This window comes from Actinomadura violacea (assembly GCF_017573465.1).
GTDB classification, from domain to species: domain Bacteria; phylum Actinomycetota; class Actinomycetes; order Streptosporangiales; family Streptosporangiaceae; genus Spirillospora; species Spirillospora violacea.
The window spans coordinates 1-432806 of the sequence record NZ_JAGEPF010000004.1 but is presented as its reverse complement, the minus strand read 5'-3'; the positions used below and the strand labels follow the sequence as shown (position 1 = coordinate 432806).

General features: G+C 74.1%; 328 protein-coding genes, 2 tRNA genes and 2 pseudogenes. 160 read left to right on the top strand and 172 right to left on the bottom strand.

The annotated features are described in order from the left end of the window. Nucleotides 1-1369 precede the first annotated feature (1369 nt). From J4709_RS07700 to J4709_RS07690, 3 genes are all read left to right on the top strand, one after another. Entirely contained in the window at nucleotides 1370-1600 is a 231-nt protein-coding gene (locus J4709_RS07700; RefSeq protein WP_372442043.1) for a response regulator transcription factor, read from the top strand. 95 nt (nucleotides 1601-1695) lie between these two features. Beyond that, nucleotides 1696-3201, top strand: coding sequence for an AMP-binding protein (locus J4709_RS07695; protein ID WP_208238490.1), 1506 nt, complete (start codon nucleotides 1696-1698; stop codon nucleotides 3199-3201). Between the two features lie 625 nt (nucleotides 3202-3826). After that, the gene (locus J4709_RS07690) at nucleotides 3827-4744 is read left to right on the top strand and encodes an AMP-binding protein (RefSeq protein WP_208238488.1); all 918 of its coding nucleotides are present in this window, start codon (nucleotides 3827-3829) and stop codon (nucleotides 4742-4744) included. Between the two features lie 75 nt (nucleotides 4745-4819). Here J4709_RS07690 and J4709_RS07685 read toward each other — a convergent pair whose 3' ends face one another. The 4 genes from J4709_RS07685 to J4709_RS07670 form a co-directional block, all read right to left on the bottom strand. Beyond that, a complete protein-coding gene (locus J4709_RS07685; RefSeq protein ID WP_208238486.1) occupies nucleotides 4820-6253 on the bottom strand; it encodes an aldehyde dehydrogenase in 1434 nt (477 codons plus the stop codon). Nucleotides 6254-6374: 121 nt separating this feature from the next. Further along, nucleotides 6375-6809, bottom strand: coding sequence for a cytidine/deoxycytidylate deaminase family protein (locus tag J4709_RS07680; RefSeq protein WP_208238549.1), 435 nt, complete (start codon nucleotides 6807-6809; stop codon nucleotides 6375-6377). Nucleotides 6810-6816: 7 nt separating this feature from the next. After that, nucleotides 6817-7503 (bottom strand): RibD family protein, encoded by a 687-nt coding sequence (locus J4709_RS07675; RefSeq protein WP_208238484.1) that lies wholly within the window; start codon nucleotides 7501-7503, stop codon nucleotides 6817-6819. 9 nt (nucleotides 7504-7512) lie between these two features. Beyond that, entirely contained in the window at nucleotides 7513-9282 is a 1770-nt protein-coding gene (locus J4709_RS07670) for a tetratricopeptide repeat protein (protein ID WP_208238482.1), read from the bottom strand. Nucleotides 9283-9515: 233 nt separating this feature from the next. On the opposite strand from J4709_RS07670, the gene J4709_RS07665 reads away from it, so the two are divergent. Together J4709_RS07665 and J4709_RS07660 are read left to right on the top strand one after the other, a co-directional pair. After that, a complete protein-coding gene (locus tag J4709_RS07665) occupies nucleotides 9516-10646 on the top strand; it encodes an exonuclease SbcCD subunit D (RefSeq protein ID WP_208238474.1) in 1131 nt (376 codons plus the stop codon). Beyond that, nucleotides 10643-13666: an AAA family ATPase gene (locus J4709_RS07660; protein ID WP_208238472.1), complete on the top strand. Its 3024-nt coding sequence runs from the start codon at nucleotides 10643-10645 to the stop codon at nucleotides 13664-13666. The genes J4709_RS07665 and J4709_RS07660 overlap by 4 nt, the downstream gene beginning before the upstream one ends. 24 nt (nucleotides 13667-13690) lie before the next feature. Here the strand turns inward: J4709_RS07660 and J4709_RS07655 are convergent, their stop codons facing one another. After that, nucleotides 13691-14482: an SAM-dependent methyltransferase gene (locus tag J4709_RS07655; RefSeq protein WP_208238469.1), complete on the bottom strand. Its 792-nt coding sequence runs from the start codon at nucleotides 14480-14482 to the stop codon at nucleotides 13691-13693. 152 nt (nucleotides 14483-14634) lie between these two features. Next, nucleotides 14635-15003, bottom strand: coding sequence for a PH domain-containing protein (locus tag J4709_RS07650; RefSeq protein ID WP_208238465.1), 369 nt, complete (start codon nucleotides 15001-15003; stop codon nucleotides 14635-14637). A gap of 144 nt (nucleotides 15004-15147) precedes the next feature. Between J4709_RS07650 and J4709_RS07645 the strand changes: the two genes are divergently transcribed. Next, nucleotides 15148-15345: a hypothetical protein gene (locus tag J4709_RS07645; protein ID WP_173095051.1), complete on the top strand. Its 198-nt coding sequence runs from the start codon at nucleotides 15148-15150 to the stop codon at nucleotides 15343-15345. A 77-nt stretch (nucleotides 15346-15422) separates the two neighbouring features. After that, a complete protein-coding gene (locus tag J4709_RS07640) occupies nucleotides 15423-16175 on the top strand; it encodes a hypothetical protein (protein WP_208238458.1) in 753 nt (250 codons plus the stop codon). 6 nt (nucleotides 16176-16181) lie between these two features. On the opposite strand, the gene J4709_RS07635 is transcribed toward J4709_RS07640, so the two are convergent. Beyond that, nucleotides 16182-17213, bottom strand: a complete 1032-nt coding sequence (locus J4709_RS07635) for an Lrp/AsnC family transcriptional regulator (protein WP_208238455.1) — start codon at nucleotides 17211-17213, stop codon at nucleotides 16182-16184. Between the two features lie 126 nt (nucleotides 17214-17339). On the opposite strand from J4709_RS07635, the gene J4709_RS07630 reads away from it, so the two are divergent. From J4709_RS07630 to J4709_RS07595, 8 genes are all read left to right on the top strand, one after another. Beyond that, nucleotides 17340-18899 (top strand): ABC transporter substrate-binding protein, encoded by a 1560-nt coding sequence (locus tag J4709_RS07630; protein WP_208238453.1) that lies wholly within the window; start codon nucleotides 17340-17342, stop codon nucleotides 18897-18899. Beyond that, the gene (locus J4709_RS07625) at nucleotides 18899-19912 is read left to right on the top strand and encodes an ABC transporter permease (protein WP_208238451.1); all 1014 of its coding nucleotides are present in this window, start codon (nucleotides 18899-18901) and stop codon (nucleotides 19910-19912) included. Before J4709_RS07630 ends, J4709_RS07625 begins: the two co-directional genes overlap by 1 nt. Further along, entirely contained in the window at nucleotides 19909-21744 is a 1836-nt protein-coding gene (locus tag J4709_RS07620) for a dipeptide/oligopeptide/nickel ABC transporter permease/ATP-binding protein (protein WP_208238449.1), read from the top strand. The genes J4709_RS07625 and J4709_RS07620 overlap by 4 nt, the downstream gene beginning before the upstream one ends. Beyond that, nucleotides 21741-22550, top strand: coding sequence for an ATP-binding cassette domain-containing protein (locus tag J4709_RS07615; protein ID WP_208238447.1), 810 nt, complete (start codon nucleotides 21741-21743; stop codon nucleotides 22548-22550). The genes J4709_RS07620 and J4709_RS07615 overlap by 4 nt, the downstream gene beginning before the upstream one ends. After that, a complete protein-coding gene (locus tag J4709_RS07610) occupies nucleotides 22547-23809 on the top strand; it encodes an amidohydrolase (RefSeq protein WP_208238445.1) in 1263 nt (420 codons plus the stop codon). Before J4709_RS07615 ends, J4709_RS07610 begins: the two co-directional genes overlap by 4 nt. Next, nucleotides 23806-25371, top strand: coding sequence for an amidohydrolase (locus J4709_RS07605; protein WP_208238443.1), 1566 nt, complete (start codon nucleotides 23806-23808; stop codon nucleotides 25369-25371). Before J4709_RS07610 ends, J4709_RS07605 begins: the two co-directional genes overlap by 4 nt. A 25-nt stretch (nucleotides 25372-25396) precedes the next feature. Beyond that, on the top strand, nucleotides 25397-26254 hold the full coding sequence (locus J4709_RS07600) for an alpha/beta hydrolase (protein ID WP_208238442.1): 858 nt from the start codon (nucleotides 25397-25399) through the stop codon (nucleotides 26252-26254). A gap of 106 nt (nucleotides 26255-26360) precedes the next feature. Then, nucleotides 26361-27782, top strand: coding sequence for an amidase (locus J4709_RS07595; protein ID WP_208238439.1), 1422 nt, complete (start codon nucleotides 26361-26363; stop codon nucleotides 27780-27782). Nucleotides 27783-27814: 32 nt separating this feature from the next. Here J4709_RS07595 and J4709_RS07590 read toward each other — a convergent pair whose 3' ends face one another. Next, a complete protein-coding gene (locus J4709_RS07590) occupies nucleotides 27815-29002 on the bottom strand; it encodes an ROK family transcriptional regulator (RefSeq protein ID WP_208238437.1) in 1188 nt (395 codons plus the stop codon). 209 nt (nucleotides 29003-29211) lie between these two features. Here J4709_RS07590 and J4709_RS07585 point away from each other — a divergent pair, with 209 nt between their 5' ends. After that, a complete protein-coding gene (locus tag J4709_RS07585) occupies nucleotides 29212-31854 on the top strand; it encodes an alpha-N-acetylglucosaminidase TIM-barrel domain-containing protein (protein WP_208238435.1) in 2643 nt (880 codons plus the stop codon). A 5-nt stretch (nucleotides 31855-31859) separates the two neighbouring features. After that, nucleotides 31860-32693 (top strand): discoidin domain-containing protein, encoded by an 834-nt coding sequence (locus tag J4709_RS55440; protein WP_307801062.1) that lies wholly within the window; start codon nucleotides 31860-31862, stop codon nucleotides 32691-32693. 62 nt (nucleotides 32694-32755) lie between these two features. On the opposite strand, the gene J4709_RS07580 is transcribed toward J4709_RS55440, so the two are convergent. The 6 genes from J4709_RS07580 to J4709_RS07555 all read right to left on the bottom strand — a co-directional run bounded on the left by J4709_RS07580 (nucleotide 32756) and on the right by J4709_RS07555 (nucleotide 38262). Further along, nucleotides 32756-33076 (bottom strand): GroES family chaperonin, encoded by a 321-nt coding sequence (locus tag J4709_RS07580; RefSeq protein ID WP_208238427.1) that lies wholly within the window; start codon nucleotides 33074-33076, stop codon nucleotides 32756-32758. A gap of 10 nt (nucleotides 33077-33086) precedes the next feature. Continuing rightward, nucleotides 33087-33995, bottom strand: coding sequence for an NAD-dependent epimerase/dehydratase family protein (locus tag J4709_RS07575; protein ID WP_208238425.1), 909 nt, complete (start codon nucleotides 33993-33995; stop codon nucleotides 33087-33089). Nucleotides 33996-34087: 92 nt separating this feature from the next. After that, the gene (locus J4709_RS07570; protein WP_208238424.1) at nucleotides 34088-34915 is read right to left on the bottom strand and encodes a serine protease; all 828 of its coding nucleotides are present in this window, start codon (nucleotides 34913-34915) and stop codon (nucleotides 34088-34090) included. 17 nt (nucleotides 34916-34932) lie between these two features. Further along, entirely contained in the window at nucleotides 34933-35889 is a 957-nt protein-coding gene (locus J4709_RS07565) for a DMT family transporter (RefSeq protein WP_208238423.1), read from the bottom strand. 123 nt (nucleotides 35890-36012) lie between these two features. Further along, nucleotides 36013-36780 carry an SDR family NAD(P)-dependent oxidoreductase gene (locus tag J4709_RS07560; protein WP_208238420.1) on the bottom strand — a complete coding sequence of 256 codons (768 nt, stop codon included), beginning with the start codon at nucleotides 36778-36780 and terminating at the stop codon, nucleotides 36013-36015. Nucleotides 36781-36804: 24 nt separating this feature from the next. Continuing rightward, on the bottom strand, nucleotides 36805-38262 hold the full coding sequence (locus J4709_RS07555; protein WP_208238418.1) for a flavin-containing monooxygenase: 1458 nt from the start codon (nucleotides 38260-38262) through the stop codon (nucleotides 36805-36807). A 113-nt stretch (nucleotides 38263-38375) separates the two neighbouring features. On the opposite strand from J4709_RS07555, the gene J4709_RS07550 reads away from it, so the two are divergent. The 4 genes from J4709_RS07550 to J4709_RS07535 are packed head-to-tail and all read left to right on the top strand — an operon-like array spanning nucleotide 38376 to nucleotide 45044. Beyond that, nucleotides 38376-40808, top strand: a complete 2433-nt coding sequence (locus J4709_RS07550) for a DUF4132 domain-containing protein (RefSeq protein ID WP_208238416.1) — start codon at nucleotides 38376-38378, stop codon at nucleotides 40806-40808. 50 nt (nucleotides 40809-40858) lie between these two features. Then, the gene (locus tag J4709_RS07545) at nucleotides 40859-42331 is read left to right on the top strand and encodes a DUF4132 domain-containing protein (RefSeq protein ID WP_208238414.1); all 1473 of its coding nucleotides are present in this window, start codon (nucleotides 40859-40861) and stop codon (nucleotides 42329-42331) included. Continuing rightward, entirely contained in the window at nucleotides 42328-44658 is a 2331-nt protein-coding gene (locus J4709_RS07540) for a DUF4132 domain-containing protein (RefSeq protein ID WP_208238413.1), read from the top strand. Before J4709_RS07545 ends, J4709_RS07540 begins: the two co-directional genes overlap by 4 nt. After that, complete coding sequence (locus tag J4709_RS07535) at nucleotides 44655-45044, top strand: hypothetical protein (protein ID WP_208238411.1); 390 nt, start codon at nucleotides 44655-44657, stop codon at nucleotides 45042-45044. Before J4709_RS07540 ends, J4709_RS07535 begins: the two co-directional genes overlap by 4 nt. Nucleotides 45045-45074: 30 nt before the next feature. Here the strand turns inward: J4709_RS07535 and J4709_RS07530 are convergent, their stop codons facing one another. Then, nucleotides 45075-45740 carry a helix-turn-helix transcriptional regulator gene (locus J4709_RS07530; RefSeq protein WP_208238409.1) on the bottom strand — a complete coding sequence of 222 codons (666 nt, stop codon included), beginning with the start codon at nucleotides 45738-45740 and terminating at the stop codon, nucleotides 45075-45077. Nucleotides 45741-45830: 90 nt separating this feature from the next. Here J4709_RS07530 and J4709_RS07525 point away from each other — a divergent pair, with 90 nt between their 5' ends. Continuing rightward, nucleotides 45831-46703, top strand: a complete 873-nt coding sequence (locus J4709_RS07525; protein ID WP_208238407.1) for an aldo/keto reductase — start codon at nucleotides 45831-45833, stop codon at nucleotides 46701-46703. A gap of 70 nt (nucleotides 46704-46773) precedes the next feature. Then, entirely contained in the window at nucleotides 46774-47328 is a 555-nt protein-coding gene (locus J4709_RS07520; protein ID WP_208238405.1) for a PadR family transcriptional regulator, read from the top strand. Here the strand turns inward: J4709_RS07520 and J4709_RS07515 are convergent. Next, entirely contained in the window at nucleotides 47325-48743 is a 1419-nt protein-coding gene (locus J4709_RS07515) for an APC family permease (RefSeq protein ID WP_208238403.1), read from the bottom strand. The two genes, J4709_RS07520 and J4709_RS07515, sit on opposite strands and share 4 nt — an antisense overlap. A 152-nt stretch (nucleotides 48744-48895) precedes the next feature. Here J4709_RS07515 and J4709_RS07510 point away from each other — a divergent pair, with 152 nt between their 5' ends. Both J4709_RS07510 and J4709_RS07505 read left to right on the top strand, forming a co-directional pair. Beyond that, nucleotides 48896-49522 carry a TetR/AcrR family transcriptional regulator gene (locus J4709_RS07510; RefSeq protein ID WP_208238401.1) on the top strand — a complete coding sequence of 209 codons (627 nt, stop codon included), beginning with the start codon at nucleotides 48896-48898 and terminating at the stop codon, nucleotides 49520-49522. Continuing rightward, nucleotides 49519-50628 carry a DmpA family aminopeptidase gene (locus J4709_RS07505; protein WP_208238399.1) on the top strand — a complete coding sequence of 370 codons (1110 nt, stop codon included), beginning with the start codon at nucleotides 49519-49521 and terminating at the stop codon, nucleotides 50626-50628. The genes J4709_RS07510 and J4709_RS07505 overlap by 4 nt, the downstream gene beginning before the upstream one ends. A 30-nt stretch (nucleotides 50629-50658) precedes the next feature. Here the strand turns inward: J4709_RS07505 and J4709_RS07500 are convergent, their stop codons facing one another. Continuing rightward, a complete protein-coding gene (locus tag J4709_RS07500) occupies nucleotides 50659-51645 on the bottom strand; it encodes a diacylglycerol/lipid kinase family protein (protein WP_208238397.1) in 987 nt (328 codons plus the stop codon). A gap of 164 nt (nucleotides 51646-51809) precedes the next feature. On the opposite strand from J4709_RS07500, the gene J4709_RS07495 reads away from it, so the two are divergent. Both J4709_RS07495 and J4709_RS07490 read left to right on the top strand, forming a co-directional pair. Next, on the top strand, nucleotides 51810-52739 hold the full coding sequence (locus J4709_RS07495; RefSeq protein ID WP_208238395.1) for an alpha/beta hydrolase: 930 nt from the start codon (nucleotides 51810-51812) through the stop codon (nucleotides 52737-52739). A 69-nt stretch (nucleotides 52740-52808) separates the two neighbouring features. After that, a complete protein-coding gene (locus J4709_RS07490; RefSeq protein WP_208238393.1) occupies nucleotides 52809-53696 on the top strand; it encodes an amidohydrolase family protein in 888 nt (295 codons plus the stop codon). Nucleotides 53697-53768: 72 nt separating this feature from the next. Here J4709_RS07490 and J4709_RS07485 read toward each other — a convergent pair whose 3' ends face one another. From J4709_RS07485 to J4709_RS54565, 3 genes are read right to left on the bottom strand one after another with little or no spacing between them, the layout of a single operon-like run. Continuing rightward, a complete protein-coding gene (locus tag J4709_RS07485; protein ID WP_208238391.1) occupies nucleotides 53769-54797 on the bottom strand; it encodes a cation diffusion facilitator family transporter in 1029 nt (342 codons plus the stop codon). After that, nucleotides 54794-55183, bottom strand: coding sequence for an ArsR/SmtB family transcription factor (locus J4709_RS07480; protein WP_208238389.1), 390 nt, complete (start codon nucleotides 55181-55183; stop codon nucleotides 54794-54796). The genes J4709_RS07485 and J4709_RS07480 overlap by 4 nt, the downstream gene beginning before the upstream one ends. Before the next feature lie 23 nt (nucleotides 55184-55206). Further along, nucleotides 55207-56265 (bottom strand): DUF6777 domain-containing protein, encoded by a 1059-nt coding sequence (locus tag J4709_RS54565; protein ID WP_208238387.1) that lies wholly within the window; start codon nucleotides 56263-56265, stop codon nucleotides 55207-55209. A 176-nt stretch (nucleotides 56266-56441) separates the two neighbouring features. Here J4709_RS54565 and J4709_RS54560 point away from each other — a divergent pair, with 176 nt between their 5' ends. Then, entirely contained in the window at nucleotides 56442-58214 is a 1773-nt protein-coding gene (locus J4709_RS54560) for a serine/threonine-protein kinase (RefSeq protein ID WP_269757097.1), read from the top strand. Here J4709_RS54560 and J4709_RS07465 read toward each other — a convergent pair whose 3' ends face one another. The 6 genes from J4709_RS07465 to J4709_RS07440 form a co-directional block, all read right to left on the bottom strand. Continuing rightward, nucleotides 58215-59378 (bottom strand): VWA domain-containing protein, encoded by a 1164-nt coding sequence (locus tag J4709_RS07465; RefSeq protein ID WP_208238385.1) that lies wholly within the window; start codon nucleotides 59376-59378, stop codon nucleotides 58215-58217. Continuing rightward, a complete protein-coding gene (locus J4709_RS07460; protein ID WP_208238383.1) occupies nucleotides 59375-61678 on the bottom strand; it encodes a DUF5682 family protein in 2304 nt (767 codons plus the stop codon). Before J4709_RS07460 ends, J4709_RS07465 begins: the two co-directional genes overlap by 4 nt. Further along, on the bottom strand, nucleotides 61639-62748 hold the full coding sequence (locus tag J4709_RS07455) for an ATP-binding protein (RefSeq protein ID WP_443608287.1): 1110 nt from the start codon (nucleotides 62746-62748) through the stop codon (nucleotides 61639-61641). The genes J4709_RS07460 and J4709_RS07455 overlap by 40 nt, the downstream gene beginning before the upstream one ends. After that, the gene (locus J4709_RS07450) at nucleotides 62745-64343 is read right to left on the bottom strand and encodes a DUF5691 domain-containing protein (protein WP_208238381.1); all 1599 of its coding nucleotides are present in this window, start codon (nucleotides 64341-64343) and stop codon (nucleotides 62745-62747) included. The genes J4709_RS07455 and J4709_RS07450 overlap by 4 nt, the downstream gene beginning before the upstream one ends. Then, complete coding sequence (locus tag J4709_RS07445; RefSeq protein ID WP_208238379.1) at nucleotides 64340-65638, bottom strand: SWIM zinc finger family protein; 1299 nt, start codon at nucleotides 65636-65638, stop codon at nucleotides 64340-64342. The genes J4709_RS07450 and J4709_RS07445 overlap by 4 nt, the downstream gene beginning before the upstream one ends. Nucleotides 65639-65716: 78 nt before the next feature. Further along, entirely contained in the window at nucleotides 65717-66466 is a 750-nt protein-coding gene (locus J4709_RS07440) for a M50 family metallopeptidase (protein ID WP_372442042.1), read from the bottom strand. Nucleotides 66467-66896: 430 nt separating this feature from the next. Between J4709_RS07440 and J4709_RS07435 the strand changes: the two genes are divergently transcribed. From J4709_RS07435 to J4709_RS07420, 4 genes are read left to right on the top strand one after another with little or no spacing between them, the layout of a single operon-like run. Further along, entirely contained in the window at nucleotides 66897-69065 is a 2169-nt protein-coding gene (locus J4709_RS07435; RefSeq protein ID WP_208238375.1) for an NHL repeat-containing protein, read from the top strand. Then, nucleotides 69062-70045 carry an AAA family ATPase gene (locus J4709_RS07430; RefSeq protein WP_232383093.1) on the top strand — a complete coding sequence of 328 codons (984 nt, stop codon included), beginning with the start codon at nucleotides 69062-69064 and terminating at the stop codon, nucleotides 70043-70045. The genes J4709_RS07435 and J4709_RS07430 overlap by 4 nt, the downstream gene beginning before the upstream one ends. A 26-nt stretch (nucleotides 70046-70071) precedes the next feature. After that, nucleotides 70072-71202, top strand: a complete 1131-nt coding sequence (locus tag J4709_RS54555) for a DUF58 domain-containing protein (protein ID WP_208238373.1) — start codon at nucleotides 70072-70074, stop codon at nucleotides 71200-71202. Then, nucleotides 71199-73385 carry a transglutaminase TgpA family protein gene (locus tag J4709_RS07420; RefSeq protein ID WP_208238371.1) on the top strand — a complete coding sequence of 729 codons (2187 nt, stop codon included), beginning with the start codon at nucleotides 71199-71201 and terminating at the stop codon, nucleotides 73383-73385. The genes J4709_RS54555 and J4709_RS07420 overlap by 4 nt, the downstream gene beginning before the upstream one ends. On the opposite strand, the gene J4709_RS07415 is transcribed toward J4709_RS07420, so the two are convergent. Continuing rightward, nucleotides 73363-74004, bottom strand: coding sequence for a hypothetical protein (locus tag J4709_RS07415; protein ID WP_208238370.1), 642 nt, complete (start codon nucleotides 74002-74004; stop codon nucleotides 73363-73365). The genes J4709_RS07420 and J4709_RS07415 overlap by 23 nt on opposite strands. Before the next feature lie 18 nt (nucleotides 74005-74022). Here J4709_RS07415 and J4709_RS07410 point away from each other — a divergent pair, with 18 nt between their 5' ends. The 3 genes from J4709_RS07410 (at nucleotide 74023) to J4709_RS07400 (ending at nucleotide 77285) form a co-directional block, all read left to right on the top strand. Then, entirely contained in the window at nucleotides 74023-74202 is a 180-nt protein-coding gene (locus tag J4709_RS07410) for a hypothetical protein (protein WP_208238367.1), read from the top strand. Beyond that, the gene (locus J4709_RS07405; protein WP_208238366.1) at nucleotides 74199-75134 is read left to right on the top strand and encodes a threonine ammonia-lyase; all 936 of its coding nucleotides are present in this window, start codon (nucleotides 74199-74201) and stop codon (nucleotides 75132-75134) included. Before J4709_RS07410 ends, J4709_RS07405 begins: the two co-directional genes overlap by 4 nt. A gap of 111 nt (nucleotides 75135-75245) precedes the next feature. Next, nucleotides 75246-77285: a fibronectin type III domain-containing protein gene (locus tag J4709_RS07400; RefSeq protein WP_208238364.1), complete on the top strand. Its 2040-nt coding sequence runs from the start codon at nucleotides 75246-75248 to the stop codon at nucleotides 77283-77285. 24 nt (nucleotides 77286-77309) lie between these two features. Here the strand turns inward: J4709_RS07400 and J4709_RS07395 are convergent, their stop codons facing one another. Next, on the bottom strand, nucleotides 77310-79100 hold the full coding sequence (locus tag J4709_RS07395; RefSeq protein ID WP_208238362.1) for a serine/threonine-protein kinase: 1791 nt from the start codon (nucleotides 79098-79100) through the stop codon (nucleotides 77310-77312). A gap of 442 nt (nucleotides 79101-79542) precedes the next feature. Here J4709_RS07395 and J4709_RS07390 point away from each other — a divergent pair, with 442 nt between their 5' ends. Further along, nucleotides 79543-81048, top strand: a complete 1506-nt coding sequence (locus J4709_RS07390; protein WP_208238360.1) for a hypothetical protein — start codon at nucleotides 79543-79545, stop codon at nucleotides 81046-81048. A gap of 135 nt (nucleotides 81049-81183) precedes the next feature. Continuing rightward, nucleotides 81184-82326, top strand: a complete 1143-nt coding sequence (locus J4709_RS07385; RefSeq protein ID WP_208238359.1) for a CaiB/BaiF CoA transferase family protein — start codon at nucleotides 81184-81186, stop codon at nucleotides 82324-82326. Nucleotides 82327-82369: 43 nt separating this feature from the next. On the opposite strand, the gene J4709_RS07380 is transcribed toward J4709_RS07385, so the two are convergent. Then, the gene (locus tag J4709_RS07380; protein ID WP_232383092.1) at nucleotides 82370-83827 is read right to left on the bottom strand and encodes an MFS transporter; all 1458 of its coding nucleotides are present in this window, start codon (nucleotides 83825-83827) and stop codon (nucleotides 82370-82372) included. Nucleotides 83828-83881: 54 nt separating this feature from the next. Between J4709_RS07380 and J4709_RS07375 the strand changes: the two genes are divergently transcribed. After that, a complete protein-coding gene (locus J4709_RS07375; protein ID WP_208238357.1) occupies nucleotides 83882-84541 on the top strand; it encodes a TetR/AcrR family transcriptional regulator in 660 nt (219 codons plus the stop codon). A gap of 278 nt (nucleotides 84542-84819) precedes the next feature. After that, a complete protein-coding gene (locus tag J4709_RS07370; protein WP_208238355.1) occupies nucleotides 84820-85677 on the top strand; it encodes an esterase/lipase family protein in 858 nt (285 codons plus the stop codon). 58 nt (nucleotides 85678-85735) lie between these two features. Here the strand turns inward: J4709_RS07370 and J4709_RS07365 are convergent, their stop codons facing one another. Both J4709_RS07365 and J4709_RS55435 read right to left on the bottom strand, forming a co-directional pair. Then, nucleotides 85736-86875 (bottom strand): acyl-CoA dehydrogenase family protein, encoded by a 1140-nt coding sequence (locus tag J4709_RS07365; RefSeq protein WP_208238353.1) that lies wholly within the window; start codon nucleotides 86873-86875, stop codon nucleotides 85736-85738. A 34-nt stretch (nucleotides 86876-86909) separates the two neighbouring features. After that, the gene (locus tag J4709_RS55435) at nucleotides 86910-87602 is read right to left on the bottom strand and encodes a TetR/AcrR family transcriptional regulator (RefSeq protein ID WP_208238351.1); all 693 of its coding nucleotides are present in this window, start codon (nucleotides 87600-87602) and stop codon (nucleotides 86910-86912) included. A gap of 96 nt (nucleotides 87603-87698) precedes the next feature. Here J4709_RS55435 and J4709_RS07355 point away from each other — a divergent pair, with 96 nt between their 5' ends. Both J4709_RS07355 and J4709_RS07350 read left to right on the top strand, forming a co-directional pair. Then, complete coding sequence (locus J4709_RS07355; protein WP_208238349.1) at nucleotides 87699-88031, top strand: hypothetical protein; 333 nt, start codon at nucleotides 87699-87701, stop codon at nucleotides 88029-88031. After that, entirely contained in the window at nucleotides 88009-88161 is a 153-nt protein-coding gene (locus tag J4709_RS07350) for a hypothetical protein (protein ID WP_208238347.1), read from the top strand. The genes J4709_RS07355 and J4709_RS07350 overlap by 23 nt, the downstream gene beginning before the upstream one ends. On the opposite strand, the gene J4709_RS07345 is transcribed toward J4709_RS07350, so the two are convergent. The 5 genes from J4709_RS07345 to J4709_RS07325 all read right to left on the bottom strand — a co-directional run bounded on the left by J4709_RS07345 (nucleotide 88158) and on the right by J4709_RS07325 (nucleotide 92276). Next, nucleotides 88158-89423 carry an aspartate aminotransferase family protein gene (locus tag J4709_RS07345; RefSeq protein ID WP_208238345.1) on the bottom strand — a complete coding sequence of 422 codons (1266 nt, stop codon included), beginning with the start codon at nucleotides 89421-89423 and terminating at the stop codon, nucleotides 88158-88160. The genes J4709_RS07350 and J4709_RS07345 overlap by 4 nt on opposite strands. A 68-nt stretch (nucleotides 89424-89491) precedes the next feature. Then, on the bottom strand, nucleotides 89492-90151 hold the full coding sequence (locus J4709_RS07340) for a GntR family transcriptional regulator (RefSeq protein WP_208238343.1): 660 nt from the start codon (nucleotides 90149-90151) through the stop codon (nucleotides 89492-89494). 16 nt (nucleotides 90152-90167) lie between these two features. Beyond that, the gene (locus tag J4709_RS07335; RefSeq protein ID WP_208238341.1) at nucleotides 90168-90950 is read right to left on the bottom strand and encodes a maleate cis-trans isomerase family protein; all 783 of its coding nucleotides are present in this window, start codon (nucleotides 90948-90950) and stop codon (nucleotides 90168-90170) included. Nucleotides 90951-91015: 65 nt separating this feature from the next. Continuing rightward, on the bottom strand, nucleotides 91016-91777 hold the full coding sequence (locus J4709_RS07330; RefSeq protein ID WP_208238339.1) for a maleate cis-trans isomerase family protein: 762 nt from the start codon (nucleotides 91775-91777) through the stop codon (nucleotides 91016-91018). A gap of 16 nt (nucleotides 91778-91793) precedes the next feature. After that, nucleotides 91794-92276, bottom strand: coding sequence for a DUF3830 family protein (locus J4709_RS07325; RefSeq protein ID WP_208238337.1), 483 nt, complete (start codon nucleotides 92274-92276; stop codon nucleotides 91794-91796). A 259-nt stretch (nucleotides 92277-92535) separates the two neighbouring features. Between J4709_RS07325 and J4709_RS07320 the strand changes: the two genes are divergently transcribed. Both J4709_RS07320 and J4709_RS07315 read left to right on the top strand, forming a co-directional pair. Continuing rightward, a complete protein-coding gene (locus tag J4709_RS07320) occupies nucleotides 92536-93564 on the top strand; it encodes a D-2-hydroxyacid dehydrogenase (protein WP_208238335.1) in 1029 nt (342 codons plus the stop codon). Between the two features lie 5 nt (nucleotides 93565-93569). Continuing rightward, on the top strand, nucleotides 93570-94964 hold the full coding sequence (locus J4709_RS07315) for an amidase (protein WP_208238333.1): 1395 nt from the start codon (nucleotides 93570-93572) through the stop codon (nucleotides 94962-94964). On the opposite strand, the gene J4709_RS07310 is transcribed toward J4709_RS07315, so the two are convergent. Then, nucleotides 94951-95964: an alcohol dehydrogenase catalytic domain-containing protein gene (locus J4709_RS07310; protein WP_208238331.1), complete on the bottom strand. Its 1014-nt coding sequence runs from the start codon at nucleotides 95962-95964 to the stop codon at nucleotides 94951-94953. The genes J4709_RS07315 and J4709_RS07310 overlap by 14 nt on opposite strands. 173 nt (nucleotides 95965-96137) lie before the next feature. On the opposite strand from J4709_RS07310, the gene J4709_RS07305 reads away from it, so the two are divergent. The 8 genes from J4709_RS07305 (at nucleotide 96138) to J4709_RS07270 (ending at nucleotide 103624) form a co-directional block, all read left to right on the top strand. After that, nucleotides 96138-96854, top strand: a complete 717-nt coding sequence (locus tag J4709_RS07305; protein WP_208238329.1) for a TetR/AcrR family transcriptional regulator — start codon at nucleotides 96138-96140, stop codon at nucleotides 96852-96854. A 237-nt stretch (nucleotides 96855-97091) separates the two neighbouring features. Further along, nucleotides 97092-99833 (top strand): tetratricopeptide repeat protein, encoded by a 2742-nt coding sequence (locus tag J4709_RS07300; protein ID WP_208238328.1) that lies wholly within the window; start codon nucleotides 97092-97094, stop codon nucleotides 99831-99833. Then, on the top strand, nucleotides 99830-100084 hold the full coding sequence (locus J4709_RS07295; RefSeq protein WP_208238326.1) for a hypothetical protein: 255 nt from the start codon (nucleotides 99830-99832) through the stop codon (nucleotides 100082-100084). The genes J4709_RS07300 and J4709_RS07295 overlap by 4 nt, the downstream gene beginning before the upstream one ends. A 35-nt stretch (nucleotides 100085-100119) precedes the next feature. Then, nucleotides 100120-100725, top strand: coding sequence for a GTP cyclohydrolase II (locus tag J4709_RS07290; protein WP_208238324.1), 606 nt, complete (start codon nucleotides 100120-100122; stop codon nucleotides 100723-100725). A 2-nt stretch (nucleotides 100726-100727) separates the two neighbouring features. Next, nucleotides 100728-101270 carry a nucleoside-diphosphate kinase gene (locus J4709_RS07285; RefSeq protein WP_208238322.1) on the top strand — a complete coding sequence of 181 codons (543 nt, stop codon included), beginning with the start codon at nucleotides 100728-100730 and terminating at the stop codon, nucleotides 101268-101270. 61 nt (nucleotides 101271-101331) lie between these two features. Next, nucleotides 101332-102252, top strand: a complete 921-nt coding sequence (locus J4709_RS07280) for a carbohydrate kinase family protein (RefSeq protein ID WP_208238320.1) — start codon at nucleotides 101332-101334, stop codon at nucleotides 102250-102252. After that, entirely contained in the window at nucleotides 102252-103022 is a 771-nt protein-coding gene (locus J4709_RS07275; RefSeq protein WP_208238317.1) for a caspase family protein, read from the top strand. The genes J4709_RS07280 and J4709_RS07275 overlap by 1 nt, the downstream gene beginning before the upstream one ends. A gap of 32 nt (nucleotides 103023-103054) precedes the next feature. Beyond that, nucleotides 103055-103624: a nucleoside-triphosphatase gene (locus J4709_RS07270; RefSeq protein ID WP_208238315.1), complete on the top strand. Its 570-nt coding sequence runs from the start codon at nucleotides 103055-103057 to the stop codon at nucleotides 103622-103624. Between the two features lie 13 nt (nucleotides 103625-103637). Here the strand turns inward: J4709_RS07270 and J4709_RS07265 are convergent, their stop codons facing one another. The 3 genes from J4709_RS07265 to J4709_RS07255 form a co-directional block, all read right to left on the bottom strand. Then, nucleotides 103638-104306, bottom strand: coding sequence for a DUF1707 domain-containing protein (locus J4709_RS07265; RefSeq protein WP_232383090.1), 669 nt, complete (start codon nucleotides 104304-104306; stop codon nucleotides 103638-103640). A 17-nt stretch (nucleotides 104307-104323) separates the two neighbouring features. Then, nucleotides 104324-106600 (bottom strand): FdhF/YdeP family oxidoreductase, encoded by a 2277-nt coding sequence (locus J4709_RS07260; protein WP_208238313.1) that lies wholly within the window; start codon nucleotides 106598-106600, stop codon nucleotides 104324-104326. 68 nt (nucleotides 106601-106668) lie between these two features. Continuing rightward, nucleotides 106669-107757, bottom strand: coding sequence for a S1C family serine protease (locus J4709_RS07255; protein ID WP_307801057.1), 1089 nt, complete (start codon nucleotides 107755-107757; stop codon nucleotides 106669-106671). Nucleotides 107758-107860: 103 nt separating this feature from the next. Between J4709_RS07255 and J4709_RS07250 the strand changes: the two genes are divergently transcribed. After that, nucleotides 107861-109600 carry an FtsX-like permease family protein gene (locus J4709_RS07250; RefSeq protein ID WP_208238310.1) on the top strand — a complete coding sequence of 580 codons (1740 nt, stop codon included), beginning with the start codon at nucleotides 107861-107863 and terminating at the stop codon, nucleotides 109598-109600. Here the strand turns inward: J4709_RS07250 and J4709_RS07245 are convergent. Further along, nucleotides 109590-110567, bottom strand: a complete 978-nt coding sequence (locus J4709_RS07245; protein WP_208238308.1) for a phosphotriesterase family protein — start codon at nucleotides 110565-110567, stop codon at nucleotides 109590-109592. The genes J4709_RS07250 and J4709_RS07245 overlap by 11 nt on opposite strands. A gap of 100 nt (nucleotides 110568-110667) precedes the next feature. On the opposite strand from J4709_RS07245, the gene J4709_RS07240 reads away from it, so the two are divergent. Next, nucleotides 110668-111297 carry a TetR/AcrR family transcriptional regulator gene (locus J4709_RS07240; RefSeq protein WP_208238306.1) on the top strand — a complete coding sequence of 210 codons (630 nt, stop codon included), beginning with the start codon at nucleotides 110668-110670 and terminating at the stop codon, nucleotides 111295-111297. 70 nt (nucleotides 111298-111367) lie between these two features. On the opposite strand, the gene J4709_RS07235 is transcribed toward J4709_RS07240, so the two are convergent. The 9 genes from J4709_RS07235 to grpE form a co-directional block, all read right to left on the bottom strand. Continuing rightward, the gene (locus J4709_RS07235; RefSeq protein WP_208238304.1) at nucleotides 111368-112273 is read right to left on the bottom strand and encodes an LLM class flavin-dependent oxidoreductase; all 906 of its coding nucleotides are present in this window, start codon (nucleotides 112271-112273) and stop codon (nucleotides 111368-111370) included. Nucleotides 112274-112292: 19 nt separating this feature from the next. Continuing rightward, nucleotides 112293-113531 carry a multidrug effflux MFS transporter gene (locus tag J4709_RS07230; RefSeq protein ID WP_208238302.1) on the bottom strand — a complete coding sequence of 413 codons (1239 nt, stop codon included), beginning with the start codon at nucleotides 113529-113531 and terminating at the stop codon, nucleotides 112293-112295. Nucleotides 113532-113610: 79 nt separating this feature from the next. Further along, entirely contained in the window at nucleotides 113611-114219 is a 609-nt protein-coding gene (locus J4709_RS07225; RefSeq protein WP_208238300.1) for a malonic semialdehyde reductase, read from the bottom strand. A 113-nt stretch (nucleotides 114220-114332) separates the two neighbouring features. Further along, a complete protein-coding gene (locus J4709_RS07220) occupies nucleotides 114333-116057 on the bottom strand; it encodes a TRAFAC clade GTPase domain-containing protein (RefSeq protein WP_208238298.1) in 1725 nt (574 codons plus the stop codon). A 4-nt stretch (nucleotides 116058-116061) separates the two neighbouring features. After that, nucleotides 116062-118779, bottom strand: a complete 2718-nt coding sequence (locus tag J4709_RS07215; RefSeq protein ID WP_208238297.1) for a GAP1-N2 domain-containing protein — start codon at nucleotides 118777-118779, stop codon at nucleotides 116062-116064. Nucleotides 118780-118781: 2 nt separating this feature from the next. Next, entirely contained in the window at nucleotides 118782-120026 is a 1245-nt protein-coding gene (locus J4709_RS07210; RefSeq protein WP_208238295.1) for a TRAFAC clade GTPase domain-containing protein, read from the bottom strand. Then, on the bottom strand, nucleotides 120026-122674 hold the full coding sequence (locus J4709_RS07205; RefSeq protein WP_208238293.1) for a SaeA-related protein: 2649 nt from the start codon (nucleotides 122672-122674) through the stop codon (nucleotides 120026-120028). Before J4709_RS07205 ends, J4709_RS07210 begins: the two co-directional genes overlap by 1 nt. A gap of 16 nt (nucleotides 122675-122690) precedes the next feature. Next, nucleotides 122691-124274, bottom strand: a complete 1584-nt coding sequence (locus J4709_RS07200) for an Hsp70 family protein (RefSeq protein ID WP_208238291.1) — start codon at nucleotides 124272-124274, stop codon at nucleotides 122691-122693. Between the two features lie 7 nt (nucleotides 124275-124281). Further along, complete coding sequence (grpE, locus tag J4709_RS07195) at nucleotides 124282-125064, bottom strand: nucleotide exchange factor GrpE (RefSeq protein ID WP_208238289.1); 783 nt, start codon at nucleotides 125062-125064, stop codon at nucleotides 124282-124284. Nucleotides 125065-125254: 190 nt separating this feature from the next. On the opposite strand from grpE, the gene J4709_RS07190 reads away from it, so the two are divergent. Together J4709_RS07190 and J4709_RS07185 are read left to right on the top strand one after the other, a co-directional pair. Then, nucleotides 125255-125893 (top strand): ACT domain-containing protein, encoded by a 639-nt coding sequence (locus J4709_RS07190; RefSeq protein ID WP_173094972.1) that lies wholly within the window; start codon nucleotides 125255-125257, stop codon nucleotides 125891-125893. A 75-nt stretch (nucleotides 125894-125968) separates the two neighbouring features. Further along, nucleotides 125969-127510 (top strand): AMP-binding protein, encoded by a 1542-nt coding sequence (locus tag J4709_RS07185; protein WP_208238287.1) that lies wholly within the window; start codon nucleotides 125969-125971, stop codon nucleotides 127508-127510. Between the two features lie 52 nt (nucleotides 127511-127562). Here the strand turns inward: J4709_RS07185 and J4709_RS07180 are convergent, their stop codons facing one another. Next, nucleotides 127563-128486: a carbohydrate kinase family protein gene (locus J4709_RS07180; protein WP_208238285.1), complete on the bottom strand. Its 924-nt coding sequence runs from the start codon at nucleotides 128484-128486 to the stop codon at nucleotides 127563-127565. A 73-nt stretch (nucleotides 128487-128559) separates the two neighbouring features. Here J4709_RS07180 and J4709_RS07175 point away from each other — a divergent pair, with 73 nt between their 5' ends. Continuing rightward, nucleotides 128560-129204 carry a class II aldolase/adducin family protein gene (locus J4709_RS07175; protein ID WP_208238283.1) on the top strand — a complete coding sequence of 215 codons (645 nt, stop codon included), beginning with the start codon at nucleotides 128560-128562 and terminating at the stop codon, nucleotides 129202-129204. A 33-nt stretch (nucleotides 129205-129237) separates the two neighbouring features. Then, nucleotides 129238-130041: an enoyl-CoA hydratase gene (locus J4709_RS07170; protein ID WP_208238281.1), complete on the top strand. Its 804-nt coding sequence runs from the start codon at nucleotides 129238-129240 to the stop codon at nucleotides 130039-130041. Here J4709_RS07170 and J4709_RS07165 read toward each other — a convergent pair. Next, complete coding sequence (locus tag J4709_RS07165) at nucleotides 130031-131080, bottom strand: hypothetical protein (RefSeq protein ID WP_208238279.1); 1050 nt, start codon at nucleotides 131078-131080, stop codon at nucleotides 130031-130033. The genes J4709_RS07170 and J4709_RS07165 overlap by 11 nt on opposite strands. Before the next feature lie 112 nt (nucleotides 131081-131192). Here J4709_RS07165 and J4709_RS07160 point away from each other — a divergent pair, with 112 nt between their 5' ends. Further along, a complete protein-coding gene (locus J4709_RS07160) occupies nucleotides 131193-131615 on the top strand; it encodes a TIGR03668 family PPOX class F420-dependent oxidoreductase (protein WP_208238277.1) in 423 nt (140 codons plus the stop codon). Here the strand turns inward: J4709_RS07160 and J4709_RS07155 are convergent. From J4709_RS07155 to J4709_RS07145, 3 genes are all read right to left on the bottom strand, one after another. Beyond that, nucleotides 131612-132412 carry an alpha/beta fold hydrolase gene (locus J4709_RS07155; protein ID WP_208238275.1) on the bottom strand — a complete coding sequence of 267 codons (801 nt, stop codon included), beginning with the start codon at nucleotides 132410-132412 and terminating at the stop codon, nucleotides 131612-131614. The two genes, J4709_RS07160 and J4709_RS07155, sit on opposite strands and share 4 nt — an antisense overlap. A gap of 103 nt (nucleotides 132413-132515) precedes the next feature. Then, a complete protein-coding gene (locus J4709_RS07150; protein ID WP_232383089.1) occupies nucleotides 132516-133514 on the bottom strand; it encodes an ADP-ribosylglycohydrolase family protein in 999 nt (332 codons plus the stop codon). 15 nt (nucleotides 133515-133529) lie between these two features. Then, nucleotides 133530-134336, bottom strand: a complete 807-nt coding sequence (locus J4709_RS07145; protein ID WP_307801054.1) for a helix-turn-helix transcriptional regulator — start codon at nucleotides 134334-134336, stop codon at nucleotides 133530-133532. A gap of 75 nt (nucleotides 134337-134411) precedes the next feature. On the opposite strand from J4709_RS07145, the gene J4709_RS07140 reads away from it, so the two are divergent. Continuing rightward, nucleotides 134412-134822, top strand: coding sequence for a DUF2000 domain-containing protein (locus J4709_RS07140; RefSeq protein WP_208238271.1), 411 nt, complete (start codon nucleotides 134412-134414; stop codon nucleotides 134820-134822). Here the strand turns inward: J4709_RS07140 and J4709_RS07135 are convergent. Together J4709_RS07135 and J4709_RS07130 are read right to left on the bottom strand one after the other, a co-directional pair. Further along, nucleotides 134806-135897 (bottom strand): acyl-CoA dehydrogenase family protein, encoded by a 1092-nt coding sequence (locus J4709_RS07135; protein WP_208238269.1) that lies wholly within the window; start codon nucleotides 135895-135897, stop codon nucleotides 134806-134808. The genes J4709_RS07140 and J4709_RS07135 overlap by 17 nt on opposite strands. 113 nt (nucleotides 135898-136010) lie before the next feature. After that, nucleotides 136011-136253: a hypothetical protein gene (locus J4709_RS07130; RefSeq protein ID WP_208238267.1), complete on the bottom strand. Its 243-nt coding sequence runs from the start codon at nucleotides 136251-136253 to the stop codon at nucleotides 136011-136013. A gap of 162 nt (nucleotides 136254-136415) precedes the next feature. Here J4709_RS07130 and J4709_RS07125 point away from each other — a divergent pair, with 162 nt between their 5' ends. Beyond that, nucleotides 136416-137000: a Uma2 family endonuclease gene (locus J4709_RS07125; protein WP_208238265.1), complete on the top strand. Its 585-nt coding sequence runs from the start codon at nucleotides 136416-136418 to the stop codon at nucleotides 136998-137000. A gap of 46 nt (nucleotides 137001-137046) precedes the next feature. Here the strand turns inward: J4709_RS07125 and sbnB are convergent, their stop codons facing one another. Together sbnB and sbnA are read right to left on the bottom strand one after the other, a co-directional pair. Further along, entirely contained in the window at nucleotides 137047-138072 is a 1026-nt protein-coding gene (gene sbnB / locus J4709_RS07120; protein ID WP_208238263.1) for a 2,3-diaminopropionate biosynthesis protein SbnB, read from the bottom strand. 37 nt (nucleotides 138073-138109) lie between these two features. Further along, entirely contained in the window at nucleotides 138110-139099 is a 990-nt protein-coding gene (sbnA, locus tag J4709_RS07115; protein WP_208238261.1) for a 2,3-diaminopropionate biosynthesis protein SbnA, read from the bottom strand. A 244-nt stretch (nucleotides 139100-139343) separates the two neighbouring features. On the opposite strand from sbnA, the gene J4709_RS07110 reads away from it, so the two are divergent. From J4709_RS07110 to J4709_RS07080, 7 genes are all read left to right on the top strand, one after another. Next, nucleotides 139344-140861 carry an amino acid adenylation domain-containing protein gene (locus J4709_RS07110; RefSeq protein WP_208238258.1) on the top strand — a complete coding sequence of 506 codons (1518 nt, stop codon included), beginning with the start codon at nucleotides 139344-139346 and terminating at the stop codon, nucleotides 140859-140861. A 483-nt stretch (nucleotides 140862-141344) separates the two neighbouring features. Beyond that, entirely contained in the window at nucleotides 141345-150923 is a 9579-nt protein-coding gene (locus J4709_RS07105) for a non-ribosomal peptide synthetase (RefSeq protein WP_208238256.1), read from the top strand. After that, the gene (locus J4709_RS07100) at nucleotides 150920-158653 is read left to right on the top strand and encodes a non-ribosomal peptide synthetase (protein WP_208238254.1); all 7734 of its coding nucleotides are present in this window, start codon (nucleotides 150920-150922) and stop codon (nucleotides 158651-158653) included. The genes J4709_RS07105 and J4709_RS07100 overlap by 4 nt, the downstream gene beginning before the upstream one ends. Next, nucleotides 158650-162579 (top strand): non-ribosomal peptide synthetase, encoded by a 3930-nt coding sequence (locus tag J4709_RS07095; RefSeq protein ID WP_232383088.1) that lies wholly within the window; start codon nucleotides 158650-158652, stop codon nucleotides 162577-162579. The genes J4709_RS07100 and J4709_RS07095 overlap by 4 nt, the downstream gene beginning before the upstream one ends. Continuing rightward, entirely contained in the window at nucleotides 162576-162785 is a 210-nt protein-coding gene (locus tag J4709_RS07090; protein WP_208238250.1) for an MbtH family protein, read from the top strand. Before J4709_RS07095 ends, J4709_RS07090 begins: the two co-directional genes overlap by 4 nt. Further along, complete coding sequence (locus J4709_RS07085) at nucleotides 162778-163425, top strand: GNAT family N-acetyltransferase (RefSeq protein ID WP_307801053.1); 648 nt, start codon at nucleotides 162778-162780, stop codon at nucleotides 163423-163425. Before J4709_RS07090 ends, J4709_RS07085 begins: the two co-directional genes overlap by 8 nt. Further along, nucleotides 163422-164153: a thioesterase II family protein gene (locus J4709_RS07080; RefSeq protein WP_208238248.1), complete on the top strand. Its 732-nt coding sequence runs from the start codon at nucleotides 163422-163424 to the stop codon at nucleotides 164151-164153. Before J4709_RS07085 ends, J4709_RS07080 begins: the two co-directional genes overlap by 4 nt. A gap of 118 nt (nucleotides 164154-164271) precedes the next feature. Here J4709_RS07080 and J4709_RS07075 read toward each other — a convergent pair whose 3' ends face one another. Then, the gene (locus J4709_RS07075) at nucleotides 164272-165339 is read right to left on the bottom strand and encodes a S1 family peptidase (protein ID WP_208238246.1); all 1068 of its coding nucleotides are present in this window, start codon (nucleotides 165337-165339) and stop codon (nucleotides 164272-164274) included. A gap of 323 nt (nucleotides 165340-165662) precedes the next feature. On the opposite strand from J4709_RS07075, the gene J4709_RS07070 reads away from it, so the two are divergent. From J4709_RS07070 to J4709_RS52990, 4 genes are all read left to right on the top strand, one after another. After that, nucleotides 165663-166655, top strand: a complete 993-nt coding sequence (locus J4709_RS07070; RefSeq protein WP_208238244.1) for an ABC transporter ATP-binding protein — start codon at nucleotides 165663-165665, stop codon at nucleotides 166653-166655. A gap of 58 nt (nucleotides 166656-166713) precedes the next feature. Continuing rightward, nucleotides 166714-167667 carry an ornithine cyclodeaminase family protein gene (locus J4709_RS07065; RefSeq protein ID WP_208238242.1) on the top strand — a complete coding sequence of 318 codons (954 nt, stop codon included), beginning with the start codon at nucleotides 166714-166716 and terminating at the stop codon, nucleotides 167665-167667. A gap of 86 nt (nucleotides 167668-167753) precedes the next feature. Beyond that, complete coding sequence (locus J4709_RS07060) at nucleotides 167754-168554, top strand: SDR family oxidoreductase (RefSeq protein WP_208238240.1); 801 nt, start codon at nucleotides 167754-167756, stop codon at nucleotides 168552-168554. Then, nucleotides 168551-169615: an NAD(P)H-dependent amine dehydrogenase family protein gene (locus J4709_RS52990; RefSeq protein WP_208238238.1), complete on the top strand. Its 1065-nt coding sequence runs from the start codon at nucleotides 168551-168553 to the stop codon at nucleotides 169613-169615. Before J4709_RS07060 ends, J4709_RS52990 begins: the two co-directional genes overlap by 4 nt. Nucleotides 169616-169654: 39 nt before the next feature. Here the strand turns inward: J4709_RS52990 and J4709_RS07050 are convergent, their stop codons facing one another. Then, the gene (locus J4709_RS07050) at nucleotides 169655-170299 is read right to left on the bottom strand and encodes a TetR/AcrR family transcriptional regulator (RefSeq protein WP_208238236.1); all 645 of its coding nucleotides are present in this window, start codon (nucleotides 170297-170299) and stop codon (nucleotides 169655-169657) included. Between the two features lie 156 nt (nucleotides 170300-170455). Between J4709_RS07050 and J4709_RS07045 the strand changes: the two genes are divergently transcribed. Genes J4709_RS07045 through J4709_RS07035 form a run of 3 tightly spaced genes read left to right on the top strand, consistent with a single transcriptional unit; the run spans nucleotide 170456 to nucleotide 173816 of the window. After that, nucleotides 170456-172000 (top strand): bifunctional 3-(3-hydroxy-phenyl)propionate/3-hydroxycinnamic acid hydroxylase, encoded by a 1545-nt coding sequence (locus J4709_RS07045; protein ID WP_208238234.1) that lies wholly within the window; start codon nucleotides 170456-170458, stop codon nucleotides 171998-172000. Between the two features lie 41 nt (nucleotides 172001-172041). After that, entirely contained in the window at nucleotides 172042-172968 is a 927-nt protein-coding gene (locus J4709_RS07040; RefSeq protein ID WP_208238233.1) for a VOC family protein, read from the top strand. Next, nucleotides 172968-173816, top strand: a complete 849-nt coding sequence (locus J4709_RS07035) for an alpha/beta fold hydrolase (RefSeq protein ID WP_208238231.1) — start codon at nucleotides 172968-172970, stop codon at nucleotides 173814-173816. The genes J4709_RS07040 and J4709_RS07035 overlap by 1 nt, the downstream gene beginning before the upstream one ends. Nucleotides 173817-173844: 28 nt before the next feature. Here the strand turns inward: J4709_RS07035 and J4709_RS07030 are convergent, their stop codons facing one another. From J4709_RS07030 to J4709_RS06995, 8 genes are all read right to left on the bottom strand, one after another. Continuing rightward, nucleotides 173845-174717, bottom strand: a complete 873-nt coding sequence (locus tag J4709_RS07030) for a nitroreductase/quinone reductase family protein (protein ID WP_232383087.1) — start codon at nucleotides 174715-174717, stop codon at nucleotides 173845-173847. 343 nt (nucleotides 174718-175060) lie between these two features. Next, entirely contained in the window at nucleotides 175061-176995 is a 1935-nt protein-coding gene (locus tag J4709_RS07025; protein WP_208238229.1) for a hypothetical protein, read from the bottom strand. 20 nt (nucleotides 176996-177015) lie between these two features. Beyond that, nucleotides 177016-179979, bottom strand: a complete 2964-nt coding sequence (locus tag J4709_RS54550; protein ID WP_307801051.1) for a helix-turn-helix transcriptional regulator — start codon at nucleotides 179977-179979, stop codon at nucleotides 177016-177018. 77 nt (nucleotides 179980-180056) lie between these two features. Next, nucleotides 180057-181580 carry a class I adenylate-forming enzyme family protein gene (locus tag J4709_RS07015; protein ID WP_208238225.1) on the bottom strand — a complete coding sequence of 508 codons (1524 nt, stop codon included), beginning with the start codon at nucleotides 181578-181580 and terminating at the stop codon, nucleotides 180057-180059. Then, the gene (locus J4709_RS55430; RefSeq protein WP_208238223.1) at nucleotides 181577-182797 is read right to left on the bottom strand and encodes a cytochrome P450 family protein; all 1221 of its coding nucleotides are present in this window, start codon (nucleotides 182795-182797) and stop codon (nucleotides 181577-181579) included. Before J4709_RS55430 ends, J4709_RS07015 begins: the two co-directional genes overlap by 4 nt. Then, nucleotides 182794-183900 carry an NAD(P)/FAD-dependent oxidoreductase gene (locus tag J4709_RS07005; RefSeq protein WP_208238221.1) on the bottom strand — a complete coding sequence of 369 codons (1107 nt, stop codon included), beginning with the start codon at nucleotides 183898-183900 and terminating at the stop codon, nucleotides 182794-182796. Before J4709_RS07005 ends, J4709_RS55430 begins: the two co-directional genes overlap by 4 nt. After that, nucleotides 183897-184823 (bottom strand): cucumopine synthase-related protein, encoded by a 927-nt coding sequence (locus J4709_RS07000; protein ID WP_208238219.1) that lies wholly within the window; start codon nucleotides 184821-184823, stop codon nucleotides 183897-183899. Before J4709_RS07000 ends, J4709_RS07005 begins: the two co-directional genes overlap by 4 nt. A 174-nt stretch (nucleotides 184824-184997) precedes the next feature. After that, nucleotides 184998-186242, bottom strand: a complete 1245-nt coding sequence (locus J4709_RS06995; protein WP_208238217.1) for a glycosyltransferase — start codon at nucleotides 186240-186242, stop codon at nucleotides 184998-185000. Between the two features lie 169 nt (nucleotides 186243-186411). Between J4709_RS06995 and J4709_RS06990 the strand changes: the two genes are divergently transcribed. Together J4709_RS06990 and J4709_RS06985 are read left to right on the top strand one after the other, a co-directional pair. Continuing rightward, nucleotides 186412-187056, top strand: coding sequence for a histone deacetylase (locus J4709_RS06990; RefSeq protein ID WP_208238215.1), 645 nt, complete (start codon nucleotides 186412-186414; stop codon nucleotides 187054-187056). Between the two features lie 16 nt (nucleotides 187057-187072). Next, nucleotides 187073-187525: a peroxiredoxin gene (locus tag J4709_RS06985; RefSeq protein WP_208238213.1), complete on the top strand. Its 453-nt coding sequence runs from the start codon at nucleotides 187073-187075 to the stop codon at nucleotides 187523-187525. A gap of 141 nt (nucleotides 187526-187666) precedes the next feature. On the opposite strand, the gene J4709_RS06980 is transcribed toward J4709_RS06985, so the two are convergent. Next, nucleotides 187667-188974 (bottom strand): MFS transporter, encoded by a 1308-nt coding sequence (locus J4709_RS06980; RefSeq protein ID WP_232383086.1) that lies wholly within the window; start codon nucleotides 188972-188974, stop codon nucleotides 187667-187669. Nucleotides 188975-189228: 254 nt separating this feature from the next. After that, entirely contained in the window at nucleotides 189229-190857 is a 1629-nt protein-coding gene (locus tag J4709_RS06975) for a CocE/NonD family hydrolase (RefSeq protein ID WP_208238522.1), read from the bottom strand. 168 nt (nucleotides 190858-191025) lie between these two features. On the opposite strand from J4709_RS06975, the gene J4709_RS06970 reads away from it, so the two are divergent. Continuing rightward, entirely contained in the window at nucleotides 191026-192105 is a 1080-nt protein-coding gene (locus J4709_RS06970) for a mechanosensitive ion channel family protein (protein ID WP_208238211.1), read from the top strand. 37 nt (nucleotides 192106-192142) lie between these two features. On the opposite strand, the gene J4709_RS54540 is transcribed toward J4709_RS06970, so the two are convergent. After that, nucleotides 192143-192727 carry a TetR/AcrR family transcriptional regulator gene (locus J4709_RS54540; protein ID WP_307801049.1) on the bottom strand — a complete coding sequence of 195 codons (585 nt, stop codon included), beginning with the start codon at nucleotides 192725-192727 and terminating at the stop codon, nucleotides 192143-192145. Nucleotides 192728-192883: 156 nt separating this feature from the next. Between J4709_RS54540 and J4709_RS06960 the strand changes: the two genes are divergently transcribed. Further along, nucleotides 192884-194272, top strand: a complete 1389-nt coding sequence (locus tag J4709_RS06960) for an MFS transporter (RefSeq protein ID WP_232383085.1) — start codon at nucleotides 192884-192886, stop codon at nucleotides 194270-194272. A gap of 53 nt (nucleotides 194273-194325) precedes the next feature. On the opposite strand, the gene J4709_RS06955 is transcribed toward J4709_RS06960, so the two are convergent. The 3 genes from J4709_RS06955 to J4709_RS06945 form a co-directional block, all read right to left on the bottom strand. Next, entirely contained in the window at nucleotides 194326-194772 is a 447-nt protein-coding gene (locus J4709_RS06955) for an ATP-binding protein (RefSeq protein ID WP_208238207.1), read from the bottom strand. A 71-nt stretch (nucleotides 194773-194843) separates the two neighbouring features. Next, a complete protein-coding gene (locus J4709_RS06950) occupies nucleotides 194844-195443 on the bottom strand; it encodes a 3'-5' exonuclease (RefSeq protein WP_208238205.1) in 600 nt (199 codons plus the stop codon). Between the two features lie 46 nt (nucleotides 195444-195489). Beyond that, complete coding sequence (locus J4709_RS06945; protein ID WP_232383084.1) at nucleotides 195490-196149, bottom strand: lysophospholipid acyltransferase family protein; 660 nt, start codon at nucleotides 196147-196149, stop codon at nucleotides 195490-195492. 174 nt (nucleotides 196150-196323) lie between these two features. Between J4709_RS06945 and J4709_RS06940 the strand changes: the two genes are divergently transcribed. Beyond that, nucleotides 196324-196731, top strand: a complete 408-nt coding sequence (locus tag J4709_RS06940) for an organic hydroperoxide resistance protein (protein WP_208238201.1) — start codon at nucleotides 196324-196326, stop codon at nucleotides 196729-196731. Nucleotides 196732-196740: 9 nt separating this feature from the next. On the opposite strand, the gene J4709_RS06935 is transcribed toward J4709_RS06940, so the two are convergent. The 5 genes from J4709_RS06935 to J4709_RS06915 all read right to left on the bottom strand — a co-directional run bounded on the left by J4709_RS06935 (nucleotide 196741) and on the right by J4709_RS06915 (nucleotide 203610). Continuing rightward, nucleotides 196741-197373 carry a GOLPH3/VPS74 family protein gene (locus J4709_RS06935; protein WP_208238199.1) on the bottom strand — a complete coding sequence of 211 codons (633 nt, stop codon included), beginning with the start codon at nucleotides 197371-197373 and terminating at the stop codon, nucleotides 196741-196743. A gap of 2 nt (nucleotides 197374-197375) precedes the next feature. Further along, nucleotides 197376-197720 carry a type II toxin-antitoxin system antitoxin gene (locus tag J4709_RS52965; protein ID WP_307801047.1) on the bottom strand — a complete coding sequence of 115 codons (345 nt, stop codon included), beginning with the start codon at nucleotides 197718-197720 and terminating at the stop codon, nucleotides 197376-197378. A 9-nt stretch (nucleotides 197721-197729) separates the two neighbouring features. Beyond that, nucleotides 197730-198641, bottom strand: a complete 912-nt coding sequence (locus tag J4709_RS06925; RefSeq protein WP_208238197.1) for an SPFH domain-containing protein — start codon at nucleotides 198639-198641, stop codon at nucleotides 197730-197732. 121 nt (nucleotides 198642-198762) lie between these two features. Beyond that, nucleotides 198763-200322 (bottom strand): MFS transporter, encoded by a 1560-nt coding sequence (locus tag J4709_RS06920; RefSeq protein WP_208238195.1) that lies wholly within the window; start codon nucleotides 200320-200322, stop codon nucleotides 198763-198765. A 102-nt stretch (nucleotides 200323-200424) separates the two neighbouring features. Further along, a complete protein-coding gene (locus J4709_RS06915; RefSeq protein WP_208238193.1) occupies nucleotides 200425-203610 on the bottom strand; it encodes an AfsR/SARP family transcriptional regulator in 3186 nt (1061 codons plus the stop codon). Between the two features lie 42 nt (nucleotides 203611-203652). On the opposite strand from J4709_RS06915, the gene J4709_RS06910 reads away from it, so the two are divergent. Then, nucleotides 203653-204075: a limonene-1,2-epoxide hydrolase family protein gene (locus J4709_RS06910; protein WP_208238190.1), complete on the top strand. Its 423-nt coding sequence runs from the start codon at nucleotides 203653-203655 to the stop codon at nucleotides 204073-204075. A 45-nt stretch (nucleotides 204076-204120) separates the two neighbouring features. Here the strand turns inward: J4709_RS06910 and J4709_RS06905 are convergent, their stop codons facing one another. The 7 genes from J4709_RS06905 to J4709_RS06875 all read right to left on the bottom strand — a co-directional run bounded on the left by J4709_RS06905 (nucleotide 204121) and on the right by J4709_RS06875 (nucleotide 214657). Then, entirely contained in the window at nucleotides 204121-208797 is a 4677-nt protein-coding gene (locus J4709_RS06905; RefSeq protein ID WP_208238188.1) for a PDDEXK-like endonuclease domain-containing protein, read from the bottom strand. A gap of 188 nt (nucleotides 208798-208985) precedes the next feature. Continuing rightward, nucleotides 208986-209492: a hypothetical protein gene (locus tag J4709_RS06900; protein ID WP_208238186.1), complete on the bottom strand. Its 507-nt coding sequence runs from the start codon at nucleotides 209490-209492 to the stop codon at nucleotides 208986-208988. 45 nt (nucleotides 209493-209537) lie between these two features. Beyond that, nucleotides 209538-211256, bottom strand: a complete 1719-nt coding sequence (locus J4709_RS06895) for an alpha/beta hydrolase (RefSeq protein ID WP_208238184.1) — start codon at nucleotides 211254-211256, stop codon at nucleotides 209538-209540. Nucleotide 211257: 1 nt separating this feature from the next. After that, on the bottom strand, nucleotides 211258-211590 hold the full coding sequence (locus J4709_RS06890) for a hypothetical protein (RefSeq protein WP_208238182.1): 333 nt from the start codon (nucleotides 211588-211590) through the stop codon (nucleotides 211258-211260). 22 nt (nucleotides 211591-211612) lie between these two features. Then, nucleotides 211613-212782 carry a S8 family serine peptidase gene (locus J4709_RS06885; RefSeq protein WP_208238181.1) on the bottom strand — a complete coding sequence of 390 codons (1170 nt, stop codon included), beginning with the start codon at nucleotides 212780-212782 and terminating at the stop codon, nucleotides 211613-211615. 32 nt (nucleotides 212783-212814) lie between these two features. Next, nucleotides 212815-214161 carry a WXG100 family type VII secretion target gene (locus J4709_RS54535; protein WP_208238179.1) on the bottom strand — a complete coding sequence of 449 codons (1347 nt, stop codon included), beginning with the start codon at nucleotides 214159-214161 and terminating at the stop codon, nucleotides 212815-212817. A gap of 4 nt (nucleotides 214162-214165) precedes the next feature. Continuing rightward, complete coding sequence (locus tag J4709_RS06875; protein ID WP_208238177.1) at nucleotides 214166-214657, bottom strand: hypothetical protein; 492 nt, start codon at nucleotides 214655-214657, stop codon at nucleotides 214166-214168. 267 nt (nucleotides 214658-214924) lie between these two features. Here J4709_RS06875 and J4709_RS06870 point away from each other — a divergent pair, with 267 nt between their 5' ends. Then, the gene (locus J4709_RS06870) at nucleotides 214925-216340 is read left to right on the top strand and encodes a carotenoid oxygenase family protein (RefSeq protein WP_208238175.1); all 1416 of its coding nucleotides are present in this window, start codon (nucleotides 214925-214927) and stop codon (nucleotides 216338-216340) included. 19 nt (nucleotides 216341-216359) lie between these two features. On the opposite strand, the gene J4709_RS06865 is transcribed toward J4709_RS06870, so the two are convergent. The 3 genes from J4709_RS06865 to J4709_RS06855 form a co-directional block, all read right to left on the bottom strand. Continuing rightward, nucleotides 216360-218792: a hypothetical protein gene (locus J4709_RS06865; RefSeq protein WP_208238173.1), complete on the bottom strand. Its 2433-nt coding sequence runs from the start codon at nucleotides 218790-218792 to the stop codon at nucleotides 216360-216362. Between the two features lie 22 nt (nucleotides 218793-218814). Continuing rightward, a complete protein-coding gene (locus J4709_RS06860; protein WP_208238171.1) occupies nucleotides 218815-219219 on the bottom strand; it encodes a DUF4352 domain-containing protein in 405 nt (134 codons plus the stop codon). A gap of 388 nt (nucleotides 219220-219607) precedes the next feature. Continuing rightward, nucleotides 219608-220492, bottom strand: coding sequence for a ribonuclease HI (locus J4709_RS06855; RefSeq protein ID WP_208238169.1), 885 nt, complete (start codon nucleotides 220490-220492; stop codon nucleotides 219608-219610). A gap of 219 nt (nucleotides 220493-220711) precedes the next feature. On the opposite strand from J4709_RS06855, the gene J4709_RS06850 reads away from it, so the two are divergent. Both J4709_RS06850 and J4709_RS06845 read left to right on the top strand, forming a co-directional pair. Beyond that, nucleotides 220712-222766 carry an HsdM family class I SAM-dependent methyltransferase gene (locus tag J4709_RS06850; RefSeq protein WP_307801046.1) on the top strand — a complete coding sequence of 685 codons (2055 nt, stop codon included), beginning with the start codon at nucleotides 220712-220714 and terminating at the stop codon, nucleotides 222764-222766. Between the two features lie 54 nt (nucleotides 222767-222820). Continuing rightward, entirely contained in the window at nucleotides 222821-224332 is a 1512-nt protein-coding gene (locus J4709_RS06845; protein ID WP_208238165.1) for a serine/threonine-protein kinase, read from the top strand. On the opposite strand, the gene J4709_RS06840 is transcribed toward J4709_RS06845, so the two are convergent. Further along, on the bottom strand, nucleotides 224310-226379 hold the full coding sequence (locus J4709_RS06840; RefSeq protein ID WP_208238518.1) for a UvrD-helicase domain-containing protein: 2070 nt from the start codon (nucleotides 226377-226379) through the stop codon (nucleotides 224310-224312). The genes J4709_RS06845 and J4709_RS06840 overlap by 23 nt on opposite strands. Before the next feature lie 188 nt (nucleotides 226380-226567). Between J4709_RS06840 and J4709_RS06835 the strand changes: the two genes are divergently transcribed. After that, on the top strand, nucleotides 226568-227242 hold the full coding sequence (locus J4709_RS06835; protein ID WP_208238164.1) for an excalibur calcium-binding domain-containing protein: 675 nt from the start codon (nucleotides 226568-226570) through the stop codon (nucleotides 227240-227242). A gap of 34 nt (nucleotides 227243-227276) precedes the next feature. Here J4709_RS06835 and J4709_RS06830 read toward each other — a convergent pair whose 3' ends face one another. Next, nucleotides 227277-228989, bottom strand: a complete 1713-nt coding sequence (locus J4709_RS06830) for a DUF2207 domain-containing protein (protein WP_208238162.1) — start codon at nucleotides 228987-228989, stop codon at nucleotides 227277-227279. 48 nt (nucleotides 228990-229037) lie between these two features. Then, a complete protein-coding gene (locus tag J4709_RS06825; protein WP_246342766.1) occupies nucleotides 229038-229451 on the bottom strand; it encodes an NUDIX hydrolase in 414 nt (137 codons plus the stop codon). Between the two features lie 200 nt (nucleotides 229452-229651). Here J4709_RS06825 and J4709_RS06820 point away from each other — a divergent pair, with 200 nt between their 5' ends. Further along, complete coding sequence (locus tag J4709_RS06820; RefSeq protein ID WP_208238160.1) at nucleotides 229652-230086, top strand: hypothetical protein; 435 nt, start codon at nucleotides 229652-229654, stop codon at nucleotides 230084-230086. A gap of 79 nt (nucleotides 230087-230165) precedes the next feature. Here J4709_RS06820 and J4709_RS06815 read toward each other — a convergent pair whose 3' ends face one another. Both J4709_RS06815 and J4709_RS06810 read right to left on the bottom strand, forming a co-directional pair. Further along, nucleotides 230166-230360: a DUF397 domain-containing protein gene (locus J4709_RS06815; RefSeq protein WP_208238158.1), complete on the bottom strand. Its 195-nt coding sequence runs from the start codon at nucleotides 230358-230360 to the stop codon at nucleotides 230166-230168. Further along, nucleotides 230357-231304, bottom strand: a complete 948-nt coding sequence (locus J4709_RS06810; RefSeq protein WP_307801043.1) for a helix-turn-helix domain-containing protein — start codon at nucleotides 231302-231304, stop codon at nucleotides 230357-230359. Before J4709_RS06810 ends, J4709_RS06815 begins: the two co-directional genes overlap by 4 nt. Before the next feature lie 424 nt (nucleotides 231305-231728). Here J4709_RS06810 and J4709_RS06805 point away from each other — a divergent pair, with 424 nt between their 5' ends. After that, entirely contained in the window at nucleotides 231729-235070 is a 3342-nt protein-coding gene (locus tag J4709_RS06805; protein WP_208238156.1) for a type ISP restriction/modification enzyme, read from the top strand. A gap of 102 nt (nucleotides 235071-235172) precedes the next feature. Then, a complete protein-coding gene (locus tag J4709_RS06800; RefSeq protein WP_208238154.1) occupies nucleotides 235173-236657 on the top strand; it encodes a hypothetical protein in 1485 nt (494 codons plus the stop codon). Nucleotides 236658-236760: 103 nt separating this feature from the next. Here J4709_RS06800 and J4709_RS06795 read toward each other — a convergent pair whose 3' ends face one another. Next, entirely contained in the window at nucleotides 236761-237381 is a 621-nt protein-coding gene (locus J4709_RS06795) for an ATP-dependent endonuclease (protein WP_208238152.1), read from the bottom strand. Beyond that, complete coding sequence (locus tag J4709_RS06790; protein WP_208238150.1) at nucleotides 237330-238625, bottom strand: ATP-dependent nuclease; 1296 nt, start codon at nucleotides 238623-238625, stop codon at nucleotides 237330-237332. Before J4709_RS06790 ends, J4709_RS06795 begins: the two co-directional genes overlap by 52 nt. A gap of 404 nt (nucleotides 238626-239029) precedes the next feature. On the opposite strand from J4709_RS06790, the gene J4709_RS06785 reads away from it, so the two are divergent. From J4709_RS06785 to J4709_RS06770, 4 genes are all read left to right on the top strand, one after another. Further along, nucleotides 239030-239455 carry an ATP-binding protein gene (locus tag J4709_RS06785; RefSeq protein WP_208238148.1) on the top strand — a complete coding sequence of 142 codons (426 nt, stop codon included), beginning with the start codon at nucleotides 239030-239032 and terminating at the stop codon, nucleotides 239453-239455. Beyond that, nucleotides 239452-240015 carry an SUKH-4 family immunity protein gene (locus J4709_RS06780; protein ID WP_208238146.1) on the top strand — a complete coding sequence of 188 codons (564 nt, stop codon included), beginning with the start codon at nucleotides 239452-239454 and terminating at the stop codon, nucleotides 240013-240015. Before J4709_RS06785 ends, J4709_RS06780 begins: the two co-directional genes overlap by 4 nt. 122 nt (nucleotides 240016-240137) lie before the next feature. Continuing rightward, nucleotides 240138-242195 (top strand): McrB family protein, encoded by a 2058-nt coding sequence (locus tag J4709_RS55425; protein WP_208238144.1) that lies wholly within the window; start codon nucleotides 240138-240140, stop codon nucleotides 242193-242195. After that, a complete protein-coding gene (locus tag J4709_RS06770; RefSeq protein WP_208238142.1) occupies nucleotides 242192-243391 on the top strand; it encodes an McrC family protein in 1200 nt (399 codons plus the stop codon). The genes J4709_RS55425 and J4709_RS06770 overlap by 4 nt, the downstream gene beginning before the upstream one ends. Nucleotides 243392-243497: 106 nt before the next feature. Here J4709_RS06770 and J4709_RS52950 read toward each other — a convergent pair whose 3' ends face one another. The 5 genes from J4709_RS52950 to J4709_RS06745 form a co-directional block, all read right to left on the bottom strand. Further along, the gene (locus J4709_RS52950; RefSeq protein WP_232383081.1) at nucleotides 243498-245201 is read right to left on the bottom strand and encodes a serine/threonine-protein kinase; all 1704 of its coding nucleotides are present in this window, start codon (nucleotides 245199-245201) and stop codon (nucleotides 243498-243500) included. Nucleotides 245202-245389: 188 nt separating this feature from the next. Further along, on the bottom strand, nucleotides 245390-246406 hold the full coding sequence (locus tag J4709_RS06760; protein WP_208238140.1) for a hypothetical protein: 1017 nt from the start codon (nucleotides 246404-246406) through the stop codon (nucleotides 245390-245392). Further along, complete coding sequence (locus tag J4709_RS06755; protein WP_208238138.1) at nucleotides 246403-248334, bottom strand: hypothetical protein; 1932 nt, start codon at nucleotides 248332-248334, stop codon at nucleotides 246403-246405. The genes J4709_RS06760 and J4709_RS06755 overlap by 4 nt, the downstream gene beginning before the upstream one ends. Then, nucleotides 248331-249062, bottom strand: a complete 732-nt coding sequence (locus J4709_RS06750; RefSeq protein WP_208238136.1) for a toll/interleukin-1 receptor domain-containing protein — start codon at nucleotides 249060-249062, stop codon at nucleotides 248331-248333. The genes J4709_RS06755 and J4709_RS06750 overlap by 4 nt, the downstream gene beginning before the upstream one ends. A 13-nt stretch (nucleotides 249063-249075) precedes the next feature. Then, on the bottom strand, nucleotides 249076-250383 hold the full coding sequence (locus J4709_RS06745; RefSeq protein WP_208238134.1) for a helix-turn-helix domain-containing protein: 1308 nt from the start codon (nucleotides 250381-250383) through the stop codon (nucleotides 249076-249078). 359 nt (nucleotides 250384-250742) lie between these two features. Between J4709_RS06745 and J4709_RS06740 the strand changes: the two genes are divergently transcribed. Beyond that, nucleotides 250743-251558, top strand: a complete 816-nt coding sequence (locus tag J4709_RS06740) for an SGNH/GDSL hydrolase family protein (RefSeq protein WP_208238132.1) — start codon at nucleotides 250743-250745, stop codon at nucleotides 251556-251558. Here the strand turns inward: J4709_RS06740 and J4709_RS06735 are convergent. Then, nucleotides 251518-252684, bottom strand: a complete 1167-nt coding sequence (locus J4709_RS06735) for a Cmx/CmrA family chloramphenicol efflux MFS transporter (protein ID WP_208238130.1) — start codon at nucleotides 252682-252684, stop codon at nucleotides 251518-251520. The genes J4709_RS06740 and J4709_RS06735 overlap by 41 nt on opposite strands. 269 nt (nucleotides 252685-252953) lie before the next feature. Here J4709_RS06735 and J4709_RS06730 point away from each other — a divergent pair, with 269 nt between their 5' ends. Continuing rightward, the gene (locus J4709_RS06730; RefSeq protein WP_208238128.1) at nucleotides 252954-253763 is read left to right on the top strand and encodes an amidohydrolase family protein; all 810 of its coding nucleotides are present in this window, start codon (nucleotides 252954-252956) and stop codon (nucleotides 253761-253763) included. Nucleotides 253764-253827: 64 nt separating this feature from the next. Here J4709_RS06730 and J4709_RS06725 read toward each other — a convergent pair whose 3' ends face one another. After that, complete coding sequence (locus J4709_RS06725; protein ID WP_208238126.1) at nucleotides 253828-254418, bottom strand: TIGR03086 family metal-binding protein; 591 nt, start codon at nucleotides 254416-254418, stop codon at nucleotides 253828-253830. Nucleotides 254419-254594: 176 nt separating this feature from the next. On the opposite strand from J4709_RS06725, the gene J4709_RS06720 reads away from it, so the two are divergent. Then, entirely contained in the window at nucleotides 254595-255752 is a 1158-nt protein-coding gene (locus J4709_RS06720) for an aminotransferase class I/II-fold pyridoxal phosphate-dependent enzyme (protein WP_208238124.1), read from the top strand. A 61-nt stretch (nucleotides 255753-255813) separates the two neighbouring features. Here J4709_RS06720 and J4709_RS06715 read toward each other — a convergent pair whose 3' ends face one another. Continuing rightward, the gene (locus tag J4709_RS06715; protein ID WP_208238122.1) at nucleotides 255814-256764 is read right to left on the bottom strand and encodes an oxygenase MpaB family protein; all 951 of its coding nucleotides are present in this window, start codon (nucleotides 256762-256764) and stop codon (nucleotides 255814-255816) included. A 210-nt stretch (nucleotides 256765-256974) separates the two neighbouring features. Between J4709_RS06715 and J4709_RS06710 the strand changes: the two genes are divergently transcribed. Next, entirely contained in the window at nucleotides 256975-257979 is a 1005-nt protein-coding gene (locus J4709_RS06710; RefSeq protein ID WP_208238121.1) for an MCE family protein, read from the top strand. On the opposite strand, the gene J4709_RS06705 is transcribed toward J4709_RS06710, so the two are convergent. After that, a complete protein-coding gene (locus J4709_RS06705) occupies nucleotides 257954-258688 on the bottom strand; it encodes a TetR/AcrR family transcriptional regulator (protein ID WP_208238119.1) in 735 nt (244 codons plus the stop codon). The two genes, J4709_RS06710 and J4709_RS06705, sit on opposite strands and share 26 nt — an antisense overlap. A gap of 151 nt (nucleotides 258689-258839) precedes the next feature. On the opposite strand from J4709_RS06705, the gene J4709_RS06700 reads away from it, so the two are divergent. Then, nucleotides 258840-260360, top strand: coding sequence for an APC family permease (locus J4709_RS06700; protein ID WP_208238117.1), 1521 nt, complete (start codon nucleotides 258840-258842; stop codon nucleotides 260358-260360). A 38-nt stretch (nucleotides 260361-260398) separates the two neighbouring features. Continuing rightward, nucleotides 260399-262045 (top strand): amidohydrolase, encoded by a 1647-nt coding sequence (locus J4709_RS06695; RefSeq protein ID WP_208238115.1) that lies wholly within the window; start codon nucleotides 260399-260401, stop codon nucleotides 262043-262045. 87 nt (nucleotides 262046-262132) lie between these two features. Here the strand turns inward: J4709_RS06695 and J4709_RS06690 are convergent, their stop codons facing one another. The 4 genes from J4709_RS06690 to J4709_RS06675 form a co-directional block, all read right to left on the bottom strand. Beyond that, on the bottom strand, nucleotides 262133-263326 hold the full coding sequence (locus J4709_RS06690; protein ID WP_208238113.1) for a lipid-transfer protein: 1194 nt from the start codon (nucleotides 263324-263326) through the stop codon (nucleotides 262133-262135). Nucleotides 263327-263451: 125 nt separating this feature from the next. After that, nucleotides 263452-264501: a threonine aldolase family protein gene (locus J4709_RS06685; RefSeq protein WP_208238111.1), complete on the bottom strand. Its 1050-nt coding sequence runs from the start codon at nucleotides 264499-264501 to the stop codon at nucleotides 263452-263454. A 65-nt stretch (nucleotides 264502-264566) separates the two neighbouring features. Further along, nucleotides 264567-265187, bottom strand: coding sequence for a hypothetical protein (locus J4709_RS06680; protein ID WP_208238109.1), 621 nt, complete (start codon nucleotides 265185-265187; stop codon nucleotides 264567-264569). Between the two features lie 41 nt (nucleotides 265188-265228). Further along, a complete protein-coding gene (locus tag J4709_RS06675) occupies nucleotides 265229-265492 on the bottom strand; it encodes a hypothetical protein (protein ID WP_208238107.1) in 264 nt (87 codons plus the stop codon). A gap of 312 nt (nucleotides 265493-265804) precedes the next feature. Between J4709_RS06675 and J4709_RS06670 the strand changes: the two genes are divergently transcribed. Further along, nucleotides 265805-267205: a GAF domain-containing protein gene (locus J4709_RS06670; RefSeq protein WP_232383078.1), complete on the top strand. Its 1401-nt coding sequence runs from the start codon at nucleotides 265805-265807 to the stop codon at nucleotides 267203-267205. Nucleotides 267206-267208: 3 nt separating this feature from the next. Here J4709_RS06670 and J4709_RS06665 read toward each other — a convergent pair whose 3' ends face one another. Continuing rightward, nucleotides 267209-267940 carry a histidine phosphatase family protein gene (locus J4709_RS06665; RefSeq protein ID WP_208238096.1) on the bottom strand — a complete coding sequence of 244 codons (732 nt, stop codon included), beginning with the start codon at nucleotides 267938-267940 and terminating at the stop codon, nucleotides 267209-267211. 62 nt (nucleotides 267941-268002) lie between these two features. Between J4709_RS06665 and J4709_RS06660 the strand changes: the two genes are divergently transcribed. Together J4709_RS06660 and J4709_RS06655 are read left to right on the top strand one after the other, a co-directional pair. Then, a complete protein-coding gene (locus J4709_RS06660) occupies nucleotides 268003-268365 on the top strand; it encodes a hypothetical protein (protein ID WP_208238094.1) in 363 nt (120 codons plus the stop codon). 88 nt (nucleotides 268366-268453) lie between these two features. Further along, nucleotides 268454-268828 carry a hypothetical protein gene (locus J4709_RS06655; protein ID WP_208238514.1) on the top strand — a complete coding sequence of 125 codons (375 nt, stop codon included), beginning with the start codon at nucleotides 268454-268456 and terminating at the stop codon, nucleotides 268826-268828. A 148-nt stretch (nucleotides 268829-268976) separates the two neighbouring features. On the opposite strand, the gene J4709_RS06650 is transcribed toward J4709_RS06655, so the two are convergent. Then, nucleotides 268977-269894, bottom strand: a complete 918-nt coding sequence (locus J4709_RS06650) for an NERD domain-containing protein (protein WP_208238091.1) — start codon at nucleotides 269892-269894, stop codon at nucleotides 268977-268979. 310 nt (nucleotides 269895-270204) lie between these two features. On the opposite strand from J4709_RS06650, the gene hrpB reads away from it, so the two are divergent. Next, nucleotides 270205-272733: an ATP-dependent helicase HrpB gene (hrpB, locus tag J4709_RS06645; RefSeq protein WP_208238089.1), complete on the top strand. Its 2529-nt coding sequence runs from the start codon at nucleotides 270205-270207 to the stop codon at nucleotides 272731-272733. Between the two features lie 69 nt (nucleotides 272734-272802). Here the strand turns inward: hrpB and J4709_RS06640 are convergent, their stop codons facing one another. Next, a complete protein-coding gene (locus J4709_RS06640; RefSeq protein ID WP_208238088.1) occupies nucleotides 272803-273567 on the bottom strand; it encodes a TetR/AcrR family transcriptional regulator in 765 nt (254 codons plus the stop codon). Between the two features lie 94 nt (nucleotides 273568-273661). On the opposite strand from J4709_RS06640, the gene J4709_RS06635 reads away from it, so the two are divergent. Both J4709_RS06635 and J4709_RS06630 read left to right on the top strand, forming a co-directional pair. Continuing rightward, complete coding sequence (locus J4709_RS06635) at nucleotides 273662-274699, top strand: ATP-binding cassette domain-containing protein (protein ID WP_208238086.1); 1038 nt, start codon at nucleotides 273662-273664, stop codon at nucleotides 274697-274699. Then, on the top strand, nucleotides 274696-275535 hold the full coding sequence (locus J4709_RS06630; RefSeq protein ID WP_307801039.1) for an ABC transporter permease: 840 nt from the start codon (nucleotides 274696-274698) through the stop codon (nucleotides 275533-275535). Before J4709_RS06635 ends, J4709_RS06630 begins: the two co-directional genes overlap by 4 nt. Here the strand turns inward: J4709_RS06630 and J4709_RS06625 are convergent. Genes J4709_RS06625 through J4709_RS06615 form a run of 3 tightly spaced genes read right to left on the bottom strand, consistent with a single transcriptional unit; the run spans nucleotide 275532 to nucleotide 277616 of the window. Further along, entirely contained in the window at nucleotides 275532-276236 is a 705-nt protein-coding gene (locus J4709_RS06625; RefSeq protein ID WP_208238077.1) for a hypothetical protein, read from the bottom strand. The two genes, J4709_RS06630 and J4709_RS06625, sit on opposite strands and share 4 nt — an antisense overlap. Before the next feature lie 55 nt (nucleotides 276237-276291). Next, a complete protein-coding gene (locus J4709_RS06620) occupies nucleotides 276292-277014 on the bottom strand; it encodes an anti-sigma factor family protein (protein WP_208238075.1) in 723 nt (240 codons plus the stop codon). Further along, nucleotides 277011-277616, bottom strand: a complete 606-nt coding sequence (locus tag J4709_RS06615; RefSeq protein ID WP_232383077.1) for a sigma-70 family RNA polymerase sigma factor — start codon at nucleotides 277614-277616, stop codon at nucleotides 277011-277013. Before J4709_RS06615 ends, J4709_RS06620 begins: the two co-directional genes overlap by 4 nt. A gap of 406 nt (nucleotides 277617-278022) precedes the next feature. Between J4709_RS06615 and J4709_RS06610 the strand changes: the two genes are divergently transcribed. Both J4709_RS06610 and J4709_RS06605 read left to right on the top strand, forming a co-directional pair. Beyond that, nucleotides 278023-278739 carry a hypothetical protein gene (locus tag J4709_RS06610; protein WP_208238073.1) on the top strand — a complete coding sequence of 239 codons (717 nt, stop codon included), beginning with the start codon at nucleotides 278023-278025 and terminating at the stop codon, nucleotides 278737-278739. 89 nt (nucleotides 278740-278828) lie between these two features. Further along, nucleotides 278829-279257 (top strand): PPOX class F420-dependent oxidoreductase, encoded by a 429-nt coding sequence (locus J4709_RS06605; protein ID WP_208238071.1) that lies wholly within the window; start codon nucleotides 278829-278831, stop codon nucleotides 279255-279257. A gap of 54 nt (nucleotides 279258-279311) precedes the next feature. On the opposite strand, the gene J4709_RS06600 is transcribed toward J4709_RS06605, so the two are convergent. Both J4709_RS06600 and J4709_RS06595 read right to left on the bottom strand, forming a co-directional pair. Then, nucleotides 279312-280031, bottom strand: coding sequence for an SDR family oxidoreductase (locus J4709_RS06600; RefSeq protein ID WP_208238069.1), 720 nt, complete (start codon nucleotides 280029-280031; stop codon nucleotides 279312-279314). A 134-nt stretch (nucleotides 280032-280165) separates the two neighbouring features. Next, nucleotides 280166-280945 (bottom strand): class I SAM-dependent methyltransferase, encoded by a 780-nt coding sequence (locus tag J4709_RS06595; RefSeq protein WP_208238066.1) that lies wholly within the window; start codon nucleotides 280943-280945, stop codon nucleotides 280166-280168. A 70-nt stretch (nucleotides 280946-281015) separates the two neighbouring features. On the opposite strand from J4709_RS06595, the gene J4709_RS06590 reads away from it, so the two are divergent. The 3 genes from J4709_RS06590 (at nucleotide 281016) to J4709_RS06580 (ending at nucleotide 284307) form a co-directional block, all read left to right on the top strand. Continuing rightward, nucleotides 281016-281579, top strand: a complete 564-nt coding sequence (locus J4709_RS06590; protein ID WP_208238064.1) for a CGNR zinc finger domain-containing protein — start codon at nucleotides 281016-281018, stop codon at nucleotides 281577-281579. Nucleotides 281580-281721: 142 nt separating this feature from the next. Further along, a complete protein-coding gene (locus J4709_RS06585) occupies nucleotides 281722-283752 on the top strand; it encodes a CehA/McbA family metallohydrolase (RefSeq protein ID WP_208238062.1) in 2031 nt (676 codons plus the stop codon). A 96-nt stretch (nucleotides 283753-283848) separates the two neighbouring features. Continuing rightward, nucleotides 283849-284307: an SRPBCC family protein gene (locus tag J4709_RS06580; protein WP_208238060.1), complete on the top strand. Its 459-nt coding sequence runs from the start codon at nucleotides 283849-283851 to the stop codon at nucleotides 284305-284307. A 109-nt stretch (nucleotides 284308-284416) separates the two neighbouring features. Here the strand turns inward: J4709_RS06580 and J4709_RS06575 are convergent, their stop codons facing one another. The 8 genes from J4709_RS06575 to J4709_RS06540 all read right to left on the bottom strand — a co-directional run bounded on the left by J4709_RS06575 (nucleotide 284417) and on the right by J4709_RS06540 (nucleotide 296692). Continuing rightward, nucleotides 284417-286924, bottom strand: a complete 2508-nt coding sequence (locus tag J4709_RS06575) for a GMC oxidoreductase (protein ID WP_208238058.1) — start codon at nucleotides 286922-286924, stop codon at nucleotides 284417-284419. Between the two features lies 1 nt (nucleotide 286925). Then, nucleotides 286926-288017, bottom strand: coding sequence for an alpha/beta hydrolase (locus tag J4709_RS06570; RefSeq protein WP_208238056.1), 1092 nt, complete (start codon nucleotides 288015-288017; stop codon nucleotides 286926-286928). A 136-nt stretch (nucleotides 288018-288153) separates the two neighbouring features. Continuing rightward, complete coding sequence (locus J4709_RS06565) at nucleotides 288154-291171, bottom strand: helix-turn-helix transcriptional regulator (protein ID WP_232383076.1); 3018 nt, start codon at nucleotides 291169-291171, stop codon at nucleotides 288154-288156. A gap of 218 nt (nucleotides 291172-291389) precedes the next feature. Next, nucleotides 291390-292823 carry a rhamnulokinase gene (locus J4709_RS06560; RefSeq protein ID WP_208238055.1) on the bottom strand — a complete coding sequence of 478 codons (1434 nt, stop codon included), beginning with the start codon at nucleotides 292821-292823 and terminating at the stop codon, nucleotides 291390-291392. Next, a complete protein-coding gene (locus tag J4709_RS06555; RefSeq protein ID WP_208238053.1) occupies nucleotides 292820-293440 on the bottom strand; it encodes a LutC/YkgG family protein in 621 nt (206 codons plus the stop codon). The genes J4709_RS06560 and J4709_RS06555 overlap by 4 nt, the downstream gene beginning before the upstream one ends. After that, nucleotides 293437-294894, bottom strand: coding sequence for a LutB/LldF family L-lactate oxidation iron-sulfur protein (locus J4709_RS06550; RefSeq protein ID WP_232383075.1), 1458 nt, complete (start codon nucleotides 294892-294894; stop codon nucleotides 293437-293439). The genes J4709_RS06555 and J4709_RS06550 overlap by 4 nt, the downstream gene beginning before the upstream one ends. Then, nucleotides 294891-295604 (bottom strand): (Fe-S)-binding protein, encoded by a 714-nt coding sequence (locus tag J4709_RS06545; RefSeq protein ID WP_208238051.1) that lies wholly within the window; start codon nucleotides 295602-295604, stop codon nucleotides 294891-294893. The genes J4709_RS06550 and J4709_RS06545 overlap by 4 nt, the downstream gene beginning before the upstream one ends. Further along, entirely contained in the window at nucleotides 295601-296692 is a 1092-nt protein-coding gene (locus J4709_RS06540; protein WP_208238049.1) for a LacI family DNA-binding transcriptional regulator, read from the bottom strand. Before J4709_RS06540 ends, J4709_RS06545 begins: the two co-directional genes overlap by 4 nt. 299 nt (nucleotides 296693-296991) lie before the next feature. On the opposite strand from J4709_RS06540, the gene J4709_RS06535 reads away from it, so the two are divergent. The 21 genes from J4709_RS06535 to J4709_RS06435 all read left to right on the top strand — a co-directional run bounded on the left by J4709_RS06535 (nucleotide 296992) and on the right by J4709_RS06435 (nucleotide 343859). Continuing rightward, nucleotides 296992-298530 carry a sugar ABC transporter ATP-binding protein gene (locus J4709_RS06535; RefSeq protein WP_208238047.1) on the top strand — a complete coding sequence of 513 codons (1539 nt, stop codon included), beginning with the start codon at nucleotides 296992-296994 and terminating at the stop codon, nucleotides 298528-298530. Between the two features lie 3 nt (nucleotides 298531-298533). Then, nucleotides 298534-299688, top strand: a complete 1155-nt coding sequence (locus tag J4709_RS06530; protein ID WP_208238045.1) for an ABC transporter permease — start codon at nucleotides 298534-298536, stop codon at nucleotides 299686-299688. Further along, nucleotides 299685-300713 (top strand): ABC transporter permease, encoded by a 1029-nt coding sequence (locus tag J4709_RS06525; protein ID WP_307801037.1) that lies wholly within the window; start codon nucleotides 299685-299687, stop codon nucleotides 300711-300713. The genes J4709_RS06530 and J4709_RS06525 overlap by 4 nt, the downstream gene beginning before the upstream one ends. Before the next feature lie 74 nt (nucleotides 300714-300787). After that, complete coding sequence (rhaS, locus tag J4709_RS06520) at nucleotides 300788-301873, top strand: rhamnose ABC transporter substrate-binding protein (RefSeq protein WP_208238043.1); 1086 nt, start codon at nucleotides 300788-300790, stop codon at nucleotides 301871-301873. Between the two features lie 3 nt (nucleotides 301874-301876). Further along, nucleotides 301877-302209: an L-rhamnose mutarotase gene (locus tag J4709_RS06515; protein ID WP_208238041.1), complete on the top strand. Its 333-nt coding sequence runs from the start codon at nucleotides 301877-301879 to the stop codon at nucleotides 302207-302209. Between the two features lie 56 nt (nucleotides 302210-302265). Further along, the gene (rhaI, locus tag J4709_RS06510; RefSeq protein ID WP_208238039.1) at nucleotides 302266-303432 is read left to right on the top strand and encodes an L-rhamnose isomerase; all 1167 of its coding nucleotides are present in this window, start codon (nucleotides 302266-302268) and stop codon (nucleotides 303430-303432) included. A 49-nt stretch (nucleotides 303433-303481) separates the two neighbouring features. Further along, nucleotides 303482-305530: a bifunctional aldolase/short-chain dehydrogenase gene (locus J4709_RS06505; protein WP_208238037.1), complete on the top strand. Its 2049-nt coding sequence runs from the start codon at nucleotides 303482-303484 to the stop codon at nucleotides 305528-305530. A gap of 160 nt (nucleotides 305531-305690) precedes the next feature. After that, entirely contained in the window at nucleotides 305691-308222 is a 2532-nt protein-coding gene (locus J4709_RS06500; protein ID WP_208238035.1) for an alpha-L-rhamnosidase-related protein, read from the top strand. A 9-nt stretch (nucleotides 308223-308231) separates the two neighbouring features. Then, nucleotides 308232-310445: an alpha-L-rhamnosidase-related protein gene (locus J4709_RS06495; protein WP_208238033.1), complete on the top strand. Its 2214-nt coding sequence runs from the start codon at nucleotides 308232-308234 to the stop codon at nucleotides 310443-310445. Nucleotides 310446-310477: 32 nt separating this feature from the next. Further along, nucleotides 310478-311899 carry an L-fucose/L-arabinose isomerase family protein gene (locus J4709_RS06490; RefSeq protein WP_208238032.1) on the top strand — a complete coding sequence of 474 codons (1422 nt, stop codon included), beginning with the start codon at nucleotides 310478-310480 and terminating at the stop codon, nucleotides 311897-311899. 205 nt (nucleotides 311900-312104) lie between these two features. Continuing rightward, a complete protein-coding gene (locus tag J4709_RS06485; RefSeq protein WP_208238030.1) occupies nucleotides 312105-314177 on the top strand; it encodes a family 43 glycosylhydrolase in 2073 nt (690 codons plus the stop codon). Next, entirely contained in the window at nucleotides 314178-318140 is a 3963-nt protein-coding gene (locus J4709_RS06480; protein WP_208238028.1) for a family 78 glycoside hydrolase catalytic domain, read from the top strand. After that, nucleotides 318137-321895, top strand: coding sequence for a glycosyl hydrolase (locus J4709_RS06475; RefSeq protein ID WP_208238018.1), 3759 nt, complete (start codon nucleotides 318137-318139; stop codon nucleotides 321893-321895). Before J4709_RS06480 ends, J4709_RS06475 begins: the two co-directional genes overlap by 4 nt. A gap of 103 nt (nucleotides 321896-321998) precedes the next feature. Continuing rightward, on the top strand, nucleotides 321999-323918 hold the full coding sequence (locus J4709_RS06470) for a hypothetical protein (RefSeq protein ID WP_208238016.1): 1920 nt from the start codon (nucleotides 321999-322001) through the stop codon (nucleotides 323916-323918). A gap of 8 nt (nucleotides 323919-323926) precedes the next feature. After that, on the top strand, nucleotides 323927-326650 hold the full coding sequence (locus J4709_RS06465) for a family 78 glycoside hydrolase catalytic domain (protein WP_208238014.1): 2724 nt from the start codon (nucleotides 323927-323929) through the stop codon (nucleotides 326648-326650). An 11-nt stretch (nucleotides 326651-326661) separates the two neighbouring features. Further along, entirely contained in the window at nucleotides 326662-329859 is a 3198-nt protein-coding gene (locus J4709_RS06460) for a family 78 glycoside hydrolase catalytic domain (protein ID WP_208238012.1), read from the top strand. Further along, entirely contained in the window at nucleotides 329856-333044 is a 3189-nt protein-coding gene (locus J4709_RS06455; protein ID WP_307801035.1) for a family 78 glycoside hydrolase catalytic domain, read from the top strand. Before J4709_RS06460 ends, J4709_RS06455 begins: the two co-directional genes overlap by 4 nt. 31 nt (nucleotides 333045-333075) lie before the next feature. Further along, the gene (locus tag J4709_RS06450) at nucleotides 333076-336033 is read left to right on the top strand and encodes a glycosyl hydrolase (RefSeq protein ID WP_208238008.1); all 2958 of its coding nucleotides are present in this window, start codon (nucleotides 333076-333078) and stop codon (nucleotides 336031-336033) included. Nucleotides 336034-336148: 115 nt separating this feature from the next. Then, nucleotides 336149-338200, top strand: coding sequence for an alpha-L-rhamnosidase-related protein (locus J4709_RS06445; RefSeq protein WP_208238006.1), 2052 nt, complete (start codon nucleotides 336149-336151; stop codon nucleotides 338198-338200). After that, complete coding sequence (locus J4709_RS06440) at nucleotides 338197-340722, top strand: beta-L-arabinofuranosidase domain-containing protein (RefSeq protein WP_208238004.1); 2526 nt, start codon at nucleotides 338197-338199, stop codon at nucleotides 340720-340722. The genes J4709_RS06445 and J4709_RS06440 overlap by 4 nt, the downstream gene beginning before the upstream one ends. An 11-nt stretch (nucleotides 340723-340733) precedes the next feature. Further along, nucleotides 340734-343859 carry a family 78 glycoside hydrolase catalytic domain gene (locus tag J4709_RS06435; RefSeq protein ID WP_208237996.1) on the top strand — a complete coding sequence of 1042 codons (3126 nt, stop codon included), beginning with the start codon at nucleotides 340734-340736 and terminating at the stop codon, nucleotides 343857-343859. 21 nt (nucleotides 343860-343880) lie between these two features. Here J4709_RS06435 and J4709_RS06430 read toward each other — a convergent pair whose 3' ends face one another. The 6 genes and pseudogenes from J4709_RS06430 to J4709_RS06415 all read right to left on the bottom strand — a co-directional run bounded on the left by J4709_RS06430 (nucleotide 343881) and on the right by J4709_RS06415 (nucleotide 346802). Then, nucleotides 343881-344429, bottom strand: a complete 549-nt coding sequence (locus J4709_RS06430; protein ID WP_208237994.1) for a hypothetical protein — start codon at nucleotides 344427-344429, stop codon at nucleotides 343881-343883. Between the two features lie 51 nt (nucleotides 344430-344480). Further along, a pseudogene (locus J4709_RS52945) lies at nucleotides 344481-345080 on the bottom strand (CU044_5270 family protein); the annotation flags it as partial. A gap of 68 nt (nucleotides 345081-345148) precedes the next feature. Continuing rightward, entirely contained in the window at nucleotides 345149-345328 is a 180-nt protein-coding gene (locus J4709_RS52940; RefSeq protein ID WP_232383165.1) for a hypothetical protein, read from the bottom strand. Nucleotides 345329-345473: 145 nt separating this feature from the next. Beyond that, nucleotides 345474-345740, bottom strand: a pseudogene (locus tag J4709_RS52935) (RNA polymerase sigma factor); the annotation flags it as partial. A gap of 87 nt (nucleotides 345741-345827) precedes the next feature. Next, complete coding sequence (locus tag J4709_RS06420; protein WP_208237990.1) at nucleotides 345828-346229, bottom strand: hypothetical protein; 402 nt, start codon at nucleotides 346227-346229, stop codon at nucleotides 345828-345830. Between the two features lie 45 nt (nucleotides 346230-346274). Further along, complete coding sequence (locus tag J4709_RS06415) at nucleotides 346275-346802, bottom strand: pyridoxamine 5'-phosphate oxidase family protein (RefSeq protein ID WP_173094853.1); 528 nt, start codon at nucleotides 346800-346802, stop codon at nucleotides 346275-346277. A gap of 132 nt (nucleotides 346803-346934) precedes the next feature. Here J4709_RS06415 and J4709_RS06410 point away from each other — a divergent pair, with 132 nt between their 5' ends. Beyond that, on the top strand, nucleotides 346935-347900 hold the full coding sequence (locus tag J4709_RS06410; protein ID WP_208237988.1) for a zinc-binding dehydrogenase: 966 nt from the start codon (nucleotides 346935-346937) through the stop codon (nucleotides 347898-347900). Nucleotides 347901-347924: 24 nt separating this feature from the next. Here J4709_RS06410 and J4709_RS06405 read toward each other — a convergent pair whose 3' ends face one another. Further along, entirely contained in the window at nucleotides 347925-348527 is a 603-nt protein-coding gene (locus tag J4709_RS06405) for a histidine phosphatase family protein (protein ID WP_307801032.1), read from the bottom strand. A gap of 165 nt (nucleotides 348528-348692) precedes the next feature. On the opposite strand from J4709_RS06405, the gene J4709_RS06400 reads away from it, so the two are divergent. Further along, nucleotides 348693-349523 carry an aldo/keto reductase gene (locus J4709_RS06400; RefSeq protein ID WP_208237984.1) on the top strand — a complete coding sequence of 277 codons (831 nt, stop codon included), beginning with the start codon at nucleotides 348693-348695 and terminating at the stop codon, nucleotides 349521-349523. A 22-nt stretch (nucleotides 349524-349545) separates the two neighbouring features. Here the strand turns inward: J4709_RS06400 and J4709_RS06395 are convergent, their stop codons facing one another. Together J4709_RS06395 and J4709_RS06390 are read right to left on the bottom strand one after the other, a co-directional pair. Continuing rightward, nucleotides 349546-350337, bottom strand: coding sequence for an SAM-dependent methyltransferase (locus J4709_RS06395; RefSeq protein WP_208237982.1), 792 nt, complete (start codon nucleotides 350335-350337; stop codon nucleotides 349546-349548). 94 nt (nucleotides 350338-350431) lie between these two features. Next, nucleotides 350432-351493 carry a DUF2293 domain-containing protein gene (locus J4709_RS06390; protein WP_208237980.1) on the bottom strand — a complete coding sequence of 354 codons (1062 nt, stop codon included), beginning with the start codon at nucleotides 351491-351493 and terminating at the stop codon, nucleotides 350432-350434. Nucleotides 351494-351577: 84 nt separating this feature from the next. Here J4709_RS06390 and J4709_RS06385 point away from each other — a divergent pair, with 84 nt between their 5' ends. The 5 genes from J4709_RS06385 (at nucleotide 351578) to J4709_RS06365 (ending at nucleotide 357352) form a co-directional block, all read left to right on the top strand. Further along, complete coding sequence (locus J4709_RS06385) at nucleotides 351578-351790, top strand: hypothetical protein (protein ID WP_208237978.1); 213 nt, start codon at nucleotides 351578-351580, stop codon at nucleotides 351788-351790. A gap of 137 nt (nucleotides 351791-351927) precedes the next feature. After that, nucleotides 351928-352950 carry a LacI family DNA-binding transcriptional regulator gene (locus tag J4709_RS06380; protein ID WP_307801060.1) on the top strand — a complete coding sequence of 341 codons (1023 nt, stop codon included), beginning with the start codon at nucleotides 351928-351930 and terminating at the stop codon, nucleotides 352948-352950. Beyond that, nucleotides 352947-354497: a sugar ABC transporter ATP-binding protein gene (locus J4709_RS06375; protein ID WP_208237974.1), complete on the top strand. Its 1551-nt coding sequence runs from the start codon at nucleotides 352947-352949 to the stop codon at nucleotides 354495-354497. The genes J4709_RS06380 and J4709_RS06375 overlap by 4 nt, the downstream gene beginning before the upstream one ends. Then, nucleotides 354487-356442: an ABC transporter permease/substrate-binding protein gene (locus J4709_RS06370; protein ID WP_208237972.1), complete on the top strand. Its 1956-nt coding sequence runs from the start codon at nucleotides 354487-354489 to the stop codon at nucleotides 356440-356442. The genes J4709_RS06375 and J4709_RS06370 overlap by 11 nt, the downstream gene beginning before the upstream one ends. Before the next feature lie 13 nt (nucleotides 356443-356455). Then, on the top strand, nucleotides 356456-357352 hold the full coding sequence (locus tag J4709_RS06365; RefSeq protein ID WP_208237970.1) for a ribokinase: 897 nt from the start codon (nucleotides 356456-356458) through the stop codon (nucleotides 357350-357352). A gap of 72 nt (nucleotides 357353-357424) precedes the next feature. On the opposite strand, the gene J4709_RS06360 is transcribed toward J4709_RS06365, so the two are convergent. Continuing rightward, on the bottom strand, nucleotides 357425-357853 hold the full coding sequence (locus tag J4709_RS06360; protein WP_208237968.1) for a PH domain-containing protein: 429 nt from the start codon (nucleotides 357851-357853) through the stop codon (nucleotides 357425-357427). An 87-nt stretch (nucleotides 357854-357940) separates the two neighbouring features. Here J4709_RS06360 and J4709_RS06355 point away from each other — a divergent pair, with 87 nt between their 5' ends. Continuing rightward, complete coding sequence (locus J4709_RS06355) at nucleotides 357941-358870, top strand: Ppx/GppA family phosphatase (RefSeq protein WP_208237966.1); 930 nt, start codon at nucleotides 357941-357943, stop codon at nucleotides 358868-358870. A gap of 9 nt (nucleotides 358871-358879) precedes the next feature. Here the strand turns inward: J4709_RS06355 and J4709_RS06350 are convergent, their stop codons facing one another. From J4709_RS06350 to imuA', 4 genes are all read right to left on the bottom strand, one after another. Next, the gene (locus J4709_RS06350; RefSeq protein ID WP_208237965.1) at nucleotides 358880-360922 is read right to left on the bottom strand and encodes a protein kinase domain-containing protein; all 2043 of its coding nucleotides are present in this window, start codon (nucleotides 360920-360922) and stop codon (nucleotides 358880-358882) included. A gap of 122 nt (nucleotides 360923-361044) precedes the next feature. Beyond that, complete coding sequence (locus tag J4709_RS06345; RefSeq protein ID WP_208237963.1) at nucleotides 361045-364314, bottom strand: error-prone DNA polymerase; 3270 nt, start codon at nucleotides 364312-364314, stop codon at nucleotides 361045-361047. A 104-nt stretch (nucleotides 364315-364418) separates the two neighbouring features. Beyond that, nucleotides 364419-365978, bottom strand: coding sequence for a DNA polymerase Y family protein (locus tag J4709_RS06340; RefSeq protein ID WP_208237956.1), 1560 nt, complete (start codon nucleotides 365976-365978; stop codon nucleotides 364419-364421). After that, complete coding sequence (gene imuA' / locus J4709_RS06335; protein WP_208237954.1) at nucleotides 365975-366784, bottom strand: DnaE2-dependent mutagenesis accessory factor ImuA'; 810 nt, start codon at nucleotides 366782-366784, stop codon at nucleotides 365975-365977. Before imuA' ends, J4709_RS06340 begins: the two co-directional genes overlap by 4 nt. 158 nt (nucleotides 366785-366942) lie before the next feature. Here imuA' and mtnA point away from each other — a divergent pair, with 158 nt between their 5' ends. Further along, a complete protein-coding gene (gene mtnA / locus J4709_RS06330) occupies nucleotides 366943-367980 on the top strand; it encodes an S-methyl-5-thioribose-1-phosphate isomerase (protein WP_208237952.1) in 1038 nt (345 codons plus the stop codon). Here the strand turns inward: mtnA and J4709_RS06325 are convergent. The 4 genes from J4709_RS06325 to J4709_RS06310 form a co-directional block, all read right to left on the bottom strand. After that, a complete protein-coding gene (locus J4709_RS06325) occupies nucleotides 367977-369275 on the bottom strand; it encodes a serine hydrolase domain-containing protein (RefSeq protein WP_208237950.1) in 1299 nt (432 codons plus the stop codon). The two genes, mtnA and J4709_RS06325, sit on opposite strands and share 4 nt — an antisense overlap. A 129-nt stretch (nucleotides 369276-369404) precedes the next feature. Continuing rightward, the gene (locus J4709_RS06320; RefSeq protein ID WP_208237948.1) at nucleotides 369405-370577 is read right to left on the bottom strand and encodes an aldose epimerase family protein; all 1173 of its coding nucleotides are present in this window, start codon (nucleotides 370575-370577) and stop codon (nucleotides 369405-369407) included. A gap of 8 nt (nucleotides 370578-370585) precedes the next feature. After that, nucleotides 370586-372706 carry a M28 family peptidase gene (locus J4709_RS06315; RefSeq protein WP_208237947.1) on the bottom strand — a complete coding sequence of 707 codons (2121 nt, stop codon included), beginning with the start codon at nucleotides 372704-372706 and terminating at the stop codon, nucleotides 370586-370588. A 242-nt stretch (nucleotides 372707-372948) separates the two neighbouring features. Beyond that, nucleotides 372949-373302: a hypothetical protein gene (locus J4709_RS06310; protein ID WP_208238551.1), complete on the bottom strand. Its 354-nt coding sequence runs from the start codon at nucleotides 373300-373302 to the stop codon at nucleotides 372949-372951. Between J4709_RS06310 and J4709_RS06305 the strand changes: the two genes are divergently transcribed. After that, nucleotides 373268-373408 carry a DUF397 domain-containing protein gene (locus J4709_RS06305; RefSeq protein WP_208238502.1) on the top strand — a complete coding sequence of 47 codons (141 nt, stop codon included), beginning with the start codon at nucleotides 373268-373270 and terminating at the stop codon, nucleotides 373406-373408. The two genes, J4709_RS06310 and J4709_RS06305, sit on opposite strands and share 35 nt — an antisense overlap. A 38-nt stretch (nucleotides 373409-373446) precedes the next feature. On the opposite strand, the gene J4709_RS06300 is transcribed toward J4709_RS06305, so the two are convergent. Then, nucleotides 373447-373602 carry a hypothetical protein gene (locus tag J4709_RS06300; RefSeq protein WP_208237945.1) on the bottom strand — a complete coding sequence of 52 codons (156 nt, stop codon included), beginning with the start codon at nucleotides 373600-373602 and terminating at the stop codon, nucleotides 373447-373449. Nucleotides 373603-373656: 54 nt separating this feature from the next. Here J4709_RS06300 and J4709_RS06295 point away from each other — a divergent pair, with 54 nt between their 5' ends. Beyond that, nucleotides 373657-373794, top strand: a complete 138-nt coding sequence (locus tag J4709_RS06295; RefSeq protein ID WP_208237943.1) for a hypothetical protein — start codon at nucleotides 373657-373659, stop codon at nucleotides 373792-373794. Nucleotides 373795-373813: 19 nt separating this feature from the next. Here J4709_RS06295 and J4709_RS06290 read toward each other — a convergent pair whose 3' ends face one another. Then, nucleotides 373814-374644 (bottom strand): TIGR03619 family F420-dependent LLM class oxidoreductase, encoded by an 831-nt coding sequence (locus tag J4709_RS06290; protein WP_208237941.1) that lies wholly within the window; start codon nucleotides 374642-374644, stop codon nucleotides 373814-373816. A 127-nt stretch (nucleotides 374645-374771) separates the two neighbouring features. Here J4709_RS06290 and recD2 point away from each other — a divergent pair, with 127 nt between their 5' ends. Continuing rightward, nucleotides 374772-377012, top strand: coding sequence for an SF1B family DNA helicase RecD2 (gene recD2 / locus J4709_RS06285; protein WP_307801028.1), 2241 nt, complete (start codon nucleotides 374772-374774; stop codon nucleotides 377010-377012). Between the two features lie 13 nt (nucleotides 377013-377025). Here recD2 and J4709_RS55420 read toward each other — a convergent pair whose 3' ends face one another. The 5 genes from J4709_RS55420 to J4709_RS06260 form a co-directional block, all read right to left on the bottom strand. Then, nucleotides 377026-378369: a potassium channel family protein gene (locus J4709_RS55420; protein WP_208237939.1), complete on the bottom strand. Its 1344-nt coding sequence runs from the start codon at nucleotides 378367-378369 to the stop codon at nucleotides 377026-377028. A 152-nt stretch (nucleotides 378370-378521) separates the two neighbouring features. Then, nucleotides 378522-379313, bottom strand: coding sequence for an MBL fold metallo-hydrolase (locus J4709_RS06275; RefSeq protein ID WP_208237937.1), 792 nt, complete (start codon nucleotides 379311-379313; stop codon nucleotides 378522-378524). Between the two features lie 10 nt (nucleotides 379314-379323). After that, nucleotides 379324-379902, bottom strand: coding sequence for a TetR/AcrR family transcriptional regulator (locus J4709_RS06270; RefSeq protein ID WP_208237935.1), 579 nt, complete (start codon nucleotides 379900-379902; stop codon nucleotides 379324-379326). Between the two features lie 94 nt (nucleotides 379903-379996). After that, nucleotides 379997-381322: an FUSC family protein gene (locus J4709_RS06265; protein ID WP_208237933.1), complete on the bottom strand. Its 1326-nt coding sequence runs from the start codon at nucleotides 381320-381322 to the stop codon at nucleotides 379997-379999. A 158-nt stretch (nucleotides 381323-381480) separates the two neighbouring features. Next, a complete protein-coding gene (locus J4709_RS06260; RefSeq protein WP_208237931.1) occupies nucleotides 381481-382014 on the bottom strand; it encodes a CGNR zinc finger domain-containing protein in 534 nt (177 codons plus the stop codon). A 78-nt stretch (nucleotides 382015-382092) separates the two neighbouring features. Here J4709_RS06260 and J4709_RS06255 point away from each other — a divergent pair, with 78 nt between their 5' ends. Continuing rightward, a complete protein-coding gene (locus tag J4709_RS06255) occupies nucleotides 382093-382278 on the top strand; it encodes a hypothetical protein (RefSeq protein WP_208237929.1) in 186 nt (61 codons plus the stop codon). On the opposite strand, the gene J4709_RS06250 is transcribed toward J4709_RS06255, so the two are convergent. Continuing rightward, the gene (locus J4709_RS06250) at nucleotides 382275-383687 is read right to left on the bottom strand and encodes a type I glutamate--ammonia ligase (protein WP_208237927.1); all 1413 of its coding nucleotides are present in this window, start codon (nucleotides 383685-383687) and stop codon (nucleotides 382275-382277) included. The two genes, J4709_RS06255 and J4709_RS06250, sit on opposite strands and share 4 nt — an antisense overlap. A 127-nt stretch (nucleotides 383688-383814) precedes the next feature. Between J4709_RS06250 and J4709_RS06245 the strand changes: the two genes are divergently transcribed. From J4709_RS06245 to J4709_RS06230, 4 genes are read left to right on the top strand one after another with little or no spacing between them, the layout of a single operon-like run. Next, nucleotides 383815-384924, top strand: coding sequence for an amidohydrolase family protein (locus tag J4709_RS06245; RefSeq protein ID WP_307801026.1), 1110 nt, complete (start codon nucleotides 383815-383817; stop codon nucleotides 384922-384924). Between the two features lie 60 nt (nucleotides 384925-384984). After that, entirely contained in the window at nucleotides 384985-386373 is a 1389-nt protein-coding gene (locus J4709_RS06240; protein ID WP_208237923.1) for an FAD-dependent oxidoreductase, read from the top strand. Between the two features lie 55 nt (nucleotides 386374-386428). Further along, nucleotides 386429-389797: a DUF4132 domain-containing protein gene (locus J4709_RS06235; protein WP_208237921.1), complete on the top strand. Its 3369-nt coding sequence runs from the start codon at nucleotides 386429-386431 to the stop codon at nucleotides 389795-389797. A gap of 10 nt (nucleotides 389798-389807) precedes the next feature. Beyond that, entirely contained in the window at nucleotides 389808-391988 is a 2181-nt protein-coding gene (locus tag J4709_RS06230) for a DUF4132 domain-containing protein (protein ID WP_208237918.1), read from the top strand. Nucleotides 391989-391997: 9 nt separating this feature from the next. Here the strand turns inward: J4709_RS06230 and J4709_RS06225 are convergent, their stop codons facing one another. Beyond that, the gene (locus J4709_RS06225) at nucleotides 391998-393122 is read right to left on the bottom strand and encodes a cystathionine gamma-lyase (protein ID WP_208237916.1); all 1125 of its coding nucleotides are present in this window, start codon (nucleotides 393120-393122) and stop codon (nucleotides 391998-392000) included. A 240-nt stretch (nucleotides 393123-393362) separates the two neighbouring features. Between J4709_RS06225 and J4709_RS06220 the strand changes: the two genes are divergently transcribed. The 10 genes from J4709_RS06220 to J4709_RS06175 all read left to right on the top strand — a co-directional run bounded on the left by J4709_RS06220 (nucleotide 393363) and on the right by J4709_RS06175 (nucleotide 408481). Continuing rightward, nucleotides 393363-393899, top strand: coding sequence for an RNA polymerase sigma factor (locus tag J4709_RS06220; protein ID WP_208237914.1), 537 nt, complete (start codon nucleotides 393363-393365; stop codon nucleotides 393897-393899). Further along, complete coding sequence (locus J4709_RS06215) at nucleotides 393889-394164, top strand: hypothetical protein (protein WP_208237913.1); 276 nt, start codon at nucleotides 393889-393891, stop codon at nucleotides 394162-394164. The genes J4709_RS06220 and J4709_RS06215 overlap by 11 nt, the downstream gene beginning before the upstream one ends. 101 nt (nucleotides 394165-394265) lie before the next feature. Further along, nucleotides 394266-397565, top strand: a complete 3300-nt coding sequence (locus J4709_RS06210; protein ID WP_208237911.1) for a DUF4132 domain-containing protein — start codon at nucleotides 394266-394268, stop codon at nucleotides 397563-397565. A gap of 81 nt (nucleotides 397566-397646) precedes the next feature. Further along, on the top strand, nucleotides 397647-400931 hold the full coding sequence (locus J4709_RS06205) for a DUF4132 domain-containing protein (protein WP_208237909.1): 3285 nt from the start codon (nucleotides 397647-397649) through the stop codon (nucleotides 400929-400931). 16 nt (nucleotides 400932-400947) lie between these two features. Then, nucleotides 400948-402096 carry an ATP-binding protein gene (locus J4709_RS06200; RefSeq protein ID WP_208237907.1) on the top strand — a complete coding sequence of 383 codons (1149 nt, stop codon included), beginning with the start codon at nucleotides 400948-400950 and terminating at the stop codon, nucleotides 402094-402096. Beyond that, the gene (locus J4709_RS06195; RefSeq protein ID WP_208237905.1) at nucleotides 402096-404369 is read left to right on the top strand and encodes a DUF5682 family protein; all 2274 of its coding nucleotides are present in this window, start codon (nucleotides 402096-402098) and stop codon (nucleotides 404367-404369) included. Before J4709_RS06200 ends, J4709_RS06195 begins: the two co-directional genes overlap by 1 nt. Further along, nucleotides 404366-405532, top strand: coding sequence for a VWA domain-containing protein (locus tag J4709_RS06190; protein ID WP_208237903.1), 1167 nt, complete (start codon nucleotides 404366-404368; stop codon nucleotides 405530-405532). The genes J4709_RS06195 and J4709_RS06190 overlap by 4 nt, the downstream gene beginning before the upstream one ends. Further along, on the top strand, nucleotides 405529-407490 hold the full coding sequence (locus J4709_RS06185) for a YehQ family protein (RefSeq protein ID WP_208237901.1): 1962 nt from the start codon (nucleotides 405529-405531) through the stop codon (nucleotides 407488-407490). Before J4709_RS06190 ends, J4709_RS06185 begins: the two co-directional genes overlap by 4 nt. Before the next feature lie 220 nt (nucleotides 407491-407710). Then, a complete protein-coding gene (locus tag J4709_RS06180) occupies nucleotides 407711-408088 on the top strand; it encodes a hypothetical protein (RefSeq protein WP_208237899.1) in 378 nt (125 codons plus the stop codon). Nucleotides 408089-408136: 48 nt separating this feature from the next. Continuing rightward, entirely contained in the window at nucleotides 408137-408481 is a 345-nt protein-coding gene (locus tag J4709_RS06175) for a hypothetical protein (protein ID WP_208237897.1), read from the top strand. Nucleotides 408482-408577: 96 nt separating this feature from the next. On the opposite strand, the gene J4709_RS06170 is transcribed toward J4709_RS06175, so the two are convergent. Then, complete coding sequence (locus tag J4709_RS06170; protein WP_232383074.1) at nucleotides 408578-409183, bottom strand: PadR family transcriptional regulator; 606 nt, start codon at nucleotides 409181-409183, stop codon at nucleotides 408578-408580. Nucleotides 409184-409247: 64 nt separating this feature from the next. On the opposite strand from J4709_RS06170, the gene J4709_RS06165 reads away from it, so the two are divergent. Beyond that, the gene (locus J4709_RS06165; protein ID WP_232383073.1) at nucleotides 409248-410426 is read left to right on the top strand and encodes an FAD-dependent oxidoreductase; all 1179 of its coding nucleotides are present in this window, start codon (nucleotides 409248-409250) and stop codon (nucleotides 410424-410426) included. Nucleotides 410427-410473: 47 nt separating this feature from the next. On the opposite strand, the gene J4709_RS06160 is transcribed toward J4709_RS06165, so the two are convergent. The 13 genes from J4709_RS06160 to J4709_RS06100 form a co-directional block, all read right to left on the bottom strand. Continuing rightward, nucleotides 410474-411412, bottom strand: coding sequence for an MBL fold metallo-hydrolase (locus tag J4709_RS06160; protein ID WP_208237895.1), 939 nt, complete (start codon nucleotides 411410-411412; stop codon nucleotides 410474-410476). Nucleotides 411413-411438: 26 nt separating this feature from the next. Then, a complete protein-coding gene (locus tag J4709_RS06155) occupies nucleotides 411439-412614 on the bottom strand; it encodes a vWA domain-containing protein (protein WP_307801023.1) in 1176 nt (391 codons plus the stop codon). After that, nucleotides 412611-413801, bottom strand: coding sequence for an AAA family ATPase (locus J4709_RS06150; protein ID WP_307801022.1), 1191 nt, complete (start codon nucleotides 413799-413801; stop codon nucleotides 412611-412613). The genes J4709_RS06155 and J4709_RS06150 overlap by 4 nt, the downstream gene beginning before the upstream one ends. Then, the gene (locus tag J4709_RS06145; RefSeq protein ID WP_208237893.1) at nucleotides 413798-415474 is read right to left on the bottom strand and encodes an ankyrin repeat domain-containing protein; all 1677 of its coding nucleotides are present in this window, start codon (nucleotides 415472-415474) and stop codon (nucleotides 413798-413800) included. Before J4709_RS06145 ends, J4709_RS06150 begins: the two co-directional genes overlap by 4 nt. Beyond that, nucleotides 415471-416604 (bottom strand): leucine-rich repeat domain-containing protein, encoded by a 1134-nt coding sequence (locus J4709_RS06140; RefSeq protein ID WP_208237891.1) that lies wholly within the window; start codon nucleotides 416602-416604, stop codon nucleotides 415471-415473. Before J4709_RS06140 ends, J4709_RS06145 begins: the two co-directional genes overlap by 4 nt. A gap of 5 nt (nucleotides 416605-416609) precedes the next feature. Continuing rightward, nucleotides 416610-418055 (bottom strand): SDR family NAD(P)-dependent oxidoreductase, encoded by a 1446-nt coding sequence (locus J4709_RS06135; protein ID WP_307801020.1) that lies wholly within the window; start codon nucleotides 418053-418055, stop codon nucleotides 416610-416612. Nucleotides 418056-418088: 33 nt separating this feature from the next. Beyond that, nucleotides 418089-418161: transfer RNA gene (locus J4709_RS06130), tRNA-Gln, on the bottom strand. A 55-nt stretch (nucleotides 418162-418216) separates the two neighbouring features. Beyond that, nucleotides 418217-419866 carry an ankyrin repeat domain-containing protein gene (locus J4709_RS06125; RefSeq protein ID WP_208237888.1) on the bottom strand — a complete coding sequence of 550 codons (1650 nt, stop codon included), beginning with the start codon at nucleotides 419864-419866 and terminating at the stop codon, nucleotides 418217-418219. A 24-nt stretch (nucleotides 419867-419890) separates the two neighbouring features. Then, a tRNA-Gly gene (locus tag J4709_RS06120) sits at nucleotides 419891-419963 on the bottom strand. A gap of 44 nt (nucleotides 419964-420007) precedes the next feature. Then, the gene (locus J4709_RS06115) at nucleotides 420008-421066 is read right to left on the bottom strand and encodes a rod shape-determining protein (RefSeq protein ID WP_208237886.1); all 1059 of its coding nucleotides are present in this window, start codon (nucleotides 421064-421066) and stop codon (nucleotides 420008-420010) included. Nucleotides 421067-421247: 181 nt separating this feature from the next. Continuing rightward, nucleotides 421248-422114, bottom strand: coding sequence for a metal ABC transporter permease (locus tag J4709_RS06110; RefSeq protein ID WP_208237884.1), 867 nt, complete (start codon nucleotides 422112-422114; stop codon nucleotides 421248-421250). After that, on the bottom strand, nucleotides 422114-422776 hold the full coding sequence (locus J4709_RS06105; RefSeq protein WP_232383097.1) for a metal ABC transporter ATP-binding protein: 663 nt from the start codon (nucleotides 422774-422776) through the stop codon (nucleotides 422114-422116). The genes J4709_RS06110 and J4709_RS06105 overlap by 1 nt, the downstream gene beginning before the upstream one ends. A gap of 5 nt (nucleotides 422777-422781) precedes the next feature. Beyond that, nucleotides 422782-423732, bottom strand: a complete 951-nt coding sequence (locus J4709_RS06100; protein WP_208237872.1) for a metal ABC transporter solute-binding protein, Zn/Mn family — start codon at nucleotides 423730-423732, stop codon at nucleotides 422782-422784. Between the two features lie 162 nt (nucleotides 423733-423894). Here J4709_RS06100 and J4709_RS06095 point away from each other — a divergent pair, with 162 nt between their 5' ends. Continuing rightward, nucleotides 423895-424683: an SAM-dependent methyltransferase gene (locus J4709_RS06095; RefSeq protein WP_208237864.1), complete on the top strand. Its 789-nt coding sequence runs from the start codon at nucleotides 423895-423897 to the stop codon at nucleotides 424681-424683. A 19-nt stretch (nucleotides 424684-424702) separates the two neighbouring features. Here J4709_RS06095 and J4709_RS06090 read toward each other — a convergent pair whose 3' ends face one another. Further along, entirely contained in the window at nucleotides 424703-425551 is an 849-nt protein-coding gene (locus J4709_RS06090) for an SAM-dependent methyltransferase (RefSeq protein WP_246342754.1), read from the bottom strand. Nucleotides 425552-425737: 186 nt separating this feature from the next. Here J4709_RS06090 and J4709_RS06085 point away from each other — a divergent pair, with 186 nt between their 5' ends. Both J4709_RS06085 and J4709_RS06080 read left to right on the top strand, forming a co-directional pair. Then, entirely contained in the window at nucleotides 425738-426589 is an 852-nt protein-coding gene (locus J4709_RS06085; RefSeq protein WP_208237862.1) for a PP2C family protein-serine/threonine phosphatase, read from the top strand. Between the two features lie 61 nt (nucleotides 426590-426650). Then, nucleotides 426651-428495 carry an N-6 DNA methylase gene (locus tag J4709_RS06080; protein WP_208237860.1) on the top strand — a complete coding sequence of 615 codons (1845 nt, stop codon included), beginning with the start codon at nucleotides 426651-426653 and terminating at the stop codon, nucleotides 428493-428495. 28 nt (nucleotides 428496-428523) lie between these two features. Here the strand turns inward: J4709_RS06080 and J4709_RS06075 are convergent, their stop codons facing one another. From J4709_RS06075 to J4709_RS06060, 4 genes are all read right to left on the bottom strand, one after another. Next, nucleotides 428524-429510: an aldo/keto reductase gene (locus J4709_RS06075; protein WP_208237858.1), complete on the bottom strand. Its 987-nt coding sequence runs from the start codon at nucleotides 429508-429510 to the stop codon at nucleotides 428524-428526. Nucleotides 429511-429680: 170 nt separating this feature from the next. Continuing rightward, on the bottom strand, nucleotides 429681-430730 hold the full coding sequence (locus tag J4709_RS06070) for a C40 family peptidase (protein ID WP_307801016.1): 1050 nt from the start codon (nucleotides 430728-430730) through the stop codon (nucleotides 429681-429683). Nucleotides 430731-430964: 234 nt separating this feature from the next. Further along, nucleotides 430965-432389 (bottom strand): maltokinase N-terminal cap-like domain-containing protein, encoded by a 1425-nt coding sequence (locus J4709_RS06065; RefSeq protein ID WP_208237854.1) that lies wholly within the window; start codon nucleotides 432387-432389, stop codon nucleotides 430965-430967. A gap of 2 nt (nucleotides 432390-432391) precedes the next feature. Further along, nucleotides 432392-432806 (bottom strand): alpha-glucosidase C-terminal domain-containing protein (locus tag J4709_RS06060; RefSeq protein ID WP_208237852.1); only part of this gene is annotated, 415 nt, incomplete at its 5' end.

The following is a 432806-nucleotide window of genomic DNA, read 5'->3' as shown; positions in this document are numbered from 1 at the left end:
AGTCACCACTATCTTAACACCTCTACCCCACCCCGACGCTGATCCGAACTCAACGGCACGAGCCCACCACCCCCCAGCCCAGAAGCAAGAACCCAGCCCACCCCCCGAGAGGACGCGTCCAGGCAACCGGCAAGAACCGAGCCCGCCCCACCCCGCCCCCCAGACGCGACAGGACAAGCAGCCAAGCGCAGCACAGGACCCAGCGAGGTCCCTGACCCCTGGGGGCGGACATACGAGCCGTCCAACGGCGTCTGACCAGCAACTCTCGGGCGGCGAGCGATGGGGCGCGCCACCAGGGTCGGCGGGGGAGACGCCTTCTGGCGATGCACGTGAGGTGGGCGCCGGTGGGGCGCAGGAGGCAGGGCAGCGGGTGTCGGAGGGCGCGTGGCCGGGTGCCGCGCAGGATCCGGCGAAGGCGCTGAGTCCTGGAGGTGGACACGCGGGCCGTCCGGCGGCGTCTGAGCAGAAGACCCTGGGCGGCGAGCCGTGGGGCCCGACACCTGGATCGGCGGAGGAGACGCCTTCTGGCGGTGCACGTGAGGAGGGCGCCCCTGGGGCGCAGGAGGCCGGGCAGCGGGTGTCGGAGGGCGCGTCGTCGGGTGCCGGGCAGGATCCGGCGAAGGCGCTGCGTCCTGGGAGCGGACGTGAGATAGGCGCGGGCCCCTCGTCAGTGGTTGGGCAATGGGCGGCGGGCGGTGAACCGTCGGGGGCGGCGCGTGCTGGCGGCGGGTGGGAGGTCCGGCTTGTCAGGGAGGACGAGGCTGGCGGGCTGGCGGCAGGTGATGAGCGGGCGGGTGAGTTGGAAGGTGCGGCGTCAGATGACGAGCGGGTGAGTGCGGCGGAGGACTCGGAAGCGGCGCTGGGGGCCGGGAGTGGACGTGAAGTGGGTGCCGGGTGGCCGCAGGACGTTGATCGGCAGGTGTCAGGCGAGCAGCGGATGGGCTCGGCATCGGAATCAGTTGAGCTGACGCCTCCGGAAGGCGGCCGTCAGGTAGGTGCGGGTGTGGAGCAGGGGGGCGGCTGGCGACTGTCGGATGGAGGGGGCCAGGAACAAGGTCCGGCGGACGCGATGAGTGCCGCGGACGGAGCGGGCGTGGGTTCGTTCTGGGAGCGGCAGGGCGGTCGGCAGATGCCGGACGGCGAGCGGTGGGGGGCGGCGCGTTCGGGAGAGGCGCATTGGTCGGGCGGTGCGGTAGGCGACCGTGGGCAGGTGCCGGAGCAGGGGTCGACTGGGGCGACTTCCCAAGTGGGGGCTCCTACTGGTGAGGCGGGCGGGGATCAGTGGACATCGGCGCTGGAAGGTTTGCGGGGGGCTGGGGTCGAGCACGCGGCGGGGGACCGGCCGTACTCGGTGAGGGAAGGTTCAGGGGTGGGTGGGCGTGCTCGGCCGAGCACGCCGCCGAGCACCTTGACGGGACGGGAGCGGGAGATCGCGCGGCTGGTGGCGCGGGGCTTGACCAATCGCGGGATCGCGGACGAGCTGGTGATCAGTCCCGCGACCGTCGCGCGGCACGTGACGAACATCCTCACGAAGCTGGGGTACTCGTCGCGTGCGCAGATCGCCGCATGGGTCGTCGACACGCTTTCCGCTGAGGATTAGGGGTGTGTACACATCCCTGAGGAGGCGCTGAATACGACCGTGCCTGCGTAGTCCGGTGCATGTGCTGGACGCGTCGTCCAACATAGCGTCGGTGCATGATCTCCAACGGTGTGGACGCGGCCGCCGCGTACCCGGGTGCGACCGTGACACGTGCCGTGTTCGGCGGCGCCGGCTCCGACCCCGCCAGGGCGGCCCGTTCAGCCGTGGCGGACGCGGCGTCCGGCCGGTCGCTGTCGTACGGGGAACTGGCCGTGCGGATGCGGGCCGCCGCGGCCGGGCTCGTGCGGGAAGGTGTCCGGCCGGGGGACGTGGTCGGGCTGCACCTGCCGGGCGGTCCCGAATTCGCCCTCGCGCTGCACGCGGTCACCGCCGCCGGTGCCGTCCCCTTCCTCGTGGGCGGGACGCCCGCCGACTCCGTGCGGCAGCTGGAGTCCGCCGGGGTCTCGACGGTGATCACTTGGCCGGGGCTCGCCGGCGACGTCCGCGCGCCGGGCCGACGGCTGTTCTGCTTCGGCGAGGAGCCGGGCACCGAGCCGTTCTCGGCGCTGCTCGGCGAGGTCCCGGCGCCGGCGGTTCCGGTGGACGCCGCCCGCGACCTCGCGCTCGTCGCCAACACCGGCGACCCGCCCGGACCGGTCCGGACGGTCCGCCTCACCCACGCGGAGGTGGTCGCCGGCCTGGTCCGGGTCGCCGAGGCCGGCATGATCGGCGCCGCCGACACGGTGCTGACCGCGCTGCCGCTCACCGGCGTCCTCGGTCTGAACGGTGTCCTCAACCCGGGCCTGCGGCTCGGCGCCACGGTCGTCGCCTTCACCGGCGGAGGCCGCCATGACCTGCTGCGCGCCCTGCAGCGGTGGCGCGCGACCGTGGCGGTGCTGCCGCCCGCGCTCGTGGAGGCGCTCGCCCACGATCGCGCCGTCGGCCGCTACGACCTGCGGTCGCTGCGCGCGGTCGTCACCGCCGGCGGGCCCCTCGCCGCGGAGGACGCGCGCGCCGCCGCGGCCCGGCTGGGGTGCCCGGTCCGGCAGGCGTACGGGCTCGCCGAGGCCGCCGGCATCACGCATCTCAACCTGCGTGCCGCCGAGGAGGGCACGCTGGACTCCGTCGGACGCGGCCTGCCCGGCGTGATGTGGTGCGTCGTCCACCCGCGGACCGGTGCCCGCCAGCCGTCCTACCAGCCCGGAGAGCTGTGCGTGCGGCTGCCGGTGGCGCGGACCGCGGCCGTTCCCGTGCGCTGGCTGCCGACCGGCGACTCCGCGTTCGCCGACGACCACGGCCGCGTGTTCGTGCTCGGCCGAGTGGGCCGCGGCCGGCCCGAGCCGCCCGCCGACCCCCAGGCCGTGCTCGCCGCGCATCCCGCCGTGTCCGACGCGGCCGTCGCGCCCGTCCCCGACGACGACCTGGGACTGGTGCCGCACGCGTTCGCCGTCGTCACCGACGAGACCTCCGCGGCCGACCTGCTCGCCTACCTCGACACCCACGCCGCCGGACGCCGCGGGATCGTCGCCGTGCACCTCGTCGACGAGATCCCCCGCGACCCCGCCGGACGCGTCCGCCGCCGCACCCTCCTCGCCCGCGCCGGCCTAGACCGCTTCCCATGACCCCCGACCATGACTGCATCCGACGCCAACTCCAGCCGCGTCCCGCGCCGCCGCCGGCTTCGGCCGCAACGCGTGCCAGCGCCGGCCGTGGCCCTCCTGCTGGCGCCGGCTCCGGCCGTGTCCCGATGCCGACGTGCCGGCGCTGGCTTCGGCCGCCTCGGGGTGTTGGCGCTGGCCGTGGCTACACGCCGTGCTGGCGCTGGTCTCGGTCGCACCCCGGTGTCGGTGCGGTGTCCGTTTGGGGTGCGTTCTCGTGGCTGGTTGGCGGTTGCTCCTGTGATGAGAGGTGGTCTTGGAGTCCTTCTCGGTTGCGTGCTGGCCCTGCTTGTTCTCGACGGGCGCTGGCGTCGGCCCCTGCGGTTTCGGCCACGTCCCTGCGGCTGTCCGGCTGTCTCGGGCGGGCTCTTTGGCAGGCGGCGGCTCGGGCATCGCTTCTGGGGGGCTTTGGTGGTGGTGTTTGTAGTGATTTGTGTGTTCCGGGAGGTGCGGGACGGTGGGGCTTTTTGGTGGGGCGGTGTGGAGGCGCTCGTTTGTGAGGGGGCGTCCTGCCTGGCTCGGGTGGCTACATATGGCTCTACATAGTTCTTCGGATGTGGCGGGGGAGGGCGGAGCGTACGGTTCCGGCATGCTGCAGGGAGAGACCGGTGCGGTCGGAGTCGCCGATGCGACGGTGACGCGGACCGTGCTGGCGGCGATGGACGGCGGCGGCGACCGGACGGCGGTCGCCGCGCGGGGGCGGGAGCTCGGCCGCGCGCGGTTCGCCGAGGCGGTCCCGGCCGCGGCGCGGGGACTGCGGTGGCACGGGGTGCGCGGCGGCGATGTCGGCGCGATCCATCTGGCGGACCCCTGCGACCTCGCGCTCGCCGTGCACGCGGTCGGCGCGGCCGGTGCCGTGCCCGCGCCGCTGCCGCCGGGCGCGTCGGCGGCGGAGCTTGCCGTGATGATGAACGAGGCGGGCGCGCGGTTCCTGCTGACGGGGGAGGAGACCGCCGCGAGGTCGATGGCCGCGGCGGACGACTCGTACGTGCGGCAGGTCTTCGCGTTCGGGGATGTTCCGGGCACCACCCCGTTCGATCGTCTGCTGGAGACGGGCGCCGGTCAAGGTGAGGCGCCGTCCCCGGATCCGCTGCGCGACGCGGCCCTGCGGCTCACCGGCCCGCGCGAGGACGTCACCCACGCCGACCGGCTCGCGGACCTCTACCGGCTGGGCGGCGCCGTCGCGCTGGGGGAGGACGACGTCCTCGTCTGCTGCGGTGCGGACGTGCCGGTGCGGACGTGGGTCGGGCTCATCGACCTGTGCCTCGTCCAGGGGGCGGCGTTCGCCGGGGTGCCGGAGCCGGGCGCCCGGGACCTGCTGGAAGCGCTTCTCCGGTATGAGGCGACCGCCGTGGTCGTCGGTCCCGCGAAGCTGCGGGCGCTGGCCTTCGACCACGGCGCGGTGTCGATGCCGGGCGTCCAGGTTCTGGTGGCGGGAGAGCCGTCCCCGGAGGCCGCGCACGCCTGCCGGAGCAGGCACGGCTGGACGGTGTCGCCGCTCTGCTGAGGGCCCCGGAATGCAGCGTGCCGCCTTCCCGTGCAGGCGCTCACGGGAAGGCGGCACGCAGGTCCGCGGGAATGGTCAGGCGGGCCGGGGGATGGACTTGTGCTCCAGGTAGGCGTTCAGGCCCTCGGGGCCGAGCTCGCGGCCGAGCCCGCTGTTCTTGAAGCCGCCGAACGGGGTGTTGGGGTCGAGGCTGTAGAGGTTCACGCCGCAGCTGCCGGTGCGGATGCGGCGGGCGACCTCGACGCCGTGGTCGACGTCGCCGGTCCAGACCGAGCCGCCGAGGCCGTAGTCGCTGTCGTTGGCGATCCGGATCGCGTCCTCCTCGTCCTCGTAGGGGATCAGGACGAGCACCGGGCCGAAGATCTCCTCGCGGGCGATCCGCATGTCGTTGCGGACGCCGCCGAACACGGTCGGCGCGACGTACCAGCCGCGGTCGTGCGGCCGGTCCAGCCCGCCGGTGATGACCTTGGCGCCCTCGTCCTGGCCGATCCGGATGTAGTTCTCGACGCGCTCCTGCTGCCGCTTGGCGACGAGCGGGCCGATCTCGCTGGAGTAGTCGGACGGGTCGCCGACGGTGAGGCCGCCGACCATGGCCGCCAGGGCGTCGGCGACCTCGTCGTAGCGGCGGCGGGACGCGAGGATGCGGGTCTGCGCGGCGCACGCCTCGCCGTTGTTCATCAGCGAGGCCATCTTGAAGCCCTCGACGGTGGACGCGAGGTCGGCGTCGTCCAGCACGATCGCGGCGGACTTGCCGCCGAGTTCGAGGGTGACGCGCTTGAGCTGCTCGCCGCAGACCGCGCCGATCCGGCGTCCGGCGGCGGTGGAGCCGGTGAAGGACACCTTGTCGACGCCGGGGTGCGCGACCAGGTAGGCGCCGACCTCGCGGCCCGCCGGGACGATGTTGACGACGCCGTCCGGGATGCCCGCCTCCTTGATCCACTCGGCCAGCAGGTAGCTGTCGAGCGGGGTCTCGGGGGACGGCTTGGCGACGACGGTGCAGCCGGCGATCAGCGCGGGCGCGAGCTTGAGCATCAGCGTGAACTGGGGCACGTTCCACGGGACGATCGCGGCGACGACGCCGACCGGCTCGCGGGTGACGGTGACGGGCCCGAGCATGCCGGGCCGCTCCTCCTCCCAGGCGTAGGTGCCGGCGAGGTCGACGTAGTACTGCAGCACCATCTGCGGGATCGCGGCCTGCCCGAACACCGAGAACAGGATCGGCGAGCCCATCTCGGCGGTGACGAGGTCGGCCATCTGCTGCTGCCGCTCGGCGTAGATCGCCGACAGCCTGCCGACCTTCTCGGCGCGCTCGGCGGGGGTCATCCGCGGCCAGGGGCCCTGGTCGAAGGCGCGCCGGGCGGCGGCGACCGCGGCGTCCATGTCGGCCTCGGTGCCGTCGGGCACGCGCCCGATGACCTCCTCGGTGTGCGGGGAGATGACCTCGATGGTGCCGGTGCCGGCCGGTGCCGTCCACTCGCCGCCGATGAACAGCCGATCGTGCTCGCGCATGCTGAAGTGCCTCCTGCCGGGGGTCCGCGGAGAGTCGGAGCGCATCCGGTGACCGAATGCTTGCTTGGCTCAGCATTGCACGCGGTCGAGGGGGGTTGGCAAGAGAAATGAGACTAGAGTCTCATCCGGCGAGCAGATGGGCGTTGGGCTCGCGCGCCGCACCGGCCAGCTCCGGCAGTTCGACCAGCTCCACGCCCGCCGCCGCCAGGATCTCCGCGCCCGTGCCCTCGACGAACAGCGACGGCTCCCGCCACGCGAACACCACCCGCCGCGCGCCCGCCGCGACGATCAGCTCCGCGCACGGGCGCGGCCGCGACGCGCGGTTCCCGCACGGCTCCAGCGAGCTGTAGACGGTCGCGCCGCGCAGCACCCCGCCGGACTTGGCGATCGCCGCCTCCTCCGCGTGGTCGTGCGGGTCGCCCTCCCGCGAGTGCCCGCGCGCGATCTCCCGGCCGTCCGCGCCGACGATCACCGCGCCCACCGAGAACGCCGTCTTCGACGGCGGGCACAGCGTCGCCAGGTCGCAGGCCAGCGCCAGCCACCCGGCGTCGTCCATGATCGCGTCAGCCACGCTCGCCTCCCGCCAGGTACCGCAGCAGCGCCAGGTCGCCGATCCGGGTGATCTCCTCCAGCCGCATCGGGCGCTCCGGCGACTGCGGGAACACCCCCGACCGGACGAACCGCGGCGCCGACGGGTCGCCGATGAAGAACGGCGCCACGACCAGCTGCAGCTCGTCGACCAGCCCCGACGTCAGGAACAGGGTGTGGACCGCGCCGCCGCCCTCCACCATCAGCCGCCGCACGCCGCGCGCCGCCAGGTCGGCCAGCACCGCCGCGAGCTCCGGCGGCTCGCCCGCGTCGACCACCTCGCCCGCCCCGTCCAGCCGCGCCGCCAGCTCCGCGGCCATGCCCGACGGCGCGTACACGAGCTTCGGCGACTCGCCCGTGGTGAAGAACCGCGCCCCGGGATCCAGGTCGCCGCTCCAGGTCAGCGTCACCTTGGTGAGGTCGGGCGGCAGCCCGCGCTCGGCGCGCCGCTCCCGCCGCGCCTGCGAGCGGATCAGCAGCTTCGGGTCGTCGGCCCGGACGGTCCCGGCGCCGACGAGGATCGCGTCGCAGGTCGCGCGCACCGCGTCGACCCGGTCGAAGTCCGCGGCGCTGGACAGCCGCAGCCGCTCCGGCGCCGCGTCGTCGATGTACCCGTCCACCGACATCGCGCAGCTCAGCAGCACGTAAGGACGATCACTCACCCGCCCAGACTAGGGCGTGCCCGCGGGCTCTCCGTCCGCGCGCCGGGCGGCGAGGCGCTCGGCGAGGACGAGCGCGGTGCGACGCCCGGGCGCATCGCCGAGGACGGCCTCGACCAGCGTCCCGGCCTCGCCGTCCAGCCCCAGTTCGAGCAGCGCTTCGGCGAGGTCGACGCGCGGGTCGAACAGCGACGCCAGCCTGAGCCCCGTGTAGCCGAGCCGGACGGTCCCGTGCACGCTCACCGCGGTGCGCAGCCATTGCGCGGCTTCGTCCGTCCTGCCCTGGCCGAGCATCGACCGGCCCAGCCAGTAGGCCGCCTCGTTGAGGGCCGGCTCCCGTTCCCGCGCCTCGAAGGCGATCCGCAGGAGCGGTTCGGCCTGCCCGTGCGCGCCGCGCCGGACCATCGCGCGTCCCGCGAGCCAGCCGCAGAACGGATGGCCGTTTCCGGCCGCGACCGCCCACATGCGCTCGGCCTCGTACGGGTCGCCGTACTCGTCGGATTCGGAGCCCGCCCACCAGGCGGCCTTGCCGTGGCCGAGGCGCGCGGCGCGGCGCAGCCACTTCCCGGCGCCGAACTCGTCGTCGGTGCGCAGGCACAGGCTCCCGACGCGCTCGATCAGGGCGACGTCGGAGTTGTCCGGTTCCGGTTTCGTGTGAGCGTGTCCGGCCGCGGGGAGCAACGCGGCCAGGACCACGGAATTCACCGCACCGCAGTCGGCGAGCACGTCGCCCAGCGTCGCCGCCGCAGCGGAGTCCCCGGCGTCGGCGGCGGCCCGGAGCGCGGCGATCGCCTCGTCCGACCGGTCAGGCACGGGGTCCTCGTCCCGGTACTTCTCGACGAGCCGCAGCCCGTCCTCGAAGTCCTTCGGCTCGACGAGGCCGCCGGCCTGCTCGCCGTACGCGCGGTACCGGCGTTCGGCCTCGTCCAGCCGCCGCCGCTTCAGCATCAGGACCGCCAGGCTCCACTGCGCCTCCGCGTCGCCCGCGTCCGCCGCCTCGCGCAACCGCGCTTCGGCGCCGGTGAAGTCGGCGTGCTCGCGCAGCATCAGCCCGAGGACGTAGAGCAGGCGGCTCTCGCCGGGGAACCGCCGCGTGCCCTCGTCCAGGACGCGGCGCGCCTCGTCCCACCGGCCGAGGTCGTCCAGCAGGAACGCCTCGGCGATGAGCGCACTGGACGCCCCGGCGCCGGCCGCGCGGTCGAAAAGGGCCAGCGCCTCGTCCAGCAGGTCGGGGAACCTCCCGAACGAGCCGGTGCACTCCGTCAGGGACTCGACGGTGTCGAGGGCCGCTTTCGGGTCTTCGTCCTGCTCCGCCGCCGCGATGCCCTCCGCGACGCCTTGCAGAAGAGCGGTGATGTCTTCGTGCTCCTCCAGCGCGTCGGCGGCCACGTCGTCGCCTTCGTCCGCCGCCTCGCGCAGCACGGGAAGCGCGTCCTGCGGACGGCCGCGCCGCGCCGTCAGCATCGCCCCGTTGGTCTTGCACTCCAGGCTGCCCAGCGCCGCGCCCGCCGCGTACCACTGCTCGGCGCCGTCCAGGTCACCGGACTTCTCCAGCAGCGTCGCCAGCCCGAACGCGCATCCGCCGTCGGTCCGCGCGGCGGTCCGGTACCAGCGCTCGGCGTCCTCGTAGAGGCCGCGGTCGCGCATCGCGATGCCGAGCGTCCGCGCCGCGACCGCGTCCCCGCCCCGCGCGTCCGCCTCCAGCAGCGCCACCGCCGCGTCGTCGAGGTACCCGTCGGCCGGCACCGCACGGCCCGGCCGCGGCGAAGAATGATCACTCACCGGCCCAGCGTAGAGCGGTCCCGGCCCTGCTGAACCAGCACGCGAGCGCGCTATCTGACCGGTGGGGCGAGGCCGAAGGCAAAGCCCCACCGGGAAGCTCGCGAAGCGAGGTCGCGCTCGCCCAAGACCGGTCAAGGGCCGAGCCGCCAGGCGAGGTCTTTGGACCGGGATTGCAGCTAACACGGCGTTTCTGTGCCGGATGTGTCGGAGGTGGTGCCTATGGTTGCTGCGACATGCGAATCCTGCACACCTCCGACTGGCATCTCGGCAGATCTTTCCACCGCGAGGACCTGCTGGCCGCGCAGGCGGCGTTCGTCGACGACCTCGTCGCGACCGTGCGAGAGCAGCGGGTCGACTGTGTGCTCGTCTCCGGCGACGTGTACGACCGGGCGCTGCCCGCGGTCGACGCGGTGCGGCTGTGCGACGAGGCGCTCGCCCGGCTCGCCGAGCTGACGCGGGTCGTGCTCATCGCCGGCAACCACGACTCGGCGCGCCGGCTCGGCTTCGGCTCGGCGCTGATGGACGGGGCGGGCGTGCACGTCCGCACCGACTTCGCGCGGGTCGGCGATCCCGTCGTCGTCGGCGACGCCGCGATCTACGGCATCCCGTACCTGGAGCCCGAGCTCGTCCGGCATCCCTGGGAGCTGGACGAGCGCAGCCACGCCGCCGCGCTCACCGAGGCGATGCGGCGGGTCCGCGCGGACGCGGCGGAGCGTCCGGGCCTGCGCTCGGTCGTGCTCGCGCACGCCTTCGTGACCGGCGGGGAGAGCAGCGAGAGCGAGCGCGACATCTCGGTCGGCGGTTCGGCGCAGGTGTCGGCATCGGTGTTCGACGGCGTCGACTACGCGGCGCTCGGGCATCTGCACGGCCGCTGGGCCATCACCGACCGCGTGCGCTATTCGGGGTCGCCGCTGGCGTACTCGTTCTCCGAGGAGCACCACGTCAAGGGTTCGTGGCTCATCGACCTGCGCGAGGACGGCGTCGAGGCGGAGTTCGTGGAGGCGCCCGTCCCGCGGCGTATCGCGCGCGTCCGGGGCCGCATCGACGACCTGCTCAGCGGCGCGGAGTTCGAGAAGTACGAGGACCGCTGGCTGCAGGTCACGCTGACCGATCCGCGCCGCCCGTCGTCGGCGATGGAACGGCTGCGCCGCCGGTTCCCGCATGCGCTCGTCCTCGGCTACGACCCGGAGGGCGGCGGCACCGACAATGCGCGGACGTGGACCGAGCGAGTCCGCGAGCGGTCGGAACTCGACATCGCCGGCGATTTCGTCGCGGAGGTGACCGACGGCCCCGCGACCGGTGAGGAGCGCGCGCTGCTGCACGAGGCGTTCGAGCACTGCCGCCGGAAGGAGGCGCTCGCGTGAGGCTCCACAGGCTGGAGGTCGCCGCGTTCGGCCCGTTCTCCGGGACGGAGGAGATCGACTTCGACGCGCTGTCGGACGCCGGGCTGTTCCTCATCCAGGGCCGGACGGGCGCCGGCAAGACGAGCATCCTGGACGCGGTGTGCTTCGCGCTGTACGGGCAGGTCCCGGGCGTGCGGAACGCGGTGAAGGGCCTGCGCAGCGACCATGCGGCGCCCGGCACGGGCCCGCGCGTGGTGCTGGAGACGACGATCCGGGGCCGTCGGCTGCGGGTCACGCGGTCGCCGGCGTGGGAGCGGCCGAAGCTGCGCGGGTCCGGCACGACGACCGAGCACGCCAAGGTGATCCTGGAGGAGTTCGAGCGCGGCGGCTGGACGGGTCTCACCACCCGGCTGGACGAGGCGGGCGACCTGATCTCGCGGCTGCTCGGGATGAGCGCCGCGCAGTTCTGCCAGGTCGCGCTGCTGCCGCAGGGCGAGTTCGCGGGCTTCCTGCGCGCGGGCGCGGACGAGCGCCGCAAGGTGCTGGAGCGGCTGTTCGCGACCGAGGTGTTCACCCAGGTGGAGAAGTGGCTCGCCGACCGGCGCGCCGCGGCGGGCCGGGACGCCGCCGAGCTGGCCGCCGCCGCGACCTCGATCGCGGACCGGGTCGCGGAGGCGACGGGCGCCGCACCGCCGCGCGGCGAGCGGGCGGCGGTGCCGGCGCCGCGCCGCGGCGAGCAGGTGCCGGAGCCGGCCGCGGACGTGGAGGTGCTGCCCGCGTGGGCGGCCGAGCTGGCGGGCGGGCACGCCGACGTCCGCGCCGCCGCCGAGGAGCTGCGTGCCGAGGCGGACGCGGCGGTGCAGGCGGCGCGGGATGCGCTGGAGGCCGGCCGGGAGGTGGCGGAACGGCGCAGGCGGCACGCCGACGCCCTGGCACGCCGTGACGCGCTGGCCGCGCGCGCGGAGGAGCGGTCGCGGCTGGCGTCCGCGCTCGACGCCGCCGCACGCGCCGACCGCGTCGTCCCGCTGGTACGCGCCGTGCAGGACAGGCACGCGCGCGCGGGGCAGACGCGCCGCTGGGCCGAGGAGACCCGTTCCCGGGTCGCGGCGCTGCTCCCGCCCAACGCGTCGGAGGACGTGCTGGCGAAGGCAGAGCGCGCGCGCCGCGACGAGATGGCGAAGCTGGCGGACCGCCGGCAGGAGGCGGCGCGCCTCGGCGAACTGGAGGCCGAGCGGGCGGAGCTGGCCCGCGAACTGGAGCGCCTTGAGCCGGAGGAGGCGCGGATCGCCGCGGCCCTCGCCGACCTGCCCGGCATCGTGGCGCGGCGCCGTGCCGAGCTGGACGAGGCCAACATCGCCGCGGCCGGACGTCCGGGCGCCGAGGCCGCGGTGGCCGACGCGCGGCGGCGGCTCGACGCGGCGCACCGCCGCGACCAGGTCGGGCACCTGCTCGACGAGGCGGAGGCCGCCCACCGCGACGCGGTCGACGCCGCGCAGGACGCCCGGCAGCACGTCCTCGACCTGCGGCAGGCGCGGCTCGACGGGATGGCGGCCGTCCTCGCCGAGGAGCTGAAGGACGGCGAGCCCTGCCGGGTCTGCGGGTCCACCGAGCACCCCGCCCCGGTCACCTCGCTCGCGCTGATCCCGACGGAGGAGCAGGTCGACGAGGCGCAGGCCGCCGCCGACCGCGTCCAGGAGAGCCGGGAGGACGCGGCGCGCCAGGTCGAGGCGCTGCGCACCGAGCGCGACGGGCTGCTGGAGACCGTCGGCGAGGCGGCCGCCGAGGCCCTCGCCGGCGAGCTGGACGAGGCGGAGGCACTGCTCGCCGCGGCGACGGCGCGCGCAGCGGAGGCCGACCGGCTGGAGAGCGCCCTGCACCGCGACGAGCAGGAGCTCGAACGGGTCCGCGACGCGCGCGACGGCAACGTCCGGGCGCTCACCGCGAACCGCACCCGGCGCGCGGAGCTCGACGCCGAGGAGAAGCGGCTGCGCGCTGCGCTGGACGAGGCGCGCGGCACCGACCCGACCCTGGAGGCGCGCATCGACCGGCTCGGCCGCGAGGCCGGCGCGCTCGCCGAGGCGATGGACGCGCTCCGCGAGGCCGACCGCGCCGCCGACGAACTCGCCGCCGCCCGCGCGCGCGCCAAGGCCACCGCCGAGGAGGAGGGCTTCCGCACGCCGGACGAGGTGCTCGCCGCCGCGATGCCGGACGAGGACCAGGCCGGCCTGCGCGACAGGCTCCGCCGGTTCGACGACGAGGAGGCCCTCGTCCGCGACCTGCTCGCCGACCGGGCACTGGCCGAGGCCGCCGCCGGGCCCGCCCCCGGCCTGGACGCGCTGGAGTCGGCGCTGGCGCTCGCCGAGGACGCCCGCGCCGGCGCCGCGTCCGCCGCCGACCGGGCCCGGCACCGCTGCGAACGCCTCGCGCGGCTGCGCGCGGACCTCGCCGCCGCCGTCGGCGCCTGGCATCCGGCCGCGGAGCGGTACCGGGTCGCCGAGCGGCTCGCCGGGCTGGCGTCCGGCAAGCACGCCGCGAACCGGCGCTCGATGTCGCTGTCGGCGTACGTGCTGGCCGCGCGGCTCGAGCAGGTCGTGGCCGCCACGAACGAGCGGCTCGGCCGGATGTCGGGCGGCCGGTACGCGCTCGTGCACACCACCGACAAGGCGGCGGGCGACCGCAGCCACGGCGCGGGCGGGCTCGGGCTGCGCGTCGCCGACGCGTGGACGGGCCTGGAGCGCGACCCGGTGACGCTGTCGGGCGGCGAGTCGTTCATCAGCTCGCTGTCGCTGGCGCTCGGCCTCGCCGACGTCGTCACCGCGGAGGCGGGCGGCGCGGAGATCGGCACGCTGTTCGTCGACGAGGGCTTCGGCACCCTCGACGAGGACACCCTCGACGAGGTGATGGACGTGCTGGACGGACTGCGCGACGGCGGCCGCGCGGTCGGCATCGTCAGCCACGTCGCGGAGCTGCGCGCCCGGATCCCGGCGCAGCTCCGCGTCACCAAGGAGCGCACCGGCTCCACCGCCCGCATCGTGGTCTGAGCGGGCGGTTCCGCGGCGCGCCGGTCAGGGTTTGCGGCCGACCCCCGCCACCAGCCAGCCCGTCGCGGGCTCGTGCGGGCGGTCGGGGCGCCATTCGGGCGCCGGGACGAGGCCGGGCTCGACCAGCTCCAGGCCGTCGAAGAAGGCGGTGATCCGGGACCGGGGCCGGGCGGTGAACACCAGGCCGTTCTCGGCGACGATCCGGTCCTGCAGGGCGCGCTCCTGCGGGGTCATCGCGTCGCCGGTGAAGTCGCAGATCGCCAGGTGGGAGCCCGGCGCCATCGCCTCGGTGAACGCGCGGACGACGCCGTCCGGGTCCTCCTCGTCGAGGATCGCGTCGAGCGTCGCGGTCATCAGCACGCCGATCGGGCGGCGCAGGTCGATGAGCGCGGTGACCTCGGGGTCGGCGAGGACCGCGTGCGGTTTGCGGGCGTCGCCGTGCACGGCCGCGGCGTTCGGCACCGCGTGCAGCAGCGCCTGGTAGTGGACGACGGCGACGCGGTCGATGTCGACGTACACGACCCGGCCGTCGGGGTCGCGGGCGTGCACGACCTCGTGCACGTTGCCCTTGCCGGGCAGGCCGCAGCCGACGTCGAGGAACTGCCGGACGCCCGCGTCCAGCATGTGGCGGACGGCGCGGCGCAGGAACTTGCGGTTCTCGCGGGGGAGCAGGCGGGCGGCCCGGAACGAGCCGAACACCTCGATGGCGATCTCGCGGTCGGCGCAGTAGTTGTCCTTGCCGCCGAGCGAGTAGTCGTAGATGCGGTTGAGGGCGGCGCCCGTGGAGCCGCGGCGGGAGGGCGGGGGGTAGGTCATGGTGTCCCCTCGACTGGGAGCGGGGGTGGGTCGAGGAGGCTCCAGTCTAATGGATCGTGATCACCGTGCGCACGTCCTCCATCGCGGAAAGCCACCATCGATGCCCGGTTTCTCGGCCGGGTCCAGGCCCGGGGCCGGGACCCGGCCGCGGCTCAGCGGGCGATGAAGTCCAGGATCACGTTGTGCACGTGGTGGCTCTTGTCGGCGCCGCGGAACTCGACCTCGTAGCAGATCGTCCCGACGTTGATCGCGATCGAGCCGGAGGAGAAGTACGGCCCCGCCCACGACTTGTTGCTGACCACGCTGACCGAGGTGATCTTGGAGTAGGGGATGCTGGTGATCGCGTACTTCTTGCCCGCGAAGCTCTTGTCCTGGATGATCACCCGCCGGTTCGTGAGCCCGACGAACCCGGTGCCGGTGCCGATCGCGTCGTACACCGCGATGACCTGCTCGCCGGGCAGCAGCCCGCTCTCGATCTGCTTGAGCTGGCCCGACCTGTCGTGCTCGACGCCGTCGCCCATGTCCGTCCTCCGTGCTCGTGGGTGGTCCGACACGTTTCGACGAGTAGGGGCCCCCGTCCGTTCCCGCCCGCGCGTGACAGGACGGCGCCGCGGGCCTTACGATCGCGTGCGGCTCACAGCCGCCACGGCCCCCCGGAGGTACCAGTGCGCGTCGGAACCGCCATCGTCCTCATCTGGCTGGTCATCGGCGCCATCGCCGCCGGCCAGCGGCACTACTACGACGACCGCAAGGCCAGCTGCGCCAAGGTCGGCACGATCGCGGTCACGATCCTCGCGGGGCCGCTCAACTACGTCGGCGTGAACCCGAAGGTGCACTGCAAGACGCCCCAGCCGAGCAAGTGACCGCGGCCGGGTGAGCGGCCGCCCGTTTTGACCGGACCGGGCCCTGCCTTTGCGCGGGACGGGGAACGTGCACCGGCATGGGCGAGTGGTTCTCCCGGGAGATCGCCGGCACCGGGCGGCTCCGGCTGTTCTGCTTCTTCGTGGCGTTCATCGCCGCGTTCCTGTTCATCCGGTTCAGCGTCCGGATGATCCGGCGCGGGGTGCGGTGGTGGCCGGGGAACGTCGCGCCCGGCGGCCGGCACGTCCACCATGTCGTGTTCGGGCTGGTGTTCATGTGCGTCGGCGGGGTCGGCGGCCTCGCGGTGACCGACGGCTCGTCCCGGTGGGCGGCGGCGTCCGCGGCCCTGTTCGGGGTGGGGATGGCGCTGGTCCTGGACGAGTTCGCGCTCGTCCTGCACCTGAAGGACGTCTACTGGACCGAGCAGGGGCGGCTGTCGGTCGAGGTCGTGTTCGTGGCGGTGGCGCTGTGCGGGCTCATGCTGCTCGGGCTGCGCCCGCTGGGCGCGGACGCGTTCGTCAGCGAGAAGGACACCGGCGGCGGATGGGGCCTGGCGGCCGTGCTGCTGATCGACCTCGGCCTCGCGGTGGTCGCCCTGCTGAAGGGCAAGATGTGGACGGGGCTGATCGGGCTGTTCATCGGGATCGTGGCGCTGGTCGGCGCGATCCGGCTGGCGCGTCCGGGGTCGCTCTGGGCGCGGCGTCGCTACCGGCCGGGCTCGCGCAAGGAGCGCCGGGCGCTGGCGCGGGAACGCCGGTACCGGCGGCCGGTGCAGCGGCTCGCGGGCGCCGTGGGCGACTGGATCGCGGGCCGCCCCTCGATCCGGGGGTGAGGGCCGCTAGCCGGGCGGCCGGTTCAGGACGGCGGGCGCGGTCCTCCTCGGGTCCAGCGGGATGCAGCCGATGCTGCGGCCCTGGTCGTCCAGGAGCCGGCCCACCCGCTTGACCCATTTCAGCGTCACCGACTGCTCGACGATCTGGATCTCGGGGAACAGCGAGACGAGCCGGGCCTGGTACGCCGCGAGCTCGTTCATGCCGTGCACCCAGACGTTGACCATGAGGTTGGCGCGGCCGACGACCGAGCAGACCATGCGGGCCTCGCGCATCGTCGCGATCCGGTCGGCGACGGCCTGCAGCCGCGGCGGCGGGACGTTCAGCCACAGCATCCCCGTCACCCGCCATCCGGCGAGCCAGTGCGCGGCCTCGCAGCGCAGCACCGCCCGGCCGCTGGCCAGCATCCCGGTCACCGCCCGCCGCACCCGCGCCTCCGACATGCCGAGCTCGGCGGCGAGCGCGGCGTGCGGGCGGCGGCCGTCGGGGGAGAGCGCGACCACCACCGCCACCTCGTCGGGGCGCAGCGGCCCGGGCTCGTTCCCGGACCCGGATCCGCCGCCGCGCTCCAGGTCGCGGCGCTGGTCCTGGCTGAGCGAGTCCAGCCGCCACCGGCTCGCCTCGCGGTGCAGGCGGTGGCTGAGGTGGGTGCGGGTGAAGGTGACGCCGTCGATCGCGCCGAGCCGGTCCAGGACGTACTCGCTGACGGCGGCGACGCTCATCGCGCTGACGGTCAGCAGCAGGTCGCGGTTGCCGGTGGTGTGCTCCACGCTGCCCGCGCACGGGTCGGTGGCGATCTCCGCGGCGATGCGCTGGTTCGCGCCGGGCAGGCAGCCGACCTCCACCAGCGCGAACGCGCCGTAGTCCAGCTGCGACGGGCCCGCCGAGGAGGTCACCCACGCCTCGCCGGACGCGCTGAGCCGCGCCCAGCGGCGCGACAGCGTCGCGGCGTCGACGCCGAGCGGGCGGGCGAGCCGCGCCCAGGACGCGCGCGGGTCGTGCTGCAGCGCGTTGACCAGCGCGAGGTCGAGTTCATCCATCTGCCGGTTCCGTGCAGGCAGGGGGGTGTTCGCGCGGCATTCGTGCAATCTACTCGATATTTCGCGCCCGACCCGATCCTGGTCTGCACCGCTCCCATCGTCCTCTTCGCCCCCCGGGAGAAGTCCATGGTCCGTTCCCGCTCCGCCGTCCCGGCCGCCGCGCTGGCCGCCGCGGCGGCCCTGCTCGCCGCCGGCTGCACCACCTCGTCGGGCCCGTCCGGGGGCGGCGGAGGCCCGTTCCGGTACGCGGTGACCTCCGACGCCAACACCTTCGACCCGGCGCTCGGCACCGCCGCCACCGACTACTCCTTCGCCCGCATGCAGTTCGGCAACCTCGTCTACCGGGACGCCGACCAGTCGGTCGTCCCCGGGCTGGCGGAGAAGTGGACCGCGAAGCCGGACTCGGCGACCTTCACCCTCCGCGACGGCCTGACCTGCTCGGACGGCAAGCCGCTGAGCGCCACGGATGTCGCCGCGTCGCTGCGCCGGTGGGCCGACCCGAAGACCGGCGCCGCCGGGACGGGGCTGGCGTTCGGCCCCGGCGCGAAGGTCACCGTGGCGTCCGACGACGCGGCCCGCACGGTCACCGTCAAGCTGGCGAAGCCGTGGTCGGACCTGGTGCCCGCCATGTCGATGACCAACGCGGGCATCGTCTGCCCGCCGGGGCTCAAGGACCCCAAGGCGCTCGGCCAGGGACCGGTCAAGGGCGCGGGCACCGGCCCTTACACGCTGACGGACGCGCAGCGCGGCCGGCAGTACACCTTCGAGCTCCGCGACGGCTACAACGCGTTCGCCGCCTACCGGAAGGCGAAGGCGCCCGCCGGTGAGCGCCCGTCCACGGTGCGGCTGTCGATCGTGTCGAACGAGAGCACCGCGGCCAACCAGCTCAGCACCGGCGAGCTGGACTACGCGGCGTTCACCGGCCCCGACGCGGCGCGGTTCGCCGGCGGCGGCCACCACGTCCACGTCCAGCCGCTGCTGCGGATGTTCGCCGTGTTCAACGAGCGCAAGGGGCACCCCGGCGCCGATCCGGGGTTCCGCAAGGCGGTCGCGCAGGCCCTCGACCCCGCCGCCTTCAACAAGGTCTACGGCGGCAAGGGCGAGGTGATGAAGAGCTGGAGCGACAGCACCAGCCAGTGCGCGAACACCGACGGCTCCATCGTCACCAAGACCGACCAGGCGGCGGCGAAGAAGGCGCTGAACGGCGCCTCCATCAAGCTCAGCGGGACGAACGGGGTCGCCGGCGGGTCCGGCAACACCTACGTGCAGGAGGCCCTGCGCGCCGCCGGCGCCAAGGTCGCCCTGCGCAACGTCGACAACGCCACCTGGGCGTCCGACGTCCTGGCCAACAAGGGCGACTGGGACGTCACCGTGATGGCGCACCTGAACTTCCAGGGGACGCTCACCGCCGGCGCGATCCTGCTCACCGGCCCGAACCCGCCCGAGGGCCGCAACTTCGGCGGGATCCGCAACGCCGGGTTCGACGCGGGGTTCGCCAAGGCGATGTCCACCACCGACGACGCCGGCAAGTGCGCCGCGTGGGGCGAGGCGCAGAAGGCCCTGCTGCAGCGGGACGACGTGGTGCCGCTGTCGACCGTGCCGGTCGCGTTCGTGCTCGGCAAGAACGCCGACGCGGTCGTCACCGCCGGTGCCGTCGACCCGACCTCGTTCCGGGTGAAGGGCTGATGACGGCCGCCGTGCAGGAGGCCCCGGCCCCGCCGCCGGTGAAGGCCGGAAGCCGCGTCCGGAACCCGTGGATCGGGTTCCTGCTGCGCCGCCTGGCCGGGCTCGCCGGCGTGCTCGCCGCCCTCGTCGTCGTGACGTTCCTGATGGTGCAGCTGATCCCGGGCGATCCGGCGCGCGCGCTGGCCGGGACGGACGCGACCGGCGCGCAGGTGGAGCGGTTCCGGCACGAGCTGGGCCTCGACCGGCCGCTGCCCGCGCAGTTCGGCTCGTACGTCTCCGGCCTTCTGCACGGCGACCTCGGGACGTCGTTCCAGACCCGCGAACCGGTCGCGGACGTGATCGGCGGGCGGCTGCCGTTCACCGCCGAGCTGGCGCTCCTGGCGATCGTCCTCGTCCTCGCTCTCGCGATACCGCTCGGGATGGCGGTGGCCGTCGCGACGCGCGGCGGGCGGCGGCGCCGGCTGGACGCGGCGTTCACCTTCGGGACCGGGCTGCTCGGCGCGACCCCCGAGTACGTGCTCGGGACGCTGCTCGTCCTGGTCTTCGCGATCACGCTGCGGCTGCTGCCCGCCGCCGGCGCGTCCAGCCTTTCGGCGCTGGTCCTGCCGGTGGTGGCGGTGGCGCTGCCGTCGACCTGCGTGCTGGCGCGGATCGTCCGGCGGGAGACCGCGGTGGTGCTGAACCAGGACTACATGCGCACCGCGCGGGGCCGCCGCCTCCCGCCGCTCGCCCTGTACGCGCGGCACGCGCTGCCGAACCTGCTGACCAGCACCCTCACCATGGGCGGGCTCATGCTCACCGCGATGCTCGGCGGCACGATCATCGTGGAGAGCGTGTTCGCCTGGCCCGGCCTCGGCAGCCGCGTCGTGCAGGCGATCATCAACCGCGACTACCCGGTCATCCAGGGCACCGTGCTGGTCCTCGGCATCCTCGCCGCCCTGCTCAACCTGCTCATCGACGTGCTGCTCGGGCTGCTCGACCCGCGCACGCTGACCGCGAGGAGCACCTCATGATCCGCTCGTCCCGGGGCCTGGCCGCCGGGCTCGCCGGGCTCGGCCTGATCGCCGTGCTCGCCGTCGCCGCCCCGCTGGTCTGGGGCGGGGACGCGGCGCACCTGTCCGGCGCGGCCCGCGAGGGCGCGTCCGGCGCGCACTGGCTCGGCACCGACGCGCTCGGCCGCGACGTGCTGGCCCGCACCCTCGTCGCCACCCGCCTCACCCTCGTCATGACGCTGTCCGCCACCGCGATCGCCGGGACGATCGGCATCCTGCTCGGCACCGCCGTGTGGGTCGCGGGCCCGCGCGTGCGGGAGGCGGGGCTGCGGCTCATCGACGTGATGGTGTCCTACCCGGCCGTCATCCTCGCGCTGGCGGTCGCGGCGATCCTCGGCGCGGGGACCGCCGCGGCCGTCGTCGCGATCGGCGTCGCGTGGAGCCCGGCGTTCGCGCGGCTCACCGCCAACCTCGCCGCCTCCGTCGCCGGCCGCGACTTCGTCGCCGCCGCGCGGCTGCTCGGCGTCCCGCCGCACCGGGTCCTCGTCCGGCACCTGCTGCCGAACATCGCCGAGCCGCTGCTGGTGCTGCTGTCGGTCGCGTTCGCCGGGACCCTGACGGCGCTGTCGGGACTGTCGTTCATCGGGCTCGGCGTGCAGGCGCCGTCCTACGACTGGGGCGCGCTGCTCAACACCGGCCTCGACGCGCTCTACACCAACCCGGCGGAGGCGCTCGGCCCGGCGGTCGCGATCACGCTGACCGGCGTGCTGGCGAGCTTCGTCGGCGACGGCCTCGCCGCGGGCGCCGACCCGCACCGCATCGGGATCTCCGGGCGGCTGAAGAAGGCGCCCGTCCCGGTCGCCGCGCCGGCCGCGGACGACGGCGAGGCGCTGCTCACGGTGGCCGGCCTGCGTGTCTCCGCCGGGGGCGTCGACCTGGTGGACGGCGTGTCGTTCACCGTCCGGCCCGGCGAGATCGTCGGCGTCGTCGGGGAGTCCGGCTCGGGCAAGAGCCTGACCGCGATGGCCGTCGCGCGGCTGCTGCCCGACACCGTCACCGCCGACGCCGGCGCGCTCCGGCTGGACGACCTGGACCTGCTCGCCGGCGCCGCGCCCGACCGGCTCGCGACCGAGATCGGCGTCGTCTACCAGGACCCGGCCGCGTCGTTCAACCCGGCGCTGCGCCTCGGCGGGCAGCTCACCGAGGTGCTGCGCCGGCACCGCGGACTCGACCGCCGCGCCGCCCGGACGAAGGCCGCCGAGGCGCTGGCGGCGGTCCGGATCACCCGGCCGGAGGCGCGGCTGCGCCGGCACCCGCACGAGCTGTCCGGGGGGATGCGCCAGCGCGCGATGATCGCGTCGGCGCTGCTCACCGGGCCGCGGCTGCTGATCGCCGACGAGCCGACCACGGCGCTCGACGTCACCGTGCAGGCCGAGATCCTCGACCTGCTCCGCGAGGCCAACCGCCGCGACGGCACCGCGATGCTGTTCATCTCGCACGACATCGGCGTCATCGCGTCGCTGTGCCACCGGGTCCTGGTCATGTACGCGGGGCGGATCGTCGAGGAGTTGCCGGTCGGCGACCTCGTCGCCGGACGCTCCCGCCACCCCTACACCCGGGCGCTGCTCGACGCTACGCCGCGCGTTGATGCCGAGGGCGACGGGGAGCTGACCACGATCCCCGGCCGTCCGCCCGCGCCCGCGGACCGCGCGGCCGGGTGCGCGTTCGCGTCCCGCTGCGCGCTCGCCATGCCGAAGTGCACCGAGGAACCGCCCGCCGCGATATCCCTGGGCGCCGACCACCGCGCGGCCTGCCACGCGCTCGACCAGAAGGTGGAGGAGAACGCCTCATGACCCTCCCCGCCGAGAAGGCCGCCGCCGCGGAACCGGCCGCGGGCAAGCTCGCCGCCGAGCACGTCACCGTCGTGTTCGGGCACGGGCGCCGCGCCGCCACCGTCCTGGACGATGTGAGCCTCGCCGTCCCCGAGGGGACCACCGTCGGGCTCGTCGGCGAGTCCGGATCGGGCAAGTCGACGCTCGCCAAGGCCATGGTCGGGCTCGTCCGCCCCCGCTCGGGCCGCATCCTCCTTGACGGTGCGCAGGTCTCGGGCCTGCGCGGCGCCCGGCTCACCGCCGCCCGCCGCCGCGTCCAGCTGGTCTCGCAGGACCCGAACTCCTCCCTCGACCCCCGGATGCGGATCGGCCGCGCGCTCGCCGAGGCGATCGACCCGCGCCGCGCCGACCCCCGCGCGCACGCCGAGCAGATCGCCGCCGGGCTGGAGATGGTCGCGCTCGAACCGGACGCCGCGCGCCGCTACCCGCACGAGTTCTCCGGCGGGCAGCGGCAGCGGATCGCGATCGCCCGCGCGCTCGTCGCCCGCCCCGAGGTCATCGTCGCCGACGAGATCACCTCCGCGCTGGACTGCTCCGTCCAGGCCGAGGTGCTGAACCTGCTCGCCCGGCTGCGCGCCGAGCTGCGCCTCACGATGCTGTTCATCTCGCACGACCTCGCCGTCGTCCGGCACGTCAGCGACTCCGTCGCGGTCATGCACCGCGGCGTGATCGTCGAGCGCGGCGACATCTACGCCGCCCCCGCCCACCCCTACACCCGACGGCTGCTCGCGAGCGCGCCGTCGCTGCCGCCGAAGGAGACCAGGTGACCGGCCGCGCCGCGGAGCTGACCCGCGAGACCCTCAGCGATTACGGCGAGCACGCCGCCGGCCTGGGCGAGCTGTACCGCGACCTGCACGCCCATCCGGAGCCGTCCTGGCAGGAGCACCGCACCGCCGGGATCGTCGCCGCCCGGCTGCACGCCGCCGGGTTCAAGGTCACCGAGGGCGTCGGCGGCACCGGCCTCGCCGGCGTCCTGCGCAACGGGGACGGCCCGGTCGTGCTGCTGCGCGCCGACATGGACGCGCTGCCCGTCACCGAGCGGACCGGCCTGCCCTACGCCAGCGCCGTCCCCGGCGTCATGCACGCCTGCGGGCACGACGTGCACACCACCTGCCTGATCGCCGCCGCCGAGGCGCTCGCCCGGCGGACCGCGCTCTGGTCGGGGACGCTGCTGGCCGTCGCGCAGCCCGCCGAGGAGCTCGGCGAGGGCGCGCTCGCGATGGTGCGGGACCCGGCGTGGCGGGAGCTGCCGCGCCCGGACGCGGTGCTCGGCCAGCACGTCGGCCCGTTCCCCGCCGGGTCGATCATCCACCGGCCGGGGCTGATCATGTCCGCGGCGACGACCGTGGACGTGCGGATCTTCGGCCGGGGCGGGCACGGATCCTCGCCCGAGACCTGCGTCGACCCGATCGTCACCGCCGCGCACCTGGTCACCCGGCTGCAGACGATCGTGTCGCGGGAGGTGTCGCCGCGCGAGTCCGTCGTCGTCACCGCCGGGATGCTCCGCGCCGGCACGAAGGCCAACGTGATCCCGGACGAGGCGCACGTGGCGCTGAACTTCCGCACCCAGTCCCCGCGGGTCCGCGACCAGGTGCTCGCCGCGATCCGCCGCATCGCCGAGGCCGAGTGCGCCGCGTCCGGCTGCCCCCGGCCGCCCGAGCTGGCCGTCTCCGGCGACTTCCCGCTGACCGTGAACGACGCCGCGGCCGACGCCCGCGTGTCCGCCGTGCACGCCGAGCTGTTCGGCGCGGAGGCCGTGATCGAGCACGGTCCGCTGATGGGCAGCGAGGACTTCTCCGTCTTCGGCTTCGCCGAGCACAACGGCGGCACGGCCGTCCCGTCCGACTTCTGGTTCTTCGGCGGGACGTCGCCGCAGGCCTGGGCGGACGCGCCGGGGGAGAGCCCCGAGGAGAAGCTGGCGACGATCCCGGGCAACCACAGCTCGCAGTTCGCGCCCGACGCCGAGGCGTCCGTGCAGGCGGGCACGACGGCGCTCACCGGCGCGGCGCTGGCGTACCTGTCATGACGGCCGACCTCGTCCTGCGCGGCCGGATCATCACCATGGACGACGCCCGGCCCACCGCCGGCGCGCTGGCGGTGCGCGGCGACCGCGTCCTCGCCCTCGGCGACGACCTCGCCGAACTCGCCGGCCTGTGCGGCCCCGGTACCCGCGTCGTGGACGTGGACGGCTGTGTCCTGCCGGGATTCGTCGAGGCGCACGGCCATTTCCTGGGCGACGCGACCGTGCAGAGCCCCGCGCTGGTCGACATCCGGCCGGTCGTCCTGGACACCGCGGACGAAGTGCTCGCCGCGATCCGGGAAGCCGTCGCCACGCGTCCGGTGACGGTGTGCAACGGCTGGGAGCCGCTCCTGCAGAAAGGGCTACCGGAACCGACCCTTTCCTGGCTGGACGAGCTGGCACCCACCACTCCGCTGATCATCATGCACAATTCCGGTCACGCGGTGTTCTTCAATTCCGTGGCCATGCGCCAGGCCGGACTGACCCCGACCACACCGGATCCGCCCGGCGGGCGGTTCAGCCGCGACGCGGCCAGCGAACTGGCCGGCGCCGCGTACGAGCCCGCCGCGATCTCCATGGTCACGCGGCATCTGAGCGAGGGCGTCACCGACGTAGCGCCGGCCCTCCTGGCGGAGAGCGCGAGGGTGAACGCGCGCGGCGTGACGATGATGAGCGAAATGGCCTTCGACCCCCAGGCCCGGCCGCTGCTGGAGAACGTCCCGCTTACCACACGGCTCCGCCTCTATGAGGTGTCAACGTCCGCGCTGCGAAGCGATGCCGCACCCGGCATGGGCGACGACATGATCCGCCAGATCGGCATCAAAACGTGGGCGGACGGCTCGCCTTGGACGGGCAATCTCGCCGCGTCATTCCCGTACTTGTCGACCGGTGAACGTCATGCCCCGAATTACAGCGACGAAGAACTGCTGGAGATTTCGCGGGCCTATTACGCGGAGGGCTGGCAGCTCGCCTGCCACGCCAACGGCGACGACGCCGTCCAGCAGGTCCTCGACGTCTGGGAGGAGATGCTCGGCGGCCGGCGCGACGACCGGCGCCTGCGCATCGAGCACGCCAGCTCGATGCGGCCCGAGCAGTTCCGGCGCGCGCACGCGCTCGGCGTCACGTGCAGCCTCTTCCCCGACCACATCTACTACTGGGGCGAGGTGCTGGACGAGCTGTTCGGCCCGGACGTCGCCGGACGCTGGGCGCCGATCGGCACCGCCCTGAGCACCGGGATGCGCGTCTCGCTGCACAACGACTCGCCCGTCACCCCGGCGAACCCGCTGCACAACATCGCGGTCGCCGCGACCCGCACGTCCCGGCGGGGCCGCGCGTACGGGACAGCGGAGCGGATCGGGGTGCTGCAGGCCCTGCGGGCCCAGACGATCGACGCCGCCTGGCAGCTGCACGCCGACGACGTCACGGGGTCGCTAACGCCCGGCAAGTACGCCGACATCGCCGTGGTCTCCGCCGACCCCACGCGCATCCCGCCGGAGGAGATCGAGAACCTGACGGTCGACGCGACGTTCCTGGCCGGTCGCCAGGTCCACGGCGACCCCCTCGAATGAGGGCGGCCGGAGTAGATTGCGCGGCATGAGCGGGTACCGCACGACGACCGTCGCCGTCCCCGGCGGGGACCTCACCGTGGGCGTCTGGGGCGAGGGGACGCCGTCCGTGCTCGCCGTCCACGGCATCACCGGGTCGCACCTGGCGTGGGGGCCGGTCGCCGCCCGGTTCGCCGCCGCCGGCGGGACCCTCGCGGCCGTCGACCTGCGCGGACGGGGCCGCAGCGGCGAGCTGCCCGGGCCCTACGGCATGGCCGCGCACGCCCGTGACTGCGCGGCCGTCCTCGACGCGCTCGGCATGGATCGGGCGGTCGTCGCCGGGCACTCGATGGGCGGGTTCGTCTCGCTGGTCCTCGGCGACCTGCACCCGGAGCGGGTGGCGCGCATCCTGCTGGTCGACGGCGGCCCGCCGCTGCCCGTCGCGCCGGGCAGGACCCCGCAGGAGCAGGTCGCGGACACGATCGGCCCGGCCGCCGCGCGGCTGCGGATGCGGTTCGCCGACCTGGAGGCCAACCGCGACTTCTGGCGCGCGCATCCGGCCTTCACGGCCTGGACGCCCGCGATCGAGGACTACGTCGACTACGACATGACCGGCGAGGAGCCGGAGCTGCGCAGCCGGGTGTCGCTGGACGCGGTCACCGCCGACTCCGCCGACCTGCTCACCGGGGACGCGCTCGCCGGCGCCTGGCGGCGGCTGCGCCGGCCCACCGCGATGCTGCGCGCCGGGCGCGGCATGCTCGGCGGTCCCACGCCGCTGTACCCCGATCTCGCGCCGATCGCCGAGCGGATCCCGGTCCGCACGATCGACGACGCCAACCACTACACGATCGTGCTCGCCGACGCCCCGGCCGCCGAGGTCGCCGCGGCCCTGGCCGCATCCGGCTGACCCGTCCCGCCGCACCCCTGACATACCGACTGGTCGGTATTAGGCTCTCGGTGATCGCGGGCATCGCGGGGCCGACGCCGCGCCCCGCCGTCGAGGGAAGGTGCGAATGACGGAACTGCACGAGCTCAGCGCGCTCGACCAGGCCGCGGCGGTGCGGGCGGGCGAGGTCGCCCCCGCCGAGCTGGTCCGCCACTACCTGGCGCGCATCGAGCGCCTCAACGAACGCTACGGCGCCTTCGTCACCGTCACCGCGGACCGGGCGATCGCGCAGGCCGAGGCGCTGACCGGGGCCGCGGCGGCGGACGAGCACGCGGCACCGCTGGCCGGGGTGCCCACCGCGATCAAGGACCTGACGCCGACCGCCGGAATCCCGACCGCCTACGGCTCGCGGGCCTACGCGGACAACGTCCCCGAGCGGGACGCGCACGTCGTCGAGCTGCTGCGACGCGGCGGCATGATCAGCCTGGGCAAGACCAACACCCCCGAGTTCGGGCTCTGCTGCTACACCGACAACGACCTCATCGGCCCGGCGCGCAACCCGTGGGACCGCGCGCGGGGAGCCGGCGGCTCCAGCGGCGGCGCGGCGGCCGCCGTGGCGCTCGGCCTCGTGCCCGTCGCGCACGGCAGCGACGGCGGCGGCTCCATCCGGATCCCCGCGAGCTCCTGTGGCCTCTTCGGGCTCAAGACGTCCCGGGGCCGGATCAGCACCGGCCCGGACGGCGCCGACGTGAGCGGCCTCGCCGTCCAGGGCCCGCTGGCGCGCACCGTCCGGGACGCCGCCGCGATGCTCGACCTGATGGCCGTGCCGATGCCCGGCGACCCGCACTGGGCCCCGCACCTCCCGGACGGCGAGACCTTCCTCGGCCACGCCGGCCGCGAGCCCGGGCGGCTGCGCATCGGCCGCTACGCCGAGCCCGCCGCGCCCGGTGTCGACGTCGATCCGGCTTGCGTCGAAGCGTGGGAGCACGCGTCACGCGTGCTGGAAGGGCTCGGCCACGAGGTCGAGGACATCCCCACGCCGTTCGGTCCCGTGGTCTCCGATCTCTTCATCACCGTCTGGGGTGTGCAGTCGCTCGGGTACGCCGTCGCGGCGGACGCGGAGGAGTCGCTGCGCCCGGTGACCCGGTCCTGGCGCGCGTACGGCCGCGGCATCGACGGCGCCGCCTTCGCCGCCGCGATCGGCGGAATGCAGCGCGCCGCCCGCGCCTCCATCGAGGCGACGGCCCGCTACGACGCCGTCCTGACGCCCACGCTGGCCGCGCCGCCGCAGCCGGTCGAGTTCTTCGACGAGAAGGACACCGAGCCGCTCGACAACCTTCGCCGGCAGAGCGCGTTCAGCGCGTTCACCAGCGTCTACAACATGACCGGCCAGCCCGTCGCCAACCTGCCGCTGCACCGCGCCGAAGGCGGGCTGCCGGTCGGCGTGAGCCTTGTCGGCCGGCCCGCCGGGGAGGCCGCGCTCCTCGCGCTCTGCGCCCAGATCGAGGCGGCCGACCCGTGGATCGGTCACCGCCCGCCCGAGTGGTGAGCCCGCGGGCCTGACGCGTCCGCCGCGGGCCGTCAGACGGGCAGCCGCCCCCACACCTCGTCGAGCGCCAGCCGCAGGGCGCCGGTGAGGACGGTGTCCTCGGCGAGGCCGGAGAACTCCACGGCGGGCGGGGTGAGCGTCAGCCCCTCCAGGTGCCGGGTGATGGCCGTCAGCAGGACGGATCCGGCGCGGGCGACGCCGCCGCCGATCACGACGGCGTCCGGGGCGAGGACGAGCACGGCCGGGGCGATGGCGTGCGCGAAGGCCGCCGCCACCGCGTCGACGACCTCGACGGCCGCCTCGTCGCCGCCGGCGGCCGCGGTGAAGACGGCCGGCGCGTCGAGCCGCCCGCTCCGCAGGGCGCTCCCGGGACGGTCCCGGGCCGCCCGGCGCGCCCGCTCGGTGATCGCCTCGGCGCCGACGGCCCGCTCCAGGGGGCCGCGGCCGTCGCCGGTGTCCGGGAATTCGCCGGGCGGCCGGATGAAGCCGATCTCGCCCGCGGCCCCGGTGCCGCGGTGCAGGCGCCCGTCGATCACCACGCCCGCGCCGAGCCGCTCGCCCCACTGCACGGCGAGCAGGGTGCCCGCCCCGCTGCGCTCCCCGGCGACGGCCAGCGCCGCGAGGTTCGCGTCGTTCTCGACCCGGACCGGGCAGCCGAAGCGGCCGCGCAGGTGCTCCGACAGGTTCACCGCCGTCCAGCCCGGCACGCTGGGCGCCAGCAGGATCCGGCCGGACGCGGGGTCGACGATCCCGGGCGTGGCGACGACGACCGCGGCGATCTCGTCGGCGCCGAGCGCGGCCTCGGCGAGGGCCCGGCCGACCGCCTCGTCGACGACGCCCAGCAGCCGTCCGGCCCCGGTGTCGCCGACGGGGAGGCGGACCGCGGCGAGGCGGTGCGCGGCGAGGTCGTCAATGCCGGTGCTGACGGTGTGCGGGCCGACGTCCAGGCCGAGCACGGGGGCGGCGCGGCCGCGCAGCGAGACCCGGACCGCGGGGCGGCCGCCCTGCGGGGACGTCGCGGCCGGGTCGTGCTGCTGCAGCCACCCGGCTCCGACCAGGTCGTCCACGGCCTGGCCCACGGTGGGGCGGGTGAGGCCGGTCAGCCGGACCAGTTCGGCCAGCCGCACCGGCTCGGGCGCGCAGCCGCGGACCGCGCGCAGCACCGCGGCGGTGTTGAGGCGGCGCAGCACCGGGGTGCCGACCGCGCGTTCCTCTGCCATCGCCCCTCCGAAAGATCGTCCGGACCCCTTGACCGGACGGTCCCGCGCACTGATTATGAACTTCGTCCCGGTATTTCAAGGACTTTAACAAACCCCCGCGCGGTGGAGGTTCCGCCATGGTGTTGGGCCCGCGACCGGACAGACGACAGACGAGACCACGGGGAAGACGACACGCCGCCGGGGCTCGGCCCCGGGCGCTCCTCATCGCGATGGCGGCGGCACTGGTGGTGCCGTTCGCCGCGGCGGCGCCACCTGCGGCCGCCAAGACGGCTCCGGCGAAAGCGGCGCAGACAGGTCCCGCCGCTCAGGTGCTTGAGCGGATCCTCGGCCGGCAACGGGCCGCCCAGGTCACCCTGCAGACGATCGGCAAGGGCACCGGCGCCGACCGGTTCCGCATCTCCGGCTCCGGCGGCCGGCTGGTGATCGCCGGGACGTCCCCGGCCGTCCAGCTCACCGGCTTCGGCTGGTACCTGCGCAAGGTCGCGCACGCCGACTACGCGATCGGCGGCGCGCAGCTCGACCTGCCCGCGCGGCTCCCGCTGCCGTCCGCGCCGATCGAGGAGGACGCCTCGGTCGCGCACCGGTTCGCGCTCAACGACACCAACGAGGGCTACGCCGGCGCGTACCTGAGCTGGGACGAGTGGCAGCGCCGCATCGACGCGCTCGCCCTGCACGGCGTCAACGAGGTGCTGGTGTACGAGGGCCAGGAGGCCGTCTACGAGCGCGCCTTCCAGCGGTTCGGCTACAGCGCCGCGGACATGCGCAAGTGGATCCCGCAGCCGGCGCACCAGGCGTGGTGGCTGCTGCAGAACATGTGCTGCACCGGCTCGCCGATCTCCCAGCAGCTGATCGACCGGCGCGCGGCGCTCGCCCGGCGCATCGTCGACCGGCTCCGCGAACTCGGCATCACGCCCGTCCTGCCCGGCTACTACGGGACGGTCCCGACGGACTTCGAGACCCGCAACCCGGGCGCCAACACCGTCCCGCAGGGAACGTGGAACGGTCTAGAGCGCCCCGACTGGCTCGACCCGACCGGGCCCGAGTTCGGGAAGGTCGCGGCGGCGTTCTACCAGGCGCAGACCCAGCTGTACGGGCAGAGCACCATGTACAAGATGGACCTGTTGCACGAGGGCGGGAAGGCCGGATCGGTGCCGGTCGGCGCGGCGTCCAAGGCCGTCCAGGACGCGCTCGAAGCCGCGCACCCGGGCTCCACCTGGGTGATCCTCGGCTGGCAGAGCAATCCCCGCAAGGAGACTCTGGAGGCCGTCGACCGGTCGCGGATGTTCATCGTGGACGGCCTCACCGAGCAGCCGAGCGTCACCGACCGCGAGAAGGACTTCCTCGGCACGCAGTACGCGTTCGGCACGATCTGGAACTTCGGCGGCCACCAGAACATCGGCGCCGGGCTCACCGTGTGGAACGAGAAGTTCCACGCCATGCGCACCAAACCGGGCAGCGCGCTGAACGGCATCGCGCTGATGCCCGAGGCCATCGACAACAACCCGGCCGCGACGGCGTTCTTCACCGACATGCCGTGGGAGGACGCGCCGGTCGACATGGACGCATGGCTCGCCGAGTACGCCGCGGCCCGCTACGGCGCCGCCGACCCGCACGCCGTCGCCGCCTGGAAGATCATCGGACGCACCGCCTACGCGTGGCCGGCGGGCAAGGACACCCGGCACGTCACCGCCCTGTTCGACGACCAGCCGAGCCTGACCGACACCGGGACGCCCCTCCAGTACGACCCGGCGGAGTTCGAGCAGGCGCTGCGCGAGCTTCTGCAGGTCGACCCGCGGCTACGGCACTCCGGCGCGTACCGCTACGACCTCGTGGACGTCGCCCGGCAGGTCCTCGCCAACCGCAGCCGGGCGCTGCTGCCGAAGATCCGCGCCGCCTACGAGGACGGCGACCAGGCCGCCTTCGAGCGGCTGACGGGCCGGTGGACGTCGGAGATCGGGCTCATGGACCGGGTCCTCGGCACCGACCCGAACTTCCTGCTCGGCACCTGGCAGAGCGAGGCGGCCCGGCAGGCCGCGGACCGCAAGGAGGCCGCGGCCCTCGACTACGACCTCAAGTCGCTCGTCACGCTGTGGCAGACCGAGAGCCCGGGACTGCAGGACTACGCGCGCCGCGAGGTCAACGGCCTGGTCGGCGGCTACTACGCCGAGCGCTGGACGATGTTCTTCGACGAGCTGAAGCGCGCGATGCGCACCGGCGCCCAGCCGAAGCAGATCGACTGGCGGGCCGTCGCGGAGAGCTGGGCCCACGCGGGCACCCGCTACGCGGACCGTCCGCACGGCGACGCCTACCAGCTGGCGGCGCGGGTCGCGGAGGAGCCCGCCGGTGCGCTGGCCCTCGCGTCCGACCGGAAGGGGATCACGCCGGGCGGCACCGTCCGCGTCACCGCCACCTTCACCAACGAGTCGACACTGAGCGCGGCGGGCGGGGTCCGGTTCACGCTGTCGGCGCCGCGCGGCTACACCGTCCGCCCGGCGGCCGGCTCCGGCGCCCGCGACGTCGGCCCCGGAGGCACCGCCACCTCGACGTGGACGGTGACCGCCCCGCCGGCGCCGAGCCCGGCGCGCTGCCCGGCCTGGACGGCACCGTCTCCTGGCGCAGCGGCAAGGGCGGGTCCGAACGGGCGAGCGCGCACTCCCTGCTCATGGTCGGCGGGAGCACGATCGGCGCGCCCTACAAGACGGCCGCCTCCGCCCCCGCCGAGTACTCGCAGAACGGCGACACGATCGGGATCGCCGCCGGCGGCGAGGACGTCTGGGGCGCCACGAACCAGTTCGCGACCGTCTACCGCGCCGGCGCGCTCACCTCCGGGAACGCGGTCTCCACCAAGGTGATCCGGATGGACGGCGCGTCGCCCTACTCCCGGGCCGGCCTGGTCGCCTCCAACGACCTGGCCAAGGCCGGGACCGGCGGGTACGCCAACATCGCCGTCACGCCCGAGCACGGCTGCGTGTTCTCCTACGACGCCGACGGCGACGGCCGGCTCGACCACGTCACCGAGGTCGGCGGCTTCACCGCGGGCGACGTCCGGGTGCGGCTCGGCAGGGACGGCGACCGCATGACGGGCTCGTGCAGCTCCGACGGCGAGAACTGGAACGTGGTCGGCTCCGGGAAGGTGTCCGGCGCGTCCGGCTCCCAGGACGTCGGCATGTTCGCGAGCGCGGTGAACCGGCACACCGGGCAGGAGGCGATCGCCGTCTTCGGCGGCGGCATCACGGCCGCGTCCGACACCTCGCGCGACGGGTCCGGGGACCAGCTGCAGAGCCTGCGCAAGCCGGTCACGGCGCTGTCGTCGGAGTCCGGGCGGCCGCCGGAGGCCGCCAACGACGGCAGCCGCGCGAACTCGCCGTACTGGGGCGGGCAGCTGACCTACGGCGAGACGTGGTGGCGCGTCGACCTCGGCGCCGTCAACGCGGTGTCGCGCGTCAACGTCCGCAACTACGTCGACGGCACCCGCTACTACACCTACCGGCTGGAGGGCAGCCTCGACGGCGAGCACTGGTCCACCCTCGGCGGCCGCAACGGTCCCGCCCCCGCCACGGACGCGGGCGACACCATGAACACCGAGGCGAAGGCCCGCTACATCCGCGTCGTCGGCCTCGGCAACACCGCCAACTTCACCTTCCACCTCACCGAGGTCAGCGTCTACGGCACCCCCGTCGCGAAGACCTGACCCGGGCCGATCGGACGGCGGGGCACGGGACGGCGAACCGTCCGGTGCCCCGCCGCTCGTCGCTACAGGTAGAGGCCGGTGCCGTGCTCGGGACGCTCGTTGGCGACGGCGTGCAGGTCCCGCTCGCGCATGACGAGGTAGTTCTCGCCCTGTATCTCGACCTCGTACTGGTCGCCGGGGTGGAACAGGACGCGGTCGCCGACCTTGACGGTCCGGACGTGGTGGCCGACCCCGCAGACCTCGCCCCACACCAGCCGGTTGGCCTGCTCGACGGTCGCGGGGATCACGATGCCGGAGGTGCTGCGGCGCTCGCCGGCGTCCTTCTCGACTCTGATCATGACACGGTCGTGCAGCATCTGGACTTCGAACTTCGGGTCGGACACGCTGGAGAGTTTATCCGTCCCCGCGGGTCAGGGCGGCCCACGAGCCCCGGATGATCTCCGGGAGGGCGGATCGCTCCGGCCGCCAGCCGAGTTCGGCGCGGATCGCGGCTGCGTCGCAGACCAGCACCGGCGGCTCCGGCTGCGGCGGGCGGCGCAGCGTCGGCACCGGCCGTCCCGTCACCTCCTGCACCGCCGCGACGACCTCGTGGACCGCCGTCCCGGCGCCGCTGCCGACGTTGTAGACCCGGTCCTCGCCGAGGTCCACCGCCTCCAGGGCGGCCGCGTAGGCGGCGGCGAGATCGTCCACGTGCAGGAACTCGCGGACGGCCCGCCCGTCGCCGTTGATCTCCAGCCGGGGCGCGCGGCCCGCGGCGACCGCGAGCGCCTTCGGGATCAGCCGGGTCTCGTCGGGGTCGGGCCGTCCGTCGACCGAGCCGGCGACGTTGAACGTCCGCAGCACGACCGCGCCGATCGCGCCGGTCCGGGCGTGGTACCGGACGGCCTGCTCGGCGGCCAGCTTCGACGCCCCGTACGGGTTGGACGGCGCGGGCGCCTCGGTCTCGGGGATCGGCTGCCGCTCGGGCGTCCCGTACACGGCGGCGGTCGACCCGAACACCACGCGGGCGCCCTCGGCGGCCCGCAGCACGTTGACGGTGCCCTGCACGTTGGCGGTGAAGAAGCGCAGCGGTTCCTGGAACGATTCGCGGACGCGGGTCAGCGCCGCGAGATGGCACACCCCGTCATACGGCCCGGACGGCAGCGAGCCCGGGTCGAGGACGTCGCCGCGGACGGGCCGCACCCCGTCGGGGAGCGCCGCGTCCCGCCGCGTCAGCCCGTCGACCTCGTGGCCCGCCGCCACCAGCCGCCGCGCGACCGCGTACCCGATGTAGCCCGCCGCCCCCGTCACCAATACGCGCATGGGTCACAGCATCGCCGGAGGCAGGCGGCGGATGCCAACCGGTGCCCGCTTCCGGCCGGAGGACGGTGGAGGGCAGGGAAGGACGGTGGAGGTCAGGGAAGGTCGGTGACGCGCGTGTAGACGCCGGGATAGCCCGGCTTGGCGCAACCGTAGGCCCAGGAGGTGAGGGCGACGACGCGTCCGCCCGCGATCAGCGGGCCGCCGCTGTCGAACTGGCAGGTGTCGGCCTTCGGCGACCCGGCGCACGCCATGTCGGACGCGTCGTAGGACCCGCCGTACGCCTTCTTGCAGGCCGCGTCGCCCGGCAGCGGGACCTGCGCGGAGCGCAGCCGCGTGTTGAACCAGTCCGACTCGGACGTGGTGCCCCATCCGGCCACGACCCCGGACGTCGCGGACCCCGGGGAGCCGAGCGCGACGGTCGGCCGGTCCACGCGCCGCGCCAGGGTGAGCAGGGCCAGGTCGTGGTGGCTGACCGTCTCGCCCTTGAACGAGGTCTCGCTGTACTCCGGGTGCAGCTTCACGGACTTGACCTGCACGCTCTCGCCGCCCTGGCCGGACAGGTCGTCGCGGCCGAAGGTGACGTTCAGCAGGCCGGGCACCCCGCGCAGCACCGACACGCAGTGCCCGGCGGTCAGCAGCTGGTCGGGCTTGATGAGGACGCCGCCGCAGAACTGGCCGGCCGGGCGGACGAAGAACACCGGCGAGCCGACGGCGGCGAGCCACGGGTAGGAGGCGGCGGAGGCGGGCGCGCCGCCGACGACGGCGGACGCGGGGGAGGCGGCGAGGGGCAGGAGGGCGGCGCCGAGGGCGACGGCCGCGAGCGCGGCCGTGCCGGGGACCCGGCCTGGTCTCGCCCGCCGGGTGCGGGCCCGGGGGGCCCGGGCGGCCGCACCCCGCGGCGAGGGGGACGTAAGGGCCATTTCGGCAATCTATGGGATCAAGGGAGAGCGCGCACGCCTTTCCGGCGAGCGGCCCGCTGGGGCAGGGCCCCGGTGGCGCCGGGCTCCTCGTAGCGGGGGAACGTCACCAGCGCGACCAGCGCCAGCACGAACCCGCCCGCGCGCAGCAGGAACGGCAGCGCGTCGCGGGGCCACTCCTCGCCGAACAGGACGGTGCTGCTGACTATGAGGTAGGTGCGGCCGATGACGGTCAGCACGACCGCGACGATCGCGACGCGGCACCGCTGCAGCGCGATCTGCAGCTGCCCGAGCGCGATCGCGGCCAGCCCGAGCGTCAGGTACGGGTACGCCGACTCCAGGACGGCGCGCAGGCTGCCGGTGTCGGCGTACACCAGCGAGATCCCGCGGATGCCGGCCTCGGCGAGCCCCGCGCAGGCGCCCGCGCCGATGCCGTAGGCGACCCCCGCGAGCTTGCGTGCGTGCCGGCCGCCGGCGCGCCGGTCCCCGACCAGCCACACCAGCCCGGCGATGACCACGGCGGGCGCGCAGATCGCCAGCATCGTCCAGGGCGTCCGGAGCGTGCCGAGCAGCGTGGCCTTGGCCTCCGGCGTGCCGTCGCCGGTCGCCGACAGCCCGATCAGCACGGTCGCCAGCACGAACAGCGCGACGCTGGCCCACTCCCGGACGCTGAGCCGCTCGCCGAGGAACCACACGGCGTACCCGACGAGGAACACCAGGCTGACGGCGAAGATCGGCTGCGCGACGGCGAGCGGCATCTGCTGGAACGCCACCACCTCGTAGCCGAGGCCGAGGAACAGCAGCAGCCCGCCGCCCAGCCACACCGGGTCGGTGAGCATGAGCCGGGCGACGCGGAACGGGCGGCTTCCCCTCAGCGGCTCCATCCGGCGCGCGGAGACACGGAAGACGAGGAAGGCGATGTAGTAGACGGTGGTCGCGATCAGAGCGAGGGCGGCGTAACCCAGGTCGTGACCCATCAAGGGACCTCTCGGCGGAGTGCGGGCGGGCGGAACCGGGGTTCCGCGCGCCTGAGAACCGCCGGATGTCCAACATGCCGTCTCCGACTCGGCGTGACAAGCCCGTGACGCTTGACTACTTGATCAATCGTAGTGACGTCCCGTGTCGGACGACAGCCGCGCGACCAGCCCGCGCGGCACCAGCCGGCTGAGCCCCACGATCGCCTTGTACTGCGCGCCGGGCACGCTGACCTGCGTGCCGCGCCGCAGGTCGCGCAGCGCCGCGTCCACGACGTCGGTGTCCCGCAGCCACATGAACTCCGGCAGCCCGGACATGTCCATGTTCGCGCGCTGGTGGAACTCGGTGTGGGTGTAACCGGGGCACAGCGCCATCACCCGGACGCGCCCGCGCGAGCGGCGCCGGATGTCGGCGGCCACGCCCTGGCTGAAGTTGACGACCCACGCCTTGGACGCCCCGTAGGTGCCGCGCGTGGCGAACGCCGCGACCGACGCGACGTTGACGACGCCGCCGCGGCCCCGCTCCAGCATCCCGGGCAGCGCCGCGTGCGTCAGCCGCAGGACGGCCTCGCAGTGCACCCGCAGCATCGTGATCTCGTCCGCCACCGGCACGTCGAGGAACACGCCGTGGTGGCCGAACCCCGCGTTGTTGACCAGCAGGTCGACGTCCTTGCGGACGCGCTCCTCGGCGGCGGCGAGCCCCGCCTCGGTGGCGAGGTCGGCGGTCAGCGTCTCGGCGCGCACCCCGTACCGCTCGCGCAGCCCGGCGGCGGCGCGCTCCAGCCGCTCGGTGTCGCGGGCCAGCAGGACCAGGTCGAACCCGTCGGAGGCGAGGCGGCGCGCGAACGCGGCGCCGATGCCCGCGGTCGCTCCCGTGATGAAGGCGGTCGGCATGCCCCCGAGCCTAGGACCCGGCGGCTACCGGACGGTAGCTCGCCGCACCGTGAAGTGGCGCGGGTCGGGGCGCCGGGTCGCGTTGCGGTAGGCGAAGGTGAAGCCGGGCCAGTTGTTGACGACCTTGCCGTCCGCCGTCATGTACCAACTCTTGCAGCCCGCCTCCCACACCGTGGAGCGCAGCCGCTCCCGCATCTCGCGGGTGAACGCGTCCTGCACGTCCGGTTTGACGTCGATCCAGTCCAGGCCGTGGCGGCGCAGCGCCTCCACGCAGCCCAGCACGTACCGGAACTGCGACTCCAGCATGTAGATGATCGAGTTGTGGCCGAGGTTGGTGTACGGCCCGTACAGCAGGAACAGGTTCGGGAAGCCGCTGACGGTGATGCCGAGGTGCGCCTGCGCGCCGTCCCGCCACGCCTCGTTCAGCTCCCGCCCGTCCCGTCCGACGATCTTCATCGGGGACAGGAAGTCGGTGGACCGGAACCCGGTCGCGTAGACGATCACGTCCGCGTCGTAGTGCTCGCCCGCGGTCGCGACGCCGGACGGCGTGACGCGCTCGATCGGGTCGGTGACCAGGTCCACGTTCGGCCTGCCCAGCGCCGGATAGTAGGTGTCGGACAGCAGGATCCGCTTGCATCCCATCCGGTACCCGGGGACGAGCCGGCCGCGCAGCGCCGGATCGGCGACCTGCTCCTCCAGGTGCTTGCGGAAGCCCTTCTCCATCAGCCCCATCAGCTTCGGGTACTTCACGAAGCCGAGGGCCCGCGACTCGAACATCGCGTAGATCCGCGCGCGGCTCAGCGCGTACGCGCCGGGCACCGCCTTCAGGACCGCCTTCTCCCACGCCCGGTACGGCCGGTCCGGCTTGTCGATCACGTAGGGCGCGGACCGCTGGAACAGCCGCAGCTCCGCCGCCTCCCGCGCGATCTCCGGGACGATCTGGATCGCGCTCGCGCCCGTCCCGACCAGCGCGACCCGCTTGCCGCGCAGGTCGCTGCCGTGGTCCCAGCGGGAGGAGTGGAAGCTCGCGCCGGCGAACGTCTCGCGGCCCTCGACAGGTGGCAGCGCGGGCCGGTTCAGCTGCCCGCACGCCGACACCAGCACCCGCGCGTCCAGCCCGCCGGTCGTCGTGGACACCCGCCACAGCGCCGCGTCCTCGTCGAACCGCGCCTCGGTGACCTCGGTGCCGAACCGGATCGTCTCCAGCACGCCGTACTTGCGGGCGCAGTGCCGCAGGTACTCCAGGATCTCCGGCTGCGGCGGGAACCGGCGCGTCCAGTCCGTCTTGCGCTCGAACGAGAACGAGTACAGGTGGGACGGGACGTCGCAGGCGGCGCCGGGGTAGGTGTTGTCGCGCCAGGTGCCGCCGAGGTCGTCCGCCTTCTCCAGGATCACCACGTCCCGGACGCCGGCCTCCCGCAGCCGGATCGCCATGCCGATCCCGCCGAACCCGCTACCGATGATCACCACGCTGTGCGCCATGGGCCGTCCCGAATCTCGTTCTGTCCCGGTACGTCCGAGCGTAGGTGACCGGAAGGTCACTGACCATACGCCGCGTCGCCGGTTTTGTCGGTCGCCCCTGCCACGCTCACGCCATGCTGTACGACACCCTCGCGGCCGAGGCCCGCAGGAACGACGGCCTCGACGGCGTCCGTCTCGCCGCCCTGGACAGGGCCCGCTGGCTGATCGACCTCTTCCTGCACCGCCGGCCCAGCGAGACGGAGATCCGGCTGGAGCTCGAAGGGCGAGGGGACCCCGAGGCGAGGGCCGCGGCGATCGCCCTCATGCTGTCGGGCGTCGTCGAACACGGCTTGTTGACGTACCGCTTCGCCGTCTCGGCACTTGTGGCGCGGACGGGCGGGTGGACGCCGGGGGAGGTCGCGGTGATGCTGTGCCGCGCCTGCGACTTCGCGGAGGCCGGCCACGAGTTCGCCGACATGCTGGGCATCGCGCTCAACGCCGCTGAGCGCCTGGACGCCGACGGTTGCCGCGAGGCCGCGCCGTGGCTGCGCCACGCGTCCGGACGGTTCGCCCTGGCCGACGTCGCGGCCGAAGACCGCCGGTCGATCACCAAGCGGCTGTGGGCGCTGATCGAGAAGGTGGACGAGGCGCACGTCCCCGAAGGTCTCCTTCCCGTGTACGACGCGTGGGCCGCGCCGCTGCGCGACCGGACCCGGGAGGCGGCGGGCACGGAACCGGCGCGCTTCCTGCGGCATCTGGCGGCCCTTTCCGCGCCGCGGCCCTCGGGGAAGTGGCAGCGGTCGTGCGTGTCGCTCGCGGACGAGGCGGGCGCGCGCGACGCCGTGGCCGGGTGCCTGCGGATCCTCGCGGAGGGCGACCCGCTGTGCAGCCGGGAGGCCGGCGGCCACGCCGACTGGATGCCGGGGAATTACCACCACCACTACCTCGTCCACCAGTCCCACGGTGACCTGGCGCGCGGCGTGGTGTGGGCGGCGACGCTGACCGGCGGCCCGGAGACGGTGCCGTGGCTCGTGGCGCTCGCGCTGCGGGCGGGGGCGTCGCGTTCCGAGTTCGTGCAGGACCTCAAGCTCGCGGGTGCGGCGATCAACGCGCTCGCCGTCGTCGAGGACCCGTCGGCGCTGGCGGAGCTGGGGCGGCTTCAAACGAAGATCAAGGATCGGGCGCTGCGCAAGCAGATCGGCACGGCGCTGCGGACGGCCGCCGGGCGGCAGGGGATCACGCCGGAGCAACTCGTGGAGCGCAGCGTCCCGGCGCACGGGCTCGGCCCGGACGGCGTTCTGGAACGGCGGCTCGGCGGGTACGTCGCGCGGGTCTCCGTCGAGGACGCGGCGACGGTCCGGCTGACGTTCACCGGCGAGGGCGGGCGTCCGGTCCGGACGGCCCCGGCGGCGGTGAAGGACGGCTCCCCGGACGAGCTGAAGGAGCTGAAGGCCCTCGCCAAGGAGATCCGGGGGACGCTGTCGGGCGTGCGGGCGCGCATCGAGGCGATGATGTCGGACGGTGCGCGCGTCTGGCCGTTCGCCGAGTGGCGGGAGCACTACCGCGACCATCCGGTCACCGGGGTCGTGGCGCGCGGGCTGATCTGGGAGTTCCGGGGCGAGGACGGCGCCTGGCGCGCCGCGATGGAGGCGCCGGACGGCGGAGCGGCCGAGGTGCGGCTCTGGCACCCCGCCCGCGCCGCGGTGGACGAGGTCCGCGCCTGGCGGGAGCGGCTGATGGACGGGCGGGTCCGGCAACCGTTCAAGCAGGCGTTCCGGGAGATCTACCTGCTCACTCCGGCGGAGGAGGAGACGGGGACCTACTCCAACCGGTTCGCGGCGCACATCGTGCACTACCGGCGGCTGTACGCGCTGATCAAGGAGCGCGGCTGGCAGGCGAACTTCCTCGGGACCTACGACGGCGGCTTCAACGGGGAGGCGCGGGGCGAGTTCGGCGGCGGGGAGTGGCGGGCGTGCTTCTACCACGAGCCGGCGTCCGACGCCTATGACTACGCGCCCGAGCACGCCGCGACCGACCAGGTCCGGTTCGAGCGCGGGCAGGGCCGCCGCTGGACGGAGGCGCCCGTGGCGGAGGTGCCGCCGCTGGTGTTCAGCGAGGCGATGCGCGACGTGGACCTGTTCGTCGGCGTCACCTCGATCGCCGCCGACGCCGAGTGGGCGGACCGCGGCGAGGACCGCTACCGGGCCTACTGGCGCCGGGAGGCGTTCGGCGGGCTGAGCGCGAGCGCGGAGGTGCGGCGCGCGGCGCTGGAGCGGATCCTGCCCCGCACGAAGATCGCCGGCCGGTGCTCCCTGGACGGCCGGTACCTGGTGGTCCGCGGCGACCTGCGCACCTACAAGATCCATCTGGGCTCGGCGAACGTCCTGATGGAGCCGGACGACGCGTACCTGTGCATCGTGCAGGGCGCCCGCCGCGGCGGCGGCGCGGTGTTCCTGCCGTTCGAGGACGAGCGGCTGTCGCTGATCCTCAGCAAGGCGTTCCTGCTCGCCGCCGACGCGCGGATCACCGACGAGACGATCCTCCGCCAGCTCTCACCGTCCCGATGATCCTTACCGAAACCCCCGGTTCCGTCGGCACGATCTGCCAAGATCACGGCATGTTCGACGACCTCCGGGCGCACCTGGCCGCGCTCGACGGCCCGTGGCCCGCGCGCAGGCGGCCCGCCGGGCGGCGGCCCGCGACGATGTGGACCGGCCCCGAGCAGGACCCGCCGCCCTGCGCGCCCCCCGGCGAGGAGGCGCCCGACGTGGCCGCGCACGGCCTCGGCGGGGACGGGTCCCTCGCCCGCGACGTCGGCGGCTACCAGGCCGTCCTCGCGATCGAGGACCCGCTGACCGTGCGGCTGACCTACGTCGGCTCGGACGGGTACCCGCTGCCGACCGTCCCCGGCGCGCTGAAGGTCCCGCACGCCGCGGAGATCAGGGAGCTGAAGGCGCTCGCGAAGGGGGTGCGCGGCACCCTCGCCGGGGAGCGGGCGCGCGCCGAGGCGCTGATGGCGGCGGACGGGCGGTCCTGGCGGCACGGCGCGTGGCGGCGCGAGTGGCTCGACCACCCGGTGAGCGGCGCGGTCGCCCGCGGCCTGATCTGGGAGTTCCAGGACCCGGGCGGGGTGTGGCACGCGGCGACGCCGGGCGAGAGCGTCCTGGTCACGGTGGACGGGCGGGCGCTGCCGGTGCCGCCGGACGGCGCGCGGGTGCGGCTGTGGCATCCGGCGCGGGCGCGGCCCGGCGTGGTGCGGGCCTGGCGCGGCTTCGTGGTCGACAACCGGATGGTGCAGGCGTTCCGGCAGGCGTTCCGGGAGGTGTGCGTGCTCGGCCCGGACGAGGCGGGCGCGGCCCGCTCGGACCGGTTCGCGGGCCACATCCTCCGGTACGGGCGGCTGCGGGAGCTGTTCCGGGAGCGCGGCTGGCGGCCCGACCACCGCGGCCGGCTGCACGGCGGCGCCCCGCCGGCGGCGCGGCGCGTCCTCGGCGGCGGGTGGCGCGCGGTGCTGCGCTACGACCCGGCCGAGCAGGGCGACCATGTCGTCACCGGGCATGTGGGGTTCGAGCGCCGGGACCGCCGGCACTGGAGCCGCGCGGGGCTCGCGGACGCGCCGCCGCTGGTGTTCAGCGAGGCGATGCGCGACGTCGACCTGTTCGTGGACGAGGCGTCGATCGCCGCGGACCCGGACTGGCCGGACGGCGAGGACCGCCACCACCTGCACTACCGGCGGGAGGCGGCGTTCGGGCGGCCGGGCGCGGCGGCGGAGGCGCGGCGGGCCGCGCTGGAGCGGGTCCTGCCCCGCACGAAGATCGCCGGCCGGTGCGCGCTGGACGATCGGTTCCTGACCGTCCGCGGCGAGCTGCGCACCTACGGGATCCATCTCGGCACGGCGCAGGTGCGGATGGAGCCGGAAGGGACGCTGCTGCGGGTCGTGCCGTCCCGCCGCAAGGGCCAGTCGGGGCTGTTCCTGCCGTTCGAGGACGAGCGGCTGTCGCTCATCCTCACCAAGGCGGTGCTGCTCGCCGCCGACCACCGGATCGCTGACGAGTCGCTGCTAAGGCTGATCAGGACGGAGGTCCGATGAACGGCCTGGCGGCCCGGCTGCTGCGCGCCATGACCGATCCGACGCCCGCCGACGAGGAGTTCCTGGCGGACTATCCGGACCTGTCCCTGGTCTCCGACGAGGATCTCGGCACGCTCCTGCCCGCCGCGTACGCGGCGCCGGCGAAGCCGTTCGTGTCGACGCGCGTCCGGTTCGCGGTCGAGGACGCCGCGAAGGAGCGGCAGCCGCGGTACACGCCGGAGGCGTGCGGCCGGATGTTCGACGCGCTGGTCCGCGGGCTGGAGAAGCGCAACTGGGCGGACGTGCGGCTCGGCGCCGCGGCGCTGCTGCGCTGCACCGGGCCGTGGCCGGACGTCGCCGGTCAGGCGCGCGTGCTCGTCCGGTTCCTCGTGGACAGGGGCAGGCTCGATCAGCCGTACGCGCTGCTGGCGGTCGCCGGTGTCGCGGGCCCGGACCTGCTGGACGAGGTCGCGGAGCGGCTCGCGGACGGCGGCGGGCCGATCGCGCGGGACGAGATCGGCGTCATCGCCGCGCTCACCGCGCAGGAGCGCGTGGTCATGGCCGAGTTCTTCGGCGACGACTCCTACACGGCCCCGCCGACCGCGCCGGACACCGCCGAGCGGGCGGCGGGCATCGCGGCGTACGCCGAGTTCGCGCGCCGCGCGCTCGACGCGGCGGCCGAGCGCGCCCGCGCGATCCAGGACGGCGGCGTCCCCTACCGGGCCGAAAAGGCGTTCGCGTCCGGCGAGGTGACCGCGCTCGGGCACGCCGCCCGGATCGCGCTGCTGCGGGACGAGCCGTGGCTGCCCGCGCTGCTCGCCGGGCTGCTGCCGGACGTGTCCGTCGCGCCGACGGAGGCGAAGACGCTGCCTTCGCAGGCGCTGCTGTACGAGATCGTCCGCGCCGCGCAGGACTTCCCGATCCCCGAGCTGGTCACCATGATCCGGACGGTCCGCGGGTCCGTCCGGCACGCGGGGGTGCCGAAGCAGCTCGACAAGATGCTGAAGAAGGTGGAGGCGGCGCTGGCGGAGCGGACGGAGGTCGCCCTCCGGCTCCCCGATCTCGGGTTCGGCCCGGACGGTGCGCACCGCCGCGTCCTCGGCGCGCACACGGCCGTCATCACGGTGGGCGAGAAGGCCGAGCTGGTCTTCGAGAAGGACGGCAAGGCGCTGAAGAGCGTCCCCGCGGCCGTCCGCCGCGACCACAAGGCCGAGCTCAAGGAGCTGCGCGACCTCGTGAAGCGGGTCGACGCGCACCTGACCACCCTCGTCCGGGCGCTGGAGGGCGGGTACACCGCCGGCGCCGTCCACGCGTTCGGCCGCTGGCGGGACGGCCTGGCACGTCATCCGGTCGCGGGACCGACCGTCCGGCGGCTGATCTGGGAGGTCGAGGAGGCGCCCGGGGAGTGGCGGGCGGTGCTCCCCGAGACCGGCGGCCTCCCCGACGCCACCGACGCGGCGAGCGTCCGGCTGTGGCACCCGATCGGCTCGGCCCCGGACGAGGTGCGCGCCTGGCGCGACCTCCTCGTCGAAGAGCGGATCCGGCAGCCCTTCAAGCAGGCGTTCCGCGAGGTCTACCTGCTGACCCTCGCCGAGGAGCGCACCGGGACGTACTCGAACCGGTTCGCCGCACATCTCGTCCACTACCGGAAGATGGCCGCGCTGTTCCGGGCGCGGAGCTGGACGAGCCGCCACCTCGGCCCGTGGGACGGCGGCCAGGAGGACGAGGCGGTGCGGGTGCTCGGCGCGGGGGAGTGGCGGGTGCGGTTCGCGCACGTCCTCGCCGACTGGCAGGACGAGATGGTGCTCGCGGGCACCGACCGCGTCGTGTTCGCCCGCCGGGACGGCGGGACGTGGCGGGACGCGCCGCTCACCGATGTCCCGCCGCTGGTGTTCAGCGAGGCGATGCGGGACGTCGACCTGTTCGTCGGCGTCACCTCGATCGCCGCCGACCCGGAGTGGAGCGGCGACGGCGAGACCCGCCGGTACTGGGAGCGGTCCGGGTTCGCGGAGCTGACCGAGAGCGCGCAGGCCCGCCGCGACGCGCTGGAGCGGATCCTGCCCCGCACGAAGATCGCCGCCCGCTGCTCGCTGGACGGCCGGTTCCTGGTCGTCCGCGGCGACTTGCGCACCTACAGGATCCACCTCGGGTCGGCGAACATCCTGATGGAGCCGGACGACGCCTACCTGTGCCTCGTCCCGGCCGCGCCCAAGGCCGGCGGCGCGGTGTTCCTGCCGTTCGAGGACGGCCGGCTGTCGCTGATCCTCAGCAAGGCGCTGCTGCTCGCCGCCGACGCGCGGATCACCGACGAGTCCATCCTGACCCAGATCAAGGGAGGCGCCCGATGACCGCCGTGACGTTCCGCGACGAGACCGCGGCGGGCGCGCCCGTCGCCGCGTTCGAGGTCGGCGGGCTGCCCGCGCGGATGACCGTCCGCGAGCTGATCCGGTTGCGGGTCCGCGAGGAGGTCGCCCGGTTCAACGCCGGGCCGCCCGCCCGGTTCAACGGCCTGGTCCGCCCGGACGACGCCGAGACCGAGCTGAACGGCCACCGGAAGGGCCGCCGCCCGGTGGACTGGGAGCGGCAGGCGGAGATCGCCGAGCGGGCGTTCCTCCGCAACGGGTTCTTCGTGCTGGCCGGGGACCGGCAGGTCGAGGACCTGGACGAGGAGATCGACCTCACCGGCGACCCCGACCTGGTGTTCGTCAAGCTCGTCCCGCTGGTCGGCGGCTGACCCGTCCGGCCGTCCGGCCGCCGGGGCGCGTCAGCCGATCAGCCCGAACTCGTGGGCGCGCAGCCCTGCCTGGAACCGCGACCCGGCGTCCAGCAGGGTGAGGATCTCGGCGACGCGGCGCCGGTAGGTGCGCAGCGACATGCCGAGCTGCCGGGCGGCGGCCTCGTCCTTCAGCCCCCCGGCGAGCAGCCGCAGGATGCGCCGGCTCTCCTCGCTCAGCGCGGGCGGCCGCTCGCGCCGGTAGTCGGCGAGGTCGGCGGAGGTCTCCCAGGTCGCCCAGAACAGCGACACCACGCCCTTCACCACGCTCGGCGACCGGACGACGGTGTACTCGCGCACCCCGTTCTCCGGCGGCCCGGCGAGGATCGCGGTCCGCCGGTCCACGATGATCGTCTCGTGCGGCAGCGGCGTCGTGCAGATCCGCACGCTCGCGCCGGCCTTGGCGATCTCCACGAGCCGCCGCTCGGACTCCTCGTCGGCGAGCGCGGCCGGGTTGTGCAGCTTGTAGGCGGCGGGCCGCGGCACCCGCCTCCGCCGGTCGGCCGCGATCCGCTCGCGGATCTCGGGCATGGCCCAGGTGTGCATGTCCGTCGCGGCGCACGCGAACTCCTCGCGTGCGAGGAACAGCCGCCAGGCGCGCTCGATCAGCTCCTGCTCGCCCCGCAGGATCACGTTCTGGTCGAGGTCGGCTGTCATCGACTGACATTCTGCCACGCGGCGAGGAGGGGGTGGCAGCAAGATGCCACCGGCTCGCCGGGCCGGGGCGGGCGCAGCACAGTGGGGCGCATGACGACCTCGATCACCCGTGACGACCACTTCGACCTCGGCGGCGACCTGCGGGTCGCCCGGCTCGGCTTCGGCGCGATGCGGCTGCCGGCCAGCACCCGCGGCGGCGCCCCCAACGACCGGGACACCTCCCTCGCGGTGCTGCGCCGCGCCGTCGAGCTGGGCGCCGACCACATCGACACCGCCGCGTTCTACTTCCACCCGTCCGGCCTCGCCGCGAACGAGATGATCCGCACCGCGCTGTCGCCCTACCCGGACGGCCTGGTCATCGCCACGAAGGTCGGCCCGGCCCGCGGCCCGGACGACCCGTACCCGACCGGCGAGCTGCCCGCGTCCGCGCTGCACGCCGAGGTCGAGCGCAACCTGCGCGAACTGGGCCGCGACAGCCTCGACCTGGTCTACCTGCGGCCGGGCGGCCTGGAGACGCCGCTGGACCAGCCGATCGGGGAGCGGTTCGAGGTGCTCGCCGGGCTCCGCGAGGAGGGGCTCGTCCGGCATCTCGGCCTCAGCCACGTCAGCGCCGCCCAGCTCGCCGAGGCACGGAAGATCGCGCCGGTGGTCGCCGTCCAGAACAGGTTCGACATCACCCTGCCGGCCGACACCGAGCTACTGGCGATCTGCGAGCGCGACGGCATCGCCTACGCGCCGTACTTCCCGCTCGGCGGCTTCGGGATCCCCGACGACGACCGCGTGAAGGCCGTCGCCGCCCGGCACGGCGCGACGATCCCGCAGGTGCTGCTCGCGGGCCTGCTCGCGCTGTCCCCGGTGATGCTGGCGATCCCCGGCACCGGATCCCCGGCGCATCTGGAGGAGAACATGGCCGCCGGGCGGCTGGCGCTCACCGCCGCCGACCTCGCGGAGCTGCGCGGCTGACGCGGCCCGCGACGCGAGGACCCGCCGCAGGCTCTACCCTGAACGTCGGCTCGGACAGGGAAGGGTGAGAATGTCGGCGACGCGGCTGCTGGTCCTCGGCGGGGTGCGGCGGTTCGGCCGCGCCCACGGGTACGAGGTCCGCCGGGAGCTGATCTCCTGGGGCTCGGACGAGTGGGCGCACGTGAACCCCGGTTCGATCTACCACGCGCTGCGGCAGCTGGCCAAGGAGGGCCTGCTGCTCGCGCACGACGTGGAGGAGAGCGACGCCGGGCCGCCGCACACCGACTACGAGATCACCGGCGCGGGCCGGGAGGAGTTCTTCCGGCTGCTGCGCTGCGCGATCTCGACGGTCGACGTCCGGCACCCGGAGATGCTGACGGCCGGGCTCGCCTTCCTGGCCGAGCTGACCCGTCCCGAGGCGGTCGAGCTGCTCCGGCAGCGGCTGGAGGGCCTGGCGGCCCGGCGCGCCAACGTCATGCCGCTGTACGAGGCGCCGGCGGACCCGGCCCACCTGCACGAGCTGCTCGGCTGGTGGGTGCACTCCGCCGACTCGGCCATGCGGTGGGCGGAGGGCCTCATCGAGCGCCTGGAGGCGGGCGACTACGTCATGGCCGACGAGCGCTAGCCCGCCTCCTCGCCGTCCTGCCCGCCCTTCAGCTCCCAGCCGCCGCGGCGGCGCAGGACGAGCGCGAAGTACCCCGCCGACACCGCCATCACCACGACCGTGACGAGCAGGCTGGGCCGCCCGACCTCGGGGTCCTTGGCGTTCTGGTAGATCACGTACGCGAGGGCGGCGAGCGCGGCGACGGGTGCGACCGGGAACAGCGGCATCCGGTACTTCGCGTGCGCGGTCGTCCCGTTGCGGCGCCCCGCGATCACGGCGAGGCACAGCGCCGCGTACACCGCGACAAGGGACGTGCCGGTGACGACGAGGAGGAACTTCTCGTTCAGGAAGCAGGCGGCGGCGCTCAGCGCGCCGGTGACGACCGTGGCGATCCACGGGGTGCCGAACCGGGGGTGCAGCGCGGTGAGCGCGCCGTCGATCCGCGGCGTCCAGGTGCCGTCCCGGCCGGAGCTGAAGATCAGCCGGGCGGTGAGCAGCATGATCGCGATGACCGCGTTCAGGATGGCCAGCGCGATCGCCAGGCTGATCACCGTGTTGAGGGCGTGCCCGCCGCGCGCGGTGATGAAGTACTCCATCATCGCGTCGGAGCCGAGCAGCTCCTTCAGGTCGGGGGCGCCGAGCAGGACGGCGGTGATCGGGATCAGCTCGGCGGCGACGGTGATGCCGAGCGCCCACAGGATGGTGCGGGCGACGGCGCGCGGCGCGTCGTGGGTCTCCTCGCCGAAGTACACCGCGGACCCGTAGCCGTTGTAGGCGAAGATCGCGACGGCGGTGGCGGCGGCGATCAGCCCGGCGGACGTGGCGGCGAGGCCCCCGCCGTCCGCCGCCGCGACCGGGTGCGCGAGCAGGTCGGTGAACGGCCGCTCCACGTGCAGGAGACCGAGCCCGGACAGCACCAGCAGCGCGCCCATCTCGATCGCCAGGAAGACCCCGGTGACCAGGGCGTTGACCTTGATGTCGAAGATCGCGACGACGGTGGCGACGGCGACCGCGAGCGCCGCGACGACCGGGCCGTCCAGGCCGTGCACGAGCACGCCGAGGTAGGTGCCGGCGCCGAGCGCGATCACCGCGAGGATCAGCAGCTGGGTGATCAGGATCAGCCCGAGCACCACGAAGCCGGGCAGCCGGCCGAGGGTGCGGCCGACGATGGCGTACTCGCCGCCGGTCAGCGGGTAGGCCGAGGACAGCTCGGCGTACACGAACGCCATGAGGACGCCGACGGCGCCCGCCGCGGCGAAGCTCCAGAACGCGCCGGTGCCGGCCTGGCCGATCACCCCCGGCGCGATGATGAAGACCGACGAGGCGGGCGTGACGGCGGACAGCACGATGAGCAGCGCGCCGAGGGTGCGCAGCCCCCGGTGCAGGGCCGGGGGACGGCCGGCGGCGGCCGGCGGGCGGAGGTTCGATGCGGCCATGGGGGTGGGCACCTCCCGACGGGGTTCTTTGAACGAGTGTCAAAGAACCCCGGGCGGTCGGGTCAAGCGCATCTCGGATAACGTCTTGGTCTCGGATGTTCTCCTCGCCGCCCTGACTTGAATTGTCTGAATGATCTTCGGAGAATGTGGGCATGGCACGACCCAGCAGGGCCGCCGAGAAGCGCGCCGAGCTCGTCGGCGCCGCGCGCCGCGCGGTCGCCGAGCGCGGCATGCTCGGGCTGCGGCTGCGCGACGTGGCGGACCGGGCGCAGATGTCGCCCGGCTCCGTCCTGTACTACTTCCCGACGCTCGCCGACCTGCTGCGGGAGGTGCAGCGCGAGGCCGTCGACCGGTTCTGCGCCGCCCGCGAGGACGCGGTCCGCGGCGCGCCGGACCCGCGCCGCCGGCTCGCCGCGATGATCGCCAGCGGCCTGCCGTCCGGACCCGGCGACGAGCTGTGCGTGCTGCTGTACGAGCTCGGCACCGTCTCCCGCCGCGACCCCGCCTACGCCGCCGAGCACATCCGGCTGTTCGAGCGGCAGGTCGGCATCTACGCCGCGATCCTGGAGTCCGGCGCCGCCACCGGCGCGTTCCGGCTCACCCGGGACGCCGCCGAGATCGCGCGTACGCTCGTGGCGCTGGAGGACGGGTACGGCCTGCACATCGTCAACGCCGTGCCCGCCGTGGACGCCGCGCACGCCGCCCGGCTGCTGCGCGGCTACGCCGCCGACGCCACCGGCCGCGACCCCGCCGACTTCGACCCGGAAGGTGACACATGACCCGCGCCCGCGCCCTCGGCCTGCCGCTGCCCGGCGACACCGGCCCGCTCAACGCGATCACCGACGTGCCCGGCGTCGAGGTCGGCACCGTCACGCTCGTCTCGGGGGACGGCCCGCTGCGTACCGGCGAGGGCCCCGTCCGCACCGGCGTCACGGCGCTGCTCCCGCGCGGCCGCACCGGCCTGCGCGACGCGTGCGCGGCCGGGGTGCACTCGCTGAACGGCAACGGCGAGATGACCGGCTCGCACTGGCTCGCCGAGACCGGCGCGCTGAACACGCCCGTCCTGATCACCAACACGCACGCGGTCGGCGCCTGCCACCGCGGCGCCATCGAGTGGATGCTCCGCGAGTGCCCCGGGTCGCAGGACTGGATGCTGCCCGTCGTCGCCGAGACCTGGGACGGCTACCTCAACGACATCGGCGGCGCCCACGTGCGCCCCGAGCACGCCGTCCAGGCGCTGGACGCGGCGCGCGGCGGCCCCGTCGAGGAGGGCAACGCCGGCGGCGGGACCGGCATGAACTGCTACGGCTTCAAGGGCGGCAACGGGACGTCCTCGCGGGTCGTGCGGTACGGCGGCGACGCCTACACGGTCGGCGCGCTCGTCCAGGCTAACTTCGGCTCCCGCAAGGACCTCGCCGTCTGCGGCGTCCCGGCCGGCGCGGCCCTCGCCGACGACAACCCGATGGAGGACACCGACTGGCTCGGCCTCGCCGGCGCCGGCTCGGTCATCGCGGTCGTCGCGACGGACGCGCCGCTGATCCCCGGGCAGTGCACCGCGCTCGCCCGCCGCGTCCCGCTCGGCCTCGCCCGCACCGGCACCTACGGGCAGCACTCGTCCGGCGACATCTTCCTGGCCTTCTCCACCGCCAACACGGGCGCGCTCACCGGCGGCTTCCCGGCGGGGGAGGAGGGCTATGAGACGCTGCGGTTCGTCCCGTGGAACCGGATCGACCCGTTCTTCGAGGCCGTCGTCCAGGCCGTCGAGGAGGCCGTGCTGAACGCGCTGCTGGCCGCCCGCACCATGGTCGGGCGGGACGGGCACCGGTCGCCCGCCCTCCCGCACGACCGGCTCCGAGACCTGCTCGCGGCGCGCGGCGTGCTCTGACCGGCGGTTCCGCCGGCTCCGCCGGGCGGATCAGGTGTCGTCGAACGCCTGCGGGACGATCACCCGCAGCGCGTTGCCGCGCAGCCGGATCGTCACCGGCGTCCGGCCGCGGATCTCGCCGTCCACGTCCACCCGCATCGGCGGGTCCGTCTCGATCTCCACGTGCGCGGTGGTGAGGAACGCGTCCTCGTCCAGCGACCGCCACGGCCCGGTCAGCACGTGCCGGGCCGTCGCGGACGCCAGCTTCAGCCGCCGCTCGTCGCCCAGCCGGTAGACGGCGAGCAGCCGGTCGTCGGGGCTGGCGTCGCGGGCGATCCGCTGCCCGCTGTGGTGCGCGCCGTTGGCGATGTTCAGCTGGTGCGTCCGGAACTCGGTCGTCTCCCCGTCGATCGTGACGCGGGCCGTGAACGCCTCGTGCCGGGGCAGCAGCCCCGCGGCCGTCATCGCGTACGCGGGACGCCCCAGATACCGCTTCAGCAGGTGCGGGACGTGCCCCGCGACCTGCACCGACAGGCCGAGGCTGACCATGTTCGCGAAGATGTGCTCGCGGTCGGCGCCCGGGCCCTCGCCCTGCGGGTCGCCGGTGCTCTCGAACCAGCCGACGTCGACGTCGGCGACCTTCCCGCCGCCCGGCCCGCCGAGCGCCACCGTCCGGACCGCACCGGGCAGGTCCAGCGGCAGCTCCAGGCTGCGCGCGAAGTTGTTGGTGGTGCCGAGGGGCAGCACGCCGAGCGCGATGTCGCGGTGCGCGAGGTGCCCGACCGCCTCGGCGACCGTCCCGTCCCCGCCGCCGACCACGACCAGGTCGGGCTCCAGCGCCAGCACGTCGCCGAACAGCTCGCGCAGCCGGGTCGGATCGGTCACCGGGAACACCTGGTCGAACGCGATCCCGGCCTCGTCCAGCAGGCGGCGCGCCCGGCCGTACAGCCGGCGGCCCCGCCGGGACCGCGAGTTGATCACCAGTACCGCGCGGCCGCCCTTGCCGATCGCCGACTCCAGCTCCGCTTTGCTCCGCATCTCGACTCGGCCGCCCTCCACTCGTTCGCGCCACCCTACCCGGCGGCCGCCCGGCCCTCCGGGTCCGCTGTTTTATAAACCCATTACTTCGCGTTGAAACATGGCGGGAAGTGGGGACATTACCGGTGAACCACAGCTGAATGACCGGGACGGAAAATATGTCCATGGCCACCGGGGGCGCCGCCCCGTCCGCAGCACCCGCCGACGACGGCGCGACCGTCGTCGGCGAGCACCGGCCCCGCCGCCGCGTCCTGGACCTGGCGGTCCGCTCACCCGTCCTCGCCGGCGTCGTGCACGCCCGGCTCGTCCTGCCCCCGGGCTGGTCACGGGAGGCGTCCCGGACCTGGCCGGTGCTGTGGCTGCTGCACGGCGCGGGCGCCGGGCACACCGCCTGGACCGACCACGGCGAGGTCGAGGACCTCACCGAGGACGGCGATGTGATCGTCGTCATGCCGGACGGCGGCCGCTGCGGGAATTACACCGACTGGTGGAATCGCGGCGACGGCGGGGCGCCCAAGTGGGAGACGTTCCATCTCGCCGAGCTGCGCCAGATACTCGAACGCGGATACCGCGCCGGAACGCAGCGCGCGGTCGCCGGGAATGGGACCGGCGGGATGGGCGCGCTCGCCTACGCGGCGCGGCACCGCGGCCTGTTCCGCGCCGCCGCCTCGTTCAGCGGCCCCGTGCACACCCTGCACCGCGACCCGGGTGGCCTCGACGTCGCCGACCTCGTGGAGCTGGCCGTCGCGATCGCCGAGCCCGCCCGCGACTGGACGGACGTGTGGGGCGACCCCGACGAGCAGCGCGTCGTCTGGCGGCAGCACAACCCGTTCGACCTCGCCGACCGCCTCGCCGGCGTCCACCTGCACGTCAGCGCCGGGGACGGGCGTCCCGGGCCCTACGACCCGCGGCCCGGCACCGCGCACGACGTAGTGGAGGCGCTCGCCGGCACCGTGTCCCGCGAGTTCGCGGGCAAGCTGAAGAAGCTCGGCATCCCGATCTCCACGCACTTCTACCGCGGCACGCACACCTGGCCGTACTGGCGGCGCGAGCTGCGCGCCGCCCTCCCGGCGCTGCTGGCCGCGATCGGCTGAGGCGGGGAAGAGGCGTGATCGGCTGAGCCGTGACCGGTGGCCCGCGGGGCTGCGGCTAGGGTCTGGGGCGTGACTGAACCTCGTTCGGATTCCGCTGTCCCCGCGTTCTGGCAGGCGCTCGGGCTGCCCGGCATCATCGACGCGCACGTCCACTTCATGCCGCCGCGGCTGATGAGCGCGGTCTGGGCGTACTTCGACGACGCCGGGCCCCTGATCGGCACGGAGTGGCCGATCCGGTACCGGGACTCGGAGGAGGAGCGGCTGGCGTTCCTGCGCGGCCTCGGCGTCCGCGCGTTCACCGCGCTGCTGTACCCGCACCGGCCCGGGATGGCCGAGTCGCTGAACGAGTGGGGCGCCGAGTTCGCCGCCCGCGTCCCCGAATGCCTGCAGACCGGGACGTTCTACCCCGAGCCGGGTGCCGCCGCCTACGTGCGGCGGGCCCTGGAGTCCGGGACGCGCGTGTTCAAGGTCCACCTCCAGGTCGGCGGTTTCGACCCCCGGTCCAAGGAGCTGGACGAGGTGTGGGGCGTCCTCGCCGAGGCCGGCGTGCCCGCCCTGGTCCACGCGGGGTCCGGCCCGGTCGCCCACGGGTTCACCGGCCCCGGGCCGTTCGCCGGCGTGCTCGCGCGCCACCCCCGGCTCACCGCGATCATCGCCCACCTCGGCGCGCCCGAGTTCGGCGGCTTCTTCGACCTTGCCGACCGGTACGGCGGCGTCCACCTCGACACGACGATGACCTTCACGCGGTTCGCCGGCGGGCTCGGCACGTTCCCCCAGGAACTGCTGCCGCGGCTGCGCGACCTCGGGCTGGCGGGCCGGATCCTGCTCGGCACCGACTTCCCCAACATCCCCTACGAGTACGCCCACCAGCTGGAGGCGCTCGCCGCCCTCGGCCTCGGCGACGACTGGCTCCGCGCCGTCTGCTGGGAGGCCGCCGCCAAGCTCTTCGACCTCTGACGTCGACTTGCGGCGTGTCGGCCTTATCAAGCGCCTCTTAAGGACGACACGCCGCAAGTGAACGAGGTTCGGTCAGTGGTCGCAGGGGGCCGAGCCCGCGTGCTCGTGCGGCTGGTCGGCCTCGCCCACGTGCCGGGGGCCGTGCGAGTCCTCGCAGTGGCCGTGCCGGGACGGCCCGTCCACGTGATCGACCTCCAGGGTCGTGTGGGTGATCCCGTAGGCGTCGCGCAGCACGTCCTGCATGTCCCGGCGGACGGCGTGGCAGTCGCCCTTCGCGTCCACCAGCACGTGCGCCGACAGCGCCGGATAGCCGGAGCCGACCTCCCACACGTGCAGGTCGTGCACCTCCTCGACGCACGGCCGCTCCGCCAGCCGGGCGCCCAGCTCGGACGGGTCGATGCCCGCCGGGGCGGCCTCCATCAGCACCCGCCCCGCGTCCCGCAGCAGCCCGTACCCGGCCTTCAGCATCAGCGCCGCCACCACCAGCGAGGCGATCGCGTCCGCGCGGGCGAACCCGGTCGTCCACACCACCAGGCCCGCGATCGCCGTGGAGATGAACGCGAACAGGTCGTTCAGGATGTGCTGGAACGCGCCCTCCACGTTCAGGCTCGTCCGGTTCGCGCGGCTCAGCAGCCACGTCGCGCCGAGGTTGACCACGATGCCGGCCAGGGCCGTCCAGAACACGAACTGGCCGTGCACGTCCGGCGGGCTGATCAGCCGGTGGACGCCCTCGTAGACGAAGAACGCCGCCAGCAGGATCAGCGTCAGCCCGTTCAGCTGCGCCGACAGGATCTCCGCGCGGCGCAGCCCGAACGTGAACCCGCCCTGCGGCGGGCGCGCCGCGATCCGCATCGCGACCAGCGCCAGCGCGATCGCGAACGCGTCGGTCAGCATGTGCGCGGCGTCGGAGAGCAGGGCGAGCGACCCGGCCAGCAGGCCGATCGCGACCTCGCCCGCCATGTAGACGACGATCAGCGCGAGGGCGCCGCCGAGCAGCCGCCGGTCCGCGTTGGCGGAAACGCCGTGCCCGTGCCCGTGGCCGTGCCCATGGCCATGGCCGTGCCCGTGCTGCTCCGGCGCGTTCTCCGGCTTCGCGGTCATGTGCCGTCCTCCCCGTGGCCGACGTGCGCGAGGGCGAGATCGAGCAGCATCCGGACGTGCGAGTCGTCCAGCCGGTAGTAGGCCATCCGGCCGGCCCGGCGGACCCGGACGACGCGGTTGGCGCGCAGCAGCCGCAGCGCGTGCGACACCGACGACTCCGACTGCCCGCAGGACGCGGCGATGTCGCACACGCACATCTCGCCGCCCTCCAGCAGCGCGGTGATCACCCGGAGCCGGCCCGGGTCGGCCAGCAGCCCGAACACCTGCGCCAGCTCCCCGACCGTCTCCGCGTCCGGCATCGACGCGGAGACGAGCGCGACCTTCGCGGCGTCGACCACGCGGACGGCGCACGCCTCCGCGGGGATGACATCTGAAGCACTGCTCATATGTGCAAATGTAGCACCGCGGATCAGAGCGCCGGGGACGACCCCGCCGATCCGGCGGGCGGCGCCATCGAGATCACCGGGCTCTGCGGCCCGTCGCCCGGCGTCCCGGCCCCGGTCTCCGTCCCGGACCCGGTCCCGGGCGCGGTCCCCGGCCCGCCGCCGGTGCCGGTCGTGGTCCCCGTGCCCGGTCCGCCGCCCGGCGACACCCCCGGCTGCGGACTCTCCGGCCCCGCGGACCCGGGCGTCCCGGGCTCGGGAGACCCCGGCTCCGGCGACCCGGGGGCCGGCGACCCGTCTCCCGGCGCGGGCGAGCCCGGCGAACCGTCCCCCGAGTCGACCGGGGCCGGCGAGCCGGACGGCGGCGCCGTCTCCGTGGCGGGCAGCGGCAGCGGCGGCCCGTCGTCGGTGCCGGCGGTCGCGCGCGGCCGCTCGAAGCCCATCGTCACCCCGGGATCGACGAGCACGAAGACCGTGATCGTTCCCCGCCGGGAATCCCGCGGCCGGATCCGGGTCACATTCCGCCCCTGGAATCCCGGCCACTTTCGGCCACTGTAGCGCGCGCCGGACGTTCTGATCTTGCTTTCCGGGGCGGTCAGCGGATTACCGCAATTGCACTTCACCGCGGGAACCCCGTAGCCATTGACCAGAACCCCCATTCCGGCCTGCAGGACCGCGGCCTCGCTCGTCGCCTTCCCGTCCCGGTAACCGTGATTCGTCACCAGGGTGTCGGTGCGCAGCAGCACCGGCGTCAGCCGCGACACGTACCGCGCGATGTCGCTCACCGGAATGCCCTGCACCCCCGCCCAAGCCCGCGCCTTGTCCGGGTTGGCCTGCAAGAACGCAACGAGCCTGCGCTGGTCGCAGCTCGATATCCGGCGCGTCCCGCCGTACAGGCCGGGCGTGTCGCCGTCCATCGTGCCGCCCCGCGCCGGGCGCGCGGCGACCTTCACCTGGTCGGTGTCCGCCGCGAGCGTGTACGGGTCGCGCCCCGGCGAGCCCACGGTCAGCCGCGTGATCGCGGCCCCCGCGTCGCCGCAGCCCGCCACCGTCCCGGCCGCCAGCACCAGGACCCCGGCCGCCATGATCGGAATTCGGCCCCGCGCCATTCGTGAATTGATCTCGAGCATGCGTCGTCTCCCGCTCCGGGTGCTGCGAACCTATACTCTTGGATGCCGGGCGGTGCCGATTAGTGCCCGGGGGAATACAGAATTCTCGCGCCGGCCGCGGGCCGGTATTGCGGGACCGGACGGGGGACACGATGGCGAGCCCGCTTCCCCTCACCGCCGCCGATCCCACCCGCCTCGGCGGCTACGAGATCCTCGGGCGGCTCGGCACCGGCGGCCAGGGCGTCGTCTACCTCGGCCGCCCCGCCGGCCCGGGCGCCGGCCCGCCCGGGACGCCGCCGCGCGTCGCCGTCAAGCTGCTGCACGCGCAGCTGCTCGCCAACGCCGCCGCCCGCGCCCGGTTCGTCCGCGAGCTGGCGCTGCTGCAGCGGATCGCCGGGTTCTGCACCGCCCAGGTGCTCGCCGCCGACATGGACGGCGACCGCCCCTACATCGTCAGCGAGTACGTGCCGGGCCGGTCGCTCCGCGAGCTCGTGCACGAGCAGGGCCCGCGCACCGGCGCCGACCTCGACCGGCTGGCGATCGGCACCGCCACCGCCCTCACCGCGATCCACCGCGCGGGCGTGGTGCACCGCGACTTCAAGCCGCAGAACGTGCTGATGGGTCTGGACGGCCCGCGCGTGATCGACTTCGGCATCGCCCGCGCGTTCGACGCCGGCGCCACGCTGACCAGCCAGGTCGTCGGCACCCCCGCCTACATGGCGCCAGAGCAGTTCGCGGGCCGGGTGTCGCCCGCGACGGACCTGTTCGCGTGGGCGGCCACCCTGCTGTTCGCCGCCACCGGTCGCGACCCCTTCGCTGGCGGCGCGCTGCCCGCCGTGATGTACCGGATCATGCACGAGACGCCCGCTCTCGACGCGCTGCCCGGCCCGATCGCCGCGGTCGCCGCCGCCTGCCTCGCGAAGGACCCCAAGGCCCGCCCCACCTCCGAGGACGTCCTGCTCCGCCTCCTCGGCGACCGCCCCGGCCCGCCGCACCCGCGCTTCGACCCGTCCGCCGCCCCGGCCACGGCGGCCCTCCCCGAGCCCCCGACCGCCACCTGGACGGCCACCACCGGCCCCGGCCCCAAACCTTCCGGCGCGACCCCGCCCGGCACCGCCGAGCCCGGAGCCGCCCCGCCCGGAACCGCTCCTCCCGGAGTCGCCGCCCGGCCTGGACCGCCGCAGCCCGGACCGTCCGCCGGATCGGCGCAGGCCGGGGCCGCGCCCGGCGCGGGAGCCGGCGGATCACCGCCCGGTGCGTACGGCGCCGCGGAAGCACCGACCGGCGCCGGCTTCGGTGCCGGTCCCGGTTCGACCGAGGCCGCCGCACCGGGCCGCCCGCCCGGTTCAGGCGCGCCGGGACCGGGTGCGGCGACTGAGCCCTACCAGGCATCGCCAGGACACTCCGGCCCTTCCGGACACTCGCAACACATTGAATACCGCGAGCCTCTCCGGCCTCAGGGACCTCACGGCTCCCCTGGGTCGTCCGGCTACCCAGGTCCGGTCGGTGAGCAGGGGCATCCGGGCTCGGCGGCGGCGCCCGCACGGACGTACCGGCGGCTGCGGCGGGGGCCGGGGGTCGTCACGGGGCTGGCGCTGGCGGCGCTGCTCGCCGCGCTGGACGTCGCCGCCCTCGCGATCCTCATCGCCCGGCCGTCGCTCAGCAGCGGGCACCGGGGCGGGCTGCTGCCGGTGGTCGCGTCCTCGTTCGCGCTGGTCGCGGTCGTCACGCTGGTCGCGGTGATCGTCGCGTGGCGGGGCAGCCGGGCGGCGGCGTGGACGGTGCTGGCGGCGCGCGTCGTCCGGGTCGCGATGTGGGCCGCTTGGGGCGCGCTGGTCACCGTGCAGCCGTCCGCGCTCGCCGGGCACGCGGCCCTCACCGCGCTGGTCGTGCTGCTGCTGGCCCAGGGGCTGTGGGCCTCCTGATCAGCGCCGCTGCGACCACTCCCCGAGGTCGCGGCGCTCGATCGCGGCGGCCATCAGGTCGGGAAAGGCGTCGGGGGTGCACGCGAACGCGGGCACACCGAGGGCGGCGAGGGCCGCGGCGTTGTCGTGGTCGTAGGCCGGCGCGCCGTCGTCCGACAGCGCCAGCAGCACGACGACCTGCACGCCCGCCGCGGTCAGCGCCGCGACCCGCTGCAGCATCTCGTCCCGGACGCCGCCCTCGTACAGGTCGCTGACCAGCACCAGGATGGTCTCGTTGGGCCGGGTCACGAGGCCCTGGCAGTACGCGATCGCGCGGTTGATGTCGGTGCCGCCGCCGAGCCGGGTGCCGAACAGCACCTCGACCGGGTCGTGCAGCTGGTCGGTGAGGTCGACGACGGCGGTGTCGAACGCCACCAGCGACGTCCGCAGCGACCGCATCGAGGCCAGCACCGCGCCGAACACGCTCGCGTACACCACCGACGCCGCCATCGAGCCGCTCTGGTCGATCGCGAGGACCACGTCCCGCTGCACGGCCTGCCGTCGCCGCCCGTACCCGATCATCCGCTCCGGCACGAGCGTGCCGTGCTCGGGCAGGTAGTGCCGCAGGTTCGCGCGGATCGTCCGGTCCCAGTCGACGTCCGCGAGCCGCTTCGGCCGCAGCACCCGCGCGGACCGGTCGAGGGCGCCGCCGACCGCCGAGCGGGTCCGCTGCGCGAGCCGCCGCTCCAGCTCGTCGACGACCTTGCGGACCACGGCGCGCGCCGACTCCCGCGCCCGGTCCGGCATGACCTTGTTCAGCGACAGCAGCGTCCCGACCAGGTGGACGTCCGGTTCGACGGCCTCCAGCATCTCCGGCTCCAGCAGCAGCCGGGTGAGGTCGAGCCGCTCGATCGCGTCCTTCTGCATCACCTGGACGACGGTGGACGGGAAGTAGGTGCGGATGTCGCCGAGCCAGCGGGCGACCGACGGGGCGGAGTCGCCGAGCCCGGCGCCGCGCCGGCCCGGCCGCGGCCGGCCCCCGCCGGCGTCGCCCGCCCCGTAGAGCTTCTCCAGCGCCGCGTCCATCCGGGCGTCGTCGCCGGTCAGGGAGACGCCGGTGCCGTCGGCCTTCTCGCCGCCGAGCACCAGCCGCCAGCGCCGCATCCGTTCCGGGTCGTCGTTCATCGGGCCTCCCAGCCGAGGACGCGCAGGGCGGTGGCGACGGCGGGCGCCGCGCGCTTCTCGTCGAGGTCGCCGGCGGACGGGCGGGACGGCCCGGACGCGGCCTCGGCCCGGCGGACCTGCTCGCCGATCGCGCGCCGTTCGGCGGCGGCGTACGCGCCGAACGTGCGGCGCAGCAGCGGCAGGACGTCGGTGAACGCGTCGGCGGGCAGCGCGGCTATCCAGCCGTCGACCAGCCGGAGCAGCTCCTCGTCGTGCACGAGGACGAGCCCGCCGCCGGACAGGAACCCCTCGACCCAGGCGGCGGCGCGGGCCGGGGCGGCGCCCACCGATACGGCGCGGGCCATCCGGGCGGGCACGTCGTGCAGCCGCCCGGCGTCCAGCAGCAGCCGGGTGATGCGGCCTTCGAGCAGCCCGTGCAGGGCGTCGGGCCGGGCGATCAGGTTCTCCAGGGCGGAGCGCCAGCGCTCCAGGTGCCCGTCGTCGGCGAGCAGGGCGAGGGCGCCGTGGACGGCGTCGACGTGCCCGAGGAAGTCGCGGGCCGCGTCGTCGTCGAGGCCGGACACGGCGGGCGGCAGGCCGACGCAGACGCGGACGACCAGGCCGTCGACGACCGTGCGCAGCGGACCGGTCGGGGTGCCGCGCACGTCCCCGTAGCGCAGCGCGCGCACGAGCGCGGGCAGCGCCGCCATCAGGTGCGCGACGTCGGTGTCGAGCGCGGCCCGGTCGGCGAGGGCCCGCATCACCGTGGGCAGCGCGTCGCCGAGGTCGGCGAGCAGGCAGCGCTCCGCGACCGACGTCAGCTCCGGCAGCGCCGCGGCGCCGGCGGCCATCGCCTCCGCGCGGGCCGTGGTCGCGTCCCGCACGGTGGTGCCCCACGCGCTCGCCTCGATGAGTTCGACGTCGAACTCGGGCCGCCACGCCAGCGTCCACGTCTCCCGGAACGTGCCCTTCGACCGGCTCTCCGCGGGCACGCCCCAGTCGACTTCGAGCAGCCGGAGCCGGTGCAGCAGCCTGCTGCGCTCCAGGTCGGTGGGCTTGCGCAGGTCGAGGTCCTGCTCCTTGCCGAGCGCGGACGGCTTGAGCCGCAGCCGCCGCTGCTCGGCCTGCAGGTCGCGCTGCAGCGGCACCATCGGCGTCCGGTCGGGGACGGCGCCGAGCCGCTCCCCGACCACCATCCGCTCGCGGATCAGCTCGACCGGCGCCTTGGCGCCCTCGCACAGCACCGCGCGGGTCGCCTCGGTGACCTCGTCGAGCCCGGCGAGCGGGCGGCCGCGCAGCGCGGCGAGCGTCTCCGCCAGCCGGACCGCCTCGATCACGTGCGCGGACGAGACGTGCAGGTCCTCCTCGCGCAGCAGCCGAGCGGCGCCGGTCAGCCACCGCTCGACCGGCCGGTCCGGCGCCGCGAACAGGTGGTGGTACCAGCCGGGGGAGCGGACGCCCGCGCCGTAGCCGGACCGGCCCGCGAGCCGGCCGTGCGTCCACGGCACCCACGTCATCGCGATCTTCGTCTTCGGGAGGCCGCGCAGCGTCCGGTCGTCGTGCGTGGCGGGCACCTTCGCCGTCAGCGCCGGGACGTGCCAGGCGCCGCAGACGACGGCGACCCGCTCGAACCCCTCCTTCAGCGCGCGGCGGACCGTCCGGCGCATGTGCGCCTCGCGCTGCTCCTCGCGCGGGTCGGCGGGCGAGGGAGCCACGGTCTCGCGCAGCTCCGCCATCGCCTCGGCGATCGCCGGGAACGGCGACGGGCCCTCGTGGCGGTGCTCGACGACGTCGTCCCACCAGCGTTCGGGGTCGTCGTACCCGGCGGCCTTCGCCAGCGTTCCGAGCGGGTCCAGCCGGACGTCGTCCGGCGGCCGCTCGCCCGGTTCCGCGCCGTCCGCGTCTCCGTCCGACTCCTCGGGCGGGACGAGCTGGTTCGCGGCGGGCAGGTCGCAGAACCGGACGGCCGCGCCCGCCGCGAGCCCGTACCGGATCGCCTGCCACTCCGGGCTGAACTCCGCGAACGGCCAGAACGCGGCCTTGCGGTCTTCCTTGCCCGCTTTGCCCGCCGGGCCGCCGGACGGGCCCGCGGGGGAGTACGCCAGCAGCGCGACCGGCGGGACCATGCCGGGGTCGCCCGCCAGCTCCACGATCCCGTCGGCCTCCGGCGGCCCCTCGATCAGGATCGCGTCCGGCCCGAACTCCTCCAGCGCGCCGTGCAGCGCCCGCGCCGACCCGGGCCCGTGGTGGCGGATCCCGAAGACCTCGACCCGTCCGGCCGTCAAGACACCTCCCGGCAGGCGCGGTAGAAGTCCCGCCATTCGGGGCGGTCCCGCACGACCGCCTCCAGGTACTCCTGCCACACCACCCGGTCCGACACCGGGTCCTGGACGACGGCGCCGACCAGACCGCCCGCCACGTCCGCCGCCCGCAGCACCCCGTCGCCGAAGTGCGCGGCGAGCGCCAGCCCGCTGGTGATCACCGAGATGGCCTCGGCGGTGCTGAGCGTCCCGCTCGGCGACTTCAGCTTCGTGCGGCCGTCGGCGGTCAGGCCCGAGCGCAGCTCCCGGAACACGGTGACGACCCGGCGGATCTCCTCCAGCCCCGCCGGGGCCTGCGGCAGCTCCAGCGACGCGCCGATCCGGTCGACGCGGCGCGCCACGATGTCGACCTCGTCCTCGACGGTGTCGGGCAGCGGCAGCACCACCGTGTTGAACCGCCGGCGCAGCGCGCTGGACAGCTCGTTCACGCCGCGGTCGCGGTCGTTGGCGGTCGCGATGACCGTGAAGCCCTTGCGCGCCTGCACCTCGGTGTTCAGCTCCGGGACGGGCAGCGTCTTCTCCGACAGCACCGTGATCAGGGTGTCCTGGACGTCGGACGGCATCCGGGTCAGCTCCTCGATGCGCGCCACCGCGCCGAGCCGCATCGCCCGCATCAGCGGGCTCTCCACCAGCGCCTTCTCCGACGGGCCCTCCGCCAGCAGCCGCGCGTAGTTCCAGCCGTAGCGGATCGCCTCCTCCGCCGTCCCGGCCGTGCCCTGCACCAGCAGCGTCGAGTCGCCGCTGATCGCCGCCGCGAGGTGCTCCGACACCCAGGTCTTCGCGGTGCCGGGCACGCCGAGCAGCAGCAGCGCCCGGTCGGTCGCGAGGGTCGCCACCGCGACCTCCATCAGCCGCCGCCGCCCCACGTACTTCGGCGCGATCGCCGTGCCGTCGGGCAGCTCGCCGCCGAGCAGGTAGGTCGTGACGGCCCACGGCGACAGCCGCCAGCCGGGCGGGCGGGGCCGGTCGTCGTGCTCGGCCAGCCGGGCCAGCTCGCCGGCGTACTCCTGCTCGGCGTGCGGGCGCAGCACGCCGGCGGGCAGGGGATCTCCGGTCGCGGGTTCGGTCACGGGGCGAGCTCCTTCAGCATCTCGTCGCGGAAGCGCAGGGCGGCGACCAGGGCGGTGACGGCCCGCGGCACGGCCCGCTCCCGCGGGGCCGGCGTCTGATCGGCCGGCCGGTTCTGTTCGGTGAGCAGGGTTTCGAGGCGGGCCGCGGCGGACGGGTCGAGCCGCTGCTCGGCGAGCCGGCACAGCTGGGTGAGGGCGTGCTCGTCGCGGCGGGTCGGCCGCCCGGCGGACGCGGTGAGCGTGCCGACGACGGCGGCGGCGAGGTCGCCGGTCCACGGTCCGGGCACCCGCTCCAGGATCGGCGGCAGCTCGGACCGGCCCTCCACCCAGCGGATCAGGCCGGCCGCCGCGGCGTCCCGCTCGCCGGCCGGCAGGACCGCCAGCAGGTCGGCGAGCGCGCCCGGCTCGTCCACCATGACCCCGCCCTTCAGCAGCGCGCGCGCCCACGCGGCGTCGTGCTGCTTCAGCGCGGCCCGCGCCCACCCGATGTGGACGTCGCGGGCGTCGCCGTCCTGCTCGTCGCGGCCGGACCGTCCCTCGGCCGCCCCGGCCGCCGCGACGGGCAGGCAGACGATCTCCATCGGCGGCAGCCCGAACAGGTCCGTCCAGGTGCCCAGCGGTGTGCGGGCGAGGATCTCGCGCAGCCAGGCCGCCCGCGTCCCCACCGGGCGCCCGCCGCCGCCGGGCGCGAACGACCCGCCGGGATGGAACGGGACGCCGTCGCGCGCCAGCTCCTCGTCGTGCGCGCTGGGCGGCTCGACCATGATCCAGGTCTGCTCCCGTCCGCGCACGGTGCGGAGCCGCGGGGTCAGGCAGCCGCGGGCCCGCGCGGCCATCCGCTCCCCGTACGCCGAGCCGGGCAGCCGGGCGAGCAGGTCGGCGGCGAGCTGCCGGACGTCCTTGCCGCGGTCCTCCAGCGCCGACTCCAGGAACTCCTCGTCGTCGAGCGACAGCCCGGTCCGGAACGTGCCGAGGAAGGCGGCGCGGTCGGGCGCGGGCTCCTTCGCCCACGTCTCCCGCAGCGCCTCGCGGGCCGCCGCCGGGTCGGTGCCGCGCAGCGCGGTCAGGTGCGCGGCGCGCTGGTTGCGGGTGCCGGTCTCCCACACCTCGGCGCCGCCGCCCGGGTCGCCGCCCTCCCCGACCAGGTACGCCCAGTCGGTGTTGCGCAGGGCCAGCCACACGCCGCGCCGCCCGGCCGCGCGGCCGATCGACGGCCGCAGCACCCGGTCGCCGCGGCCGCGTTCGAGCAGGTCGGGCAGCAGCCGCGCCGGCACCCGCAGCCCGCGCGCCGCCGCCGCGTCCAGCCATTCGGGCAGCACCTGGACCTGCTCGCCGCGCAGGATCCGGGCGAGCCGGGCGGCCGCCGCGGGCGGCACGACGGGCGCGTCCTCGGCGGGCGCCGGGGCGATCAGGTCCAGGGCGCCGGGCCCGGGAACGCGCCCGGCCCGCCGCGCGACGGTCAGCAGCGCGGCCTGGTCCAGCAGCCGGCCGGCCCGGTCGGTGCCGCGGCCGTCCGGCGCCTCCGGCAGGACGGGCGGGTCGCGGCGCTCGGTGCCGAGGAGCGCCGCGGTGACGTGCTCGTTCCAGCCGCTCACAGCAGCACGGCCCCCTCGTCGGCCTGCCAGGCGGCCAGCGGCCGCAGCCCGTCCGGCGTCCACTCGCCGGCGAACGCGACGGGCCCGCCGCCGGACACCGCCAGCAGCCGCCACGGGTCCGCCATCCGCAGCGGCAGCGCGTCGCCCGCCTCGTCGACGACGTGCAGCGCGCCGCCCTCGCCTCGCGCTAGACGCACCCGTTCCAGCGTCGCGGGCCAGCGCTCCAGCCACGGATCGTTCGCCAGCGCGGCGGCGTGCTCGTCGAGGAACCCCGCGACGGACGTCCCGCCGGGCACCGCCTCGACGGCCGGGCCGTGGCGTTCGGCGACCAGCGCGCGCAGCGGCTGCGCGCCCGGATAGAAGGCCAGTTCCGCGTCGACCTCGGTGCCGACGGCCAGCGAGGAGTCCAGGCTCGCGCCGGGCGCCGCGAACGACAGCACGAGCGCCGGCCGCCCGGTCTCGCGCCCGCGCAGCCAGACGCGCCGCGTCGTGAGCTGGTCCTGCACGGAGTCCCGCGAGCCGGTCGCGCACCAGCGGTCGCGGACCCGCTCGCCGTCGCGGAGCACGTCGTCCTGCGCGACGGTGAACCCGACCCGCGAGCGGACGGTGTCGCGCAGCCCAGCGGGCAGCTCGCCGCGCCTCCGGTAGGCCAGCACGAGCAGCCGCAGCAGCGCGTACTCCTCCAGCATCCGGTCGGGCCAGCCCGGCTGCCGAGGGATCGCCGCCAGCGCCCTGACCTGCCCCGACAGTGCGCCCGCCTGCGCGTCGACGAGCCGCCGCGCGGCGTCGTCCCACAGCCCGTAGGGCGCCTTCTCCGCCTGCGCGAGCCCGTGCGTCACCTGGTCGCGCAGCCACTGGTCGAGCTCGGCGAGACCGTCCTCGACCCGCCGCTCGCGGCGCTCCACCGTCTTCGGGTCGCGCGCCTTCGGCGCCCCGGCCTTGCGCTCCTGCGCCCTACCGGCCCGCTCGCGGCGCTGCTCCAGCCATTCGGCGACCCAGCCGGGACGCGCGCCGGCCTCGACCGTCCCGTCCGACCACAGGAGCAGCAGCCCGAGGACGTGCTTGCACGGGATCTTGTGGCTCGGGCACGAGCAGCGGAACGCCGGCCCGGCCAGGTCGGCGCAGGACCGGTAGACGCTCTTGCCGCTGCCCTGGCACTCGCCCCAGACGGCCTCGGCGTCGCACCCCGCCCCGCTCCACTTGGCGGGCCGGGCGACGCCACCGGCCGCCGTCGCGGCGGCCGCGTCCGGCGCCAGCGCGGCGACCCGCCCCCGATCCCATCGACCGCTGCTCACACCCCGAAACTATCCGCCCCCTCCGACATTCTCCGCGTGACGTTCCCCCACCGCCCGGCGGGCGCGCCGGAAGCGCTCCTAGTAGCCGGGGAGGGAGTGGATGCCGGGGACGGAGACGTCGGGGAACAGCAGGGCCCCGCCGGCGAGGAGGGCGACGAGCGCGGTGGCGCCGAACAGGGTGACCCAGGCGAGGCCCGGGACGCCGGTGAGGTGGGCGAGCTGGTCGGCGTCGGAGCTCGGCGCCATGTGCCGGGTCCGCATCCGCTGCAGCTCGATCACCGGGCGGGTCGCGGCCAGCAGCAGGAACCAGGCGGCCAGGTAGGCGAACCCCGCCTGCACCTCGGCGCTGCCGAACCAGGAGACCAGGAGGACGACCGCGCCGGTCACGATCACCGACAGCGCGCCGTAGGCGTTCCGGATCATGATCAGCATCGCGGCGAGCAGCAGGAGCGTGAACCAGAGCATCAGCGTGATGCGGCCGCCGGCGAGCAGCAGCGCGAAGAACAGGCCGAGCAGCGGCGGCGTCACGTACCCGGCCATCGCGGTGAAGATCATGCCGGGGCCGTGCGGCTTGCCGCGCGAGACCGTGACGCCGGAGGTGTCGGAGTGCAGCTTGATGCCGTCCAGCTTGCGGCCGGTGAGCAGCGCGATCAGCGCGTGCCCGCCCTCGTGCGCGATCGTCACCGTGTTGCGCGCGACCCGCCAGGTGGGGCCGTGCAGCACCGCGGCCAGCGCGACGGCGCCGACGAGCACGACCAGCCACCACGGGGGGTCCGGCTGCGTTCCCGTCACCCGGTTCCACAGGTCGGCGATGCTTGCGTGTTCCACGTCCACCTCGGGGTCGTCGGTCGGGGGATGCCCAACCTTAGGACGTCGCGGATAACGTTCGCGTTCGGTTCGAGTCGCCGCGGATCCGGTGAAGACCGGGCGGGACCGACATCGGGCGACCCGGCCGCAATGAGGCGGGGGCGTCCGCGTCCTCTACGCAGCGTCGCCGCGCGGTCGCCGTCGAGCGCCGGCCCGCCTCTCGGGAGGATGTGATCCACGCCACACCGATCGTCCTGCGACCTCCGCAATATCGTGATTCGCCAGGTGAGATGTGACGAATCCCATTATGGTGTGGCCCGCACAATCGTTAAGGTGCCGATCGCGCCGAGTCTCCCAGGCTCGTTCCGGCGCGGTGGGGACGGCACCGGCCGCAAGGTGCCGCCGCGAGTTCCGGAGCGGGCGGTCCCGGCGCGACGAGAGGTGACGGGGATTGAACGGGGATCGATCCCCCGCGCGGGACGCGGGACCGCGCGGGGTACTGAGGCATTTCCGGCGCGACCGGCTGACCGGCCAGCTCGCGGCCGGCCTCGTCGGCGTGCTCTGCGTGGGGGCGCTCGTCTACGGGGTCGGGACCGCCAGCGCCAAGTACCGGCTCGCCGACGTCGGCGCCTGGCTCAGCGCCGGCGCCAAGGGCCTCGTCGTGCACGCCAACGGGCTGGCCGGCAAGGTCGACGGGAAGGCGTCCGTCGTCCCGCAGATGCGCGGCCACCACATCAAGATCGTCCAGGACGGGACGACCGTGCTGCTCGTCGACACCGACACCGGCGTCGTCAGCCGCATCGACCCGTCCCAGCTCAAGATCACCGGAAGCCGGGCCGCGGGCGGGCCCGGGCTGCAGGTCCTCGCCGGCTCCGGCGACGCCTACACCATCGACTCCGTCAAGGGCGTCGTCCAGCGGATCGACCCGCTGACCCTCGCGCCCGCCGGGCCGGCCGCGACGCTCACCGCGCCGCTCGGCCAGGCCGGCATCGACGGCAAGGGCGGCCTGTGGGTGCCGGTCCCGCAGAGCGGCCAGGTCGTCCCGTTCCAGGACGGCCGGCAGGGGACGCCCGTCACCGCCGGCCGCGGCGGCGACCGCCTCGCCCTCACCATCGCCGCCGGGACCCCCGTCGTCGTCGACAGCACCTCCGCCACCGCCCTCGTCGTCCGGCCCGACGGCACGCAGCGCATCACCCTGCCCGCGCCCGTCGCGAAGACCGCGAACGGCGTGCGGCTCCCGCCCGTCGCCGACGGCCAGGTCGTCCCGATGCTCGGCGCGGGCGGCTCGCTGTACCTGCTCGACACCGGCGTCGGACGCGTCGAGTCCGTCGCGCTGCGCGTCCCGCACCACGCGTTCGAGGCGCCGAACGTCCTCGGCCCCCGCGTCTACCTCCCCGACCGGACGGCCGGGCGCCTGCTGGTGTTCAACACCGACAAGGGCGCCTGGGAGGCCCCGATCCCCGCCACCCGGCCCGGCGGGACGATCGAGGTCGTCACCCGCGACCACATGCTCTGGGTGAACGACCCCGACGGCGCCCTCGCGCTCGCGCTCGACCCGAACGGCGCGGTCAAGCGCATCAAGAAGTACGACGACCACGTCCCGGGCAGCAACCGCCGCCCCATCCCCATCAAGGCCGGACCGGGCAACGGGAACGGCAACCGCAACACCGGCGGCGGCCCCGGCCACGGCGGCAACGACCCCGTCCCGCCCGCCGGACGGCCCCCGCGGCCGCCCGCGAAGCAGGACCCGACCGCGCCCGACCCGCCCACGCCCTTCGCGTCCGGCGACAACGGCTCCATCGGGATCCGCTTCACGCCCGCCGTCCAGCCGCAGGGCGTCTACCCGGTGACCCGGTTCGTCCTGCTCGGCGCCGACGACCGGCCCGTCAAGGGTGCGACGCCCGCGCAGTTCCCCGGCGACTCGCCGGGCGGGACGTTCACCGTCGGCGGCCTCGCCTGCAACAGCCGGACCTACGAGTACAAGGTCGCCGCCGAGTACAAGGGCAAGAACGGCAAGACGGCCTACAGCCCGTCCGGCACGGTCGGCGCCACCGCCTGCCAGGCCCCGGGCCCGCCCACCACTCTCAAGGCCACCGGCGTGAACCACGGTGCCACCGTCACCTGGGCCAAGTCGTCCGGCTACGACGTGACGTACAACGTCACCTGGCAGGGCGGTTCGACGTCGACCAAGGGCACGTCGGCGAACGTCTCCGGCCTGACCAACGGCATCACGCCCCACACGATCAGCGTGACCGCCCACAACGGCGCGGGCGACTCCACCCCGGCGAGCACCTCGGTGACCCTCGACCCGAACCAGCACACCGTCGTCTACAACGGCCACAACAACAACAGCACCAGCACGTGGCTGCACACCGGCCCGAATAGCACGTCGCCGCATGACGGCAAGTTCCCACAAGGGTTCAAGGACCCGGTGACCGTGATCTGCCAGGAGAAGGGCGACATGGTGCCGGACCAGAACGACCCGAGCCTCAAGAGCAACATCTGGGACAAGATCAACTATGGCGGGCGCGAGCGCTGGGTCAGTGACCTGTACGTGGCGACGCCGAATTCCAACGCCGGAACCTTCTCCTCGCCGAAGGTCTGGGGGTGCGGATCATGAGTGAGCACGGGGGCGTGGATCCGGAGGCGCTGGCGGGGCGGTTCGCGCAGATGTTCGGGGCGCTGGCGCAGAACATCGAGCGGATCGTCCGCGGCAAGCGGGACAAGGTCGAGCTGGCGCTGGTGTGCCTGCTGTCGGAGGGGCACCTCCTGGTCGAGGACGTGCCGGGCGTCGGCAAGACGACGCTCGCCCGGGCGATGTCGGCGTCGGTGGAGGCGAAGTGGGCGCGCATCCAGTTCACGCCCGACCTGCTGCCGAGCGACATCACCGGGGTGTCGATCTTCAACCAGGGGACGAGCGCGTTCGAGTTCCATCCGGGGCCGATCTTCGCGAACCTGGCGGTGGCGGACGAGATCAACCGGGGGTCGCCGAAGACGCAGTCGGCGCTGCTGGAGGTCATGGAGGAGCGCCGGGTGACGGTGGAGGGGACGCCGCATCCGGTGCCGCGCCCGTTCATGGTGATCGCGACGCAGAACCCGGTCGACATGGACGGCACGTACCCCCTGCCGGAGGCGCAGCTCGACCGGTTCCTGATGCGGATCTCGATGGGGTACCCCGACCACCAGGCGGAGGTGACGCTGCTGGCGGGCGCGCCGACGGGCGCGATGCTGGACCAGCTGCCGCCGGTGATGGGCCGCGAGGACCTCGCCCGGATGATCGACTTCGCGCAGCGGCTGCACGTCGCGGCGCCGCTGTACGACTACGTGGTGCGGGTCGTCGCGGCGACGCGCGAGCACCCTGACCTGCGGCTCGGCGCGAGCCCGCGGGCGAGCGTGGCGCTGCTGCGGGCGGCGCGGGTGCGGGCGGCGGCGGCCGGCCGGTCCTACATCGTCCCGGAGGACGTGAAGGCCCTCGCGGTGCCGGTGATCGCGCACCGGCTGATCGTGACGCCGGAGGCGGAGCTGCGTGGGCGGGGCGGTGCGGACGTGGTCGGGGAGGTCCTCGCGAACGTGCCGACGCCGCAGGCCGCCGGCGTCTGACCGGCGCTCGGGGAACGGGGTTCGATGTGCTGACGCCGCTCGGATGGGGGACGGCGGCCGTGTCGGCGGCGCTGTACGCGGCGGGCTGGTGGCTCGGCTATCCGGAGCCGGCGGTGCTCGGGGTCGCGGGGCTGGCGGCGGTGGCCGCGGCGGTGCTGTGGACGCTGCCGGGCCCGCGGCTGGCGGTGCGCCGGGACATCGCGCCGGTGAAGGTGGCGCGCGGCGAGCCGGCGGTCGGCGTGCTGCACGTGAAGAACGAGGGGCGCGCGGTGCGCGGGCTGAGCGCGCGGGACGCGGCGGGCTCGACCGACGTGGCGGTGGACGTGCCGCGGCTGCGGTCGGGCGGGAGCCGCAGCGTGACGTACCGGCTGCCGACGGAGCGGCGCGGCGAGATCCCGGTGGGGCCGCTGCGGCTCGTCCGGTCGGATCCGCTGCGGCTGGCGCGCCGCGTCCGCGAGTACGGGACGCCCCGGACACTGCTGGTGCGGCCGCGGACGGTGCCGCTCGCGCTGCTGCCGTCGGGGCGGGCGCACCATCTCGAAGGGCCGACGAGCGACCGGTCGCCGGCGGGGACTGCGACGTTCCACGCGCTGCGCGAGTACGTGATCGGGGACGAGCTGCGGCACATCCACTGGAAGTCGTCGGCGCGGACGGGGACGCTGATGGTGCGGCAGATGGTGGACGCGAGCCTGCCGAGGACGACGGTGGTGCTGGAGGCGCGGCCGGAGTCGTGGCCGGAGCCGGACGACTTCGAGCTGGCGGTGGACGCGGCGGCGTCGGTGGCGGCGGGCGCGGCGTCGGCGAGCTTCCCGGTGCGGGTGCTGACGGGCGCGGGGCCGGTGGCGGACACGCGCGGCGGTCCCGGCGACGTGGAGGTGCTGCTCGACCGGCTGACGGCCGTCGCGCCGGAGCCGGGCCCGCGGTCGGCGGTGGACGTGGTGCGCCGCGTCCCGGCGGGCGGGTCGCTCGTGGTGATCATGCGGGACGGCGCGGAGCTCGGGCGGGTCGCGTCGGTGCGGAGCCGGTTCGACCGGGTGGTGGTGCTGCGGGTGCGGCCGGAGTCGGCCGCGTCGGCGCCGCCCGGCGTGCACATGGTCGACGTGGCGGACCTGGACGGGCTGGCGGAGGCGTGGCGGCGGCTCGGGGGCGTCCGGTGACCCGGTACGTCTCGCTGGTGGTGACGGCGTGCCTGGCGGCGGTCGCGGGGCTGGCGTTCCAGCGCGTGTTCGGGTTCGGTCCGGTGGTGCCGGTCGCGGCGGTCGCCGCGGCGGTCCCGACGGTGCTGTCCGGGCTGCTGTCGGGGCCGCGCAAGGGCAGCCGGCCGTGGCCGCTGTGGATCTCGCTGGTGCTGACGGTGGCGGCGTGGGCGGGTACGGCGGCGGTGACCGTGCTGCGTCCGGCGCTGGGCGACGGCACGTTCCCGCAGACGCTGCGGGAGGGGGTGCTCAGCTCGTGGAAGTCGATCCTGACCACGCTGCTGCCCGCGCCGGCGAAGCCGGAGTTCCTCGTCCTGGTGAACGTGCTGGTGTGGCTCGCGGCGTTCGCGTCCGCCGAGATCGCGCTGCGGACGCGGCTGCGGGCGCTGCCGGCGGTGCCGCCGCTCGGCGTGTGGGCGGTCGCGCTGCTGCTCGGCGTGGACGGCCCGGGCTCGAACCTGCCGCTCGCCGCCGCGACCGTCGTGCTGATCGCGGTGCTGGTCCTCGTCCGCGCGGACGGGCCCGCGTCCGGCCCGGCGTGGCGTCCGCCGGCGTTCGGGCTGCCCGCCGCGGCGGTGCTCGGCGCGCTCGCGCTGGCGGCGGGCCCGGTCGTGCCGGTGAGCGCCGACCCGTACAACCCGCGCGAGCAGGTGCAGGCGCCGCCGCCGCAGCAGCATGACAGCGTCAGCCCGCTCGACCGCGTCGGCGGCTGGCTGCTGAGCCCCGACCAGGTGATGTTCACGGTGGCGTCGAAGCGGGACGAGATCGAGCGGCTCGCCGTCCTCGACACCTTCGACGGCGTGACGTGGACGTCCGCCGCCCGGTTCGTCCCGACGGGGAGCCGGGTGCCGGAGGGGCCGAAGCCGCGCAAGGAGCACGAGGTCGCGCAGCGCATCACCATCGGCGCGCTGCCGGGCGTGTACGTGCCCGCGCCGGACCGCCCCCGCCAGGTGGACGGCCTCGGCGTCGTCGCCGACCCGGCCAGCGGCGCGCTCGCCGCCGCGAAGCCGCTGGCCGCCGGGCAGACCTACACGGTCGATTCGCGGGTTCCGGAGTGGTCGGCGGACGACCTGGCGGACGCGGGCGTCGCCGACGACGCGGAGGCGCGTGCGGACCGGCGGCTGCCGTGGGGACCGGGCGCGACGAAGCCGCCCGTGCAGCTCGCCGAGTTCCGGAAGTTCGCGGAGGCGGCGACGCAGGGCGCGGTGTCGCCGATCCAGAAGGCGGCGATGCTCGCCGAGTACCTGAAGCGGTACGCCCGGTACGACGTGACCGCGCCGCCCGGGCACAGTTACCGGCAGCTCGACTACTTCCTCGGCGAGGGCCGGCGCGGCACGCCCGAGCACTTCGCGACCGCCTACGCGCTGCTCGCCCGGACGCTCGGGCTGCCGTCGCGGGTCGTCGTCGGCTTCGACGGCGGGAACCGCTCGGGCGGCACGGTCCAGTACCGGTCCGGGGACGTGATGGTGTGGCCGGAGATCAAGTTCGCGGGGCTCGGCTGGATCCGGTTCAACCCGCTGCCGGACAGCGCGCGCCGCTCCAAGAACAACGACTCCGTCGCGGCCGGTGAGACGGAGAAGAAGCTCGAGCAGGCGCAGAAGAACGCCGCGTCGCAGACGCGCGGGTCCGGGCCCGGCAAGACGCCGCAGAAGACGCCGCCGAAGCCCGCCGCCGCCCCTGAGGCGCCCACGCCGTGGTGGGTGTACGCGTCGGTCGCCGCCGCCGCGCTGGTCCTCGCGTACCTGCTGGCCGTGCTGCTCGCGCCCGCGCTGCGCCGCAGGCGCCGCCGGGCGGGCGAGCCCGGCGACCGCATCACCGGCGCCTGGCACCAGGCCCTCGACCACCTCGCGGACGTCGGCCTGTCCACCGCCCGGACGCTGACCGCGCACGAGGTCGCCCGGTTCGGCGCGTCCAATGTCGGCGCGGACGCCCGCGGGCATCTCGGGCCGCTCGCCGACCTGGTGAACCGCAGCCGCTTCGCCGCGTCCCGTCCGGACCCGCGCGCCGCCGACCAGGCCTGGCACCACACCGACCAGCTCGGACGCCTCGTCACCGCGAAGGCCGGGCGGCTGCGGCGGCTCCGCCGCCGACTGCACCCCCGCTCGCTCCGCGACCCCCGCGCTAGCGGGAAGCGGGCAGGCTGACGGCGATCTCGCCGCCGAGGACCGCGCCCGACTCCAGGTCCAGGTCGTCGCCGCTCCAGAACCGGCCCGGGTCGAACCAGTTCGGGCGGCGGCCCTTCGGCAGCAGCCCCATCGCCTGGTACGTCACCGCGACGATCTCCGCGCAGAACGCCGTCTCCAGGTTCATGTCGCGCTCGGCCGGCCGGCGGACCGGAACCCGGCCGCGCAGCCACCGCGACGCCAGCCGCGACGTGGACGGGAACGGCGTGCCGTCCAGCCGGGCCACCGCGCGCAGCGCCGCGTCCTCCATCGCCCGCGACGCCGGCGGGTCGAGCTGCCGCAGCCACGCCCGCTGCCCGTACCGGTCGCCCCAGGTCAGCACCGCGTCGCGCAGGTCGTGCAGCTGCGCGCCGCGCTGGTGGCCGCCCGACCACAGGTCCGGCAGCGACCGGCCGAGCTCGGCGTGCCACATCAGCGGCGGCAGGTCGTCGACGACCAGCGCCATGCCGACGTGGTTCACCGGGCTGTTCGTCGTCATCTGGATAGCGCGGTCGGCGGCCGTCCGGCCGCGGAACAGCCACACGTCGCCGGTGCGGGTCAGGTCGGCGGCCTCGTCGAGGGAGATGCTCGTGCCCGGCATGATCGATACCGTAGCCGCATGCGGTGGTGGAGAAGGGCCGGCCTGTGGAAGGCGCTGGGCATCGCGGGGTTCGTCGGCGTGGCGGCGACCGGCGCGGTGATCGTCCGTTCGGAGCGGCGGCGCCGCGCCTACACGCCCGAGGAGATCCGGAACCGGCTGCACGAGCGGCTGGACGAGACGCCCGAGGACGGGTCGTGACGGCCCGCGCCGTCCGCGCCCCGGGCTCGCTGGACCTGGAGCTCGCGTGGGAGGCGGTGTCCGGGGTGCTCGCCCCGACGCCCGTCGTCCCGTCCGCGCTCGCGCCGGACGCGCTGCTCAAGCTGGAGACGTTCCAGCCGAACGGCGCGTTCAAGGTGCGCGGTGCGCTGGCCGCCGTGGCGGCGCTGTCGGACGGCGTGCCCGCCGTCACCGCCAGCGCCGGCAACCACGGCCTCGGCATGGGGTACGCGGCGGCGCGGTCCGGCGCGGACGTGACGGTGGTCGTGTCGACGCGGGCGTCGCGGGTGAAGGTGGAGCGGATCGGCGCGTTCCCGGTCCGGCTCGTCCAGCACGGCGACACCTACGACGAGGCCGAGGCGCACGCGATGACGCTGCCGGGCCACTACGTGTCGCCCTACAACGACCCGGCGGTCATCGCGGGGCAGGGCACCATCGGCCGGGAGCTGGACGCGCAGGCGGACGGCCCGCTCACCGTGATCGCGCCCGTCGGCGGCGGCGGGCTGCTCGCCGGGCTCAGCCTGTGGGCGCGCGAGCGCGGCGGTGTGCGGATCGTCGGCGTGGAGTCGGCGGTGTCGCGCGGCGTGTCGGCGTCGGTCGCGGCCGGGCGGGTCGTCGAGGTGGAGGTCGGCGAGACGTTCGCCGACGGGCTGCCCGGCAACCTGGAGGCCGGCTGCGTCACGCCGCGGGTGATCGGGGCGGACGCGGCGCTCACCGCGGTCACCGACGCGGAGATCCGCACCGCGCTGCGCTGGCTGTTCGCCGAGCACGGCCTGGTCGCCGAGGGCGCGGGCGCGGCGGGCGTCGCGGCGGTGCTGGCCGGGAAGGTCGAGATCACCGGGCGGCCGGTCGTGGTCGTGTCCGGCCGCAACATCACCGTCCCGACGTACACCGAGGCCCTTCAGAACCCCTGACCTCGCCAGAAACCGGGGCAAGCCGGAACCGAACGGTCTACGGTGACCCCGGGGACGACGGGGAAGGGTGATCGGGACGTGGGCCTCCCGGGGGTGTTACGCCGCGACCGCATGACCGGGCAGGTCGCGGTCGGGCTCGTCGGCGTGCTGGCCGTCGCCGCGATCGTGTACGGGGTCGGCGTCGCCAGCGCCAAGTACGACCTCGCCGACGTCGGCGCCTGGCTGAGCGCCCGCTCCAAGGGCGCCGTCGTGCACGTCAACGGCCCTGCCGCCAAGGTCGACGGCAAGACCGCCGTGGTCCCGCAGATGCGCGGGCACCGGATCCGGGTCGTCCAGGACGGCGCGACCGTGCTCGTCATCGACCTCGACACCGGTGTCGTCAGCCGGCTCGACCCGGCGCAGCTCAAGGTGGACACCAGTCGCCCGCTCGGCGCCGGCCTCCAAGTGCTCGCCGCCGCGGGACGGGCCTACACGGTCGACTCGGCGAAGGGCCTCGTCCAGCAGATCGACCCGGTCACGCTGGTGCCCGCCGGCGCGTCCGCGACGCTGCCCGCGCCGCTCGGCCAGGCCGGCATCGACGGGCGCGGCGCGCTGTGGGTCCCCGTCCCGAGCAAGGGGCAGGTCGCGCCGTTCGCGGCGGGCCGCCTCCAGACCCCGGTATCGGTCGGCAAGGCCGGCGACTCGCTCGCCCTGACCATCGCGGCCGGCGACCCCGTCGTCACCGACTCGACCGCCGCCACGGCGACCGTCGTCAAGCCGTCCGGGACGCGCCTCACCGTCGCGCTGCCGACGACCGTGCGGCGGGCCGGGGCCGGGGGAGTGCTCGCCCCGCCCGCGACCACCGGCACGACCGTCCCGCTGCTGGTCCCCGGAACCGGGTCGCTGGTCACCGTCGACACCGGCACCGGCCGGTACACCAGCGCCCGGCTCGCGCTGCCGAAGCACCGCTACCAGCCGCCGCAGATGCTCGGCGCCAAGGTCTACATCCCCGACGAGACTGCTGGGTCGCTGCTGGTCTACGACGCGGCGGCCAACCGCTTCGAGGCGCCCGTGCCCGTCACCGGACGGCCGTCGACGCTGGAGGTGTTCGTCCGCGACGGGCTGCTGTGGGCGAACGACCCGTCCGGCCCGCGCGCCGTCGTCATCGACGACCGGGGCGGCCGCAAGCGGATCGACAAGTACCGCGACCGGGTCCCCGGCGGGCCGAAGCGGCACGCGATCCCGACGCCCGGCGGCCAGGGCGCGCCGCCGCCGCTCCGGGCGCCGCAGAGCCCGCCCCCGCCGAGGCCCGGACAGCCGCCGACCGCGCCGTCCAACCTCACCGTCACCCCCGGGTCCGGGACGATGCGGGTCGACTTCCAGCCCGCGCAGGGCGAGGGGATCACCGGCTACGTGCTCAAGGGCGCCGCCGCGGGGCTGTCGGTCGCGCCGCGGGCGATCGCGGCGAACGCGGGCGCCTACACGTTCACGGTCAAGGGCGGGAGCTGCGGCACCGAGTACCGGTTCCGCGTCGCCGTCCGGTACCGCGACGCCCGCGGCCGCACCGGCGAGCGGGTGTCGCAGGCCGGCGACCCCGTCCGGCCCTGCGTGACGCCCGGCGCGCCGCGCGGTCTCACGGCGCAGGCGGCGTCCGGCGGCGCGAGGCTCGCGTGGACGGCCCCGGCCGGCGCCGGCACCACCGGCTACAAGATCGCCTGGGACGGCGCCCTCACCGGAAGCGCGACCGCGACGGGCACCTCCGCCACCCTCGCGCAGGTCGCGACGAACGGCTCCTACACCTTCACCGTCGCGGCGACGAACGCCGCCGGCGCAGGGACCGGAACGTCCATCACCGCGAAACTCGCCGGCCCGGCGGTGAAATACCCCGTCCAGAACAACGGCAAGTCCTACGGCTATCTCTATTCCACGCCCAACGCCACCAGCGGCACCGAGATCGGCAGCATGTTCGACAACAACGGGACGAAGGTCCCGGTGAACTGCCAGGTGCAGGGCGTGAAATACACGCACCCGAAGGATTCGAGCCTGACCGGCGCCATGTACGTCAACATCACCTACGGCGGCAAGACCGGATACGTCATCGGCTACCTGGTCGACACACCGGGCGCCTGGACGAGCTACGCGGGCCCGCCCGTCTGGAAGTGCGGGCCGTAGGGCCGGCGACGGCCCGCCGGCCGGCTATGACGCGGGGCGCGCCTTGTTGTGCACGCACGCCGGCGCCGACCACGCCACCTCCGCGGCCTTGCCCTGCGGCAGCTGCAGCACCGCGCCGACCCGGAAGCAGGAGAGCGCCTTCGGCCGCAGGCCGGGCACGGTGAACGAGAGCGAGTCGGGCTTGGCCGTCTGGACCGGCGAGCTCCCTGCCGGCTGCCGCTGGACCAGCAGCGGCAGCCCGCGCGCCGCCGGCGGCAGCGCCCACGACAGGACCGCCGTCCGGCCGACCGGGCGGGCGGTCAGGTGCCGGGGACGGGCGGCCGCCTTCTGCGCGGCGGTCGGCGGCGCCTCACCGTCGCCCTGCTGCCCCGGCGCGGCGGGGGTGCGGCTCGTCTCGTTCGGGCCGGGCGGGTCCGCGTCGCCGCCGCCGCGGGACAGGACCAGCGCGCCGACGCCCAGCACCGCCCCGCCGACCAGCGCGACCGCCGCCGCGATGACGAGGCCGCGGCGCGGCCCGTCCTGCGGCGGCCCGGCCGGGACGTCCGGCGGGCCCGGAGGCGGCGCCGGGGCGGTGTGCGGGGCGGTGTGCGGGGTGGTCGCCCCGCCGTTGTGCGACGGGTCCGTCGCGTCCTGCGAGGCGCCGACCGGCCATGCGGCCTGGAGGGCCGGACGTTCCCGGCCCTGCGGCGCCTGGCGGGGCGCCTGCCGCGGCGTCTGCTGCGGCGCCTGCTGCTGGGGTTCGGACGCGGCGTCCGGATGCCAGGGCGACGGCGGCGCGGGCGCCAGAGCGCCGGCGGCCGGGCCCTCGGGCCGCCGCGCCGACGACGGCGTGGTCGGCGCCCAGTCCGGCACCGGCGGCGGCCCCGAATGCTCGGGGAACGACAGCCGCGGCGCGGGCGGCGGGCCCGCCGAGGAGTCCTGCAGCGGCAGCGCCGACTGCGACCCGGTCGGATGCGGCAGGACCGACACGCCGCTCGCCGCCACGTCCGTCACCGGCAGGCCCAGCCCGGCCTGCACCTGCTGGAGCGCCTGCGCGAACTCCACCGCGCCGCCGTAGCGCTGCTCGGACGCCTTCGCCATCGCGCGCCCGATGACGTCGGCGACGGGCGCGGGCACGTCCTGGCGCGGGATCCGCGGCGGCGGGTCGTTCAGGATGCGCAGCATCAGCGGCGCGATGCCCTCGCCCGGCGGGCCCTTGAACGCCGGGCGCCCGGCGAGCAGCTGGTACAGCGTCGAGCCGAGCGAGTAGATGTCCGAGGCGACCCCCGGCGGCTTGCCCTCCAGCACCTCCGGCGCGGCGTGGTGCGGGGTGAACGCCTGCGTGTGCGTGGCGTCGAACGAGTCGACCAGCCGGGCGATGCCGAAGTCGGCAAGGGCCGGCTCCCCGTACCGCGACACCAGCACGTTCTGCGGCTTGACGTCGCGGTGCAGCACGTCGGTCTCGTGGGTGGCGGCGAGCGCGCCCGCCATCTTCACCCCGATCCGCAGCACCTCGGCGACCGGCAGCGGCCCCTCCCGGGCGAGCCGGTCGGTGAGCGCGCCGTGCTCGAAGTACTCCATCGCGATGTAGGGGCGGCCGGACTTCGCCGTCCCGGTGTCCAGCACCGTCACGATGTTCGGATGCCCCGACAGCCGTCCGGTGATCTTGCATTCGCGCTGGAAGCGGCGCATCGCCGCGTCGTCGACCGCGCTGATCGACAGGACCTTCAGCGCCACCATCCGGTCCAGGCGCTCCTGGTGCGCGCGGTAGACGATGCTGAAGCCGCCCTCGCCGACCTGCTCCAGCACCCGGTAGCCCGGGACGTCCTCGGTCATCGGCGGGGGGTCCTTCTCCGTCTCGTCCGGTGGTCTGCGCCATCGCGGCGGGGGCGCGAGCGGCGTGCCGGGGAGGTCCCCCGGAGGTCAACAGCGTAGTACGGGGACGAATCGGGCGTGGGGGAACCGGTCGCGCCGCGTCCCCGCACCGGCGTGCCGCGCCGTCTCCGTACGGAAATAGCGCGACATTTCTTTTGACCTTCCTCATCGTTGCCTCAATTTCGCTCCGCCGCGCGCCGGCGCCGCCTAACCTCGGGTTCCGCGGCGCCGGGAACGCCGTGCCCGGGAAACGCCATGCCCAGGAAACGCCGTGCCCGGCGAAAGGCGCGGCCCGGGAAACGCCGTGCAGGAACGGAAGGGGGAGTGGCCCGCCGTGACGGAGGACGTCATCGCGCAGCCGGCATCGCCGCCCAGAAAATCGCATTACGGAAATCTCGTCCGGATGGCGTATTTCGTTCTTCCGGGCCGCGGAAAGCGCGTCTACCGGCTGGCGATCGCCCGCCGCATCGTGGACGCCACCGCCCGCGGGCCCCGCGACCGCACCGCCCCGGGCCTCGCCCGCCGCCGCACCCGCGTGCTGCGCCGCGCGCTGCGCCCGTCCCGCCGCCTGCAGATCGGCCTCGGCCCCTGGCTGCGCGCGCTGCCCGCGCGGCTGCCCGACCCCGCGCTGACCGCCGCGCTCGCCGAGCTGGACCCGCACGTCCGGGTCGCCTACGTGCTGCTGCGCATCGAGGGCCTGCCGAAGTACGCCGTCCGAGACCAGCTCCGCGAGCTGCGGGTGCGCGACCCGTGGCCGGTCATCGACGCCGCCTGCGCCGTCGCGATCCCCGTCCCGCACCGCGCCGAGCGCTTCGACCCCGACCACCTGCGGCCCGTCCGCACCCGGTCGGCGCTGCCGCTGGTGACCGCCGCCGCCCTCACCACCGCGCTCGTCGGCGTGCTGATCCACACCGGGTCCGGACGGCCCGGCGGCGGCCCCGCCCCCGTCCCGCGGCTCGCCGCCGCGCCACCGTCCGCCTGGACCCGCGGCGCCCGCACGCTGGACGCCTGGCCGGCCCGCGGCGACCTCACCGGCGACCGGGCGTTCCTGCGCCGCGCCGCCGCGGCGTGGGCCGCCGCCGGGGACGGCCGCCGTCCGGGCGGCGGCACCGCCCAGCTCCTGTACGCGGGCCGCGCCGGCGGCGCGCCGCTCGCGCTGCTGCGGCGCGGCGACCGCGTCGCCCGCTACGCCCCGCCCGGCCTGGACGTCCTAGCCATCGGCCCCGACCCGTCCGCCCCGATCGCCCTCGGCGGCGGACGCTACCTCCTCGCCCCCTGGGACGCCGCGCCTCGCACCCTCGCGGGCGCCGCCCTGCCCGTCCGCGACGGCGTCGTCGCGCCCCCGCCCGCCCGCACCCCCTGCGGCCGCGGCCCGCTCTTCCACCTCGGCGACCGCACCCTCGGCTACCTCGGCGGGCCGCGCGCCGCCGTCCTCACCTACCACTCGCCCGCCTACGCGCCCGCCGGACGGCCCGCCCCGCCCGCCCGCCTCGGCCCCGGCGCGGTCCGGATCTGGAACCGCCTCGGCTGCCTCGAACCGCCCCGGGCGCGGGCCGTCACCGCCGCCATGGCCTGGGACTTCTGGTCCGGGACGCTTCCGCACGGCGGCGCGTCCGCCGACTGGTTCTGCACCCGGACGACCTACGCCGACGGCGGCGGGGCCGCGACGTCCACGCTCCTCGCCGGCCGGCCCCGCGACACCGGCGGCTGCGACGCCCGGCGCCCGGTGTCGGGCACCTGGTGGCAGGCGCCGTCGGGCCGCTGGTACTACCTCGCCGCCGCCGCGTCCGGGCTCGTGCCGCGGGCGCGCGGGCCGCTCGGTCCCGCCACGACCGCGCACCGGCTGCTCGTCGCCCGGCCGCAGGACCGCCCGAACGTCCCCGTCGCGCTGTCCGCCGCGTCCCGCTGACCGGGGCCGGGTCAGCACCCACTTACCGCGATCGGGCACACTAGGGTTACCGAACGGGATTCAGCGCCGTCCGCGGGCAGACCGCCCCGGAGCCGGGTCCCGGCGGACACAGGTGGGGACCGAAAGGGGCTGCAGATGGGCAAGGGGCCGCTCTCCGGAGTGCGCGTGATCGAGCTGGCCGGGATCGGGCCGGGGCCGTTCGCCGCGATGCTGCTCGCCGATCTCGGCGCCGACGTCGTCCGCGTCGACCGGGCGTCCGCGGTGCGGGGCGCCGCCACCGGCGGCACCGACTTCAGCAACCGCGGCAAGCGCTCGATCGGCGTCGACCTCAAGAGCGAGCAGGGCAGGGAGGTCGTGCTCCGCCTCGCCGAGAAGTCCGACGTCCTCCTCGAGGGCTTCCGGCCCGGCGTCACCGAGCGCCTCGGCCTCGGCCCCGACGACTGCCTCGCCCGCAACCCCCGCCTCGTCTACGGCCGGATGACCGGCTGGGGCCAGGAGGGCCCGCTCGCGCAGACCGCCGGCCACGACATCGGCTACATCGCCATCACCGGCGCGCTGCACGCCATCGGCCGCGCCGGCGGCCCGCCGCAGGTCCCGCTGAACCTGCTCGGCGACTTCGCCGGCGGCAGCATGTACCTCGTCGTCGGCGTCCTCGCCGCCCTGCTGGAGGCCAAGACCAGCGGCCGCGGCCAGGTCGTCGACACCGCCATCGTGGACGGCGCCGCCCACCTGTCCACCTTCATCCACGGTTTCCTCGCGGGCGGCCTCTGGCAGGATCGGCGCGGCGTCAACTTCCTCGACACCGGCGCCCCCTGGTACGACGTCTACGAGACCGCCGACGGGAAGCACATGGCGGTCGGCGCGATCGAGCCGCAGTTCTACGCCGAGTTCGTCAAGCGCCTCGGCATCGACACCGAGGGCCTGCCGGGCCAGCAGGACCGCGCCGGCTGGCCCGAGCTGCGCGAGCGGTTCGCCGCGGCGTTCAAGGCCAGGACCCGCGACGAGTGGACCGAGGTCTTCGTGCCCAGCGACGCGTGCGTGGCGCCCGTCCTGTCCATGGAAGAGGCCAAGGAGCACCCCTTCAACACCGCCCGCGACGTGTTCCCCGAGCGCGCCGGCCACCGCCAGCCCGCCCCGGCGCCGCGCTTCTCCCGCACCGGCACCGACACCGACGGCCTGCCCGTCCTGCCCGGCGGCCAGACCCGCGCCGTCCTGGAGGACCTCGGCTTCGACGACGTCGACGCCCTGATCGCCGCCGGCGCCGTCGCCCAGGCCTGACCGCGCGAGGTGCCCGGCCCGCCAAGGCCGGGCACCTGCGTTCTCAGGCCGGCGTTTCCCCTGACGGGAGCCGCGCCGGAGGGTGCTCCGCCGGAGCGGCGGACGGCGCGGACGGGGCCGTCTCCCGGCGAGGGAGGGCCAGGGCCACGAGGGCGGCCAGGACGAACAGGGCCGCGGAGACGGTGAGGCTCAGGGCGTAACCGCCGTTGAGGGCGGACGGCGACGTCGCCTCGCCGGTGCGGTGGGCTGCGACCGTGGCGAGCGCGGCGAGGCCGACGCAGCCGCCGAGCTGGCGGGAGCTGTTGAGCAGCCCCGAGGCCATCCCGGCCTCCCGCGCCGCGACCCCGGTGGTCGCGGCGGCGGCGACGGGGGCGAGTACGAGCCCGATGCCGATGCTGCCGACCACCGACGGGCCGAGCACGTCGGTGAGGAAGCCGCCGTCCGGGCTGATCCGGGTGAACCAGGCCAGGCCCGCGGCGGCGAGCAGGCTGCCCGGGATCAGCGCCGCGCGGGGCGAGCGGTTCCCGGCGACCCGGGTCGCGAGCAGCGTGCCGAGCACGACGCCGGCCGAGAAGGGCAGGAAGGCCAGGCCGGTCTCGGCGGCGCCCATGTGCAGCACCTGCTGCATGTAGAGGGAGACGAAGTAGAACGCGGCGAACTGGCCCGCCGCCGCCAGGAAGACGATCAGGTTCGCGCCCGCCACCCACCGGCCGCGCAGCAGGCCGAGCCGGACGAGCGGCGCGCGCGTCCGGGCCTCGACGGCGACGAAGGCCGCGAGGAGCAGGGCCGCGGCGCCGAGGCACGCGAGGGTCGCCGGGGCCGTCCAGCCGACGGCGTCGGTGCGCACCACGCCGAAGACGAGCAGCCCGAAGCCGGCGGTCGCCAGGACCGCGCCGGGGACGTCCATCCGCTCGCGCGGGCCCGTGCGAGCGTGGGCGGCCACGCCCGCCGGGACGAGCGCGAGGGTGAGCGCGACGAACGGCAGGTTGACCAGCATCACCCAGCGCCAGCCCGCGTACTCGGTGAGCACGCCGCCCGCGAGGACGCCGAGGGCGCCGCCCGCCGCGTTCATCGCGCTCCACACGCCGAGGGCGCGCACCCGCGCGCGGCTCTCGGTGAACGTGGTGGTCAGCAGGGCGAGCGAGGCCGGTGCCGCGGCGGCGGCGCCGAGGCCCTGGCCGGCGCGCGCCGCGACGAGCTGCCACGGCGCCTGGGCGAGCCCGCCGGCGAGCGAGCACAGCCCGAACACGGCCAGGCCGAGGACGAACATCCGGCGCCGCCCGTACAGGTCGCAGGCCCGGCCGCCGAGCAGCAGGAACCCGCCGAAGGCGAGCGCGTAGACGTGGACGACCCAGGACAGGCCGACCGGTGCGAAGCCGAGGGCGGTCCGGATCGCCGGGAGCGCGACGTTCATGACCGCCATGTCGAGCGCGAAGACGAACTGGGCGACGCATGCCGCCGCCAGCACCGCCCAGGGACGGGCCCGTTCTTTTTTATACATGTATAAAAACTAACCGGCGGCGGGCCCGGCTGTCGAGTCCGCGATGATGGGGGGATGCCGCAACCGTCCGCCCAGCGGGGCAGGCCGCCCCGGATCTCCCGCGCCGAGATCATCGAGACCGCGCGCCGGATCGTGGACGCGGAGGGCGTGGACCGGCTGACGATGCGGCGGCTGGCCAAGGAGGTCGGCAGCACGCCGATGGCGCTGTACCACCACGTCCGCGACAAGGAGCAGCTGCTCGTCCTGCTGCTGGACGACTACGCCGCGCGGATGGCGCGCGAGCCCGAGCTGCCCGCCGACCCGCGCGAGCGGATCGTGGTGACGGCGGCGGCGATCCGCGAGACGCTCGCCGCCTGCCCGTGGATCGCGGAGGTGCTCACTGCCGACGACCTGCTCGGGCGGTCGGCGCTGTGGTTCGTCGAGCGGATCCTGGACGGCCTGGAGGAGTGCGGGCTGAGCCCCGAGCGGGCCGTCCACGGGTACCGGGCGATCTGGTACTACACCGCCGGTGAGATCATCGTGCGCGCCGCGGCGGCGCGGCGCCGGGCCGGCGACGAGCGGCCGACCTACCGCGAGCGGGTGTTCGCCGGCATCGACCCGGGCGAGCTGCCCCGCCTGGCGGCGGTCGCGGACCGCTGGGCGGAGCTGACCGCGCAGGACACCTACCTCGACGGCCTGCGCGCGCTGGTCGACGGGCTCGTCGGGGCACCGTAGGAAAGCGCCGCAGGGAAAGCGTCGTAGGAAGGCGCCGAACCGCAGGTGGAAAGGCGTGCGCGCGGGCCCGCTTGTGAGCCGGCTGACAATTCCCCGCGGGCAAGTGACGAGTCTTGCTACAAGACCGCGCGGAAAAGCGGCCGTACCTTGTCAGCACCTCAGGTGATCACGCGGCGCCGCACCCACCCCCGACCCCACGACGATCCGCGGCCGGAACCCGCATTCGCGCTCCCGCGGTTCCGGCCTCCTTTCGGCGTGCCCGCTTTAGGGAGATGAACATGCGTTTCAGGCGACTGAAGTCCTGGGCCGTCATCGCCGCGGCGATTCCCACCGCCATCGGCCTGTCCGCGGTGGCCGCGCCCGCCGCGCACGCGGAGACGAGCCCGGACGGCGCCAACGACTGGAACTGCAAACCGTCGTTCCTGCACCCCCGCCCGGTGGTGCTGGTGCACGGCACGTTCGAGAACATGGCGTTCAACTGGCAGAAGCTCTCGCCCGCGCTGAAGAAGGCCGGATACTGCGTCTACGCGCTCAATTACGGCGGCGCGAAGGACGCCCCGATCCAGGGCACCGGTGAGATCGCCGCGTCCGCGGGCCAGCTGTCGGCGTTCGTCGACAAGGTGCTGGCCGCGACCGGCGCGTCGAAGGTCGACATGGTCGGGCACTCCCAGGGCGGGATGATGCCCCGCTACTACCTGAAGTTCCTCGGCGGCGCGTCGAAGGTCAACAAGCTGATCGGGATCGTGCCGTCCAACCACGGGACGAACCTGGACGGCCTCGTCGCGCTCGGCAGCCTGCTCGGCATCACGCAGGCGGTGGTGAAGGCGGCGCCGTCGGCGGGCGAGCAGATCACCGACTCCGACTTCCTGAAGAACCTCAACGCGGGCGGCGACACGGTGCCCGGTGTGCAGTACATCGTGCTGTCCACCAAGTACGACGAGGTCGTCACCCCGTACACCTCGGAGTTCCTGAACGGCTCCAACGCGCAGAACGTGCTGCTGCAGGACAAGTGCGCGAACGACACCAACGCGCACGTCGGCATCGCGTTCGACCCGGTCATGATCAAGTTCGTGGAGAACTCGCTCGACGTCTGGGGCCCGTACTGGCCCATCGACTGCGGTAACCCGCTCGGCTGAGGCCACCCGGAAAGCGGCGCCCGGCGGTTCCCCCTTTCCCGCCGGGCGCCGCGCCGCGTTATAGCCCGAGCCGCTTGGCGACGATCTCGTTCATGATCTCGTTGGTGCCGCCGCCGATGCCGAGGAGGCGGGCGTCGCGGTAATGGCGCTCGACCTCCGATTCCCGCATGTAGCCCATTCCGCCGTGCAGTTGGACGGCCTCGTGGACGACGTGCTCGCACGCGTACACGGCGGTGTTCTTCGCGTACGCCGTCTCGGTGAGGACGTCCTCGCCGGCGGCGTGCCGTTCGGCGACCGAGCGGGTGTAGGCGCGCGCCACGTCCACCTGCCGCGCCATCTCTGCGACCTTGTGCCGGACGAGCTGCCGCGACGACAGCGGGCGGCCGAACGTCTCGCGGTCGCGGATCCACTGCATCGTGAGGTCGAGGCAGCGCTGCGCGGTCGCGTACGCCTGGACGGCCAGCGACAGCCGCTCGGTGACGAAGTTCTGCACGATCTGCAGGAACCCGCTGTTCTCCGCGCCGATCAGGTTCGCGGCGGGCACGCGGACGTCGGCGAAGGCGAGTTCGGCGGTGTCGGAGCATTGCCAGCCCATCTTGCGCAGCGCCTTGGAGACGGTGAAGCCGGGCGTGCCCTTCTCGACGACGATCAGGGAGATGCCGCCGAAGCCGGGCTCGCCGGTGCGGACGGCCGCGGTGACGAAGTCGGCCCGCACGCCGGAGGTGATGAACATCTTGGCGCCGTTGACGACGTAGGAGTCGCCGTCGCGGACGGCGGTGGTGCGGATGCCGGCGACGTCGGAGCCGGTGCCGGGCTCGGTGACGCCGAGCGCGCCGATCTTCTCGCCGGCGAGCACGGGCCGCGCGAACCGGTCGATGAGGTCCTTGTCGCCGGACGCGATGAGGTGGGGGAGCGCGATGCCGTGCGTGAACAGGGACGCCACGACCCCGCCGGACCCGCCCGCCTGGATGATCTCCTCGGCGACGATCAGCGCGTCGAACAGCTCGCCGCCCGATCCGCCCGCCTCCTCGGGGAACCCGGCGCCGAGGATCCCCGCCTCGGCGGCCCGGCGGTGCAGCGACCGGGGCAGCTCCCCGGCGTCCTCCCACTCCGGCAGCGACGGGACGATCTCCCGCGCGGTGAAGTCGCGGACGAGTTCGCGCAGCGCCGCGCGCTCGGGGGTCTGCCAGGGGGTCAACGCGCCTCCTCGTGATTAGAACGAGGTTCGGAATCTAGCAGGCGTCGCGGCCGGCGCCGGCGCGCAGGTCGTCCAGGCCGGGCGGTTCGGGCAGGTCGCCGGCCGGCACGGTGGTGAGCTCGCGGACGTGCCGGCGCAGCACCGCCCGCATCTCCTGCGGGACGGTGCTCTCCGGTCGCAGGACGGCGTGCAGCGTCAGCCCGTCCACCAGCGTGTGCACCCGGGCCGCCTCGGTCGCGATGTCCAGGCCCGGCCGCAGGACGCCGACGCGCTCGGCGGCCCGCAGCACGCGCTCGGCGACCGAGCGCAGGGCGTCGTGCATCTCCGCGGCGAGCGGCCGCAGGCCGGGCCGGGTGCGGGCGCCGACGACGAACGCCAGCCACACCTCGGCCTCCTCGCGGCGCTCGGTGTCCACCGGCAGCAGCTCGGCGAACAGCGCCTCCATCGACGCGACGTGCTCGGCGGGCGGCGCTGCCGGGTCGGGGGCCGCGAGCCGCCCCGCGCGCAACCGCAGCCGCTCTCCGGCCCGTTCCGCGAAGTAGCGCATCGCGAAGACCATGATGTCGCCCTGGCCGGCGAAGTAGTGCCGGACGGAGCCGATCGCGAGCCCCGCCTCGGCGGCCACGTTGCGCAGCGACGCCTGTTCCAGGCCGTCCCGGCGGACGACCCGGAACACGGCCTCGGCCACCTCGCGGCGGCGGGCCTCGGGATCGACGATCTTCGGCACCCTCCTTTTATAGCACGTCCATGCTACGCTAGTTTTAGCTTGGTCGTGCTAAATAAGACCGCATGCCGACCGCACCGCCCGAGAGGGGAGAAGGACATGCACGAGGTGTTGAACGTGCTGCTGATCCGTTTCGCGATCACCGTCGGCGGGTTAACGTTGCTGATCATCGCCGGGTTCACGGTGGCGATCGTGCTGAAGCGCCGCGGCGCGCTCGGCCGCGCCCGCCGGATGGTCGAGCCGGCCGTCCGGGCGTGGGCCGCCCGCCCGGACGGCCGCCCGGACGCGCCCGGTGGGCGGCGCGGCGGCGGCCGGGCCGAACTCGGCCGGCTCGCCGTCCGCGGCGCCCTGCACTACATGGACCAGGCGCAGATCCGGGAAGAGCGGCCCCAGGAAAAGGAGCGGAGCGATGGCGATCGTCGCGGCCGGTGACGGCGACGTGGTCACCGAGATCCTGGTGGACCGGCTGGAGAAGGGCGCGATCGTCCTTGTGGCCCTGATCGTGCTGGTCGTCGTCCTGACGATCGTCTACCGCAAGGCCGGTCCCAAGGATCCGCCCTAGCCGACCGCGGCGGCGACCGCGGCGGCGACCGCGTCCGACCAGAGCGCGAGGGCGTCGTCGATCTGGGACGCGTCCACCACCAGCGGCGGGATCATCCGGACGACGTTGCCGAACGCGCCGCAGGTGAGCAGCAGCAGGCCCTGCTCGGCGGCGGCGCGGTGGGCGCGCTGCGCGGCGGCCGCGTCGGGCTCGCCGTCCGGCCCGGTGAACTCGCTGGCCTGCATCAGCCCGAGGCCGCGCACGTCGCCGATCTCCGGGTGGTCGGCGGCGACCTTGCGCAGGCCCTCGTTCAGCCGGGCGCCGAGCACGGCCGCGTTCTCCACCAGGCCCTCGTCGCGGATCACCTCCAGGGTGGCGAGCGCGGCGGCGCACGCGACCGCGTTGCCGCCGTAGGTGCCGCCCTGCGACCCCGGCCGCGCCTTCTCCATCAGCGCCGCCGGCGCCGCGATCGCCGACAGCGGGAACCCGCTGGCCAGGCCCTTCGCGGTGATCAGCACGTCGGGACGGGCCGCCGAGTGCTCGTGGCCCCAGAACCGGCCCGTCCGCCCGAACCCGGTCTGCACCTCGTCCACGACGAGCAGGATGCCGTGCCGGTCGGCGCGCTCGCGCAGCCCCTCCAGGAAGGCGGGCGGCGCCGGGATGTAGCCGCCCTCGCCGAGCACCGGCTCGACGACGAACGCGGCCGTGTCGGACGCCGGGCTGGACGTGGCGAGCACGTAGTCCAGCTCGCGCAGCGCGAACCGGGTCGCCTCGTCCTCGTCCCACCCGTACCGGTAGGCCTGCGGGAACGGCGCGACGGCGGCGCCCGGCATCAGCGGGCCGATTCCCGCGCGGAACTTGGTGCCTGCGGTGGTGAGGGCGGCGGCGCCCATCGTCCGGCCGTGGAACGAGCCGTGGAACACGACGATGTTCTGCCGTCCGGTGGCGTGCCGGGCGAGCCGGATGGACGCCTCGACGGCCTCGCTGCCGCTGTTGAGGAAGAACAGCGAGTCCAGGCCGTCCGGCAGGACGTCGCCGAGCGCCTCGACCAGGCGCAGCAACGGCCGGTGCATGACCGTCGTGTACTGGCCGTGGATGAGCGTGGCCACCTGCTTCTGCGCGGCCTCGACCACGCGCGGGTGGCAGTGCCCGGTGTTGGTGACGCCGATGCCCGCGGTGAAGTCCAGGTACCGGCGGCCGTCGGCGCCGTAGAGGTACACGCCCTCGCCGCGCTCGGCCAGGACGGGGGTGGCCTGCTTGAGCAGGGGTGAGAGCTGAGCCATGGCGTCCTCCGGTAGATTGTCGACAATCTGCACGCTAGGTCGCCCCGGACCGGTTGTCCAGGGACCCCCTACGAGCTGCGCAGCCGCCGGATCGAGTCGGTCATGTGCTCCTCGATCAGCTGGAGCAGCCGCTCCTCCTCGCCGTCGCCGATCGCGTCCACCAGCCGGCGGTGCTCCTCGACCAGCTCATCCGGCTCGGGGTAGGTGTCCTGGAGCGCGTTCAGGCACATCCGCGTCTCGACCAGCAGCGTGTGCGCCATCCGCTCCAGCCGCGGGCTGCCCGACGAGCTGACCAGCACCTCGTGGAACGCCTGGTCGGCGTCGCTCATCGCGACCCGGTCGCGCTCGCGGGCCGCCTCGATCAGCGCCTCCAGCGCCTCGGTGAGCCGGGCGACCGCCTCGCCCCGGTTGCGCTGCATGATCAGCTGGCAGGCGGCCCGCTCGATCGCCAGCCGGGTGAGGTAGACGTCCTCGACGTCGCCCTCGTCCAGGGTGATCACGAAGAGCCCGCGGTGCGGCTCGCTGACCAGCAGCCCCTCCTGGACGAGGCGCTGCATCGCCTCGCGCAGCGGGCCGCGGCTGATGCCGAGCCGCGCGGCCAGCTCCGCCTCGCCGAGCTGCGCGCCCGGCTCCAGCGCCCCGTACATGATCGCCGAGCGCAGCTCGTCGGACACGATCTCGACCGTCGACCTGCGGGGGACGGGTTCCAGCTCACCCAACCGGCCCATCGGCGGGCCCCTTTCGTCATAGCTGCCAGGGATCTCGTCCCGGTGCCGGGGCGGGGGCGGCGAACAGCCGGCCGAGGCCGGCGCGCGGCGCGGGCCCGGCCGGGCCCGCGGCGAGCCGCAGCCCCTCCCACACGCTCACCTGGTTGGCGGTGAGCACCGGCTTGCCGACCCGCTCCTCCAGCTCGTCGAGCCAGGACACGGTGTGCAGCGCGGTGTCGGGCACCAGCACCGCCTCGGCGTCGGGATGGTCGTTGGCCGCGACGAAGGACAGGACCTCCTCGCGGCCGAGGGTGCCGACCTCGGCGGCGGTGACGATGCCCCGGCAGGACAGCGCCACCACCTCGATGCCGGCGTGGCCGAGGAACGCGCCGAACCGCTCGGCGACGTCGGCCGGGTAGGTCGCGGCCACGGCGACCCGGCGCAGGCCGAGCGCGCGCGCCGCCTGCACGAACGCGAACGACGTGCTGGACGCGGGCACCCCCGCGGCCTCGCGGACGCCCCGGACCTGCGCGGCGGCGCCGTCCCAGCCGAACACGAAGCTGCCGCTCGTGCACGCCCACACGGCGGCCCGCACGCCGAGCCGGCGCAGTTCGCGGGCACCGTCGCCGAGCACGTCGTCGCCGCCGATGTCCAGCAGCGCGTCGACTCGGTGGGCGTCCTCGCGCATCAGCGTGTGCACGACCGGCAGGCTGATGTCGCCCGCCCCCGCGCTTCGCAGCGCGTGCTCGATCGCGGGATAGTCGTCCTCGGCGCTGTAGCCCGGGTAGAGGAACCCCGCGGCGGGACCGTTGTTCTGCATGTTGTCGACAATCCTACCTTCATCGATCATGCCTTGCCTGATCACGGGTCGGCCGATCAGGGGTGTCAGGCGGCCGTCGGGCTGCTGAGCTGCACCAGCCACTGCCCGGGACCGGCCGCCGAGCGGCCCATCGCGCGCAGCGCCGAGCACATGGTCACCTGGTTGGCGGTGAGCACCGGCTTGCCGATCATCCGCTCCAGCGGCGCGATGATGTCGTAGGTCGGCACGTTGGTGCAGCTGATGAACACCGCCTCGGCCTCCGGCCGGTCCACCGTCGACACCGCGCTGACGATCTCGCCGTAGCCGACCTTCCAGATGTGGCCGAGCAGCCCCATCCCGACCGACGACACCACCTCGATGCCGTACTCGCCGAGGAAGGAGACCAGCCGCTCGGTGACCGCGTCGATGTAGGGCGTCACCACCGCGATCCGGCCCGCGTTCAGCAGCCGCAGCGACTCCACCAGCGCGCCGGACGTGGTGGCGACCGCGGGCGCGCCTGCGGCGACCATCGTGCGGTGCAGCGCCAGCTCGCCGGCCTTGCCGCGGATGAAGCTGCCGGACGCGCAGGCGTAGGCGACCGCGAGCGGCTCGGGGGCGAGCACGTCCCGGGTCGCCTGCCGGACGATCGAGTGGTCCGACAGCGCCGAGGCCATCTCGACGGTGACCGGCACCGGCACGTACGGCAGCCGGGTCATGAACAGCGACACGTCGTCGGGCGTCCACCGCCACAGCTCGCGGTCGAGCGCGAAGTCGAACGGCGCGACCACGCCGATGCCCTGCTGGGCGACCAGCTCGGGCCCGACGACCAGCGTGGGGTCGAATGTCATCTGCGCGGCCACCGCTCTAGGACCCGTGCCGGCGGTAGACCAGGCGCTCGCCGACCGCGCCGGAGCGCCAGACGTCGTTGCACGCCTCGGCCATCCGGTCCAGCCCGTCGACGATCGTCGCGTACACGTTGCCGGGCACCCAGCCGACGTCCCCGTTCAGCAGCAGGTTGTTGCGGCCGTAGAAGATCGCCAGGTCGATGACGCCGGGCAGCCCGTGGATGTTCTTCTCCTCCTTGAACGCCCGGTCGAGCATGCCGCCGGGGAAGGAGAAGTACACGACGTCGCCGGGGATCGGGGTCACGGTCGGGTTCTCGAGCCCGACCTCCTCCTCGGCGAAGCGCTCCACCATCGTGTAGACCTCGTTGCGCGCGTATTTGGCGTGGTAGGCGTCCCCGCCGAGCGGGAGGGCGCGCCATACCGCCTCGCAGGTGCGCGGCGCGTCCTTCTCGAGGAGTTCGGCGACGCAGGACACGCCGCGCTTCTCCAGTGAGATTGTCATGAGCCTGGGCATGCCGGACCTCCCCGTGGACAGGGGTGGGCGAGAGCGTCGCCACCCGAAAGGACTCTTGCGTTAGAGCGCTCTGGGACGCGTCCTGGCCTTGGGCAATACGGTTGCGACGGTCTTGCAGCACGATCAGCGCGGCCACCTGGCGGTTCGTCCCCGCTGATTGTTGACAATCCTACGAAGCGTTCCTAGCGTGTCAATGCCTCCCCGTGTTGCCTTCCCGTAAATTCCGGAACCCCGAAAGTGACCGCCGATGGAGCATGGTCCGAACGCATCCGGCGAGCCGCCCCGCGTGGTGGTGCTCCAAGGGGACGTCCCGCCGCCCGCGATGGCGGCCGCCGAGCGCCTCGCGCACATCGACTACGTGCGGAAACCGCAGCTCGCGGGGGCTCTCCGGGGCTGCGACGCGCTGTTCATGTGGGACTTCTGGTCGGACGCGCTGGCGGCGGCGTGGCCGCGCGAGGGCGGCCCCCGCTGGGTGCACATCGCCAGCGCCGGAGTGGACCGGCTGCTGTTCCCGGACCTGGTCGAGGGCAACACCATCGTCACCAATTCGCGAGGGGTGTTCGACGAGCCGATCGCCGAGTACGTCCTCGGTCTCGTGCTGGCGTTCGCCAAGGATCTGCACACCACCGTCCGGCTCCAGGGCGAGCGGCGGTGGCGGCACCGCGAGACCGAGCGGATCACCGGCGCCCGCGCGCTCGTCGCCGGCACCGGCCCGATCGGCCGCGCCATCGCCCGCCGGCTCACCGCCGCCGGGCTGCGCGTCGAGGGCGCCGGCCGCACCGCCCGCGACCGCGACCCCGACTTCGGCGTCGTCCACCCGATGGAGCGGCTGCACGACGCGCTCGCCGAGGCCGACTACGTGGTGCTCGCCGCGCCGCTCACCCCCGGCACCCGGAACATGATCGACGCCGCGGCGCTCGCCCGGATGCGGCCGTCCGCACGGCTGATCAACGTCGGGCGCGGGCCGCTGGTCGCCGAGGACGACCTGGTCGAGGCGCTGCGCGCGGGCGCCATCGCGGGCGCCGCGCTCGACGTGTTCGTGGACGAGCCGCTCGCGCCGTCGTCGCCGCTGTGGGCGATGCCCGGCGTCATCGTCTCGCCGCACATGTCCGGCGACGCGGCCGGCTGGCGCGAGGAGCTGGTCCGGCTGTTCACCGACAACCTCGACCGGTTCGCGCACGGCCGCGAACTGCGCAACGTCGTCGACAAGCGGCTGGGCTACGTGCGCCCGGACGCGGACGGCGCACCGATCCCGTACGCGGGGCAGAGGAGGTAACGGCCATGACGGACGCGGCAGACCTGACCGCCGCCGAGCTGCTGGAGGCCTACCGGGCGGGGACGCTGTCACCCGTCGAGGCCGCCGAGGCCGTCCTCGCGCGGATCGACCGCGACGACCGGGAGCTCAACGCGTTCTGCCTGCTCGACCCCGAGACCACGCTGGAGATGGCGCGGGCGTCGGCCGGGCGGTGGCGGCGCGGCGAGACGCTCGGCACGCTCGACGGCGTGCCCGTCTCGATCAAGGACGTGCTGCTCACCCGCGGCTGGCCGACGCTGCGCGGCTCCACCACGATCGACCCGGCCGGCCCCTGGACGGAGGACGCCCCGTCCGTCGCGCGGCTGCGCGAGCAGGGTGCGGTGTTCGTCGGCAAGACCACGACGCCGGAGTTCGCGTGGAAGGCCGTCACCGACGGGCCGCTCACCGGCGTCACCCGCAACCCGTGGGACCCCTCCCGCACGACGGGCGGGTCGAGCGGCGGCGCGGCGGCGGCCGTCACGGCGGGCATGGCGCCGCTCGCGCTCGGCACCGACGGCGGCGGCTCGGTCCGCATCCCCGCCGCGTTCACCGGCGTCTTCACCATCAAGCCGACCTACGGCCGCATCCCGCACTACCCGGCCAGCCCGTTCGGGACGCTCGCGCACACCGGACCCATGACCAACACCGTCGCCGACGCGGAACTGCTGCTGGACGCGGTGTGCGGCGCGGACGGCCGGGACTGGTCGTCCCTCCCGCCGCCCGCCGCGCCGTTCACCGATGGCGGCCCGCACGACCTGACCGGGCTGCGCGTCGCCTTCAGCCCCGACCTCGGCTTCGCCCGGGTCGACCCGGAGGTGGCGGCCTCGGTGGCCGCGGCGGCGGAGGCGTTCACCGAGCTGGGCGCGAAGGTCGAGCAGGCCGACCCCGGCTTCGCCGACCCGGTCGCCGACTTCGAGGTGCTCTGGTTCGCGGGCGCCGCGAAGGTCGTCGAGCACCTCACCGCCGAGCAGCGCGCCCGGCTCGACCCGGGCCTGCGCGAGATCTGCGAGCAGGGCGCCCGGTACTCGGCCGTCGAGTACCTCACCGCGACCGCGCGCCGCATGGAGCTGGGCCGGATCATGGGCGCGTTCCACGACCGCTACGACCTGCTGCTCACGCCGACCATGCCGATCGCGGCGTTCGAGGCCGGGCCGGAGGTCCCGCCGGGCTCGCCGTCGCCGCGCTGGACGTCCTGGACCCCGTTCACCTACCCGTTCAACATGACGCAGCAGCCCGCGGCGAGCCTGCCGTGCGGGCTCACCGCGGACGGGCTGCCGGTCGGCCTCCAGGTCGTCGGCGCCCGGCACGCCGACGACCTGGTCATGGCCGCCTGCCGCGCCTACGAGCAGGCCCGGCCGTGGAAGCGGTTCAGCCGAAGGTGATGACGGAGCGGCCGTGGTGGCGGCCCTCGGTCATCGTGGCGAGCACGCCGGGCGCCTCGTCCAGCGTGACCGGCGTGACGTCCGGGAGGATCCCGTGCGCGGCCGCGAACGCGAGGGTGTCGCGCAGGTCGTGCGGGGAGCCGGACGGGCTGCCCATCACCCGCACCCGGTTCATCACGAGCAGGGCCGGCGGCACCGCGAGGTTCTCGGCGCCGACGCCGAGGACCAGCAGGGTGCCGTCCGGGGCGACGCCGCCGAGCGCGGCCTGCGCGGGCGCGGTGCTCGGCGTGGTGTTCACGATGACGTCGGCGCCGCCCCAGCCCCGAAGCGCCTCGGCCGCGTCCTGCTCGTCGGTGGCGACGTAGAGCTCGGCGCCCCGCCGGCGCGCCTCCTCCTCGGCGCGGCGCGACCGGGACACCACCGCGACGCGGGCGCCCATCGCGGCCGCGAACCGGATCACCATCTCGCCGACGCCGCCGGTGCCGAGCACCGCGACGCGCGACCCGGCGGCCGCGCCCGCGTGCCGCAGGCCGTTGAACGCGGTGATCCCGGCGCACATCAGCGGCGCCGCCGCGACCGGGTCCAGCCCGTCCGGCAGCGGGGTGACGAACCCGGCGCGGGCGACGAAGTACTCGGCGTACCCGCCGTCGTCGGTGATGCCGGTGACGCGCCGGGGCGCGCCGGTGCACAGGATCTGGTCGCCGCGGACGCACTGGTCGCAGCGGCCGCACGAGCCGTAGATCCACTGGGCGCCCACCGGCGTGCCGGGCGCGGGCCACTCGACGCCCGGCCCGAGCGCGGCGACGACCCCGCTGATCTCGTGGCCGGGGACGGTCGGGAACCGCGCGAACGGGTAGTGGCCCTGGGCGAGGCCGACCTCGGAGAAGCACATCCCGCAGGCGGTGACCTTCACCAGGATCTCGCCGGGGCCGGGCTCGGGCACCTCGCGCTCGACGATCTCCAGCGGCTTGCCCTTTTCGGTGAGAACGGCGCTGCGCATGTCGCGTTTCCTCTCGTGGACGGGGCCGGCCCGAGCGGCGGCCCCTGCGAACAACGATATAACGACTTCTATAGTGGTGATACATCGACCCGCCCCGACCCGGGCCCACCTGCTCCCATGCCCGCCGACTGCTGCGTTAACGACGCTCGCCCAGTCTCTGTAACATCGATGTTGTGAGTGCGCAGAAGGACGCCGACGGGCGCGACCGGATCCTGCGGGCGGCCGTCCGGCTCATCGCCGAGTCGGGCGGCGAGCCCGTCTCCACGCGCGCGATCTGCGCCGCGGCGGGCGTCGGCGCCCCGACGCTCTACCACCACTTCGGCGACAAGCAGGGACTGTTCGACGCCGTCGCCGCGCACGGCCTGGCCGAGTACCTCGCCGGCAAGCGCGCCCAGCCCGCGACCGGCGACCCCGTCGACGACCTGCGCCGCGGCTGGGACCTGCACGTCGACTTCGGCCTGCGCAACCCCGCGTTCTACGTGCTGATGTACCGGGCGGCGCGCACCAGCCCCGCCGTCGACGAGGCGTACGCGATCCTGCTCGGCCTCGTCGGCGCCGTCGCCCGCGCGGGCCGGCTCCGCGTCCCCGTCGAGACCGCGGCCCAGATGATCCAGGCCGCCGGGGTCGGCGTCGTCCTCGCCCTCATCGCGGGCGGCGACGACGGGGGTGGCGCCGACGAGGGCGGCGAGTTGTCGGTCCGCACCCGCGAGGCCGTCCTCGCGGCCGTCACCGTCCAGGGCGATCCGCCGGACGGCGGGCCGGGGGAGCGGGACGGCAGGGCCGCCGCGGCGGTCTCGCTGCGCGCCGCGCTGGCGGCCGAACCGCCGTCCGGCCTGTCCCCGGCCGAGCAGGCCCTGCTGGCGGAGTGGCTGGACCGCATCGCCGGCTGACCGTCTCGCCGGCCGATCGTCTCGCCGGCTGACCGTCTCGCCGGCCGGCCGCCTCCCGCGGGCGCCTTTCCGCGCACGGCATCAATCCCGATATGTCTGACTGCGGCTAATCAGTACAAATGCATAGTGTCCACTCTCGGACTCCAATATCCTGACGCGCTGGAGTAAACTTTCGCCGTACTCAGCTGCGATGGGAATGACCGCATGTCCGGATCCTTGGGTTCGAGCAGGCATCCCGTGACGCTGACCGAGAGCCTGGCGGCCAGCACCGCGCGGCACCGCATCCTCCTCGTCACCCCGTCCCCGCTCAACGACCCCGAGCGGCTGGACCCCCGGCACGAGCTCGAGGAGATCTACCGCGCCCTCGACGAGCTGCGCGTCGACGTCGAGATCGTCGCGCTCAACCCGCCGACGGTGGGCATGCTGCGGATGGCGCTCGCCGCCGGCGGGTTCGACGTCGTCCACATCGCGATGCACGCGACCGGCGAGCACCTGGAGTTCGAGGCGGAGAACGGCCTGCTGGTGCGGCTGTCCTACGAGCGGTTCGCGCGGCTCTTCCGGCAGTGCCCCGACCTGCTGCTCGTCCTGAACGGCTGCGCGACCGAGGAGCTGGCCGACTGCATCGCCCGGTCGGCCGCCGAGGTCACCGCCATCTCGGTGGCGGGCGACGTCCCCCGCGCGCACGCCCGGGCCGTCCTCGCCGACGTCTACCGGATGCTGTTCAGCGGGGTGAGCCCGGAGCGGGCGGTGACCGAGGCGTCCGCGGAGGCGTCCGGGCTGAGCCCGGAGGGCAGGCCGCTGCTGCGGGTGCGGGGCAAGGCGGCGGGCGGCGCGGTCTTCGACGTCGAGCGCGGGCGCGCCGTGCCGAAGTTCTCCCCGTGCGCGCCGCACAACAGCTTTCCCGCCGTGCATAACCGGTTCTTCGACCGCGAGAACGAGGCCCTGCAGATCTACGACGCCTTTTTCGGCGAGCGGACGCACTCGCCGTTCATCGCGATCACCGGGGTCACCGGGTCCGGTAAAACCGCCCTGGCGCAGACCGCGGCGAGCCGTTATGGATGGCGGTTCCCCGACGGCATCGGCTATTTCCGGCCCGGCGCCGAACCGGTCTCCGAGGGCGTCGCGCGGGCCCTCGGCTGGGAGCTGGCGCGGGCGCCGGAGGCGGCCCTGGCCACCCAGGTCTCGCAGCGGCTGTCGGCGAGCCGGTGCCTGCTCGTCCTGGACAACCTCGAGTCCGCGTCCGACGGCGCGCTCCGGGACCTGCGCGCGCTGCTCGCCTCGTGGGACACCAGCGTCGGCGGCCGCGCGATCCTCGTGTCGCAGGACCACCCGAAGGAGTTCGCGGAGCTGGTCGGCCCCAACCGCATCACGGTGGGGTCCCTGCCCGTCACCGCCTGCCGGGACCTCGTGACGAGCATGCTCGGCGGCCGGGAGCGGGCCGAGCGGATCCTCGGCGACGAGATGGCGGTCGCCGCCGAGCTGTGCTTCAACCACCCGCGGACGCTCGTCTCGGCAGGCTCCGCCCTCGACATCGGCCAGCCGTGGTCGACGCTCAAGGAGGACCTGCGGCGGCACCGCGTCCGCGGCCCCGCCGGGATCAACTCCGAGGTGCTCGGCCAGATCATCGGCAAGCTGGAGAAGAAGCTCCCGCTCACCGCCGACTTCCTGGACGCCTGGGCGGTGTTCGAGGACCGCTGCCGGGAGAGCACCTGGCGCGGTCTCGTGCGGGCCGCGGGCGCCGGGGACGCCGCCCTCGCCCAGTGCTCCGAGGTGCTCAACGGGCTGCAGGGCGCGGAGATCATCGGGCGCTACGACCACGCCGGCGAGGTGCACTGCGTCATGCACCCGCTCGTCGTCGCACACCTGCGCTCGCGCCACGACGGGCTGTCCGACGAGAAGGTCCGCTCCCTGGCCGGCAGGCATCTCGCGCTCCAGGCGTCCCTGGCGGCCGAGCCGGCGGACCACCCGGGCGACGAGCTCGGCAACGTCCGGCGCACCCTGCGGCTCGCCGGGGAGCTCGGGATGTGGAAGGAGATCACCGCCTACTGCACCGCGGTGGCCGGCGACGCGGGGCTGCCGCTGGTGCGGCGGGGCCCGTGGCTGGTCGCGAAGGAGCTCCTCGACCTCGGGGAGTCCGCGGCGGCGATGATCCCCGACGGCGCGTCCGCCCGGCTCGGCTTCCTGCTCGTGCGGGGGCTGGTGCGCTACCGGCTGGCCGAGTTCGACCAGGCCGCCGCCGACTACCGGCTGGCCGGCGAGGCGGCGCGCGCGCTCGGGCGCCGGCACGACGAGCTGACCGCCCTGCGCGGCATGGGGCAGGTGCTGTACCGGTGCGGCGACCTGGACGGTTCGGAGACCGCGTACCGCACCGGGCGGGAGCTCGCCGAGGCCGATTCCGCCGGCGCGGTCCGGGATCTCGCCGACATCGACCACCAGCTCGGAAAGGTGCTGTACCGCCGGGGCGACCTGACCGGGGCCCGGCGGTTGTTTGAGCGGGTTCGCACTGTTCGTGAGGCGAACGGGGAGGAACGGAATCGCGCCAAGACACTTCATGAACTGGCCCGCATCGAGCACGCGGATGGCATCATGGACGCCGCTGAGGAGCTTTATCTCGAGGCGCTCGCCATCGAACGCGCGGTCGGCGACCCGGTGACCGAGCAGGCGACGCTGTTCCAGCTGGCGAAACTCGCTCTGGAACGCCGCGACGTGCCGGCCGCCGAACGGCTGTTCCGGGAGAGCCGGCACATTTCGGAAGGACTGAACGACCTCGTGTGGATCGCTCACGCCCAGTACGGGCAGGCCATGCTCGCCGCCGCCCGCGGCGCCCCGGACGAGGCGGCCGAACGCGCCGCCGCGGCCGCCGACCTCGCCCGCCGGCTGAACATCGGGCTCACCAAGGAGATCGCCGGCTGGGCCGCGGCGGCGGGCGTCCCGCTGCCGGCCGCGGTGGACGGCAGAGATGATCGGAAGATTCCGTGAACGTTGACGAAGAGGACCGCGCGATCGCCGCGAAACGCGCGAAGGCCCGACGCTACGCCGCCGAACCCGAACGGATGACGCTGCGCGAATTCCGGGTGACGATGCGGTCCGAGCACGCGGAGCGCGACATCTCCTTCTCGGACGGGAACTGGAGTTGCACGTGCGATTTCTATGCGGCCAGGAACACCTGCAGTCATGTGATGGCGCTGCAGGACATGCTTTTCGACAATCTTGGCCTGCGCCGGCCGTGACGGAGGGCCGGCCCCCGGAACCGAGGTGAGAGACAATGGTCAGGCGGCTCGCCGAAAGGTCCCTGCGGACCACGTTCGGAGTGTGGCGCGAGATCCTCTACTACGACGGGCACGACCAGGCGATCGTTCTCGTCCACGGCGACGTCGAGGGCGCCGCGGACGTCCCCTGCCGGGTCCATTCCGACTGCATCTCCGCGCATGTCTTCAACAGCGTCGAATGCGACTGCCGGGAGCAGCTCATCTCGGCGCAGATCTTCATCAAGGAGCACGGCCGGGGCGTCATCGTCTGGCTCGACCAGGACGGCCGGGGGAACGGCCACATGGCGCTGATGCTGGCCGCCGACCTCGCCGAGCGCGAGTCGATCCCGCAGACGGAGGCCTACGTCCGGCTCGGCTACGCCGCCGACCGGCGGACCTACCACGGCGCCGCGGCCGTGCTCCACGACCTGGGGGTCGGGTCCGTCCTGCTGCTGTCCGACAGCCCCGACAAGGCCAAGGGCCTGCGGGACCGGGACGTCACCGTGAGCGGGACGCACTCGGTCGCGGTCGACCTCGAGGAGCATCCGGCGCTCCGCCCCTACTACGAGGACAAGCTGGCCCGCGGCTACACGATCGGCGCGCTCAACCGCGAGGGCGTCTAGCGGTGGAGACGACCCTGGTCATCGTCAAGCCCGACGGCGTCGCGCGCGGGCTCGTCGGGACGGTGATCGGCCGGCTCGAGCGGGCCGGCCTGCGCCTCGTCGGGCTGCGGCTGGCGCGGGCGACGCGGGAGCAGGTGCTGGCCCACTACACCGACGACCCGGAGTGGCTGGAGAACGCCGGGAGCCGGGCGATCGCGGCGCTGCGCGACGACGGGGTCGACTGGCGCGCGCTCACCGGCTGCCAGAGCGCGTCCGACGTCGGCCGGCTGATCCGGATGCGGCTGGTCGACTACCTGTGCGAGGGGCCGATCGTGGTGCTGCAGGTGGCGGGCCCGTCGGCGGTCGGCAGGACGCGGCGGATCGTCGGCGCGACGCTGCCGCTGCGGGCCGAGGCGGGGTCGCTGCGCGGCGGCCACTGCGCCGACGTCGTGACGGCGAGCTTCCGGGAGAAGCGGGCGCTGTGGAACATCGTGCACGCCTCCGGCGACGCGGCCGAGGCGCGGAGGGAGATCGGGATCTGGTGCGCGGACACGGCCTCGCGGTGAGCCCCGGCGCGGCCGCGCCGCAGCGCGGATGCGGGTACGGGCGCGGCGCCGGGCGGCCGGCGTGAAGGTGCTCGTCCTCGGCGACCTCTGCCTCGACACGGTCGTCGAGGAGGAGGTGGCGCTCGACTCCGCCCTCGCGCGGGACGGCGGCGACTTCTCGCTCTGGACGCCGCTGGCCGACCTGCCGGGCGGCACGTCCTACCACTTCGCCGCGGCGGCCGTCCGGTACGGCCACACCCCGGTGATCGTCGGCGCGGTCGGGGCGGACGCCGCCGGGCGGATGCTCACCGCGGCGCTCGCGGACGCGGGGTACCGGCATCATCTGGCGGTCGACGACCGCCGCCCGACCGGCCGCGCGGTCATCGCCTACGGCTCGTCGGGCTCGCGCGCCATGCTCGCGTCCCGCGGCACCGCCAACGAGGGGCTGTGCGGCGCGGCGGTGAACGCGGCGCTCGACGCCGTGCCCGAGGTGGACGCGGTCTGGCTGTCCGGCCTCAGCCTGAGCCGGAAGGCCGCGCCGACGTACGGGAGCGTGCGCGAGATCGCGGCCGGCGCCGCCGCGGCGGGCGTGAAGCTGCTGCTCGACATCGTCCCGCACGAGTTCCACCGCCACTTCCCGGACGTCCCGTCGATCACCGCGGCGGTGGGGCCGGTCCACGGGCTGGTGTCCGAGCTGTCGTCCGCGCGGCGGCTGCTCGGCCTCGGCGACCGCGGTGAGACGCTCACCGCCCGGCACCTCGACGAGACGGCCGGGCTGCTGCTGGAGCACGTCGGCGCGACCGTGCTGCGCTACCGCGCCGGGCCGGTCTACCGGCAGGCGCTGCGCACGCGCGGCGGCGTGGCGCGCGACCTCGACCGGCCCGTGCCCGGCCCGCTCGGCCTGCGCGGCTACGGCGACGGCCTGACCTGCGAGATGCTCACCGACCTCGCCGGAACGGGGGCCGGGAAGGCGGGGGCGCCCGGGAAGGCGGGGCCGGCCTGATGCGCCTGCACGCCGTCGTCATCGGCATCGACGCCTACCTCGACCCGGCCATCGACGACCTGCGGTTCGCGCGCAGCGACGCCGAGTCGGTCGCGGCGATGCTGCGGGGCTCCTCGTTCTCCGACTCCGTCGAGGTCACCGAGCTGTTCGACCACCGGGCCACCCGCGCGGCCATCATGCACGCGATCGGGGTGGAGCTTCCCCGGGCGTCGTCCGCCGGCGACGTGGTCCTGGTCTACTTCGCCGGGCACGGCTCCCCGGAGCTGGGCGCGCCCGCCGCGCCGGTCGCCTCGCGGTACCTGGTCTGCCACGACAGCGGGTACGACTCGCTGCTGGCGACGTCGATCGACGTCGAGCTGGACCTGGCGCGGCTGGCCGCGCGGCTCCCGGCGGCGCTGGTCGTGTTCGTCACCGACGCCTGCTTCAGCGGCTTCTCCGGCGGGCGCGGCATCGCCGGCCCCGTGCTCGCGGCCCGCCGGCGGGAGAACCGGGCCGCGGTCCGGCTCGCCGACCTGCGGCTCGGCGAGGGCACCGTCTTCCTCGGCGCCGCCGCCGACGACGAGGTCGCCTGGGAGGACCCGTCCCTGCGGCACGGGATCTTCACCTACTTCCTGCGCAAGGAGCTGACCTCGCGCGACGGGGGCGAGCGCATCGGCCTGTCGACCCTCTACGACCGGGTCCACGAGGGCGTGTCCGCCTACAGCCGGTCGCGGCAGAACCCGGTGATGCACGGCACGGTCAAGGGAGCGCACCTCCCGATCTTCAGATAGCGGCGCGGAGCCGCTCGACACTAGGACGCGACATGGGACGATTCCTGCTCCTCACCGGCGACAAGGGCGCCGGGAAGACCACCGCCGTGCGGCGCGTGGTCGACGCGGTCGGCCGCGAGCACTTCGCGGGCTTCTTTGCGGGCGAGGTCCGGCGGGACGGTGCGCGCCGCGGGTTCGGGCTGACCTCGCTGGACGGCGGCGAAGGCGTCCTCGCCTCGGTGGACTCGGCGAGCCCGCTGCGGGTCGGCCGCCCGAACAGCGCCGGCGTCGGCCGCTACGGCATCGAGCTGGACTTTCTGGAGAACGTCTGCGTGCCGCTCATGCGCAAGGCCGCCGAGCACCCCGGCGGAGCGATCCTCGTCCTGGACGAGATCGGCCCGATGCAGCTCTACTCCGAGGCGTTCAAGGACGCGGTGCTCGGCCTTCTCTCCGACGAGAGCGACGCCCTGGTGTTCGGCACGATCGTGCTGCGCAGCACCCCGTGGACCGACGCCCTCAAGAAGCGCGCCGGGGTCGAGACGTTCCTGCTGACCGAGGCGAACAGGGACAGCCTCACCCGGATGATGTCGCTCTACCTCGGCGAACTCGTCCGGCGCCGATGACCGGGCGGCGGGGTCAGCCGCCGCCGTCCGCGCGCTTCTTCAGCTCCTTGCGCAGCTTCTTCTCGTTCCGCCGGGCGCGGCGCTTGACGTCGACGCCGCCCCAGAACGCGAAGCCCTTGACGACGACCGTGGGGGAGCCGGGCACCCCCGCGGCGCTCGCGCCGTGGTCGAAGCCGCCCATGATGCCGAGGCCCTTGACGTGCACCGAGATGTCCTCCGGCGCGACGATCTCGACGCCGCCCATCAGCGCGAACGCCCAGATCACGACCTCCTTCTCGGCGAACCGGGCGTCGCGCAGGTCGATCTTGCCGCCGCCCCAGAACGCGAACGAGAAGAACGAGCGCGGGACGTTCCACACGCCGGTCCGGGTGAAGCCGCTCATGATCCCGATGCCGGACGACCAGGACGGCGCGCCCTCGACGGGCCGCCAGTCGGCGCCGGACTGCGGCGCGGGCGCGGCGGCGGGCGCTCCCGCCGCCGGCAGGTCGCGGGTGATCGGCTCCAGCTCGGCGTAGGTCTTCGCCGCGTACACCGCGTCGAGCCGCTCGTCGAGCTCGGTGAGCGTGAGCCGGCCCTCGCCGGCCGCGTCGCGCAGCACCTGCGCGACGCGCTCCCGGTCGGCGTCGCCCGCCCGCATCTCCGCCGGGCCGGGAGTACCGGAGTGTTCCGGCAGATTCGTCATGCCCCGAGCCTAGACGGTCAGGCCGGGATCAGCCGCACGATGACGGACTTGGAGGTCGGGGTGTTGCTGACGTCCGCCGTGCTGTCGAGCGGTACCAGGACGTTCGTCTCCGGGAAGTAGGCGGCGGCGCAGCCGCGCGCCGTCGGGTAGGCCACGACGCGGAACGCGGGGGCGCGCCGCTCGACGCCGTCGGACCACTCGGAGACAAGGTCCACCGTGGCGCCGTCGGCGATGCCGAGGACGGCGAGGTCGGCGGGGTTGACGAACACGACGCGGCGGCCCGCTTTGATGCCGCGGTAGCGGTCGTCCAGGCCGTAGATGGTGGTGTTGTACTGGTCGTGGCTCCGGACGGTCTGCAGCAGCAGCCGGCCCTCCGGGACCCGCAGCACCTCCAGCCCGTTCACCGTCAGGTTCGCCTTGCCGGTCGCGGTCGGGAAGCGGCGCTCGTCGCGCGGCGCGTGCGGCAGCGTGAAGCCGCCGGGCTCGCGGACGCGGGCGTTGTAGTCGGCGAAGCCGGGGACGACCCGGGACACGTGGTCGCGGATGACGTCGTAGTCGCGCTCCATCGCGTCCCAGGCGATGCCGGAGCCGGGGAGCGCCGCCCGGGCGAGGCGGCAGACGATCGCGACCTCCGACAGCAGGTGCTCGGAGGCGGGCGCGAGCCGGCCGCGGGAGGCGTGCACCATGCCCATCGAGTCCTCGACGGAGACCAGCTGCGGCCCGGACGCCTGCTCGTCGCGCTCGGTGCGGCCGAGCGTCGGCAGGATCAGCGCCAGCTCGCCGGTCACCGCGTGCGAGCGGTTCAGCTTCGTCGACACCTGCGCGGTCAGCCGGCAGGAGCGCAGCGCCTTCTCGGTGACGTCGGAGTCGGGCGTGGCGCGGACGAAGTTGCCGCCCATGCCGAAGAACACCTTGGCCTTGCCGTCGCGCATGGCGCGGATCGCGTCGACGGTGTCGAGGCCGTGCTCGCGCGGCGGCTCGAAGGAGAACTCCGCGGCGAGCGCGTCGAGGAACTCCGGCTTGGGCTTCTCGTAGATGCCCATCGTCCGGTCGCCCTGGACGTTGGAGTGCCCGCGCACCGGGCAGACGCCCGCGCCGGGCCGGCCGATGTTGCCGCGCAGCAGCAGGAAGTTGACGACCTCGCGGATCGTCGGCACCGAGTTGCGGTGCTGGGTGAGGCCCATCGCCCAGCACACCACGATCCGCTTCGCGGCGAGCACGTCGCCGAGCGTCGCGGCGATCTCGCCACGGGTCAGCCCGGTGGCCTCCAGCACGTCGTCCCAGTCCAGGCCGCGGACGTGCGCCTCGAACTCCGCGAAGCCGTGGGTGTGGGCGTCGAGGAACTCGCGGTCGAGGGCGTCGGGCGCGTCCGATTCCAGGAGCAGCCGGTTGAGCGCCTGGAAGAGGGCGAGGTCGCCGTTCAGCCGGATCTGCAGGAACCGGTCGGCGAGCGCGGTGCCGCGCCCGGTGACGCCGGACGCCCGCTGCGGGTTCTTGAACCGCATCAGCCCCGCCTCGGGCAGCGGGTTCACCGCGACGATCCGGGCGCCGTCCTTCTTGGCCCGTTCCAGCGCGGACAGCATCCGCGGGTGGTTGGTGCCGGGGTTCTGCCCGACGACGAAGATCAGGTCGGCTTGGTAGAGGTCCTCCAGCAGCACCGAGCCCTTGCCGATGCCGATCGTCTCGCCGAGCGCCGACCCCGACGACTCGTGGCACATGTTGCTGCAGTCGGGCAGGTTGTTGGTGCCGAACGCGCGGGCGAACAGCTGGTAGGCGAACGCCGCCTCGTTGCTGGTGCGCCCCGAGGTGTAGAAGACGGCCTCGTCGGGGGAGTCCAGCGCGGTCAGCTCGGACGCCAGCAGCCCGAGCGCCTCGTCCCACGGGACCGGCTCGTAGTGATCGGATCCGGCGCGCTTCAGCATCGGCTCGGTGAGACGGCCCTGCTGCCCGAGCCAGTGGTCGGAGCGCTCTCCCAGCTCGGCGACGGTGTGCGCGGCGAAGAACTCGCGGGTGACGCGCCGGGTGGTCGCCTCCTCCGCGACGGCCTTGGCGCCGTTCTCGCAGAACTCCGCGACGTGCCGGTGGTCGCCCTCCGGCCACGCGCAGCCGGGGCAGTCGAACCCCTGCTTCTGGTTGACGCGCAGCAGCGTCAGCGCCGTCCGGCGGGCGCCCATCTGGTCGTAGGACTGGCGCAGCGCCGCCGCGACGCCCGGGACGCCCGCCGCCCACGCCTTCGGTTTCGACACCCGCATCCCGGTGTCGTCGAAGTCATCGGCGGGCGCCTGGCGGGTCATTGTGCACATCCTCGTGGTCGGGGGTCGACCTCCACTGTCGCACGCCGGAGGCCGTCGCGCGCCCCCGGCTACTGCGGCGGGCCGTCGGCCAGGCGGAGCGAGGCGGCCATGCGCGCGCCCTGCCCGGTGAACCACTCCAGCCGGACGGTCTCGCCGGGATGGTGCGCGAGCATCAGCCCGGTCAGCGCGGTCGGCGAGTCGACCGCGGCGCCGCCCAGCGAGATGATCGTGGCGCCGACCGGAACGCCGGCCTCGTCGGCCGGGGTGCCGGGCACGACCTCGACGACCTGCGCGCCCTGCGTGTCGGAGGAGCGGACCTTCACCCCGAGCATCGCGGTGCGGCCGATGTGCACGGTCGCCGACGCCTGGCCGCGCGCGATCTGGCGGGCGATCGCCAGCGCCCGGTCCGACGGGATGGCGTAGCCGCGGTGGGTGCCCTTCGGCTTGGACTTGCCGACGGTGAACGAGGCCGACGCCGCGGTGTTGATGCCGATGACGCGGCCGCGGGTGTTCAGCAGCGGCCCGCCGGAGTCGCCCGGCCGGATCGGCGCGCTCGTCTCGATCATGCCGGTGAGCCGCTCGGAGGTGCCGTCGCTGTCGTCGCGGGCGGTGACCGTCTGGTCCAGGGAGGTGACCTTGCCGGTGACGACCGTCGGGGTGCCGCCCTTGCCGCCGGCGTTGCCGACGGCGGTGACCGGGTCGCCGACGCCCGTCGAGGACGGGTCGCCGAACACGGCGGCCTTCAGCCCGGACGCGCCGAACAGCCGGATCACCGCGACGTCGCTCTGCCGGTCGTAGCCGACGATCTGCGCGGTGTAGGAGCGCCGGTTGTCGGTGTCGGTGCCCTTGATGGTGGTGGCGCCCTGGATGACGTGGTTGTTGGTCAGCACCAGTCCCGCGGGGTCCATGACGATGCCGGTCCCGGCGGCGCGGGTGCTGTTCAGGCCCTGCTCGGTGTCGATGTTGACGACGCCGGGGCGCCGTCCGCTCGGCTTCTCGTGCTTGGCGACCGCCGTCCGGACCGGCGGCGGGACGTCCTCGGGTCCCGCGCCGCCGCCGTTCAGCGCCTGGCAGCCGGGCGCGACGAGGACCAGCAGCGCGACCAGCAGCATGGGGATCGCGGCACGGAGACCGCGATGCTCGAAGACCTCGTTCACCGGCGCCTCCTAGCAGTTTCCTCCCATGATTCCCGATCCGGGGGGATTAGTCCTGCGGTCGGGTTCTTGACCTTCCCATGGATAACCGTTATCTATAAGCACCATGGGACGGACCCTGATCGTCGCCCGGCTCGCCCTGCGCGACCTGAGGCGGCGGCCCGCGCAGGCGCTGCTGCTCGTGATCGCGGTCGCGGCGGCCGCCACCACGCTCACCCTCGGGCTGCTCGTCCGCGACGCCGCCGGCGCGCCCTGGCAGCGGACCAGGGCGGCCACGGCCGCGCCCGACGCGGTCGCGACCATGACCGACGCCGCGTCACTGCGGGCCCTGGCCCACGCGGACGGCGTGGCGAAGGCCGGCCGCCCCCAGCCGACCCTCTCCACCTCGCTGCGGGCAAAGAACACGCAGGTCAACGCGGTCGTCCAGGGGCGGGACACCGCACCGTCCGACCTCGACCGGCCCTACGTCACCGCCGGGCGCTGGCTCTCCCCGGGGACGGCCGTGGTCGAACGCGCGTTCGCCGGCGCGCTGCACGTCCGCCCCGGCGACCGGATCGTCCTGGCCGGACGGGACTTCCGGGTCGCCGGCATCGCGGTGACGGCCGCGCGCGCCCCCTACCCGTCCGCGACGCCCGGGCTGGTCTGGCTGACCCGCGCCGACACGGCCCGGCTGGCGCCCGCGGCAGCGGCCACCCGCTGGACGGTGCCACTGCGCCTGACCGACCCCGCGGCGGCGCCCGCGTTCGCCGCCGCGCACCCGGGCGTCCGCTCCGCCCAGGACATCGGCGCCTACGCAACCAGCGAGCTGCACCTCGCCAACGGCGCGCTGCTCGGCGGCACGTGGGCGCTGGCGATCCTCGCCGGACTCTGCGTCGCGCTGCTGGTCGGCGCCCGGCTCGCCGAGCAGGGCCGCCGCGTCGGCCTGCTCAAGGCCGCCGGCGCGACCCCCGCCCTGGTCACGGCCGTGCTGATGGCCGAGCACCTGGCGCTCGCGCTCGCCGCGGGCGTCCTCGGCCTGCTCGCCGGCTGGGCCGTCTCCCCGGCGCTGACCGGCCCGAACGCCGGACTGCTCGGCACCGGGACGGCCCCCGCCCCCACCCCCGGCACCGTCGCGGCCGTGCTGCTCGCCGCGCTCGCCGTCACCGCCGCCGCCACGGCCGTCCCCGCGCTGCGCGGCGCGCGGATCAGCACGGCTCGCGCGCTGACCGAGCCGGTGCGCGGACCGGGACGCCGGTCCCGGCCGGTCGCGCTGTCGGCGCGGCTGCCCGTCCCGCTGCTGCTCGGCGTCCGGGTCGCCGCCCGCCGCCCGCGCCGGACCGTCCTCGCCGCCCTCAGCACCGCCGTCACCGTCGCGATGGTCGTCGCCGCCCTCGCGCTGCACCGGGACGTGGCGCGCAAGGACGCGGGCGCCGCCGGGCCCGACTTCGTGCCGGGCGCCGGGAACCCGGTGACCGAGCGGATCGGCGAGATCGTCCTGGTCCTGTCGCTCGCGCTGCTCCTGCTCGCCGCCGTCAACGCCGTCCTCACCGCCTGGACGACCTCGCTCGACACGGCCCGGCCCGCCGCGCTCATCCGCGTGCTCGGCGCCACGCCCGGCCAGGTCACCGCCGGGCTCGCCGCCGCGCAGCTGCTGCCCGGCGCCGTCGCGGCCGTCGCCGGCGTCCCGCTGGGGCTGCTGGTGCACCGCGCGGCGCTCGCCCTCGGCGGCGGCCACGCCGGGGCCGGCGTGCCGGCGGCCTGGCTCGCCGCCGTCGTCCCGGCCGCGCTGCTCGCCATCGCCGTGCTGACGGCCGTGCCCGCCCGCCGCGCCGCCACCCGGCCCGTCGCGCGCGTCCTCAGCGGGTGAAGTACCGGCGCGGGTTCGCGACGAGCATCTGGTCGATCTGCGCGTCCGGCACGCCCGCCTCGCGCAGCGCGGGCAGCACGTCGTCGCTGATGTGCCGGTAGTTCCAGTTCGGCGCGAACGCCGGCACGGTCGCCGGGTCCGGCCCGAACCAGTCGATGAAGCAGCTCGCGTCGTGGCTGAGCACCATCCGGTCGGCGTAGCCGCGCTCGCACAGCGCCGCGACCGTGCCGACCCGGTCGGCCGTGGAGTTGATGGCGTCCAGCCCGAACCGGTCCATGCCGAGGATCGCGCCGGTGTCGGCCAGCTCCATCAGGTAGTCGAGGTCGTTGCTGTCGCCGGCGTGCCCGATGACGACCTTGCCGAGGTCGACGCCCTCCTTGCCGAGGATCTCCACGACCGTCCGCCCCGCGTGGCTGGAGCTCTCGGTGTGCACCGTCACCGGGGCACCCGTCTCGCGGTGCGCGCCCGCCACGGCCCGCAGCACCCGCTCCACGCCGGGCGTGAGGCCCGGCGCGTCCATCGCGCACTTGAGGAACGCCGCCTTCACGCCCGTGTCGGCGATGCCCTGCGTCAGGTCGCGGACGAAGTCGGCGGTCATCGGGTCCGGGCCCTCCATCAGCGTGCCCGGACCCCGGTAGTGGAACTGGAACGGCAGGTCGTTGTAGGTGTAGAGGCCGGTCGCCGCGATGATGTTCAGCTCGGGGACCTGCTCGGCGATCCGCTGGATGCGCGGGATGTAGCGGCCGAGCCCCCACACCGTCGGGTCCGCGATCGTGGTGATGCCCCGGGCGGGCAGCTCGCGGAGCTTGGCCACCGCGTCGGCGACCTTCTCCTCCTCGTCCCACCAGTCGCCCGCGCCGTAGTTCTCGACGTTCTCGGTGCTGAGGCAGAAGACGTGCTCGTGCATGTACGTGCGGCCCAGGGCGGCGACGTCGACGGGTCCGCGGACGGTCTCGACTGCGGGCATCAGGGTCTCCCTCGATCCAGGCCGGACGGATGCATACCGACCGGTCGGTTTCTGGCAAGCTATGTCCGTGGACGCGGGCGCGTCAATGGGAGGAGCGCCGATGACCGAGACCCAGCCTACGGCCGCCGCGGCGGAGCCCGGCGGGGACGCCGCGCCGGTGCGGCGCAGCCCCGTGGAGCGGCGCATCCTCGCCGCGGCGCTGCGGCTTTTCGCCGAACGCGGCTTCGACGGGGCCTCCGTCCAGGGCATCGTCGAGGCCGCCGACGTCACCAAGGGCGCCCTCTACCACTACTTCGACTCCAAGGACGCGCTGCTCTACGAGATCTACCACTCGCTGATCGCCCGGCAGCTCGCCGACCTCGACGCCGTCCTCGCCGAGGGGCTCCCGCCGCGCGAGGCCGTCCGCAAGGTGCTGACCGGGCTGATCCTCAGCACCGCCGAGCACGTCGACGAGGCGAAGGTGTTCAGCCGCGAGTGGCACCGCCTCGACGACGCCCGCATGCACGCCGTGCGCGCCGACCGCCGCCGCTACCACAACACCTTCCGCGCCCTGGTCGAGCAGGGCAGGCGGGACGGCTCGTTCACCACCCCGACGCCCGCCGACACCGTCGCGATCGTCGCACTCGGCATGGTCAACCAGCTCCCGCGCTGGTACCGGGCGGACGGCCCGAAGCCCGCCGCCGACCTCGCCGCCGAGGTCGCCGACTTCATCCTCGCCGCCCTCGACTGACCGGGTGGTCACCGTTGAGTTGCGGCGTGTCGTCCTCAAACCGCCCTTCATAAGGCCGACACGCCGCAAGTCAACGGGCTCGGGTCTGGAGGTGTAGGGCGGCGTCGCGGACGTCGGCGAGCTCGGCGTCCCAGTCGGCGGGGGCCGACAACGGCGCCAGCACGAACTTCGACAGGCCCGCGTCGACCAGCCGCTCGAGGTGCGCCTCCAGGCCGTCGAGGTCGGGGACGACATCGGCGGGATCGGCGGGCCCGCTGATTCGGCGGACGCGGGCGAACCGCGCGGCGGCCTCCTCCGGCAGGGGGCCGCGCCGGTACGGGACGACGGCGCCGAAGTGCTCCTCCTCGATCTCGCGTCCGGCGGCAGCGGCGGCGTCCTGCACCGCGGTCCGGCCGCGCTCGGCCTCCGCGGGCGTGGTGAACGCGGCGAGCCAGCCGTCCGAGAGCCGCCCGGTGCGGCGCAGTTCCGCGTTCGACGTCCCGCCCATCCACACGTCGAAGCCGCCCTTGACGGGCCGCGGTTCGATCCGCAGCCCGTCGTAGCGGAAGCGCGGGCCGTCGTGGACGACGGCGTCGCCGGCCCAGAAGCGGCGCAGCAGCGGCAGCGCCTCCTCGAAGATCTCGGCGCGCTCCTCGCGGCGGACGCCGAACGCCTGCTGCTCGGCGGGCAGCCGCTGGCCGAGCCCGAACGCGGGCAGCAGCCGGCCGCGCGCCAGCACGTCCAGCGACGCCAGCTCCTTGGCGAGCAGGGCGGGGGAGCGGCCCGGCACCGTCATCACCGCGGTGCCGAGCTTGATCCTGGAGGTCAGCGCCGCCGCGTGCGTCAGCACGACGACGGGGTCGAGCGTCGGCCCGGACGCCCGCTCGGAGACCCAGAGCGAGTCGAAGCCCTCGCGTTCGAGGCCGAGGGCGAGGGCGGTGAGGGAGTCGGGTCCGAGTGCGCCGGACGCGGGTGCCATGCCGATGCGAACGATCACGTCCCGACCGTACGCACGGTCAGTTCGCTGACGCAACCCTCGACGGTGCGGCCGCGGCGACGGCGGCGGCGAGCAGCGACAGCACCGCGATCGTCACCGCCATCGGCAGCGCGGTGCGCGGCCCGGCGATCCCGGCGAGCGGCCCGGCGGCGCCGCCGAGCGCGAACTGCGACAGCCCGAGCAGCGCCGACGCGCTCCCGGTGACCCGCGGCGGCCGGTCGGCCAGCGCGAGCGCCGTCGCGTTCGGCATGATCAGCCCCTGCCCGGACGCGACGAGGAACAGCGCGGGCAGCACCGCGGGCAGCCCGCCGCCGGCCAGCACCGCGGCGAGCAGGAGCAGCCCGCCCGCGGCGACGGTCGCCAGCCCCGCGGCCAGCAGCCGGCCCAGCGCGACGCGCCCGGCGAGCCACCCGCTGAGCTGCCCCGCCGCGACGATGCCGAGCGAGTTCACGCCGAACGCGACGCTGAACGCCTGCGGCGACAGGTGGTAGATGTCCTGCAGCACGAACGGCGAGCCGGAGATGTAGGTGAACATCGCGGCGAACGCCAGCGCGAGCGCCAGCCCGGGGCCGGTGAACGTCCGGTCGCCCGCCAGCGCCCGGAACGTCCGCAGCGTCGCGCGCAGCCCGCCGGTCTCCCGCCGCCCGGGCGGCAGCGTCTCGCCGAGCCCGGCGAGCGTCGCCAGGAGCAGCGCGACGCCGATGCCGGAGAGCACGCCGAACACGCCGGGCCACGGCATGACCCGCAGCAGCTGCCCGCCGATGACCGGCGCGAGGATCGGCGCCAGCCCGTTGACCAGCATCAGCGTCGAGAAGAACTTCGCCGCCGCGATCCCGTCGTACAGGTCCCGGACGACGGCGCGCGCGATCACGATCCCCGCCGCGCCGGCCGCGCCCTGCACGACCCGCAGCGCGATCAGCGTCTCCACGTTCGGCGCCGCGACGCACAGCAGCGACGCGACGGCGTACGCGGCGAGCCCGGCGAGCAGCGGCCGGCGCCGGCCGAGCGCGTCGCTCAGCGGCCCCGCGACGGCCTGGCCGACGGCCAGGCCGATCACGCAGGCGGTCAGCGTGAGCTGCGCCTGCATCGCCCCGGTCGACAGGTCCGCGGCGACGCGGGGCAGCGCCGGCAGGTACATGTCGATCGACAGCGGCGCCATCGCGGTCAGCGCGCCCAGCACCACGATCAGCGCGAGCCGGCGGTCGGGCCGGCGGACGGCTCCGGGTTCGGCGTCGGTCGGCGTCGCCGCCTCGGTCATCGGTCCTCCGTCGTTCGGGCCGGCCGGCGGGGCAGCGGCTGCGGGTCGGGCAGGGGGTCGCCCACCTGCGAGAACACACCTACACCATCGTCACGGCCTGCTCGAACCCGAGGCGGGGGTTGCGCGGGAACCAGGCGTCCGGGCCGGGCCTGCCGGCGTTGACGACGGCGATCGCGCGCTGGTTGCCCGCGAGGAACTCCCGCTCGACGGCGGCGGCGTCGAAGCCCGCCATGGGCCCGGCGGCCAGGCCGGCGGCGCGGATGCCGAGGATGAGGTAGCCGAGCTGGATCGAGGCGTTGAAGCGGGCCATGGCGGGGCGGCCCGGGCTGTCGTGCAGGGCCTCGCGGGCGCCCTCCTTGTGCGGGAAGGTGACCGGGAGGTGCTCGTGGAAGTCCTCGTCGGCGGCGACGATGAGGGTCAGCGGCGCGGAGGCGGTCTTGGCCCGGTTGCCCTCGGCCATCAGCGGCAGGAGCCGCTCGCGCGCCTCGGCGGTGCGGACGGCGACGAGCCGGAGCGGCTGGGCGTTCATCGCGGTCGGCGCCCACTTGACGAGGTCGTAGATCGCGCGCAGCTGCTCGTCGGTCACGGGTTCGGCGCTGAACGCGTTGGCGGTGCGGGCCTCGCGGAACAGCAGGTCCTGGGTCGCGTCGTCGATGGCGAGCAGCCCTTCGGGCGCGATCGTCGTCATGTTCCCACCTCTCGGTCGAAGGGAAGCCGCGGGTCCGGGCGGCTCCGAGAGGGTGTAACCGGATGACGGTCCGTTATCTGCCGCGTCAGGAGGTGCGATCCGTCACATGCGGGTCAGAACGGGAATCGCTCGGCGGCGGCGACGACCGCGCCGGTGACGGCCGCGACGGTCAGCACCGACAGCCCGCACAGCACGGCCCAGCGTCCGGCCTGGTAGCCGGCGGGGACCCGGCCGGAGCCGCGGCCGCGGACCGGCCAGGGGGCGCGCAGCGGCGCGGTGCCGGGGACTTCCTGCGCGTCGCCGGCGGTGACGGGGTGGTCGCCGCCGGACGGGGCGGCGGGGGCGAGGCCCGACGCCCAGCCGAGCAGGTCGGCGACGTCGGCGGGCTCGGTCGCGAGGCCGGAGGCGAAGTAGCGGACCTGCCCGGCGACCTGCTCCAGGGTGCGGACGGTGTTGCCGAGCCCGACCCCGTCCAGCCAGGCCCGCACGTCGCCGTCGTGGCCGAGGCAGCGGCCGATCTCGGTGCGGACGAGCAGGTCGGTCTTGGTGACGATGACGGCGACGCGCTTCTGCCGCCCCTGGTCGGGACGGGAGCGCAGGTCGTTCAGGACCCGCTGCAGGGTGTCGGCGGGGTCCTCCTCCGAGGACGCGGCGGCGTGGTCGACGAGGTCCCGCTCGTCCTGCGCGAGGGCGCGCCGGACCTGGGGGAGCGCGAACGGGTCGACGACGAACAGCAGCGCCTCGCCGTGGTCGAGGTAGCGCAGCGACTCGACCTCGGTCGCGCCGGTGTAGTGCTCGCCCGCCGGGTCGAACAGGTACAGGATGCGGCGGGCGCGGCCGGGCAGGTCGACGTCGACCATGGTGGCGAGCGGCAGTTCCGGGCCGGTCTTGGCGGGCCGCCCGCCGCGCCGGAACTCGCGGATCGCGCCCGCGTACGCCTGCGCGTGCCGCTGCTCCACGAACGCCAGCCGCCCGTGCTGGGACCGGGCGCGCGCGTGCAGCGCCCGGATGCCGAGGAACATGAACGTGGTCTTCCCCGCCGCGGGCCCGCCGACGAACGGCAGCGGCTCGACGCGGACGCGCCCAATGCGCTCGGGGAGGCGCCCGCCGCAGTGCGGGCAGTACGCCGCGAGCCGGAACCGGCCCAGCGGGACGGTCGTGGGCAACCGCGCGCCGCACCGGCACACATGCCGGAACGCCCCGGCGGCGCCGGGCGACAGGCGCGCGTGGCGGGCGCCGCAGCCGGGGCACTCGTACTCGGGCAGGCCGATCCGCTCGTAGCAGAACGGGTGCGGGCAGGTCTGCAGGATCCGCCCGTACGCCATGAAGACCCTCTCGACCGCCGCGAGGACCAGCACGCACGCCAGCCACGCCGCCAGCCCGACCGCCGCGACGACCCCGTACAGCACGGTCAGCGCCAGCACGAACGCCGCCGCCGGGACGGCCGCCGCGACGATCCCGGCGCACAGCGCCACCCAGATCGGGAACGCGAAGAACCCCCAGAGCCCGCCGAGCAGCGTCCGGGTGAGCCGGACGACGATGCCGGACGCGATCCGGTACACCTGCGGGACGACGGTCCGGCTGATCGTCCACCAGTCGCGCCACACCTGGACGAGCAGGTAGTTGCGGTAGGCGACGTCCGGTGCGGCGACGGGGGACGGGCCGTCGAGCGCGGACGGGGCGAGCGTGCGGCACGCGTTGAGGTAGTACACGCCGAGCGCGGCGGCGCCCGCGACGATCAGCGTCGCGGGGAACAGCACCGGGAACACGTACCAGAACCCGAGCCACATCGCGGCGGCCCACACCGCGGCCAGCAGCAGCACGATCACGATCTGCACGGGCTCACCCCTCCCCGTCCCCGGCGAGGAGGTCCTTCAGCGCGGCGCGCAGCTCCGGCCGGCCGGCCAGGCGCGCGTCGAGCTGCCGGGCGGCGAGCCAGCGGCCCGCGGCGGCGCGCGCCCACGCCTCCAGGCCCGGTTCGGCGATCCCGCGCGTCCGCAGCCGCAGCACGATCTCGATCAGGTCGTCGCGGCGCTCGACGTCGGCGCCGCGCAGCTGGGCGCGGCCGGCGCGGGCGCGCGCGGGCAGCTCGGCGGTCCAGCGGGCGGCGATCCGGGCCCGGACGGGCGCGGGCACGGCGGCGAGCAGCGCGGCGCGGAACGCCGGCGGGCGGCGGCACAGATGCCGCGCGGCCGCCTCGAACGACTCGCCGGTGAGCCGCGCCGACGCGCCGCGCGCGCCCGCCAGCGCGTCCATCGCCCGCGCCGCCTCGTCCGGGCGGGAGGCGGTGATCGCGTCGGCGTAGGCGCGGACGGCGGCGGCGTCCGCGGCTGCGCGCCCGTCCGGCAGCACGGCCTGCACGCGCGCCGCGAGCCGCAGGCTCTCCGCGCCGGCGAGGGCGTCGCAGCCGAGGCGCTCGAACGTCCGCGACGGCAGGACGGCCAGCACCGGGCGGTCCGCCAGCTCCTTGCCGAACGCGTCGAGCAGGTCGACGCACTCGGTCGCCGAAGGCGGCGCGGCCCACACCTCCGCGAGCGCCGCGTCGACGTCCGCCGAGCGACCCGCCCGCCCGGACCTCCCGGCCTCCGCGCCGGAGCCCGCTTCCCCGCGGGAGCGCGGTCCCACGCCGGGGCGCGGTGCCGCGCCGGAGCGCGGTGCCGCGCCGGGGCGCGGTGCCGCGCCGGGGCGCGGTGCCGCGCCGGAGCGCGGTGCCGCGCCGGAGCGCGGTGCCGCGCCGGAGCGCGGTGCCGCGCCGGAGCGCGGTGCCGCGCCGGGGCGCGATTCCATGCGGGAGTGCGGTGCCGCGCCGGGGCGTGCTTCCGGGTGGGAATGCGGTGCCGCGCCGGTGTGCGATTCCGTGCGGAAGTGCGCTTCCGTGCGGGAGTGCGGTTCCGTGTCTGGGCGGGCGCTTTCGGTGGTCGGGCCGCCGGTTGGGGCCGCGTCCTGCGGGGTGGTGGGGCCGGTCAGGCGGAGGAGTTCCGCGGTGATCGTGATGCGGCGCGGACGGTCGCGGCGGCCGATCGAGGCGAGCACCGGTATCGCGACCGCGGGGACGGCGCGGAGGCGGTCGGCGGCGTGCTCGTAGAGCAGGTCGCAGGTCGCCGGGGTGAGCGCCGCGGCCCGCTCGCGGCGCGCCGCCGCGGCCAGGCCGGTGACGGCGCCGTCGAGCAGCGCGTCGCGTGCGGCGGGCGGGCAGGCGCGGTGCGCGGCGGGCAGGTCGGCGGCGCCGAGGCGCGCCCGTCCCGCCGCCGCAGAGGCGAGTTCGTCCAGGTCGAGGCGGGTTCCGGCGCGGGCGGCGACCGCCGCGACGGCCGCGACCTCCGCCAGGTCGGGCGCGTCCGCGAGCGCCTGCGACACGCGAGGCTCCAGCTCGTCGGCGCGTTCCGGCAGCTCCGGCATCCGCTCCCGCGCGGCCGGGTCCGACAGCGCGAGCACCGCGATCCGCGCCGCGCAGTCGCGCGCGACGCCGGTCGCGCCCGCGGCGAGGGCCTGCCCGTGGACGGCGAGCGCCAGCTCCAGCCCCATCGACGCGACGCCCGGCGCCAGGTCGCGCCACACCCAGTCCGGGACGTGCGCGCCGGGCCTCGCCAGCAGCGCCGCCGCCGCGCTCTCCTCGTCCGGCGTCACGGGGCCCTCGCGGCGGCACAGCGCCAGCAGCGTCGCGGCGCCCTCCAGCGCCGTGGGCTCGGGCGGCGCCGCGCCGGCCGGCGGCGCGAGCTCGCCGAGCGCGTCGAGGCCGGGGAAGTCGGCGTCGCGCCAGCACGCCGCGACGGCCCGCGCGAAGCGCGACGCCTCGCCCGCGCCGGTGAGGCCGCCGTGCAGGTCGACGGCCAGCGCATGCGACGCGTGGTGCCGCACCGCCGCCCACACGTCCGGTGTCGTGCCGACGAGGCGCTGCGCGGCGCCGTCGGGGTCGGCGGTGTAGGTGACGAATGACAGCCGCGCCGTCGCCGCGACCGGCAGCGAGTACGACACCACGGCGATCCAGCGGGCGATCAGCTCGACGTCGGCGGCGACCAGCACGATCCGGCCGTGCCCCCGGCCGAGGACGTCGGCGACCGCGTCGACCAGCCGCGCCAGCGTCCCGTACGGGTCGGCCGGCCCGGACGCCGCGAGCCACGCCGCGAGCGACTCGGGGTCGAGCGCGGCGCCCGGCGCGAGGTCGTCCAGCTCGTCGAGGTCGCCGCCGCCCGGCAGCGGCGTCCACATCGGCGCGTGCCACAGCTCGGCGGGGCGCAGCCCCTCCAGCTCGTCGGGGTCGGCGACCACCGCGTGCGCGAAGAAGTTGCCGTACCGGCCCGAGTAGTCGCGGCCCAGGTAGCGGCAGCGCAGCAGCAGCGGCCGCCCGTCCACCAGGTCGTAGAGGAGCGAGACGGGGAACGCGCTCAGCTCGGCGTCGTCGGGGGACAGCGGCGCGTCCGGGGGCGGCCGGTACGACATGTACGGCGTGACGGCCGCGCGCAGCCCGTCGGGCAGGCCGGGCGTCTCGGCGACGAACTGGAACCCGGCCCGGCCGGTCGGCCCGCGCCGCGCGGAGGTGTAGTGCAGCTGCCAAGCCACCGTCACGAACCTCCAGGCCGGACGCCGTCGAGCATCCCGAACCGGTACAGCAGCCAGAGCAGCGGGTCCTCGGCGCGGTGGGGGCGGACGCCGCCCGCGCCGACCCGGCCGTCCTCGGGGACGCCGCCGAGCGCCGACAGCCCGAACAGCGCGTGCTCGGCGTACTGCTGGCCGAGGTAGGTGTCGAGCTGCCCCGCCTGCCAATCGTGCAGCAGTGCCCTGACCTGCTCGTTCACCGCGTCCCGGTCGTCGAGGTCGAGCACTCCCGCGCCGGTGCGGGAGCGGCGCAGCGCCGACTGCCGCAGCAGGTCGGGGCGCAGCGCGTCGATCTTGGTGAGGGCGACCGCGGCCGGCACCGGCAGCGGCTCGCCGGGACGGGTGCCGTGCCGCTGCCGCAGCGCGTCGGTGACCCGCGCGATGATGTTCAGCGGCTCGCTGTCCGGATCGTCGGCGGACCCGCGCGGCTCCGGGACGGTGTCGGACACCCCCGCGCGCGCCCCCGCCAGCTCCAGCGGGTCGACGAGGAAGATGATCGCGTCCGCCGCCTCCAGGTACCGCAGGTGCAGGTCGGTGACCTCGCGGGAGCGCAGGTCCTCGCCGGCGGTGTCGAACAGCACCAGCGCGAGGGAGTCGTTGCGCGCCCGCGCGAACCGGGCGCGGCGCGTCCGCGTCAGCAGGTAGACCAGCGGCTCGCGCGGCCCGGTCGCGGCGCTCGCGGTCGTCGGCAGCAGCCGCCGCTCCTCCAGCAGCGGGCGCGCGAAGTCGCGCTTGTAGCGCTCGATGGTCCGGTCGTCGCACGCGACGAGCGAGGCGTCCAGCTCCGTTCCGACGCGGTTCATCAGCTCGTGCAGCAGCACCGCGATGTAGGTGCTCTTGCCCGCGTTCTTCGCGCCGACCAGCGCGACGATCCGGCCGGGGGAGTCGCAGTACGCCGACGGCAGCGGGTTGTGGCACTCCGGGCACGCCCGGTTCCCCGTCGGGACGCCGCACTCGGGGCAGTCGGCGCGGCCCTTGCGGCCCGGCGCGGCGAACACCGGCGGCAGCGACGCGCCCGCCGTCGACCCGGTGTAGGCGGCGAGCCGCTCGTCGAGGACGGGCGCGCAGCCCTGCCGCCGCCCCGCCTGCCCGCGGCAGCGGAACAGGATCCGCTGCGGCGCGACGGACGCGAAGCAGTACGGGCAGGTCACGCCCTGCCGGGGGAAGAGCCGCGCGGACGCGCCCGGCAGCCGGGCGAGGGGTCTGGTCATCACGGGACCTGGAGTCGGCGGATCGGGGGATCGGTGAGTTCGATGACATCATCATCGGCGAAGCAGCGCAGCCAGTACGGCGCGGACGCGTCCGGGACGGCCACCGACAGCTCGCCCGGCACCGGCACCTGCTCCCACGTGCCGAGCGTCTCGCCGTCGCCGGCCCGGTGCGGCATCACCCGGCCGCGCCGCAGCACCAGCGACAGCCGCGCCACCCGCAGCGGTCGCGAGCAGGTGAACCGGAGCGTCAGCGACCGCCGCCACGGCGGCCCCGACCGCGCCACGTCGTAGCGGACGACGGTGCGCGCCTCGACCTCGGCGGTCACCGGCGGGCCGGTCACCCGCGCCCCGCCGACGGTGCCGGCCGCCGCGACCGTCAGCGCGACCGGCTCGTCCTCGGGGACGGGCAGCCGCACGCCGCCCTGGGTGTCGTACGCGGCGCGGGTGACGGTCTCGCGGCGCTCCCCGTCCGGGCCGGGCGAGCGGGCCGGGTCGCGGCCGACGCGGTACACCAGGTCGACCTCCGCGACGTCCGGCGGCCAGTCGAACCCGACGTGCACGTGGTCGCCGCGCCGCTCGGCGACGAGCCGGCGCGGCGGCGGCAGGTTCACGTACCGGTGGTAGGCGCCGATCGCGGCGGTGCCCTCCGCGACGGTCACCGCGAGCAGCCAGCCGCCCGCGCCGGGCCGCACCGCGAGGCCGCCCGCCGCCGGCGTCCCCGCGAGCCGCCGCGTCTCCCGCCGCACCTCCTCGACCGGGACGAGCGCGCTGCGCGGCCACGGCGGCGGCCCCGCCGACAGCACCAGCTCCGCCGTCCCGTGCGCGGGCGGCGCGAACCGCACCCGCAGCAGGCCGGGGTCGGCCGGGTCGGGCTCGGCGGCCAGCTCGTAGACCGGCACGGGCGGCGCGCTCGGCGTCACCGACGCCCGCACGCCCGGCGTGGCGACCTCCCGGCCCGCCTCGTCCAGGTAGACGGCGCTGACCAGGTAGTGGTGCGTGCGGCCGTTCGGCACCCGCTCGCGGAACCCGTCGCGGCCCGCCTCGACCGGCGTCCCGTCCCGGACGACGACGACCCGCGCCGCCTCCGCCGGGCACCGCCACCGGCCGGTGACCTGCCCGTCCCCGGACAGCAGCTCGACCTCGGCCGGCTCCGGCCGCACGACGACCGGCCCCGCCACGGCGGGCGGCGCGGCGGCCTCGCCGCGCACCGCGACCGCGCCGTAGTACAGCGGGACGTTCACCGGCGGCCGCTCGTCGCGCTCCCCGTCGACCGCGTCGCCGTCGCCCGCGCCGCGCGGCGGGCGCCCGGCCCGCCGCACCAGCGCGTACTCGATCTCGCCGCCGGTCGACGGCGACGGCTCCCAGGACAGCCGCACGGCGCCCGTGTCGATGTCCGCGCGCAGCGAAGGGACGGGCCGCGGCGGCAGCCGCTGCTGGTGGTCGCGGGCGCCGGGCAGGTCCCGGACGAGCCGCAGCGCGTCCGCGAGCAGCCGCCACGCCCGGTCCGGGTCGGGCTCGGCCGCGGCGGTCTCGCGCAGCCGCAGCGCCGTGTCGAGGCGGTGCCGCGCCTCCGCGGCGAGCACCTCCTCCTCCGCCGGATCGCCCTGAGCGGCCGCCGGGACCCCGGACGCGTCCGCCAGCTCCGCCGCCGCGAACACCTCGCCCGCGTCCAGCAGCGCGCGCAACCGCCCGGCCAGGCCGCCGCCCGGGCCCAGCCCGGTCTCCCGGACCACCGCGAACACCAGCCGCCGCGCGTCCTCGGCGTGGACGCCGAGGTCCTCGGTCGCGTACCGCAGCAGCGCCCGCTCGGACGCGCGCTGCCGGAACCGCTCCCGCAGCCGGTCCACGATGTCGTACCGGACGAGCTCGGCGAGGTCGGCGCCCGACCGCAGCGCCGCGAGGACCGTCCCGGCATGGGTGGTGCTGGTGTCGCGGCTGCGCCGCGCCCACTCGTCCCCGGCCGCGGCGACCGCGTCGGCGTCGAGCTTCAGGACCCCGCCGCGCAGCGCCGACGCGCCGGGTGCTCCCGGCGTCGCGGGCGCGGCGAACCCGTCCAGCACCCGGATCGGGCCCGCGATCCGCGCCCCGAACAGGAAGTCCGGCAGGTGCCGCTTGCCCAGCACGCCGAGCGACTCGCGGACCTTCCGGTACGCGGGGTACGGCGCGGCGGACGGCAGCGCGTCCGGCTCCCGGACCGTCACGCCCTCCGCGGCGGCCAGCGCCTCCAGCTCGGCGCGCGCGACGCCGCCCGTCCGGGCGATCGCCTCGACCTCCGCGGGCGCCACCATGCGCAGGAACCCGGCCGCGTCCGCCAGCCCGGCGCGGGCCTGCGCGCGGCGCCGCTCGCCGCGCTCCCGGCCGCCGGCGAGCCGCTGCTCCAGGGCCCGCAGGTCGCCGCGCCCGGCGGCGGCGAACAGCGGCGCCAGCTCCCGGTGCTCGGCCTCCAGCCGGTCGATCAGCCGGCGGTACTTCAGCTGGCCGCGGGCCCGCCGCCAGCACTGCCGCACCTGCTTCACCCGCGCCTCGACGCCCGGCCCGGTCAGCGGGTCGGCCAGCGCGTACCGGACGCGCAGGTCCTCGGGCGGCTGGTCGCCCGCGGCCCGCGCCGGCTCCAGCACCTCCCGCCGGTACTCCTCGTCGAACGTCACCGCGGCGCGCCGGCCCTCAGCTCACCTGCACCCGGGAGAGGGCCTTGCGGGACCGCTCGACCTCCTCCTCCGACATCCCCCCGACGTCCACCTTCAGCTCCAGCCGCTCGCCGGACTCCTTCTCCACCGCCGTCACGTTCAGCAGCCCCGAGGAGTCGAGCGCGAACGTCACCCCGATCGGCCAGCCCGCCTTCTTGCCCGGCGGGACCCGGATCTCGCCGGTCGCGATCTCGGTGTTGTCGATCAGCTCGGCGGACTCGACGCTGCCCGCCTGCTCCATCACCCGCACGTCGGCGGAGGTCTGGTCGTCGTAGACGGTGAAGAAGTCCTCGGTGCACGCGGCCGGCAGCGCGTCGTTGGCGTGCACCAGGTGCGCGACGTGCTCGGCGCCGGAGTCGCGGTCGACGACCACGATCCCGAACGCGTGCGAGGCGACGGTGCGGATCTGCCGTCCGGCGATCTGCTTCTGCTGCTCGGCCGACAGCCCGGCCCGGCTCGCCATCTCCTCGGCGCGCTCGGCGGCGCCCTCGCGCACCAGCCGCCGGTAGGTCTCCTCGAACGCGTACAGCGCGGCGCCCTTGGCGACGGCGAGGTCCGGGTCCTGCAGCCGGGGCGACAGCCCGAGCTCGGTCTGCAGCCGCGCCATCACCACCGGCATCTTCGTCGACCCGCCGACCAGCACCAGGTCGTCGTAGTCGTGTACGCCCTTCTCGGCGGCCGTGGACAGCGTCCGCCCGGTGATCTCGATGGTGCGGTCGAGGAGGTCCTTGGTCAGCTCCTCCAGCTTCTCCCGCGTCACCTCGATCGCCGACACGCGGCCGGCGTGCATCACCCGGACGGTGTGCGCGGTGCGGGTGGTGAGCGCCTTCTTGGCGTCCTCGGCGTCGCGGCGCAGCTGCTGCTCGGTCTGCTTGTCGTCCAGCGGGTCGCCCGCGTCGGGGTGCTCGGCGCGGAACCGCTCCGCCAGGTACTCCACCAGCCGCGCGTCCCAGTCGGCGCCGCCGAGCTCGTGGTCGCCGTCGGTGCACACCACCTCGATGTGCCCGTCGCGCAGCGCGATGACGGTCGTGTCGAACGTGCCGCCGCCGAGGTCGTACACCAGGATCGTCCGGTCGGCGTCGGGGTTCAGCACCCCGTAGGTGATCGCCGCGGCGATCGGCTCGGACACGATGTCGATGACGTTCAGCCCCGCGATCCGGCCCGCCTTGCGGGTCGCGTCCCGCTCGGCCGCGCCGAAGTACGCCGGGACGGTGATGACGACGTCGCGGGTCTCCTCGCCCGTCGTCGTCCGCGCGTCCGTCGCGAGCTTCAGCAGGATGAACGCCGACAGCTCCTCGGGGGTGAAGTCGATCCCGTGGATCGGGCGGGTCACGTCCCGGCCCATGTCGCGCTTGATCAGGCTGACGACGTTGTCGGGCTCCAGCACCGCGGTGTCCTTCGCGGTCGCGCCGACGACGACGTTCTCGCCGCTCTCGAAGTACACCACCGAAGGCGTGGTGTCGGTGCCCTCCAGGTTCCGCAGGACCGCCGGCCGCCCCACGTCGTCGATGGAGGCAATGCAGGAGTACGTGGTTCCCAGGTCGATCCCGTAGACAGCCATGTCCCTCTCACCCATCGGTGCCGAGTCGGTTGTTCGTCGTCTCGCCGCGTCCGGCCGCGCTCGGGCGGCCCGTCCCGGCCCGGGCGGCGGGCGCGCCGTTCGCGGCCGCGTCCGCGGCCCTCCCCTCAAGGCGCGCGCCTTCCTTCGCGTCCGTCGTGCTGCTCGTGGTGCTGCCCGTGCCGCCGTTCGCGGTGCCGTTCGCGGCCCGGTCGAGCCGGCCGACGCTGACCGCCGCCTTGCGCAGCACCTTGCCGCCCTGCTCGAAGCCGTCCGCCTGGACGCCGGTCACCAGGCCGTCGCGGCCCGGCTCGGCGACCGGGGTGACGGCGACGGGCCGGTGCCGGGACGCGTCGTACGGCTCGCCGGGCTCGGCGGTGAACCGCTCGACCCCGAGCCGGGCCAGCGCGTCGGCGACGTCGTCGGCGACGGCGGCGAACAGCCCGGCGGTGCGGACGGGGTCGGCGGGCTCGCCCGCGTCCGGCCCGGCGAGCCGGCCGGCCTCGCGGCGGGCCTGGTCGTGCAGCCGGTACAGCGCCGCGCGGACGGGTTCGAGCATCGCCTGCAGCTCGCCGCGCCGCAGCCGCTGGTTCTCCTCGTGCAGCCGGTCGATGACCGCCTCCCGGTGCGCGGCACGCTCGCGCTCGCGGTCCAGCCGCGCGGTCAGCCCCGCCAGGGCGTCCCTGACCTCGGCCTCGAACGCGGCGCGGCCGTCCCCGGCGCCCGCCGGCGCGGCGTCCGCGGTGCCGGCGTCGGCCCCGTCGTTGACTGTGCGATCCCCGTCGCTCGACACGTGCAGTCACCTTAATGATGAGGCGGCAGAGGCGATAGGTCTGCTGTTGACCTTCATTGGACTCTAGTTTGACCCCTCCCCGCCGTTCCAGCACCGACTTCTTCGGGTCGACACGGATGGGTAACACGTCGGAAACGCGCCTCCCCGAGGCTGGAGGCGCCGAGGAGCACCACGGAAGAAGGAGGTGGCGATGTTGCTGCGGATCCGCGTCCGGCTGCCCGACCGCCCGGGCTCGCTGGGCCAGGTGGCGCGCACGCTGGGCGCCGCGGGCGCCGACGTCGCGCAGATGGCGGTCCTGGAGCGCGACAACGGACGGGCCCTGGACGACTTCACCGTCACATGGCCCGCGGGGGCGGGCGCCGAGCGGCTGCGCGACGGGCTCGGCTCGGTGCCCGGCGTGGAGATCGTCGGCATCTGGCCGACGGTCGAGCCGCAGGGCGCATTCCCCGACGCCGCCGTGATCGGGCAGGTCGCGGCGGTGCCCGAGCGCGGCGCGGCGACGCTGGCCGACGCCGTGCCGGGCATCCTCAGCGCCGACTGGGCGGGCATCGCCGAGGTGGGGGAGCGGGACGCGGCGGTGCTGGTGCACGCCAGTGTCGGCGGGCTGACCGGCACCGAGCTGCCGGTGCTGCCGCCGCTGCGGCCGCGCGCCTTCACCGGGACGGACGGCACCGAGTACGCGGTCTGCCCGCTGTCGGCGGGGCGCGCCGCGCTGGTCGTGGCGCGCAAGGGGGCGCCGCCGTTCCACCGGACGGAGGTGCTGCGGCTGGAGCAGCTGGTCAACGCGGCGGAGGCGGTGCTGGCCACCGATCTCGTCCGGACGTCGTGATCGGGCTCTGGCCTTCCCGGCACGGATAGTTCTAGAGTCGGATTCTAGGATTTGTCCCGTTCCAGGAGGCGACCGATGGCCGAACTGCTCCGCCCGCACGCGAGCGCCCGCCCGGACGAGCCCGCGCTGACCGACGAGCGCGGCACCACCACCTGGCGCGAGCTCGACGCCAGGACCGACCGGCTAACGGACGCATTGCGCGGGCTGGGGCTGGCCGCCGGCGACGTGGTCGCGATCCACTCGGGGAACCGGCGCGAGTTCTTCGAGGCGATGTGCGCCGCCGGGCACATCGGCCTGCGCTACGTCCTGGTCAACTGGCACTGGACCGCCGACGAGCTGCGCTACGTCCTGCAAGACGCGAAGGCCCGCGTGCTGTTCACCGAGGACGCGTTCGGCGACGTCGCGCGCGAGGCGTCCGCCGGCCTCGACCTCACCGCGCGCGTCGCGTTCGGCGAGCCCGTCGACGGCTTCACCCCGTACGAGGAGTTCCTCGCGACGGGCGCCGAGGGGGAGATCGCCGACCCGTGCACCGGGCTGCCGATGTTCTACACCTCCGGCACCACGGGCCGTCCGAAGGGCGTCACCCGCAAGCTCACCGCGGCGGGCGGCCCGATCGAGAACGCGCGGCTGCTCGGCGACCTGATGGCGGGCGTCCTGCAGATCCCCGAGAACGGCCGCACCCTGCTCGTCGGGCCCGTCTACCACTCGGCGCAGTGGATGTGGTCGCAGGTCTTCCTGCTCGGCGGCCGCTCGGTGGTGATGCGCCGCGGCTTCGACGCCGCCGAGACGCTGCGGCTCATCGACGAGCACGCGATCACGAACGTGCACCTGGTGCCGACCCAGTTCGTGCGGCTGCTGCGGCTGGACGAGGCGACCCGCAAGGCGTTCGACGGCGCCTCCCTGAAGGCCGTCTGGCACGGTGCCGCGCCGTGCTCCCCGGACGTCAAGCGCCGGATGATCGAGTGGTTCGGCCCGATCGTGCACGAGTACTACGGGTCCACCGAGGCGTCGGTGAACAGCGTGATCACCGCGCCCGAGTGGCTGGAGCGGCCCGGCAGCGTCGGCCGCCCGCTGCCCACCACCGAGGTGCACGTCCTGCGCGAGGACGGCGAGCCGGCGGCGCCGGGCGAGCGCGGCCAGATCTGGTTCCGCTACGCCAGCGGCGACGACGTGGAGTACTGGGGCGACGAGGAGAAGACCCGCTCGGTGCACCGCGCCGACGGCCTGTTCACCACCGGCGACGCCGGATACCTGGACGAGGACGGCTACCTGTTCCTCGCCGACCGGATCATCGACATGATCATCAGCGGCGGCGTGAACATCTACCCGGCGGAGATCGAGGGCGTGCTGATCACCCATCCGGCGGTCCGCGACGTGGCGGTGTTCGGCGTCCCGGACGAGGAGTTCGGCGAGCAGGTGAAGGCCGCCGTCGAGCTCGCCGACGGCGCCGGGCCGTCGACCGCGCTCGCGGACGAGCTGATCGGGCACGTCCGCGCGTCGCTCGCCGGCTACAAGGCGCCGCGCTCGGTCGACTTCGTCGACGCGATGCCCCGCACCCCCACCGGCAAGCTCTACAAGCGCCTCCTCCGCGACCCCTACTGGCAGCCCGCCCGTTGACTTGCGGCGTGTCGTCCTTAAGCCGGCGGTTTTAAGGACGACACGCCGCAAGTCAACGGAGGAGGGCGAGGACGGCGTCGAGGTCGGTGAGGTTCGCGTCGGAGCCGAGGCCCTGGGCGACGGTCGCGGCGGCGGCGGTGCCCCAGCGCGCGGACTCCAGGACGTCGCGGCCCTGGCCGAGGCCGGTGATGAACCCGGCGCAGTACGCGTCGCCGCAGCCGGTGGTGTCGACGACCTCGACGGGCAGGGCGGGCAGCCGGTGCACGCCGCCGCCGGCGGTCGCGACGAGGCTGCCCTCGGCGCCGAGCGTGACGACGACCGAGGCGGGCCCCTCGGCGAGCAGGGCGCGGGCGGCCTTCTCCGGGTCGTCCTCGCCGGTCATCGCGGCGGCCTGCTCCTCGTTGGGCAGGAAGTGGTCGACGTGCGGGAGGAACGAGCCGGTGCCCTTGACCAGGTCGGGCATGTTGGACAGCAGGTCCATGGTGACGATCGTGCCGGACGCGCGGGCCGCGTCGAGCGCCGCGAAGAAGTCCGGGTCGTTCAGCCCGAACGTGACGTCGGGGCCGCCGAGGTGGACGGCGTTCGCGGCGGTGAGCAGGCCGGGCTCGACCGCGTGCGCGGTGAGGGTGAGGTTCGCGCCGGGGACGTGGAAGCTCGGCCGGCCGCCGTCCGGGCGGATCGGCAGGATCGAGGCGCTGGTCTGCTCGGCGGTGCGGCGGACGAGCCCGGTGACGTCCACCCCGTTCCGGTTCATGATCGTGACGAGCAGGTCGCCGAGGTCGTCGTCGCCGACCGCGCCGACCGAGACGACCCGGTTGCCGAGCCGCGCGAGCGCGACCGCGGTCCCGGCGGCGGCGCCCGCGGCGGTCGCCCTGATCTGGTCGACGACCACGGTGTCCTGGCCGTCGGGGATGCCCGCGACGGGGCGGGCGAGCACGTCCAGGATGTGCGCTCCGACCGTGACCACAGTTGCCATGCCGGGGTCTCCTTCGTGATCGTCAGGGCCGTAGCGTACGACGGGCAGGGCCGAGAACGTGAGAGGGATTCGCATGCTGTTGGAGGACGAGCGGCGCGCGCTGTGCGCGGTGGGCCGCAGGCTGGCCGAGACGGGCCTGGTGACCGGGGCGTCGGGCAACGTCAGCGTACGGTCGGGGGACCTTGTCGCGGTGACGCCGGGCGGGATGATGCTCGACCGGATGCGGCCGCAGGACTGCCCGGTCGTGAACCTGGACGCCCGGCTCGTGGAGGGCGGCCGCGCGCCGTCGTCGGAGACCCCGATGCATCTCGCGCTGTACGAGGAGACGCCCGCGGCGGCGATCGTCCACACGCACTCGACGTACGGCGCGGTCGTGGCGACGACGATGACCGAGCTGCCGCCGATCCACTACAACACGCTTCTGCTGGGCGGCGTGGTGAAGGTCGCCGAGTACGCCACCTACGGGACGCCGGAGCTGGCGGAGAACGTCCGGGCCGCGATGGCGGGCGGCAAGCGGGCCGCGCTGATGGCCAACCACGGCGGCGTCACGATCGGCCGCGACCTGGACGAGGCGTTCGAGAACGCGCGGCTGCTGGAGTGGCTGTGCGGCGTCTACGTGCGGGCGAAGACGATCGGGGAGCCGCGGATCCTGACCGACGAGCAGCTGGCGAAGGTGGTCGAGCGGGGCCTCACGCCGCCGGAGTTCCCGCCTGTGTAACCTAGCGCTTGCTAGGCCAACCGGGAGGTCACGTTGCCGTTCGTCCTGATCGACAAGCCGCGCCCGCACGTCACGCTCATCACCCTCAACCGGCCCGAGCGGATGAACGCGATGGCGTTCGACGTCATGGTGCCCTTCCGCGAGGCCCTCGAAGAGGTGAGCCGCGACAACGACACCCGCGCCGTCGTCGTCACCGGCGCCGGGCGCGGCTTCTGCTCCGGCGCCGACCTGGAGTCGGCCGGCGCGCCCCCCGGCATCGACGGCCTGACCCTGTCGACGATCGCGCTGCGCTCGATGGAGCTGCTGGACGACGTCGTCCGCGCGATGCGCCGCGTCCACCAGCCGGTGATCGCGGCGATCAACGGCCCGGCGATCGGCGGCGGACTGTGCCTGAGCCTGGCCGCCGACATCCGGCTCGCGTCGGAGACCGCGCTGTTCCGCGCCGCCGGCATCAACAACGGGCTGACCGCCAGCGAACTCGGCCTGTCCTACCTGCTGCCGCGCGCGATCGGCGCGTCCCGCGCGTTCGAGATCATGCTGTCGGGCCGGGACGTGGACGCCGCCGAGGCCGAGCGGATCGGCCTGGTCTCCCGCACCGTCCCCGGCGACAAGCTGCTCGACGCCTCCTACGACCTCGCCGAGCGGATCGCCGGGTTCAGCCGTCCCGGCGTCGAGCTGACCAAGCGGTCGCTGTGGTCCGGGCTGGACGCGTCGAGCCTCGACGCGCACATGGGCCAGGAGGGCCTCGGCCAGCTGTACGTCCGGCTCACCACGCGGAACTTCGACGAGGCCATCGCGGCGCGCAAGCAGAACCGCCCGCCGGACTTCAAGGACTGACGCATCTCGGCCGGGTGCGGCGCTGGTAGGACAGCGCGGCGGCGCCGAGCGCGATCCCGTAGACGCCGAACGCGCCGATCCCGCACGCCGCGACCGTCCACCCGGACCATCCGCCCATGAGCCCGTCGTGCGGGAGGTCCCGCAGACCGGCGGCGATCGGCAGCAGGTAGGCGAACGTCCCGACGACCCCGTACGGACCGAGCGTCGCCGCCCCCAGCCAGGCGGGGACGAGCGGCAGCCAGCGCGGCACCCGGCGCCCGGTGAGCGGCGGCGCCCAGCGCGGGAACACCTGCCCCCACCGGTGCGTCAGCCCCAGCAGCAGGAAGATCCCGGCGAGCGCCGACAGCGTGGTGAAGTCCAGCCCGTACCTCTCCAGCGTGAGGATGAGCCCGGACGCGCCGTCGCGGCGGAACTCCGCGACGACCTCGTCGCCCGGGATCCCCGCGAACGTCCCGCCGAACGCCCACGTCGTCTTCATCGCCATGTACGGCACGAACGCCAGCACGCCCGCCCACGCCGCCCGACGGACGCCGCGCGGCGCGTCCGTCACCGGCGCCGGAGCCTTCGCGGCGCCCGTCCCGGCGTGCACGCGGCCGCAGCGCGCGCACGCCCCTTCGGTCCGGCGCCGGAACGCCACGGCCGCCCCCGCGAGCAGGGCCGCACCGACCGCGCAGGACGCCTCGACGCCGAACACCGGCCAGTCGTCCACCGTCCCGGTGAACAGCAGCTGGAGCGCGCTCATGACGATCCCGAACGTGCCTGCGCCCGCCACCGCGCAGGCCGCCCAGAGCGCCGCGAGCGGCCACGAGCGCGGCATGAGCCGCCCGGTCTCGCGGACGCTCGACACCGCCATGATCCCGCCGACCAGCAGGACCGCCCCGATCGGCCACGCCGCCGCGTGCGCGCCCCGCACGTCCCGCAGCGGATACCCGGCCGTCCCGCCGGCGCCCCAGTAGAGGGCGAGCACCGCGGCGCCCGCCGCCCACGCACCGCCCGCGTACCCGGCCCACGCCGGCCACCGTCTGAAGATCGCTTCCACGCGTCCGAGCCTTCCGGGCGGCGCCCCCGCGGGCCTCCCGCCCGCGAGTGATCCGCCTCGCCCGCGCGGGGGAGCCTGGGAACCGCCGCCGCGCCGTGACAGGCTGCACCCCGTGCCCAAGCTCTCACCGGACGACGCGCGCCGGCTGCTCGCGAGCGTCCCCGTCGCCCGGCTCGCGACCGTCGGGGAGGACGGCCGCCCGCACCTGGTGCCCGTCACGTTCGCCGTGCACCGCGGGTCGGTCTACACCGCCGTCGACCACAAGCCGAAGAGCACGCGCGACCTGCGGCGGCTGGCGAACGTCCGCGCCAACCCGCGCGTCGCCCTGCTCGCCGACCACTACGAGGACGACTGGGACCGGCTCTGGTGGGTCCGCGTCGACGGCCACGCCGCCGTGGTCGAGGACGACGCGCGCCGCGCCGAACCCGTCCGGCTCCTCGCCGCCCGCTATGCCCAGTACCGGGACCGCCCGCCCGAGGGCCCGGTCATCGCGATCACCATCGACGCCTGGACGGGCTGGACCGCCGCGCCTTAGAGGCCGGCGTCGAACGCGCGGACGGCGTCGGTGATCTCGGCGGGGAACTCCACGTGCGGGTGGTGCCCGGCGCCGTCCAGCATGACCACCTCGCCGTCGAGCCGTCCGGCCACCCACCGCGCCTCGGCGGCCGGGTCGGGCCAGTCGACGTCGGCGGTGCCCATGATGACCAGGACCGGGGCGGTGACCTTGTCCAGCCGCGCCTCGGCCTCGTCATGCGACATGCCCATGTACGACGCGATGACCTTGCCGCGTCCCGGCTCCTTGAAGTTGGCCTTCAGCAGCGCCGCGTGCTCGTCGAAGTCCGCGGGGCGCTTCGGCTCCCACTTCGGGTAGTACGACATGTACAGCGGCAGCGCCAGGCCGGGGATGCGGAAGAGCGACATCGTCAGCTTCATGGCCAGGCCGGCCTGTGCGTTGCGGACGAACGGCGCCGCCAGCACCAGGCCCTTGACCAGCTCGGGCGCCTCGGCGGCGGCGTAGACGGCGGCCGCCGCCCCGTTCGAGCAGCCGTAGACCAGGGCCGGCCCGGCGTCGAGGTGCCGCAGCAGCGCCATCAGGTCGTGCGCCAGCGGCGTGCTGCCGTACTCGGGCCAGGCCGCGCTGCTCTCGCCCATCCCGCGCTGGTCGACGGTGACGACCCGGTACCCGGCCTCGAGCAGCCGCGGCCTGAGGAACCGGAACTGCGACCGCAGGTCGAGCATGGACGGCAGGCACACGATGAGCGGACCGTCGCCCTCGTCGTCGTAGGCGAGGCGCCCGCCGGGAAGGTCGAGGTACTGCGTCTGGTCGCTCATCACGCGCTCCGTTGTTCCGTGTAGCCCTATGGCTAAGGAGATTAGCTTTCGGGTCGCGTGACGTCAAGCCTCTTCACTGGGGGATGCTCAGGCCGCCGGCGGCCTAGTCCCAGGCGGACCCGATCCGGGCCAGCTCGTCCGCGTACTCGATCCGCCCGGCCCACTCGCCCGGCCAGGCGTCCATGCCGAGGTGCGCGCCCGCGAACGCGCCCGCCAGGCACGCGATCGAGTCGGAGTCGCCGGAGCTCGCCGCACCGCGCCAGATCGCCTCGACGGGTTCGTCCGGGAACAGCAGGAAGCACAGCAGCCCGGTGGCGAGGGCCTCCTCCGCGCACCAGCCGGCACCGGTGATCTCGCACGGGTCGGACGCGCGGTCGGCGCGGGCCAGCGCCGCGTCCAGCCGGTCGAGGACGTCCAGGCACTCGTCCCAGCCACGCGCGATGAACGTCTCCGGCGCGTCCATGCCGGGCTGCTGCCACAGCGTGCCGAGCCACCGCTCGTGGTAGGCGGTCCGCTGCCCGTGGCAGCGGTCGCGCAGCGCGGCGGGCAGGTCCGCGGGCGCCATGCCGTCGGCCAGCCACCGGACGGCGAACGCCGTCAGCTCGCTCGCCGCCAGGCCGGTCGGATGCCCGTGCGTCATCGCCGCCTGCAGCTGCGACGCACCGGCGCGCGTCTCGTCCGTCAGGCCCGGCGCGAGGCCGACCGGCGCCACGCGCATGTTCGCACCGCAGCCCTTGGAACCCGCGACGGTCGCCTCCACCCACGGCCGACCGGCCGCGAGGCCACGGCAGGCCCGCAGGCACGTGTGCCCCGGAGCGCGGTTGTTGTCGGGGCTGTTCAGCCAGTCCACGAACCGCCGCCGCCACATCGGCGCGACCAGGTCGGCGGTGAACGGCGGGTTCGCCAGGGCGTCCAGCAGGGCGAGCCCGACCGCGATCGCCATCTGGGTGTCGTCGGTGACGAGCGCCGGATCGCCGTTCAGCTGCGTCGGACCGTGCTCACCGAAGCGCCGCCCGATCTGCTTCATGGTGAGGAACTCGGTGGGCGCGCCCAGCGCGTCCCCGTACGCCAGCCCGAACATCGCACCGCTCGCCCGCATCATGGGCGACATTCTTCCTCAATCGCCGCAGGCGGCACGATACTTCCCCGGCGTCATCGCGTAGCAGCGGACGAACCAGCGCGTCAGATGGCTCTGGTCGGCGAACCCCGTCGCCGCCGCGACCTCCCCGATCGGCTCGCCGCGCGCCAGCCGGACCCGCGCCGCCCGCAGCCGCAACTGCCGCTGGTAGTCGCTCGGCGCCATCCCGTACGCCCGCCGGAACGCCCGGTACAGCGCGAACCTGCTGCACCCCGCCGCCTCGGCCAGCTCGTCCGCCCCGACGTCGTCCAGGTAGCGCTCCTCCAGACGGCGCCGGGCCCGCGCCGCGGCGCCGGACGACGGCCCGACGCGCAGCCGCCCGGACGCGGCCCGGTTCACCATCGCGCCGACCGCCGCGGTGAGCAGCTCGTCCCGGCGCAGCGCGGGCGCCCCGCCGAGCAGCGCGCCGTGCAGGGCCCGCAGGCTCCGGGCGAGGACGGGATCGCCGACCACCGGCGCCTCGAACAGCGGGAGCCCCGCCGGACGCCCCCCGATGTCGGCCAGCACCCCCGCCACCAGCTCCGGGCCGATGTGCACGATCCGGTAGGTGAAGCCCAGCGCGTCCGCCGGACGGCCGTCGTGCGGGTCGTCCGGGTTGAACGCGATGACCATCCCGGCGGCGCTCGTATGGGCGCCGCCCCGGCACTTGAACGCCTGATAGCCGTCCTCGGTCACGCCGAACGAGTACGTCTCGTGGCTGTGCCGGTGGTAGGCGTGCCGCTCGAAGTGCGCGTGCATCGCCTCCAGCGGGCGGTCGGGCGACCGCCAGTACCTGCTCCAGTCCACGGTTCCAGTCTGGCCTGCTTCTGGGCGCACGAGCGTTCAAGACCGCCGCCCGTCCGTCCCGCCAGCCTGGACGGCATGCGCTTCGACACCAAGATCGGCATCGTGGTCCGCGACGACCTGGCCGCCTGGCAGCGGCTCAACGTCACCGCGTTCCTGGCGAGCGCCGTGGCCGGGGGAGTGCCCGGCGTCATCGGCGACCCCTACGAGGACGCCTCCGGCAACGCCTACCTCGCGATGTTCCGCCAGCCCGTCCTCGTCTACGAGGCCGATGCCGAGGCCATCAGGGCCGCCCACGCGCGGGCCCTCGCCCGCGGGATGGACGTCGCCGTCTACATCGAGGACATGTTCAAGACCGGCCACGACGAGGCCAACCGCGCCACCGTCCGCGCCGTCACCGCCGAGGACATGCCGCTCGTCGGGTTCGCCGCCCACGGCCCGAAGAACGGCGTGGACAAGGCCCTGAAGGGGCTCAGGCTGCACCCGTGATGCCGGCGAGCGCGGCGAGGCGCTCGCGGTGCGCGTCCGGCGCCCCGAACAGCTGCCGGGACCCCTGCGCCCGCTTGAAGTACAGGTGCGCGTCGTGCTCCCAGGTGAACCCGATGCCGCCGTGCAGCTGGATCGCCTCGCCCGCGGTGTGGAAGAACGCGTCCGAGCAGTACGCCTTCGCCAGCGCCGCCGCGTGCGGCAGCTCCTCCGGGGCCTCGTCGGCGGCCGCCGACGCGTTCAGCACCGCCGACCGCGCCGACTCCACCAGCACGAACATGTCCGCGCACCGGTGCTTGATCGCCTGGAACGACCCGATCGGCCGGCCGAACTGGTGCCGCACCTTCGCGTACTCGACCGTCATGTCCAGCGTCCGCTGCGCGCCGCCGAGCTGCTCGGCCGCCAGCGCCACCGCCGCGACGTCGAGGGCGTGCCGGATCGCGTCCGCGCCGCCGACCTTGCGTGCCGGGGCCCCGTCGAACCCGATCCGCGCCAGCTTGCGCGTCTGGTCGAGCGTCGGCATGGACGTCCGGGTCACGCCTTCGGCGCCGGCGTCCACCGCGTACAGCCCGACCTCGTCGCCGTCGCGGGCCGCCACGAGGAGCAGCCCGGCGAGGCACCCGTCCAGCACGAAGCTCTTGGTGCCGCGCAGGACACCGCCCTCGACCCGCGCCTCCACGGCGCCGACGTCCCAGCTCCCGGCGTCCTCCGCGACGGCGAGCGTCGCGATCGTCGAGCCGTCCGCGATGCCGGGCAGCAGGTCGTGCCCGCCGTCCCCGGCCTGCAGCGCCGCCGCCGCCGTGATCGTCGCGAGGAACGGCGCGCACACGACCGCCCGCCCCATCTCCTCGAACACGACGGCCAACTCCCGCACGCCGAAGCCCGCGCCGCCGTGCTCCTCGGGCACCGCGAGGCCCTGCAGCCCGAGCTGCTCGGCCATCTGCGCCCACATCTTCGGGTCGTAGCCCTCGGCCGTCTCCATCAGCCGCCGCACCTCGGCGGACGGCGACCGGTCGGCGAAGAACCGCCGCAGCGCGTCGCGCAGCTCCCGCTGTTCCTCGGTGACGACGAGCTCCATCCGGCGGCCTCCCTGACCCGGCACGTGTACGGCAGTGGACCATACTTCCGTCCCGCACCCGCCCGGGTCCACCCGCTCCCGCTCACCGGGACGTCCCCCGCCCAGGTCGGCGGCTACGCGTCCCAGTCGTGCGGGCCCAGGACGTACCCCTTCGGGGTGGAGTGCAGGTGGTTGACCGACACCAGATGGCCCAGCGCCGCCCAGAGATCCTCTTCGGGCGCCTCCATCAGCTCCTCGATCGTCTCGAAGTCCGCCGCGCGGCCCTCGACGTCGATCTCCGCCACGGTCTCGTACACCCCCAGCTCGAAGTCGCTCAGCTCCTGAACGTCCCCACGCGGATCGTCTCGCTCGTCCATGACGAGAACGTGCCCGCTCCCCGCCGATCTATTTGCCCGGTGAGTATGCGGACGCCGGCGCACGGGAACCGTAGGCTGAGGACGAACGCACCGTTGACTACGATCTGTATGCGAAGGGTGGCGCTCCGCTCATATACTCGCTCGCGAGGAAAGGAGCAGGGCATGACGACGATGGTTCATGAGCCCCGGACTCAGGAGGACATCCTCCTGAACGACTTCCTGTCCCTCGACCTCCCGGATGGATATCGAGCCGAACTCGTCGACGGAGAGATCGTCGTGACCCCACCCCCCGTAGGCGACCACGAGCTGTGCATCTCGAAGATCGTTGCCCAGGTACTGAGGCACAGTGCCACCGAATTCGACTTCTCCGGGCACAAGGGCCTGGTGGTGCCGTCCGGTGGCCCGCATCCGAAGAGCCACGTGATCCCGGATGCCACGTTCGCCCCCGCTGATCTGGGCCTCCTGCGGGGCGCACCTTCGTGGATGCCCGTCGAGCCGGACGGTGTCGCGATGGTGGTCGAGGTGACGTCCTCCCGGCCGGAGCTGGACCGGGAGGCCAAGCGGTACGGCTACGCACGCGCAGGTATCCCGCTCTACCTGCTGGTGGACCGCCAGGAGCAGAGGGTGACCCTGTTCAGCGGACCTGACGGCAAGGACTACGAGTTCAGCGACCGGGTGCCGTTCGGGAAGGCGATCTCGCTGCCGGAGCCGTTCGGAATCGAGCTGGACACGGCCGAGTTCGCGTGACCAGGTGGGACGCCGCGCGGGCGGGCGTCCCACCTGAGGCGAGGCGTCAGCCGTAGCGCTTCATCTCGTGGAAGAAGCCGGGGACCGTGTGCAGGTTCCCGGCGGCGGTGACCTGGTCGTGGACGTACTTGGCGACCGCGAGGTCGAGGACGCCGAGGCCGAACGGGGAGAAGACGACCGGCTTGTCGGCGGGCGGGGTGGTGGCGCCGGTGAGGACGTCGTAGAGGGTGCCGGCGACGAAATCGCGGTTCCCGACCTTCTGCTCGGCCAGGTGCGGGGACGTGTTGGCCTTCATGCAGTGCTCGACGTCGTCCACCACGTTGTAGGCGGACAGGATGATCTCGGGGGAGAGGTCGCGCAGGGACACGTGCAGGACGAGCGGGTTGTGCGCGAACCAGGCCGGGTCGGTGACGTGCGGCTCGCCGGCGACGGTCGCGAAGACGACCAGGTCGGACGAGCGGATCAGCGACTCGGCCGAGTCGTGGATCGTGACGGTGCCCTTCTCGGACCGCTCCAGGTAGCCCTTGAAGCCCTCGGCGTGCTCGCGGGACAGGTCGTGGACGCCGAGCTCGTCGAACGCGAAGCCGTTGCCCGCCAGGTAGGTGTGGATGTACCGGGCGATGAGGCCGACGCCGATGAAGCCGACCCGGCGGGGCCGGTCGCCGCGCTTGTCGGCGAGGGTCGCGGCGGCGAGGGACGCCGACGCGGCGGTCCGCGCGGCGGAGATGATGGAGCTCTCCAGGCACGCGAACGGGTAGCCGGTCTCGGCGTCGTTGAGGATCAGCACCGCGGACGCGCGGGGGACGCCGTTCGCGACGTTGCCGGGGAAGCTGGAGATCCACTTGATGCCGTGCACGCCGACGCCGCCCTTGACCGAGGCGGGCAGCGCGATGATCCGGTCGGCGGGCCGGTCCGGGAAGCGCAGGAAGTAGGAGTCGGGGTTGACGGTCAGCCCCTCCCCGTGCAGCCGGTAGGCGGCCTCGACCATGCCGATGACCTCCTCCTCGCGTCCGGCGACGGCGTCGTGCACCTGGGCGCCGGAGATCACGGCGAACGTGGGGGCCTGCGTCATGGGGAGCTCCGTGTCCTTTTCTCGCTGCTCGGGATGATCAGACGCCGACGATACCGGCGGCCGGGAGATCGAGGCCGGCGAGCACGTCGCCGAAGTGCTCGCCGAGCCAGCCCTCGTCGTAGAGCGAGTCGAGGTAGCGTTCGCCGAGGTCGGGCGCGATGGCGACGGCGACGGGCTGCTCGCCGGGGTACTTGGCGTCCAGCCAGCGGGACGCGCCGGACACGACGGTGCCGGTCGAGCCGCCGAACAGGAACCCGCGCGCGGCGAGGGCGTGCACGGTGCGGATCGTGTCGGGCTCGGCGACGTGCACGACGTCGTCGATGAGGGACTCGTCGACGAGCGCGGGCCTGGCGCTGGTGCCGAGGCCGGGCACCATGCGGCGCTCGGGGATGCCGCCGAAGGTGACCGAGCCGACCGCGTCGACCGCCACGATCGTGACGGGCCGGCGGTGCTCGCGGAAGTAGCGGGCGCAGCCCATGAGGGTGCCGGTGGTGCCGGCCCCGACGAAGAGGACCTCCAGGTCGGGGAACTGCTTGTCGATCGCGGGCGCGGTCCCGCGGTAGTGGGCGAGCCAGTTGTTGCGGTTGGCGTACTGGTTCAGCCAGACGTACCCGCCGCCGGACGCGCACAGCTCCCGGACGTACTTGATGCGGCCGCCGAGGTAGCCGCCGTTGGCGTCCTTGTCGGCGATGACGCGGACCTCCGCGCCGAGCGCGCGCATGAGCCGCACCGAGGCGGGGTTGCAGCGCGGGTCGGTGACGCAGACGAACCGCAGGCCGCGGTCGGCGGCGATCAGGCTGAGCGCGATGCCGAGGTTGCCGGACGAGGACTCGACGATCGTCGAGCCCGGGGCGAGCAGGCCCTCGCGCTGCGCGGCCTCCACCATCGCGGCCGCCGCCTTCAGTTTCACCGATCCGGCGAAATTGAATCCCTCGCATTTGAGGAAGAGCGGCCGGTCGATGACGCGGCGTAGATCGACGTAAAGGTCGTCGACATTGAAATCCTGCGGCGAGGTGATTATCGGCACGCTGTCACCTTTGAATGAAGAAGCAATTCCCTCATCTTCCCCCGAAGTCGCCGCGGGTCTCACGCCAGACCATGGCGGAGCCTCACCGTACCTTCGGGCATGTTCCGTCGCAACCCCCGATTACCTGCGAGTAGGGTCCAATCTCCGGAATCCGGAGCGGTGCGCGCCGGGGCCGGACATAAGCTATGGCCTCCACTTCTTTTGCCGATGACGGTGGAGAAGAACGACATCACGGAGAGTGAAGATGAGCGCTCGCGGTCCGGCCGTGGATCGGCTGCTGCCCCTGGACGGGCTGCCCGTCCTCGCCGTGCCCGCCGGCGAGGCGGACCGGGCGCGGGAGCTGGCGGTGCGGCACGGGATGGTCCGCGAGCTGGAGGCCGACCTGTTCGACCCGCTGATCGTCCGGGTGGAGCGGTTCGCGGCGGAGCGGGACCGGCCCGCGGTGGCAGACGGGCCGCGGTCGCTGAGCTACGCGGAGCTGGCGGCACGGGCGCGCCGGCTGGCCGCGCTGCTGGACGCGGCGGGCGTCGAGCCCGGCACGGTCGTCGGGGTCGGCGGCGGGCGCTGCGCCGCGGTGGTGGCGGCGTTCCTGGCGATCGAGCTGGTCGGCGCGCTGTACGTGCCGGCCGACGAGACCTGGCCGGCCGGGCGGGTCCGCGACGTGCTGGACCAGGCGGGCGCGTCGGTGCTGGTGGCGGTGGACGAGGGCGGGAGCGCCCCGGCGCTGCTGGAGGGCGCCGCGCAGGCCGGGTGCCGGGTGCTGCGGGCCGCGGACGCGGCGGACCTGGAGCCGTGGGCGGGCGCGCCGCGCCTGCACGGCCTGGACCGTCCCCGGTACGTGCTGTTCACCTCCGGGTCCACGGGCCGGCCGAAGGGCGCGGTCGTCGAGCACCAGGGGATGGTCAACCACCTCTGGGCGAAGATCGTCGACCTGGGGCTGACCGGGGACGACGCGGTCGCGTTCACCGCGCCGCTCGGCTTCGACATCTCGATCTGGCAGATGCTGGCGCCGCTGCTGGTCGGCGGGCGGGTCGACGTGGTCGGCGACGAGGTCGCGCACGATCCGGCGGCGTTCGCGCGCGCGGTCGACGAGCGGGGCATCAGCGTCGTCGAGCTGGTCCCGACCATGGTCCGGCACCTGCTGGACGACCTGCCGGGCGCCGCCGACGGGAGCCTGGGCGGCCTGCGCTGGATGATCGCGACCGGCGAGGAACTGCCCGCCGAGCTGGCACGACGCTGGCTGGAGGCGATGCCGCACGCCCGGCTGCTCAACGCCTACGGCCCCACCGAATGCTCCGACGACGTCACCCACCACACCGTGACCGCAGGGGACCTCGACCTGCTGCGGCTGCCGATCGGCACCCCCGTCGTCAACGCGAGCCTCTACGTCCTGCGGGAGGGCGACGACGGGACGTGGACGGCGTGCGAGGACGGCGAGACCGGTGAGCTGTTCGTCGGCGGCGTCGCCGTCGGCCGCGGCTACCTGGGCGATGACGAGCGGACCCGGGAGGCGTTCCACCGGGACCCGTTCGAGGCGGCGTCGCCGACCGGGCGGCTCTACCGGACGGGCGACGCGGTGCGGCTGCTGCCCGCGGGGGAGGGCGGCGAGGACCGCCCCACCCTGCAGTACCTGGGGCGGGTCGACCGGCAGGTGAAGATCGCCGGCGTGCGGATGGAGCTGGGCGAGATCGAGGCGGTGCTGCAGCGCCACCCCGGGGTGCGCGCCGTGGCGGTCGTGGTGCACGAGTACCCGGCCAGGTAGGGCGGGCCGCGGACCCCGCCGACCGGAGATCATTTAACGCTCCGTAATCGCATTGTCCGTGTTCGGTCGTCAACCTTTGTCAGCGGATGAGCGTCCGGGCCGTCACGGGCCACGTCGGTGACCGGGTCTTTTGTCACTCCCGTGAGCAATTGGCGAGGCCAAGTTCTACTTTCGAGGGGATTGCGAGGCATGTGACGGGCTGGTTAACTGTGGCCTCGCTACTCCTGAGTAGGACGAAGGGGCGCGGGGGCGGGTCCCGGGCGAGGGCGGAAAGCGGCGGCGCTCTGTATCGGCGGGACCACGGGGCGTCGACCCCCGGGTTCGCGCGCCGCCGTGTTCCCGGAAGGGACTCGGGTGAAAGGGGACGGGGACCAGCCCGATCAGTTCTGTGGTCATGCTCTTTGAATTTCCGCCCGCCGGCGCCTTCCGGACGCCGTTGCCTGGCGTAAAGCAAACCCCCTTCGACCGGGAAAGCACCGCTTGATGTCGTCCTCCGAGTACGTTCCTCTATCGGCCGCTCAGCAGAGCGTCTGGTACGCGCAGCAGCTGGCGCCCGAAACGCCGATCCATATCGCGCAGTACATCGAGATCGAGGGCCCGCTCGACTACGAACTCTTCGACCGGATCGCGCGGATCGGCGCGCACGAGGTGCTCGCGCTGCACGTCCGGTTCAGCGAGCGGGACGGCGCGGTGCGGCAGCTCCTCGACCCGGAGGCGAGCGCCTCGCTGCCCCTGGTCGACCTGTCCGGCGAGCCCGACCCGGAGGCGGCGGCGGACGCGTGGATGAAGGCGCGGATGGCCGAGCCGCTGCCGCTGGACGGCGAGCGGCTGTGGGTCTCGGCGATGCTGCGGCTGTCGCCGGAGCTGCACCGGTGGTTCATCCGCATCCACCACGCGGTCCAGGACGGCTACAGCGGCCCGCTGATCATGCACCGGGCCGCCGAGGTGTACACCTCGCTGGCCAACGGCGGCGAGTACGTCCCGGCGGAGCTCGGCGACTACCGCCGCGTCCTCGCCGAGGACGCGGAGTACCGGGCGTCGGAGCGGTTCGAGCGGGACCGCGCCTACTGGACGGAGCGGTTCGCCGACAGGCCGGTCGCGGTGAGCCTCGCCGACGACATGGCCGAGCCGACCGCCGGCTTCATCAGCCGCATCAAGATCGTTTCGCCGGAGCAGTCCGCGGAGCTCGCGGCCGGCGCGCGGCGGCTGCGCACCGCCCCGCAGGGCCTGGCGATCGCGGCGACCGCCGCGTACGTGGCGCGGATGACCGGCACCGAGGACGTCATCCTCGGCCTCGCGGTCAGCGGCCGCACCACGCAGGCCGCCCGGGAGACCCCGGCGATGCTGTCGACGATCCTGCCGCTGCGCGTGCACGTCCGCCCGGACATGACGGTGGACGAGCTGGTCCGCGCGGCGACGCGGGCGAGCGCGCGGGCACTGCGCCACCAGCGGTACCGCCGCGAGGACCTGCTGCGCGACCTGAAGCTGCTCGGCGAGCGGCGCCGCCTGTACGGGCCGGTCATCAACATCATGGCGTTCGACTACCGGCTGGACTTCGACGGCCTGCCGGCGCGGATGCACGCCCTCACGATCGGCCCGATCGACGACCTGGCGATCAACATCTACGACAACCTCGACGGCGCGGGGATGCGCGTCGACTTCGAGGCGCACCCCGACCTCTATACCGAGGAGCAGGTCGCCGCGCACCAGGAGCGGTACGTCCGGTTCATGCGCACGCTCGGCGAGGCGGACCCGTCGACGCCGCTGCGGGACGTGGAGCTGCTCGACGACGCCGAGCGCGACCTCGTCCTGCGCGGGTGGAACGACACGGCGCACCCGGTCGCGCCCGCCGCCGTCCCGGAGCTCGTCGAGGCGCAGGCGGCGCGGACCCCCGAGCGGACCGCCGTCGTCGCCGGTGACGTGCGCCTCTCCTACGCCGACCTCAACGCGCGCGCGAACCGGCTCGCCCGCCACCTCGTGGCGCGCGGCGTCGGCGCCGAGGACTTCGTCGCGCTCGCCCTCCCGCGCGACGAGGACCTCGTCGTCGCCTCGCTGGCCGTGCTGAAGGCGGGCGCCGCCTACCAGCCGATCGACCTCGCCTACCCGGCGGACCGCGTCGCCTACATGCTGGACGACGCCGCGCCCGCCTGCGTCATCACCACCCGCGCGGCCGAGCTGCCCGGCGGCACGCCCCGCGTCGAGCTCGACGCGCTGGACCTCGGCGCCCTGCCCGGCGGCGACCTCACCGACGCCGAGCGCGTCCGGCCGCTGCGCCCGGGCAACCCCGCCTACGTCATCTACACCTCGGGTTCGACGGGCCGCCCGAAGGGCGTCGTCATCTCGCACGCGAACGTGGTCGACTTCTGCGCCGAGTCGATGGTGAGCTACGGGCCCGAGCGGATGCGCCGCGTCCTGTTCTCCACGTCGCTGAACTTCGACGTGTCGCTGTTCGAGTGGCTGGTGCCGCTGACGATCGGCGGCGAGATCGAGGTCGTCCGGGACCTGCTGGAGGTCGCCGAGCGCGGCGGCTGGTCCGGCTCGCTGATCAGCGGCGTGCCGTCCGCGGTGTCGGTGCTGCTCGCCCGGAAGGACTTCCGGCTCGACGTCGGGGACGTGGCGCTCGGCGGGGAGGCGCTCTCGCCGCGGCTGCTGCGCGACGTCCGGGCGCTGCTGCCGGACGCGCGGATCTCCAACATCTACGGCCCCACCGAGGCGACGGTCTTCGTGACGGGCTGGTTCGACGACGGCAACGCCTCCGGGATGGCGCCGATCGGCGGCCCGATGGCCAACACCCGCGCGTACGTGCTGGACGAGCGGCTGCGGCCCGTCCCGGTCGGGGTGCCCGGCGAGCTGTACGTGGCGGGCGACGGCCTCGCGCGCGGCTACCTGCGCCGCCCGGGGCTGACCGCCGACCGGTTCGTGGCGTGCCCGTTCGGCGGGCCCGGCGAGCGGATGTACCGGACCGGTGACCTCGTCCGCTGGAACGAGGACGGGGACATCGAGTACCTCGGCCGCCTCGACCACCAGGTCAAGGTGCGCGGGTTCCGGATCGAGCTGGGCGAGATCGAGGCGGCGCTGTCGGCGCACCCGGCCGTGACGCAGAGCGTCGTCGTCGCCCGCCGCGACGCCGCCGGCGACACCGTCCTCGTCGGCTACGTCGTCGGCCCGGCGGAGCATCCGGTGTCCGCGCAGGAGCTGCGCGCGTTCGTCGGGACGACGCTGCCCGCGTACATGGTGCCGCCGGCGATCGTGGCGCTGGACGCGATGCCGCTCAGCCCGAACGGGAAGCTGGACCGGGCCGCGCTGCCAGAGCCGGACCTCGCCGCGTCGGAGACCGCGCGGGGCCCGCGCGACGCCCGCGAGGAGATCCTCGCCGGCATCTTCGCCGACGTCCTCGGCGTCGACCGGGTCGGCGTCGACGACGGGTTCTTCGACCACGGCGGCGACTCGCTGAAGGCGACCCGCGTCGTCGCGCGGGCGCGCGCCGCGCTGAACGTGGAGCTGCCCGTCCGGGCGCTGTTCGAGACGCCGACGGTCGCGGGCCTCGCCGAGCGGATCGCCGCGTCCGGCGGCGACGCGCAGCGTCCTCCGCTGCGGCCCATGAAGCGGCCCGAGCCGCTGCCGGTGTCGCACGCGCAGGAGCGGCTCTGGTTCCTCAACCGCCTCGAGGGCCTGACCGCGACCTACAACCTGCCGATCCCGCTGCGGCTGACCGGCGCGGTGGACGTCGGCGCGATGCGCGCCGCGCTCCGCGACGTGGTCGCCCGGCACGAGTCGCTGCGCACCGTCTTCGGCGACGCCGACGGCGAACCGGTCCAGATCATCCTGGACCCGGCCGGCGCCGACCCGTCGCTGACGGTCGGGGACGCCGACCCCGATGACCTGTTCGGGGCGCTGTTCGCCGACGCCACCCGCGGCTTCGACCTGGCGTCCGAACCGCCCGTCCGCGCGCACCTGTACCGCCTTGGCGCGAACGAGGCGGGCCAGGACGAGCACCTGCTGCTGCTCGTCCTGCACCACATCGCAGGCGACGGCTGGTCGATGGCGCCGCTCGCCCGCGACGTCGTCACCGCCTACCTGGCGCGCCGCGACGGGAAGGCGCCCGAGTGGGCGCCGCTGCTCGTCCAGTACGCCGACTACGCGCTCTGGCAGCGCGAGCTGCTCGGCGCCGAGGACGACCCGGACGGCCTCGCCGCCCGCCAGATCGCCTACTGGAAGGACGCCCTCGCCGGGCTGCCCGACCAGATCGCCCTGCCGCTGGACCGGCCGCGCCCCGACCGCGCGTCCTACCGCGGCGGGCGCGCCGCGTTCGAGGTCCCCGCGGACCTGCACGAGGCGCTGCGGGCCGTCGCCCGCGACCACCAGGTCAGCGTGTTCATGGTGCTGCAGGCCGCGCTCGCCGCGCTGCTCACCCGGCTCGGCGCCGGCACCGACGTGCCGATCGGCTCGCCGATCGCGGGCCGCACCGACCAGGCCCTCGACGACCTCGTCGGCGTGTTCGTCAACACCCTCGTGCTGCGCACCGACACCTCCGGCGACCCGTCGTTCGCCGAGCTGCTGGCGCGGGTCCGCGAGACCGACCTCGCCGCCTACGCCCACCAGGACGTCCCGTTCGAGCGGCTCGTCGAGGCGCTGAACCCGGTCCGGTCGCTGGCCCGGCACCCGCTGTTCCAGGTGATGCTGACCCTGCAGAACAACCCCGAGGCGTCCGTCGAGCTGCCCGGCCTGAACGTCGCGGTCGAGCCGGTGGACCCGGGCGTCGCGAAGTTCGACCTGGAGTTCCTGCTGGAGGACGCCCCGGACGGCGGCCTCACCGGCATCCTGGAGTACGCCCGCGACCTGTTCGACGCCGGCACCGCCGACCGGCTCACCGGCTGGTACCTGAACGCCCTGGAGCAGGTGGCCGCCACCCGCGCCGCCGTCACCGTGGACGGCCTCGACCTGCCCGGCGTCACCGTCGTCGACCTCGCCGAGAGCCCCGCCGAAGGCCCGGCGGACAAGCGCCTCGTCGCCTACGTCGTCGCCGCGCCCGGCCAGGCCCCCGACCCCGAGGAGCTGCGCGCGCACGTCCGCGCGCACCTGCCCGAGTCGATGGTGCCCGCCGCCGTCGTCGTGCTGGAGGAGCTGCCGCTCACCCCGAACGGCAAGGTCGACACCAAGGCGCTGCCGAAGCCCGACCTCGCGCCCGCCGCCCCCGCCACCGCGTTCCGGGCCCCCTCCGGGGAGCGGGAGGAGGCGGTTGCCGCCGTCTTCGCCGACCTGCTCGGCCTCGGCCGGGTCGGCGCCGACGACGACTTCTTCGCGCTCGGCGGCAACTCGTTGATCGCGATGCGGGTCGTCAGCCGCGTCCGCCGGCTGCTGGACGCCGAGCTGCCCGTCCGCGCGCTGTTCGAGGCGCCGACCGCCGCCGGGCTCGCCGCGCTGCTGGACCGCCGGGACGCCGCGCCCGGACGCCCCGCGCTGGAGCGGCGGGAGCGGCCCGGTACCGTCCCGCCGTCGTACGCGCAGCAGCGGCAGTGGTTCCTCAACCGGTTCGAGGGGCCGTCCGCGACCTACAACATGCCGATCGCGCTGCGGATCCGCGGCCCGCTCGACGTCGCCGCGCTGCGCGCCGCCGTCGGCGACATCGTGGAGCGGCACGAGACGCTCCGCACGATCCTGCCCGACAGCGGCGGCGTGCCGCGCCAGCAGGTGCTGGACCCGGCCGCGGCCCGCCCGGAACTGGAGATCACCGAGACCACCGAGGCGGGGCTGCCGGCGCGGCTGGCGATGGCCGCCGGCTACGCCTTCGACATCTCCGCCGAGCCGCCGCTGCGCACCCACCTGTTCCGGCTCGCGCCGGACGAGCACGTCGTGCTGCTGCTCCTGCAGCACGTCGGCGGCGACGGCTGGTCGATGGCGCCGCTCGCCCGCGACGTCCTCACCGCCTACGCCTCCCGCGCGCAGGGTGCCGCCCCGGACTGGGCGCCGCTGCCCGTCCAGTACGCCGACTACACGCTCTGGCAGCAGGAGCTGTTCGGGTCCGAGGACGACCCCGACAGCCTGATCTCCCAGCAGATCGCCTACTGGCGCGACGCACTGGCCGGGCTGCCCGAGGAACTGGAGCTGCCCGCCGACCGGCCGCGTCCGGCGGAGGCGTCCTACCGGGGCGCGACGGCCCGCTTCCGGCTCGGCGCCGGCGTGCACGCGGCGCTGCGGAAGCTGTCCCTGGAGACCGGCGCCAGCCCCTTCATGGTGGCGCAGGCCGCGTTCGCGGCGCTGCTGACGCGGCTGGGTGCGGGCACGGACGTGCCGGTCGGGTCGCCGATCGCGGGCCGCACCGACGAGGCCCTGGACGACCTCGTCGGCATGTTCGTGAACATGCTGGTCTTCCGCACCGACACCTCCGGCGACCCGTCGTTCCGCGAGCTGGTCGCGCGGGTGAAGGAGACCGACCTCGCCGCCTACGCGCACCAGGACGTCCCGTTCGAGCGGCTCGTCGAGGTGCTCAACCCGCCGCGCCACCTGGCCCGGCACCCGCTGTTCCAGGTCGGCCTGACCTTCCAGAACAACCCCGAGGCGCGGCTGGAGATGCCCGGCTTCACCGCCGAGGTCGAGCCGCTGCACGCGGGCGTGTCCCGCTTCGACCTGCTGATGATCCTCACCGAGCGCGAGGACGGCCTCGACGGCGAGCTGGAGTACGCGCTCGACCTGTACGACCCGGCGACGGCGGAGCGGTTCGTCGCCCGTTTCGAGCGGTACCTGACCGCGCTCCTCGCCGACCCGGACGCGCCCATCGGCGCCGCGGGCGTCCTCGACCCCGCCGAACGCGACCTGATCCTCGGCGAATGGGCCGGCGGCAAGGCGGCGGAGGCGGAGCGGTCGACGATCCCGGCGCTGTTCGAGGCGCAGGCAGCGGCGCGTCCTGACGCGGTGGCGGTGTCGTTCGAAGGTGTGTCGCTGACGTACGGGGAGGTGAACGCGCGGGCGAACCGGCTTGCGCGGCGCCTTGCCGAGCAGGGCGTCGGTCCGGAGCAGCTCGTCGCGCTGAAGCTGCCGCGCTCGGCCGACCTGGTCGTCGCGATCATCGCCGTGCTGAAGTCGGGCGCCGCCTATGTCCCGATGGACCCGGACTACCCCGAGGACCGCATCGCGTACATGGTCGAGGACGCCAAGCCCGTCCTCACCATCGGCCCGGACGATCTCGACGCGTCCGGCTACGACGACTCGAACCTCGGCGTGGCCATCTCGCCCGACCACCCGGCCTACGTCATCTACACGTCGGGTTCAACGGGGCGCCCCAAGGGCGTCGTCGTCCCGCACCAGAACGTCGTGCGGCTGCTGCGTTCGACGGAGCACTGGTTCGACTTCGGCCCGGACGACGTGTGGACGCTGTTCCACTCCTATGCGTTCGACTTCACCGTCTGGGAGCTGTGGGGCTCGCTGCTCTACGGCGGACGTCTCGTCGTGGTGCCGTACCTGACGTCGCGGTCGCCGGACGAGTTCCTGAAGCTGCTGGTGGACGAGCGGGTCACCGTCCTGAACCAGACGCCGTCGGCGTTCTACCAGCTCATGGCCGCCGACAAGGCGAACCCGGGCTCGGACCTGGCGCTGCGGTACGTCGTCTTCGGCGGTGAAGCCCTGGAGCCGGGCCGCCTGGAGGACTGGTACTCCCGGCACGCGGAGGACGCGCCGACCCTCGTCAACATGTACGGGATCACTGAGACGACGGTGCACGTCTCGTACATCGCGCTCGACCGGGCCTACGCCTCGGCCGCGCCCGGCAGCGTCATCGGCACCGGCATTCCTGACCTGCGCGTCTACGTCCTGGACGACCGGCTTCAGCCGGTCCCGCCCGGCGTGGTGGGCGAGTTGTACGTGGCGGGCCCGGGGCTCGCGCGCGGCTACCTCAACCGTCCCGGCCTGTCCGCCGAGCGGTTCGTCGCCGACCCGCATGGCGAGCCCGGCACCCGCATGTACCGGACCGGCGACGTCGGGCGCTGGCTGAACGACGGCCGCCTCGAATACCTCGGCCGCAGCGACCAGCAGGTGCAGCTGCGCGGATTCCGCATCGAACTCGGCGAGATCGAGGCGGCGCTGGCCCGCCACGACGCCGTCGCGGACGCGGCCGTCGTCGTCCGCGACGACCGCCTCGTCGCCTACGTCGTCGCCTCCCTGCCCGTCGACCCGGCGGAGCTGCGCAGGTTCGCCGGGAACGACCTGCCCGACCACATGGTCCCGGCCGTCGTCGTGGAGCTGGACGCGCTGCCGCTCACCGTCAACGGCAAGCTCGACCGCAAGGCGCTGCCCGCGCCCGACTTCTCCGCGAAGGCGTCGTCGCGCGCGCCGCGCACCGCCGAGGAGGAGACCCTCGCCGGCCTGTACCGGGAGGTCCTGAACCTGGAGCGGGTCGGGATCGACGACGGGTTCTTCGACCTCGGCGGCGACTCGATCATCGCCATCCAGCTCGTCTCGCGGGCGCGGCAGTCCGGCCTGGTCATCACGCCCCGCGACGTGTTCCAGCACCAGACCGTCGAGGAGCTCGCCGCCGTCGCCCGGCCGGCCGGCGAGGACGAGCGGGTCGAGGCGGAGGCGCCCGGCGCGGGCGTCGGACCCGTCCCCGTCACCCCGATCGTCGCGTGGCTCCGCGACCGGGTCGGCGGCGACGCGTCCCTGATCACGGGCTTCCACCAGTCGATGCTGCTGCGCACCCCGCCCGCGCTCGGCGCCGACGAGCTGGCGGCCGCGTTCCAGACCGTCCTGGACCACCACGACGTCCTCCGGCTCCGCCTGGACGTCGACGGCGACCGGTGGCAGCCGGTCGTCCGGCAGGCCGGCGCCGTGGACGCCGCCGCCCTCGTCACCCGGGTCGACGTCGCGGGCCTGGACGCCGACAAGCTCGCCGTCGTCATCGGCGAGCAGGCCGCCGCCGCCCGCGACCGCCTCGACCCCGAGGCCGGCACGACCGCGCAGCTCGTGTGGTTCGACGCGGGCCGCGACCAGGGCCGGCTCCTCGTCGTCCTGCACCACCTCGTCGTGGACGGCGTCACCTGGCGGGTCCTGCTGCCCGACCTCGTCACCGCGTGGGCGGGCGGGGCCCTGGACCCCGTCCCGACCTCGTTCCGCCGGTGGGCGCAGCGGCTCACCGCCACCGCCGCCGACCGCGAGGACGAGCTGGAGGACTGGCTCGACATCGTGGACGGCCCGCCGCAGCGGCTCGCCGCGCGCGCCCTCGACCCGCGCGTCGACATCGCCGCCCGCGCCCGGTCGCTGACCGTCGAGCTGCCCGCCGGCGTCACCGGACCGCTGCTCACCGACGTCCCGGCGGCGTTCCACGGCCGCGCCAACGACGTCCTGCTCACCGGCCTCGCCCTCGCCGTCGCGCAGTGGCGCCGCCACCACGGCGCCGGCCGCGGCACCGACGTGCTCATCGACCTCGAAGGCCACGGCCGCGAGGACGTCGTGCCCGGCGTCGACCTGTCCCGCACCGCCGGGTGGTTCACCACCATCCACCCCGTCCGGCTCGACGCGGGCACCGCCGACTGGGCCGCGGTCCGCGACGGCGGCGCCGCCGTCGGCACCGCCATCAAGAAGGTGAAGGAGCAGCTCCGCGCCGTCCCGGACGGCGGCATCGGCTACGGCCTGCTGCGCCACGGCGGCGGCGACGCGGCCGAGGAGCTCGCCGAGCCGCCCGCCGCGCCGATCGCGTTCAACTACCTCGGCCGCGTCGCGCCCGGCGACGGGGACGGCGACTGGACGATCGCGCCGGAGGAGACGCCCGCCGGCGAGGACCCGCGGATGCCGGTCGCACACGTCCTGGAGATCAACGCGATCACCCGCGACCTGCCCGGCGGGCCGGTGCTGTCGGCGACCTGGACGTGGCCCGGCGAGCTGCTGGAGGAGAGCGCCGTCCGGGAGCTGGCCGACGGCTGGGCGACCGCGCTGCGCGGCCTCGTCGCGCACGTCGCCGCGGCGGCCGCCGGCGACGCCGCGCCGGCCGGCGGCTTCACCCCGTCCGACCTGCTCGTGGACCTGGACCAGAGCGAGATCGACAAGCTGCAGAACGCGTGGAGGGGCCAGTGAACCGGGGGGACCTCGAGGACATCCTGCCGCTGTCTCCCTTGCAGCAGGGCTTCTTCTTCCACGCCCTCTTCGACGCCGACGGCGGCGGCGATGGTGCGGACGGCGGCGACGTCTACACCGCGCAGATCGTCCTCGACCTCGAAGGGCCGGTCGACGCGGCGGCGCTGCGGACGGCCGCCGGGACGCTGCTGCGCCGGCACTCCAACCTGCGCGCCGCGTTCTGGGACGAGGACCTGTCGCGCCCTGTGCAGGTGATCCCGCGCACCGTCGAGCCGCCGTGGGAGGAGACCGACGCGGCGGACGCCGCCGAGGCCGACGCGGTCGTCGCGCGGGAGCGGGCCCGGGGCTTCGACATGACCGCGCCGCCGCTGCTGCGGTTCGTGCTCGTCCGGACGGGCCCGGAGCGGTACCGGCTGATCTTCACCAACCACCACATCCTGCTGGACGGCTGGTCCACGCCGATCCTGGCGACCGAGCTGTTCATGCTGTACGTGCAGGGCGGCCACGACGCCGGGTTCCCGCGCGTCACCCCGTACAAGAACTACCTGGCGTGGCTGGCGAAACAGGACCGCGCCGCCGCCGAGGAGGCGTGGCGCCGCGCCCTCGGCGGGGTGGAGGAGCCGAGCCTCGTCGCACCGGAGGCCGCCGCGCGCGCGCCGCGCCCGCCGGAACGCACCATCACGGAGCTGGACGAGCGCACCACGCGCCGGCTGTCCCGCGCCGCCCGGCGGCACGGCGTCACGCTCAGCACCGTGCTGCAGGGCGCGTGGGGCCTCGTCCTCGGCCGGTTCCTCGGCAGCGAGGACGTGGTGTTCGGCGCAACCGTCTCGGGGCGCCCGCCGGAACTGCCCGGCATCGAGCAGATGATCGGCCTGTTCATCAACACGCTGCCGATCCGCGTCCGGCACCGCCCGGACGAGTCCCTCGCGGCGCTGATGGAACGGCTCCAGGAGGAGCAGACCGCGCTGCTGGCGCACCACCACCTCGGCCTCACCGACATCCAGCGGGTCGCGGGCCACGGCGGCGCGCTGTTCGACACGATGACGGTGCTGGAGAACTACCCGTTCGACCCGGCGATGCTGGACGGCTCGCTGAACGGCGTTCGCATCGCCAACGCCGACTCCTACGACGCGACCCACTTCCCGCTGTCGTTCGTCGCGGTGCCGGACGACCGGCTGTCGCTGCGCCTGCACTACCGGCCCGACGTGTTCGAGCGCGACGTCGTCGAGGCCCTGCTCGCCCGCGTCCGCCGCTTCCTGGAGGCGTTCGCGGACGACTCGTCCCAGCTCATCGGCGCGGTCGCGCTGGCGAGCGAGGACGAGCGCGCCGCCCTCGCGCGCTGGAACGACACCGCCGCCGACCTCCCGGCCGACACGCTGCCCGCGCTGTTCGAGGCCCAGGCCGCCCGCACCCCGGACGACACCGCCCTCGTCTGCGGCGACGCGTCCCTCACCTATGCGGAGCTGAACGCGCGCGCCAACCGGCTCGCGCACGAGCTGATCGCGCGGGGGATCGGCGCCGAGGACCGCGTCGCGATCGTCCTGCCGCGCACGCCCGAGATCGTCGTGGCGATCCTCGGCGTGCTGAAGGCGGGCGCCGCGTACGTGCCGATCGATCCCGAGTATCCGGCGGACCGCATCGCGTACATGCTGGACGACTGCCGTCCCGCCCTCACGATCACCGCCGATGACCTTCCCTTGGGCGAGGACGGGCCGACGCACGATCCCGCCGGCGCCGACCGCGTCCGGCCGCTCCACCCGGGCAACGCCGCCTACGTCATCTACACCTCGGGCTCCACGGGACGTCCGAAGGGCGTGACCGTCCCGCACGCCGGCCTCCTGAACTACTACGAGGCGCACCGGGACGCGTTCATGGACCCGGCGATCGACGCCGCCGGGGGACGGCGGATGCGGTTCGCGCACCTCGCCTCGTTCTCGTTCGACACCTCGTTCCACGGGCTGCTGTGGATGATGCACGGCCACGAGCTGCACCTCATCGACGACGCGACGCGCCGCGACGTCGAGGCGTACACGGCGTACGTGGCGCGCGCGCGGATCGACCTGGTCAACACGACCCCGTCGCACTTCGCGTCGCTCCGCGAAGCGGGCCTGCTCAGCGACGACGGCCGGCACCTGCCCTCGCACCTGCTGCTCGGCGGGGAGGCCGTCAGCGACGCGCTGTGGGCGGAACTGCGCGCGATCCCCGGCCTGACCACCCGGAACCTGTACGGCCCGACCGAGTCGACCATCGACACGATGAACCAGGTCGTCGCGCGCTCCGAGCGGGTCTCCATCGGCGCGCCGCACCGCAACACCCGCGCCTACGTGCTGGACGCCGCGCTCCAGCCCGCGCCCGCCGGCGTCCCCGGCGAGCTGTACCTGGCGGGCGCGCAGCTCGCGCGCGGCTACCTGGGGCGGCCGGCGCTGTCCGCCGAGCGGTTCGTCGCCGACCCGTTCGGCGCGCCCGGCGACCGCATGTACCGCACCGGCGACCTCGCCCGCCGGCTGCCGGACGGCACCGTCGAGTACGTCGGCCGCGCCGACGACCAGGTCAAGATCCGCGGGTTCCGGGTCGAGCCCGGCGAGATCGAGAACGTGGTCGCCGGGTTCGGCGGCGTCGCGCAGGCCGCCGTGCTCGTCCGCGAGGACCGGCCCGGCGACAAGCGGCTCGCCGCCTACGTGGTGCCCGCGGACCGGACGGCGGGCGTGGACGTCGCCGCGCTGCGGCGGTTCGCGGCCGAGCGGCTGCCCGACTACATGGTCCCGGCGTTCACCGTGCTGGACGCGCTGCCGCTGACCGTGAACGGGAAGCTGGACCGGTCCGCGCTGCCCGCGCCCGACACCGGCGCGGCGGTGAGCCGCGCGCCGCGCTCCCCGCAGGAGGAGATCCTCTGCGGGCTGTTCGCGGAGATCCTCGGCGTGCCGCGCGTCGGCGTCGACGACGGCTTCTTCGACCTCGGCGGCGACTCGCTCACCGCGACCCGCCTCGTCGGCCGTATCCGGACCGCGCTCGGCGCCGAGCTGCCCGTCCGGGCGCTGTTCGAGGCCCCGACGGTCGCGGGCCTCGCCGAACGCCTCGCCGGGGCCGCCGGCGACGTGCGGCCGCCGCTGCGCCGCGCCGAGCGCCCCGAGGTCGTGCCGCTGTCGCATGCGCAGCAGCGGCTCTGGTTCCTCAACCGGTTCGAGGGCGCGTCCGCGACGTTCAACATGCCGGTCGCGCTGCGGCTGGACGGCGCCCTCGAGCTGGACGCACTGCGCGCCGCCCTCGCCGACGTCACCGAGCGGCACGAGTCGCTGCGGACGATCTTCCCGGACGGGTCCGGCAGCGCCCGCCAGCTCGTCCTGGACCCGGCCGCCGCCCGCCCGCGCCTCGACATCGCCCCGGTCGCCGAGGCGGCGCTGCCGGCGGCGCTCGCCGCCGAGGTCGGGCGCGGCTTCGACCTGTCGGTGGAGCCGCCGCTGCGCGCCCGGCTGTTCGCCCTCGACGGGGGCGCGCACGTCTTGGTGATGGTGCTGCACCACATCGCTGCGGACGGCTGGTCGATGGCGCCGCTGGCCCGCGACGTGGTCCTCGCCTACGCGGCCCGCGCGGAGGGCCGCGCGCCGGACTGGGCGCCGCTGCCCGTCCAGTACGCCGACTACACGCTCTGGCAGCGCGAGCTGTTCGGGTCCGAGGACGACCCGGACAGCCTGATCTCGCAGCAGATCGCGTACTGGCACGGCGCGCTCGCCGGGCTCCCGGAAGAGCTGCGGCTGCCCACGGACCGGCCGCGTCCGGCGGAGGCGTCGTACCGGGGCGGCACGCACGCCTTCGAGCTGGACGCCGACCTGCACGCGGGCCTGCTGCGCCTCGCCCGCGAGAGCGGCGCCAGCCTGTTCATGGTCATGCAGGCCGCGTTCGCGGCGCTGCTGACGCGGCTGGGCGCGGGCACGGACGTGCCGGTCGGGTCGCCGATCGCGGGCCGTACCGACGAGGCCCTGGACGATCTCGTCGGCATGTTCGTGAACATGCTGGTGCTGCGCACCGACACCTCCGGCGACCCGTCGTTCCGCGAGCTGGTCGCGCGGGTGAAGGAGACCGACCTCGCCGCCTACGGCCACCAGGACCTGCCGTTCGAGCGGCTCGTCGAGGTGCTGAACCCGGCGCGGTCGATGGCCCGGCACCCGCTGTTCCAGGTCGCGCTGTCGTTCCAGAACAACCCCGAGGCGCGCCTGGAGATGGACGGCCTCACTGGCGGCGCCGAACCGCTCACCGCCGGGACCGCGAAGTACGACCTGTCCCTCTACCTGGAGGAACGGCACGGCGGCGACGGCGCGCCCGGTGGGATCGAGGCGGGCCTCGAATACGCCCTCGACCTGTTCGACCCGGCGACCGCCGCCACGATCGCCGGACGGTTCGAGCGGCTCGTCCGCGACCTCGTCGCCGACCCGGACGCCCCCATCGGCACCGCCGAGATCCTGGAACGCGCCGAACGCCGCACCCTCCTGCGCAAGTGGGCGGGCGGCAAGGCGCCCGAAGTGGAGCGGTCGACGATCCCGGCGCTGTTCGAGGCGCATGCGGCGGCGCGTCCTGATGCGGTGGCGGTGTCGTTCGAAGGTGTGTCGCTGACGTACGGGGAGGTGAACGCGCGGGCGAACCGGCTGGCGCGGCGCCTTGCCGAGCAGGGTGTCGGCCCGGAGCAGTTCGTCGCGCTCGCACTGCCGCGCTCCGCCGATCTCGTGGTCGCGGTCCTGGCCGTCCTGAAGGCCGGGGCGGCGTACGTCCCGATCGACCCCGACTACCCCGAGGACCGCATCGCGTACATGGTCGAGGACGCCAAGCCCGTCCTGACCTTGCGTCCGGACGACCTGGACGCGTCCGGCTACGACGACTCCGACCTGCGTGTCGAGATCTCGCCCGACAACCCGGCGTACGTCATCTACACCTCGGGTTCGACGGGGCGTCCCAAGGGCGTCGTCATCCCCCACCAGAACGTCATCCGGCTGCTGGGCTCCACCGAGGAGTGGTTCCACTTCGGCCCGGACGACGTGTGGACGCTGTTCCACTCCTACGCGTTCGACTTCTCGGTGTGGGAGCTGTGGGGGCCGCTGCTGCACGGCGGCCGTCTCGTGGTCGTGCCGTACCTGACGTCGCGGTCGCCGGACGAGTTCCTGAAGCTGCTGGCCGACGAGCGGGTCACCGTCCTGAACCAGACGCCGTCGGCGTTCTACCAGCTCATGGCCGCCGACAAGGCGAACCCGGGCTCGGATCTCGCGCTCCGGTACGTCGTCTTCGGCGGCGAGGCCCTCGACCTCGGACGCCTCGAAGACTGGTACTCGCGGCACGCGGAGGACGCGCCGACGCTCGTCAACATGTACGGGATCACCGAGACGACCGTCCACGTCTCGTACATCGCGCTCGACCGGGTCACCGCGGCCACGGCGCCGGGCAGCGTCATCGGCGCAGGCATTCCCGACCTGCGCGTCTACGTGCTGGACGACCGGCTCCAGCCGGTCCCGCCCGGCGTGGCGGGGGAGATGTACGTGGCGGGCCCCGGCCTGGCGCGCGGCTACCTCAACCGCCCCGGTCTGACCGCGGAACGGTTCGTCGCCGACCCGCACGGCAAGCCCGGCACCCGCATGTACCGCACCGGCGACCTCGGCCGCTGGCGCGCCGACGGCTCGCTGGAGTACCTGGGCCGCGCCGACCAGCAGGTGCAGCTGCGCGGGTTCCGGATCGAGCTCGGCGAGATCCAGTCCGTGCTGACCAGGCACGATGCCGTGGCGGACGCGGCCGTGGTCGTCCGCGACGACCGCCTGATCGCCTACGTCGTGGCGACCGGCGACGTCGGCCCGGCGGAGCTGCGCAAGTTCACCGGGAACGACCTGCCCGACTACATGGTCCCGGCGGCCGTCGTGGAGCTGGACGCGCTGCCGCTGACCACGAACGGCAAGCTCGACCGCAGGGCGCTGCCCGCGCCCGACTTCTCCGCGAAGGCGTCGTCGCGCGCGCCGCGCACCCCGGAGGAGGAGACCCTCGCCGGGCTGTTCGCCGAGGTGCTCAACCTGGAGCGGGTCGGGATCGACGATGGGTTCTTCGACCTCGGCGGCGACTCGATCATCGCCATCCAACTCGTGTCGCGAGCGCGGCAGTCCGGCCTGGTCGTCACGCCCCGCGAGGTGTTCCAGCACCAGACGGTCGAGGAGCTGGCGGCGGCGTCGCGGCCCGTCGGCGAGGGCGAGCGGGTCGAGGCGGAGGCGCCCGGCGCGGGCGTCGGCCAGGTCCCGGCCACCCCGATCATGCGCTGGTTCCAGGAGCTGGACGGCCCGACCGCCGGCTACAGCCAGCGGATGCTGCTCCAGGTCCCGCCGGACCTCGGCGCCGGGAAGCTGGCGGCGGCGCTGCAGACCGTCCTCGACCACCACGACATGCTGCGGCTCCACGTCCGCGACGGCGAGTTCGAGGTCGCCGAGCCCGGCGCGGTCGACGCGGCGCCGCTGGTCCACCGCGTCGACGTCACCGGCCTCGACGGCGACGCGCTGCGCGCCGTCCTCGCCGAGCACGCCCGCGCCGCCCGCGACCGCCTCGACCCCGAGGCCGGCACGGTCGCGCAGCTCGTCTGGTTCGACGCCGGGCCCGGCGCGTCCGGCCGCCTGCTGCTGACCCTGCACCACCTCGTCGTGGACGGCGTGTCCTGGCGGATCCTGCTGCCCGACCTCGTCGCCGCGTGGGCGGGCGGGACGCTCGAACCGGTCCCGACCTCGTTCCGCCGCTGGGCGCAGCGCCTGGTCGCGGAGGCGTCCGACCCGTCGCGCACCGCCGAGCTGCCGCTGTGGGAGGACGTCCTCAACACCCCCGACCCCGTCCTCGGCGCCCGCCCCTTGAACGCGAAGGCCGACACGTTCGGGACGGCCCGGCACCTCACCGTCGACCTGCCCGCCGACGTCACCGGGCCGCTGCTCACCGACGTCCCGGCCGCGTTCCACGGCCGCGCCAACGACGTCCTGCTCACCGGCCTCGCCCTCGCGGTCGCCGAATGGCGCCGCGACCGGGGCGTGTGCGACGACACCGCCGTCCTCATCGACCTGGAGGGGCACGGCCGCGAGGAGGTCGTGCCGGGCGTCGACCTGTCCCGCACCGCCGGCTGGTTCACCGCGATCTACCCCGTGCGGCTCGACGCGGGCTGGGTGGAGCCCGGCGACGTCCGCGAGGGCGGGCAGGCCGTCGGCACCGCGCTGAAGCGGGTGAAGGAGCAGCTGCGGGAGATCCCCGACAACGGGATCGGGTACGGGCTGCTGCGGCACCTCAACCCGGCCGCCGGACGGCGGCTCGGCGGCCGCCCGCACCCGCAGATCGCGTTCAACTACCTCGGCCGGTCCGCCGTGCCCGAGGCGACCGACTGGGGTCCCGCCGGGCAGGCCGACGCCGACGCGCTCAGCGGCGGGCAGGACGGCGCGCTCGGCCTCGTCCACGCCGTCGAGGTCAACGCGCACACCCGCGACCTGCCGGACGGGCCCGAACTGTCCGCCACCTGGACCTACGCCGCCGGGCTGTTCGACGAGCACGCCGTCCGCGACCTCGCCGACCGCTGGTTCGCGGCGCTGCGCGGCCTCGTCGCGCACGTCGTGGACGCGCCCGCCGACGGGCCCGTGGGCGGCTTCACCCCCTCCGACCTGTCCCTGGTCGACGTCAGCCAGGACGAGATCGACGAGCTCGCCGCCGAACTCGACGGTGAATGGGAGCTGGATTGAGCAAGTCGCAGCTTGAGGACATCCTCCCGCTGTCCCCGTTGCAGCAGGGCCTGTTCTTCCACGCCCTGTACGACTCGGGGCACGACGTCTACACCGCGCAGATCGTGTTCGACCTGCGCGGCCCCCTCGACACCGGCGCGCTGCGCGCCGCCGCCGCGACCCTGCTGCGCCGGCACGCGAACCTGCGCGCCGGGTTCCGGCAGCGCAAGGAGGGCTCGCCCGTCCAGGTCGTGCACCGGGAGGTCCGGCTGCCCTGGGAGGACGCCGACCTGACCGGCCTGCCCGAGGCCGAGCGGGACGCGCGGGCGCGGGAGCTCGCCGAGGCCGAGCGGGCCCGCCCGTTCGACATGGCCCGTCCGCCGCTGCTGCGCTTCCTGCTGATCAGGCTGGCGGACGGCCTGCACCGGATGGTGTTCACCAACCACCACATCCTGCTGGACGGCTGGTCGACGCCCGTCCTGCAGACCGAGCTGTTCGCGCTGTACCTGGCCAAGGGCGACGACACCGGCATGCCGCGCGTCGCCCCGTACAAGAACTACCTCGCGTGGATCGCCGCCCAGGACCGCGTCGCCGCCGAGGACGCCTGGCGGCGCGCGCTCGACGGCGTCGACGGGCCGACGTTCGTCGCGCCCGGCGCCGGCGAGCCCGGCGCGCAGGCGCCCGGACGCGTCCGGATCCGGCTCACCGAGGACCTCACCTCGGCGCTGTCGGCGCGCGCCCGCGCCCAGGGCGTCACCCTCAACACGGTGCTCCAGCTCGGCTGGGGCGCCCTGCTCGGCGGCCTCACCGGGTCCACGGACGTGGTGTTCGGCGCCGCCGTGTCGGGGCGCCCGCCGGAGCTGCCCGGCGTCGAGCAGATGATCGGCCTGTTCATCAACACGCTGCCGATCCGCGTCCGGGTCCGCCCCGGCGACACCGTCGCCGCCGCCCTCACCCGCCTGCAGGACGAGCAGGCCGCGCTGATGCAGCACCACCACCTCGGGCTGTCGGACGTCCAGCGGCTCGCCGGCACCGGCCCGCTGTTCGACACGATGACCGTCCTGGAGAACTACCCGTTCGACCCCGACGCCGCCGGCACCGACCTCGGCGGCCTCACCCTGCACAACGTCGACGGCCACGACGCCACCCACTACCCGCTGGCCCTCGCCGCCGTGCCGGGCCGGGGGCTGTCGCTGCGGCTGGACTTCCGCACCGACCTGTTCACCGAGGACGAGGGGCAGCGGCTGATGCGGCGGTTCGTCCGCGTCCTGGAGTCCGTCGCGCACCGCCCCGACCTGCCGCTCGGCCGCATCGACGTGCTGGAGGACGACGAGCGCGACCTCGTCCTGCGCGCCTGGCAGGGAACGGGCACGCAGCGCGCGCCCGGCACGGTGACCGGCCGCTTCGCCGATCGGCTCGCGAAGACCCCGGACGCTGAGGCCGTCGTCGCGGGCGGCGAGACGCTCACCTACGCGGAGCTGGACGAGCGCGCGAACCGGCTGGCGCACCGCCTCATCGGGCTCGGCGTCCGCCGCGAGACGCCCGTCGCCGTCCTGCTGGAACGGTCTGCGGACATCGTCGTGGCGTCCCTCGCCGTCCTGAAGGCGGGCGGCGCCTACGCGCCGATCCACCACGGCTACCCGCCCGAGCGGACGGCGTGGGCCGTCGCCGAGGTCGCCGCGCCCGTCGTGCTCGTCGACACCGCCATGCGCGGCCGCGTCGCCGGCCTCGACACCCCCGCGCACGTCCTCGTCCTCGACGACGACCCGGACACCGCCGCGCAGCCCGCCACCGCACCGGACGTCCCATGCCACCCCGAGCAGCTCGCCTGCGTGCTGTTCACCTCCGGCTCCACCGGCGTGCCGAAGGGCGTCATGCTCCGCCACCGCGACGCCGTCAGCCTCGCCACCGACGGCGAGCTGCGCGGCGGCGCCCACGACCGCGTCCTCTTCCACTCACCGCACGCCTTCGACGCGCACATCTACGAGATCTGGACGCCGCTGCTGCACGGCGGCGCGACCGTCGTCGCGCCGCCCGGCCACCTCGGCGGCGAGGCGATCGAGGGCCTCGTCCGCGCGCACGGCCTCACCGGCCTGTTCCTCACCACGACGCTGTTCAACCTGGTCGCCGAGGAGCGCCCGCAGGCGTTCGCGGGACTCCGCGAGGTGCTCACCGGCGGCGAGGCCGGCTCCACCGCCGCGATCCGCAAGGTCCTCGCCGCCTGCCCGGACACCGAGGTCGGCAACGTCTACGGCCCCACCGAGGCGACCACCTACACCACGATCGACCGGCAGCGGGCCCGGCTGGCCGCCCACCCCGCCGAGACGTCCGCGCTGCTCGGCCGCCCGATGGACGACCGGGCGCTGTACGTCCTCGACCCGGCGCTGCGGCCCGTCCCGCCCGGCACGGTCGGCGAGGCGTACATCGCGGGGCCGGGCGTCGGCCGCGGCTACCTGCGGCGCGCGTCCCTGACGGGCGAGCGCTTCGTCCCCGACCCGTTCGGGCCGCCCGGGTCGCGCATGTACCGGACGGGCGACCTCGTCCGGCACCGCCCCGACGGCGCGCTCGAATACGTCGACCGCGCCGACCAGCAGGTGAAGGTCCGCGGGTTCCGGATCGAGCTCGGCGAGATCGAGGCCGCCCTCACCGCGCACCCGGCCGTCGCGAACGCCGCCGTCGTCGCCCGCCAGGACACCCTGGGCGTCAAGACGATCGTCGCCTACGTCATCGCCCCGTCGGCCGACGGCCTCAAGGAGTTCCTGGCCGGGCGGCTGCCGGAGTACATGGTGCCCGCCGCGTTCGTCCGGCTCGACACCTTCCCCATCGGCCCGAACGGCAAGCTCGACCGGCGCGCCCTGCCCGCCCCCGACTACGCCGAGGCCGCCGCCGGACGCGACCCCGCCACCCCCGAGGAGGAGGCGCTCTGCGGCATCGTCGCCGGCGTCCTCGGCCTCGACCGGGTCGGCGCCGACGTCAGCTTCTTCGACCTCGGCGGCGACAGCATCGCCGCGCTGAAGCTCGTCATCCGCGCCCGCCAGGCCGGGATCGAGCTGACGCCCCGCGACGTGTTCACCCACCAGACCGTCGAGGCGCTGCTGCGCGCCGGCGAGCCCGAGGACCTGCTCGGCTTCGAGGTGCTGCTGCCGATCCGCACCACCGGGACGCGGCCGCCGGTCTTCTTCGTCCACCCCGCCGGCGGGCTCGCCTGGAGCTACCTGCAGTTCCAGCGGCACCTCGGCCCCGACCAGCCGATCTACGGGCTGCAGGGCAGCGCGTTCACCCGCGCGGACCTGCCCGGCTCCGTCGAGGAGATGGCGCAGGACTACCTGGAGCAGATTCGGAGCGTGCAGCCGTCCGGGCCCTACCACCTCGCGGGCTGGTCGCTCGGCGGCCTCATCGCCTACGAGATGGCCGTCCGCCTCCAGGCCGCCGGTGAGCGCGTCGGGCTGCTCGCGCTCATCGACGCCTACCACACCCAGGACCTCGAGTCGGAGAAGCGGGAGATCCTGCCGGAGCTGCTGGAGTCCATCGGGATCGACGCGAAGATGGTCGCCGCCGACGGCAACCCCGACATGGCCCAGATCATGGCCGTGCTCGCCGAACGCGACGACGCCCTCGCCACCCTCCGCGAGGACGACCTCGTCAACGTCTACCGCAACTACGAGAACGGCCTCCACCAGGCCGAGCGGTACCGGCCCGGCCGGTACCGCGGCGACGTCGTCTTCTTCACCGCCCTGCAGGGCCGCACCGCGGACTCGCCGACCGGGCCGTCCAACTGGGGGCCGCTCGTCGAGGGGCAGATCGAGGACTACCCCCTGGACGTCGAGCACCACTTCCTGCTGGAGCCGGGCCCCGCCGCCGAGATGGGCGCCGTGCTCGCCGCGAAACTCGACAAACTGCACGTCAACGACGAGACACCGGGAAGAACTGGAAAGGGACTGCGATGACGAACCCCTTCGAGGACGCCGACGGCACGTACGTCGTCCTCGTCAACGACGAGGGCCAGCACTCGCTGTGGCCGTCGTTCGCCGAGGTCCCCGCCGGGTGGACGGTCGCCAAGGCCGAGGACACCCGGCAGGCCTGCCTGGAGTACATCGAGGAGAACTGGACCGACATGCGGCCGAAGAGCCTCGTCGAGGCCATGGGTGAGTGACCCGGCGGCGGGGCGCGCCCTGGAGATCCCCGCGGTCACCGAGTGGGCGATGGAGATGCTCGACGCCGCCGACCTGCGGCCCGCGCCGCTGCCCGGCGTCGAGATGACCTTCACCCTGGCCGGGGTGCCGTCCGCGGACGTCAGCCGGGCTCTGTACGCGATGGTCGGCGCCCGCGTCTGCTGGACGGACCGCTTCCCGTGGACGCACGCCGACTGGCGGGCCTGGGTGGAGCGCCCCGAGCTGTCCACCTGGCTGGTGATGGCCGAGGGGACGATCGCCGGGTTCTTCGAGTTGGAGGCCCAGCCGGGCGGCGACACCGAGATCCACCTCGTCGGGCTGACCCCCGCGTTCGTCGGCCGCGGCTACGGCGGCTACCTGGTCGAGCAGTGCGCGCGGCGGGCGTGGCAGCGCGGCGTGCTGTGGGCCCGCGGGAGCGGCGCCGCGTCGCGCGTGTGGCTGCGCACCAGCACCCTCGATCATCCGAACGCGATGGCCAACTACCGGCGCCGCGGCTTCAAGGTGGCGGCGGAGACGACCGCTGCCAAGCTGGTCCCGGACCCGCGGGTCGCGCCGTGGCCGCTGCCGCACGACCCGCGCGCGGAGTCCGGCCGGTACCAGGAGGAGGAGCTGATCACGTGAGCTGGTTCCGCTGCCCGCAGACCCGGCCGTGGGCGTCGATGCGGCTGTTCTGCCTGCCGCACGCGGGCGGGTCGGCGGTGTTCTACCGGCCGTGGGCGAAGGCGGTCAGCCCGGCCGTCGAGGTGCAGGCCGTCCAGTACCCGGGCCGCGCGGACCGGATGGCGGACGCGTTCGTCACCGACCCGCACCAGCTCGCCCGGCTGATCGCCGGCGCGATGGCGCCGCTGATGGACCGTCCGGCGGCGCTGTTCGGGCACAGCATGGGCGCCGTGCTGGCCTACGAGGTGGCGCGGCTGCTGCAGGAGCGCGGCACCCCGCCGGTGCACGTCTTCGTCTCCGGCGCGCGCCCCCCGCACGACCGCGGCGACGAGCGGATCGCTGACCGCGACGACGACGGCGTGGTCGAGGCGATGGTGGAGCTCGGCGGCACCGACGCCGAGGCGCTGCAGGACCCGGAGCTGCGCGAGCTGGTCCTGCCGTACGTGCGCAACGACTTCGCGCTGATCGAGTCCTACGAGCACCGCGGCGGGACGCGGCTGACCGTCCCGGTCACCGCGATCATCGGGGACGCCGACGCGCACGTGACCGAGCCGCAGGCCAAGGGCTGGGCGGAGGTCACCGGCGGGCGCTTCGCCCTGCGGGTGCTGCCCGGCGGCCACTTCTACCTGACCGACCGGCGGCCCGAGGTCATCGCCGAGATCCACCGCACCCTCGAAGTCCCCGCCTGACGTCGAGTTGCGGCGTGTCGTCCTCATGGGGCGCCCCATGAGGACGACACGCCGCAAGTGAACGGTGTTCGGTACGGCTACCGGCCGACTGGGAGCTTCTGCGGGGCGCCGTGGCCGGCTAGTAGATCGAGACGCCGAAGGCGCTCAGCGCGGCGGTGACGGGCTGGAAGAACGTCGTGCCGCCGGACGTGCAGTCGCCGCTGCCGCCGGAGGTGAGCCCGAGCGCGCTCGACCCGGCGAACAGCGAGCCGCCGCTGTCGCCCGGCTCGGCGCACACCGTGGTGCGGATCAGGCCGCTGACGCTGCCCTCCTGGTAGTTCACCGTCTGGTTGAGCGCGGTGACGCGGCCGCTGTGCAGGCCGGTGGTGCTGCCGCTGCGGTACACGGTCTGGCCGACCGCGGCGTTGGCGGCGCCGGTGATGTCGCGGGTGCCGCTGCCGTAGAGGCTGACGGAGCCCTGGGTGTCGGCGGGGGTGGAGCTGTACTGGACGAGCCCGTAGTCGTGCCCGGGGAACACGCTGCGGACGGTGCGGCCGAGGGTGCGGCCGGACGAGTCGGTCCAGGTCGTGCCGATGTTGGTGCAGTGCCCGGCGGTGAGGAAGTAGTACGTGCTGCCGCTGCGGACGTTGAAGCCGAGCGAGCACCGGGCGCCGCTGGTGTAGATGGCCTCGCCGCCGCGGGTGAACGTGCGGAACGCCCCGGCGACGCGCTCGGTGCGGACGGCCGTGCCCTGCCGGGCGGCGGCGGCCTTCACCTTCTTGAGCGCGGAGCCCTTGACGGTGCCGTCCATGGTGAGGACGACCTGGTCGGTGGCGGGGTCGGCGGCCCAGGCGGTGCCGGGGACGGTCGCGTCGCGCTTGAGCGCGGCCATGACCTTCTTCAGGTCGGCGCCGCTGCGGGCGACGGTCTGCGGGACGGCGCCGGCGGCGCGGACGGCCCGCGCGGACGCGGCGTCGGTCACCGTGACGACGAGTCGGTCTCCCTTCAGGTAGGAGCCGGCGGTGTGCGCGCCGAGCCGCTGGGCGAGCGCCGCGGCCACCGCGCTCCGCCCGGCCGCGGCCGATGCGGTGGACGGGGCGGTCGGGGACGCCGCGTGCGCGGCGGGGACGCCGGCCAGGGCGGTCGCCAGCAGCCCGGTCGCCGTCAGGGTGACGGCGCCGCCGATGCGTGCGTGACGGATCTTCACTGTGCCTCCAGGGGGGATTGGGCGCACCCGTGTGGTGCGCCGGAGGTCCCGCACATCGTGGAAGAAGCGTCATCCGGGACGAAAGGGAAGAAAGTGCCTAAGTGCCGGTGATCGTCTTGTCACCATGGGTGCGCGCGCCCGGTCGCGGGCGGGGCGGCGGCCCTCCCGCCGGGCGCGCGGATCCGGCGGCCGGGCGGCGGGCCCGGCCGCGGCGTCCAATGGGCCTCCCGGCGCGCGGCTGCGCGTCGTAGGGTCGAGGCGACGGGGGACCGGACATATGACGCGGATCCCCCCGCCCCCGGTTCCCCGGCACGGGAGTGCCCATGGGAGTCGAGATCCGGGTGGAAGGGCTGAAGAAGTCGTTCGGGCGGCAGGTCATCTGGGAGGACGTGTCGCTCACCGTCCCGGCGGGCGAGATCTCCGCGCTGCTCGGGCCGTCCGGCACCGGCAAGTCGGTGTTCCTGAAGAACCTCGTCGGGCTGCTGCGCCCCGACCGCGGCCACGTCTACGTCGGCGGCGGCGACGTCCCCCGGCTCGCCGAGGGCCGGCTCTACGAGATGCGCCGCCACTTCGGCGTGCTCTTCCAGGACGGCGCCCTGTTCGGTTCGATGAACATCTTCGACAACATCGCGTTCCCGCTGCGCGAGCACACGAAGAAGGGCGAGTCGGAGATCCGCCGGATCGTGTTGGAGAAGATGGAGATGGTGGGGCTCACCGGCTCCGAGCAGAAGCTGCCCGGGGAGATCTCCGGCGGCATGAAGAAGCGCGCCGGGCTGGCCCGCGCGCTGGTCCTCGACCCCGACATCATCCTCGCCGACGAGCCGGACTCCGGGCTCGACCCGGTCCGCACCGCCTACCTGAACCAGCTGTTCGTCGACCTCAACGCCGAGATGGGCGCGACGTTCCTGATCGTCACGCACGACATCGGCACCGCCCGGGTGCTGCCGGACAACCTCGGCCTGCTGTTCCGGCGCGGGCTGGTGATGTTCGGCCCGCGCGAGATGGTGCTGTCCAGCACGCACCCGGCGGTCAACCAGTTCTTCAACGCGCGCCGCGAGGGCCCGATCGGGATGGCCGAGGAGAAGGACCAGGCCGAGGTGGCGAGCGAGGCGCACGCCCCGCTGGCGATGCCGGGGCCGATCCCGCCGCAGCTCATGCCGAGCGACGGCAGCGTCCGGCCCGGGATGCGCCGCCCGGGGGAGTGGCTGCGCGCACACGGCGTGACGCCGCCGCCCGGCTCGTTCGTCGACGGCCAGGGCAACGACTGGCTGGCCGGATGGGACGAGCTGACCGCGGCGCACCGCCGTCCGGAGTGACCGGCGGGACGCCTGGGACGAGCGTGACACCCGAGGGCGGGAACGGGAGAATGGTCCGGTGACCTTGCTTCTGTCCCGTTCCGAACTGGAATCGCTGCTCGTCCCCGCCGAGTGCCTCGACGCGCTGCGCCGCGGTTTCACCGCGGCGCAGGACGGCACCGTCGCGCGGCGCGTCGTGGCGAAGCTGCCCGGCCAGGGCACCGCCACGGCGCTGCTGCCCGGCGTGGTGGAGGGGATCCCCGCCTACACGGTCAAGGTGAACGCCAAGTTCCCCGGGTCGCGGCCCGCGCTGCGCGGCGTCGTGTGCCTGCACGACCTCGGCACAGGCGAGCTGCTCGCGCTGCTGGACTCGGCCACCGTCACCGCCTGGCGCACGGGCCTCGCCGCCGCGCTGGGCACGCACGCGCTGGCCCGTTCCGCGGCCGACACCGTCGCGGTGATCGGCGCGGGCGCGCAGGCGGAGCTGGTGCTGCGGGGCCTGGCGGAGCTGCGGCCGGTGCGCGGGCTGACCGTCTGCGACCTGGACGCCGGCCGCGCCGCGGCGTTCGCCGAGCGGCACGGCGGCCGGCTGGGGATCGAGGCTTCGGTGGCCGCCGACCCGCGGGCCGCGGTGCGGGACGCCGGGATCGCCGTCGTCGCGACGTGGGCGCGCCGCCCGCTGCTGCACGCCGCCGACGTCGCGCCGGGCACCCACGTCACCTCGCTCGGCGCGGACGAGCCCGGCAAGGCCGAGCTGGGCGCCGACCTGCTGGAGGGCGCCCGCGTCGTCGTGGACGACGTGCCGCTCGCGGTCGAGATGGGCGTGCTCGCGGGCGCCGGCCTGGACGTCAAGCACGCCGCCGGGACGCTGCGCGACCTGCTGCTCGGTGAGGTGCCGGGCCGGGTGAAGGACGGCGAGGTGACGGTGTACGCGCCGGTCGGCCTGCCCTGGCAGGACCTCGCGCTGAGCTGGACGGCCTACCGGGCGGCCCGCGCGGCCGGGACGGGCCGGGAGACCGACCTGCTCGCGTGAGCGCACCGCCCCGCCCAGTGTATTGAAACAGGTTCTAGTTTCTGTCTAGGCTAGCGGGCACGGGCGAGCGACCGGAGGTGACGCCGGTGATCCAGGACCGGTTCCGAATCGAGGGCAGGGTCGCGGTGGTGACCGGCGCGGGCCGGGGGATCGGCGCGGCGACCGCGGTCGCGCTCGCCCAGGCGGGCGCCGACGTGGTGGTCTCCGCCCGCACCGAGGAGCAGCTGCGCAAGGTCGCCGCGGAGATCGAGGCGGCCGGCCGGCGCGCGCTCGTCGTCCCGGCCGACCTGAGCGAGCCGGACGCGGCGGCCGGCCTCGCCGCCCGCGCCGTCGAGGGCCTCGGGCGCCTCGACATCGTCGTCAACAACATGGGCGGCACCGTCCCGCGCCCCTTCCTGCACACCTCGCCCCGGTATCTCGAGAACGCGTTCCAGTTCAATGTGAGCACCGCGCACGCGCTGACCCGCGCCGCGGTCCCGCACATCCTGGAGTCCGCCACCGGGTCCGCGCCGGGCGCCGTCGTCAACATCTCCTCGGTGATGGGCCGGGTCGCCGGCCGCGGCTACCTCGCCTACGGCACGGCCAAGGCCGCCCTCGCCCAGTACACCCGGCTCGCCGCCGCCGACCTCGCGCCGCGGATCCGCGTCAACGCGGTCGCCGTCGGCTCGGTCGCCACGTCCGCGCTCGACATCGTGATGACCGACGACGGGCTGCGCACGCAGATGGAGAAGAGCACCCCGCTCGGCCGCATCGGCGACCCCGAGGACGTCGCCGCGGCCGTCCTGTACCTCGCCTCGCCCGCGTCCGCCTACGTCACCGGCGGCCTGCTGCGCGTCGACGGCGGCATCGACGTCCCGAACCTCGACCTCGGCCTGGAGGACCTGTGACGTACCGCGTCGTCCAGTGGAGCACCGGCAACGTCGGCCGGCACGCGATCGCGGGCATCGACGCCCGCCCCGACCTCGAACTCGCCGGGGTGTGGGTGTCGAACCCCGCCAAGTACGGGAAGGACGCCGGCGAGCTGGCCGGGCTCGGCCGCGAGCTCGGCGTCGCCGCGACCGGGTCGGAGGAGGAGCTGCTCGCGCTGCGCCCCGACTGCGTCGTCTACACCTCGATGGCCGACGTCCGGCTGATGGAGGCCATCGACGACCTGTGCCGCATCCTGCGCGCGGGCGTCAACGTCGTCTCCAGCAGCCCGGTGTTCCTGCAGTTCCCCGACGGCGTCGTCCCGCCGGAGATGTCCGATCCGGTGCGGGAGGCGGCGGAGGCGGGCGGCGCGTCGCTGTTCGTCAACGGCATCGACCCCGGCTTCGCCAACGACGCGCTGCCGCTGGCCGTCACCGGCATCAGCGAGCGGATCGACCAGGTCCGCTGCATGGAGATCCTCAACTACGCCACCTACGACCAGGGCACCGTCCTGTTCGACATCATGGGTTTCGGCCGGTCCCTCGACGAGACGCCGATGCTGCTGCAGCCGGGCGTGCTGACGATGGCGTGGGGCAGCGTCGTCCGCCAGCTCGCCGCCGGGCTCGGCGTCGAGCTGGACGAGGTCACCGAGCACTACACCCGGTTGCCCGCCCCCGAGACCTTCGAGGTGTCCGCCGGGACGGTCGAGAAGGGCACCGCCGCCGCGCTGCGCTTCGAGGTGCGCGGAATGCGCGGCGGCGAGCCCGTGCTCGTGCTGGAGCACGTCACCCGGCTGCGCGACGACCTCGCCCCGGACTGGCCGCAGCCCGCCGGCGCCGGCTGCTACCGGGTCGAGGTGCGCGGCGAGCCGGACTACACCGTCGACCTCCAGCTGCTCGGCGGCGACGGCGACCACAACACCGCGGGCCTGAAGGCGACCGCGATGCGGCTGGTCAACGCGGTCCCCGCGGTCGTCGAGGCGCCGCCCGGGCTGCTCACCGCCCTCGACCTGCCGCTGATCACCGGCCGCGGCCTCCTCTGACCCGGCCCCGCCGCCCCGAAGCCGGGCCGCCGGCGCCGTTCAGCGGGCGCGCAGTTCGGCGGCCCGCGCCTCGCCGAGCGCGGCGATCGCCTCGGCGAGCAGCCGCATCTGGTCGGGCAGGTCACGGTGGGGTTCGGCCTGCATGGCGACGAAGGCGCCGTCGAACCCGGCGATGCCGAAGTAGTCCAGCCGGTCCGCGACGGCCTGCGCGATCTCCTCGCCCTCCGGCGCGAACGACAGCGCGATCATCCGGTTCATGTGCGCGCGGCCGTCGCGGCGCACCCGCTCGATGATCGAGTCGACCTCGGCCTCGGCGGCCTCGGCGCTCATGACCAGGATGAGGTGCAGGCGCAGGAACTCCTGGCGGGCCAGGAACACCTCGCCGGTGCGCAGCAGGTACCAGGTCAGCCGCTCGCGCGGGGTGCCACCCTCGGGGCCGCCCGCCTGGGCCCGCCGCATCGCCGCGTAGAACTCCTCGGCGCCGCGCGCCATGACCGCCGACAGCAGCCCCGCCTTGGACTCGAAGTGGTGGTACACCGCGCTCTTCGGCAGGCCGGTCTCGCGGCTGAGCACCGACAGTGAGGTGGCGGCGTAGCCGCGCTCCGCCATGATCCGGGACGCGACGTCCAGGATCTCCTCCCGGGACCTGCGGCCACGGCGGTTGCCGGTCTTCTCCTCCACCACGCGTCGAAGCATAGATGCCCTGCTCCGCCCGCGGTCCGCCGACGTTTTCTGCACAGCGGAATCTCGTGGACAGCCGTCCGGGAAGCATGTGAGGGTGGCCACTGTTGTACCGAACGATCGGTCCAATACTTGATCCGAAGCCGCCCCGGAGCCCGTATGACCCAGCATTTCGACGCCGACGTCGCGATCGTCGGCTACGGCCCCACCGGCGTGACCGCCGCCCTGACCCTCGCCAGGCACGGCGTCTCGGCGGTCGCGTTCGAGCGGGACCGCGACATCTACCCGCGCGCCCGCGCCGTCACCGTCAACGACTGGACGATGCGGATCCTCCAGAGCCTCGGCATCGGCGAGCGGATCGCCAAGGTGATCGAGCCGCAGCGGGCGCTGCGCTGGGTGACCTACGACGGCACCGAGATCATGCGCGTCGAGCATCCGCCGTCGGCGCTCGGCCCGGGGCCCCGCTTCTACAACATCTACCAGCCGGTCATGGAGGCGGAGCTGCGCGCGTGCGCCGCCGAGCACGGCGACCTGATCGACGTCCGGTACGGCGCCGAGGTGACCGGGCTGGAGCAGGACGCCGACGGCGTCACGGTGACCACGACGGACGCCGCGACGGGGGAGGCGCGCACCGTCCGCGCCCGGTACGCGATCGGCGCGGACGGCGGCGGCAGCGCCACCCGCGCCATGATCGGCAGCCGCCTGGACGGCGACACGATCGACGTGCAGTGGATCGTCATCGACTGCCGCGTCAAGCGCTGGTGGCCCGACCGCGACTTCCTCACGTTCTGGTCCGACGGCAAGCGCCCGGTCGTCGACATCGCGCTGTCCGCCGGCAACCACCGCTGGGAGATCCCGCTCGCGCCGCACGAGACCGAGGCCGACTTCGCGTCCGAGGACGACGTGTGGCCGCTGCTGAAGGCGCTGGGCGTCACCACCGACGACGTCTCGATCCACCAGTGGGCCTTCTACCGCCACCACACCCGGATGGCCGACACCTGGCGCAGCGGCCGGGTCTTCCTCGCCGGCGACGCCGCCCACCTCATGCCGCCGTGGGCCGGTGCCGGGATGCAGACCGGGATGCGGGACGCCCACAACCTGGGCTGGAAGATGGCCCGCGTCCTCAAGGGCGAGCTCGACGAGAGCTGGCTCGGCACCTACGAGACCGAGCGGCGGCCGAACGCCGCGTTCTACACCGGTCTCGCCGTCGGGCTCGGCCGGGTCATCAAGCAGGAGGCGACCCCGGCGGAGATCGAGGAGATGAACCGGGTGCCGGAGGGCACCGTCACGCCGTTCGAACCGCCGCTGATCGCGCCGCCGGTGCTGGAGGCGGGCTGGATCCGCGGGCCGGTCGGCGACGCGAGCATCGTCGGCCGGATGGTCCCGCAGCCCGTCGCGGGCGACACGGCCGGGCGGATGGCGCGCCTCGACGACCTGCTCGGCGACGGCTTCGTGCTGCTCGGCGCGGACACCGACCCCGCCGGGCTGCTCACCGCCGACGAGCGGGCCGCCTGGGACGCGCTCGGCGCCCGCTACATCGCGATCCGCCCGAAGACCGCCTACACGCGGGGACCGGACGAGCTGGTCGACCTCGACGAGGTGCTGCTGCCCTGGCTGGCGCGGTACGGCGTCCGCGCCGTCGCAGTCCGCCCGGACCGGTTCGTCGCGGCCGCCGACGTCTCCGGCCTCGCCGTCCCCGCCTGACACACCGCCCCGACGCGGCATCGAGAAAGGAGCACGTGCCGATGACCGAAGTGAAGGAGCTGGCCTACGTCGTCTACGAGGCGAGCAGCCTCGACGACTGGGAGCGCTTCGGCGTTGAGCTGCTGGGCATGCAGCTCGCCGACAAGACCGCCGACGCCATCGCCCTGCGCACCGACCGGAAGTCCTACCGCTGGCTCGTGGAGCGCGGTCCAGCCGACGACCTGGCCGCCAGCGGCTACGAGGTCGCCGGCGACGCCGCCCTCGACGCGCTCATCGCCCGGCTCACCGCCGCCGGCATCGAGGTCGACGAGGGCGACGCGGCGCTCGCCGCCTCCCGCAGGGTCGACCGCATCGCGGTGACCGCGGACCCGATGGGCAACCGCGTCGAGCTGGTCACCGGCTTCGCCGACGCCGGCACCCCGTTCCACTCCGACACGCTGCTCGGCGACTTCGTCACCGGCGCCGGCGGCGCGGGCCACCAGGTGCTGCTGTCCAAGGGCGTCGCGCGCGAGACCTACCTGGAGTTCTACGAGGGGCTGCTCGGCTTCCGGATCTCCGACCGGATCGTCGAGGAGCTCGCGCCCGGCGCCGTCGCCGACCTGATCTTCCTGCGCTGCAACCCGCGCCACCACTCGGTCGCGTTCGGCGACATGCCGCACCCGAAGCGGACCCACCACTTCATGGTCGAGGTGACCGACGTCCGCGACGTCGGCATGGCCTACGACCGCTGCATGGACGCCGGGCAGCCGTTCGAGATGACGCTCGGCATGCACCCCAACGACCACATGTTCAGCTTCTACGTGCGGACCCCGTCCGGCTTCAGCGTCGAGTACGGCTGGGGCGGCCTGCTCATCGACGACGACACCTGGCAGGTCAGGACGCTGGACCGGCTGCACAGCTGGGGCCACCGGCCGCCCGAGGCCGTCGCGGAACTGCTGTCCCAGGCGACCGGAAAGGAAACCCGCTGATGCCGCTGACCCAGGCCGACGCCGCACGCACCGTCCAGACCAGGGACTGGAAGCTCCGCTACCACGAGGCGGGCGAAGGGCAGCCGGTGATCCTGCTGCACGGAAGCGGCCCCGGCGCGACGGGCTGGAGCAACTTCGCCGGCAACATCGAGGCCCTCGCCGAGCACTTCCACGTGTACGCGGTGGACATGCCCGGCTGGGGCGAGTCGGACGCGGCGACGGTCGACCGCCTCGACCACGTCGAGGCGGCCGTCCAGTTCCTCGACGCGCTCGGCATCGGCAAGGCCGCGTTCGTCGGGAACTCGATGGGCGGGCAGACCTCGATCCGGCTCGCCACCGAGCACCCGGACCGGATCACCCACCTGGTCACCATGGGGCCGCCGGTGGGCCCGGTCACCTCCCTCTTCGCCCCCGGCGGCGGCCCCTCCGAGGGCCTCAAGGTCCTCATCGAGACCTACCGCGACCCGAGCCCGGACAACATGCGGCGGCTCGTCGAGATCATGTGCTTCGACACGGCCCGCTTCGCCACGCCGGAGCTGTGCGAGGCCCGTTCCGACGCGGCCCTCGCCCGCCCCGAGCACCTGCGCAACTACGTCGACGGACTGCCGAAGGGGGCGCCGCTCCCGGTCTGGGCGGACCCCGCGCTGCTGCCGCGCGTCCAGGTCCCGGCCCTGCTGATCCACGGACGCGACGACCGCGTCGTGCCGTTCGAGACCTCGCTCCACCTGCTCGCCGCCATTCCCGACAGTCGGCTCGTCCTGCTGAACCGGTGCGGGCACTGGGCGATGATCGAGCACGCGGACGAGTTCAACCGGCTCGTCACGGACTTCCTGCGCGGCACCGCCTAGGCTCCGTGCCCCGCCGCCGCGGCCGTGCTCAGCGCGGCCCGGCGGCGGCGTTCAGGACCGGGACGAGCACGTCCTCCTCCCGGTCCAGGTGCGCCTCCAGGTCCGCGGTGAGCCGGTCCACCTCGGCGGCGAGGGCGGCCCGGTCGGGGGCGCCGGCGGCGAGGACGGCCTGCAGCGCGTCCAGGATCGCCTTGATCGCCTCGTGCTCCTCGCGCATCAGCGCCAGCGCCGGACCCAGCTCGGGGCGTCCCGCCTCGACGCCCGGGAACAGCATTAGGTCCTCGCCGGCGTGGTGGTTGCCGAGCCCCTGGCACAGCACCAGGCAGTTCACCCGCAGCTGCGCGCCGAGCACCGGCCCGGACGCGGCGACCTCCGCGCGGATCCGCCGCAGCTCGTCGCGGAACGCGTCGTGCACCGCGACGAGCATGTCGCCGGGGCGCTCCGGCCCGGGCGGCGGCCCCTCGGTCGTCTGCACCAGCGCGACGACCGGGAGCGTCCGGCCCGACTTCGTCTCGTACTCGGCCCAGCCCGGGTCGCTCTCCACGGCCCGCGCGAACGCGCGGTCCCGTTCGTCGCCCTCCAGGACGACCGCTTCGGCCTCGTACTTGAACGCTCCGCTCTCCACCGTCACGCGGGGATCCGCGACGATGTTGTGGAACCAGGCGGGGTGCTTCGGCGACCCGCCCGCGGACGCGATGACGAGGACGCGTCCGAGGCCGTCCGGCAGGTAGCCGAGCGGCGTGGTGCGCGGGGCGCCGGTCCGCGCCCCGGTGGTGGTCAGCAGGAGCAGCCGGCCGCCCTCGAACGGGCCGCCGACCCGGCCGCCGTTCGCGCGGAACTCCTCGATGACCTGCTTGTTGAAATCCATTCTGCGGTGGTCGTCCTCTCTGTTTTCGGGCATGGCGAAGCGATTGTGGAAGGGGAGGCGCGCAGGCCGTTGAACGGCATGCGGAAACGGCGCGCAAAGCGGCACGCGGAAAAGGCGTGCGCGAAAGGGTGCGCGGAAACGGCACGCTGAAATGCGTGCGGAAAAGGGAGGTGTCCGCGGCCGGCGGCGTCGCGCGGGCATGCCGCTGACGTCGCGCTATGCGGAAGATGAAAGAAGAAGGGAAGGGCAGGGCGGGCTGCGCGCCCGCCTCCGGCTCACTCGGAGGCCGGGTGCCTCACTCGCTCGTGGCCCATGGCCGACCCGGCAGTCACGCAAAGGAGAATAGCGGAGCCGGTGATGCCGGTCAATATCGCGTTCATGCCGGGGTCTGCGCGGTGTGAATGAGTCCGCCGTTGTCGGTCATGGCGACGATCCGCCCGTCGCCCGTCGTGGCCGCGTCGAACACCCGGGTGTGCGCCGCGATCCGTTCGAGGCGGGCGCCGGTCATGGCGTCGTGGACCGACAGCACGGTGCCCGCCATGACGAGGACGACGTCGCGGTCCCGCAGCCGGCCGGTGCGCGCGCCGTGGAAGGTCCCGCGCACGCCGGTGACCGGCGCGCCGAGGTGCGCCTCGGCCGCCAGGTCGTACCGGTGGATCGCCCCGCCGTGCTGCACGACCAGGACCCTGCCCTGGTCGTCGGCGTGGACGATCGACCATTTCCCCCAGCACTCGGGCGCGCATCCGGGTGGGCAGTCGTCCGCCAGCGGGATCCAGCCCCACTCGGGTCCTTCGGTACCGAGCGCGTCGTACTCGATGCCCACGCCGGGGTCGAGGCGCGCGACGACCGGGCGTCCGGCCACCAGCGCGAGCCGCTCGCCGTCGTCCGCGCGGCGCGTCAGGGCGTCCTCGCAGACCTCGCCGTCGTCCAGGTGGAAGACGGTGAGGCCGTCGAAGAACCAGGCGGCCAGCGCTGGGCGGTCGTGGTCGCAGGTCCCGATGACCGCGTCCTCGGCCGGGACCGACGCACGGACGCGCCGGTACCCGCCCGACGGCGACCACGTCTCGAAGCCGTGCGCCGCGTTGACCGCCGCGACCGGCTCGCCGTTCATGACGCCGGTCCTTGCGAAGGGGACGGAGACGGTGTGCCCGTAGTGCGCGTCGAAGAGCACGGACGACCAGTCCGGCCGGGCGGTGTCCAGGCGGAGGCCCCAGCTGTGGTCGCTCTCGTAGTGCTCGGTCTGGAAGAACGCGATCGGCGGTTCGGTGCCGAGGGCCGCCACAGAACCGCCGTGGTAGCCGCCGCCCTCGGAGTGGTACTCGTGCCGCGGCGCGGGCATGGCGGCGGGATCGGAAGGCAGCGCCACCCGGACCACCCTGCCGTCGTCACCGCCGATCACCAGCGTCCGCGCGTCGTCCGTCACCGCGGCCCGCTCGCGCGACGGGCTCCGGTAGCGGCCGATGCTCAGGTCGGTGCGGGCGAGTTCGGCGGCGGGCTCGCATCCCGGCAGCCGCCACAGCAGCAGGCGGCACTCCTCCTGGCCGGTGCCCGTCAGCGCGTACCAGTCCCCGGCGATGCGCAGCGACCGCGAGAACTCCCCGGCGGTGACCGCGAACGCGCCGCCCGCCGCCGTCCACCGGCCGCTCTCCCGGTCCCACAGCCGGACGTCCCCGCTCCCGCTGAGCCACCACCTGCGGGGAGACCAGTCCAGGTACCCTCCGGGCGCGCTCTCCGAGCCGGATGCCAGCAGCCACCGGTCGTCCGGGCCGGCCAGGCCCAGCGGGACGGTCCCTTCCGGCCATGGCACCTCGCCGATCTCCGCACCGGTCACCGGATCGACCAGCCGCGCGGCGTCTCCGTCGGGGACGAGGGCGCGCAGGGCCGTGCCGTCGGACGAGGTGAGCATCGCCTGCGCGTGCATCGGCCGTCCCAGCGGCGCGCCGTCGGCCGTCGCCCTCACGACGTATGCGCCGTCCTCCTCGCAGGCGAATGCCTCCGCGCCGCACCACAGCCTCGTCCAGAGCCACGTCCACGTGGGAGGCGCCGCCCGGCGGGTCCATCGCAGCGTGCCGTCCGGCGCGTACGCCGACACCGACGTCGTCGCACGGCCGATCAGCAGCGGGTCCGGGCCGCCGGACATCGCCCACGAGCCGCCGGCGGGCACGTCCCAGGCGCAGAGCTCGGCGCCGTCGTCGAGGCCGGTCACCCGCGCGACCCCGTCCCGGGCGATGCTGAACACCGCCCGCCGGCCCGGCCAGGCGACGATCCGCAGGGCGGTCACCGCGTCGTCGTGCTCGGCGAGCAGTGTCACCTCAGGCGCCACCTCAGGCGTCACCCGAGGAATTCGCCGTGGCGGAGCGCGAGGGCCGCGGCCTGGGTGCGGCCGCTGACGTTCAGCTTGGCGAGGATGTTGGAGACGTGCACGCTCGCCGTCTTCGGCGAGATGAACAGCGCCGCCGCGATCTCCTTGTTGTTGCGCCCCTCCGCGACCAGCTTCAGCACCTCCCGCTCCCGGGCGGTCAGCGCCTCGAACGGCCCGGACGGACCGGGGGAGGCGGGCCGCCCGGTGTCCAGCCGGGCCCGGGAGCCGAGGTCGCGAAGCGCCGCCAGCAGCGGCTTCGCCCCGAGCCGCTCGGCCGCCGCGTGCGCCCGCCGCCACTCCTCGGCGGCCGCCTTCCGGTCGCCGTTCTCGGCGAGGGCCTCCGCGAGCCGCCACCGCGACCGCGCCACCTCGTACACGAACCCGCCGTCCGGGTCGCCGTAGGTGAACAGGTCGGTCGCCCGGCGCCACAGGCCGACGTCGTGCACGCCGTCGAGGCGGCGCCGCTCCGCCTCGGCGCGGGCCAGCCAGGCGCGCCCCTCGACGCCGAGCCATCCGCGGGGCCATCCGTCGGAGGTGGTCGTCGTGATGCGGCGGGCCCGCGCGATCAGGTCGTCGCCCGCCTCGGTCGCGGCGCGGACCGTCTCCTCGTCCGCGGCGGCGCGGGCGAGGGCCGCCCGCTCGGCGTGCGCCCACAGGCCGATCGCCGCGATGCGGACGACGGGGACCTCCAGGTTGTAGTTGCTCTCCCGCAGGGTCCGCTCGACGTGCTCGACGGCGGCGCCGGGGTCGCCGTTCCAGAGCTCGTGCTCGGCGGCCAGACCGTGGGCGACGTAGTTGAGGAACGCGTCCCGCTCCCACAGCGGCTCGATCCAGCGCAGCCGCTCCGCCACCGCCGGACTGCCCTGGGCGACCTCGGTGAACAGCGCGTACGCCGACACCTGCGCCTCCGGCGCACGCGCCACCCGGACACCGAACTCGCCGGCGAGCCGGTCCGCCTCCGCCCAGTCGCCGGCGGTGTAGTGGATCAGGTACTGCAGGCAGCGCAGGACCGTCCCGTAGGTGCTCCAGCCGAGCCCGGCGTCCAGCGTCCACTTCACGGCCTCGCCGGCCGCGGCGGTGGCGCCCGCGAGGTCGCCGCGGTCGAACTTCGCGCGCGCGTGGTGGAACGCGGCGCGCAGCGCGACCACCTGGCGGCCGCCCTCCAGCGCCAGGTCGCGGGCCCGCTCGAACACCTCGACCACGTCCGGGTCGGCCTCCCGCGACTCCCGGAACACCCCGAGCGTCACCAGCAGGCTCGCCTCGGCGCCGGTGGCGCCGGTGGCGCGCGCCAGCTCGACCGCCTCCTCGGCGACCGCGGGCATCTCGCCGTGCTCGTCCTGGTACAGCAGGGTCCGGGCGTAGGTGGACAGGGCGGCGGCGCGCTCGGGCCGCGGCGGGTCCGGCGGCAGCATCGCCACCGCGGCGCGGGCCATCTCCTGCGACTCGTCGTCCTCGTCGACGTCGGAGAGGTACTCGGCGAGCCGGTCCCGGATCCGGGCGCCGAGCACCGCGTCCGCGGGGTCGGCGAGCTCCAGCAGGCGCCGCAGCCGGGAGATCGCGCGGCGCTGCTCGCCGGCCCGCCCCGAGGTGCGGACGGTGTCCAGCGACAGCCCCATCCGGTCGGTGCCCGACGCGCCCTCCGGGTCGGGCACCGCCTCCCACAGCTCCAGTGCCCGGTCGTAGTGCTCGAACGCCTCGTCGGGCGCGCCGAGCCGCTCGGCCTCCCGGCCCGCCCGCACCGACGCGGCGAACGCGGTCGGCAGGTCGTGCGCGGCGAGGCTGTGGTGCGCCAGCTCCGCGGCCGACCCGCGGCGCCCGCCCGGCGGATCGTCCGGGCCGGCGGCGAACAGCCGCGCGAAGTCGGCGTGCAGCCGGGTCCGCTCGCCCGGCAGCAGGTCGGCGTAGACGGCCTCGCGCAGCAGCGCGTGCCGGAAGGTGTAGCCGGTGCCCGCCGGGACGAGCAGCTGGTGCGAGACGACCTCGCGCAGCGCCTCGCCGACCGCGGCCTCGTCCAGGCCCGCCGCCCGCCGGACCAGCTCGTCGTCGATGCGGCGGCCGGCGACCGCGGCGACCCGCACGACGCGCTGCGCGCCGTCCGAGAGCCGCTCGACCCGCGACAGCAGCAGGTCCGCGAGGCCGGCGGGCAGGTCCTCGCCGGTGCTCTCCGCGGAGTACAGCTCGGCGGCGTAGAACGCGTTGCCCTCCGAGCGCCGGTGCACCCGGTCGACGGTCGCGGCGGTCACCGGCACGGCGCCGCCCGCCAGCCCGGCGAGGTACTCGGCGGTCTCGCCCGGCCCGAACGGGCGGACCTCGACGCCGGTCACGGTCGGCAGCCGCAGCAGCTCGGCGACCACCGGCCGCAGCGGGTGCCGGCGGTGCAGGTCGTCGGAACGGTAGGTGCCGACGAGGCAGACCCGCTCGCGCGACAGCACCCGGCTGAGGAAGGTCAGCAGGTGGCGGGTCGACCGGTCGGCCCAGTGCAGGTCCTCCAGGACGAGCAGGACGGGCCGGTCCCGCTCCCCGGTGGGCGCGCCCAGCTCGCCGAGCAGGCCGAGCACCGCGCCGAACAGCTGCTGCTGGCCGAGCTCGGACGCGGCGTCCGGGGCGCCGTCGCCGTCGGGGAGCAGCCGCCGCAGCACCGGGCGGGACTCCAGTGCGGCCCGCACGTCCGGTCCTTCGGGGCCGGCGCCGCGCGAGGCGTTCCACAGCGCGTCCGCCAGCGGCAGGTACGGCATGCTCTCGCCGAGCTCCGCGCACTGCCCGGCCAGCACGGTGAAGCCGCGCTCGCGGGCGGTGGCGGTGAGCGTGCCCACCAGATGCGTCTTGCCGACGCCGGCGTCGCCGCTGACCAGCACCACGGCGGCGCCGCCCGCGGCGGCCCGGTCGAGCGCGCCGGTCAGCTCCGCCAGCTCGGCGGTCCTGCCGATCAGCACCCGCCGCCCCTTTCCGTCATCCCGCACAGTATCCCAGCGGACGGGATGAACCGCCGCGGACCGGGCCCGGGCGCCCGCTACCCGGGACCGTCCGCGCCCGCCGCGAACCGGGTGGCGAGCGCGGCCTTGTCGGGCTTGCCGCCGGGCGTGCGCGGCAGCTCGTCGATCTCCCACAGGTGCCGCGGCTCGCAGCGGGCGCCGAGCGCGCCGCGCACCAGCGCGCGGAGCCCGTCGAGATCGACCGGCCGGCCGCCCCGCCCGACCACGACGCCCGCCAGGACGCGTCCGGCGGTGCTGGACGCGGCGGTGCTGGACGCGGTGGTGTGCGGCAGCGCGAACACGGCGGCGTCCAGCACGGCCGGGTGGCCGGTGAGCACGTGCTCGATCGGATGGGCGTACAGGCCGCCGGGGAGCCGGTCCTCGGCCCGGTCGAGCAGGAACAGGTGCCCGCCGGCGTCCAGCCGGCCGACGTCGCCGGTGCGCAGCCAGCCGTCCCGGGACGCCGCGGCGGTGCGCGCGGGGTCGCCGACGTACCCGCTCATCCGCTGCGCCGACCGCGCCCACACCTCGCCGGCCTCGCCGGCGGGCAGGTCCGCCCCGTCCCGGCCGCGGACCCGCAGCTCGACGCCCGGCACGGCCCGCCCGACCGACATCAGCAGCTCGGGCCGGGCGTGGTCGCGCGGCTCCAGCACGGTGAGGAACCCGCCCTCGGACGTCCCGTAGTTCTGCATCAGCAGGGGCCCGAGCCGCCCGGCGGCCCGCGCGGTGCGGGCGGGCACGGCGGCGGCGCCGCCGTAGACGATCAGGCGCAGCGTCGTCAGGTCGGCGGGCGCGTCCTCCAGGTGCTCGGCGAGCGCGTACAGGTCGACGGGGCGGCCCGCCATCAGGTGCGTCGCCGCCTCCCGCTCGATCGCCTCCGCGAGCCGGTCCGGCCGCGCGTCCGGTTCGAGGACGACGGTGCCGCCGCCCGCGAGCGTCCAGATCACGAACATGTCCGGCAGGTACCGCGAGCGGGGCGTGACGAGCAGCCGCCACGGCGGCGGCCCGTACATGGCCTGCGCGGCGGCGAGGTGCGCGGCCTCGGCGGCCGCGTCGTAGGCCATGGTCTTGTTCCGCCCGGTCGTGCCGCTGCTGAAGGTCACCAGGGAGGGCCCGTCCGGGACGCCGGGCATGTCCACGGCGCCGCCCGCGGGCGCGAGGTACAGGTCGTCGTCGAGGGCCTCGCGGACGCCCACCGGGCAGGCGGCGAGCAGCTCCCCCGCCTCCTCCCGCCGCGACGGCGCGTACAGCAGCGCCGACGCGTCCAGCGCCCGCATCGCCCGCGCGACGACCTCGGCCGGCACGCCGCCCCAGACATGGACGAACCGGCAGCCGAGCGCGAGCGCGACGACCCGGGCGACGGGCGACTCCGTGCCGGTCCCGTACAGGCACGCGACCGTGTCGCCCCGCCGGACGCCGCTCGCCGCCAGCCGTCCGGCCGCCGACGCGACCATGTCGAGGACGTCGTCGCCGGACAGCCGCAGCCGCCCGTGCACCAGCACCTCGCGCGGCCCCGCCGCCCGCAGCCCGTCCAGCAGGGCGGCCCCGAGCCCGCCGCTCACCGGGCGCCCCCGCCGAGCAGCACCGGCAGGGTCGCGGTGCTGAGCGCGAGCACCGACCGGACCGGGTCCAGCTCGTCCGCCGGCTTGGCGAGCGCGAGCCCGGGGAACGCCGCGAACAGCATCGACAGCGCGACCTCGCCCACGAGCCGGCCGAGCGGCGCGCCGAGGCAGAAGTGCGGGCCGTGCCCGAACGACAGGTGCGGCGGCGGGTCGGACGCCACGTCGAACCGCGCCGCCCGCCCCCCGTACCGGCCGGGATCGCGGCCGGCGGCGGCGAAGCACGCGAGGACGGCCTCGCCCTTGCGGACCGTGACGCCGCAGATCTCCACGTCCCGGACGGCGTAGCGCATCGGGAAGTGCCGCAGCGGTGACTCCAGCCGCAGCGCCTCCTCGACCGCCGCGCTCCACGGCCGCGCGCCGCCGCGCAGCAGGTCGAGCTGGCCGGGGTCCGCGAGCAGCAGCCGCACCGCGTTCGTGATCAGGTTGACGGTCGTGACGTGGCCCGCGACGTACAGCTCCTGGACGGTGTCGAACACCTCGCCGCCGGTCAGCTCCCCGCCCTCCAGCGCGACGAGGTCGCTGATCAGGTCGTCGGCGGGGGAGCGGCGCCGCTCCTCGACGGTCTCCCGGATCACCGCGTCCCGCCCGGCGCGCGCGCTCGCCAGGCGCTCCGGCGTGCCGCGCGTCGTCGTGAGGACGTGGTCGTTGCCGGCCAGCTCCGCCCGGCGTTCCGGCGGTATGCCCATGACGTCCGAGATGACCTCGCAGGGCAGCGGGTACGCGAACTCCCGGCGCAGGTCGACCGGGCCGGGCGGCAGTCCCGCCAGCCGGTCCAGGAACCCCGCCGTCACCGCCTCCACCCGGGGGCGCATCGCGCCGATCCGGCGCGCCGAGAACACCCGCGACAGCGGGCCGCGCAGCCGCCGGTGCTCCTCGCCCTCGGCGTTGAGCATCGTCTCGGCCAGCACGATCGGCGCGAGCGACCCGCCGGCGCGCAGCGACCGCCGGCCCTCCGCCGACCAGTGCCGGACGTCCCGCGACAGGTCCGGATGGGCGAGGACCGTCTCCAGCGCCGCATGCCGCGCCGCCGCCCACGCCCGCACCCCCTCGATCTCCACCGGCACCAGCGCGCCCGCCTCGCGCAGCCGGTCGTTCTCCCCGTGCACGTCCGCGGCCGCCGGATCCAGCGCGAACCGGGCCGGCTCCGGGGCCGTCACACCCGCTCCGGGGACGCGGCGAGCCGCCCGGCGTCGACGTCCGGCGTGCGGCCGAAGTACAGGTCGCGGACCAGCTCCCCGGCGGCCGGCGCCGTGCACAGCCCGTGCCCGGAGAACCCGGCCGCGTACAGGAACGGGACCGCGCCCGGCAGCCGCCCGATGAACTCGGTCCGGTCGGGGCTCGCGTCGCGGACGCCGGTGAACGCCGTCCGCACTTCCGCCCCCGCCAGCGCCGGGTACACCTCCGCGAGCCGCTCGCGCACCCGCGCCCGCCACCCGTCCCGGTCGAGCCCCGGATACCCCATGCCGACCAGCAGCCCGTCCCCGCGCTTGCGGACGAGCAGGCCGCTCACCGCGTGCAGCGTCATCGGGACGTCCGGCAACGGCGTCCCGGACGGCGGCCGCCCGCACTCCAGCAGCTCCTGCTCGACCGGGTCGCCGAGCGGCAGCTCCACCCCGGCCGAGCGGGCCAGCGGCGCCGACCAGGCGCCCGCCGCGCACACGACGGCGTGCGCGGCGAGCAGGCCGTCGCCGGTGTCGAGCCGGCCCGTCCCGATGTCGATCGCCTTGACCGGGCAGCCCGTCCGCAGTTCCGCGCCCGCCCGCCGCGCCGCCTCCGCGAACCCGGCGACGATCGCGGCGGTGTCCGAGACGTACGCGTCCGGCGCCCATGCCGCCGCGAGCAGCGGGACGTCGCCGAGCAGCGGGTTGTGGCGCCGCGCCTCGTCCGCGCCGATCAGCTCCACCTCCACGCCCGCGGCGCGCTGCGCGGGCAGGTCCGCCTCGCACGCCGCGACCTGCTCCGGCTCGCTGAACAGCACCAGGTAGCCGACCCGCCGGAGCGGAACCGGGCTCCCGGCCCGGCCGGCGAACGCCCGGTACGCGGCGAGGCTCCGCACGGCCATCGCCGAGCTGACCGGATTGCCGGGGAAGTAGGTGCGGACGACGTCCGCCGTCGCCCGCGACGCGCCGGACCCGAGCCCGTCGCGCTCCAGCAGCACGGTGCGGACGCCCGCCTCCGCCAGATGGCATGCCGCCGACAGCCCGACGACCCCGCCCCCGATCACCACCGCCGGCCCGTCCGGCCGGCGAGCGCGGCTCATGACGCGGCCTCGGCCTGCCGCAGATGGTCGCCGACGCTCCACGGGAACAGGTGCAGGTTCCATCCGCCGAGGCAGTTCACGTACAGCGCCATGTGCGCCATCACCGCGGTGAAGTCCTGCCGCCTGTCCAGCCGGTCCAGGCCGTCGAGCAGCCGCTCGGTGAACGCACCGAGCCTCTCCAGCCCGCAGTAGGCGAGGAACTCCGCGGGCACCGCGATCAGCGAGTGCGCCATCCGCCGCAGCGGCTCCAGCGGCACCCCTTCGTGCGCCGCCCGCACCAGGCCGCTGTACGCGTTGTACCCCAGCGGCCTCGTCTCGCCGTTGACGAACAGCAGCGTCGTCAGGACCGTCCCGTGCGTCCCGGCGCGCGACGCGATGCGCCCGTCGTGCAGGTCCACCAGCTCCCGCGGCGGGTCCAGCCAGATCCGCTCGGTCTCGGCGTGCACGTCGCCGACCAGCGCGTCCATCTCCGGGTCGGCCGCCGTCAGCCGCGGCACCCGGTGCCCGCCCGGCTCCCCGGCGCGGCGCACCTCCGCCACGATCGGCTTCTTGGACGAGTACACCGCCTCCCACACGGCCCGCCCCGCCTCGGCGAGCGCGTCCAGGTCCCCGTCCGCGACCCGCCCGATCGGCGTCGCCGCCATCGGCTCGGTCAGCTCCCCGTACTTGATGCCGAGATGCTGGAGCCGCGAGCAGAACAGCGTGCCGTCCGGGACCGTCCGGCGGTCCACCCGGTGCGCGGCGGGCAGATGGAGCACGTCGTGGACCGGCGCGACGTGGTAGAGGTGATGGCCGGCGACGAGGGCGTGCCCCTGCAGGCTCCGGTACGGCAGCGCGTCCCAGATCGCGTCGGCGAGGACGGCGTTGCGTTCGTCGAGGTCGGCGGTGACGGTGAGGCCCAGCACGGGCCAGCCGATCTCCATGCGTCGAGAAGTGTTCACAGTGCGGGGGACTACCCCCTGACCTGCGAAGACATGCCCTGTGAGCTGCGAAGACGTGGTCTGCGCCCGGGCAAGGCGGCCCCCGCGCGGCGCCGGACGTGAGCGGGCCCCGGATCCCGCGGGGGTGGATCCGGGGCCCGTGCTCGGGCGGGCGCGTCAGCCGGCGAGGGCGGGCACCCGCTCGGCGGCGCCCTCCGCCTCGTCCTCGGGGACCGGCTCGGGCTCGGGGACCGGCAGCACCCGGTCGTAGGCGCGCAGCGTCTCGGCCGCGATCCGGTCCCAGGAGTACCGGGACCGGGCCCGGTCGGCCGCGGCGATCGAGTAGCCGTGCAGCGTGGTCTCCTCGCCGAGCAGCCGGCGCACCGTGCGGCCGATGACCGCGGGCCGCCCGGCCGGCACGTGCAGCCCGGTGATCTTGTCGAGCACCTCGTCGGTGTTGCCGCCGGCGGGCGTCGCCACCACCGGCACGCCGCAGGCCATGGCCTCCAGCGGCGTCGTCGGGCACGGCTGCGCCGGGGTCAGGCACAGCACCAGGCTCGCGGTGCGCAGCAGCTTCGGCAGCGCCTTGCGCGGCAGCCGGCCGAGGAAGATGACGCGGTCGGCGACGTGCAGCTCCTTGGCCAGCAGCATCAGCCGGTGCACGACGGCGTCGTTCTCCAGGTCCTCGCGGGCGGGCCCGCCCGCCACGGCCAGCTCGGCGTCGGGCACGTGCACCAGCGCGCGCAGCGCGGTCGCCACGTCACCGGACTCCAGGTCGTCGCAGACCATCACCAGCCGGTCCCGGTCGCCGTGCGGCATCGCCGGGCCGGCCTGCGCGAAGTGCTCGGAGTCCACGGCGTAGGGGACGACCGCGACCGACGGGCGGGGCACGCCCATCCGCACCACCGCGCCCGCCTCCTCGGCGTGGCCGGTCAGCACGATGTCGGCGCCGCGGCCGATGGCCTTCTCCAGCCGGTCGCGGTGCGGGTGCACCTGCCGGCCGGCGTGCCGCTCGGCGGCGGCGACGCCGTGGTAGCTCTGCGCGAAGGGGATGCCGAGCTCGCGGGCGACGGCGCAGGCGGCGAGGCCGCCGATCCAGCCGTGCGCGTGCACGAGGTCGGGGCGTCCGGCGCCGGACCAGCGGTGCCGCAGCTCGTCGGCGAAGTCGCGGACGTGCTCGAGCAGCTCGTCGTCGGTCAGCGGGCGGGCCGGGCCGGCGTCCAGGTGCACGAGGGTCGCGCCCGGTCCGAGCCGGACCCGGCCGCGGGCGTCCTCGTCCTGGCGCCGCGCGTAGACCGTGACCTGGTGGCCCGCGTCCGTGCGGGCGAGCGAACGGGCGAGATCCCGGACGTGGACTGACTGCAGGTGTTCGCCGTCAAGGTCGGAGGCGGACACGAGAGCGATGTTCAGCGTGCGGTGCATGACGTATCCTCCGGGACAACACAGGGGAAGCCTGGAGGTATCTGCGTCGTAGACACCTGACTCGCTGGAGACTATTTCCGGCCGCTCTCCCCGTCAAACCTCGCGAATCGGAACGCTCTCCCCATCGCGCCCCCTCCATGCCCCCTCACCAGGGTGGATACTGGAAGGGATGGACGAAAGTTCGCTCTGGTACGTCGCGTACGGCTCGAACCTCTTCCGCGCGAGGTTCGGCTGCTACCTGTCCGGCGGACGTCCCGACGGCGGCGCCCACCGCTACCCCGGCTGCCGCGACCCGCGCCCGGCCCGCGCCGAGCTGTCGGTCACGCTGCCGGGCGGCATCTACTTCGCGCTGACGTCCCGGGTGTGGGGCGGCGGCATGGCCTTCTACGACCCCGCCCTGCCCGGGCGCGTCCCCGCCCGCGCCTACCTGCTGACCCGCCGTCAGTTCTGCGACGTCGTCTCCCAGGAGATGCGGCGCGACGTCGGCACCGACCACGACCTGTCGGAGGCCGTCGCGCACGGCCGCCAGCGCCTCGGCCCCGGCCGCTACGAGACCGTCGTCAAGGTCGGCGAGCGCGGCGGCCACCCGATGCTCACCTTCACCGCGCCGCACCCCTCGTCCGCCGCCGAGCTGAACGCGCCCACCGCGCCGTACCTCGCCATGCTCGGCAACGGCCTGCGCGAGGCGCACGACTGGCCGCCGGCCCGCGCCGCCGCCTACCTCGCCGCCTGTCCCGGCGCCTCCGGCACCTGGACCGCGGACCGCATCGCCGCCCTCCTCGGCGCGCCCCGCCCTCCCGCCGCGCGCGCCTGAGGGCTACGGTCGTCGGATGAACGCCGGTGACGTCGTCGACGACTTCGAACTGCCCGACCAGACGGGCGAACCGCGCACCCTGACCGGCCTGCTGGAGCAGGGCCCGGTCGTCCTGTTCTTCTACCCGGCCGCGCTGACCCCCGGCTGCACCGCCGAGGCCTGCCACTTCCGCGACCTCGTCGCCGAGCTCGCCGAGGTCGGCGCCCACCCCGTCGGCGTCAGCGCCGACCCCGTCGCCAAGCAGAAGGAGTTCGCGGACAAGCACTCCTTCGCCTACCCGCTGCTGTCCGACCCCGACGGCACCGTCCGCGCCCGCTTCGGCGTCAAGCGCGGCCTCGCCCTCCTCCCGACCAAGCGCCAGACCTTCGTCATCGACACCGACCGCCGCGTCCTCGCGGTCGTCAAGAGCGAGGTCCGCATGAACACCCACGCGGACAAGGCGCTGGAGGCGCTGCGAGCCCGCAAGTGACCAAGCACCCTCAGCTCCGCTGAGCACTCGGCGTGTAAGGCAGCAGGCCGTCCAAAGGAGCAGGCCCGGCTGATGCCGGGCCCTTGGTCGGAGCACTTGGTGAGTGCCTGTTGAGCCGGCACTGCGTGCCGGCGGTGTTGTTCAGGGCCGCAGTGCTGCTCTGCGTCCGCGCAGTCCTGCGGTCACCGGCGCCATGAGGGCGAGGGTGGCCGCCACTGAGACCAGGGAGCCGAGGCCCCCGACGATCAGAGTCGAGCGCGGTCCGAAGTTCTCGGCCAGCCAGCCGATCAGGGGATAGCTGATCGGGGAGCCCGCGCTGACCACCAGCAGGTACAGGCCCGTCACTCGGCCGGACATCGCCTCCGGAGCGTTCAGCTGCACGAGCGAGGAGGCCGTCGTGCCGAACGTCGTCATCGCCAGGCCCGTGGCCAGTTGCATGGCCGCGAACGCCGCATAGGTCGGCATCAGTCCGCTCGCGATGACCAGCACCGAGAAGGCCGTCGCCGCGGTCAGCATGCCGCGCGTACTCGGCCGCCTCCGGCGAGCCGAGAGCAGCGCGCCGACCAGCCCGCCGACGGCCATCATCGTCGTGACGAGGCCGAACGACGAGGCTCCGGTACGGAAGACCTCTCGGCTCATCAGGGCATTGGTCACCGCGAAGTTCATGCCGAACGCGGAGACCAGCAGCATGACGGTCATCACCATGGCCAGGTCGCGGTGCCCCCGGACGTAGCGCAGGCCCTCGCGCAGCTGCCCCTTCGCCCGTGGCACCGGTTTCTTGGCGAACAGCTCCTTCTCACGCATGAGACAGAGCACGAGTTCCATGACACCGAACGACGCGGCGTTGATGAGGAAGACCGGACCCGTCCCGACGGCGGCGATCAGTACGCCTCCGACGGCCGGGCCGACGATCCTCGTCATGTTGAGCGTCGCGCTGTTCAGGCCCACGGCGTTGGGCAGTTCATCGCGCCCCACCAGCTCCCGGGTGAACGCCACCCAGGCCGGGTTGTTCAGCACCACGGCCAGGCCGTGACCGAACGCCAGAGCGTAGACGTTCCACAGCCTGACGGAACCGGTGACGGTGAGCAGGCCGAGCACCAGCGCGAGCGTGCCCATCGCCGCCTGGCTGACCAGGAGGATGCGCCGCTTGGGGTACCGGTCGGCCAGGACGCTGCCGTACATGCCGAACAGCACCATCGGCAGCACCTGCAGCCCGACCGTGATGCCGACCGCGGCGCCGCTGCCGTGCGTCAGGTCCAGCACCAGCCACTCCTGGGCGGTCACCTGCATCCAGCTGCCGACGCCGGAGATGCCCTGCCCCGTCATGGCCAGCCGGAAGTTGCGATGGTTCCGCAGCGCGCGGAGCAGGCCGGTGTTCTTCGGAGCCGCTTCAGGACCCCCGTCCGGCGGGTCTCCTGCGGAGTCGGCTCTAGCCGAAATATCGGACATTGTTGTTCCTTTCGTTTGTGTGATCTGCCGTGGCGCCTTACGCCACGGCAGGGACCGTCCGGCCAGTGCGCGGAAAAGCAAGAGGAGGCCGTGCGGACCGAACTGCGACACCGGACGCGTGGGGCGACGTCAACCTCGCGTCAGCGCTCGACCGCCCGCGCGCGCAGACCGCCCCCTCCCCGGCGCAGCGCTCGCGGGGTTCGGTGCGCCCTGCGCTGCGGGTGCTGTGGGGCGGGCCTGCTCGGCCCTGGTCGCTAGGTGGCGGGGACCACCGGGAGGACGATGGCGCTCGGGTGGGCGGGGGTGTGCAGGATCTCCTGGTCGGCGGTGAGCATCTCGGTGGCGGTGCCGATCGGGGCGCCGGTGCCGGGGTTGCGGGCGACGCGCGGGTAGGCGCCGCTCGCCACCTGGACGCGGACGCGGTGGCCGCGGCGGAAGCGGTGCCCGGCGGGCCACAGCTCGACGGTGACGCGGCGGACGCCGTCCTCGCCGGGCTCGGGCGTGCCGGGGACGAGCCGCCGCATGCCCTCGCACAGGTTGAGGGACTCGCCGTCCGGGGTGACGTCGCAGAGCCGGACGACGAAGTCGGTGTGCTCGCGGTTGGAGCGGACGTGCAGGTCGGCGGTGACCGGGCCGATGATCTCCAGGTCGTCGTCCAGCACGGGCGAGGTGTAGACGAGGACGTCGCGGCGGCGTTCGAGGCGGCGCTGGTCGGCGACGGGGTGGGTCTCGCCGAGCAGGGTGGGGCCGCCGAGGAACGGCGTCGGGTGCTCGGGGTCGTACCGGTAGGTGTCGGGTTCGGACTCGGGCGGCGTGTCGGGGGAGAGGGCGCCGGCGGGCTGCAGGTGCCAGCGCTCCTCGCGCATCCCGGGGACGGGCCAGTCGGGGAACTCGCGCCACTCGTCGGCGCCGGTGACCAGCAGCCGCACGGGCCGCTCCCGCAGCCCGGACGGGTCGCCGAGCAGGTGCGCGCGGAACCACTTGACGGACTCGTGCACGGAGCCGCGCATCATCCGCTGGTCGGCGTGGAACCAGGGGCCGATGGTGAGGTAGGGGCGGTGCCCGGCGGCGCGGAGCGCGGCGTAGTCCTTGAGCTGCCACGGCAGGAAGATGTCGTACCAGCCGCCGGTCATGTTCACCGGCGCGTCCACCTGCGAGACGGTGGGGCTGAAGTCCCGCTTGTCCCAGAACGGGGTGTCGGGGCCGTTGACGAGGAGTTCCTGGAAGAAGCGCTGCTGCCCGCCGGTCGCGAGCCGGTCGAGCTCGGCGAGCGGGCGGCCGGACAGGGCGGCGCGCCGGGCGCGGCGCGGCGACATGATGCCGGTGGTGATGCCGGACAGCGAGTTCTTCATCCGGGCGGTGAGGTCGACCCAGATGAGCGCGGACTCCAGCGCGAACGTCCCGCCGACGTTGACCGCGTCGCGGAAGGTGGACGCGGTGACCTGCATCGACAGGGCCTTCAGCGCGGGCCCGGCCTCGGCGGCGACCGCCCACTGGACGTAGCCGAGGTAGCTCGGGCCGTGCATCGCGAAGGTGCCGCCGAACCACGGCTGGTCCTTCAGCCACGCGATGGTGGCGAGGCCGTCCTCGCGCTCGTCGAGGGCCTCGAACACGCCGCCGGACCCGAAGCCGCCGCGCACGCTCTGCACCACGGCCTGGAAGCCGTGCGAGGCGAACGCCTGCCCGCACATGAGCCCGAACGGCCCGCGCCGCCCGTACGGCGAGCGGACGAGCACGACGGGCGCGCGCTCGACGTCGGCCGGGGCGTACCGGTCGGCGAGCAGCGTCACGCCGTCGGCGGCCGGGACCTCCAGGTCGCGGTCGACCGTCACCTTGTGGGGGCCGTTCCGCAGTCCGAGCGCCGTGACCCCGAGCCGGCGCATCCTCTCCACGCCTACCACTTGATCGATCGTATCCGCCGGGCGGCGGGGACCCGGCTGTGAGGTGTCTCGCAGAATTGCGAGGTTTCACTACGATCGGGTGCGTTTTGCGGCAAGGATTGCGCCCGGCCGATGGACGGGCGGCACGGGCCGCCGGAGGAGGAGCGAACGATGCCACACGCCTTTCACGGGGTGAGCTGGGAGCGGTTCGTCGCCGCCGCCGTCGTGATGGTGGCGGCGCTCGCGATCGCGGTCGTGCTCCGGATCCTGACCGCGCGGCTGTTCCGCCGGGCCGGGGACACCCGCTGGGAGTGGGACGACCTGGTGGCGCGGCTGGTGCGCGACCTGGCGGTGCCGCTGGCGCTGCTCACCGGCGCGTGGTTCGCGGCGAAGACGCTGGAGCTGCCGCGCGGCACGCTGACGGTGGCGGGCCGGATGCTGACCGCGGCGACGATCCTGGTGGTCTCGTTCGCGCTGGCCCGGATGATCGCGGGCGCGGTCACCTCGGTGGCGTCCGCCCGGCAGGGCACCGCGGCGAACGTGACGATCTTCGCCAACATCACCCGCGTGGTGGTGATGGGGATCGGCGTCCTGATCATGCTGCAGAGCCTCGGGGTGTCGATCACGCCGCTGCTCGGCGCGCTGGGCGTCGGCGGCCTGGCGGTCGCGCTGGCGCTGCAGGACACCCTCGCGAACGTGATCGCGGGCGTCTACGTGCTGGCGTCCAAGACGATCGAGCCGGGCGACTACATCAAGCTGGCCACCGGCCAGGAGGGCTACGTCGTCGACATCAACTGGCGGAACACCTCGATCCGGACGCTGTCCGACAACATCGAGGTGATCCCGAACCAGCGGTTCAGCGACACGATCCTCACCAACTACCACCGCCCGGCGCAGGACATGTCGGTGATGGTGTACGCCAAGGTCGCCTACGACGTCGACCTGGACGCGGTGGAGAAGCTCCTGGTCGCCGTGGGCAAGGACGTGATGGCGGACGTGCAGGGCGGCGTGGAGGACGCCGACGTCCTGGTGCGCTTCGACGACTTCAACGACTCCACGGTCGGCTTCCACGTCATCCTGCGCTCCGACGAGTTCGGCGACCAGTTCCGGATCAAGCACGAGTTCCTGAAGCGGCTGCACCGCGCGCTGCGCAAGGAGGGCATCGCGCCGCCGTACTGGCACCACCGCGTGGTCGTCGACGAGGCGCCGGGCGAGAACGGGGCGGCGCGCAGGGACGAGATGGCGCTCTGAGCGCCGTCTCGCGGGCACGCCCCGGCGGTCCGCCCGGTCAGGGGCGGAGCATCGGCATGATGACGTCGTCGACCAGCGCGACGATGAACGCGTCGGTGACCTCGGGCGCCTCGGTGAGGTTCTGGTACACGATCATCGCCGGGCCGACGTTGGCGACCTGCCGGGTCACCGCCCCGGGGCGGACCTCGCCGCGCTCGGCGCCGTCCTCCAGGACGCGGTAGAGCGCCTCCTTGACCGGGCCGGTCATCCGCGACTGCACGACGTCGTGCATGAGGCCCTTGCCGTCCTCGCGGGCGGTCTCCTCCTTGAGGATGCGGACCGGCGCGCCGTGGCAGGCCTCGATCGTCCGCTGGAACGTCCGGCACAGCCGCAGCACGTCCGCGCGGACGTCGCCGCTCGGCTCCGGTGCGGGCGGCTCGGGCAGGACGTGCTTGAGCGCGTCGGTGATGAGCTCGTCCTTGGACGACCACCGCCGGTAGAGGGCGGCCTTGCCGGTGCGGGCGGCGGACGCGACGCCCTCCATGGTCAGCTTCCGGTAGCCGACCGCTTCGAGCTGCGCGAACACCGCGTCGAAGATCGCGGCCTCGAGCGCGTCGCCGCGCCTGCGGGTGGCCGGGGTCACCGCATGCTCCCGAAAATAGTGAACGCGAACGTTCTCTTCCGTGCCGATCGGTGGTACGTTCCCCACATAGTGTACTTCGCCGTTCCTTAAATCTCGTTCCGGAGGTTCACCGTGCCCGCCGCACCGCACGGGCGGACGGCCGCGCCGCAGGAGCCCATGGCTCCGCCGGCCGGCGCCCGCGTCCATCATCGTCTCCACCGCCCGGGCGTCGTCCTCGCCGTCATCGTGGGCTGCCAGCTCATGATCGGCCTCGACACCTCCGTCGTCACCATCGCGCTCCCGGACGTCCGGGCGGGCCTCGGGCTGTCGACCGGGGGGCTCGCCTGGGTCCAGAACTCCTACATGCTCGCATTCGGCGGGCTGCTGCTGCTCGGCGGGCGCGCCGGGGACGTGTTCGGCCGCCGCCGCACGTTCGCCGCCGGCGTCGCGCTGTTCACCGCCGCGTCGCTGCTCGGCGGGTTCGCGGAGGCGGGCTGGTGGCTGCTGGCCGCCCGCGCCGCCCAGGGCGTCGCCGCCGCCGTCGCCGCGCCGAGCGCGATGGCGCTGATCGCCACCAACTTCGAGGGCCCCGCCCGGGTCCGCGCGCTCAGCGTGTTCTCCGCCGTGACCGGCGCCGGCGCCGCCGTCGGCATGCTCGTCGGCGGCGTGCTCACCGAGGCGGCGTCCTGGCGGCTCGTCTTCTTCGTCAACGTGCCGGTCGGCATCGCGCTGGCGCTGCTCGCCCCGCGGGTGCTCACCGAGACCGCGCGCCGCCCCGGCCGCTTCGACGCGGCGGGCGCCGTGCTGTCCACCGCCGGCATGACGTCGCTGGTCTACGCGCTGATCCGGGCCGGCTCGGACGGCTGGGGCGACGGCCGGGCGCTCGCCGCGTTCGGCGCCGCCGCCGTGCTGCTCGCCGCGTTCGTCGCCGTCGAGCACCGCACCGAGCGGCCGCTCATGCCGCTGTGGCTGCTCAGCGGCCGCGACCGCGCCGCGTCCTACCTGTGCCAGCTGCTGCTGGTCGGGGCGAACTTCGGCGCGTTCTTCTTCTGCACCCTCTACCTGCAGCAGGTCCTCGGCTACGGGCCGCTCCAGGCCGGCGCCGCGTTCCTGCCGTTCGTCGGGCTCCAGTTCGTGACGGTCCGCCTCGCGCCGCGCCTGCTGGCCCGGTTCGGCGCCCGCGTCCTGGTCATCGCCGGGATGGCGTGCGCGCTCGCCGGCCTGCTGTGGCTCACGCGGCTCGCGCCGGGCGACGGGTACGCGGCCGGGGTGCTCGGCCCGTTCCTGCTGATGGGCGCGGGCGGCGGCCTGTCGATCATGCCGCTGAACGCGACGATCCTCGGCAGCGTCGACCCCGCGGACTCCGGCGCCGCGTCCGGCGTCGCGCAGACGATGCTGTGGTCGGGCGGGTCGCTCGGCTCGGCGGTCATGGTGACCGTGTTCGGCTCGGGGCACACCAGCACGGCCGCGCTCATGCACGACATGGACGCCGCGTTCACCGCCGGCGCGGTGTTCGCCGGCGCCGCGCTGCTGGTCGCGGTGGCCGTGCTGCGGGTCGCGCGCTGACGGCGCGGCGGGCGTGGCGTCAGCGCCGCGCCCGCCACGCCGGCGGCCTCGCGTCAGTGGTGGGAAGAACCGGTGTCGGCCAGCCGGCCGCCGATGCTGCCGGCCGCGTAGTCCAGGTGCTTCTCCAGCGCGACGAGCGCCCCGTCCTCGGGGTAGGAGTCGAACCGCACGTCGTCGGCCAGCGACCGTATGATCATCAGGCCGCGGCCCGCCTCCGACACCGGGTCGGGCTCGGGGATCTGCTCGGCGTCGAAGCCCCGGCCGGAGTCGATCACCTTGATCACGCACCGCTCGTCGTGGATCGCGGCCCGCACCGTGTAGTCGTCGCCGTGCCGGGCGTGCTTGATCACGTTGGTGCACGCCTCGGTCAGCATCACCTCGATGTCGTCGCGGATCTGCTCGTCCACGCCCAGGGCCTGCAGCGACGCGTCGAGGATCTTGCGCGTCGCGGGGACGCTCGCCGTCTCCCGAGGGAGCAGGAGGTCCAGGCTGATGTCCATGTCGCGTCTCCGTCGTCTGCGGCGTCCGTCCCCTTGAGACGTGCCCCGGCGCCCGCGCTCAAACCTCCGCGTCAGCCCCCGGACGCCCCGCCGCCCCCGCCCGCCGCACCCGTTCCGCCTGGCCAGGCGCCTCGTCCGGCGACGTCGAGGACGAGCGCGCCGATGTTCCACGCGTCGTCCGCGCCGCTGTGGTGCCGGCCCTCCAGCGGCAGCCCCGCGTGCCGCAGCGCCCCAGCCATGCCGAGCCTCCGAGGCAGCGCGTGCGCGGCGGAGTAGGCGGCCTTGGCGTTGGTGTGCCGCCGCCCGAACGGGTACCGGACGCCCCCGGCGCACTGCCGCTCGAACTGCTTGCGGTCGTAGTCGCCCCAGCTCGCCCAGGCCCGGTTGTGGGACCGGTGCTCGCGCTCCAGCAGCGCGCACGCCTCGGCGAAGGAGAGCCCGCCGTCCACCTCGTCCTGCGTCAGCCCCGTCAGCTCCGTGCAGAACCCGCTGACCCGCGACCGCTCCGGCCGCACGAGGACCCGGTGCTTCGCGACGCGCCGCCGCGCCGCCAGGTCGACGACGCACAGCCCGATCTCGATGATCTCGTGCACCTGCCCGGGCGCCTTGTGCTCCCAGCACGTCGCCTCGACGTCGACGACGTTGAGGTACCGTCCGAACGGCTCGTCCATGGACCGGGACGGTACCGGCGCCCGGACCGGCGCGACGACCGGTTTTTCAGGGGGTGGCGGCGGGCCGCGGCGCGTAGTCGTCCACGTACTCCTGCCCCGACAGGGCCTGGATCGCCTCCATGATCTCGTCGGTGACGACCCGCGCGACCTTGCCGCGCGGCATCCCCTCGTCGCGTCCGGCGAACCGCATCGGCGCGCCGAGCCGCACCTCGATCCGGCCCGGCTTCGGGACGGCCCGCCCGCGCGGCTGCACCTTGTCGGTGCCCTTGATCGCCACCGGCACGACCGGCGCGCCGGTGCGCATCGCCAGCCGCGCCACGCCCGTCCGGCCGCGGTAGAGCCGCCCGTCCGGCGACCGGGTCCCCTCGGGGTGGATCGCGAAGACGTCGCCGCGCTCCAGCACGGACGCGCAGGTGTCGAGGGCGTCGAGCGCGGCCCGCCCGCCCGAGCGGTCCACCGCGATCGCGCCGACGCCGCGGAAGAACGTCGCGGTCGCCCGGCCCTTCACGCCGGCCCCGGTGAAGTACTCGTGCTTGCCCAGGAAGTGGACCCGGCGGGGCACGATCAGCGGCAGCACGAACGAGTCGATGAACGCCAGGTGGTTGGCCGCCAGGATCACCGGCCCCGTGCGCGGGACGTTCCGCAGGCCGCTCACCCGGGGGAGGAAGGCCACCCGCATCGCGGGTCCGAGAACGACGAACTTCATCAGGGGATAGACAACGCGTTCGGGGTCCATGTCCGAGAACGCTATGGCGACCGCCCCCGCCCCGGCGGTGGTGGGCCGTTACAAGTTCGACGTTTGGAAGTTTGTAGGTCTCCGCACTGGACCCGCTTTAGATGCGTGCAATTCAATTGGGCACAACCGATTGAAGGGACCGCCATGGACGTCCACTACACCGCCGTCGCCACCGCCAACGGGCGGGACGGCCGCGCCGTCAGCTCCGACGGGCGCCTCGACCTCGCCCTCGCCCCGCCCCGCGAGATGGGCGGCACCGGCGAGGGCGCCAACCCCGAGCAGCTGTTCGCGGCGGGCTACGCCGCCTGCTTCGCCAGCGCCCTCGGCGCCTTCGCCCGCGGCTCCCGCCAGGACGTCCGCGACGTCTCCGTCACCGCCGAGGTCGGCATCGGCGGCAGTGTCGACGAGGGGTTCGGCCTCAGCGTCGTCCTGCGCGTCGAGCTCCCCGACGGCCTGGAGAACGGACGGGACCTGGTGGAACGCGCCCACCAGGTCTGCCCCTACTCCAACGCCACCCGCGGCAACGTCCCCGTCGAGCTCGTCATCGAGTGACCGTCCGGATCAGGAGCCGGCGGACGCCGCCACCGCGCGCTGCGCGCGGATGACCTTGCGGACCGCCGGCGCCGCCGGACCCGACCGCGCCGTCAGCTCCGCGATCCGCCGCCGGTGCCGCCGGCGGTCCGGCCCGGGCAGCACCGACTTCAGCTCGCCCGCCGCCGCCAGCGCCACCGCCGCCGCGTCGTAGCTGTTCACGTGCGCCACCGGACGGCCCCGCAGCGCCGAGGACGCCCCGCCCCACAGCTCCTTCACCACCCGCGGGTCCTTCACGGTGACCTCGTCGGCCGGGAACAGGCCCAGCACCCGGCGCCCCCGCACCCGGATCCAGCTGCCCCGCTCCAGCTCGTCGCGCACCGTCCGGACGAGCGGCCGCGCGTCCTTGCGCACCCAGTACTGCCAGGACCGCGGCCGCGACGCCGCGATCCGCGCCAGCAGCCCGTACGGGTCCTCGCCCGGCGTGCCCGGCACCGGCCGGCCCCGCTGCTCCTCCAGCCGCCCGTCCAGGAACAGCTCGGTCAGCGCCGCCGCCCGCAGCACGTACCCGAGCTGCGCGCCGCGCGCCGTCATCCGCTGCTTGCGCAGGTCGTAGGCCAGCAGGTACATCCTCGCCGGCAGCGTCTCCGGAACCTCGACCATCCCTACTCCTCGCCTTCCACCGGCCGCGAGCCGCGCTCGCCCGGTGCCCCGTGCCCGTCCGGAACCTCAGACCCGTCCGGATCCCCGTGCCCGCCGGGAGCCCGCTCCTCGGCTGGAGCCTGCCGCTCGCCGGACACCCCGTTCTCGTCCGGCGCCTTGCGCGGCCGGCCCGGCCGCCGCATCCGCCCCGCCGACCCGGGCATCCGCCCGGCGTCGGCCAGCGCCTGCCGCAGCAGGAACTCGATCTGGGCGTTGGTGCTGCGCAGCTCGTCCCCGGCCCACCGGGCCAGCGCGTCGTGCACGGCCGGGTCGAGCCGCAGCAGGATCTTCTTGCGCTCGGTCGCCACTGCCCGCGGTCACTGGTAGAGCGTGCCGGTGTTCACCACCGGCTGCGCGTCCCGATCGGCGCACAGCACGACCAGCAGGTTGCTGACCATCGCCGCCTTGCGCTCCTCGTCCAGTTCCACGACGTCCTCCTCGTCCAGCCGGTCCAGCGCCCGCTGCACCATGCCGACCGCCCCGTCCACGATCCGCTCCCGCGCCGCGACGACCGCGCCCGCCTGCTGGCGGCGCAGCATCGCCTGCGCGATCTCCGGCGCGTACGCCAGCCGGGTGATCCGCGACTCCACGATGTCCACCCCCGCCGAGGCCACCCGCTGCCGCAGCTCCTCCGAGAGCTGCCCGGTGATCTCGTCGGCGTTGTCGCGCAGCGAGGTCCGGTCGGCCGCGTCGTAGGGGAAGCTGCCCGCGATGTGCCGGACGGCCGCCTCGGTCTGGAACGCGACGAACTCGACGAAGTCGTCCACCTCGAACACCGCGCGCGCGGTGTCGCGCACCTGCCAGACGACCACCGCCGAGATCTCGATCGGGTTGCCGTCCAGGTCGTTGACCTTCGCCAGGCCCGTCTCGTGGTTGCGGATCCGGGTCGAGACCTTCCGCCGGTCCGTCAGCGGGTTCACCCAGCGCAGCCCGTCCTCGCGGACGGTGCCCTTGTACCGGCCGAGCAGCTGCAGGACCCGCGACTCGCCGGGCGCGACCGGCGTCAGCCCGAGCGCCACGACCAGCCCGACGATGATCAGCGCGATCCCGGCCACCACGCCGGCGACCGACGCCGCGCCCTCGCCGCTGATCCCGGCGACGAGCGCGCCGATCCCGGCCAGCACCAGCACCAGGGCCAGTCCCGCCATCGGCCAGCCGCCCCGGTCGCGCGCCGGTCGCTCCTCGACCCGCGGCCGCGGCATCTCCACCTTCGCCGTCGCGTCCACCATGCCGGCCACCTCCTCGTTGTCAGCACCAACATAGCAAAGTGATATCACTTTTTCCAAACGGCGATGCCCGGCCCTGGAGCGGGCCGGGCATCGCCGTAAGGCGGCTATCGGGTCGGGGCGGTCACCGGGTGGGGGCGGTGGCCTGGACAGGCGCCTCGGCGGCGTCCTCGGCGGCGTCCGGGATGACCTTGGGGACGGAGCGGAGCGTCACCAGGGCGAAGACCCCGACCAGGGCGGCCAGGGCCGCGCTGCACAGCAGGGCGCCGTGCATGCCGTCCACGAACGCGTCGCGGGCGGCGCCGAGGAACGGGCCGGCGACCTTGGCGGGCAGCGCCGACGCGGCCTCGAACGCGCCGGCGAGCGAGTCGCGGGCCGCGGCCGCCGCGGGCGCCGGGACGTTCGCCGGAAGGTGCAGGGAGTCGCGGTAGACCGCGTTCAGCACGCTGCCGAGGATCGCCATGCCGAGCGCGCCGCCCAGCTCGGTGGCCGTCTCGGAGATCGCGGACGCGGCGCCGGAGCGGTCCTTGGGGACCGAGGCGAGCACGGTGTCGGCGGTGGTCGTCAGCGCCATGCCCATCCCGATGCCCGACATCAGCATCCCCGCCAGCATCACCCAGTACGTGGTGTCCAGCCCGATGGTGAGGAAGAGCGAGAACCCGCCGGCGGAGACCAGCATGCCGATCGCGACGACCCGGGCGCGGCCGAGCGCGTTGATCAGCGGCGGGGCGAGCGCGGCGCCGCCGACCATGGCGCCCGCGGCGCCCGGCAGCCCCGCCAGCCCGGCCTTCAGCGGCGACCAGCCGAGCGCCATCTGGAAGAACAGCGAGAAGATCAGCGACTGGGCGACCAGGGCGAACATCGCGAACATGTTGGTGCCGACCGAGCCGGAGAACGCGGCGCGGCGGAACAGCCGGACGTCGATCAGCGGCTCGGCGATCCGGGTCTGCCGGATCCAGAACGCGGCCAGCGCGGCGACGCCCACGACCGCGGCGACGGCCACCTTCGGCTCGGCCGCGCCGTGCGCCGCGGCCTCCTTCACCGCGTAGACCGCGCCGAGGACGCCGGCGATCGACAGCGGCACGCTGACCAGGTCCAGCCGGCCGGTCACCGCGGTGCGGGTCTCGGGCAGCACGAACGCCCCGGCGGCGAGCGCCACGACCATGATCGGGACGTTGATCAGGAAGACCGAGCCCCACCAGAAGTGGTCCAGCAGCGCGCCGCCGATGACCGGCCCGAGGCCCACCGCGAGCCCGCCGATGCCGCTGAAGATGCCGATCGCCATCGTCCGCTCCTTCGGCTCGCTGAACACCCGGCGGATCAGCGACAGCCCGGACGGCATCAGGGTCGCGCCGGCCACGCCGAGCAGCGCCCGCGCGGCGATCAGCAGCTCGGCGCTCGGCGCGTACGCGGTCACCGCCGAGGCGACGGCGAACAGCGCGGTGCCCATCAGCAGCAGCCGCTTGTGCCCGATGCGGTCGCCGATCCCGCCCATGGTGATCAGCAGCCCGGCGAGCGCGAACCCGTAGGCGTCGGCGATCCACAGGATCTGCGTGCCCGAGGGGTGCAGGTCGGCGCTCAGGTGCGGGACCGCCTGGTTGAGCGCGGTCATGTCGATGTTCGGCACGATGGCGAGGAGGCAGCAGATCGCGAACGTGCCCCATTTGCGGGCTGAGGAGTACATGTCCGCAAGAGTCGCCGGGCGCGCTGACAGGCCGCGCACCGTCCGCTGACCGTCCCGCCGCGACCGCGGTGCGCCGGTGCGGCGGCACGCCGGCCAGGGCGGTCAGTCCCCGGCGAGCTCCCGCAGGGAGCCGGCCTCGGCGGCCTGGGCGGCCTCGGCGGCGACGCCGAGCTCCGCGAGCGCCTCCTCGCGGGCGAGCGCGGCGCCCTCGGCGAACGCGGCGTCGTAGCGGTCGCCGCCGAGCGCCGCCCGCACGCCCGCCTCGACCCGCTCCGCGTCGGCGTCCGCGGGGACCTGCGGCCCGCGCAGCCGCGCCGCCACCCCCACCAGCCGCGCCGCGCGCCCCGCGTCGCCGTCCGCGAGCGCGGCGCCCGCCAGCCCGACCGCCGCCCCCGCCTGGTAGGTGAAGATCGGATGGTCGGACGAGATCGTCAGCGCCTCGCGGAACAGCTCCCGCGCCCGCCCGGCGTCGCCCTCCGCGGCCGTGATCCAGCCGAGCCCGACCAGCGCCGTCCCGCGCACCGCCCGCGCGATGAACCGCTCCGACGCGAACCGCGTCAGCGCCGCCTCGTACAGCCGCCGCGCCTCGCCGAGGTCGCCGCGCAGCCGCGCGATCCCGCCGAGCCCGTTGTACCCGCCGGCGACCTTGTCGGGGGCGCCCGCCCGCCGGGCCAGCTCGATGCCCCGCTCCAGCTCGGCGGCCGCCCGGTCCGGGTCGCCCGCGCGGACCAGCACCTCCGCGCGCCGGTACAGCAGGTCGGCGGTGTCCTCCAGCGCGCCGAGCTGCCCGGTCAGCTCGAGCGCCTCGTCCAGCAGCTCCAGCGCCCGCTCCCGGTCGCCGCGCAGGTCCGCGATCTGCGCGAGCGGGTCGAGGGAGTTCGCGGTGCCCCACCGGTCGCCGCACGCCCGGAACTTCGCGACCGCCGCCGTGCACGACTCCTCCGCGCCGGCGGCGTCGCCGCTGAACTGGTGCAGGAACCCGTCGCTCATGTGGATCAGCGCCTGCGCCCACGGGTCCTGCCCGACGTGCACCGCGAACACCGAGAACCGCGTCCGGCTCGGCCCCGCCGTGAGCGCGTACTGCACGATCGTGGACGGGTAGGTCAGCACCCGGTGGATGCCGTGCAGCAGCGTCTCCGCCCGGTCCAGCCACGCCTGCGCCCGGTCGCCGGTCGCGCCCGCCGACACCGCGTTCATCACGCAGAGGACGTACTCCTCCTCGCACCCTTCCGGCGGGTCGAGGCCCACGACGTCCAGCAGCTCCGACGCGATCGACGCGCCCTCGATCCGGCCGCGCAGCCACCAGTACCACGACAGCGCCGCGACCATCCGCAGCGCGAGCACGGTGTCGAGCCGGACGGACCGGCGCAGCGCCGCGTGCAGGTTGCCGTGGTCGGCGGCCAGCAGCCCGAGCCACTCCAGCTGCTCGGCGCCCCGCAGGTGCGGCTCCGCGCGCCGCGCCAGGTCCAGGAAGTACGCGGCGTGCGCCCGCTGGAACCGCTCCTCCTCGCCCGCCTCCGCGAGCCGCTCGGCGCAGAACGCCCGGACCGTGTCGAGCATCCGGTACCGGGTCCCGTCGCTCTGCAGCAGCGACTTGTCGGCCAGCTCCACGAGCAGCTCGTCGGCGTCGTCCAGGTCGCAGACCTGCGCCGCCGCCTCCATCGTCAGGCCGCCGGTGAACACCGTCAGCCGCCGCGCGAGCGTCTGCTCCGCCTCGTCCAGCAGCTCCCAGCTCCACTCCACGACGGCGCGCAGCGTCTGGTGCCGGGGCGCCGCCGTCCGGTTGCCGCGCGACAGCAGCCGGAACCGGTCGTCCAGCCGGGTCGCGACCTGCTCCACCGGCAGCGACCGCAGCCGCGCCGCCGCCAGCTCGATCGCCAGCGGCAGCCCGTCCAGCGCCCCGCAGATCCGCAGCACCGCGCCCACGTTGCCCGCGTCGACCGCGAAGTCGGGACGGACCGCCGCGGCCCGGTCGGCGAACAGCCGCACCGCCGGGTACCCGGTGACCTCCGCGGCGGGCGTCCCCTCCGGCGGCAGCGCCAGCGGCGGCAGCGGCCACAGCGCCTCCCCGGTGATCGCCAGCGCCTCCCGGCTCGTCGCCAGCACCCGCAGCTCCGGGCACGCGCTCAGCAGCCGGTGCGCCACCGGCGCGACGGTCGCCACCACGTGCTCGCAGTTGTCCAGCACGAGCAGCATCCGCCGCCCGCTCAGCGCCATGACCAGGCGCTCCGCCCCGTCCGCCGGACGCTCCCCGGGACCCGGCATCATCCCGCTCTCGCGCAGCCCGAGCGCGCCGAGCACCGCTTTGGTCACCTCGGTCCGGTCGACGGGCGCCAGGTCGACGAAGCAGACCTCGCCCTCCTCGCGTCCCGCCGCCTCGACCGCCAGCCGCGTCTTGCCCGCGCCGCCCGGCCCGAGCAGCGTCACGAGCCGGCCCTCGGCCAGCATCGCGCCGACCCGCCCGACCTCCTCGTCGCGCCCGACGAAGCTGGTGAACTGCGCCGGCAGGTTCAGCCGGACGTCCCGCTCCGGCTCCGCCGCCGCGGGCCCCTCCAGATCGCCGCGCAGGATCGCCAGGTGCACGTCCGCCAGCTCCGGCGACGGGTCGGCGCCCAGCTCGTCGGCGAGGACGCGGCGGCCGTCCTCGAACACCGCCAGGGCCTCGGCCTGCCGCCCGGCCCCGTAGAGCGCGCGCATCAGCAGCGCCCGCGCCCGCTCCCGCAGCGGCCGCGACTCCAGCAGCTCGCGCAGCCCGGCGATCACCGCGTCGAACTCGCCGAGCGCCAGCCGCGCCTCCGCGTGGTCCTCGGCGACCGCCGCCCGCGCCTCCTCCAGCCGCGCCGCCTGCGCCTCCGCGAACGGCGCCGAGCGCACGTCCGCCAGCGCGGGCCCCCGCCACAGCTCCAGCGCCTCCCGCAGCAGCACCGACGCCCGCGTCCGGTCGCCCGCCCCGAGGGCGCGCCGCCCGTCGCGGGCGAGCGCCTCGAACCGGTGCGCGTCGACCGCCTCCCGGTCGGCCAGCAGCCGGTACCCGGCGGGATGCCCCTCGACCAGCCCGGCGTCGCCGAGCCCCCGCCGCAGCCGCGAGACCTGCGACTGCAGCGCGTTGGCCGCCCCGGCGGGCGGCTCCTCCCCGTACAGGCCGTCGATCAGCCGCTCGCCCGTCACGACGCGCCCGGCGTCCAGCGCCAGCATCGCCAGCAGGGCCCGCACCCGCGGGCCTCCCACCGGCACGGTCTCCGCCCCGCCGCCACGGACCTCGACCGGCCCCAGAATGCCGTACAGCATGGCCCTGATTGTGGCGTATCTCCTCCAGTACCGTGGTCCTCCATGACCGAGATCCAGACCGTCCGGGACTTCCTCTCCGCCCTCGAGGCCCTCGACGTCGACCGGGCCCTCGGCTTCGCCGCCCCGGGCATGGTCTACCAGAACGTCCCCCTCCCGCCCGCGCGCGGCCTGCCCGCCGTCGAGAAGACGCTGCGCGCCATGACCCGCTACGGCACCGGTTTCGAGGCCCGCCTGCACAACATCGCCGCGAACGGCCCCGTCGTCCTCACCGAGCGCACCGACGTCCTGGAAGCGGGCGCGTGGCGCGCCGAGTTCTGGGTCTGCGGCACCTTCGAGGTCCACGACGGCCGCATCACGCTGTGGCGCGACTACTTCGACTGGACGACCTTCCTCGCCGCCTCCGCCAAGGGCCTAGGCGGCCTCCTCCGCACCAAACTCCTGTCCCCCCGCGCCGCGGCCCGCTGACCCCGGCGTTCACCGCGCCGGGCCGCGCGTCGGAGCACCGGGAGATCAGTGGTCGGGGTCGTAGAGGGCCTCGGGGTGCTCCCAGTTGTAGTCGTCGATGACGGCCTTGGCGAGGCGCCCGCGGGCGCCGACGTGGCGGCCCGTCGCGCGCGCCCAGGCGCGGACCTGGTCGATGGTGGCGACGCCGCCCGTCGGTACGTCCGGCGGCGCGATCGGTCCGGACGGCTCCGGCGCGCGGGACGGCTCGGCGTGCGCCGGCGCTTGGGGCCCCGGCTCGGGCTCCGGGGCGGGCGCCGGCGGGGGAGCGAAGACGTCGAACGCGGTGATGAAGTCGTCCGGCCCCGGAGCCACGCCGACTCGCACTGGTGCCGGGTTCGCGGGCGGAACCGGCGGCCGCGCCGGCGCCGGGTCCGTGTCCGGTGCGGGGCCGGGGGTGATGCCGAGGTCGTCGAGGAGGGGCCACAGGCCGGACATCGCGGCTTCGGGGTCGCGGTAGAAGACGCTGCCGCGGACCCGCCAGAAACGCCAGCCCAGCCGTTCGAGGACGGTCTGGCGGCGCAGGTCGTCCTCCCACTGGTCGGGCCCGTGGAACTTGTCGCCGTCGCACTCGATGGCGAGCTTGGCGCCGTCCCCGCCGCGGACGACCAGGTCGATCCGCAGGTTGCCGACGGGGTGCTGCGGGGTGACCAGGTAGTCGCGGGCGAGCAGCATCCGCAGGACGCGGCGCTCGAAGTCGGAGTCGCAGCGCGCTTCGAGGTCGCGGGCGAGGTCGGCGGAGCGCTGCCCGTCCGTCGCGTACCGGATCAGGTGCCCGCGCTGGTCGTCGGGATGCAGCTCGTGCGGCTTCACGCTGTGGAAGACCCACATCTGGTCGCGGGCGCGGCTCGCGGCGACGTTGACCCGCTGCTCGTACTGCCGCGAGGTGAACGGGGCCCGGTTCGAGTCGGCCACGACGCTGATGAAGACGACGTCGCGCTCGTCGCCCTGGAAGCCGTAGGCGTCGCCGCAGCGCAGCCGCCGCCGCTCGTACTCCTCCGGGCCGAGCTTGGCCAGCAGCGCCTGGTCGATGTACTGGGCCTGGCGGCTCGTCCCGAGCAGCGAGATGACGCCCATCGTCCGGCCGTTGTAGGCCGGGTCGGAGCAGCATTGGACGACCTGGTCGACGAGCGCGTCCGCCTCGGCCTCGTTGACGTTGCCGATGGGCAGGTCGCGCCGGACGCCGTCCGGCACGTGCACCGCCCGGACGATCGGCCCCGGCGGCCGGTCGGCGGACTCCTCCCGCAGCGGCTGGATCTCGCCGCCGTAGTAGTGCTGCGACGAGAACTCGATGATGCGCGGCAGGCAGCGGAAATGCTCGCGCAGCCGCACCACGCCCGGGAACAGCCGCGCGGACGCGTCATAGAGGCTGGACTCCATGTCCAGCAGCAGCGCGTTGGGGAAATCGGGCAGATGCGTGCGGATCAGTTCGTCCACCCGGTCGCGGCGGACGCCGACGGCGGACGGGCTGATCTGCTTGTCGTCGCCCACCACCACGACCTTGTGCCCGAGCCCGAGCAGGCCCAGCGCGAACACGTCGCACTGGCTGCTCTCGTCGATGACGACGACGTCGAAACGGGGCGCGACGGCCGGATCGAACGACTCCGCCACCCGGTAGTACGGCATGATCCACACGGGCACCGCGCCCATGGCCTCCGGCATCAGCCGCTGCGCCTCGGCCCGCCACTTGTTCGCGCCCGCGCCGGTGCCCTTGCCGATCTTGCGGAGGGTCTGCAGCCAGCCGACCAGGGCCTGCCGCTGCGTCGCGCCGAGGTTGCGCTTCATCGCCAGCCACGCCGCGCGCCGCGTCAGGTCCAGGGTGTGGCGCCGCTGCTCGTCCTGCGCCTCGTCGAGCCGCCGCTGGACGGAGGCCAGGTCGCCCGCGTCGATGATCGCGCGCAGCCAGGTCTCCGCCTGCCGCCACCGCCACAGCAGGTCCAGCCGCGCCGGGTCACCGCACTCGGCGACGTCGCCGCCGGTCGAGCGGATCAGCGCGGCCCAGCGCGGCGCCACCGCCGCCAGCCGGTCGTGCAGCACGCCCAGCCGCTGCGCCCGCGGGCGCAGCGCCGCCAGCCGGACCGACGACGCGAGCGCCGCCTCCCACACGTGCCGGTCCTGCTGCGCGGCGGCGGTCGCGAGGTCCGTCCACAGCGGGCTCGCGCCAGGACGGCCCCGGCCCTCCGCCAGGAAGCCGGCGAGAGCGTCCATCTCGCCCTGCAGCTGCCGCTGCCGGGCGCGGGCCCGCAGACCGCCGAGGACATCGGCGAGCCGGTGCAGATCGTCCGGGACGGGCCGCGCCGGCACCGTCTCGGCGGACATCACCCGGCACAGCCGCCCGCGCAGATCCGGCCAGCCCGCCGTCTCCCACGTCAGCGCCGCGACGATCTGCCGGACCTTCGCGTCGATCCAGATCTCGACGGCCCCGCCCTGCGGCTCCGGCGCGCCGAGCGTCGCGACCAGCTCGTCGTTCCACAGCCGCGCCGCGCTCTCGCGCCGCCGCCGCAGCTCCACGAACGCGGCGATCCGGTCGACGTCGGCGACCGTCCGCGGCGACTCACCGTCCAGGGTCGCCGCCTTCAGGAACTGGGCGAGCGCCCGCTGCGTGAGCGGCGAGACCCGCTTGCCCTGCGCGAACCGCGCCCGCGCCTGCTCCAGCAGCGACAGCGTCTCCCGGTACGGGCCTGGCGGAACCTCCACCGCCGCCCCCGCGCACGCCGTCCGCAGCCGCGCGCACTCCGCCGCGTCCGTCCCGAGCCGCCGCGCGTGCTCCGCCCACAGCGCATGCCACTGCTGCCCCTGGACGACCTGGTCCCGCAGCCGCAGCAGCCACGGCTCTTGCAGCCCGCCGAGACCGCGCCCGGCGCTCCCGCACCGCTCCGCCAGCTCGCCCAGCTCGGCGTCCCCGGCCGCGTCCACCCGCGCCAGGTCCTCGACGTAGTCCCGGTAGCCGGCGAGGGCCTCGTCGAGCCGCCGCAGCTCGTCCCACCGCGCCCCGAGCTCCGCGCCGGCCGGCAGCCGCTCGGCGGGCGGCAGGTCCGTGGCCGCGGCGGCCGCGTCCCGCTCCCCGATCGCGGCGGCCAGCCCGTACAGCTCGACGAGCTCCGGGCCGCTCAGCGGCGGGACCGCCGACTCGGCCAGCGCGTCCGGGATGCGGCCGAAGCCGTCCTCGTGCTCAGCCAGCCACGCCGCCACGTCCGCCGCCCGGCGCGGCAGCCCGCCGATCTCCAGGGTCTCCTGCTCCCGCTCGAGCGACTCGCGCAGCCGCTTGCGCAACACCAGCACGTCCCGCTCGACCTCGTCGAGCCGCTCCCGCAGCGCCGCCACGGCGCTCTTCTCGCGCTCCACGTTCACGCTGTCGGCCGCCGCCGTGATCGCCTGCACCGACCCCTGCAGCTCCGTCAGATGCGCCGACGAGGAGCCCAGCACCGCCAGCGACAGGTCCCGCAGCTCCTTCGGGATCTTCTCCCGCAGGACGGCCAATGCCTGGTCCTTGTGCGCGGTGACCAGCACTCGCTTCCCGTGCGCGACCAGGTGCGATACCAGGTTCGCGATGGTGTGGCTCTTGCCGGTGCCGGGCGGGCCCTGCACCGTCACCCCGCTGTGCCGCGCCAGCTTCCGCGCGATCTGCTCCTGCTCGTCGTTGGCGGCCAGCGGCAGCAGCAGCCGCTCGGCGACCGGCGCCCAGTCGTCCGCCCCGGCCGCCAGGACGTCCCGCGCCGCGTCCTCCCCGGCCGCCAGCGCCACCATCGGCGCCGGCAACCGGTCGCCTTCCTCGACCGCCTTCTTGAGCCGCTCGAAGAACCGCAGGAACATCACCCGGCGCTTGCGGACCACCAGCCGCCACGTCTCGCCGACCACCGGCGCGTCCCCGACCTCCGGCAGCCCGTCCCCGGCCGCGAGCCGCCCGTCCAGCCCCAGCGGCGTCACCACCCGCCGGTAGAACGGGCGCGCCTCCTCCGGCGCCCACGGGTCCGGCGCCGTGCCCCGCAGCTCCTCCAGCCGGTCCAGCCCGGCGACGCCGAGGCCCTGCAGGAAGTCCGTCTCCAGCACCGGCGCCCCGTCCGGGACGATCGCGATCTCGCCGGACTCCTGCTCGAACACGATCCGCATCCGTGTCACCAGCAGCGGATGGCAGATCCGGTGCCCGCCGTGGTTCCAGCCGAGGACGCCGTGCCCCCACACCAGCTCGTGCGTCGCCTCGTCGGCGCGCATCCGCTGCCGCAGCCGGAACAGCGTCTCGTACAGCTCCCGCGCCGCCACGGCGACCCGGGCCGTCTCCGCCCACGGGTCCCACACGTCCGCGCGCCACCGCTCGAAGACCGCCCGCTCCTTCTCGTCCGCGTCCTCGGGCAGCTCGGGCGGCTCTGAGGGATCGTCCCGCGCCACGTCCTGGAGCACGTCGGCGATCGCCGGCGGACACGCGGGCGGCCGCGGCTTCGGCGTCTTCCCGACGCGCAGCCACGCGTCCCCGGCCGCCTCCCCGACCCGCACGGACGCATACAGCGGCAGCACCTCCGGCGACGCGACCGCGTCATAGTCGCCGAGATGCCGGACGGGCTTGGCGTACACCTCCTGCGCCAGCGCGCCGAGGTAGTCGTACAGGTGCCCGATCCGCGTCCGCGCCGTCGCGTCCCCGGTCACCTCGTGCCCCCGTGCGTCGCCGATGGCGCCCCTGCGGTCGGTCAAGCCCTGACTCCTACCCTAAAAGTCCCCTTGTGCCAGGTGGGACGCCCGACCCACCCCCCAGGTTGCCCGCCCCGCCGTCCCGGCCTTACGGCCAACACCTAGGACGGCGGCCCCATGAGCCGCCGACAAGGACAAGGAAATGATCGACGTTCCAGCCGGAGCCCTTGCGGTTCGTTCTCTCACCCGGTTCACGTCTTCGTGTTCAAGTCGACGCCCGGCGGCGCCACATAAACGGGGGACTCCATCCTTGCCATGAGAGTCGCGCCGTTCTTTCCCAGGATCAGTTCGAGCGTGAGCCTGGCGTGGTCCGCGGTATGTTCGGCCCAGCATTCCGGATCCTGCTTCATGGCGGCGTCCTTGCCGACCCTCACCACCTTCCATCCTGCCGCAGGAAGTGCCTTGACCGTGCGTTCATAGCCCGATTTCAAGTCTTCTGCCGGGAGCCCGTAGGCCGACCATACGCCGTTCAGGGAGTATCCGTTCTTTGTGTCTCCGACGTCGGTGTTGATCAGCGCCGCAGGCGGCTTGGTCTTCGCCTTCGGCAGGCTCGCCATCTCGCTGACTTCGGTCAAATGCTTTTCGATCTGTGCTCTGATCGTGTCCGGGTCCGCCACTTTCGGCTTCGGCTGGGCATGATTCACGGAGTTGCCACATCCCTCGGTCATTCCGATCAGGACAACGAACAGTGCGGCCACCGCCAGGAGATTTCGTGGCGGACGAAGCCTTCGATGGGTTGTCATCTACTCTCCGGTCATATTGCCGGTCAGCACCTTCGCCTGGTTGTTCAGGCTTGTGGAGAAGGGGTTCCAGTAACTGCTGTGTGCATGCCCGAGATCCCACCCCTCCGGGTCCGTCCCGTAGTCCAGAGTTCGGCCGCCGAACATGGCGCTGCCCGGGATGGAGGCAAGCCCTCCGATCCGTCCAGGTAGTTCGGTGTGCATGCCCAGCGGCGGAACCGGATCCCTGGGCGCTCGCTCCGTGTACACGTGCTGAGACCCGATGCCCAGGTCCGAGGCCCGGGCCGCCTCCACGCCTGGACTTCCCGCGAAAATGATGTCGTTCGTCTGAAGATGGCCATGAGTTGCCGCCGACCCGATGACCGTCGTGCCGTAACTGTGGCCGATCATGGTCATGTGGGTCGGATCGCCCTGGTGAGAAGTATGCAGGCCGTCGGCGAACCGATTCAGCGCGGGCGCTCCGTTGTCCGCATAACTACGGAAAGGTGCTTCCAAAGGAATGCTCTGTGGCGCGTCGTAGCCGAGCCAGGTGATCGTGGACACGGACCCCGCGTGGGTCATCCCGTTCGAGGTCAGCCACAGATTATCGCTGCGGTTCAGATCCTTGCGGATCTCGGCCAGTTTCGCATAGGTCCCTGGGACGTAGACGCCGGTATGGGTGGCGGTGTCGGGATTTCCTCGCGCGAGAATCGCGTGACCGTTTCCGCGGGTGTCGAATCCGAGGAGGTAGCCGTCCGGAAGGTTCTTGAGGCCGGCCGTGTCGAGATTCGACTGCAGGGCGTCCATGCCCTTGAGCTGCCCGGTGAGCTCGTCCTGCTGTTTCTTCCACTCGTCATAGGCGGGGTTCGGTGCAGCGTGCCCGTTGATGGTGGTGATTTTCGGTGGGGCCGAGGGCATCGCGTCGAGGCGTTGCTGGACGTCGGCTCGGGTCTCGCGGAGGACCAGGCGGTTCGCCTGGTCGCGGACCTCGGCGGGCAGGCCGTCCAAGGCGCCGATCTTGTCGGGGTGCGTGGTGATGTACTCCTGCCGCTGCTCGGGGGTGAGTCCGCGCCACCAGGCCGCCGTCTTCTTCGGGTCCTTGCCGTCCGGGATCTGCAGCCCGAGCCCCGCGTCGGCGAGGCGGGTCGTCAGCCTCCCGTCTCCACGGGCGTCCGCCCACGTCTTCGTGGTCACCTGGATGTCGGCCGTGGCGGCGAGTTTGGAGAGGGCGTCGGCGTACTTCTCGTCGATCGCCGTCGCCTGCGTGACCGCGCGGCGGATCCGGTCGGCTATGGCCTGCGCCTGCGCTCTGTTGTCGCCCGCTGGCGCACCGAAAGGCGCGGCGCCGGAACCCGTGGCGGTGCCGCCGTTCAGCATCGGGGGAGAGGCCGGATAGCCGACCCGGCCGTCAGGGCTCACGGTGAAGCCGAGCCGGGCCGCGTCCGTAAGCGCCTGCTGGAGGGACTTCTGCTGGGCGCCGAGTTCCGTGTGCATCGACGCCAGCAACGTCCGGACGTCGCCGGACTCGGTCATCCCGTACTCGAAGTTCTGGCTCAGCCGGGACAGGCGCTGGAACGCAGCCTCCGCGTCCTTGCCCTGCCAGGTGCCGTGGAGCGGAGCCATGACCTGGCGGTCCGTGGTGTGCTGGCCGGCCTCCATGTCGCCCATGAGGCCGCCCCAGCCGTCGGCCGCCGTCTTCACCGGCGCCAGATCGAGTTTCCGGAGTTGCTCCATCGACACCATGTCAGTCGCCCGTCCTGAAATTGATCAGGTCGTTGAAGTTCTTGTTCATCCCGGTCACGAGGCCCTGCTCCGTCGCCTGGTCCTTGCCGGCGTTGGCGCGAAAGGTGGCGGCGATCGACCAGCACTCGCCGCGCAGCGCTCCCAGCCGGTGGTCCCACGAGTCGAAGACCTTGCCGAGCGCACCCGCGAAGGCGAAGCCGTCCGCGCCCGCCTTGACGCCCTGGTGCGCGTCTTCCAGCTTCTTCAGCGCCTTCTGGACGTGGTCGCCGAGGTCGTCCGCCGACTTCCCGGTCTCCCGCAGATGCGCAGGGTTGAACTGCCGAGTCTCGGTCACTGGATTCTTCCTTGTCAGCGTCCTACGAATGAGGAGTACGGTCGAGCCCGCGCCTACGGCTCACCAAGAGAACCCCGGCGACCAGACCACCGACCACCAGCACGACCGCGGCCCCTCCGGCGATGATGGTGGATGTCCCGATTCCACTTGGCTGATTGGCCTTCGGTTTCGCGGCCGTCGGCGGACTTGAAGGTGCGCGGTAGGTCGACGCTTTCCACTTGTCGAAGGCGTCGTAGACGGGATTGGGCGCGTTGGCCGGTACGGGGTAGTTGACGGGATCCATCGCGCCGCGGACGAGTATCACTCCGTATCCGGTTTTCGGGCTCCATTTCTTGTCGCCTATTCGCATCGCTGTGGCGATGAGCCGCTGGACGACGGTCCGCCCCGGCATGGACGGATTGCGTGCCCGTATCAGTGCTATTGCGGCGGAAGTCAACGCCGCCGCGCCGCTGGTGCCACGGCTGTCCGGGTAGTAAGTGCCGTCCTTGCCCACTGCTCCCATCTGCGCCCCGGGGGCGGCCAGTGTGACGTAGCCGTGCGGAACTGAGCCCGACCAGGCTTTTGATTCCTTGGTCACAGCTCCGATGGTGAGCACCCCGGGGCATCTGGCGGGAATTTCCGGTGCGTTACTGGTCGGCCCCGCGTTGCCGGCGGCCGCGACGAGGACGACATTGTGCTGAATCGCATAGGCGATCGCGTCCTGCAATTCTTGCGGACACTGAAACGCCTGCTGGCCGATCGACATATTGACGACTTTGACCCCGTGGTCGACGGCATACTTGATGCCCTGCGAAATTGCGCTGGTCCAATCACCCTCGCTGTGGTCCACGAGCCGGACGGGCAATATCTTCGCCTCTGGAGCCAGGCCGGTGAACCCAGTGGTGCCGCCGCCGCGCCCGGCGATGAGCGCGGCCATTGCGGTGCCGTGGCCCTGTCCGTCGAAGTCGACCCGGCCATCGGTGCGCCCGCCGGCCGTGTCCAGACCTGGGAGGACGGCGCCGGACAGCTCGGGAAGTTTCGCGTTCACCCCGGTGTCTATCAGCGCGACGGTCGTCCCTGTGCCTTTGCTGAGCGGCCAGACCTTGTCTTGAACCGACCAAGCGCGAAACCACCACTCGTCTGATCGTGGCGTCGGGGCCGCGAGCGCAGAGGGGGCCGCAGCCCCGTACGCCACCGCGATAGCCGCTCCCATGACGCAGACACGGTGCCTCAGTTTTCGGACGCTCAATCCGTCCACTCCATTCGCGGTGGAGCCGGAGAGGGAGGGGTGTTATCGGTGTGTGCCTCGAGCTCGGCCAAACGAGCAAGTACTTTGCGTAGTAGTGCTGCCTCGTCGGTCTTCTCAGTTCGGGTGGGGTGCTCGGTCTCGACGGGCTTCGGCGGAGCATCGCCGATGACGCCGGGAACGGCTTCGACGTCTCCGTCCCAAATACTCGGATCGTCCGACAACCAGGCGCCGCGCTCACGTTCTTTGTCGTTCCGGCCGCCGTGACCGCTAGTCCCTGGAACCCCCGCACTCGGTGCGCCAGGACGCCCGGCGAGCGGGCTTCTCCCGCTGCCGGCGGCGCCTTGACCGTACGAACCGCCGATGGCACCGGGACCGGGAACGAGACCGCCTCCAGCGCCGAGGGGCCCGCTGCCGGCGCCGGGAAGGCCGGCCCCGATGCCGCCACCAGGTAGTCCGGGGCCTGCCGAGCCACTTGGCCGGATGCCACCGCCGATGGCGCCACCCCCGATGCCGGGGCCGCCGGTCCCGCCGGGCATCAGACCGCTCCCGGCCGTTCCGGTGGGGCCGAGACCAGAGAGCTCGGTCCCCCCGCCATCGCCCGGCGGAAGCGGTTCCCCGTCGATGTGATCGCCGTTGTTGCCGGCTTGGCCGACGGCGTGGCCGGGCCGGTCTCCGAAGAGAGGGGCAGTGTGACTCCGCGGTGCATGACTGTTGGACGGATTCGAGTGACCACCGGTCACTCCTTCCGGCGTGCCCGAGCCTGGCCCGGTTCCGCCGCCGGGGGCGCCCGCGTTTCCACCACCGGCGCCCCCCGGTCCGGCGCCGCCCCAGGAGCCGGTCGCCGGCGCACCGAACTCGTTCCGCTTCGTCGTGACCGAGGGGAGCCCCGTGGAAATGTCGGCAGGGATGGCGCTCCAGGTTTCGGATGCGCGCTCATTCGCACCTTGCATCCATTGCCGGGCCTCTTCGACCGTCTTCGGCGTGGGCATGCTGGATTTGTACCAGGCGAGGTAGCTGGCACCGTGTGTCGTGACCGCGGTGCCGATCTGCTGGGAACGGGAAGAGATCTCGAAGGCCGCGCTGAAGAGCTCCCGCAATTTTGCTTGGGCGGCGTTCGACGCCGGGCCCTTCCATGCTTCGCTCAGCTCACGGGCGAATCCGCGGAGCTCGGTCGTCGCCTTGTCATAGCTGTTCGCCAGCTCGAGATACGCCTGGCCGGAAGCGGTCACCGTCCCCGGATCGACGTTCCGAAGATATGCCGTGATCTGTTCCTTGGACGTGTAGGCGTTCGGAGAGCCCGACGGGGGCGAGGCACGGAGAGGGGAGTCCTTGTAGGTGGTCATCGTCCTAGTCCCCTGCCAGTGGCCATGTCGGTCCGGAACCTGAAACAGGCCATGTCGGTCCCGCGTCCGATGTCTTCGGTGTTGACGTCTTCTTGGTCGGGGGCATCGGATCCCCGCCGAGCAGCCGGTTGAGCTTCCGGATCTTTGCCTCGATCGCGGCTTCGTGCTCGTCGTAGACGTGTGCCGTTGCGTAGAGCTTCTTCACGACGGCCTGCATGGCGTAGATGAACCGCATGTGGTGGTCGGTGATCGCGGCGTGCGCCGTGGACGCCGTCGAGGCGAGCTGGGAGGCGGCGTCCCACTGGCCGTAGGCGGTGGGCGCGGCGGAGCCGGCGGCCTGCAGGTGGGCGGTGGCCGTCGAGATCACTTCCTCGAGTTGCTTCTCGAGCCTGCGCGCCAGGGTCTTCAAGTCGCCGACGACGAGGTCGGGGCCCTTGCTGTCGAGTCCGGGCCAGGCGCGCGTGTTCGGCGGCAGGCCTGGGGGCGTCGGCGGCACGAGTACCTCCGTGTGGGGAGCGAGGAACCATGAGGCGCGGGGACTTGAACAGCGATCTTTCCGAAGCGCAACGCGGCTGTCAAAGGCACTGTCGAGGGATACCGGCATTTCGGGCTGCCGTTGTGGCGCCGGGTTGCGCCTGCTCGGGAGTGGATACTTCGGGGGCGGTGTGAGTTGCCTGGTGAGGGGTAGTCGTTAGGTATTGAACTACGTGCGGACGGTGTGGGACGCTTCGCTGACCGGGATCTCGTCGGTGAGGAGTCGGACGTGACCGCAGCGGTCGAGGGCGTCGAGGCGTGGCATGGGCTTTACGAGGCGCTCGCCGAGGAGCACGACTATGAGATCGGCGAGATCGACGGGCGCCTTCCGGACGGTCTGGTCGGGACGCTCTATCGGAACGGTCCAGGGCGCTGGCAGGTCGGCGAGACCCTGCTCGACCACATTTTCGACGGTGACGGAATGCTGTCGCTGTTCGCGTTCCCGGGTGACGGGCGGATCCATTACCGGAATCGGTACGTAAGAACGAGGCATTACCGTTTCGGGCAGCGGAAAGGGCGGGTCGGGCTGCGCGGGCTCGGGACGCAGCGGCCGGGCGGGGTGGCGGGCAACATGCTGCGGCCGCCGGCGAACGTCGCCAACACTGGGGTGATCCTGCACGGCGGGCAGTTGCTGGCGCTGTGGGAAGGGGGCCGTCCGTACCGGCTGGATCCCGACAGCCTCGAGACCATCGGCGAGCATTCGTTCGATGGACGGCTGAAGCTGATGTCCGCCTTCTCGGCGCATCCGTCGCGCTGTCCGGAGACCGGCGAGCTGTTCAACTTCGGAATGGACTTCACGCGGCTGCGGAGCCTGCGCTGCTACCGGGTCGACCCGGGCGGGAAGCTGCAGCACATGCCGCGGATATCGCTGCCGTACAGTCCGTGGAACCATGACTTCGCGCTCACTCGGCGCCATCTGGTGTTCGTCATCAACCCGGTCATTCCGAAGGTGGCGCCGATCCTGCTGGGAACCGGGTCCATTGCGGACGCCCTAACGTATGAGCCGCATCGTCCGACGTGTTTTGCGATCGTTCCGCGGGACGGCGGTAAAGGGCGGATTATCGAGCATGAGGCTCTGCTCGGGTTTCATTTCGTCAATGCCTTCGAAGACGGCGACGACATCGTTGTGGAATTCGTGCGATTCGCCGACTGGGACCAGGTGGCCACCAGGTTCCGCGACTTCCGGACCAGCGACTTCCCCTGGGGTGACGCGCTGATGCGCTACCGCGTCACCCCGTCCGGAAGGATCGAGGAGCAGGAAGTGTGCGCGGGGCCGATGGAACTGCCGCACGCCGACGTCCGGCAGGCCGGGCGCCCGCACCGTTACACCTATTTCGCCGGCCGGACGAAGACCAGTACGGGCGTTCACGCGTACGACCACGTCACCGGCCGCCGGACGACCCACGAACTGCCGCCCGGGCATGGGTTCGGCGAGCCGGTGTTCGTGCCCCGTGCGCCCGACGCGGACGAAGGGGACGGCTGGTTGCTGACCCTCGCCTACGACCCGGACGAGCACCGCTCGCGCCTGCTGATCCTGGATGCCCGGGACGTCGAGGCCGAGCCGCTCGCCGTCGCCCACCTGCGCCACCACATCCCGATGGGCTTCCACGGCTCGTTCACCGACCGGGTGGCCGCCACGTCCTGACCGTGGGAGGAGGGCCGCGTCATTCGAGAGCGAGGTCCAATTCTGCGGCGGCCTCTTTGAATGCGGCGGCCACCGCGTCGGAGAAACTGTTCTCGTATGCAGTCCTGTTCGTCGGGAAGGGAACGGCCTCCGCATAGATGCCATCGAGGACGAGATGCGCCCGGCGGACCGTCGAGCCCTTTCCGTGCTCCTCGTAGGCGCGCTTCCAAATGGGGCGGGGCTCTTCCGTGACGAGCCGGTCGACGAGTCCGATGAGGCGGCGTGTCAGGGCGCCGGAGACGTCGCCGACGACGACCTCCTGATCTTCCGCGTCCGGCTCCGGCCCCGTCCATCGCACCGGCCGCTGGAGCATCCGGTAGACGGCGTCCTCCAGCATCGTGCGCAGGCTCGCGGCGGGACGCAGATCCTGGTACTCGTCGGTATGCCCCTCGGCGAGGCGCCTGGTCAGCGCCTTCACACTCGCCCAGTGCCGTTTCGGCACGCGGGGGTCGTGGGCGAGGCCGAGCGTGGCGCGCCACTGGCCGTGAAAGCCGCGGGCGGCCTCCGCCACCGCTTCGGTCAGGTCCGCGGTCCGGTAGACGGGCCGGGACGGGCCCGTCTCGACCGGGACGGGGTCCGCCGTCAGTGCATCGAGCAGGGCGTTGAGCTCCCGCATCGTGCGGGCGGCCGCCTTCGGTCGCGGATCGGCACGGTCCGGGGCGAGGGCCCTTTCGATGCCGCCCACGAAATGCCGTGCCTCGTCCAGCCGGCGCCGCAGGACCCTTTCGGCGATCCCGAGTTCTTCGCGGATCTCGTTCAACACGTTCTCGGCGGAGGCCAGCACATGCCTCTTCCGGTCGGCGACCGTGTGCAGGTTGTCCCCGGTGACGAGGTCGAAGTGGGTGAAGAGGAAATGGAGTTTCTCGCCGTTGCCGGTAGCGGCGGCCGTGCGCATCACGGCGACGGGGGCGGCCTGCATGGGCTGCTGGGCGTTGTCGACCAGGACGATCGCGTCGACCTCGTCCAGCCGCCTGCGCAGCCGGGTCGAGACCGCGGCGACCGATCCGGGGATGTGCCCGAGGCCCTCGCCGTCGATGAGGACGAGCCGTGCCTCGCGTTCCGCCCACAGCGGCCGGAACGGTCCGCGGACCCGGATCCCGTCGACGAGCGGCGTCAGCAGCCGCCCGAAGAGGGCGGCCCGATTGCTGGAGAACCGGGTGACGACCCGCAGGAACTCGGCGCGGTCGCCTGAGTCCCAGGTCCACGACACCGGCCAGCCGTCGCCGTCCCGGTGCAGGTCGCCCGCTTCGAGCAGGTCGAAGCGCGCGGCGATCTCCGCCAGCAGCGTCTCGACGATCCGCTCGCAGACGGCGGAGCGGCGGACGCGGTTCTCGAGTTCGTCCTCGACGATCTCCTCGTCGGTGCGGTCGTCGTCGCCGGGCGCACGGCGGACGGAAAGGCCGGCGAGCTCTCCCGCGACGACGGCCCGGACGGCCTGGACCGCGGACCGGACGAGTTCCGTCGTCGCGGGATCGGCCGCCCGCACGCCCGGCGCCTCGTCGCCGTCCGCCTCGTCCTCGAACTCGTCGACGTCGTCGTCCGGGCCGGCGGGCCCGGGCGGAGCCGCGCGGCCCAGCACGTGGCTGAACCTGAAGCGCTGGCTGACGTGGTCGAGGAGCTTGTCCTGGACGACGTCCGGGGGCCGCCTTTCGAACACCGCCTTCGCTGTCTCCCACACGTTGTCGCGCAGGTGCCCGGCGATCTCGTCGCGTCCGGCGAAGGTGACCGCGGCGTGGTAGCGGCCGCCGCCGGACATGATGATCTCGGTGTCGGCGACGGTGGTCTTCGCCGCGGACGTGGACGGGAACCGCTCGGTCGCCGGGTCGGTGCCGAGCAGCTGCCGGACGGCGGTGGTCTTGCCCGCACCGGTGGTGCCGAGCAGCAGGACCCGCCGGTACCCCTCCGCGGTGGACGGGAGCGGCAGCAGTTCGTCGCGCAGCGCGGCGGAGTCGCGGCGCCCGCCGACCGCGCGGGACCGCCCGGCGCCCGACGCGGCCCGCCACTGCTCCTCGACCTCTCCGGCGAGGACGGGCTGCATCCGCCAGATCCCAAGCGCGCGCGGTGCGGGCACCGGATCGGGAAGGAGCACCGTGTCCGCGAGGCGCCAGTGGACGAACCGCCTGCCGGCCCAGGGCCCGCAGGTGCAGGACCGTCCGTCGCACACGTCCACGAGCCGCGCCACGGCGACGATCTCGTTCCGGCCCGTGCAGGCCGCTATGACCTCCTCCTGCGGGAGGCCCGTCAACTCGGCGGTCCGCCGTAGCAGGACCTCGTCGGTCGACTCGCCGGCGCAGATGGCGAGCAGGCCGCGCCGTTCGGTGGAGTAGGAGCGGTCGTAGACGTCCTGATGGCCGTGGGCGATCGCCCACGCCGCGGGCTGCGGCACGGTCAGTGCCCAAGAGATCTCAGACAAGGGGTTCTTCCTCGAAGGACGGTCAGCGGTTGCCGAGGGGGACGGTGACGCCGCCGGAGAACACGGAGTCGTGCAGGTCCAGGGCCTTGAGGCGGATGCCGCGCGGGACGTCGAAGATGAGGATCCCGTCGACGGAGTTGCCCGGGTTGATCTGCTCGAGGAACGACTTCGACTCGTCGCCCATCATCACGGTGGCGCCGCCGTCGGTGTCGAACTTGCGTCCCTTGGTGTCGTAGAGGGTCTGGTTCCCGGCGGTGAAGGTGCGGGCCTTGTCGCCGATGTTCTCGACGGTCACGTAGATGAGGACGTACTGGCCCTGTGCGGTGTTGCCGAAATACTCGTCCCCGACCCGCTTCACGCCCTTCTTCACCTTGGTGACGGTGAAGGCGAACTTTCCGTCGCGGTACTCCCGGCCGATTCCGTTCACGACGACCGTCTTCGATGGTGTCGCCTTGGCGGTCCTGCTCGGAGTGCTCTTCGGGCTGGACGCCTTACGCGCGGACGTTGCGTGGGACGTGCTCGGTGTCGCCGATGGGCTGTCCGCTGTCGCGCCCACGATCACGCCGCAAGCGCCCATGAGGAAGAGCGTTGCGACGGTACCGATGACCGCGTACAGGCAGCCCTTGCCCTTCTGCTTAGGCGGCGGATATCCGGGCGGTGGAACGGGGCCGTTGTAGCGGGGAAAGTGGCCGGGCGGCGGCGGGACCACACCCGGCGGGGGCAAGACGGCGCCGGGCGGGGGCTGGGGCACCGACGGCGGGACGGGGCGCGGGGCGTGGGGCTGGTCGGGGGCCATGTCGGGCTCCATGGATCGGTCAGGCCGCGAGGCCGGATGAGTCGGGGGAGTGGTGCCAGTCCCGCAGGAACGCCTCGACGAGGCTTCCGGCGCGGGCGGTGGAGTCGAAGACCTCGATGGCGCGGCGCCGGGCGATCGACGCGAGCGAGTCGGCGGCCTCGTTGAGCGGGTGACCGGAATGCCCCTTGACGTGCTCGACGCGCAGCCCGGGCATCCGCGCCACCCGGCCGGCGAGCCGGACGAGCGAGGGGACGGCGCCGTAGCGGCGGGGCCGCAGGTCGTAGCCGTTCGGCATGCGGCCGGTGTCGCCGCGCCGCCAGGCCCGCAGGTACCGCAGCGCCGGGAGGCTGTCGAGCAGCAGCACCAGACCGGCGTCGGCGCCGTCGCCGTCCAGCCGGTCGAGCAGCAGCCCGACCGCGCGCAGTTCGCTGACCAGGACCCTCGCGGGGCCGGTCGGGTCCTGCGGGCCGAACGTCCAGCCGTGCATGCCCCACCGGCCGTCGTCGACGACGTAGCCGAGCCCGCAGGTGCCGCGCCGCCAGCCGGCGTCGGTCGCGGCGACGAGGACGCCTGAGCGCCCGGCCGGGCCGGGCACCCGCCCCTGTGCCGGCGTCCTGCCGCCGCGCCGTCCGGCGGGGCGCGGGACCTGCGGGCAGCCCTCCGGATGGGTCCCGCGGTCGACGTAGTGCTCGGCCTCGGTGGCGAGCATTTCGGCGATTCCGGCGTCACCGTGCCGGACGGCGGCGAAGCACAGCCACAGCAGCCGTCGTGCGACGCCACAGCACGCGCATCCCGCGGCGCGGGTCGCGCATGCGCGCAGCCGCTGGGTGCGGGCGGCGACGGCCGGCGGGGCGATCGCCTGCGCGCCATCGAACTCGGTGAGCGGCATCGTCGGGGCGTACATGATCGGTCAACTCCGCTCTTCGGGGGCGGTGACGTACACAGCAAACCACACGAGAGACTGTGAATGCAATCAACCAATTTCATACGGGTCGCTGTGGGCTGGTCTGGGCATCACGAGGTGGCTAGTGTGAATGTGATCAACCGCTGAAACGCGGCCGGAACCGGGGCGCTAGGCTGAGGCCGCCGGAACCGGCCCTGGGCTCGGCTGATGGGAGTGCCCGTGACGAACGACGCGACGGTGACCGCGGCGGACATCGCCCGCCTGGCGGGCGTCGGGCGGGCGGCCGTGAGCAACTGGCGGCGCCGCCACGACGACTTCCCGCGGCCGGTCGGCGGGACCGCGGTCAGCCCCGCGTTCTCCCTCGCCGAGGTGGAGGGCTGGCTGCTCGGGCAGGGCAAGCTGACCGGGTCGCCGGTGCGCGAGCGCGTGTGGCAGACGCTCCGCCAAACCGTCGCCGGGGACGCCGACCTCGCGGGCGTCCTGGCGTTTGCGGGCGCCTTCCTGCTCTACCTGAACGGCGACCCGGCCGGATGGCGCGGCCTTTCCAGCAGGCCGGACAAGGACGTCGCCGTCGGCCTGCCGGGGGCGCTCCGCGATGCGGCCGCGCTCGTCCCCGGCCTGGCGGACGCCGCCGCGCTACCGCGCCGGCTGTCAGGCGAGCAGGTCGCGGTCGTCCGGACGCTCGCCGAGCTCGCGGACGAGCTGGGCGCCGCCGAGACGTTCGAGTTCCTGCGCACCCGCTACCTGGAGCACCACAGCCGCCGCGTCTACCTGACGCCGGAGCCGGTCGTCCGGCTGATGCTGGACCTCGGCCGCAGTGCCCATCGGCCCGACGACGCGGGAGCGGAAGCGGACGCCACCGTGTTCGACCCCGCATGCGGGACGGGGGCGTTTCTGACCATGGCGCACGAGACGTCCGGGGACGGCACCGGCCTGCTGCTCGGCGAGGAGATCGACGACACGACGGCGCGCATGACCGCGATCCGCTTGGCGTTGCTCGGCGCGCGCGCGGAGGTATGTCCCGGTGACTCGCTTCGCGCGGACGCGTTCACCGGCCGGACGGCCGACCTCGTCGTCTCGAACCCGCCCTTCAACGACCGAAGCTGGGGCTACGAGGAGCTGACCGGGGACCCGCGCTGGGAGTACGGGCTGCCACCGCGCATGGAGTCGGAACTCGCATGGCTCCAGCACGGCCTCGCGCACGCGCGTCCCGGCGGAAGCGTCGTCATGCTGATGCCTCCGGCCGTGGCCAACCGCCGTTCCGGCCGACGCATACGCTCCGAGCTGCTCCGTAGGGGCACGCTAAGGGCGGTCATAGGGCTGCCCGCAGGCGCCGTCCCGAACATGGCGGTCGCGCTGACGGTGTGGATCCTGAGGAGGCCCGCCCCAGGAGACCACCCCGCCGACGACGTCCTCATGGTCGACACCTCAGCGGAGCCCGACGCCTTCCAGGACGTGGCTCTGGAGGCATGGCGCCGCTACCTCCGTAAGCCCGAGGCCGCGGACGACGGCACCGGCCGCAGCGTCGTCGTCCGCATCATCGATCTGCTCGACGACGAGGTGGATCTGACACCCGCGCGCTATCTGCCGCAGGGCGGCGCGACGGAATCCGTAGGCGCGTTCACCGCGGAATGGGAACGCCTAGAGCAGAAGATGGCCGAGCTACCGGGCGTGGTGTCGGGGCTGTCCGCCCTCACCGAGGCCCAGGCGCGCGACGAAGCGGCCATGACGACGATCGGTGAACTCGCCAAGGGCGGAGTCCTGGAGATCCTGCGCTCCGGCGTCAAGGTGAAGCCGGAGGAGGGCCCGGACCCGGCCCTGACCCTGGACGACGTCATCGAAGGCCGCGGCGCCACCGGTTCGGCCGCGCCCGGCCCCGACGACGTCCGCATCGCCGCCGGAGACGTCGTCGTCCCGATGGCCGCCCGCCACCCGGTGGCGCGCGTCGTCCGCGACGGCGGCGCGGTGCTCGGCCCCGGCCTGGCGCTGGTCCGCGTCGACCCCGCCCGCGCCGACCCCGACTTCGTCGCCGGCTGGCTGCGGCTCGGCGCGCGCGACGCCCGGCTGCGCAGCTCGACCTCGACCGCCCGCTTCGACGTCCGCCGCGCCCGGCTGCCGCGCCTCACCCGCGGCGAACAGGAGGAGCTCGGCGCCGCGTTCCGACGCCTGGCCGACCTGGAGGCGGGCCTGCGGGAGCTTCAGGAGCTGGGCGGGACGGTCGTGCGGCTCGGCCTGGAGGGGCTCGGCGCCGGTACGCTGCGTCCGGAAGGCTGATTCCGGACGCGCGGGATGCGTCGGGAAGGCCGACCCCGGCAGAAGAGGTGGGCGTTGCAGCGGGGCGATCTCCTCGGGGAGCGCGGACGCTATGAGCTCGATCAGCCGATCGGGCGCGGCGGCATGGGCGAGGTGTGGCGCGCCTACGACCGGGTCCTCGACCGCCGCCTCGCCGTCAAGTTCACGCGTGTGGGGGACGAGTCGCTCGTCGGGCGGTTCGAGCAGGAAGCGCGTAGCACGGCCTGGTTCGAGCATCCAGGTGTCCCGACGGTCTACGACTTCGGCAGCCACGATGGTTCGTTCTACTTGGTGATGCAGTACGTCGAGGGCATGACGGTCGACCATCTCCTCGATGCCTACGAGAGGCTGCCGGTGTCGTGGGCCGCGCTCATCGCGGCGCAGGTGTGCGCAGTGCTGAGCGTCGCGCATCAGCGTCCGCTGGTGCACCGTGACCTGAAGCCGAGCAACCTGATGCTGTGCCGGGACGGCTCGGTGAAAGTTCTCGATTTCGGCGCTGCCGTTGGGCTCGGCCCAGGGGATGTACGGCGGACCACGACCGGCCTAGGCGCGCCCTACACGCCCGGCTACACCGCTGTGGAGCAGGTGTATGGGAGTCCCGGTCCGCAAAGCGATCTGTACTCCGTCGGCTGCGTCCTGTACGAGATGCTCACCGGACGCCAGGTGTTCCCTGGGGCGACGCCGTATGAGGTGATGCGCCGCCATGAGGACGAGACACCCACGCCACCCCGCCGGCTAAGCACGGACGTTCCGCCTGGTCTCGACGCGCTCGTCCTGCAGCTTCTCGCGAAGCAACCGGCCGACCGCCCGGGCGACGCCGAGGAGGTCTACCACCGCCTCATGGAGTTCGTCGCGGCGCTGGAACCGTTGCCGGGAGCCGTGGACGCGACTGCACCATCACGCCTGTACTCCAACGCCGTCACCCGCATCCAACTGACGGGCAGTGCACCGGCGCCACGTACGGAAGAGCCCGCTGAGCTGCCCACGCCGGACGACGTCGCCCGGATACGCGAGGAGGCGGCCGAGCTCGCCGCCGCCGGACGGTACACGCAGGCCGCCGAACTGCTCTCCGAGACCGCGGAGCCCGCCCGCATAGCGCTCGGCGACGACGACCCCGAGTTCGCGGGGCTGCGCCTGGACCTCGCCGACGTGCTCTTCAACGGAGGCGACTACCGGCGGGCCGTCCACGCCTATCGCGCCGCCGCCGTGGCCCTGGCGGAATGGAGCGGCCCCGACGACCGCGACGTCCTGCACTGCCGCGAACGCGAGGCGATCTGCCAGGCGCAACTGGGCGCCACCGACACCGCCCTCGGGCACATGCGCGAACTGCTCGACGAGGTCGCCCACGAAGGCCCCTATAACGCGTCCGCGTTCCGGCTAAGGGAGAGCATCGCGCGCCTGAACCTCGCCGCAGGCCGCACCGACGAGGCCCGCGAACAGCTCTCCTCCTTGGTGGACGACCTACAGGGCCTCTATGGCGACCACCATCCGCAGATGGCCGACCTCACGGCCCTGCTGGACGAACTCACGCAGGCAGGAACGGGCTAGGCGACGACGCATACGACACGTACAGGTTGTCCCGCGCGCGCGTGCACGCCACGAAGAGCAGGCACCGCTCCTTCTGGACGTCCTGTGCGTGCGCCTTCGGGTCCTCCTCCTCCGGCGTGATGGCGCGGGCCGACGGCAGCGAGTTCTCGTCCGCCCCGACCACCGCGACGCACCGGAACTCAAGCCCCTTCATCTTGTGCATCGTTCCGACCCGGACACCCGCCGACTTGCTCGGCACGTGGTACGCCGCGATCCCGGTGTCCTTCAACCGCTCGACGATCCTGCGTGCGACGTAGTTGTAGCGGGTGGCGACGCCGATCGCGCTCGGCTCGACGCCCTCGTCCAGCCAGGCCCGCACCTGCGCGGCGAGCCCGTCCAGCTCCTCGTCCGGGTCGGTGAACGGCCGCACCCCGGGGCGGCGCCCGTGGATCGGGGACCGGTAGCCGTCCAGCGTGTCGGCGGAGTCGTCCAGGCCCTGCGCCGGCCCCAGCCCCAGCAGCGGCACGGACCAGGCGAGGATCTCCTGCGTGGTCCGGTAGTTGAGCCGCAGCTTCGTGCTGCGCCCCCGCACGTTGATGCCGAGGCTCGCCAGCGACACGTGGCTGTCGTAGATCCGCTGGTGCGGGTCCCCGACGATGAACAGGTCGTCCGGGCCCTCGGCGACGAGCCGGCGCAGCAGCCGCCACTGCGCCGGATGGATGTCCTGCGCCTCGTCGATGATCACGTGGTCGTACTCGGGCCGCTCCGCCAGGTCGGCGGCCTCGTTCGCCAGCTGCGGGAACGTCGACTTCCCGGCCGCCGCGAGCCCGCCGGTCACCTCCCGGACGGCCCGCCACACCACCGACCGCTGCGCCTTCCCCAGCGGGACGCCGCGTCCCGTCCGCGTGCACGCCAGGTACTCGTCCTCGGTCTGCAGGTCCTGCGCGAGGATGATCTGCTCCCATTCCCGGCTCAGGAACGCCGGTGAGAACGGCGTCCCGGCCGCCGCGTCCTCCCACAGGGAATCGAGCACGTCCGGACCGGCGATGTTCGGCCGATGGTGCCGGCCGACGACCGAATAGGTGATGGCGTCCACGTTCTTCACGTGAATGCGGCCCTTCACCTCCTCGTCGTCGACGAGCAGTCCCAATTGCCGGTCCAGCGCCTGCGCCAGGTTCTTGGTGAAGGTCGTGAGCAGCACCCGGCCGCCCTTTTCCGCCAGGAACCGCGCCCGGTGCAGGGCCGTGACCGTCTTGCCCGTCCCCGCACCGCCCGTGACCTGCGCCGGGCCGCTGTAGGACGGCCGCAGCGCCACCCGCCGCTGCACCGGATGCAGGAAGATCCGCCACGTGTCGAACGGGTGCGCGAGGATGTCGGCGAGCTCCTCCGGACCGCTGACGAACGCGACCTCCCCGGGCGTCCGCCGCATCGCCGTGACCAGGTCGTCCGGGTCGACCGGCCGCGGCTCCTCCTCCGCCGGAAGGCACTGCGCGACCTCCGCCCACGCCTGCTGGACGTTCTGCCCCGTCGCCAGCGCGAGCAGCGCGATGTACTGCGGCTCCGGCAGCAGTTTCTCCAGCGCCTGCAAATGCGCCTCGGTCGTCAGCAACCGGACGAGCGGAATCAGTTCCTCGTCGATTCCGAGCCGGATCAGGTCCTTGTCGAAAACGTGCCCGAGCAGCCGGAAAACAGTGCCCTCGGCGGCCTTCTCCAGCGCGGGCGACATCTGGTCCAGCGCGACCTGGTCGCGGACCTCCAGCACCCCGATCGCCTGGTTGACCGAGAACTTCCGGCTCTTGGCGTAGGCGATCGCGTCGTCGTGCCCGAGCACCGCGAGCAGGCAGTACACGTCGCCCTGCTCCGGCGCCAGCACGACTCCGCGCCAGAACAGGTCGATCCGGATCGTCCGGATCCGGGGGTCTTTCGCGTTGTTCAGCTTCTCCAGGTGCAGCCCGGCCTCGGTGTGCGCGGCGAACTTCGCGAACGCCGCCTCCACGCTCCTGCGGACCTTCGGCTCCAGCTTGGCGTACTGCGGCATGAACGAATTGGCGATGGCCAGCTGAGCCAACTCCGCACCCTTTCCCGGCACCTGACGCTCTGTAAGCCCCCCATCCTAGGAGCCTCCGCCCCAATAGTTGAACCTTGCACCACCATGTCCGCCTCCGGACACTCGTCCCTCCCGCCGCCTACCGAGCTTTGGGGGAACCTTGGGGTTCCATGCCCTTAAAGGGGTCTGTGGGGTGGAAAGTCGCTTCCATGCCGCTTCCTCCGACTCCGCCGCGGCCGGGCACCCGTCCGCGGCGGCTGGCCGCAGCCTTCGCCGGGCTGTCCGCCGTCGCGCTCCTCGGCGCCTGCGGAGAGCAGTCCCAGCAGCAGACCCAGCACGAGCCCACCCGGACGGTGACCTCGTCCCCGCCGGGGAGCCCGCCGCCTCCGGTGACCAAGACCGTCCCCGCCCCCGTGCCCAGCGGCCCCACCCCGGGCCGGCCCGGCCTCGACCCGCGCTTCCGCACCTGCAAGGAGGCCAACGCCCACGGCTACTACGACTACGTCAGGGGCGTCGACCCCGAGTACTACTGGTACACCGACCGCGACCACGACGGCATCGACTGCGAACCCGGCGAACCCGACACCTCACCCAAACCCCCCTCCTCGCCCACGGAACCCCCCACGCCGCCCACGGAACCCCCCACGCCGCCCACCGAATCACCCACGCCACCCACCGAACAGCCATCGCCCCCAACCGACGAACCGTCCACGCCCACCGAAGAGCCCTCGCCCCCCGAATCGAGCGAGCCACCGCCCACCTCGGAGCCCTCGGCACCGAGCTCGGGGGACGAGCAGAACCCGCCCCACTCGTCCGACCAGGCCCCCGGCGGCGAACCCTTCGCCACCACGCCCCACACCCACCTGACCACAAAGATGCTCTAAACCGGCCTGCGCTAGTGGGCAAGCGTGGGTGGGGTTACCAGCTTGAGCCGCTGCCTCCTCCGCCTCCTCCGCCCACGTGACCGCCGCCTGCCGTTCCGCTGCCGGTGTCGTAATTGGGAGGGGGCGTGTATGTGGTCGAGCTCGAGTGGCCGCTGCTCCTAGAGGGCGAGGACCATCGTCCGTCGGACGAGCGCGTCGGCGTGTGGCTTGGGTCTTCGAAAAGCCAGCTGAGGGCGGTGAATCGATCGATCGCCTTTTCGCTGTCCCCGGTGTAGGTGTACCAGTCGAGCTGATCGGCGTTCTCGGCGCCGAATTCTTCGACGGCGGACCAGAAACCGAGTGCCATGGCGTAAGGGAGGTGGCGCTCGCCGCCGGGCTGCTTGAGGCGCGCGCTCAACGGATAGTCCTCCAGCAGCGCCCGGACTCGGGTACCGGCGAAGTTGTAAGGCTCGATCCGTCTCAAGGTGCCCAGCGCGACCGTTCCCGCGATCCCCAGGGCGATCCCCGCGGCGGTCAGGTCGCTCACGGAGAACGAGTAGCCATTGAAGCGGCCCCACAGGTCGACGACGATCAGGACGACGCCGGCCACCAAGGCGGCGATCCCCAGCACTCGCTGCGCCACTTCGTAGTCGTAGCCGCCGAACCTCCGGACGAGCTTTCGATCGCGCAGAGCGGCGTGCGTCATCCGGTGGAGCGGCACCGACGAGGCGATCTCGCGCCGTCGCGCGGCGGTGAGCCGCGCCTTGTCCTTCGACTCGAACACCTCCTCCAGCAGCGCACGCTCGTACGGTCGGGACGGTTCGGCGTCCGAACGGCGAGTCAGGGTCAGCCACTTCCCGTTGTCGCGGATGTGGAGGTGCCCGCGGACGGCGAGATCGACCAGGACCGCCGCGAGGTCGTCGTGGAACCGCGGGCGCCGCCTCTTCGGCAGGAACAGCGCCGCCTCCGCTGGCCCCACCAGCGCGAGCAGGTCCGAACCGGGGCGCGGACGCCGCCGCCACCGGACCCATGCCCGGCCACCCAGCAAGAACGCGCAGACCAGGCCGAGCACCGTGTAGCCCGCCCACGTCACGGCCCAGGCGGGCCGGTCATAACGCGGCGGTGGCACGTGCACCACGCCCTTGGGCAACCCGATCTCGACCGTCATTCCCTGATGCGCGCCGAGCCGCTGCCCGAACGAGGCGTCGTTTCCACTGACCGTTCGGCCGCCGCAGGCGTCATGGCCGCCCTCGCGTCCGGCGAAACAGCCGGCGTACGTCGGCGAGGCCGGGGCGTTCACCCGAACGGTCGCCGCGTCGATGGGCACGTTCCAACCGGTGCCGATCGCGTCCCAGTACAGCTCTTCGTGGTCCTTGTGCGGAGTCAGCGCGCGCGCCACGTCGTAGTCGATCGCATAGGTCTGTACACCGCTGACCGTGGCGTGCTTGTCGCCGATTCGAATCGTCAGTGCATCCGCCCCACGCGCAGTGTGCGATTCGATCTGTTTCCCGTCCGCGGTCACCTGTACGTGCTCGATGTCGTAGAGGCGTCTGCCGTCGCGGTCGGGGATGACGCGCTCGATCCCGTGCCTGTCCCGCGCGTCCCCGAAGTCGTAGGCGATCACCTCGTGGACGTGCACAAGACCGTTAGGACGGATTGTGAGGTCGGCCCGATAGTCCCTGATGTGTTCCTCCGCCGCCTGCGCGGGCCACGCCATGCCGACGACCAGCAGAACGGAGAAGAGAACACCCCACCGAAAGACCCGCATGACACATGGGACGCCTGCGAGCAGCGTCTCGTTCGTCCCGTTAGACGCTCAGGAGCGGAACAGGGACACGACTAGAGGCCTTAGCCGCACCGACATCTCGTCCGGCACTTCGTCGGGCCCGCACCAGCGCGCCTCGAGGATCTCCCCGGGGTCGAGTACGAGCCGTCCACCCGTCACCCTGGCCTCGTAGTACGCCTCCACCCGCTGCTGGAAACCGCCGGCGAGGTGGAACGGAGTCCCGTTGACCTCCACCTCCAGGGAGGTCTCCTCCCGCACCTCGCGGGCCACCCCGTCCTCCAGCCGCTCGCCCGCGTTCACGTATCCGCCGGGCAGCCCCCACGCGCGGTACTCGGGCCAGAGCCGATGCCTCAGGAGCAGGATCCGCCCCTGCTCGTCCCGGACGACCCCGGCAGCGTAGACGAGGAACGTGTCATGCCTGAGCCGCGCGAGCCGCCACTGCACCCGCCCGCCCAACCTCCGCCACACCCAAACAAGCCCCCGCCGCACCACACCCCGACCACCCACCCCCGAATCCTCTCACGCCTCAGCCGACCGAGGATTGTGTTGCCGATGGAGCCTGTCTGCTTGCGAACCTGAGCAGCTTTGTTTTGGACTATGTTTGTCGCCAAAAATACGTTGGTACTTCGCTGGCGTATTTTGTTGTGAAGCAACTTCCCGTTCTTGATCCTAGCGGCCTTTCCGGTGCATTGCTGTGGAATGGTGTGCTCACGTTGCGAAAGTGGATCGAAAATCGCTTTCTCGAACTCTCGTATACGTCGTCAGACATGGTGGCCTTGGCGCAAGATCTGGGCGATGAGGGAATGCCGTTCGTGTGGGATGAGGAGCGGCGGTTCGCCATGCGGGCCGAGGTGGATGCCGCCTACTTCCACCTTTACGGTGTGGAGCGGAACGACGTCGGCTACATCTTGGACAGCTTCGGGGCATTCCGGCGGAACGACGCTGAGCGGTTCAAGCGGACGAAGGCGCTGATCCTGGACGTGTACGACGCGATGGCGAAGGCGATCGAGACGAAAGAGCCGTACAAGACCATCCTCGATCCGCCTCCAGGGCGGGGCCCGCGCCACCCCGAGCGTTAAGCGCGAGCGGGCCTGGAAACGACGGCGGCCTTGAGACGAGATGGCTCGTCTCAAGGCCGCCGGTGGTCGGGGAGCGTGCTCAGCGAGTGTCCGGGCGGATCTTGCCGAGGAGGGCCCGCCACTCGTCCTGAGTGAACTCCAGGATGGGGCTGGTGCCGTGGAGCTTGGTGTCGCGAACGCCGATCGTGCCATCGGTGGCGCGGCCCGCTTCGACGCAGTGGCCGTCCGGGTTGCTGTGGCGTGACTTGCGCCAGCTCTGGAAGTCCTTGGTCATGTTCCCGATCCTGTCTGGTCGGTGGGCCGGTTTGCCACCCGTTCGAGGAAGGCGACGCTGTCTTCGGAGGACAGGGCGGCCTCCCTCAGGCGGTCGTACATCCCGGTATACCGCGAGACTTCTGCATGCTTGGTCAGAACGATGTCAGTGGTGACGGTGTCGACCACCGCCATCGGCGGGTCGCCCGACTCAGGAAACCTGTAGAGGTAGAACGACGACTGGGGGAGATGACCTCCGGGGATCTGTACGTCGTGCGGGAGCACCCGCACGCTGATCAGCTCCTGCCCTGAGACGATCGAGATGAGATGACGGAGCTGGGCAGCCATGACCTCCGGCGGCACAGCCAGGCGGTGAATGAGGTATTCATCCAGAACGACCTCGTAGGACGGGCCGCCTGGCCGGAGAAGCTCGCGCTGTCGCTGTGCACGGGCCTGTGCCATCCGCTCCGGTTTGTAATTGATCGTGTCCTGGCTCTCATCGAGTTCGACCAGGGCGGCGAGGAACTCGGGGCACTGCAGGGCGCCGGGGATCGCGGTCTGGTCGTAGCACCGGATGTCGTGGGCGTTGTATTCGAGGTCGGCTGCGAGCTTCTGGCGGGGGCCCATGGACATGCCGTAGCGGTCCCACCAGCCCTTCTGGGCGGCCTCGCGGGCGAGCTGGAGGAGCCGGTCGTACCTGCTCCCGGTGATCTCCAGGATGTCGAGCATGTTCATGATCTCCGCGAGGTCCGGGCGGACCTGGGCGTTCTCCAGCCGGGTGATCTTCGTGCGGGAGTGGAAGACCATCTGGCCGAGCTGCTCGGTGGTCAGTCCGTGCGACTCGCGGAGTGCGCGGATCTCGGCCGCCAGTTGCCGGCGGCGTACGTAGGGGCTGGGCATGGCCGTCCTCCCGATGTCGAGATGATCACCATCTGTGTCGATCTGTGACTCTCTGCTGTCGACCACTCACCGGCAATGTAACGGTCATGTCCGGTCGAACGCTCGATCAGGACCGGGTTCGAACCCGCGCGGCGAAATCCGCACACACGAATTTCGCACGTGCGGGATTCCGGTGGAGGGCGCGGGCCCTGTGATGGGGCGGGGCCGGGACGCCGTCGTCCGGTCCGGCGGCGCGTCGTCCGACTTGCGAATCTTGGGTCATTTGTAGAGATCGGCGGGCCGCCGGGTGATCCGGTGGAACGTGCGGTTCCCCAACGCTGCGAGCGGTTCGCGAAACCTTGGCATTCGGGCGTTGTTGCCAAAGATGCCTTTGAGTTTCCTGTTATACCTGGGATCGTTCGTCCGCTTATCCTGTGGCGGAATCCGGTCACAGGTAGTGACATTTCGTTGAGGTGATGGTTTATGAGAGGAGAGGTGCTCGGGAGGGTGCATGGTCGAGGCTGCCGCGAACCGTTCCTCGCCGGTGAGCGCGGCCGGGCCGCCTCCGGGTTTTCCCGGAAAGCTCGCCAAGGCCGTCTCCGCCTTCGGCGCGGCGGTGCGGGAGCCCCTCGCCGCCGGACTCGGGGGTGAGGAATACCAGATCCAGGACCCGATCGCCCAACTCGTCCGCGCCGCGGGTGACGCCCTCGGGCTGCGGGTGACCATTCACGCCGAGGTCTCCCTCCGCGAACTGTCGGTGCGTCCGGACTTCGCCGTCGACGTGTCCAGTGGACGGGTCGGGCACATCGAGGTGAAGGCGCCCTCCAAGAGCCCGGACCCGAAGCACTGGCCGGCGCGTTCGCACGACCGCCTCCAATGGCAGAAACTGAGCCTCCTGCCCAACGTCCTGCTGTGCACAGGACGGTGCTTCGCGCTTTACCGGAACGGCGTCCGCGTCGGTCAGGTCGCCGAGCTGGACGGTGCCCTCGACCGGGCCGGGCGCTCGCTGCGTCCGGTCGACGATGAACTCGCCCGCGTCCTGCATGAATTCCTGATCTGGGCTCCCGACCCGCCCCGCGGCCTGCGCGACCTGGTCCAGACGACAGCCCGTCTCTGCCGCTACCTGCGCGAAGAGGTGATGGAGGTACTGGAGCACGAACGGCTCGTCCGAGGCGAAAAGCCGTTCACCACGCTGGCGGAGGAATGGCGCAGCATCCTCTTCCCCCGCATGAGCGAACCTGCCGATTTCGCCGACTCCTACGCCCAGACGATCACCTTCGCGCTGCTGCTGGCCCGCGCCGCCGGCATCTCCTTCGACGGACGCGATCTCCCGACCATCGGGCGGCAGCTCGGCAAGCAGCACGCGCTCATCGGCAAGGCCCTCGGCGTCCTTTCCGATCCGGAGGCCGCCGACAACCTCTTCGTGATCGAAACCCTCAAGCGGGTCACCGGCGCGGTCGACTGGGACGGCCTCGAGAGCGCCGACGTCAATGCCCACGCGCTCCTGTACGAGGCGTTTCTGGAGGCGTACGACCCCAAGCTCAGGCGCCGCAGCGGGTCGTACTACACGCCGGACCGCCTCGCCGCCGCGATGGTGCGGTTCACCGACCTCGTCCTGAAGCAGAAGCTGGACCGCTCGGAGGGGTACGCGGCGGACGACGTCATCGTCGTCGATCCGGCGATGGGCACGGGAACGTTCCTCGTCGAGATCGTCAGAAGCGTGGTGCGGACCGTCCAGCGCGACGGGACCGAGCAGCGCCTGCGCCACCTCTTCCAGAACCGGCTGATCGGCTTCGAGCGGCAGGTCACTCCCTACGCCGTCGCGGAGCTGCGGCTGCATGACCTCCTCCGCGGGTACGGAGCGGACGTCCCGCCGCAGGAGATGCGCTTCTTCGCCGACACCTTCGACGACCCGGACCTGCAGGAGATCGCCTTCGGGCGGATGTACGCCGAGTTGCAGAAGCAGCGCGCCGGAGCCAACCGGGTGAAACGGGATCTCCCGGTGATGGCCGTGATCGGAAACCCGCCCTACCTCGACCGGGCGCACATGCGCGACCCCGCTCCCTGGATCGAGGACAGGCGAGATTCGGGCAAGCCGGACGACATCGTCCACCGCCCGTCGCTGGACGAGTTCCGGCAGCACGGCCGGCTCGACTACAACCTGTCGGCGACATGGGTCTTCTACTGGCGATGGGCGATCTGGAAGGCGTTCGAGGCGCACCCGGACGAGCCCGCCGGCCTGGTCGCGTTCATCACCCCGTCCTACTACCTGTCCGGGGACGCCTTCGCGGGCATGCGCAAGCACCTCCGCGGGGTCGCCGACGAGGGCTGGATCATCGACCTTTCACCGGAGGGCGACTGGCCGCCGGTGCCGACCCGGCTGTTCCCGAAGGTCCGGCAGCCCCTCGCCATCGCCGTCTTCATCAGGAAGGGCGACGCCGACCCCCGCCGTCCGGCCGAGGTCCACTACCGGAAGGCCACCGGCCTCCAGGAGGAGAAGCTCGCGGCCCTGGAATCGCTGAAGCCGGACGCCGGCGGCTGGACGCCGTGCCCGCGCGAGTGGACGGCGGGGTTCCGTCCCGCCTCCGGCACCGACTGGCGTTCCGCCCCGGCGCTCGGCGACCTGCTGCCCTGGCACACCACCGGCACGATGGCAAAGCGGACATGGGTCATCGCCCCGTCAGAGGACGTACTCGAAGAACGCTGGACCCGGCTGATCAACAGCCCGGCGCAGGAGCGTCGTCTCCTCATGAGGGAGACCGACCGGACCATCGACGGCATGCCGAGAGAAATCCCGGGCCGGCCCCGCCCGTCCGTCGCGCTCAGAGACGAGAGCGAGCCACCGCACATCGTCCGCTACTCCTATCGGAGCTTCGACCGGCAGTACCTCATCCTCGATCCGCGGGTCGTCGATCGACCGAGTCCCGATCTCTGGGCGGCCTGCTCGGAAGACCAGGTCTACGCCCACGAGCCGCACAGCAACGTCCTGAAGGAGGGCGTCGCACTGACCTTTGCGCCGTTCGTGCCTGATGTGGACTACTTCCAAGGGCATCACGGAGGTCGGGTACTCCCGCTCTACCGGGACGCCCGGCGGACGCCGAACGTGGCGCCGGGCGTGTCGCGGTACCTGTCCGGCCTCTTCGAGAAAGGGGTCGCCGACGAGGACGTTTTCGCCTACATCGCCGCAGTGGCCGCGCACTCCGGCTACACGCGACGCTTCCGGGAACACCTCGTCAACCCAGGTCTCCGGATCCCGCTCACCGGCGACGCCGCCCTTTGGTCCCGCGCCGTCGAACTCGGCCGGGCGGTCATCTGGCTGCACACCTACGGCACCCGCTTCACCGATGAGATCAAGGGGCGTCCACACCAAGCCCCTCGGCTCCGTGACGCGGAAAGCCCGCGCATTCACCCCGGGATTCCCGCCACTACGACGCGAATGCCGGACAGCGTCGGATACGACGAGGAAACCGAGACGCTCCTCATCGGGGACGAAGGCCGGGTCGGTCCGGTCCCTCCCGAGGTGTGGGCGTACAACGCCGGCGGCATGCGCGTCGTGTCCAAGTGGGTCGGATACCGGCTGCGGCGGCCTAGGCGCCCCAAGGTCGCCTCGCCCCTCGACCTGATCAACGCGAGCGAGTGGGACTACCGGTTCAACAACGACCTCCGCGACCTGCTGCATGTCCTCGGCCTGCTCGTACGCCTGGAACCCGATCAGGACGCCCTCTTGGGTGAGATCTGCGCGGGCCCGCTGGTCACAGTGTCCGACCTCGAGGCCGTCGCGGTGCTCCCCGTCCCCAAGACCCACCGCGGCCCCATCAAGCCGTCCGGCCAGGGCGGTCAAATGGCGATGTGACCGCCATTGTTGCCGATTTGACCGATGACAGTTCGCCGCTGCTCTAGGGTCGTCAGTGATCAGCTGAGCTCGCAAGTGCGATGACCCTGACGGGGGCGGACGGTGGAACGGGACGACGACGAGAAGAGCAACCCCAAGGCTGAGGGCGCCCGGAACGAATATTCAGGCAGAGACGCCGAGCGGGTGGTGCAGGTCGCAAACGTCTACGGGTCCATGAACGTGTATTCATCAAACGAGACACCCGTGGCGCCCCTCAGTACCGAGGAGCTCTCCGAGGAACTGCGGAGGGCGGCACGAGCCTGGCGTGCACGCTTCGCCAGCGTCGACTTCGTCAACCTGCCCCGGGTGGCGATGCTCTCCGCGGGCGCCGCCGTCACGCGCGCGGCGGAGGCCAGCGGACTCGACGTCACGAGGCCCTTCCACGGTCAAGGCGTTGCTCCTGCTCTGTTCGTGGGCCAGGCCAGGGCGCTGTTCGAGACCTGGAACGCGGATGCGGTCGTGCTCGACGAGTCGACCGTGGGCAAGCTGCCGCGCGGTGCCCTCGTGTCGTTCGAGGCGTCCATGCGATGCGTCAACCCTCCGGCGGCGCCGCCGGAGCCGCCGGCCAACAGGCTCTCCCGCGATCCGCACCTCGTCTTCCCGGTCGGTGACCATCGTGTGGTAGTGACCTTCGACCCGCAATGGCTCACCACGTCGACGGCCGGTGGCACTCTTCATGACGCCGCAGAGCAACCGCAGATCTATTCCGGTCTCGGCATGGTGGCCGCCGTGTCAGAGGACGGCCGTATCCGAATCTCCGCGCTCGTCTTCGGTCAACCGACGACCGCCGAAGTCTCCCTATGGGATTACATCGTGGCGTCTCCCGATCCTCTCGAGCAGCTGACCACCGCCGACTTCCGCAATGAACTGTCGATATCCGAAGAGATGCCACCGGATATCGACCAGCAGATGAAGGAGATGATCGTGAAGCGTTCGAGTGCCGTGCTCATCTTCAACGAGGATGAGGTCATGCCGGGTGACATCGACCGCGACGTGCTGGCCCAGGCATCGCGGGTGGTCCCGGAGTTCCGCCGTGACCTGCGTGTCGCCGTGGCGAGCCTGATTCCCCCACGCACTATCCGCGTCGACGACATCACCGCGCACCTCCTCGCCCGTGAACCCGCTCTGTGGAAGACCTTCACCGTGCCCGGGCTGTCCGCGCTCATCCGCTCCCGCAACCTCGCGGTCGCGACGGTCTCAGGGCTCACGCAGGGGCAGATGGCCGACCTCGACACGGTGCTGAAAGAAGAGACCAACACCTACCTCGGCGGGATCGAACTCGACCGGGATCTGGACATGCACCGCCGGTTGTTTCCGGAACATGACCGCTACCACGTGCTCGGCGGTGAGTTGCGGTTGGTGTACTCCGCACAGAGCCGGTACACCGCCGAAGCCAACGGCGAGGATCTTGACAAGCCACTCAATGAGTGGCTCGGGACGGGGCTCTTCAAAAGCGTGGCCTGGGAGGAGGACACGGATCAATCCGAAACCGAGGAGCGTGAAGCCGCGATGATGATCGAGGCGTTCCTCCGCAACCAGAGCCGCTGACCACCGGTAGCCGGAAGGCCGCGCCAGAGCACGGCCGTGGTGCCGGCGGCCACCAGCACCACGGCCGGACGCGGTCCAGACGTCCAGGCCCACGGCACGCCGGTCAGTTCTCCTTGGCCATGTGCTGGACGCGGGCGATGATCTCCTTCAGCCTGGCCGGCGGGAGCGTCTCGGTCTGCAGGGTGGCCTGGTAGTAGGTGTGCTCGCTCTTGCCTTCGGTACCGTGGCCGTCGGCGATGAGCTGCTTCTTGGTGGTCTCCCAGTCCGTCCACTCGCTCTTGAGAAAGTCTTCGAGCGTGTCGCGGAACACCGCATAGCCGTTCGCCACGGTCGTCTCCGGCCAGTCCTCCTCTGCGGCGCCGAACAGGGACAGGAGATCGCGGTTCTTACGGGTCTCCTTCCCGATTCGGGCGGCGAGCTTCTCGTCGGTGTCCTCGGCCTTGCGCTCGGCGTTGTGCCGGTCCCCGTCGAAGACCGCATACGTCGGGATACCGAGCGTGGTGAGGATGGCATACGGCAGTCGCAGGTTCTGCTTGCCCTCGACTTTCACCACCATGATCCCGTTGGTGTTCAGCGGGTCCTCGCGGGTCCCGCAGCCTTCCAGTACTCCCTTGTCGGTGACGCCCTCCACCAGGATCACGGCGCGGGCGAACATGGCTTCCGGCATGTCGGTCAGGTAGGCCCGAGCGATCTTCCGGGCGAGGCCCGCGTCGCCCACCGACATCTCGAGCAGGTCCCTGACGGCCTGCTGCGTGCTGGAGTGGAGGCGGACGGACGGGCGCCGTCCTCCTTCGCGCGGGTCATCCGACGGATCTGATGGAAGCCGTCCGTTTCCAGGAAGTACGGGCTGTGCGTGGCGTAGGAGATCTGGATCCCGCGCTCGGGCTCGGCGGCGAGCCTTCGGAGCACAGACGCGAACGTCCGCGCCTGAACGGGATGCTGGAACAACTCCGGCTCCTCGATCGCCAGGAACACCGTCCGGCTCGCCTCCGCGGCCTTGCGCTCCGCCAGCACCCGCAGCGCGGTGATGAGCACCGCCCGCTGGAATCCATGGCCCTGCTGGTCGACGCGAGTGTTGGCGGTGCCGTCCTCGACCGACACCTGGAACAGCGGCTGCGGCACCCGCATCTCCGGGATGTGCGACGTGACGCGCAGCCTGCGCCCGCGGGTGAGCTGCTCGACCTCCCGGGTCAGCTCGTCCGACAGCTCCTCCAGCTGCGCCTCGAAGTGCTCGGCGTGGATCCTGCCGCGGTCGTCGTTGAACATCGCCTGCAAGTCGAGCAGGTCGCGCTCCGCCTGGCCGCGGTCGACGGCCTGGTCCATGATCCGCCCGATGATCGACCCCTTCGCGTCGCGGCCCTCCTCGACGGCACGCAGGTCCGCGCTGACGAACACGTAGTCGAACAGCCCGGTCATCTTGGCCTGGCCCGCGAAACCGAAGAAGTGGCCGTCGGCCGCCAGTTCCGTCGCGACGAGATGTGCCGGGTTGTCGCGCTCCCACGCGGTCATCGCGTCCTCGGCCGCCTGCGCGCTGCCGGCGGCCGGCAGAAGCAGGTCGGGCCGTTCACCGCGCAGCGTCCGGTAGCGCTTGGTGCGCTCGCCGGCCTTCTCCGGCCGCCGCACGTCCTCGAACGGCGGGTAGGCGAGTGCTCGGCCCGACAGCTTCGCGGTGCCGTCCTCCCAGCGTCGCCAGAGCCGGACGGAGTCCGCGGTTCCGGCCGCGTACTTGCCGAGCGCGGCCCGGTCCAGATCGGTGAGGCCGCAGAACTCGACCTCCACACTGATCCGCTTGTGCTCGGCGCCCGCCCAGACGTCCTCCTCGGTCAGCGTCTGCGCCGTCCCGTTGAAGAACCAGTCCAGTGCCCGCAGGACGGCCGACTTGCCCACGCCGTTCGGCCCGATGAAGGTCGTGATGTCGTCGAAACGGATGTCCACGTCCCGCAGACACCGGTAGTTCTCGATCCGCACGCGTTTGATTCGCAGCCACGAACCACACCAATCACAGGCGTCCCGGCGCAACCGGAATTCGATGACCTGTCCGGAGTGCGCCGAAGCACGGGAACCGCGCAACCGGCACCGTCTCTTCCGCGTCCCCCACGAACTGACCGGTAACTGGTATATGCCGGGCATATCCGACTTTGTGGCGAGTGCTGTGCCGTGAAGTCGAGGCCCCGGAGAAGCGCGCACGTGCGGAAATCGAAGATGCGAATGTCGTACGTCCAGTGAGCGATGGTGCTGATAAGTCCGTCCGGGCGTGATCGGTGCTGATTCTTCGTGCCCGGACGACTTCTGTCTGTGACGATCGACGTGTCGCTGAGGGACGACCTCAACGATCCGCAACCATCACGTTCGTCACGATCCGAGGAGTCCCGATGCCCCCGGCAATGCTGCTGGCAGCAGAGTCCGCGCCGCTGTGCTGGCGGCGCTCGTTCCCCGGCGGCGCCGAGCAGGCCCGCGCCGTGCGCCGCTTCGTCGGCTGCCTGCTGGACGGCTGCCCTTACCTCGACGACGTCCTGCTCGCCGCCGACGAGTTCGTGGTGAACGCGCTCCGGCACACCAAGAGCGGACAGGCGGGCGGCGCCTTCATCGTGGAGGTCGCGCGGCACGCCGGCCGCGTCGCGGTGTCCGTCGCCGACCAGGGCGGGCCCGGCGAGCCGGTCGTGGTCCAGGCAGCCGAACTCGCCGAATGCGGGCGCGGCCTGCGCACCGTCTCGCTCACCGCCGAGAGTTGGGGCTGGCACGGCAACGACACGGGCCGCACCGTCACCGCCGTGTTCGCGGGGGAGTGGGCCGCGTGAGACAGGCCGCCTGGACCCACCACCAGGTGCACCAGCGGGTGCACGGGGTGATGACCGCCGCGATGCGGGCCGACGCGCACGCCATCGAGGCCGCGCTCGGCCGGGAGGACCGCCTCGACCCCTACAGCAGGCGGTTCGCCGTGGAGGCGCGGCGACTCGTGCTCGCCTGCACGGCCGCACTGACGTGCGTCATGGCGACCCACCGGCCCGGCGACGATTCGAGGGGGCGCGAGATCTGCCGTGGTTGCGGCACCCCCGACTGCCGGACACTGCAAGGCGTCTCCGACGTCCTCGCCGCCTACGCCGTCCGCCCCGTCGCCGTCGACCGCGCCGAAGCCTGGCGCCGCGCCGATGCCCACTTCGCCGCCGGTGGCCGTCCCGTCCCCCTTGTCGTCGAGGAATTCCCGGAGGGATTCCTCGTCCGCCGCGCCCTCGACGGCGGCGACGACGTGAGTCCGGTACTCGTGGTCGACCGGGAGACCGGCGCGCTCAGCCGCTGGCCGTCCATGCCGTTCGACATCCTCGTCCGCGAGTACGGGCACTACCGCAAAGGAAAGTAAGGACAGCGCGACGCGGGCGGCGGTTCCTCGGCTCCATCGCCGGACCGCCGCCTGTGCGCCAAAAGCGGCCGGTAGCAGCAAATGCCTGGTTTGGGTGCCTATGTTCTGCGAATCTTGATCGGGTGACGAGTCGAAGCGAACTCACCGCGGAAATGCTCTTCGTCGCAATGCGGCTGCTGGTGGAAGCCGATCCGGCCGAGGCCGCCTCCGGCGTCCGTTACCGGGAGCTGCACAGGCGGCTCTTCGAGACGAATCCCGACCTGGAGGCGCGATGGCGAGAGATCGCGGGCGACTCGTGGGACGACGACTCCTACACCGAGCTGCAGTTCGCCAGCATAGGGCTGGTGAAGGCCGGTTTGGTCTGTAAGGCCCGGCGGCGGTGGTTCGTGACCGGTCGGGGGCGGTACGCCCTGGACGCATGCCCCGACAAGGTGTCCTTCTACGCGGAGCTGGGCCGCGCGTACAGGTATTGGGAGGAGTACAGGAATCCTCTCCAGGGTGCGGTGGCCATGGTCGAGGCTCTTCCTGAAGGCAGGTGGGCGTCCCTCGCGGATGTGGCGTCCGAAGCCAACGTCGAGGAAACCGCCCTTCTCGGATTGTTGCTGGGCACCCGGCCCGACGGCTGGCATAGGCTGCTCTCCGATGACGGCACGCCGCCGCGCGAAGCCCATCTCACCGAGGAGGAGCGTGAGGAATGGCTCGGGCTGCTCTCCGAGGACGGCGTCCTAGCGTTCGACGGCAAGGCCGACGGGCTGCGCCGGACGCCGGCACGTGAGACCGTCGTGATTCCCGTGGTCGTCGATCCGGCGGCGCGGCGGGCGTGGCTGGTGCGGGCGTCCAACCTTCGCGGTGGTGATCTGATCACCGGGCTCTGGCTGCCCGAAGGCGTCTGCTCGCTCGCCGCCTCCAGATTGCGCGACCTGCCGTCCGGCGCGCCCGCCGAACGGGTCCGCGACGCGGTCCGGGAGGACTACTCCGGGACGGGTGCGCAGGAGCGTGAGCGGCTCACCGGCGAATACCATGCCTTCCTCTCGCGCATGAGGGAGAACGACATCGTCGTCACCAACGAGGGCAGCGCCGTCTACCTCGGGGTCATCACCGGAGAGCCGTCCTTCGCCGGCAGCGTCGAACACCGCGCGAACCTCCAGCGGCCCGTCGAGTGGCGCAACGCCGAGGAGCCGCTCGACTACGACGAACTGCCCGCCGACTTCGCGGCGCTCGTCAGCAATCCTGACGCCGACCTCGTCGAACTCACCCCGCTCGTGCCCGAACTGGACAAACTGCTCGGCGAGCCGGGACCGGTCATCGATATCGAGGTGCGGTTGCCGGACGTCACCGGGAAGCTGGCAGAGGAGCTTCTCGTCAAGCAGGAGTGGCTGCAGGAGTGTGTTGAGCTGCTCCGGGAGCGGCCGCAGCTCATCTTCTACGGGCCGCCCGGCACCGGGAAGACCTACCTGGCGCGGCACCTCGCACGGCACCTGACGTCCGGACGGCCGGAGAACGTCCAGCTCGTCCAATTCCATCCCGCCTATTCCTACGAGGACTTCTTCGAGGGGTACCGGCCCAGGAAGGGCGAGGACGGGACGGTCTCGCTCGATCTGGTGCGCGGCCCGTTCCGGCGGCTCGTCAGCGCGGCGCTGGCCCATCCGGGGCGGCCGTACGTGCTGATCATCGACGAGATCAACCGGGGCAATCTCGCGAAGATCTTCGGTGAGCTGTACTTCCTGCTGGAGTACCGGGACCAGCCCATCAACCTGCTCTACGCCCCGGAGGACGACAAGGGCTTCACGCTCCCGAAGAACGTTTTCATCATCGGCACGATGAACACCGCCGACCGGTCCATCGCGCTCGTCGACGCGGCGATGCGGCGCCGGTTCTGGTTCACGGAACTGCACCCCGATGAGCCGCCCACCGACGGCATGCTCGCCCAATGGTTGAAGAATGAGGGGCTTCCGGACGAGCCGGCCCGGCTGCTCGCCGAGCTGAACAGCCGCATCGACGACCGCGACTTCCGGATCGGGCCGTCCTACCTCATGCGGGAGGGCGTCGACGACGACGTCATGCTCGAAAGGATCTGGCGGACGCAGATCATCCCGCTGCTGGAAGAGCACCACTACGGTGATGGCACCGACGTGAAAGCGCGCTACGGACTCGACGCGCTGCGGAACCGGCTGCGGTGACGCTCGTCCGGCTCCGAGAGAACGGCCCCTGGACAGAGCACGAGCTGACGGGCGAGCAGGCGACCGCACTGGCCGCGTCGGAGCTGGTGCGGATCGCGCCGGGGCCGCGGCTCGGGCTGTGGCGGTTGCGCGACAACGGGCTCGTCGGCGCCGCCCGAGTCGGCCCCGCCGCGCACACGGTGGAGTTGCGGGTCCAGCCGAAGACGCCCATCGACCGGCTGTTCTTCCTGCTCACCTACGCGCGCAAGCCCCGGGGCTGGCGAGAGGAGGCGGTCGACGCGGGAGAGCACCCCGAACTGCTGCCCGCGCTCGCCCACGCCTTCGCGCGCGCCGCCGAACGGACGCTGCGGCAGGGCGTCCTTCTCGGCTACCGCGAGATCGAGGAGGCGCTGCCGGTCGTCCGCGGGCGCATCCGTGTGATCGACCAGATCCAGCGCCGCCACGGGTTCCCGGTGCCGGTCGAGGTCCGATACGACGACTACACCGTCGACATCCCCGAAAACCAGGTGCTGCTCGCCGCGACGCACCGGCTTCTGCGGTTGCCGGACGTCCCGGCGGGCACCCGCAAACTGCTCAGGCACCTGCTTCTCCGGCTGGACGGCGTGACACGGCTCGTCGCCGGACGGGCACTGCCGGAATGGACGCCGACCCGGCTGAACAGCCGCTACGGCACCGCGCTCGGGCTGGCGGAACTCGTGCTGCGCGGCGCGTCCTACGAACTCGACGACGGCACAGGCGTCCGCGTGGACGGACTCATGCTGGAGATGTGGCGCGTCTTCGAGGACTTCCTGTGCGTCGCCCTCGCCGAGGCCCTGCGTCCGTATGGCGGGAGGACGCGGCTCCAGGACCGGCGCCACCACCTGGATCACGCGCGCCGGGTGAAACTCCGTCCCGACCTCGTCCACGACACCGCCGACGGCCGTCCGGCCGCCGTGGTGGACGCCAAGTACAAGGTCGAGCTCGAACCGGGCAAGCACGAGAGCGACCTGTATCAGATGCTCGCGTACTGCACGGTGATGGGTTTGGAACGCGGTCACCTCGTGTACGCGGCGGGCATGGGCGAACCGCACGCGCACAGCATCGTGGGCGTGAACGGGCTGCACATCGTGGAGACGTCCCTCGACCTGACCCTCCCGCCTTCCGACCTCCTCGCCCAGGTCGCGGACCTCGCCGAGAACATCTGCCGGCCGACCTGAGGCCGACCGGCTCTCCGCCCGTCACCACGGCCTTCACGCGGCGAAGGGCCATGGAGGACACATGGATGATGCCCATGCAGAAGGCGCGGGCGTCTCTGTTCATCGGTCAGTAGGCGCGGGTGATCGTGCCGCTCTTGCCCCAGTCGGTGTACGTGGCGGAGTAGAGGGAGTGGGCGGTTATCCGCGGATCGATCCGCGTCCAGAGGTCGATGTCCAGGCGCTCGGGAAGGTGGTCCCGGGCGGTGACGAGCGTGAACGTGATGTTCGTGACTCTGGAGCTGAAGATCCGGTAGAAGGGGGCGACCGGCCCGTCGTCGATGAGCGGGGCGAGCCGGGTGCTTCCGCGATAGGTGATGGTGCCCGAGTCCGTATCCCGCTTCAGGGCCGTTGAGTTTCGCAGGAGTTCGAGGATGTCGTATGGGGACGTGACCCAGCGGACCTCACTCGCCAGAAAGGCGTACGCGTCCATCTGCTGGCCGTTCGTCGGACGGCATCTCTGCGGTTCGCTTCTGAGGTATCCGCAGTTTCCCAGCAAGATGATCCGGGCGTCGCTGGATTCCGTCTCGGAGTCGGGATTGCGAACAGTGAGGTCGTAGTTCGTGCTCGATCCGGGTCGGAAATGCAGCCTGCCGTGTGAAACGAAGGAGTCGTTGCCGTCCGCGATCTGGCCGTTCGCCGTGAAGGCGGCCGTCTTGCGCTGGGAGACCGCCTGCTCGACGGCCGCCGCGACATCCTTGGGGGCGGTGGGCTGTGCGGGCGGTGCCGCCGCGCCGGTTGTGCGAGGCGAGGCCGCGGACCGTCCGGAGGGAGCCTGGCGGACGGCCAGGGCGGTGGTGAGGACGAGGAGGACGGTCGCGGTGGCGATGCCTGCGAGGAGGACGCGGCGCTGGAAGAGCGGGCGGGTGGGGCGTGGGGCGGTAGCCCAGCGGGCGGTGCGGTTGGCGAGGGTCCGGTCGTCGGCCATGGCGAGGGCACGACCCTCGGCCAGGGCCTCCGACGCGGCGATCGGGCCCTGGGAGTGTTCGAGGAGGCGAAGGAGGAGGCCGCGGCTCTCGGGGCGGCGGGACGGGTCCTTGTGGAGGGACTCGGCGACCAGGTCGCGAAGGGGGCCGGTGAGGCCGCCGAGGTCGGGCTTGCCCTTGACGATGCGGTTCATGACCGCGGGAATGGTGTCCTGGCCGTAGGGCGGTCGGCCGTTGGCGGCGTAGGCGATGGTGGCGCCCCAGGCGAAGACGTCCGCCGGCGGGCCGACCGGCTCCCCGGCGAGTTGCTCGGGTGCCATGTACGACGGGGTGCCGACGATGCTGCTCGTGGCGGTGAGAGTCGCGTCCATGGAGCGGGCTATGCCGAAGTCGATCACGCGGGGGCCATCCGGCCCGACCAGGACGTTGCCGGGTTTGAAGTCGCGGTGCACGACGCCGGCCTGGTGGATGGCCGCGAGCGCCGTCGCCGTGCCGATCGCGAGGCGGTAGAGGGCGGGGCCGTCCTGCGGGCCCTTCTCGTCCACCAGTTCGCGCAGTGAGGGGCCGTCGATGAGTTCGGTGACGACGTAGGGCAGGTCGTCGTCCTCACCGACGTGCAGGATCTCGGCGGTGCAGAACGGCGCCACCTTGCGGGCCGCCGATGTCTCCCTGAGGAATCCGTCCCGCGAGCCGCCGCGGTCGTGCAGGACCTTCAGCGCGACCTGCCTGCCGGACGGGTCTTCGGCGAGGTAGACGACGCCTTGCCCGCCCTCGCCGAGCCGCCCGAGGAGGCTGTGTTCGCCGATCCGTTCCGGATCTCTGGAGGTCAGCGGCTTGCTGCGGGTCATGCGGCCCCGCCCGTGCGGTCGGCTCCCTCGGACACGCGTACCCGGCCTCTCTTCAGTTGTACGGGAAGGGGCGGCGGCGCCGCCGATGAGTGGGACGGTTCGGCTCGTGCTCTCGTTTACGGGGCGGTGGCACCGGCTCGGACCGAGGCCGCGACGGCCTTCGCGCCGCCGCGGCCTGTACCGGACGGTCAGTGGCCGTCCCCCGGTGGCGGCCGGGATTCGGACGCCGGATCCGGTGCGTCCGGGCCGTCTGCGGTACGGGGCGGGTCGAAGCGGTCCTTGATCTCGTCGGCGACGCCGGGGTGGCCGTTGTGCGCGATCGCGTCGGCGACCTCGCGGGCGAGGAGGTTGCGCTGCGGGTCGTCCGCGGACAGGCCGAGGCGGTCGAGCATCGCGCCGAAGTGGTCGGCGGCGGACCGCTCGGGGCCGGGCGGCGGTTGCAGGTTGTTCGCGGCGTCGGCCAGATGCTTGAGTGCCTCGATGCGGTCGACGGTGCCGTCCAGCGCTCCGTCGTTGCGGGCGAGCCACCACACTACGGCGCTGCCCTGGTCCTTCAGGGCGTCCTCGCCGAGGTAGCGCCGCCGGCTCTGCTCCTGCTTGCGCTCGTGCTCCCAGACGGCCTCCGTCTTGCGCACCGTGGCGAGTTCATCGAGCCGCTTCCGGTCGTCCTCGGGCAGCGAGAGTTTCACCGCCTGGGCCATCGCGCGGACGCGGCCGGTCGCGTCCGCCTGCATCTCCGCCAGCGCGCCGCCCAGCTCGTGCGCTACCAGCGAGAGGTGCTCGGGATCCCACAGCCGGACGATGTCGTGGGCGCGCCGGACGATCGCGTTCCGCGCGAGCGCGTCGAGGTTCACCGCCGGGTGCTCCTCGAGGACGTCCCCGCGCCGCCACACCACGTTCGCGGAGAAGACGAAGAAGTAGTCCGGGCGGCTGCTCGGGAGGCGCACCTCGGTGATGCGGCCCACCTCCGTGGAGGGTGCGGCGTCCGGCACGTACCCGAACTCTCGTGGCGGCGCGGGACGGAACGTCCGGCGGAAGAGGAACGCGAGCCCGCCGAGCGCCGCGACCGCGAGGACGGGCGCCCAGACGAACGCCGGCGCCAGCAGCACCAGCATGGCCAGCAGCAACCCGCCGATCAGCAGCGGGAAGAACACCGGAAGGACGCGGCCTGTGTGCAAGGGGCCCGCCCCCTCGAACTCGCTCATGCGGATTCGGCCCTCCTGCCCGTCCTGATCTTGCGGAGCACGAGATCCTCCAGGTCGGTGCGCGGCGCGGCCTCCCGCGCCAGCGTGTACATGCGGGCGAGGACGCGCGGACGGTGCGCGCATCCCGCGAGGAGAAGGTCGAGCAGCAGGTCCCGGCACCGCTCGTCAGCGGCGGCGTTGCGCAGCCAGTCGCGCGCGGACGGCGCCCACTCGCCCTCGGTGAGGCAGCCGAGGGCGCGACTCCACCCGTCGGCCAACCGCTCCTGGACGGCCGCCTCGGCCAGGAGCGGACGACTGCAAGCACCAGGATCGATGAGCAGCGCCGGGTCGGCGAGCGCGAGGAAGATCCGTGCGTCGGAGACCCGCCTTTGTTCGTCCGTGCTCGGCATCGCGAGCCGATCGAGCATGCGGCGCAGGAGCCGCGGGTCATCGCGGACGAGGCCGGCGAGGGCGTCGCGAGCCCTCGTGCCCTGCTCACGCCGCGCCATGTGATGCAGGCGGACGATCGCCTCGTCGGGGTGGCCGACCGCCATCTCGTCGCGGCAGGCGACGACGAGCACTGTGGCGAGGCATTCCGGAAGGCCACTTCGTTGCGCCCAGTCGTAGATCTTCCGGCGGAAGAAGCGGCCGTGGCGGCGGTCCCGCAAACCACGTTGGAGGATCCGTGCCGCGGCCTCGATGCGGGGTTTCGATGGCGGTGTTGCCGTCCATGTCTCCAGCAGGTTCATGAGCGCTTCGCGGTGCCGGTCATTGAGGCACAGTTCGGCGAAACGGTCGACCAGGTCACTGCGCTCGATGCCGGAGAGGCCGGGCTGCGGGACGGTCTCGGCCACCCACTCCCACAAGTACTGCTGGAGTCCGGGCATGTGGGTCCAGAAATGCGCTCGGACCGCCGCGTCGTAGTCCAGATCGACGAAACGCACGTGCCCGGAATCGTCGAGTGTCGCGTGGATTTCGTGGAGCCGCCGATGAAGCGTGGCGTCCTCGAGCGCCGGGTCCTCGGCGGGCGCCGCCCGTACCGTCCGCAGGAAAGCGGCGGCGGCGTGGTGCACGACCTCGGCGTGGGCGCCGTGAAGCATCGCCGTCACGAGGAGGAACGCTCGCCGCTTCCCTCCCTTCAGGTCGTCGATGCGTTCGGCCACCTGGTCTCGCCACCCGGCGAGCGCTTGGTACGCGACCCGGCACCAGACGGCGAATTCACCGTCCCGGGCGTCCGCGTACGCCTCGGCGATCAGGCGGGCGTAACGCGCTATCCGGTCGACGGAGAGCCCGGCGTCCAGGTAGGGGATCGGCGGAAGCGGGCGGGGGACGGGGACGCCTTCCGACCGCAGGTGGCGCAACAGGACCTCCCTGTCGCCGGGACGGCCGATCCGCACGCGGAACCGACCGAGATCGGACCGCAGGTCCAGGGCCCGCCGCGCCGGGGTGCCCGCATGAGGCAGGATGACCGCGAGACGGGCGCCCCGCGCCCAGGCGCGGCTCCGCAGACCGGACAACTCGCCGTGCACCTTGATCCAGACGTCCGGGTCGGCGGCGGACAGGTCGAGCCAGACATGGTCGTCGTCGCCGACATGATCGAGGTCCAGGCAGTCGCCGCGCTGCTCCTGCAGCACGATCTCGTGAAGCGCCCGGCCGGCGTGCTCGGGACTCCACAGCAGCATCTTCGCCGCCGCGAACCTCCCGCTTCCCGGTTCACCGTCGAGGAAGACGGTGCCGTTGCGCCGCAGCGCGTCGGCCGCCGCCCCGAAACCGGGCGGCTCGACGAAACGCCGCCAGAGCCATCGCAGCTGGTCGGCGGCCTCCTGTCGAGGCGACCGTCCGTTCGCGTCTTCGAGGACGATGCTGTTGAAGGTGTTGTTCTGGTCTCCTGGGCCCGCGTTCACGGGCCCGCGGCTGCCGAACACATAGGGGCCGGTGGATGTGGTCATCGTTCGGCTCCGTCGTCGCTCTTTCCGCCGAAGCGATGGGAGATGTCGCCGTGATGGTCGCCCTGGACGTAAGTGGCGCCGTCGCCGGAGAAGGTGTGGGAGTAGTTGTTCATGTCGCCCGAGCCGGCATGGACGGGTCCGTGGACGTCGCGGATCACGGGGCCGGAGTTGCCGACGGCGCCGGAGACGTCGCGCGCCTGGACGACGGTTCCGGACACGTCGGAAGACGTGTTGCGCACCGTGTCGTTCCCGGTCGAGCCGGATGTGGCCGCTTCCCTCAGCGCCGGTACCGCGTTCGCGACGACCTCCGCGATGCGGGCGAGGCCGGATTCGCCGTCCCGGACGTCCAGGCGGAGCGACTGCGCGTCGGCGAGGCGGCGGAGCTCCGGGGGCAGCAGGTCGGCGCGAAGCCGCTCGGTGGTCCTGCCTTTGAGCACGGGAATGACCATCGTCGCGCCGGCGTACGCCTCCAGGATCTCGCGCCGCACCCAGTCGCGGTCGTCCCCGAGACGAGGGTCGGTGTGCCAGTCCGGCCCTATGACGGCGAGCAGGACGCTGCAGTTCTGGACGGCGCGGAGCAGTTCCTCCGGGAAGTTTCCGCCGGGCGGGATGGACTTCGACGCGCGGAAGACCGCATTGTCGCCGAAGCGGCGGGACAGTTCCCGCTCGATCGCGAACGCGGCCTCGTCGCCGTCCCCCGTGCGGTAGTTGATGAACACCTCGTGCATGTCCCGTCCCTTTCTATGGGCTCGTGTTCCGCAAGGCCGTTCCGAGTTCGGGAGCAAGCTCGCGCACGGCCCGGCTTCCCGGGTGGCGCGCCAGCGTGCGCGCGAGTTTGCGCAGGTCCGTGGCGATGGTGGCGGAGGCGACGGTGGTCGCCCCGCCGAGGAGTTCGCGGGTCTGCTCGCAGGCGCGGTCGATCTCGCCGGATGCCGCCACGGCCAGCGTTCGCCGCATGCCGTAGCGGATGCGGGTCCTGACGGCGTCGGCGGGTACGCGGGCGAGCTGGGCGTCGAGGATTTCGGCGGCGGCCTGGGGGCGTCCTAGCTCGTGGAGGCACCAGCCGCGTCCCATCTCGGCGGGGTCGGCCACGTTGGTGGTGCCGAGGACCGGGGCGTCGTGCTCGCGCGCCGCTGCGGCGAGCAGGTCATGGGCCCGGTCGAGGCAGCGCATGCAGGCGGCGTGGTCGCCGGCGAGGGCGTGGCCTTGGGCCTCCCGTTGCGCGGCGAGCCCGAGGACGCGCGGCGAGACCGGCCCGGCCTGTGCTCGCTTGGCGAGGTCGATCGTGCTGCGGGCGTCGTCGCGGTAGAGGGTGACCTGGGCGTTGCGCACCAGCCCGTACGCGGTGAGTTCTCGGTCGCCGCCGGCGGTGGCGAGCTCGACGGCGTGCCGGGTCCACCAGAGGGCGGACTCGTCGTTGCCGGTCTCCTGGACGAGCCAGCCGACGTACTCGGCGTAGCGCGAGGCCAGCCGCAGCAGTTCGGCGCGCGTGCGCGGGCCGGCGTGCGTCGCCAGTTCGCGGAGCGTGTGGGTCTGTGCGATGAGGACGGGCAGGACGAGCCCGGGCGCGACGGCCTGGCCGAGCCGCCGGTACTGCGCGAGCATCGAGCGGTACAGCTCCGGCAGCGTGGTGTCGTCGGCGGCCGCGGGTCCGGCGCGCCCGATGCCGATCCCCGCGATCGACGCGGCGCCGGCGGCCACCGCCTGCCGCCGGCTCACGGGCTGGAACCAGCTCGGTCCGTCTGCGGACAGCCGCATCAGCCACACCTCCGCTTCCTGGTCTGCGCCTTTCGCTTCCCCGAGCCCGGGCCCGGGCGTGGCGGGGCCGCCCGCGAGCGCGGCGAGGGCGCCGCCCGCGCGCAGTTCGGTGTCGCAGAGCCGGGCGAGGTCGCGGGCCGGCGCCCGGACGCCGCGCTCGACCAGGCTCAGGTGCCCCTTGCTGTAATGCACGCGGCCGGCGAGTCGAGCGAGCGACATGCCCGCCGCGAGCCGCCTTCTCCGAAGTTCTTTCCCGAAATCCGCCGGACCCTCGTTCGCGCGAACCGTCATGCCGTCCATCCGAACAGCGGGAGTCATCGGGAGCAAGAGTGCGTTCGCGGCGGCGGGCGTGCAAGGGGAATGGCGATGTTTCGTGTTTCGCCTTTTTCTGGCTCGGGAGAAATGGGGGGTGCGGTACGTCCGAAGCGGAGGCGCATCGCGGGAGCGGCCGCAGGGGGGCGCCGCCGGTGCTCGTGTTGCTCGTGTGACCGGTGGGTTGCCACGTTTGTCGCGAATGCGGTGATGCCCTGCCGTCCGCCATTTCAATGGCGGAATGTGACAAAAGAAAGTTGATCAGGTCGGGGCTTGGGGGAATGGTCGGGCGGGTATGTGGTGGGGGACATAATTCGGTACGTCGCTCCGGAGTGCAGATGCGTCTCTCCCGCCCCTGTGTCGCCGCTTTCGGTGCGGTGGCCTTCGCCGCCGGAATGATCAGCTGGTCCGGGTCCGCCTCGGCGGCCGGGACGAACTACGTCGCCCTCGGCGACTCGTACTCGTCCGGCACCGGAGCGGGGGACTACGACCCCGCGAGCGGGTCGTGCAACCGCAGCAAGAACGCCTATGCGGAGCTGTGGGCCGCGGCCCACACGACGAGTTCGTTCAAGTTCGTCGCGTGCTCGGGCGCGACGACCGCGACGGTGGCGTCGGGCCAGCTCGGCGCGCTGAGCTCGGCGACGACGCTGGTCAGCATGACCGTCGGCGGGAACGACGCCGGGTTCAGCGACGTGATGCAGACGTGCGTGCTGCACTCGGCGTCGACGTGCGAGAGCGCGGTGGCGTCGGCGGAGGGCTTCATGAAGAACACGCTGCCCGGCAGGCTCGACTCGCTGTACGGCAAGATCCGGGCCAAGGCGCCGGGCGCGCGGGTCGTGGTGCTCGGGTACCCGCACCTCTACAAGATCGTGAGCGTGTGCGTGGGCCTGAGCAACGCCAAGCGGACGGCCCTCAACGGCGCGGCGGACGTGCTCGACGGCACCGTCAAGGCGGCGGCCGGGCGGGCCGGATTCACCTGGTCGGACGTCCGCGACGAGTTCGCCGGGCACGAGCTGTGCTCCGGCGACGACTGGCTGCACGCGGTGACGATCCCGATCGGCTCCAGCTACCACCCGACCGCCAAGGGGCACCGGCTGGGCTACCTGCCCGCGCTCACCGGGTCGGCGAAGGCGTCGCTGCAGAACCAGACCTGAGCCGCAGCGCGAACGCCGCCGTGCCGAGCGCCGCGGCCATGAGCAGCGCGCTCACCCAGGCGGGGGAGCGGTAGCCGAGGCCCGCCCCGATCACGAGGCCGCCGAGCCACGGGCCGGCCGTCGCGCCGGCGTTGAACGCGGCGGTGGTGAGTCCGCCGGCCAGCGTCGGCGCGTCCCCGGCCAGCCGCAGGACGCGGGCGATCAGCGCGGGGCCGGTGCCGAACGCGAGCATGCCCTGGACGAACACGAGCGGCACCGCGGCGGCGGGGGAGCCGGCGGTGAGGGCGAGGGCCGCCCAGCCGGCGGCGAGCGCGGTCATCCCGCCCGCGATCAGGGCGGACGGGCGGGCGTCGGCGATCCGGCCGCCGATCGTCACGCCGGCGAAGGAGCCGAGCCCGAACAGCGCGAGCAGTGCGGGCACCCAGGCGTCGGCGAGGCCGGTGACGTGCGTCGCGAGCGGCGCGAGGTAGGTGAAGGTGCAGAACGTCGCGCCCTGGAACAGCGCGTTCATCGCGAGGGTCACCAGCAGCGGGCGGGAGGCCAGGACGCGCAGCTCGCCGGCCGCGCTCGTGGCGGGGGAGCGGTCGTCGGGGATCGTCCGGGCGATGGCGGCCAGCGCGGGCAGCGACACCAGGGCGACCGCCCAGAACGCCGACCGCCACCCGAGGTGGCCGCCGAGCAGCGCGCCGGCGGGGACGCCCGCGACGCAGGCGACGGTGACGCCGCCGACCACGATGGACGTGGCGCGGGCCCGGGCGTCCGGCGGGACGAGCGCGACGGCGGCGGCGAGCGCGACCGCCCAGAAGCCGGCGTTGGCGAGCGCGGCGGCGACACGGGTGGCGAGCAGCACGGCGTAGCTGGTGGTGACGGCGCCGGCCACGTGGGCGGCGACGAAGGCGGACAGGAAGCCGAGCAGGGCGCGGCGGCGCGGCCAGCGGCGGGCGAGCAGCGACATGGCCGGTGCGCCCACCGCCATGCCGACGGCGAAGGCGGAGGTGAGCAGCCCGGCGGCGGGCACGGAGACGTGCAGGCCGGCGGCGATGCCGGGCAGCAGGCCCGACAGCATGAATTCCGAGGTGCCCTGGGCGAACACGGCGAGCCCGAGGACGTAGACGGCGAGTGGCAAGGCGAGACTCCCGAGACGGCGAACGTGGGTGCGCTGAACCGGTGGGGGCATGCCGCGGACGGCCGTCATCGACGGCGGCGGCGTGAAGGAAGAGCCCTCGTGGCGACGCGATCGCGTCGGAGGGCGGCCCGCACCGCGGCGCGGCGGCCGTCATGGCCGGGCGCGCCGGGGGTCAGCGTCTGTTCGCCTCCGGGCTGGACATGCGGCCGAGGCTACCAGTGCGCCGGCGCGGGCCGCGCACCATAATCGGCTCGTCAAGGGGAGACGGAATGATCGTCGATGCGTGGATGCAGCATGGAACGGTCCGGTTCCTGCAGCACGAGATGCTGGACTCGCTGTGGCGGTGGACGGGGCAGAAGCCGCCGGAGGAGGAGGTCCCGGTCGCGGTCACGGTCGGCGCGATGGACGCCGGCGGGGTGGACGTCGGGCTGATCAGCGCCTGGTACGGCCCGGAGGGCGCGCTCGTGAGCAACGACGAGGTCGCCTCGTTCGTCGCGCAGGCGCCGGACCGGCTGGCGGGCGTGGCGTCGGTGGACCTGCGCAAGCCGATGGAGGCCGTCCGGGAGCTGCGGCGGTGCGTGAACGAGCTGGGGTTCAAGGCCCTGCGGGTGGTGCCGTGGCTGTGGGAGCTGCCGCCGACGGACCGGCGGTTCTATCCGCTGTTCGCCGAGTGCGTGGAGCTCGGGGTCCCGTTCTGCACGCAGGTCGGGCACACCGGCCCGCTGCGGCCGAGCGAGACGGGGCGGCCGATCCCGTACGTCGACCAGGTCGCGCTGGACTTCCCGGAGCTGGTCATCGTCGGCGGCCACGTCGGGTACCCGTGGACGGAGGAGATGGTCGCGGTGTGCCGCAAGCATCCGAACGTCTACGTCGACACGTCGGCGTACACGGTCCGCCGGTACCCGCCGGAGCTCGTCCGGTACATGGCGCAGGACCGGCGCCACAAGGTCATGTTCGGCACGAACTTCCCCATGATCACGCCGGAGCGGGCGCTGAAGGGCCTGGACGAGCTGGGCCTGGACGAGGCGGCCACGGAGGCGTTCCTGTCCGGCAACGCCCGCACGGTGTTCCGGATCTAATGATCTACAACGTAAAGGCGTCGGGCCGGACGCGCGGGATCGCGGCGTCCGGCCCGGCCGGGGATCAGGCCTTCCAGGCGGGGTCGCGGCCGAGGTAGTGCAGCAGGTCCGCGACCTCGTCGCCGGGCGCGTCGATCGCGGCGGCGTAGGCGCCGAACTGGCGCAGCGGCTCGACGATCTCGGTCGCGACCTTGTGCAGCTCCCGCGCGAGGCCGGCGGTGAGCGGCGACTCCTGGCCGGTCGCGACGGCGATGTCCCAGGCGTGCACGGCGGCGTCGAGGGCGGCGGCGCCGGCACCGAGCCAGGGGGCGAGCGAGCCGGGCGGGACGGGGACCGGCGCCTCGGCGGCGTCGCGGTCCACCGTGGCCCACGCGGCGGCGCAGGCGGTGAGGGCCGGCTCGAGCAGGCCGATCGGCTCGCCGTCGAGGGTGCCGGACGGGGCGAAGGGGTTGAAGTCGGGGCCGGGGCCACCGGTGATGGAGGCCGCGAAGGCGAGCTGGTCCCCGGCCGCGTGCTGGAGGACCTGGGTGACCGTCCAGTCCGAGCACGGGGTGGGGCGGCCCAGGTCGGCGGTGGTGATGCCGCGGACGGTGGAGCGCAGGGCCTCGTGGGCGGTGTCGAGGAGGCTCCAGCCGGAGACGGTGATCTCGTTCATGGTGACGAGTATAGCAGAACGGAATCATTCGTTCCACTCGCGGAGCGCTCGCCAACGGCCCCGCGAATTGGTCCACGCCATAGCTTCCTTTCGTACGCGCCATAGATTCCTTTCACTCTATGATTAGAGAGAACTACGTTACGTGGCCGCCTCGTGACCGGGGAGTGTGACGACCGATGACCAGCGCCCACCAGCGACTGGGCGAACGCATCAGGCTGCTGCGCGGATCCGCGGACGGCCGCCGGGCGCACCGGACCGCAGCGGCGCCGCGGGCCAGGACGGGGCCGCGCGCGATCGTGCTGACCTGCGGCGACTACCTGGCCATCGGCGAGCATCCGCGCGTCACAAGGGCGATGCGGGCCGGGCGCCGCGGCGCGCCGGCGGCGTCCGCGCACGGCCCGGACCTCGCCGAGGACCACCCGCAGGCCCTGCTCGGCGAGCGTTTCGCCCAGGGGCTCGGGGCGCGGCGCGGGGTGCTGTGCCCGTCCGGCCGGGACGCGGGGACGGGCGCGCTCCGGCTTGCGGCCGGTCCCGGCACGCCCGTCTATCTGGACGCGATGGCGCACCCGTCGCTGTGGGAGGGCGCGCGGGCGGCCGGCGCCGTGGCGGTCCGCTTCGACCACAACGACCTCGCCGACCTGCGCCACCGTGTCGAGGCGGGCGGGCCCGGCGTGATCTGCGCCGACGCCGTCTACGGCACGGACGGGTCGGTGGGCCCGCTCGGCGGCCTGGTGGAGATCGCCGAGGAGTACGGGTGCCTGCTGGTCGTGGACGAGTCGCACGCCATCGGGGTGCGCGGCCCGCGCGGCGAGGGCCTGGTGGGCGAGCTGGGCCTGACGGGCCGGGTCGCCTTCCGCACCGCCGGGCTCGGCAAGGCGTTCTGCGCGCGCGCCGGCCTGATCGCCTGCGATCACCCCGCGTTCGCGGGCGTGCTCGGGGCCGCCGCGTCCGGTCCGGCGCTGCCCGCGCGCGAGGTGGCGGGGCTCGCGGCGGCGCTGGACTTGGTGGAGGCCGACGGCTGGCGGCGGGAGCGGGTCCGGGCGGCGGCGGGGCGGCTGCGCGGCGGGCTGGCGGCGCTCGGGTTCGAGGCGGCCGGCGCCGACACGCAGATCATCGCGATGGAGATCGCCACGGAGGCGGACGCGGTCCGGCTGCGGGACGAGCTGGTCGGCCGGGGTGTCTTCGGTGCCGCGCTGTTCCCGGGGGTGCCCTCGTCCCGGCCCCTGCTCCGCTTTTCGGTGCACGCCGGTCTGACCGATGGCGACGTGGACCGTGTCCTCACGGCGTGCGAGGAGTTGAGCGACCAGCGCGCGGCCGCGGCCCCGGCCCACTGAGCCGCGTCCGGACCGCACCCAAGCCGGGCCGGGCCGCGCCGAAGCCGGTGCGGGCCGGGCGTCAGGCGTGGCGCGCGGATCGGCCGTCGCGCGGCGGGGCCGTGCCCGCGAACACGTACCGCTGGGCGCGGGTGTGGGCGCCGATGTAGCGGAGCATGCTGCGCAGGGCCCAGTGGTTGATGCCGCTCGGGACCATCCGGTAGCCCTGCCGGTTGGCGACGGCGAGCGCGGTGAACTGCGCCTGGTCGAGCGCGCTCCACGGGATGTCGAAGCGGTCGCGGACGATGGCGGGCAGGCAGCCGAAGGTGATCAGGCGCAGCGGGCGTTCGGCGACGAGGCGTCCGGCGCGGTCGAGGCGGGGGCCGCCGACGGGCAGCAGCGTGACGGTGTCCGAGCCGTGCTTGGCGATCTCCAGGGCGCGCGCGGCGGCGGGGGTGAGTTCGAGGCGTTCGGCGCAAATGTGCCAGAACTTGGACTGGAACGCGGCGTAGTCGGCGGGGACGGGGCGCATGCTGACGCCGTAGCGGGCGTACCAGGTGACGGTCTCGGCGTACATCTGCTCATGGTCCTCGGCGGTGAGGGTGCCGGGGTGGAACAGCTCGGCGGCCTTGAAGATCTCCCAGGTGAAGGTGGCGTGCGCCCACCAGAACGTCTCGGGTTCGAGGGCGTGGTAGCGGCGGGCGCGCTCGTCGACGCCGCCGATGCCGCGGTGCAGGTCGCGGATGGTGCGGGCGCGGGCGGCGCCGTCGGGGGCGAGGATCGTCGCCCAGATCTGCGGGACGGACCGGTGGATGCGGTCGAAGGGGGCGTCGAAGAACGCGGAGTGCTCGGTGACGCCGGCGCCGATGCCGGGGTGCATCAGCTGCATCAGGCCGGCGGCGGCGCCGGGGAGCAGGGAGCGCAGGTCGGCGGCGTGCCGCCAGAGCAGGGTGCCGGGGTCGAGGGGCGCGGTGGCGGCGGCGCGGGCGGGCGGTGGAGCGGCGGCGGTGGGGCCGGATGCTGGGGCGGGCATCGCACCTCCTGGCCAGTGTTCACTTACATCCAGCGTACGCGGGATGAGACAAGAGTCAATTTCTGTCGCATGTTCAAATGCTCCATGAGCGTACTTTTGTGGGGCGGGGCACAGCGCCGCCGCGAAGCTTCGTCGCCGGGCGCATAGCCCGCCCCGGGCCCGCGCGGGTGCAATGGCGGCCCCACAGGGACCTCGCGAAGGGACCCCGCCATGAGCGACGAGCACCTGTCCGCGCGCAGCCGCCTCCTGTACGCGGTCGCCGGGCTCGCGGCGCTGGCGGTCGCGGCCGCCGCCGTGGTGGTGGCCGCGAGCCCGTCGCCGGGGCGGGTGCACCGGTACACCACGGTGTTCTCGACCGCGGGGGAGGGCCTCGATCCCGGCAGGTCGGACGTGAAGGTGCGCGGCATCGCGGTCGGCCGCGTCGAGACCGTCCGGCTGCGGCGGGACGGCCGGGTCGCCGTGGGGATCCGGGTGCGGGCCGGTGTCACCGTTCCCGCCACCACGCGGGCGGCGATCGAGCCGGTGTCGGTCTTCGGGCCGAAGGACCTGGTCCTCGACCTCGGCGCCGGGCCCGCGCTGCGCGACGGCGCGCTGATCACCCGCACCTCGGACCCGCGGGAGCTGACGGGTGTCACCGACCGCGCCTACGGCCTCACCGCCGCGATCGACCCGTCCGACGTCGCGACGATCATGCGGACGCTGGCGTCCGGGCTGGACGGGGAGGGACCCGCGCTGCACCGGACGATCGTCGACGGCGCCTCGCTCGCCGACGCCGTCCACGTGCGCGAGCCGGAGATCCGGCGGCTGATCGGCGACGTGACCGGGGTGTCCGGGACCCTCGCCGGGCGCGGCGGCGCGATCACGGGCGCGGCCGGCGACGTCGACCGGCTCGCGCCCGTGCTCTACGGGCGTCCCGACAAGGTGTCGCAGCTGCTGGACGCGGCGGGCGAGCTGTCGGACCGGGTCGGCGGGACGCTCCGCGACCACGGCGCGGACCTCGGGCGGATGGCCGACGGGACGGCGAACGTCGTGCAGGTGCTGGCGTGGCAGAACCGGCGGCTGCCGGTGCTGATGGACGTGCTGGACGAGCTGTTCCGCGGGCTCGGCGGGCTGATCCGCGTCCCGGGCCCGGACGGCACGCTGCTGGGCAGGGGAGTGGACACCTTCAACCTCGACCTGTGCAGGACGTTCATCGACCTGTGCCAGGCGCCGTGATCTCGGCGAGGCGGGCCTCCAGGCCGTCCAGGAACAGGGCGAGCGCACCGGGGTAGGCGCTGGTGACCATCGTCGCGGCCAGCGGGCTCGCGCAGGCGCTGATGTGCGGGTGGGTGTCCGGGTCCAGCCGGGCGTAGGTGGCCGTCCACGCCGCGCGGTCGGCGGCTGCGGCCTCGGCGGGCAGCGCGTTCGCCGCCGCGTCCAGCGCCGCGAACCCGAGTGTGAGGTCGACGAACTGGTGGTAGTGGCGGGCCGCGAGCGCGGGCGGGAAGCCGGCCTCGCGGAAGATGCCGAGGCCCGCCTCGACGGCGCGGATCTCGTTGGGGCGGCGGGTGACGCGGGACGCGGCGAGCAGCGCGACCTGCGGGTGCGCCACATAGGTGGCGTGCAGGTGCTCGCCGACGCGGCGCAGCTGCTCGCGCCAGCCGCCGGCGGTGCGGGTGCCGGCGAGGGTGCGACCGATCAGCTCGTCGGCGACCGCGAGGACGAGGTCGTCGGTGTCGCGGAAGTACCGGTAGATCGAGGACGGGTCGGCGCCGAGCGCGGTGCCGAGCCGCCGGACGGTGAGCGCGTCGTCGCCGCCCTGGCCGAGCAGCCGGATCGCGGTGCCGACGATCAGCTCGTGGGACAGCACGACCCCGGACTTGGTGGGGCGGCGGCGGCGCTTGCGCGCGATGACGCGATCGGGCTGCGGGGTCGTGCGGTCCATGGGGGCTCCCGGGGGCGCGCGGGCGGGACGGTCGCCACCTTATGACAACACCATTGACCACAGAAGCGGGCGCGCTATTTCATATGGATCCACCGGCCGCCAACCAGGGCGAACCGGTCATCGCGTCCCCGCCCTCCCGGATCGGTCGCCCATGCATCCCACCCCTGCCCCCGCCCCGCCCGGCGGCCCTGCGCTGAAGCGGTCGCTGGGCGTCGTCGACGGCGTCGTCATCGCCGCGTCCAGCACCGCCGCCACCACCAGCATCGGCATCGGCACCGGCGTGATCGTCGGCGTCGTCGGGCTGCACGGGCCGATCCTGGCGCTGCTGGCGTTCCTGCCGGTGCTGTGCATCGGCGGCGCGTTCGCCCGGCTCAACCGGGTGGAGCCGAACGCCGGCAACGCCTACGTGTGGGTCGGGCGCGTGCTCAGCCCGTGGCTCGGCTTCCTCGTCGGCTGGGTCAACATCGTCGGCACGATCGTCTTCCTCGCCTACACCACCACGGTCACCGGCTCGGCGCTGATGCTGCTCGCCGGCGAGGCCCACCTGCACCGCATCGGCGGGCTGGCGCTGAACCCCGACTCCAACCTGCAGGCCACCCTGCTCGGGATGGTGGTGCTCGTGGCGGTGACCGGGACGGCCGTCGCCGGCGTGAACCTCGCCGCGCGGTTCCAGCGCTGGCTGCTGGTGTTCGAGTACCTGGTGCTGCTCGGCTTCTGCGGCTACGGCCTGGTCGTCGGCGACCACCCGTTCAGCCTGGAATGGTTCAACCCGTTCGGGTTCCCGTCCCTGCACGCGCTCGCGCAGGGGATGGTGCTGTCGGTCTTCACCTACTGGGGGTTCGACGCGGTGTTCAGCGTCAGCGAGGAGGTCCGCGACCACCGCGACGCGTCCCGCGCCGGGCTCATCTCGCTGTTCACCATGCTCGCGCTGTTCCTGCTCGGCTCGGTCGCGTTCCAGCGGGTGCTGTCGGCCGGCGAGATGGCCGACCACGGCGCGCAGGGCCTCACCTACTTCGGCGCGCGGCTCGCCCACCAGCCCCTCGCCGTCCTGCCGCTGATCGCGCTGACCTTCTCCGCCGTCGCGTCGCTGCAGGCCGGCGTCATCCCGACCGTCCGGGGCATGTTCGCGATGGGCCGCGACCGGACGCTCGGGGCGGTGTGGACGCGGGTGCACCCGCGGTTCGGCACGCCCGCCGCCGGGACCGTGCTGATCGGCGTCATCGCCGCGCTCGTCGCCGGGTTCGCGCTGGTCATCCCCAAGGTCAGCACGCTCATCGAGGCCGCCGTCAACGCGATCGGGATCGTCGTCGCGCTGTACTACGGGCTGACGGCGCTGGCCGCCGCGGTCCGGTTCCGCGGGCTGCTGCGCACCTCGTTCCGGGAGGGCGTGCGGGCGGTGGTGCTGCCGGTCGCGGGCGCGCTGACCCTGTTCGTCCTCGGCGCGCTGCTGTGCGCGGACTTCGCCACCTCCACCGACCACTTCGCGCTGCGCGCCGACAACGGCTGGTTCGAGCTGTCGATGCCCGCGCTGATGGTGGGGTCGGGGCTGGCCGCCGCCGCGTGGGCGAAGTGGGTCCGCCGGTCCCCGTACTTCCATGGCGGGCAGGCCACCGACGCCGACGCCCCCGACCTGCTGCCCGGGTCCGCCGCCCGGCCCGCCGCCGAACTGTGACGCACCGTCCCGTCCGCCGATCCGAGGAGACCGCCTTCATGACCCGCAAGCCCGCCGACCTGCTGTTCACCGGCGGACCCGTGCTGACCATGGACCCGGCGCGCAGCCGCGCCACCGCGCTCGCCGTCACCGGCGGGCGGATCACCGCCGTCGGCCACGACGAGGTCCGCGACCTCGCGGGCCCGAAGACCGAGGTCGTGGACCTGCGCGGCCGGCCGCTGCTGCCCGGTTTCCAGGACGCGCACGTCCACGCCGTCATGGGCGGCATCGAGCTCGGCGAGTGCGACCTGACCGGCACCGTCGACCCGGGGGAGTACCTGCGGCGCGTCCGCGCCTACGCCGGCGCGCACCCGGAGCGGGAGTGGATCACCGGGGGCGGGTGGTCGATGGAGAGCTTCGAGGGCGGCACCCCGACCCGCGAGGCGCTCGACGCCGCCGTGCCCGACCGGCCCGTCTACCTGGTGAACCGCGACCACCACGGCGCGTGGGCCAACAGCCGGGCGCTGGAGCTCGCCGGGGTCGGCGCGGGCACCCCCGACCCGCCGGACGGGCGGATCGAGCGCGACGCCGAGGGGCGTCCCACCGGCATGCTGCAGGAGGGCGCGATGATCCTCGTCGGCCGGTTCCTGCCCGCCCGCACCCGCGACGACCGGGTCGCCGGGCTGCTGCGCGCCCAGGAGATGCTGCACGGCCTCGGCGTCACCGCCTGGCAGGACGCGCTGGTGTGCGGGTCCGACGGCTACCCCGACGTGTCCGACGCCTACGCCGCCGCGGCCGCCGACGGGTCGCTGACCGCGACGGTCGTCGGCGCGCTGTGGTGGTCGCGCGCCCGTGGCGAGGAGCAGATCCCCGATCTGCTGGAGCGGCGGGAGCGGCTCACCGGCGGCCGGCTGCGCTGCACCAGCGTGAAGATCATGCAGGACGGCGTCGCGGAGAACTTCACCGCCGCCATGACGGCCCCCTACCTGGACGGCTGTGGCTGCGCGACCGCCAACAGCGGCCTCAGCTTCGTCGACCCCGAGGCGCTGCCCGGGTACGTCACCGCGCTGGACGCCCGCGGCTTCCAGGTCCACTTCCACTCGCTCGGCGACCGCGCCGTCCGGGAGGCGCTCGACGCCGTCGCCGCCGCCCGCGCCGCCAACGGGTGGCGCGACACCCGGCCGCACCTGGCGCATCTCCAGGTCGTCCACCCCGACGACGTCGGACGGTTCCGGGCGCTGGGCGCGACCGCGAACATGCAGCCGCTGTGGGCCGCGCACGAACCGCAGATGGACGAGCTGACCATCCCGTTCCTCGGCCCCGAGCGCGCCGCGTGGCAGTACCCGTTCGGCGACCTGCTGCGCGCCGGGGCGACGCTCGCGGCGGGCAGCGACTGGCCGGTGAGCAGCGCCGCGCCGCTCGAGGGGATCCACGTCGCGGTCAACCGCGTCCTGCCGGGCGGCGGGGACGAGCCGTTCCTGCCGGAGCAGGCGCTCGACCTCGCCACCGCGCTCGCCGCCTACACCGCCGGGTCCGCCTACGTGAACCACCTCGACGACACCGGCTCGCTGCGTCCCGGCAACCGCGCCGACCTCGTCGTCCTGGACCGCGACCCGTTCGCGGGGCCCGCCGCGGCCATCGGCGAGACCCGCGTCCACCTCACCTACGTCGACGGGACCCGCGTCCACACCGCCCCCGACGCCTGACCGCCGCGCGTTGAGTTGCGGCGTGTCGTCCTTAAAACGGCTCTCTTGAGGACGACACGCCGCAAGTGAACGTCGTTCGGGCCGGGGTCAGGCGGAGGCGGGCTTGTACACGGCGACGGCGCAGGCGCTGCCGAGGCCGATGTTGTGCTGCAGCGCGACGCGGGCGCCCTCGACCTGCCGGTTGCCGGCCTTGCCGCGCAGCTGCCAGGTCAGCTCGGCGCACTGCGCCAGGCCCGTCGCGCCCAGCGGGTGGCCCTTGGAGATCAGGCCGCCGGAGGGGTTGACGACCCACTTGCCGCCGTAGGTGGTGGCCTTGTCGTCGACGAGCTTGTGGCCCTCGCCGACGCCGGCCATGCCGAGCGCCTCGTAGGTGATGAGCTCGTTGGCGCTGAAGCAGTCGTGCAGCTCGATGACGTCGACGTCCTCGATCGACACCTGCGCCTCGTCCATCGCCTTGCGCGCGGCGAGCTGCGAGACGCCGAACCCGACGACCTGGATCGAGGAGTTGTCGGCGAAGCTCTCGGGGGTGTCGGTGGCGATGTGGTGGCCGGCGATCTCCACGGCCTGGTCCCACAGGCCGTGCTCGTCGACGAACCGCTCGCTGACCACCACCGCGGCGGCGGCGCCGTCGGAGGTCGGGGAGCACTGCAGCTTGGTCAGCGGGTCGAAGATCATCGGGGCGTTCTTGACGTCCTCGAACGAGTACTCGGTCTGGAACTGCGCGTACGGGTTGTTCACCGAGTGCTTGTGGTTCTTCCAGCCGATCCACGCGTAGTGCTCGGGGGTCGAGCCGTACTTCTCCATGTGCTCGCGACCGGCGTTGCCGAACATCTGCGGCATCGGCGCCTTGTCCAGCTCCCACTCGCGGCCCGCGGTCATCGAGCGCAGGTGGTGGTCGATGATGGTGACCTTCGACTCGCCGACGCCCGCGCCGAGCGAGCCCTTCTTCATCTTCTCCATGCCGAGCGCGAGCGCGCAGTCGGCGAGCCCGCCGCGGACGGCCTGGCGGGCGAGGAACAGCGCGCTGGACCCGGTCGCGCAGGCGTTCATGACGGTCATCACCGGGATGCCGGTCATGCCGGTCTCGTAGAGGGCGCGCTGGCCCATCGACCCGTACATCGAGCCGGCGTACGCCATCTCGATCTTGTCGTAGGGGACGCCCGCGTCCTGCAGCGCGTTGCCGACGGCCTCCTTGGCCATGTCGGGGTAGTCCCAGTCGCGGGAGCCCGGCTTCTCGAACTTGGTCATGCCCACGCCCACGACGAAGGTGCGGTTGGTCATCTCGGGCTCGCCCTCCTGATACCGAATCCAGTTCGGGGCCACGATAACCCGCCGGCCTACGAAGCGTTCGCTTGGCTCCCGATGATCGGGACGGCCCGAAGCCCGCGCGCGGGACGCCCCGCAGGTCAGGCGGCCAGCTCCTCGGCGAGCGCCGCCGCGAACGCGTCCACGTCCCCCTCGGCGGTGTCGAACGAGCACACCCAGCGGACCTCGCCCGTCCGCGCGTCCCAGGTGTAGAAGGCGAACCGCTTGCGCAGCCGCTCCGCCGCGTCCTTCGGGACGACCGCGAACACCGTGTTCGCCTGCACGTCCTGCGTGATCCGCACGCCGGGCAGCGCGCCCGCCGCGTCCGCCAGCCGCCGCGCCATCGCGTTCGCGTGCGCGGCGTTGCGCAGCCACAGGTCGCCGTCCAGCAGCGCGACGAGCTGCGCCGACACGTACCGCATCTTCGACGCCAGCTGCATGCTCGACTTGCGCAGGAACGCCAGCCCCTCGACCGCGCCGGGGTTCAGGACGACGACGGCCTCGCCGAGCAGCAGCCCGTTCTTGGTGCCGCCGAACGACAGCACGTCCACGCCCGCGTCGGTGGTGAACGCGCGCATCGGCACGCCGAGCGCGGCGGCGGCGTTCGCGATCCGCGCGCCGTCCATGTGCACGCCGAGGCCGCGCTCGTGCGCCGCGGCGGCGACCGCCGCGACCTCCTCCGGGGTGTAGACGGTGCCGAGCTCGGTGCTCTGCGTGATCGACACCGCGGACGGCTGGCGGCGCTGGATGTTGCCGAACCCCGTCGCGTACCGCTCGACCAGCTCCGGCGTCAGCTTCCCGTCCGGCGCCGGCACCGTGACCAGCTTCAGCCCGGCGATCTTCTCCGCCGCGCCGCACTCGTCGGTGTCGATGTGCGCCGACTCCGGGCACACCACCGCGCTCCACGGCCGCGACATCGCCTGCAGCGACACCACGTTCGCGCCCGTCCCGTTGAACACCGGGAACACCTCCGCCGCCGCGCCGAAATGCCCGCGCACCACCTCGCGCAGCCGCGCCGTGACGGCGTCCTCGCCGTAGGCGGGCTGATGCCCCTCGTTCACCGCGGCCATCGCCGCGAGGATCTCCGGGTGGACGCTTGCCTGGTTGTCGCTGGCGAAGCCGCGCTTGGGGTCGGGAATGGCGAAGGTCATGCCCCCATTGTCCCGAACACCCGAAGCCGTCCCGAACCCCCCGGGGCGCCGGTGCGGCCGGACGCTCAGGCGGGACGGTCGGTGACGCGGTCGGTGACGACCGGCGCGACGGGCGCGACGGGCGCGACGGGCGCGACCGCGGGCTCGGCGGCCGCCGGCTCGGCCGCGCGCAGCGCCGCCCGGGCGCGCAGCGCGTCCACGTCCTCACCGAGCCGCGCCATGCTCGCCTGCAGGTCCCGCCACAGGCCCGCGCGCTGCTCCAGCTGCGCGAGCTTGGTGCGCAGGTCGCCGATCCGCCGCTCGGCCGCCTCCAGCCGGGTGCGGTGCCCCGCGGTGTCGCGGCCGGTGCGGATCAGGCTGGTGGCGACCGCGGCCAGGTCCCGCTCGGTGTCGTCCATCCGCTCGTCGATGCGCGGCAGCAGCCGGTCGTTGAGCTGCGCGACCAGCGAGTCCATCTCGGCGCGCAGCCCGCGCACCTCCTCCTCGCGGGTGCGCAGCGCCGCGTCCTGCGCCCGGACGGTATCCTCCAGCCGGCGCACCCGCTCCCCGCAGGAGGGCAGGAACCGTTCCAGTTCCGCCGACCGTTCCAGGTCCCGGCCCAGTCTGACGAGCAGACCCGCACCGGCGCGCAGCCGGTGCTCCGCCTCGGTGGCGGCGCGGCGGACGAGACCCGGGATCACGGTCATGGCTCCCCCCAGGGGGCTGTCGAGTGGATTCTCCTTAAACTCTAGGCGAACCGCCGGGAAACGGGAGATGTACTTTCCGGGTTGTTCGCCGGTTTCGGCCCCGCTCCCGGGGTTTCACCGGACGTCCGCCCGGAGGGCCGGCCGGGCGTGTTGCCGGGCACGCCCCCGGACGTCTCGGCGGGCGCGGCCGCCCGGCGCCGGCGGCCTGGGCGCGCCGGCGCGGCGCCGCACCCGCACAGCCCGCGGCGGACGATGAGCAGGGCGCGGTCGGCGGTGTAGTCCGTCCGGTCGAGCGCCGGGCGCACCCGGTGACACCTCAGGCAGAGCATCGGTCTCCAATCCCCCCTCGTGCGCGGGAGCGGCGCGCCCGGGCCCGGCCCGCCGCCCCGTGCGCATTCCCCCCGGACGCGCTCGGGACGGCGGGGCCCACAGGATGGCCCTCGGCTCCCAGCGGGACGGAACGTTAGGCGCCCCGACGTTGCATGCACGTTGCGACCGCCCGATCACGCACCGTGCCCGCAACCGGCCCGGCCCGGTTCCCCCGAACCGCTTGCAAGGCCCGCCCGATGGGCCGATCCTCAAACCCGTCGAGGTTGTCTCCGCAGGGAAAGGCGCTGATGGTGGTGCAGAACCAGGCGATCGCGGCGCGGCCGCCGATCACCGAGTCGTGGCGGCGCTCGCGCGACGCCGGCGTGGACGCCGCGGTCGCCGCGGCGCCGCTGGTGTTCGACCGCGACACCGTCGCCGACGCCCGCGGCGCCCACCCGCTCGACCCGCACCTGCCGCTGCTGCGCGACCTGCTGCGCAACGTCGCCGACGAGACCGAGCACCTGATGGTGATCACCGACGAGGCGGGCCGCGCGCTGTGGACGCAGGGGCCGCCCGCCGTGCGCCGGGCGGCCGAGCGGATCGGGCTGATGGAGGGGTTCTGCTGGTCCGAGGGCGCCGTCGGCACCAACGGCATCGGCACCGCCCTCGCCACCGGCCGCGCCGAGTACGTCTACGCCACCGAGCACGTCGCGCAGGTCCTGCACCGCTGGTCCTGCGCCGGCGCCCCGATCACCGACCCCGACAGCGGCCGGCTGATCGGCTGCATCGACGTCAGCGCCACCGTCGACGCGCTGCACCCGGCGACGGTCGCGCTGGTCGCCGCGGCCGCCCGGCTCGCCGAGTCCCGGCTGGAGAACGACATGCGGCGGCGCGACGAGCGGCTGCGCGAGCGGTTCCTCGGGCACCCCCGCGACGGCGGCGTGCTGGTCACCGCGACCGGCCGGATCCTCGCCGCCGGCCGCGAGGACTGGCGGGGCGTGCGGCTGGAGGTCCCGTCCGAGGGCGGCGCCGTCACCCTGCCGGACGGGCGGCTCGCGCTCGCCGAGCCGCTCGGCGAGGTGTACCTGTTGCGGCCGCCGTCCGGCGCCGCGCCCGTCCCCGGCCCGGACCGGCGGCCGCTGCTCACCCTCGCGCTGCTCGGCACCGACCAGCCGTCCGCGCGGCTCGACGGCGCGCACCTGCCGCTGACGCTGCGGCACGCGGAGATCCTCGCGCTGCTCGCGCTGCACCCCGAGGGCCTCAGCGGCGACCGGCTGTCCTGGCACCTGTACGGCGACGACGGCAGCCCGGTGACGGTCCGCGCCGAGATCCACCGGCTGCGCGCCCAGCTCGGCGGGGTCGTCCGCGCCAAGCCGTACCGGCTGGACTGCGCGATCGACGCCGACTTCCTCACCGTCCGGCGGCTGCTGGACGAGGGCGACGTCGCCGCCGCCGTGCGGCTCTACGACGGGGAGCTGCTGCCGCGCTCGGACGCGCCCGCGGTGCGCGCCGAACGCGACGAGCTGGCGGTGCGGCTGCGCCGGTCCGCGCTGGACCGCGGCGGCGCCGACGCGCTGTGGACCTACGCCCAGACCGAGCAGGGCCGCGGAGACCTGGAGGCGCTGGAGCGGCTCAGGGACGTCCTGCCGCACGACGACCCGCGGCGGCCGGCCGTCGCGACCCGCCGCGCCCGGCTGCTGAGCGACTAGCGGTCAGGGGGAGCCGACACCGGCCTTGATCAGGTGGCCGCACTCGTTGTAGCAGACGGCGCTCAGCCCGCCGCCGTCGTGCCGCCACCGCGTCACCGACGCGTTCGCGACCGGCTCCTTCTCCACCTCCAGCACCTCCCGCTCCGACAGGCCCTCGACCAGGTAGCGGGTCATCACGACGATCGCGTCGTGCGTCACCACCAGCGCCCGGCCGCCGGGGGCGTCGGCCTCCAGGTCGCGGTAGAAGCTGCGCAGCCGCAGCGCGAGGTCCGCCCACGACTCGCCGCCGGGCGGACGGTAGTAGAACTTGCCGAGCTGCTTGAGCCGGTCCGCCTCCGCGGGGTGGCGCCGCTGCACCCCGGTCCAGGTCAGGCCCTGCAGGATGCCCTGCTCGCGGTCGCGGATCCGCTCGTCCACGGTCATCCGCAGGCCGTCCGGGTCCTGCGGGTGGGCGTAGGACGTCTCGGCGAGCGCGATGCGGGCGGTGTCGAGCGTCCGCAGGTAGGGGGAGACCGCGACGAGCGTCGGCCGCTCGTCCTCGGGGAGCGCGGCGAGCCAGCGGCCCAGCGCCGCCGCCTGCGCCCGGCCGCGCTCCGACAGCGGGGTGTCGGCGTCGCGCTCGACGATCCCCGTCTCCTCGGCGTCGGTGCCCTCGACCGCCTGGTAGGCGAGGTTGCCGGTGCTCTCACCGTGCCGGGTCAGGTTGAGCCACTGGAGCGAATTCACGCTCGCCATGCTGCCACGGCCCGCCCCCTGCCCGGACCGCGTGCTCTACAGCCGGTAGTACTCTCTAGGGCGTGACGACCGTCCTGGCCACCGCGATCATCGTGGTGGCGCTGCTCATCGCCGGGTACGCGCTGGTGACGGCGCTGCGCGGGCGGGCGATGGGCCTCCCCGACCTGATCGGGCTCGGGGTGCTGGAGCTGCTGCTGGCCGCGCAGGCCGTCGTCGGGTTCGTCAAGCTGTCGGGCGACGAGGGGCCCAAGCACCCCGCCACGTTCATCGGCTACCTGCTGGGCGTCCTGCTGATCCCGGTCGCGGGCGCCGCCTGGGGGCTGATGGAGCGGACCCGGTGGGGGTCCGCGGTGCTGGTGGTCGCCGGGATCGCCGTCGCCGTCATGATCGTCCGAATGAACCAGCTGTGGAGCGGCAGTGCCTGAGCCCGACACCGGCGTCACCGGCGAACCGGCCGCCGCCCGTACCGGCGGCGAGCGCGTCCGGACGGGCACCGGCAGCGGCCCCGGCCGGCTGCTCGTCGCCGTCTACGCTATCTTCGCGCTCGCGGCCGGTGCGCGCGCGGGCGTGCAGATCGGCACCCAGTTCTCCGACGCGCCGCTGGCCTACTCCCTGTCGGCGTTCGCCGCGGCCGTCTACGTCCTGGCGACGGTCGCGCTGGCCCGCGGCGGCCGGACGTCGTTCCGGGTCGCCATCACGGCCTGCTCGGTGGAACTGGCCGGCGTGCTGGCGATCGGCACGCTCAGCCTCGTCGACCGCTCGGCGTTCCCGGACGCCACGGTCTGGTCCGGGTACGGCGAGGGCTACGGGTTCGTCCCGCTGGTGCTGCCGGTGGTGGGACTGCTGTGGCTGCGCCGCACCGCCCGCCGCGCACGCGCCGGCGGCTGAACCCGCGCCCCACCTCGGCCGGACGGCCTGGGACCGCGCGCCCGCCGGTCCCGCGCCGGTCCCGGGGGGCGCGCGGAGCTCGTTCCTCTGCACCACGTTCCTCTGCACCACGGTCATCGGTCCTCGTTCCCGTCGCCGCGCAGGCGGGTCAGGCCGCCGTGGTGACCGCGTCGCCGCCACCGGCCTCACCGGCGGCGACCTCCGCAGGCACCGGGTCGGCGGTCACCGGGCCCGCGGCCGGGTCGGCGCCGGCGGTCAGCGGGGCGTCGGCGGGCGGCTCGGCGGCGACCCGCGACGGCGGCGGGGGAGCGTCGGTCATCATGCGCCCGCCGATCGGCAGGCCGTGGACCGCGGCCCGCGCGATCGCCTCGACCTCCTCGGCGGAATGCTCGGCGGTCGGGTTGCGGTGCATCCAGCGCACCAGCCGCAGCGGCGGCGCGAACACGATCCCGTCCGCGGTGAACGGCGCGCGTTCCAGCTTGCCGCCGTGCACGGCCAGCATGGGCGTCACCGTCACCGGCGCGCCGTACTTCTCGGAGATCAGCCGCTCCGCGGCGGCGGCCCGCGCGGTCAGCCCGCCCACCAGCTTGGACTGGGTGCGGCCGTTGATGAACAGCCGGCCGCCGTGCTGGGAGATCTCCGCGTCCGGCGCCCATGCCTCGTTGTGCACCAGCCACACGCCGCCGGGCCCGACGACCAGCTCGTCCGCGGTCTCGTGCCCGGGCACGACCCGGCCGTGCAGCACCCGGTGGCCGCGCCGGCCGAGCGTGAGGCGCAGCGTCCGGTCCATCCGCGCGACGCCGCGCAGCCCGCGCCGCCACACCCGGGACGCGTTGTAAAGGCGCCAGTGCACCAGCGCGTCCGCGGACGCGAGCAGGACCGCCGCCACGACGCCGAAAACAGCGTTCACCAGCATCCCGCACAACACCAGTGCCGCAACCGCCAGAATTGCGCGGGTCCGCAACCGGGCTTTTCGGCCGCGCTGCCAGAGCTCCTCGTAAACCGCCTGCGGTGAACCACCGGTGAACGCCTCGCGCCCGCGGATATAGATGGACTCGCCCAGCATCCCCAAACCTCCAGCACCTGCGATGACGGCCTCATTATGGCGAAAGGCGGCCGATTGCCGCCACACGCGGCGAGGTGAGGGAAACCAAACGGTAAAGCAACTTCCCGGCCCGCGGCATTGCTTACCTGGTGTTTCGCGGCGGTTGCCGGGACGATTCCGGGGAAGACCTTTAGGGCGTTCCTGGCGAATTATGAAATGCGCGATGCAACTATCACCGTAACCCGCAGGGCGCCTTTGGCGGCGGTGGCATTTCTCACATGGACGATCACCCGCGGCCACCGGTACCGTCATCTGCCGCCACACTGGACCGATGCACATCAGCGCCGCCGAGGACCTGCCCGTCCGCCACGCCGTCCCCGGACTGCGCGCCGCGCTGGCCGCCCGCGGCGCCGCCGTCCTCGCCGCGCCGCCCGGCACCGGCAAGACCACCCTCGTCCCGCTCGCGCTGGCCGGCCTCGCCCTCACCACCGGCCCGGCCCCCGCCCCGGCCCCGGACGGCAAGCTCCTCGTGCTGGAACCCCGGCGCCTCGCCGCGCGCGCCGCCGCCCGCCGCATGGCCTGGCTGCTCGGCGAGCGCGCCGGGCAGAGCGTCGGCGTCACCGTCCGCGGCGAGTCCCGCCCAGGCTCGCGCGTCGACGTCGTCACCACCGGGGTGCTGCTCCAGCGCCTCCAGGACGATCCCGAGCTCGGCGGCGTCGGCACGGTCATCCTCGACGAATGCCACGAGCGGCACCTCGACGCCGACACCGCGCTGGCGTTCCTGCTGGACGTCCGCGCGACGCTCCGCCCCGACCTGCGGCTGGTCGCCGCGTCCGCCACCGCCGACACCGGGCCCTGGGCCCGCCTGCTCGGCGGCGACGGCGGCCCCGTGCCGGTGGTGGAGACGGAGGCGGCGCTGCACCCCGTCGAGACGGTGTGGGCGCCGCCGCCGCGTCCCGTCCCGCCGCCGCACGGCATGCGGGTCGACCCGGCGCTGCTCGCGCACGTCGCCGCGACCGTCCGCCGCGCGCTCGCCGAACGCGACGGCGACGTGCTGTGCTTCCTGCCCGGCGTGGGGGAGATCTCCCGCGTCGCCGGGCAGCTCGCCGGCGTCCCCGCCGAGGTGCTGCAGGTGCACGGGCAGGCGCCGCCGGCGGTGCAGGACGCCGTCCTCGCACCCGCGACCGGGCGCCGCGTCGTCCTCGCGACCTCCGTCGCCGAGTCCAGCCTCACCGTCCCCGGCGTGCGGGTCGTCGTGGACGCCGGCCTGGCCCGCGAGCCCCGCACCGACCACGCCCGCGGGCTCGGCGCGCTCACCACCGTCCGCGCGTCCCGCGCCACCGCCGAGCAGCGCGCCGGCCGCGCCGGACGCGAGGCGCCCGGCACCGTCTACCGGTGCTGGACGCAGGCCGAGCACGACCGGCTGCCCGCGCGGCCGCGCCCGGAGATCGAGCTCGCCGACCTCACCGGCTTCGCGCTCCAGGCGGCCTGCTGGGGCGAGCCGGACGCGGCCGGCCTCGCCCTGCCGGACCCGCCGCCGCCCGCCGCGATGGACGCCGCGCGCGCCGTCCTGCACGCGCTCGGCGCCGTCCGCGACGGCCGGGTGACGCCGCGGGGGCGCCGGCTGGCGGGCGTCGGCCTGCACCCCCGGCTGGCCCGCGCGCTCCTCGACGGCGCCCGCGCGGTCGGCGCGCGCGACGCCGCGCAGATCGTCGCGCTGCTGTCCGAGCCGCCGCCCCGGGCCGCGGGCGACGACCTGACCGCCGCCTGGCGCGCCCTGCGCCGCCAGTCCCGTCCCGCCGACGCGCACGCCGCCCGCTGGCGCGACGAGACCCGCCGCCTCGCCAAGGCCCTCACCGCCGCCGGCGCCCGGGACGCCGAGCCCGCGCGGGGCGGCGACGACCTGGTGGCGGGCACCGTGGTGGCGCTGGCGTTCCCGGAGCGGGTGGCGCGGGCGCGGCCGGGCGGCGGCGGGTACCTGATGGCGTCCGGGACCGGCGGCGTGCTCGCCGACGGGTCGGCCCTCGCCGGGGCGCGGGCGCAGTGGCTGGCCGTGGCGGCGGCGGACCGCCCGGCGGGGTCGGCGTCGGCGCGGGTCCGGCAGGCCGTCGTGATCGACGAGGACGCGGCGCGGTCCGCCGCCGCGCCGCTGCTGGAGACGGCGGACGAGGTCGCCTGGCGCGACGGCGACGTGGTGGCGCGCCGCGTCGAGCGGCTCGGCGCGATCGAGCTGGACGCCCGGCCGCTGCGCGACCCCGGCCCGGACCTGGTGCGGGCCGCGCTGCTGGACGGGATCCGCGCCGAGGGCCTCGGGCTGCTGAACTGGACGCCCGCGGCCGCCGCGCTGCGGGAGCGGCTGGCGTTCCTGCACGGCGCGCTGGGGGAGCCGTGGCCCGCGGTCGGCGACGCGGCGCTGCTGGAGCGCGCGCCGGAGTGGCTGGCGGGCGCGCGGCGCCGGTCGGACCTGCGGCGGGTCGACGTGGCGGCGATGCTGCGCGGCCTGCTGCCGTGGGAGGCGGCGTCGCGGCTGGAGGAGTACGCACCGGAGCGGATCGAGGTGCCGTCGGGCTCGCGGGTCCGGGTGGACTACGGCGGGGAGCGGCCGGTGCTGGCGGTGAAGCTGCAGGAGCTGTTCGGCTGGGACGCGGCGCCCCGGCTCGCGGGCGGGCGGGTGCCGCTCGTGGTGCACCTGCTGTCGCCGGCGGGCCGTCCGGCGGCCGTCACCGCCGACCTCGCGACGTTCTGGCGCGAGGGCTACAAGGCCGTCCGGGCGGAGCTGCGCGGCCGCTACCCCAGGCACCCCTGGCCGGAGGACCCGACGACGGCGGCCGCCACCCGCCGCACCAACCCCCGCCGCTAGTCCGTTGAGTTGCGGCGTGTCGTCCTCAAGACGGCCCGGATGAGGACGACACGCCGCAAGTGAACGTGTTCAGGCGCGGGAGGCGACGAGGACCTCGATGCCGTCGAGGATGCGGGCGAGGCCGAACTCGAAGGCGTGCGCGGGGCCGACGGCGGCGTTGTACTCCTTGCCGGCGGCGGTGCCGACGCGGTTGCTGAGCGGGTAGTCCTCCCCGCCGGTGTCGATCTCCTCCAGCAGCGGCGCGACGGCCTCCCACCACTGCGCGTCGGTCATGCCGCTGCGCCGCTCGGCCTCGGCGGCGTTGACCGAGACGCGCGCCGAGCTCTCGGCGAAGCCGGTGACGAGCGCGACGACCGAGTCCATCTCCAGGTCGGTGAGGCCGATGCCGTCGACGGCGCGCAGTTCGAACTCGTACTTGCCGAACACGGCGGGCCCCATCGGCGGGCGGACGGCGGCGACGTGCAGCAGCCACGGGTGGCGGTGGTACAGGTCCCAGTTGTCGCGGGCGATGTGCTCGAGCCGGGCCCGCCAGCCGCCCGCGGCGCCGTCGGCGGGGGTGAGCTCGGCCATCGCGCGGTCGAGCATGACGTCGATCAGCTCGGCCTTGCCGGGGACGTAGGTGTAGATCGACATCGGTGCGACGCCGAGCTCGTCGGCGATGCGGCGCATGGACAGCGCGTCCAGCCCCTCGGCGTCGGCGACGGCGATCGCGGTCCGGACGATCCGCTCGGCGGTGAGCTTGGGCTTGGGGCCGCGCTTGGGCCGGTCCGGCACGCCCCACAGCAGTTCCAGGCTGCGCCGGGGGTCGCCGTCCCCGCTGTACTCGGTCGTCACGTTCGCCATCCTCCCAGGGATGAAACTCTGTACGACGTACGTTATAGTCTCCGCGATGGTTAATCCGTATTGCGTACGGAGTTTCGGGAGACCCATGACAGAGACACAGTTCGCGGTCGACGCGGCCGGACTGCGCAAGACCTACGGCGGCACCGCCGCCCTCGACGGGCTGGACCTGCGGGTGCCCGCCGGCACCGTGCACGGCCTGCTCGGCCCCAACGGCGCCGGCAAGACCACCTGCGTGCGCGTGCTCGCCACGCTCGCCCGCCCGGACGGGGGCCGCGCCGCCGTCGCCGGGCACGACGTCGTCCGCGCCCCCGCCCTGGTCCGGACCCGGATCGGCCTCGTCGGCCAGTACGCCGCGGTCGACGAGGTGCTCACCGGCCGGCAGAACCTCGTCATGTTCGGCCGCCTGCACCACCTCGGCGTCCGCCGGGCGCGCCTGCGCGCCGGCGAGCTGCTGGAGCGGTTCGGGCTCGCCGACGCGGCCGACCGTCCCGCCGCCGGGTACTCCGGCGGCATGCGGCGCCGCCTGGACCTGGCCGCCGGGATGATCCTCGCGCCCGCCGTGCTGTTCCTCGACGAGCCGACCACCGGCCTCGACCCGCGCAGCCGCATCGAGGTGTGGGACGCGGTCCGCGCGCTCGCCGGCGGCGGCACCACGGTCCTGCTCACCACGCAGTACCTGGAGGAGGCCGACCGGCTCGCCGACGCGGTGTCGGTGGTCGACCGCGGCCGGGTGATCGCCGAGGGCTCGCCGGACCGGCTGAAGTCCCGGATCGGCGGCGACCACCTGCGGATCGTCGTCGAGGACCCCGGCGACCTCGGCACCGCCGCCGCCGTCGCCGGCCGCGTCTCGGCCGCCGAGCCGGAGGTGGACGCCGGATCCCTGGCGGTCGCCGCGCCCGTTCCCGACCGGGTCGCCGCGCTCACCGCCGCCGTCCGCGCGCTGGACGAGGCGGGCGTGCGGGTCGCCGACATCGGCGTGCGCCGTCCCACGCTCGACGAGGTGTTCCTGCACCTCACCGGAGGCCCGCCCCGAGGACAGGACGGGCCCGCGAAGGACGAGCCCGCGAAGGACGAGCCCGCGAAGGACGAGCCCGCGAAGAACGACGAGGAGGTCTCCGCGTGACCGTGGTCCCGCATGTCCCGCAGCTGCCGCGCACCCCGCTCGGGCGGCTGCGCTGGGCCGCCGCCGACGGCTGGACGCTCACGCTGCGCGCCCTCACCCACTGGGTGCGGCGCCCCGAGCAGCTGGCGATGAACCTGCTGTTCCCGGTGATGGTCGTGCTGATGATGGGCTACCTGTTCGGCGGCCAGATGGAGGTCCCCGGCGGGGACTACCGGGCGTTCATCGTCCCCGGCATGTTCGCCATGACGATGGTGTTCGGCGTCGAGAGCACCTTCACCGCGATCGCCGTCGACGCCGCCCGGGGCGTCGCGGACCGGTTCCGCGCGATGCCGATGGCGCCGTCGGCCGTCGTCGTCGGCCGCGGCGCCGCCGACCTGGTCGACTCGCTGCTCGTCCTCGCCGTCATGGCGCTGTGCGGCGTGCTGATCGGCTGGCGCGTGCACGGCGGGGCGGGCGCGGCGCTCGCGGGCCTCGGCCTGCTGCTGCTCCTGCGGTTCGCGCTGATCTGGGTCGGGGTCTACCTCGGCCTGGTCGCCAAGGGCCCCGAGTCGGTCATGATGATCCAGATCCTGGTGTGGCCGGTCGGGTTCCTGTCCAGCGCGCTCGTCGCGCCGAGCACCATGCCGGGCTGGCTGGGCGCCGCCGCCGAGTGGAACCCGATGTCGGCGACCGTCACCGCGTGCCGCGGCCTGTTCGGCGACCCGTCCCGGACGGCGCTGGCGAGCGGCTCATGGGCGGCCGGGCACAGCGTCCTGCTCGCGGTCGCGTGGCCGCTGGTGATCACCGCGGTGTTCTTCCCGCTGGCCGTCCGCCGCCACCGCGCCCTCGGTCGCTAGGGGAGGAGTCCGGCGCGGTGGCGGGCCAGCGCCAGCGCCGGATAGCACGCCTCAGGCAGCGGTTCCGTGCCGTTCAACGCGGCGCGGAGCCGCTCGCCCACGGCGGCGCCGTCGTAGGGCTGGACGACGCACAGCTCGGCTTGCATCGCCTGCCGCGCCGCCGTCATCAGCGCCGGGACGTCGCCGGCGATCACGACCTCGATGGGGGAGTCGCCGTAGGACAGCCGGACGGCGAGGGCGTGCATGCCCGCCGTGCCCGCGCCCTCGTAGCGGAACTCGCAGACCAGGCGGTCGCCGTCGAGCGGGCCCTCCTGGATCAGCCACGCCTGACCGGGGACGACCCGGCCCAGCATGCCCGTCCAGGGCGCCTCGGGGAGATCGCGCAGCGCGTCCGCCGCCTTGCCCGCGGCGGTGCGGCCGACGGCCGGGCCGATCGCGGCGAGCGCGCGCAGGAACGCGCGGGCGCCGGGCGTCGCCGCCGCCCGCAGCGACATGATCAGGTCGCCGAGCGCCGCGCGCCGGCCCGCCTCGTGCGGGGCGGCGGCCTCCAGCGTCCCGAGCTGCGCGGACGTCCACACCTCGGCCTGCAGCGCGCCGGGCAGCGCGGGCAGCGCGTCCGCCTCCCGGACGAACGCCGCGTAGACGTCGCGGAGGCCGGGCAGCATCAGCCGCGGGCCGGGCGACGGTCGGGTCCTGCTCATCCGACCAGCCTATTGGACGCGCCTCCGTGGTCCCCGTCACGCCCTGACCTCCCGGTCAGGCGGGGACGGTGAGCAGCGTCCGCCCTCGGGGGCCGAGCGTGCGGACCTCGAACCGGCTGATGTCGGCGGGCTTGACCGCGGCGCCGCCCTGCACGGTCAGCCGCGGCTGCGGCGACCCCGGCAGCCCGTACCCCTTGGCGGGCACGGACCAGCCCGCGACGGTGTGCGCGCGGCCCGCGCCGTCCACCGCGACCAGCTCGCATTCCAGCGGCCCGCGGACCTTGCCGAGCTGCAGCGCGACCCGGCTGCCCCAGGGGGTGCCCTGCATCGCGACGGTCCCGGACGCGCCCGTCCCCGCGTCCGACGCGCTCACCCGGCGCCCGTCGCGCAGCAGCGCCGCCGTCCCGTCGCCGCCGCCCGCCGCGGCGCGGGCGGGGGGCTTGTCGGCGCCGACGGCGTACCCGCCGCCGAGCGCCCCGGCCAGCAGGACGAGCCCCGCGGCGGCGCCCGCCAGCGCCCGCGCCGCGCGGCCGCGGCGCTCGCGCCGGATGCGCCGGTGCAGCAGCTCGGGGACCGGCGCCGGCTCGGGCAGGCCGCCGGGCGCCTCGGCGATCGGGCCGATGCCGTCCAGCGTCGCGGCGACGCCGCTGAGCGCCGCCAGTTCCTCGTGGCAGGGCAGGCAGGCCGACAGGTGCGCCTCGAACGCGCGCCGGTCCGGCTCCTCCAGCAGGCCGAGGGCGTAGGCGCCGACGTCGACGTGCGCGGCGGGCGCGGTCATGGCGTCACGCCCCTCTCCTCCAGGGCGACCCGCAGCGCCCGCAGCGCGTAGTAGACGCGCGACTTCACGGTCCCGACCGGGATGCCGAGGCGCCGGGCGGCCTCGTTCACCGACCGGTCCCGGAAGAAGGTCTCGTTGAGGACCTCGCGGTGCGCGGGCGACAGCGCGAGCAGCGCCTCGGAGACGACGACCGAGCGCAGCAGATCCTCCAGCCCGTCGGGGACGCGCATGTTCTCCAGCGGCCCCTCGCCCGCCTCCTGCGGGCGGGCGTTCTTGCGGCGCTGGTCGTCGATCACGATCCGGCGCGCGACGGTCGCCAGCCACGGCAGCAGCGACGCGGCGTTCTCATCGAGCTGGTGCGCGCTGCGCCAGGCGCGGATCATCGTCTCCTGCACCACGTCCTCGGCCCAGTGCCGGTCGCCGCCGGTGAGCCGCAGCACGAACGACAGCAGCGGCCGGCCGTACACCCGGTACAGCTCGGTCACGATCACCTGGTCGTCGACCGCGCCGGCGGGCCGCGGGCCGCGGAACCAGCTCCACGGGCCGGCCGCGGCGGGCGGGCGGGCGCGGGACGGCGCTGCGGTGGACGATCTGTTGGCCATCGTGCTCTCCGGCGGGTGCGGGGGCGGGGACGCGGCGCACGGGACGGTGCGCGGGTGCGCCGGGTGTCGCGTCGGGAGGCAGTACGCGACGGGGGCGACGGCCGGTTCAAGCGGGACCGGAAACGGCATCGGGCCCGCCGGGCACGCGCCGCTTTCGCGGCGGTTATTCCGGTAGCGCCCTACCTGGTTCGCTAGGTATTACTTACTTGAGGGCGCCGAGGGCGCCGCCGTCCCGTCCAAGTGGCCGCGAAGAGACGTCACACGAGAGCGGAGGAGACGACGCACGACCCCCCTTTGACACCGGACGACCGCGGCGATCCTCCATCAGGCAACACTCACTCCACAGTGGAGCGAATGCGGGGCAACCGGCCCTTTGTTTGCTCGGAGGACGAGGGGCGGATTCGGAGTGGAAGGGAACGAACGGCACCCGCTGCACTACCGCCTGCTGATGGCGGTGGACATCCAGGGGTACAGCAAGCGCGACACCAGCGAGCAGCTGCTCGCGCAGCGCCAGCTGTCGGACGCGCTGGACCGCGCCGCGCGCGGCGTCGGCCTCGACCGGGCCCGCTGGGGCAAGCAGGTCGGCGGCGACGGCGAGCTGGCCACGCTGCCGGACGGGATCGACCCCGCGCCGGTGGCGGGCGACTTCGTCATCGGGCTCGCGGGCGCGCTGCGCGAGACCAACCGGGCCGCGCTCGAGGCGGGCGCCCGGTTCCGGCTACGGGTGCGGCTGTCGCTGCACCACGGCACGCTGACCGCCGGGCCGTTCGGGCCCGCGGGCGACGCGCCCATCGTCGTCCAGCGGCTGCTGGACGCGGGGCCGCTGCGCCGCCTGCTGGCCAGCGACCCCGAGCGCGACCTGGCCTACGTGGTCTCGGACTCGCTGTTCGACGACGTCGTCCGCACCGGGTTCTGCGCGCTGCGCCCGGAGGCGTTCCAGGCCGTGAAGGTCACCGCCAAGGGCGCGGTGTTCCGCGGCCACATCCTCACCGACCGGGCGGCGCTCGCCCCGGCGGGCGGCCCCGGCGGCGAGAGCGGCGGGACCGGCGGGGCCGGCGGGCCGGGCGGGGGGCCGGGCGGCGACGCCCGCGTGTTCGACTTCCCGGCGCTGGCGGCGCGCTGACCGGTGGTGTCCGGGACCGTCTCCCCGGGAAGTGATCGGGACCGGGCGCGGTCGTACCCTGGAAACGATCACGACCCGGGAGGCGGACGATGGCGGACGACGCGGCGCTGGTGAAGCTGCTGCAGGAGCGCGACCTCGGCGTGCTGGCCACGCTCAAGCGGGACGGGCGGCCCCAGCTGTCCAACGTCAACTACCACTTCGACGCGGGGTCCCGGCTGATCCGCGTCTCGATCACCGCCGACCGGGCCAAGGCCCGCAACCTGCGCCGCGACCCGCGCGCGAGCCTGCACGTCAGCGCGCCGGACGGCTGGTCCTACGCGGTCGCCGAGGGGACCGCGGAGCTGACGGCGGTCGCCGCCGACCCGCACGACGCGGCCGTGGACGAGCTGGTCGAGGTGTACCGCGACATCCGCGGCGAGCACCCCGACTGGGACGAGTACCGGCGGGTGATGGTGCAGGACGGGCGGCTGGTCCTGAAACTGCACGTCGAGTACCTGTACGGGATGGCCCGCTCCTGACCGGCGTTCCCGGCGGCGGGGCCGGGCCGGCGACGGCCGCCCGGCCCCGCGCCGTCAGTGCACCTGACCGGACGGCCGCAGCACCACGGAGTTGACCTCGACGCCCGCCGGCTGCGCCAGCGCCCACACGATCGACTCCGCGACGTTCTCCGACGTCATGATCGGCCCGTCCGGCGCGCCGCCGCTGCCCCGGGAGTCCCAGAACGGCGACTCGACCCGTCCGGGGGAGACGAGCGTGACGCCGACGCCCGAGCCGGTGACCAGCACCCGCGCGTTCTCCGCCAGCGCCGACACGGCGAACTTGGTGACCGAGTAGAAGTTGCCGGGCGTGTTCTTCACGCCCGCGGTGCTGCCGACCAGCACGATCCGGCCGCCGGCGGCGCGCAGCGCGGGCAGCGCCGCCCTGATCAGCACGGCCGGGCCGAGCACGTTGGTCAGCAGCATCTCCCGCCACTGCTCCGGGTCGCCGTTCGCCAGGTCGTCGTGCGTGGAGAACCCGGCGTTGGCGACGACGTGGTCCAGCCGCCCGAACCGCCCGACCGTCCCGTCCACCGCGGCGCCGACCGCCGCGGGGTCGGACGCGTCGCCCGGGAAGAGCAGCAGCGCGTCCCCGGCGCCGGCCTCGGCGGCGAACGCCTTCAGCCGGTCCTCGCCGCGACCGGTGATCGCGACGCGGTGGCCGCGGCCGAGCAGCAGCCGGACGGTGGCCGCGCCGATCCCGCTGCCGCCGCCGGTGACCAGGGTGACCGGGGCGTCCTGTCCCGCTGTGCTCATCGTCGATCCTCACCGTCGCCGGGCGCCGCCGCCGTCCGGCGGACGCGAACGATCATGAGCGTACGGCCTGCCGGTCCGTCCAGGCCAAGCGGCGTGCCCGCGCCCCGGACCGGGGCGCGGGCACGGGGCGCCGGTCAGCCGGCGAGCAGGGCGGCGAGCAGGCGGTTGTCGCCGTGCTGCCACAGGGTGCCGACCTCGGCGAAGCCGGCCGCGCGCAGCGCCTCGGCGTGCGCGGACAGCAGCCGCGACGGCGAGCCGTGGTGGCCGGTCACCTCCTCGGTGCTCGCGCCGCGCAGCTCGGCGAACGCGGGGTCGGCGCCGATCGCCTCCCACCACTGCTCCCAGTTCTCCGGGCGGGCGCCGGCGGCGGCGTGGCGCGCCCGCCGCCGCTCGCCCAGCGCGTCGTCCAGCCCGGCAAGACCGGGCGTGACGTCGTCGACGTGCAGGTTGTCGCCGTTGAGGAACAGTCCGCCGGGCCGCAGCAGCGTCGCCAGCTCGGCGTAGACGACGCGCAGGCCGGCGGGGGAGATCCAGTGCAGCGCGGTGGTGGAGACGGCGACGTCGGCCTGCCGGGGCAGCCGCAGCCGCGCGGCCCAGCCGGGTTCGCGCAGGTCGAGCGCGGTGAAGGCGATGCCGTCCCGGCCGGCGTGCACGGCGCGGCCGAGCGAGAGCAGGAGCGGGTCGGTGTCGATGGCGACGACGGTGGCGCCGGGGATCCGGTCCAGGATCCGGCCGGCCAGCGAGCCGGGCCCGCAGCCGAGGTCCAGCACGAGCGGGTCGGGGCGGCCGGCGGCGGCCTCGACCGCGTCGATCATCGCGGTGAAGCGCTCCTCGCGGTCGGGCACGTAGCCCTCCTGCTGGGCGTCCCAGCGCGCGATCCAGGTGCCGGCGGTCTCCTGGTCGAGCAGCGTCATGGCCCCTCCTGTGACTGTCATGTAGCCTTTGAACGGTTACACGCTAAACCGGAAAGGCGTAACTGGTCAAGTGAACTTCAACAGTCACACCGATGGCGTGGTGGCGGACACCGTCGCGCTGGTCAACGCGCTCACCGAAGGGGAGAGCCGCGGCCGCCCGCACACCGTGCCCGACGCCGTCGCCGCGGGCGAGGCGTTCCTCGAGCGGGCCGGCTGGCCGCGCCGGCTCACCGCCGCCCAGGCCGCCGAGCTGGCCGCCGTCGCCCGCGAGCTGCGCGCCGTCTTCGAGGCCGTCACCGCCGGCGACCTCGACGCCGCCGCCGAGCGGGTCAACCGCCTGCTGGAGGAGACCCAGGCCAGGCCCCGCCTCGAACGCCACGACGGGGAGCCCTGGCACGTGCACTTCCACGGCGTCGGCGACACCATCACCGCCGACTGGGGCGCGTCCTGCGCGACCGGCCTCGCCGTCGTCCTCGGCGGCGAGCTCTACGACCGCCTCGGCGTGTGCACCGCGCCGCACTGCGACCGCGTCTACGTCGACACCTCCCGCAACGGCAAGCGCCGGTTCTGCTCGACCGCCTGCCAGAACCGCGTCAAGACCGCAGCGTTCCGTGCGCGCGCGCAGACGACATAACCCCCGCGGAGCATGATCCATATACGCGGTGGTGCATTCGCCCACCCGCGGCGTGGAAGGCGCACCCGGGGCCGGAAGCGGCCCTAGGCGACGTACCGGTTCCGTGCAACGCTGACGGTCCCCCCACCACCGGGAGACGACGATGTGCGACGCCGATCCGGCGGTACCGGCCGCGGTCGCGAGGGCCCTGGAGGAGTACCGGGAACTGCTGCGCGAGCACGGACCGACCTGGGGAGAGCCCGCCAACGGCTTCGTCCGGCAGATCGAGACGAGCGCCTTCCTGCTGGACGAGACCGACTTCTGGATCACCGGCCTCCAGCAGCTCCTCGCACGCCACCCGGACGCGACGCCGGAGGAGATCGACGCGCGCGTCCCCGAACTCGTCGCCGCCGAGGTCGTCCGCGACGCCCTCGCCGGACGCGTCCTGGACAACCTCGCCGCGCTGCGCCTCACCCCGGACGGTGCGTCCCTGGAGACCGTCCCGCGCACCCTGCCCGACGGGCGGGAACTGCGCACCACGCTCCTCATCGACTCCTCCCGCACGTCGCCCGCCACCGTCCGCGTGGACGGCGCCGACCACGCGATCCCGCCCGGCGGCGTCCGGCTCGTCCCCCTCACCTCCGGCAGCCGCGTCACCGCCGACGGCACGCCGGTCGCGCTCGACGCGCTGGTCCGGCGCGTCCCGACCGGGCGGCTGCGGCTGCGCGCCGGGTTCCCCTGCCGCTGGACGGTCGTCGGCGCCGACGGCCAGGGCTGGTACCCCAGCGGTGCGCCGGAGCGGATCGACGCGCACCGCACGCCCTACTTCCACGGCGACGACGTCGTCCTCGACGTCCCCGCCGAGCCGCTCACCGTCCGCGTCACCCGTGGCATGGAGCACGACACCGCCGAGAAGGCCGTCATCCCGGCGGCCGGGGAGGAGACCGTCGTCGAGCTCGCCCCGCAGCGGCTCTACGACGCGGCCGCCAAGGGCTGGTACGGCGGCGACATGCACGTCCACATGAACTGGACCGGCGACACCGTCGGTACGCCCGCACATGCCGCCGCCGTGCAGCAGGGCGAGGACCTGCACGTCCTCAACCTCGTCGCCGGGAACGTCGCGGGCGACCGCGTCTACGACCGGGAGGCCCTGGAGCACTGGGCCGGCGACGACCTTCCCTGGTCCGACGCCACCCACCTCGCGCGGCTCGGCGTCGAATACCGCAACGACCTGCTCGGCCACCTGTACGCGTTCGGCGTGGACGCGCCGCCAGGCCGCTACCACACCGGGTTCCTCGGCGCCCCCGACTGGCCGCCGAACGGCGACGGCTACCGCGAGCTGCGCGAACGCGGCGCGCTCATGGGCTACAGCCACCCGTTCCACCTCCCCGCGGACGACGCCGACCCGCCCGCCGCGCTGCTGACCTCCGGCCGCAACTGCTCGGCCCGCGAGATCGTCGCCGACGCCGCGCTCGGCCTCCTGGACTCCCTCGACGTCGTCAACCACTCCTCGATCCAGGCCACCGCCGTCATGTACCGGCGGCTTCTCGGCGCCGGCAACCGGCTCGCCGCCACCGCCGGGACGGACGCGATGCTGTCCTTCCAGCGGCGCGGCAACCAGTCCAGCCCGCCCGGCTGGGGACGCGTCTACGCCCGCGTCGACGGCCCCCTCACCGCGGCGTCGTTCGCCGACGCCGTCCGGGGCGGCCGCACCTTCGCCACCACCGGCCCCTGGCTGGAGCTGGAGGTGAACGGGCACGGCCCCGGCGCCGTCCTCGACCTCGCGGCCGGCGACCGCGTCACCGTGACGGCCCGGACCGTCGGCCCCGAGGTGGCGGGCGTCCAGCTGCGGACCGCCGACGGCGTCATCGCCGAAGGCCCGCCCGGCGAGGTCACCGCCGAGTTCACCGCCGAGCACCCCACCTACGTCGTCGCCGTCGCGTCGGGGCCGCCGCACCCGCGGTCGATGAGCCGCGGCGGCGCGTACGCCCACACCAGCCCCGTCCACCTGCACCTGGACGGCCGGCACGTGGCCCGCGCCGACGACCTGCGCTGGTGCCTGGACTACCTCGACGGCCTGGAGGAGATGATCCGCGGCGCCGCCCGCCTCGACGGGCCCGGGCAGCTCGCCGCCCACCTCGACCTCCTCGACCGCGCCCGCGCCGTCTACGGGAGCCGGCTCGCCGCGCCCTGACGTGCCGTGAAGGGCCGCCGTGACGCGCCGTGAAGGGCTTGTGCGCCGGTACCCGGCTGGCTACCGTTCGGTAGTCACGACGGGGAGAGGCCCACCATGCCCTACGAGATCGAGGCGACCGCCGCCACCACCGCCACGCCCGGCGAGATCTTCCGGCACCTCGCCGTGCCCGAGGCGTGGGGCGCGTGGGGCAGGTTCCCCACCCCCGCCAAGCAGACCCGCAAGGGCGACACCACCACCTACGGCGTCGGCGCCGTCAAGACGATCTGGCCCGCTGCCGAGCAGACCGTCGCCTACGAGCCCGACACCCACTTCGGCTACATCGCGCTCAAGGGCCTGCCCGTCCGCCACTACCGCTGCGACGTGTACCTCGACCAGCGCGGCACCGGCACCTTCATCCGCTGGCACGCCGAGTTCGAGCCGCTGGTCCCCGGCACCGGCGCGGTGCTGCGCCTCGGCCTGAAGGCGATGATCGACGCCTTCAGCCGCTGGCTGCCCGCGCACGCCGAGCACTGCCCGCCCGACTGCCCCGCCCGCCGCGCCGGCGACCTCTAGCCGCCCTTTGCCGCCGGGCGGTCCGCCGCCAAAACGGTCCACCAAGAAAAAGGTGCAGGCCGAGAGCACCCCGCAGTTCCCTCGGCCTGCACGATCGAGCCCCCCTCGATCAGCCCGCGTGGTCCGGGCCGTACACCTCCCACAGCTCCCCGGCGAAGAACCGGCCGAACCGCAGCAGCGATTCCAGGCCGTCCGGGCCGGACGTGCGGAACGTCGCCAGCTGCCGCGCGAAGTCGGTCAGCTGGATGTGCAGGACGCCCGCCCCCGCGACCGGCGCCCCGTCCTCCGCCTCCTCCGGGACGTGCCCCTCCAGCAGCCGCACGTACAGCGTGGAGGTGTCCGGCCAGATCCGCGTCGGCGGACCGTGCAGGACGTTCTTGCGCCCCGCGAGGGTGAGCGGCCGGCCCGCCCCGTCGGTGAAGTACAGCCGGTACTTCATCAGCCGGCGGTCCTCCCCGCCGTCCGGGACGAACAGGTCGAACCACCCCCGCTCCACCTCGCGGCGCCCCCCGTGCCCCGCCGCGTCGACCCACCCCTCGGCCGTCGCGGTGTGGCCCGGCTCGCGCAGGAACCGGTCCACGTCGTGCGCGGTGATCGTCAGCCGGAACGCCAGCGGGATCCGCCCGCCGGCCAGCTCCCCGGCCCGCGGGTCGCGCTCCCCGAAGGTGATGAACCCCTTCATCTCCTCGGTGAACGACAGCGACGTACGGCCGGGCGCCGCGGCGGACGGTCCCCCCGGACCCCCGCGGCTCCCCGAGCCCTGGCCGTACGCCGAGTCGCGCCCCGCCCCGTCCGGCGAGCCGGCACCCCCGGCCGGCTCGGCCCCCGTGTCGGACGGGACGGTCCCCGCACCCTGCGCCCCCGAATACTCCGCCCCCGTGCCTGCCGCCACCGGAGTCCCTGCCCCGCCCGCACCCCCGCGGGCGGGCAGGTCCTCCAGCAGCCGCGTCGCGAGCCGGTCGGCCTGCGCCGCGATCGTGAGCGAGGGATTCGGGCCCACCGGGCCCGGCATCGCCGCCCCGTCGGCGATGTACAGGCCCGGGAACCCGAACACCTCGCCGAAGGCGTCGCAGACGCCCTCGCCCGGATGCGCCCCCATCGGGGCGCCGCCCAGCGGATGCACCGTGACGATCCGCTTGCGGAACCACATCGGGTTGTCGGCGTAGTGCGCGCCGAGCACGTCCGCGATGCCCTGCATGGTCTTGCGGACGCGGGTGAACAGCGCCTCGCTGGTCTCAGTCGTCCAGTCCGCGGCGAGCCGGCCGTCCTTGAGGTGCAGCCGCCCGTCCGCGGTGTCGCGGCCCATGCCGAGCAGCGGCAGCGAACTGACCGTCAGCGCCCCGTCCCCGATCAGGTCGGAGATCTCTTTGGACAGGTTGGTGTCCGGCGCGTCCTTGTAGAACTCGGTGAACCGCCCCCACAGGAACTTCACGGCCCGCTCGATCTCGTGGCCGGTGTCGAAGCCCTGCACGATCCAGTCGGTGAAGCCGGGGTAGCCGCCGTCCTCGATGTAGGCGCCGCGGCCCGCGCCGGGCACCCCGTCGACCTCGTCGGGCAACCGGATCGCGGTGGTGATCACCGGGCCGCGTGCGGCGTCCAGCGGGCGGACCCGGTTGCGGTCCTTGGCGTTCAGCAGGAACGTCAGCAGGTCGCCGTTGCCGCTGAACCGGCTGCCGAGCGCCTCGCTGAGCCCCGGGAACGCCTCCCGCGACTTCAGCAGCAGGAACGTCGTCCCGTAGGTGCCGGCGCCGAGGATCAGCCGGTCGCAGGAGATCGTGAAGACCTCCGGCCGCTTCTCCTTGGCGGCGAGGTCGGCGTGGTGGACGTAGTCGACCTCGTACCCGCCGCCCGGCCGCGGCCGGATCGCCTTCACCTCGTGCGAGGTGCGGATGTCGGCGCCGTGGTGCGCCGCCGCGGACAGGTAGGTGTGGTCGAGGCTGTTCTTGGCGCCCTCGTTGCAGCCGATGTCGCACTCGCCGCACAGCCGGCACGTCCGCCGCCCGACGCCGTGCAGGTTGCCGTAGGCGGGGTCGGCGATCGGCAGGCCGACCCCGGGGGTGCCGCCGGGGCGGTCGGCGAAGCTCACCGCCAGCGGCGGCAGCGTGATGTCCAGGCCCAGCTCGGCGGCCGCGTCCTGCATCGCGTGCGTCTTCGGGGTGTCGTCGAACGGCGCCCGGTCCAGCGGGTACGGCGTCGCGCCGAGCATCTTCTCGACCGCGTCGTAGTGCGGGTCGAGGTCGGCGCGGGAGATCGGCCAGGACTCGTACCCGCCGCCGCGCATCGGCTCGTCGTGCACGAACCAGTGCTCGTCCTTGCGCAGCAGCACGTTCGCGTAGATCAGCGAGCCGCCGCCGAGGCCGGACGACACGACGGAGTCGCAGCCCTGGAAGCTCCACACGTCGAACATCCCGTACAGCCCGGCCGCCGGGTCCCAGAACGCGCGGCCCATCTGCGCGGGGGAGCGGGGGAAGCCGCCCGGCGGGTACGGCTGCCCGCGCTCCAGCAGCACCACCTGCCGGCCGGCCTCCGCCAGCCGGTACGCGGTCACCGAACCGCCGAACCCGGAGCCGACGACGACGGTGTCGGCGTGCTCGGCGCTTCCGCGGGGGGCGCCCATGTCAGCCCGCCTTCCGCTTGAGGAAGTCCAGCACCTGCGGGAACACCTCGGCGGCGGACGCGGCGCCCATGAACGGGTCCTGGTGCCCGTAGCCGGGGAGGATCTCCAGCTCGTGCAGGCCGGGCGTGACCGCCTCGAGCATGCGATGGCAGACGATGTTGGAGTCGGTGAACACGTGGTTGCGGTCTCCGGTGAGGAACAGGATCGGGGTCGTGACGTCGGCGGCGCCCTCGAGGTAGTCGGCGGGCAGGGCGGCGTGGCGGGGGTCGCGCGGGTCGTACTTCACCGCGCGGCCGGCCTTCACCATCTTGTGGACGTGCCGGTAGTAGTGCACGCCGACGGAGCCGAACAGGTCCGGCAGCCGGCCGTGCGTGACCGGCGACATCTTCGCGTGCGTGAAGATCGGCTTGCCGCCGCCCCACATGAAGCTGAGCATGTGGCAGGCGGGCTCGTCGCAGCCCGGGTGGAACGGCCCGACCGCCTTGGCGATCATCCAGCCGCGGGTCAGCACGGGTGCGGTGCCGTACCGCGGGTCGAGGTGCGAGGGGCCGAGCACGTACTCCAGCGCCGCCGGCCCGTACCCGAGCTTGATCCTCGACCAGCGCGACGTCCGCGGCGTCAGCGCGACGCTGTTGCAGGTCAGGCTGGTGATGCCGGTGACGGTTCCGGCGAACACCGCCATCGCGAACGACACCGATCCGAGGCAGTGCGTGATCACGTGCACCCGGCGGTCCCCGATGTGCCGGCGCAGCTCGGCGAGCGCGGCCGGGTGGTCGTACTGCGCGACGTCGTCGAGGGTGAAGCGGTGCGTCTCGGCGTCGTAGGGGAACCGGCCGCTCATCCGGAAGTCCAGCGCCCACACGTCCCCGAACCCCGAGTCGTGCAGGAAGTTCACCAGGTTCTCGTGCTCCGGCATGATGTACATGTCGCTGGAGGTCGTGAGCCCGTGCACCAGCAGGACGACGTCGTCGCAGTCGGCGCGGCGGAAGCGGGTGAGGTTCAGGCCGAGGCCGTCCTCGGTCGCGAAGGGGTGCACGGAGACCTCGGCGTCGGCGACGCCCGCGTGCGTGAAGCGCGCGATCCGCTGGTCCATGGCATTCCCTCCGGCTTCCTGACGCCCCAACCTTGCCAAACGCGGTCGTCCGCCCGGCATCGTGGAGAACCCGTACTTACGTGCGATGGGGGACGCGGTGTCCCGGATGACCACGTACGTGCAGTTAGAGGCTCGTTCAGCCCGTCCGGTTCATGGCGGTCGCCACCCCGACCCGGGACGGCACGCCGATCTTGGCGAACACCCGGGACAGGTGCGTCTCGACCGTCCGGACGCTGAGGAACAGCCGCTCGGCGATCTGCTGGTTGCTGCACCCCTCCGCGACCAGCAGCGCGATCTCGTGCTCGCGGGGCGACAGCCCGAACGGCAGGTCGCCCTTGCCGGCGCCCTTGCGGCCCTTGGCGGGGGCGGTGCGGCCGCCGCCCGGCACCCGCACGCCGAGCCGCCGCTGCTCCCGGACGGCCTGCGCGTGCAGCCCGTCCATCCCGCACTCCTCGAAGACCTCCGCGGCGGCGCGCAGCCGCTCGCGGGCCTCGGCGCGCTCGTCGGCCGCCGCGTGCGCGATCCCGGCGGTCAGGTCGGCGCGCGCGGCCTCCGGGCGGCGCCCGGCGCCCGCCAGCATCCCCGCCCCCTCCGCCGCGAGCCGCGCGGCGCCCGCCGGGTCGTCCACCCGGACGGCGTGCGCCCGGGCCAGCCGCGCCAGCCCGACGTCGCCGGTCAGCGCCGGGTGCGCGATGGCCTCGGCGATGTCGGCCCAGCCGGCGGCGCCCGCGCCGTCCCCGGCGGCGGCCCGCGCGCAGGACAGCTGCTCGGCGCACATCACCAGCGTGCTGAAGTCCAGCCCGTTCGTGCCGTCGCCGCACGCCTCGACCAGGGCCTGCGCGCCCTCCTCGGTGCGGCCCGCGTTGATCGTCGCGGTGGCGAGCGCGACGTGCGCCATGTGCGTCCACCACTCGCCCGACCCGGTGTCCTGCGCGACGGCCTCCTCGCCGGCCCGCAGCGCCCGGTCGTGGTCGCCGGTCCAGCTCGCCGTCAGGCACTGCTGGATCAGCCCGTAGGCCATCACCTCGGGGGAGCGCAGCTCGCGGCCGACCGCGGTGGCCTCGTCGGCGGCGGCCGCGGCCTCCTCCAGCCGGCCCTGCAGCATCAGCACACGGGACAGCCCGGCCAGCATGTAGCCGAGGATGAACGTCTGCCCCGTCGCGCGGGTGATCGCCACCAGCCGGGTGGCGTGCCGGACCGCGCTGTCGTGCAGTCCGAGGAACGCCTCGGCGAACACCAGCCAGACCATGTAGTCCAGGCAGTCGGCGAAGTCGCCGTCGGACGCGGCGGAGAACCGCTGGTCGGCGGCCTCGGCGTAGGCGATGGCCTCCGCGACCTCGCCGCGCCCGTAGGACACCATCGGCCGCATCGCCGCGACCGCCGCGACGAGGCCCGGCCCCCACTGCGGTGCGCTCTCGGGGATGGTCTCCAGGACGGCGTGGGAGCCGCGGGTGTCGATCCGCTGGATCCGGTCGGCGACCAGGCGGATCCGCAGCAGCACCGCCTCGGGGGTCTGCCGGTCGGTGATGCGGCGCAGCTCGTCCAGCACCAGGGCGCGGGCCTCGTGGATGCGGCCGATCTGCCGGTCCATCACCGCGCACAGCTGCACCGTGCGGGCCCGCCGGACGGTGTCGTCGGGCGGCAGCAGGCTCAGCAGGGTGCGGGCCGTCTCGCGGCCCTCCTCGGCGTGCCCGCTGACCGCCTGCGCGTGCGCCAGCTCCACCAGCAGCTGGATCCGGTCCGGGTAGGCGCCGTCGCCGCCCGCGCCGTTCGCGGACGCGCCATTGGCGGACGCGCCATTGGCGGACGCGCCGTTCGCGGACCCGCCGGACGGGTCCGTGCCGTCCGGCATCAGGCGCAGCGCCGCCTCCAGCCAGTACGCGGCGGTGCCGGGCGCTTGGAGCGCGACAACGCGGGCCGCCTCGACGAGCGTCCAGATCGCCTCGCGGTCGCCGAACCGCGCCGAGCGCAGCACGTGGTGGGCGCGCACCGCCGCCGGGGCGCCGAGCGCGGCGAGCCGCGCCGACACCCGCGAATGCGCCGCGAACCGCCAGCCCGCCGCCGTCGAGGCGTACGCGACGTGCCGCACCAGCGGATGCCGGAACCGGAACCGGCCGCCCGCGGTCGGGCGGACGACGTCGTGCGCGGTCAGTGCGTCCAGCGCGGCGAGCGCGTCCTCCTGCGCCATCTCCGCGGCGACCGCCGCCAGCGCCGGCTCGAACACGTCCGCGGCGACGGCGGCGCCGCGCGCCATCAGCAGCGCCTCGGGCGGCAGCGCGCTCAGCTCGACCTGCAGGGCGGTCCGGACGGCGGGCGGCACCTCGGTCAGGTTCGCCACGCCGCGCTCCCAGTCGTGCCGCTCGATCCCGTCCTCGCCGAGGAGCCGGTCGTCGCGGCGGCCCATCCGGGCCAGCGCCTCCAGGTAGAACGGGTTGCCGCCGCTGGCCTTGTAGAGCTGCTCGCAGCGGGGGCGGGGGACGTCCGGGCCGAGGAACTCCGCGACCTCGTCGCGATTCAGCGGGTCCACCGGCACCCGGGTGCCGACGAGCCCGGCCGCGTCGGCCAGCGCCGCCAGCCGCGGCGACGCCTGCGCGGGCCGGTAGGCGACCGCGACCAGCACGTTCGCGCGCGGCGGGTGCCGGACGAGGTGGTCCATCAGCTCGATGGTGGCGTCGTCGGCCCAGTGCAGGTCGTCGAGGATCAGCACCAGCCCGGACGGTGCGGCGAGGCGTTCCAGCAGGTGCCGGACACTGCGGTGCAGCTGGTAGCGGGCGACCGGGTCGGCGGCGCCGTCGGGGGCGTGCCCGGCGCCGGTGCCGGCGACGCGGTCGGCGAGCGCGGGGAAGACGGTGCCGAGCAGCCGCAGCGCGGCGGGGGACAGCTCGGGGACGTCGTCCTCGAGCCGGTCGTCGAGCGCGTCGACGACGGCGCCGAACGGCATCTCCTGCTCGAACTCGGCGGCGCGTCCGGCCAGGTAGGGCAGCTTGCGGGCGCTCGCGCCGTCGGCCAGCTCGTTCAGCAGCCGGGTCTTGCCGGCGCCGGGCTCGCCGACCAGCGCGAGGAAGCCGTAGCCCGTGGCGGCCGCGTCCAGGGCGCGGCTCAGCGCGCCGAGCGCGTCCCGTCGCCCCACCAGCGGAGCACCGGCGTCGCTCATGTCCACACCCCAACAGAGACAGGCGGCCGACACGCCGTGATCATGCTTGTCGTCGTTGTTCCCGGTCCTTCAAGCGGGTTTTACCTTATCGGGTCGATCGTCAATAAGAGCGGGACAACACGCCCCGCGCGTCCCTGCTATCAACCGCCGCCGCACCCCGCGTGTCAACCGGGGGGAGGTAAACCGTCCCGGGAACGTGACATTCCCGCCACCGCACGTCACGGGGCGAGGCCGAGGCGGGCGGCGGCGCCGGCCCAGCGGGCGTCGTCGCCGGACGGCTCGTAGCGGCGCAGCGGCTGCGTCGCGGCGACCAGCGCGCGGGACTCGGCGAGGGTGCCGGCGAGGCCGTGCGCGCGGGCCTGGGTGAGGACGTTGCCGAGCGCGGTCGCCTCGACCGGCCCGGCCACGACCGGCAGCCCGGACGCGTCGGCGGTCAGCCGGCACAGCAGCTCGTTGCGGCTGCCGCCGCCGACCAGGTGCACCACGTCGATCTCCTGCCCGGACAGCCGGGACGCCTGCCGCAGCGTCGCGCGGTGCGCCAGCGCGAGGCTGTCCATGATGCAGCGGACGGTCTCGGCGCGCGTCGCGGGCTCGGGGAACCCGCGGCGGCGGCAGTGCGCGGCGATCCGCGCGGGCATGTCGCCGGGCGGCAGGAACTCGGGGTCGTCGGGGTCGACGATGCTGCGCAGGCCCGGGACGCCGGCGGCCTCGGCGAGCAGGGACGGCAGGTCCGGGTTCCCCCAGGCGCGCATCGACTCCTGCAGCAGCCACAGCCCCATGACGTTGCGCAGGTAGCGGACGGTGCCGTCGACGCCGCCCTCGTTGGTGAAGTTGGCCTTGCGGCTCGCCTCGGTCAGCACGGGCTCGCGCAGTTCCACGCCGACCAGCGACCAGGTGCCGCAGGAGATGTAGGCGAACCGGTCGGTGGTCGTGGGGACGGCGGCGACGGCGGACGCGGTGTCGTGCGACCCGACCGCGACGACCGGGAGCGTCGCCGGGTGGCCGGTCTCCTCCGCCACGTCCGGGCGGAGCGTCCCGAGCACCTCGCCCGGTTCGCGGATCGGCGGCAGGATGCCGGCGGGCAGGCCGAGGCGCGCGACCAGGTCGCGCGACCACGCGCCGTCCCGCACGTCCAGCAGGCCGGTCGTCGACGCGTTGGTCCGCTCGGCGCCGACCGCGCCGGTCAGCCAGTGCGCGAGCAGGTCGGGGACCATCAGCATGGTGCGGGCGCGCGCCAGGTCGTCGGCGGCGAGCTGGTAGAGCGTGTTGAACGGCAGGAACTGCAGGCCGGACGTCTGATAGAGCAGGTCGTCGCCGACCTCGGCGCGGATCCGTTCCATGACCCCGTCGGTGCGGGCGTCGCGGTAGTGGACGGGGTTGCCGATCAGTTTCCCGTCCGCGTCGAGCAGCCCGTAGTCGACGGCCCACGAGTCGATGCCGACCGACGCGAGCCCGGCGGGCGCGGCGCGCAGCCCGTCGAGGACGTTGCCGTAGAGGCCGAGGACGTCCCAGTGCAGGGTGCCGTTCACCCGGACCGGCCGGTTCGGGAACCGCCGGACCTCCTGCAGTTCGAGCGTGCCGGGGCCGACCCGTCCGGCCATGACGCGCCCGCTGGACGCGCCGAGGTCCACGGCGGCGAAGGTCTCGGTCATTGCGCGATCACGACTTCCAGAGTGCGGGGCCCGTGCACGCCCTCGACGCGCGACAGTTCGATGTCGCTGGTCGCGGACGGCCCGGACACGAACGTCAGCGGGCGGTGCGGGTCGAGCCGCTCCAGCGCCTCCGGCACGTCCGGCGCCACCTGCCCCGCCAGCACGACGATCAGGTGGTAGTCCGGGACGAGCGACAGCGCGCGCGGGCCCTGCGCCGGGCCGTGGTCCAGGACGATCGTGCCGGTCTCGGCGATCGCGGCGGCGCAGCCGGTGACCGCGCCCGCCAGCCCGTCGAGCGCGGCGACGTCCGGCCCCCGCACCAGCTCGCCGGCGACCTGCGCCGTCCACTCCTCCGGCAGGTCCGACGGGATCCCGTAGGCCCCGGGGCGGGCGGCGAGACGGTCGGCGACCGTCGCGGCCAGCTCCGCCGCCGGGACGCGCACGACCGTCGCGCGGTAGTCGGCGACCCGCTCGGCGAACAGGTCCAGCACGCCGTCCTCGTGGTGGCGGCGCAGGTAGCCGCGGTCGATCGCGGCGTATCCGGCGGCGACCTCGGCGGCCGGGCGGGCCGGCACGATCCCGTCGATCCGGCGGAGGACGTCCTCGCGCGCGCTCACTGCTCGTTCCCTTCCGTGCGGCCGCCGTCCGTCCGCTTCCACCAGGCGCGGAACGACTCGGGCGGCGGTGCGGGGGCGTCCCGCGTCTCGGTCCAGGCGTTCAGCGGCCCCGGCAGCCGCCGGATCCGGCCGCGCGGCGCGACGATGCGGCGGCTCGCGGACGCGGCGCGCTGCGCGAGCGCGAGGCGGGTGGGGGAGCGCAGCGTCCATCCGGCGGCGGTCATCGCGACCCGTTCGAGGGGATGGCGCGGGCCGCTCTCCACCGCGCGGGCCCGCAGGTGCACCAGCACCTCGGGGATGTCGATGGCGACCGGGCACGCCTCGAAGCACGCCCCGCACAGCGACGACGCGTACGGCAGCGACGCGTCCACCTCCGATCCGATGCCCCTGATCTGCGGCGACAGGATCGCGCCGATCGGGCCGGGGTAGGGCGAGCCGTAGGCGTGGCCGCCGGCGCGCTGGTAGACCGGGCACACGTTCAGGCACGCCGAGCAGCGGATGCAGCGCAGAGCCTGCCGCCCCACCTCGTCGGCGAGGGTGTCGGTGCGGCCGTTGTCCAGCAGGACGAGATGGAACGTCTGCGGCCCGTCACCGGGATGCACGCCTGTCCACGCCGAGGTGTAGGGGTTCATGCGCTCGGCCGTGGACGAGCGGGGGAGCAGCTGGAGGAACACCTCCAGGTCCCGCCAGCTCGGCACGATCTTCTCCACGCCCATCACCGAGATCAGCGTCTCGGGCATGGTCAGGCACATCCGGCCGTTGCCCTCCGACTCCAGCACGACGAGCGTGCCGGTGTCGGCGACGGCGAAGTTCACGCCGGAGACCCCGACCTTCGCCGACAGGAACTTGGCGCGCAGGTGGCGGCGCGCTGCCTCCGCCAGCGCGGCGGGGGAGTCGGTGAGACCCTCCGGGACGTCCTCCATCTCGCGCAGGAAGATGTCGCGGATGTCGGACCGGTTCCGGTGGATCGCCGGGACGAGGATGTGCGACGGCCGGTCGTGCCCGAGCTGGACGATCAGCTCCGCGAGGTCGGTCTCGTAGGCGGTGATCCCGTGCTCGGCGAGCGCCTCGTTGAGCCCGATCTCCTGCGTGGCCATCGACTTGACCTTGACGACCTCGGTCTCGCCCGTCGCCTTCACCAGGTCGGTGACGATCCGGTTCGCCTCGGCGGCGTCGCGCGCCCAGTGCACCGTCCCGCCGGCCTCGGTGACCTTCTCCTCCAGCTGCCGCAGGTAGTGCCCGAGGTTGGCGAGGACGTGGTCCTTGATCTGCTTGCCGGCCTCGCGCAGCGCGGACCAGTCGTCCAGCTCGGCGACGGCGGCGGCGCGCTTGTCGCGGATCGTGGTGGTGGCGTGCGCGAGGTTGCCGCGCAGCCGCGTGTCGGCGACCGCGCGGCGCGCCGCGTCCGGGAACGACGGCATCCCGACATAGGTCGGCATCGCTTCCGTGCTCATGAGGGGTCCCCCTCGGTGGACGCGAGGATCTCGGCCAGGTGGACGGTCCGCACCGGCGCGCGGGTGCGCGACAGCGCGCCGCCGATGTGCATCAGGCACGAGTTGTCGGCGGCGCACAGCACCTCGGCCTTCGTCTCCCGCACCGCGGTGACCTTGTCCGCGCACATCGCGGCCGACACCTCGGAGTTCTTCAGCGCGAACGTCCCGCCGAACCCGCAGCACTCCCGCGCGTCCGGCAGGTCGACCAGGTCGATGCCGCGGACCTCGCGCAGCAGCCGCTGCGGCCGGTCGCCGACGTGCAGCATCCGCAGCGAATGGCAGGTGGGGTGGTAGGTGACGCGGTGCGGGAAGTAGGCGCCGACGTCGGTGACGCCGAGGACGTCCACCAGGAACTCCGACAGCTCGTACACCCGCGACGCGACGCCCGCGGTGCGCGGCGCCAGCCTCGGATGCCAGTCGCGGATCATCGCGCCGCACGACGCCGACGGTGTCACGACCGCGTCGTACGGCTCGAACGTCTCCGCGAAGCCCTTCACCATGTGCAGCGCCTGCGTCCGGTAACCGGTGTTGAGGTGCATCTGGCCGCAGCACGTCTGCGCCTCGGGGAACTCGACCTCGTGGCCGAGCCGCCGCAGCAGCCGCACCATCGCGCGCCCGGTCCCGGGATACATCGTGTCGTTCACGCACGTCAGGAACAGCGCGACCTTCATGCCGAGTTGCTCTCCCGGTCGTCGGCGGCGGCCCGGCTGGACTCGCGGACCACCAGCTCGGGCTGGAACATGACCTGCTGGTGGGCGTGTCCGCCCGACTCGTCGCACTCCTCGAGCAGCAGCTCGGTCGCGATGCGTCCGAGCTGGTAGGTGGGCTGCCGCACCGAGCTCAGCGGGACCGCGGCCGCCGCCGAGAACTCGATGTCGTCGTACCCGATGAGCGCCACGTCAGTCGGCACCTTCACGCCGGCCTGCAGCAGCACCCGCAGCACGCCGAGGGCGAGCAGGTCGTTGGCGCAGAAGATCGCCTCGGGCAGCGGGGCGCCGGACTCCAGCAGCCGCCGGGCCGCCTCCTGCCCGGCGCGGGCGTTCATCGCGCCGACGGACACCTCGCGCAGCACGTCGCGGCCGAGGCACGCGGCGCGCAGCGCCCGCAGCGCGCCGCGCCGCCGGTCCGCGCACTGCCGCAGCCCCGGCGGGCCCGTGACGAAGCCGAGCGTGCGGGCGCCGTCGTCCAGCAGGTGCGTCACCGCCAGCTCGCCGCCCGCGACGTCGTCGACGGCGACCGAGCACTGGTTGGCGCGGGGCGTCGGGTGGTCCAGCAGGACGACGGGCACGCCGCGGTCGCGCAGCCGGTCGGCGTTGCCGCCCTCGTCGCCGACGGGGGTCAGCAGCACGCCGCGGACCCGCTGCTCGGCGAGCACCCGCAGGTTGCGCTGCTCGCGCTCGTCGGACTCGCCGGAGGAGGACAGGATCACCGCGTAGCCGCGCTCGCTGGCGACGTCCTCGACGCCGCGCGCGACGTCGGTGAAGAACGGGTTCGCCAGGTCCAGCACCATCAGCCCGATCGTGCTGGAGTGCCCGGCGCGCAGCGTGGACGCCGACCCGTTGCGGACGAAGCCGAGCTCCACGATGGCCTGCTCGACGCGGGCGCGGGTCGCGGCGGCGACCCGCTCGGGCCGGTTCAGCACGTTGGACACGGTGCCCGGCGAGACGCCGGCGTGCGCCGCGACCTGCTTGATCCCGACCGTGCCTCCGCCGGCGGCGGGCGTGCTCGCTCCGGGGCGCCCGGTGTCGTCTGTGCTCAATCTTGCCCCCGGTCGCTCCGCTGGTGTGCCGCCGCTCACTTTGGGTCATCGGATTAAAACGTGTCAACCCCGCTGTCGGAACTGGTCGCCCCCGGAACGGGCTGTCCGGACCCGGACGGGAGGATCTTCGCAAACTCGTCCGCCCCCGGTGCCGTAAGGGTTTCCGCAGGGTCCGGGGCATCCCCGGGCGAAGTTCCCTCTTGACGGGTGCTCCGGCTCACATCTAGCGTCCTCCGCAACATCACGTTAAAACGTTTTTCATCCATCCGTCACAGACTCCCCGTGCGAGGAGGGTGGCCATGAGTGCACCCGGCAGGTCGACGCCGCCGACATTGGCACTGGTCAACGTGAGTAAGTCGTTCGGCGCCGTGCGGGCCCTGCAGGGCGTCACCCTCGAGCTGCACGCCGGCGAGGTGCACGCGCTCGCCGGTGAGAACGGCGCGGGCAAGTCCACCGTCGTAAAAACGTTCGCAGGCGTGCACCGCCCCGACGCGGGCGAGGTCCGGGTCGACGGCGAGCCCGTGGCGTTCAACGGCCCCGCCGACGCGCAGGCCGCCGGCGTCGCCGTCATCTACCAGGAGCCGACGCTGTTCCCCGACCTGTCGGTCGCGGAGAACATCTTCATGGGCCGCCAGCCGCGCGCCGGGCTCGGCCGCATCGACCGCCGCACCGTGCACGCCGAGACCGCGAAGCTGTTCCGGCGGCTCGGCGTCGCGCTGGACCCGCAGCAGCCCGCCCGCGGCCTGTCCATCGCCGACCAGCAGGTCGTCGAGATCGCCAAGGCCATCTCCCGGGACGCGCGGGTGCTCATCATGGACGAGCCGACCGCCGCGCTCACCGGCCAGGAGGTCGAGCGGCTGTTCAACGTCACCCGCACGCTGCGCGAGCAGGGCTGCGCGATCCTGTTCATCTCGCACCGGCTGGAGGAGATCTTCGAGATCTGCCAGCGGGTCACCACGCTGCGCGACGGCACCTACGTCGGCACCGACAAGGTCGAGGACCTCACCGCCGACGACCTCGTCCGCCGGATGGTCGGCCGCGACCTGGACGCGCTCTACCCCAAGCAGGACGTGACGCCCGGCGAGGTCGCGCTGAAGGTCGGCCGGCTCACCCGCGAGGGCGCCTTCACCGACATCTCCTTCGAGGTGCGGCGCGGTGAGATCGTCGCGCTGGCCGGGCTGGTCGGCGCCGGACGCAGCGAGGTCGCCCGCGCCATCTTCGGCGTGGACCGCTGGGACGCGGGCTCCGTCGAAGTGGCGGGGAAGAAGCTGCCCGCGGGCAGCCCGACGGCCGCGATGTCGGCCGGGCTCGCGCTCGTCCCCGAGGACCGCCGCCAGCAGGGCCTGGTGATGGACATGTCCATCGAGCGGAACATGGGCCTCACCCAGCTGCGCTCGCTGCGCAAGGAGACCGGGCGCGGCCCCCTCATCTCCCGGAAGGTGGAGCGCAACCGCGCCGCCGACTGGGCGCTGCGCCTCCAGCTCAAGTACGCCCGGCTCACCGACACCGTCGGCGTCCTGTCGGGCGGCAACCAGCAGAAGGTCGTGCTCGCCAAGTGGCTCGCCACCGAGCCGACCGTGCTCATCGTGGACGAGCCGACCCGCGGCATCGACGTCGGCACCAAGGCCGAGGTGCACCGGCTGCTGTCGGAGCTCGCCGCGCAGGACCTCGCGGTGCTGATGATCTCCTCCGACCTGCCGGAGGTGATCGGCATGGCCGACCGCGTCCTGGTCATGCACGAGGGCCGGCTGACCGCCGAGATCGACCGCGCGGACGCGACCGAGGAGAGCGTGATGGCCGCCGCGACCGGGCGCGCCGGAACCGGAAAGGCGGCCTGACCCATGACCGTGCTCACCCAGTCCCCGGCCAGGCCGGGATCCGGCGGGCCGCCGGGCGGCGGCCGCCGCCTGGTCGAGCTGGTGCTGCGCGCCCGCGAGCTGAGCATCCTCGGCGCGCTGGTGGTGCTGGTCGTCGGCACCGAGCTGGCCAACCACCGGTTCCTGTCCGGGCAGGGCGTCAAGGACATCTTCCTCAACGCCTCGATCCTGGCGCTGCTGGCCGTCGGCCAGTCGATGGTGGTCGTCACCCGCAACATCGACCTGTCGGTCGGCTCCGTCGTCGGGCTCGTCGCGTTCACCACCGGCAAGTTCGCCTCCGGCGGCGACCGCAACGTGGTGCTGGTGGTGCTGCTCGGCATCGTGATCGGGCTCGCCTGCGGGCTCGTCAACGGGCTGCTCGTCAGCTTCTGCAAAGTACCGGCCCTGGTCGTCACGCTCGGCACCCTCTACGTGATCCAGGGCCTCGACTACAAGATCGCGCACGGCGAGCAGATCGGCGCCGCGGACCTGCCGTCCTCGGTGCTGTCACTCGGCAACGACTCCGTCCTCGGCGTCCCCTACCTGCCGGTCATCACCGTCGTCGTGATGCTGATGATGGGCTACTACCTGCGCTCCTACTCCTCGGGACGGGAGTTCTACGCGATCGGGTCCAGCCCCGAGGCCGCGCGCCTCGCCGGCATCTCGCTGCGCCGCCGCGTCCTCACCGCCTACCTCGTCAGCGGCGGCCTCGCCGGCCTCGCTGGGGTGCTGTGGCTGGCCCGGTTCGGCACCGTCGTCGCCGACGCCGCGCACGGCTGGGAGCTGAAGGTCGTCAGCGCCGTCGTCGTCGGCGGCGTCGCGATCACCGGCGGCGTCGGCACCGTGTACGGGGCGGCGCTCGGCGCGCTGCTGCTCACCACCATCGGCAGCGTGCTGGTGGTGCTCAAGGTCAACTCGTTCTGGCAGGACGCCATCACCGGCGTCCTGCTGCTGCTGGCGATCAGCGTGGACCGGCTGCTGGCCCTGCGCGTCACCAAGGCGCTCAAGCAGCGGTCGCTGGAGTCCGGGGTGCACCGCGACGACGGCTCCGCGCCGCCCGGCGCCGGGCCCGCCGCCGGATCCGCCGCCGCGACCGCGAAGGCCACCAAGGACGAGGCGCCGAAAGGAAAGGTGTCGTGACCACTGACACGAAGAGCGCCCCGCGCGGCCTGAGCCTCGGCCGGCTGCTGCGGTGGGAGACCGCCGTCACCGCCCTGCTGGTCATCGTGTTCGCCGGCGGCGCCGGGTTCTCGCCCGACTTCGCCAACACCGACAACCTGTCGTTCGCGCTCGGCGACCTCAGCGAGATCGCGCTCATCGCGCTGCCGATGACGCTGCTGGTGGTGTGCGGGCAGGTCGACCTGTCGGTCGCGTCCGTGCTCGGGCTGTGCAGCGCCCTCACCGGCAAGCTGTGGGACGGCGGCATGGCGATCGAGACGATCATCCCGATCGTGCTGGTCGTCGGCGTCGTCTGCGGCCTGGTCAACGGACTGCTGGTCACCCGGCTCGGGCTGCCGTCCCTCGCGGTGACGATCGGCACCATGACCCTGTACCGGGGCCTGGCCTACGTGGTGCTCGGCACCGAGGCCATCTCCGAGTTCCCCACCCGGTACACGAACCTGGCGACCGAGTCGATCCCCGGCATGCCGATCCCGTACCCGATCGCGCTGTTCGCCGTCCTGGCGATCATCACCGCGGTGGTGCTGCACGCCACCGGCGTCGGACGGTCGCTGTTCGCGATCGGCTCCCAGGAGGACGCCGCGTACTTCGCCGGCATCCGGGTCAAGCGCCTCAAGCTGGTCCTGTTCGTGGTGTCCGGGCTCGTCGCCGGGTTCGCCGGCATCGTCTTCACCCTCCGCTACGGCAGCGCCCGCGCCGACAACGGCCTCGGCCTGGAGCTCACCGTCATCGCGGCGGTGCTGCTCGGCGGCATCGACTTCGACGGCGGCAAGGGCACCCTCGGCGGCGTCATCGCCGCGGTGCTGCTCATCGGCCTGCTGCGCAACCTGCTGATGCTCAACGACGTCTCCACCGAGGTCCAGTCGATCGTCACCGGGCTGCTGCTCATCATCAGCGTCCTCACCCCGCGGCTGATCGCCGTGGTGCGCGAGGCACAAGGCCGGCGGCGGGGCGCGCGACCCGTGCCCTCCGCCGCCGCACCATGATCCGCCTTCGCCCCCTGCCGCGTCCGAAGAACCCACCCCAGAGCACGACCTGGAATCCCGAAAGGCACTCCGTGATGACCCTTCGTTTGCGCGCCCCGCGCCGCCTCGTGGCCGTCGCGTCCGCGGGCGCACTCGCCCTCTCCCTCGCCGCGTGCGGCGGCACCACCAAGGACTCCTCGTCCGACTCGGGGAACAAGGCCGCCGCGGGCGACGGCAAGGCGGACCCGAACGCGCCCCTCAAGAAGGGCCTGAAGATCGCGTTCCTGCCCAAGCAGGTGAACAACCCCTACGAGACGATCGTCGACAACGCCGGCATCGCGGCCGCCAAGGAGTACGGCGGCTCGGCCAAGGAGGTCGGCCCGTCCGACGCGTCGGCGTCCTCGCAGGTGTCCTACATCAACACGCTGATCCAGCAGCGGCACGACGCGATCCTCATCGCGGCCAACGACCAGAACGCGGTGTGCGGCCCGCTGAAGCAGGCCATGGCCAAGAAGATCAAGGTCGTCGCCTACGACTCCGACACCGCGCCCGAGTGCCGCAACGTGTTCATCAACCAGGCCAGCTCCGAGGAGATCGGCCGCAGCGAGGTCAAGCTGCTGGCCGACCAGATCGGCGGCAAGGGCGACATCGCGATCCTGTCGGCGACCGCGAACGCCACCAACCAGAACACCTGGATCAAGTACATGCAGGACGAGCTGAAGAAGCCGGAGTACTCCGGCATGAAGCTCGTCAAGATCGCCTACGGTGACGACGACGACCAGAAGTCGTTCCAGCAGACCCAGGGCCTGCTGCAGGCGTACCCGAACCTCAAGGGCATCATCTCGCCCACCACGGTCGGCATCGCCGCCGCCGCCCGCTACATCGACGGCTCCAAGTACAAGGGCAAGGTCACGCTGACCGGCCTCGGCACGCCGGACCAGATGCGCAAGTTCATCAAGGACGGCACGGTCAAGTCGTTCGAACTGTGGGACCCGAAGAACCTCGGCTACCTCGCCTCCTACGCCGCGGCGGCGCTGTCGTCCGGGCAGATCACCGGCAAGCAGGGCGAGACGTTCAAGGCCGGCAAGCTCGGCGAGCGCACCATCGGCGCCAACGGCGAGGTCATCCTCGGCCCGCCGACGGTCTTCGACGCCAAGAACATCGACCAGTACCACTTCTGATCGATGGCGGCTGACGGCACGAAGCGCGTCTGCTTCCTGCTGAAGGTCCGGCAGGACCGCCTGGAGGAGTACAAGGAACGCCACCAGGCGGTCTGGCCGGAGATGCAGGACGCGCTGCGCGCGACCGGCTGGCACAACTACTCGCTCTTCCTGCGCGAGGACGGCCTGCTCGTCGGCTACCTGGAGACCGACGACTTCGCCGCCGCGCAGGACGCGATGGCCCGCACCGGCGTCAACGCCCGCTGGCAGGCGGAGATGGCGCCGTTCTTCGAGGACCTCGACGGCCGCCCCGACGAGGGGATGCGGCCGCTCCCCGAGGTCTTCCATCTCGACTGAGGGCCGCCGCCCCGCTCGGCGGCGGCCCCGGACAGCAGAAACGTGAGGTAACACCCGTGAACGACACCAGCGCGGTGAAGGACGCCCTGCGCCGCCAGCAGATCGAGACTCCCTCCTGGGCGTACGGCAACTCGGGGACCCGGTTCAAGGTCTTCGCCCAGCAGGGGGTGCCGCGCACCCCGCAGGAGAAGATCGACGACGCCGCGCAGGTGCACCGCTTCACCGGTGCCGCGCCGACCGTCGCCGTGCACATCCCGTGGGACAAGGTGGACGACTACGCCGCGCTCGCCGCGCACGCCGAGGAGAAGGGCGTGCGGATCGGCGCGGTGAACACCAACGTGTTCCAGGACGACGACTACATGCTCGGCAGCGTCACCAACCCCGACCCGAAGATCCGCCGCAAGGCCCTGGACCACCTGCTCGAATGCGTCGACATCATGGACGCGGTCGGGTCCAGGGACCTGAAGCTGTGGTTCTCCGACGGGACGAACTACCCCGGCCAGGACGACGTCCGCGCCCGCCAGGACCGGATGGCGGAGGCGCTCGCCGCCGTTTACGAGCGGCTCGGCGACGACCAGCGGTTCCTGCTGGAGTACAAGCTGTTCGAGCCGGCGTTCTACATGACCGACCTGCCGGACTGGGGCGCCTCCTACGCGCACTGCCTCAAGCTCGGCCCGAAGGCGCAGGTCGTCGTGGACACCGGGCACCACGCGCCCGGCACCAACATCGAGTTCATCGTCGCGTTCCTGCTGCGCGAGGGGAAGCTCGGCGGGTTCGACTTCAACTCCCGCTTCTACGCCGACGACGACCTGATGGTGGGCGCCGCCGACCCGTTCCAGCTGTTCCGGATCATGTACGAGGTGGTGCGGGGCGGCGGCTACGACGCCGAGACGGGCGTGGCGTTCATGCTCGACCAGTGCCACAACATCGAGCCGAAGATCCACGGCCAGATCCGCTCGGTGATGAACGTGCAGGAGGCCACCGCGAAGGCGCTGCTGCTGGACGCGGACGCGCTGCGCGCCGCGCAGGAGTCCGGTGACGTGCTGGAGGCCAACGCGGTGTTCATGGACGCCTACAACACCGACGTGCGGCCGCTGCTGGCGGAGTTGCGCGAGGAGATGGGCCTGCACGCCGACCCGGTCGCCGCCTACAAGGCGTCCGGCTACTTCGAGCGGGTCGTGGCGGAGCGCAAGGACGGCCAGGCGGCCGGCTGGGGCGCCTGACCACGCCGTCGAACGACAGGCCGCCGAACCCGATAAGGAGAGAGCACCGATGACCACTCCACCCGAGGTGGAGCAGCTGCTGGAACGGGCCAACACCCTCGGCTCGGACCCGCGCAACACCAACTACGCGGGCGGCAACGCCTCGGCGAAGGGCAGCGTCACCGACCCCGTGACGGCCCGCGACGTCGAGCTGATGTGGGTGAAGGGCTCCGGCGGGGACCTCGGCACGCTCACCGAGAAGGGCCTGGCCGTCCTGCGCATCGACCGGATGCGCGCCCTCGTGGACGTCTACCCGGGCGTCGAGCGCGAGGACGAGATGGTCGCCGCGTTCGACTACTGCCTGCACGGCAAGGGCGGCGCGGCGCCGTCCATCGACACCGCGATGCACGGGCTCGTCGAGGCGGCGCACGTCGACCACCTGCACCCCGACTCCGGCATCGCGATCGCGACGGCCGCCGACGGCGAGGAGCTGACCCGGCGGATCTTCGGCGACCGGGTCGCGTGGGTGCCGTGGCGGCGCCCCGGCTTCCAGCTCGGCCTCGACATCGCCGCGATCAAGAAGGCGAACCCGCAGGCCATCGGCGTGATCCTCGGTGGGCACGGCATCACCGCCTGGGGCGAGACGAGCGAGGAGTGCAAGGCCAACTCGCTCGACATCATCCGCACCGCCGAGGCGTACATCGCCGAGCACGGCAAGGCCGACCCGTTCGGCGCGGTGATCCACCCGGTGCTGCCGCAGGACGAGCGGCACGCCCGCGCCGCCGCGCTGTTCCCGCTGATCCGCGGCCTGGCGTCGACCGACAAGCCGCAGGTCGGGCACTTCACCGACTCCGAGGCCGTCCTCGACTTCGTCTCCCGCGCCGAGCACCCGCGGCTCGCCGCACTCGGCACGTCCTGCCCGGACCACTTCCTGCGCACCAAGGTCCGCCCGATGGTGCTGGACCTGCCGCCGGACGCGCCGCTCGACGACGTCAAGGCGCGCCTGAAGGAACTGCACGCCGCCTACCGCGAGGAGTACGCGGCCTACTACGACCGGCACGCCGTCCCGGACTCGCCCGCGATGCGCGGCGCCGACCCGGCGATCGTGCTGGTCCCGGGCGTCGGGATGTTCTCGTTCGGCGCGAACAAGCAGACCGCGCGGGTCGCCGGCGAGTTCTACGTCAACGCGATCAACGTGATGCGCGGCGCGGAGGCGCTGTCGTCGTACGCGCCGATCGACGAGGCGGAGAAGTTCCGCATCGAGTACTGGGAGCTGGAGGAGGCCAAGCTCCGCCGGATGCCCAAGCCGAAGCCGCTCGCGACCCGCGTCGCGCTGGTCACCGGCGGCGGCTCCGGGATCGGCGCGGCCACCGCCCGCCGGCTGGCCGCCGAGGGCGCCTGCGTCGTCGTCGCCGACCGCGACCTCGGCGCCGCCGAGAAGGTCGCCGCCGCGATCGGCGCGAACGCGCCGCGGGTCGCGGACGTCGCCGTCGCCGTCGGCGCGGACGTCACCTCCGAGGACGAGATCGCCGCGGCCGTCCGTGGCGCGGTGCTGGCGTTCGGCGGCGTCGACCTGGTCGTCAACAACGCCGGCCTGTCGATCTCCAAGCCGCTGCTGGACACCACCGTCGCCGACTGGGACCTCCAGCACGACGTCATGGCGCGCGGCTCGTTCCTGGTCTCCCGGGAGACCGCCCGCGTGATGATCGAGCAGGGGATGGGCGGCGACATCGTCTACATCGCCTCCAAGAACGGCGTGTTCGCCGGCCCCAACAACATCGCCTACGGCGCGACCAAGGCCGACCAGGCGCACCAGGTCCGGCTGCTGGCCGCCGAGCTCGGCGAGCACGGCGTCCGCGTCAACGGCATCAACCCCGACGGCGTGGTCCGCGGCTCCGGCATCTTCGCCGGCGGCTGGGGCGCCAAGCGCGCCGCCGTCTACGGAGTGGAGGAGGAGAGGCTGGGCGAGTTCTACGCCCAGCGGACGCTGCTGAAGCGCGAGGTGCTGCCCGAGCACGTCGCGGCCGCCGTCTTCGCCCTGACCGGCGGGGACCTGACCCACACCACCGGACTGCACATCCCGGTGGACGCCGGAGTCGCCGCCGCCTTCCTGCGCTGACCCGGAGCCCGCCGACGAGAGAACCAGAGTTCGGGCCGGCGGCCCGGACCGCGCGCCGGCGCCCGGCACTCCACTGCCGGGCCGCCGCGCCGTCCCCACCCGGGCCGCCGGCCTTCCCTCCCATGGGCCCGCTCGACCAAGTGAACCCGAAGGGATAACGATGCCCACGGCCGAGAAGTTCGCACGAGCACGCGTGTCCGCCGTCACCACCCTCGCCCTCGCAGCCGCCGCCCTCGTCGCCGTCCCCGCCGGCGCCGCCTCCGCCTCCGCCTCCGCCCGCGACCCGCTCGGCCTGCCGGCGCTGTCGCGCGCGGGCCACTACGTCCTCGCACCGTCCGGCCGGACGGTGCGCCCCGCGAAGGCGTCGGAGGCGTACGGGGTCAACGGCGACCACGTGTCCGCCGACTCCGCCGCGTCCGAGACCGCCGGCCACGACCTGCAGGCCGGGACGTCCACGGCCGGCAAGGCCGACGGCGTCATGGTCCGCCAGACCGGCGGCGAGGCCGGCGCGGGCTTCGCCTACACGATGCGCGCCGGGCCCGGCCCGGTGACGCTGCGGGTCGAGGAGGCCGGCAGCGCGACCGCCCACTACGACGTCCTCGTGAACGGGACGGTCGTCCACGAGCGCAAGCCCGACCCCAAGCAGGCCGGGGTGTGGAGCGGCGACAAGGACGGGCTCGTCCACTACGCGGTGGACGTCCCGGCGCGGCTCGTCGGGCCGTCCGGAACCATCAAGGTCGAGTTCCGCAACGCCGACGACCCCGGTCAGGGCGCCCGCATCCACGCCGTCTGGACGCTCGCCCAGCACGGCCGCGCGTCCACCGCGCCCTACGGCGGCACCGTCCGCAACCCGGTGGGAGCGTTCCACGGCGGGACGACCACGCTCGCCTCCAACGAGTACGGCCGCCCCTACGTCATCTACGACTTCGGCAAGGAGGTCGGCGGTCAGGTCCAGGTGACCGCCGACGTCCGCAAGGGCACGCCGAAGCTCGGCCTGGCGTTCAGCGAGAGCGACCAGTACCTCACCACCGCGTCCGACTACAGCCAGGACCCCGTCGGCCTCGCCACCGAGACCCACTACCTCGACACCAAGGCCGGGCGAACCGCGATGACCGACCCGGTCATCCGCGGCGGGTTCCGCTACCTGATGGTGTTCCTGGACGGCCCCGGCGAGGTGCGGCTGTCGGACCTGCGGCTGAAGTTCACCGCCGACCCCGCCAACCCCGACCTCGACGGCTACGAGGGCGCGTTCCTGTCCAGCGACGACACCCTGAACCGGCTCTGGTACGCGGGCGCCTACACCGTCCAGATGTCGACGATCGACCCGAAGACCGGCCGCCCCTATCCCGGGCAGGAGGGACCGGTCCGCAACGACGCGATCGTCGGCGAGGGCGACAGCGTCATCAGCGACGGCGCCAAGCGCGACCGGATGATCTGGGGCGGCGACAACGCCGTCTCCGACGCGGTGTCCTACCTGACGACCGGGCAGAGCGACCCGTCCGCCAACGCCGTCGCGTTCATGGCCAAGGGCCAGTCGCCGCAGGGCCAGATCCCCGGCCTCTACCTGACCGACAAGCTCGGCTACAACATGGGCTGGGGCGAGTACGCCGCCTGGTGGGTCAACAACTACTGGACGCACTACCTGTACACCGGCGACAAGGCGTTCTTCGACAAGTGGTACGACGCCATGAAGAAGAACGTCGCGTGGATGCAGTCCAAGGTCGGCTCCGACGGGCTGCTCGACATGAAGGGCGCGGGCGGCACCTGGGGCTACGGCAACGAGGGCAAGGGCACCTACGTCTCGTCGCTGTACGTCCACGTGCTGGGCCAGGCCGCGCAGGCCGCCGACGCGCAGGGCGACGCGGCGCTCGCCAAGACCTACCGCGACGCCGCCGCCCGCACCGCCAAGGCCGTCAACGACGTCCTGTGGGACGCGGACGCCGGCGCGTACAAGGTCGGCCCGGCCGACGGGAACCACCCGCAGGACGGCAACGCGATGGCGGTCGTCGCCGGAGTCGCCACCGGCGACCGCGCGAAGTCGGTGCTGAAGTTCTTCGGCGACCGGCTCTCCAACGCGCACGGCGACCTGACCGTGGACAAGGCCGGCGGGACCGTCCCGCAGTACATCAGCCCGTTCGTGTCCGGCCAGTCGCTGCTCGCCCACGTCTCCCAGGACGACATGGCGGGCGCGATGTCGCTGCTGCAGCGCACCTGGTACCCGATGCTCGGCAAGGACGCTCCCGGCACCCTCTGGGAGAACGTCAGCAGCGCGGGCGCGCCGCAGCTCGGCTCCTACACCAGCCTCTCGCACGGCTGGGCCGCAGCGCCGACCTCGTTCCTCACCAACCAGGTCCTCGGCGTCACCCCGACCGCCGGCGGGTTCTCGGCGTTCACCGTCCTGCCCCATCCCGCGAACGGCCTGAGCTGGGCGGAGGGCAAGGTGCCGACGCCGCACGGCGACATCACCGCCGCCTGGAAGCAGCGCGGGAAGACCTTCACGCTGCGGGTCGCCGCGCCCGGCGGCACGACCGCCACGGCCGGGGTGCCCGCGTCCGGCGCGTCCGAGGTCCGGGTGAACGGCTCGGTCGTCTGGCGGAACGGCACCGCCGTGAAGCCGGGCGTCACCGTCCGCGACGGGCTCGTGCAGGTGCCCGGCCTGACCGGCTCGTCCGTCCTGACCGCCTCCCGCTGACCTGGAGTGATGATGGTTCCCCCCACCACCGCACGCCGCTCCCTCGCCCGCGCCGCGATCGCCGTCGCCCTGACGGTGTCGGGCACGGCATCCCTCGCCCTGCCCGCGTCGGCGGCCCCGCACCCGCGCGGCCCGTGGCAGGACGCGTCCTACACCCCGCACCAGGGCCAGTGGCGCCCGTACGTGCTGTCGCCGTCGAGCCGCACCGTCCGTCCCGCCAAGGTCTACAAGGCCGACCCGCGGCAGGGCCGGATCGACGGGTCGCCGGAAGCGGCGCTGCGCGACGGCGGCGGCTCGGTCCGCCTCACCGGCGCCGCCGACCGCACCGGCTCGCCGCTGCTGGTCATCGACTTCGGCAAGGAGGTCGCCGGGCACCTGAAGGTCCGGGTGAAGGGCGCCTCGTCCACCCCGCCGAAGCTCCGCGCCTGCTTCTCCGAGTCGATCCGGTACGCCGCGCTGACCCCGGACGCCAACGACGGCGAAGGCAAGATCGCGCCGGGCTGCGACACCGCGAACATCTGGAACGGCTTCCCCGGCCAGCCCTACACGCAGGACACCGACAGCCACGCCCTGCCGCTCGACGGCAAGAAGCTGCCCGCGACGATCCGCGACGGCGTGCTGCGCGGCGGGTTCCGCTACGCGACGCTGTTCCTCGACGGCCCCGGAACCGTCGACATCGACGGGGTGTCCGTCGACTTCACCGCCGCCCCGAACCAGCGCGACCTCGACGGCTATCAGGGCCACTTCCTGTCCAGCGACAACGAGCTGAACAAGATCTGGTACGCGGGCGCCTACACGGTGCAGGTGAACACCGGCGCGTCCAACACCGCCAAGAGCTGGCCGTACGCCGCCGGCGAGGGCGACCACGCGGACGCGCAGGTCCCGTTCGCCGACCCGAAAAAGTCCGTCATCTATGACGGCGGCAAGCGCGACCGGATCGTCTGGCAGGGCGACCTCGCCGTGCAGGCCCCCGTCACCTACCTGTCCACCAACGACCTGGAGGCGGTCGACAACTCGCTGTCGTCGCTGGCCTCCCAGCAGCTCCCCGACGGGTTCATGCCCGCCGAGAGCCAGGTCGGCCAGCACAACGCCGACGAGCTGCGCACCTACGGCGAGTACGTCACCTGGTTCGTCAACAACATGTACGAGCACTGGCTCTACACCGGCGACCGCGGCTACCTGGACAAGTGGTGGCCGCAGCTGACCAAGGCGACGGCGTGGCTGGAGTCGGTCCGCGCCAAGGACGACAAGGGCCTCATCGCGTTCGGCGACGTCGGCTCCTGCGGCCACTACGGCTACTCCGACTGCGGCCACGAGACCTACGTCAACGCCCTGTACGCCCGCAACCTCACGCAGATGGCCGCCATGGCGAAGGCGCGCGGCGACGCGCCGGCCGCCACGACCTACGGCGACCGGTCCGCCACGGTGAAGAAGGCGATCAACGACCAGCTGTGGGACGAGAAGGCGGGCGCCTACCGGCTGTCCCGGGAGATCCCCGGCGCCTACCCGCAGGACGCCAACGCCACCGCCGTCCTCGCCGGCATCGCCGACGGCGGCCGCGCCACCCGCGCGCTCGCCTACCTGCGCAAGAACAACTGGTCGCAGTACGGGTCGCTGACCGTCTCGCAGTCCACGCCGAACGCGAGCCTGCCGCCGTTCTACGCGCCGCTGCCCAGCTCGTTCGAGACCGACGCGCGCCTCGGCACCGGCGACGCGTCCGGCCTCGACCTGATCCGGACGTTCTGGGGCCACCAGCTCCGGCAAGACCCCGGCTCGACGTTCTGGGAGCACATGCAGCCGGACGGCACCCCGAACCTCAAGCAGTTCTCCAGCCTCGCGCACGGCTGGGCGAGTGGCCCGACCGTCACCCTCACCACCCGCGTCCTCGGCGTCCAGCCGACCGGTCCGGGCTACTCGTCGTGGGCGGTCGTCCCGTTCACCGGCGGGCTGAAGTGGGCCGAGGGGACCGTCCCGACGCCGCGCGGCGCCATCGCCGCGTCGTGGCGGACCACCGGGCACACGTTCCGGCTGGACGTCACCGCACCGCGCGGCACGTCCGGGCGGCTCGCCGTCCCGGTCGGCTCGTCCACCTCCCGGGTCACCCTGGACGGCCGGACGGTCTGGGCGCACGGCAAGGCCACCGCGCGCGGCGTGACGAGCGATGGGAAGTACGTGTACGTGGACGGCGCGCCGTCCGGCCGCCACACCCTGACAGCCGAATGACAGGGACGGCCAGGTAACAGGAGGGAACAGGCATGGCAGGCAACACCGGGGCGCCACCGCCCGTGAAGGTCGGTCTCGTGGCCGGCGGGCTCGGCGCGTACTGGCCGCAGTTCCCCGATCTGCTTCCGCAGCTGAAGCGGTCGGCGGAGCGGGTGTCCGAGCGGATGCGCGGCCTCGGCGCCGAGGTGGTCGACGTCGGGTTCATCTCCGACGCGCAGGAGGGCGCGGCCGCGGCCGAGAAGCTGCGCGCGGCGGGATGCGACATCATCGTCGGGTTCCTCACCACCTACATGACGGCGACGATGCTCGTCCCCGTCGCGCAGCGGGCGGACGCCCCGGTGTTGCTGATCAACCTGCAGCCGACCGAGTCGATGGACCACGCCACGTTCGACACCGGGCAGTGGCTCGCCTACTGCGGCGCGTGCCCGCTGCCGGAGATGGCGAACGCGTTCGCGCGGTGCGGCGTCCCGTTCCGCTCGGTCTCCGGCTACCTGGAGGACGAGCGGGCCTGGGCGAAGATCGGCCGCTGGGTGCGGGCCGCCGGGGTGCGCGCGGCGCTGCGCCGCGGCCGGCACGGCCTGATGGGCCACCTGTACCCGGGCATGCTGGACGTGTCCACCGACCTGACGCTGGTCAGCGCGAACTTCGGCGGGCACGTCGAGGTGCTGGAGTTCGACGACCTGCGCGTCCGGGTGGAGAAGGTCACCGACGCCGAGGCCGCCGCGAAGAAGGCGGAGGCGGAGAAGATCTTCGAGCTGGACGCCTCCGTCAACGACGACGACCTGGCGTGGGCGGCGCGGGTGTCGGTGGGCCTGGACCGGCTCGTCGAGGACTTCGAGCTGGACAGCCTCGCCTACTACCACCGTGGCCTGGACGGCGAGGTGCACGAGCGGCTCGGCGCCGGGATGATCCTCGGCGCGTCGCTGCTCACCGCCCGCGGCATCCCGGCGGCCGGCGAGTACGAGCTGCGCACCTCCCTCGCCATGCTGATCGCCGACCGGCTCGGCACGGGCGGCTCGTTCACCGAGCTGCAGGCGCTCGACTTCCACCGCGGGCACGTCGAGATGGGCCACGACGGGCCCGCCCACCTGGCGATCAGCGCCCGCCGCCCGCTGCTGCGCGGCCTCGGCGTCTACCACGGCAAGCGCGGCTACGGCGTGTCCGTGGAGTTCGACGTCAAGCACGGCCCGGTCACCGCGTTCGGCGTCATCCAGCGCCGCGACGGCCGGTTCGCGTTCGTCGCGTCCGAGGGCGAGACCGTGGACGGGCCGCTGCTGCGGATCGGCAACACGACGTCCCGGGTGGACTTCGGCTGCGACCCCGGCGAGTGGGTCGACGCCTGGAGCGCCACCGGCATCTCCCACCACTGGGCCCTCGGCACCGGCCACCGCGTCGCCGACCTGAAGGCCCTCGCCGACCTCCTGGAGATCGAACTGGTCACCGTGAACCCCTGACCGACCGGACCACCCGAGCACCACGACCCTGCCGGACTCGAACTCTCACTAGGCGCGATCGGGGGATCCGTCCCTAGGCGATGACGGGCGCAGGCCCGCGGCCGTGCAACCCCGCCCGCACGGCCACGGGCTCTGTTCCGCATGCCCGGAAACGGACGACGCGCCGCCCCCCACCCCCGCGCAGCTCCGAGAGGACGCCCCGTCCATGCGCACGATCCCCCCACCCCGGTCCCGGCGAGGCCGCGTCCTCGCGCTCGCCGCGGTCCTCGCGCTGCTCCTCGGCGCGCTCTCCGCCCTGCCCGCGCAGGCGGCGACCACCACCCCGATCACCAACGTCGGGCCGGACGGTGGGCAGACCGTCCGGTTCGACACCGACGGCAACGCGGTCGACGCCCACGACGGCGCTCTCCAGCGGTTCGGCGGCACCTACTACCTGTACGGGACGAGCTACGACTGCGGCTACCAGTGGCAGGTCAACAGCACGTTCTGCGGCTTCAAGGTGTACTCCTCGCCGGACCTCGCGCACTGGACCGACCGCGGCTACGTCGTGAAGGCCCGCTCCTGCAAGTTCTGCTTCCGCCCGCACACGGTCTACGACAAGGCGACCGGCAAGTACGTGATGTGGGTGAACGACCAGGAGGCCGCGGACCGGTTCCGCGTCTACACCGCCGACCGGCCGACCGGTCCGTTCACCGAGCAGCCCGTGCCCGACCTGCCCGCCGGGACGCACTGCACCGCCGACCTCGACGTGTTCGTCGACGACGACGGCACCGGCTATCTCGCGTGCAGCAACGCCGGCTGGCACATCGCCGTCATCAAGCTGACGCCCGACTACCTGCGCGCCGCCGGCCCGTACGACGTGACGGGCGTGACCCGGGTCGAGGCGCCGTCGATCTTCAAGCGGAACGGCACCTACTACCTGACGATGTCGGACCCGAACTGCGGCTACTGCACCGGCACCGGCACGTCCTACCTCACCGCGAAGAGCCCGCTCGGGCCGTGGAAGGGCCGCGACGCCTGGACCGCCGAGGACGGCGCGCTCACCGCGCGCGGCGGCCTGTACGGCCTGTCGCAGCAGGGCGAGGACTGGTCCGACTACACCTTCTCCTTCGACGTCGCGCCGCTGCCGACCGCGTCGGGAACGGCCGCGCAGGCCGGGTTCTCCGTCCGGATGAATCAGGACGACCATGGCTACCTGTTCCTGCTGGCCGGCTCCGGCACGGCCAACGGGAAGCTGAGCGTGCTGCGCCGCGCCGGCGCCACCACCGCGAGCCACGTCGTCCAGCTCGACAAGCCGATCGTCGCGGGGGAGTGGCACCACGTCGCGGTCACCGTGTCCGGGTCCACGCTCACGACGTCGATCGACGGCGTGCGGGTCGACACCTACACCGACGCCACGTACCCGGTGGGCAAGGTCGGGTTCCGCGAGTGGAACGGCGCGAACCTGGAGTCGGCGAAGTTCGACAACGTCCGGGTGACCTCGGCGGACGGGCGGGAGCTGCTCGCCGACGACTTCTCCGGCGACCTGGCGAAGTGGGTCGTCCCGACCGCCGGGACGAGCATCACCGAGAACTCCTGCGGCGGCCAGCCCGCCCAGGTCGCGACGCTCCCGCAGCGCCACGGCGACCCGATCCACCTGTACTTCAGCGACCTGTGGGACGGCCACACCAACGAGGCCCTCGCGAACTACCAGTGGGAGCCGCTCACGTTCGGCGCCGACGGGGCGATCGTGCCCGTCCGGTGCGGCAACGCGACCGTCCGCCTCGACCCGGGCCACCCGGGACGGCAGCGGACCGTCCCCGGCCTCGACCAGAGCAGCGGCGCCGCCGGCTTCCGCGCCGGCTGCGACGTCGCCGGGGACGTCCGGCGCGAGCAGTCGTTCACGGCGGGACGCGGCGGCCGCCTCGACTCCCTGTCCGTCACCGCGTTCAAGGACGGCACCGAGCAGGGCCGCGTGGAGCGCACCCCGCCGTCCGAGCCGCTGACCGTCGAGGTCACCGACGGCGCCCGGACGCTCTGGTCCGGATCCGTGCCCGCCGAGCAGATCGGCTGGTCGGCGCGGAACGTCACCGTCCACCCGCGGATTCGGGTCCGGCCCGGCGCGCACTACACCGTCCGGATCTCCTCCACCACCACGATCGGCTGCTACGGCGTCGCCTACAACGACCACGACCCGTACCGGGGCGGCGCGTCCGCCGTCAGCCATGACAGCGGCGCGACCTTCACGCCGGAGCCCGGCCGCGACCTGAAGTTCCTCACCACCGTCCGGGGAGCCTGAATGCGTACATCCGCGACACGCGTCGCCCTGCCCGCGGCACTCCTGCCGCTGCTGATCGGCGCCGCCGGGACGGTCCCGGCGCGCGCCGACGCGGCCGGCCTGCGCGCCTTCGGGCTGCGCACCGACGCGCTCGACGACCCGCTCGGCATCGACGACACGGCGCCCACGCTCAGCTGGCGGCTCACCGCGCCCGGCCGCGGCGCCGCGCAGGCCGCCTACCAGGTCGAGGCCGCCACCTCCCGGAACGGGCTCGGCCGCGCCGACCTGTGGGACTCGGGGAAGGTGTCGTCCGGCACCGCGAACGCCGTCTACCGGGGCGCGGCGCTCACCTCCCGCCGCCAGGTGTGGTGGCGGGTCCGGGTGTGGGACGGCTCCGGGCGCGCGTCCGCCTGGAGCTCCCCGGCCCGGTTCGAGATGGGCCTGCTCGGCAAGGACGACTGGTCCGGCAAGTGGATCACCGACGACCGGTGGCTGAACCGGGCTCCGAGCCCCGTCACGGTCGCCCTGCCCGCCGGGACGAAGGCCCGCTACCTGCGGGTCGACGTGTCCAAGCTGGGCCTGCCGATCACCGAGAGCGGGTCGCTGCTGTCCCGGCTGCAGCTCGCCGAGATCGAGGCGCTCGACCCGTCCGGGACGAACGTGGCGAAGGGCGCGGCGGTCACCGCGTCCGAGGTCCGTGAATACCCCGGCAAGTGGATGCCGGAGTTCCTCACCGACGGGTCGCTCACCACGCAGAAGGCGCCGTTCGGCTACACCAGCAACGCCTACAAGTCGCAGGACGCGGGCCACCACATCTGGCTGCAGCTCGACCTCGGCGCGGCCAAGGACGTCGCGTCGGTGAAGCTGTATCCGCGCACCGACGTGATGACGAGCGACGGGAAGACCCCGAACTTCCCCGTCGACTACACCGTGCAGACCTCGGATGCGGCGGACGGCCCGTTCGCCGTGGTCAAGACCGTCACCGACCAGGCTCCGCCGCCCGCGTACCAGACGTCCATGCCGGCGCTGCCGCTGCTGGCGCGGCAGTTCTCGCTGAAGAACACCGTCCGGTCGGCGCGGCTGTACATCACCGCGCTCGGCATCTACGACGCGACGATCAACGGGAAGCCGGTCAGCGACGCCGTCCTCGAACCGCCGAACACCGACTACAAGAAGCGCGTCGAGTACGCGGCGTACGACGTGACGAAGCTGCTGCGGCGCGGCGGGAACGCGATCGGCGTCCGGCTCGGCAACGGCACCTACAACGTCACCGCCACCAACGACCGCTTCACCAAGTACGTCGGCGCGCAGGGGCCGCCGAAGCTGCTCGCGCAGCTGGAGGTCACGCTCAAGGACGGGACGACCGCGCGGGTCGCGACCGACTCGTCCTGGCGCACCGACCTCGGGCCGACCACGTTCAGCCAGTGGTACGGCGGCGAGGACGAGGACGCCCGGCTCGCGCAGAAGGGCTGGGACGGTCCGTCGGCGAACCTGGCGTCGTGGAAGCCGGCCGCAGAGGCCCCCGACCCGGGCATCGCGGTGACGGCGCGGATGTCCCCGGCGATCGTCCCGGTCGGCACGCGCAAGACCGTCAAGGTCACGCACCCGGAGAAGGACACCTACGTCTTCGACCTCGGCGAGAACATCGTCGGGTGGCCGGAGCTGCGGGCCCGGGGGAGGCGCGGTGAGAAGCTGACGATCAAGCCGGGGGAGCGGCTCGGCGCGGACGGCCTCGTCGAGCAGGGCACGATGATCGCGGGCGGTGCGCAGAACCCGCCGGTCATGGACACCTACACGCTCGCGGGCACCGGCACCGAGACCTGGCACCCGCGGTTCGTCTACCACGGCTTCCGCTACATCCAGATCAGCGGGCTCGGCTCGGCGCCGTCCGGCGACATGGTCGGCGCGACGATCCTGCGCGCCGGGAACGCCTCCGCCGGCTCGTTCGACAGCTCCGACCTGCTGCTCAACGGCATCCACAAGATCATCGACCGGGCCGTCCAGGGCAACATGATGTCGATCCTCACCGACTGCCCCGACCGGGAGAAGCTCGGCTGGCTGGAGGAGGACCAGCTCGTCCAGGGGTCGGTCACCCGCGAGTACGACGTCGCCGCCTACTACCCGGCGCTGCTGCGCAACATGGCCGAGGCGCAGACCTCCACCGGGCTCGTCCCCGACATCGCGCCTGCGTACGTGACGTTCTCCGGCGGCGTGTGGGACGACCCGAACTGGGGCAGCGCGATCATCCTGTCCGCCTGGCAGCACTACGTGACGTACGGGGACGCCAAGCCGCTGCGCGACTTCTACCCGAACATGCAGCGCTATCTGGACTACCTGACGTCCAAGGCGAAGGGGAACCTGCTCGACTACGGCCTCGGCGACTGGGCCGCCGTCGACAAGACCACCCCGACCGGCGTGGCCGCGACCTACGGCTACCAGCGCAGCGCCACCGCGCTCGCGAAGATCGCCAAGCTGCTCGGCAAGGACGACGACGCGACCAAGTACACCAAGCTGGCCGGTGACATCGCGGACGCGTTCAACGCCAAGTACCTCGACACCGACAAGCACACCTACGGTTCGGGCAGCCAGGCCGGGGACGCGTTCGCGCTCGACCTCGGCATCGTCCCCGCCGACCAGAAGCAGGCCGTCCTCGACCACCTCGTCTCGACGATCAAGGAGAACGGCTACCACCTGACGGTCGGCGAGATCGCGCTGCCGTCGGTGTTCCGGACGCTGTCGGCGGCGGGCCGCGACGACGTGATCCTCGCCGTCGCGCAGCAGGTCACCAACCCCAGCTACGGCTACCAGGTGGTGCACGGCGCGACCGCGCTCACCGAGTACTGGGACGGCCCGACCGGCTACGGCTCGCAGAACCACTTCATGCTCGGCGCGATCGACGAGTGGTTCGGCGCCGGCCTCGCCGGGATCCGGCAGGCCGGCGGCTCGGTCGGCTACTCCGACCTCGTGATCCGGCCCGCCGTCGTCGGCGACCTCACCCGCGCCTCGTCCTCCTACGACACCCCGCGCGGGACGGTGTCCAGCGCATGGCGCCGGTCCGGGCGCGACCTGCGGCTCGACGTGACCGTCCCGCCCGGCGCGCCCGCCCGCGTCGAGGTGCCGCTGCTCGGCGCGTCCGCCGCGAAGGCCCCGGCGGGCGCGCGCCCGCTCGGCGTCCAGAACGGGCACGCCGTGTACGAGGTCGGGTCGGGGGCGTGGACGTTCACCGTCCGCACGCCCGACGCCGTCCGGCAGGACCGGACGCAGCTCGCCGTCGAGCCGCCGTTCGGCGTGAACATCCCGGTGACGGGCGGCGCGGCCACCGACGCCCGGTTCCGCGTGACGAACCTGGAGCGGCGCGCCGTCACCGTCCCGGTGAAGGCGACCGCGTCGGCCGGGTTCACCGCGTCCGCGCCCGCCCGGGTCACGATCCCGGCGGGCGGCTCGACGGAGATCCCCGTCGCGGTGAAGGGCTCGGGCGCGGACGGGACGAAGGGCACCGTCACCGTCACGGCCGACGACGAGACCGCGACGGCGCCGGTCCTCGTCACGGGGAACCTCGTCCGCTCCGCGGCCATGTCGGCGTCCAGCACCCACAGCGGGTCGTCGCCCGCGTGGGCCAACGACGGCGGCACCGACTCCGGTGTCTGGCTGAACGGCGTCGGCGGCTGGAACGACGACACGTCGAAGTCCTTCCCCGACACCCTCACCGCGACCTGGAAGGACCCGCAGAAGCTCCGCCGGGTCAAGGTCTACACGCTCGACAGCTCCAGCAGCCCCGCGTCGAAGTCCGGGCTGCGCGACTTCGACGTCCAGGCGCAGGTGGACGGCCAGTGGACGACCGTCGCGACCGTCACCGGCAACACCGCCGGGACCGTCGAGAAGACCTTCGCCCCCGTGTCGGCGTCCGCGCTGCGGCTGCTCGTCCACGACTCCAACGACCACAACTACAGCCGCGTCATCGAACTGGAGGCCTACTCCTCATGACCCGCTCCAAGGTTCCGCCGCCCCCGGGCGGCGTCCGCCGGAGGTCGGCGCGGCTCGTCGCCGTGCCAGTGGCCGCACTGCTCGCCGTGTCCGGTCTCGCCGTCGCCGGCGCGGCTGAGGGCGCGGGGTCGTTCGGGCCGACCGTGCCGGCCCTGACCCGCGGCACGTTCGCCGACCCGCCCGCGTCCGTCCGGCCCAAGTACCGCTGGTGGCAGCCGCTCGCCTACACCGACGACAAGGAGCTCGGCAAGGAGCTCGACCAGATCAAGAAGGCGGGCGGCGGCGGCGCCGAGGTCGCGCCGTTCAGCGTCGAGGGTGCCGGCAACAACACCCCCGAGTTCCTGAAGACCTACGGCTGGGGCACCCCGCTCTGGGCGCAGAAGACCCGGACGATGCTGGCCCAGGCGAAGGACAAGGGCCTCGGCCTCGACCTCACCATCGGCCCGCGCTGGCCCGCGACCGTCCCCACGGTCGACGACGTCAACGACCCGAGCGCCCAGCAGCAGATCGTCTTCTCCTACGAGTTCCGCAAGGGCGGCACGAGCCGGTCCGGTGGGCTGCCGACGAACTTCAACGTCGCGCCGCCCGCCGGTGCGAAGAAGACGCTCGTCGCCGCGCTGGTCGCCAAGTGCTCCGACGCCGGGTGCAGCGCCTCGTCGAGCGCCCCGCGGATGCTGGAGCGTTCGAGCGTCACCGACGTGACGTCGAAGGTGGACGCGCAGGGAAACGTCGCGGTCGACTTCCCGGGCGACGACAAGAGCACGTACGCGCTGATCGCCTTCTACCAGACGCCCAGCGGGCAGTCCCTGACCGGCTACACCGCGACCGGCACCAACTACGCGCTCGACCCGTTCAGCGAGGCCGGCGCGAAGGCCACCACCGACTTTTACGACAAGAACATCCTCACCTCCGACGTGCGCAAGCTGCTCGCCCGGATCGGTGAGACCGACCTGTTCGAGGACTCGCTCGAGCTCGGCTCCACGCAGAAGTGGACGTCGGAGCTGGTCGGCCAGTGGACGAAGCTGCGCGGCTACTCGCCGGTCGACGTGCTGCCCGCCCTCGCCGGCGCCGGCGACCAGGGCATCACCGACAAGCCGTTCTTCGACTTCGGCGGCGGCGTCGGCGCCCGCGTCCGGACCGACTACCGACAGACGCTCAGCGACCTCTACATCCGCAACCGCCTCGACGTGCTGCGCGAATGGGCGCACAAGCACCACATCAAGACCCGCATCCAGCCGTACGGCATCCCGGTGGACGTCTTCGAGGCCGCGTCCCACATCGACGTGCCCGAGGGCGAGTCGCTGGCGTTCGGGCAGTCGGTCGGCGCCTACAGCAACGTGCAGGACTACCGGGTCGTCGCGACGGGCGCGCACCTGTCCGGGCAGCCGGTGGTGTCGGACGAGTGCTGCGCGTTCTCCGGCACGGTGTGGGGCTCGACGGCGGGCGCCGGGTCGGACGCCTCGAACCTGCAGGCCGTCTACCGCGGCTTCGCCGGCGGCGTGAACCAGGTCGTCTGGCACGGCTTCCCGTACCTGAGCCGGGGACCCGCGGGCGCCGGACCGTCGTCGGTGTGGCCCGGGATGACCTACGGCGGCAACACCTCCTACTCCGAGGCGTGGGGCGACAAGGGCGGCCCGAACTGGGCCGACTACCGGGCGATCAACGACAGCGTCGCCCGGATGCAGCTCGTGCTGCGGCAGGGCAAGCCCCGCTTCGACCTCGCCGTGTACTGGCAGGACTTCGGCATGAACGGCACCGGCACCACCGGGTCCGGGTCGAACAAGCTGATCCAGGACTCCTCGGCGCTGGCGTCGTCCGGCTACACCTACGAGTACCTCAGCCCGGCGCAGCTCCGGCGCAAGGACGCCTCCTACTCCGGCGGCGCCCTGTTCCGCAACGGCTCCGCCTACCACGCGGTGCTGCTGAAGGACCAGAAGACGATGCCGGTGGCCGCGGCCGAGAAGCTGCTGAAGCTGGCCCGGCAGGGCCTGCCCGTCGTGATCGTCGGAGACCTGCCGAGCGCGGTGCCCGGTGACGGCGACGCGGGCCGCCAGGACGCGCGGCTCACCTCGGTGATGTCCCAGCTCGTCCGGCAGCGGACCGTGGTGCGGGCGGCGAGCGAGGCGGACGCGCCGGACGCGCTGCGCCGCCTGCGCGTCGCCCCGGCCGCGACGCCGCACGACGGCTCGGGCGCGCTCCTCGACGTGCGCCGCCAGGCGGGCTCGACCGATTACTACTACCTGTACAACCAGACGAACACCACGACCGCGCAGACCGTCACCCTGACCGGCGACGGCGTCCCCTACAAGCTCGACACCTGGACCGGGAAGATCACCCCGATCACGGACTACACGACCGGCCATGGGACGGTCACCGTTCCCGTGCGGCTCGCCGGGAACGACGCCACGGTCATCGCGGTCACGCCGCGGCACGACGCCACCTTCCCCGGCCAGGGCAAGCCCGGCCGGCCTGGGAAGCAGGGGACGGCGGCCGTCCCGCAGCCGGTGAAGCTGAACGAGTGGTCGCTGTCGGTGGACTCGTGGGGCCCCGGAGCGTCCGGCCTGCCCGGCGACACCGCGCACAAGACGCTCGGCCCGGTCACCGTGAAGGCCGGGGAGAACGGCGCGCTGCCCGCCTGGTCGGCGATCACCACGTCCGGCGGCTACCCGGTGGACCTGAAGGACGTGTCGGGCGTCGGCACCTACACCGCGCACGTCACGCTCGACGACGGCTGGAAGGGCATCGACGCCGCCGAACTCGATCTCGGCACGCCGGTCGACACCGTCCGGGTGAACGTCAACGGGCACGACCTGCCGCCGCTCGACCAGGCGGACCTGCGGCACGTCCAGGTCGGCCGGTACCTGCGGCCGGGCGACAACACGATCACCGTGCGGGTCGCCTCGACGCTGCTCAACGCGGTCCGGGTCGCGCCCGGCACCGGCGCGTCCTCGCGGGCGCCGATGGACTACGGGCTGTTCGGCCCGCTCACCCTCACCGCGACCGGCGGCGACCGGCCGGTGCTGGCCGCCGAGGCGCTCGAACCCGAGCTGCCGCTGGCGGACGGCGGCTACAACCGCGCGAACGTGCTGGTCACCAACGCCTCCGGCCGCACGGCGAACGTGACGGTCGCCGCGTCGGGCGCCGACGGGATCACCGCGAAGCCGCAGCAGGGCAAGGTCGCGGTGCCCGCGGGCGGCTCGGTGACGGTGCCGATCGACGTGCGCGACAAGGGCGTCTCGTCCGGCACCAGCACGCTCAAGGTGACCGCGCGCAGCGACGCCGGGCCGTCCGCCGAGACCGCGGTGACCCTGCGGCACTCCGGCGACCTCGCGCTCAACCCGGGCGGCGCGCCGTTCCCGCGGGTGATCGCGGACGCGGGCCAGGACCGCTACCCGGCGAAGCTCGCCGTGGACGGCTCGGCGAGCACGTTCTGGGTGTCGTGGGGCCGCGCCGCCGGTCAGGGACCGACCGCGAACGACCCGGTGCGGTACGGGGTCGACCTCGGCGCGCCCGTCGAGATCGGCTCGGTCGTCGTCGGCGGCCGCTCCAACTACGGGGCGCGCGACTACGCCGTCGAGGTCTCGCAGGACGGCCGGACGTGGCGCACCGTCGCCACCGCGACCGACACGCCCAAGGAGGGCGGCACGACCACGTTCGACAAGGTCAGCGCCCGGTACGTGCGCATCGCCGTCACCAGGAGCTGGGACTCCGTCAACGCCAACGTGCAGATGAGCGGCTTCTCCGTACGGCCGTAGGCCGGGAAGGGCCGGGGCGGCCGCCGCCCCCGCGGGCACGGCCCGCCCCGGCCCCGCCCGGCGGACACCGCAAGCCGAACGAACTGAACTGGAGGTCGCCCTCATGACCGGTTCCAACGGCACGCCCGGCGCTCAGGACAGGCCGGGTGTCGACCGCCGCGACGTGCTGCGCGCGGCGGGCACCGGGGCGGCGGCGCTGTCGCTGTCGCTGGCCCTGCCCGGCGTCATCGCGGGTCCCGCCCGCGCGGACGGCGGCCCGCAGGCCGGCGCGCCGGCCCCCGGGTGGGACACGATGAGCGACACCTGGGCCGCCACCGACGGGCTCGGCCGGTCCCTGCCGCTGCACGAGGACGTCGGAGGCCCCCGCAAGGATCGCTTCGTCGGCGTCTTCTACTTCCTGTGGCTGGGGCAGCATTCGACCAGCGGCCCCCATGACATCAGCCGCATCCTCACCGCGGACCCCGGCGCGATCCACGACGGGGACGATCCGGCGTGGGGCCCGATGGGGCACTTCCACCACTGGGCCGAACCGTACTTCGGCTACTACCTCTCCGACGACGCCTGGGTCATCCGCAGGCACGCCACCATGCTCGCGGACGCGGGCGTCGACACGGTCGTCTTCGACGTCACCAACGGGTTCACCTACCGCTCGAACTACCGCATCCTGCTCGACACGTTCGCCGCCGTCCGCGCGGACGGCGGCACCACCCCGCAAGTGGCGTTCCTGGCGCCGTTCGGCACGCCCCGCCAGGTCGTCTCCGACCTGTACGCCGACCTCTACAAGCCCGGCGTCCACGCGGACCTGTGGTTCCGCTGGGACGGCAAGCCGCTGATCCTCGCCGACCCGGACCTGCTCGGCGACGGCGTGGACGAGATCCGTTCCTTCTTCACCTTCCGCTCCGCGCAGCCCAGCTACTTCACCGGCCCCGCGAAGCCGAACCAGTGGGGCTGGCTGGAGGTCAGCCCCCAGCACGTGTTCCGCGACGCGTCCGGCGCCGCGGAGCAGATGACGGTGGGCGTCACGCAGAACGCCGTCGACGGACGGCTCGGCGCGATGAGCGAGCCGCGCGCGCTCGGCCGCAGCGCCCGCGGCGGCGAGCCGGCCGCCGACCGGTCCCGGACCCCCGAGGGGCTGAACGTCCAGGAGCAGTGGGGCCGGGCGCTCGCCACCGACCCGGAGTTCGTGTTCGTGACCGGCTGGAACGAATGGGTCGCCCAGCGGATGACGTCGTTCAACGGCGTGGACGCGCCCGTCGTGTTCGTGGACCAGTTCGACTGGGAGCACAGCCGCGACATCGAGCCGCTGCGCGGCGGCCCCGAGGGCGGCTTCCCGGAGGGCGACGCCTACCAGGACGCCTACTACTACCAGCTCGTCGCCAACATCCGCCGCTTCAAGGGCGTCCGCCCGCTGCCCCGCCCGACCGCGCAGCGCACCATCCCGGTGAACGGCCGGTTCGAGGATTGGCAGGACGTCGGCCCGGAATACCGCGACCACATCGGCGACACCGCGCACCGCGACCACCCCGGCTGGGGCGGCGCCGGACCGTACGTGGAGACCAGCGGGCGCAACGACATCATCGCCGCCAAGGTCGCCCGCGACCGCGAGCACCTCTACTTCTACGCCCGCACCCGCGAACCCCTCACGCCGGCGGACGGCCGCAACTGGATGCTGCTCTTCCTCGACATCGGCGGCGCCGATGAGCACGGCGACGGCGAGCACGGCGGCTGGGAGGGGTTCCGGTTCGTGGTGAACCGCCGCGTCCGCGACGGCCACCGGACGTCCCTGGAGGCGAGCCGCGGCGGATGGTCGTGGCGGCACGTCGCGGACGTGTCCTACGCGGCGCGCGGCAACGAGCTGGAACTCGCGGTGCCGCGGCGGCTCGTCGGCGCCGACCCGCGCCGGCCGCTGCGGCTCGACTTCAAGTGGATCGACAACATGCAGCGCGACGGCGCCATTCTCGACGTCCTGACCAGCGGAGACGCCGCCCCGAGCGGCCGCTTCCGGTACCGCTTCGCCGAATGAGGAGAACCATGCACCGCATCTCGACATCCCTGGTCACCGGCGTCGCGGTCCTCGCCGCCTCCGCCGTCGTGGCGCTGCCCGGGACCGCTCAGGCCGCGCTCAAGGCGGGGCACGCGCCGCAGGCGCCGGCCGATCTGACCGTCGGCGACCAGGCCCGCCCGCTCAGCGTCGAGGGCGCGCCGCAGTTCGGATGGCGGCCCCGCGACGTCGACCCGGGCGAGATCCAGTCCGCCTACGAGATCGCCGTCCGCGACGCGTCCGGCAAGACCGTCTGGGACAGCGGACGGGTGAAGTCCGCGAGCCAGGAGTACGTCCCGTACGCAGGGCCGGCGCTGGCGGCCGAGACGTCCTACACCTGGAAGGTCCGCACCTGGGACCGCACGGGCAAGGCGTCGCCGTGGTCGCGGACCGCCGAGTTCGACACCGGGCTCAGCGACGAGCAGTGGGGCGCGTCCTGGATCCGCCGCACCACCGGCGAGTCCGACGACTACACCCTCGCCCGCAAGGACTTCACCGTCGGGACGTCGCCGATCGTGAAGGCCCGCGTCCACATCTCCGCCGACCAGCAGTACGACCTGCGCCTCAACGGCGCGACGGTCGACCGGGGACCGGCGTTCGAGTACGCCGACGACCTGTTCTACAAGACCGTCGACGTCACCTCGCAGCTCAAGGCGGGCCGGGACGCGACGATCGGCGCGGTCTACCACTGGTACGGGTCCGGGCAGGGACGGCCGAAGGGCGAGCCGGGGCTGCTCGTCCGGCTCGTCATCGACCACGCCGACGGCACGCGGCAGGTCGTCGCCAGCGACGGCACCTGGAAGGTGGCGCGCGGCCCGTGGAAGACGGCGCCGCGCCGCAACGGCGACGGCGGCGACTGGGTGGAGGACGTCGACGGCACCGCCGAGCCGCTCGGCTGGGACCGGCCCGGCTTCGACGCCTCGTCGTGGGCGGCGCCGCAGGTCGTCGGCGCGCACCCGACCTCGACGTTCAAGCACGTCCACGGGCAGGAGACGTCGCTGGCGTACCAGACCGTCCACCCGGTGAAGGTGACGAAGCTGGCGTCGGGCGCGCTGGTCGCCGACTTCGGGAAGGTGATCCCGGCGGTGCCGGTCGTCCGGTTCCGCGACGGGACGGCCGGGCGGCACGTCGACATGCACGCCGGATACCTGCTCGCCGAAGACGGGACGGTGTCGCGCTCCAAGAGCGACAACCAGAGCACCGACATGACCTACGGCTACACCCAGCGCGACGGCGACCAGACGTTCCGCGCCTTCACCTACGAAGGGTTCCGCTACTTCGAGATCGGCCCGGACTCGGGCGTGGACCCCGACGACATCTCGGCGGTCGTGCAGCACAACTCCGTCGACCGCACCGCGACCGTCCGCACGTCCGACAAGGGGGTGAACGCGGCCTACGACATGATGGCGCGGTCCGCGCTCTACGGGTCGCAGTCGCAGTTCCTCGACACCCCGACCCGGGAGAAGGGCCAGTTCCTCGGCGACGCCGTCGACACCTCGACCGCCGCGATGGCCGCGTTCGGCGAGCGGCGGCTCACCCGGCAGGCGATCCGCGAGTTCATCGCCTCGCAGGCCCGCTACTGGCCGGACGGGCGGCTCAACTCCGTCTACCCGAACGGCGACGGCAAGCGCGACATCCCGGACTACACCGAGATGTTCCCCGGCTGGGTGTGGGACTACTTCGAGCAGTCCGGCGATGCGACCACCCTCGCGCAGGCGTACCCGGTGATGAACGCGGTCGCCGGCTACGTCCGCCGCTACATCGACTCCGGGACGGGCCTGGTCACCAACCTCGAAGGCGGCTCCGGGCAGTACAAGTACGGCATCGTCGACTGGCCCGCGACGATGCGCTACGGCCACGACATGGACACCGCCGCCCGGACCGTCATCAACGTCCTCGGCGTGGACGTCCTGAACGCCACCGCCCGCGCCGCCGACGCGCTCGGCAAGACCGACGACGCGGCGGCGCTGCGCAAGGAGGCCGGGACCCTCACCGGCAACATCAACGCCAAGCTCCGCCGCGCCGACGGCATCTACATCGACGGACTGAAGAGCGACGGCACGCAGAGCACGCACGCCTCGCAGATCGCCAATGCCTATGCGGTCGCGTACGGGATCGCGCCCGCCGAGTCCCGCGAGGCGATCGGCACCTACATCGCCGGGCTCGGCATGCAGATGGGGCCGATGACCGCGCACCGGCTGCTGCAGGCGCTCGACGACGCGGGCCGTCCCGGCGACGTCGTCACCCGCCTCACCGACACCAAGGGACCCGGCTGGGGCAACATCCTCGCCCGCGGCGGCACGTTCACGTGGGAGTCGTGGGACGCGCCCGAGACCGGGCAGAGCTTCTCGCACCCGTGGGGCTCCACGTCCCTCGCCGACGTGCAGCGGTCGCTGCTCGGCGTCACCGTGACCGCACCGGCGTCCGCCTCCGTGCGGATCCAGCCGCCGCTGTCGGGGCTCAGCGGCGCGACGGGCACGATCCCGGTCCAGCGCGGTGACGTCGGCGTCCGGTGGACGCGGCACGGGAACGGCGTCTCGCTCTCGGTGGACGTCCCCGTCAACGTCACCGCCGAGATCCGCGTCCCGGCGCGCTCGGCCCGCGACGTCCGCGTCTCCGGCCCGGGCGGCGCCCGCTTCACCGGCATGAAGGACGGCTACGCCGTCTTCCAGGCCGGGTCCGGCCGCCTCACCTTCCACTCGACGCACGCCTGAAGGGTCTTTCGATGACGAATGAGCTGAGCAGGAGACGATTCGTGCAGGCCGGCGGCGTCGCGGCCGCCGCGGTGACCGCCACCGGCGTGCTCCCGTCCGCGGCGAGCGCCGCGCCGGCGGCGCCCGCCCGCGCCAGGACGCTGACGCCCACCGGCCTGCAGGCCGCGCACCTGCGGTCGCCGCTGGGCATCGACGCGGCGAACCCGACGCTGAGCTGGCGGTTCGCCGCCGGGCCGCGCAACGCGGCGCAGACCGCGTACCAGGTCCGCGCGGCGAGCGCGGACGCCCGGCTGCACCGCCCCGACCTGTGGGACTCCGGCAAGGTCGCGGGCGGCGCGGTCTCCGCCGCCTACGCCGGCCGCGGCCTCGGCTCGCGGCAGCGGGTGTCGTGGCAGGTCCGGGTGTGGGACGAGCGGGGCCGCGCGTCCGCGTGGAGCGAGCCCGCGCACTTCGAGGCGGGCCTGCTCGCCGCGTCCGACTGGACGGCGCAGTGGATCGGCCACCCGGCCTGGTCCGACCCGAAGCCGGCCCCGGCGACGGTCGCGTTCACCGCCCGCACCGCCCGGTACGTCCGGCTGAACGTGACCAGGCTCGGCCTCCCGATCAAGGAGGGCTGGCCGTACAAGGTGTCGCGGCTGCAGCTCGCCGAGGTCCAGGTGCAGGACGGCGCGTCCGGCGCGGACGTGGCGCTGCACGCGCCGGTGACCGCGTCGGAGAGCTACACCGTCGGGGGCCAGTGGGAGCCGAAGGCGCTCACCGACGGGTCGCTGACCAGCGACGCCGCCCCGTTCGGCTACACGAGCATGCAGTACGAGAACCAGGATCTCGCTACCCCGATCTGGGTGCAGATCGACCTCGGCGAGGAGCGGCGGTTCGACCGGGTGCTGCTCTATCCGCGCACCGACGTGATGACCGACGACGGGAAGACCGCGAACTTCCCCGAGGACTTCACCGTGCAGACCTCCAACGACGGCAAGACGTTCGACACCGCCGCGACGGTCAAGGGCCAGCAGGCGCCGCCGCCGCTGCACGCCCAGCCCGAGGCGCTCCCGCTGTTCAAGAAGGAGTTCGGCCTCGGCAAGCGCGTCCGCTCGGCGCGGCTGTACGCGACGGCGCTCGGCGTCCTCGACGTCACCGTGAACGGGCGGCCGGTCAGCGACGCCGTCCTCGAACCGCCGTACACCGCGTACAAGCAGCGCATCGTCTACTCGACCTACGACGTGACGCGGCTGCTGCGCAAGGGCGGCAACACGATCCAGGCCGAGGTCGGCAACGGCATGGCGAACGTCCCGGCCACGCCGGGCCGCTACCAGAAGCTCACCCGCTCGGACGGGAAGCCCGCGTTCCTCGGCCAGCTGGAGATCACCTACACCGACGGGTCGCGCGAGGTCGTCGCGTCGGACGCGTCGTGGAAGACCGCGCTCGGGGCGACCACGTTCAGCGGCTGGTACGGCGGCGAGGACTTCGACGCCCGCCGCGTCCCGGCGGACTGGACGGCCGCCGTCCGCCGCGACGCCCCGACCGCGAAGCTCACCGCGCGGATGGCCCCGCCGATCGAACGCGCCGGCACCTTCCACACCAAGAAGATCACGCAGCCGAAGGACGGCGTGCACGTCGTCGACCTCGGGACGAACTTCGCCGGCTGGGCGGAGCTGCGGGTCAGCGGCCCGGCCGGGACGAAGGTGACGATGCGCCCCGGCGAGCTGCTCAACGCCGACGGCACCGTCAGCCAGGGCACCACCGGCTCGCCGATCTGGGACTCCTACACCCTGTCGGGGAAGGGCACCGAGACCTGGCATCCCCGGTTCTGCTACCACGGCTTCCGGTACGTGCAGCTCGAAGGGCTGCCGTCCGTGCCGGACGAGGGGACCGTCACCGGCATCGTGCTCCGCGCCGCCAACGACACCGCCGGGTCGTTCACCAACTCCAACGGCCTGCTCAACGACATCCACCGGATCATCGACCGGGCCGTGCAGAGCAACATGTACTCGGTCCTCACCGACTGCCCGCACCGCGAGAAGCTCGGCTGGCTGGAGCAGGCGAACCTCGTCTTCCCGGCCGTCGCCCGCAACTACGACGTGACCGCCTACTACGGCGAGCTCGTCCGCGACATCGCCGAGGCGCAGACGTCCGACGGGCTCGTCCCGGACATCGCGCCCGAGTACACCGTGTTCTCCGGCGGGTTCCGCGACGACCCGAACTGGGGCAACGTCATCGTGTTCGCGCCCTGGCAGATGTACCGGGCGTACGGCGACGAGGCGACGCTCCGCACCTACTACCCGAACATGGTCCGGTACGTGGACTACCTGTCGTCCAAGGCGAAGGGGAACCTGCTCGACTACGGCCTCGGCGACTGGATCACCTTCGACAACAGCACCCCGCTCGGTGTCACCGCCACGTTCGGCTACCACCGGGCCGTGACGGCGCTGGCGTCCATCGCCAAGGTCATCGGCAAGGGCGACGACGCCGCCAAGTACACCAAGCTCGCCGGGGACATCGGCGACGCGTTCAACGGCAAGTACGCGACCGGCGGCACCTACGGGTCCGGCAGCCAGGCGTGCGACGCGCTCGCCCTCGACATGGGCGTCGTCCCCGCCGCGTCCAAGGACAAGGTGCTCGGCCACCTCGTGCAGAGCATCACCGGCAAGGGCTACCACCTGACCGTCGGCGAGATCGCGCTGCCGTCGGTGTTCCGCGTGCTGTCGGCCGCCGGACGCGACGACGTCATCCACGCCGTCGCCACCCAGACCGGCAACCCCAGCTACGGCTACCAGGTCGTGCACGGCGCGACGTCGCTGACGGAGAACTGGGACGGCCCGACGTCCGGGAACTCGCAGAACCACTTCATGCTCGGCGCGATCGACGAGTGGTTCCACGCCGGGCTCACGGGGCTGTCGCAGACCGGCGACTCGATCGGCTACGCGACGCTGCTCGTCCGCCCGGCCGTCGTCGGCGACGTCACCCGCGCCGCCGCGACCTACGAGACTCCGCGCGGACGCGCCGCCGCGTCGTGGCGCCGCACCGGCAAGTCGGTGCGGCTCGACGCCACCGTCCCGCCCAACACGACGGCCCGCGTCGAGTTCCCGCTGTTCGGCGGCAAGACCCGGCCCACCGCGCCCAAGGACGCGAAATGGGTCGGCATCGAGAACGACCGCGCCGTCTTCCAGGTCGGCTCCGGCGACTGGACCTTCGAGGGAGCCACCAAGTGACGGAGGCGCTGAGCAGGCGGCGGTTCCTCGGCGCGTCGGCGATCGGCGCGACCGGCGCGATCGTCCTCGGGCCCGCCGGGACGGCCGCCGCCGCGCCCGCCGGGAAGGGCGCCGCGGCGCGCACCCCGTCGGGGCTGCTGACGTCGCTGCTGCCGGACGGCCTCGGCGTCACGGCGGCGAAGCCGCGGCTGAGCTGGCAGGTCGCCGACCTCGGACCCGGGACGAAGCAGACGCACTACCAGGTGCAGTTCGCCACGACCCCGTCCCGGCTGGGCCGGGGCCCGTACCACTGGGACAGCGGGCGCGTCGCGTCCGCCGCGTCGGTCGCCGTCCCGTACGGCGGGCCCGCGCTCGCGGCCGGAACGGCGTACTGGTGGCGGGTCCGGACGTTCGACGGGCACAAGGCGTCGCGCTGGTCGGCGCCGACGCTGGTCGCGACCGGCCTGGACGGCTGGAAGGCCGACCCGATCTGGGTCCCGGCCGGCCCGGCGCCCGGCGACGGCGTGCTCAAGGCGCGTGTGCAGATCACCGCAGTGGCGGCGGGCCTGTGGTTCCGCGCGTCCTCCGCGAGCGCGAACTACCTGTGGCAGTTGCGCGCCGGATCGCCCGGCGTGCTGAAGAAGCACGTGTGCGTGAACGGGACGTACCGGGTGCTGGAGGAGAAGGCGGTCGGCGTCCCGATCGAGACGGGCCGCTGGTACGAGGTCAGCGTCGAGATGAAGGGCTCGACGTTCACGACCTCGATCGACGGGACGGCCGTCGACACCACGACCGACGCCACGTACGCCACCGGCACCGTCGGGATGCGCAACGGCTCCACCGAGGCGAACCAGTGGGACGACGTCACCTTCACCGCACCCGACGGCAAGGCCCTGATCAGCGAGGACTTCACCGACGGGCCCGGCACGTTCACCGCCGGGACCGTGTCCGGCGGCGTCCTGACGCTCGGCAAGGGCCAGTCGACGCTGTCGTCGGCCGGTGCGGCGGACGACGACTGGGCGCTGCTGCGCACCGAGTTCACCCCGGCGCGCAAGCCGATCGCCGCCGCCGTCCTGCACGTCGCCGCGCAGTCGCCCACGCCCGTCCGGCAGTACCCGGCGAAGATCTGGGTCAACGGCGAGGTCGCCGGGTTCGCGTCCCAGCGGGCCGGGGCGGGCGCGCCCCGCTACCACTCGTTCGACGTCACCGGCCTGCTGGAACCGGGCCGCCGCAACGCGCTGGCCGCCCTCGCGTTCACCACCGAGGACAAGCGGTTCGTCGCGCAGCTCGCCGTCACCTACGCCGACGGGACGACCGCGACGTTCGCCAGCGGCAAGGCGTGGAAGGCGCGACGCCAGGCCGGGATGCTGCCCGCCGCCGGCACGATCGGCACGTCCTACTACGTGGGCCCGCAGGAGTACTGGGACCTGCGCAAGGAGCCGGCCGGCTGGACGAGCCCGGGCTTCGACGACTCCGGCTGGGACGCCCCGCAGGTCAAGCCCGCGATCGAGGGGCTGGTGCCGGCGCTGGTCGAACCGGTCCGGCTGCACGACGTCCGGCCCGCGTCGGTGCGGAAGGTCGCGCCCGGCACCTGGCTCGTCGACCTCGGCAAGGAGATCGCGGGCGGGCTGCGGCTGTCGGTGCGCGGCAGGGCCGGGCAGACGATCGAGGTCCGGCTCGGCGAGGAGCTCAACGCCGACGGGACCGTCCGGTACGCGCTGCGCGCGGGCGTCACCTACAAGGAGGTCTGGACGCTGCGCGACGGCCGCCAGTCCGCCGAGCACTGGGGCTACCGCGGCTTCCGCTACGCGCAGCTGATCTGCGACGACGGCCTCGACCTGTCGGACGCCGCCACGGGCCTGGCCTGGCGTCTCGACTGGCGCGACTCCGACGCCTCGTTCTCCAGCTCCAGCCGCGATCTCGACCGGGTGTACGAGATGTGCCGGTACTCGATCGAGGCCACGCGCGGTGACCTCTACATCGACACCCCGACCCGCGAGCGCGGCCCGTACGAGGGCGACGCGCTGATCAACCAGGCGTCGGAGTACGCGGTGCAGCGGTCGTTCGCGCTGGCCCGCGCGTCCGACGCCTACCTGGCCCGCAACCACACCTGGCCGACCGAGTACCGGCTGATGAACGTGATGTCGGCCTGGCGGGACTACCTGCACACCGGCGACCCCGACCAGCTCGCCGCCGACTACGACCTGCTCGCCGCCAAGCACCTGACGTCCTACCTCGGTGACGACGGCCTGGTGCACAAGAAGCCCGGCGCGTCCAGCCAGGACCTCGGCGACCTGGTCGACTGGCCGGTCTCCAACCGCGACGGCTACGTGTTCACCGAGGTCAACACCGTGGTGAACGCCTGCCAGTACGCGGCGTTCACCGCGATGGCCGACATCGCGGCCGTCCTCGGCAGGACCGCCGACGCCAAGAACTGGCGGGCGAAGGCCGACGCGCTCGCGAACGCGATGCGCAAGACGCTGCTGGACGCGTCCAACGGCCGGTTCGTCGACGGCACCGGGACGACCCACAGCGCGCAGCACGCCACCGCGTTCCCGGTGGCGCTCGGCGTCGCGGGTCAGGGCACCGTCCCGGACTCCGTGGTCCAGGCGCTCGGGAAGACGCTCGCCGACGGCGGCATGAAGGTCAGCGTCTACGGCGCGCAGTTCCTGCTGGACGCGCTGTTCGCGACGGGCCGGGCCAAGGACGCGATCGGGCTGATGACCGCGACAGGCACCAACTCCTGGCTGCACCTCATGGACGACCTCGGCGCGACCATCGTCGGCGAGGCGTGGGACCCCTCGCTCAAGAGCAACATGACGTTCTCGCACGCCTGGGGTTCGGCGCCCGCGAACGCGATCCCCCGCCACGTGCTCGGGGTGGAGATCACCGCGCCGGGCGCGGCGGCGATCGAGGTGCGGCCCCGGCCCGGCGGGCTCACCCGGATCTCCGGCACCGTGCCGACGGTCCGCGGCCCCGTCGCCGTCGCGCTCGACCGCGCGAAGGGCTACCGCCTCGACGTGGACGTGCCGCCCAACACCGTCGCCCGCCTCGTCGTGGAACTCGGCGGCACCGACCCCCGGGGCGTCCGCGTCACCGGGCCGAACGCCCGCGCCGCCCGCACCACGGGCCGGGACGCGACCGGACCGCTGCTCGCCATCGGCCCGGTCGGCTCCGGCCGCACGACCGTGATCGCGCGCACCTGACCGGCGCGATCGAAACAGGAGGAATGAGCAAGTGAACGACGACCGTAACGAGCAGGGGCCGCGCGGCCTGACCCGCCGGCGGGTGCTGCAGATCGGCACCGCCGCCGCCGTCGTGGCGGCCGCGGCCCCGGCGCTCGGGGGAGAGGCGGTCGCCGGCACCGCCGCGGCGCCGGGGGCGGCCGGCCTCGCCCGGCCCGCCGCGGCCGTGCGGCCGCGGTTCCGCTGGTGGTGGCCGGACGGGCTGGTCGACCCCGCCGAGATCCGCCGCGAGATCGACCAGATGGCCGACGCCGGTTTCGGCGGCGGCGAGATCTCCGCCGTGCACCACAGCATCCGGGACGCGTCCGTGCTGGACCCGGCCGGGCACGGCTGGGGCACGGCGGCGTGGGTCGCCGGCGTCGAGGCCGCCCTGGACCAGGCGGCGCGGCGCGGCCTGACCGTGGACCTGACGATCGGCCCGGCCTGGCCCGCCGCCGTCCCGACCATCACCCCGGACGACGACGCCGCCGTCCAGGAGCTGGCCTACGGGACGGCGACGGTCGCGGGCGGCGCGACGCACGACGGCCCGGTGCCCGAGCCCGTCGCCGCACCGGCGAAGGGCGTGACGAAGCGCGACCTCGTCGCCGTCCACGCCGTGAAGATCGACACGGCGAACGCCACCCGCAAGGAGACCGGGCTCGACTTCGCCTCCTTCACCGACCTCACCGCGCAGGCCAAGGACGGGCGGATCACCTGGACGGCCCCGGACGGCGGCGACTGGGTGCTGCTGTCGTACTGGCGGCGCGGCAGCGGGCAGCAGCCCGAGGGCGGCCCGCACAGCAGCCCCGAGTCCTACGTCGTCGACCACTTCAGCAAGGCGGGCACCCGCGCGGTCACCGCGTTCTGGGAGGCGCGGCTGCTCACCCCGCGCGTCCGCAAGCTGATCCGCAAGGCCGGCGCGACGCTGTTCGAGGACTCGATCGAGCTGGAGACGCCCGCCCTCAACTGGACGCCGGACCTGCCCGCCGAGTTCAGGCGGCGGCGCGGCTACGACCTGACGCCGTACCTGCCGGTGATCGTCCTGAACAAGGAGAACACCGTCCACGCCTATGAGGCGGACCGGACCGCGCAGGCGCGGCACGACTTCTGGCTGACGGTCTCCGACCTGCTGAACGAGCACCACTTCGAGGCGCTGCGGACGTGGGCGCACTCGATCGGGCTAAAACTGCGCGCCCAGCCGTACGGGCTGCAGACCGACGCCATCCACACGGCGGCGATCCTGGACGTCCCCGAAGGGGAGTCGCTCGGGTTCCGGAACCTGGACGACTACCGCGCGCTCGCCGGCGGACGCGACATGGCGGGCCGGGAAGTGCTGTCCTGCGAGGCAGGGGCGTACCAGGGCGGCGCCTACAACACGACGTGGGACAAGCTGTTGCGCACCATGGGCGGCGCCTACGCGGCCGGTCTGAACCAGACGGTCTTCCATGGGTTCTCGTATGCGACCGCGCCCGGCGCGGCCTGGCCCGGGTTCGCGGCGTTCACGCCGTACAACGGCGGCATCGGGTTCGCCGAGTCGTGGGGGCCGCGCCAGCCGACCTGGCGGCACGTCTCCGACGTCGCCGCGTACCTCGCGCGCGTCCACCAGACCATGCGGGCCGGCCGGAGCCGTATCGACGTGGCGGTGTTCCGGCAGAAGGGCTACACCAAGACCGGCATCGGCGTCGGCTGGTTCACCAAGTACGGCGTCCCGCTCGGCTGGACGCACCAGATGATCAGCGCGCCGCTGCTGGACCTGCCGTCGGCGAAGGTCCGGGACGGGCGGCTCGCCCCCGACGGCCCCGCCTACCAGGTGCTGTTCGTCGAGGGCGACCGCTTCAACGGCAACGCGTGCACGCTCCCGCTCGACACCGCCCGCACGATGCTGAAGCTCGCCAAGGCGGGCTTGCCGCTGGTCTTCCTGGGCGACTGGTCGGCCGCGACGGTCCCGGGCATTCCGAAGAACGGAGAGAACGACGCCCTGCGTGCCGTCATCAAGGAGATGTTTGCGCTACCACGCGTGAAGAACGTCGCGGCGGAGGACGGCGTGCCGGGCGCGCTCGACGCCCTCGGCCTGCGGCCCGAGGTGCGTTACGCGGAGAGCTCCACGCTGCTCAACGCGCACCGGCAGGACGGCCGCGTCGACTACTTCTACCTGTGCAACGGCAAGCACGCCGAGACGGTCAAGCCGCCGGTCGCCGCGATCGACCACGACGTGTCGTTCACCCGCGCCGACCGCAAGGCCGTCCCGTACCGGCTGGACCTGTGGACCGGCGAGACCGAACCCGTCGCGGTCTACAAGGCGGACGGCGACACCGTCACGGTCCGGATCGCGCTCCAGCCGTCCGAGGCGACCGTGATCATCCTGGCGCGCGGCGGGCACCACCCGTCCGCGACCGCCGCGCAGACGGAGGTGCGGGTGGACGGGCAGCGGCTCGTCGCCCGCGCGACCAGCGCCGGGACCTACGCCACCACCCTCGCGAACGGGCGCACCGTCACGACGGCGATCGGCGCCGTCCCTGCCGCGCAGACGCTCACGACCTGGCGGCTGCGCGTCGAGGACATGACCCCGGACGGCACGAAGCACCACGACCTGTCGCTCGACGCCCTCAAGGCGTGGCCGGACATCCCCGAGCTCGCGGACGTCTCCGGCATCGGCACCTACACGACGACCGTGACGTGGGACGGCGGCGCCGGCGCGGTCCTGGACCTCGGCGAGGTCTTCGACACCTGCCGGGTGTCGGTGAACGGGCGCCGCGTCCCGCCGGTCAGCGTGCTGTACCCGACCGTGGACGTCGGCCCGTACCTGCGGCGCGGCACCAACACGATCGAGGTCGAGGTCGCCACGACGCTGAACAACCGGCTGCGGGTGTCCGACCCCGGCGTCTACGGCGGGGCGGCGCGCCAGGCGTACGGGCTGATCGGGCCGGTCCGGCTCGTCCCGTACGGCGAGGCGGTGATCCGCACCCGCTGACCCGCTCCCGCCGACCCGCTTTCGAGAAACGAGTGCGGGAGGGCGTTGGCCCGCCCTCCCGCACGTGAACCCCTGTCGACCCCTTCCCGCATACGGAACGGAATCCGAGGAATCCATGCATCACAGCGTAACGAGGCCGCGCATCGCCGCCCTGGCCTTGGGAATGTCCGCCCTGCTCGCCGCCCAGGCCGTGCCGGCCTCGGCCGCCCCCGGCAACGGCAACGGAAATGGGCACGGCCACGGCTCGGCGCCCTGGGAGCGGTACAACCTGTCGCCGTCGTCCCGGACGATCAGGCCCGTTGCCGTCTACAACACCAGCGGCGACGTCACGAACCCGTCCGCCGTCCTCAAGGGGCACAGGACCACGCTCAGCGGCGCCGGGTCGTACGTCACGCTCGACTTCGGCAAGGAGGTCGGCGGCCTCACCACCCTGCACTTCGCCGGGTCGGACGGCGCGCAGCAGGTCGGGCTGGCGTTCAACGAGTCGTCCACCTACGTCGCCACGGACAGCGACGCGTCCACCGGCGGGCCGCGCAGTCGCGACGGCGCCCTCACCGCCGACGTGGACGGCCGCACCACCTACACCACGCCGGAGAAGTACCTGCGCGGCGGCTTCCGCTATCTGACGATCTTCATGCAGTCGGGCGGCAGCGTCGACCTGGACAAGGTGTCGCTGTACTACACGCCGGCGCCGCAGGTGAAGGACCCGTCGAAGTACGCGAACTACTTCTACTCCAGCGACGACCTGCTGAACCGGATCTGGTACGCGGGGGCCTACACCGTCCAGCTGAACACGATCTCGCCGAAGACCGGCCGCGTCTGGGAGGCGCCCGCGGCGCTGTGGGACAACACCGGCGACATCGGCTCCGGCACGTCCATCCTCGTGGACGGCGCCAAGCGCGACCGGACGGTCTGGCCCGGCGACCTCGGAATCGAGATCCCGACCGCTTACGCGGCGTTCGACGACACCGCGTCCGCCCGCAACTCGCTCGACGTGATCTACCAGCACCAGCGCGACACCGGCGAGCTGCCCTACGCCGGACCGGAGCTGAACAAGTACGGCTCGGACACCTACCACCTGTGGACCCTCGCCGCGAGCTGGGACTACTACAAGTACACGGGTGACGCGCGCTGGATCTCCGGGATCTGGGACAAGTACAAGAAGGCCGTCGACTACAGCTCGGCGAAGGTCGACGCCAAGGGGCTGCTGTCGATCACCGGCACGTCCGACTCCGTGCGGATCCTCGCCAAGGGCGAGAACCTCATCGCGAACGTGCTGCTGTGGCGCGTCCTCGACACCGGCGCGCAGCTCGCCCGCACGCAGGGCGATGCCGGCCTCGCGGCGTCCTACGCGCAGCGCGCCGCCGCGCTGCGCACCGCGATCAACGCCAACTTCTGGGACGACGCGGCGGGCGCTTACAAGTTCTACCCCGACAACGCGATCCACCCGCAGGACGGCAACTCGCTCGCGGTCTGGTACGGCCTCGCCGACCAGGAGCAGGCCCGCCGCATCAGCGCCGAGCTGAAGGGCAACTGGAACGAGGTCGCCTCCACCGCGCCCGAGAACAAGGGCAACCCGGGCGTCTTCTCCGGCTCGATCGAGGTCAACGCGCACTTCGCCGCCGGCGGGCAGGCCGCCGACCAGGCCGGCGTCGACATCATCCGCCGCGAGTGGGGCTACATGCTCGGTAACCCGCAGGGCACCGGCAGCACGTTCTGGGAGTCGTACCGCAACCCCGGCGACGGCTGCGTCTTCTGCAGCGCCTACACCAGCCTCGCGCACGCCTGGGCGACCGGCCCCGTCACCGCGCTGACCTTCGGTGTCCTCGGGCTGAACCCGACCGGGACGGGCGGGCGGTCGTTCGACTTCGTCCCGCACACCGCCGACCTCGCGTTCGCGCAAGGCCGCATCACCACGACGCTCGGCGCCATCGAGGGCTCCTGGAAGATCTCCAAGGGCGCCTACACGGCGAAGCTGAAGGCGCCACGCGCCGCGACCGGACGCGCCGGCGTGCCGACGTTCGGCGAGCGGATCAAGGTCCGGGTCGACGGGCACCTCGTGTGGGACGGCACCCGGGCGCTGATGAAGGGCGTCCGCACCGACGGCGAGTACGTCTACGTCGACGGCCTGCACGGGAACCACACCCTCCGGAGCGAGCGGGCATGACGAACGCCCTGAACCGCAGGGCGTTCCTCGGTACGGCGGGCGCCGCTTCGGCGGCGCTCGCCCTCCCCGCCCTGCCCGCACCGCCCGCGCGCGCCGGGACCGTCCGCGTCTCGCCGAAGCCGGTGCTCGCGCCGTTCCCGCTGTCGGACGTCACGCTGCTGGACGGCCCGTTCCGCGCGAACATGGCCCGGACCTGCGCATATCTCAAGTTCGTCGACGCCGACCGGCTGCTGCACACCTTCCGGCTGAACGTGGGGCTGCCGTCGTCGGCGCAGCCGTGCGGCGGCTGGGAGGCGCCGGACGTGCAGCTGCGCGGCCACTCCACCGGGCACCTGCTGTCGGCGCTCGCGCAGGCGCACGCGAACACCGGCGACGACGCGTACGCCGCCAAGGCCCGGTACATCGTCGGTGAGCTGGCGAAATGCCAGGCGGCGGCGCCGTCGGCCGGGTTCGGCGCCGGATACCTGTCGGCGTTCGAGGAGGCCGTCTTCGACCAGCTGGAGGCGGGCGGCCACCCCTGGGCGCCGTACTACACGCTCCACAAGATCATGGCCGGGCTGCTCGACCAGTACCGGCTGAGCGGCAACGCGCAGGCGTTGACCGTGCTCAAGGGGATGGCCTCGTGGGCTGGGACCCGCACCGGCAAGCTGACCACCGACCAGATGCAGAAGGTGCTCGGCGTCGAGTTCGGCGGCATGAACGACGTGCTCGCCGAGCTGTACCAGGTCACCGGCGACCCCGAGCATCTGGCGACGGCCCGCTGCTTCGACCACGAGGCCGTCTTCGGGCCGCTCGCCGAGCGCCGCGACGCCCTCGACGGCCTGCACGCCAACACCCAGATCCCGAAGATCGTCGGCGCGGTCCGCGAGTACGAGGCGACGGGCGAGAGCCGCTACCACGGCATCGCCGCGTATTTCTGGGACACCGTCGTCCACCACCATTCCTACGTGATCGGCGGGAACAGCAACAACGAGCTGTTCGGCCCGCCCGGCGAGATCGCCGGCCGGCTCGGGTCCGACACCTGCGAGAACTGCAACTCCTACAACATGCTGAAGCTCTCGCGGCTGCTGTTCCTGCACGACCCGTCCGAGTCCGCCTACATGGACCACTACGAGTGGACGCTGCTCAACCAGATGCTCGGCGAGCAGGATCCCGACTCCGAGCACGGGTTCGTCACCTACTACACCGGCCTGTGGCCCGGCTCGCAGCGCGAGGTCAAGGGCGGGCTGAAGGCGGCGCCCGGCAGTTACAGCTCCGACTACGACAATTTCTCCTGCGACCACGGAACGGGCATGGAGACGGCGACGAAATTCGCCGACAGCATCTATTTCCATTCCGGTGACGAGTTGTACGTCAACCTGTTCATCCCGTCCGAGGTGACGTGGAAGGAACGCGGGATCGGGATCCGGCAGGAGACCGGATACCCGCATGCCGATCGGACGCGGCTGACGGTGACGTCCGGGTCGTCCCGGTTCACTTTGAAGATCCGCGTGCCGGGCTGGCTGGACGCGCGGGGCGCCCGCCCGCGGATCCGGGTGAACGGCGCCGCCGTTCCGGTGAAGGCCCGACCCGGCTCGTACGCGGCGATCGAGCGGCACTGGAAGCGCGGCGACACCGTCGAGGTCGCGATGCCGATGGCGCCGGTCTGGCGGAAGGCGCCCGACAACCCGTGCGTCCAAGCCGTCAGCGTCGGCCCGGTCGTGCTGGCGGGCGAGTACGGCGACCGGACGCTCAACGCGTTCCCGGCGATCGACCCGCGCTCGCTGCGCGCCGACCGCCGGGCCCCGCTGAACTACACCGCGTCGGCGGACGGCGCGACCGTGCGGCTGAAGCCGTTCGCCGAGGTCCAGCACGAGCGCTACACCGTGTACTGGGCGACGCCCGCGCCCCGCCACAAGCCCACGCTGCTGGCGCATTTCCCCCTCACAGGGCGGAGCCTCGCCGATGCGACGGGCCGCTGGCCGGACGCGTCGCTGGTGTCCGGCGCGGCGTGGGCCGACGACGGCGGCGCCGTCGCCCTCGACGGGACGGGCGGCCACGTCGCGCTGCCGGCCGGGCTCCTGTCCGGCCTCGACGCGCTGACCGTTTCCGTCTGGCTGGACCTCGGCACGCTCGCCAACAACACGCGCGTGTTCGACCTCGGCTTCAACAAGACGACGTACTTCGCCGTCATCGCCCGCACCGGGTCCGGCACCGCCCGGTTCACCATGAAGATCACCGGCATGGACGGCGAGGACCACGCCGACGCGCCGTCCGCCCTCCCCACCGGCGCCTGGACCCACCTCGCCGTCACCGCCGGAGCCGGATCGGCCGTGCTCTACGTCGACGGCACCCCGGCCGGGCGCAACGACGGCCTCGTCATGAGCCCGCTCGCGCTCGGCGCCACCACGCACAACTACCTCGGCCGCTCCCAGGACACCCGCAACCCGGCCATGGACGGCCAGGTCACAGGCTTCCGCCTCTACGACCACGTCCTGACGGCCGCCGAGATCGCCTCCCTGCACGCGCAGGGCCGCCCCTAGGAGAACCCCCCTTGCACAAGCCGATCCGCGGCCTCGCGGCCGCAGCGGTGACCGCCGTCCTGCCGCTGGCCCTCCTCGCCCCGCCCGCGCACGCCGACGCCCGCGCGGGCGCCACCGGCCTGCGGGCCGACGACCTGTCCCGGGCGCTCGGCATCGACGACACGACCCCGCCGCTCAGCTGGCAGTTGGGCGGTGGCCGGAACACGGCCCAGACCGCCTACCAGATCCAGGCCGCCACCAGCGAGAACGCGCTGCACCGGGGACGTCCCGACCTGTGGGACTCCGGCCGCGTCGCCTCCGCCGCCCAGCGCGCCGACTACGCGGGCAAGAAGCTCGGCAGCCGCACCCGTGTGTACTGGCGCGTCCGCGTGTGGACGGGCCCGAAGGCGTCCGGCTGGTCGGCGCCGTCCTGGTTCGAGACCGGCCTCACCGCGCAGAGCGACTGGCGGGGCCGCTGGATCGGCCAGAAGGACTGGCAGACCAGCACCAAGAAGCCCGACCCGATCGTGGTGAAGCTGCCGAAGACCACCGCCCGGTACGTCCGCCTCGACGTGACCAAGCTCGGCCTGCCGATGGTCGAGCAGGTGCCGGATAAGACGTACCGGCTCCAGCTCGCCGAACTGGAGGTCCGCGACTCCGCCGACCCGGGCACGAACCTCGCCGCCGGCAGGACCGTCACCGCGTCCGACAACGGCGGCAACGTGAACCGCAAGTGGGGCACCCGCTACCTCACCGACGGCACCGAGACGACGAACCAGGAGTTCGCCGGCTGGTCCAGCTCCGCCTACACCAAGGCGGACGTGTCGGACGCGCCGCTGACGCTGACCGTCGACCTCAAGGACGCCAAGGCGTTCGACGAGGTGCTGCTCTTCCCGCGCACCGACCAGCCCGTCGAGGGCGGCAAGGTCCCCTACGCGCCCGCCGACTTCACCGTCGGCGCGTCCGGGGCCGCCGACGGCCCCTTCGAGAACAAGGCGACCGTCACCGGGCAGGCGCCGCCCGAGTCGCCCGTCCCCGAAGCGCTGCCGATCTTCGCCAAGGACTTCGCGCTGCCGCGCGGCGTCCGCGACGCCCGCCTCTACGTCGCCGGCCTCGGCGTCTACGAGGCGCGCCTCAACGGCCGCCGCATCGGCGACGCCGAGCTCGAACCCGCCAACACCGCCTACGCCGAACGCGTCCAGTACGCCACCTACGACGTCACCAAGATGCTGCGGCCCGGCGGCAACACGCTCGGCGTCGAACTCGGCAACGGCAACGCCAACGTCATCTCCACCCCCGACCGGTACCGCAAGTTCTCCGGCACGATCAGCGACCCGAAGCTGATGGCGCAGCTGGAGATCACGCTCGCGAACGGGCAGGTCGTGCGGGTCGCCAGCGACGGGACGTGGAAGACCGTCCTCGGGCCCGTCACCTCCTCCAACTGGTACGGCGGCGAGGACCACGACGCCCGCCGCGAACGCCCCGGCTGGGACCGGCCCGGCGCGTCCCGCTCCGGGTGGGAGCAGGCCGTCCCGGTGGCCGCGCCCGGCGCGCTCAGCGGCCGCGACACCGAACCCGTCCGCGTCATCGAGACGCTGCCCGGCAAGCAGGTCGGGTCCGGCGACGGCTACCAGGTGTTCGACGTCGGCCGCGTCGTCGCCGGACGCCCCGAGATCACCGTGACCGCGCCCGCCGGCACCGCCGTCCGCGTCTACCCGTCCGAGAGCCTCAAGGACGGCCGCGCGAACCAGTCGATCAGCAACGTCGGCGCGCCGATCTGGGACCAGTACACGACCCGCACCGCGCGCGCCGAGACCTGGCACCCGCGGTTCTCCTACCACTCGTTCCGGTACCTGGAGGTCCGCGGGCTGCCCGCCGGTGCGACGATCAACGTCCGGGGGCAGGTGCTGCACGCCGACAACGCCTCCGCCGGGTCGTTCAGCTCGTCCAACGAGCTCATCGACGGCATCCACGGCCTCATCCGCCGCGCCATCGAGAACAACATGCAGAGCATCTTCACCGACTGCCCGAGCCGGGAGAAGCTCGGCTGGCTGGAGCAGGACCACCTCGTCGGCGACGCCCTCGCCGCCAACTACGACGTGCACGCCCAGCTGCGCAAGGTCGTCCGGGACATGGCGGACGCGCAGACCGACGCGGGGCTCATCCCGTCCACCGTGCCGGACTACACCGTGCTCGCCGGCGCCTACCGCGACGACCCCAACTGGGGCGGCGCGTTCGTCGTCGTCCCGTGGCAGCTGTACCGGAACTACGGCGACACCGAGACGATGCGGACGTACTACGCGCAGATGAAGAAGTACTCCGCGTACCTGGAGGCCCGCGCCACCGACGGGCTGACCGACTACAGCCTCGGCGACTGGTTCACCCTCGACCGGACGTTCCCGAAGATGGTGTCGGGCACCTACGGCTACTGGCGCGTCAACGACACCCTCGCGAAGATCGCCGGGGTGCTCGGCCAGACCGAGGACGCAGCCGCCTACAAGGCCAAGGCCGAGCAGAGCGTCAAGTCCCTCACCGCCAAGTACTACGACGCCTCCACCGGCACCTTCGCGGGCGGCGGCCAGGGCGCCGAGGCCCTCGCCCTCGACATGGGCGCCGTCCCCGCGGCCGACCGGCAGAAGCTCCTCGACCACCTGGTGTCCAGCGTGAAGGACGCCGGCTACCACCTGCAGCTCGGCGAGATCTCGCTGCCGTCGGCGTTCCGCGTCCTGCCCGACGACATCGTCTACGAGATCGCCACGCAGACCGACAGCCCCAGCTACGGCTACCAGGTCGTGCACGGCAACACCGCGCTCGGCGAGTCCTGGGACGGCGGCAGCGGCCAGTCCCAGGACCACTTCATGCTCGGCTCGATCGACTCGTGGTTCACTTCCCGCCTCGCCGGCCTCCAGCAGGCCGCCGGCTCCACCGGCTACCGGAACCTGGTCATCGACCCGGCCATCGTCGGCGACCTGACCAGCGCGTCGGTGACCCGGCGGACCCCGTACGGCGAGGCCCGCTCGTCCTGGACGCGCGACGGCCGCAAGGTCACGCTGACCGTCACCGTCCCGGCCGGCGGCACCGCCGAGGTCCACGTCCCCGGCGCCGCCGAGCCCGCCAAGGTCGGCTCCGGCACCTGGACGTTCCACGGCACCGCCTGACGCACCCGGGCCGCCCTCCGGTCACCCGCCGGAGGGCGGCCCCACCTCCTCGACCGGCGGCGGGAGCAACGAGTAGACGGCCCGATGCGCATTGAAATACGCCAGGTAATAAAGGCGCCCGCCCTTGCGCAGTTCCATCGGCGGCGGATCGCTCACGTCCCCGAGGTCACGCGGAAAGTCGAGTTCGTGGTTCTGGGCCGGCAGAGTCCTCCGGCTCCACCAGGCGACGGCCTCCTCCGCCTCCTCCCGGCCCTCCCAGAACCTGACCTTGCCGCGCTCGTCCGGGGCGGTCAGCACCCGCATCAGCGCGGGGTCGTAGATCCCCTTGACCCGGAAGTCCTCCAGGTGGCGGCGCTGGACCACCATCCGGACGTGGCCGCCGCGCCTCCCGCGGTGCCTGCCCGCGACCACGACGGCCTCGCCGCCGTCGCCCCACTGGGGCGGCAGCACCCACAGCCTCGTCCCGCCGGAGAAATGCCGCAGCCCGGACCGGATCTCCAATCCGCCTTCACCGGACTCCGTTTCCCGCGCCACGTTCGCGACCACGCAGAAGCCGAGCAGTTCGCCCATGGGCACATGATTCGCGGGGAAAGGCGGCCGCCGCAATGGATTTGCGGCGGGTCAGCCGGGGGCGACCGTGGGGGCGCGGTCGACGAGGCGGACGCTCAGCTGCGCCGTCGAGGTCACGACGGTGCCCGCCGGCGCGCGGGCGATCGACGCGTCGGTGACGACCGTCCGCTGCCCCAGGTACGAGTACGTCTTCGGGGCGAAGATGTACTCGTCGCGCTGCCCGCTACCGGGGACGTCCAGGGACACCGCGACGCCGGTGCGGCCCGCGGCGTCCACGGCCTTGCCGACGGTTCGCACGCCCGCAATGGCGGCGGCGGCCCGGAACAGCGCCTTGCGCTGCGCGGCCGGCATGTACGCCTCGGTGAGCATGCTGCCGACGTTCTGCCATGCCTGGCCGTCGGCCTCCGGCCCGGCGCCGAGGTGGGAGTACAGGTGCTCGTACATCCCGGCCGGGTCGGCGGGCAGACGGCTCAGGTAGGCGTAGTCGGTGCGCAGCCACTCCGCGCGGTGGTCGAAGTCCGCGGCCTTCGCCGGACCGGAGTGCCCGGCCTCCTTACGGGCCTCGGGCGGGATCGCGTACCCGGGGTAGGGCTTGGGGGGCAGCACGTCCGTCTCCAGGACGCCGTGCGTCGCGTCGCCGTCCACGGGCAGCCAGATCGTGCGCCTCACGCGCGACAGGTAGCGGCTATAGCTCTTGCCGCTGTTGCTGTCCACCGGGTTCATGGCCGTGGTCGGTAGACGAGGAACTGGCCGGGCCTCGGGTGCAGCTCCGGCGCCCGGTCCACCGCGTCCGCGGCGTGCTGGAGCAGCTCCACGTGCGCGACCGGCATCGTGTGGACGGCCGGGGCACGGTGCGGCGACTCCCCGCCGGAGCCGGCGACGACCACGCCCGCGGTCACGGCTGCGGCCGCGACTCCCGCGGTCGCCGCGACGGCGAGCCGGAACCGCCGGGGACGGCGCGCGGCCGCGCGACCTCCGGGTAGCCGTCACCGGGTCGGCGCCGGTGCTCCGCAGGGCGCGCAGCCACCGGACCTCCGTCCGGACGTGCCGGCCCATCAGGTTGGTGGCGATGCCGTACAGCCACGGGCGCGCGTGCGGGCGCGCCAGGTCGTAGGCATGCCGCCGGCCGAACGCCGCCAGGAAGGTCTCGGCGACGACGTCCTCGGCCGCGTCGGCGCCGAGCCTGCGGGTGACGTAGCGCTTGATGTCGGGCGCGTGCCGGCGGAAGATCTCCGCGAACGCCTCCGGCTCGCGCCGGGAGCGTGCGATGACGGAGGCGTCATCGGCCTCGGCCCGGCTCGTCTCGCTCATGGTGGGGGCCTCTCGGCTCTGGATCGGGACGCCCCTTCTTGCCCGCCCGCGGCCGAACGGTTCCCGGCCGCGTCAGCGGCGGTTCGTTCACCGCACCACTCTGGTCCGCGGCGTCAGGGCACGGCCCGCGCGTCGGTGCCGGAGCCGCCAAGCCAGGACGATCAACGCCGCGTCGGCCACCACGGCCAGCGAGACGAGCCCCGCGGGCATCTCCCAGGCACCCTGCGCGATCGGCCCGAGCGCGCCCAGGCGCACCCGTGCGTCCTGGCCGATCATGGAATGCCCGGCCCCCAGGATCTCACCGGACCCGGCCCGCCCGCCCTCGTCCGTCCACGTGCCCGAGCACATGCCTCCTCGGCCGCTGTTGCAGTCGTGGACGTGCGCGATGGCCACGGTGCCGCTCGTCTCGGTCTGGACCACGACGAAGGCGAGCCAGTTGACGATCAGTGTCACCAGGAGCAGGGCGAGCCCCCACAGCCTTGCGGTCATGATCGGACGGTAAGCCCGGCCGGTGCGCGGCCACAATGCGGGGCGTCAGGTGCGGAAGGTCCAGCGGGTCGCGGCGTACGGCTCGACGAACGCCACGCCGATCGCGGCGTGGACGGTGAACCGGTACACGTGCCACGGCGGCGGGCCGGCGCTCTGCGCGCTGTAGGGGGCGGTGAACGCGTCGCCGTCGACCTGCGCGGGCCAGCCCCCGTCGCGGTAGGCGGCGGCGACCGGTTCCAGCACGGCCGGGTCGGTGACCCGCTCCGCCTCGCCTTCGAGGACGAGGTCCAGGCCCTCCAGCCGGGCCGACAGCGTGCACGCCGGGTTCGCGGCGAGGTTGCGGGACTTGCGCGTGCCCGGCCCGCTGGTGAAGTACAGGTCGCCGTCGTGCCACAGCGCGCCGATGCCCGCCGCGTGGGGCCGGCCGTCCGGGCGGACGGTGCCGAGGAAGACGGGCGTCTCCATCCGCGGCAGGCCCTTGACCAGCGCGGTGCGGGCCCGCTCCCACGGCATGGGGCCGCCGCTGTCGTAGATGTCGAGGTCGCTGACGTCGATCGGTTCACGGTCGGTCATCGCTGTCCACCTCTCGTCCGGTGCGTCGTCGAGGGTTATGACCGGCCCGCGGCCCGGAACTCATCGCGGGCCGCGGTTTGACCTCAAGTCCGGTTGAGATGCGAGCGTGTCCGGGAGCGAAGGGAGAGGCCGATGAAGGTCGTGCGCGTGACGCGGTTCGGGGGTCCGGACGTCCTGGTGGCGGGGGAGGCGCCGGAGCCGTCCGCGGGCCCGGGGCAGGTGGTCGTCGCGGTGGCGGTCGCGGAGATCAACTTCGTGGAGACCCAGCTGCGGCGGGGGATCACCCCCGGTCCGCCGCTGCCGGAGCCGCCGTACGTGCCGGGCGGCGGGGTGGCCGGGCGGGTCGTCGCGATCGGGGACGGCGTGCCGCCGGAGTGGCTGGGCCGGCGGGTCGCCACCGGGACCGCGGGCCACCTGGGCGGCAACGCGGAGCGGGCCGTCGCGGACGTGGACGGCCTCGTCCCGGTGCCGGACGGCCTCGGCCTGCCGGAGGCGGCGGCGCTGCTGAACGACGGCGGGACGGCGCTGGGCCTGTTCGAGGGCGCGGGGGTCCGCGCCGGCGACCGGGTGCTGGTCGAGGCGGCGGCGGGCGGGCTGGGGAGCCTGCTCGTGCAGCTGGCGCTGTCGGCGGGGGCCCGGGTCGTCGGCGCCGCGCGGGGCGAGGCGAAGCTCGCGCTGGTCCGTGAGCTGGGCGCGGAGGCCGTCGACTACTCGGCGCCGGGCTGGGCGAAGCGGGTGCTGGACGCGGCCGGCGGGGCCGACGTCGTGTTCGACGGCGTGGGCGGCGAGATCGGCCGCGAGGCGTTCGGCGCGGTGGTCCGGGGCGGGCGGTTCTCCGTGCACGGGGCGTCGAGCGGCGCGGCGACGGTGATCCCGCCGGACGAGGCGGCCGAGCGCGGCGTGACGGTGTTCGGGATCGAGCAGCTGATGGGGTTCGGGGACGGCGCGAAGGAGCGGACGCGGCGGATGCTGGAGGCGGCCGCGGCGGGCCGGATCCGCCCGGTGATCGGGCAGCGGCTGCCGCTGGAGCGCGCCGCCGACGCGCACGCGGCGATGGAGGCCCGGTCGGTCGCCGGGAAGACGCTGCTCATCGTGTGAGGACGCCTCCGGCGGCGGGCCGGGTCACTCGTCGCCGGTGGGCAGGTTGTAGGCGATCAGGGCGGCGGTCCCGCCGGAGAGGTCGAGTTCGGTGATCGCGCAGTTGCGGACCCGCGGGAGCACCCGCCGGTAGGCCGGCAGCGGGACGCCGAGCAGCTCGCACAGCGTGAGCCGCAGCAGCGTGCTGTGCGTGACGACCAGGACGCGCGCGCCCGGCTCGGCGTCGGCGATGTGGCGCAGCACGGCGGCGCCGCGCGCCGCCGCCTTGACCGGGTCTTCGGCGCCGGGGAACGGCGAGCGCGCCGGGTCGGCGCGGAACGCGGCGACCTCGTCCGCGGGCATCTCGGCGAGTATCCGCCCCTCGGCGGTGCCGAAGTCGAGCTCGCTCAGGTCGGTGTCCACCTTCAGCGGCAGGCCGAGCGCGTTCGCGGCGGGCGCGGCGGTGCCGCGGGCGCGGCCGAGCGGCGACGCCCATACCGCGCCGATCTCGCGGCCGGCGGCCCAGCGGCCGAGGGCGGCGGCCTGCCGGCGGCCCCGCTCGGACAGCGCGACGTCGCTGACGCCGGCGTACCGGTTCTCCTCGTGCCACACGGTCTCGCCGTGCCGTGCCAGATAAAGCGTCGTCACCCGTGCCCCCGGTCGCAGCGTTCCACCCCGATGTGCGCGCCGTCCCAGTATGCCGGTGGGAGCCGGCTCACAGGTTCGTCCGGCGATCTGGTGGGCACGGCTCTCCTGGCACGGCGATTCCGGAACCGGCGGATTCCGGGCAGGCACCATCCGAGGGGGAGGACCATGACCGTACCTGACGTCAGGCTCAACGACGGGGCGATGATGCCGCAGCTCGGCTTCGGGGTGTTCCAGGTGTCGGACGAGGAGGCCGAGCACGCCGTGGAGGTCGCGCTGCGCGACGGCTACCGCAGCGTCGACACCGCCAGCGCCTACGGCAACGAGGAGGGCACGGGCCGGGCGCTGCGCGCGTCCGGGCTGCCGCGCGAGGAGCTGTTCATCACCACCAAGCTGTGGAACAGCGACCAGGGCTACGACCAGACGCTCCGGGCGTTCGACGCGAGCATGCGCCGCCTCGGCCTCGATTACCTCGACCTTTACCTGATCCACTGGCCGATGCCCGGCCACGACACCTACATGGACACCTGGCGGGCGTTCGAGAAGCTCAAGGAGGACGGCCGGATCCGGTCGATCGGCGTCTCCAACTTCACCGTCGACGCGCTGCGCCGCGTGATGGACGAATCCGGCACGGTGCCCGCGGTCAACCAGATCGAGTTGCACCCCTACTTCCAGCAGGACGGGCTGCGCGCCTTCCACCAGGAGAACGGCATCCACACCGAGGCGTGGGCGCCGCTCGGGCAGGGCCAGGGGCTGCTGGACGACCCGGCGCTCGCCCGCATCGCGCAGGCGCACGGCCGGACCCCGGCGCAGGTGGTGCTGCGCTGGCACGTGCAGGTCGGCAACGTGGTGATCCCGAAGTCGGTGACGCCGCGGCGGATCGCCGAGAACATCGACGTGTTCGGCTTCGACCTCGCGCCGGAGGAGATGCAGGCGATCGGCGAGCTGGACAAGGGCACCCGGGTCGGCCCCGACCCCGCCACCTTCGAGATGGCCTGACGCGCCGTCCGCCGCGCCCGGTTCAGTGCTTCTCGCCGACGCCCACCAGCCCGGCGAACCGCTCGCCGTCGGTCCGCACGCCGCCGTCCAGCCACTCGCGCGGGCCGGTCAGGCCGGGCGGCAGCAACTCGAACCCGTCGAAGAAGCCGCGGATCTGCGCGCTCGGCCGGGCGCCGAGGCGGGCGCTGGCGTCCTCGTAGACCCGCTCGGCCTTCGCCATCGCCTCCGGGAACGCGTCCGAGGCCAGATGGGACAGGACGAGCCGGCCGCCCGGCGCCATCGCGTCCCGGTACCGGGCGACGAGCGCGGCGGGGTCCTCGGCGTCGTCCACGAAGTGCAGCACCGACACCAGCATCACCGCCACCGGCGCGGAGAAGTCGATCATCCTGCGGACCGTCGGGTGCGCCATGATCTCCTCGGGGCGGCGCAGGTCGCCCTGGACGAACCCGACGTGCGGCGAGTCCGCCAGCAGCGCCCGCCCGTGCGCGCACACGACCGGGTCGTTGTCGACGTAGACGGTGCGCGCGTCCGGGCGGACGTCGCGGACGGCCTCGTGCACGTTCTCCTGCGTCGGGAGCCCGGACCCGAGGTCGAGGAACTGCGCGATCCCGGCGCGCGCGGCGTCGCGGACCGCGGCGCGCACGAAGGCCCGGTTCAGCCGGACGCCGCGCACGACGCGGCCCTCGGAGATCTCGACGATCCGGGCGGCGGCCTCCCGGTCGGCGGCGAAGTTGTCCTTGCCGCCGAGCCAGTAGTCGTACATCCGGGCGACGTTGGGGGTGCCGGGGTCGAGATCCTCGGTGGCGTCGGTCACGCGGACATGATCCTCTGGCCGCCGGGGCCGGGCAACCGGAACGCCGGAGGCGGCCAGAGGCGGCGAGCGGGAGGCGGCGGGAGGCGGCGGGCGGTCAGGGGCGGCGGCGCCAGGCGGCGAGGGCCGCGTCGACGTCGGCGCGGATCCGGTCGCGGGCCTCGCGGCGCGGCACCCCGGACATCAGCAGCGCGTCGTAGCCGGTGTCGAGGTGCCGGATCGAGGCGATGACGGCGAGGGTGACGGCCTCGGCGTCCAGGTCGCGGCCCGCGGCGGTGCGGCCGACGCGGCCGCTGCCGCGCAGCCCGGCGTGCCGGGCGATCTCCTCGGCGCGGCCCTCGGGGCAGCTCGGGAACAGCCGGACGATCTCGGCGGCCATCCGGTCCTGGAAGTCGGCGTCCTGCCCGGCGCGGCGCTCCCGGTCGCGTTCGCGGCGGCGGGCGCGCACGTCCTCGTCGGCGAGGCACTGCTCCTCGGCGCGCTCCAGCGCCGCCTCCTCGACCAGCACACCGCGCCGCTCGTAGCGCTTGCGGCGCCGGTTGTGCTGGACGACGACCGCCGACAGCCCGCTCTCCTTCTTCGCGCGGCGGCTCAGCGCGGCGTTCCCGGACGGCAGGAGCACCAGGTGCCCGAGGTCGGCGCAGTCCAGGCAGATCGGCTCGCCGTCCTCGACGATCTGCAGGTCGCCGGGGGAGTGGCAGCCGCCGCACGTCCACGCGCCGTCCGGCATGAGGACGGTGATGTCGGGCGCCTTGGCCTGCCGGGCGGCGAGGCGCTCGCGCTGCGCGGGCGTGAGGTCGGGCGACAGCCAGTGCGTGCGGTGGTCGCGTTCGGCGGCGTCGCGCCCGGCGGCGGTGAAGCGCAGCTCGCGGTGGTCGCGGGTGGCGGCGGCGTAGGGGGTCTCGGCGGGCTCCAGGCCGTTCGCCTCGGCCCAGGCCCGCAGGGCGCGCAGCGCGGTCTCGATCTTGTCGGGGCGGACGGCCATCGCGGCGTGCAGGTGGTCGTGCCGGCCCTGCCGCCACTCGTCGACGGTCGCGGCCCGGATCCAGCCGAGCCGGACGAAAACCTCCACCGGGGCCACGGCCCGGGACCGCTTCAGCAGCTCGCCGGCGGCGTCCGACACCCGGCGCGCCAGCCGGGACTCATGCACCTCGCTCACGGCGCCCCACGCTATAGGACCCGTCGGACGATGGCCGCCGACCTGCGTGAATGACGAAAAGTCACGCAGCGTAGCGTTCCGTGCATGGGGGATGAGCGGGGGAGCTGGACGGGGCCGGGCGGCCTGCGCGTGACGGCGGTGCGGCTGTCGGGGGCGCACGGGGTCTGGGCCGGCCTCGCGGGCGTGCGCGGCGGCGACGCGTTCCTGGTGACCAGGCGCGGCGAGATCGTCGGCTACTACGCCACCGTGGAGGAGCTCGCGGGCGTGCTGGACCTGGCCGAGTTGCACGCCGAGTAGGGCCCGGCCGGGGCGGTTCGTGGAACATTTCGGGCGGTCGCCGCTTGCGGGAATGCGGCGCGTCGTGTAATCGTTTACAAGAGCACGATGTAATCGTTTACAAGAACGTTTTCGCTCGGAGGTGGGCCTTGGCCGGGGTGAAGGACGTCGCGCGGCTCGCCGGCGTCTCCGTCGCGACCGTCTCGCGCGTCCTCAACGACAGCGCGTCGGTCACCGACGCGACGCGGGCCCGCGTCCTCGCGGCCGTCGACGAGCTCGGCTACCGGCCGAACGCCGTCGCCCGCTCGCTGCGCACCGACACCACCCGCACGATCGGGCTGGTCATCGGCGACATCCTCAACCCGTTCTTCACCGAGCTGGCCCGCGCGATCGAGGACCAGGCGCGCGCGTCCGGGTACTCGGTCGTCATCGGCAACGCCGACGAGCGGCCCGAACGCCAGGACCACTACGTCCGGACCCTGCTCGAGCAGCGCGTCGACGGCCTGCTGCTGTGCCCCACGGCGGAGATCACGCCGCTGGTCCGCGACGTCGTCTCCGGCGGCGCGCCGCTGGTGTTCCTCGACCGCACCCTGCCCGGGCTGGACGTCCCGACGGTCCGCGCCGACGGAGCCGCCGCGATCGGCGAGCTGGTACTGCACCTGGCGCGGCTCGGGCACCGCCGGATCGCGTTCGTGTCGGGCCCCGCGCTGCTGTCCACCGGACGCGAGCGGACCGAGGCGTTCAAGGCGGCGCTGGAGGCCGCCGGGCTCCCCGTCCGGCCCGAGTACCTGGAGGCGGGCGACTTCCAGGCGGCCAGCGGCCGGGCCGCCGCCGCCCGGCTGCTCGACCTGCCCGAACCGCCCGAGGTGATCTTCGCGGGGGACAACCTGATGGCGCTCGGCGCGCTGGACGAGATCCGCGCCCGCCGCCTGCGGATCCCCGCGGACGTGGGGATCGCCTCCTACGACGACGTCCCGTGGTTCACCCATGTGGACCCGCCGGTCACCGCGATCGGCCAGCCCGTCCAGGAGCTCGGGCGGCGCGCGGTGCGCGCGCTGCTGGAGCGGATCGACGGCCGGCCGGTGGAGCCGGCGGTGCTGGACGCGCGGCTGGTCGTGCGCCGCTCCTGCGGCGAACCCGGCGATGAAGGAAACGGAAGCGAAGGGAGTGGCCGCCCATGAGCCTGCCTGCCGATGAGCCGTCGAAGGACAGGGAGATCCTCCGGGTGCGCGGGCTGCGCAAGGCGTTCCCGGGCGTGCTCGCGCTCGACGGCGTCGACTTCGGCCTGCGGCCCGGCGAGGTGCACGTGCTCCTCGGCGAGAACGGCGCCGGCAAGAGCACGCTGATCAAGACGCTGTCCGGCGCGCACCGCCCCGATGCCGGGACGATCGAGGTCGACGGCCGCGAGGTCTCGATCCGCACGGCGCAGGACGCCGAGCGGCTCGGCATCGCGACCATCTACCAGGAGTTCAACCTCGTCCCGGAGATGACGGTCGCCGAGAACCTGTTCCTCGGCCGCCAGCCGCGCCGGTTCGGGCTCCTCGACCGCCGGGCGATGAACGCCGCCGCGCGGGAGCTGCTGGCGAAGGTCGGCGTCCAGGCCGATCCGGACGACCGGATGGCGGGCCTCGGCATCGCGCGCAGCCAGATGGTGGAGATCGCCAAGGCGCTCAGCCTGGACGCGCGCGTGCTGATCATGGACGAGCCGACCGCGGTGCTCACCACCGGCGAGGTCGACCGGCTGTTCGGCATCGTCGCGAGGCTCCGCGAGCAGGGCGTCGCGGTCATCTTCATCACCCACCACCTGGAGGAGATCCCGCGGATCGGCGACCGGGTGACGGTGCTGCGCGACGGCAGGTCCGTCGCGGAGGTCCCGGCGGACACCCCGCAGGACGAGCTGGTCCGGCTGATGGTCGGCCGCTCGATCGACCAGCAGTACCCGCGCGAGCGCACCGAGGCCGGCGCGCCGCTGCTGCAGGTCAAGGGCCTGACCCGTGACGGCGTGTTCGAGGACGTGTCGTTCGAGGTCCGCGCGGGCGAGGTCGTCGGGCTGGCCGGGCTGGTCGGCGCCGGGCGCACCGAGGTCGCCCGCGCGATCTTCGGCGCGGACCGTCCCGACCGCGGCGAGGTGATCGTGGACGGCAGGTCGCTGCCGCCCGGCGACGTCCACGCGGCGATGGAGGCCGGGGTCGGGCTCGTCCCCGAGGACCGCAAGGGTCAGGGCCTCGTGCTCGGCGCCGACGTCCAGGAGAACCTCGGCCTGGTGACGCTCGGCCGGTTCAGCCGCGGCGGGCTCGTCGACCGGGCCGGGCAGCGCAAGGACGCCGGCGAGATCGCCGGGAGGCTGAACGTGCGGATGAGCGGGCTGCGGCAGGAGGTCCGCACCCTGTCCGGCGGCAACCAGCAGAAGGTCGTGATCGGCAAGTGGCTGCTCGCCGACGCGAAGGTGCTGGTGCTGGACGAGCCGACGCGCGGCATCGACGTCGGCGCGAAGGTCGAGATCTACGAGCTGATCAACGCCCTCACCGCCTCCGGGCACGCGGTGCTCATGATCTCCAGCGACCTGCCCGAGGTGCTGGGGATGAGCGACCGGGTGCTGGTGATGGCGCGGGGCCGGCTGGCCGGCGAGCTGCCGGCGGCCGAGGCGACGCAGGACGCGGTGATGGCGCTCGCCGTCGCCGGTCCGGGCAGTGCGGAGAAGGACGAGGAGAACGACGATGTCCACTGAGACGTTGCGCAAGCGGCCGCAGGAGCCGCGGTCCGGCGGCGCGGCGCGCGCCGCGGGCCGGCTGCTGGGCGAGAACGGCGCGCTGGCCGGGCTGATCATCCTGGTGATCGCGCTGGCCATCGCGTCCGGTGACTTCCTGACGGTCACCAACCTGCTGAACGTCGGCGTGCAGGCCGCGGTCACCGCGATCCTGGCGTTCGGCGTCACGTTCGTCATCGTCACCGCCGGGATCGACCTGTCGGTCGGCGCGGTCGCCGCGCTGTCGGCGGTGGTGCTGGCCTGGACGGCGACGCAGCACGGGCTGCCATGGCCGCTCGCGCTGATCGCCGCGGTCGTGGTCGGCGTCGTCGCCGGCCTGGTCAACGGGGCGCTGATCACCTACGGGAAGCTGCCGCCGTTCATCGCGACGCTGGCGATGCTCGGCGTCGCGCGCGGCCTCGCGCTGGTGATCTCCGACGGCAGCCCGATCGCGTTCCCCGGCGCGGTCACCCACCTCGGCGACACCATCGGCAAGTACCTGCCGGTCCCGGTCATCGTGATGATCGTGATGGGGCTGCTGACCGCGCTGATCCTCGCCCGCACCTACAGCGGGCGCGCGATGTACGCGATCGGCGGCAACGAAGAGGCCGCGCGGCTGTCGGGCATTCGGGTGAACCGGCAGAAGCTCGTCACCTACGCGCTGTCCGGCGCGTTCGCGGCCGTCGCCGGCATCGTGCTGGCGTCCCGGCTCGCCTCCGCGCAGCCGCAGGCCGCCAACGGCTACGAGCTGGACGCGATCGCCGCCGTCGTGATCGGCGGGGCGAGCCTGTCCGGCGGCAAGGGCAAGGCGTTCGGCACCCTGGTCGGCGCGCTGATCCTCGCGGTGCTGCGCAACGGCCTGAACCTGCTGTCGGTGTCGGCGTTCTGGCAGCAGGTCGTCATCGGCGTCGTGATCGCGGCGGCGGTGCTGCTGGACACCGTCCGGCGGCGCGGCCTGAAGGTCCGCCCCGCGACGTTCTGGGCGGGCGGCGCCGCGGTCGTCGCGGTGATCGTCGCGCTCGCCGCGGTCGTCGCCACCACCGGCGGCAACGGCTCCAAGTCGGGCGGCGCGGCCGGCGGCGGCTCGGTGAAGATCGGGCTGTCGGTGTCCACGCTGAACAACCCGTTCTTCGTCCAGTTCCGCCAGGGCGCGCAGGACGAGGCGAAGAGGCTCGGCGTGAAGCTGACCGTCGGCGACGCGCAGAACGACGCGTCGCAGCAGGTCAACCAGGTGCAGAACTATGCCAGCCAGGGCATGAAGGCGATCGTCATCAACCCGGTCGACTCCGACGCCGCGGCGCCCGCGGTGAAGGCCGCGAACCGGGCGGACATCCCCGTCGTCGCCGCCGACCGCACCGTCAACGGCGCCAAGGTCGAGCAGCTCGTCGCGTCCGACAACGTCGCGGGCGGCAAGGACGCCGCGGCGCAGATGGCGAAGCTCCTCGGCGGCAAGGGCAAGATCGTCGTGATCCAGGGGCAGCCGGGCACCTCCGCCTCCCGCGAGCGCGGGCAGGGCTTCAGTGAGGGCCTCAAGCAGTACCCCGGCATCCAGGTCGTCGCCAAGCAGCCCGCCGACTTCGACCGGACCAAGGGCCTGGACGTCATGACGAACCTGCTCCAGTCCCACCCCGACGTCAACGGGGTGTTCGCCGAGAACGACGAGATGGCGCTCGGCGCGATCAAGGCGCTCGGCGGCAAGGCCGGCAAGCAGATCAAGGTCGTCGCCTTCGACGGCACGCCGGACGGCATCAAGGCCGTCCAGGCCGGCACCCTGAACGCGACCGTCGCGCAGCAGCCCCGGCTGCTCGGCAAGATGGCCGTGGACAGCGCCCTCAAGGCCGCCAAGGGCGGCAGGCTGGTCGCCAACGCGCCGGTGCCGGTGAAGATCGCCACGCCGGAGAACGCCGCCCAGTTCGCCACGCAGTAGGAAGGGGCACGCCGTGCCGGAGAAGTACGACGTCGTCGTGGTCGGCTCGGTCAACGCGGACCTGGTGGTCGGCGTCGACCGGCGGCCGGACCCGGGGGAGACCGTCCTCGGCTCCGACCTCGCCACCCACCCGGGCGGCAAGGGCGCCAACCAGGCGGTCGCCGCCGCCCGGCTCGGCGGCCGGGTCGGGATCGTCGGCCGCGTCGGCGACGACGGGCACGGCGCGCTGCTGCGCGACGCGCTCGCCGGCGCCGGCGTCGACCTCGCGCACCTGGCGGTCACGCCGGGCCCGAGCGGCGTCGCGCTGATCACCGTCGGCCCGGACGGCGACAACAGCATCATCGTCTCGCCCGGCGCGAACGCCCGGCTCACCCCGGACGACGTCGCCGCGGCCCGCGACATGATCGCCGCCGCGTCCGTGGTGACGTTCCAGCTCGAGGTGCCGATGCCCGCGATCGAGGCCGCCGCCCGCGCGGCGGCCTCGGCGGGCGCCCGCGTCGTGCTGAACCTGTCGCCGACGGCGCCCGTCCCCGCCGGCGTCCTCGCGCTCTGCGACCCCCTCGTCGTCAACGAGCACGAGGCCGCCTACCTGCTCGGCGGCACCGCCGGACCCGAGGAGACGGCCGGGGCGCTGCTGCGCTCCGGCCCCCGCTCGGCCGTGATCACCCTCGGCGCCGACGGCGTCGTCGTCGCCGACGCCGAGGGCACCACCGCGATCGCCTCCCCGAAGGTGGACGCGGTCGACACCACCGGCGCCGGCGACGCGTTCACCGCCGCGCTCTGCCTGCGCCTCGCCCGCGGCGACTCGCTGCGCGACGCCGCCCGCTACGCCACCCGCGTCGGCGCCGCCGCCGTCCGCCGCCCCGGCGCCCAGACCTCCTACCCCACCCCCGACGACCTCCCCGCCTGACGTCCACTTGCGGCGTGTCGGCCTTAAGACCGCCTTCTTAAGGCCGACACGCCGCAAGTGAACGTGGTTCGGTCAGCGGGTGGTGCGGGCTCTGAGGTGGTAGAGGGCGTCCGCTACGTCGTGGACGTCGGCGCCGAGGTCGAAGGCGCTGAACAGGTGCAGGTCGTCGGCGGTCTCGATCTCCAGCAGCCGGGTGTGCAGCAGCAGCCGGCGCCGCTCGTCCACCCGGATCGCGGTCACCGCCTCCCACGGGACGCGGCGGTGCCCCGCGTACCCGGTGACGACCGTGACGCCGTCGCGGTCGGCGGCCACCCGGACGGGCGCCAGCAGGTCGCGCAGCGCGACGGCCGCGAGGCCGAGCGCCGCGACGCCCGCCAGCAGCAGCCGCTCCGAGTCGCCGCCGCTCAGCGCGGCCAGCGCCGCGACCGCGGCGGCGGCCGCGCACTTGGCCACGACGACCTTGGGCGGCACCCGCCAGCGCCGCGCCTCCTGCCCGTCCATGCGCCCCACCGTAGTGCCACGGGTGTTCTGTTCCGTGAAGGGCGGTCTGGCGGTCTCGCCGCGCGGGTGTCCGATACCGTCGAGGACATGCGACTCGGCGTGCTGGACGTGGGCTCGAACACGGTGCACCTGCTGGTGGTGGACGCCCATCAGGGGGCGCGGCCGATCCCCGCGTTCTCCCACAAGGCGGAGCTGCGCCTCGCCGCGCACCTGGAGGACGGCGACCGCCTCTCCGAGCGGGGCGAGCGGCTGCTGCGCGAGTTCGTCGACGAGGCCCTGCAGGTCGCCGAGGACAAGGGCGTCGAGGACCTGGTCGCGTTCGCCACCTCCGCCGTCCGCGACGCCGCCAACGGCGAGGAGGTCCTCGACCGGATCCGGGCGGAGAAGCGGGTCGGCATCGACGTGCTGTCCGGCGAGGACGAGGCGCGGCTGACGTTCCTCGCCGTCCGCCGCTGGTTCGGCTGGTCGTCGGGGCGGCTGCTGGTCGTCGACATCGGCGGCGGCTCCCTGGAGATCGCGTCCGGCATCGACGAGGAGCCGGACGCGGCGTTCTCGCTGCCGCTCGGCGCGGGCCGCCTGACCCGCGACTGGTTCACCGCGGACCCGCCGCCCGCCGACGAGGTCCGCGCGCTGCGCCGGCACGTCCGCGCGGAGATCGCCCGGCACGTCGGCGAGGTGTCCCGGTACGGGCCCGCCGACCACGCGGTGGCGACGTCCAAGACGTTCCGGCAGCTGGCCCGGATCGCGGGGGCGGCGCCCTCGGCCGATGGACCGTACCAGCGGCGCGTCCTGCAGGACGCCGACCTCACCGACTGGACCGAGAAGCTCGCGAAGCTGACGTCCGCCGAGCGCGCGGAGCTGCCCGGGGTGTCGGAGTCGCGGGCGCCGCAGCTGCTCGCCGGCGCGATCGTGGCGGACGCGGCCATGGACCTGTTCGAGCTGAAGGAGCTGGAGATCTGCCCGTGGGCGCTCCGCGAGGGCGTGATCCTGCGCCGCCTGGACTCCCTGGCCGGCTGACCTCCCTGTCTACGACCAGTTCGGGTGGCCGAGGGTGTGCCCGGCCGGGGTGATGACGCGGTCGTCGGTACCGTCGGCGCGGATGGCGTGGATCACGGGTTCGCCGACCGGGCCGCGGACGTAGCAGATCCAGCGGCCGTTGCCCGACCAGCCCGGGTCCATGTCGTGCTGGGCGCCGCTGGTGAGCGCGTGCGCGTTCGAGCCGTCCGCGTTCATCACCCAGATGCCGCTGAGCGCGGAGGTCCCGTGCGTGTAGGCGATCTTCGAGCCGTCCGGCGACCATTCCGGGTCCACCGAGCGGACGCCGTCCTTGGTCAGCCGCGTCCACGGCCGGGACGGGTGCTCGGGGTCGAGGGTGTAGATCTGCTCGGCGCCGTCCTTGCGGCTCCAGAAGACGATCTTCCCGGTGGACGACCACATCGGGTCGTCCTTCGCCGAGCCGTCGTCGGTCAGCCGGGTGACGGTGCGGCCCGCGAGGGTGATCGTGGAGATCTGGCGGGTGCCGCCGGTGCCGCTCATGTAGGCCAGGCGGGTGCCGTCGGGTGACCAGGTGACGCGCCCGCCGGCGATGTCGGTGACCTTCTGCGGGCCGGTGCCGTCGGCGTTCATCACCCATGCGGAGTCGGTCCCGTCGGCCGAGCGGCTGAACGCGATGTGCTTGCCGTCCGGTGACCGCTCCGGGAGCGTGTCGCAGGCCGGCCCGCCGACGAGCGTGCGGGGGGCGGCGGCGCCGGGCGTGTAGGTGCCGATGTCGGCGTGGCAGTCCTTCGGCCAGCCGCGCGCGGTGTCGATCCGGACGAGCATCGGCCCGGCCGGGAGCCCGCCCGCGGCGGTGTCTCCGGTGCCGGATCCGCCGTGGTGCCCGCTCGGGCGGGTGAGCAGGTACGCGCCGCCGGCCGCGGCCGCGGCGACCACCAGCGCGGCGGCCGCCGCCGCGATCAGCGGCTTGCGCCGGTCGCGCCGCGCGGGAACCGGCGCGATCTCGTGGGACGGCAGGGTGTCGGCGTGCGGGATCTGCTGCCGGCGTTCGCTCGAGAGTGTCGGCCCGGCCGGTGCGTTCGCGGGCGCGGTCGCCGGGTGCGGCACCGGTCCGGCGCCGCCCGGGTCCCGGGACGTGACGCCGGGGTCGCGGGACGTGACGTCCGGGCGCGGGACGGGCGGGGTCGTCCACGACGCGCCGAGCGTGTGCGACACGGCGGCCTCGCCGGCGCCGCCGACCAGCTCCAGCAGCAGGTCGCGGGCGCTCGGCCGCCGCTCCGGGTCCTTGCGCAGCGCGGCTTGGACGACTCCGGCCAGCGCGTCCGGCACCGCCCCGATCTCGGGTTCGGCGTGCACCGCGCGGGCCGCGAGGATCTCGAAGGAGCCCTGCCCGAACGGGTTGCGGCCGGTCGCGGCGAAGGCGACCAGGCAGCCCCACGCGAACACGTCCACCGCGGTGGTGACGCGCTGCGCGGTGATCTGCTCGGGCGCGAACCAGCCGGGGGTGCCGACGACCTGCCCGGTCCGGGTGTGCGAGGACGCCGCGTCCAGCGCCCGCGCGATGCCGAAGTCGATCACGCGGGGGCCGGAGATGGACAGCAGCACGTTGCTGGGCTTGAGGTCGCGGTGCACGAGGCCCGCGCTGTGGATCGCGACCAGCGCGGCGGCGACGCCGACCGCGACGCCGTGCAGCATCCCCGGCGACAGCGGCCCGGTGCCGGTGACGTGGTCGAGCAGCGAGGGCCCCTCGATGTACTCGGTGACCAGGTAGGCGAGGCCGAGGTCGGTCCCGTGCTCCAGCACCTGCGCGGTGCAGAACGACGCGACCCGCTCGGCGTGCGCGGCCTCGTCGTGGAAGCGGGCGAGGAACATCCGGTCGCCGGCGAGGTCGGGGCGGACGACCTTCACCGCGACGGCCCGCCCGCCGGGGTCGCGGCCGAGGTAGACCGCGCCCATCCCGCCCTCGCCGATCCGGGCCTCGATGCGGTACCGGCCGACCTGCACCGGGTCGTCCGGACCCAGCTCGCGGGGTGCCGGCGCGGGGCCCCGTGGTTGCGACCGTGGGCTCTCCATCGGCGCTCTGCCTTTCGCCGGAGCCGCGCCTTGGCGGCCGCCCCGCGGCGGCACGCGACCCTCTCCGTGACAACGATGACACATATGGGACGCGCCCGGCAGTGCCCGCGTTCGGCCCGCGCTCAGTGGAAGTTGCGGGCGCGGACCTTGCCGGGGACGGGGAGGCGGCGCAGCCGGGTGGCGCGGACGTTGGCGACGCCGTCGGCGCGTTCGAGGCGCCCGCCGACCAGCAGCGCCTGCGAGTCGACGGCGAGGCCCCGGTACCGCTGGAAGACCTGCGGCGGGCAGACGACGTTGATGATGCCGGTCTCGTCCTCCAGCGTCATGAAGACGATGCCGCCGGCGGTCGGGGGGCGCTGCCGGTGGGTGACCAGGCCCGCGACGACGACGTTGGTGTCGGCCGGCGTCCTCGCCAGCCGCTCGGACGACAGGGCGCCGAGTTCGTCGAGCGCGCCGCGGACGTGCGCGACGGGGTGGGTGTGGGAGACGCCGGTGGCCCACAGGTCGGCGAGGGTCTCCTCGATCGGCGTCATCGGCGGCAGCGCGGGGGCGGCCGCGCCGGGCGTGACGCCTTCGAGCTGCCCGGGGCCGGTGCCGGCGAGCGCGCCCGCCGCCCACAGCGCCTCGCGCCGCGTCATGCCGAGGCTCTCGAACGCGCCGGCGGTCGCGAGCGCCTCCAGCGCGGCCGCCGGCAGGGGGACGCGCCGGGCCAGGTCCTCCATGCTCGTGTAGGGCCGTCCGGCGGCGATCAGTTCGGCGGTGTCGTCGCCGAGGTTGCGGATGCCGGTGAGGCCGGCGCGGATCGCGGGCTGCGGCGCGGCGGGCGCGTGCGGATGGTCCGACGTCACCTCGATGGGCTCCTCCAGCGTCGGATGCACGTCGCTGGCGTTGATGTCGACGCCGCGGACGACGACGCCGTGCCGCCGCGCGTCCGCCAGCAGCGACTGCGAGCTGTAGAACCCCATCGGCTGGTTGCGGACGAGCGCCGCCGTGAACGCGGCGGGGAAGTGCCGCTTCAGCCAGGCGCTCGCGTACACCAGGTGCGCGAAGCTCTGCGCGTGCGACTCGGGGAACCCGAACCCGGTGAAGCCGAGGATCTTCTCGTAGACGCTCTCGGCGATGGCGGCGGGGACGCCGCGCTCGGCCATCCCGTCCAGCAGCCGCTTGCGGAGCCGCTCGACGCGTTCGGGCGCGCGTTTGGCGCCCATCGCCTGCCGGAGCTGGTCGGCCTCGTTCGGGGTGAAGCCCGCGCAGTCCACGGCGAGCTGCATCATCTGCTCCTGGAACAGCGGGACGCCGAGCGTGCGGCGCAGCGCCGGCTCCATCAGCGGGTGCGGGCAGGCGGCCGGTTCGAGGCCCTTGCGGCGCCGCAGGTACGGGTGGACGGACCCGCCCTGGATCGGGCCGGGGCGGATCAGCGCGACCTCGACCACCAGGTCGTAGAACTCGCGCGGGCGCAGCCGCGGCAGCGTCGCCATCTGCGCGCGGGACTCGACCTGGAACACCCCGACGGTGTCGGCGTCGCACAGCATGTCGTAGACCTCGGGGTCCTCCGGCGGGATCGACTGGAGGTCGTGCCGCGGCCCGTGGTGCTCGGCGACCAGGTCGAAGCAGTCGTGCAGGGCTGCGAGCATGCCGAGGCCGAGCAGGTCGAACTTCACCAGGCCGGCCGCCGCGCAGTCGTCCTTGTCCCATTGCAGGACGCTGCGGTTCGGCATCGTCGCCCATTCGATCGGGCAGATCTCGCCGACGGGGCGGTCCGCGATGACCATGCCGCCGGAGTGGATGCCGAGGTGGCGGGGGAGCGTCAGCATCCGGTTCGCCAGCTCCATGACGGGCGCGGGGATGTCGGTCTCGGTGCCGACCGGGTCGCGCGGGTCGATGCTCTTGGACCACGCGTCCTGCTGGCCGGGGGAGAAACCGAGCGCGCGCGCAGCGTCCCGGACGGCCATGCGCGGCCGGTAGCTGATGACGTTCGCGACCTGCGCCGTGCACTGCCGCCCGTACTTGTTGTAGACGTACTGGATGGCCTCCTCGCGGCGCTTGTGCTCGATGTCGAGGTCGATGTCCGGCGGGCCGTCGCGTCCCGGGGACAGGAACCGCTCGAACAGCAGCCCGTGCCGGACGGCGTCGACCCCGGTGATGCCGAGCGCGTAGCAGACCGCCGAGTTCGCCGCCGACCCGCGCCCCTGGCACAGGATCCCCTCGTTCCGGCAGAACTCGACGATGTCGTGGACGATCAGGAAGTAGCCGGGGAACTTGAGCTGCTCGATGACGTCCAGCTCCTTGGCGATCTGCGCGTACGCGCCCGCGACCCGCTCGGCCTCCGGCGGCCCGTACCGCTTCAGCGCGCCCTCCTTCACCAGGTGCCGCAGCCAGGACGCCTCGCTGTGGCCGTCCGGGACGGGCCAGTCGGGCAGGCGCGGCGCGACCACGTCGAACCCGAACCGGCACTCGCGGCCCAGCTCCACCGTCCGTTCGAGGACACCGGGGAAGCGTGCGAGGCGCTGGGCCATCTCCGCGCCGCTGCGCGGGTGCGCGGTGCCGCCCGCGGGCAGCCACCCGACCATGTCGTCCATGCCGCGGCGCGCCCGCACCGCCGCCATCGCCTGCGCGAGCCGCGCGTCGGCGCCCGGCGCGGCGAAGTGCACGTTGTTGGACGCGACGGCGTCCACGCCGACGCGTGCGGCCAGCTCGAACAGCACGTCGTTGCGCTCGTCGTCGTCCGGCTGGTCGTGGTCGACCAGCTCCACGAACACGTTCTCGCGGCCGAACATCTCCACCATCCGCCGCAGTTCCCGCTCCGCCGCGTCGGGGCCGCCGGACTCCAGCGCGGCCGGAACCGGGCCCTTCCGGCACCCGGTCAGCACCGCCCAGTGGCCGTCGTGGGCCTCGGCGAGGGCGTCCAGGTCGTACACCGGACGGCCCTTGCGCCCGCCCGCGAGCTGCGCCCCGGTGATCGCCGAGCAGAGCCGCGCGTAGCCCTCCGGCCCTCGCGCGAGGACCAGCAGATGCCGGCCCGCCGGGTCGGGTTCGCCGGTCTGCGGGCCCGGCAGCCCGAGGCTCAGCTCGGAGCCGAACACCGTCTCGATGCCCGCCTCGTGCGCCGCCTGCGCGAACTGGACCGCCCCGTACATCCCGTCGTGGTCGGTGATCGCCATCGTCTCGACGCCGAGCCGCGCCGCCTCCGCGACCAGCGCGTCCGGGGAGCTGGCGCCGTCGAGGAAGCTGAACGACGAATGGACGTGCAGCTCCGCCCACGGCACGCCGCCCTCCGCGCGGCGCGGCGCCTCCGGCTCGTCCGGCGCCTCCTGCGGGGCCCGCCCGCCGGGCCGCCACGACAGCTTCTCCTCGAACTCCCGCCACGAGATCGGCGGATTATGCCAACCCACGAAGCCCCCCGCCCTCGCCCGCCCCCCACGTTGACTTGCGGCGTGTCGGCCTTAAAAGCCGCCGTTTAAGGCCGACACGCCGCAAGTCAACGAGAGGGGGGCGGCTAGTCATAGGTCGCCTCCACGTGCCAGTGGCCGTGCTCGACGGCCAGGAGGTAGGCGGCGCCGGTCTCGGTGACGACCTGGAACCGGGCGCGGCGGCGCGCCTTCTCCGGGTCCCACCAGCGCTCGTCGGCCGGCCATGGGCCCGTCCAGCCGGTCACCGCCGCCGGACGGCCGCCGACCAGCAGTGCGGCGGGCGGCGCCGACACCGCGCACCGCGCCGACACCACGACCGGCTCCCCGTCCGCGTCGAGAAGCCGCGCCTCGGGCGCCGCCACCGGCACGACGGCGGGCGCGGGCGCGGTCAGCCGCCCCGGCCACGGCCCGTCCGGGAGGTTCGCCGGCGGCAGGTCGCCGACCGGCACCCGGACGACCTGCTCGCCCGGCCCGCGCCCGCCCGCCAGCACCGGACGGGTGATCGCGCCGTGCCCGAGCAGCCCCTGGATCCGGTCGGCGGCGCGGGCGATGCGGTCGGTGACGGCGGTCCGGCCCCACAGCGCCTCCTGTCGCCCGCCGTCCGGGACGAGCTGGTCGGGCGCCAGCTCCAGCCACGTCACGCCGCCCCACACGGCCTCCTCTTCGGCGGGCGCCTCGATGCCCTCCGGGTCGGTGCCGGCGGCCGGGCGGCCGTCCCGCCACGCCGACAGCTGCCACCGCACCCGCTCGGCGACGGCCAGCGACGACAGCCGCCCGTCGTGCCGCCACAGCCGCCGCAGGACGTGCCCGTCGGCGAACCCCGCCTCGACCTCAAGCCGCACGCACGAGAGGCCGCCCGCCGCCAGGCCCGCGTGCAGCTCGTCGGCCAGCCGCTTCGCCGCGAACACCACCTGCTCGGCGTGCTCGGCGGGCGGGTCGAACGCCGCGCGGACCGACAGGTCCGCCGCCGCCCGGACGGGCGCGATCGGGCGGGGCTCCTCGCCGCGCGCCAGCCGGTGCGCCAGCGCCCCGTCCGTGCCGAACCGGCCCGCGACGTGCCCGGACGGCAGGTCCGCGAACGCGCCGAGCGTCCTGACGCCGAGGCGCGCCAGCAGGTCGGCCAGCTCCGGGCGGTCGAGCACCGACAGCGGGTACGGCGCGAGGAACGCCGCCGCGCCGCCCTCCGGCACGACCACGCCGCCCTGCCCGGCGCGCGCGGCGAGCTCGGCGGCGAACAGCCCGTCCGCGATCCCGGACCCGCAGTCGTGTCCGGCCTCGACGACCGTGTCCTGCACCAGGACCCGCAGCGCCTCCTCGCCGCCGTAGAACCGCGCCGGTCCGCGCGCCGCGATCGCGCACAGCCCGGGCCGCACCACCTCGACGCGCGGCGCCAGTTCCGCGACCGCCTCGACGACCGCCTCGAACAGCCGCCCTTCCGCGTCGGTGTCGCGCTCGCGCACGACCAGGCCGGGGCACCGGCGCTGCGCGTCCCGCAGCTTCTGCCCGCGCCGGACGCCCTCGGCCCGCGCCGCCGCCGAGCAGGCCGCGATCCGCCCCTGGACCACCGCGGCCCCGGCCGTCCCGGCGTCCACCCCGACGGCCGTCACGGGCCAGTCCGGGCACCACACCGCCAGCACCCGCGTCACGCGATCCCCTTCCCGCCGGCGTGCGCCGGGTCCATGGCCTGTGCCGGTAGCGCGCGGACGGCGGCCGGTGCGCCGTCGCGGCGGGTGTGGACGGGCGCGCCGTCCCGCACCGCGGCCGGCGGGACGATCTCCAGCGGCGGCCGCACCGGCTCGGCGGGCCGGACGCCGCCGTCGGCGGCGGGCAGCCACAGGTCCGCGCGGCGGCCCCGGCCCGGGGCGTCGCGGCCTTCGGCGACGACCCGGGCGCGGCGGCCGCGCAGCCGCCCGTGCCCGTCGCCGACGCCCTCCCAGGCGACGGCGTCCAGCCGCAGGCGCAGCCGGACGCCCGGCCAGTCGCGGGCGAACGGGCCGGTCAGGGTGAGGACGCAGCCGTGCTTGCGGGCGAGCGCCGACAGCCGGCGGACGGCGGCGGCGCCGGGCCGCTCCGGCGGGCACAGCAGCACCAGCTCGACCGCCTCGGCGAGCGCGGCGACGACGTCGGGCCAGCGGTCGCCGGGGTCGTCGACGAGCAGCAGCCGCTCGGGTTCGGCGCCCATCCCGGCGGCGGCGACGACGCCGAACGACGGGACGCCGACGATCCCGCACCAGCCGCCCTCGCCGTCGGCGCCGCCGTGCCGGGAGACGCCCGCGACGAGCGCGAGGGCCAGCGAGGCCGCGCCGGGGCCGTCGAGCCCGACGGCCGAGCCGGGGCGCAGCCCGCCGGGCACCACCGGGCGCAGCGCGTGCAGCACGGGGACCGCGCGGGCGGGCGGCGCGGACGCGTGCTCCAGCGACCTCGCCAGGTCCCGCAGCGCCGCCTCCGGCACGGTCGTCCCTCCTCTCGGCCCCTCCCCATAATTTCGAACACAGGTTCGACTCGTGTCAAGTTACCGCAGGTCACGGTATGGATGTCCGGGGCGGCTCCGGGCGGCGAAAAGCCTTGCCGGGTACGGCTTCACGCCGTCCGGCGGGCAGAATGGGCGGTATGACCGACGACGTGCGGACCGTGGAGTGGGCCGGGGACGGGCTGCGGCTGCTGGATCAGACCGTGCTGCCCGGGCGCGTCGAGCATGTGGTGGTGCGCGACGTCGACGCCCTCGTGGACGCGATCCGGCGGCTGGTGGTGCGCGGCGCGCCCGCGCTCGGCGTGGCCGGCGCGTTCGGCGTCGCCATCGCGATGCTCCAGGCCGAGCGCGAGGGCTGGGACGACGCGGCGCGCGACGCGGCGATCGCACGGGTCCGCGAGGCACGTCCGACCGCGGTGAACCTCGCGGCAGGTGTCGACCGGGCCGCCCCGCTGGCCGCCAAGGGCGTGGACGCGGTGGTCGCCGAGGCGCAGGCCCTCCTGGACGAGGACATCCGCAACAACCGGGCCATCGGCGCGTTCGGCGCCGACTGGATCACGGCGCGCGCGCAGGACCGCCCCTTGCGCATCCTCACGCACTGCAACGCGGGCGCTCTCGCGACCGCCGGCTGGGGGACGGCCCTCGGCGTCGTCCGGGAACTGCACGACCGCGGCCGTGTCGAGACGGTCTACGCCGACGAGACGCGCCCGCTGCTGCAGGGCGCCCGCCTCACGGCCTGGGAGCTGGTCCGCGCCGGGATCCGGTGCCTGGTGCAGGCGGACGGCGCCGCGCCGGGGGCGATCCTGCGCGGGATGGTGGACGTCGCGATCATCGGCGCCGACCGGATCGCCGCCAACGGCGACACCGCCAACAAGGTCGGCTCGGTGGGCGTCGCGCTGGCGTGCGCGGCGGCGGGCGTCCCCTTCGTGGTCGCCGCGCCGTGGAGCACCGTGGACCTGTCGCTCGCGTCCGGCGACCTGATCCCGATCGAGGAGCGCGACCCGGGCGAGGTGCTGGCCTGGGGCGGCGTCCGGACGGCCCCGGACGGCGCCGGCGCGTCCAACCCCGCCTTCGACGTCACCCCCGCCCGCCTGGTGACCGCGCTGGTCACCGAGACGGGCGTGCTGGAGGTGGCGGCCGGGGAGACGCCCGGGGGGTCCCGCCGCCCGGCTGGCTAGAAGTAGTTGCCGAACAGGTCCACGGAGGGCCAGCCGCTCAGCCCGTTCGCGACCGTGTGCAGCGGGGCGCTGAAGGCGTCGTAGCTGTAGGCGAGGCCGGACGGGTCGTCGCGCTGGTCGAACAGCAGGGCCCATGTCACGCCGTCGTAGCGGCGCGTCACGATCGTGCTCGTCCCGGGGTCGGAGCCGTCGTGCCAGGTGTTGCGGCCGCCCGTGACGTCCCTGGCGAACCAGCCGAAGCCGTAGTAGGAGCCGCCGGAGTTCAGCCCCGTCTCGGGCTTGGCGAAGACCGAGGCGATGGACGCGGAGTTCAGCACGCTCGTGCCGCCGTCGAAGATCTCGGTGAACCGGACGTAGTCGACGGCCGAGGCGAGCCATCCGCCCATCGCCGTGCGGTTCTCCACGTTGTAGCCGCCGTAGGGGGTGGGCACGGTCGTCCCCGCCGCGTCGAACACCGACGGACCCGTGTACTGCGAGAAGTACGGGACCTCGCCGGGCGCGCGGTCCTTCTGGAGGGACTTGCCGGGCCGCATGCGCGTGATGCCGACCGGGGCCAGGACCTTCTGCTGGACGTAGGAGGCGTAGGACGTCCCCGACACCTTCTCCACGATCTGGCCGAGGAGCAGGTAGCCGTAGTTGCTGTAGGCGTAGGTGGTGCCGGGGTCGTGGTCGAGCTTCCATCCCGCCCCGTAGCGGACCATGTCCTCCTTCGTGACGGGGAGGGGCACGCCGAGCAGCGCGGCCATGCTGCGGTCCTTGGTGGTCGGGTCGCCGGAGATGTTGCGGTCCCAGCCGCCGAGGTGCTGGAGCAGCCGCCGGACGGTGACCTGCCCGAGGCGCGGGTCCAGCGACCCGCCGGCCGGGGGCGTCAGCGTCAGCAGGCTCGTCACGGGCGCGTCCAGGCTGAGCTTCCCGGCCTGGACCAGCGTCATGACGGCGGTGGCGGTGACGGCCTTGCTCAGGCTCGCGAGCCGGAACAGGGAGGTCGGCTGGACGCTCAGCGAGGCGTCGTCGCTCCAGCTGTAGCCGCGCGCCAGCACGAGCTTCCCCTTGCGCATGACGGCGAGCGCCCCGGCGGGGATGTTGCGGGCCTGCATGAGGGTCTTGACGGCCGAGTCGAAGCCGCCGAGGCCCGACCCGGCGGCTCCCGTGACGCGCCACGTCCGCGCCGCCGCGGCGGTCCGCGCCGCCTGCCGGGTCTCGGTCGCGCAGCCGCCCGCCAGGGCGGGCGCCGTGAGACCGAGCCCGGTGAGCCCCATCATCTTGCCGAAGTCACGCCGGCTGAGCCGATCCACCGGTCCCCCTGCTCGTCCCGCTTCATGATCATCGGCACTGTAGCGTGATCATGGTGGTTCGCGGGGTCATATGGGGATCTGGTGGGCGGCCGGGGCCGCGCGGTCCGCGGGCCGCGCGGCCCCGCCGGATCAGCGGGCCGAGAACCGGTAGACGGTGCTCGCGTCGAACGCCTGGCCGGGGCGCAGCACGGTGGACGGGAAGCCCGGCTGGTTGGGGGAGTCGGGGAAGTGCTGGGTCTCCAGCGCGAACCCGTCGCCCTGCCGGTAGGCGTGGCCGCCGGTGCCGACGAGCGTCCCGTCCAGGAAGTTGCCGGAGTAGAACTGCACGCCGGGCTGCGTCGTGCTGATCTCCAGGATCCGCCCGGAGCGCGGCTCGGTGACCCGGGCCGCCTCGGTCATCTCGCCGGGCCGCCGCTGGTTCAGCACGAAGTTGTGGTCGTAGCCCTGCCCGATGAGCAGCTGCGGGTCGTCGTCGCGGATCCGCTCGCCGATGGCGTGCGGCCGGGTGAAGTCGAACGGCGTGCCCTTCACCGGCACGATCTTCCCGGTCGGGATCTGGGTGGTGTCGGTCGGCGTGTACCGGGCCGCGTTGATCCGCAGGCGCTGCCCGTAGACGTCGCCCGTCCCCTCGCCGGCGAGGTTGAAGTAGGAGTGGTTGGTGAGGTTGACGACCGTCGCCTTGTCGGTCGTGGCGTGGTAGTCGACGCGGAACCGGCCGTCGGTGCCGAGCGTGTAGGTGACGGTCGTCTTGAGCGTGCCGGGGTAGTGCTCCTCGCCGTCCGCGCTGGTGTAGTCGAGCCGCAGCGCGACGCTGCCGCCGTGCTTGATGGGCTGCGCCTTCCACACCTTGGTGTTGAAGCCCTTGAGGCCGCCGTGCAGGCTGTTCGGGCCGTTGTTGATGGCTAGCTGGTAGGTCTTGCCGTCGAGGGTGAACCGCCCCTTGGCGATCCGGTTGGCGTAGCGGCCGATGAGCGCGCCGAAGTACGGGCCGCCGTTCTTGTCGACGTAGTCCTTCAGCGTCCGGAAGCCGAGGACGATGTCGGCCTCGCGGCCGTGCCGGTCCGGCGTCTCCAGGGTCTGGACGATCCCGCCGTAGGTGAGGATCCGCACGCGGACGCCGTGGCCGTTGGTGAGGGTGTACCGGTCGACCTTCGTGCCGTCCGCGAGCGTGCCGAACGGCTCCTTCGAGATGGACGGGGCCGTGCCGCCGTTGCGGGACGGCGCCGCGCCCGCCGGGACGGCGGCGGCCACCAGCGCTGAACCGGTGACGGCCGCCGCGGCGAGCGAGAGAACGCGTTTCATGGGTTCTCCTAGGGGGCGAGGGTGCGAGTGGCCGCGCGCAGGGAGGCGTACAGGCGCGCCTCATAGGACTTCGCGGTCGCCGGGTCGTTCTGCAGGAACAGGGCGTCGTTCAGGCCGGGGAGCCGTTGCGTGGCGTAGCCGGTGTCCATGCCGGGCGCGTAGATCTGGTGCCGGTACCAGGGACGGCCCGGCAGACCCGACTGGGTCAGCAGATCGCGCTCGTCCTGCATGAGCTTGGCGTTCAGCCGCCGGAACTCCGCCGTGTCGCCCTTGCCGAGGGCCTGCTGCGCGCGCGCCTGTAACGCGTCCGCGGCCTTCTGCCACGCCTTGGCCTGGTCGATGTCGCGCGAGACGTCCACGACCACCTTGCCGAGCTGCTTGCGCTGCTGGTCGGCGAACGCGGAAAGGTACTGGGCGGTCTCCGCCGCGTAGGGGGAGTAGCGCATCGCGATGACGTCCGCGTCGGCCAGCCGTAGCGTCGCGATCCCGACGAGCCGCGACATCGCCGCGTGGTACTCCCAGGTCGGGTCGCCGAAGTGCGACATCCAGTAGAAGTCGTCGCACGAGCAGTGGTAGTTGCCGGACGACCCCGTCGAGGACGAGCCGAGATTCATCGCGGGCACGCCGTAGCGCTGGAAGAACGTCTGGAAGTCCGAGCCGCCGCCGATCCGGTCGATCGGTGTCTGCCCGCCGTTCTGCGCCTTCCACGCGTCGTAGGCCGTCCCGCTGGTGCCGGGCCAGCCGACCTCCTTGGCCGCGTCGATGACGGACTGGTCCAGCGCGGGCGTCGCGGCGGCGCCGAAGTCCGAGCCGCCCGCGCCGTCCATGTTCACGTACGCGACGGCGTTGCGGAGCCGTTCGGCCTGCTGCTCGGCGTACTCGGTGGAGCCGAACAGGCCGTACTCCTCGCCGTCCCAGGTGGCGAGGACGACCGTCCGCTTGGGCCGCCAGCCCTGCTTGAGCAGCGTGCCGAGCGCGCGGCCGATCTGCAGGACGTTCTCCGCGCCGGACAGGTTGTCGTCGCTGCCGTACGCCCACGCGTCGTGGTGCCCGCCGAGCACGACCTGCTGGTCGGGATGCTCGCTGCCCGGGATCGTCACCGTGACGTCCCACAGCTTGCGGACCTGGAAGGTGTTCTTCAGGTCCAGGTGCGCCTTCGTGCCGCCGGGGCCGACGCGGTAGGTGAACGGCAGGCCGCCCTGCCAGTCCTTCGGCGCCTGCGCGCCGGTCAGCGAGCGCAGCAGCGGCTCGGCGGCGCCGTAGGAGATCGGCAGCGTCGGGACGAGCCCCTGCAGCATCGGCGCCTGCGACGGCTTGAGGCGGCGCGCGTTCGGCGAGTCGTCCGACCAGCCGGGCGTCAGCGGGTCGCCGGACGCCAGCTGGATCTGCGCGACGCTGCCGCGCTGGATGCCGTCGGGCGCGCGCCACGGGCCGTCCGGGTACACCGCGCCCTTGGTGAACCCGTCGTCGGCCGGGTCGGAGTAGATCAGCACGCCCTTGGCGCCGTACCGGGCGGCGTCGCGCGGCTTGATGCCGCGGAACACCGCGCCGTACCGAACGAGGGCGATCTTGCCCTTGACCGAGACGCCGGCCTTCTGGAGCTGCTCGAAGTCCTGCGGGCGGCCGTAGTTGGCGTAGACGACCTCGCCCTGCACGTCCCCGGACGGCGACAGCCCGTTGTGCGCGGGGATGACCTCGTCCCAGTGCCGCTGCCAGGGCCGCCGCTTCTCCTTGACGGGCAGCGCCGCGCGCTGCGGCGCGGTCATCTGCAGGCTGACCTTCTTCGGCAGCGACGTGTACGCGTAATACGTCTTGACCTGCGGTTTCAGGCCGTACGACCGGAACCGCCGGACGATCCGCTGCACGCGGTGCCAGTCGCCGGTCGTCGTGGTGACGGCGGGCTCGCTGGACAGCTCGGCGTCGAGCGAGCGGGCCTCCTTCGGGGACGGGATGGCGCTGAACGCCTTCTCGTACTGGCGCTGCCAGCGGGAGCTCTGCGCGGTGAAACCGGCGATTGGATCGTTCCCGCCCGGTTGCGCGGTGGCGGGTGCGGCGTCGAGGGCGGCGGCTGCGAGAGTGACGGCGGCGGCGCTCAGGGCCGCCAGTGCCGGGGTTCGGGAGCGGAACACCAGCGATACCTCCCAGTACGTGCGGTACGGGTGCGCCCGGAACGTACGTCGCGATCAACGGAAGATCCAGAACCGCTGCCGGATCCGGCCACGCCCCCGGCCGTCAAGATCACTTCCCGACCCCGGTGATCTGCATGTTCCGTTTTCGATCAAGAAACCCGCCCCCGCCCACCCCGCCGCACCCCGTTGACTTGCGGCGTGTCGGCCTTATAACGCGGTTCTTAAGGCCGACACGCCGCAAGTCAACGCATCCGGTGATGGGTGCGGCGGACGGCGTAGGCGGCGAGGACGTCCGCGACGCCGTGCAGCGTCCGGCAGTCGGAGGTGCCGCAGCCCCGGCAGATCTCGTCGCCGCGCGGACCGGCGCCGGGCCGGTGCGCCGACAGCATGCAGGTCAGTGCGGCCGTGCACGCGAGCACCAGCCGCTGCGCCTCGCGCACGAACTCCCGGCTGTAGGGGGCGAGGGGGCCGTCGCCCAGGGAGAGGAGGACGGTGTCGATCGTGCGGGCATCGGCGCGCATCGCGGCCGTCATCACCGAATGGACGCGCTGGTGGACCTGGATGTGCGCCCAGGTCGCCCACTCCTTGGACGGCATGGTCGGCGTCCGCGATTCGAAGGCGCTCCCTGCGGCTCCGATCCTGGAGTTCACCTGTGAGGAATGGGCGGCGTTCCTCGCCCGCGTCCGGAACCCGGCCTCCTGAGCGACCCGGCCTGAAGTGAGCGGCGTGCCCGGGCGTCGCTACTCCTCATGCTCCGCGGCCGGGGTGGCGGCGTGGTCGGTGGTCGGCCAGGCCGCCGTCGCGGTGTCGGCGACGCGCTGGAGCGGCCCGCGTAGATGTCGGCGCGGATGCTCGCGGCGATCGCGGCCTTGGCCCGGGGTGCGCGTGCTGCTCATCTCCTGCTCGCCCACCGTGCGGGCGGCGGCATCGAGGCCAGCTACGGACCGATCATGGAAGGACTCGCCGCGCGGCGCACCGTCGTCGGGGTCGCCGGGATCCCCGCCGGGCACCTGCCGTTCGCCGAACGCCCCGAGCAGTGGCTGAAGATCATCGTCGACTTCCTCGACCGGCCGGCCGCCGCTCGTTGACCTGCGGCGTCGTGCGGGGTCACGCGGCTCGGGCGTGGAAGGCGGCCAGCGTCTGCTGGTCCTGTTCAGGGGTGCGGATCTGCTCCGGGGTGCCGGGGTAGGTGTCCAGCAGCAGGTGCGTGGCTCCGAGTTCGGCGAACTCCTCGGCCTGTCGCAGAGCGCGGTCCACGTCGTCCAACCGGATGCGGGGGGCCAGCGCCGGCATCGGACGTCCGGCCTCCTCCGCGGCCTTGCGCAGGGCGGGCAGCCCTTCGGTGCGGAGCCACTGCGGGGTGACGTTGATGGGATGCCAGGCGTCGCCGAACCGCGCGACGCGGCGCAGCGCGCCCGGCGCATGCCCGCCCACCCAGATCGGCGGGTGCGGCGTCTGCACGGGGTGCGGGCGCGGATCGACCGTCTCGCCGCCGTAGGAGACCGCATCCTGCGTCCAGGACTCCACCAGCACGTCCAGGTACCGGTCGGCCAGCGCTCCCCGCTGCTCGAACGGCACTCCCAGCGCGGCGTACTCCCGCCGCGCCCAGCCGACGCCCACGCCCAGGATGAGGCGCCCACCGCTGAGCCGGTCCAGGTTGGCGGTGATCCGCGCGAGCTGCAGCGGATGCCGGTAGGGCAGGACGGCGACGGTCGTGCCCAGCCCGATCCGATCCGTCGTCGCGGCCAGCCACGCCAGCGTGGTGAACGGGTCGTAGAACGGCGCCGGGTACTGCTCGGCGACGTCGGGGGCGACCGCGACATGGTCGGAGACCATCGCGAAGTCGAACCCGGTGCTCTCGGCGAACCGGGCCCAGCCCGCCAGCGCCGCCGGGGTCGCGTGGGGACCGAAGTTGAGGATGTTGACGCCGAGTCGCATGATCATGAATAACGCGCCGGTCCCGTCCCGCTGTTCCCGGCGGCCCGGGACGGGGTCCGAGGGGCGCGGCTGACGTGATCAAGGGATCGGGTCGGGACGGTGCCGGGAATCGGCCATGATGAGGTTCGTGACGTCGCGCTCTCCGCATCCGGGCCAGCCCGAACCGCCTCGGCCGGTGGTCCTGGAGGCGGTGCTGGAGCGCGTCACCTACGCCAACGAGGACACCGGCTACACGGTCGCGCGGGTCGCGACGGAGCGGACGGGCAACGACCTGCTCACCGTCGTCGGGGCGCTGCTCGGCGCGCAGGTGGGGGAGAGCCTGAAGCTGACGGGCCGGTGGCGGTCGCATCCGAAGTACGGCAAGCAGTTCGAGGTCGACTCCTACAGCACCGTGCTGCCGGCGACGATCCAGGGCATCCGCCGCTACCTCGGCTCCGGCATGATCAAGGGGATCGGACCGGTGATGGCGGACCGGATGGTCGGCCATTTCGGCACCGACATCCTGCGGGTCATCGAGGAGGAGCCGCAGCGGCTCGTCGAGGTCCCCGGGCTCGGCCCGAAGCGCACCAAGCGGATCGGCGAGGCGTGGGAGGAGCAGAAGGCCATCAAGGAGGTGATGGTCTTCCTGCAGGGCGTCGGCGTCTCGACGTCGCTGGCCGTCCGCATCTACAAGCAGTACGGCGACCGGTCCGTCGAGACCGTGCAGAAGGAGCCCTACCGGCTCGCGGCGGACGTGTGGGGCATCGGGTTCAAGACGGCCGACACGATCGCGCAGGCCGTGGGGATCCCCCACGACAGCCCCGAAAGGATCAAGGCCGGGCTCCAGTACACGCTGTCGGAGGGCGCCGACGACGGGCACTGCTTCCTGCCGGAGCCGAACCTCGTCACGGCGGCGGAGAAGATCCTCGGCGTGGGGCGGGAGCTGATCGTCCCGGCGCTGGACGAGCTGGCCCGCGACGAGGGCGTCGTCCGCGAGCCGATCCCCGGGCCCGGCGAGGACGCCGCGACGATCCCGGCCGTCTACCTCGTCCCGTTCCACCGGGCGGAGCGGTCGGTGGCGCGCGGGCTGCGCGAGCTGCTCGACGCGAAGCAGGACCGGCTCGCGGCGTTCGCGGACGTCGACTGGGACAAGGCGCTGCCGTGGCTGAAGAAGCGCACCGGGCAGGCGCTCGCGCCCGAGCAGGAGGAGGCCGTCAAGCTCGCGCTGACGTCCAGGGTCGCCGTCCTCACCGGCGGGCCCGGCTGCGGGAAGAGCTTCACCGTCCGGTCGGTGGTGGAGCTGGCGGCCGCGAAGAAGGCGAGGATCGTGCTGGTCGCGCCGACCGGGCGGGCCGCCAAGCGGCTCGCCGAGCTCACCGGGCACGAGGCCGCGACCGTCCACCGGCTGCTGCAGCTGCAGCCCGGCGGCGACGCCAAGTACGACCAGGACAACCCGCTGGACGCCGACCTGGTCGTGGTCGACGAGTCCTCCATGGTCGACCTGATCCTGATGAACAAGCTGGTCAAGGCGGTCCCGCGCGGCGCGCACCTGCTGCTGGTCGGCGACGTCGACCAGCTCCCGTCGGTCGGCGCGGGCGAGGTGCTGGCCGACCTGCTCGGCGCCGAGGTGATCCCGCGCGTCCGGCTGACGAAGATCTTCCGGCAGGCGCAGCAGTCCGGGATCGTGGTGAACGCGCACCGCGTCAACACCGGCGAGCACCCGCACACCCGCGGCTACCCCGACTTCTTCCTGTTCCCCTGCGACGAGCAGGAGGAGGCGGCGGAGCTGACCGTCGACGTCGTCGCCAACCGGATCCCGCGCAAGTTCGGCCTCGACCCGCGCCGGGACGTCCAGGTCCTCGCGCCGATGCATCGCGGGGTCGCCGGGGCGGGCGCGCTGAACGCGCAGCTCCAGGAGGCCCTCACCCCGCACCGGGACGACCGTCCCGAACGGCGCTACGGCGGGCGCGTGTTCCGCGTCGGCGACAAGGTCACCCAGCTGCGCAACAACTACGACAAGGGCGAGGCGGGCGTCTTCAACGGGACGGTCGGCGTCGTCACCGCGGTGTCCCTCGAAGACCAGTCGCTGACCGTCCTCACCGACGAGGACGAGAGCATCGACTACGCCTTCGACGAGCTGGACGAGCTGGCGCACGCCTACGCCATCACGATCCACCGCTCGCAGGGCAGCGAGTACCCGGCGGTCGTGATCCCGCTGACGACCGGCGCGTGGATGATGCTGCGCCGCAACCTGCTCTACACCGGCATCACCCGCGCGAAGAAGCTGGTCGTGCTGGTCGGGTCGCGGCGGGCGCTGGCCGCGGCCGTCCGCACGGCGGGCGCGGGCCGCCGCCACACGGCCCTCGCCCACCGCCTCAACCACCCCTAGCGGGCCGGGCGGCTCAGCAACCGCACCGGACGGACGACGAGGAGACGAGCCGTGCGTCCTCCGGTTCGGCCTCTGGTGCGTCGGAGTCCGCCGGTGCGGGGGGATGCGCGACGATGCGGCCGCGGTGCGGGTAGACGAAGCGCGGGTCATGGCCGTTCAGCCCGTGGACGACGGCGTGGACGCTCAGGGCGGTGATGTCGCAGACCTCGCCGATGGAGAACAGCGACCTCGTCTCGCTGATCACGGCGTTGTCGCCGGCGCGCAGGACGACGTGCAGGCGCGGGGCGATGGCCAGGGCCGCGATGGCGACCTCCACGTTGTCGAGGTCGTCGGCTCCCATCGCCGCGAGGGCGCGCGCCCGTCCGAGGCCGAGGTCGGCGAGCACCTCGCGGTCCTGCGCGTGCGCGATCAGGACGGGGATGCCTGCGGATCTGGCGAGCCGGAGGTTGGCGGCCCGCGGGTCGCGCTCCACCGCGATCACCGGGATGCCGAGCCGCCGCAGGGCCATGCACAGGCGCAGGCTGACCTGCCCGAGCCCCACGACGACGACGTGGTCGCGGGTCGGGCGGATGCGCGGGCCGACGATGTCGATGCTGCGCGCCGACAGGAAGCGGTTGACGATCCCGGCGGTGAACAGGGCGGTGTAAACGAGGCCGAGCAGCATGTTGGCGCTCGACGCGGCGAGGTACCAGCCGGGTGCGTGCCCGGTCTCGCCCGGCCCGACGGTGGCGACGATCCGGGTCGCCATGTAGAAGGCGGTGAGCGGTTCGGCGTGCAGCGCGACGACCGCCAGCAGCCATTCCAGCAGCAGCGTGAAGGCGAGCCCGCCCAGCCCGGTCAGCAGGAGACGGCTCGTGCGGTCGTGCGGTCGGATCTGCCCCGCGAGCGTCCTGGCGAGGTTGCGGACGCGGTGCCGCGGACGCCAGGCGGCGGTGCCGATCCCGTCGTCCGTGCCGCTGATGACGCGGGCCGGGTAGGACGCGGTGTCGACGGCGAGGACGGGGTCGCCCATGCAGGCGCCGATGATGGCCGGCACCGCGATGTCGGCGGGGGAGGTGATCTGGCAGTTGGGCATGGTGGTCAGCAGCTGGTCGGCGATGGTGCGGTCGAACAGCAGGACCACCAGGCGGATCCCGGGGCGCAGGTACTCCACCAGCAGCGCGTACCGCAGCGCGATCACGTCGCCGCGCACCAGCAGCGCGACCGCGTCCACCTCGTCGGTCAGCGCGCTCTGGAGCTGCTGGTCGTCGGGCTGCGGCAGGTGGAGCGCGCGCGTCCCCTGCCGTGTCAGTGCCCCGCAGGTGCGGCGGGCTATCTCGGTGTCCCCTACTACGAGCACGCGCTGTTGACGGCTCACGTTCCTCCGCTCACTGGACCGGGCGTTCCGCAGTCTCGGCCCCGCATGCGGGCGAGGGCGTCCGAGATCTGTTCGTGATGACAGTCCTGGACACCCTCGCGGCCGCACTGTGCGCGAAGACCCGCAACGAGCAGGGAGGAAGCCGGTGCCGGCTACAGGTAGCGGGCGAACTCCCAGGGGTCGTGCGCGGAGAACACCTCGACGCCGTTGCCGGGGTCGAGGACCAGCTCCCGGAGCCGGGCGACGCCGGCGAGCCGCTGCTCGCGGTCCACCTCGCCGCCCGCCTGCACCAGCTCCATCAGCGGATGCGTGACGGGCTCGGGCCGGTCGACCTCGCCGTGGTACATGTACGCGTCGCCGGCGTGCAGCAGCCAGCGGTCGCCGTCCCGCACCGCGACGCCGGCGTGGCCGGGCGTGTGCCCGTGCAGCGGGATCAGCAGGATGTCCTCGGCGACGCCGTCAAGGGACTGGACGCCGTCGAAGCCGTTCCAGTGGTCGCCGGGCCCGCTGTCGTAGGTCACCCATTTCGGGCCGTGGGCGAGCTGCGCCGGGGTCTTGCCGCCGTCCGCCCGCTCCGCCTCGAACAGGTGCACCGCGGCGTCCGGGAAGTCGCTCAGCCCGCCCGCATGGTCGCGGTGCAGGTGCGTCACCACGATGTGCCGGACGTCCGAGGGGGACAGGCCGAGGGCCTCGATCTGCGCCGCGGCCGTCGTCGCCGGGTCGAGCGCCGGCCGCGTCATCTCCACCCAGTCGTCCATCAGCCGCCCGGACGGGTCCGCGATGTCGCCGGCGCCGATGCCGGCGTCCACCAGCACCAACCCCGACGCGTCCGTCTCCACCACGAGGACGTGGCTGACGCCATGGGCGGGTTTCAAGGGGCTGCCCGGTCCGTCGGCGGGCTCGATCTCCAGCATCCGGGCACAGTCGAAATGATGCACGCGCATGGACGTCTCCTTAGAGTGTGGCTTGGTCGATCAGGTCGCCGAGCTGGGCGGTGACCGTGCGGATCACCGCGACGTCCTTCTGGACGCGGGCGAGCATCACCGCGCCCTGCAGGGACGACAGGACCGTCGCGGCGAGCGGGTCGGCGCGGTCCTCGGCGACGCCCCAGTGGCGCAGCGCCAGCGCGATGCCCTGCTGCCACTCGCCGTAGACCGCGTCGCACGCCGTGCGGATCGGCTCACTCTCGGCGGCCGACTCCAGGGCCACGGTCGCGACCGGGCATCCCTTCGTGAAGTCGGACTCCAGCAGGCCGGCGGCGAAGTACTCGCCCATCGCCGCGACGCCGGCCCGCCCGTCGGGCGCGCTCAGGACCGCCTGTGCCAGGGAGTCGCCGACCTCCCGGCCTCCCAGTGCCACCGACTCCGACGCCAGCTGCTCCTTGCCTTCCGGGAAGTGGAAGTACAGCGACCCCTTGGGGGCCCCGCTCTCCGCCAGCACCTGGTTCAGCCCGGTGCCGTGGTAGCCCTGCCGCTGGAACAGCTCCGCCGCCGTCCGCAGGACCCGTTCTCTCGTCTCGCCCCGTGGTGCCATGCCCATCACACTAGACCGACCGGTCTAGGAATTCAATAGACCGGTCACCCTATTTTTGATCCGAGTGAACGGACCGTTCGCCTCGGACGCGGGGTCAGCGGTAGAAGTCGTCGGAGTCGCGGGCGGTGCGCTCCGCCGCGGCGGCGGCGGACGCGGCGGCCCGGCGCAGCTGGTGCCCCGCCTGCTGGACGACCCGGACCGGCCGCTCCGGCAGGTGCCGCGTCGGGCCCCGGTGCCGCCGCCAGTGCTCGCGGGCGCGGGCGCGGTGCTCGACGCGCAGGTTCTCGATCAGCCGGTCGATGTCCATGGACACCTCGCCGTACAGCGGCCACAGGTCGCCCGCCGCGGCCCGCTCGTGCAGGCTGCGGGTGAGCCGCGAGCGCCGCTCCCGGGCGATGTCCACCCGCACCTCCAGCTCGTTCTCCGCCAGGTACGGGCGCGCGTCGGTGGCGAGGTCGGAGCGGGCCAGCCGGCCGTAGGCGGCGACGCTCGCCGCGATCCCCGCCAGCGCGTCGCCGAGCTGGCGGCGCAGCGTCGGATCGGTCAGCAGCCGGCCGCGCGGGCCGAGCCGCTCGTCGTCGGCCAGCGACCGGGTCAGGCCGCGCAGCGACAGCGTGAAGTGCTCCATCGTCTCGACGGCGTTGCGCAGCGCCACCCCCGCGTCGACCAGCCGCCGCGCCTGGGTGCGGGGGTTGAGCCGGACGCTCTCCTCCGCGTCCCGCAGGTCCTGGTCGGTGCGGCCGATGTCGCGGGCGAACCGCTCCGCGTCCTCCTGCCACCGGGCCGCCTCGCCGTCCTCGCGCTCGCCCTGCAGCCCGTCGGCGATCTTCTGGATCAGCTCCCGGAGCTGCTCGGCGACGTCCTGGACGGCCTCCTCCGCGGGCCGCACCCGCACCGACGGCACCAGGAACGTGGCGACGAGCCCGGTGGCGGCGCCGACCAGCGTCTCCAGGATCCGGTCGGCCGCGCCGGGCCAGTTGGACGCGCCCAGCGCGAAGATCAGCATCGCGCTGATCGGCACCTCCAGCATCTGGTCGCCGAGCCGCAGCACGTACCCGATGACCAGCGCCGCGAGGATCGACAGGCCGAGGCTCCACCAGGAGAACCCCACCCCGTGGGCGAACAGGACCGCGATCATGACCCCGGAGGTGACCGCGCCCACCCGCAGCAGGCTGTGCTTGATCGTCTCGTAGACGGAGTGCTGGACGACCAGCAGGGCGGTCAGCGGGGCCAGCAGCGGCGGCTGGCCGGTGCTCGGCAGCACGTACCGGGCGATCAGGAACGCGGCGACGGCGGTGAGCGTCAGCCGGGCGACCCGGTACACCGACGACGGGGCCTCCGTCGCCACCTGGATCGGGGAGCGGCCGGCGCGGCCCTCGCCACCGAGGAAACCGGGACGTTGGAAGAACGCAAGAGGCATCTGTGCACAAAAGGGTCGGAGTCAGCGGTACGTGAGTCGGCATGCCCTCTCGGGCACCCAATACTCAAGGGGACACCGATCCGCTTGCCTCAGCCCCGCCGGCGGGCTCTGCCCGGCCCCGCCGGCGGGCCCTGCTCGGCCTCGCCGGCGGGCTCCGTTCAGCCTCGCCGGCGGGCTCGAAACGCCGCCACGTTCGTCCGGTTCGCGCACGCCTCCGAGCAGAACCGGCGCCGCCCCGCCCGCGAGGTGTCCGCGTACACCCGGTCGCAGCCCTCGGCGTCGCAGACGCCCGTCCGGTCGATCCCGTGCTCGACGACCAGCTCCGCGAGATGCATCAGCGTGGTCGCGCGGAACCGGACCGGCAGCCGCGACGAGGGCGGCGCGTAGTGCATGTGCACGCCGTGCGGGTCGTGCTCGGCGAGGTGCGGGTGCAGCGGCAGCTCCAGCATCAGCCCGTTCAGCAGCCGCATCGCCTCGTCGAGGCCGGGGGCCTCGAAGAAGGGGCGCAGCGTCCGCCCCCACTGGCGGAACTCCCCGGCGTCGGCCGCCTCGAACTCGTGCCAGAAGAACCCGTTCTCGCGCAGCACCTCCCGCAGCGCGTCCGGGGAGTCGTCGCCGTCGGCGCTGGTCACCGCGTTGACCAGGGCGACGGCTGCCGCCACCCCGTGGCTCTTGTACCCGGTTATCCGCATTGCCCCGGCTCCCGCTCCATGCCATGCTGTAAATGGCATTCTAAGTTTAACCCTTACAAGCTTCCCTGAGGACGCGCCGTGCAGGACTGCCCGCGCTGTGGCTGGCCCCGATCCGAGGTCTACGAGGTGCTGTCCCGGCACCTCACCTCCGAGGGGGTGGTGAGCTACACCCGCTGCGCCTGCGGCGAACTGGAGGTGCGCGTCCAGCCGTTCGCGCCCGGCGCCGTCGTCGGCGCCGCCGACCCGCCCGAGCCCGGCCGCTAGTGCCGCCAGCGGGTCGCGGCGGCGATCTCCTCCGGGGCCGCGCCGTCGAACAGCGCGATCTCGCCGCGGCGGACCGCCGCGACCGTGTCGGTCACCGCCTCGCCCAGCGCGTCCCGCAGCACCGCGTCCTGCTCGAACGCCGCCACCGCCTCCGCGAGCGAGACCGGCAGCGCCCGGACGCCGCGCGCCGCGCGCTCCTCCTCCGCCATCCCGGCCGGATCGACGTCGACCGGGTCCGGGAGCGTGCGCCCCGCATCCAGCCCGGCCCGTCCCGCCGCGAGCAGCGCCGCGAGGGTGAGGTAGGGGTTCGCGGCGCCGTCGAAGCACTTGACCTCCAGGTTCGCCGCGCGGTCCCGCTCGCCCTGCGCGCCGGTGACGAACCGGAGCGCCGCCTCCCGGTTCTCCAGCCCCCAGCACGCGAACGCGCCCGCCCAGTGCGACGGGACGAGCCGCAGGTAGCTCGCCACCGACGGCGCGCCGACCGCGAGCAGCGCGGGCAGGTGGTCCAGGATCCCGGCGGCGAACGCCTGCCCCGCGTCCGTCATCCCGCACGGGCCCGCGCCGCCCGCCATCGCGTTCGCCGGGCCGTCGCCGGTGTCCTCCCGCCACAGGCTGATGTGGACGTGCGCGCCGTTGCCGACCGAGCCCGCCACGACCTTCGGGGAGAACGTGGCGTGCATGCCGTGCTCAAGCGTCACCGCCCGGATCGTCTCGCGGACCAGGACGGCGGTGTCGGCCGCGCCGACCGGGTCCTCGGCCGCCACCGACAGCTCATACTGCCCGGCCGCGTACTCGGGGTGTAGCTGCTCGACCGAGACGCCCGTCCGCTCGAGCGCGGTGAGCAGCGCCCGCAGGTAGCCGGCCAGCTCGCTGATGCGCGTCATCCCGTACGCGGGACCGTGGCAGGCGGGCGTGAACTCCTCCGCGGTGGTCGACACCGCCCACTCGATCTCGAACGCCGTCCTGACCGACCAGCCCGCCGCGGCGAGCCGGCCGGTCTCGCGGCGCAGCAGCGCCCGGCCGTCGAGGGGGTGGACGGCGCCGTCCTGCGCGTACCGGTCCGCGGGGGCGTGCGCCCAGCCCGGCAGCGCCGCCAGCGGGACGAGCCGGTCCAGGTCGGGGTGCAGCCGCAGGTCGCCGACCGGGCCGCCGGCGTGCCGGCCGGACACGATCGAGTCGTCCAGCAGGAACACGTCGAACACCGGCGACATCCCGACGCCCCAGGTCGCCGCGTGCTCCAGCCGCCCCACCGGGACGGTCTTGGTGCGCGTGATCCCGCTGACGTCCACCCAGGTCAGCGCGACGGCGGCGATGTCCTCCCCGGCCAGCCGCCGGGCGGCCTCGGCCGCCCGCGCGCCGAGCCGGGCGCGCTCGTGCCCGTCGAGGGCGGTGTCGAAGGTCTGTTCCACGGTGCGGCTCCCGGTCATGGCGGCGGACGCGGGCCTGACGGCAGGGGCGGGGCCCGCAGAGGCATCGTAGGAAGAACGCCCCGCGATTTCAGGGACGCCGCCGCGATTGCGGGGGAGGTATCGGGGCGTGCTCGAATATCTGGAGTCGCTGCCGCTGATCGACCACCACTGCCACGGAGTGTTCGAGGACGACCCGGACCGGGCGGCGTTCGAGGCGCTGCTCACCGAGGCGGAGGCGGGCGGGCCGCCCGGGGTGAGCATGTTCGACACGCAGGTCGGGTTCGCGCTGCGGCGCTGGTGCGCGCCCGTCCTGGACCTGGACGCGCACGCGGAGCCGGACGCCTACCTCGCGCGCCGCGCCGAACTGGGCGCGGCGGAGGTGAACCGGCGGTTCCTCGCCGCGGCCGGGCTGGAGGCGCTGTGCGTGGACACCGGCTACGCGCCGCGCGCACTGCTGGACCCGCCCGCCCTCGGACGGCTCGCCGGGGCGCGCGCGCACGAGATCGTCCGGCTGGAGACGGTCGCCGAGCAGGTCGCGGCGGAAGGCGTCGACGCGCACGGGTTCGCCGACGAGGTCCGCTCCCGCCTCGCCGCCCTCGCGCCGGCCGCGGCGGGCGCCAAGACGATCGCCGCCTACCGCGCGGGGCTGGAGCTGTCGGGGGTGCGGCCGTCGGACGCGGAGGTGACGGGCGCCGCCGGGATCCTGCTGCGGCAGGAGGAGATGCGGGTCGGCGACGAGATCCTGCACCGCTTCCTGATCTGGTGCGCGGTCGATCTCGGGCTGCCGGTCCAGTTCCACGTCGGGTACGGGGACGTCGACGCCGACCTGCGCCGCGGCGACCCGCTGCTGCTCATCTCGCTGCTGCGGGCCATGGACGCGGCGGGCGCCCCCGCGCTGCTGCTGCACAACTACCCGTTCCACCGGCGGGCCGGGTACCTCGCGCAGGTGCTTCCGAACGTGTACGTGGACGCGGGCCTCGCCACCCACAACCTCGGGCACCGGGCGCCCGCGCTGATCGCCGAGCTGCTGGAGCTCGCGCCGTTCGGGAAGGTGCTGTACTCCTCCGACGCGTTCGGCCTCGCCGAGCTGTACCACCTGGGCGCGCTGCTGTTCCGGCGCGGCCTCGCCGGGTTCCTCGCGGGCGGCGTCGAGGACGGCGCGTGGACGTCCGCCGACGCCGAGCGCGTCGCCGCGCTGGTCGCGTCCGGCAACGCCCGCCGCGTCTACGGGATCTGACCCGCCCCTGAACCGGCCCCGCCCGCGGGTACGCTCGGGGACGATCTTCGGGAGGTGCCCATGGCAGGACGCGAGCGGCTGCTCATCATCGGGGGCGACGCGGCAGGGATGAGCGCCGCGTCCCAGGCCCGCAGGCGGCGCGGGGACGGCGAGCTGGACATCACCGTCATCGAGCGCGGGCACTTCGCGTCCTACTCGGCGTGCGGCATCCCGTACTACGTCGGCGGCGCGATCGGCGACGCCGACGACCTGATCGCGCGGACGCCCGCCGAGTTCCGCGACCGCGGCATCGACCTGCGGATGCGCGCCGAGGCGACCGAGATCGACCTGGACGCGGCGCGGGTGCGCGTCCGCGCGGTGGAGGGCGGCGGCGAGACCTGGGAGCCCTACGACCGGCTCGTGATCGCGACCGGCGCGGTGCCCGCGCGCCCGGACCTGCCCGGCGCGGACGCGGCAGGCGTGCACGGCGTGCAGGTGCTGGACGACGGGATCGGCATCCGCCGCGTCCTGGAACGCGACAAGCCGCGCCGCGCCGTCGTGGTGGGCGGCGGCTACATCGGACTGGAGATGGCCGAGGCGATGGTGACCCGCGGCCTCGACGTGACGATCGTGGACGGCGCCGAGCAGCCGATGAGCACGCTCGACCCGGACATGGGCGCGCTCGTCGCGGACGCGATCCGCGGCATCGGCGTCGACCTGCACCTCGGCGACCGGGTCGAGGGCTTCGACACCGGCCCGGACGGGCGGGTGACCGCGGTCCGCGCCGGGGGCCGTTCGCTCCCCGCCGACCTGGTGATCCTCGGCCTCGGCGTCCGGCCGGGCAGCGACCTCGCGCGCGCCGCCGGGATCGAGACGGGCCCGACCGGCGGGATCGTCACCGACCGGCGGATGCGGACGCGGACCGAGCGGGTGTGGGCGGCGGGCGACTGCGTCGAGACCCGGCACCTCGTCTCCGGGCTGCCCGTCGCGATCGCGCTCGGCACGCACGCCAACAAGCAGGGCCGCGTCGCCGGGATCAACCTCGGCGGCGGCTACGCCACGTTCCCCGGCGTGGTCGGCACCGCCGTCTCCAAGATCTGCCACGCCGAGGTCGCGCGGACCGGGCTGAACGAGCGCGAGGCGGCCGCCGCCGGGTTCGCGACGCTGAGCGTCGTGGTCGGGTCGACGACCCGCGCGGGCTACCTCCCGGACGCCACCGCGATGAAGACCAAGCTGGTCGTCGAGCGCCGGTCGGGCCGGCTGCTCGGCGGGCAGATCGTCGGCGAGGAGAACGCCGCCAAGCGGATCGACGGCCTGGCCATCGCGCTGTGGAACCGGATGACGGTCGAGGAGATGACCGGCCTGGACCTCGGGTACGCGCCGCCGTTCTCGCCCGTCTGGGACCCGGTCCTCATCGCCGCCCGCAAGGCCGCCGAGCTGGTCGAGGAGGACATGCGCCGCTCCCCATGACCGGGATCGGGCGATTCGGTGCGGGTTTGTCGGTGATCTCCCTTACGGTGCCGTCATGAGCACGACGGACACCGCGGCCGAGGCCCGCCCCGATGAGAACGCCCTGGTGATGCCGGACGCGTGGCTGCGCAGGCTGCATCCCCGCCGCGACCGGCCGCGCCCCTGGCCGGCGGTCCGCGCCGACCGGAAGGCCGCCGAGACGGCCCGGGCCATGCTGGCGGAGTTCCGCTCGGAGATCGAGGACGTGCTCGCTCTGCCGGGCACGCCGTCCGCGGTGGCCGAGGCCGGGCGCGCGCACCTGCGCGGCGAGCCCGACCCGGTCGGCGCCGCGGCCGTCGCCCTCGTCGCCGCGCCGCTCGGGCAGGTCATGTACACGCGGCGGGACCCGTTCGTGGACGTGTGGGCCGAGGACCACGGCGTGGCCTTCGCCGCGTCCGCCTTCGTCGCCCGCGCCGGCCTCTGGGCGCCCTTCGAGGTCGTCGGCATGGAACGGCGTTGGGAAGGCGTGCGCGAGCGTCGCCCCGAGGAGACCTGGCTGGGCGGGTGGGCCCAGGAGGACACCGCCCGGCGGCTGCGCGCCCTGCTCGCCGCCGCCGGCGACGAGACGTGCGGCGAGGCCGCGGAGGGGCTGTCGCGCCATCGCGGCACCCTCGTCCAGAAGGCCGTCGCCTCCTACCTGATGCCCGACCGGCGCGACTGGTTCGCCGACCTGCTCGCCGACCCGCAGGCGACGATGGCGGCGGTCCACCCGGGCGAGCGGTGGCTGCTGCTGTGCACGGTGGCGGAGCGGGCGGAGCTGGACGCGTTCGGGCTGGTCCTCGAGAGCCGGAGCCCCGGCGTCATCACCAGCCTCGTCGACGGGATCGGCCCGGAGGCGGCCCTGGACGTGCTGACCGACGCGCTCGACGCGCCCTACCTCGACGGCGACACCTCGCGGACCCTGCTCGACGCGCTCGCCGTGCTGCCGGTGGACGCCGCGTTCCAGGCGCTGCTGGACCGGCTCGACCGCAAGTACGCCGAGGCCGAGGTGCTGGCGGCGGCGCGGCGGTTCCCGGCTCGGGCGCTGCGGCTGCTCGCCGCCGCCGCCGCGGCCGACCGGCCGGCGGTGGCGGAGCTGCTGCCGGCGCACCTGACGGCCCACCCCGCGCTCGTCGACGAGCTGCTTCCCGAGCTGCCGGAGACGGTGCGGGAGACCGTCCGGAAGGCGCGGCAGGACGGCGCCCGGGCACCGGAGGCCGATCCCGCGTCGCTGCCGCCGCTGCTCGTGGACCCGCCCTGGAACCGCCCCCGCGCGAAGTCCAAGCCGGTCGTCATCAAGGACCTGCCCGCGCCCGGCGCCCGGGCGATCGCGTGGCGGCCGGGGGAGCGCGAGGACTGGACGGTCGACCTGCACCACTACTGGCGGTGGGTGGACCGGCTGGACTGGCCCACCCAGGTCGCGAAGTTCCGGAAGGGCGAACTGCTCGCCCACATGCAGCCGATGCTGTTCGTCGAGGGCCCCGAGGAGCTGGTCCGGCCGCTGCTGGCCGGCTGGAACCCGCCCGAGCCCTGGTACGTGGACGAATGGATGCGCGTCGTCGTCGCCCGGTTCGAACTGGACGCCCTCGACGCCGCCGTGCTCGCGGCACGGCGCGATCCCGCCGGCGTCGGCGCGATCCTGATGCCGTACATGAGCGACGAGGTGGCCCGGCTGATGGCCGACTGGCTCGTCCGGCTGAAGCAGGCGGGCCGCACGGCGCGCGCCTGGTTCACCCGGCACGGCTTGGACACCGTCCCCGCGCTGCTGCCCGGCGCGCTCGGCAAGGCGGGCGCGGAGCGGCGGGCCGCCGAGGCCGCGCTCCGGTTCGTCGCGTCCCAGCACGGTGCCGACGGCATCGTCGACGCGGCGCGCGCGCACGGCGACAAGGCCGCCGGCGCGATCGAGGCGCTGCTCGCCGTCGACCCGCTGGAGATCCTGCCCGCGAAGATCCCCGCGGTGGGCGACTGGGCCGACGTCCGGATGCTGCCGCAGATCCTGCTCCGCGACCGCGAGCGCGCGCTTCCCGAGGCGGCGGCCGCGCACGTCCTGACGATGCTGGCGATGTCGAAGCCCGGCGAGGTCTACGCCGGGATCGACGTGGTCCGCGACCTGTGCGACCCGGCCTCGCTCGCCGGGTTCGGCTGGGCGGTGTTCCGCCGCTGGGACGCGAACGGCGGCCCGTCCAAGGACGGGTGGGCGCTGGCGCAGCTCGGCCGGCTCGGCGACGACGGCACCGTCCGCCGCCTCACCCCGGTGATCCGCGCGTGGCCGGGCGACGGCGGCCACGCCAAGGCCGTGGTGGGCCTGGACGTCCTCGCCGAGATCGGCACCGACGTCGCGCTCATGCACCTGCACTCGATCGCGCAGAAGGTGAAGTTCAAGGGGCTGCGGACGCGCGCGCAGGAGAAGATCGAAGAGGTCGCGGCGGGGCTGCAGCTGACGCCCGAGCAGCTCGCCGACCGGCTCGTCCCCGACTTCGGGCTCGGCCCGGACGGGTCGATGACGCTCGACTACGGGCCGCGCCGCTTCACCGTCGGGTTCGACGAGCAGCTGCGGCCCTACGTCGCCGACGAGGACGGCACGCGCCGCAAGGCCCTGCCCAAGCCCGGCGCCAAGGACGACCCCGACCTCGCGCCCGCCGCCTACAAGGCGTTCTCGGTGCTGAAGAAGGACGTCCGCATGGTCGCCGCCGACCTGCTCGCCCGGCTGGAGACCGCGATGGTGCGGGGCCGCCGCTGGTCCCTCACCGAGTTCCGGGAGCTGCTCGCCGGGCACCCGCTGGTCGGGCACCTCGTCCGGCGGCTGGTCTGGATCGCCGTCGAGATGGACCAGTACAAGAGCATCACGTTCCGGGTCGCCGAGGACGGCACGTTCGCGAGCGCTCACGACAGCGCTCTGGAGTTGCCGGAGACGGTCGTGGTCGGCGTCATGCATCCCGTCCACCTCGGCAAGACGGACCTGGTGGCCGCGTGGTCGGAGGTGTTCGCCGACTACGAGATCCTGCAGCCGTTCCCGCAGCTCGGACGCCCCGTCCACCAGCTGACCGACGAGGAGCGCAAGAGCGGCCACCTCGCCCGGTTCGAGGGCGCCACCGTGCCGGTCGGCCGGATGCTCAGCCTGACCAAGCGCGGCTGGGAGCGCGGCGCGCCGCAGGACGCGGGCGTGGAGTGCTGGATCTCCCGCCCCGCCGGCGCGAACCTGCACGTCGTCATCGACCTCGACCCCGGCATCGCCGTCGGCGACCCGGACGCGCTGGGCGACCAGAAACTGCGGCAGGTCTGCCTCTGCCGCCGCCCGGACGAGCTGTGGATGCACCAGGGGGACCCGCGGCCGTTCGGCGAGCTCGACCCCGTCACCGCGTCCGAGATCATCGCCGACCTGACCGCGCTGACCAGCGCCCGCTGAGGGGGACGACATGCAGGACGCGCCACGGGACGCGCTGCCCGCGAACCTCGTCGACCCGCCGTGGCTGCGGAGACCGGCCGCGCCGAAGGCCGTCGCCGGGTCCGCCGTCGTGCCCGGACTCGAACCACCGGGCGGCCGGCGCATCGTCTGGGAGCCGGGCGAGCGCGAGCGGTGGGCGGCGATGCGGCCCTACGGCGGGCCGTGGGCGGACGGCGACTGGGAGCGGGAGGCCGAGAAGGTCCGCGACGGGTCGATGTACCTGCCGAGCCAGGCCGGGTTCCTGGCGAGCGCGCCCGAGGCCCTCGCCCGCCCGCTGCTGGCCGCCTGGGAGCCGCCCAAGGTGACCTGGAACTTCGACCACTCGCTGAAGCCGATCGTCGCGCGCTTCGAGGAGGCGGCGTGGGACGTGTCGGTCCGGATGGCGAAGGCGAACCCGTTCGGGACCGGGCCCGTCCTCCTGCCGTTCCTCGGCGCGGACGTCGCGCGGCTGATGGCCGACTGGCTCTACCGGCTCAAGTCGGCGCAGGAGCTCTCCCGCGCGTGGTTCGCCCGGCACGGTCTCGACGCCGTCCCGTACCTGGCGCCGGACGCGCTCGGCAAGCGTGTCGGCCCGCGCCGCAACGCCGTCCAGGCGCTGCGGATCATCGAGGGTGACGTGGTGGAGGCGGCCCGCGTCCACGGCGACGAGGCCGCGCGGGCCGTCGCGGCACTGCTCGCCGACGCGCCGCAGGAGACCGGCCCGAGCCACGAGCAGCCGAAGCCGTCGCCGCTGCCGAGCTGGCTCGACACCGGCGCGCTGCCCCGGCCCGTGCTGCGCGAGAGCGGCCTGCGCCTTGCGCCGGACGCCGCCCGCAACCTCGTCCACCTGTGGTCGATGTCGCTGCGCGCCGGAGAGTTCCCCGGCGCGCACGAGGCCGCCGAGGAGACCGCCGCGCTCTGCGACCCGGCGTCGCTGACCGCGTTCGCCTGGGCGCTGTTCGAGGCGTGGCGGGACGCCGGGATGCCGGGGCGCTCCGGGTTCGTCATGCCCGCCCTCGGCCGGTTCGGCGACGACGAGACCGTCCGCCGGCTCACCCCGCTGATCAAGGAATGGCCCGGACAGAGCGGTCACGACCGCGCCGTCGCCGGGGTCGGCGTGCTCGCCGAGATCGGCTCGGACGTCGCCCTCATGCACCTCGACGGGATCGCGCGCGGCACCCGGTACAAGGGCCTGCAACGGCAGGCGAAGGCGAGCCTGCGGAACGCGGCCGCGCGGCGCGGGCTCACCGGCGCGGAGCTCGCCGACCGGCTCGTCCCATCGTTCGGATTGGACGCGTCCGGCTCGATGACCCTCGACTACGGCCCGCGCCGCTTCACCGTCGGCTTCGACGAGCAGCTGCGGCCGTACGTGACGAGCGAGGACGGCAAGCGCCGCGCCGCCCTGCCGAAACCCGGCGCCAAGGACGACCCCGACCTCGCGCCCGCCGCCCACAAGGCGTTCTCGGCGCTGAAGAAGGACGTCCGCACCGTCGCGTCCGTGCAGGTCGCCCGGCTGGAGGCCGCGATGGTCGACCGCCGCGCCTGGACGCCGGAGGAGTTCACCGCGCTCTTCGTCCGGCACCCGCTGATGCGCCACATCGCCCGCCGCCTCGTCTGGACGGCCGACGGCACCGCGTTCCGGATCGCCGAGGACGGCACGCTCGCCGACGCCGGCGACGAGGCGTTCACCCTGCCCGGCGGCGCGCGCATCGGCATCGCCCACCCGCTGCCGCTCGGCGACGCCGTCACGGCCTGGGCGGAGACCTTCGCCGACTACGAGATCACCCAGCCGTTCCCGCAGCTCGCGCGGCGCGTCCTCACCCTCGCCGACGGTGAGGGCAAGGACGGCCGCCTCGCCCGCTTCGAGGGCCGCACGGTGCCGTTCGGCAAGATCCTCGGCCTGACCCGGACGGGCTGGGAGCGCGGCGCCGCGCAGGACGGCGGCCTCCAGCGCCAGATCTCCCGGCCCGCGGGCCACGACCACGTCGTCATCGACCTGGAGCCCGGGATCGCGGTCGGCTACGTCGACCTGCACCCCGAGCAGCGGATCACGCGCGTCCGGCTCGCCCCCGACTCCGACGAGTACCCCCCGGGGCTGGACGCCGGGCCCTTCGCCGGCGTCGCCCCCGTCCTGATGTCGGAGATCCTCACCGACCTGGAGAACCTGATGTGAATGCGGGGTTCAGCGGGCGCTCCCGGCCTCCTCCAAGGCCGCGAGCACGTCGGCGAGGAGGTCGCCGGTGTTCTCCACGCCCACCGAGAACCGGACGAATCCGGGCGCCACGGCGTCGCCGCCCCAGCGTCCCCGCCGCTCGGCGGAACTGTGCACGGAACCGAAACTCGTCGCCTGGTTGACCAGCCGCATCGCGCCGAGGAAACGCTCCGCGAACGCCTCGTCCGGCAGCGTGAACGACACGACGCACCCGAACCGCCGCATCTGCTTGGACGCGATTTCATGGGACGGGTCGTCCGGCAGTCCCGGATACCGCAACCCGGCGACCTCCGGCCGCTCTTTCAGCGCCTCGGCCAGCGCCATCGCATTGGCGTCCTGCCGGTCCAGTCGCAATTCCAGAGTGGCCAGCGAACGGTGCGCCAGCCACGCCTCCATCGGCCCCGGAATGGCGCCCACCGTCTTGCGCCACAACCGCACGCTGTCCGCCAGCGCCGCGTCCCGCGTCGCGACATGCCCGAGCAGCAGGTCGCCGTGCCCGGTCAGGGCCTTGGTGTCGCTGGCGACCGCGAAGTCCGCGCCGAGGTCCAGCGGACGCTGCCCGAGCGGTGTGGCCAGGGTGTTGTCGACCGCGACCAGCGCGCCCGCCTCGTGCGCCGCCTCGACCAGCCGCGCGACATCGCACACGTCCAGATTCGGATTCGACGGTGTCTCCACCCACACCAGCCGGGCCCCGTCGAGCAATTCGATCTGCGCATTGCCCGCCGTCGGCCCCATCCGCACGACCGCCCCGTACGATTCGAGCCGCTCCTTCAACGCCCGCGTCGTCTGGTAGCAGTCGTCCGGCAGAACCACAACGTCACCGGAACGCACCTGCGACAGAAGCACCGCCGCGATCGCCGCCATTCCCGACGAGAAAGCGGTCACTTCGGCGCCGCCCTCCAGTTCGCCGATCGCCGCCTCCAGCAGCGTCCACGTCGGATTGGTGTCGCGCCCGTACGTGTAAGGCCCCACCGGCTCGCCCGGCAGGTGGAAATGCGCCGCGAAGACCGGCCCCGGCAACGGCGGCGCGTACTTCTTCGCGGGCGGCCTCCCGGCCCCCACCGCCAGCGTCCCGTCCCCAAGTTCACGCGTCACACGTCCTCCTCTTCCTCGCCACCATCGTCCCGCACGCCTCCCACCAGCACGAACACGCCCCGACCGATCATCCGTGGCGGGGCGAATCCTTTCGTGGGGGCGGGGCCTCTTATGGGCGTGCCGGTGAACGGGCCGGCACGGGAACGGAGGTCATCATGCTCATCGCAGGGGTCGTCGCGGGCGCGGCGCTGCTCGTCTGCACGTGCACCGCCGCGGTCGTGCGGCGCAGGAGGGGGTCGCGTGGCTGAGCGGGCCTGGCCGGGGGAGCGGCTGGTCGCCGGGGCGCAGAGGGGCGACGCCGAGTCGATCGCGGCGCTGGTGTCGGGGTCGCATCCGCATGTCCGGCGGTTCGCGCACGCGCTGTGCGCGTCGCCGCAGGACGCCGAGGACGCCGCGCAGGAGGCGCTGATCGTCCTGTACCGGAAGATCGGGACGCTGCGGGCGTCGGGTGCGCTGGCGTCGTGGATGTTCCGGATCGTCCGCAACGAGTGCCTGCGGCGGGCGCGGACGGTGCTGCAGCCCAGGGAGGTTCCGGACGGCGCCGTGCCGTCGGCGGAGGACGACGTACTGCGGCGGCTGGAGGCCGAGCGGGGCGCGGCGGCGATCGCCGCGCTGCCCGCCGACCAGCGGCGCGTCCTGATCATGCGGGACGTGCAGGGGATCCCGGGGCGGATGGCCGCCGAGGCGCTCGGGCTGAGCGTGGCCGCGATGAAGTCGCGGCTGCACCGGGCGCGCGCCGCGGTCCACGAGGCGCTGGAGGGCGGCCATGAACGGTGAGCTGGGACGGCATCTGGCGCGGGGTGCGGTGGGGTTCGGTGCGCTGGCGGGCGCGGTCGCGCTCGTCCCCGTGGTCGGGCTCGCCGGGCTGGTGCTGGCGCCGGTCGGCCTGGTCGCGCTCCGAGGCTGCCCGGCCTGCTGGTTCATGGGGCTCGCGCAGGCCCTGTCCCGGGGACGGCTGGAGCGGTCGTGCGAGGACGGGGTGTGCGAGTTGTCCGTGGCCGCGCGTCCGGGCGCGACGCGCGGCCCGGCCGGCGGGCCCTGACCGCCCGCGGGGAAATGTCGGAGCACCGCCCTACGCTGGCGGGCGCCGACACTTCCGATCTCGGGGTGGTCCGCCGGGACGCTCCTCTACCGTGAGGCGACATGGACGATCACCCCCCGCTGCCCGACGAGGACGCTCTGACGCTTCCGGCCGCCTGGCGCCGCAAGCTGCACCCGAGGCGCGGCGGGCTGCCCGGCCCGGCCTTCCCGGTCGACGACGCGGCACCCGCGAGGGCGCGCGCGCTGATCGGGAAGCCCGGCGGCCCCGTGGAGGCGATCGCCCCGGACAAGAGCGGCGCCCCGGGCCTCGCGGAGGCCGCCCTGCGGCACCTGGCCGGGGAGCCCGACCCGGTGGGCGCCGCGGCCGTCGCGGCCGTGGCCGTTCTGGACTTCACGCTGTTGAGGGCCGACGCGCCCTACGAGACCTTCATCGACTCCTGGATCATCGAGCGGGGCCTGCCGTTCGCCGCCTGCGCGGTGGCCGAGCTGGCCCGGACGACCGGCCAGCGCGCCGGAAAGGACGGCCCCTGGAAGGGCGGCTGGGCGGGGGTGAACCGCGGGCTGAACGGGTTGGGGCCCGGGTCGCCGGCCGACGGTCTGCGCAAGGTCCGCGGCCTGCTGGCGGCCGCCGACGAGGAGGTGTACGCCGAGGCGGTCGAGCGCCTGGCCGCGCACCGGGACGGCTGGGAGGCCCGGTGGCTGGTGTCCTACCTGGCGCCGACCCGTCGGGACTGGGTGGAGGAGTGCTGCGCCGCACCCATCGTCACCGGACGCCCCCGGGGACTGCACGCGCTCGCGCTGGCCTCGCTCGGCACGCCCGCGCAGCTCGCGGCGCCCTATCCGGCGATCGGCCTGCACTTCGGCGGGGCGTCCATCGACGTGCTCGCCACGATGGCGGACGGGATCGGCCCCGGCCTCCTGCCGTTCCTGCTCGAGCAGTTCGACGGCCGGTACCTCGACGCCGAGGGCCGCAAGCGCGTCGCCAAGGCGATCGCGTTGCTGCCGTCGGACGAGGCGTTGCGCGTGCTGCTCGACCGGCGCGACCACAAGTACCTCAAGCCCGAACTCGGCGACGCGCTGAAGCGGTTCCCGGTCCGGGCGCTGCGGCTGCTCGCGGAGGCGGGCGAGGACGCGCTCCTGGAAGAGCACATCAGGACCAGTCCCGGCGTCGTCAAGGCGCTGCCCGGCCTCCCGGACGACGTGCGCGCGGCCGTGGAGAAGGCCGCGGGGACGTCCACGCGGGTGCCGGAGGCTCCGGCGGGCGCCGTCCCCGAGATCCTGGCCGCCCCGCCGTGGGAGAACCCGTTCCTGCCGGTCGTCGCGGGCCTCACGCCACCCGAGGGGGAGCTGCGCTGGCGGGACGGCGAGCACGCGGACTGGCTCGGCACCGACGTCGGCTCCGTCGGCGCGCCCCCGAGCGGCGACGCGGCGGCCCTGGCCCGGGCGATCCGCGAGGGCGGCGCCGGGTCCATGGCGCCGGTGGTGCACGGGCCGGAGGATCTCGTCCGGCCGCTGCTCGCCGGCTGGAAGGGCTACGACCGGTACGACACCGGACGGTGGATGAGGCGGGTGATCGCCCGCCATGGCCTCGACGCGCTGCCGCCGGCGCTGCGCATCGTGAAGAAGAACCGGATGCGGATCACGCTGCTCGCGCCGTTCCTGCACGCCGACGTGGCGCTGTTCATGGCCGGGCGGCTCGGCGGCGGTGACCACGACGCCGAGCGCTGGTACGACCGGCACGGGTTCGACGCCGTCCCGTACCTCGTCCCGGCGGCGCTCGGCAAGGCGAAGGGGGCGCGCCGCCCGGCCGTCCGGGCGCTGCGCCACCTCGACCGCGACGACCCGGGCAGGCGCCGCGCGATCGTGGACGCGGCCCGCGCCGCCCATGGCGACGAGGCCGCCGCCGCGGTCGAGGGCCTGCTGGCCGCGCACCCCGTCGACACCGGCGAGACCGCCCCGCCGAAGCCGCCCGGCTGGGCGGACCCGGAGGTCCTCCCGCAGGTGCTGCTGCGCGGCGGCGGTCAGGCGCTCCCCGCCGCCGCGACCGCCCACCTCGTCGAGCTGCTCGCCCTCCCTTCCCCTTACGGCCTCGATACGGTCAGGGCGACCTGCGACCCGGCGTCGCTGGCGGAGTTCGGCTGGGCGCTGTTCCAGAAATGGCAGGACGCGGGCGCCCCGTCCAAGGAGGGCTGGGCGCTGGTCCAGCTCGGCCGCACCGGCGACGACACGACCGTCCGCCGCCTCACGCCGATCATCCGAGCGTGGCCCGGCGACGGGCGGCACGCCTACGCGGTGACGGGCCTGGAGGTGCTCACCGGCATCGGGTCGGACGTCGCGCTGATGCACCTGCACGGCGTCGCGCAGAAGGTGAAGTTCAAGGGCATCGAACGCGAGGCGCAGCGCCGCATGCGGCAGGTCGCCGACCGGCTCGGGCTGTCCACCGACCAGCTCGCCGACCGGATCGTCCCGGTGTTCGGGCTGGACGGCGACGGCGCCATGACGCTCGACTACGGCCCGCGCCGCTTCACCGTCGGGTTCGACGAGGCGCTCAGGCCGGTCGTCGCCGACGAGGACGGCAAGGTCCGCAAGTCCCTGCCGAAGCCCGGCGCGAAGGACGACCCGGCCCTCGCGCCGGCCGCGTACCAGGCGTTCGCCGACCTGAAGAAGGACGTCCGCGCCGTCGCCGCCGACCTGCTGCGCCGCCTGGAAGGCGCGATGGTCGCGCAGCGCCGCTGGACCCCCGCCGAGTTCGGCGACCACGTCGTCGGCCACCCCCTCGTCCGGCACGTGGCGCGCCGCCTCGTCTGGTTCGCGCAGGACGGCGACGCCGTCACCCCGTTCCGGGTCGCCGAGGACCGCACCTTCGCCGACGTCGGCGACGACCTCGTCGAGGTGCCCGAGCACGCCGCCATCGGCCTCGCGCACCCCGTCCGGCTCGGCGACGCGCTCGGCGCGTGGTCCGAGGTGTTCGCCGACTACGAGATCCTCCAGCCGTTCCCGCAGCTCGGCCGCGCCGTCCACACCCTCACCGGCGCCGAGCGGGACGGCGGGCGGCTGGAGAGGTTCGAGCATCTGAAGGTGCCGCTCGGCACGGTGCTCGGCCTGGTCGGCCGCGGCTGGGAGATCGGCGCACCGCAGGACGGGGGCGTCCAGGAGTGGATCTCCCACCGGGTCCCCGGGAACCGGCATGTCGTCATCGACCTGGAGCCCGGCATCTACGCGGGAGAGCCGGCCGCGTCCGGCGACCACCAGACCCTCAAGACGGTCTGGCTCGGCGCGGAGGCCGGCGCCTACCGGTACCGCTCCAGCAGGGACGCCCCGCTGCGCTTCGGCGACCTCGACGACGTCACCGCGTCCGAGATCCTCGCCGACCTGACCCGCCTCGCCGGCGCGGCCGTCTGACCCCCGGAACGGGACATGAGCGAAGATGACACGTCGTGAAACGGGGTGGTTTGTCGGCGTGCTCCTCTAGCGTGGGGCGGCATGGAAGATCACCTCCCCGATGAGGACGCGCTGGTGCTCCCCGAGGCGTGGCGGCGGGCGTTGCACCCGCGGCGCGGCGGCGCGCCCGGCCCCAAGGTCAATGTCGACGGCTCGGCGCCGGGGACGGCTCAGGCCTACCTGAAGCGGGCCGCGGGGACGGTGGACCCTTTCCTGGAGGTCGGGCACGGCGATCCCGCGCTCGTCGACGCGGCGCGGCGGCACCTCGGCGGGGACCCCGATCCGCGCGGCGCGGCGGCGGTCGCGGCCGTCACGGTGGCGGGCGTCGGCCCCTACTACCGGCGGGAGGTCCACGAGGCGTTCGCCGACGGCTGGGTGACCGAGCACGGGCTCGGCTTCGCGGCCGGCGCGCTGGTGGAGCTCAGCCGGACGGTGGCGAGCTATCTGCGCAGTGCCGGCAGGAGCGGCTACCGGGTCGGTGCCGTCCACGGCCCCGACGACCACCTGGGAGGTGCGGCGCCGGAGGTGCTGCGGCGGGTCCGGGCGCTGCTGGCCGCGGCGTCCGACGAGGAGTACGCGGCCGCTGTCGAGCGCCTGGCGGGGCACCGGGCCGGGCCGGGGACGAAATGGGTCGCGTCCTACCTGGTCCCGACCCGGGAGGACTGGGTGGACGAGTGCTGCGCGCTTCCCGTCCCCGTGCGGCCCGAGGGCCACTGGCTCGTGCTCGCCACGCTCGGCAACGCGTCCCAACTGTCGGCCGCGCCCGCGCTCTCCGCCGACACCTCGAGCCGGGCGGTGCTCGCCACGATGGCGGACGGCATCGGCGCTGGAATACTGGGCTTCCTCCTCACCGCGGTCGATGGGAAGTCGTCCCTCAGGCTGGACGAGCGCCGCCACATCTTCGAGACCATCGCCGTGCTGCCGTCGGACGAGGCGTTCCAGGCCCTGATCGACCGGATCGACCGCGAGCACGCACGGGCGGCGCTGGTCGCGGCGGCGCGGCGGTTCCCCGCGCGGGCGCTGCGGCTGCTGGCCCGTGCGGGCGCCGCCGACCTGCTGGGCGCGCACCTCGACGCCAACGCCGACCTGGTGGCGGGGGTGCTGCCGGGGCTGCCGGACGACGAGGCCGCGCTGGTCCGGAGCGTCGCGGCGGAGTCCACCCGGGTGGCGGCGGCGGAACCGCATGAAGTGCCCCGCGTGCTGGCCGATCCGCCGTGGCTGCGCGTCCGGCGGCCCGTCGTGCCCGGGTTGCGGGCACCCGAGCCGCGGGTCGTGTGGCGCGACGGCGAGCGGCAGGCGTGGCTGGACGCCGACCCGGACGTCCCGCTCCCGGACGGCACCGACTGGGACGCCTACGCCGAGGTCTACGGGACCCGCTACCAGAAGATCCGCCCGTTGCAGCTGATCGTGCACGGACCGGAGGAGCTGGTCCGTCCCCTCCTCGCCGAGTTCACCGACTACTCCGAGTACTCCCCGGCCCCATGGGTGCGGCGCCTGGTGGCGCGCTACGGGATCGACGCACTGCCCGTCGCGATCCGGACCTCGGTGGAGGGCCCGCAGACCAACGCCGTCCACCTGACGCCGTTCCTGGACGCCGGCGTCGTGGAGCTGATGGCGGAGTGGTCGACCAAGCCGGCGAAGTTCCAGGAGCCGGCCCGCCGCTGGCTCGACCGGAACGGCCTCGACGCGGTCGGGCCGCTCGTCCCGGCGGCCCTCGGCGAGAAGGGCAAGCAGCGGGCACAGGCCGAAACCGCCCTGCGCCACGTGACGGACGCGCACGGCCTCGCCGGCGCCGTCGCCGCCGCCCGCGATGCCCACGGCGACGAGGCGGCGGCGGCCGTCGAGGAACTGCTGTCCGCGCCGCCGGCCGGGACCGGGCTGGAACGGCCCGCGAAGGTCGCGGGCTGGATCGATCCGGCGGCGCTGCCGCAGGTGCGGCTGCGCGGCCGCGACCGGGCGCTGCCCGTGGACGCGGTCCGGAGGCTGCTCGAACTGCTCACCCTGCCGACCTCCACCGGCATGGACGAGGTGAAGGGGCGCTGCGAGCCGGACTCCGTGGCCGCGTTCGGCCGGGCGCTGTTCCGCCAGTGGCGCGAGGCCGGGGCCCCGTCCAAGGACGGGTGGGCTCTGACGCAGCTCGGCCGCACCGGTGACGACGAGACGGTGCGGCTGCTGACGCCCGTCATCCGCGCGTGGCCGGGGGAGGGCGGGCACAAGAACGCCGTCAGGGGGCTGGGCGTCCTCGCCGAGATCGGGTCGGACGTCGCGCTGATGCACCTGCACGGCATCGCGCAGAAGGTGAAGTTCAAGGGCCTGAAGGCCGAGGCGCAGGCGCGTATCCGCGAGGTCGCGGACCGGCTCGGCCTCACCACCGAGCAGCTCGCCGACCGGCTCGTCCCGACGTTCGGGCTGGACGCGGCCGGGACGATGGTCCTCGACTACGGCCCGCGGCGGTTCGTCGTCGGCCTCGACGAGCACCTCGCGCCGTTCGTCTCCGACGAGGACGGCAAGCGCCGCAAGGCCCTCCCGAAGCCCGGCGCGAAGGACGACCCGGAGCTCGCCCCGGCCGCGCACCAGCGGTTCGCCGCGCTCAAGAAGGACCTGCGCGCCGCCGCGTCCGGGCAGCTCGTGCGCCTGGAGCAGGCCATGGTGACGCAGCGGGAGTGGACGCCGGCGGAGTTCGGCGAATTCATCGTCCGCCACCCCCTCGTCCGCCACATCGCCCGCCGCCTCGTCTGGATCGCGCAGGACGGCGGCACGGCGGCGGCGTTCCGCGTCGCCGAGGACGGGACCTTCGCCGACGCCGACGACGACGCGTTCGCGCTCCCCGAGAAGGCCCGCGTCCGCATCGCGCACCCGCTGCACCTCGACGGCGCCCTCGAAGCATGGTCGGAGGTGTTCGCCGACTACGAGATCATCCAGCCGTTCCCGCAGCTGAACCGGCCCGTCCGCGCGCTGACCGAGGAGGAGCGCGGCGGCGGGCGGCTGGAGCGGTTCGAGGGCCTGAAGGTGCCGTTCGGGAAGGTGCTCGGCCTGGTGAAGCGCGGCTGGGCGCGCGGTGAGCCGCAGGACGCGGGCGGCGAGCGGTGGATCTCCCGCCGCGTCGCCGCCGACCGGTACGTCGTCATCGACCTCGACCCCGGCATCTCGGTCGGCGCGGTCGACGCCACCGGCGACCACCAGACCCTCGACTACGTGTGGTTCGCCACCAAGCCCGCCGACTACTCGCCCCGCAAGGGCACCCCGCTGAAGTTCGGCGACCTCGACCCCGTCATGGCGTCGGAGATCCTCGCCGACCTGGACACGCTCGCCGAAGCCGCCGTCTGACCCCGGAACGGACACCATGCCCCTAGACACCACCGAGCCGCAGGACACCGTGGACCCCCAGGACGTCGTGGACCCCCAGGACACCGGCGACCAGCAGAGGCCGCCCGCGGAGGTGCGGTTCGCCGCCGAGCTGGAGCGGCTCCGCGAGAACGACGCGGGGCCGCGCCCGCCCGGCTGGGCGCTGAGCCTGACCGGCGCGCGCCGGTTCGTCGTCGGCGACGACGCGCTCGGCGTGACCCGCAAGTTCGTCGGCGACACCGCGCTGATCGACCGCGCGCTCGTCACCCTCGCCACCAGCCGCGGGCTGATGCTGGTCGGCGAGCCCGGCACCGCCAAGTCGCTGCTGTCGGAGCTGATCGCGGCGGCCGTGTCCGGCGCGTCCACGCTGACCATCCAGGGCGGCGCGGCGACCACCGAGGACCAGATCAGGTACTCGTGGAACTACGCGCTGCTGGTGTCGGAGGGGCCGTCGACGCGGTCGCTGGTCCCGGCGCCGCTGCTCACCGGGATGGCCGAGGGGAAGGTCGTCCGGTTCGAGGAGATCACCCGCTGCCCGCTGGAGGTGCAGGACTCGCTGCTGTCGCCGCTGTCGGACCGGGTGCTCGCGATTCCGGAGCTGACCGGGCCCGACGCGATGGTGTTCGCGCGGGACGGCTTCAACGTCATCGCGACCGCGAACACCCGCGACCGCGGCGTCAACGAGATGAGCGCCGCGCTGAAGCGGCGGTTCAACTTCGAGACGGTGTTCCCGATCGCCGACTTCGCGACCGAGCTGGACCTGGTCGAGCAGGAGGCGGCGCGGCTGCTGGAGCGCAGCGGCGTCGGCGTCGCGCCGCGCCGCGACGTCCTGGAGGTGCTGGTCACCACGTTCCGGGAGCTGCGCAACGCCACCACGGAGGAGGGCCGGGCGATGGACCGGCTGTCGGCCGTGATGAGCACGGCGGAGGCGGTGTCGGTCGCGCACGCGGTCGGCGTGCGGGGCTGGTTCCTGCGCGGCGAGGCGGGCGGCGCCGCCGACATCGTCGAGTGCCTCGCCGGGACGGCCGCCAAGGACAGCCCGGACGACCTGACCCGGCTGCGCCGCTACCTGGAGCAGCAGGCGCCGCGGCGCGACGGCGAGCAGTGGAGGGCGCTGCACGCGGCCCGGCACCGGCTGCCCGGCTGATGGCCGTCACGTTCGTCGGCGTCCGGCACCACAGCCCGGCGTGCGCGCGGCTCGTCCGCGACACGATCGCGCGGCTGCGCCCCGCGTACGTCCTGGTGGAGGGCCCCGCCGACTTCAACGGGCGGCTGGACGAGCTGCTCCTCGGGCACGAGCCGCCGATCGCGATCTACAGCTTCTACCGGGACGCGGCGCGGGTGCACTCGTCGTGGTCGCCGTTCTGCGGGTACTCGCCGGAGTGGACGGCGCTCAACGCGGGCCGGGCCGCCGGCGCGGAGCTGCGGTTCATCGACCTGCCCGCCTGGCATCCCGCGTTCGCGGCGCGCGGCAACCGGTACGCCGACGCCGAGCGCCGCTACGCCGACGCCACCGAGCGGCTGTGCCGGGAGTTCGCCGTCGACAACACCGACGTGCTGTGGGACCACCTGTTCGAGATCGACGCCGACGACCTGCCCGGGCGTCTCGACGCGTACTTCGACCTGGTGCGCGGCGAAGCGGAGCCGGGGCCCGACGATTCCGAGCGCGAGTCGTACATGGCGGCGTGGGTCCGGGCGGCGCGGGCCGACGCGGGCGACCGCCCGGTGGTCGTGGTGACGGGCGGGTTCCACAAGCCCGCGCTCGAAGCCCTCGTCCGCGCCGGCGGCACCGCGTGGCCCGAGGTGCCCGCGCCGGGGGAGGACGCGACGGGCGGCAGCTTCCTCGTCCCGTACTCGTTCCGGCGGCTCGACGCGTTCACCGGCTACCAGTCCGGCATGCCGTCGCCGGAGTACTACCAGCGGCTCTGGGAGGACGGCCCGGACGGCGCCGCCGCCGCGCTGACCGAGACCGTCGTGACGCGGCTGCGCCAGCGCAGGCAGGTGGTGTCGACCGCCGACCTGATCGCCGCGCGGACCCTCACCGAGGGCCTCACCCGGCTGCGCGGGCACCGCTCGCCCGCCCGCACCGACCTGCTCGACGGGCTGGTGTCCGCGCTGGTCGGCGAGGACCTCGACCAGCGGCTGCCGTGGACGTCGCGCGGCCCCCTCGCGCCGGGCGCGCATCCGGCCGTCGCGGAGATGGTGGCGGCGCTGAGCGGGAACCGCGTCGGCCGCCTGCACCGCGACACGCCCGCGCCGCCGCTCGTGCACGACGCCGCCGCCGAACTGGAGCGGCTCGGCCTCGCCGGCGGCGGCCGGATCACGCTGAAGCTGACCGCCGCGCGCGGGCTGGAGCGCAGCCGCGCGCTGCACCGGCTGCGGGTCCTCGGCATCCCCGGCGTGCGGCGCGAATCGGGCCCCGAGACCGGCGCCGACCCGGTGCTGGACGAGGTCTGGCACGTCGACACGTCCGACCCGGACGGCACCCGGACGGCGGCGCTGATCGAGGCCGGCGCCTACGGCCCGACCCTCGGCGACGCCGCGGCCGCCGTCCTGGACGAGCGGACGGCCGGCGCGGGCGGCGACATGGGACGGCTCGCGGAGGCGCTGTTCGACGCGGCGCTGTGCGGCTGCGCCGGGCAGTCCGGCCGGATCGCCGCGTCCCTCGCCGCCGGGGTCGCGGGCGCCTCCGACGTCGGCGCGCTCGGCCGCGCGCTGGACGTCGTCCTCGGCCTGTGGCGGCACGACCACGTCCTCGGCACGGCCCGCAGCCCGCTGTTCGGCACCGTCATCGAGGAGTGCACCGAGCGGATCCTGTGGCTCGCCGAAGGGATCCGCGGCGGCCCCGGGCCCGCCGACCGCGCCCGGCTGGGGGCGCTCGCCGCGGCCCGCGACGCGCTGCTGCACGCGTCCGGGACGCTGCGCGTCGACCGGGACGCGGCGCTCGGTGTCGCCCGCCGCGTCGCCGCCGCCCCCGACGCGCCGCCCGACCTGCGCGGCGCGGCGTTCGGCCTCGGCCGGGCGCTCGGCGACACCGCCGACCCGGCCCGCGCGGTCCGCGGCGCCGCCGCGCCGCGGGTGTTCGGCGACTGGCTCGCCGGGCTGTTCGCGCTGGCCAGGCAGGAGGTCATCGACCCGGGCGGGACCGTCCTCGCCGTCCTGGACGAGCTGGTCGGCGCCCTCACCGAGGAGGACTTCCTCATCGCGCTGCCCGCGCTGCGGCAGGCGTTCGAGTACTTCCCGCCGCGCGAGCGGGAGACGATCGCCGGGCGGCTGCTGGCCCGCCGCGGCCAGGGCGGATCCGCCCGCGCGCTGCTGCGCGCGCCCCGCGACCCGCTCGTCGTGGCCGAGGCGCGCGCCCTGGAGGAGCGCGTCGACCGCGCCCTGCACGCCGCCGGACTCACCGGAGGACGACCATGACCCCACCCGAGAGTCCCGGCGGGGACCTGGAACGCTGGCGGCTCATCCTCGGCGCGCCCGCCGGCGGCGCGGCCGGGCCGCTGGGCGGCGACGCCGCCGCCCGCGACCGCGCCCTCGACTGGCTCTACGGCCGCGACCCGGAGCTCGCGCGGCGCGGCGTCCGGCGCGGCGCCTCGCACGGCGACGGCCGCACCGACGACCGGACCGGCGGCGACGGCCCGTCCGCGCTCACCACCGTCGACTGGCTGGACGACGTGCACCGGCTGTTCCCCAAGGAGACGATCGAGCGGCTGGAACGCGACGCCGTCGAGCGCTACGAGATCCACGACATCGTCACCGACCCGGCGGTGCTGGAGCGGATCGAGCCGGACCGGGCGCTGCTGCGCGCCGTCATGCGCACCAAGCACCTGATGAACCCGGAGGTGCTCGCGCTCGCGCGGCGGATCGTCGAGGCCGTGGTGCGGGAACTCATGGAGAAGCTCGCCACGGAGGTCAGGCAGGCGTTCCATGGGACGCGGTCGCGGCGGCCGAGCCGGATCCGCAACTCCCGCAACTTCGACTTCCACGGGACGGTCCGCGCGAACCTCCGGCACTACCGGCCCGACGAGCGGCGCCTCTACATCGAGAACCCGCGGTTCGTGTCGCGGACGCGGCGGCACGTCGAGCAGTGGCAGATGATCCTGCTGGTCGACCAGTCCGGCTCGATGCTCGACTCGGTGATCCACTCGGCGGTCACCGCCGCCTGCCTGTGGGGGCTGCCGGGCCTGAAGACCCACCTCGTCGCGTTCGACACCTCCGTCGTGGACCTGACGTCCGACGTCACCGACCCCGCGGAGCTGCTGATGAAGGTGCAGCTCGGCGGCGGCACCGACATCGCCCGCGCGGTCGCCTACGGCGCCGGCCTGGTCGACAACCCGCGCCGCGCGATCCTCGCCGTCATCAGCGACTTCTACGAGGGCGGCGACGCCGGGAGGCTCGTCCGGGAGGTGCGGCGGCTGGCCGAGCAGGGCACCTGCGTGCTCGGACTCGCCGCGCTGGACGGCGACGCCAACCCCACCTACGACCGCGAGATGGGCCGCCGGCTCGCCGCCGCCGGCGCGCACGTCGGCGCGATGACGCCCGGCCGGCTCGCCGAGTTCGTCGCGGAGAGGATCGGATCGTGACGCGCGCCGACCTGCTCGCGCTGACGCCGGACGCGCTCGCCGCCCTCGCCAACCGGGGGCTGGTCAAGCGCGCCACGAAGGACCTGGACGCGGGGAACGGCCCCGAGACGACCGTCGCGCCGGACGGCGGCGTCGAGGGCCGGTACCCCGACGGGACCACCGCGGCGCTGCCCGCGGGCGCGGGCCTGGAGGCCGCGACCTGCACCTGCGCCGCGACCGGGACGTGCCGCCATCAGATCGGCCTCGTCCTGGCCTACCAGCGCGGCGCCGCCGCCGATGCGCCCGAGGAGGAGCCGGCCCCGGCCGAGGCGGCCGACTGGTCGCCCGGGTCGCTGGACGACGACGCGCTCGCCGCCGTCCTCGGTCGCCGCGCCCTCACCGCCGCCCGCCGCGCCCACCGTGCCGGCTACGCCGCCGCGGTCCACCGGCCGACGCCGGACGACCCCGTCGCGCGCGTCGAGCTCCAGACCTGCACCGTCCGGTTCCTCGTGCCCGGCGAGCTCGGCTACGTGCACACCGACGCCGTCGCGTCCGTCCGCGGTGAGATGACCGTGCTGGCCGCCTGGGCGTTCCGCGCCGCCGACGAGCAGGGCCTCACCGGCACCGACGTCCGGCTCGACGTCGGCGGCGAAGGGAAGGGCGCGGACGGCTCCGGCGGCCTCGACGCGGCCGCCCGCCTCGTCGACCAGGTGCTGCTGGAGGGCGCGGTGCACGCCGGGCCCGTCCTCGCCACCGCGCTGCGCCGCACCGCCGCCGAACTGGCCGCGCGGAACCTGCACTGGCCCGCCGGCGCCGTCGACGACCTCGCCGGGCAGCTCACCGCCTACCACGAGCGCGACGCCGGCCACGATCCCGCGCGGTTCGCCGCGCTGATCGCCGAGGTGCACGCGCGGCACCGGGCATCCGCCGCCGGCGGCACCCGCTCGCAGGTGCTCGGCACCGACGAGTCCGCCGAGACGCCGCTGCGCCGCGTCCGGCTCACCGCGCTCGGCTGCCGCGTCGGTGGCACCGACCGGCTCCGCACCGCCGACCTGTTCCTCGCGCACGCCGGGACCGGCGTCGTCCTGGTGCTCAAGCGCCGCTGGAACGTCCCGGACGGAGAGGTGCTCACCGGCGCCGACCTCGCCGGGCGCCGGATCCTCGGGTCGCCGCTGCGCGCGCTCGCCGCCTCGAACGTGGTGTCGGAGAGCGCCTCGCGGAGCGCCGGCCGGGTCGTCCGCGTCGCCGCCGGACGGATCGCCAAGACGACCGTGACCCCGCTCGGCAACGCCTGGGAGGGGCTGCCCGCCGGGCTGCTCGTCCGCGACCTGAAGGCCGAGGAGCGGGCGCTGGACGCGCTGCCGCCGCGCCTCGTGCGGCCGCGCGTCGAGGCCGAGCTGGTGCGCGCGGTCGAGATCGCCGAGGTGTGCGACGTCGGCTACCACCCCGGCGCGCAGCGGCTCGAGGCGGTGGTCGCGGACGCGGCGGGCGCGACGGCGGTCGTGTCCGCCGAGCACGGCCCGTACCGCCCGGCCGCGCTCGACGCGCTCGCGGCGGCGCTGGCCGACGCGCCCCGGATGGTCACCGGCGCGGTGCGCCGCGACCGGGGCGGGCTCGTCATCGACCCGTTCGCGGTGCTGACCGCGTCGGGCACCGTCGTTCCCGACCTGGCGCCCGGCGACGGCGCCGCCGTGCTCGACGGCCCGTCCGCCGCCGCGCCGGACCCGCTCGGCGACGTCGTCCACGCCGCACTCGACGTCTGCGCGGAGGCGGCGCACCGCGGCCTGCTGCACGTCCTGCCGGGCCTGCGCGACCGGATCGCCCGCGCCGCCGACGACCTGCGGCGCATCGGCCTGCGCACCGCCGCCGCGACCCTCGCCGACCTCGCCGGGACGCTCGGCGCCGACGATCCGCACCGCGCGGCGGAGGCGTGGGCCACCGCGCACATCCGCCTCCTGGCGACCGCCGAGCTCCGCTGACGAGATCCATCTCACACTGGCGGCCCGGGCGGCGGCGCTGAGCAGCGCGGCGGCCGCGACACGCCCGGGCTCCGGGGGCGCGGACCGGGGCCCGGGAGCGCCGGGACCCTTGCGCGCGAAGATCACCCGGTGCCAGCCTTGGACCGTCCGCGGAGGGGTTTTCGGCCTGACCGGCAGGGCCAATCCGCGGGCGCTCCTGGACTCCACGGAAAGGCGCAACGTGAAGTACCGCACGATCGTTCCCGCCCTGCTCGGCGCCGGAGTGGCCGCCGCCCTCGTGGGCGCGCCCGCCGCGTCCGCCGCGACGGCCCCGTCCGGCGGCAAGGTGTCCGCGGCCGCGACGCACCACAAGTCCGCGTCCTGCAAGTCGCCGAAGGGCAGCAAGATCAACATCTCGTGGGGTGACGGCAACGTCTCCACGACCGTCTACTACAACAACCACTGCTCCCAGAAGCGCGCCATCTGGCTGGACTTCCGGCGCTCGAACGGCACCTACTTCAGCAAGTGCTTCGTCGCCCCGGCCAAGAAGAAGAGCCACAAGAAGATCGGCAACAGCATGCCGTACAAGGTCAGCATCCTGTCCAAGGGCTCCTGCTGACCCGCCGCTCCACCCACGACCGCAACCCGCCAACGAGGAGGATCTCCCATGTCCGCGCGTTCGGGTAGGACCGGCCTGCGCACCCGCGCCGCCGTCATCGCCACCGCCGCCGTCGCGACCGCCGGGCTCGGCGTCGGCGTCGGCGCCGCCCCCGCCTCGGCGTCCGTGCACCGCGGCGTCGCCGGCTGCTTCGCCTGGTCCTGGGGCGACGGCAACACCTCGGTCACGGTGTACTGGCACAACCGCTGCAAGACGACCCACAAGCTGAAGATCAAGTACAGCCTGAGCTGGACGTACAAGACCTACAGCACGAACGTCAAGGCCAATGCCAAGGGCCACAAGAAGTTCCAGACCGCCTCCATCGTGTCCATCACGGACGCGGGGCGCGCCTGACCATCGGCAAGCGAGGGAGGGGTGCGGCGCACGGCGCCGCACCCCTCCCTCTTCCGTGCGCCTTCTCTTTCTCGTGCGTCTTCTCTCGCGGCGCCGTCACCGGGCGCCGCTGTCGAACGCCGCCAGCATCTCCCGGCTCCAGGTGAGCCGGCCCGCGCGCAGGTCGTCGACGACCGAGCGCACCCAGCCGGTCTCGGCGGCCGTGACCGCGCGCATGTACTCCGTGTCGAGCATGGTGACGCGCGGCAGGCCCATCTCCGCCTCCTCGCCGAGGCTCGCGTCCAGCCCGGCCAGGTCCTTCTCCAGTTCCCGCAGGCGCTCCTCCAGCAGGCCCAGCAGTTCGGCGGGCGGCAGCAGCATCGCGTTCGACACCGCCGCCGGGAACTCGGGGAACTCCCGCTTCGGCGCCGCGAGCATCGCGCGGATCCAGGTCCGCGCCGTCTCCCGCCCGGCCTCGGTCACCTCGTAGACGGTCCGCTCCGGGTACTGGCTGCCGCGCTCGGTCTGCCGGACGGCGATCAGCCCGGCCGCGTTGAGCCGGTCGATCGTCCGGTACAGGCTCGCGCGCTGCTCGACGTTGACGACCTGCTCCTTGCCCCACTCCTTGATCAGCCGCTGGATCCCGTACGGGTGCAGCGGCCGGGTGTGCAGCAGCGCCAGCACGGTCAGGGCCAGCGGGGAACTGCGGACGGGTGCGCTCATGCACCGATACTAGCCGCATGCACACTAGTTGACTTGCAACTAGTTTCAGTGTGACTATGAGGCCATGACGACGCGAGGAGACGACATGACCCCCGACCGGACGGCCCTGGTGATCGGCGGCGGCATCGCGGGCCCGGTGACGGCCCTGGCCCTGCGCAAGGCGGGCATCGACGCGACCGTGTACGAGACGCACCCCGCCGAGCAGGACGGCGGCGCCGCGCTGACCGTCGCGCCGAACGGCCTCAACGCGCTGGAGGTGATCGGCGCCGCCGACGCCGTCCGCGCCGCCGGCCGCCCGATGCCCGGCATGGCGATGGGGGACGGCAAGGGCAACCGGTTCGCCGAGTTCGCCGGCCTCCCCGGCCTGCCCGCGAGCCACGTCCTGGCCAGGGCCGACCTGAACCGCGCCCTGCACGACCACGCCGCCGCCCGCGGCGTCAAGATCGAGTACGGGAAGCGGCTGACCGGCGCGGAGGAGACCGCCGGCGCCGTCACCGCGCACTTCGACGACGGCACCACCGCCACCGCCGACCTCCTGGTCGGCGCGGACGGCATCCGCTCCACCGTCCGCCGCCTCATCGACCCGGCCGCGCCCGGCCCCGAGTACACCGGGCTCATCGGGATCGGCGGGACCGCGTCCGGCAGCGGCGTGATGCCCGACCCTGACACCATGTATTTCGCGTTCGGCGCCCGCGCGTTCCTCGGCTACTGGTGGACGCCCGACGGCCGCGTCGCCTGGTTCAGCAACGTCCCCGAGCCCGACGCGGCCACCGCGTTCGCCTCGCGGAACACGCCGCCCGCGCAGTGGCTCGAGCGGCTCCGCGACCTGCACGCCGACGACGTCCCCGGCGGCGCGCTGCTGCGGCACAGCCGGGCCGAGGACCTGTTCGTCCTCGGCGGCATCGAGATCATGCCGCGCGTCCCGCACTGGCACCGCGGCCGGATGGTCCTCGTCGGCGACTCCGCGCACGCGCCGTCGCCGAGCTCGGGGCAGGGCGCGTCGCTGGCGATCGAGAGCGCGGTGGAGCTAGCCCGCTGCCTGCGCGACCTGCCGGACCCGGCCGCCGCGTTCACCGCCTACGAGGAGCTGCGGCGCCCGCGCGTCGAGGCGATCGCCGCTGCCGCCGCGCAGACGAACAAGGAGAAGTCGGCGGGCGGCCCGGCCGGCCCGGTCGACCCGGAGCAGATGTTCGGGTTCGTGCAGCGGTTCCGCGTCGACTGGGACGAGCGCGTCACCGCCTAGCCGGCCGCGTCACCGCCTAGCCGGCCGCGTCACCGCCGGGCGGGCCGTCAGGCCCGGCAGGTCAGGGGACGGCCGCCGTTGTAGTCGACCATCTCCAGCAGGGCCGTGGCGGTGTCGATCTCGCCGCCCGGCTCCAGGCCGTCCAGCTCGGCGTACGCCCGGTGCAGGTTGCCGACGATCCGCTCGGAGTCGGTCAGCTCCGCGTACTCGCCGAGATCGGCCTCCCGGGCTGCCTCCAGCGGGGACAGCCCGGCGGCCTTGCCGTCCGCCGCCGTCGCCTGCAGGAACCGCAGGTAGCCGAGGACGCGGCCGATCAGCTCCGGGCCCGCCACGGGCCCGTGCCCCGGGACGATCACCGCCGCGTCCAGCGGCGCGACGACCTCCTCCAGCACCGCGATCGCGCCCGCCACCGACCCCTGCATCACGAACGGGGTGCCGCCGTTGAACAGCAGGTCGCCGCAGAACAGCACGCGGCGCTCCGGGATCCACACGATCGAGTCGTTGGTGGTGTGCGCGGCGGTGCCGACGTGCCGGACCTCGCAGCGCAGGTCCCCGGACCACAGCGTGACGCCGCCGGTGTAGGTGAGGAAGGGCGGCTCGACCTCGACGCCGCCCCACTCCACCTTCGTCCAGAACGGCTCGTCGAACGGCCTGCCCCACGCGAGCGCGTTCTCGCGGGTCCGCTCGTGGCCGACGATGGTGGCGCCGGAGAACAGGTAGTTGCCGAAGGTGTGGTCGCCGTGGTGGTGGGTGTTCACCAGCGTCCGGACGGGCCGGTCGGTGACCGTCCGGATCGCGTCCAGGTAGGCGCGGGTGCGGCGCTTGGTCGAGCACGCGTCGACACTGATCACCCCGCGCTCGGCGGCGAGGAAGCCGGTGTTGTTGATCCACCAGGTGCCGTCCGGTTGGACGTAGGCGAACACGCCGTCGGACACCTCCTCCAGGCGCGGCTCGCCGGGGCCGTCGCGTCCGGGCACGTCGCTCATGGGCGCCTCCCTCGTCCAGACGTACCCTACGAGGCCCGGTCGATCCGGACCGTCTCCACCCACCGGGGCGGGTCGAAGGTGCAGTCGCCGACGAGCACGGCGATCAGCCGGCAGGACGGGGACTCCTCCGGCCACGGCGTGTACCCGTCGGTGAGGACGATCACGACCTGCGGCCGGTCGGGCTGCGCGAGCGCCCGCGCGATCCCGACCCGCATGTCGGTGCCGCCGCCCCCGCCGAGCTCGACCTGCTCGACCGACGTCACCCGCGACACCGCCTGCACGTCGGCGTCGCAGGCCAGCACGGTCACCCGGTTGCCGCGGACGCCGACCTCCCGCAGCACCCCGGTGACCTCGGCGAGCGCCGCCGCCAGCTCGTCGTCGCCCATGGACCCGGACGTGTCGATCACGATCGCGACGCGGGGCAGCGGGCGGCGCAGGCTCGGCAGCACGGCGCCGCGCAGCGCGGGGGTGCGGCGCGACGGCCGCCGGTAGGTGTAGTCGACGGCGCCGCCCGCCCACGCGACCGCCTCCCGCACCGCGCCCGCCAGCACCCGCCGCCAGTCCACGACCGGTTCGAGGACCTGGTCGGCCCACCGCTGCCACCCGCCGGGCAGCGTCCCGCGCGCCCGCTGGTGCGCCCGCATCGCCTCGGCGGTCGCGCGCCGCAGCGCCTCCGCCTCGGTCGCCCGCACCGACGGCGCGCCCGCCCCGTCCGGCTCCCACGGCATCGGCACGCCGTGCGCGCCCGACCCGCAGTCGTGGTGCGGCTGCGCGGGGACGCCCTTCAGGTACTCCTCGAACATCCGCCCCTCGGGCAGCCCGAAGTCGCGGGGATGCATCCGCCCGGCGGGCAGCGGCAGCCCGTCGGCGAGCAGGTCGTCGTTGATCTCGCAGTCCTGCGCGATGTTGACCCGCCCGTGGTCGCGCTGGTCGGCGGCCGGCAGCCGGGACGCGCGGCCGTGGTGGTCGCGCAGCAGGTGCGCGACCTCGTGGATCCACACGCCCGCCAGCTCCTCGACGGGCGTGGCGTCCACGAACGCGGGCGAGACGTAGCACCGCCAGTGCCGGTCGACGCCCATCGTCGGCACCCGGCCGCTCGGCACGACCGTCAGCGAGTACAGCGCGGACGCCAGGTAGGGGCGGTCGCCGGCGGCCTTGAAGCGGGCGGCGAGCAGCTTCGTCCGGTCCAGCACGGCGGTCACGCGCCCGGCAGCGCGCCGGACAGCTGCAGGATGTCGATGAACGCGTCGATCCCCGGCGGCACCGGCCACCGGACGTCGCGCAGCGCAGCCAGGTCCGACGCGGCGCGCGCCGCCACGTCCGGGACGCCCGCGTCGACCGCCTTCGCCAGCACCTCCCAGCCCGCCTCCCACCGCCTGCGGGTGCAGTCGCCCTGCACCGAGGAGACCACCGCGGTCAGGAACGCCAGCTGCCGGTCACCGCGCTCGGGCAGCGCGAACGCCTTCGGGTCGGCCAGCACCCGGTCGGGGTCGGGCAGGTCCAGCTCCTCCAGGTAGGAGAGCAGTTCGAGGCCCGCGCCGTCGCCGATCGCGCCGATCACCGCGGCGGACACCGCCTCCTGCCCGGCGCCCGTCGCGTACCCGGTGGCGAGCAGCCGCAGCGCCATCTCCCAGCTGCGCGGCGACGGCCATGCGCCGCCCCGCGCCTCGGCGTCCTCCGGCAGGTGGTGCGCGAGCCCGGGCCGCGCCGTGAGGAACCCGGACACGGCGCCGCGCGCGCGGGCGATCGCGGCGGACGCCTTCGACCCGTCCACCACCGGGACGGTCAGCTCCGGCCAGGTGCCCGCCATCCCGCGCGCCACCGTGCGCGGGTCGTGCGTCCAGTGCAGGTGGACGAACCGGTTCGCCAGCGGCGGCGACAGGTGCCAGCCGTCCGCCGCGCTCGCCGGCGGGTTCGCCGCCGCGACGACCCGGACCGGCGCCGGCAGCCGCAGGCTGCCGACCCGCCGCTCCAGCACGACGCGCAGCAGCGCCGCCTGCACCGCCGGCGGCGCCGACGACAGCTCGTCGAAGAACACGACGCCGCGGCCCGCGGCCGCCAGCCGCACCGCCCAGTCCGGCGGCGCCATCGGCACCCCCGTCGCGGCCGGGTCGTCCCCGATGATCGGCAGCCCGGCGAAGTCGGACGGCTCGTGCACGCTCGCGATGACCGTCTCCAGCGGGACACCGAGCCCCTCGGCGAGCCGCTCCATGCCCGCGGACTTGCCGATGCCCGGCTCGCCCCACAGCAGCACCGGGATGTTCGCCGACACCGCCAGCGCGAGCGCCTCCAGCTGCACGCTGCGCGCCGGCTCGGCGCGCCAGGCGCCGGCCCGCCGGTTCAGCTCGTCCGCCGCGTCGAGCGGCCCCGTCACGGTCTCGGTGGTCACGGCAGGAACTCCAGATCGTCGCGTTCGGCCTTCTCGGCGGCCTTGCTCAGGGTGGACGGGCCGTGCGGCGGCATCGGGGCCGCCGCGATCTCGGTGCGCGCCCCGGCGTCCAGCAGCGCGCGCACCAGCGCGGGGGAGCCGTGGTGCTGGACGGCGAGGAGCGCCGGCGTGCGGCCGTCGCGGTCGGCGGCGTCGACGTCGAGGCCCGCCTCCAGCAGCCGAGGCAGCAGCGCCTCGTGGTCCATCGCGTAGAGGGCGTGCAGGAGCGTCCAGCCGCGGCCGTCCGTCACGTGCGGGTCGAGCCCGGCGTCCAGCAGGCGCAGGACGCCGTCGGCGTCGCCGTGCCGGGCGCGCAGGAACACCTCGTTCCGGTGCCGCCGCAGCGCGCGCGGCAGCCGGCCCGCCCCCGACCGCCAGGCCCGGCGGGCCGCGAAGCAGCCGCCGACCGCGCCGCCGAACGCGCCGAACGCCTGCTCGCGGCGCGCCTCCTCCTCGGTGTGCGGGATCCGCAGGTCGCCGTCGCCCAGCCTGACCTTGTGCCACACCCCTTCACAGCGCACCCGCACCGTCGCCGGCAGCCTGTGGCCGGGCCCATCGGCAGGGCCGTCCTGCGGCGGACGGCCGGGGAAGAGCGCCGACCGGACGAGCGGATGCAGTTCGTCCGGGGCGAGCAGCCCGCCGCGGAGCAGGTCGAGGTCGGGCAGGTCGTGCCAGCATCCCGGGGCGGGCGTGCGCCGCCGCGTCTCGCCGGTGTGCGCCGGCCAGACCAGCGGGCGCTCGCGCCGCCCGCCCGCCTCGACGCGCACGGTGACCTGCCGGTCCGGCAGCCGGACCAGCGCGGACAGCGGGCGGCCGCCGCGCCCCGCCAGGCGCCGGATCCGGTGCGCGAGCATCGGCGCCGCCGTGCCCAGCCGGGACAGATCGGACCACGGGCCGCGCTCCCACGGCTGCGTCTTCGGATGCTCCTCCAGGACCAGCCCGATCCCCACGGCGTCGAAGGCCGCCTGGATCTCCGCGCGTCCGGCGCCGGGCCGCCCGGCGAGCAGCAGCGCCCATTCGGCCCGGGCAACGGCATCGCCGGGGCCGGGGTCGGACGCGGGCAGCTCGCCCGGGTCGCGGGGCGTGCCGTCCGCGTGGAAGAACGGGACGCGCCCGTGCCCGCCGTAGTGCTCGGCCAGCTCGTGGCAGTGCCGGTCGTCGAACAGGTACCGGTCGGCGGTCCAGTCCTCGTCCGCCGAGACCGCGGACGCCAGTTCCAGCGCCGGCCGCTGCGGCGCGAACGCCGTCGGCGGTGCCGCGACCTGCAGCACCGCAGACCATGGCGCCCCTGGCGCGCGGTAGCGGGTGAGCGCGAACCGCCGTCCGGCGGTGAACGTGCTCACGCCCCCGGCCTGGAACGCGTCCCGGGGCAGGTGCCAGTGCAGCAGGTCCGGGACGAGATGCCGCAGGTCCTCCTCCAGCCGGGCCGCCTCCTGCGCGCCGTGCTCGCGCGCGACGTCCGCCGGGTCGAACGCGACGTCGACGCGCGCCGCCGCGCAGGCGCCGCGCCAGTCGCCAGCCCGCCGCCGCTCGGCCGCCTTCGCGACCGCGGCGGGCGGCAGGCCGTACCTGCGGGCGCGCTGCCAGGCCGGCCCGATCTCACGCCAGGACGGGGGAGGGTGGAAGACCGTCAACGGTAGACGCTCGCGATCGCGTGCACGTCGGGGTGCGGGCGGGCCGCCGGGCGCAGCCGCTCCGCGAACGCGCGCTTCACCCTGCGCGGGACGCCCGGGCCGAGACCGACGTACTCCAGCCGGCTCTCCGCGCCGACGCCGGCCAGCAGCGTCTTCGCGCCGCGCCCGGTCAGGCCGGTGTGGCTCAGCCCGAGACGGCGCAGCGGGCTGCCGGGCAGCGCCGCTGCGAGCGCCGCCGCGCCCTCGTCGCCGGTGGCGTTGGGCGGCGCGCCGAGTGCCCGCTCCGACGGCGGCCGGCTCAGGTCCAGCGCCTCGATCGCGCCGAGCGCCCCGGCCAGCGACCGCGCGCCGTCCGGCCCGACGCCGTTGCCGCCGAGACCGAACCGCACCGGGCGCCCCGCCGACTCCGCCGCCGACGCCAGCACCGCGGCACCCTCGTCGCCGAGGTGGTTCGCGGGCGCGTACAGCTCGCGGACGCCCGCGTCGCGGACCAGCGCGGCCAGCAGGTCCGCCGCGTCCGGGCCGATGCCGTTCCCGCCGACGAACAGCCGCTCCAGCGGCACGTCCCGGGCCGTCAGCGCGCCGAGCAGCGCACGCAGGCCGTCCATGCCGAGACCGGTGTTGACCAGGTCCAGCGTCCGGATCGCCGTGTTGCGGCGCAGCATCGCGGCGACCGCCCGCGCGCCCGCGTCACCGACGGGGTTGCGCTTCAGCCACAGCGCACGCACCTCCCCGTCGGATGCGAGCCGGTCCGCGAGCACCGCCGCGCCGTCCCCGTCGATGCGGTTGCAGCCGAGGTACAGCGTCCGGACGCCGTGGCCCGGCTCCAGCGCGCCGGCGATCGTCCGCGCGCCCTCGCCGCCCATCGCGTTCGTCCCGAGCAGCAGGTGCACCGCGTGCGGCGACGCGACCGCCGCCGGGACGAGCCGCGCCACCCCCGCCGCCCCGAGCCCCTGCTTGCACAGGTCCACGCGGCCGTCGCCGCGCAGCGTCCCGAGCGGGAACGCCTCGTCGCCCTCGACCGGCGCGGCGTCGGCGAGCCGCGCCAGCAGCGGCGCCAGCGCGGCCGGGTCGGCCCGCGGCACGTCCGGGTGCTCGATCGCCGGGCAGCGTACGGGGGTCGGCTCCATGCTGTTCACCACTCCACCGGTCGGTAGTCCTTCAGGAACACGCCGGACAGCCGCTCGCCGCCGACGCCCCGCACGACCGGGTCGTACACCCGGGCCGCGCCGTCGATCACGTCCAGCGGCGGGCGGAACCCGGCGGCGAACTGGGCGAGCTTGCCCGGATGCGGCCGCTCGTCGGTCACCCAGCCGGTGTCGACGCTGGTCATGTGGACGCCCGCCGCCGCGTAGTCGGCCGCCGACGTGCGCGTCATCATGTTCAGCGCCGCCTTCGCCATGTTCGTGTGCGGGTGCCGGACGGTCTTGTGCTCGCGGGAGAAGCTGCCCTCCATCGCCGACACCTGCACGACGTACCGGTCCGGGAACGGCGACGCCTCCAGCAGCCCGCGCAGCCGCGAGGTCAGCAGGAACGGCGCGAACGCGTTCACCATCTGCACCTCCAGCCACTCGCCCGGGTCGACCTCGTGCAGCCGCAGGGTCCAGCTGTTGCGGTCGCGCAGGTCGAGCGGCTGGCCGGTCTCGTCGGTCCGGCCCGCCGGGAACAGCGCGTCGTCCGGGACGGCGAGCGCCGCGGCCGGACCGGCGTCGAGCGCGGCCCGGCCGCCCCCGGCGAGGTCGACCCGGGCCGCCGCGCCGGTCAGCGGCAGCGCCTCCGCCGCGCGCACCTCACGGTGGTAGGCGGGCGGCCGCCGGACGGTCTGCGCCGCGTTGTTCACCAGCACGTCCAGGTGGTCGAACCGGGCGTGCACCGCGTCCAGCAGCCCGGCCACGCCCGGCATGTCCAGCAGGTCGACGCCGTGGACGTGCAGCCGGTCCAGCCAGTCCGCGGAGTCGGGGACGGCCGCGAACCGGCGCGCCGCGTCGCGCGGGAACCGGGTGGTGACCAGCACCTCCGCGCCGTCCCGCAGCATCTTCAGCGCCACCTGGAAGCCGATCTTGATCCGGCCGCCGGTGATCAGCGCGCGCCGTCCGGCCAGGTCGCAGCGGGCGTGCCGGCGCGCCAGGTTCTCCGCGGCGCACTCCGGGCAGAGCAGGTGGTAGTCCGGATGCACGTCCCGGTACGGGGTCTTGCAGACGTAGCAGAACCGCGCGCGCGACAGTGTCCGTCCCGGCTCCGGCTCGGCCGGCGCCGGTTCCGCTTCGGGCTTCGGATCGGCGCCGGGGTTCTGGTCCTGGAAGCGCGTCGTCGCGGCGAGCGTCTCGAGGTCCTCGGCGCGCCGCTGCGTTCTGCGGGCCGCCTTCCGCGTCTTCTTGCCGGACCGGTGCAGCTGCGACGCGGCCTCGTGGACGGCCCGCCAGCGCGGATCGTCGGGATCGGTGCCCCGCGCGCGCTCCAGCAGGCGGAGGCACGCCGCGATCTCCTCCGGCCGGAACTCCTCGGGACGGATCTCCTCAAGACGGGGCGCCTCGTCGCCGGCCGTCGGCCGCGGCTCCCCGGCTCGCGCAACGGCCGTCACTGCACTCCCTCGCCCCGTCAGCCGGATCCGGGACGGAGCTGACCGGATTCGAACCGGCGTCCCCCAACATGCAGTATTGGTGCGTCGACCTCTGCGCTACAGCCCCGCCACCGGCAGCGTAACGGAACCGACCTGGCGAACCACCCGAAATTCGGTGATCTTCACGACCCGTCGAGGAGCGGAAGCAGGTCCTCGCGCTCGGCGCGTTCGACGAGCCGCCGGAACCCTCCCCGCAAGCCCGGGCCGGTGGCCCCGAGCCCCCTGTCCGCCCCGGCCTCCAGCAGGGCCCGGACGAGCGCCGGCGAGCCGTGGGCGGTGACCGCGACGGACAGCGGCGTGCGCCCCGACCGGTCGCGGGCGTTCAGGTCGAGCCCGGCCGCCAGCAGCCGCGGCATGATCAGGCGGTGGTTCATGGCGTGCAGGAAGTGCAGCAGGCTGCGCCCCTGGGCGTCGTGAACGCAGGGGTCCATTCCGGCGTCCAGCATTCGGAGCACGCCCGGGGTGTCGCCGTGCACCGCCCGCAGGAACAGCTCGCCGCGCTGCCGGCGCAGTGCACGGGGCAACTGGCCTTGGCCGGTCCGCCACACCCCCCGGACGGTGAAGCACCCCGAGATCCGCCCGCCGAGCGCGCGCAGCGCCTGCTCGCGCCGCTCATCCTGCGGGCCGTGCGGACCCGTCAGCACGCCGCCGGCCCACCGGACCTCGTGCCACTCGCCGCGGCAGCGGACCCGGACGGGCCCGGGCGGCTCCGGATCCGGCGGCCCCACCGGCCCCTCGGCGGCCGCACGCGCCGGGAACAGCGCTGACCGGACCAGCGGATGCAGCTCGTCGGGCGCGACCAGCCCGGCCCGCAGCAGATCGGCGTCGGGGAAGGGCTGATGCCAGTCGTTCGCCGCCTTGGCGTCCCGGTACTCCCCGGGCGCCGGGGGCCTCAGCAGCAGGCGGCCGCCGTCCCCGTCCGCCTCGGCGGCCACCATCTCGCGCGACAGGTACGGCGATCCGATGACCGTGGTGACGGGGCCGTTCCCGGCGGCGGCCAGCCGGCGCAGGCGCGCGGCGAGCACCGGCGGCCGTCCCAGGCGCCGCCGGAGGGCGGCCATGAACCCGCCGTGCTCGGCGGGATCCGCCGGCGGCCGGACCTCGAAGCCCGCGGCGCCGAAGGCCCCGGCGACGTCGCCGTCCTCGTACCGCATGATCGACCATTCCGCGCGCGCCATGGCGTCGCCGGGGCCCGGGTCGGACGCGGGCAGCTCGTGCGGCGCCCGCGGCGTCCCGTCGGCGTGGAAGAACGGAAGGCGGCCGGCGCCGCCGTAGTCGGCGATCAGCCCTCCGCCGTACCGGTCGTCGAACAGGTGCCGCGCGCCCGTCCAGTCGCGGCCCGTGTGCGGGCCGTCGGGGCCGAACGTCAGCCGCAGCCGCTGCGGCGCGTCCAGCGACGGCGGTCCGGACACCTGCAGGATCGCGTCCCGGTCGTCGTACCGGGCGAGGAGGAACATCAGGTGCTCGTCGAACACGGTCATGTCGCCCGGACCGCGCGGCAGGTGCCAGCGCAGCAGGTCGGGGACGAAGTGCCGCAGGTCGGCGGCGAGCCGGCCGGCCACGCCGGCGCCGAAATCGCGCGCGACACCGTCCAGCGTGAACGTCACGTCCATGCGCGCCGCCGCGCACGCGCCGCGCCAGTCGCCCGCCCGCCGGTGCCGTTCCGCCTGCTCGATCATCCAGCGGGGGACGCGGTACCGGCGCACCCGCTGCCACGCGCGGAGGTCGTCCGCCGCCATCGGCGACCCGAGCGCGGGAACATCCGGAGCCACCCGTCCCCCTCGTCGGACCAGGGGCAGGACCGGCCGGAATCGAACCGGCGTCCTCCGCCTTGGTCGGGCGGTGCGTCGACCTCTGCGCTACGGCCCTGCCGGACGGCAGCCTAGCCGTCCCGGGCCCGGCCGGGCGACCCCTCAGCCCTCCGGCACGGTGGTGAGCAGGTGCGGGCGCGGCGAGCTGCGGCGGGCCGGCGGCTCCTGCGATCCGGACGAGCGCAGCACGTCGGCGGCGCCGATGACGGCGGCGTCGCCGGTGTCGTCGCCGATGCGTGCGGCGAGGCCGGTGCGCTCGTGGATGAGCCGGTCCAGGCCCGGCAGGCGGGCGGTGCCGCCGGTCAGCGTGATGCCGACGCCGAGCAGCTCCCCGGAGATCTCCGGGCCACAGCCGGCGAGCCCCTGCTGGATCGCGCCGACGATCTCCCCGACCGGCGCGGCGATGGCGCGGGCGACGTCGGCGGTGGTGAGGACGATCCCGCGCGGCATCCCGGTGCCGAGGTCGCGGCCGTGCACGACGGTCTGCCGCAGCGGGCGGCGGCCGATCGGCGGCACCGCGCCGACCTCCAGCTTCGCGGCCTCGGCGCTGGCCGGGGAGATCCGCACCTTGTGCTCGCGGCGGACGAGCGCGACGATCGCCCGGTCCAGCGACGAGCCGCCGACGAGCGCGGTGTGCGAGGTGACGAGCCCGCCGAAGGAGATGACGCCGACGTCGGTGATGTCGGCGCCGATGTCGGCGACGACGACGACCTCCGGCCGCCCGGACGAGGTGAGCCCCATCCCGATCGCGGCCGCGATCGGCGTCGGCACGAGCGTGAGACGGCGCGCGCCGGCCTGGAACGCCGAGAACTGCAGCGCCCGGTAGTGCACGGACGACATCCCGCTCGGCACCGTCACGACCAGCCGCGGCCGCGCGGTGTAGCGGCGCCGGTGGTGGGTGCGGACGAGGGCGCGCATCAGGTACTCGGCCTCGTCGGTCTCGGTGGGGGCGCCCTCACGGATGGGCCGGACGAGGCGGACGTCCGGGTTGCGGCCGGCCATCTCCTGTGCGGGGAGCCCGAGCGCGAGGATCTTGCCGGTGTGCAGGCAGCGGGCGAGCAGTGACGGCTCGCGCGCGACGACCCCGCGGTCGCGCACATGCATCCGCACCGTCGCGCTCCCCAGGTCGATGGCGGTGTCCCGGCCCGCGAAGTCCCACATCGCGTCCCCTTCCCTCTCGCCCTGCAGTTCGCAGAGTGCTGATGCCCTGCCGACCTGCGGCGATGCCCATCGGCGGGTAAGCGAATCGCAACGTCCCGGCGAACAGGCGTCCGGAATTCCGGATACGGCGACCGGCCGCCCGGGCCCGCCCGGCCGCCAGTGCCGAGCGGGCGTCAAGAGATCATGTGAGAACGGTGTCGCGCCGCCGCGCCGTCCGGCCCCGCCGCGCCCGGACGGCGCCGGCCGCGCGGCACGCCGCGTACAGCGCGAACGAGATCGTGGTGACGTACGGGCTGATCGGGACGCCGGCGCCGAGCGACAGCAGGATCCCGCCGACCACCGACACGGTCGCGAGCGCGGCGCTGAGCACCGGCACCAGCACCGGCGACGCCGTCACCCGCACCGCCGCGGCGGCGGGCGTGCAGATCAGCGCTAGCACCAGCAGCGCCCCGACGACCTGCACCGACACCGCGACCGCCAGGCCGAGGACGAGCATGAAGGCGGGCGACAGCAGGCGCACCGGGACGCCGCGCGCCGCCGCCACGTCCGGGTCGAGGCTCGCGAACGCCAGCGGCCGCCACATGATCGCCAGGCACACCAGCACGACCGCGGACGTGCCGAGCAGCCATGACAGCCGGGGCGTGTCGATCGCGACGATCTGCCCGGTGAGCAGGCCGAACTTGTTGGCGGCGCGTCCCTTGTACAGCGACAGGAACAGCACGCCGAGGCCGAGCCCGAACGGCATGAGCACCCCGATGACCGAGCCGCGGTCGCGCGCGCGGGTGCCGAGCACGCCGATGAGCGCGGCGGCCAGCAGCGCGCCCGCGATCGAGCCGCCCGCGACGCCGGTGCCGAGCAGCAGCGCGGCGGCCGCCCCCGCGAACGACAGCTCGCTGATGCCGTGCACCGCGAACGCCAGGTCGCGCATCACGACGAACGTCCCGGCGAGCCCGCCGACGAGGCCGAGCACCGCGCCGGCGATCAGCGAGTTGCGGACGAGGCCGAGCAGCGCGCCGTAGTCGTCGAAGTTGACGATCTCATGCCACATCACGCCACCTCCGTCTTCGTCCCCGCCTCCGACGGCGCCGGGCCGGGCATGCGCAGGACGCGGTCGGCGAACGGCAGCACCGGCTCGACCTCGTGGGTGACGAACACGACGGCGGTGCGGTGCTCGCGGCACCGCCGCGCGACCAGCGCGCTGACGATCCGCTGGTGCGCGGCGTCCAGCGAGGCCAGCGGCTCGTCGCAGAGCAGCAGCCGCGGGCCGGACGCGAGGGCCTGCGCGACCCGGACGCGCTGCAGCTCGCCACCCGAAAGCAGCTCGACGGGGACGTCCGCGAACGCCTCCGCGCCGACCTCGCGCAGCGCGTCGGCGACGCGGCGCCGCGCGTCCGGGCGGGGGAGGCGCGGCCCCCAGCGGTGCCCGTCGACGCCGAGCCGCACCAGGTCGCGGGCCCGCAGCGGGGTGTGCGCCGGGACGCTGCGGTGCTGGGGGACGTAGCCGATGAGGTCGCTTCCGCGGCGCGGCGGGCGCCCGCCGACCGTCACCGTCCCGGCCGACGGCCGCCGCAGGCCGAGCAGCACCTTCAGCAGGCTCGTCTTCCCCGATCCGTTGGAGCCGAGGACGGCGACGAACTCGCCGGCCGCCACGTCGAGGTCGAGGCCGCTCCACACCGTCCGCTCGCCGTAGCGGAGCGCCGCGCCGCGCATCGCGATCACGACAGCGCCTTCCCGAGCGCGGCGATGGTGCCGTCCATCCAGGCGATGTAGCCGGTGCCGGACGGCAGGGTCTCGGTGACCGGCACGACGGGGACGCCGTTGTCCTTCGCGGCCTTCTGGACCTGCTCGGTCTGCGGGCCGCTCGTCTGCGCGTTGTAGACGAGCGCCTTCACCTTCTTGCCGCCGAACAGCCCGAGCGTCTCGCGCATCGCGCGCGGCGCGACGTCGTCGCCCTCCTCGATCGCCTCGCTGAACTCCTCCGGCGTCTCGTTGCGCAGGCCGGCGGCTTCGAGGAGGTAGAGCGGGACGGGTTCGGTGATGGCGACGCCGTCGCCGGAGTGCACGGCCTTGAGCGCGGCGACCTTGCCCTCCAGGTCCTTCAGCTTCGCCTTGAACGCGGTGGCGTTCGCGGTGAACGTGCCGGCGCCGGCCGGGTCGGCCTTGGCGAGCGCGGCCGACAGCCGGTCGGCCAGCAGCGCCATGGACGGCAGGTCGTACCAGACGTGCTCGTTCAGCTCGCCGCCCGCGGGCGCCGTCCGTCCCGAGATCCGCACCGCGTCGAGGACCTCGGCCTTGGACGCCGACGCCTTCAGCATCGTGCCCATGAAGTCGTCGTAGCCGCCGCCGTTCTCGATCACGACGCCGGCCCGGGCGAGCGCGAGGCGGTTGCGCGTCCCGGCCTCGTAGGAGTGCGGGTCCTGGGCCGGGTCGCTGATGAACGCGGTGACGCTCACCTTGCCGCCGCCGATCGTCCGCGCGATGTCGCCGTAGACGTTGGTCGAGGCGACGACCTGCACGGTGCCGCCGGGCCGCTTCGCGGGCGCGGCCTCGGACGAGCCGCAGGCGGCGAGCGCGAACGCGGGGACGGCCGCCGCGGCGGCGCCGAGCGAGCGAAGGGCGGGCGCGCGGAGGGCGGGTGCGCGGCGGGGGGATCGCAGAGGGGACATGCGGTTCGCTCCTGAAAATGAAAACGGTTTTCAGTGCAACTTAGCATGACGTGTCCGGATCCGTCCCATGACGGCTGAGAGGGTTGACCGGGCGGGCGCGCGCCCTAACGTTGATCGCGACGGACCGCTGATCGCGAAGCCCCCGGACGGAAGACGGCGCCCATGAGCGAAGAGCCCCGGATCGACACGACCGTTCCGCACTCCGCGCGGATCTGGAACTACTGGCTCGGCGGCAAGGACAACTACCCGGTCGACCGGGAGGCCGGCGACCGGTTCCTGACGGTCTATCCGGGCATGACCGACGTCGCGCGCGCCGTCCGGCACTTCCTCGCCCGCGCCGTCCGGCACCTGGCGGGCGAGGCCGGCATCCGGCAGTTCCTCGACGTGGGCACCGGCCTGCCCACCGTCGACAACACCCACGAGGTCGCGCAGCGCGTGGCGCCGGACGCCCGGATCGTGTACGTCGACAACGACCCGCTCGTCCTGCTGCACGCCCGCGCGCTGCTGACCAGCACGCCCGAGGGCGTCACCGACTACATCGACGCCGACGCCCGCGACCCGCGCGGGATCCTGCGCCGCGCGGCGGCGACGCTCGACCTCGACCGCCCGGTGGCGGTGATGATGCTCGGCATCATGGGGCACATCTCCGACGAGGAGGACCCGCGGTCGATCGTGGCGGAGCTCATGGGCGGCCTGCCGCCCGGCAGCCACCTCGTGCTGAGCGACGGCACCGACCTCAGCCGCGAGCGCTCACAGGCCCACGACCAGTACGCGGGCACCGGCGCCGTCCCCTACCACCTGCGCCCGCCCGAGCGGATCGAGAACTACTTCGACGGGCTCGACCTGCTGAAGCCGGGCGTGGTGCCGGTGTCGCGGTGGCGTCCGGAGGACGGCCCGTTCGGCCCCCCGGACGCCGTCACGACCTTCGGGGGAGTGGCGCGCAAGCCCTGAGCGGCCCCGCCCGCTCGGGTCAGCGCTTGCGCAGGACCCCGCCATACTCGTAGATGCCGGTGTCCAGCTTCGAGGCGCCCTCGTAGCGGCGCAGCTCCTCGGGGACGGGCGCGAGCGGCGGCTGCAGGTCCATCGGCCGCCAGTCGACCAGGTTGCACAGGCCCGGCTCCACCGGGTCGAAGTCCGACAGCAGCGCGTCGATCTCGGCGGGCGTGCGGGTCTGCCACGGGATCCCGGCGCCGGTGACCTGCGCGGTCATCTCCGCGCTGCGGACCGGGTCGTCGCACGCCACCTGCGAGAAGGTCAGGTGGCTGCCCGGCGCGGCGCGGTCGAGGACGGCGTGCAGGATCCCCTTCGGGTCGTCGGCGTCGGGCAGATGGTGGCCGACGGACAGGAACAGGGTCGCGACGGGCTCGGAGAAGTCGATGAGCCGCTTGACGTCCTCGTGCTCCAGCACCGCGTTCTGGTCGCGCATGTCCGCGGTGATCACCGTCGTGGACGCGTCGCCGGCGAGCAGCGCGCGGCCGTGCGCGAGCACGATCGGGTCGATGTCGACGTAGACGACGCGCGCGTCCGGCGCGAACTGCCGCGCGACCTGGTGCACGTTGGCGTCGGTCGGCAGCCCGCAGCCCATGTCGATGAACTGCCTGATGCCGGCCTCGGCCGTCAGGTAGCGGACGGCCCGGTACAGGAACAGCCGGTTCTGCCGGGTGATGTCCAGCCCGGCCGGGTGGTGCTCCAGCTGCCCCCGGATGAACTGGCGGTCGACCTCGTAGTTGTCCTTGCCGCCGAGGAGCCACCCGTAGGCGCGCGCCGAGGTCGGCACGTCGTTGGGGATGTCGGCGATCGAGATCTGGTCGTCGTTCACGGGCCCGCTCCGCATCTGCGCAGTAGGTGGGGATCGGTGTCGATTGGAACGGTATACCGCTTCGCCCCCTCCCGGCGATCTTTCGGCCGGCCCGGGCGCCCGCGCCGCCCCGGCCGCCGTTCACGCAAGGCCAGGTCGTCGCCGGATTGCTTGTGAATCGAGTTTTAGCGTGCTTTCCTGACGTACATGGCTCACCTTTGGCTCCGGTACGCGGCGGGGACGGACATCGGCAGGCGGCGGCGCGTGAACGAGGACTCCGCGTTCGCCGGACCGGCGCTGCTCGCCGTCGCCGACGGCATGGGCGGCCACCCGCACGGCGACGTCGCCAGCGCCGCCGCCATCACCGCCGTCGCCGATCCGCCCGCGGGCGGCGACCCCGCCGCGGCGCTCGCCGCCGCGGTGGCGCGGGCGTCGGCGCGGCTGGAGGAACTGGCCGCGGGCGACCCGGAGCTGCACGGGATGGGCACCACCCTGACCGCCATGGCCTGGGACGGCGCCGGGTTCGCGGTGGCGCACATCGGCGACTCCCGCGCCTACCTGCTGCGCGGCGGCGCCCTCTTCCAGATCACCCGCGACCACACGATGGTGCAGTCCCTCGTCGACGGCGGGCGGATCACCCCTGACGAGGCGGCGGACCACCCGCGCGCCTCGCTGCTCGTCCGCGCGCTGCAGAGCGGCGGCGACCAGCGCCCGGACCTGTTCCGGCAGGACGCCGCGCCCGGCGACCGCTACCTGCTGTGCTCCGACGGCGTCTCCGGCTTCGTCCCTGCCGGGACGATCCGCGACGTGCTGGCCGGGGCCGCGCGCCCCGCCGTCGCCGTCGCCCGCCTCATCGCGCTCGCCGACGCCGCCGGCGGCCTGGACAACATCACCTGCGTCGTCGCCGACGTCGTCGCCGGCCTGCCGGACCCGGCGGACCCGCCGGGGCGGGCGCCGCTGCTGGTCGGCGCCGTCGCGGGCGCCGGCGGGCGCGGCGCCGCGCCCGGCCCCACGGTCGGCCCCACCGTGCCTGATCCGTCCCCGGGGAGTGCCCGTTGACCGGATTCACGGGCGTTCCACGCGCGGAAGGGCGTTCCAGAAGATCAAGTAGGGTGGCGGGATGAGCGGTGATCCGGGCGTCACGGCGGGCGACATCGCCCGGCTCGCGGGCGTCGGCCGCGCCACCGTCAGCAACTGGCGGCGCCGCCACGACGACTTCCCGCGCCCGGTCGGCGGCACCGCCGCCAGCCCGCTGTTCTCCCTCGCCGACGTCGAGGACTGGCTCACCCGCAACGGCAAGCCGTTCGAGGTGTCGGCCGGCGACCGGCTCTGGCAGCGGCTGCGCGCGTCCGGCGACGACTTCCGGCTCGCCGACCTCGTCGGCTGGGCCGGCCTGCGGCTGCTGGAGACCCGCGGCGGCACCGCGGCGCGGCGCCCGGACGACGGCGCGATGCCGCCGCGGCCCGGGACCGTCCCGCGCGACCCCGGCCTGCCCGCGCTGCTGGACGACCTGGCGGCCGAGCGCGGGCACCGCGCCGCCTTCGACCTGCTCGTCGAGCGGTACGTGGCGGCGCACTCGCGGCGCCTCACCGTCACCCGCCCCGACGTGGCCCGGCTGATGACCCGGCTCGCCTGCCGCAAGGGCGACGTCGTCCTCGACCCGGCCTGCGGGCTCGGCACGCTGCTGCTGTCGGCGTCCGGCGCCCGGCACGCGCTCGGGCAGGACAGCGACCCCGCCGCCGCCCGCATCGCCGCCGTGCGGCTGCGGCTCGCCGGGACGCCCGCCGACGTCGTCGCCGCCGACTCGCTGCGCGGCGACGCGTTCCCGGGCGAGGCCGCCGACGCCGTCGTGTGCGACCCGCCGTTCGGCGACCGCGTCTGGGGCCACGGCGAGCTGACCGGCGACCCGCGCTGGGAGTACGGGCTGCCGCCGCGCGGCGAGCCGGAACTCGCCTGGGTGCAGCACTGCCTCGCGCACGTGCGGCCCGGCGGGCGCGCCGCGGTGCTGATGCCGCCCGCCGTCGCGAGCCGCCGCCCCGGCCGGCGGATCCGCGGCAGCCTGCTGCGCGCCGGCGCGCTCCGCGCCGTGATCACCCTCGCGCCCGGCGGGCCCGACCTGTGGCTGCTGCGCCGCCCCGAGCCCGGCGAGCGGCCGCCCGGCGCGGTCCTGCTGCTGGACGCCGCCGGGGACCTCGGCCGCGCCGAACGCGAATGGCGGCGGCACGAGCGCGGCGCGGGCGCCGAGTCCGCCGTCCCGGTCATCGACCTGCTGGACGACGAGGTCGACCTCGGCCCGGCCCGGCACCGGCCGCGGCAGTCCGGCGCCGCGTTCGGCCGCCGCTTCACCGGCGCGCTGGACCGGTTCGCCGCCGCCGCGCCCGCCCCGCCCGCGCTGGACCTGCTGCCCGAACCGCGGCCGCTGCCGTTCACCACCATCGCCGAGCTGGCGCGCACCGGCGCCGTCGCGGTCCGGCACGCCCCGGCGCGGCTGCCCGCCGGCGGCGACGTCGCCGTGCTGACCGCCGGCGACCTCGCCTCGGGGTCGGGGCCGTCCGGCACGGCCGCCGCCGACCCCGACCTCGTCATGCTGGAGCCCGGCGACGTGGTCGCGGCCGCCGCCGGCACCGCCCGGGTCGTCGGCGACGAGCGCGCCGCGCTCGGCCCGTACCTCACCCTCTACCGGCCGGACCCGGGCCGCCTCGACCCGGAGTTCCTCGCCGGGTTCCTGACCTTCGCCCGCACCCGCGCCGGCACCGGGTCGAGCCGGACGGACCTGCGCCGCATGCGCGTCCCCCGGCTGTCGCCCGAACGCCAGCGCGACTACGGCCGCGCGTTCGCCGAGATGGCCGAGCTGACCGCGACGCTGCGCGAGATGTCGGCCCTCGGCGAGGACCTGGTCCGGCTGAGCTTCGACGGCCTGCTCGACGGCCACCTGGCCCCCGGCCCGGCCGCCGCGTCGCGCTGAGGGCCGCCGGCCCGCCGTCCCGCCGGGACTACCAGGCCCACGCTTCGGGCGCGGTGCCCGGGCCGGGGAAGATCTCGTCCAGCGCGGCCAGGAACTCCTCCGACAGCTCCAGGTCGACGGCGCGCAGCGCGGAGTCGAACTGCTCCTGGATGCGGGGCCCGACGATGGGGCCGGTGACGCCGGGACGGGTCAGCAGCCAGGCGAGGCCGACGTCCCCGGGCTCGACGCCGTGCTTGTCGCAGAGGTCCTCGTAGGCCTGGACCCGCGCCCGCTCCGCCGGGTCCTCCAGCATCTTCGCCCACAGGCCCGAGCCGGACCGGGCCGTCCGGCCCTCGCTCTGCTTGCGCAGCACGCCGCCCAGGATCCCGCCGTGCAGCGGCGACCACGGGACGACCCCGAGGCCGTACTCCTGCGCCGCCGGGATCACCTCCATCTCCGCGCGCCGCTCGACCAGGTTGTACAGGCACTGCTCGCTGACCAGGCCGAGCGAGCCGCGCCGCGCGGCCGTCTCGTTCGCCTGCGCGATGCCCCAGCCGGGGAAGTTCGACGACCCGGCGTACAGCACCTTGCCCTGCTGGACGAGGACGTCGACGGCCTGCCAGATCTCCTCCCACGGCGTCGTCCGGTCGATGTGGTGGAACTGGTACAGGTCGATGTGGTCGGTGCCGAGCCGCTTCAGCGACGCCTCGCAGGCGCGCCGGATGTTCAGCGCCGACAGCCGGTCCCGGTTGGGCCACGGGTCGCCCTCGGGGCTCATGTCGCCGTACACCTTCGTCGCCAGGACGGTCTTCTCCCGGCGGCCGCCGCCCTTGGCGAACCAGGCGCCGAGGATCTCCTCGGTGCGGCCCTGGCCGCCGTAGATGTTGGCGGTGTCGAAGAAGTTGACGCCCGCGCCGAGCGCGGAGTCCATGATCGCGTGGGCGTCGGCCTCGTCGGTGTGGCGGCCGAAGTTCATCGTGCCGAGGACGAGGCGGCTGACCTTCAGGCCGGTGCGGCCGAGCTGCGTGTACTTCATGGGGCCAAGCCAAGCACCTGGAGTGCGCTCCAGATCAAACGGGCGCGCCGCCATGGACGCCCGGGCGTCCATGGCGGCGCGCTGTGCGTCCCCTCGGCAGGGTGACGCCGCCGGCGTTCCCGCCGGTCGCGCAGTGGTGCGGTGCGGTCGGAATCAGCCGGGATCGCAGCTCAGCCGGGAATGTGACCCGGCGCCTTCATCGTCTTGGAGTGCGCGAACGGCGTCCAGGACCGCCAGCCGGAGCCGGACCGGGGGCCGTCCCCGGCGTCTCCGTGCGGTGGGCTCGCCTGGTGCTTGACCGCCTCGTGGGCGTCCGGCTGGTTCGCGTCCGGATGCTGCGCGCCCGCGTGGTGGGCGTTCGCGTGACCGGTGCTCGCGTGGCCGGTGTTCGCGTGGTGCGGCTTCTGGGCGGCGGGCCTGACGTGCCTCGGCCGCGGGGCCGGATCTCTGTCCGGTCTGCCAGGCATCAGGTGGTTCGACGTGCCGTCGCTTCGCGGTGCCTGGGCCGCGGGATGTGCGGGGGTGTTCGCCGGGGGCTTTCCTGCGTGGTGGACCGGTGTGTCATCGGGTGGCGGAAGGTGGGGGGTCCGCTGCTTATCAGGCGGCTTTCGCCGGGCCTCGCGATCCTGCGCCGCCATTCGGTCTATCTTGTCGACGAGTTCGCGGATGGACGGGGAAAATGTCTGTTTTGCCGGAGCTCCTGGTCGTACCGCGCCGGCGAACTGCCGTTTTCGGGCGCCCCCGAGCCTGTCGATCCTGACCCGGGCACCGGTATGCGGTGCGTGCAGGAAGCGGCCGTGCCCGACATAGATGCCGACGTGACTTCGCCCGTGGAAGAACACCAGGTCGCCGGGTCTCAGCGCGCCGAGGCCGACCTTGCGCTTCACCGACCGGTACTGCGAGTAGGTGACGCGCGGGAGCCGCACCCCCGCCCTGCGCCAGGCGGCCATCGCCAGGCCCGAGCAGTCGTAGCTGGACGGACCCGTCGCGCCCCACCGGTACGGCTTGCCGATCTGCCGGCGCGCGAACGACAGCGCCCGCTCGGCGTCCGAGCGCTGCTCGGCGGTCTCGGTGCGGTACCGGTCGTAGGCCCTGACCTTGCTCAGCGTCGCGGCGTCCAGGTTCAGCCGCTTCAGCACGGTCGGGTTGAGCTGGGCGCTGGCCGGGGCGCCCATCGGGACCGCCAGCGCGAACCCCGCGGCGGTCGCGGTGACGGCCACGGCGATCGTCCGGTGTCTTGCGGCCGCCGTCCCGCGGCGCGGGGTCCGGCCGCGACCGGCGCCGTCCCGATGTGAGTGGCGTGCGATGCACATTCGCGTGCTCTCCGTTTTCCCTCGTCGATTGATCATCCCGCCGTTGAATCGGGTACCCGGTGACCGCGCTCGGATGGGGGAGAACCGGCCGATTTTGCGTGATCATGGAAGGGAATTGATGCCGGAATTCGGTGCCTTTGATCAAGCGGTCAGATGCGCCAGCGATTTCAGCGGCACCGGCAGCCAGGCCGGCCGGTTCCGCGCCTCGTAGCGCACCTCGTAGACCGCCTTCTCGAACTCGAACGCGCGCAGCAGCACCGCGTGCGCGGCCGGGTCGGCGCCGCCCGCCGCCGCGTAGCCGCGGCAGAACGCGGCCCGGTTCCGCGCCGCCCACGCGTGCGCCCGCGTCTCCAGGTGGCCGCCCGACTCCAGCGGCACCGTCCCGGACCCGGTGATCAGGAACCGCGCCGCGTACTCGAACGAGCGCAGCATCCCCGCGACGTCGCGCAGCGGGTGCGACAGGGCGCGCCGCTCGCTCTGCGTGCGGGCCGGCTCGCCCTCGAAGTCCAGCAGCGACCAGCCCGACTCCGAGCGCAGCACCTGCCCGAGGTGGTAGTCGCCGTGCACCCGCTGCACCGGCAGCGGCTCCGCCTGCGCGGCCAGGTCGATGAAGGCGCCGGTCAGCGCCTTGGCGTGCGGCGCGAGGCCGGGCACGGCGCGGCACGTCCCGGTCAGCTCCTCGTTCATCCGCGCGGCCAGCACCCGGATCTCCTCCGCCGGGACGACCGTCACCCCGAACGCGTTGGCGAGCGCCCGGTGCACCTGCGCGGTCGCGGCGCCGAGCCGCTCGGCCTCGGCGGCGAAGTCGCCGCCTGCGGCGCTGGCGTCCAGCTCCGCCCATTCGTCGTCGTCCGGCTGCGTCGCGTGCGCGAACCAGTCGCGGACGCTCGCGATCGCCAGGCTCCAGCCGTCCGCGCCGGTGCGCAGGTAGTCCGACAGCAGCGCGAGCGTGACGGGCTCGCCGCCCGCGCCGCCGCCGGGGGCGAGTTCGATCCAGCCGTGGACGGCGGGGACGTGCTCGCAGCCGGCGCGGGTGAGCGCGAGGTTGACCTCCAGGTCGAGGTTGACGCCGTCGCTGAGCCGGCGGAACAGCTTGCAGATGTACTCGTCGCCGAACAGCAGCGAGGTGTTGCTCTGCTCGGCGGTAATCGGCAGGCTCGTCAGGTCCGTCCGGATGCGGGCGCCCGGGACGTGCCGGAAGCGCAGCGGGCCGGCCGAAGCCCCGGAGGCCAGGTGCTCCAGCAGCGTCCGGGTCAGGTCCGGATCATGCGCGGCGTCGTAGACCTGCCATCCCGCGCCGGCGCCGCCGGGCGGCCCGCCGATCCGCGCGTACCCGAGCCGTCCGGGCAGGTCGCGGCGGACGCCGAGCAGGACCTGGTAGCGGTCGGTCGCGCCCTTCTGCCGGACGTCGAGGACGAGGTGGTGCAGCGCGGGGTCGCCGGCGCGCAGTTCGGTGGCGGTGCCGATCGACAGGTCCTCGATGGGGCTGTCCTTGCCGCCGAACCACCGCTGCCGGGGCAGCCACTCCGCGAGGTCCCGCCTGAGGACGTGCTCGGGTGGCAGCACCTTCAGCCGTCCTTCTCCGCGTCGCTTCCGGGTTCGGTGAGCGGGTCCGCGACGGGGTCGGCGGGCGCGACGTCCGGCGGCGTCAGCTGGAACCAGTAGAAGCCGTGGCCGGGCAGGGTGAGCAGGTAGGGGAGTTCGCCGATGGCGGGGAACTGCACGCCGCCCATGCATTCGACGGGGGAGTAGCCCTCGAAGCGCCGCATGTCGAGCTCGACGGGCTGCGGGAAGCGCGACAGGTTCGCCACGCACAGCACGGTGTCCGCTCCGCCCTGGCCCGGGCCGGTCTCGTCGATCTCGCGGGTGAAGGCGAGGACGGAGGGGTTGGAGGCGGAGAGTTCGACGTAGGTGCCGACGCCGAAGACGGGGTGGCGTTGCCGGATCTCGATCATTTTGCGGGTCCAGTGCAGGAGTGATCCG

What these genes read in the sequence shown, in the direction of transcription:
- J4709_RS07110 (WP_208238258.1), top strand. Translation starts at nt 139,344, where the DNA reads ATGAGCGCTCGCGGTCCGGCCGTGGATCGGCTGCTGCCCCTGGACGGG.
- J4709_RS06680 (WP_208238109.1), bottom strand. Translation starts at nt 265,187, where the DNA reads ATGACCGTGATCCCGGGTCTCGTCCGCCGCGCCGCCACCGAGGCGGAG.
- J4709_RS07035 (WP_208238231.1), top strand. Translation starts at nt 172,968, where the DNA reads ATGCCGCTGACCCAGGCCGACGCCGCACGCACCGTCCAGACCAGGGAC.
- J4709_RS07535 (WP_208238411.1), top strand. Translation starts at nt 44,655, where the DNA reads ATGACCGCCGTGACGTTCCGCGACGAGACCGCGGCGGGCGCGCCCGTC.
- J4709_RS07240 (WP_208238306.1), top strand. Translation starts at nt 110,668, where the DNA reads ATGACCGAGACCCAGCCTACGGCCGCCGCGGCGGAGCCCGGCGGGGAC.
- J4709_RS07315 (WP_208238333.1), top strand. Translation starts at nt 93,570, where the DNA reads ATGACGGACGCGGCAGACCTGACCGCCGCCGAGCTGCTGGAGGCCTAC.
- J4709_RS06685 (WP_208238111.1), bottom strand. Translation starts at nt 264,501, where the DNA reads ATGACCTTCGCCATTCCCGACCCCAAGCGCGGCTTCGCCAGCGACAAC.
- J4709_RS06075 (WP_208237858.1), bottom strand. Translation starts at nt 429,510, where the DNA reads ATGAAGTACACGCAGCTCGGCCGCACCGGCCTGAAGGTCAGCCGCCTC.
- J4709_RS06740 (WP_208238132.1), top strand. Translation starts at nt 250,743, where the DNA reads ATGCGTCTCTCCCGCCCCTGTGTCGCCGCTTTCGGTGCGGTGGCCTTC.
- J4709_RS07555 (WP_208238418.1), bottom strand. Translation starts at nt 38,262, where the DNA reads ATGGCGCACAGCGTGGTGATCATCGGTAGCGGGTTCGGCGGGATCGGC.
- J4709_RS07390 (WP_208238360.1), top strand. Translation starts at nt 79,543, where the DNA reads ATGGCGTATTTCGTTCTTCCGGGCCGCGGAAAGCGCGTCTACCGGCTG.
- J4709_RS06215 (WP_208237913.1), top strand. Translation starts at nt 393,889, where the DNA reads ATGAACGGTGAGCTGGGACGGCATCTGGCGCGGGGTGCGGTGGGGTTC.
- J4709_RS06415 (WP_173094853.1), bottom strand. Translation starts at nt 346,802, where the DNA reads ATGACCGACCGTGAACCGATCGACGTCAGCGACCTCGACATCTACGAC.
- J4709_RS06085 (WP_208237862.1), top strand. Translation starts at nt 425,738, where the DNA reads ATGGCTCACCTTTGGCTCCGGTACGCGGCGGGGACGGACATCGGCAGG.
- J4709_RS07410 (WP_208238367.1), top strand. Translation starts at nt 74,023, where the DNA reads ATGCGGTGGTGGAGAAGGGCCGGCCTGTGGAAGGCGCTGGGCATCGCG.
- J4709_RS07125 (WP_208238265.1), top strand. Translation starts at nt 136,416, where the DNA reads ATGACGACGATGGTTCATGAGCCCCGGACTCAGGAGGACATCCTCCTG.
- J4709_RS06500 (WP_208238035.1), top strand. Translation starts at nt 305,691, where the DNA reads ATGCCCACGGCCGAGAAGTTCGCACGAGCACGCGTGTCCGCCGTCACC.
- J4709_RS06815 (WP_208238158.1), bottom strand. Translation starts at nt 230,360, where the DNA reads ATGACCAAGGACTTCCAGAGCTGGCGCAAGTCACGCCACAGCAACCCG.
- J4709_RS06960 (WP_232383085.1), top strand. Translation starts at nt 192,884, where the DNA reads ATGGCTCCGCCGGCCGGCGCCCGCGTCCATCATCGTCTCCACCGCCCG.
- J4709_RS06165 (WP_232383073.1), top strand. Translation starts at nt 409,248, where the DNA reads ATGACGACGCGAGGAGACGACATGACCCCCGACCGGACGGCCCTGGTG.
- J4709_RS07105 (WP_208238256.1), top strand. Translation starts at nt 141,345, where the DNA reads ATGTCGTCCTCCGAGTACGTTCCTCTATCGGCCGCTCAGCAGAGCGTC.
- J4709_RS07480 (WP_208238389.1), bottom strand. Translation starts at nt 55,183, where the DNA reads ATGAGCAGTGCTTCAGATGTCATCCCCGCGGAGGCGTGCGCCGTCCGC.
- J4709_RS07515 (WP_208238403.1), bottom strand. Translation starts at nt 48,743, where the DNA reads ATGGCCGCATCGAACCTCCGCCCGCCGGCCGCCGCCGGCCGTCCCCCG.
- J4709_RS07330 (WP_208238339.1), bottom strand. Translation starts at nt 91,777, where the DNA reads ATGACATTCGACCCCACGCTGGTCGTCGGGCCCGAGCTGGTCGCCCAG.
- J4709_RS07225 (WP_208238300.1), bottom strand. Translation starts at nt 114,219, where the DNA reads ATGACGACGATCGCGCCCGAAGGGCTGCTCGCCATCGACGACGCGACC.
- J4709_RS06545 (WP_208238051.1), bottom strand. Translation starts at nt 295,604, where the DNA reads ATGAAGGTCGCGCTGTTCCTGACGTGCGTGAACGACACGATGTATCCC.
- J4709_RS06170 (WP_232383074.1), bottom strand. Translation starts at nt 409,183, where the DNA reads ATGAGCGCACCCGTCCGCAGTTCCCCGCTGGCCCTGACCGTGCTGGCG.
- J4709_RS07345 (WP_208238345.1), bottom strand. Translation starts at nt 89,423, where the DNA reads ATGGCTCAGCTCTCACCCCTGCTCAAGCAGGCCACCCCCGTCCTGGCC.
- J4709_RS06920 (WP_208238195.1), bottom strand. Translation starts at nt 200,322, where the DNA reads ATGTACTCCTCAGCCCGCAAATGGGGCACGTTCGCGATCTGCTGCCTC.
- J4709_RS07560 (WP_208238420.1), bottom strand. Translation starts at nt 36,780, where the DNA reads ATGCCGACCGCCTTCATCACGGGAGCGACCGCGGGCATCGGCGCCGCG.
- J4709_RS06265 (WP_208237933.1), bottom strand. Translation starts at nt 381,322, where the DNA reads ATGCCTCTTGCGTTCTTCCAACGTCCCGGTTTCCTCGGTGGCGAGGGC.
- J4709_RS07185 (WP_208238287.1), top strand. Translation starts at nt 125,969, where the DNA reads ATGGCCGAACTGCTCCGCCCGCACGCGAGCGCCCGCCCGGACGAGCCC.
- J4709_RS06140 (WP_208237891.1), bottom strand. Translation starts at nt 416,604, where the DNA reads ATGGAGCCGACCCCCGTACGCTGCCCGGCGATCGAGCACCCGGACGTG.
- J4709_RS06560 (WP_208238055.1), bottom strand. Translation starts at nt 292,823, where the DNA reads ATGACCGAGACCTTCGCCGCCGTGGACCTCGGCGCGTCCAGCGGGCGC.
- J4709_RS06430 (WP_208237994.1), bottom strand. Translation starts at nt 344,429, where the DNA reads ATGGGCGAACTGCTCGGCTTCTGCGTGGTCGCGAACGTGGCGCGGGAA.
- J4709_RS06950 (WP_208238205.1), bottom strand. Translation starts at nt 195,443, where the DNA reads ATGGACGAGCCGTTCGGACGGTACCTCAACGTCGTCGACGTCGAGGCG.
- J4709_RS06565 (WP_232383076.1), bottom strand. Translation starts at nt 291,171, where the DNA reads ATGAGCGACGCCGGTGCTCCGCTGGTGGGGCGACGGGACGCGCTCGGC.
- J4709_RS07380 (WP_232383092.1), bottom strand. Translation starts at nt 83,827, where the DNA reads ATGTATAAAAAAGAACGGGCCCGTCCCTGGGCGGTGCTGGCGGCGGCA.
- J4709_RS07460 (WP_208238383.1), bottom strand. Translation starts at nt 61,678, where the DNA reads ATGGCGGGACTTCTACCGCGCCTGCCGGGAGGTGTCTTGACGGCCGGA.
- J4709_RS06110 (WP_208237884.1), bottom strand. Translation starts at nt 422,114, where the DNA reads ATGTGGCATGAGATCGTCAACTTCGACGACTACGGCGCGCTGCTCGGC.
- J4709_RS06475 (WP_208238018.1), top strand. Translation starts at nt 318,137, where the DNA reads ATGACCCGCTCCAAGGTTCCGCCGCCCCCGGGCGGCGTCCGCCGGAGG.
- J4709_RS06470 (WP_208238016.1), top strand. Translation starts at nt 321,999, where the DNA reads ATGACCGGTTCCAACGGCACGCCCGGCGCTCAGGACAGGCCGGGTGTC.
- J4709_RS06495 (WP_208238033.1), top strand. Translation starts at nt 308,232, where the DNA reads ATGATGGTTCCCCCCACCACCGCACGCCGCTCCCTCGCCCGCGCCGCG.
- J4709_RS06705 (WP_208238119.1), bottom strand. Translation starts at nt 258,688, where the DNA reads ATGGACCGCACGACCCCGCAGCCCGATCGCGTCATCGCGCGCAAGCGC.
- J4709_RS06360 (WP_208237968.1), bottom strand. Translation starts at nt 357,853, where the DNA reads ATGGACGGGCAGGAGGCGCGGCGCTGGCGGGTGCCGCCCAAGGTCGTC.
- J4709_RS07590 (WP_208238437.1), bottom strand. Translation starts at nt 29,002, where the DNA reads ATGGCAGAGGAACGCGCGGTCGGCACCCCGGTGCTGCGCCGCCTCAAC.
- J4709_RS06240 (WP_208237923.1), top strand. Translation starts at nt 384,985, where the DNA reads ATGGCAGGACGCGAGCGGCTGCTCATCATCGGGGGCGACGCGGCAGGG.
- J4709_RS06080 (WP_208237860.1), top strand. Translation starts at nt 426,651, where the DNA reads ATGAGCGGTGATCCGGGCGTCACGGCGGGCGACATCGCCCGGCTCGCG.
- J4709_RS55440 (WP_307801062.1), top strand. Translation starts at nt 31,860, where the DNA reads ATGGACGGCGCGTCGCCCTACTCCCGGGCCGGCCTGGTCGCCTCCAAC.
- J4709_RS06580 (WP_208238060.1), top strand. Translation starts at nt 283,849, where the DNA reads ATGCCCTACGAGATCGAGGCGACCGCCGCCACCACCGCCACGCCCGGC.
- mtnA (WP_208237952.1), top strand. Translation starts at nt 366,943, where the DNA reads ATGACCGACGACGTGCGGACCGTGGAGTGGGCCGGGGACGGGCTGCGG.
- J4709_RS06910 (WP_208238190.1), top strand. Translation starts at nt 203,653, where the DNA reads ATGACCGAGATCCAGACCGTCCGGGACTTCCTCTCCGCCCTCGAGGCC.
- J4709_RS07570 (WP_208238424.1), bottom strand. Translation starts at nt 34,915, where the DNA reads ATGGCCCTTACGTCCCCCTCGCCGCGGGGTGCGGCCGCCCGGGCCCCC.
- J4709_RS06235 (WP_208237921.1), top strand. Translation starts at nt 386,429, where the DNA reads ATGAGCACGACGGACACCGCGGCCGAGGCCCGCCCCGATGAGAACGCC.
- J4709_RS07210 (WP_208238295.1), bottom strand. Translation starts at nt 120,026, where the DNA reads ATGACCAGACCCCTCGCCCGGCTGCCGGGCGCGTCCGCGCGGCTCTTC.
- J4709_RS07505 (WP_208238399.1), top strand. Translation starts at nt 49,519, where the DNA reads ATGACCCGCGCCCGCGCCCTCGGCCTGCCGCTGCCCGGCGACACCGGC.
- J4709_RS07530 (WP_208238409.1), bottom strand. Translation starts at nt 45,740, where the DNA reads ATGACAGCCGACCTCGACCAGAACGTGATCCTGCGGGGCGAGCAGGAG.
- J4709_RS07350 (WP_208238347.1), top strand. Translation starts at nt 88,009, where the DNA reads ATGGCGATCGTCGCGGCCGGTGACGGCGACGTGGTCACCGAGATCCTG.
- J4709_RS06805 (WP_208238156.1), top strand. Translation starts at nt 231,729, where the DNA reads ATGGTCGAGGCTGCCGCGAACCGTTCCTCGCCGGTGAGCGCGGCCGGG.
- J4709_RS07245 (WP_208238308.1), bottom strand. Translation starts at nt 110,567, where the DNA reads ATGCCCGCAGTCGAGACCGTCCGCGGACCCGTCGACGTCGCCGCCCTG.
- J4709_RS06305 (WP_208238502.1), top strand. Translation starts at nt 373,268, where the DNA reads ATGTGCGCCCAGGTCGCCCACTCCTTGGACGGCATGGTCGGCGTCCGC.
- hrpB (WP_208238089.1), top strand. Translation starts at nt 270,205, where the DNA reads ATGCACATCAGCGCCGCCGAGGACCTGCCCGTCCGCCACGCCGTCCCC.
- J4709_RS06955 (WP_208238207.1), bottom strand. Translation starts at nt 194,772, where the DNA reads ATGGACATCAGCCTGGACCTCCTGCTCCCTCGGGAGACGGCGAGCGTC.
- J4709_RS06755 (WP_208238138.1), bottom strand. Translation starts at nt 248,334, where the DNA reads ATGACCACATCCACCGGCCCCTATGTGTTCGGCAGCCGCGGGCCCGTG.
- J4709_RS07385 (WP_208238359.1), top strand. Translation starts at nt 81,184, where the DNA reads ATGGGCAAGGGGCCGCTCTCCGGAGTGCGCGTGATCGAGCTGGCCGGG.
- J4709_RS06230 (WP_208237918.1), top strand. Translation starts at nt 389,808, where the DNA reads ATGCAGGACGCGCCACGGGACGCGCTGCCCGCGAACCTCGTCGACCCG.
- J4709_RS06420 (WP_208237990.1), bottom strand. Translation starts at nt 346,229, where the DNA reads ATGACCGCAAGGCTGTGGGGGCTCGCCCTGCTCCTGGTGACACTGATC.
- J4709_RS06695 (WP_208238115.1), top strand. Translation starts at nt 260,399, where the DNA reads ATGACCCGCAAGCCCGCCGACCTGCTGTTCACCGGCGGACCCGTGCTG.
- J4709_RS06925 (WP_208238197.1), bottom strand. Translation starts at nt 198,641, where the DNA reads ATGGTGGACGCGACGGCGAAGGTGGAGATGCCGCGGCCGCGGGTCGAG.
- J4709_RS06895 (WP_208238184.1), bottom strand. Translation starts at nt 211,256, where the DNA reads ATGGTGTCGATGGAGCAACTCCGGAAACTCGATCTGGCGCCGGTGAAG.
- J4709_RS06760 (WP_208238140.1), bottom strand. Translation starts at nt 246,406, where the DNA reads ATGAGCGAGTTCGAGGGGGCGGGCCCCTTGCACACAGGCCGCGTCCTT.
- J4709_RS06855 (WP_208238169.1), bottom strand. Translation starts at nt 220,492, where the DNA reads ATGTACGCCCCGACGATGCCGCTCACCGAGTTCGATGGCGCGCAGGCG.
- J4709_RS06115 (WP_208237886.1), bottom strand. Translation starts at nt 421,066, where the DNA reads ATGTGGGACTTCGCGGGCCGGGACACCGCCATCGACCTGGGGAGCGCG.
- J4709_RS07685 (WP_208238486.1), bottom strand. Translation starts at nt 6,253, where the DNA reads ATGCGCGAGCACGATCGGCTGTTCATCGGCGGCGAGTGGACGGCACCG.
- J4709_RS06440 (WP_208238004.1), top strand. Translation starts at nt 338,197, where the DNA reads ATGACGAACGCCCTGAACCGCAGGGCGTTCCTCGGTACGGCGGGCGCC.
- J4709_RS07635 (WP_208238455.1), bottom strand. Translation starts at nt 17,213, where the DNA reads ATGGATGAACTCGACCTCGCGCTGGTCAACGCGCTGCAGCACGACCCG.
- J4709_RS06935 (WP_208238199.1), bottom strand. Translation starts at nt 197,373, where the DNA reads ATGGTCGAGGTTCCGGAGACGCTGCCGGCGAGGATGTACCTGCTGGCC.
- J4709_RS07695 (WP_208238490.1), top strand. Translation starts at nt 1,696, where the DNA reads ATGATCTCCAACGGTGTGGACGCGGCCGCCGCGTACCCGGGTGCGACC.
- J4709_RS06260 (WP_208237931.1), bottom strand. Translation starts at nt 382,014, where the DNA reads ATGCGGATAACCGGGTACAAGAGCCACGGGGTGGCGGCAGCCGTCGCC.
- J4709_RS07375 (WP_208238357.1), top strand. Translation starts at nt 83,882, where the DNA reads ATGCCGCAACCGTCCGCCCAGCGGGGCAGGCCGCCCCGGATCTCCCGC.
- J4709_RS06100 (WP_208237872.1), bottom strand. Translation starts at nt 423,732, where the DNA reads ATGTCCCCTCTGCGATCCCCCCGCCGCGCACCCGCCCTCCGCGCGCCC.
- J4709_RS07625 (WP_208238451.1), top strand. Translation starts at nt 18,899, where the DNA reads ATGACGGCCGCCGTGCAGGAGGCCCCGGCCCCGCCGCCGGTGAAGGCC.
- J4709_RS06460 (WP_208238012.1), top strand. Translation starts at nt 326,662, where the DNA reads ATGACGAATGAGCTGAGCAGGAGACGATTCGTGCAGGCCGGCGGCGTC.
- J4709_RS06505 (WP_208238037.1), top strand. Translation starts at nt 303,482, where the DNA reads ATGACCACTCCACCCGAGGTGGAGCAGCTGCTGGAACGGGCCAACACC.
- J4709_RS07040 (WP_208238233.1), top strand. Translation starts at nt 172,042, where the DNA reads ATGACCGAAGTGAAGGAGCTGGCCTACGTCGTCTACGAGGCGAGCAGC.
- J4709_RS06620 (WP_208238075.1), bottom strand. Translation starts at nt 277,014, where the DNA reads ATGACCGCGCCCGCCGCGCACGTCGACGTCGGCGCCTACGCCCTCGGC.
- J4709_RS06595 (WP_208238066.1), bottom strand. Translation starts at nt 280,945, where the DNA reads ATGACGCTGCTCGACCAGGAGACCGCCGGCACCTGGATCGCGCGCTGG.
- J4709_RS07465 (WP_208238385.1), bottom strand. Translation starts at nt 59,378, where the DNA reads ATGAACGACGACCCGGAACGGATGCGGCGCTGGCGGCTGGTGCTCGGC.
- J4709_RS07495 (WP_208238395.1), top strand. Translation starts at nt 51,810, where the DNA reads ATGGCCACCGGGGGCGCCGCCCCGTCCGCAGCACCCGCCGACGACGGC.
- J4709_RS06600 (WP_208238069.1), bottom strand. Translation starts at nt 280,031, where the DNA reads ATGAGCACAGCGGGACAGGACGCCCCGGTCACCCTGGTCACCGGCGGC.
- sbnB (WP_208238263.1), bottom strand. Translation starts at nt 138,072, where the DNA reads ATGACGCAGGCCCCCACGTTCGCCGTGATCTCCGGCGCCCAGGTGCAC.
- J4709_RS06465 (WP_208238014.1), top strand. Translation starts at nt 323,927, where the DNA reads ATGCACCGCATCTCGACATCCCTGGTCACCGGCGTCGCGGTCCTCGCC.
- J4709_RS06830 (WP_208238162.1), bottom strand. Translation starts at nt 228,989, where the DNA reads ATGCGGGTCTTTCGGTGGGGTGTTCTCTTCTCCGTTCTGCTGGTCGTC.
- J4709_RS06975 (WP_208238522.1), bottom strand. Translation starts at nt 190,857, where the DNA reads ATGCGCCGGCTCGGGGTCACGGCGCTCGGACTGCGGAACGGCCCCCAC.
- J4709_RS06670 (WP_232383078.1), top strand. Translation starts at nt 265,805, where the DNA reads ATGGTGGTGCAGAACCAGGCGATCGCGGCGCGGCCGCCGATCACCGAG.
- J4709_RS07690 (WP_208238488.1), top strand. Translation starts at nt 3,827, where the DNA reads ATGCTGCAGGGAGAGACCGGTGCGGTCGGAGTCGCCGATGCGACGGTG.
- J4709_RS06295 (WP_208237943.1), top strand. Translation starts at nt 373,657, where the DNA reads ATGGAAGGACTCGCCGCGCGGCGCACCGTCGTCGGGGTCGCCGGGATC.
- J4709_RS54535 (WP_208238179.1), bottom strand. Translation starts at nt 214,161, where the DNA reads ATGACCACCTACAAGGACTCCCCTCTCCGTGCCTCGCCCCCGTCGGGC.
- J4709_RS07140 (WP_208238271.1), top strand. Translation starts at nt 134,412, where the DNA reads ATGCGCTTCGACACCAAGATCGGCATCGTGGTCCGCGACGACCTGGCC.
- J4709_RS06940 (WP_208238201.1), top strand. Translation starts at nt 196,324, where the DNA reads ATGGACGTCCACTACACCGCCGTCGCCACCGCCAACGGGCGGGACGGC.
- J4709_RS07415 (WP_208238370.1), bottom strand. Translation starts at nt 74,004, where the DNA reads ATGCCGGGCACGAGCATCTCCCTCGACGAGGCCGCCGACCTGACCCGC.
- J4709_RS07500 (WP_208238397.1), bottom strand. Translation starts at nt 51,645, where the DNA reads ATGCGGAGCAAAGCGGAGCTGGAGTCGGCGATCGGCAAGGGCGGCCGC.
- J4709_RS06885 (WP_208238181.1), bottom strand. Translation starts at nt 212,782, where the DNA reads ATGGGAGCGGCTATCGCGGTGGCGTACGGGGCTGCGGCCCCCTCTGCG.
- J4709_RS07605 (WP_208238443.1), top strand. Translation starts at nt 23,806, where the DNA reads ATGACGGCCGACCTCGTCCTGCGCGGCCGGATCATCACCATGGACGAC.
- J4709_RS06945 (WP_232383084.1), bottom strand. Translation starts at nt 196,149, where the DNA reads ATGAAGTTCGTCGTTCTCGGACCCGCGATGCGGGTGGCCTTCCTCCCC.
- J4709_RS07190 (WP_173094972.1), top strand. Translation starts at nt 125,255, where the DNA reads ATGTTGCTGCGGATCCGCGTCCGGCTGCCCGACCGCCCGGGCTCGCTG.
- J4709_RS07620 (WP_208238449.1), top strand. Translation starts at nt 19,909, where the DNA reads ATGATCCGCTCGTCCCGGGGCCTGGCCGCCGGGCTCGCCGGGCTCGGC.
- J4709_RS07575 (WP_208238425.1), bottom strand. Translation starts at nt 33,995, where the DNA reads ATGCGCGTATTGGTGACGGGGGCGGCGGGCTACATCGGGTACGCGGTC.
- J4709_RS07370 (WP_208238355.1), top strand. Translation starts at nt 84,820, where the DNA reads ATGCGTTTCAGGCGACTGAAGTCCTGGGCCGTCATCGCCGCGGCGATT.
- J4709_RS06205 (WP_208237909.1), top strand. Translation starts at nt 397,647, where the DNA reads ATGGAAGATCACCTCCCCGATGAGGACGCGCTGGTGCTCCCCGAGGCG.
- J4709_RS07525 (WP_208238407.1), top strand. Translation starts at nt 45,831, where the DNA reads ATGACGACCTCGATCACCCGTGACGACCACTTCGACCTCGGCGGCGAC.
- J4709_RS52950 (WP_232383081.1), bottom strand. Translation starts at nt 245,201, where the DNA reads ATGACCCGCAGCAAGCCGCTGACCTCCAGAGATCCGGAACGGATCGGC.
- J4709_RS07230 (WP_208238302.1), bottom strand. Translation starts at nt 113,531, where the DNA reads ATGACCGAGGCGGCGACGCCGACCGACGCCGAACCCGGAGCCGTCCGC.
- J4709_RS07310 (WP_208238331.1), bottom strand. Translation starts at nt 95,964, where the DNA reads ATGCGCAGCGCCGTTCTCACCGAAAAGGGCAAGCCGCTGGAGATCGTC.
- J4709_RS06700 (WP_208238117.1), top strand. Translation starts at nt 258,840, where the DNA reads ATGCATCCCACCCCTGCCCCCGCCCCGCCCGGCGGCCCTGCGCTGAAG.
- J4709_RS06585 (WP_208238062.1), top strand. Translation starts at nt 281,722, where the DNA reads ATGTGCGACGCCGATCCGGCGGTACCGGCCGCGGTCGCGAGGGCCCTG.
- J4709_RS06300 (WP_208237945.1), bottom strand. Translation starts at nt 373,602, where the DNA reads ATGAGCAGCACGCGCACCCCGGGCCAAGGCCGCGATCGCCGCGAGCAT.
- J4709_RS07680 (WP_208238549.1), bottom strand. Translation starts at nt 6,809, where the DNA reads ATGGACGACGCCGGGTGGCTGGCGCTGGCCTGCGACCTGGCGACGCTG.
- J4709_RS06410 (WP_208237988.1), top strand. Translation starts at nt 346,935, where the DNA reads ATGAAGGTCGTGCGCGTGACGCGGTTCGGGGGTCCGGACGTCCTGGTG.
- J4709_RS06690 (WP_208238113.1), bottom strand. Translation starts at nt 263,326, where the DNA reads ATGACCAACCGCACCTTCGTCGTGGGCGTGGGCATGACCAAGTTCGAG.
- J4709_RS07270 (WP_208238315.1), top strand. Translation starts at nt 103,055, where the DNA reads ATGGGACGATTCCTGCTCCTCACCGGCGACAAGGGCGCCGGGAAGACC.
- J4709_RS06550 (WP_232383075.1), bottom strand. Translation starts at nt 294,894, where the DNA reads ATGAGCACGGAAGCGATGCCGACCTATGTCGGGATGCCGTCGTTCCCG.
- rhaS (WP_208238043.1), top strand. Translation starts at nt 300,788, where the DNA reads ATGACCCTTCGTTTGCGCGCCCCGCGCCGCCTCGTGGCCGTCGCGTCC.
- J4709_RS06095 (WP_208237864.1), top strand. Translation starts at nt 423,895, where the DNA reads ATGAGCGAAGAGCCCCGGATCGACACGACCGTTCCGCACTCCGCGCGG.
- J4709_RS07545 (WP_208238414.1), top strand. Translation starts at nt 40,859, where the DNA reads ATGTTCGACGACCTCCGGGCGCACCTGGCCGCGCTCGACGGCCCGTGG.
- J4709_RS06190 (WP_208237903.1), top strand. Translation starts at nt 404,366, where the DNA reads ATGACCCCACCCGAGAGTCCCGGCGGGGACCTGGAACGCTGGCGGCTC.
- J4709_RS06320 (WP_208237948.1), bottom strand. Translation starts at nt 370,577, where the DNA reads ATGAAACGCGTTCTCTCGCTCGCCGCGGCGGCCGTCACCGGTTCAGCG.
- J4709_RS07485 (WP_208238391.1), bottom strand. Translation starts at nt 54,797, where the DNA reads ATGACCGCGAAGCCGGAGAACGCGCCGGAGCAGCACGGGCACGGCCAT.
- J4709_RS07000 (WP_208238219.1), bottom strand. Translation starts at nt 184,823, where the DNA reads ATGGAGATCGGCTGGCCCGTGCTGGGCCTCACCGTCACCGCCGACCTC.
- J4709_RS06570 (WP_208238056.1), bottom strand. Translation starts at nt 288,017, where the DNA reads ATGGACCAGCGGATCGCGCGCTTCACGCACGCGGGCGTCGCCGACGCC.
- J4709_RS07565 (WP_208238423.1), bottom strand. Translation starts at nt 35,889, where the DNA reads ATGGGTCACGACCTGGGTTACGCCGCCCTCGCTCTGATCGCGACCACC.
- J4709_RS06615 (WP_232383077.1), bottom strand. Translation starts at nt 277,616, where the DNA reads ATGGCCAACAGATCGTCCACCGCAGCGCCGTCCCGCGCCCGCCCGCCC.
- J4709_RS07175 (WP_208238283.1), top strand. Translation starts at nt 128,560, where the DNA reads ATGCTGTTGGAGGACGAGCGGCGCGCGCTGTGCGCGGTGGGCCGCAGG.
- J4709_RS06175 (WP_208237897.1), top strand. Translation starts at nt 408,137, where the DNA reads ATGTCCGCGCGTTCGGGTAGGACCGGCCTGCGCACCCGCGCCGCCGTC.
- J4709_RS07275 (WP_208238317.1), top strand. Translation starts at nt 102,252, where the DNA reads ATGCGCCTGCACGCCGTCGTCATCGGCATCGACGCCTACCTCGACCCG.
- J4709_RS06200 (WP_208237907.1), top strand. Translation starts at nt 400,948, where the DNA reads ATGCCCCTAGACACCACCGAGCCGCAGGACACCGTGGACCCCCAGGAC.
- J4709_RS06835 (WP_208238164.1), top strand. Translation starts at nt 226,568, where the DNA reads ATGCCGCTTCCTCCGACTCCGCCGCGGCCGGGCACCCGTCCGCGGCGG.
- J4709_RS07615 (WP_208238447.1), top strand. Translation starts at nt 21,741, where the DNA reads ATGACCCTCCCCGCCGAGAAGGCCGCCGCCGCGGAACCGGCCGCGGGC.
- J4709_RS06350 (WP_208237965.1), bottom strand. Translation starts at nt 360,922, where the DNA reads ATGGAGAGCCCACGGTCGCAACCACGGGGCCCCGCGCCGGCACCCCGC.
- J4709_RS07290 (WP_208238324.1), top strand. Translation starts at nt 100,120, where the DNA reads ATGGTCAGGCGGCTCGCCGAAAGGTCCCTGCGGACCACGTTCGGAGTG.
- J4709_RS06535 (WP_208238047.1), top strand. Translation starts at nt 296,992, where the DNA reads ATGAGTGCACCCGGCAGGTCGACGCCGCCGACATTGGCACTGGTCAAC.
- J4709_RS06310 (WP_208238551.1), bottom strand. Translation starts at nt 373,302, where the DNA reads ATGCCGTCCAAGGAGTGGGCGACCTGGGCGCACATCCAGGTCCACCAG.
- J4709_RS06605 (WP_208238071.1), top strand. Translation starts at nt 278,829, where the DNA reads ATGGCGGACGACGCGGCGCTGGTGAAGCTGCTGCAGGAGCGCGACCTC.
- J4709_RS07130 (WP_208238267.1), bottom strand. Translation starts at nt 136,253, where the DNA reads ATGGACGAGCGAGACGATCCGCGTGGGGACGTTCAGGAGCTGAGCGAC.
- J4709_RS06400 (WP_208237984.1), top strand. Translation starts at nt 348,693, where the DNA reads ATGACCGTACCTGACGTCAGGCTCAACGACGGGGCGATGATGCCGCAG.
- J4709_RS07355 (WP_208238349.1), top strand. Translation starts at nt 87,699, where the DNA reads ATGCACGAGGTGTTGAACGTGCTGCTGATCCGTTTCGCGATCACCGTC.
- J4709_RS07650 (WP_208238465.1), bottom strand. Translation starts at nt 15,003, where the DNA reads ATGGGCGACGGCGTCGAGCACGACAGGTCGGGCCAGCTCAAGCAGATC.
- J4709_RS06625 (WP_208238077.1), bottom strand. Translation starts at nt 276,236, where the DNA reads ATGAGCAGGACCCGACCGTCGCCCGGCCCGCGGCTGATGCTGCCCGGC.
- J4709_RS07585 (WP_208238435.1), top strand. Translation starts at nt 29,212, where the DNA reads ATGGCGGCGGCACTGGTGGTGCCGTTCGCCGCGGCGGCGCCACCTGCG.
- J4709_RS06980 (WP_232383086.1), bottom strand. Translation starts at nt 188,974, where the DNA reads ATGTCCGATATTTCGGCTAGAGCCGACTCCGCAGGAGACCCGCCGGAC.
- J4709_RS06785 (WP_208238148.1), top strand. Translation starts at nt 239,030, where the DNA reads ATGCCCCCGGCAATGCTGCTGGCAGCAGAGTCCGCGCCGCTGTGCTGG.
- J4709_RS06915 (WP_208238193.1), bottom strand. Translation starts at nt 203,610, where the DNA reads ATGCTGTACGGCATTCTGGGGCCGGTCGAGGTCCGTGGCGGCGGGGCG.
- J4709_RS06270 (WP_208237935.1), bottom strand. Translation starts at nt 379,902, where the DNA reads ATGGCACCACGGGGCGAGACGAGAGAACGGGTCCTGCGGACGGCGGCG.
- J4709_RS06210 (WP_208237911.1), top strand. Translation starts at nt 394,266, where the DNA reads ATGGACGATCACCCCCCGCTGCCCGACGAGGACGCTCTGACGCTTCCG.
- J4709_RS06575 (WP_208238058.1), bottom strand. Translation starts at nt 286,924, where the DNA reads ATGGGCGCCCCCCGCGGAAGCGCCGAGCACGCCGACACCGTCGTCGTC.
- J4709_RS07135 (WP_208238269.1), bottom strand. Translation starts at nt 135,897, where the DNA reads ATGGAGCTCGTCGTCACCGAGGAACAGCGGGAGCTGCGCGACGCGCTG.
- J4709_RS07520 (WP_208238405.1), top strand. Translation starts at nt 46,774, where the DNA reads ATGTCGGCGACGCGGCTGCTGGTCCTCGGCGGGGTGCGGCGGTTCGGC.
- J4709_RS06490 (WP_208238032.1), top strand. Translation starts at nt 310,478, where the DNA reads ATGGCAGGCAACACCGGGGCGCCACCGCCCGTGAAGGTCGGTCTCGTG.
- J4709_RS07250 (WP_208238310.1), top strand. Translation starts at nt 107,861, where the DNA reads ATGGGACGGACCCTGATCGTCGCCCGGCTCGCCCTGCGCGACCTGAGG.
- J4709_RS07395 (WP_208238362.1), bottom strand. Translation starts at nt 79,100, where the DNA reads ATGACCGAGGACGTCCCGGGCTACCGGGTGCTGGAGCAGGTCGGCGAG.
- J4709_RS06970 (WP_208238211.1), top strand. Translation starts at nt 191,026, where the DNA reads ATGCCACACGCCTTTCACGGGGTGAGCTGGGAGCGGTTCGTCGCCGCC.
- J4709_RS06725 (WP_208238126.1), bottom strand. Translation starts at nt 254,418, where the DNA reads ATGAACGAGATCACCGTCTCCGGCTGGAGCCTCCTCGACACCGCCCAC.
- J4709_RS06370 (WP_208237972.1), top strand. Translation starts at nt 354,487, where the DNA reads ATGTCCACTGAGACGTTGCGCAAGCGGCCGCAGGAGCCGCGGTCCGGC.
- J4709_RS06995 (WP_208238217.1), bottom strand. Translation starts at nt 186,242, where the DNA reads ATGCACCGCACGCTGAACATCGCTCTCGTGTCCGCCTCCGACCTTGAC.
- J4709_RS07155 (WP_208238275.1), bottom strand. Translation starts at nt 132,412, where the DNA reads ATGAGCGACCAGACGCAGTACCTCGACCTTCCCGGCGGGCGCCTCGCC.
- J4709_RS07265 (WP_232383090.1), bottom strand. Translation starts at nt 104,306, where the DNA reads ATGACGAATCTGCCGGAACACTCCGGTACTCCCGGCCCGGCGGAGATG.
- J4709_RS06195 (WP_208237905.1), top strand. Translation starts at nt 402,096, where the DNA reads ATGGCCGTCACGTTCGTCGGCGTCCGGCACCACAGCCCGGCGTGCGCG.
- J4709_RS06795 (WP_208238152.1), bottom strand. Translation starts at nt 237,381, where the DNA reads ATGTCGGTGGGCGACGCGGGCCTCGCCCGGAAGATCGCTCGGGCCTAC.
- J4709_RS06105 (WP_232383097.1), bottom strand. Translation starts at nt 422,776, where the DNA reads ATGCGCGGCGCGGCGCTCCGCTACGGCGAGCGGACGGTGTGGAGCGGC.
- J4709_RS07150 (WP_232383089.1), bottom strand. Translation starts at nt 133,514, where the DNA reads ATGATGCGGGCGAGCGGTGCGATGTTCGGGCTGGCGTACGGGGACGCG.
- J4709_RS07540 (WP_208238413.1), top strand. Translation starts at nt 42,328, where the DNA reads ATGAACGGCCTGGCGGCCCGGCTGCTGCGCGCCATGACCGATCCGACG.
- J4709_RS07665 (WP_208238474.1), top strand. Translation starts at nt 9,516, where the DNA reads ATGCGAATCCTGCACACCTCCGACTGGCATCTCGGCAGATCTTTCCAC.
- J4709_RS06710 (WP_208238121.1), top strand. Translation starts at nt 256,975, where the DNA reads ATGAGCGACGAGCACCTGTCCGCGCGCAGCCGCCTCCTGTACGCGGTC.
- J4709_RS07640 (WP_208238458.1), top strand. Translation starts at nt 15,423, where the DNA reads ATGGGCGAGTGGTTCTCCCGGGAGATCGCCGGCACCGGGCGGCTCCGG.
- J4709_RS07400 (WP_208238364.1), top strand. Translation starts at nt 75,246, where the DNA reads ATGACCGGGCAGGTCGCGGTCGGGCTCGTCGGCGTGCTGGCCGTCGCC.
- J4709_RS06445 (WP_208238006.1), top strand. Translation starts at nt 336,149, where the DNA reads ATGCATCACAGCGTAACGAGGCCGCGCATCGCCGCCCTGGCCTTGGGA.
- J4709_RS06160 (WP_208237895.1), bottom strand. Translation starts at nt 411,412, where the DNA reads ATGAGCGACGTGCCCGGACGCGACGGCCCCGGCGAGCCGCGCCTGGAG.
- J4709_RS06530 (WP_208238045.1), top strand. Translation starts at nt 298,534, where the DNA reads ATGACCGTGCTCACCCAGTCCCCGGCCAGGCCGGGATCCGGCGGGCCG.
- J4709_RS07090 (WP_208238250.1), top strand. Translation starts at nt 162,576, where the DNA reads ATGACGAACCCCTTCGAGGACGCCGACGGCACGTACGTCGTCCTCGTC.
- J4709_RS07600 (WP_208238442.1), top strand. Translation starts at nt 25,397, where the DNA reads ATGAGCGGGTACCGCACGACGACCGTCGCCGTCCCCGGCGGGGACCTC.
- J4709_RS07340 (WP_208238343.1), bottom strand. Translation starts at nt 90,151, where the DNA reads ATGGGCCGGTTGGGTGAGCTGGAACCCGTCCCCCGCAGGTCGACGGTC.
- J4709_RS06485 (WP_208238030.1), top strand. Translation starts at nt 312,105, where the DNA reads ATGCGCACGATCCCCCCACCCCGGTCCCGGCGAGGCCGCGTCCTCGCG.
- J4709_RS06990 (WP_208238215.1), top strand. Translation starts at nt 186,412, where the DNA reads ATGGACGAAAGTTCGCTCTGGTACGTCGCGTACGGCTCGAACCTCTTC.
- J4709_RS06375 (WP_208237974.1), top strand. Translation starts at nt 352,947, where the DNA reads ATGAGCCTGCCTGCCGATGAGCCGTCGAAGGACAGGGAGATCCTCCGG.
- J4709_RS54565 (WP_208238387.1), bottom strand. Translation starts at nt 56,265, where the DNA reads ATGGCGGCCGGGGTCCTGGTGCTGGCGGCCGGGACGGTGGCGGGCTGC.
- J4709_RS07630 (WP_208238453.1), top strand. Translation starts at nt 17,340, where the DNA reads ATGGTCCGTTCCCGCTCCGCCGTCCCGGCCGCCGCGCTGGCCGCCGCG.
- J4709_RS07070 (WP_208238244.1), top strand. Translation starts at nt 165,663, where the DNA reads ATGGGAGTCGAGATCCGGGTGGAAGGGCTGAAGAAGTCGTTCGGGCGG.
- J4709_RS06275 (WP_208237937.1), bottom strand. Translation starts at nt 379,313, where the DNA reads ATGCGCGTGCATCATTTCGACTGTGCCCGGATGCTGGAGATCGAGCCC.
- J4709_RS07335 (WP_208238341.1), bottom strand. Translation starts at nt 90,950, where the DNA reads ATGCAGAACAACGGTCCCGCCGCGGGGTTCCTCTACCCGGGCTACAGC.
- J4709_RS06720 (WP_208238124.1), top strand. Translation starts at nt 254,595, where the DNA reads ATGACCAGCGCCCACCAGCGACTGGGCGAACGCATCAGGCTGCTGCGC.
- J4709_RS06985 (WP_208238213.1), top strand. Translation starts at nt 187,073, where the DNA reads ATGAACGCCGGTGACGTCGTCGACGACTTCGAACTGCCCGACCAGACG.
- J4709_RS06665 (WP_208238096.1), bottom strand. Translation starts at nt 267,940, where the DNA reads ATGGCGAGCGTGAATTCGCTCCAGTGGCTCAACCTGACCCGGCACGGT.
- J4709_RS06650 (WP_208238091.1), bottom strand. Translation starts at nt 269,894, where the DNA reads ATGCTGGGCGAGTCCATCTATATCCGCGGGCGCGAGGCGTTCACCGGT.
- J4709_RS07005 (WP_208238221.1), bottom strand. Translation starts at nt 183,900, where the DNA reads ATGAGCCGCGCTCGCCGGCCGGACGGGCCGGCGGTGGTGATCGGGGGC.
- J4709_RS07320 (WP_208238335.1), top strand. Translation starts at nt 92,536, where the DNA reads ATGGAGCATGGTCCGAACGCATCCGGCGAGCCGCCCCGCGTGGTGGTG.
- J4709_RS07655 (WP_208238469.1), bottom strand. Translation starts at nt 14,482, where the DNA reads ATGACCTACCCCCCGCCCTCCCGCCGCGGCTCCACGGGCGCCGCCCTC.
- J4709_RS07430 (WP_232383093.1), top strand. Translation starts at nt 69,062, where the DNA reads ATGAGTGAGCACGGGGGCGTGGATCCGGAGGCGCTGGCGGGGCGGTTC.
- J4709_RS07260 (WP_208238313.1), bottom strand. Translation starts at nt 106,600, where the DNA reads ATGACCCGCCAGGCGCCCGCCGATGACTTCGACGACACCGGGATGCGG.
- J4709_RS07030 (WP_232383087.1), bottom strand. Translation starts at nt 174,717, where the DNA reads ATGCCCGAAAACAGAGAGGACGACCACCGCAGAATGGATTTCAACAAG.
- J4709_RS07045 (WP_208238234.1), top strand. Translation starts at nt 170,456, where the DNA reads ATGACCCAGCATTTCGACGCCGACGTCGCGATCGTCGGCTACGGCCCC.
- J4709_RS06385 (WP_208237978.1), top strand. Translation starts at nt 351,578, where the DNA reads ATGGGGGATGAGCGGGGGAGCTGGACGGGGCCGGGCGGCCTGCGCGTG.
- J4709_RS07550 (WP_208238416.1), top strand. Translation starts at nt 38,376, where the DNA reads ATGCTGTACGACACCCTCGCGGCCGAGGCCCGCAGGAACGACGGCCTC.
- J4709_RS06480 (WP_208238028.1), top strand. Translation starts at nt 314,178, where the DNA reads ATGCGTACATCCGCGACACGCGTCGCCCTGCCCGCGGCACTCCTGCCG.
- J4709_RS07200 (WP_208238291.1), bottom strand. Translation starts at nt 124,274, where the DNA reads ATGGCTGTCTACGGGATCGACCTGGGAACCACGTACTCCTGCATTGCC.
- J4709_RS07325 (WP_208238337.1), bottom strand. Translation starts at nt 92,276, where the DNA reads ATGACAATCTCACTGGAGAAGCGCGGCGTGTCCTGCGTCGCCGAACTC.
- J4709_RS06635 (WP_208238086.1), top strand. Translation starts at nt 273,662, where the DNA reads ATGACAGAGACACAGTTCGCGGTCGACGCGGCCGGACTGCGCAAGACC.
- J4709_RS06750 (WP_208238136.1), bottom strand. Translation starts at nt 249,062, where the DNA reads ATGCACGAGGTGTTCATCAACTACCGCACGGGGGACGGCGACGAGGCC.
- J4709_RS06355 (WP_208237966.1), top strand. Translation starts at nt 357,941, where the DNA reads ATGCGACTCGGCGTGCTGGACGTGGGCTCGAACACGGTGCACCTGCTG.
- J4709_RS07180 (WP_208238285.1), bottom strand. Translation starts at nt 128,486, where the DNA reads ATGGCAACTGTGGTCACGGTCGGAGCGCACATCCTGGACGTGCTCGCC.
- J4709_RS06290 (WP_208237941.1), bottom strand. Translation starts at nt 374,644, where the DNA reads ATGCGACTCGGCGTCAACATCCTCAACTTCGGTCCCCACGCGACCCCG.
- J4709_RS06745 (WP_208238134.1), bottom strand. Translation starts at nt 250,383, where the DNA reads ATGACGGTTCGCGCGAACGAGGGTCCGGCGGATTTCGGGAAAGAACTT.
- J4709_RS54560 (WP_269757097.1), top strand. Translation starts at nt 56,442, where the DNA reads ATGGCGAGCCCGCTTCCCCTCACCGCCGCCGATCCCACCCGCCTCGGC.
- J4709_RS06515 (WP_208238041.1), top strand. Translation starts at nt 301,877, where the DNA reads ATGGCGGCTGACGGCACGAAGCGCGTCTGCTTCCTGCTGAAGGTCCGG.
- J4709_RS07510 (WP_208238401.1), top strand. Translation starts at nt 48,896, where the DNA reads ATGGCACGACCCAGCAGGGCCGCCGAGAAGCGCGCCGAGCTCGTCGGC.
- J4709_RS07595 (WP_208238439.1), top strand. Translation starts at nt 26,361, where the DNA reads ATGACGGAACTGCACGAGCTCAGCGCGCTCGACCAGGCCGCGGCGGTG.
- J4709_RS06715 (WP_208238122.1), bottom strand. Translation starts at nt 256,764, where the DNA reads ATGCCCGCCCCAGCATCCGGCCCCACCGCCGCCGCTCCACCGCCCGCC.
- J4709_RS06730 (WP_208238128.1), top strand. Translation starts at nt 252,954, where the DNA reads ATGATCGTCGATGCGTGGATGCAGCATGGAACGGTCCGGTTCCTGCAG.